The sequence below is a fragment of the Pseudomonas pseudonitroreducens genome (genome assembly GCF_021603645.1).
Classification (GTDB): domain Bacteria; phylum Pseudomonadota; class Gammaproteobacteria; order Pseudomonadales; family Pseudomonadaceae; genus Pseudomonas; species Pseudomonas pseudonitroreducens.
The window spans coordinates 1-340,005 of sequence record NZ_BQHJ01000009.1 but is presented as its reverse complement, the minus strand read 5'-3'; the positions used below and the strand labels follow the sequence as shown (position 1 = coordinate 340,005).

Annotated in this window: 292 protein-coding genes, 2 tRNA genes and 6 pseudogenes; 114 read left to right on the top strand and 186 right to left on the bottom strand. The window is 63.6% G+C overall.

From position 1 onward, the window contains the following. Positions 1-245: 245 nt before the first annotated feature. Positions 246-1,133: pseudogene (locus L6D89_RS22640) on the top strand (tyrosine-type recombinase/integrase); the annotation flags it as partial. A gap of 80 nt (positions 1,134-1,213) precedes the next feature. Further along, entirely contained in the window at positions 1,214-2,026 is an 813-nt protein-coding gene (locus L6D89_RS22635) for a hypothetical protein (protein ID WP_236201250.1), read from the top strand. A gap of 14 nt (positions 2,027-2,040) precedes the next feature. On the opposite strand, the gene L6D89_RS22630 is transcribed toward L6D89_RS22635, so the two are convergent. Both L6D89_RS22630 and L6D89_RS22625 read right to left on the bottom strand, forming a co-directional pair. Beyond that, positions 2,041-3,174 carry a YagK/YfjJ domain-containing protein gene (locus L6D89_RS22630; RefSeq protein WP_236201249.1) on the bottom strand — a complete coding sequence of 378 codons (1,134 nt, stop codon included), beginning with the start codon at positions 3,172-3,174 and terminating at the stop codon, positions 2,041-2,043. Positions 3,175-3,314: 140 nt separating this feature from the next. Then, positions 3,315-3,539: a helix-turn-helix transcriptional regulator gene (locus L6D89_RS22625; protein WP_236201248.1), complete on the bottom strand. Its 225-nt coding sequence runs from the start codon at positions 3,537-3,539 to the stop codon at positions 3,315-3,317. A 351-nt stretch (positions 3,540-3,890) separates the two neighbouring features. Between L6D89_RS22625 and L6D89_RS22620 the strand changes: the two genes are divergently transcribed. The 5 genes from L6D89_RS22620 (at position 3,891) to L6D89_RS22600 (ending at position 7,588) form a co-directional block, all read left to right on the top strand. Beyond that, the gene (locus L6D89_RS22620; protein ID WP_236201247.1) at positions 3,891-4,220 is read left to right on the top strand and encodes a hypothetical protein; all 330 of its coding nucleotides are present in this window, start codon (positions 3,891-3,893) and stop codon (positions 4,218-4,220) included. 94 nt (positions 4,221-4,314) lie between these two features. Then, a complete protein-coding gene (locus L6D89_RS22615; RefSeq protein ID WP_236201246.1) occupies positions 4,315-5,283 on the top strand; it encodes a DUF932 domain-containing protein in 969 nt (322 codons plus the stop codon). Between the two features lie 83 nt (positions 5,284-5,366). After that, the gene (locus L6D89_RS22610; protein WP_236201245.1) at positions 5,367-6,371 is read left to right on the top strand and encodes a YqaJ viral recombinase family nuclease; all 1,005 of its coding nucleotides are present in this window, start codon (positions 5,367-5,369) and stop codon (positions 6,369-6,371) included. A 79-nt stretch (positions 6,372-6,450) separates the two neighbouring features. After that, complete coding sequence (locus L6D89_RS22605) at positions 6,451-7,371, top strand: recombination directionality factor (protein ID WP_236201244.1); 921 nt, start codon at positions 6,451-6,453, stop codon at positions 7,369-7,371. 46 nt (positions 7,372-7,417) lie between these two features. Further along, entirely contained in the window at positions 7,418-7,588 is a 171-nt protein-coding gene (locus L6D89_RS22600) for a hypothetical protein (protein ID WP_236201243.1), read from the top strand. Between the two features lie 10 nt (positions 7,589-7,598). Here the strand turns inward: L6D89_RS22600 and L6D89_RS22595 are convergent, their stop codons facing one another. Beyond that, positions 7,599-7,844, bottom strand: coding sequence for a helix-turn-helix domain-containing protein (locus L6D89_RS22595; protein WP_236201242.1), 246 nt, complete (start codon positions 7,842-7,844; stop codon positions 7,599-7,601). Positions 7,845-7,963: 119 nt separating this feature from the next. On the opposite strand from L6D89_RS22595, the gene L6D89_RS22590 reads away from it, so the two are divergent. After that, on the top strand, positions 7,964-8,554 hold the full coding sequence (locus L6D89_RS22590; RefSeq protein ID WP_236201241.1) for a hypothetical protein: 591 nt from the start codon (positions 7,964-7,966) through the stop codon (positions 8,552-8,554). Positions 8,555-8,651: 97 nt separating this feature from the next. Then, a complete protein-coding gene (locus L6D89_RS22585; protein ID WP_236201240.1) occupies positions 8,652-8,996 on the top strand; it encodes a hypothetical protein in 345 nt (114 codons plus the stop codon). Positions 8,997-9,112: 116 nt separating this feature from the next. Here L6D89_RS22585 and L6D89_RS22580 read toward each other — a convergent pair whose 3' ends face one another. Together L6D89_RS22580 and L6D89_RS22575 are read right to left on the bottom strand one after the other, a co-directional pair. Continuing rightward, positions 9,113-9,535, bottom strand: a complete 423-nt coding sequence (locus L6D89_RS22580) for a hypothetical protein (RefSeq protein ID WP_236201239.1) — start codon at positions 9,533-9,535, stop codon at positions 9,113-9,115. A gap of 13 nt (positions 9,536-9,548) precedes the next feature. Next, positions 9,549-9,855: pseudogene (locus L6D89_RS22575) on the bottom strand (transposase); the annotation flags it as partial. 447 nt (positions 9,856-10,302) lie between these two features. Between L6D89_RS22575 and L6D89_RS22570 the strand changes: the two are divergent. The 4 genes from L6D89_RS22570 (at position 10,303) to L6D89_RS22555 (ending at position 16,646) form a co-directional block, all read left to right on the top strand. Beyond that, on the top strand, positions 10,303-11,307 hold the full coding sequence (locus L6D89_RS22570; RefSeq protein WP_236201238.1) for a helix-turn-helix transcriptional regulator: 1,005 nt from the start codon (positions 10,303-10,305) through the stop codon (positions 11,305-11,307). Positions 11,308-11,414: 107 nt separating this feature from the next. Then, complete coding sequence (locus L6D89_RS22565; protein ID WP_236201237.1) at positions 11,415-11,684, top strand: hypothetical protein; 270 nt, start codon at positions 11,415-11,417, stop codon at positions 11,682-11,684. A gap of 19 nt (positions 11,685-11,703) precedes the next feature. Then, positions 11,704-14,943 carry a DUF726 domain-containing protein gene (locus L6D89_RS22560; protein ID WP_236201236.1) on the top strand — a complete coding sequence of 1,080 codons (3,240 nt, stop codon included), beginning with the start codon at positions 11,704-11,706 and terminating at the stop codon, positions 14,941-14,943. Next, entirely contained in the window at positions 14,943-16,646 is a 1,704-nt protein-coding gene (locus tag L6D89_RS22555) for a LeoA/HP0731 family dynamin-like GTPase (protein WP_236201235.1), read from the top strand. The genes L6D89_RS22560 and L6D89_RS22555 overlap by 1 nt, the downstream gene beginning before the upstream one ends. 50 nt (positions 16,647-16,696) lie before the next feature. On the opposite strand, the gene L6D89_RS22550 is transcribed toward L6D89_RS22555, so the two are convergent. Continuing rightward, positions 16,697-17,344, bottom strand: a complete 648-nt coding sequence (locus tag L6D89_RS22550; RefSeq protein WP_236201234.1) for a HEPN domain-containing protein — start codon at positions 17,342-17,344, stop codon at positions 16,697-16,699. Between the two features lie 172 nt (positions 17,345-17,516). Further along, entirely contained in the window at positions 17,517-18,389 is an 873-nt protein-coding gene (locus L6D89_RS22545; RefSeq protein WP_236201233.1) for a helix-turn-helix transcriptional regulator, read from the bottom strand. Positions 18,390-18,712: 323 nt separating this feature from the next. Here L6D89_RS22545 and L6D89_RS22540 point away from each other — a divergent pair, with 323 nt between their 5' ends. The 7 genes from L6D89_RS22540 (at position 18,713) to L6D89_RS22515 (ending at position 28,258) form a co-directional block, all read left to right on the top strand. Beyond that, positions 18,713-19,774, top strand: a complete 1,062-nt coding sequence (locus L6D89_RS22540; RefSeq protein ID WP_236201232.1) for an ADP-ribosylglycohydrolase family protein — start codon at positions 18,713-18,715, stop codon at positions 19,772-19,774. Between the two features lie 349 nt (positions 19,775-20,123). Continuing rightward, a complete protein-coding gene (locus tag L6D89_RS32635; protein WP_256235602.1) occupies positions 20,124-20,252 on the top strand; it encodes a hypothetical protein in 129 nt (42 codons plus the stop codon). A gap of 342 nt (positions 20,253-20,594) precedes the next feature. Then, a complete protein-coding gene (locus L6D89_RS22535) occupies positions 20,595-21,212 on the top strand; it encodes a hypothetical protein (protein ID WP_236201231.1) in 618 nt (205 codons plus the stop codon). A 109-nt stretch (positions 21,213-21,321) separates the two neighbouring features. Further along, complete coding sequence (locus L6D89_RS22530; RefSeq protein ID WP_139092972.1) at positions 21,322-21,999, top strand: hypothetical protein; 678 nt, start codon at positions 21,322-21,324, stop codon at positions 21,997-21,999. A 110-nt stretch (positions 22,000-22,109) separates the two neighbouring features. Further along, positions 22,110-23,288 (top strand): DUF6361 family protein, encoded by a 1,179-nt coding sequence (locus tag L6D89_RS22525; protein WP_236201230.1) that lies wholly within the window; start codon positions 22,110-22,112, stop codon positions 23,286-23,288. Continuing rightward, positions 23,278-25,137 (top strand): phospholipase D family protein, encoded by a 1,860-nt coding sequence (locus tag L6D89_RS22520; RefSeq protein ID WP_236201229.1) that lies wholly within the window; start codon positions 23,278-23,280, stop codon positions 25,135-25,137. The genes L6D89_RS22525 and L6D89_RS22520 overlap by 11 nt, the downstream gene beginning before the upstream one ends. Continuing rightward, complete coding sequence (locus tag L6D89_RS22515) at positions 25,127-28,258, top strand: helicase-related protein (RefSeq protein ID WP_236201228.1); 3,132 nt, start codon at positions 25,127-25,129, stop codon at positions 28,256-28,258. Before L6D89_RS22520 ends, L6D89_RS22515 begins: the two co-directional genes overlap by 11 nt. 37 nt (positions 28,259-28,295) lie before the next feature. Here L6D89_RS22515 and L6D89_RS22510 read toward each other — a convergent pair whose 3' ends face one another. The 9 genes from L6D89_RS22510 to L6D89_RS22470 form a co-directional block, all read right to left on the bottom strand. Continuing rightward, positions 28,296-31,631, bottom strand: coding sequence for a DEAD/DEAH box helicase (locus L6D89_RS22510; protein ID WP_236201227.1), 3,336 nt, complete (start codon positions 31,629-31,631; stop codon positions 28,296-28,298). A gap of 220 nt (positions 31,632-31,851) precedes the next feature. Then, complete coding sequence (locus L6D89_RS22505) at positions 31,852-32,061, bottom strand: AlpA family transcriptional regulator (RefSeq protein ID WP_236201226.1); 210 nt, start codon at positions 32,059-32,061, stop codon at positions 31,852-31,854. Positions 32,062-32,202: 141 nt separating this feature from the next. After that, positions 32,203-35,382: a UvrD-helicase domain-containing protein gene (locus L6D89_RS22500; protein ID WP_236201225.1), complete on the bottom strand. Its 3,180-nt coding sequence runs from the start codon at positions 35,380-35,382 to the stop codon at positions 32,203-32,205. Next, positions 35,379-37,997, bottom strand: coding sequence for a PD-(D/E)XK nuclease family protein (locus L6D89_RS22495; RefSeq protein WP_236201224.1), 2,619 nt, complete (start codon positions 37,995-37,997; stop codon positions 35,379-35,381). Before L6D89_RS22495 ends, L6D89_RS22500 begins: the two co-directional genes overlap by 4 nt. A 141-nt stretch (positions 37,998-38,138) precedes the next feature. After that, positions 38,139-39,863, bottom strand: coding sequence for a hypothetical protein (locus L6D89_RS22490; protein ID WP_236201223.1), 1,725 nt, complete (start codon positions 39,861-39,863; stop codon positions 38,139-38,141). A 117-nt stretch (positions 39,864-39,980) separates the two neighbouring features. Continuing rightward, a complete protein-coding gene (locus tag L6D89_RS22485; RefSeq protein WP_236201222.1) occupies positions 39,981-40,724 on the bottom strand; it encodes a hypothetical protein in 744 nt (247 codons plus the stop codon). Positions 40,725-40,727: 3 nt separating this feature from the next. After that, the gene (locus L6D89_RS22480) at positions 40,728-40,892 is read right to left on the bottom strand and encodes a hypothetical protein (protein WP_236201221.1); all 165 of its coding nucleotides are present in this window, start codon (positions 40,890-40,892) and stop codon (positions 40,728-40,730) included. Between the two features lie 552 nt (positions 40,893-41,444). Continuing rightward, positions 41,445-46,574: a RecQ family ATP-dependent DNA helicase gene (locus L6D89_RS22475; RefSeq protein ID WP_236201220.1), complete on the bottom strand. Its 5,130-nt coding sequence runs from the start codon at positions 46,572-46,574 to the stop codon at positions 41,445-41,447. A gap of 112 nt (positions 46,575-46,686) precedes the next feature. Then, a complete protein-coding gene (locus L6D89_RS22470) occupies positions 46,687-46,899 on the bottom strand; it encodes a helix-turn-helix transcriptional regulator (protein WP_236201256.1) in 213 nt (70 codons plus the stop codon). 167 nt (positions 46,900-47,066) lie between these two features. On the opposite strand from L6D89_RS22470, the gene L6D89_RS22465 reads away from it, so the two are divergent. Further along, positions 47,067-48,809 carry a DNA methyltransferase gene (locus L6D89_RS22465; protein WP_236201219.1) on the top strand — a complete coding sequence of 581 codons (1,743 nt, stop codon included), beginning with the start codon at positions 47,067-47,069 and terminating at the stop codon, positions 48,807-48,809. A gap of 168 nt (positions 48,810-48,977) precedes the next feature. On the opposite strand, the gene L6D89_RS22460 is transcribed toward L6D89_RS22465, so the two are convergent. Genes L6D89_RS22460 through L6D89_RS22450 form a run of 3 tightly spaced genes read right to left on the bottom strand, consistent with a single transcriptional unit; the run spans position 48,978 to position 56,510 of the window. Beyond that, positions 48,978-51,662: a TnsA endonuclease N-terminal domain-containing protein gene (locus tag L6D89_RS22460; RefSeq protein WP_236201218.1), complete on the bottom strand. Its 2,685-nt coding sequence runs from the start codon at positions 51,660-51,662 to the stop codon at positions 48,978-48,980. Further along, positions 51,652-53,595 carry a DNA methyltransferase gene (locus tag L6D89_RS22455; RefSeq protein WP_236201217.1) on the bottom strand — a complete coding sequence of 648 codons (1,944 nt, stop codon included), beginning with the start codon at positions 53,593-53,595 and terminating at the stop codon, positions 51,652-51,654. Before L6D89_RS22455 ends, L6D89_RS22460 begins: the two co-directional genes overlap by 11 nt. Further along, positions 53,592-56,510, bottom strand: coding sequence for an ATP-dependent helicase (locus L6D89_RS22450; protein ID WP_236201216.1), 2,919 nt, complete (start codon positions 56,508-56,510; stop codon positions 53,592-53,594). Before L6D89_RS22450 ends, L6D89_RS22455 begins: the two co-directional genes overlap by 4 nt. 318 nt (positions 56,511-56,828) lie before the next feature. Between L6D89_RS22450 and L6D89_RS22445 the strand changes: the two genes are divergently transcribed. Next, a complete protein-coding gene (locus L6D89_RS22445; RefSeq protein ID WP_236201215.1) occupies positions 56,829-60,089 on the top strand; it encodes a sacsin N-terminal ATP-binding-like domain-containing protein in 3,261 nt (1,086 codons plus the stop codon). Positions 60,090-60,717: 628 nt separating this feature from the next. Here L6D89_RS22445 and L6D89_RS22440 read toward each other — a convergent pair. The 10 genes from L6D89_RS22440 to L6D89_RS22395 form a co-directional block, all read right to left on the bottom strand. Beyond that, a tRNA-Pro gene (locus L6D89_RS22440) sits at positions 60,718-60,794 on the bottom strand. Between the two features lie 85 nt (positions 60,795-60,879). Next, positions 60,880-61,236 carry a MerR family transcriptional regulator gene (locus L6D89_RS22435; protein ID WP_015476661.1) on the bottom strand — a complete coding sequence of 119 codons (357 nt, stop codon included), beginning with the start codon at positions 61,234-61,236 and terminating at the stop codon, positions 60,880-60,882. After that, positions 61,217-61,519, bottom strand: a complete 303-nt coding sequence (gene ihfA / locus L6D89_RS22430; protein WP_003090661.1) for an integration host factor subunit alpha — start codon at positions 61,517-61,519, stop codon at positions 61,217-61,219. The genes L6D89_RS22435 and ihfA overlap by 20 nt, the downstream gene beginning before the upstream one ends. Before the next feature lie 3 nt (positions 61,520-61,522). Beyond that, positions 61,523-63,901, bottom strand: a complete 2,379-nt coding sequence (gene pheT, locus L6D89_RS22425) for a phenylalanine--tRNA ligase subunit beta (protein ID WP_236201214.1) — start codon at positions 63,899-63,901, stop codon at positions 61,523-61,525. Between the two features lie 34 nt (positions 63,902-63,935). Further along, positions 63,936-64,952, bottom strand: a complete 1,017-nt coding sequence (pheS, locus tag L6D89_RS22420) for a phenylalanine--tRNA ligase subunit alpha (protein ID WP_017516492.1) — start codon at positions 64,950-64,952, stop codon at positions 63,936-63,938. A gap of 97 nt (positions 64,953-65,049) precedes the next feature. Beyond that, a complete protein-coding gene (rplT, locus tag L6D89_RS22415) occupies positions 65,050-65,406 on the bottom strand; it encodes a 50S ribosomal protein L20 (RefSeq protein WP_003099086.1) in 357 nt (118 codons plus the stop codon). 21 nt (positions 65,407-65,427) lie between these two features. Continuing rightward, on the bottom strand, positions 65,428-65,622 hold the full coding sequence (rpmI, locus tag L6D89_RS22410; RefSeq protein WP_017516491.1) for a 50S ribosomal protein L35: 195 nt from the start codon (positions 65,620-65,622) through the stop codon (positions 65,428-65,430). A 60-nt stretch (positions 65,623-65,682) separates the two neighbouring features. Next, positions 65,683-66,234, bottom strand: a complete 552-nt coding sequence (gene infC, locus L6D89_RS22405; protein ID WP_169942760.1) for a translation initiation factor IF-3 — start codon at positions 66,232-66,234, stop codon at positions 65,683-65,685. Continuing rightward, the gene (gene thrS / locus L6D89_RS22400; protein ID WP_236201213.1) at positions 66,234-68,156 is read right to left on the bottom strand and encodes a threonine--tRNA ligase; all 1,923 of its coding nucleotides are present in this window, start codon (positions 68,154-68,156) and stop codon (positions 66,234-66,236) included. The genes infC and thrS overlap by 1 nt, the downstream gene beginning before the upstream one ends. A gap of 241 nt (positions 68,157-68,397) precedes the next feature. After that, positions 68,398-69,231 (bottom strand): alpha/beta fold hydrolase, encoded by an 834-nt coding sequence (locus tag L6D89_RS22395; RefSeq protein ID WP_236201212.1) that lies wholly within the window; start codon positions 69,229-69,231, stop codon positions 68,398-68,400. Between the two features lie 256 nt (positions 69,232-69,487). Here L6D89_RS22395 and L6D89_RS22390 point away from each other — a divergent pair, with 256 nt between their 5' ends. Together L6D89_RS22390 and L6D89_RS22385 are read left to right on the top strand one after the other, a co-directional pair. Continuing rightward, positions 69,488-69,841: a histone-like nucleoid-structuring protein, MvaT/MvaU family gene (locus L6D89_RS22390; RefSeq protein ID WP_236201211.1), complete on the top strand. Its 354-nt coding sequence runs from the start codon at positions 69,488-69,490 to the stop codon at positions 69,839-69,841. Positions 69,842-70,281: 440 nt separating this feature from the next. After that, positions 70,282-70,506, top strand: a complete 225-nt coding sequence (locus L6D89_RS22385) for a hypothetical protein (RefSeq protein ID WP_236174994.1) — start codon at positions 70,282-70,284, stop codon at positions 70,504-70,506. A 67-nt stretch (positions 70,507-70,573) separates the two neighbouring features. On the opposite strand, the gene L6D89_RS22380 is transcribed toward L6D89_RS22385, so the two are convergent. Together L6D89_RS22380 and L6D89_RS22375 are read right to left on the bottom strand one after the other, a co-directional pair. Beyond that, a complete protein-coding gene (locus L6D89_RS22380; protein ID WP_236201210.1) occupies positions 70,574-71,095 on the bottom strand; it encodes a DUF4946 domain-containing protein in 522 nt (173 codons plus the stop codon). A 139-nt stretch (positions 71,096-71,234) separates the two neighbouring features. Further along, positions 71,235-71,311 (bottom strand) — tRNA-Val (locus L6D89_RS22375). Between the two features lie 186 nt (positions 71,312-71,497). Between L6D89_RS22375 and L6D89_RS22370 the strand changes: the two genes are divergently transcribed. Beyond that, entirely contained in the window at positions 71,498-72,781 is a 1,284-nt protein-coding gene (locus L6D89_RS22370) for an NAD(P)/FAD-dependent oxidoreductase (RefSeq protein WP_045217794.1), read from the top strand. Between the two features lie 35 nt (positions 72,782-72,816). Here the strand turns inward: L6D89_RS22370 and L6D89_RS22365 are convergent, their stop codons facing one another. The 5 genes from L6D89_RS22365 to moaA all read right to left on the bottom strand — a co-directional run bounded on the left by L6D89_RS22365 (position 72,817) and on the right by moaA (position 76,639). Continuing rightward, complete coding sequence (locus tag L6D89_RS22365; RefSeq protein ID WP_236201209.1) at positions 72,817-73,791, bottom strand: formate/nitrite transporter family protein; 975 nt, start codon at positions 73,789-73,791, stop codon at positions 72,817-72,819. 81 nt (positions 73,792-73,872) lie between these two features. Then, positions 73,873-74,358, bottom strand: a complete 486-nt coding sequence (locus L6D89_RS22360; protein ID WP_236174991.1) for a hypothetical protein — start codon at positions 74,356-74,358, stop codon at positions 73,873-73,875. Continuing rightward, positions 74,355-74,690, bottom strand: a complete 336-nt coding sequence (locus L6D89_RS22355) for a low molecular weight protein tyrosine phosphatase family protein (protein ID WP_236201208.1) — start codon at positions 74,688-74,690, stop codon at positions 74,355-74,357. Before L6D89_RS22355 ends, L6D89_RS22360 begins: the two co-directional genes overlap by 4 nt. A 59-nt stretch (positions 74,691-74,749) precedes the next feature. Further along, positions 74,750-75,580: a substrate-binding periplasmic protein gene (locus L6D89_RS22350; RefSeq protein ID WP_236201207.1), complete on the bottom strand. Its 831-nt coding sequence runs from the start codon at positions 75,578-75,580 to the stop codon at positions 74,750-74,752. A gap of 63 nt (positions 75,581-75,643) precedes the next feature. After that, positions 75,644-76,639 (bottom strand): GTP 3',8-cyclase MoaA, encoded by a 996-nt coding sequence (gene moaA, locus L6D89_RS22345; RefSeq protein WP_236201206.1) that lies wholly within the window; start codon positions 76,637-76,639, stop codon positions 75,644-75,646. Between the two features lie 192 nt (positions 76,640-76,831). On the opposite strand from moaA, the gene L6D89_RS22340 reads away from it, so the two are divergent. Beyond that, the gene (locus L6D89_RS22340; RefSeq protein WP_236174987.1) at positions 76,832-77,485 is read left to right on the top strand and encodes a TetR/AcrR family transcriptional regulator; all 654 of its coding nucleotides are present in this window, start codon (positions 76,832-76,834) and stop codon (positions 77,483-77,485) included. Positions 77,486-77,681: 196 nt separating this feature from the next. Here the strand turns inward: L6D89_RS22340 and L6D89_RS22335 are convergent, their stop codons facing one another. Then, entirely contained in the window at positions 77,682-78,113 is a 432-nt protein-coding gene (locus tag L6D89_RS22335) for a GlcG/HbpS family heme-binding protein (RefSeq protein ID WP_081518101.1), read from the bottom strand. Positions 78,114-78,470: 357 nt separating this feature from the next. Between L6D89_RS22335 and gcl the strand changes: the two genes are divergently transcribed. The 11 genes and pseudogenes from gcl to L6D89_RS22280 all read left to right on the top strand — a co-directional run bounded on the left by gcl (position 78,471) and on the right by L6D89_RS22280 (position 93,280). Next, complete coding sequence (gene gcl, locus L6D89_RS22330; RefSeq protein ID WP_236201205.1) at positions 78,471-80,246, top strand: glyoxylate carboligase; 1,776 nt, start codon at positions 78,471-78,473, stop codon at positions 80,244-80,246. Between the two features lie 132 nt (positions 80,247-80,378). Further along, complete coding sequence (hyi, locus tag L6D89_RS22325) at positions 80,379-81,161, top strand: hydroxypyruvate isomerase (protein ID WP_236201204.1); 783 nt, start codon at positions 80,379-80,381, stop codon at positions 81,159-81,161. A gap of 163 nt (positions 81,162-81,324) precedes the next feature. Then, the gene (locus L6D89_RS22320) at positions 81,325-82,215 is read left to right on the top strand and encodes a 2-hydroxy-3-oxopropionate reductase (protein WP_045217803.1); all 891 of its coding nucleotides are present in this window, start codon (positions 81,325-81,327) and stop codon (positions 82,213-82,215) included. A 324-nt stretch (positions 82,216-82,539) separates the two neighbouring features. Then, positions 82,540-83,802, top strand: a pseudogene (locus L6D89_RS22315) (glycerate kinase type-2 family protein); the annotation flags it as partial. 260 nt (positions 83,803-84,062) lie between these two features. Next, positions 84,063-85,493, top strand: coding sequence for a pyruvate kinase (gene pyk / locus L6D89_RS22310; RefSeq protein WP_236174983.1), 1,431 nt, complete (start codon positions 84,063-84,065; stop codon positions 85,491-85,493). Positions 85,494-86,087: 594 nt separating this feature from the next. Then, on the top strand, positions 86,088-87,002 hold the full coding sequence (locus L6D89_RS22305; RefSeq protein WP_236201203.1) for an urea transporter: 915 nt from the start codon (positions 86,088-86,090) through the stop codon (positions 87,000-87,002). A gap of 33 nt (positions 87,003-87,035) precedes the next feature. Then, positions 87,036-87,872, top strand: a complete 837-nt coding sequence (dapF, locus tag L6D89_RS22300; RefSeq protein ID WP_236201202.1) for a diaminopimelate epimerase — start codon at positions 87,036-87,038, stop codon at positions 87,870-87,872. Positions 87,873-88,074: 202 nt separating this feature from the next. Continuing rightward, positions 88,075-89,319: a serine/threonine transporter SstT gene (sstT, locus tag L6D89_RS22295; RefSeq protein WP_236201201.1), complete on the top strand. Its 1,245-nt coding sequence runs from the start codon at positions 88,075-88,077 to the stop codon at positions 89,317-89,319. Positions 89,320-89,408: 89 nt separating this feature from the next. Further along, complete coding sequence (locus tag L6D89_RS22290) at positions 89,409-90,269, top strand: ion transporter (protein ID WP_236174979.1); 861 nt, start codon at positions 89,409-89,411, stop codon at positions 90,267-90,269. A 136-nt stretch (positions 90,270-90,405) separates the two neighbouring features. After that, complete coding sequence (locus tag L6D89_RS22285) at positions 90,406-92,061, top strand: mucoidy inhibitor MuiA family protein (RefSeq protein ID WP_236201200.1); 1,656 nt, start codon at positions 90,406-90,408, stop codon at positions 92,059-92,061. Between the two features lie 220 nt (positions 92,062-92,281). Next, the gene (locus L6D89_RS22280) at positions 92,282-93,280 is read left to right on the top strand and encodes a sulfate ABC transporter substrate-binding protein (protein ID WP_236201199.1); all 999 of its coding nucleotides are present in this window, start codon (positions 92,282-92,284) and stop codon (positions 93,278-93,280) included. A gap of 43 nt (positions 93,281-93,323) precedes the next feature. Here the strand turns inward: L6D89_RS22280 and L6D89_RS22275 are convergent, their stop codons facing one another. Both L6D89_RS22275 and eutH read right to left on the bottom strand, forming a co-directional pair. Then, a complete protein-coding gene (locus L6D89_RS22275) occupies positions 93,324-93,680 on the bottom strand; it encodes a DUF1937 family protein (RefSeq protein ID WP_236174976.1) in 357 nt (118 codons plus the stop codon). Between the two features lie 67 nt (positions 93,681-93,747). Continuing rightward, a complete protein-coding gene (gene eutH / locus L6D89_RS22270) occupies positions 93,748-94,983 on the bottom strand; it encodes an ethanolamine utilization protein EutH (protein WP_236174975.1) in 1,236 nt (411 codons plus the stop codon). Positions 94,984-95,353: 370 nt separating this feature from the next. Here eutH and L6D89_RS22265 point away from each other — a divergent pair, with 370 nt between their 5' ends. From L6D89_RS22265 to L6D89_RS22250, 4 genes are all read left to right on the top strand, one after another. Further along, positions 95,354-96,130: a DeoR/GlpR family DNA-binding transcription regulator gene (locus tag L6D89_RS22265; protein ID WP_236174974.1), complete on the top strand. Its 777-nt coding sequence runs from the start codon at positions 95,354-95,356 to the stop codon at positions 96,128-96,130. A gap of 148 nt (positions 96,131-96,278) precedes the next feature. Then, the gene (locus tag L6D89_RS22260; RefSeq protein WP_276574825.1) at positions 96,279-97,688 is read left to right on the top strand and encodes an NAD(P)/FAD-dependent oxidoreductase; all 1,410 of its coding nucleotides are present in this window, start codon (positions 96,279-96,281) and stop codon (positions 97,686-97,688) included. Beyond that, entirely contained in the window at positions 97,675-98,907 is a 1,233-nt protein-coding gene (locus L6D89_RS22255) for an NAD(P)/FAD-dependent oxidoreductase (protein WP_236201198.1), read from the top strand. Before L6D89_RS22260 ends, L6D89_RS22255 begins: the two co-directional genes overlap by 14 nt. A gap of 20 nt (positions 98,908-98,927) precedes the next feature. Beyond that, entirely contained in the window at positions 98,928-100,343 is a 1,416-nt protein-coding gene (locus tag L6D89_RS22250) for a glycerol kinase (protein WP_236201197.1), read from the top strand. A 5-nt stretch (positions 100,344-100,348) separates the two neighbouring features. Here L6D89_RS22250 and L6D89_RS22245 read toward each other — a convergent pair whose 3' ends face one another. Both L6D89_RS22245 and L6D89_RS22240 read right to left on the bottom strand, forming a co-directional pair. Then, positions 100,349-101,449, bottom strand: coding sequence for a DmpA family aminopeptidase (locus tag L6D89_RS22245; protein WP_236201196.1), 1,101 nt, complete (start codon positions 101,447-101,449; stop codon positions 100,349-100,351). Between the two features lie 28 nt (positions 101,450-101,477). Then, the gene (locus tag L6D89_RS22240; protein WP_236174970.1) at positions 101,478-102,842 is read right to left on the bottom strand and encodes an APC family permease; all 1,365 of its coding nucleotides are present in this window, start codon (positions 102,840-102,842) and stop codon (positions 101,478-101,480) included. Positions 102,843-103,050: 208 nt separating this feature from the next. Between L6D89_RS22240 and L6D89_RS22235 the strand changes: the two genes are divergently transcribed. From L6D89_RS22235 to L6D89_RS22225, 3 genes are all read left to right on the top strand, one after another. Beyond that, positions 103,051-103,854, top strand: a complete 804-nt coding sequence (locus L6D89_RS22235; RefSeq protein WP_236174969.1) for a helix-turn-helix transcriptional regulator — start codon at positions 103,051-103,053, stop codon at positions 103,852-103,854. Between the two features lie 167 nt (positions 103,855-104,021). Beyond that, positions 104,022-104,606, top strand: coding sequence for an HD domain-containing protein (locus L6D89_RS22230; RefSeq protein WP_236201195.1), 585 nt, complete (start codon positions 104,022-104,024; stop codon positions 104,604-104,606). A gap of 141 nt (positions 104,607-104,747) precedes the next feature. Continuing rightward, positions 104,748-106,139, top strand: a complete 1,392-nt coding sequence (locus tag L6D89_RS22225) for an adenylate/guanylate cyclase domain-containing protein (protein WP_236174967.1) — start codon at positions 104,748-104,750, stop codon at positions 106,137-106,139. Between the two features lie 325 nt (positions 106,140-106,464). On the opposite strand, the gene L6D89_RS22220 is transcribed toward L6D89_RS22225, so the two are convergent. After that, on the bottom strand, positions 106,465-107,766 hold the full coding sequence (locus tag L6D89_RS22220) for a dicarboxylate/amino acid:cation symporter (protein ID WP_138526068.1): 1,302 nt from the start codon (positions 107,764-107,766) through the stop codon (positions 106,465-106,467). Between the two features lie 361 nt (positions 107,767-108,127). On the opposite strand from L6D89_RS22220, the gene L6D89_RS22215 reads away from it, so the two are divergent. Beyond that, entirely contained in the window at positions 108,128-109,129 is a 1,002-nt protein-coding gene (locus tag L6D89_RS22215) for an AraC family transcriptional regulator (RefSeq protein ID WP_236174966.1), read from the top strand. A gap of 335 nt (positions 109,130-109,464) precedes the next feature. Here the strand turns inward: L6D89_RS22215 and L6D89_RS22210 are convergent, their stop codons facing one another. The 5 genes from L6D89_RS22210 to L6D89_RS22190 form a co-directional block, all read right to left on the bottom strand. Beyond that, positions 109,465-110,808, bottom strand: coding sequence for an ATP-binding protein (locus tag L6D89_RS22210; protein ID WP_236174965.1), 1,344 nt, complete (start codon positions 110,806-110,808; stop codon positions 109,465-109,467). Next, the gene (locus tag L6D89_RS22205) at positions 110,805-111,482 is read right to left on the bottom strand and encodes a response regulator (RefSeq protein WP_236174964.1); all 678 of its coding nucleotides are present in this window, start codon (positions 111,480-111,482) and stop codon (positions 110,805-110,807) included. Before L6D89_RS22205 ends, L6D89_RS22210 begins: the two co-directional genes overlap by 4 nt. Positions 111,483-111,538: 56 nt before the next feature. After that, entirely contained in the window at positions 111,539-112,150 is a 612-nt protein-coding gene (locus tag L6D89_RS22200; protein ID WP_236201194.1) for a hypothetical protein, read from the bottom strand. A 260-nt stretch (positions 112,151-112,410) separates the two neighbouring features. After that, on the bottom strand, positions 112,411-113,619 hold the full coding sequence (locus tag L6D89_RS22195) for a lytic murein transglycosylase (RefSeq protein ID WP_236201193.1): 1,209 nt from the start codon (positions 113,617-113,619) through the stop codon (positions 112,411-112,413). Next, complete coding sequence (locus tag L6D89_RS22190) at positions 113,616-114,287, bottom strand: polysaccharide lyase family 7 protein (protein ID WP_236174961.1); 672 nt, start codon at positions 114,285-114,287, stop codon at positions 113,616-113,618. Before L6D89_RS22190 ends, L6D89_RS22195 begins: the two co-directional genes overlap by 4 nt. 182 nt (positions 114,288-114,469) lie before the next feature. On the opposite strand from L6D89_RS22190, the gene L6D89_RS22185 reads away from it, so the two are divergent. From L6D89_RS22185 to L6D89_RS22175, 3 genes are all read left to right on the top strand, one after another. Then, the gene (locus tag L6D89_RS22185) at positions 114,470-115,270 is read left to right on the top strand and encodes a dienelactone hydrolase family protein (RefSeq protein ID WP_236201192.1); all 801 of its coding nucleotides are present in this window, start codon (positions 114,470-114,472) and stop codon (positions 115,268-115,270) included. 238 nt (positions 115,271-115,508) lie between these two features. Further along, complete coding sequence (locus tag L6D89_RS22180; RefSeq protein WP_236201191.1) at positions 115,509-116,231, top strand: 4'-phosphopantetheinyl transferase family protein; 723 nt, start codon at positions 115,509-115,511, stop codon at positions 116,229-116,231. A gap of 193 nt (positions 116,232-116,424) precedes the next feature. Then, complete coding sequence (locus tag L6D89_RS22175; RefSeq protein WP_236201190.1) at positions 116,425-117,804, top strand: OprD family porin; 1,380 nt, start codon at positions 116,425-116,427, stop codon at positions 117,802-117,804. A 188-nt stretch (positions 117,805-117,992) separates the two neighbouring features. Here the strand turns inward: L6D89_RS22175 and modC are convergent, their stop codons facing one another. Genes modC through modA form a run of 3 tightly spaced genes read right to left on the bottom strand, consistent with a single transcriptional unit; the run spans position 117,993 to position 120,559 of the window. Next, positions 117,993-119,096: a molybdenum ABC transporter ATP-binding protein gene (modC, locus tag L6D89_RS22170; RefSeq protein WP_236201189.1), complete on the bottom strand. Its 1,104-nt coding sequence runs from the start codon at positions 119,094-119,096 to the stop codon at positions 117,993-117,995. A 7-nt stretch (positions 119,097-119,103) separates the two neighbouring features. Then, positions 119,104-119,784, bottom strand: a complete 681-nt coding sequence (modB, locus tag L6D89_RS22165; RefSeq protein WP_236174956.1) for a molybdate ABC transporter permease subunit — start codon at positions 119,782-119,784, stop codon at positions 119,104-119,106. A gap of 19 nt (positions 119,785-119,803) precedes the next feature. Then, on the bottom strand, positions 119,804-120,559 hold the full coding sequence (gene modA, locus L6D89_RS22160; RefSeq protein WP_236201188.1) for a molybdate ABC transporter substrate-binding protein: 756 nt from the start codon (positions 120,557-120,559) through the stop codon (positions 119,804-119,806). 127 nt (positions 120,560-120,686) lie between these two features. Here modA and L6D89_RS22155 point away from each other — a divergent pair, with 127 nt between their 5' ends. After that, positions 120,687-121,115: a TOBE domain-containing protein gene (locus tag L6D89_RS22155; RefSeq protein ID WP_236201187.1), complete on the top strand. Its 429-nt coding sequence runs from the start codon at positions 120,687-120,689 to the stop codon at positions 121,113-121,115. Positions 121,116-121,314: 199 nt separating this feature from the next. Here L6D89_RS22155 and L6D89_RS22150 read toward each other — a convergent pair whose 3' ends face one another. From L6D89_RS22150 to L6D89_RS22140, 3 genes are all read right to left on the bottom strand, one after another. After that, entirely contained in the window at positions 121,315-122,940 is a 1,626-nt protein-coding gene (locus tag L6D89_RS22150) for an ATP-binding protein (RefSeq protein ID WP_236174953.1), read from the bottom strand. Between the two features lie 226 nt (positions 122,941-123,166). Continuing rightward, a complete protein-coding gene (locus L6D89_RS22145; RefSeq protein ID WP_236201186.1) occupies positions 123,167-123,721 on the bottom strand; it encodes a GNAT family N-acetyltransferase in 555 nt (184 codons plus the stop codon). 3 nt (positions 123,722-123,724) lie between these two features. Next, positions 123,725-124,429 (bottom strand): response regulator, encoded by a 705-nt coding sequence (locus L6D89_RS22140; protein WP_054909344.1) that lies wholly within the window; start codon positions 124,427-124,429, stop codon positions 123,725-123,727. 771 nt (positions 124,430-125,200) lie between these two features. Between L6D89_RS22140 and L6D89_RS22135 the strand changes: the two genes are divergently transcribed. The 4 genes from L6D89_RS22135 (at position 125,201) to L6D89_RS22120 (ending at position 131,210) form a co-directional block, all read left to right on the top strand. Continuing rightward, a complete protein-coding gene (locus L6D89_RS22135) occupies positions 125,201-128,089 on the top strand; it encodes a ribonucleoside-diphosphate reductase subunit alpha (protein WP_236201185.1) in 2,889 nt (962 codons plus the stop codon). A 233-nt stretch (positions 128,090-128,322) separates the two neighbouring features. Further along, positions 128,323-129,570, top strand: a complete 1,248-nt coding sequence (locus tag L6D89_RS22130) for a ribonucleotide-diphosphate reductase subunit beta (protein WP_236201184.1) — start codon at positions 128,323-128,325, stop codon at positions 129,568-129,570. 124 nt (positions 129,571-129,694) lie between these two features. After that, positions 129,695-130,264 (top strand): GTP cyclohydrolase II RibA, encoded by a 570-nt coding sequence (gene ribA, locus L6D89_RS22125; RefSeq protein ID WP_236201183.1) that lies wholly within the window; start codon positions 129,695-129,697, stop codon positions 130,262-130,264. Further along, on the top strand, positions 130,248-131,210 hold the full coding sequence (locus L6D89_RS22120; RefSeq protein WP_236201182.1) for a hypothetical protein: 963 nt from the start codon (positions 130,248-130,250) through the stop codon (positions 131,208-131,210). The genes ribA and L6D89_RS22120 overlap by 17 nt, the downstream gene beginning before the upstream one ends. On the opposite strand, the gene L6D89_RS22115 is transcribed toward L6D89_RS22120, so the two are convergent. Then, complete coding sequence (locus L6D89_RS22115) at positions 131,204-132,523, bottom strand: DNA methyltransferase (protein ID WP_236201181.1); 1,320 nt, start codon at positions 132,521-132,523, stop codon at positions 131,204-131,206. The genes L6D89_RS22120 and L6D89_RS22115 overlap by 7 nt on opposite strands. Positions 132,524-132,552: 29 nt before the next feature. Beyond that, a complete protein-coding gene (locus tag L6D89_RS22110) occupies positions 132,553-133,026 on the bottom strand; it encodes an SLATT domain-containing protein (protein WP_236201180.1) in 474 nt (157 codons plus the stop codon). Between the two features lie 475 nt (positions 133,027-133,501). Between L6D89_RS22110 and L6D89_RS22105 the strand changes: the two genes are divergently transcribed. Continuing rightward, the gene (locus tag L6D89_RS22105) at positions 133,502-133,972 is read left to right on the top strand and encodes a BRO-N domain-containing protein (RefSeq protein ID WP_236201179.1); all 471 of its coding nucleotides are present in this window, start codon (positions 133,502-133,504) and stop codon (positions 133,970-133,972) included. Positions 133,973-135,115: 1,143 nt separating this feature from the next. Here the strand turns inward: L6D89_RS22105 and ycaC are convergent. Continuing rightward, on the bottom strand, positions 135,116-135,745 hold the full coding sequence (gene ycaC, locus L6D89_RS22100; RefSeq protein WP_236201178.1) for an isochorismate family cysteine hydrolase YcaC: 630 nt from the start codon (positions 135,743-135,745) through the stop codon (positions 135,116-135,118). A gap of 371 nt (positions 135,746-136,116) precedes the next feature. Here ycaC and L6D89_RS22095 point away from each other — a divergent pair, with 371 nt between their 5' ends. Continuing rightward, the gene (locus L6D89_RS22095; protein ID WP_236174010.1) at positions 136,117-136,338 is read left to right on the top strand and encodes a DUF1654 domain-containing protein; all 222 of its coding nucleotides are present in this window, start codon (positions 136,117-136,119) and stop codon (positions 136,336-136,338) included. Positions 136,339-136,691: 353 nt separating this feature from the next. Continuing rightward, positions 136,692-137,042: a hypothetical protein gene (locus tag L6D89_RS22090; protein WP_236174009.1), complete on the top strand. Its 351-nt coding sequence runs from the start codon at positions 136,692-136,694 to the stop codon at positions 137,040-137,042. 284 nt (positions 137,043-137,326) lie between these two features. Here L6D89_RS22090 and L6D89_RS22085 read toward each other — a convergent pair whose 3' ends face one another. Continuing rightward, on the bottom strand, positions 137,327-137,650 hold the full coding sequence (locus tag L6D89_RS22085; RefSeq protein ID WP_236174008.1) for a hypothetical protein: 324 nt from the start codon (positions 137,648-137,650) through the stop codon (positions 137,327-137,329). Positions 137,651-137,935: 285 nt separating this feature from the next. On the opposite strand from L6D89_RS22085, the gene L6D89_RS22080 reads away from it, so the two are divergent. The 3 genes from L6D89_RS22080 (at position 137,936) to L6D89_RS22070 (ending at position 140,539) form a co-directional block, all read left to right on the top strand. Then, positions 137,936-138,820 carry a LysR family transcriptional regulator gene (locus tag L6D89_RS22080; protein WP_236201177.1) on the top strand — a complete coding sequence of 295 codons (885 nt, stop codon included), beginning with the start codon at positions 137,936-137,938 and terminating at the stop codon, positions 138,818-138,820. Between the two features lie 177 nt (positions 138,821-138,997). Then, positions 138,998-139,834, top strand: a complete 837-nt coding sequence (locus L6D89_RS22075) for a bifunctional allantoicase/(S)-ureidoglycine aminohydrolase (protein WP_024763113.1) — start codon at positions 138,998-139,000, stop codon at positions 139,832-139,834. A gap of 183 nt (positions 139,835-140,017) precedes the next feature. Beyond that, positions 140,018-140,539: a hypothetical protein gene (locus tag L6D89_RS22070; RefSeq protein ID WP_236201176.1), complete on the top strand. Its 522-nt coding sequence runs from the start codon at positions 140,018-140,020 to the stop codon at positions 140,537-140,539. 4 nt (positions 140,540-140,543) lie between these two features. Here L6D89_RS22070 and L6D89_RS22065 read toward each other — a convergent pair whose 3' ends face one another. Then, positions 140,544-141,392: a CAP domain-containing protein gene (locus L6D89_RS22065; protein ID WP_236174005.1), complete on the bottom strand. Its 849-nt coding sequence runs from the start codon at positions 141,390-141,392 to the stop codon at positions 140,544-140,546. A 254-nt stretch (positions 141,393-141,646) separates the two neighbouring features. Between L6D89_RS22065 and L6D89_RS22060 the strand changes: the two genes are divergently transcribed. Further along, positions 141,647-143,089, top strand: coding sequence for a sensor domain-containing diguanylate cyclase (locus L6D89_RS22060; RefSeq protein WP_236201175.1), 1,443 nt, complete (start codon positions 141,647-141,649; stop codon positions 143,087-143,089). A gap of 7 nt (positions 143,090-143,096) precedes the next feature. On the opposite strand, the gene L6D89_RS22055 is transcribed toward L6D89_RS22060, so the two are convergent. Then, positions 143,097-143,390: a putative quinol monooxygenase gene (locus L6D89_RS22055; RefSeq protein WP_236174003.1), complete on the bottom strand. Its 294-nt coding sequence runs from the start codon at positions 143,388-143,390 to the stop codon at positions 143,097-143,099. A 176-nt stretch (positions 143,391-143,566) separates the two neighbouring features. Here L6D89_RS22055 and mdaB point away from each other — a divergent pair, with 176 nt between their 5' ends. Together mdaB and L6D89_RS22045 are read left to right on the top strand one after the other, a co-directional pair. Then, positions 143,567-144,151, top strand: coding sequence for an NADPH:quinone oxidoreductase MdaB (gene mdaB / locus L6D89_RS22050; RefSeq protein WP_054909354.1), 585 nt, complete (start codon positions 143,567-143,569; stop codon positions 144,149-144,151). A gap of 746 nt (positions 144,152-144,897) precedes the next feature. Beyond that, positions 144,898-145,179 (top strand): peptidylprolyl isomerase, encoded by a 282-nt coding sequence (locus L6D89_RS22045; RefSeq protein WP_024763107.1) that lies wholly within the window; start codon positions 144,898-144,900, stop codon positions 145,177-145,179. A gap of 58 nt (positions 145,180-145,237) precedes the next feature. Here L6D89_RS22045 and L6D89_RS22040 read toward each other — a convergent pair whose 3' ends face one another. Together L6D89_RS22040 and L6D89_RS22035 are read right to left on the bottom strand one after the other, a co-directional pair. Further along, complete coding sequence (locus L6D89_RS22040) at positions 145,238-145,864, bottom strand: LysE family translocator (RefSeq protein WP_236201174.1); 627 nt, start codon at positions 145,862-145,864, stop codon at positions 145,238-145,240. A 204-nt stretch (positions 145,865-146,068) separates the two neighbouring features. Continuing rightward, a complete protein-coding gene (locus L6D89_RS22035; RefSeq protein ID WP_236201173.1) occupies positions 146,069-146,728 on the bottom strand; it encodes a response regulator in 660 nt (219 codons plus the stop codon). Positions 146,729-146,755: 27 nt separating this feature from the next. Between L6D89_RS22035 and L6D89_RS22030 the strand changes: the two genes are divergently transcribed. The 4 genes and pseudogenes from L6D89_RS22030 to L6D89_RS22020 all read left to right on the top strand — a co-directional run bounded on the left by L6D89_RS22030 (position 146,756) and on the right by L6D89_RS22020 (position 151,196). Then, the gene (locus L6D89_RS22030; protein ID WP_236201172.1) at positions 146,756-148,513 is read left to right on the top strand and encodes an ATP-binding protein; all 1,758 of its coding nucleotides are present in this window, start codon (positions 146,756-146,758) and stop codon (positions 148,511-148,513) included. Between the two features lie 79 nt (positions 148,514-148,592). Further along, positions 148,593-149,426 (top strand): annotated as a pseudogene (locus L6D89_RS32840) (PAS domain-containing protein); the annotation flags it as partial. Next, positions 149,406-149,966, top strand: a complete 561-nt coding sequence (locus L6D89_RS32835; RefSeq protein ID WP_373874983.1) for a methyl-accepting chemotaxis protein — start codon at positions 149,406-149,408, stop codon at positions 149,964-149,966. The pseudogene L6D89_RS32840 and the gene L6D89_RS32835, both read left to right, overlap by 21 nt. 114 nt (positions 149,967-150,080) lie before the next feature. Continuing rightward, positions 150,081-151,196 (top strand): PilT/PilU family type 4a pilus ATPase, encoded by a 1,116-nt coding sequence (locus tag L6D89_RS22020; protein WP_236201170.1) that lies wholly within the window; start codon positions 150,081-150,083, stop codon positions 151,194-151,196. Positions 151,197-151,515: 319 nt separating this feature from the next. Here the strand turns inward: L6D89_RS22020 and L6D89_RS22015 are convergent, their stop codons facing one another. Then, positions 151,516-152,790, bottom strand: a complete 1,275-nt coding sequence (locus L6D89_RS22015; RefSeq protein ID WP_373874982.1) for an SGNH/GDSL hydrolase family protein — start codon at positions 152,788-152,790, stop codon at positions 151,516-151,518. A gap of 60 nt (positions 152,791-152,850) precedes the next feature. On the opposite strand from L6D89_RS22015, the gene L6D89_RS22010 reads away from it, so the two are divergent. Both L6D89_RS22010 and L6D89_RS22005 read left to right on the top strand, forming a co-directional pair. After that, positions 152,851-153,759: a LysR family transcriptional regulator gene (locus L6D89_RS22010; RefSeq protein WP_236201168.1), complete on the top strand. Its 909-nt coding sequence runs from the start codon at positions 152,851-152,853 to the stop codon at positions 153,757-153,759. 111 nt (positions 153,760-153,870) lie between these two features. Next, on the top strand, positions 153,871-154,422 hold the full coding sequence (locus tag L6D89_RS22005) for a hypothetical protein (protein ID WP_236201167.1): 552 nt from the start codon (positions 153,871-153,873) through the stop codon (positions 154,420-154,422). On the opposite strand, the gene L6D89_RS22000 is transcribed toward L6D89_RS22005, so the two are convergent. Next, on the bottom strand, positions 154,419-155,324 hold the full coding sequence (locus tag L6D89_RS22000) for a YihY/virulence factor BrkB family protein (protein ID WP_236173994.1): 906 nt from the start codon (positions 155,322-155,324) through the stop codon (positions 154,419-154,421). The two genes, L6D89_RS22005 and L6D89_RS22000, sit on opposite strands and share 4 nt — an antisense overlap. 155 nt (positions 155,325-155,479) lie before the next feature. After that, positions 155,480-155,914 (bottom strand): PGDYG domain-containing protein, encoded by a 435-nt coding sequence (locus L6D89_RS21995; protein ID WP_236173993.1) that lies wholly within the window; start codon positions 155,912-155,914, stop codon positions 155,480-155,482. Positions 155,915-156,136: 222 nt separating this feature from the next. Between L6D89_RS21995 and L6D89_RS21990 the strand changes: the two genes are divergently transcribed. From L6D89_RS21990 to L6D89_RS32630, 3 genes are all read left to right on the top strand, one after another. After that, positions 156,137-156,574 (top strand): hypothetical protein, encoded by a 438-nt coding sequence (locus L6D89_RS21990; protein WP_236201166.1) that lies wholly within the window; start codon positions 156,137-156,139, stop codon positions 156,572-156,574. 21 nt (positions 156,575-156,595) lie between these two features. After that, positions 156,596-156,784: a hypothetical protein gene (locus L6D89_RS21985; RefSeq protein WP_236173991.1), complete on the top strand. Its 189-nt coding sequence runs from the start codon at positions 156,596-156,598 to the stop codon at positions 156,782-156,784. A 73-nt stretch (positions 156,785-156,857) separates the two neighbouring features. Beyond that, entirely contained in the window at positions 156,858-156,986 is a 129-nt protein-coding gene (locus tag L6D89_RS32630; RefSeq protein ID WP_017516671.1) for a hypothetical protein, read from the top strand. Between the two features lie 210 nt (positions 156,987-157,196). Here the strand turns inward: L6D89_RS32630 and def are convergent, their stop codons facing one another. After that, the gene (gene def / locus L6D89_RS21980) at positions 157,197-157,736 is read right to left on the bottom strand and encodes a peptide deformylase (RefSeq protein WP_236201165.1); all 540 of its coding nucleotides are present in this window, start codon (positions 157,734-157,736) and stop codon (positions 157,197-157,199) included. Between the two features lie 236 nt (positions 157,737-157,972). Between def and L6D89_RS21975 the strand changes: the two genes are divergently transcribed. Together L6D89_RS21975 and L6D89_RS21970 are read left to right on the top strand one after the other, a co-directional pair. Next, the gene (locus tag L6D89_RS21975; RefSeq protein WP_236201164.1) at positions 157,973-158,527 is read left to right on the top strand and encodes a magnesium transporter; all 555 of its coding nucleotides are present in this window, start codon (positions 157,973-157,975) and stop codon (positions 158,525-158,527) included. A gap of 247 nt (positions 158,528-158,774) precedes the next feature. Beyond that, positions 158,775-159,188, top strand: coding sequence for a DUF5064 family protein (locus tag L6D89_RS21970; RefSeq protein WP_236173988.1), 414 nt, complete (start codon positions 158,775-158,777; stop codon positions 159,186-159,188). A 4-nt stretch (positions 159,189-159,192) separates the two neighbouring features. Here L6D89_RS21970 and L6D89_RS21965 read toward each other — a convergent pair whose 3' ends face one another. Both L6D89_RS21965 and L6D89_RS21960 read right to left on the bottom strand, forming a co-directional pair. Then, positions 159,193-160,029 carry a CvfB family protein gene (locus L6D89_RS21965; protein ID WP_236173987.1) on the bottom strand — a complete coding sequence of 279 codons (837 nt, stop codon included), beginning with the start codon at positions 160,027-160,029 and terminating at the stop codon, positions 159,193-159,195. 171 nt (positions 160,030-160,200) lie between these two features. After that, entirely contained in the window at positions 160,201-161,976 is a 1,776-nt protein-coding gene (locus tag L6D89_RS21960; protein ID WP_236201254.1) for an ABC transporter transmembrane domain-containing protein, read from the bottom strand. Between the two features lie 154 nt (positions 161,977-162,130). Between L6D89_RS21960 and L6D89_RS21955 the strand changes: the two genes are divergently transcribed. The 3 genes from L6D89_RS21955 (at position 162,131) to L6D89_RS21945 (ending at position 164,276) form a co-directional block, all read left to right on the top strand. Continuing rightward, on the top strand, positions 162,131-162,331 hold the full coding sequence (locus L6D89_RS21955) for a hypothetical protein (RefSeq protein WP_024765957.1): 201 nt from the start codon (positions 162,131-162,133) through the stop codon (positions 162,329-162,331). A gap of 181 nt (positions 162,332-162,512) precedes the next feature. Beyond that, positions 162,513-163,613, top strand: coding sequence for an AI-2E family transporter (locus tag L6D89_RS21950; RefSeq protein ID WP_236173986.1), 1,101 nt, complete (start codon positions 162,513-162,515; stop codon positions 163,611-163,613). 54 nt (positions 163,614-163,667) lie between these two features. After that, a complete protein-coding gene (locus L6D89_RS21945) occupies positions 163,668-164,276 on the top strand; it encodes a DUF4893 domain-containing protein (protein ID WP_236201163.1) in 609 nt (202 codons plus the stop codon). 22 nt (positions 164,277-164,298) lie between these two features. On the opposite strand, the gene L6D89_RS21940 is transcribed toward L6D89_RS21945, so the two are convergent. Further along, positions 164,299-164,922, bottom strand: coding sequence for a hypothetical protein (locus L6D89_RS21940; RefSeq protein WP_236173984.1), 624 nt, complete (start codon positions 164,920-164,922; stop codon positions 164,299-164,301). A 104-nt stretch (positions 164,923-165,026) separates the two neighbouring features. Between L6D89_RS21940 and L6D89_RS21935 the strand changes: the two genes are divergently transcribed. Both L6D89_RS21935 and L6D89_RS21930 read left to right on the top strand, forming a co-directional pair. Then, positions 165,027-165,749: an RNA pseudouridine synthase gene (locus tag L6D89_RS21935; RefSeq protein ID WP_236173982.1), complete on the top strand. Its 723-nt coding sequence runs from the start codon at positions 165,027-165,029 to the stop codon at positions 165,747-165,749. Between the two features lie 248 nt (positions 165,750-165,997). Next, positions 165,998-166,264: a hypothetical protein gene (locus L6D89_RS21930; protein ID WP_236173980.1), complete on the top strand. Its 267-nt coding sequence runs from the start codon at positions 165,998-166,000 to the stop codon at positions 166,262-166,264. Between the two features lie 19 nt (positions 166,265-166,283). Here the strand turns inward: L6D89_RS21930 and L6D89_RS21925 are convergent, their stop codons facing one another. The 3 genes from L6D89_RS21925 to L6D89_RS21915 all read right to left on the bottom strand — a co-directional run bounded on the left by L6D89_RS21925 (position 166,284) and on the right by L6D89_RS21915 (position 169,777). Continuing rightward, positions 166,284-167,108, bottom strand: coding sequence for an enoyl-CoA hydratase/isomerase family protein (locus L6D89_RS21925; RefSeq protein ID WP_236201162.1), 825 nt, complete (start codon positions 167,106-167,108; stop codon positions 166,284-166,286). Between the two features lie 82 nt (positions 167,109-167,190). Next, positions 167,191-169,005, bottom strand: a complete 1,815-nt coding sequence (locus L6D89_RS21920) for a monovalent cation:proton antiporter-2 (CPA2) family protein (protein WP_236201161.1) — start codon at positions 169,003-169,005, stop codon at positions 167,191-167,193. A gap of 58 nt (positions 169,006-169,063) precedes the next feature. Further along, positions 169,064-169,777, bottom strand: a complete 714-nt coding sequence (locus L6D89_RS21915; protein WP_236201160.1) for a lipoate--protein ligase family protein — start codon at positions 169,775-169,777, stop codon at positions 169,064-169,066. 264 nt (positions 169,778-170,041) lie between these two features. Between L6D89_RS21915 and L6D89_RS21910 the strand changes: the two genes are divergently transcribed. After that, positions 170,042-171,244, top strand: a complete 1,203-nt coding sequence (locus L6D89_RS21910; protein ID WP_236201159.1) for a GGDEF domain-containing protein — start codon at positions 170,042-170,044, stop codon at positions 171,242-171,244. A gap of 128 nt (positions 171,245-171,372) precedes the next feature. Here L6D89_RS21910 and L6D89_RS21905 read toward each other — a convergent pair whose 3' ends face one another. From L6D89_RS21905 to ccmA, 10 genes are all read right to left on the bottom strand, one after another. Further along, the gene (locus L6D89_RS21905) at positions 171,373-171,777 is read right to left on the bottom strand and encodes a hypothetical protein (RefSeq protein WP_236201158.1); all 405 of its coding nucleotides are present in this window, start codon (positions 171,775-171,777) and stop codon (positions 171,373-171,375) included. Between the two features lie 23 nt (positions 171,778-171,800). Next, a complete protein-coding gene (gene ccmI / locus L6D89_RS21900; protein WP_236201157.1) occupies positions 171,801-173,012 on the bottom strand; it encodes a c-type cytochrome biogenesis protein CcmI in 1,212 nt (403 codons plus the stop codon). Continuing rightward, the gene (locus L6D89_RS21895) at positions 173,009-173,491 is read right to left on the bottom strand and encodes a cytochrome c-type biogenesis protein (protein WP_236173966.1); all 483 of its coding nucleotides are present in this window, start codon (positions 173,489-173,491) and stop codon (positions 173,009-173,011) included. Before L6D89_RS21895 ends, ccmI begins: the two co-directional genes overlap by 4 nt. Beyond that, positions 173,488-174,030: a thiol:disulfide interchange protein DsbE gene (gene dsbE / locus L6D89_RS21890; RefSeq protein WP_017520316.1), complete on the bottom strand. Its 543-nt coding sequence runs from the start codon at positions 174,028-174,030 to the stop codon at positions 173,488-173,490. Before dsbE ends, L6D89_RS21895 begins: the two co-directional genes overlap by 4 nt. A 2-nt stretch (positions 174,031-174,032) precedes the next feature. After that, on the bottom strand, positions 174,033-176,006 hold the full coding sequence (locus L6D89_RS21885; RefSeq protein WP_236201156.1) for a heme lyase CcmF/NrfE family subunit: 1,974 nt from the start codon (positions 176,004-176,006) through the stop codon (positions 174,033-174,035). A 2-nt stretch (positions 176,007-176,008) separates the two neighbouring features. Beyond that, positions 176,009-176,494 (bottom strand): cytochrome c maturation protein CcmE, encoded by a 486-nt coding sequence (ccmE, locus tag L6D89_RS21880; protein ID WP_045212029.1) that lies wholly within the window; start codon positions 176,492-176,494, stop codon positions 176,009-176,011. Next, positions 176,491-176,667, bottom strand: a complete 177-nt coding sequence (ccmD, locus tag L6D89_RS21875) for a heme exporter protein CcmD (protein ID WP_081519307.1) — start codon at positions 176,665-176,667, stop codon at positions 176,491-176,493. The genes ccmE and ccmD overlap by 4 nt, the downstream gene beginning before the upstream one ends. Next, positions 176,664-177,410, bottom strand: a complete 747-nt coding sequence (locus tag L6D89_RS21870) for a heme ABC transporter permease (RefSeq protein WP_236173963.1) — start codon at positions 177,408-177,410, stop codon at positions 176,664-176,666. Before L6D89_RS21870 ends, ccmD begins: the two co-directional genes overlap by 4 nt. A gap of 65 nt (positions 177,411-177,475) precedes the next feature. Further along, positions 177,476-178,147, bottom strand: coding sequence for a heme exporter protein CcmB (gene ccmB / locus L6D89_RS21865; RefSeq protein WP_017520311.1), 672 nt, complete (start codon positions 178,145-178,147; stop codon positions 177,476-177,478). Continuing rightward, positions 178,144-178,800 carry a cytochrome c biogenesis heme-transporting ATPase CcmA gene (ccmA, locus tag L6D89_RS21860; RefSeq protein ID WP_236173961.1) on the bottom strand — a complete coding sequence of 219 codons (657 nt, stop codon included), beginning with the start codon at positions 178,798-178,800 and terminating at the stop codon, positions 178,144-178,146. Before ccmA ends, ccmB begins: the two co-directional genes overlap by 4 nt. Before the next feature lie 273 nt (positions 178,801-179,073). Between ccmA and fliK the strand changes: the two genes are divergently transcribed. Next, positions 179,074-180,675: a flagellar hook-length control protein FliK gene (fliK, locus tag L6D89_RS21855; RefSeq protein WP_236201155.1), complete on the top strand. Its 1,602-nt coding sequence runs from the start codon at positions 179,074-179,076 to the stop codon at positions 180,673-180,675. Continuing rightward, positions 180,672-181,013, top strand: coding sequence for an EscU/YscU/HrcU family type III secretion system export apparatus switch protein (locus L6D89_RS21850; protein WP_236173959.1), 342 nt, complete (start codon positions 180,672-180,674; stop codon positions 181,011-181,013). The genes fliK and L6D89_RS21850 overlap by 4 nt, the downstream gene beginning before the upstream one ends. Positions 181,014-181,019: 6 nt before the next feature. Here L6D89_RS21850 and L6D89_RS21845 read toward each other — a convergent pair whose 3' ends face one another. The 29 genes and pseudogenes from L6D89_RS21845 to L6D89_RS21705 all read right to left on the bottom strand — a co-directional run bounded on the left by L6D89_RS21845 (position 181,020) and on the right by L6D89_RS21705 (position 208,833). After that, on the bottom strand, positions 181,020-181,517 hold the full coding sequence (locus L6D89_RS21845) for a hypothetical protein (RefSeq protein WP_236173958.1): 498 nt from the start codon (positions 181,515-181,517) through the stop codon (positions 181,020-181,022). 162 nt (positions 181,518-181,679) lie between these two features. Beyond that, the gene (locus tag L6D89_RS21840; RefSeq protein ID WP_236173957.1) at positions 181,680-182,087 is read right to left on the bottom strand and encodes a DUF2802 domain-containing protein; all 408 of its coding nucleotides are present in this window, start codon (positions 182,085-182,087) and stop codon (positions 181,680-181,682) included. Position 182,088: 1 nt separating this feature from the next. Beyond that, positions 182,089-182,568 (bottom strand): chemotaxis protein CheW, encoded by a 480-nt coding sequence (locus L6D89_RS21835; protein ID WP_015476565.1) that lies wholly within the window; start codon positions 182,566-182,568, stop codon positions 182,089-182,091. A 74-nt stretch (positions 182,569-182,642) separates the two neighbouring features. Beyond that, positions 182,643-183,578 carry a CheW domain-containing protein gene (locus L6D89_RS21830; protein ID WP_236201154.1) on the bottom strand — a complete coding sequence of 312 codons (936 nt, stop codon included), beginning with the start codon at positions 183,576-183,578 and terminating at the stop codon, positions 182,643-182,645. Positions 183,579-183,690: 112 nt separating this feature from the next. After that, positions 183,691-184,479 carry a ParA family protein gene (locus L6D89_RS21825; RefSeq protein ID WP_081519303.1) on the bottom strand — a complete coding sequence of 263 codons (789 nt, stop codon included), beginning with the start codon at positions 184,477-184,479 and terminating at the stop codon, positions 183,691-183,693. A 52-nt stretch (positions 184,480-184,531) separates the two neighbouring features. Further along, on the bottom strand, positions 184,532-185,416 hold the full coding sequence (gene motD, locus L6D89_RS21820) for a flagellar motor protein MotD (protein ID WP_236173955.1): 885 nt from the start codon (positions 185,414-185,416) through the stop codon (positions 184,532-184,534). 15 nt (positions 185,417-185,431) lie between these two features. Next, positions 185,432-186,172, bottom strand: a complete 741-nt coding sequence (locus L6D89_RS21815) for a flagellar motor protein (RefSeq protein WP_236173954.1) — start codon at positions 186,170-186,172, stop codon at positions 185,432-185,434. After that, entirely contained in the window at positions 186,172-187,290 is a 1,119-nt protein-coding gene (locus L6D89_RS21810) for a protein-glutamate methylesterase/protein-glutamine glutaminase (RefSeq protein WP_236201153.1), read from the bottom strand. The genes L6D89_RS21815 and L6D89_RS21810 overlap by 1 nt, the downstream gene beginning before the upstream one ends. Positions 187,291-187,352: 62 nt before the next feature. Next, a complete protein-coding gene (locus L6D89_RS21805) occupies positions 187,353-189,575 on the bottom strand; it encodes a chemotaxis protein CheA (RefSeq protein WP_236201152.1) in 2,223 nt (740 codons plus the stop codon). Between the two features lie 32 nt (positions 189,576-189,607). Then, the gene (locus L6D89_RS21800; protein ID WP_236201151.1) at positions 189,608-190,390 is read right to left on the bottom strand and encodes a protein phosphatase CheZ; all 783 of its coding nucleotides are present in this window, start codon (positions 190,388-190,390) and stop codon (positions 189,608-189,610) included. Between the two features lie 19 nt (positions 190,391-190,409). Beyond that, complete coding sequence (locus L6D89_RS21795; protein ID WP_085988857.1) at positions 190,410-190,784, bottom strand: chemotaxis response regulator CheY; 375 nt, start codon at positions 190,782-190,784, stop codon at positions 190,410-190,412. Positions 190,785-190,982: 198 nt separating this feature from the next. Further along, on the bottom strand, positions 190,983-191,732 hold the full coding sequence (gene fliA / locus L6D89_RS21790) for an RNA polymerase sigma factor FliA (RefSeq protein ID WP_236173948.1): 750 nt from the start codon (positions 191,730-191,732) through the stop codon (positions 190,983-190,985). Continuing rightward, the gene (gene fleN / locus L6D89_RS21785) at positions 191,729-192,556 is read right to left on the bottom strand and encodes a flagellar synthesis regulator FleN (RefSeq protein ID WP_236201150.1); all 828 of its coding nucleotides are present in this window, start codon (positions 192,554-192,556) and stop codon (positions 191,729-191,731) included. Before fleN ends, fliA begins: the two co-directional genes overlap by 4 nt. 164 nt (positions 192,557-192,720) lie before the next feature. Beyond that, entirely contained in the window at positions 192,721-194,031 is a 1,311-nt protein-coding gene (gene flhF / locus L6D89_RS21780) for a flagellar biosynthesis GTPase FlhF (RefSeq protein ID WP_236201149.1), read from the bottom strand. A gap of 15 nt (positions 194,032-194,046) precedes the next feature. Next, positions 194,047-196,170: a flagellar biosynthesis protein FlhA gene (gene flhA / locus L6D89_RS21775; RefSeq protein ID WP_236201148.1), complete on the bottom strand. Its 2,124-nt coding sequence runs from the start codon at positions 196,168-196,170 to the stop codon at positions 194,047-194,049. Between the two features lie 140 nt (positions 196,171-196,310). Next, on the bottom strand, positions 196,311-197,597 hold the full coding sequence (locus L6D89_RS21770) for a TPM domain-containing protein (RefSeq protein ID WP_236201147.1): 1,287 nt from the start codon (positions 197,595-197,597) through the stop codon (positions 196,311-196,313). A 57-nt stretch (positions 197,598-197,654) separates the two neighbouring features. Further along, positions 197,655-198,916: pseudogene (locus tag L6D89_RS21765) on the bottom strand (TPM domain-containing protein). Positions 198,917-199,021: 105 nt separating this feature from the next. Then, on the bottom strand, positions 199,022-200,158 hold the full coding sequence (gene flhB, locus L6D89_RS21760; RefSeq protein ID WP_236173936.1) for a flagellar biosynthesis protein FlhB: 1,137 nt from the start codon (positions 200,156-200,158) through the stop codon (positions 199,022-199,024). Beyond that, complete coding sequence (gene fliR, locus L6D89_RS21755) at positions 200,158-200,934, bottom strand: flagellar biosynthetic protein FliR (protein WP_236173934.1); 777 nt, start codon at positions 200,932-200,934, stop codon at positions 200,158-200,160. Before fliR ends, flhB begins: the two co-directional genes overlap by 1 nt. After that, complete coding sequence (gene fliQ / locus L6D89_RS21750) at positions 200,934-201,203, bottom strand: flagellar biosynthesis protein FliQ (protein ID WP_236173932.1); 270 nt, start codon at positions 201,201-201,203, stop codon at positions 200,934-200,936. The genes fliR and fliQ overlap by 1 nt, the downstream gene beginning before the upstream one ends. Before the next feature lie 121 nt (positions 201,204-201,324). Beyond that, the gene (gene fliP / locus L6D89_RS21745) at positions 201,325-202,035 is read right to left on the bottom strand and encodes a flagellar type III secretion system pore protein FliP (RefSeq protein WP_236174017.1); all 711 of its coding nucleotides are present in this window, start codon (positions 202,033-202,035) and stop codon (positions 201,325-201,327) included. Positions 202,036-202,112: 77 nt separating this feature from the next. After that, entirely contained in the window at positions 202,113-202,589 is a 477-nt protein-coding gene (fliO, locus tag L6D89_RS21740) for a flagellar biosynthetic protein FliO (protein ID WP_236173930.1), read from the bottom strand. 1 nt (position 202,590) lies between these two features. Beyond that, positions 202,591-203,061 carry a flagellar motor switch protein FliN gene (gene fliN / locus L6D89_RS21735; protein WP_236173928.1) on the bottom strand — a complete coding sequence of 157 codons (471 nt, stop codon included), beginning with the start codon at positions 203,059-203,061 and terminating at the stop codon, positions 202,591-202,593. Between the two features lie 22 nt (positions 203,062-203,083). Then, complete coding sequence (gene fliM, locus L6D89_RS21730; RefSeq protein ID WP_236173927.1) at positions 203,084-204,055, bottom strand: flagellar motor switch protein FliM; 972 nt, start codon at positions 204,053-204,055, stop codon at positions 203,084-203,086. A gap of 9 nt (positions 204,056-204,064) precedes the next feature. Further along, complete coding sequence (gene fliL / locus L6D89_RS21725; protein ID WP_236201146.1) at positions 204,065-204,586, bottom strand: flagellar basal body-associated protein FliL; 522 nt, start codon at positions 204,584-204,586, stop codon at positions 204,065-204,067. A gap of 444 nt (positions 204,587-205,030) precedes the next feature. Next, positions 205,031-206,338, bottom strand: a complete 1,308-nt coding sequence (locus tag L6D89_RS21720; RefSeq protein ID WP_236201145.1) for a flagellar hook-length control protein FliK — start codon at positions 206,336-206,338, stop codon at positions 205,031-205,033. A gap of 66 nt (positions 206,339-206,404) precedes the next feature. Further along, a complete protein-coding gene (locus L6D89_RS21715) occupies positions 206,405-206,746 on the bottom strand; it encodes an Hpt domain-containing protein (protein WP_236173921.1) in 342 nt (113 codons plus the stop codon). A gap of 55 nt (positions 206,747-206,801) precedes the next feature. Then, entirely contained in the window at positions 206,802-208,499 is a 1,698-nt protein-coding gene (locus tag L6D89_RS21710) for a SpoIIE family protein phosphatase (RefSeq protein WP_236201144.1), read from the bottom strand. A 28-nt stretch (positions 208,500-208,527) separates the two neighbouring features. Beyond that, positions 208,528-208,833, bottom strand: coding sequence for an STAS domain-containing protein (locus L6D89_RS21705; RefSeq protein ID WP_236173919.1), 306 nt, complete (start codon positions 208,831-208,833; stop codon positions 208,528-208,530). A gap of 249 nt (positions 208,834-209,082) precedes the next feature. On the opposite strand from L6D89_RS21705, the gene L6D89_RS21700 reads away from it, so the two are divergent. The 3 genes from L6D89_RS21700 to L6D89_RS21690 all read left to right on the top strand — a co-directional run bounded on the left by L6D89_RS21700 (position 209,083) and on the right by L6D89_RS21690 (position 211,581). Further along, positions 209,083-209,799, top strand: a complete 717-nt coding sequence (locus tag L6D89_RS21700) for a TorF family putative porin (protein ID WP_236201143.1) — start codon at positions 209,083-209,085, stop codon at positions 209,797-209,799. A gap of 302 nt (positions 209,800-210,101) precedes the next feature. Further along, on the top strand, positions 210,102-210,902 hold the full coding sequence (locus tag L6D89_RS21695) for an AraC family transcriptional regulator (protein ID WP_236201142.1): 801 nt from the start codon (positions 210,102-210,104) through the stop codon (positions 210,900-210,902). 61 nt (positions 210,903-210,963) lie between these two features. Beyond that, the gene (locus L6D89_RS21690; protein WP_236173916.1) at positions 210,964-211,581 is read left to right on the top strand and encodes a LysE family translocator; all 618 of its coding nucleotides are present in this window, start codon (positions 210,964-210,966) and stop codon (positions 211,579-211,581) included. A gap of 9 nt (positions 211,582-211,590) precedes the next feature. Here L6D89_RS21690 and L6D89_RS21685 read toward each other — a convergent pair whose 3' ends face one another. The 36 genes from L6D89_RS21685 to L6D89_RS21510 all read right to left on the bottom strand — a co-directional run bounded on the left by L6D89_RS21685 (position 211,591) and on the right by L6D89_RS21510 (position 252,080). Continuing rightward, complete coding sequence (locus tag L6D89_RS21685) at positions 211,591-212,244, bottom strand: DUF1345 domain-containing protein (RefSeq protein WP_236201141.1); 654 nt, start codon at positions 212,242-212,244, stop codon at positions 211,591-211,593. Then, positions 212,232-213,068, bottom strand: a complete 837-nt coding sequence (locus tag L6D89_RS21680; RefSeq protein ID WP_236201140.1) for an aminoglycoside phosphotransferase family protein — start codon at positions 213,066-213,068, stop codon at positions 212,232-212,234. The genes L6D89_RS21685 and L6D89_RS21680 overlap by 13 nt, the downstream gene beginning before the upstream one ends. Before the next feature lie 52 nt (positions 213,069-213,120). Beyond that, positions 213,121-213,564: a flagellar export protein FliJ gene (gene fliJ / locus L6D89_RS21675; RefSeq protein ID WP_236173913.1), complete on the bottom strand. Its 444-nt coding sequence runs from the start codon at positions 213,562-213,564 to the stop codon at positions 213,121-213,123. A 136-nt stretch (positions 213,565-213,700) separates the two neighbouring features. After that, the gene (gene fliI, locus L6D89_RS21670) at positions 213,701-215,056 is read right to left on the bottom strand and encodes a flagellar protein export ATPase FliI (protein WP_236173911.1); all 1,356 of its coding nucleotides are present in this window, start codon (positions 215,054-215,056) and stop codon (positions 213,701-213,703) included. Next, a complete protein-coding gene (gene fliH / locus L6D89_RS21665) occupies positions 215,046-215,834 on the bottom strand; it encodes a flagellar assembly protein FliH (RefSeq protein WP_236201139.1) in 789 nt (262 codons plus the stop codon). The genes fliI and fliH overlap by 11 nt, the downstream gene beginning before the upstream one ends. A 1-nt stretch (position 215,835) precedes the next feature. Next, positions 215,836-216,852 (bottom strand): flagellar motor switch protein FliG, encoded by a 1,017-nt coding sequence (gene fliG / locus L6D89_RS21660; RefSeq protein ID WP_017520274.1) that lies wholly within the window; start codon positions 216,850-216,852, stop codon positions 215,836-215,838. Further along, complete coding sequence (fliF, locus tag L6D89_RS21655; RefSeq protein WP_236201138.1) at positions 216,845-218,638, bottom strand: flagellar basal-body MS-ring/collar protein FliF; 1,794 nt, start codon at positions 218,636-218,638, stop codon at positions 216,845-216,847. Before fliF ends, fliG begins: the two co-directional genes overlap by 8 nt. Before the next feature lie 19 nt (positions 218,639-218,657). Beyond that, entirely contained in the window at positions 218,658-218,987 is a 330-nt protein-coding gene (fliE, locus tag L6D89_RS21650; RefSeq protein ID WP_236173905.1) for a flagellar hook-basal body complex protein FliE, read from the bottom strand. Positions 218,988-219,321: 334 nt separating this feature from the next. Further along, positions 219,322-220,737 carry a sigma-54-dependent response regulator transcription factor FleR gene (gene fleR / locus L6D89_RS21645; RefSeq protein WP_236201137.1) on the bottom strand — a complete coding sequence of 472 codons (1,416 nt, stop codon included), beginning with the start codon at positions 220,735-220,737 and terminating at the stop codon, positions 219,322-219,324. 5 nt (positions 220,738-220,742) lie between these two features. Further along, complete coding sequence (locus L6D89_RS21640; RefSeq protein WP_236201136.1) at positions 220,743-221,972, bottom strand: sensor histidine kinase; 1,230 nt, start codon at positions 221,970-221,972, stop codon at positions 220,743-220,745. A 121-nt stretch (positions 221,973-222,093) separates the two neighbouring features. Next, positions 222,094-223,569 carry a sigma-54 dependent transcriptional regulator gene (locus L6D89_RS21635; protein ID WP_236173901.1) on the bottom strand — a complete coding sequence of 492 codons (1,476 nt, stop codon included), beginning with the start codon at positions 223,567-223,569 and terminating at the stop codon, positions 222,094-222,096. A 269-nt stretch (positions 223,570-223,838) separates the two neighbouring features. Next, the gene (locus tag L6D89_RS21630; RefSeq protein WP_236173899.1) at positions 223,839-224,135 is read right to left on the bottom strand and encodes a flagellar protein FliT; all 297 of its coding nucleotides are present in this window, start codon (positions 224,133-224,135) and stop codon (positions 223,839-223,841) included. 14 nt (positions 224,136-224,149) lie between these two features. Beyond that, positions 224,150-224,530 carry a flagellar export chaperone FliS gene (gene fliS, locus L6D89_RS21625; RefSeq protein WP_236173897.1) on the bottom strand — a complete coding sequence of 127 codons (381 nt, stop codon included), beginning with the start codon at positions 224,528-224,530 and terminating at the stop codon, positions 224,150-224,152. 128 nt (positions 224,531-224,658) lie between these two features. Beyond that, on the bottom strand, positions 224,659-226,104 hold the full coding sequence (gene fliD / locus L6D89_RS21620) for a flagellar filament capping protein FliD (RefSeq protein ID WP_236173895.1): 1,446 nt from the start codon (positions 226,102-226,104) through the stop codon (positions 224,659-224,661). An 83-nt stretch (positions 226,105-226,187) separates the two neighbouring features. Then, positions 226,188-226,541, bottom strand: a complete 354-nt coding sequence (locus L6D89_RS32695; protein ID WP_309295844.1) for a flagellar protein FlaG — start codon at positions 226,539-226,541, stop codon at positions 226,188-226,190. 78 nt (positions 226,542-226,619) lie between these two features. Further along, a complete protein-coding gene (locus L6D89_RS21610) occupies positions 226,620-228,080 on the bottom strand; it encodes a flagellin (protein WP_236173891.1) in 1,461 nt (486 codons plus the stop codon). 399 nt (positions 228,081-228,479) lie between these two features. Continuing rightward, complete coding sequence (locus tag L6D89_RS21605; protein ID WP_236201135.1) at positions 228,480-232,802, bottom strand: glycosyltransferase; 4,323 nt, start codon at positions 232,800-232,802, stop codon at positions 228,480-228,482. An 87-nt stretch (positions 232,803-232,889) separates the two neighbouring features. Further along, a complete protein-coding gene (locus tag L6D89_RS21600) occupies positions 232,890-233,993 on the bottom strand; it encodes a DegT/DnrJ/EryC1/StrS family aminotransferase (protein WP_236201134.1) in 1,104 nt (367 codons plus the stop codon). Then, positions 233,990-234,406 (bottom strand): sugar 3,4-ketoisomerase, encoded by a 417-nt coding sequence (locus L6D89_RS21595; protein WP_236173886.1) that lies wholly within the window; start codon positions 234,404-234,406, stop codon positions 233,990-233,992. Before L6D89_RS21595 ends, L6D89_RS21600 begins: the two co-directional genes overlap by 4 nt. A 16-nt stretch (positions 234,407-234,422) precedes the next feature. After that, positions 234,423-235,178 carry a class I SAM-dependent methyltransferase gene (locus L6D89_RS21590; RefSeq protein ID WP_236173884.1) on the bottom strand — a complete coding sequence of 252 codons (756 nt, stop codon included), beginning with the start codon at positions 235,176-235,178 and terminating at the stop codon, positions 234,423-234,425. A 2-nt stretch (positions 235,179-235,180) separates the two neighbouring features. Further along, a complete protein-coding gene (locus L6D89_RS21585) occupies positions 235,181-236,569 on the bottom strand; it encodes a hypothetical protein (RefSeq protein WP_236201133.1) in 1,389 nt (462 codons plus the stop codon). After that, on the bottom strand, positions 236,562-237,302 hold the full coding sequence (locus L6D89_RS21580) for a class I SAM-dependent methyltransferase (RefSeq protein ID WP_236201132.1): 741 nt from the start codon (positions 237,300-237,302) through the stop codon (positions 236,562-236,564). The genes L6D89_RS21585 and L6D89_RS21580 overlap by 8 nt, the downstream gene beginning before the upstream one ends. Next, positions 237,295-238,212 carry a GNAT family N-acetyltransferase gene (locus L6D89_RS21575; RefSeq protein WP_236201131.1) on the bottom strand — a complete coding sequence of 306 codons (918 nt, stop codon included), beginning with the start codon at positions 238,210-238,212 and terminating at the stop codon, positions 237,295-237,297. Before L6D89_RS21575 ends, L6D89_RS21580 begins: the two co-directional genes overlap by 8 nt. A gap of 158 nt (positions 238,213-238,370) precedes the next feature. Beyond that, positions 238,371-239,642: a flagellar hook-associated protein FlgL gene (gene flgL, locus L6D89_RS21570; protein ID WP_236201130.1), complete on the bottom strand. Its 1,272-nt coding sequence runs from the start codon at positions 239,640-239,642 to the stop codon at positions 238,371-238,373. Between the two features lie 21 nt (positions 239,643-239,663). Then, complete coding sequence (flgK, locus tag L6D89_RS21565) at positions 239,664-241,691, bottom strand: flagellar hook-associated protein FlgK (RefSeq protein ID WP_236201129.1); 2,028 nt, start codon at positions 241,689-241,691, stop codon at positions 239,664-239,666. A 12-nt stretch (positions 241,692-241,703) separates the two neighbouring features. After that, complete coding sequence (flgJ, locus tag L6D89_RS21560; RefSeq protein ID WP_236201128.1) at positions 241,704-242,945, bottom strand: flagellar assembly peptidoglycan hydrolase FlgJ; 1,242 nt, start codon at positions 242,943-242,945, stop codon at positions 241,704-241,706. Positions 242,946-242,955: 10 nt separating this feature from the next. Further along, positions 242,956-244,044, bottom strand: a complete 1,089-nt coding sequence (locus L6D89_RS21555) for a flagellar basal body P-ring protein FlgI (protein ID WP_236173871.1) — start codon at positions 244,042-244,044, stop codon at positions 242,956-242,958. A 68-nt stretch (positions 244,045-244,112) separates the two neighbouring features. Further along, positions 244,113-244,805, bottom strand: a complete 693-nt coding sequence (flgH, locus tag L6D89_RS21550) for a flagellar basal body L-ring protein FlgH (protein WP_236173869.1) — start codon at positions 244,803-244,805, stop codon at positions 244,113-244,115. A 63-nt stretch (positions 244,806-244,868) separates the two neighbouring features. Then, positions 244,869-245,654, bottom strand: a complete 786-nt coding sequence (gene flgG / locus L6D89_RS21545; protein WP_236173867.1) for a flagellar basal-body rod protein FlgG — start codon at positions 245,652-245,654, stop codon at positions 244,869-244,871. Between the two features lie 56 nt (positions 245,655-245,710). Next, the gene (gene flgF, locus L6D89_RS21540; RefSeq protein ID WP_017520255.1) at positions 245,711-246,460 is read right to left on the bottom strand and encodes a flagellar basal-body rod protein FlgF; all 750 of its coding nucleotides are present in this window, start codon (positions 246,458-246,460) and stop codon (positions 245,711-245,713) included. A 252-nt stretch (positions 246,461-246,712) separates the two neighbouring features. Then, positions 246,713-248,218, bottom strand: a complete 1,506-nt coding sequence (locus L6D89_RS21535; protein WP_236201127.1) for a flagellar hook protein FlgE — start codon at positions 248,216-248,218, stop codon at positions 246,713-246,715. Between the two features lie 27 nt (positions 248,219-248,245). Beyond that, a complete protein-coding gene (gene flgD / locus L6D89_RS21530) occupies positions 248,246-248,944 on the bottom strand; it encodes a flagellar hook assembly protein FlgD (protein ID WP_236173863.1) in 699 nt (232 codons plus the stop codon). Positions 248,945-248,963: 19 nt separating this feature from the next. Continuing rightward, positions 248,964-249,410 (bottom strand): flagellar basal body rod protein FlgC, encoded by a 447-nt coding sequence (flgC, locus tag L6D89_RS21525; protein WP_017520252.1) that lies wholly within the window; start codon positions 249,408-249,410, stop codon positions 248,964-248,966. Positions 249,411-249,415: 5 nt separating this feature from the next. Beyond that, complete coding sequence (gene flgB, locus L6D89_RS21520) at positions 249,416-249,823, bottom strand: flagellar basal body rod protein FlgB (RefSeq protein WP_236173861.1); 408 nt, start codon at positions 249,821-249,823, stop codon at positions 249,416-249,418. A gap of 374 nt (positions 249,824-250,197) precedes the next feature. Continuing rightward, entirely contained in the window at positions 250,198-251,019 is an 822-nt protein-coding gene (gene cheR / locus L6D89_RS21515) for a protein-glutamate O-methyltransferase CheR (protein ID WP_024764333.1), read from the bottom strand. A 122-nt stretch (positions 251,020-251,141) separates the two neighbouring features. Further along, on the bottom strand, positions 251,142-252,080 hold the full coding sequence (locus L6D89_RS21510; RefSeq protein WP_236173859.1) for a chemotaxis protein CheV: 939 nt from the start codon (positions 252,078-252,080) through the stop codon (positions 251,142-251,144). Between the two features lie 136 nt (positions 252,081-252,216). On the opposite strand from L6D89_RS21510, the gene flgA reads away from it, so the two are divergent. The 4 genes from flgA to L6D89_RS21490 all read left to right on the top strand — a co-directional run bounded on the left by flgA (position 252,217) and on the right by L6D89_RS21490 (position 254,732). Next, positions 252,217-252,906: a flagellar basal body P-ring formation chaperone FlgA gene (flgA, locus tag L6D89_RS21505; protein ID WP_236174015.1), complete on the top strand. Its 690-nt coding sequence runs from the start codon at positions 252,217-252,219 to the stop codon at positions 252,904-252,906. Between the two features lie 142 nt (positions 252,907-253,048). Next, positions 253,049-253,360: a flagellar biosynthesis anti-sigma factor FlgM gene (gene flgM, locus L6D89_RS21500; RefSeq protein ID WP_236173857.1), complete on the top strand. Its 312-nt coding sequence runs from the start codon at positions 253,049-253,051 to the stop codon at positions 253,358-253,360. A 44-nt stretch (positions 253,361-253,404) separates the two neighbouring features. Then, the gene (locus L6D89_RS21495) at positions 253,405-253,866 is read left to right on the top strand and encodes a flagella synthesis protein FlgN (RefSeq protein WP_236173855.1); all 462 of its coding nucleotides are present in this window, start codon (positions 253,405-253,407) and stop codon (positions 253,864-253,866) included. 116 nt (positions 253,867-253,982) lie between these two features. Beyond that, positions 253,983-254,732 (top strand): flagellar brake protein, encoded by a 750-nt coding sequence (locus L6D89_RS21490; RefSeq protein ID WP_236201126.1) that lies wholly within the window; start codon positions 253,983-253,985, stop codon positions 254,730-254,732. Positions 254,733-254,775: 43 nt separating this feature from the next. On the opposite strand, the gene L6D89_RS21485 is transcribed toward L6D89_RS21490, so the two are convergent. From L6D89_RS21485 to L6D89_RS21460, 6 genes are all read right to left on the bottom strand, one after another. Then, on the bottom strand, positions 254,776-256,116 hold the full coding sequence (locus L6D89_RS21485) for an MFS transporter (protein WP_236201125.1): 1,341 nt from the start codon (positions 256,114-256,116) through the stop codon (positions 254,776-254,778). Between the two features lie 258 nt (positions 256,117-256,374). After that, positions 256,375-257,613, bottom strand: a complete 1,239-nt coding sequence (locus L6D89_RS21480; RefSeq protein ID WP_236201253.1) for a glutamine synthetase family protein — start codon at positions 257,611-257,613, stop codon at positions 256,375-256,377. A gap of 406 nt (positions 257,614-258,019) precedes the next feature. Then, positions 258,020-259,624 (bottom strand): inorganic phosphate transporter, encoded by a 1,605-nt coding sequence (locus L6D89_RS21475; RefSeq protein WP_236201124.1) that lies wholly within the window; start codon positions 259,622-259,624, stop codon positions 258,020-258,022. A gap of 374 nt (positions 259,625-259,998) precedes the next feature. Beyond that, positions 259,999-260,916: a polyphosphate kinase 2 gene (gene ppk2 / locus L6D89_RS21470; protein WP_236201123.1), complete on the bottom strand. Its 918-nt coding sequence runs from the start codon at positions 260,914-260,916 to the stop codon at positions 259,999-260,001. Between the two features lie 189 nt (positions 260,917-261,105). After that, positions 261,106-263,385: a bifunctional acylase PvdQ gene (pvdQ, locus tag L6D89_RS21465; protein WP_236201122.1), complete on the bottom strand. Its 2,280-nt coding sequence runs from the start codon at positions 263,383-263,385 to the stop codon at positions 261,106-261,108. Between the two features lie 345 nt (positions 263,386-263,730). Then, on the bottom strand, positions 263,731-264,762 hold the full coding sequence (locus L6D89_RS21460; protein WP_236201121.1) for an AraC family transcriptional regulator: 1,032 nt from the start codon (positions 264,760-264,762) through the stop codon (positions 263,731-263,733). Positions 264,763-264,885: 123 nt separating this feature from the next. On the opposite strand from L6D89_RS21460, the gene L6D89_RS21455 reads away from it, so the two are divergent. Both L6D89_RS21455 and L6D89_RS21450 read left to right on the top strand, forming a co-directional pair. Continuing rightward, the gene (locus L6D89_RS21455) at positions 264,886-265,779 is read left to right on the top strand and encodes a TauD/TfdA dioxygenase family protein (protein ID WP_236201120.1); all 894 of its coding nucleotides are present in this window, start codon (positions 264,886-264,888) and stop codon (positions 265,777-265,779) included. An 11-nt stretch (positions 265,780-265,790) separates the two neighbouring features. Then, positions 265,791-266,573, top strand: a complete 783-nt coding sequence (locus L6D89_RS21450; RefSeq protein WP_236201119.1) for a 2-keto-4-pentenoate hydratase — start codon at positions 265,791-265,793, stop codon at positions 266,571-266,573. Positions 266,574-267,153: 580 nt separating this feature from the next. Here L6D89_RS21450 and L6D89_RS21445 read toward each other — a convergent pair. Then, positions 267,154-268,056 (bottom strand): LysR family transcriptional regulator, encoded by a 903-nt coding sequence (locus L6D89_RS21445; protein WP_236201118.1) that lies wholly within the window; start codon positions 268,054-268,056, stop codon positions 267,154-267,156. 106 nt (positions 268,057-268,162) lie between these two features. On the opposite strand from L6D89_RS21445, the gene L6D89_RS21440 reads away from it, so the two are divergent. Together L6D89_RS21440 and L6D89_RS21435 are read left to right on the top strand one after the other, a co-directional pair. Further along, positions 268,163-269,233, top strand: a complete 1,071-nt coding sequence (locus tag L6D89_RS21440; protein WP_236173836.1) for an AbrB family transcriptional regulator — start codon at positions 268,163-268,165, stop codon at positions 269,231-269,233. Positions 269,234-269,577: 344 nt separating this feature from the next. Next, the gene (locus L6D89_RS21435) at positions 269,578-270,822 is read left to right on the top strand and encodes a flavin monoamine oxidase family protein (protein WP_236201117.1); all 1,245 of its coding nucleotides are present in this window, start codon (positions 269,578-269,580) and stop codon (positions 270,820-270,822) included. A gap of 125 nt (positions 270,823-270,947) precedes the next feature. On the opposite strand, the gene L6D89_RS21430 is transcribed toward L6D89_RS21435, so the two are convergent. Then, on the bottom strand, positions 270,948-271,502 hold the full coding sequence (locus L6D89_RS21430) for a TetR/AcrR family transcriptional regulator (protein WP_236173832.1): 555 nt from the start codon (positions 271,500-271,502) through the stop codon (positions 270,948-270,950). An 88-nt stretch (positions 271,503-271,590) separates the two neighbouring features. On the opposite strand from L6D89_RS21430, the gene L6D89_RS21425 reads away from it, so the two are divergent. Continuing rightward, positions 271,591-272,787: an MFS transporter gene (locus tag L6D89_RS21425; protein ID WP_054910916.1), complete on the top strand. Its 1,197-nt coding sequence runs from the start codon at positions 271,591-271,593 to the stop codon at positions 272,785-272,787. A gap of 1 nt (position 272,788) precedes the next feature. On the opposite strand, the gene L6D89_RS21420 is transcribed toward L6D89_RS21425, so the two are convergent. Beyond that, the gene (locus tag L6D89_RS21420) at positions 272,789-273,583 is read right to left on the bottom strand and encodes a LysR family transcriptional regulator (RefSeq protein ID WP_236201116.1); all 795 of its coding nucleotides are present in this window, start codon (positions 273,581-273,583) and stop codon (positions 272,789-272,791) included. 112 nt (positions 273,584-273,695) lie between these two features. On the opposite strand from L6D89_RS21420, the gene L6D89_RS21415 reads away from it, so the two are divergent. Further along, positions 273,696-274,421, top strand: a complete 726-nt coding sequence (locus L6D89_RS21415; RefSeq protein ID WP_236201115.1) for an SDR family oxidoreductase — start codon at positions 273,696-273,698, stop codon at positions 274,419-274,421. Positions 274,422-274,587: 166 nt separating this feature from the next. Here the strand turns inward: L6D89_RS21415 and L6D89_RS21410 are convergent, their stop codons facing one another. Continuing rightward, positions 274,588-275,820, bottom strand: a complete 1,233-nt coding sequence (locus L6D89_RS21410) for an NADH:flavin oxidoreductase/NADH oxidase family protein (RefSeq protein WP_236201114.1) — start codon at positions 275,818-275,820, stop codon at positions 274,588-274,590. 92 nt (positions 275,821-275,912) lie between these two features. Between L6D89_RS21410 and L6D89_RS21405 the strand changes: the two genes are divergently transcribed. Next, positions 275,913-276,332, top strand: a complete 420-nt coding sequence (locus L6D89_RS21405; protein ID WP_236201113.1) for a MerR family transcriptional regulator — start codon at positions 275,913-275,915, stop codon at positions 276,330-276,332. A 209-nt stretch (positions 276,333-276,541) separates the two neighbouring features. On the opposite strand, the gene glcC is transcribed toward L6D89_RS21405, so the two are convergent. Further along, positions 276,542-277,312, bottom strand: coding sequence for a transcriptional regulator GlcC (gene glcC / locus L6D89_RS21400; RefSeq protein WP_236201112.1), 771 nt, complete (start codon positions 277,310-277,312; stop codon positions 276,542-276,544). 228 nt (positions 277,313-277,540) lie between these two features. Between glcC and glcD the strand changes: the two genes are divergently transcribed. From glcD to L6D89_RS21375, 5 genes are all read left to right on the top strand, one after another. Next, positions 277,541-279,040 (top strand): glycolate oxidase subunit GlcD, encoded by a 1,500-nt coding sequence (gene glcD / locus L6D89_RS21395; protein ID WP_236201111.1) that lies wholly within the window; start codon positions 277,541-277,543, stop codon positions 279,038-279,040. Then, positions 279,040-280,080, top strand: coding sequence for a glycolate oxidase subunit GlcE (gene glcE / locus L6D89_RS21390; RefSeq protein ID WP_236201110.1), 1,041 nt, complete (start codon positions 279,040-279,042; stop codon positions 280,078-280,080). Before glcD ends, glcE begins: the two co-directional genes overlap by 1 nt. Further along, entirely contained in the window at positions 280,080-281,354 is a 1,275-nt protein-coding gene (gene glcF / locus L6D89_RS21385; protein WP_236201109.1) for a glycolate oxidase subunit GlcF, read from the top strand. Before glcE ends, glcF begins: the two co-directional genes overlap by 1 nt. Continuing rightward, positions 281,333-281,731 (top strand): heme-binding protein, encoded by a 399-nt coding sequence (locus L6D89_RS21380; RefSeq protein WP_236201108.1) that lies wholly within the window; start codon positions 281,333-281,335, stop codon positions 281,729-281,731. Before glcF ends, L6D89_RS21380 begins: the two co-directional genes overlap by 22 nt. Before the next feature lie 253 nt (positions 281,732-281,984). Further along, positions 281,985-283,679 carry a lactate permease LctP family transporter gene (locus L6D89_RS21375; RefSeq protein ID WP_236201107.1) on the top strand — a complete coding sequence of 565 codons (1,695 nt, stop codon included), beginning with the start codon at positions 281,985-281,987 and terminating at the stop codon, positions 283,677-283,679. A 459-nt stretch (positions 283,680-284,138) separates the two neighbouring features. On the opposite strand, the gene arfB is transcribed toward L6D89_RS21375, so the two are convergent. Then, the gene (gene arfB, locus L6D89_RS21370) at positions 284,139-284,552 is read right to left on the bottom strand and encodes an alternative ribosome rescue aminoacyl-tRNA hydrolase ArfB (protein WP_205336749.1); all 414 of its coding nucleotides are present in this window, start codon (positions 284,550-284,552) and stop codon (positions 284,139-284,141) included. Positions 284,553-284,921: 369 nt separating this feature from the next. On the opposite strand from arfB, the gene L6D89_RS21365 reads away from it, so the two are divergent. After that, entirely contained in the window at positions 284,922-285,716 is a 795-nt protein-coding gene (locus L6D89_RS21365) for a nucleoside-binding protein (RefSeq protein WP_236174013.1), read from the top strand. Between the two features lie 194 nt (positions 285,717-285,910). Here the strand turns inward: L6D89_RS21365 and L6D89_RS21360 are convergent, their stop codons facing one another. The 4 genes from L6D89_RS21360 to hppD all read right to left on the bottom strand — a co-directional run bounded on the left by L6D89_RS21360 (position 285,911) and on the right by hppD (position 289,694). Then, positions 285,911-286,288: an MliC family protein gene (locus tag L6D89_RS21360; RefSeq protein ID WP_024764361.1), complete on the bottom strand. Its 378-nt coding sequence runs from the start codon at positions 286,286-286,288 to the stop codon at positions 285,911-285,913. Between the two features lie 101 nt (positions 286,289-286,389). Then, positions 286,390-287,805 (bottom strand): amino acid permease, encoded by a 1,416-nt coding sequence (locus tag L6D89_RS21355; RefSeq protein WP_236201106.1) that lies wholly within the window; start codon positions 287,803-287,805, stop codon positions 286,390-286,392. A gap of 112 nt (positions 287,806-287,917) precedes the next feature. Next, the gene (maiA, locus tag L6D89_RS21350; protein ID WP_236173795.1) at positions 287,918-288,559 is read right to left on the bottom strand and encodes a maleylacetoacetate isomerase; all 642 of its coding nucleotides are present in this window, start codon (positions 288,557-288,559) and stop codon (positions 287,918-287,920) included. 52 nt (positions 288,560-288,611) lie between these two features. Next, on the bottom strand, positions 288,612-289,694 hold the full coding sequence (gene hppD, locus L6D89_RS21345) for a 4-hydroxyphenylpyruvate dioxygenase (RefSeq protein WP_236173793.1): 1,083 nt from the start codon (positions 289,692-289,694) through the stop codon (positions 288,612-288,614). A gap of 302 nt (positions 289,695-289,996) precedes the next feature. On the opposite strand from hppD, the gene L6D89_RS21340 reads away from it, so the two are divergent. The 3 genes from L6D89_RS21340 to L6D89_RS21330 all read left to right on the top strand — a co-directional run bounded on the left by L6D89_RS21340 (position 289,997) and on the right by L6D89_RS21330 (position 292,554). Then, positions 289,997-290,764: an AraC family transcriptional regulator gene (locus tag L6D89_RS21340; RefSeq protein WP_236201105.1), complete on the top strand. Its 768-nt coding sequence runs from the start codon at positions 289,997-289,999 to the stop codon at positions 290,762-290,764. 636 nt (positions 290,765-291,400) lie between these two features. After that, entirely contained in the window at positions 291,401-291,562 is a 162-nt protein-coding gene (locus L6D89_RS21335) for a DUF1427 family protein (RefSeq protein ID WP_082085844.1), read from the top strand. 35 nt (positions 291,563-291,597) lie between these two features. Next, complete coding sequence (locus tag L6D89_RS21330) at positions 291,598-292,554, top strand: quinone oxidoreductase family protein (RefSeq protein WP_236201104.1); 957 nt, start codon at positions 291,598-291,600, stop codon at positions 292,552-292,554. Between the two features lie 219 nt (positions 292,555-292,773). Here L6D89_RS21330 and L6D89_RS21325 read toward each other — a convergent pair whose 3' ends face one another. Both L6D89_RS21325 and L6D89_RS21320 read right to left on the bottom strand, forming a co-directional pair. Next, positions 292,774-293,565, bottom strand: coding sequence for an iron-containing redox enzyme family protein (locus L6D89_RS21325; RefSeq protein WP_236175004.1), 792 nt, complete (start codon positions 293,563-293,565; stop codon positions 292,774-292,776). A gap of 76 nt (positions 293,566-293,641) precedes the next feature. Next, positions 293,642-296,086, bottom strand: a complete 2,445-nt coding sequence (locus tag L6D89_RS21320; RefSeq protein WP_236201103.1) for an EAL domain-containing protein — start codon at positions 296,084-296,086, stop codon at positions 293,642-293,644. A gap of 364 nt (positions 296,087-296,450) precedes the next feature. Here L6D89_RS21320 and L6D89_RS21315 point away from each other — a divergent pair, with 364 nt between their 5' ends. Both L6D89_RS21315 and L6D89_RS21310 read left to right on the top strand, forming a co-directional pair. Continuing rightward, positions 296,451-297,554, top strand: a complete 1,104-nt coding sequence (locus L6D89_RS21315) for a helix-turn-helix transcriptional regulator (RefSeq protein WP_236201102.1) — start codon at positions 296,451-296,453, stop codon at positions 297,552-297,554. A gap of 125 nt (positions 297,555-297,679) precedes the next feature. Beyond that, positions 297,680-298,564: a class I SAM-dependent methyltransferase gene (locus L6D89_RS21310; RefSeq protein WP_236201101.1), complete on the top strand. Its 885-nt coding sequence runs from the start codon at positions 297,680-297,682 to the stop codon at positions 298,562-298,564. Here L6D89_RS21310 and L6D89_RS21305 read toward each other — a convergent pair whose 3' ends face one another. The 5 genes and pseudogenes from L6D89_RS21305 to L6D89_RS21285 form a co-directional block, all read right to left on the bottom strand. Next, entirely contained in the window at positions 298,565-300,358 is a 1,794-nt protein-coding gene (locus tag L6D89_RS21305; protein WP_236201100.1) for an ABC transporter ATP-binding protein, read from the bottom strand. It abuts the gene before it with no gap. Beyond that, positions 300,351-300,986, bottom strand: a complete 636-nt coding sequence (locus L6D89_RS21300; RefSeq protein WP_236175009.1) for a DsbA family protein — start codon at positions 300,984-300,986, stop codon at positions 300,351-300,353. Before L6D89_RS21300 ends, L6D89_RS21305 begins: the two co-directional genes overlap by 8 nt. A 3-nt stretch (positions 300,987-300,989) precedes the next feature. Beyond that, complete coding sequence (gene trhO, locus L6D89_RS21295) at positions 300,990-301,925, bottom strand: oxygen-dependent tRNA uridine(34) hydroxylase TrhO (RefSeq protein ID WP_236201099.1); 936 nt, start codon at positions 301,923-301,925, stop codon at positions 300,990-300,992. Positions 301,926-302,105: 180 nt separating this feature from the next. Continuing rightward, positions 302,106-302,414: a BolA family protein gene (locus tag L6D89_RS21290; RefSeq protein ID WP_236175011.1), complete on the bottom strand. Its 309-nt coding sequence runs from the start codon at positions 302,412-302,414 to the stop codon at positions 302,106-302,108. Between the two features lie 52 nt (positions 302,415-302,466). Continuing rightward, positions 302,467-303,025 (bottom strand): annotated as a pseudogene (locus tag L6D89_RS21285) (DUF2059 domain-containing protein). Between the two features lie 121 nt (positions 303,026-303,146). Between L6D89_RS21285 and L6D89_RS21280 the strand changes: the two are divergent. The 4 genes from L6D89_RS21280 to aqpZ all read left to right on the top strand — a co-directional run bounded on the left by L6D89_RS21280 (position 303,147) and on the right by aqpZ (position 307,151). Continuing rightward, on the top strand, positions 303,147-304,160 hold the full coding sequence (locus L6D89_RS21280) for a DUF2804 domain-containing protein (protein WP_236201098.1): 1,014 nt from the start codon (positions 303,147-303,149) through the stop codon (positions 304,158-304,160). A 134-nt stretch (positions 304,161-304,294) separates the two neighbouring features. Further along, a complete protein-coding gene (locus L6D89_RS21275) occupies positions 304,295-305,689 on the top strand; it encodes a class II fumarate hydratase (RefSeq protein ID WP_236201097.1) in 1,395 nt (464 codons plus the stop codon). Beyond that, the gene (locus tag L6D89_RS21270; protein ID WP_236175014.1) at positions 305,682-306,305 is read left to right on the top strand and encodes an NAD(P)H-dependent oxidoreductase; all 624 of its coding nucleotides are present in this window, start codon (positions 305,682-305,684) and stop codon (positions 306,303-306,305) included. Before L6D89_RS21275 ends, L6D89_RS21270 begins: the two co-directional genes overlap by 8 nt. A 165-nt stretch (positions 306,306-306,470) precedes the next feature. After that, complete coding sequence (aqpZ, locus tag L6D89_RS21265) at positions 306,471-307,151, top strand: aquaporin Z (RefSeq protein ID WP_236201096.1); 681 nt, start codon at positions 306,471-306,473, stop codon at positions 307,149-307,151. Between the two features lie 770 nt (positions 307,152-307,921). Here the strand turns inward: aqpZ and L6D89_RS21260 are convergent. The 15 genes from L6D89_RS21260 to L6D89_RS21190 all read right to left on the bottom strand — a co-directional run bounded on the left by L6D89_RS21260 (position 307,922) and on the right by L6D89_RS21190 (position 322,972). Next, positions 307,922-310,480 (bottom strand): TonB-dependent receptor, encoded by a 2,559-nt coding sequence (locus L6D89_RS21260; RefSeq protein WP_236201095.1) that lies wholly within the window; start codon positions 310,478-310,480, stop codon positions 307,922-307,924. Between the two features lie 257 nt (positions 310,481-310,737). Next, positions 310,738-311,688, bottom strand: a complete 951-nt coding sequence (locus tag L6D89_RS21255) for a FecR family protein (RefSeq protein ID WP_236201094.1) — start codon at positions 311,686-311,688, stop codon at positions 310,738-310,740. Further along, positions 311,685-312,206 carry a sigma-70 family RNA polymerase sigma factor gene (locus tag L6D89_RS21250; protein ID WP_236201093.1) on the bottom strand — a complete coding sequence of 174 codons (522 nt, stop codon included), beginning with the start codon at positions 312,204-312,206 and terminating at the stop codon, positions 311,685-311,687. Before L6D89_RS21250 ends, L6D89_RS21255 begins: the two co-directional genes overlap by 4 nt. Positions 312,207-312,393: 187 nt before the next feature. Beyond that, the gene (locus tag L6D89_RS21245; protein WP_236201092.1) at positions 312,394-313,353 is read right to left on the bottom strand and encodes a DMT family transporter; all 960 of its coding nucleotides are present in this window, start codon (positions 313,351-313,353) and stop codon (positions 312,394-312,396) included. 93 nt (positions 313,354-313,446) lie between these two features. After that, positions 313,447-313,866, bottom strand: coding sequence for an MAPEG family protein (locus L6D89_RS21240; RefSeq protein ID WP_236175020.1), 420 nt, complete (start codon positions 313,864-313,866; stop codon positions 313,447-313,449). Positions 313,867-314,115: 249 nt separating this feature from the next. Further along, entirely contained in the window at positions 314,116-314,331 is a 216-nt protein-coding gene (locus tag L6D89_RS21235) for a TOBE domain-containing protein (protein WP_017517652.1), read from the bottom strand. Between the two features lie 44 nt (positions 314,332-314,375). Next, positions 314,376-315,188: an aliphatic sulfonates ABC transporter ATP-binding protein gene (ssuB, locus tag L6D89_RS21230; RefSeq protein ID WP_236201091.1), complete on the bottom strand. Its 813-nt coding sequence runs from the start codon at positions 315,186-315,188 to the stop codon at positions 314,376-314,378. Beyond that, positions 315,185-315,973 (bottom strand): aliphatic sulfonate ABC transporter permease SsuC, encoded by a 789-nt coding sequence (gene ssuC, locus L6D89_RS21225; protein WP_236201090.1) that lies wholly within the window; start codon positions 315,971-315,973, stop codon positions 315,185-315,187. The genes ssuB and ssuC overlap by 4 nt, the downstream gene beginning before the upstream one ends. A 104-nt stretch (positions 315,974-316,077) precedes the next feature. Further along, positions 316,078-317,241: an FMNH2-dependent alkanesulfonate monooxygenase gene (gene ssuD, locus L6D89_RS21220; RefSeq protein WP_236201089.1), complete on the bottom strand. Its 1,164-nt coding sequence runs from the start codon at positions 317,239-317,241 to the stop codon at positions 316,078-316,080. A gap of 168 nt (positions 317,242-317,409) precedes the next feature. Beyond that, positions 317,410-318,375, bottom strand: coding sequence for a sulfonate ABC transporter substrate-binding protein (locus tag L6D89_RS21215; protein WP_236201088.1), 966 nt, complete (start codon positions 318,373-318,375; stop codon positions 317,410-317,412). Positions 318,376-318,510: 135 nt separating this feature from the next. Further along, positions 318,511-319,104, bottom strand: coding sequence for an NADPH-dependent FMN reductase (gene ssuE / locus L6D89_RS21210; RefSeq protein ID WP_236201087.1), 594 nt, complete (start codon positions 319,102-319,104; stop codon positions 318,511-318,513). Positions 319,105-319,436: 332 nt separating this feature from the next. Beyond that, on the bottom strand, positions 319,437-320,189 hold the full coding sequence (locus L6D89_RS21205) for an ABC transporter ATP-binding protein (protein ID WP_236201086.1): 753 nt from the start codon (positions 320,187-320,189) through the stop codon (positions 319,437-319,439). Further along, positions 320,189-321,013: an ABC transporter permease gene (locus L6D89_RS21200; RefSeq protein ID WP_236201252.1), complete on the bottom strand. Its 825-nt coding sequence runs from the start codon at positions 321,011-321,013 to the stop codon at positions 320,189-320,191. The genes L6D89_RS21205 and L6D89_RS21200 overlap by 1 nt, the downstream gene beginning before the upstream one ends. Before the next feature lie 18 nt (positions 321,014-321,031). Next, positions 321,032-322,048: an aliphatic sulfonate ABC transporter substrate-binding protein gene (locus L6D89_RS21195; RefSeq protein ID WP_236201085.1), complete on the bottom strand. Its 1,017-nt coding sequence runs from the start codon at positions 322,046-322,048 to the stop codon at positions 321,032-321,034. A 285-nt stretch (positions 322,049-322,333) separates the two neighbouring features. Then, positions 322,334-322,972 carry a peroxiredoxin gene (locus L6D89_RS21190; RefSeq protein WP_024764389.1) on the bottom strand — a complete coding sequence of 213 codons (639 nt, stop codon included), beginning with the start codon at positions 322,970-322,972 and terminating at the stop codon, positions 322,334-322,336. A 293-nt stretch (positions 322,973-323,265) separates the two neighbouring features. Here L6D89_RS21190 and L6D89_RS21185 point away from each other — a divergent pair, with 293 nt between their 5' ends. Then, positions 323,266-323,475: a DUF6316 family protein gene (locus tag L6D89_RS21185; RefSeq protein WP_236175028.1), complete on the top strand. Its 210-nt coding sequence runs from the start codon at positions 323,266-323,268 to the stop codon at positions 323,473-323,475. A gap of 192 nt (positions 323,476-323,667) precedes the next feature. On the opposite strand, the gene L6D89_RS21180 is transcribed toward L6D89_RS21185, so the two are convergent. Continuing rightward, a complete protein-coding gene (locus tag L6D89_RS21180; protein WP_236201084.1) occupies positions 323,668-324,852 on the bottom strand; it encodes a thiolase family protein in 1,185 nt (394 codons plus the stop codon). 190 nt (positions 324,853-325,042) lie between these two features. Next, the gene (locus L6D89_RS21175; protein ID WP_236201083.1) at positions 325,043-334,363 is read right to left on the bottom strand and encodes a retention module-containing protein; all 9,321 of its coding nucleotides are present in this window, start codon (positions 334,361-334,363) and stop codon (positions 325,043-325,045) included. 482 nt (positions 334,364-334,845) lie between these two features. On the opposite strand from L6D89_RS21175, the gene L6D89_RS21170 reads away from it, so the two are divergent. The 3 genes from L6D89_RS21170 to L6D89_RS21160 all read left to right on the top strand — a co-directional run bounded on the left by L6D89_RS21170 (position 334,846) and on the right by L6D89_RS21160 (position 339,903). Further along, positions 334,846-336,204: a TolC family outer membrane protein gene (locus tag L6D89_RS21170; protein ID WP_236175031.1), complete on the top strand. Its 1,359-nt coding sequence runs from the start codon at positions 334,846-334,848 to the stop codon at positions 336,202-336,204. 178 nt (positions 336,205-336,382) lie between these two features. Beyond that, positions 336,383-338,545: a type I secretion system permease/ATPase gene (locus L6D89_RS21165; RefSeq protein WP_236175064.1), complete on the top strand. Its 2,163-nt coding sequence runs from the start codon at positions 336,383-336,385 to the stop codon at positions 338,543-338,545. Positions 338,546-338,550: 5 nt separating this feature from the next. Further along, the gene (locus L6D89_RS21160; RefSeq protein ID WP_236201082.1) at positions 338,551-339,903 is read left to right on the top strand and encodes an HlyD family type I secretion periplasmic adaptor subunit; all 1,353 of its coding nucleotides are present in this window, start codon (positions 338,551-338,553) and stop codon (positions 339,901-339,903) included. Positions 339,904-340,005: the final 102 nt, after the last annotated feature.

Genomic DNA, 340,005 nt, shown 5'->3' with positions numbered 1-340,005 from the left:
CGAACAACCGAACGACTCCAGCCGACAACAGATGTGCACGCTCATGAAGTTCATTCAAAGTTTTTTGGGGCCTCGCGGCCCCAGGGACACGACATTCGAGGCGGGCAGCTAGTTGGCCGCATGGGGGTGGGTCGGACTGAAAAGCCCTGATTTAGGCTGCGAAGGACGAAAAATTGTTAGCGTAACAATATCGTTAAATATCAATATGTTATGCACTACTAACTGTTAGCGTCATTCAGATACAACGACGGATGTTTGAAAAGGATGTTTTACCTTTTCTAGGCAAGATGGCTGTAGCCGACGTGAAGAAAGGCCACATTACCGAAGTGACCGACGCCCTCCTTGCCCGTGGCGTCAATCGGATGGCAAAGCTGATCTTTAGTCTGATGCGCCAGATGTTCCGCTTCGCAGTGGATCGAGACCTGATTGAGCATGATCCCACCGCCAGCATCCGAAAAGCCAAGATTGGAGGCAAGGATGTCGAGCGCGACCGCGTACTGAGCGATGACGAAATTCGCGAACTGGCCAAGCTCACTCCTGAAGCTGGCTTACTCCCATCCACCGAAGCAGCAATCTGGATCGCTCTCTCAACCTGCTGCCGTATTGGTGAGCTACTCAATGCCCGCTGGGAACACCTGGACCTTGCCAAAGGCAGTTGGATTATTCCAGCCGAGAACAGCAAGAACGGTAAAGCCCACAGCATCACACTTTCTTCATTCACCATCCAACAGTTTGAGAGAATCAAAGCGTTAAATGGTCGCTCTGACTGGTGCTATCCCAATACCGATGGCAGTCAACCAGTCTGCTCCAAGACAGTGACCAAACAACTCGGGGATAGGCAACGCCACCCAAGCCAGGGGGTGATGAGCAATCGAAGTGCCAAATCACAGGCTCTACTCTTGGCGGGTGGTAAGTGGACACCTCACGACTTGAGGCGTACCGGAGCCACAATAATGACCGCACTAGGAGTATTACCAGAAGTGGCAGAACGCTGCCTTAATCACACCGAAGAAAACAAAGTAAAACGCACCTATCAACGTCACAGTTATGCGAATGAAATGGCTAACGCCTGGAACAGGCTCGGCCAACACTTACAACTACTAAAATTAGAGAGCAGAGACCCTAGCAAATAAAAATTTTTCAATTGAAGAAACTGGAACGTCAACTCTAGATGCGCCTTAAAAAACCTACCGAACAATCAAAGACTACGCACATGCAATCTATTATAAACGACCTGAATGGAAAATATTTCACGGCACACAACGACAAAATCAATCTTAAACTCTCTGCTCCCCCATTGGAAAAAACTGAACTAGAGAAAATTCTAGATCACGAAAAATCTCAAGGACTGATTAAGAAAACAGGAGAACCATGGACATTAGATTCGGCAAAACACCTCAACAGCCTTACCAAAAATGATGCTATCGACACTGTAATCCAATTAGCATTAAAACGATTTTTTATAATATCTAAGAACCTCACAACAAGAGAGAAACTAAAGATACTTTTAATATTCCTACAAAACCTATCAGACGCCGAGCAAAAAACAGCAAATAAACTAAAAAAGCACTTAGGGCTGAGTGACAACAATGCCACAAGATTCATCTACATCATAAATGCCGGGGCTGCCATCTGCTGGTCAATCAAGTATCTCCTAAGCCCTCCGCCCTCGAATTATTTTTTTAACCGCATGCTTCATATAGCTGTATGCAAACTCTACGAAGGAGATCAGAGACCATATCGTGAAAACAAAAAAACTCGAGCCGAGGCATCGGCTCTCGGAGGAGTAGCTCGCCACGAAACTTACTATAAGCCCATAAAAGAAAGGCTCACTGAGAGACTCAAAGAGCTACCATTAGCAGAAAAAAAATCTGCGTCAGAAGCCTTAGAGATTGTATTGCCAACACTCCAGATGAGCCACGAAGAAGAAAGGAGAATAATGCATGCAGGATCAAAAAGACTATTAATAAAATGGACAAAAGAGATACAAGCAGAAAAACAGCCTCCACTTGAAACTGCCGAATAGCATTGGAGTCAATTTTAACCTTCATCTATCAATTCTGGAGATCCTCTTGGCCTACCAGACTTCTTTTTTCCACCTTTCGGAAGCACTCCCTTTCCAAAATTCCGCCTATCATCCGGAAAAAATACGGAAATAAATAGATCTGGCTTTGTCAAATAAACAGCGGCATGCTTGAACCCCTTAACCGCAGAGACATCGTCGTGAGATATCATGCCAATACAGCAATGTTTGTAGGCCCTCTTGTTCCTATTGCAATTAAAGCTCACCCCCTCGCCATCTGTTACAACCTGATCCCAATAATCACATACTCTTTTAGCTATAACCACATCCTTCCTGACGCAGGAACCATTGAAAAATAGCATGACATGAAAATGATAGCCCTTCTCAACCCCATATTCAATCTTCCATATATACCCAACCATAGCAAGCTCATCCAACCGCTGCAGTCTTTTAAATAGCTTCTCTCGATGCAGCTTCAAAATATCTGAAATATTACGAAGCTTTGTGAGCCTATCTTCTCGCTCGCTTTCAAGTGCCTCAATAAAGCTTTTTCTATACCCTAGATCAACCCTAACGACCAAAAGCCTAGAATACACACAAAACAACCCCTTAACATATTCATTAAAACTCTTAAAATTCTTATTTGATGCTCGTCTGTGGTTGGAAAACTGAGACTTAAAGCTTCTACTTAAAATAGTCTCGCGGACCATCTTTGAAAAGCCCCTCAAATTCTCCAAGCAATCATTTAAATCAGAATAATCAACCTGATACGGATTTCGAAGGCGAAATTTCTTCGAGCACTCCCAAAATGCGACAACATATGGGCACAACCGAAACATTTCAAAGAAACGCTCAACCTCACAAAAATCTATTAAACTCGCAGAAACAACCTGATTCGCACCTTTACTCAAAAAGCGCCTTTGACGCCGATCAAAGGCCCCATCATGAAATATCTCACCCTTATGTGTCTCCAGAACACTTACCGCAGCCATCACCCTCTTTGTGGTTTGATACAACAATCTGTCAGGCCAGAAAACACTGGCCTCACACTCTGAGTCATCGAATACCATATCAAACATTTTTTCTTTATAGGCATTATCCACATCCACCTCTTCAATCTCCCAGCGCCATACATCATCACACAAATCCATATACCCTCCTATAACAAACTTAAAAACCCAATAACATATAAACCAAAAATAATCCGCTTTCAAACCAAGGAATCTTCCAGGCAGAAAGCAAAATATCAGCCAGAATTTAGAATATTCATAAATAAAAGTTAGTTACCTCTTCAAACCACAGAAGCAACATCCTGAGCATTTCCCATCATCAACTCAATCCACTCATTCAAACTTGACTCCAACCAGCCGACAGAAGACTTCCCAATTCTAATTGGCCTAGGAAATTTCTCATCATAGCGAGGAGATGATGGATTCATGCGATCATAAATTGTCGAACGAGATAAACCTATGACGGCCGAAACCTGTTTTATCCGAAGAATTTTATATTCACCCATACCTGAACCTTTATGCCTATTCGCTTGCAATACCAACTCTAAGAGAATCGTGCATGATCGAAAAGCAATTCTGCTTCGGGGGACTTTTACAGGTCCCCTCGCGTGTGCGTGTGCGTGTGCGTGTGCGTGCGGGATGGCGAGCAGGAGGAGTTAGTTCTCTGGGTGTCTAGTTAGTTCTCTCGGCAGACTTCCACTTTATGAAATAAGGAAATCCAGCAGCGAGAGTCTATAAGGAATAAAAATCAGAACGAAATGTAATAAAAATCCCAGTTGACCGGAAACAAAACAGACTCAAAAAAACTTCAGCCCTACATCATTGCCATGACATTCCGGCCCTAAAGGTATTCATCCATGTCATTGCAGTGCCCTCGCTGTAGCTCGACCCAGATTGACTCTCTCCGCCCTGCCACGAAGATCGGCGCCATTTTTGGTGCTATCGGTGGCGTCGCCCGGGGTACCTCCTCCGTGCTCTCGAGCAGCCAAACCGGCACTACGGTTAGCGCTGCTGCCGGCCCTGTTGGAATGACTCTCGGCTTGCTCTCCGGCGCCATCCTCGGCGGATTGACTGGAGGCGTCGGCGGTTGCGCTCTTGGCGCTCAACTCGGCGAACAGCTGGATCGCCATGTGCTCGCCAACAACCGCTGCCTGAATTGCGGCTATCGCTTCAACCTGCCGACCTGACCGGCCTCCCCCTTCCCTTCTCCCATCCATCTTTTCGCCGGTGCTGCGCTTCGCGCAGCGCTCTATGCCGGCTATTGCTCAAAGGAAACTCACCATGGCTCATCTCGTAGAACGTATAGCGTATGTCGGCGAAGCCCCGTGGCACGGTCTGGGTAGCCGGCTGTCTCCGCAACAACCCCTGGATATCTGGCAACGCGAAGCTGGGATGGATTGGCAGATCCAAGAAAGCCCGGTCCACTTCAAAGCGGACGCGGTCGGCCACCTCGGCAGCATCCACTCCTTCCCCGAGCAGAAAGTGCTCTATCGATCCGACACCAAAGCCCCACTCTCGGTGGTCTCACAGCGCTACCAGGTAGTGCAGCCGAGAGAGGTTCTGGAGTTCTATCGCGACCTCACGGAAGTCTCCGGCTACGAGCTGGAAACCGCCGGTGTGCTCAAAGGTGGTCGCAAGTTCTGGGCCTTGGCGCGTACGGGGCAGAATGCCTCGCTGAAAAGCAATGACCTGGTCAATGGCTACCTACTGCTGGCCACGTCCTGCGACGGGACCCTGGCCACGACTGCCACGCCCACTACGGTGCGTGTGGTGTGCAACAACACTCTGACCATCTCCATCGATGGTGCTACCCGGGCGATCAAGGTTCCCCACAACACCCGCTTCGACGCACAAGTAGTGAAAAAGCAGCTCGGTGTCGCCGTCTCGCAATGGGATGAGTTCATGTACCGCATGCGCCATCTGGCTGAGCGCAAGGTGCAATGGCACGAGGCGATAGGCTATTTCATGCAGGTGCTCTGCGATGCCCAACCCAACAACCCGCTGCCGGACGCGTTGCCGAACGAACGTGCGTTGCGTCGAGTGCAAAGTCTGTACGAAGGCCACGGTCGGGGTTCGCAGCTAGAGGCCGCCAATGGTACTGCCTGGGGGTTGCTCAATGCCGTCACCGAGTATGTTGACCACGATCGCCGCGCGCGCAGCAACGAGTACCGCGTCGATTCGGCATGGTTCGGCCAAGGCGCAGTGATCAAGCAACGCGCCCTGGACGCAGCCTTAAAGCTGGTGGCCTGACCTTCTCTGCCTTCCCCACCCACGCTCTGAAACGCCCGACTGGCTTTGCTGGTCGGGCTTTTTTATGCCCGGAGAAAAGCTTCATGCCCCATGCCCACTCCACTCCCAACAGAACACGACAGCGCCCTGCCCTGCGCCTGGTCGGTACTAAGGACCTGTCCCGTGACGACTGGCTGGCCGTACGCAAGTACGGGATCGGCAGCTCTGACGCCGCGGCGGCAGTCGGCCTCAACCCCTACAAGTCGCAGTTGGAGCTGTGGCTGGAAAAAACCGGCCGCGATGCCGGGCTGCCCAAGAGCGATCCCAACGACGAGGAAAGTCCGACCTACTGGGGCAACATCCTAGAGCCCATCGTCGCCAACCACTACGCCCGGCGTACCGGCAACCGAGTGCGGCGGATCAATGCCGTGCTACAGCATCCGGATCCGAAGCAGGACTGGATGCTGGCCAACATCGACCGCGAGGTGATCGGCGCCAGCGACGTGCAGATCCTCGAATGCAAGACCGCTGGCATCAACGGAGCCCGTCTCTGGAAGGAAGGTGTGCCGGTGTACGTGCAGTTGCAGGTGATGCACCAGCTAGCCGTCACCGGTAAGCAGGCGGCTGACGTAGCCGTGCTGCTCGGTGGCCAGCACCTGGAGATCCATCGCATCGAGCGCGACGAGGAGCTCATTGCTCGGTTGATCGAGCTGGAGCGCGACTTCTGGTCCTACGTGCAACGTGTTACGCCACCGCCGGCGGATGGCTCCGAGTCGGCGGATCAGGCCCTGCGCTGCCTGTACCCGGAGGACCAAGGGCACACCCTGGACTTCACCCAGGATTCGGTGTTGTCGGCCGCCTTCGATGAGCTGCAGACGGTACGCGCCAGCCTGGAGCTGCAGAGCAAGCGCGAGGCCGAGCTGAAGCAGCAATTGCAACAAGCCATGGGCGATAGCAGTCGCGCGCTATTCGCCAATGGCACGGTGTCCTGGCGCAAGGCCAAGGACAGTGTGGCGCTCGATGTTCCTCTGTTGCTCAAGGAAAAACCCTACCTGCTGGCGCGCTACCCCACCACCAAGGTCGGCAGCCGGCGCTTCCTGATCACCTGATTTCGATTCCCCCACTGACCACCCCGGCGTTTCCCCTGCGCTGGGGTGGTCTTTTTTATTCATCCACTGGAGAAACACCATGCTCAAAGGCTTGGCCATTACCCCGCCGGTGCTCGGGCGGATTTCCATAGGCAAGGTCGTCGAGAAGAACGGCAAGCGTCTGCCGGAGAAGGACGATCAATTCACCCTCACCTCGCAGGTCCAGCTCCGCGATGGCTGGCTGGCGCATCCCCTGGACGAGGAGCTGCGCAAGGCCCAGGGCGGCAAGATTCGCAGCATTCCGATCCGCCTGCTATTCAACGCGCCGGAGCTGAATTTCCGCGCCGAGTACTGCCTGTTCGATCGGCAGTCTGGGCGGCCGCTGTGTGTCGGCAATGGCGAGACCTGCAAACGTCGTGGCCAGGATGGCATCGCGTCGCTGCCCTGCCCTTCGCCGGATGGCTGTCCGTTGGCCAAGGGCGGTGCGTGCAAACCCTACGGCCGCCTCAACGTCGCCATCGGCGATGAGGATCCACTGGGCAGCTTCGTGTTCCGCACCACCGGCTTCAACAGCATTCGTACCCTGGCGGCCCGCCTGCAGTACCTGCAGGCGATCTCGGGCAACCGCCTGGCGTGTCTGCCACTGGAGCTGCGTCTGCGCGGCAAGTCCACCCGACAGAGCCACGGCTCGCCAATCTTCTACGTCGACATCACGGTGCGCAGTGACCTGTCGATGGAGGAAGCGCTGCTGCAGGCCCGGGAGCTCGATGAAGCACGTCAGGCCTCAGGCTTCGACCAGGTGGCACTGGATGCCACCGCACGGCTGGGCTTCGCCAATGGTGCCTTCGAAGACAGCGACGAGGAGACCGGTGCCATCGCCGAAGAGTTCTTCCCGGAGCCGGCCCCCGAGTCGCCACCTTCAACGGCTCCTGCTGCAGAACCACAAGCTGCATCAAAACCCACCTTGTCGACGCTGCTGAAAGCCCGCGCCGAAGCTCGGGCCCAATACGCCGCGGAGTGATATCCGCGGCATCTCCCACCACTCAACCTACGAGGAGGATCGCGCCATGAACCTGGTGCGTTTCTTTGGTTCGCTATTCGTCTTTCTCGGCGTTCTGGCCAGCTGTGCGGTGGCCAGCGCAGTGCTATTTCTGATGCTGCGCTTCTGGCCTGTGCTTTTGGTATTCGTGCTGGCCTGCTGTCTTTTCGGCCACTTACTCAACCGGCAGGCTCCGTGACCCTGGCACGCTAAAGCCCGGCGTCAATAAGCAGATCTGACGGTTTGCAGCGAATCGCCGCTGCGATTCGACAGATGTTCAGAAAGGTGACATTCCGCTCGCCCCGCTCGATCTTCCCCATATGAGAACGATCGATCGAAGCCGCGTCCGCCAGCGCCTCCTGGGAGAGTTCTAGGGCGAGACGGCGAGCACGCACGGCAGCTCCCAGCTTCAGGAGGTCGTGGTCTTTGTCTAGGGTCGCGGAGATTCTTGCCATGGCAAAAATCGTCGCGTTATGATGCCAAAACGACCACGGTATTTACGACCCATTTCATTAAAGCAGGCGTCATCAAAAGCGCCGTCTAGTCATGAGCCACAGCAAAAGGAAACTGCAAAATGCCCATGAAAATTCTCTTGGCCTCGATACTGGGTTGGGCAGTCAGCCTGTACGCTCTCGGCGCAGCTGCATGGCAAGCACCGGAAGTACAAGAATGCCCGCAGAGCCAGCAAAACAAGTTCTGGCTCGACTGCTCGACACCAGACATCCCCGCGAGACTTCCTTACAAGATGGACAATGGCCAAATCCAGATCCTTGAAACTCGTGAAGTGGTCTTCTGCAAACAAGGTGTCTGCGAATATCAAGGGCAAAACCCCAGCGGCCTTTATTACTCTACCGGTGAATATGCCGGTCAGATAAAGCAACAAGACAAGACGCCGATAGTTTTAGTGCGCGGATACTATCTAGGAAACGCCAAAGACAATCGCATTGTTGCCTATTTGAAAGGAACCGGCCCCGAGAATGGCGGTGAGATGGCAGCCGCCTTGAAGGTTGCGGACTCGCCTGATGAACAAGACGACCCAGAGGTTTCTGCCTGTGTAGACAAATGGGCTGCTGTCTTCCGGAAACAGAACGGCCAGGAAGCTCCCATCATTTACGACGCACTTGAAGAGTGGGCCCACCGTTGCAAGGAAGGGAAAGAACCATAAACAAAACTCGATGACAGGGGTGTAGTGCTCCTGTCATCGCTTTCTTTTTTTGTCACCTTTCGAACCCAGCCCCTCAAAATCATCAAGGCGGTACTCTATGGACATTAACGTCTACAACATAAATGAAATCTCGAACGAAAAAATTATTGAAAAAATCAAAAAGAAAGAAAGCTTCACTCTGGCAAATATTGAGTCAATAAAACTCCACTCAACCGTCGAAACCCTAGAGCGACTGATTGAATCCCAGGGACTCAAGTGCCGCATATATACATTCGGTCGCATTGCCGCTGCAGGCGCATCGGTTGCCGGTGGGGTAACAGGTCTCCTGGGAGCCCTATCAGGCATCGCAATAGCCGCCCACAACATCGCCACATGGAACCCCGACTACGAAATTGCCAAGAACCTCTTCGCGTCGAGCATCCATGTTACCTATAAGAAATAGCGCCAAATCTGAGGATCTCAGCTCACTGCTGTCGATAATGGTTCGTTCTTAACAAACGAACCATGGTCCGCTTCCGGTCGAGGATTGAACCGGCGAACGCAGCACTCTGAACTAACCTAATCAACGTTACGGAACTGCCGTGTCATCTGCTGCAGGTCCTCACCTAACTGCACAAGATCCAGCGTAGCTCCATCCACTCTGCGAGTGGTTTTCACAGTCGACTCGGCCATTTCACGAACGCGCTCGGTAGCGTCACACGCGGCTTGCGAGGCGATCGCGCCATCCTCAGCCACGCTGCACCGCAGGCTTTCGAGGGTTTCCGTAACGCAGCCGCTGTGGGTATGCCAGGCCTCGAAGTTATCCGGATTGGGCAGCAGGTCGTAGGCCAACCTCAGAGTGCGCAGGGCGAGCAGCATCCGAATCAGCTCGGCGACGCTATTGGCCTGGGTCACCGTATCCGCCCGCGAGACGTTAGCCGGGGTGTCGATGTCTTCGGCGACTTCGAAGACGGTGGGCGTAGTAGCAAGACCGCGCCACATCGAAAGCTGATCAGACCACTTCCACCGACTCCTACTCACTCGACTGGTCTATAAGCGCGTACGACTGAGTTCGTCCGACATCAAGGGAGCGGTAACCTTTTTTAGGATCGCTTTCTCCCGTTCCAGCCGGTTGATCCGAGCCTCCAGCTCCTGGATCTTCTACTCTTCGGGATAACGCCATGGCGCTCGTCTTGGAGTTGTTTCACCCAACGGAGCAAGGCCAAATCCACGACGCCCAACGAACGGCAAGCCTCGATATGGCTGTAGCCCTGATCCAAGACCAGGGTTGCCGCCTCTCGCTTGAACTCGGTGGAAAACATACGTCATTGCTTGCTCATCAGGCACCTCTTTGACAGCGAAGATTTTCGCCTTAATCGGTGTCCGGGATCACTAGACCACTACATATTGGCCTGCGGCATACCCGACTGTCAGAGGATGCCCATCCGCAAACAACGCCTCCTCTATGCCTCAAGCGCAGGTGCTAAGCACCTTTGACGAGATACCTTACGGCCTTGATACCGTGGCGCCGAACCGAGCCGAGGCGGACTGCCCTAGCCTCGTCCACATTACCAGCGACAGAGTTTGACGCCTCCACCAGGTACGATCTCTTCCATCCGCCCCGACTCGGCGCCTAACGGCTGCGCCGCTCGGTCGAGAAGAGTCGCGTATATCAGGGCCATATCAAAATGCCATCTATTTGGAGTAAATTCGCCATATAAGTGACGCTAACAAACCTCACTCCAGTTAAAGATGACAAGGAAGTAGTTATGTCCGAAGCCAAGGACACCCTCCTCAGGCAACAGACCCTATTGCGACTGATCCCCGAATTCCCGCGCTACATTTCTTCCCAGACGCTGCTCGAAAAGCTGCACGACCGTGGCTACAGGGTGGAGCTCCGCACTGTACAGCGCGATCTGAACCGGCTTTCCGCCCCCTTCTCGCTGACCAGCAACAAGAAGGGTGGGCGCAATGAATGGAGCTACACGAAAGGCACACCGCTAGAGCTGCGCGACATGGACCCCTCTACCGCGCTGGCCCTCTACTTAGCCGAGAGCCACCTACGCAGCTTGCTGCCACAGAGCGTGCTGGACCTGCTAATGCCGCAGTTCAACAAGGCGCGTAACTACCTCGGCAACCTCGGCCAGAACGATCTGGCCCACTGGGCCCGACGCGTTCGCACACACCCCAACGGCAAGGCCCTGCAGCCAGCCCAGGTCGACGCCGAGGTCTGGCGGGCAGTCTCCGGCGCACTGCTGGCGGCCCGCCAGTTGAAAGTCGACTACCTCAGCCGCAGCAAGGGCGAGGTCAAGACGCTGCTGATCCACCCCGCCGGCCTAGTCTCTCGGCAGTCCATTGGCTACCTGATCGGCACCGTCGATGGCTACGACGACCTGCGCCAGTTCGCCCTGCATCGCATCCGCCATGCCGAGTGCCTCGACACCGAGGCCCGCGAACACCCCGACTTCGAGATCGACTGTTACATCCGCCAGCACCTCAATGCCGCCGTCCCCATCGAACAGGTGGACCTGATCGCCGACGTGTCACCGTCGATCGCTTGGCTACTTAGCGAAACCCCACTGAGTCCGCAACAAAGCCTAGAAGCCCTAGACGGCAGCGACTGGAAACGCCTGCGCGCTAAGGTGCCGGACGATCAGGAGACGCTTTGGTGGATATTCGGGCTTGGGGAAAACGTGCGGGTGCATGAGCCAGAATCATGGGTTCAGACGGTTCGGCAAAAAGCTGCCAGGCTGGAAGCGCTGTACGCGCAGTGAACGAGGCGAACGGTGAATGAATCAGTCGTGCATCACAACAACTCGACTCGACAGCCCCAGAACGAACCCTCTTGCAAAAACACAATCAAGGTACCGACAGATAAATCATGGCCATTGTGGTTGGCATCGTCATATTTCTCATCGCGCTAGGCGCCCTTGTAAGCCTCATCGAACTAGGAGCCGCATCACGGTTACTGCGTCCTTACATTGGCCTCTTGCTGATCGCGGCACTAATCGCCGGTCTGGGCGTAGTCGTGGGTGTTTTGTTCAGCGACCTACAGGGCTTCTTGCTAATCGTAGCCAAGATAATTGCCGTTTTCGCCTGTGCGGGCTTGTGCCTGCAGCTGATCCCCATGGTCGCCAAGCGCTGGCTGTAGCCTCGGATAAGGAGATTCCATGCACCAACCATTCAGTTTCCAGGCTTCGCCGGCGACCAGCCATAACGCGACAGAAGCCAATATCTTCATTCACGGCTACAGCGCCGGGCATAGCGACGAGGATAAAAAGCTCCTGCTCGACAAAATTCCCGGCCAACTCAGGAACTACACCAACATCTTCGCGTTCTGGCCCTCGAATCACTACCTTCATTTCGACAAGTCTTCGCTTTTGGCACTTGGCGCAGCGGGTCTGACTTTGGTGACAGGAGGTACTGGGGCCCCCCTCGCTTATTGGGGCCTGGCGAGCTCTTTCGCCAAGGACCGGAGGAGCAACTTTACTGACGCCCGCTCACGGGCGGAAAGAATGGGTGCAGTGCTACTTGAACAATTGAGCGAGTACCTGCGCCGCGACCACCCACAGGTTGAAACTATCAACCTGATCGGCCACTCGCTCGGAGGTCGGGTGGTCATCAGCAGCCTGAGAACCTTCACAAAGCGGCAGCAGCTAGCGATTAACGATGTGCTGCTGATGGCCGCCGCAGTCGAAGTAACAGCCGTCGAAGCGCAGCAAATGCGCGGGCTGCTCCAGGGCCGCCTGATCAATGCCTATTCCAAGGCAGACAAGACCCTGCTGTTGAACTGGGGGGAAACCTCCCTAGGGCGTAACGAGGTCGAGCATTTCGAGAGCATTGAGATGAACGACTTTGGCCACACCGATTACTGGGAGCGACTACCCGAGGTGTTGGCCGAAACAGGCTTCAAAGCGTCCAAGCCCAGCTCGCCAGAGCCTGCTCAAGCCCCCACTGACGTATTCACGCCAGCACCACCGCCCGAAAGAACCGTCGAAGAACAAGACATGACACTTGAACTGAACAGCCCAGGCGATATTTACCAGAGAATCAGTGACGAACTGGCACGCATCATAGGCAAACTGCGCCACCCCGCCGCCGACGAAGCCCTGGACAAGGCGCAAAAGGAAGCACACACGCTACTCGCTGAGCACCAGGCAGCGCTAAGCAAACAGCTTGCCGATTTAGAACGGAATGCTGAGTGGAACACGTTCACCATTGCCTTCTACGGAGAAACCGGCGCGGGCAAGTCGACCCTCATCGAGACCTTGCGCATTCTGCTCCAGGAGCCCGACAAGCTGGCCAGCCAGCAAGCGTTCCGCGAACTCCGCGACAAGCATGGTCTGAGTGAAGAGAATCTGCAGCGGCTGCAACAGGCCATCTCACAAACTGAAACTCGACTCGGCGAACTGGCGCAGCAGTTGAGTGCCACGCTGCAACGATACGAACAACCACTCAGGGAGGCCCATACCGCCCTCGACCAGGCCAATGCCCGATCTGGCGAGTTGACGCACTCACTGGGTAGAACGCTCCAGCAGCACGAGCAACTGCACCATGACGCCCTTGAGGCCGTCTCCCGCCTGCAAACCCTCCTCGCCGAGCGCATACGCACCGCTTCTCTCTGGCAGAAACTGTTGAATCTGTTCAGAAAAATGCCGGAAGAGATCGAACTGAATCAGGCCACTGCCAAGCTGTCAGCGGCCACGGCGACACGCGACAGTACCTCCGCGACCCTGGACGCCGAACAACAGCGGGCCGAGCAGGAGCAGCTTGTCCTGGAGCGGCAATTGGGCGAAATCGTGATGGCACGGGACAGCGCCAATGCAGCGCTTGTCGCGCAACAGGCAGAGGTGACGCAACATCAGCAGCTCCTGGCGAAACAGCGTCTGGAAAATGAAAGTCAGCTGGCGCAACTGCTGGCTGAACTGGAGAGGCAAGCTGACGGTGGAATCATCGGCGACGGCAGAGCCGACTTCACCCGTCAAACACAGCGTTATGACCTCGAGCTGAACGGCTACCCCTTCGCCCTGTTGGACGTGCCCGGTATCGAAGGTAAGGAAGGCCTGGTACTCAGCGAGATTGAACGTGCCGTCCAGACCGCACACGCGGTGTTCTATGTCACCAATCAGCCCGCGCCGCCGCAAACCGGCGATGAACAGCGTCAAGGCACGCTCGAGAAGATCAAGCAACATCTGGGAGCGCAAACCGAGGTGTGGACAATCTTCAACAAGAAGATCAACAACCCCAAGCACTCGCTGGCTGGCCGACCGCTAACCTCGGATGACGAGAACACCAGCCTCGCCGGGCTGAACGAAAAAATGCGCGAGCAGCTTGGCAACCACTACCGCGACGTTTTCCCGCTCTCCGCACGGCCTGCATTCCTGGTATCGACCGATCACTTCGTCCCGGATTCGAAGAACGCCAAGGATCGTAGCAAGAGCCTCGCGGACTTCAGCTCCGACGAATTGCTGGAAAAGTCCGGAATACGTGATTTTCTAAAGCAGCTGGGCGAGCAGTTGATCCACGATGGAAAAGCCAAGATCACTCGGGCCAACTTCAACAAAGCAAAGGAGACGCTCAACCAGGCCAACACCACCCTCGTGGGTGTTCAACGAAACTTTTCCGAGCTATCGGAAAAGCTCCACCAGGACGGAGACAGTGCCAAGAGCCAGTTGAACAGTAGCTTCAAAGCCCTGAAACAGCGTCTGGAGTCCTGCGGAGAAACGCTGATCGACGATTTCGCCAGCAAAGTACGTAAGCAGATGTATACGCTTATCGAGAGCGATATCAGCAACGACGAGTTCAAGGATGCCCTCCAGAGCAAAATTGACAGCCAGCAAAAACAACTGAGCAAACAGCTCCCAGAAACCATGGGTAAAGAAATCGAGCGCTTTCAGAAGGATGTCGAAGACATTCTGAATCGCTTCGAAAAACAGGCCCATGAGCTGAACGCTATTTACGCCAAGCTCAACAGCACCCAGTTGAACGGAAAATTCAACTTCAAACTTGATCTTGATAATGGCATCAAGGTGGGAAGCCTCCTCGTGACGATAGGCGGCGCCATTGCCGCAGTTCTTGGAACGGGCGGCTGGATCCTAGCGATAGGCTTGGCAGGGTTGGTTTTTTCTTTTGCGAAAGCCGTGTGGAGCTTCTTCGACTCGGATTACCAGAAGTCTCAACAGAAAAAATCTGTCGATGAAAACTTGCGCAGCATCTCCGAGCAGTTGCGCAAATCGCTACGCGATGCTCTGAAAGGTACCTTGCCCGAGATGCAGCAGAAATTCAGCCAGCTCGAACAAGCCATCGAAGCCCCCTCCAAACAGACTGTCGCACTGGTAAAGACGTTGAGCCAGTCGACCAGTCAGTTGAATGCCCTCTCCCGCCAAATTGAAATCGCAGGAAATCTGTAATGGAAAACACGCTCGACACCTTCAAGGCCCAGCAGACGCGCGCACTGGATCTGCTCGGAAAGCTGCAACGTTTCCTCGGACAGGGAGTGGAGGCTGGCGTTTCCATTGACCCTGTCCTGAGCGGCAAGCTGCAAAATGCCATCGACAGCGTAGCTGGCGAAAAACTCAAGGTCGCCCTGATTGGCGGCTTCTCCGAAGGCAAGACCTCGATCGCGGCGGCGTGGATGGAGAGGCTGGACAAATCCAGCATGAAGATCAGCCACCAGGAATCCTCCAACGAGGTGAAAGTCTACGAAGTCGGCGAAGACTTCGTGCTAATCGACACCCCCGGGTTGTTCGGTTTCAAGGAACAGGAAAATGCCGAAACTCACACCATCGAGAAATACAAGGACATCACCAAGAAGTACGTGAGCGAAGCTCATCTGGTGCTTTATGTGATGAACTCGACCAACCCCATCAAGGAAAGCCACAAGGAAGACCTCAACTGGTTGTTCCGCACCCTGGACCTGTTGCCGCGTACCGTTTTTGTCCTCAGTCGCTTCGACGAAGTTGCCGACGTGGAGGACGAGCAGGACTACCAGGCCAACCTGCAGGTGAAGCAAAACAACGTGACAGGTCGCCTTCGCGAACTGGTCGGGCTGAACGATCAGGAAGCGGCGGAGCTGTCCATCGTCGCCGTGGCGGCCAACCCCTTCGATCTGGGGGTAGATCACTGGCTGGCCAATCTCGAACAGTTCAAGGCGCTGTCGCACATCGCCACGCTGCAATCGGCCACCACTGGAAAAATCCGGCAAAACGGTGGCAGCGCCGCGCTGGCCAACGAAATGCGTGCTAGCGTGATCCGTGACGTGCTCAACCACCAGTTGCCGGTCGCCATCGAAAACGACCAGAAGGTTTCCCAGGAAGTCGGAAAGCTCGACGAGCTCAATGCTCGTCTGACCAAACAGCTGGCAGCGACCGGTCAGCAAATCGAAGACGCACGCATCAACCTGCGCGAGTTCGCCACACGCTACTTCTCCGATCTGATTCTTCAGGCCAAGGGTTGCAGCCTGGAAACCTTCGGAGACTTCTTCGAACGAGAGGTCGGTGCTGAAGGCATTATCCTGGCCACGCGCCTCCAGAATGAATTCAGCCGCCAGACCCAGTCGATCACGCTCGAGGTCGAAAAGATGCAGGTCGGCTTCGACAACGAGGTCAACCACTTCAACACCACTGTCTCGGCGCTGGGCAAGCAGGGCATCAACCACCTGCTCAAAGGCAACCTGATCAACAACACCACGGTACTGGCCGCACGCGATGGCATCACTACGATTGCCAAGACGGTAGGCATGGATATTGGCAAGTATCTGAAGTTCAAACCCTGGGGCGCAGTGAAGTTCGCCAAAGGCGCCAACGGGGCACTGGCCGCTCTCGGCGTGGCCCTCGAAGCCTGGGATAGCTGGGAACAGTACAAGCGCGAAGAGGCATTCAAAAAGGCTATTGCAGAAATGGTCGACAACTTCGAACAGCAGCGTCAGGACTTCCTCAACCTCGTGAACTCCGAGCGCTTCAAGGAAGAGTTCTTCCCCGACTACCTGCTGCTCAATAGCCGCCGACAAGAACTGCAAAGCAGTCTGAATGAAGGCCGCGGACGTCAGCAGCGCTTCCAGGCATGGCGAGCCGAAGCAGAAAGCATCGACGCAGAATTCAGGACACTGGACTGAATCCGTTCAGGCGCCCGCTGCATGACGCAACGGGCGCCTGACGTGCAGGGCTAATTCACCACCGGATAACAGGCATCCCCCCATAGGGTGTCCGGGCTATCCATCATCGACTCAACAATCAGAGGCACCAGTTTGCCCAGCAGGTTCGTGCAGTCGCGCATCTGCTCGCGGTTGACCGAACCGCCCCAGGTCGCACCGCCGTGGATAAGTTGGTTGCGCAGCGTATAGAGGCGATTGAACAGCACGCCAAGCAAGGCCGGAGTATTGCCGCTGGCCAGGGCCAATTGAGCGGTTCTTTTGCCGCTAGCGAAGCGGGCTCTCCAGGTGCTTTCGTCGATCTTGCCGCACTGGTGATCCCAGAAGCTCTGGAAAACATATTGGTTATCCAGCAGCACACGGATGCTGCTGGAAAACTCCTGCCAGATAAGCGCATCGATGCACTTGCCTTCGTCGAGCGAGCAAAGTTTTTCCAGAAACGCCTTGAATGTCTCCTGCTCCGAAAGACGCTGACGTTCGTCGATCTCGCAGGCGTAGGCAGCGTTGAAAGCGATCCACAGGAAGATGAAGCGACCATCGAGGTCGTCCGCCTGCTCGGCGCGGTCGAGCCAACTCAAGGCACGATGCACACGCAGGCGCAAGTTCGGATGTTGGCCATCGCGCTCCCGGCGATGGCGTTCCTTCAAGGTCTGATACTGCATAGAACGGCTCCCTGCTGTGATAGCACAACGATAGCAGCGCTGTTGAGGCGCTGGAACCATGGTGATGCGTTGTAACATCGCCTAGCAGAGACGTGGGTACTGTAGATTGACGGCGCAGATCAACTCGCTGGGTTCGGCTAAACGATTCGCTCCGTAGCACTGAATTGCCCCGTCACTGATAGATCCACTGCCGAAGCTCTTCCAGGTTCGCCACCACGATCTGCTGCGCAGCAGCCTTAGCCTGGATCTTGTTCGGATCAATCTGATAACGCTGCAGCACGTACTGCACCAGAGCACCGCGGCTGGGGATCAGCAGTTGCTCCTGCTGCATGCCATAGTCCTGTGCGACGATAGCTTTCTGATCCGACTTCAGGCGTGGGTCGGCCTCAATGATCACAGTCACTTCGGAGGACCAACCTACGTCCTCTTCTCGTCCATTTTCAGAGACATCCAGTACGTCCGGTTCACCGCGGAAACGGCTAAGGACGAAGTCACGATAGTCTCGATTCTTCTCGCAGAAGGCACGGACATGCCAGCGCATGCCGGTGTAGATGAGGGTGTGCGGGGCAATGAGGCGTGTCTCTGGCACCGGATTGGCCAGAGAGACATATTCGCACTCCAGACGCAGCCCTTCACGGCAAGCTCTTACCAAAGGGCGCAACACCTCCGGACGTACAGAGCGATCAGGCACCTTCAGCACTTCGGTATGCGCATAAGCCAGGGCCAGGCCCTCGATGTGTGGCGCTCGCTCTTTGTTCTGGCTCAACAGGTGAAGGTAGGCGCTAGCGCTATTGTCGATGAACTTTGGCGAGAACTTTAGACTTGGGACATAGCCCTTCAGGTGCTTGTCATATGTCAAGTTTTTAGGCGCATGCTCGGCGATGTAGGTGTTGATGTCCTTCGACGCCTGCTGCCGACTGATACCGAAGCTCTGCATCAGATGTCCCGTAGTCAGTCGGCCTTCCCACCAGGCAACAGTTTCGATCAGGCGATAGCGCAGCGCCAGATCCCAGCGGACAGATTCGATCGACTGCTTGCGTTTCATTAAGCCTCCTTGTGTTTGAAAACTTTACCTGTACAGGTAAACACCATGGATATGTCGCTCAAAGCTACATAATCTGACGTCGTCATTCAACTGATTCAACAGGGATGCCCTGGCGGTACTGCTGATGTGGGGTTCGTGGAAACTCCCACGGCCAAGGCAGCCACGTCAGGAACTTAACGCACAGTTCAAAGCAGTGCTCGCTGTACATAACGCAATAGTGATGCGTGATCGGAGTTAAGCGCAGCCGTGCGCGCCTACGACTAGCAGTTGCAGCGCCAGCTTGAACTTTGTCAGCGCGGCTAAAGAAATCTTAGGAGCTGAACATGAATCGTCTGGACAGGATCAAGGGCTGCCTGCTCGGTGGAGCAGTCGGAGATGCCTTGGGGGCTCCAGTGGAGTTTCTCGATTGGGCGACTATTGAGCGAAAGTTTGGCTCGTCAGGCATCCGGAATTTCGCTCAGGCCTATGGCGTCACAGGGGCGATTACCGACGACACACAGATGATGCTGTTCACAGCGGAGGGACTTTTGCGCGCCAAAGTTAGGCAGGCATCGCGCGGTCTTTGCCATCCGCCGTCAGTGATCCATCACGCCCTGTTGCGCTGGTATCTCACGCAGGGCGGAGAGCCTGCAACCGAGGTGGCGAAAGACGGATGGCTGATTCAGCAGCAAGCGCTCTGGTCTCGTCGCGCCCCCGGTATGACATGTTTATCGGCACTGCGTGAATGCAAGTCTTTTGGCGAGCTAGCGCGTAACGACAGCAAGGGCTGCGGTGGAGTCATGAGGGTAGCGCCCCATGCATTTTTCCCTGAACCCTTCGAACTGGCGGCTGAGTCTGCTCGCCTCACTCACGGGCATCCAACCGGATATCTTGCGGCCGGGCTGTTTGCAGACATCCTCTCCCGCCTCCTACCGAACTCCTGTTCGCTGGAGGAGGCCGTCCTGGGTAGCCTCCAACAATACGGAGACCGAGAGGGCATGAGCGAGACACGCGAGTTAATCGAACTCGTATTGGCATTTCATGAGAAGCGCGTTCGGCCCACCCCCAAAGTGATTGCACTATTGGGAGGTGGATGGACAGCCGAGGAAGCACTGGCTATCGGGCTATGGTGTGCATTGATGGCCGACAGCTTCGAGCAAGGCATCACCTGGGCCGTCAATCACAGTGGCGACAGCGTTAGTACCGGAATGATTGCCGGAAATCTGCTCGGTATCCAGCTCAGCTGCGCCAGCATTCCCACGCGTTGGCTAGCATCGCTGGAGTTGCGCGAAGTGATCGAACAGGTAGCCGTCGATATTGATAGGGTGCCGCGTGTCTACGCTGGCGAGTGCGGTGAGGATCGCACTCATGACGAGCAGATCTGCCAGCGATATCCAGGATGGTGATTAGTGCACCCTGCTAGACAGCATGACTCATAAAGAAACTAGCGCCAGCGACACACGCTGTCGCGTAGCGCGCCTAAATTACTGAACAACCAGGCCTGAAGGTCCCCCTATGCCGATACCACCGCCACCGCTCACTTTTATCTGTCCGCATTGTTCGTGGCAGAAAACGACCGTGCCGAAGAGCGATGCACTCTTAATCGGTCACGACTGCTATACCTCCTGCCCGAAATGCGGATCGGCAGTAGTAGTTCGGCGCATGGCAACACTTATCGAAGCGATGAAGGCCCGCCTCGAACACTTGCTTCGGCTTGATCGACACTGAGCACTTCTGAACCTGGAGCACAGGCACATGAAAAATCTTTTTGCGGTTATCGGCGTCATTGTTGTCGCCAAGAAGGGCTACGAGCTGTATCGCGAGTACAGCGAGATGAAGCGCGAGCGGGAAGCGCGGACAACGAATCAGGACGTTGATGGCTAGGAAGTCAAACAAGCCAGCTAATGGACCAAACTGGCCAGTTGCCACATACCGGCAGCTTCCGCCACTCTATGGGTATCTCTGGCTAGTCAAGGACGACGGCATTGCCCGCTACATCTACGTGCAAACACGTGCAATCTGCTGATGCCAGCACTCGATGAGCAACATTCAATGTAGGCGATTGATGCCCGGCTGCTTCCTCCGCCCTCCCCGGCATCCACCGGGGCGGCGCATGAAGTCAGCACGTCGAATCCAACTGACAGTCGAGCGAGGGAACACGAACCCAGGCGCCAACTGACACTTGCAACAACATCACCATTGGCACGCAATCACAAGGAACGGACTATGAGCATGGATCGCGCGAACGAAATTCTCCGCAACTACAACCAATGCTACGAGCAGTTCGACACGCTTCGTGAGTCGTTGTCACGCCTCTTTGCCGGCACGCCGCTGGCGGAAGAAATGAGAACTATCTCGGCCTGTATAGAGCAGGCTTATGAATGCAATGTCGATGCAGGTTGGTTACCGGAAGAAGAAAACGTCTTCAACGAACTGGAACTGCTAGTTGCGAACATCAAGCACGATGGCCGTGGCCGTCACTACAAGGGACTGAGCGATGTGCCTGAACACCTCAGGCAAGGGTTCGATCAGGATGAGCAGGACTTTCGCGATTACCTTGAGCAGCTAAGGGAAAACTGTCGAGAAGCCTACGACCTAATCTCTGAGCAGCAGGAAATCCTAGCCGAGGCACTGGAGCAGGACCTGCTTGAAGAGACTTGGAACCAAATCGACGAAGAATTCATGACCGAAAACGCAAAGTCGATAGTCAACCAAGTATTTGAACATCTCCTTGCAGATTGGCGGCAATACGCAGCACTCGCGTCCGAGTTGGTGAAAATGGCCAATGAACTGGACAATCCCGACCCCGACCGCAGCCTGACAAAAGCTCTGCTATTCGACTGAGCCACTAACAGCGTCAAGGATTGCACCATCTAGTCCGTCGGTGCCCCTGCACTAAAAATTATAGGCCTTAACCTATCTCCGCTATGCGTTCTGAAGAAGTAGCCTTTCCATGAACATAATGAATGTCATGCCGCAATTGTCCCTGTCCGAATCCGGTCCAGTAAACGAACGCGGAGAAGCTGTCCATTTTCGTCAAGGCGACCTTGATGGTGCCTGTGGTCCTTACAGCCTACTAATGGCGCTAGTCACCAACGGTATCATCCGCCGCGAGGAGGCCTCCTATATGGGGCTGCGCGACGGACGCACTAGGCTAGGAAAGTTTCACAATCGCCTCACCGAATTCGGTGGACTGATCAGCAACGGCACCAATGAGTTCGAGTTGGACTGGCTTGGTGAGTGTTTTAGTCGCCAGATCGAAATCAAAGTCCTGGAAGGTAATACTCGCGCCATGGTGGAGCAACTGGTAGACGCGATTCGTCAGGGTCACTCGAGCATCGTCGGTGTCGACTGGCCTGGCGGTGAAGGACATTGGCTGTTAGTAGTTGGTTACCAAGGCAAGCTTGTCGACCAAGGCAGCGATGGATCAAAGATTGAATGTACCCACCTGCTCTGCTTGGACCCTTTATGCGAGGCGCCCAAGGTTTCCCTCTGGAACGCCGTGCTCGAAGTTCAGACCGCAGATGGCTTGGTACCCAACGCTGGCCGTTTCCCGTCGAACCACTGGAGTGGTTCCACTCCCAGCAAATGCAAGATCACCAACGCCCTAGCGATTGTGAAACGTAGATAGGGGGTCAGGAACGAAAGGCTTCCCAATTTCCGCGTGGTGTGTTGGTGCAGCCTTCGGGGTAATTTTTTGCCGTGCGTAAGAAATTTGCGCGTTGGCCATCGGGAGTGGTGATGTCGTCTTTGGCATGGATTGATTTTGATGAAGCGGAGCGTCAACGCGCGCAACGCATCATGGCTCTATTCCAGGAGCGCGAGAGCCGTGACGAACTGGGCTTGGGCGCGATCCGCGACTCCATCGCCGACCACCTGTTCCCGGGCACCAGCACAATCCAGACCCGGCTTCGCTACATGCTGTTCATTCCTTGGATCCTGAGCCGGCTTGAAAGACGCGACGGCTCGGCCAGCCAACTCAGTGCAGAAGGCCGAAACATGGAGATCCGCCTCTCCCAAGCGCTGAAAGCCGGCGGCGAGACGAGTGGTATCATTGGTCGAGACGCCGGGGCGCGACTTCATCGACTTCCAAGTTCCGTCTATTGGGCAGGCCTAGGTGCCTGGGGCATCCGCCAGTTCCCCGGATCTCGCGCGACTTACTACGGGGCTCTGCCAACGGTCCGTCGCCGCCAACAGCGTTCTGACGTCGAGGCAGAAGGCCTCGAAGATATCCAGAGCGGTAACTGGCATCCAAGCCTGCCACCCGCCCCTGCCGATCTTCTCGAGACCGCCTCTTTTAGGCTCACTGGCGACGAAGCCCAGTTCATTCGCGACCGCTTAGTCGCCTCCGCGCGAACCTCACTCCTGACCTGGCTCGCCGGCCAGTCGCACAACGGTCAATGCGCCTACATCTGGCAGCACCCCGCGCTCGGAGACTTCCCGGCTGAGGCGCGACGTCTAGTTCAGCATGCGGAGATCTTTTCCGGTGTCATCCACGGTGCGGCGCTGCTCTACAACCTTCAGCTTGCGGAGCTGCGGGCCCGAGAAGACTGGATCGAACTCTATCGCGGCCGACTGGCCCAATGGGCAACTGAGTTGGACGACCAACGCCTCGCAGCCTGGTCGCTAGAAGACTTTTGGCGGGAGGTCTCGCACCACACCCACACCATCCGTCCAGCGCTTACTCGCTTCGTCCAGGACTGGGTAGCGTTAGCTAGAACGGGGGCTGCCAGCCTGCCGGATTCCGAGGCGGCCAGGGCACTGGTCCGCGAGAGGGAGCGGAAACTGAAGACTTCGCAGTCGCGCTTCGCCAATCACACCGCTCTGGACCGCTGGGGCGGGGCCTCTGGAGCATACCAGTTGTCGTTCCGATGGGGGCAGGCCCAGTCTCATTTGGAGGACCTGCTAAATGCCAAATAGAGCTAGCCTGGATCCCGAAGTACGCGTCCTTTACGGCGAAAGCCTATCGGCGCCGTCCGGCTATGTGTTTGACGCAGCGGTCGCCACTACCTACTCCCTCGACTTCGAGACGGCCCTGGCCGCGCCGGTGAGCCTAGCGCTATTCGCCGCCGAGAATCGCGATGAGATTCTCAGCCAGCCCTTGGCTCTCCTTGAGGGCGCTGAACGTATCACTGATCGGCTCGCCGTCTATTACGACGCAGGCCATATCCAAGCTCAGACCCAGCCGCAGTCCCGGCTCTGCAGTCTGTTGGAGAAGATGATCATTGCCGTAGCAGCTCCGCAGGGCGGCGCCTTCCACCCGAAAATCTGGGTTCTGCGCTTCAAACCACAGTCGGGTAGTGGGGCTGCAAAAATGCGGCTCTTGGTGCTGTCGCGGAATCTGACTCAAGACCGCTCTTGGGACATTTCCCTTTGTCTGGATGGCGACGTTACCCGTCGAGTGGTGCCGGACAATAAGCCAATCGTCGACCTTCTCAAGCGCCTGCCACGGATCACCGTGCAGCCAGTATCCGAGGACGTCAGGGCACTGACCCTCGATGTCGCCGGCGATCTCAATCGAGCTGCATGGGTGCTGCCCGAGCATTTTGATACCCTGAGCCTGGCAGTCAACGGCATAGGGTCAGAGGCTTGGTCACCGTCAGCTTGCACTCGAATGGGCGTCATTTCTCCGTTCTGTGACGACACGACCCTTATTCAACTGGCAAGGCTAAGCCGCGAGAAGCCAGTACTGGTGGGACGGAGCGACGAACTGGCCGCTTGCTCGGCCGACACCCTAGCTCTTTACGAGCGAGTCAGTGTGCTCGATGACATGGCCGCCAGCGAGGACGGTGAAGAGGCAGCACCGGAAAGCCTGCAAGGCCTCCATGCCAAGGCATTTATACAGGAGGTCGGCTGGGACACCGTCCTGACAGTTGGCTCCGGCAACGCCACCCAAGCGGCGCTTGCCAACCGCAAGTCGGCCAACAACGTCGAGGTGTTTGCGACCATCACAGGCAAGTCCTCCAAAGTAGGCAGCGTTGAGAACATCCTGGGCGCTCAGGGCTTCGGGCGGCTGCTGTGCCCCTTCGTTGCCAGCGATGTCTCGGCGAACGCCGCTGCGGATAAGGCGGCAGAGCGGCGCCTGGAGGATGTACGTCGCTTAATCTGCAAGGCTGGCTTGGCGCTGTGCTGCGAACGCGCCCCTGCTGAAGGTGAGGACGCCGCTGGGTGGCGGGTCTGGCTGATCTGCGTACAACCGCTAGCTGTCACCAGCCTTGCCAGCGCCTTTGTTTGGCCGATCACCCGCGGCGAGGGGCATCATCGTGATGTCCTGGCTGCTCTGGCCGCAGGGGAGGACGTCGATCTGGGAGTCATGCCTCTGGCGGACGTCACCCGGTTCATCGCCTTTCAACTGGCTGACTCCGACAGTGACGCCCGCCTGCTGTTCAGTATTGGCTTACCAATGGACGGCCTTCCGGCTGAGCGTCATTCCGCGATCTTCCGCGCGATCATCACCAACCGTGACGCTTTCTTCCGCTATCTGCGGCTACTGCTTTCTGAGCTTGGTGACCCGTTCGCCGCGGCCGTGGCCGCGCAGCCCGGCGGCAGTGAAGGCGCATGGGGCCGCGGGCGGGCGGACGAAGTGCCCCTACTCGAAGACCTGGTACGTGCGCTCTGCGCCGGTGATGGCCGCCTATCCGCAGTCGAGCGCTTGATCAGGCGCCTGACCGCCGAAGACTCCACTACCGATCCGGTCCCGACAGAGTTTCGCGTACTTTGGGAGGCCTTCCGGTTGGCGATGCCCGAGGAGGCAAGCCATGTCCACTGATCCGTTCAAGGCTGGATCGGCACTTCAGTCATTGAAAGCCTTCCAGCGCCGCACGGTCGACTACGTCTTTGAGCGCTTCTACAACTCCGAAAATCCCGCCTTCCAATTCCTCGTCGCCGACGAGGTGGGCCTTGGCAAGACGCTGGTCGCGCGCGGCGTTATCGCCCGTGCCATTGAGTATCTGTGGGACAAAACCGACCGGATCGACATCCTCTACATCTGCTCGAACCAGGCTATCGCCGCTCAGAACCTCAACCGGCTGAACGTCCTTGGACGCCAAGCGCTGGCTCTACCGACCCGTATGACGCTGGTGCCGCTGCAGATGCGGGGCGAAAGTTCGCTCAACGCCAACAAGGTCAACTTCATCAGCCTGACTCCAGGCACGACGTTCGACCTTCGATCGTCGACTGGCGTCGCTGAGGAGCGCGCCCTGTTGTTCCATTTGCTTCGGCCCGAGGTCAGTTCGCCACGCGGACTGCAGAACCTGTTGCAGTGCGATGTCAGCGCCGAGCGTTGGGAATCTTGGATCAAGCACTACGTTTCGCTCAACGGGGTCGATACAGCCCTGATCAACCGCTTCCGAAAGGATGTCAGCCAGGACGCAGCTCTGGCCGGCGAATTAGAGAAAACCATCGAGCTATTCCGACGGCGGCGGGCTCGATACCCCTCCGCCATGACCCGCACTCGAAACGCGGTGATCGCCCGTCTGCGGGGCAAACTCAGCCACGCCTGCGTGGATGCGCTGCAGCCTGACCTCATCATCATGGACGAGTTTCAGCGCTTCCCGGATCTACTGCACGGTGAAAGCGACGCCGCCTACTTAGCGCGAGAGCTATTCAACTACCGAGATCATAAAGGCAATGCCGCGCGCACCCTGCTGCTCTCGGCCACGCCGTACCGAATGCTCACGCTTCAAGGAGACCAAACCGAAGACGGCGAGCATTATGACGACTTCCTGGAGACCTTGACCTTCCTCTTTGGACAGGCCCGAGGTCGGGAAATGGTGAGCGCATTGGACCAAGAAATGCGCGCCTTCCGGACCGCCCTTCATGGGCTGCCCGCCGCCAGGGGCAAGGCCATGGCTCAGAAGGCTAAGGTGGAAACCACTCTCAAGCAGGTCATGTGCCGTACCGAACGGGTCTCCAGCACCATCGACCGCGACTCCATGGTCTGTGAGCCGCAAATGGATCTTACCGTCCACGTTGACGACCTGCGCCAAGCGATGGCGGTCTCCGGCGTAGCTCGAGCCCTCGAAGCACCTGACGTCATCGAGTATTGGAAGTCGGCGCCCTACCTGCTCAACTTCATGCGCGATTACGCGCTGAAGCGGGCCATGAAGGGAAAGGAGGGAACCAAGCCTTCCGCTGCCCTAGTCAACGCCTTGGCGACAGCCAAGAATGCTTGCCTCGACCATGATCAGCTCAACGCTTACGCGCCGATAGAACCAGCCAACGGGCGGATGCGCGCGGTGATGGAAGACGTCTTCAAGGACGGCCTCGAGCAGAGCCTCTGGATCCCGCCAGCGCTCCCCTACTACGGTTATAGGACTCCAGACACCCGACCAACCAAAGCGCTGATTTTTTCGTCTTGGACAATGGTGCCGGACGCCATTGCCGCGATACTTTCCTACGAAGCCGAGCGGCGTATGGGCGCTGGCCAAACCAGCCGTGGATATTTTGACCTAAAGCGGCCACGCCCCCTTCAGTTCCGGTTGGCGAACGGCCGCCTGGCAGGTCTGCGTGCCCTGCTCTTGATCTATCCGTCTCCGGTTTTGGCCGAACTCGGCGACCCCCTAGCAGTGGTCGCTGGGTGTTGCGAGCGCCAGTCCTATACCGACATGCGATCACACGTTGCCGAACGGCTGAGGGGGAGACTGACCGATCTGGCCGCACGCGAATCGGCTGAATCAGAAGGTAGTTTTGCTGAATGGGCACTGCCGGCAGCCATTGACGCCATGGCGAAGAATGGCGCCCTGCGTTGGGTCGAGGCGTCGGACGGGATGGGTAATTTGGCCGGCGAGGACGCCTTTAAGGATCACGTCGCAGCCATGAGGGTTGCAGCAGTCGGCGATCTTGGCCCAATGAGTACCGACGCTCTGGACCTACTGGTTGATGTGGCCTTGGGAAGCCCTGCGATTTGCGCGCTTCGCGCGCTGCGACGCGTAGCGCCCGATTTGGCATGGGACGATCCGAGCCTCCTGAGCGCGGCGGCCAACGTCGCCTGGAGCTTCCGGACTCTGTTCAATCAGCATGAAGCAGTCGCCTTGTTGCGGCACGGAGAAGAAGATCGCTATTGGCACCGAGTCCTCACCTTCTCGGCGGAGCAGAACCTCCAGGCGGTTCTCGATGAGTATGCACACTACCTCGTAGATGCTCAGGGCCTAAGCGCAATATCACCTGGAGAACGAGTAATCGGACTCGGCAAAGCCATGGCCGACGCGCTCTCGATCCGTCCCTCGCAGATTGATGTCGACAACCCCGCGATCATCGAGGGGCGCCTGAAAGTAGACAAATTCCAAATGCGTGGCCGTTTCGCCATGCGCCTGGCGGACTACCGGGACGAAGAAGGGGCCGTCGCACGGCTGGGCGGCGTGCGCGACGCATTCAATTCGCCGTTCCGCCCCTTTGTGCTAGCCACGACCTCCGTCGGTCAAGAGGGACTCGATTTCCACCCCTACTGCTACCGTGTGTACCACTGGAACCTACCCGGCAATCCGGTCGACTTGGAGCAGCGGGAAGGTAGAGTCCATCGCTTTAAGGGGCACGCCGTCCGTCTGAACGTGGCTCACAATCATGGTCCCGAGCTTTGGTCCGACGGTGCTGTTTCGTTTGACCCCTGGGCGCAGATGTTCGCTGCAGCAAGGGCATCCACTGACTCCGACACTGACCTCGCTCCTTATTGGCTATGCGAGGGGCCGGTGAAGGTGGAGCGACGCGTACCGATCCTTCCCTTCAGCCGAGAAACCCAGCGCCTCGAGTGGCTAAAGCGCAGCCTAACTGTCTACCGGCTAGCGTTCGGCCAACCCCGCCAAGATGATCTGCTGGACTACCTCGGCGGACTTCTAGAAGGTGATATGACGATGGATGAACTGGAGGCACTGCAGATCAGTCTTCAGCCCTAACCCGCAAGCGCAACATTCCCTGATAGGACATGGCCGATCATGCACTGCCAATGATCCGCAGTTTCATCGCACGGGTTTCCAACAAATACGTTTCAACCCCAGCCAGCAGATGCAACCCCTCTTCATTAACTGCAGCGCGCGATAACCCTGGCTGTACGATGCGAACATCGAACTCATAGCGATAGTCCTGCCAGCTCGCCTTCAGCTTCTTGAGCGATGCAGCGGTTCCCAGCTCGAAGCGAGAGCTCTGTCCCTTTTCGAGGCGACGTTTCTCTCGCTTCAGCATGTGAGTGAACATGCGATTAGGACGATCACGCCATCGAGCAGATTTCTGTGCTTGCCCACAGACCTCGTAGAGATCTGCAAGGCGGGCTCCTGGTGTATCAGTGCTCGAAAACTTGCAATGGTAGAGGGTGACCTGCACCAAGCTGTCAGTGACACGCAGCGTAACCACGTCAGCGATTTCCCCTTTCCCATCATCATCGAAAACCAGGTCATATACGTTGCCATCGGAAAGCAAGTAGTCGATGACTCTACGCTGGACAGAATCGGAGCGCTTCTCGACACCTTGAGATTCAGCCCGTATGTTGGTTGAGGACCAATCCCAGTCAACAATCTTGTCGGTTGGGTACGGCTCAACAGATACGCCTTCAGGTAGCGCGTAAAGGTGGCTGTAGATCAGAAGCGATCCGTCGCCGAAATCGATCTGTGGCGCATCCTCTCCGAACGACTCAGATAACGTCTTCACAACACTGCCAATCTTGATCGTGGCCTCCGCCCCCGCCCGCTGTGGATAGCGAGCGCCCCCATCGTTGAACTCAATTTCAAACTCGGCAACATGAGCATCGCTGGTTACGGCAAATCGCAGTGGGCCCGTCCTCTGATGACTGAGAAGCTCGATATCACATTCGGAGAACGGGACAACCTGGTCATCAAAGCTGATTTCTATACGTTCCTCGATCTGCGTCATAAGCGACTCCGGCCAGTGAATAGCGACGGGAGGAACGGCAGGCCTCTCGCTGATCAGACGAGGTCGCATCGCACTCTTGAACACTTCATCAGTGGTGATTCCGGAATCGTTCACCAACCGACCGATTCCTTGACACCAATCAACCCAATCGGTCAGGTCTCGGACCGGAGTAATCGACCAGAACTTACCTTTCACCGAGCAACCACGAATGGCCGGCACACCATCCAGGAACCCCGTGGCGAAGACATTGTTCTTGATTCTGGACTGCTTAGCGGTGTCGAGGCCGTCAGCGACATCAACGCCCATGTACATGGAGTAGCGCACTCCGCGGCCCTGATGGTGAGTGAGTCCCAGATTGCGCAGAATCAGCCGCTTAAAGCCATGAAGACTCCGAAACACCTCTTCACCCTCGATTCGGCGCGCGGTGTCGCCAGAGATAGCCTTGGCAAGCTTGTCATGAGGACCTTTCAAGGAGCTGCTAATGAACAGGAGTCCAGCGTCCTCATCCCAATGCATCATGTGCAGATCCCAGATGACATTGGTCGCTTGCTGAGCTGTAGTCCATCCCGCCTGCTCTTCATTACGAGTAACGAATATGGCTACTCGACGCTGCTGATTGAGCTTCATGCCTCGGTACACGCCAGGTGAACAGAGATCCTCTACTCGCAGCGGATCCCAAGCTTCGCAGGTCGTCCTGTAGACAACAGCATTCATCTTGGGCTCCAACGTCTGCAGGGGAATGTCGCGAAGATCCCCCGTGAAACCACGAAACATTTCGGCACGCCGCACCTGCCGTTCGATCCGCGCAGAACTCAGCGCCTCAACCAACGTATTCCAGTCGGCATCCTCCGCATAGAGCTTCGCCAACGAGCGGTCGACGTCATCCACGCCCGTGTTGGCGATTACGGTTGCATCACCAAGCCTCGGGTCCTGTCGCGTGAACCGACCCACGAACTGAATAGTGACAGCAATGCTTTTATGCGGGTCATGCAAGCCGGCTATCTTGAGCTCCGGCAAGTCGAAACCCTCACCCAGCATGTCAACACACACAATGATCCGGCTGTCGAAACGACGCAGCGCTGCAAGGTTTGCACGTCGTTCCCGCGCAGACTGGTTGCTGTGAACAAGGACAGGATTGTGTTGTGGGAACCGTCGGCTGTATAGCTGATGAAGTTCCTTAGCGCGCTCAATTGTGGAGCACCGCGCCATAGCCAGATGGTTTAGACCAAGGCTGAGATCGCCTTGCAGAATCTCACCGAGCTTTTCGGCAATCGCTTCATCGGCCTCGGATTGATCCAGACCAAATACCGCCTCGAAGCGGATCGGCTTGAAGTAGCCTTCTATCTGCGCTTTCTTGAGCGGGTAGGTATAGATGAACTCGCCATCGACTCGTCGCCCATCCTCTCGAAACGGAGTGGCAGTGAACTGGAAAATTGGTAATGGCAGTTCACGATCGACGAAGAGGCTGCGGAATCGCGCCCAGGTCGGAGCGCCAATGTGATGAGCCTCGTCGATGAAGAGAGCAGATGCGTGATCAGCCATACGCTCCTGGATCTCAGCGTCAGCACGACCAGCAATCTGCATGGTAGTCACCACCACATTGGCGCTACCGAAGATCAGATCCACTTCATTCACCGCAGTGGGAATGTGGGAAAGGCGCATTACTACTGGGTACTCAGCTTTTGAGCTGAGACACTCCTGCCGTCTGAGCACACCAAAGGTTTCAAACTTTCCGGCGACCTGCTCACGTAACGCGTCGTTGGGCACCACAACCAACAATCGCTCGAAACACTGGTGAGCATTCAGCGCGAGCATAGTTTCCGTCTTGCCGGTACCTGTTGGCATGACAATAGTGGCAGGCGAACCTGATCGAGTGAGGTGGGCGAGAGAAGCATGCAACGCTCCAATTTGGGGGCGGCGTAACCCTGACGTAGCAGGCCTTCCATCCTTAGCTGGACGGCTTTCACGGAGCAGGAAGGCGTCGTCCCACGAAGCCATAATTGCTTCGAGTCTTGCGTTTCGAGCTGCTGCATCGAGCCTACTCAGGTCGATCATGTCGTTGGCGACCCAACGACCTTCGCCTCGCTCAAGCGCCAAAGAGATTTCTGCAGGATCTGAAGCCCCAGGTACCAACAGAACCAAATCCACATTGAGTTGAGCGGAGGTCTTTGTGTTGATAATTCTCAGAATTTCGCCAGATGGTAAGGTCGCTTCATAGCCCGCGATTTGGCGAAGTGAAAATGGCCGCAGCCTGCAGAGTTCTCGTGCCTCTGGACGTGCAAGCTGTCGAACTGGGTTATTGAGCACCTTGCAATTGATTGCAAAGCGCTCGGGTAGCAACAGCGATACCTCCTCATGAAAGAGATCTTCCTGAGTGGAAATGAGGGGGCCATGCACAGTCATGAATAGTCTCCGTAATCAACCTAAATGGCACAGCTCCGCTGTCACTACAACGTAGGCAGCAACACCCCCAAAAACCCTTGTAACAGCTCTCGCACTTCTGCAAAGACAGATACAGCTCCCTTGGCCAGGCTGAAATCACCTTCCGATGTTGCTGTGAAGAAAAGTTCCTGCGAGAGAGTATTAACTGCTTCCGCACCACAAAGATTCGGAGTCACTGACGTCAACTGGGGTAGGTAATCGAAGTCTCACGAAGATCTCGCAGCACAATCTTGGATTGAATCCACGCTTGGATTTCACTTTCAACCCAGCCAACGCTACGACCTACCAACGGCACAGACTGCGGGAATTCATTGGCCCCCATGAGCTTGTAAATTGTGGACCGAGCAAGACCTGTCGCACTGATGACCTCCCTCAGCCGTATGATTCTCATAAAGGTTCCCTAGCAAAACTTAGGACACTCAACGTGCAAAAAAGCGTTGGCAAAGTCATGGCCTGCCACTGCTCCAAATAACGTCCAACCGTCGTATTCGGCTGCTGGGAAGGACACTCCTGCTCAGCAGCAAGTTTGTGGCTAGGCCTTCGCGACCACTCTCGTAAGCCGAGCAGCAACAGGGAAGTACAGCCACTGCTCCAAAACCATCTTGCCGGTACAGGCCTGGACAGCTTCGGCGTATGCAGAGAGCTGCGGACCGTAATCTTGCACCAGGACTTCATCTCGAGCTTGACTGCCGGGATTCGACTTATGGTCCACCAGGATCCACCCGCTGGGCGTATCGACCAGCAGGTCAATGCGGCCACGCAATCGAGTCCCATCCAGCCGGCTTGCCTCGATTGGGACCTCTACTCGGACTCGGCCGTTTGGCCATCGAGAGCGCACCCACTCGTAGAAGGCCCGGACCTGCTCAACCACTGCCGACCTGTTGACAGCATGCGCCACCCCCCACGTCTGGAGGATGTGCTCAACCGCTGTCTCGGCCACCCGGCCCGTAACACCTGCTTGTGCAATACACAGGTGCAACGCACTCCCCAGGAGGCTCATCTCGACACTCGCGCTAATTGCGATACGGGCTCCCACAGACTCCGACTGGACAGCAGCGTACGCGCCTCCAGCGGCGCTGCTCGGGCGAAACCAGAGAGGCTTGGGCTCAAGCACGGCGTCAGCAACAAACCAACTGCACGTCGCTGCTGCCTGAGTCGGCGGATCAATCGCACAGGCCGCAGCCGCCCAAGCTCGAGACTCCCTCACGATCTTTCGGCCATCCGCAAGCGTAAGAGTCCCACTGTCACCAAACAGCAGCGCACCAGCACCAACCTCGTTGACCCAGCCCAGATTGGGGCCAGACCTGCGACGGCAGGACACCAACACATTGGCGTCACGCGCTCGCGTCATGCTGACGTAGAGAAGGCGCTTGTTCTCCGCCAGGGCATCAGCAGCCATTGCCTGCCCCATGGTACCAGCCTCAGCATTGACGGCTGCCTGGGGCTGCCGGCGATTGCCCCATGTTTTTGGCCAGAAGTGCACAAAACGATTATCTAGCGGACGTTCAGGATCGAATTTACCCTCGGTTCTGGAGCGAACTTCCCACAAAGCGCTGCGAGCTTCAGTTCCGAGTGAGGTCAACACGACTACAGGCCACTCCAGCCCTTTGGCACCATGGTGCGTCATGACACTGACTGCATTGTCGACCGTCGTCGCACGGTTGTCGTCTTCCGAAGCGGCCATTGCGTCAAACCATTGCAAAAGGCCACTCACCGTAGCCGGGCGCTTGGCTGAAACACACTCGTCCTCGTAGGTCGAAGCAAGATCCAGGAGGGCTTCAAGGTTGGCAATTCGTGACCTTGCCTCCTGCGGTGAACCGGACCACTGGCTGGCGACCCGAGCGGCATGAGATTCCGCCACGACAAGCCTTAACGCCTCTCTTGGGGTGAGCACCTCAACGCACGGCCTCAACGCTTCCAGACGCGAGAGCAATGGATGCGCCGAGTCCCCAATTGCCTTCCACTGTTGCGGACGGGCGTCATCTTCGGCAAGAAACTCGAGACGATCGGCCAGCCACGCCTGAATGGGCATGCCGTCAACCAGGGTGAGCACGAGAGCAGAAGCGACAGTGTCGCCAGCATTCAGTAATCGGCGCAGACACGCCAACGTAAGGATGGCCTCAGGCGTACCCAGCAACCCGGCTCGTGGACTTGCAGAGGGGATACCCCAACGAATCAGTGAGGTCACTGCTAATTCAACCTGGTCATTGGTACGGCACAGGACAGCGATGTCTCCCGGCTCTACGTCGCGAACTTGCCGGGCCGCCTTGTCCTCCACCTTGAGCCCCGAATCAATGAGCTCTCGAACAGCCGGCCCCATTCCCAGGTAATCCGTCTCATTTTTGCTGCTCTCGAACTCCCAATTGAACAGCACAGGCTGGTCAGGAATTTCGCCACGGTGTGCCTGAAGTACTATGGCATCCGCCGAGAGCTCGGGCAGGAAGGCCTGCTCGAAGACTGCGTTCGACAGCGACACCAGCCCCGGAACCGAACGTCGCGATATCGTCAGCGGTTCACCAATCGAGCCCCCCCATCCCTTGATAGCATCCAGCACGCCGGCAATGAGCCGGGCATCGGTTCCACGAAAGCCGTAGATAGCCTGCTTGGGATCGCCCACCCACACTGAGCGCTTTGCCAGCTTTGCGAACTCAACAAACAGTGCCAACTGCATCGGGCTCGTGTCCTGGAACTCGTCAACCATGACCAGATCGAGTTCACTGGCCAGGGCATCACGTACATCCGGATTCTCACGCACGGCCCTCAGCAGTAGAGCCTCCTGGTCACCAAAGTCGACCGCGCCAAGCATGCGTTTAGCTTCCGCGTAGGTTTCAAGGGCGTCGGCGGCCAGATTAAAAACCAGATCCAGATATCGGCGCACGTCCGAATGGAAGACCGGATGGGACTCATGCATCTGAGCTGCCTCGACAACAGGCACAAGAAGATCTCTGACCTTGGCCCCAGCGTCGATATTGCCGGCCGCTATCCAGTCAGGCCAGGCCCAGCGCCCATCACGAAAAATCCGTTCAAGGCGCTCCAGTTCCAGCAGTCCCTTTTGCAGATTCTGCGCAACTGCGCCGCCACTCGCCTGCGTTTGCTGGATGAATGCCGATACGTCCATCACAGCCTTGGTCAGAGACGACGACAGAATCTCGGTTGCGGTAGCCGGCGCCGAAGGCGCAGGCCAATTCGACAGCATCAAGTCTGAATTCTTTTCTCCCATCGGTCGCAGCCGCTCCGGGGAAATGTCGTTGTCGCGAGCCGCCTTGACCATGCTCTCAATAAACCGCGACCACTTGTCATGCTCAATACCTAACCGGGCCGTGAGTCGTACAAGCTCCGCCTGCCCTTCGCGATCGAGCGTCTCGGACAAGGACGTCGCCAGTAGGCGCTTTACCTGCCCGTCACTCAGAACCGTCTGGTCCGGCGACAGTCCCAGCTCGAAGCAGAAACGCTGGAGCAAACGACCACATACGCTATTGACGGTGCCAATCTTGGCTTGGCCAACGGCTGTGGCTAGATCGATACGCCCTTTTCCCAGCAGCCATGAACGGGCCCGCTCACGCAACTCCTTGGCCGCCTTGATCGTAAATGTGGTCGCAAGGATGGCATCTGGACGAGCCGCTCCAGACTCCAGCGCATCGGACAACGTAGCGGTGAGCTTATAGGTCTTTCCGCTACCGGCCCCTGCGCTGATGAACTCGACGCTATTCATTGCTCCCATCCTCCGAGCAGGACCAAGTAGTCTTTTTCCCACTGCCGCGGTCCTTTCACAGGCAGCGTTCCGTCGGGCCCCTGGTAGTCATCTCCGGCTTCGAGCGGAACAACATCGATTTGCCCATCTGCCAACTGCCGGGAACGCCATTTCCAGCTCTCCCTAGCCTGCTGAAGCAAGACACCGGTCGCTCCCACGGGCGGAGTCCGCACCTGAGCCTTAGGCATGACGTCAGGCACTGTGACGAACATGGCCCCGGACTCCAGAATGAAGTAACCCAGCGCTGCCGGCGCCAACCCCGCTTGCTGTTCCAGAAGTGTCGAGTAGAACGCCAATTGCAAGTGCTGGCCTTCGCGCAAGTAATCCGCGTAACGCTTTTCCCCGCCCCACTTCATATCCAGGATCACGCTCCGACCATTCGGTAGCTCCACCAGCAGGTCGGCTTTACCGATGAGCTGGACATCTCCAAGGCGCCCTTCAAGCTCTACCTCGGTGCGAACAGCCGTCGCCCCCGCCGCCTGCAGATGGTCGAGCAATGAGAAAATGGCGTTCTCGCACACAGCCCTGAAACGATGCTGGCTGACTCCTGCCCCCTGCATCAACAGCTGGGCCCCCTCGGTTTTGAGAAGCTCATCCACACTGTCGCGGAACCACTCGACAGCCTGTTTCTGGGTCCACGCTAAAGAGCCGGCCTGCAGGAAAAGCCTTTCAAAGACTCGATGGGCCAACGTGCCTAGCAGCCTATTATCCTCCTCCGCAGTAAATACAGTCGTTGCCCGCAAGCGTGCAATGCGCTTGAGTGCGTAGAGCGCCGGATCGTCATACAACTCTGAAAGCGAGGAGTACGACTGTCCTTCGGTGGGCAGCGACAAAGGCCGGCCAAGCTCAATGTGCCTGGGAGCCCTAGGAAGCTCCATACGCGTCAAGCCTGTCGAGAGCTCTCCCACGAAGTCACTGCCGAGCTGCAGATCCAGGTCGATGCTGTGACTCAAGAAGTCGGGGACCAAGCTGCAGAGAAGTTGCTGAAAGGGATGCTCCTCGGAACCGGCAGGCGGCATCACCAAAGTGAAGCGCTTCCTGGCCGCCAAAAGTGGCAACAACCATTGCCTGGCCAACGCATCGAGCTCTTGCTGCGGATCGCGAAGTACCACTCCCAGCTGTTTCAGTGCGGTAAGCTCGATCTGCGACCAGGGAAGTGACGGTGGCAGAACGGGAGTGGACGGCATCCACCAGATGACCTCATCCGCCGCTTCGATACAGGCCCCCGCTTCCACCTCTGCGCGCAAGCCGCCAACCTGAGCGAAAGAACTCGGATTCGTACATCCGGCCGGTGTTGCATAGACGATGAGCTGCTCTACCTGACGCGACGAGAGAATGGCGACGCCCTGATCCTGAAGCCCGGCCATCCCCGCTCGCAACGCCATGCACTGATCAATGGCTGGAAGCAGCGCGGCGCGAGCGACATCGTCGCCGCTCAAGCGCATCCGGAGTGCAGCGACAAGCCGGTCAACACGGGCAAGGAGCGCACCAAGCGGTGCTCCGGCATCCCGGGACCAGCGTTCGCCTTCAAGCCAGAACTCAATGTCCTCAAGAAGTGCCATTCCTTGGTCATCTTCAGGAATTTCGCGTTTAAACGTCGCCCACGCCTCACCGCCAATACCTGGCTGTTCGTCCACCACCCGGGCAAGCGCAGCCCTGGCCTTTCGGCTGAACGGGCCAACAGGATGCGAGAGAAACTCAATGAGCCGCCCCACGTCTATTGGCGCCCAGCACATTTCCAGCGCCAGACCGACTGCCTGAAGCGGGGGACGCAACGTACTCAGGTGCGGGAACCCGCTACCTGCAGCTCCAGTCGCCATCATCGTGGCGTCCAGGGAGTCGCCTCCATCCTCACAAAGCAGCAGCCTGTCTATTGCCGCAGACCGACAAGACGCGCTGAGCCACTGTTCGGCCACCTCCCGCGTGGATGCTCTAACAAGCAGCACGCTGCCATCGGTAACCGGGGCAGCAAGCGCCTGGACTTGCCCATCGCGCAGCGTGCCGAGAGCACGTTCCTGCAGCTGGCGAAGCTGATCCTTCCCTTGAGGCTCCGGCTGCCAAAGGACAACGTTTGGCAATAGAGCAAGCACCTGGCGCCAGCCTAAGGGAAAGCTTTCCAGAGGATCCACCAACAACACGGATTCAATTGGCGTTGTTTCACTAGCCATCGCCATCGCCACATCCACTAGGCGCTCGGCCTCTCCCGGCTCGATGCTTACTGCAGCCGATTGCTCAACCAGTGACATTTCGCGCAGTCTCTGCGGCGCATCCAACGGCACCGAACCATCCCATCCCGCCAAGCGCCACTCATCACGCCAGCTCAGTAGCGTTGCAGCGGTACCGATACTGTCAGCCTGCAAAGAGCGGCTATAGAAACGAGCCCCGTTGTCGTTCCGCTGTAGGTGTCCCAGGTAACTCGTGACTCGACGAGCCCACGGCACATCCGGCCGCTGGAGCCCCAGGTAGGTCTCAAGAATGCCGAGAAACCCCAGTCGCCCTAATACGGGGGCATCCATTGCATCCGCCGGCGATGGACCCAGACGCCGATCAAGGCAAACTCCAAGCGTGACTTGCATGTCAGCTCCTAAGTTACGGCGGCACAACTGCACGCCTCGACATGAACACCAGGCGCCCGAGCTCAAAGGCTTACCAGGTCGGGTAACTGGTTGATGGATACTGAATTTCAGAGTGCAATTTTCGTCAGCTTGCGGGCCGAGTTATGGGGCACTATCCGGGCTGTCGTCATCCGAACCTTCAGCACCGACCCGGGCCCCCAATCTGGCCAGGTCCTTTTCAAAGATGGCGATCAAATCATCCATCTCTTCAAACTCACCACTAGCGGCCTCGAGGATCATCGCCGCAAATTCAGGACTGTATTCCGGCTCTCCGTTCACGCCGACAGCGCGCCCAGAGTCGCCATCTTTCACGTCGGTGCAGATCAATACTTCCTGGAGCCGTTCATCCAGATCCGCGAGTGCCTGGCCAAAAAATGCCTCGAACAACTCGGTGGGTCGTTCACCATCAAGCAAGTCAAAATGCTGTCCCACGACCCGACCGATGCGAAGAAGCAGCTTCGCCGAACCTTCCCCGCCGGCAAACCCTGCCCCAACCAGCAACTCAACGGGGGATACCTGATGCTCGTCGGCCAGTTGAGTGGATCGACCGCAAAGGAATGCACTTACCAGATACACCTGCTCACGTTCGTCCCCTGCAACGAACCCGGGCCCACCGGCACTGAGCACCTTCAAGCCGACCTCTCCTCCTCGCGCAATCAGTTCAAGGTCGTTGAGGCCGTAACTCACCAGATCGAACTCGGCAGCCCTGAAAGGAGCGCAATATGACGCGGCAGTATTCAACGTTCGCGCTTTCACGCTGATCTGCCACTTGCGGAAGGCGGCCAGATCAATGGTCTGACCTTCAGACCTACTGCATTCAAGGTATTCCTGCAGAACCTGAGGGAAAGGGACGCTGGTAGGCACCCAGGTGCTACTGCTATTCGTGCCTGCGTGCTCTGCAATCCGGTGTTTCAAGGACGTGGAACCGGTCACTCCCGCAATAGACACGACGTGAGGAAGCACGAGGCAACGTAGGTCGTAGCCAATCATGAACAAAGCTGCCTCGAACATCCGGCAGCGTTCTCCCAGAGTGCCAGGAAACAGCTCAGGTGCCCCCTGCAGCGTGTTGCGGATAATCCACCCGAGCTCAACTTGGCTCTGCGCCCAACGCACTGCTGGCACGCGCCAGGTGAAGAACTGAGGAGCACTCGAATAGCCAAGCTCGCCCGGATCCCGGATCTGAGACCCGCGCGCTGCCCCTGACGGAAAACTCAACACGGCACGGCAGGTCGCCTTCTGGCGATAGAGGGCATAAAGCATGGCGATTGCCGCTCCAACGCGGCTGTCGTAGATTGGCGACCCCGTTGTATCGATCAGCGAATGAATCTTGGTCAGGCCTGCATCGAAGCGCCAGATACTCTGCTTATTCAGTTGGGAAAGCACCTGGTTACCGTCCAGGACAAACAACGACCTGCAGCTATCGAGGTACTGCACCAGTTGTCCCTGTTGCCGCAGCTGGTTCAGAAACGGAACAGCACCTCGGACGCCGCCCCATCGCAATACAGCGAGACACGCCTTGTAGGTGGTGGCTTCACAACCGTTAGCCATCGAAGTCAACAATCGGTCACGCAGTAAATCGAGGGAGAGGATCGTACTGTCCCAGTCATGGGAGATTACCGACCGTCCCGTCTGGTAATCACTCCAGCTACTTTCCCAGCGATAGAGGGCATGAACCCCCTCGACTCCTACTACCTGCTGGTTTATCCCGTCCTTTACGAAACGACTTGGGCTGAAACGCAGGTGTACATTCAGATGAGCGAGATTCAGACACAGCCAATCGACGAATCCACGAACATCCGGCTGCGCAAGAAATTTAATTCGGTCCATCTATTCGCCTCTGTTATTCCATAATTCGAAGCCAATGACTCACCACTATGACAATGACACCAAAGTGGGGCGGCGGGTCGCTAGCCCTGCTGTCATGCAACAGTGCTGTCGCTACGCCTAGAGAAGACTCTTGCCTTTCGCCTCATACGTCTCCAGCAGTAGGGTAGCGGAACACTTACCATGTGCGCTTGGTAGGACGCTGACAGTAATCAAGCATTGAGCAGGAAGCAGGCCTTCCAGCCAGCTACAAATCTCGACGTAGTTACCCAGCGTGCAATGCTGGTCACCCCCAAGTAGAAGAGTCGCGGAAGTCGCATGCCAGGCTTGCTCTGCGAAATTCAACAATGCTGGTAGAAGCGATTGCCAGTCAGCCGCGTGCGAATGGCAGCCGAAGCGGCGCCCCGGCTGCCGATGATGGCGGAGGTAATGCTCCCAGCACATTCCGAAGATTGCATGACCACCCAAGTTGGCGAAAAGCTTCTCTAGAAAGTTGGCCAGGGCATCGTCGTTGGCCCATTGCATGGAGCTCGTTCTGACCTCCCCTGTATGGCCGATGTAATGCAAACTTAGGAGCGTATTTTTCAGCCGGAGATTCTGGAAAGCTGCAGTAGGCATTGCACCAGCATCAATCACATGGACCTCGTGATAGTCCTCGCGCAGCGCAGTGTCCCAGGATTGTACGTGTGCGCGGAGCGGAACACGTTCTCTTTGCTCCACCACGGCAATCAGCACCGAGCCCAAGCGCTGCGTCCACCATTGGACTCGACGCTCATCTTGGACCAACAAAACGAAGGCCAGCTCGCCTGGGTAGTGGTAATGGCCAGGCTCCCACCCCGAATTGTGGAGAACATCAATGCTCATCGCTCAGCGCGCCTGAGCTGGTGCGCTTGCACACTTGTAGCCAGGATACTGGGCCTCGGCTGTGACCCTGGCCATTTCTGAACTGACAGCCTGCACAGTAACGGTGAAGTTGGCCTTCTGACCGGCGCCCGAATTGATGCGTTGCAGAAATGCAGAATAAGTCTTCATGACCAATCTCCTCTGAACTGCGGACAGTCTCCTTCTAACTCAGGACAACCTTTGTCGCGATGCTGCCTTCGTAGGTCCTTGCCATTTGCACGTCCATTGTCACGACAGCGTCCGTTATAGCTGAAGGTGCCCCGAAATCCGACATGTCCCCTAATTGGGCAGCTAGAGCTTCAGACTCTGACTAAGGAGCACCACGCATCTCAGTAACAGGCAATTTTTGGATTTCGCGAACCGACCCTTGGTCATCAAGGCGCAATGCCATCCGGCTGCCATAACGCAACCTATGTCGGCCATCCATGGCCTCGCGGAGTCCTTTCCTGCCGGCTTCCTGCCAGGCTTTTAGAAAGGATATGTCGTGAAATTTGGCAGGAAAATACTGGGCACTCACACAGGTCAATTATTGGAACAGGTCCGACGCCGCAAATTTAATTGGATGGCTTTCAACGGGCACCGGCCGTCGATCGATGCGTCAACTATTCGCACTGATGCAACTGGACCGACTCCTGACTCTCGACTGCACAGCCCTGACGCCATAGGCACTATTCCCTAGCGCTACAACGCAGGCTGCGGTATGCCGCAAAGTCTTGGGACAATAATTTCCCAGCGTTCGCACTTCTGCAGTGACCGATATTGCTCCTCGCTGTCGTCCAAGAATCGAACCACCACACCAGCAACCTCGCATCGCTCGATCTCAAGGTTCAACTTAAAGGACAGAGAAGTCCTCCCGACAACTCGTCCCTGAGCATCCCGTACCAGGTAGCGCGCACCCTGCTTTTCAAGCTTAAGCTCCGCCCCTGGCTCCAAGCACCTCAGTGCTTCATGGATGGGATCTGTTACAGGGCTACGTCCGGCAAAACCAATGTCGATGTCCTTCAAACTGAGCTGCAGATAACGCCGCTCCAAAGCTGAGTCGTAATCGCCGGTGAAGGTCCGCTGCACGATGTCTGCCGACAAACTCACACTGAAAGGATTTGCTGCACTGAACTCACACAGCGTCAGCGTCTGCTCTGCACGCGTCATCCCCACGTAATACAATCGGCGCTCATCGTTGAGCCCCTCGGACTGCACACTCCAACCACCATCAAGCAGAACGACATGCCTGAATTCGAGGCCTTTCGCTGAATGCACAGTGCCTAGATACAGGCCATTCTTAGCCTGCTGCCGCATCTCCCGAGCGTAGTCATAGAGCCAGTCCACGATTGCAGCACTGTTGAGCAGGCACTCACCCAGCTCGACCTGTAATTGGGTGAACGCTTCCTGGAAAAAGCTACGCCAGCTCTCACTCATCCCCGCAGACATATGCTGCCACGCCATAGCAGCAGAAAGCGTCTCGTTGATCTCGCGAAGCTGATCAACAACAGCCACGAAATCACGTTGCCGAGTGATGGGCAGCGCACTATCTTTATCCGAGGCCAGGAAGTACGGAATTCCCCCAAGCTCGCAAAGCGCCTGGACGGGCCATAGGTAATGATGGGTACGGGCAAGTATGGAGCACCCGTTCCAGTCGCCAGCCTCCAGCGCCAGCAATCGCTTGAGTTCAGCTATAGCAGCCTGTGCTTGAAGATTACCGATAGCTCTATCGCTGGATTCAATGGCCAGTCGCGCCACTCGCCCCGATCGGTCTGAATCAAGTGTCTGCCACTGGCCACCGAGAGGATCTGACTGGCGCTCCCGGTTGATTCGGATGGGATAGGAAGCCTTCAAGCGCCCTGGGTTGTTGTCGACCAGCTGATTTGCTGCGGCAATGATGCGTTGAGTCGATCGATAGTTCTCGACAAGGTAGCTGGTAGCGGCGGAGTAATCCTCGCGGAAGCGCTCGATGTAGCGATTGTTGGTGTCGCGCCAGGCGTAGATGTTCTGATCATCGTCCCCCACCGCTAAAATGCACAAACGCCCTTCCTCACCAGACTGCCTACCGGCAAGCGCACTTACCAAACGGTATTGCAAGGCATCAATGTCTTGGTATTCATCAACCAGGATGTAGCGGTAGCCACGCAACAACTGCTCACGTAGGTCGTCCTCACCATCGGCAGTTCCTGTCCCCTCCAGAAGCTCAACAGCATCCTCCAGAACCTGCTTCAGAGCTCCCTCGTCGACAACTTCCCTACGCTCAAAGCGAGTGCCTGTCAGGCGCATGGCCATGCTGTGGTAGGTCATGACGCTGACGCCATAGGCATCAGCTCCAACCAGGCTCAAAAGACGCTTACGGATTTCATTGGCCGCATGTCGATTGAAGGTCAATGCCACAATGGCATTGGCGGGAACTCGTCGAACACGCAGCAGGTAAGCGATACGGTGAACGATCACGCGTGTTTTTCCAGATCCTGGCCCTGCCAACACCAATCGATTAACGTCGTCGTCATCGACCACGATGAGTCGTTGCTGAGTACTCAGGTCCTCAACAATAGATCTCCAGGACGCCTCACTGGTGGCGTGCTTAAGCACTTCCTCACGACCAGCGAAGTAGCGCTGTAGAAAGGCATCTTTGGAGTCTGTGAAGTAATGCAGCACCAGCTCGAGCGCGTTCGCCATCTCCGTCAGTGCAACCTCGGCATACTCGCGCATTACGTGAACCTGAATACGCTTCTCGCTGTAATGCTCATCGAGCCGTAGGTAATCGTCCTTGAGATAGCTCCCCTTCTTGTCTGCATTTACCTCAATGGTCATTGCCCGGCGCATCACAGTCATCCCGTGATTGAGCGTCAATACCTCCTGCTTGTGCAGGTACAACAGCACATGCTCAATTGCTCTGTGACGTTGGTTCGGGGGGATGACCTGGGAGAGCTCCAGATCCGAATCGATCACACCGACCAACTCACCGAAGGTGGACTGCACCATCAGATCCTTGCCCTTGGAGGCCGGCGCCAGCTTTCCAATCAAGAACTGAAGCAGCTTGCTGGCAATGATTCGGCGCTTTTCACCAAAACGCTCAATCTGCGACCAGCTGTACTTACCTTGGATCTTCAACTTGATGTAATCGTGATTGACCTGTTTGAGCTCAAAACTGCTACGCGGCTGACTGTTGCTTTCACGATCTTGAGAGAGGCTGCGCAACAGGCGAAGCACTTGCAACGGGATGACATCCTCGTGCTCTAGTCTGGCTTTGAGCCCCGCCGTCAGTGCCGCGAGATTGAGATCCTGCCAACTACCATCCTCGGCATCTGGCGCCAGCTCGCTGAGTACCTCGAATAGCGTTCCCTCTAATGCCAGGGTCTGCTCCAGGCGTTGAATGGAGGCGTCCACCACCCCGTGACGAAGCAATACGGTCAGTTGGGTGTCGTTGACGAGTAGGCCCAGCTCTTCCATCTGCTTGAGGGTGCTAACAACTTCCTCAGAAGTCAGGCTGGTGAGCGACATCAGGTTGTCCGTATTCACCCGCTCATCGGCGTCGGCTTGGTAAAGGTATTTCAGAATCGCGCCAAACTCTTCACGGCGCCGCTCCGACAGATTGGCCTTAAGCAAACGCTGCTCGGCGTCCGCTTCGCTCAGACTCAGGCGCGCCGGAAAAATCTGTGTACTGTTTTCCTCTCGCTTAAGGTATTGCCCCCGCTCTAGCCAGGCAACCGCGGTGACCACTTTGGTTTCAGCATCATTGTCATCAGCGTCGAACGAGGTCTCGACGGTCTCATCCATGAGAATCTCGCCGGCAGTGATGACCAGCTCGCCGCCCTTACGCCTGGCATACTCGAAACGCAGCTTGCGGAGAATTTGTTGGATGTCACGGAGGCTGAGCTTGGAGCGCTCGCACAACCCAAATTGGGTCTCAATATCCCGCGAGTCATAAAGCAGCACACAGCGTGCTGCATCCTGGTCACGCCCTGCCCTGCCTGCCTCTTGAAGGTAGTTCTCCAGCGAACCAGGAATGTCTGCGTGAACTACTAGGCGGATATCGGACTTGTCGACGCCCATGCCAAAGGCATTGGTGGCAACGATGATGCGGAGCCGCCCAGCCTTGAAGTCGTCCTGGATATCCTTCTTGTCATTGGGTTCAATCCCGGCGTGGAAATGGCGGCACGGCCATCCCTGCCCGACTAGAAACTCTGAAAGCTCTTCAGCGCCCTTGCGACTTGCAACGAAAACGACCGCACCACCGTCCTGGCCGCCGAGGTGATCCTCAAGCAACTGATGGGTTCTGGGCCATTTCTCGCCACGGCTGCAGGGCAGCACTTCAAAGCTAAGATTCGTCCGCTCATGAGTCCCCAGGAACTGATCAAACTCAATCCCGAGGCCTTCCTTGAAATGCGCACGGATATCAGCCAACACATCCGGCTTAGCCGTTGCAGTGAAGCAGCCAATGGGGGCCAGGAGTTGATTGCCTGTGTGCTCGCGAATGAAGCGCGAGGCGTACATGTAATCCGGACGGAAATCGTTGCCCCACTTCGACAAGCAGTGGGCCTCATCGAAAATCCAAGCGCCGATCTGGCGCTGGCGTATCGCACGCCGGAAAGCCTTGTTGCGGAACTGCTCAGGAGATACCAGCAGAATGCCGACATCGCCCATCTGGACCTTCTCCAGCACATCCGCACGCTCAGGCATGGTCAGCAGGCCATTGAGCGTCGCAGCACACTGCACATTTCGCTCAAGAAGCCCGTCAACCTGATCCTTCATCAGCGACTGCAGAGGCGAAATGATGATGGTTAGGCTGCCGTTGCGATGAAAACGATTCAGCGCCGGTAGTTGGTAACACAGCGATTTACCACCACCGGTTGCCAGGATAGCGAGCACATGTCTGCCCTGCATACCTGCGAGAACCACATCGTGCTGCAGGCTTTTGTCGGGTCGTTCGTAGCGGAAATCAGCAAAGCCGAAGTAGCGCTTCAGCTCATGGCGCGGATCGTGGGTCGTGCAGCAGTAGCGGCAATCTGAACGGCCGCAGGGAACATCCCGGAGCTCAGTAATCAATCGTCCAACAGCAGGAAACTGATGCCGCACCCAAGGCGCAAGGACAGAGTTGCCCCCCGACACCCTCAACCACGCAAGGGCATAGGCCAAGGGCAGATTTAAATCCTTCTGCTCAAGATCGTCCCGCAGTAAAGCTTCCAATCGAGTTCTACAAACCTTGAGATTACGATCCAACGAAGGATCGGTTTCTGCCAGCAAGACTGGGATGAGCGCTTGCACATCCGAAATAGCCACAGAGGCCTGACCTGTGAGTGATGCAAAGAAGGATCCCAGGTCACTCTTGATGCTGGGCGCGAGCAACGCCTGATAGCACAGAAGCTCAGCACGATTGGTTTGGCTCAGCTGGGTAAAAGCAGCACGCTGGTCCTTGAACAAAACCAGCGTGGAACGACAGTCAGCGAGGGGGGAGTTAAGGCTGTCACGGATGAGCTTGTAGTCTTTGACTAGTCGGTGATAGGGGTTTTGCGGGAAGGCCAGCGGGGAAAGCCGTAGCGTGTCGATCACTGGGAGCGCATGCAGAGCCAGCGCTGAGGCCTGCTGCTTCAAGATTGGCAGATCATGTTCGATGACATTGTGGCCCAGAACAAAGCTGGCACCGTCAGCCAAAGCATCGACATCACTCAGCACCTCCGCAAGATTCTTGGAGACCTTGCGATCAAGCTCAACGCTCAGATCAGGGCGTATAGCCCCAACCTTGAAGATACGGTCTGGTTGCCCGTCCTTGCCGGGGGCAACTTCCAGGTCGATAACCAAGCTCTTGGGCTGGTGAACTGATGACATCCAGGGCGCGATCCTTGCTGCTGCAAATTGCCAATCTGTACTCTAAAGGCAAAACGCCACCAACAAAAGCCTAGCGCTCGGGATAGGTTTGGATGATTACGCATTGGGAATGCTATTCATTGCTTGGTGAGAGTGTCGATGAGTCGCGATCTCGCTGCGCAATCCTGGCTTGAATCCACTTTTGGACCTCGCGTTCGACCCAGCCGAGACTAAGCCCAAGTAGCGGAACAGGTCTTGGGAACTCGCCAGCGCCAATGAGCTTATCAATTGTTGACCGTGCCAGGCCTATTATCTCAATAAAATATCTGAACCGAATAATTGTCATCATAAATACCTTATAAAAACTAAGCACCATCATCATGCAGTAGAAACAACCAACCTACCCGGCGATACTCAAACCAGTTAAAATTGAGTAAATGACCATTACCAACGAGCAAAGACGCAATGAATTTGGTAGAGTATAAGTGCAAGCTATAGAAAATGGAGAGCTGCATGAAGGGCCCAAAAACGAATAGCCTATTTTACGGTGACAATCTTGAAGTTCTCAGAGAAGAAATTCAAGACGAAAGCGTTGACCTGATCTATCTGGACCCCCCATTCAACAGCAATGCAAACTACAACGTGCTATTCAAGAGCCCAAAAGGCGATTCTCCAACAGCTCAAGTAGAAGCATTTGAAGATACATGGCACTGGGGGCAAGAAGCAGAGAGGGAGTTTTCAGAAATACTCAATCAGCCAAACATAGAAGTATCTAAAGTTATCGACGCGCTGAGCAAATTCCTTGGGAAAAATGACATGATGGCCTATTTGGTCATGATGGCAAATCGACTACTAGAGCTTCATCGAGTTTTGAAGCCAGAGGGTAGTCTATATTTACATTGCGACCCAACCGCGAGTCATTACCTAAAAATTGTTTTGGACGCTGTTTTTTCGCCTGATTGCTTTCAAAGTGAAATCATTTGGCGCAGAACTGGCTCACACAACAAAGCATCGCGCTGGGCACCTATTCACGACACGATTTTTTTCTTCACAAAGAACCCTCGAAACTACACATGGAACTACCCGAAACGCCCGTACATGAAAAAACACGTGACGGACAATTTTGTGCCAAACGGTTCTGGTGGCTGGAGAACAAATTACTACGGAAATGTTCTGACAGGCGCCGGAACACGTAATGGAAAATCTGGAAAGGTGTGGAAAGGATTTGACCCAACTGCCAAAGGTAGGCACTGGGCAATTCCAGGAGCGCTCTGGGAAGACTCTGGCATTGATCCGACAGGGCTAGACCAAATACAAAAACTTAATGCCCTCTTTGAAGCAGGCTATATAAAGATTGAAGAAGGTTCGGCATGGCCGATCTACGAAAGGGGAATTAGGCCAACGGATGGGCCGGCAGCCCCTGACATTTGGGCATTTCAGCCCTACACAGAAGGAACTGTATTTGGCACCGAAGAAGGCATTGATGCGGATGTATCTTGGCTAAAACCGAAGGATCAGGAAAGATTAGGGTACCCCACTCAAAAGCCGATCAGTTTATTGGAGCGAATCATTGCCGCATCAAGCAAACCAGGAGATGTTGTTCTTGACCCATTCTGCGGATGTGGAACGGCAGTGCATGCTGCAGAGAAGCTGGAAAGAAAGTGGATTGGAATAGACATAACGCATCTATCAATCAGTCTCATAGAGAAGAGATTACGGGACGCATTTCCGCAAGCTGTCTTTGATGTACATGGAACACCGAAAGACATTGAGTCTGCACGCGACCTAGCCCTGCGAGATAAATACCAGTTCCAATGGTGGGCATGCTCTCTGGTTAATGCTCAACCTTACCAAGGAAAAAAGAAAGGCGCAGACGGCGGTATTGACGGTTTAATATACTTCCAAGATGACAAAATAGCCGCAAAAAAAATAATCGTTAGCATTAAGGGTGGAAATAACATAAGAGTCAACATGATCCGCGAACTCGCACATGTAGTTGAACGAGAGAATGCGGCCATCGGCTTATTTGTTACACTCTCTGAAGCAACTAAGCAGATGTTATCAGAAGCAACAAAGGCTGGATTCTATGAAAGCAAAGCAACAAAAAAGAATTTCCCAAAAATTCAAATTCTGACAATAGATTCACTACTAAAAGGCTTACAGCGCCCCTTGTACCCAGACTTGGGTGGCGGCGGCGTAACCTTTAAGAAAGCCAGAAGAGAACAAAAGAAGCAGATTCAGAAGGATCTCTTTTAGTATTTTTTTGAATTAATGCGCGTCACAATGCACCCCAGGCCGTCAACCCTTATGGGTGACGGCCTGAGCTTTAGTGTTGGCAAGCGCATTTATGATCTGGAGAATAACCCCGGATCAGAGTCCCTTCTAGGGCGGCGTCTGTCTTTCAGCTCTTTCTCCGTCGATTGCCTACAGCAACATCCGGAAATGCCGCTTATCCGCATCTGAGGACTTAAGAATGCGGTACTCCATACCACTAGCCACCGCAATCTGCTGCGCAAAGTCCTTCTTCGCCTGCACGATGGCATCCTCAATTTGATTGTCAGCCTTCACTTCGACGATGACATACTTCAGGCTGCCATCCGGCTCTTCGCGCTGGAAGATGAAATCGGGGTAGTAACTACGCACGGTACGCGAGTCAGGGTCGATGTACTGGATGAAGAAATCGGACTGGCCGTGCGTCAGCATTCCGGTGAAGTAGATTTTCCTCACACGCTCCTCTCGCAGCAGATCCCAGAACAACCAGTTCTCCGAGCCGGAGTCGAAGCAGTAGGTGTCGAGGTGGAAGCTCTTGGTGCGCTCCTCGTCCCTGATCTGCATGTCGTGCATCCGCACGATCTTGTCCTTGGCCGCCGACACCTCGTAGTAGCCGTTGGTAGGCATCTTGATCAGATCGACCTCGTACTCGTCCTTCTTCTCGTACTCATCAAGATCAAACAGCAGGCGGAACAAGCGCGGGATGATCTCGTCGTAGAGCAGCTCGTTGAACTCGTTGGTGATGGCCACCAGTTCGGAGGCCCCTTCCTTCGTCGCTGCGAGCAGCTCCTCAATCTCCAAGGGGCTTCGGTTGAGATAGCGCGACACCTCGGCCACCAGTGTCATGGGCGAGAAAGTGCGCTTCTCACGGCGGGCAGTGAGGTCGAAAGTGCGGCTACCAGAGGCACGCGCAGCATCGGCGGCGGTCAGGCCGTCTTGCTGCGTTTCAATGAGCCGGTATTTTTCGACCAGCACGTTCCATTTTTCTCGGCTGGATCGTTCGGGTATTAACTCCTGCCCTTGAGCCGGTTGCTTTTCGCGCATCTGATAGAGCTTTCGCACGCGCACCAGCTTGATCTTGACTGGGGGCTCGACCACGCGCACCTCCACACGCTCCTTGTCCTTGCCGGTCCTTTGGAGCTCGTCAGCGCTGATGTGGAAGTTCTGCTGCAGCTCGTCGTTGAGCGTGTTGAGGTTGTCGCCCGAGAGGAAGACGTGGCCGGTATGCTGGGCCTCGCCGATTGCGCGCAAGCAGCGCATGGTGGCCTGCAGCACAAACACCTTGGACTTGGGCTCACGGAACAGCCCGACACCGAACAGCGAGCGGCAGTTCCAGCCTTCACGGCCTTTGTTTACCAGAAGGATGAACTGTTTTTCCGAGCCTTCAGTGTCTAGTCGATTGAACTCGCGGATGTCGTCGTTGGTGGTGATTTTGCTGTCACCCACGTTGACCAAGATGCGTGACGTCGGGATCCCATACTTGAGCAGCACGCGCTCGACGGCTGGCTTCAGCTCTCCCATCAGTTCCTCCACGGTGGCAGCGAAGAATGCCAGCTTGGGGAGCAAGCCTTCCGGACGCAGCTCGCCAGACTCTTTCAGGAAGTTTTCGATGGCAATGTCGACAAATTCGTCGGTGCGAGTATTGGCGTAACCGTGCAACGTCACCTTCTTGAGGAAACCTTTGTCGATGGCTTCCTTCAAGCCGTATGCGTAGACGACCTCAGGCAGCACTTCGCGCCCCACGTAGGGTGTACCGGTGTAGTTGTAGCAGGCCACCACCCGCGTACCCGCCGCGTTCAGACTGGCTGCCAGGATGTCGATGGTGGTACGCAGGCTGGTGTCCGTTTCCTTCGCGCCGACGCCCATGTCCTTGGCCAGAGTCTTGCCGAAGGCGTGGTGGGCCTCGTCAACGTAGATGCCAAGTTGCTCCAGACGGCGCAGCTTTTCGAAGCGCTGGTTGGTAGTCAGCTCGCCTTCTTCTTCCGGCTGGTCGAAGTTGTAGAGGTCGGCGGCATCGGCATAGACACCGGTGGCAGATAGTGTTTCGCCGGTGGCACCAAACAGCTTATCGACAGAGGTTTTTTCCTTGTGTTTACGCTTGAGGATGATCTTCTGCGTGTTGGAAACGATGATGTTGAAGCGCGAGCGATCCAGCGCGTCCAGAGAGGTGCCCGCTTCTTCGAGGAAGTGAAAGCGTAGGTGCGTGGTCAGGAAGTTGACGTACTCCGGCGGCACTACACGGGTCAGGTCAAACGCCTCGATCTCCTTTAGAGACTGCAGCACGGTTTTGTCCGGTGCGAACACCAGCGCGTTGTGGCAGTAGCGCGTGTCTTTCTCGAATTTGTTGCCCAGCAGGAACTCGTAGAAGATGCAGGTCGCCATCAGGATAGTTTTACCGGTGCCCATCGTCAGAGCGAAGATGTAGTTCGGGTAGGCGCGGGAGTTTTTGCGCATTGCCGCGAACACGGCCTTGTACTGATCCTGCGTGACAGCATCGAACAAGCCCACTTGGCCCGCGCTGCCGGAGACCACACCACCCTCGGCACGCTCTGCGAAGCGGCCTTGCTTCTCGAACCACTGCTGGAAGATTTCCTCAACCTTGGCGTTGCCGAGGAACTCCTTGAGGAAGACGTAGGTTTCCAACGCCTCGAACTGAGGCTGACGGAGGAAGGCCTTGGGGTTTTTATCCGGGTTGTTGAAGTCGAGAAACTTGCGCGTCAGCTCCTTGTAGTGTGTGCGGATCGCGCCTCGGTTGGCCTGATAGAACTGCCAGAGAAACTGGAAGAAGGCGAAGTCGAGCGACGCGCTCACCGCCTTGGCTGCGCGTTTAGTCGCCATTGCTGGCACTCCCTTCCCACGACTCCGAGAGCAGGTCAGTGATCTTCACACGAATGGTGCCCGCGTCGGCCGGCACCTTGTACACGCCACTGACCATCTCGGTTTTGCCCGGAATGTCCACCACCGTCGGTTGCAGCACCGCACCGTCGTAGTTCCAGTCGATCAGCACCGACTCGACCAGCTCCTTCCAGTCCTCAACCGACTCTTTCTGCAGCGAGAGCTTTTGCAGCAGGTTCATCGGGTAGAACCGCTCGATGATCAGCTCACCGTTCTTGATGCCGACCTTGGCTTGCGAATCGCGCTTGAACTCCAGATTGGCCTTGTCGCGCAGAATGTCCACCACTTCGACGTCGATCTTGAACGGCATTGCGGCCAGTTCCAATTGCGCGGCTAAATCTGGCTCGTGGCCCATACAGACGAGGGTGATCTTCTCGACCGGACGGTTCGGGCTTTCGTTCTGTTTGCGTTCCCAGGCCTTGTAGTCGAAGCCCGCGATCAGCTCGTTCAGGTCGGCGCGTGTGGCGATGCGGTTGACGGGCATGATCTTGACCATGCGCCCATCCTTCTCTCCCTCAAACACAGTAGAGAACTCAAGCTTCTGTACTTCCAGCGCCTCGAGCAGCAGCTCTTTGGCCTGAACCGGGTTACGGAAGATATCGTAGTGGTTGACGTTGTGAAGCTCGAACCCGGTGTAATGCTTATCTGTCTGGTCGAGAGAATTTTGGCGCAACTCATCAGCCACTTTAATCAAGCGCTTTGTCGTCGTTTGGATAGCGCCCAAATTGATATCTGCACCAATGAAGCGGCGACCTAGCTTCATCGCCACAGACTGTGTGGTGCCGGAGCCCATAAAACAGTCAAAAACGATTGCCCCCGGTGCCGTCGCTGCTTGAATAACTCGCTCAAGTAAGCGCTCAGGTTTCTGAGTCGGATACTCAACATTTTCTTTCGATTGCGACTTGATGTGACCTGTATCCGTCCAAATATCGTTTACTGGTATCCCTTTACTCTCATCGAGGTATTTCCTTACATAAGGAACGCCGGTAGAAGAGAACTCGATCAGTCCCTTTGATAACAGGTCATTGAACGAGTCCTCTGTGATAGCCCAATGCCTGCCCGTCGGCGGGAATCGTCCATTAATTGCATAATGAGCTTTCGTTCCTTGCCTCTCTCCTGGTGCAGATAGCACCACCAGCCCATATTTACGACCTGTCTCATCTGTTTTCTTGAACCACCCTTCGATGTAATCGTCATCGTAGGGGGCGTATTGTGGGTACCAAGTAAAGTCTGATTTTTTACCGTAAAACAGAATGACGTCATGAACGGGGCCGAATCCACGCGTTGAAGCATGCACGCCAGAACGCTTCCAGATAATTTCATTGATAAACGACTCGCGCCCGAAGATTTCGTCGAGACATATCTTCAGGTAGTGGCTTCTGCGAGGATCGCAGTGTAAGAAGATGCTTCCTTGCGGTGACAGCAACTCTCGAAGCACTGTGAGGCGTTCGTACATGAACTGGAGATACTCGTCGTTTGACCAAATATCGCCGTATTGCTTCTCTTCGAAGGCAAGCTGATCGGCGGTTGTAGTCTTACCTTTGACCACAACCTTCCTACGGTAATCAGCGCCTGAATCGAATGGCGGATCAATGTAGATCAGATCGATCTTGCCCCTGAACTCCTTAAGAAGGTGGCTCATCACCTGCAGGTTGTCGCCCCAAAAAATCTTGTTGCGCCAGCCGTCCACCTCTTCACCGTGGACCTCCTTCAACTGCGCCGGGTAATACTGCGTCGAGGTGAATGGACGCTTGCCGCGCCAGTTGAGCATCGGGTAGCCCTTGATCGGCTCGAACTCGTACTTTTCGACGTTGGAGGTGCCGCCATCAGGCTTGGCCAGTTGCAGACTTTCCTGTGCGGGCGTGGTTGTGCTCATTTGTCGTTTTTCCTGAATTTCCAATTCTTGTTGTCGCAGTAGGCGCGCATGTCGCAGCTCTGGCACAGCTTGGCCGGGCGTGCGGTGATGGCGTAGTCCTGCCGTTCGATGCGTGCGACGATGTCGTCGAAGCGCGCGATGGTCTTGCCGATGGCGCGGTCGTCCTTAGTGAAGGAGACATAAGGGTTACCGCCGTCTTCGCCGGTGTAGTAGAGGTGCATCCGGCTGACCTTCTGGCCGGAGCGCTCCTCGACCAGATGGGCGTACACCTCCAGCTGGCTCTGGTACTGGCGCAGGCGATCCCGATCCTTCTCCATGTCGGGCTTCTTCTCCGACTTAAAGTCAATGATCTCGACAGTATCGTGCTCACCCCGGATTAGGTCGACACTGCCCTTCAAGATGTACTGATCCTTGATGAGCGAGATCTCGACCTCGGCCTCCTTGATGCGATCCCAGTTGCCGTTTTCGCGCTCGTAATAGCGCAAGACGTGCATCAGCGCTGCATGTTGCGAGCTGGGCGCAAGGTAAACTCGTTCCTTCTTCGAGAGCATCGCGTAGTTGGTTGAGAACCAGCCTTTGATGGCGTCGAAGGAAACGGAGCCTTCCTCGCCGCGCAGCACGGTCTTGTGAATGTCCTCGATGGTTTGGTGCACCAGCGTCCCGAAGAGCATCGGGCTCTCGCGGATGGGCGTGAATTCCAGTTCCTTGAAGAAGCGGTACTGCTCGGCGCAGTTCTCGAACACGGTGATGTGCGAGGTGAACGAGTATTCGCGCTTGAGGTTGATCTGCTTCATTGCCTCGTAGGTCAGCGCCGCGAGATCAACGTCACGCCAACTGGGCAGCTCGTAGAACAGCCGCTCGAAGTATTTGGACGGCGATTTACCGCGTCCTTGTTTCTCCTGCGCAGCCAGCACAAGCAGGTTTTGGGCACGCGAGAAGGCGGTATAGAACAGCCGCCAGAAGTCGAAGTTCTTGATGTGGTCGAGCGGCTCGAAGCGTTCCTTGGAAAGGTAGCCGCCGTCTTCCAGCAATACGTCGAGCGCGCTGTACTGTTTACGTGGCACCGCCTCCAGCGAACCACACACCACCACCGGAAACTCCAGCCCCTTGGATTGATGGATGGTGAGGAAGGAGACGCATCCCTTCGGCGCGTACTCGGCTTCGTCCTCGTATTCGCCGATGCCACCATCCTGCAGGAAGCGCAGGAACTGATTGAACAGGTCTCGCAGGTTCTTTTCCAGCCACTCGGGGTTGAGCACGCTGACAAAGTGCAGGTACTCGAACTTAGTGAGCAGCTTGGAGAAGGTGCCAAGGTTACGCGCCGCACGCCCTTTGTCCACGCCTTGGAGCGCCTCTTCCGTGAGGAAGCGCGAGAACAGCGGAAACTGCAGCAACTGGTAGAACAGGCCCGAGAAGGCGTAGTCCGTGTTCTGCGTGAGCACGGCGTGGCGCTTGGCCAGCGGGCGAGCCCAGTCCAACATCGCCTTGTTTTCAGGCTTGCGCAGCTCCTCGATGAAGGGCTTGAAGCACTGGTGGTCGTAATAGTCCCAGATGGGGAGCGTGACGCCTTCGGCCCACGCCCGCACCTTGGGGAACTGCGGGAACAGGAAGATCAGCGCCCCGATCAACAGGCGGACTTCCTCGCGTTCAAAAAACATATTTGAGCGGGGCGAGAACACGGGTACACCCTGGGCTTCGAGGAAGCGCGCCAGTGCCACCGCCTTGTCGTTTTTGACCGAGCGGAACAGGAAGGCAACCTGATTCCAGTCCACAAGCTGGCCGGAGCCCTTGAGACCGCTCAGGAAGGCCAGCACCTCGGCGTGCCAGCTGCTGGTGTCACCGCTGTCATCCTTGGCGGCAAGCCGCACCGCTGTGGGCAGCTCGGGGAAGTCGTCCTCACGCGGGACAATCTGCTTGGCGAAACGGAACACCCGAGTGCCGTCGTCCCAAACCCGCTCCTTCATCCACTCGTTGTAAAAACGGATGATGTCAGGGTGCGAGCGGTAGTTGACGGTCAGTTTTACCTGCTTGCACTGGCCGTCGTTGAACAGCGCCGGGAACTCCAGAATGTTGCGGATAGTAGCCCCGCGAAAACGGTACAAGCCTTGGTCGTCGTCGCCCACCACGCACAGATTGCGACGCTCGCCCGCCAGCAACAGAAGGATGCGCTCCTGAATGGTATTGGTGTCCTGGTACTCATCCACCATCAGGTGAGTGAGCTTGTCTCGCAGTTGATCCAGTACCTCGGGGCGTTTCTCCAGCAACTGCAGGGCCTCGTACTGGATGCCGGAAAAGTCCAGTGAGTTGTGCTCGTTGAGCAGCTCCTGGTACTTGGCAAAACAGGTGGCCAGGGCGCGGATTTCCACTTCCGGTGCCGCCGCCAGCGTGGCTGCATCGAGCGCCTCCTCACTGATCTTGTTGAGCCACTTGAGTAGGTTCTCCGACTGCGCCCAACGCCCCGTCTGATCATGGCCCATGACAAGCTGAGCGTTTGGCAGCTCGCGGAATTCTTTGATGTGCTGGTAGAGGAAGTACTGCTGATCGAACTGGTCGAACAGTGTGAAGCTTCGCTTGAGTCGGGTGAACTCGCGGTAGTCTTCCAAGAGCCTTAGGCAGATAGAGTGGAAAGTGCCGAGGTACATCTCATTGAGGTTGAACTGGATACCGATCTCAGCCAAACGGTTGGAAATGCGGGTAGTCAGCTCGCGCGCAGCCTTATCGGTGAAGGTGACGACCAACAGCGACTCCGGTGCGACCCCCTTGTGAGTGATGAGATAGACGATGCGCTCAACCACGGTGAAGGTCTTGCCAGAGCCTGGCCCTGCGATGATTAGCACCGGGCCGTCGGTGGCCAGAATGGCTTCAAGCTGTTGTGGATTGGCTTTGGATTGAAGAGTGGTTGTGCTGGATGTCATGCAGCCCCTTAGCAACGTCCATTGTCGGTATGAAACTGCAGCTGACTATGCGCCAACAGGATTAATTGGCCGATAAACGCAATGCAGCAAGCAAACTCAAGAGCTTGGAGTCTGCCCTTGACAGCTAAGCCATAAACTACGCTTTGCAGCCTTTTAAAAACAAAAGCCTCATCATCAGGCATGCCCCCACGCGACTCACTACTTATCAAGCCTACGACTCATTTTATCGTAGCTCTGACTAACAGCTCGAGCTGTCATTTTACTACCCGACTGTGCAGACTTGGCATCAAAATTTTGCCTGACCGAGAGGGATTAACGGTGGCTTCGAATTACGAAGAAATTTGCAAGGAAAACCGGGAGAGCTACGGCACTAAGGGCGCTCAAAAGTCAGGGAGGCTGGCAGCCGGACTCTACGACAACCGTACGCATTTCATATTCGAACTGCTGCAAAATGCCGAGGATGCCCTTGGTAGACGCGGTAATTGGCATGGCTCGCGTAAAGTCACTTTCTCCCTGAGCGCAGACCGACTTACCCTCTCCCACTTCGGTAAGCCGTTCGATGAGGCCGACGTCCGAAGCGTCTGCGACATCGCCGAGAGCACCAAGAACGAGTCGTCTATTGGTCGCTTTGGGCTCGGTTTCAAGTCGGTCTACACCGTCACTGATCTTCCGGAGATTCACTCTGGCGATGAGGACTTCGCCATTGAAAACTACGTCTTTCCCAAGCGAATTGCGCGTTCGGCTCGCGCGACGGAGGAAACGCAGATCATTCTGCCGCTGAAGCCGGAGGACACGAGCGCAGCCCAGGACATCACGACTGGGTTCCGCCACCTGGGCCCGGACGCGCTGCTGTTCCTGCGCCACATCGACGAAATCAACTGGAGTGTCGAGGGCGGCGCGTCCGGGTTCTATCTGCGCAACAGCCCCGAAATACTCGCACCCAATGTCCAGCGCATCAAGGTAATAGGCAACGAGGATGATCGACCTGACGTCGATCAGAACTGGCTCGTGTTCCACCGCGACGTATTTTCTGCCAAGCAGCAAAAGGTCGGGCGAGTGGAAATCGCGTTCTCGTTGGTCGTGTTAAAAGACTCTCCCGGCCGCTGGGCAGTACAGCCACTAGCCAAGTCACTACTGGTGGTATTTTTTCCGACCGTGGTTGAGAGCCACCTTGGTTTTCTCATGCAGGGGCCGTACCGCACCACGCCCAGCCGCGACAATATCCCTCCTGGCGAGCAGTGGAATCAGCATCTGGTCAGGGAAACATCTAGCCTGCTGGTGGAAGCAATGCGCTGGTTGCGCGATGAGGCGATGCTAGATGTATCGGCGCTGCGCTGCCTGCCACTCGACCGAGAAAAGTTCTCGCAAGATTCGTGGTTCACACCGATGTTCGATGCCGTCTTACAAGCCTTTGAGGAAGAGGAGCTGCTTCCGGCCTCCAACGGCAGGCATGTAACCGCCCATCAGGCCAAGCTGGCGCGCACGCAGGAGTTGCGCGAACTGTTGAGCCCGGACCAGGTTGCAGCGCTGTTCGGCTCAGACGTCGCCTCCTGGCTATCTGGCGATATCACACAGGACAAGGCCCCTGAGATTCGACAGTACCTGATGCGCGAACTCAACATCGACGAAATCACGCCGACAAAATTGGTGCCGAGCCTGACCAAGCCATTCCTTGAGGCGCAATCCGATGAGTGGGTGTTGCTGCTGTATGAATTTCTGAGCGGCCAGGAGAAGGCTCTGCGTCGCCACCTCGACACGGTTCCGCTCATCCGCCTTGATGATGGCACCCATGTTGTCGCCCGTGAGAACGGGAAAGCCAAGGCCTTCCTACCCAGCGCCATTACCACCAGCTTCCCGACGATACGCCGAACAGTGTGTGCGACACCCGAAGCGCGTTTGTTCCTAAGCTCGCTGGGCATCGCCGAACCCGATCCAGTAGATGACGTGATCTGGAACCTCCTGCCGAAGTACCAGCGGGGCGAAGTGGACGTGGATGACGACACCTACGCAGGTGACATCGAGCGCATCCGTACTGCCTTTGGCACCGACTCCGCAGCGCAAAAGGAAAAGCTCAGAGCAGCATTGCGAGAAACATCGTTTGTGATGGTGGTCGACACCGGAGACGGCAAAGCCTACGTCGCCAAGCCAGGAGACATCTACATCGCCACCGACCGCCTGCAGCAGCTTTTCGCCGGTGTACGCGACATCCTAATCGTCGACAACGAGTACGACTGCCTGCGCGGCGAAGACATTCGCGACCTCTTAGTGTCATGTGGCGCAAGTCGTTACCTCCTACCGCAAGCAACGCCGTCGGGGCTGGGGCATAACGAAAAAACGCAGATTCGCAGAGAAGCAGGCCTTGAACGTGCAAGCTGGGAAATGCCGCCAGAAGACTTCACACTTCGCGGGCTTACGCAGCTGTTGGAGTTTTTGTCGACACTGGCGCCCGAGGAGACTGCAGTGAGAGTGAAGGTACTGTGGGACGCGCTGGCTGACCTTGAGGCACGCGGCACGGCTTCCTTCTACGGCTCCTACAAATGGAGCTACTCCCACGAGACAAAATCTACCCGATTTGATGCCGCCTTCATCCGGACGCTCAATCAGGCCGCATGGGTACCAAACTCCAAAGGCGAGCTCGTCCCCCCCAGCCTCGTTGTGTTCGAGGAACTTGGCTGGAAGCCCAATTCATTCCTTCAGACCAAAATTGCCTTCAAACCACCGATTATCGATCAACTGGCGAAGGAGGCAGGTATCGACCCGGCGATTCTTGATCTACTGCGCAGAGACCCTGCTATTGTCGCCGAGCTGGCATCCCGATTGAGCACCAGCCCGACACAAGAGCCTGAACCTTCGACAGCCCCAGAGCCGGAAGCCGAAGCCCCTTCAGAAAGCGACGTATACGACGACGCGCAAGACTTGTACGGAGAAGACATGCCGGATATCCCACCCGGCACGCCTGACCTCGATGGGGGCGACGACGTGGGCAATGGAGTGGGACGCGGGGGGCAAGTTGGGTCTGGCAGCGGAAAACCTCGCGGCAATGGCCAAGGCAACAGTGGTGGCGCACAGGGTGGCTCAGGTAGCCACGGTGCATCTGGTGGCAAAGGAAATGGAAAGCGGACGCCCGGCCAGACCGGATCGCGCCCCTTCATTTCCTACGTCGGCGCACACCCGGAAGAGGATGGCCCAGATCCAGATGGCCTCGATCAAGCGGCACGAATGCAAATCGAAGGGCACGCCATTGACCTGATCATCGGCCTTGAGCCAACGCTGTGCCGCACGCCAGACGGTAATCCCGGCTTCGACCTCTACGAGGCCGACAGCACTGGCCGGTCGATTCGGTGGGTTGAGGTGAAATCGATGACGGGCAGCCTGGAAGATCGCCCTGTTGGACTATCACACACGCAATTCGACTACGCGCGCGAAAAGGGCGATGCGTACTGGCTGTATGTGGTCGAGCACGCAACCGACCCGGCACAAGCTCGAGTACTCAGGATTCAGAACCCCATCGCACAGACCCGGACATTCACGTTCGACAGCGGCTGGAGCCAGATCGCCCAAACAGAGCCACCTCACTGAAGCGCGCTGGATACCCTGAACAGCCCCATCCGGCGGCTCACTCGGTCGCGCTTACCGAATTCCGCAGGGAATGTTTGCGGCCGTACGATGCACGGCACGCCCTTCTTCTGTCCTCAGGTGATGGGCGCTACCTAGACACTCTTCATGCCCACTTCTTGTCGACTTTGACACACCGACGCAATGCGGCCACAAAGACGCGCGGTGACGTCCTCCAGTTTTTCCTGGCCACTCCAGATCTGTTCGAACAGGCTAAGGAACATACCCGTGTGGGCTGGCTCATTGAGCAGGTAACGATGCTAGAAAGTGCATTACCCTCCTGGCAGCCCAAATCGACTACACTGAACCCCTGCACCGGCGTGTAGACCGCATCAGAGCCTTGTGCACGTACACCAATTGATGTTGTCGATCAGCTCCGCTCCCCCATCTTCATTGATCAGCACCACCATTCGCAGCTCAGGGCGCGGCTAACACTCCGCCTTCACGGCCGACCTTAATCCCCATGATTCTCAAGCCAATCTCAATTGGCAACCAATTGGCAACCAGCCCCCCCTTTACTAAGAGGAAGCCAAAACCTACAAGCATAAAAAAATCCAGTCACCGCTAAGTGACTGGATTTTCTTGAGTTTTTTGGTCGGGACGGAGTGATTCGAACACTCGACCCCTTGCACCCCATGCAAGTGCGCTACCAGGCTGCGCTACGCCCCGACGTTGCTTTTGAGTTCCCTCAGAAGCGGATCGCACTATACCCCAAGCATTTGCTTTGGAGAAGTGCTTTTTTCATTTTTTTCAGTTACTTGCGCAGCACATGCAGCACATCTTCCAATTCGGCGATCATCTGCCGGATCAGTTGCTTGTACTGGGTGGCGTCCTCGCGAGCTTCGTCACCGGTGAGGCGCTGACGGGCACCACCGATGGTGAAGCCCTGGTCGTAGAGCAGCGCGCGAATCTGGCGAATCATGAGCACGTCCTGGCGCTGGTAATAGCGCCGGTTGCCCCTTCGCTTGACCGGGTTGAGTTGCGGGAATTCTTGTTCCCAGTACCGCAGCACGTGCGGCTTCACCGCGCAAAGATCGCTCACTTCACCGATGGTGAAATAGCGCTTGCCCGGGATGGGGGGCAACTCGTCGTTATGACTTGGTTCCAGCATAAGCTTCAACCCTGGCCTTCAGTTTCTGCCCTGGACGAAAGGTGACGACGCGCCGGGCTGTGATCGGGATTTCCTCTCCCGTCTTCGGGTTGCGTCCGGGACGCTGGCGCTTGTCGCGCAGGTCGAAGTTGCCGAAACCCGACAACTTCACCTGTTCGTTATGCTCCAGCGCCTGGCGGATCTCTTCAAAGAAGAGCTCCACCAGTTCCTTGGCTTCCCGCTTATTCAGGCCCAGCTCTTCGTACAGACGTTCAGCAATTTCAGCTTTCGTCAGAGCCCCCATACGCTACTTCCTTAACGTGGCGTTGAACCTTTGTTCCAGCGAGGCGACGATATTCTGCGTAGTCGCGTTCACCTCGTCATCGTTAAGAGTGCGTGATGGATGCTGCCAGGTCAAGCCAACGGCCAAGCTTTTTCTAAGCGGATCAATACCTTTACCGTGGTAGACGTCAAACAGCCTGAGGTCCGTCAGCCATTCGCCCGCCGTTTCACGGATATTTGCCAGCACGAACTCGGCCGGGGTATCCAGATCGACGATCAGCGCCAGGTCACGGCGCACTTCAGGGAAGCGGGACAGCTCACTGAATTTCGGCAGGCGACCCTTGGCCACTTCGGCCAGTACCAGCTCGAAAACGTAGACCGGACGATCCAGGTCCAGCGCCTTGGCCAGCTCCGGGTGCAGGGCGCCCAGATAGCCGACCAGCACGCCATCGCGCTCGATCTTGGCGGTCTGGCCTGGGTGCAGCGCCGGGTGCTCCGCCGGGGAGAAGGTGAAAGCTTCGATGGCACCAGCATTGCCCAGCAGTGCTTCGACATCGGCCTTCACGTCGAAGAAGTCGACATTCTCGCGACCGTTGGCCCAACCTTCCGGCTGACGTGCACCGCAGACGACGCCGGCGAGCATGTTTTCTTGCACCAGACCTTCCAGCTGACCGACGAAACGCAAGCCACTTTCGAACAGGCGCACGCGGGTCTGCTGGCGATTGAGGTTGTGCTGAAGTGACTTCACCAGACCCGGCCAGAGCGAGGCGCGCATGGCGGCCATGTCGGCGGAGATCGGGTTGGCCAGCATCAGCGGCTCGACGCCGGGATGGAACAGCTGGAACAGCTTGGGATCGATGAAGCTGTAGGTGATGGCTTCCTGGTAATCGCGAGCGACCAGCAGGCGGCGCAGCGCCGGCAGTTCGGCCTGGGACTCGGACTTGGTATTCGGCGCCAGGCGGGCCTGCGGGTAGCGAACCGGCAGGCGGTTGTAGCCGTACAGGCGACCCAGCTCTTCGATCAGATCGACTTCGATCGAGACGTCGAAGCGATGGCTCGGCACGCCAACAGTCCAGGTATCGGCACCGGCTTTCTGGACGTCGAATTCCAGGGCGGTGAGCAGACGCTCGATCTCGGTGTTTTCCAGGGTCATGCCCAGCATCTGGGTAACGCGCTCGGCACGCAGGGTGACCGGAGCGACCTTGGGCAGGTCGGCCTCGCTAACGGCTTCCACCATCGGACCAGCTTCGCCACCAACAATCTGCAGCAGCAGCTCAGTGGCGCGCTCCATGGCGCGACGAGCCAGCTGCGAGTCCACGCCACGCTCGAAGCGGTGCGAGGCATCGGTGTGCAGGCCATAAGAACGAGCCTTGCCAGCGACGGCGATGCTGTCGAAGAAGGCGCTTTCCAGGAACAGATCACGGGTCTTGGCGCTGACGCCGCTGTGTTCGCCGCCCATCACGCCAGCAATGGCCAGGGCACGCTCATGATCGGCAATCACCAGGGTGTCGGCACGCAGGGTGACTTCCTGGCCGTCGAGCAGGACGAGCTTCTCGCCCTCCTCCGCCATGCGCACGCGAACGCCACCCTTGATCTCGTCGAGATCGAAGGCGTGCATTGGTTGCCCCAGCTCGATCATCACGTAGTTGGTGATGTCGACGGCAGCGTCGATGCTGCGGATGTCGGAACGGCGCAGGCGCTCGACCATCCACAGAGGGGTCGGCTTGCTCAGGTCGACGTTGCGGACGACGCGACCGAGGTAGCGCGGGCAGGCCTTGGGAGCCAGCAGCTCAACGCTGCGCACTTCATCGATCTGCGGAGCAACAGCACTGATCACTACCGGCTTGACCTCGGCGCTGTACAGCGCGCCGACTTCGCGAGCGAGGCCGGTCAGAGACAGGCAATCACCACGGTTCGGGGTCAGGCCGATCTCGATGGAAGCGTCGTCCAGTTCGAGGTAGTCGCGGATATTGGCACCCACAGGGGCATCCGCGGCGAGCTCCATCAGACCGGCGTTCTCTTCGCTGATTTCCAGCTCTTTGGCCGAGCAGAGCATGCCGTTGGATTCAACACCGCGCAGCTTGGCCTTCTTGATCTTGAAGTCGCCCGGCAGCTCGGCGCCGATCATAGCGAAGGGAATCTTCAGGCCTGGGCGCACATTGGGCGCGCCACAGACGACCTGGAAGGTCTCCGAACCGTTGCTGACCTGGCAGACGCGCAGCTTGTCGGCATCCGGGTGCTGTTCGGTCGACAGCACTTCGCCCACCACCACACCGCTGAACTGACCGGCGACCGGGATCACGGCGTCGACCTCGAGGCCGGCCATGGACAGACGAGCTACCAGCTCATCACGGGATACCTGCGGGTTTACCCAGCTCCGCAGCCACTGTTCACTGAATTTCATCCTGTTCTCCTAAATGCGTTGACGGTCTTGCGGGCTAGCGGAACTGGCCGAGGAACCGCAGATCGTTGTCGAAGAACAGGCGCAAGTCGTTCACGCCATAGCGCAGCATGGCCAGACGCTCGATACCCATGCCGAAGGCGAAGCCCTGGTACTTCTCGGGATCGATGCCGGACATGCGCAGCACGTCGGGGTGGACCATGCCGCAACCCATGACTTCCAGCCAGCCAGTCTGCTTGCAGACACGGCAGCCTTTGCCGCTGCAAAGCACGCACTGGATGTCGACTTCCGCCGAAGGCTCGGTGAAGGGGAAGAAGGACGGACGGAAGCGGACGGAGAATTCTTTCTCGAAGAAGGCGCGGAGGAACTCTTCGATGGTGCCCTTGAGGTCGGCGAAGCTGACGTCTTCATCGACCAACAGACCTTCGACCTGATGGAACATCGGCGAGTGGGTCAGGTCGGAGTCGCAGCGGTAAACGCGGCCCGGGCAGACAATGCGAATCGGCGGCTTCTGGCTTTCCATGGTGCGGACCTGTACCGGCGAGGTATGGGTGCGCAGCAGCATGTTCGCATTGAAGTAGAAGGTGTCGTGCATGGCACGAGCCGGGTGGTGGCCCGGAATGTTGAGCGCTTCGAAGTTGTGGTAGTCGTCTTCGACTTCCGGACCCTCGGCCACTTCATAGCCGATGCGGGTGAAGCACTGCTCGATGCGCTCCTTGGTGCGGGTGACCGGGTGCAGACCGCCGGAGGACTGGCCACGGCCCGGCAGGGTCACGTCGATGCGCTCGGCTGCCAGCTTGGCGGCGAGGGCAGCGCCCTCCAGCTCGGCCTTGCGGGCGTTCAGCACATCCTGAACCTTTTCCTTGGCGACGTTGATCAGCGCACCGACCTTTGGGCGCTCTTCGGCCGGCAAATCGCCCAGGGTCTTCATGACCTGGGTCAGCTCGCCTTTCTTGCCGAGGTAGTGAACCCGGATCTGCTCCAGGGCGTTGACGTCTTCGGTGTTTCGCACGGCGTCCAGGGCCTGCGAAACCAGCGCGTCCAGGTTTTCCATGTACCAACTCCAGATACAAAATAGGGGAAGAGCGGTAAGGCTCTTCCCCTATCGGTGACGTTACGTCCGGACCGAGATCCGGTAACTGTCGTGGGGCTTAAGCCAGGCTGGCCTTCGCTTTCTCGACAATCGCGGTAAACGCCGCTTTTTCGTTCACAGCCAGATCGGCCAGTACCTTACGGTCGATCTCGATGGCCGCCTTTTTCAGGCCAGCGATCAGACGGCTGTAGGACAGACCGTTCTGACGAGCACCAGCGTTGATACGGGCGATCCACAGGGCGCGGAACTGACGCTTGCGCTGACGACGGTCGCGGTAGGCGTATTGGCCAGCCTTGATTACCGCCTGCTTGGCAACACGGAACACGCGCGAGCGCGCGCCGTAGTAGCCTTTTGCGAGCTTCAGAATCTTTTTGTGACGACGACGGGCAATTACGCCACGCTTAACACGAGCCATTTATTTATCCTCTACCAGAAATCAACGCAGACGCAGGGAGCGCGCTACACGGCGAACGTCGGAAGCAGCGAGCATCGAAGTGCCGCGCAGCTGACGCTTACGCTTGGTGGTCATTTTGGTCAGGATGTGGCTCTTGAAAGCGTGCTTGTGCTTGATGCCACCAGCAGTCACTTTGAAGCGCTTTTTGGCGCCACTCTTGGTTTTCATCTTTGGCATGTTTAGTACTCCGCATTCGTTAACAACTGATAACCATCAGGCCTGCCAGTGCCCGGGAGGTTATTTACGCTTCTTGGGAGCGATGACCATCATCAGCTGGCGTCCTTCCAGCTTGGGATGCTGTTCCACGGTGCCGATTTCCGCGAGGTCGTTTTCGACCCGCTTCAACAGCTCCATGCCCAGCTCCTGGTGGGCCATCTCACGACCACGGAATCGAAGCGATACCTTGGCCTTGTCCCCTTCATTAAGGAAACGTACCAGGTTGCGTAGTTTTACCTGGTAATCCCCTTCTTCCGTCCCTGGACGAAACTTGATTTCTTTGATCTGTTGCTGGTGCTGGTTTTTCTTCGCAGCAGCGGCTTGCTTCTTCTTCTCGAAGAGGTGCTTGCCGTAGTCCATGATGCGGCAGACAGGGGGCACCGCATCAGCAGAAATTTCCACCAGGTCCAGCTTGGCCTCGTCGGCTAGACGGAGGGCCTCATCGAGGGAGACCACGCCAATCTGTTGACCGTCGGCACCAATCAGACGCACCTCACGGGCGGTGATGTTTTCGTTGATCGGTGGTTTCGGGAGAGCCCGCTTATCCTGTCTCATTTCACGCTTAATAATGATTACTCCGAGTCTTGGCGACCACGCCGGGAAACCGCCTGAGCGAGAAGCTCCGCGAACTGGGCGACCGGCATCGAGCCGAGGTCTGCCCCTTCGCGCGTACGTACGGCGACGGCCTGCGATTCAACTTCCCTATCACCGATAACCAGCAGATAGGGAACCTTGAGCAAAGTATGCTCGCGGATTTTAAAGCCAATTTTCTCGTTTCTCAAGTCAGACTTGGCACGGAATCCGCTTTGTTCGAGCTGACGCACCACTTCTTCGGCCCATTCGCCCTGCTTGTCAGTGATATTCATCACCACCGCCTGGGTCGGTGCGAGCCATGCCGGGAACAGACCGGCGTAGTGCTCGATGAGCATGCCGATGAAGCGCTCGAAGGAGCCGAGGATCGCGCGGTGCAGCATAACCGGGCGGGTACGGCTGTTATCTTCGGCGATATAGCTGGCATCCAGACGCTCCGGCAGGTTCGGATCGTACTGCAGGGTGCCGCATTGCCAGTTACGGCCGAGGCAGTCCTTCAGGGTGAACTCGATCTTCGGACCGTAGAAGGCACCCTCGCCCGGCTGATATTCCCACTCCAGGCCGGATTCGTTCAGAGCGTCGGCCAGAGCACTTTCGGCGCGATCCCACAGCTCTTCGGAACCGACGCGCTTGGCCGGACGGGTGGACAGCTTCATGGAGACATCGCTGAAGCCGAAGTCCGAATAGACCTGCAGGGTCAGCCTGATGAAGTCGGCCGCTTCCTTCTTTACCTGCTCTTCGGTGCAGAAGATGTGCGCATCGTCCTGGGTGAAGCCACGTACACGCATGATGCCGTGCAGCGCACCGGACGGTTCGTTGCGGTGGCACGCGCCAAACTCGGCGAGGCGCAGCGGCAGGTCGCGGTAGGACTTCAGGCCCTGGTTGAAGATCTGCACATGGCACGGGCAGTTCATCGGCTTGACCGCAAAGTCGCGGCTTTCCGACGAAGTGGTGAACATGTTCTCGGCGTAGTTGGTCCAATGGCCGGAACGCTCCCAGAGGATGCGATCGACGACCTGCGGAGTGCGGACTTCCACGTATCCGTGGTCACGCTGCACCTTGCGCATGTACTGCTCGAGCACCTGATAGACAGTCCAGCCGTTCGGGTGCCAGAAGACCATGCCCGGCGCTTCTTCCTGGAGGTGGAAGAGATCGAGCTGCTTGCCGATGCGGCGGTGATCGCGCTTCTCGGCCTCCTCGATACGCTGGACGTAGGCAGCCAGCTGCTTCTTGTCCGCCCAGGCGGTGCCATAGACGCGCTGCAACTGCTCGTTCTTCGAGTCGCCACGCCAGTAGGCGCCGGAAATCTTGGTCAGCTTGAACGCTTTCAGGAAACGAGTATTCGGCACGTGCGGGCCGCGACACATGTCCACGTACTCCTCATGGAAGTACAGGCCCATGGCCTTCTCGTCCGGCATATCGTCGATGAGGCGCAGCTTGTATTCCTCACCACGGGCCTTGAAGGTCTCGATGACTTCAGCACGCGGCGTCATCTTCTTGATGACGTCGTAATCCTTCTCGATCAGCTCGGCCATGCGCTTTTCGATGGCTGCCATGTCTTCCGGCGTGAAGGGACGCTCGAAGGCGATGTCGTAATAGAAGCCCTCATCGATCACCGGGCCGATGACCATCTTGGCGGTCGGATACAGCTGCTTGACCGCATGGCCCACCAGGTGGGCGCAGGAGTGGCGGATGATTTCCAGCCCGTCCTCGTCCTTCGGGGTAATGATTTGCAGGGTCGCGTCGCTGTCGATGATGTCGCAGGCATCGACCAGACGGCCGTTGACCTTGCCGGCCAGGGTGGCTTTCGCCAGGCCTGCGCCAATGGATTGCGCCACCTCGGTCACGCTGACCGGATGATCGAAAGAACGCTGACTACCGTCGGGAAGAGTAATGATGGGCATGGCGCCTCCTCTCCTAGTGGTGACCCCTACGAAAGGCCACATGGGTTGGGATGTGCCAGTAAGCGTCGCCCGCCGGGCAGGCCTGCCTCACAGTGGCAGGCGCCTTGTCGGCACCCTGCGCTTTCGCGCGCGGACGGAGATCACTGGAAGAAATCGAAAACCTGCCCGCAAACGATAGCGGGCAAGGCGGAGGATGTTACTGCAACTCAGAGGAACTGACGAGCGGCAACCCTGACTTCGCTCAGTATTGCTCGACAAATTCGAGAACGGCTCGATTGAAGGACGCCGGGCGGATCACATTCATGCCATGGGAGGCACCGGAAATCATCACTGACCGAGCATCAGCAAGGGTCGACTGCAACGCCTGGATGATTCGCGGAAACGGCTCCGGACTTTTAGCCCCACCGATCAGCAATACCGGCAACTGCAATTGCGCGATCTGCTCGCGATTAATTGGCACGGGATGATCAGCGACCTGCCCGACCAATGTCATGGCATTGGCTGTTGCCATTTCACGAAACTGACGCGAGGACTTCGACCAGACTCCCGCGCCACTAACGGTATCGACAAACAGCCGAAGCCCCTCCTCCGTCGCCCCCGCGCGAATCATCTGCAGAGCCTGAAGACGAAATTGATTGCGCTCGACGGGAGAATTTGGCGCCTCGATGTTTACCCCAGCAAAAACATCATCGGCAAAGTCGCCACCCGGATCAGCAAGCGTCAACGAAAGTAATTTACGAGGAGCCATCAACGCCAGCCGCAGACAGATATTCCCTCCGCGCGAATGCCCCAGCAGATGTACCGGACCAGGTATTTGATCGATCAATGCCAGCAGGTCGTCAACATGCTGCTTCGTCGTAAAGCCGACCCCCTCGCCATCCCACTGCTCCGGGAAACAGTGGCGCAAACTGGGCACTATTACGCGATACCGGGCCGACAAGACCTCGACCTGCCCCCGCCAGTAGCGGTAATCACAAAGCGACCCGTGCACCAACAGCAGCGGCGCACCCCGCCCGGCAACCTGGCACGTCAGTTCATAATCATTGACCCGATACTGCACTATCTCGTTATTCATCCGGCACTCGCACGCAACGCACCACAATAAAGCACACAATTTTTGCAGGGATTACTGCTCCACAGAAAATCCCGCCACAGCCTTTATCGCGCGCATTATCCATCATCGATCAATTAATCTGCCAACCTGGCGAGCCCAGCCAATATTTAAAGTGTGTTTCACCAATCGCAATAATTCATATATTCAGTTGACGCGAACAACCACCAGAACACAGAATCACGCCGTACTAATCAACCCTACATACGGGAGCAACCAGATGTCCAAACTTGCGGAATTCCGCGAAGCCGAGCGCAAACTCCAGGAGCAACTCGCGCTGCTCGAAAAACTCAAGAGCGATGGCGGCCTGAAGAAAGAACTGGAGTTCAAGGATCAACTGCAAGCCTTGATGGACCAGTACGGCATGAACCTGCGCAATGTCATCGACATTCTCGACCCGCAGACTTCCGCCGAACCTGCCAGCGCGCAGCCGCCGCGCCGCACTCGCCAACTGAAGGTTTACAAGAACCCGCACAATGGTGAAACCATCGAGACCAAGGGTGGCAACCACAAGACCCTGAAGGCCTGGAAACAACAGTACGGTGGCGACACCGTGGAGTCCTGGCTGCAATAGGACTGAGCTTCCGCGGAGCGCTCCCGCTCCGCGGAATCCCCACTCGCCCACCTCGCACTGACCGACGGCTGTATAAAAACTAGCCATCGCCAGCAGAAATCCTTATAATCGCCAGAGCGAACACCAAACCCAAGGTCGCCCCTCCCAGCACTCCCTACCCGATCCAGGGCAGAAGCTGGGCTCTACAGGGCCACGGCCAGCGCATCCTCCGCATCGATTCCAGAGCGCGCCAACCGCGCCAGGAACATTTGCCCGAGCGACCAGCGCCCCACGTCAGAACACCTGCCCGACCCAACGCCGCAGCCTGACGCGACCAGACCCCGAAGTTTCCAATCGCTGCCATATTCCGGTCACACGCCTTCTGCATTCTCAGATCGCACCCGGAGCTTTTGACGAATTCAACGGTCATAGGACCGTTACCTATTTGGAAAGACAAGACAATGAAAACCTCCCTGCAAATCCAGGAGGCGATTCGCACCCTTTCGGCGGCCTTCGCCCCTCTGAACTGCGTCATCCAGGCCAAGCGCAAGCACGGCTTCAGCTTCACTCTGGTGAACGAGCATGGCATTGCCAAGCACACCGAACGCCTCTACCCCCAGCAATACCTGGGCGAAGCCCCGCTGAACGCGGTTATCCAGCGAGTGCAAGCCACCATCGCTGCCTGAGCCTGAAAACGAAAAAGCCCCGCATGAGCGGGGCTTTTGCTTTTCTGCCTTCTATATAAGGAAGCAATCAGCGCAGGCTGATCCCCGCCTTCACCGATTCAATCTCTCCCGCCAGGTCCGCATAACGCTCTGACAGCGCCGCGTAGGTCAGTGAGTAAGCCGCCCCCTCACCCAGCGCAACCTGAACAGTCTGCTTCAGAACCTCAGTGCCGTTCTGGCTGATGCCACAGCGCACCTCCAGACCGTCGAACCCGCCGAGCCTGGCATCCAGCGGCTTGCTACATGCAGCCTGAAACCCCTGGCGCATGAAATCCTTCTGCAGCGCCTTGCGCATCTCGACGATGACATTCTCGACACTGACAGTGACGCCGGAACCAAGGCGACTGCGCGTCACCTCCATTACCAACTCCTGAGAACCATCCTCAGCCACGCGCACGCCGCGCTGGCGAACCACCGGCGCATCGGCCGCCACATCCGCAGGCGAGCGCGAAACCTCCCAGCCCTGCGGCCAGATCACCTGCATTTCAGCCAACGCAGGCAACGGCACCAACAGAGCTCCGAGCACCCACCAGAATCGCAGACCGCCCATCACCACCTCCGAGACATCCCAAGTGGACACCATAGCAGGCACACCAGCCGTTACCGCGGGTCGACAGCTTTCCTGCGGGCAAACAAAAAGGGCGATCCTTTCGGATCGCCCTTTTTGAAATCGCCGCAGCGATTTTGTTTGGTAGGCACAATTGGACTCGAACCAACGACCCCCACCATGTCAAGGTGGTGCTCTAACCAACTGAGCTATGTGCCTGTCGTGTGGGGCGCATTCTACGCGATCGTTTTCACCGGTCAAGCACTTTTTTCAGCTAAGCCACTGAAAAAGTGAATTTTTTTATGTTCGACCGTCCGTAAATTATTTTGCACGGGCACTAGCCGGCCAGATTCGACTCAGGTAGCATCCGCACATCTCGTAAAAAATAACAAACACAGGTGCATTATGCCGCACACTTCCTACCCCTCTTCCTATTACGCAGCTTCGGCCAACCCGGTCCCGGCCCGTCCTGAACTGCAGGGCGAGGTGGAAACCGATGTCTGCGTGATCGGCGCTGGCTACACCGGCCTGTCGACCGCCCTGTTCCTGCTGGAAAACGGTTTCAAGGTCACCGTACTGGAAGCCGCCAAGGTCGGCTTCGGTGCGTCGGGCCGTAACGGCGGCCAGATCGTCAACAGCTATAGCCGCGACATCGACGTCATCGAGCGCACCGTCGGCGCCAAGCAGGCCAAGCTGCTGGGCGACATGGCCTTCGAAGGCGGCCGCATCATTCGCGAGCGCATCGCCAAGTACAACATCCAGTGCGACCTGAAGGACGGCGGCGTGTTCGCAGCCCTCAGCGCCAAGCAGATGGGCCACCTGGAGTCGCAGAAAAAGCTGTGGGAACGCTTCGGCCACACCCAGCTGGAACTGATGGACGCCAAGCGCATCCGCGAAGTCGTCGGCACCGACAGCTATGTCGGCGGCATGCTCGACATGAGCGGCGGCCACATTCACCCGCTGAACCTCGCCCTGGGCGAAGCCGCGGCCGTGGAATCCCTGGGCGGCGTGATCCACGAGCAGTCCCCTGCCGTGAAGATCGACCGTGGCGCCAACCCGGTGGTACACACCCCGAAGGGCCGCGTGAAAGCCAAGTTCATCGTGGTAGCCGGTAACGCCTACCTCGGCGGCCTGGTGCCGGAGCTGGCTTCCAAGTCCATGCCGTGCGGCACCCAGGTGATCACCACCGAGCCGCTGAGCGCCGACCTGGCCAAGTCGCTGCTGCCGACCGACTACTGCGTCGAGGACTGCAACTACCTGCTCGACTACTACCGCCTGACCGGCGACAACCGCCTGATCTTCGGCGGCGGCGTGGTCTACGGCGCGCGCGATCCGTCGAACATCGAGGCGATCATTCGTCCGAAAATGCTCAAGGTCTTCCCGCAGCTGAAAGACGTGAAGATCGACTTCGCCTGGACCGGCAACTTCCTGCTGACGCTTTCGCGCCTGCCGCAGGTTGGCCGTATCGGCGACAACATCTATTACTCCCAGGGCTGTTCGGGTCACGGCGTGACCTACACCCACCTGGCGGGCAAGCTGCTGGCCGAAGTGCTGCGCGGCCAGGCCGAGCGCTTCGACGCCTTCGCCACCCTGCCGCATTACCCGTTCCCGGGCGGCCGCATGTTCCAGGTGCCGTTCTCCGCGATCGGTGCCTGGTACTACACCATGCGCGACAAGCTGGGCATCTGACGCCTCGCTTCACGCCGCACGAAAAAAACGGCGCCTCAGGGCGCCGTTTTTCTTTTCGGAGACTTCTCCGGCGGCGACGTATCGCTGCGTACCTGGGCGTGGCTCATCAGGGCGAATATCAGACTACCGCCGACGATGTTGCCCACCAGCGTCGGCAAGGCGAAATCGATGACGAACGCCGCCAGCCCCACTTCCCCGGCGAACATCAGGTAGCCCACCTCGCAGGTGCCGACCACGATGTGGCTGAAGCTGCCCAAGGCCATCAGGTAGGTGACCAGGAAGATGATCCACACCTTGGCGTTCTCCGCCGCCGGTACCAGCCAGACCATGGTGGCGATCATCCAGCCGGAGACGATGCCCTTGGAAAACATCTGCCAATGGTCGTTCTCCATGACCTCGCGGCCGATCTCAAGGAATGCCTGATCCGCCTTGGTATCGAAGATCGGCAGGTGCAGCATGCCGTAGGCGAACAACAGCGCGCCGACGATATTGCCCAGCAGTACCACCGACCACAGGCGCAGCAACTGGCCGAACTTCTCCAGGGTCGGCTCGCTCATCACCGGCAGTACCGCCGTCAGGGTGTTCTCGGTGAACAGTTGCTGGCGTGCGAGGATGATTGCCAGGAAGCCGACCGGGTAGCCGAGACTGGTAGTGATCACCGCCATGTCGTGGTCCGGCAGACGCGCGCGGAACAGCCCCATGGCCATCAACGACAGGCCAATGGTCAGCCCGGCGGCCAGCGCCGACCACCAGAGCGCCGCCAGTGTGCGCTCCAGTTCGTGATTGCCTTGCAGGCGAATGACTTCGTGCAGTACCAGCGCGCGGGGCGGCTGGCTCTTCTCGACTTTGCGACGCTCTTCGGCAGAAAGATCGTCCGCGGTATCGCCGCTCGCCTTCGACTCCCGGGCCTGGGTGCGCGGTGCGGTCTTGCGCTTTGCGGCAGAGTCGCTGCCTTTGCTACGCGGCCGCGACTGGGCTGCGCCGCGAGCGGGCGGTTTTTCGGTGGCCATGCGGAGCACCTCGCTGGGACAGTGCAGATTTAGGCTGCGACCGCTGCGCTTCGGTTCCGGAAATCTTGGCGTGCGCCGAACTCAGGAACTCGGCTCGATCCGCAACTGGCGCCAGTCGGTGTGCAGATGGCCGAGATAGACGCAGCCGAGACCACGGGGAAAGAGTATGTGCTCAGGACCGATTCCCGGCCCTTCAAGACGCAGCAGTCGCCCCCAAGGGTGATGACTGACGCGCCCGCGCACGTCTTCGACCATCCCACCGCGCCACCAATGGATGGCGGCCTCGGCATCCTCGACGCCTTCGGGCTCCACGATGCGCACAGGCTCATCACGCCAGCCGATCACCCGCTGCGGATCGAACCCCGCCTGCTGCGCAAGCGGCAGCGGCACAATCCACAACCCGCCGCCGCGCTCTTCCAGCGACACGGCCAGCTCACACCATTGCGGCTGCTCCAGCGCCCAGAGCAGGTCGCCATCGATTTCCAGCGAAGGCTCGGGCTGGGCCTGGATACGGAACCCCGGGCAGACCAGCACTGCATCCCGGAGTGCAATACGGACTGCGCTCACGCCTGCCCCTGCCGCAGAAGAGGCCCGACCTTGAGTTCGAGAACCCGCACCAGCTCGGGCTGCAGGTAGTCGTAGTCATCGGGGATATCCAGGCACACCAGGCGCTTGCCGCGCATCGCCACGGGGAATCGGCGCAGCAACGCCTGCCGACGCCGGCGCTCCATGACGAACACCAGATCGGCCCATTCCAGCTGCTCGACACCCAGCAGTACCTCCGCGTTCAGGGCCAGACCGGCGGAGTCGGTCTCGACCTCCGGCCAGTTGGCGAAGACAACTTCGGCAGTGGGACTGCGCAAGCGGTTGCGGCTACAGATGAACAAAGCGCGGCGCACTTCATCCTCCCTACGGCTGGCGCGCAAACGACAGCGGCGATTCTAGGGAAGATGGCAACTTACGGCGACTTCTGTTTCGCTTTCTGCCGCTCGAGGAAATCCACCTTCCACTGCTCGACGCCCAGGTGCTCGGAGTCCAGGCTCGCCTCGACGCCATACTTGGCCTTGAGCGCGGCGACCTCCTTGGCATGGTCGACGAGGAAGCGGTCGAAGCGCTGGATCAGTTCGCCCTGCTTCACGCTGGAAAGGTGGAACGTGCTGCGGGTATGCGGTAGCGAAGGATCGAACACCAGCGCGCCGGGCTTGGCGCGAATGTTGTCCAGGTAGTAAGTGGCGACCACCACATTGAAGTAGGCGCCGTCGGCCTGTTTCTTCAGCGCGGCATGCACCATCTGCCGCAGGTCGGCGCTGGGCGCCAGGCTGATCTGCCCGGCCTGGATCGGCGCCTCGTAGCCCCGCGGCGTCCAGCCTTCCACCAGCGCCAGCCGCTTCAGCGCGCCGATGCCCTGCCCCAGTCGCTCCGGCGCCACCAGCACGCCATCGACGTACTGCGTCACCGGCTGGCTATAGCGCAGGGTCTTGCCGGCCTTCTGTTCAGGTGCCCAGTCGGGATTGTCGGGATACTTGAGATCGACCGCGCCGGAGAGCAGCGCCGGCAACAGCGCATCCACTGGCAGCGGGCGGTATTCCAGGCTGATGCCGCTGCTGCTGGCGAACAGATCCAGCACATCACGGGCGAAGCCGTGGTAATTGCCCTGGGCATCGGTGCTGTAGTGCGGGGCGAAGGGAAGGTTCTCGACGCCGACCACGTAGGTCTGCGCCACGACAGGAGCGGAAATGACGGGGGACAGGATGCTGGCGAGCGCCCAGCAGAAGGCCTTGAGCTTCAAACGACTCTCCTTGTGACGTGTTGTTGTTCTATCGGGCAGGTCAGGCAACCCGCCGTGGCGGACTCAGCCGCCGGTCATGCTCATGAAGCGCAGCACCTGTACTTGCTGATCCGCTTCGAAGTGGTGACGTTCGGGCTTGAGCTGCAGCGCCTGCATCAGCGCTTCGCGCAGACGCACGCTGTCGCCAGGGTGTTCGCGCAGCAGCTGGCGCAGGTCCAGCGCGCCTTCATGGCCGAGGCAGAGCACCAGCTTGCCTTCGGCAGTCACCCGTACCCGATTGCAGTCGCCACAGAAGTTGTGGCTGTGCGGGGAGATGAAGCCGATGCGACTGGCGTAGCCGTCGATACGGTAGTAGCGCGAAGGCCCGCCGCTGCGCTCGGGCGTGGGCAGCAACTGCCAGCGCTCGGCAAGTTGCGCACGGACTTCATCGCTGCTGCACAGCGTCTGCTTGCGCTCGTGGCTGCTGACGCTGCCCAGCGGCATCTCCTCGATGAAGCTGATATCGATACCCTTGGCCAGGGCAAACTCCACCAGGTCGCCGACTTCGTCGTCGTTGCGACCCTTCTGCACCACAGCGTTGAGCTTGATGCGCTCGAAGCCGGCTTCCCGCGCAGCGTCGATGCCATCGAGCACCTGCTCCAGCTTGTCGGAACGGGTGAAGGCGGCGAAGCGCTCGCGGCGCAGGGAATCCAGACTGATGTTCAGACGGCGCACGCCGGCAGCACGCAGTTCCGCCGCGCGCTCACGCAGCTGCGAGCCATTGGTGGTGATGGAGAGGTCGTCCAGTTCAGGCCGAGCGCCCAGGCGCGCCAGCAGGCCGGCCAGGCCCTTGCGCACCAGCGGCTCGCCGCCGGTGATGCGGATGCGCTTCACGCCCAGGCCGATGAACGCATCGGCCACCGCCTCCAGTTCTTCCAGGCTCAACACCTGGTCGCGCGGCAGGAACTGCATGTCTTCGCTCATGCAATAGGTGCAGCGGAAGTCGCAGCGGTCGGTGACCGACAGGCGCAGGTAGGTGATGCGTCGACCGAAGGGGTCGACCAACTGGGAATCGGACATTGGGGTTCCGGATGGCAGGTGCCGAACGAAAGTGCGCTAGAAATACCTCAGAACTACGCTGCTGTACACAGAAAACCGACCCACGAGTCAGGAAAATGCGTACAAGCGCCTGAGTTGAGGGCTTCCGGAGCCCGGTGCTACCATGCCCGGCTTAGTTGGGTGACCACGCAATACAAGAAAGAAGACCAGCCAATGACCAGCATTCGCGAGCGTAACCGCCGCCTGATCCTGCGCGCAGCCAGCGAGGAATTCGCCGAGAAGGGTTTCGCGGCGACCAAGACCAGCGACATCGCCGCTCGCGCCGGGCTGCCCAAGCCCAACGTCTACTACTACTTCCAGTCCAAGGAAAACCTCTACCGCAGCGTGCTGGAAAGCGTGGTGGAGCCTTTACTGCAGGCCTCTGCGCCGTTCCGCGAGGACGATGAACCGAGCGAGGCGCTGCGTGCCTATATCCGCTCCAAGGTGAAGATTTCCCAGGAGCTGCCGCATGCCTCCAAGGTGTTCGCCAGTGAACTGATGCACGGTGCGCCGCACCTGCCCAAAGAGTATCTGGACGAGCTGAACGCCCAGGCCCAGCGCAACATTGCCTGCCTGCAGAGCTGGATCGACCGCGGCCTGCTGGCGCCGGTGGACCCGCACCACCTGCTGTTCACCATCTGGGCAGCAACCCAGACCTACGCCGATTTCGACTGGCAGATCTCCATGGTCACCGGTAAGACCAGCCTGAGCGACGCGGATTTCGAAGCGGCCACCGAGACCATCACTCGCCTGGTGCTGCGCGGCACCGCGCCGGACAACGGCAGCGAGCCCAAGCCGCAGGGGCGTTTGCGGCCGTTGTCGATCTAACGGTTTTCAACCGCTGCCGCATGGGTATCGCTTCGCTCCACCCATCCTACCGGTGCCGCGGAAACGCGTAGGAGCGAGCTTGCTCGCGAACCCGCTTTACACCTGATACATCCGGCGCATTTGGCGGTTCGCGAGCAAGCTCGCTCCTACAAATTCGGCCAGGCGCGCGACGAACGCGCGCCCTTCCCTTCTTCGATCAGCCCGCGTCAGCGACCAGGCCCAGCGCCTGCACACCGCGGATCGCGCACTGCTCATCGATATCCGAGACATCGCCGCTGATGCCGATGGCGCCGATCACTTCATTGGCCGAATTGCGGATCAGCACGCCACCCGGCGCCGGCACCACATTGCCCTGCGCCAGCGTATTCACCGCGGCAATGAACGATGGGCGCTGCTGGGCGTCCGCCGCCAGCACCCGCGACGACTTGCCCAGCGCCACCGCGCCCCACGCCTTGCCGATGGCGATCTGCGGGCGAAGCATGCTCGCGCCGTCCTCACGCTGCAGGCTCAACAGGTGTCCGCCAGCGTCCAGCACGGCGATGGTCAGCGGTGCGGTGGACAGCTCGCGACTGGCCACCAGGGCGTGACGGGTGATGTCCAGTGCGGTTTCCAGACTCAGGGTGCTCATGAGGTTTTCCTCTTCAAGTTGATAAGGCAGGTCAAGGTCGATAAGCCGGGGCCGCGCCATGCACACAGATGAATGCTGCGCACACGCGTATCAGAAATCTGTACGCAATCTAGTAGCCGAAGGTCTCACCCAAAGCAACTTAAAAGGACAATATGCATCTATTTTTGTATACATTTTTTCAAACGATAGTTTGACCCTGCGTTCAGGTTTTCTCCGAAACCAGCGCAGTAGGCGGCTTTCAGCGAAAAATGACCGCTCAGTCCCTCGTATACAACCCGTCTTGACCTTCGTCGAATTGCCTGCCTAGAATCGCCTCAACTTTTGTACACAATCAGTATAAGAACCGAGGAACAAAATATGGCCAGAATGAGAGCAATCGAGGCTGCCGTACTCGTCATGCGTCGCGAAGGTGTCGATACCGCCTTCGGCGTACCGGGCGCCGCCATCAACCCCATGTACGCGGCCATGAAGAAACTCGGTGGCATCGATCACGTCCTGGCCCGCCACGTGGAAGGCGCCTCGCATATGGCCGAGGGCTACACCCGCACCAACGCCGGCAACATCGGCGTGTGCATCGGCACCTCCGGCCCGGCCGGCACCGACATGGTCACCGGCCTGTACTCGGCTTCCGCCGACTCCATCCCGATCCTCTGCATCACCGGCCAGGCTCCCCGTGCGCGCATGCACAAGGAAGACTTCCAGGCCGTGGACATCACCAGCATCGTCAAGCCAGTCACCAAGTGGGCGACCACCGTGCTGGAGCCGGGCCAGGTGCCCTACGCCTTCCAGAAGGCCTTCTTCGAAATGCGCAGCGGCCGCCCCGGCCCGGTGTTGATCGACCTGCCGTTCGACGTGCAGATGGCCGAGATCGAATTCGACATCGACGCCTACGAGCCGCTGGCGGTCAACAAGCCCAAGGCCACCCGCGCCCAGGCCGAAAAAGCCCTGGCCCTGCTCAATGACGCCGAGCGCCCGCTGCTCTGCGCCGGCGGCGGCATCATCAACGCCGACGCTTCCGACAAGCTGGTGGAATTCGCCGAGCTGACCGGCGTGCCGGTGGTCCCGACCCTGATGGGCTGGGGCACCATCCCCGACGATCACCCGCTGATGGCCGGCATGTGCGGCCTGCAAACCTCGCACCGCTACGGCAACGCCACCGTGCTGGAATCGGACATGGTGTTCGGCATCGGCAACCGCTGGGCCAACCGTCACACCGGTTCGGTCGACGTCTACACCGCTGGCCGCAAGTTCGTCCACGTGGACATCGAACCGACCCAGATCGGCCGCGTCTTCACCCCGGACCTGGGTATCGTCTCCGACGCCGGCTCCGCCCTGGACGTGTTCCTGGAAGTGGCCCGCGAGTGGAAAGCCGCCGGCAAGCTGAAGGACCGCAGCGCCTGGGTCGAGTCCTGCCGCGAGCGCAAGCGCACGATGCAGCGCAAGACCCACTTCGACAACGTGCCGGTCAAGCCGCAGCGCGTCTACGAGGAGATGAATGAGTTTTTCGGCAAGGACACCTGCTACGTCAGCACCATCGGTCTGTCGCAGATCGCCGGCGCGCAATTCCTGCACGTGTACAAGCCGCGCCACTGGATCAACTGCGGCCAGGCCGGCCCGCTGGGCTGGACCATTCCGGCAGCGCTGGGCGTGGTCAAGGCCGACCCGAGTCGCCAGGTCGTCGCGCTGTCGGGCGACTACGACTTCCAGTTCATGATCGAAGAGCTGGCCGCCGGCGCGCAGTTCAACCTGCCGTATATCCACGTGCTGGTGAACAACTCCTACCTGGGCCTGATTCGCCAGGCACAGCGCGGCTTCGAAATCGACTACTGCGTGCAGTTGGCCTTCGACAACGTCAACGCGCCAGAACTCAACGGCTACGGCGTGGACCACGTCGCGGTGGTGGAAGGTCTGGGTTGCAAGGCAATCCGCGTGTTCGATCCGAACCAGATCGGCGCGGCCTTCGCCCAGGCTCGCGAGCTGATGCAGCAGCACCGTGTACCGGTGGTGGTCGAGGTCATCCTGGAGCGCGTTACCAACATCTCCATGGGTACCGAGATCAACGCGGTCAACGAGTTCGAAGAGCTGGCTCTGAAAGGCGTCGACGCACCGACTGCCATCTCGCTGCTGGACTGATAGAACCGAACGACTCCTCCCTGCGGGGAGGAGCTGGGGGTGGACATTTCCTGGCGGAGAGTCCCCCACCCCCTGCTCTCTTTCAAAAAGAAGCCGAGCACCACGCACCACCCGTTCAACAGGAGTGACCCCATGCCCCGTTTCTGCGCCAACCTGTCCATGCTGTTCACCGAGGTGGACTTCCTCGACCGCTTCGACGCCGCCGCACGCGCCGGTTTCAGCGGTGTCGAGTACCTTTTTCCGTATGACGTCGAGGCCGAGGTGATCAAGGCCCGCCTGGACGCCAACAAGCTCGAGCAAGTGCTGTTCAATCTGCCTGCCGGCGATTGGGCCAAGGGCGAGCGCGGCATCGCCTGCCACCCGGACCGCGTCGAGGAATTCCGCGCCGGTGTCGACAAGGCCATCGCCTACGCCAAGGTCCTGGGCAACACCCAGGTCAACTGCCTGGCCGGCATCCGTCCGCAGGGCTACGACTGCGCGACCATCGAGAACACCTTCCTGAACAACCTCGAGTACGCGGCCGGCAAGCTCGAAGCCGCGGGCATCAAGCTGGTCATGGAAATGATCAACACCATCGACATTCCCGGCTTCTACCTGCAGACCACCCGGCAGGCCCAGGACATCCGCGAGAAGGTCGGCAGCGCCAACCTGTTCCTGCAGTACGACATCTACCACATGCAGATCATGGAAGGTGACCTGGCGCGGACCATCGAGAAGAACCTCGCCTCGATCAACCACGTGCAGTTGGCCGACAACCCCGGCCGCCACGAGCCGGGCACCGGCGAGATCAACTACCGCTTCCTGTTCGACCACCTGGACCGCGTTGGTTACCGCGGCTGGGTCGGCTGCGAATACAAGCCCAAGACCACCACCGAAGCCGGCCTTGGCTGGCTGAAGAGCCACAACGTCGTGTGACCCGACTCACTTCGTAGGATGGCGTGGAGCGCAGCGATACCCATCGACCCCGGCACCACTTGGTGATGGGTATCGCAAGCTCCACCCATCCTACGGCCTGCACATCGACTCCCTGGGTACGCGGGGAGCCGAAACCCAACAAGAACAACCAGGAGAATTCCTCATGGCCAAAATCGGATTCATCGGCACCGGCATCATGGGCCTGCCCATGGCGCTGAACCTGCAGAAAGCAGGTCACCAGATCTTCGTTTCCACCCATCACGATGCCGCTCCGGCCGAGCTGGCCAGCGGCGGCGCCGTCGCCCTGGCCAACCCGAAGGAAGTCGCCCAGGAAGCCGAGTTCATCATCGTGATGGTCCCGGACACCCCGCAGGTCGAAGACGTACTGTTCCGCAAGGACGGCATCGCCGAGGGCGTGGGTCCGAACAAGGTGGTGATCGACATGAGCTCGATCTCCCCCACCGCCACCAAGACCTTCGCCGAGAAGATCAAGGCCACCGGTGCGCAATATCTGGACGCCCCGGTCTCCGGCGGTGAAGTCGGCGCCAAGGCCGCTTCGCTGAGCATCATGGTCGGCGGCTGCCCGAACACCTTCGAACGCGCCCTGCCGCTGTTCCAGGCCATGGGCAAGAACATCACCCGCGTCGGCGGCAATGGCGATGGCCAGACCGCCAAGGTGGCCAACCAGATCATCGTCGCCCTGAACATCCAGGCCGTCGCCGAAGCCCTGCTGTTCGCCGCCAAGAACGGCGCCGACCCGGCCAAGGTGCGTGAAGCGCTGATGGGCGGCTTCGCCTCCTCGCGCATCCTCGAAGTGCACGGCGACCGCATGGTCAAAGGCACCTTCGATCCGGGCTTCCGCATCAGCCTGCACCAGAAGGACCTCAACCTGGCCCTGGCCGGCGCGCGCGAACTGGGCCTGAACCTGCCCAACACCGCCAACGCCCAGCAGGTGTTCAGCACCTGCGCGGCCATCGGCGGCAGCAACTGGGACCACTCCGGCCTGATCAAGGGCCTGGAGCACATGGCCAACTTCTCCATCCGCAAGGACTGAAGAAGCACGCCCGCAGGATGGCGTGGGGCGCAGCGATACCCATCGATCCCGGCACCACTGGGTGATGGGTATCGCAAGCTCCAGCCATCCTACGAAAGCAAGGCGTAGGGCGGATAACGCCAACGGCGTTATGCGCCAGCCAGAGCAAGGTGACGGGCGAGGTTATGGGAGTGGCGTCGCCCGCCATGCTGCAAAGCGACTCGAACACCCGGCCGGTGGGAATCACGGCCTTGCCGGCCGGGGCGTTCGAATCCATCGCTGAGTCTCCTTCCTCAAGGCGACTGAGCCATGGATACACCACAACAAGAATCACGGGAGCCTGTCATGAGCCTGGACCCACGCGCCTTCCTGCGCGAGCTGTTCGACACCGCCATTGCCGCCGCGCACCCGGCCCAGGTACTGGCGCAGCACCTGCCCACCGATAAAGGTGGCCGCACCATCGTCATCGGCGCCGGCAAGGCCGCCGGGGCCATGGCCGAAGTCGCCGAGCAACACTGGAACGGCCAGGTCGAAGGCCTGGTCGTCGCGCCCTACGGCTACGGTGCGCAGTGCCGCAGCATCGAAGTGGTGGAGGCCTCGCACCCGGTACCGGACGACGCCGGCGAACGCGTTGCCCGTCGCGTGCTGGAGCTGATCAGCGGCCTCTCCGAGAACGACCGGGTGATCTTCCTGCTCTCCGGCGGCGGCTCTGCCCTGCTCGCCCTGCCGGCCGAAGGCATCAGCCTCGACGACAAGCGCAGCGTGAACAAGGCACTGCTGAAATCCGGCGCCGCCATCAGCGAAATGAACTGCGTGCGCAAGCACCTCTCCGCCATCAAGGGCGGTCGCCTGGCGCGTGCCTGCTGGCCGGCCAGTGTGTACACCTACGCGATTTCCGATGTGCCCGGCGACGAAGCCACGGTAATTGCCTCCGGCCCCACCGTGGGCGACCCGACCACCTCGGCCGACGCCCTGGCGATCCTCAAGCGCTACGCCATCGAAGTCCCGGCGAACGTGCGCGCCTGGCTGGAAGACCCGCGCTCGGAAACGGTAAAGCCCGGTGACGAATGCCTGTCGCGCAGCCACTTCAAGCTGATCGCCACGCCCCAGCATGCCATCGACGCGGTAGCCGCCAAGGCCGAAGCCGCTGGCATTCCGACACTGATCCTCGGCGACCTGGAAGGCGAATCCCGCGAGGTGGCCAAGGTCCACGCCGGCATCGCCCGACAGGTTCGCAAGCATGGCCAGCCGCTGAAGGCGCCGTGCCTGATCCTCTCCGGTGGCGAGACCACCGTCACCGTGCGCGGCAACGGCCGTGGCGGACGCAACGCCGAGTTTCTCCTCAGCCTCACCGCCGACCTGAAAGGTGAACCGAACATCTGGGCCCTGGCGGGGGACACCGACGGCATCGACGGCATGGAAAGCAACGCCGGTGCCCTGATGAGCCCGTGCAGTTACAGCCGCGCCCTCAAGGCCGGCCTGAACCCGCTGCACGAACTGGACAACAACAACGGCTACGGCTTCTTCGCCGAACTGGGCGACCTGGTGATCACCAAGCCGACCCGCACCAACGTCAACGACTTCCGCGCCATCCTGGTCCTCGAGAATGCAGGCTCGAATCAGGTGATTTCGTCGGCCGCGACGGAGGCCAGCTTGTCGCAGGGCGAGGCGCGAGGAGAGAGATTTGGTGATTCCAGATGACCAACGAGCAACGCCGCACTGCGACAAGCTGGCCCCGTCCCTTCGGGTTGCGTGTCAGCGTTCGCCATGCGTCGGCGAAGGGAACGCCATTAGCTGCATTCCGCGTCTAGCCTGGCGAACGCTTACCCAGCAACGCGGCCACGAAATAACCTGATTCGAGCCTGATTATGACTCCGGATAAAAAAGTAAAGATTCTGGCGACCCTGGGCCCGGCGATCAAAAGCCGCGACGACATCCGCGCCCTGGTGGAAGCCGGCGCCAACCTGTTCCGCCTGAACTTCAGCCACGGCGAGTACAGCGACCACGCCCAGCGTTTCGCCTGGGTGCGCGAAGTGGAAGCCGAACTGAACTACCCCATCGGCATTCTCATGGACCTGCAAGGGCCGAAGCTGCGCGTGGGCCGTTTCGCCGAGGGCGCGGTGCAACTGGAGAAGGGCCAGACCTTCACCCTCGACCTCAACGACGCACCGGGCGATGCCCAGCGTGTCATGCTGCCCCACCCGGAAATCATCCAGGCGCTGGAACCGGGCATGAGCCTGCTGCTGGACGACGGCAAGATTCGCCTGCAGGTGCTCAATGCCCACAGCGATGCCATCGAGACCCGCGTGATGAACAGCGGCGAACTGTCCGACCGCAAGGGCGTCAACGTCCCCGAGGCCGTGCTCAAGCTCAGCCCGCTGACCGCCAAGGACCGCCGTGACCTGGAATTCGGCCTGGAGCTGGGTGTGGACTGGGTCGCCCTGTCCTTCGTGCAGCGCCCCGAAGACATCGAAGAAGCTCGCGCGCTGATCGGCGACAAGGCCTTCCTCATGGCCAAGATCGAGAAACCTTCGGCGGTGCAGTCCATCGAAGCCATCGCCCGCCTCTCCGACGCGATCATGGTCGCCCGTGGCGATCTGGGCGTGGAGATGCCGGCCGAGAGCGTGCCAGGCATCCAGAAGCGCATCATCCAGGTCTGCCGCCAGCTCGGCCGCCCGGTGGTGGTCGCAACGCAGATGCTCGAATCGATGCGCTTCTCCCCGGCGCCGACCCGCGCCGAAGTGACCGACGTGGCCAACGCCGTCAGCGAAGGCGCCGACTGCGTGATGCTCAGCGCCGAAAGCGCCTCGGGCCAGTACCCGCGTGAAGCGGTGGAGATGATGGCGAAGATCATCCGCCAGGTCGAAGCCGAGCCGGACTACCAGGCGACCCTGGAGATCAACCGCCCGGAACCGGACGCCACCGTCTCCGACGCCATCAGCTGCGCGATCCGCCGGATCAGCCGCATCCTGCCGGTGGCGGTGCTGGTGAACTACACCGAGTCCGGCGCCTCGACCCTGCGCGCCTCCCGCGAGCGGCCCAAGGCACCGATCCTCAGCCTCACCCCGCAACTGAAATCCGCCCGCCGCCTGACCGTGGCCTGGGGCGTCCACTCGGTGGTCAATGCGCAGCTCGCCCATGTCGACGAGATCTGCTCCACCGCCCTGGACATCGCCCTGGCCCAGCGCATGGCGCGCCGTGGCGACACCGTGGTGATCACCGCCGGCGTGCCCTTCGGCCAGCCGGGCAGCACCAATATGCTGCGCATCGAGACGGTGGCGCCGGCATTGGGGGCTTAAGGTTTAGAGCGGCAAGAGCGCCCTCACCCCAGCCCTCTCCCGGAGGGAGAGGGAGCCGTCCGGAGCGACGTCGGGACAAGGCGCTCATTGTAGATACCGTGCTGCAAAGGAGTTATCCGGGTAGCACTGATCTGGCAGCCACGCCGACCTGCTCCCTCTCCCTCTGGAGCGGGGCGCGCAGCCAGGGCTGGGGTGAGGGACAGCGATCTGACAGGAGAAACACCGAGTTCAGGAGCCACGCGCGACAGCGTGCCTCCGCACCGAGTCACTCCCGGACGGACGGGGCCGGGAATACGGGGCCGCGTCCCCGTCCGTCCGGGTTTGACCTTGCTACTGAGTGCTTCAGCAGCAGAAACATGAGCACCGAATGCTTGTCGGTCCATGGCCCCCACGCAGCAACTCCCAATGCTGGCCATGGAACTTTGAGGCTGTTGGCGGCGATCCCGCCGGCAGCCTCTTTTCTTTTTCCAACCCCGTGGCGCGGCCCCGTATGGCGGCGTCACACAATGCTCACGCACTGCTCGTCGATGGGGCCACGACGCCCCACACCCAGCGAAGCGCTGCGGAGCCCCATTCAACCTGCCCTGTATCCCCATGCACCTGAACCCCCTCTCCTGGAAACATCAGCTCCGCACCCGGCTGATCGGCTTCGGCCAGATCTACCTGCAGGCCGACGCCCGTTTCGGCCTGATCCTGCTGCTGACCATTGCCTGGGCCGCACCGCAGCTGCTACCCGGCGCCTTGCTCGGTGCCCTGCTCGGCCCGCTCACTGCGCGCTTCGTGCGCGAGCCGCACGCCGACATCGACGCCGGCCTGCACGACTACAACCCGATCCTCATCGGCCTGCTGCTGCCCTTCGTGTTCCAGTGGTCGCTGGGGTTGGTGATGCTGACCATCGCCGCCATCCTCACCAGCGTGGCGGTGCAGGCCGTGCTGCTGCGCCAGTCACGCCAGCGCTTCGGCCTACCGGCCTATACCTCGGCCTTCGTGCTGCTGGGCTGGGTGTCGGTGACGCTGGGCCAGGCCCTTGGCTTCGCGCCGGCGGCCGCGACCGCCTGCCTGTCTTGCGGCACGGTGAACCCGTTGCTGGACTCGACGACGCTGGGCTTCGGCGAGGTGATCTTCCTCGGCGAACCACTCGCCGGCCTGACCATCGCCCTCGGCCTGCTGCTGGCGGATCGTCGCGCCGCGTTCTGGGCGCTGGTCGGCGCCGCGGGCGCCTTGGCCATCGCGCCGCTGTTCGGCCTGCCTGCCGCCTCCGCTGAGGCCGGGCTGCTCGGGCTGAACGGCGCACTGGCCGGGATCGCCCTGGCGCTGCGCTTCCGCAGCCCCCTGGCGCCATTGTGCGGCATCCTCCTGGCGGTGCTGCTGCAGCCATGCTTTGCGCGGGTCGGCCTGCCCGCCTTCACCGCGCCCTTCATCCTCGCCTGCTGGCTGGTGATCCTCGGCCAGCGCGTGCTGGATGCGCTGCTGAGCCAGGGAACGGAAAGCACCGGGCCGCGTGTATAGTCGGGGCCTCCCCACTGGCGACGGACCGCGACCATGCACTTCGTGAAATACCAGGCTTTGGGCAATGACTATCTGGTGTACGCCGGCAAGGCACCCTTTGCCCTGACGTCGGCGCAGATCGGCCGGGTCTGCGACCGCCACTTCGGCATCGGTTCCGACGGCATCCTGCTGGCGAATCACAGTGACAGCGCCTTCGGCCTGCGCATCCTCAACCCGGACGGCTCCGAAGCGGAGAAGAGTGGCAACGGCCTGCGCATCTTCTCCCGCTATTTATGGGACTGCGGACTGGTTGCCGGACAGCCGTTCGACATCGTCACCGCCGGTGGCACCGTTACCAGCCAGGTGTTCGACGAGGGCTGCAGCGTGGAGGTTTCCATGGGCCACGCCGAGTTCGCCTGTGCACGGATTCCGGTACTGATCGATGCCCCCGAGGCATTGGACTATCCACTGGAAGTCGACGGCGTGTCGCTGAAGATCAACGCCGTTTCCATGGGCAATCCGCACTGCGTGGTCTTCGTCGAACAGACCAGCCCCGAGCTGGCCCGCCGTCTTGGTCCGCTGCTGGAAAACCACCCGCTGTTCCCCCGCCGCAGCAACGTGCAGTTCGTCCAATGGCTCGCTCGCGATGCGCTGCGCGTGGAAATCTGGGAGCGCGGCGCCGGCTACACGCTGTCGTCGGGTACCAGCAGCTGCGCCGCCGCCTCGGTGGCACGCCGGCTCGGCCTGTGTGACGAGAAGATCGAACTGCACCTGGCTGGCGGGCTGCTGCAGATCCGCGTCGACGATCACTTCCAGGTGACCATGCGCGGCGCCGTGCAGCGGGTTGCCGGTATCGACCTGGACCCTGAATCCTTCGCCGACCTCGGCTGACAGCCACTTTTCCCCAAGTGACCGGCATGGATCAATGCCAGCTCGCGCCTGGCCGTCCAGACTCGCCCAGACACCTGAAGAAGCCCAACCTGACCGATCAATCGACGGATTGCCGCGCATTCGCCGCCCTCAGACGGCATAATCCGCGCCCTCTCGCACCCGGCCCGCCGGGGCGATCCCACTTCCAGCAGCGAACGATGTCATGACGCTTCCAACTCCCACCCTCCTGCAGCGGCTCAAGGGCACCAGCCTGGTCCTGCGGATCTTCATCGGCATGCTCTGCGGCATCGCCCTCGCGGTGCTCTGGCCGCAAGGCGCGATCGCGGCCAGCCTGCTCGGCAAACTGTTCATCTCCGCCCTGAAGGCCGTGGCGCCGGTACTGGTCCTGGTGCTGGTGATGGCCTCCATCGCCAACCACAAGCAGGGCCAGCGCACCCACATCCGGCCGATCCTGCTGCTGTACCTGATCGGTACCTTCTCGGCAGCGGTGGTCGCGGTGATCGCCAGCTTCACGTTCCCCTCCACCCTGGTGCTGAGCGCGCCGACCAGCGAACTGGCGCCGCCCGGTGGCATCGGTGAAGTCATGCGTGCCCTGCTGTTCAGCGTCACCACCAACCCGGTGAAGGCGCTGCTGGAAGCCGACTTCATCGCCATCCTCGCCTGGGCCATCGGCCTGGGCATCGCGTTGCGCCACGCTCGCCAGAGCACCCGCGACCTGCTCGATGACATGGCAGGCGGCGTGACCCTGATCGTCCGCGTGGTAATCGCCTTCGCCCCACTGGGCATCTTCGGCCTGGTGGCCGGCACCATCGCCGAATCCGGCTTCGACGCGTTGCTCGGCTACCTGCACCTGCTGGCCGTGCTGCTGGGCTGCATGCTGTTCGTGGCGCTGGTGGTCAACCCGCTGATCGTCTTCAGCAAGATCCGCCGCAACCCCTATCCGCTGGTGCTGCTGTGCCTGCGCGAAAGCGGCATCACCGCCTTCTTCACCCGCAGCTCGGCAGCCAACATCCCGGTCAACCTGCAACTGTGCGAACGCCTGGGCCTGCACGAGGACACCTACTCGGTGTCGATCCCGCTGGGCGCGACCATCAACATGGCTGGCGCCGCCATCACCATCAGCGTGCTGACGCTGGCGGCGGTACACACCTTAGGGATAGCCGTGGACCTGCCCACAGCCATCCTGCTCAGCGTGGTCGCTTCGGTCTGCGCCTGCGGCGCGTCCGGCGTGGCCGGCGGCTCGCTGCTGCTGATCCCGCTGGCCTGCGGCCTGTTCGGTATCTCCAGCGAGGTGGCGATGCAGGTGGTGGCGGTCGGCTTCATCATCGGCATCCTCCAGGACTCGGCCGAGACCGCACTGAACTCATCCACCGACGTGCTGTTCACCGCTGCGGCCTGCATCGCCGAGGGCGACGTGGACGAACCCTCGGCAGGCGAACGCGCCTGACCGGGCCTTCCCAGACGCGGACCGGGGTGGCTGCGGCCACCCCGGCGCATCTCGGCTAAGGTGTCTGAATCGCCTCTGCGGATTCCCCCATGGCCGACTCTCCCAACTGGCGCCAGCGTCTCTACGTCATCATCTTCCAGTCCGACACCATCGCCGGACGACGCTTCGACAGTGCGCTGCTGGTGTTCATCCTCGCCAGCCTGCTGGTGGCCTTCCTCGACAGCGTCGGACGCATCCACCAGCAATTCGGCAGCCTGCTCAGCGGTGTCGAATGGTTCATCAGCGGGTTGTTCCTGATCGAATACCTGCTGCGCCTGTACTGCTCGCCCAAACCACTGCGCTATGCCTTGAGCTTCTACGGGCTGATCGATCTGCTGGCGGTGCTGCCTGGCGTCATCGCGCTGTTCTACCCCGATGCCCAGTACCTGCTGGTGGTGCGCGTGGTACGGCTGCTGCGCATCTTCCGCATCCTCAAGCTGCGCCAGTACCTGCGCCAGGCCGATTTCCTGCTCACGGCGCTACGCGGCAGCCGGCAGAAGATCACCGTGTTCTTCCTCTCGGTAATGAGCCTGGTGACGGTGTTCGGCTCGCTGATGTACGTAGTCGAGGGCCCCGAGCACGGCTTCACCAGTATTCCGCGCAGCATCTACTGGGCCATCGTCACCCTGACCACCGTGGGCTTCGGCGACATCACCCCGAAAACGCCGCTGGGCCAGGCCATCGCCAGCCTGGTGATGCTCACCGGCTATTCGATCATCGCCGTGCCCACAGGCATCTTCAGCGCCGAGTTGCACAACGCCATGCGCCCGGAGCGCCCGCCGGGGCAACTGGACAAGCCCTGCCCGGCCTGCGCCAAAGGCAGCCACGAGGCCGCCGCAGCGTTCTGCTCGCGCTGCGGCAATCCCCTGTTTCCACGGGCAGACGACAGCGCCCGGGCCGAGGCCGAATGACCGTTCGTCGCCGGTAACGGCATGACTGCCAGCAAGGCCAACCCGTTGTTCGTGTTCCCCTCGTCACAAGCAGCATGGACGGACGCCATCGTGGTGCTCCGCCGTGCCGGCCGCCCTTCAGGCCCGAGGTGAGCACATGCCCTTCCGATTCCACCCACTGATTCTGGCCATGGCCGGCGCGCTGGCCAGCACCCCGCTGCTGGCCACCCCGCAGGTGGCCGACAGCCGTATCAGCGCAGTGACCGTCTACACCGACCGCGCCATCGTCACCCGCACCGCCACCCTGCAACTGCCCGCTGGCCAGCACGAGATCGCCCTCGAACAGTTGCCCCTGCGCATCGACGACAACAGCCTGCAGGCTTCGCTCAGCGCCAGCGCCGCCGCGACCTTGCTCGACGTCAGCAGCGCCCCGCAGGTATCGCCGCCCTCGGAGGACAATCGCCTGCAACAGCTGGAAGCGCAGCTGCGCGATATCGAACGGCAGGAGCGCGAGATCAGCGACCGCGGCAGCGTGCTGGAAAACCAGAAGCAGTTCCTCGCCGACATCCAGGCCAGCAGTACCAAGCCAGGCAAGAACCAGGCGCTGCCGAGCATCGACGAACTGAAGAACCTGCTGCAGATGAGCGAGGGCAACCTGGGCCGTATCCTCGACGAGCAGCGCAAGCTCGACCAGCAGAGCGAGGAACTGCAGCAGCGCAAGCAGGAGCTGGAAAACCAGCGCAGCCACCTGGCCGGCGACGGCACCCACTACAAGCGCGCCATCCTCCGCGTGGCGCTGGAGAAGCCTGCGCAGGTCCGTCTGCAGCTCAGCTACACGCTCTACGATGCCTCCTGGCGCCCGGCCTATGACGCCCGCCTGCGCGACGGCGAGGACAAGATCGAGATGACCTACCAGGGCATCGTCCGGCAGAGCAGCGGCGAGGACTGGACCGACGTCGACCTCACCCTGTCCACCGCGCGCCCCAACCTGGGCAGCAGCGTGCCGGCGCTTTCGCCGTGGTTCGTCGACACCTTCGACCCGCGCACGGTACTGGCCGCCAGGCCCGCTCCGGCACCCGCCGCGCCGATGATGGCGATGGAAGCGAAGAAGGCCCAGCGCTTCGTCGCGGACGAGCAGGCCGTGGCCGGCTCACTGGCGGAAATGCCGGTTGCCGTCGCCGAAGTCAGCGCTGCCACCACCAGCGCCTCCTTCCATATCCCGACCCGCGCCACGCTGAACAGCGACGGCAGCTCGCAGAAGGTATCCATCGCCCAGTTCAAGCTGCCGGCGACCTTCCGCTACCTCGCCACGCCTTCGTTGCGCGAAGCCGCCTACCTGCAGGCCGACACCCGCAACGCCAGCGACTATCCGCTGCTGCCCGGCAAACTCAACACCTACCTGGGCAACACCTTCGTCGCCAGCGACCAACTGCGCGCGGTGATGCCGGGCGAGACCTTCGAGCTGGCCCTGGGCGGCGACGAGGCAATGTCGATCAAGCGCAAGCTGGTCAACCGCTACACCGACTACACCGGCCTCACTGGCGGCCGCAAGCGCGTCACCTACGAGTTCCGCATCGACGCGCAGAACAACCACAAGAGCGAGCAGCGCCTGCAGTTCAAGGACCAGTTGCCAGTCTCGCGCAACGAACAGATCAAGGTGGCGCTGCTGGAGCCCGAAGGCCAGGCGATCGCCCGCGAGGACGACGGCAAGCTGCTGTGGGACTGGCAACTGAAGCCGGGCGAGAAACGCAGCACGACCCTCAAGTTCAGCGTCGAGTATCCCAAGGAGCTGGAAGTCAGCGGGCTGGACTGAGCCCTGCACTGCAGCCATTGCCCGGCCGGCCTGCTAGGCTGCCGGGCAACCGCTCTCGGCATGGGGGCAGCAAGCACGGCGCCAGCGGCCCGGGGAAAGCGCCCCGCAGGGAGCTTGCCAACCCCTGTCCCCGCATAAGCAAATAGCCTTTAAGTATTTAAGTGGCATATAACCTGTCGGCATAATCGACACCCAACAACACTGCCAAAAGGAACTGCTCGTGAAACGTCTGTTCAGCGCCTCGCTGCTGGCCGCCGGCCTCGCCCTGGCCTCCACCGCCCAGGCCGCCCAGCCCCTGCTCAACGTCTCCTACGACGTGATGCGCGACTTCTACAAGGACTACAACGCCGCCTTCCAGAAGCACTGGCAGGTCGAGAAAGGCGAGAAGATCACCATCCAGATGTCCCACGGCGGTTCCAGCAAGCAGGCGCGCGCCGTGATCGACGGCTTGCCGGCCGACGTCATCACCATGAACCAGGCCACCGATATCGACGCCCTCGCCGACAATGGCGGGCTGGTGCCGAAGGACTGGGCCACTCGCCTGCCCAACGACAGCGCGCCGTTCACCTCCGCCACCGTGTTCATCGTGCGCAAGGGCAACCCCAAGGGCCTGAAGGACTGGAACGACCTGGTGAAGCCGGGCATACAGGTCGTGGTGCCGAACCCGAAGACCTCGGGCAACGGCCGCTACACCTACCTCTCCGCCTGGGGCTACGCGCAGAAGCACGGCGCGGATGAAGCCAAGGCCAAGGAATTCGTCGCCCAGCTGTTCAAGAACGTCCCGGTGCTGGATACCGGCGGCCGTGCGGCAACCACTACCTTCATGCAGAACCAGATCGGCGACGTGCTGGTGACCTTCGAGAACGAAGCCGAGATGATCGCCCGCGAGTTCGGCCGTGGCGGCTTCGAAGTGGTCTACCCGAGCGTCTCCGCCGAAGCCGAGCCGCCGGTGGCCGTGGTCGACAAGGTGGTCGACAAGAAAGGTACCCGCGCCGAGGCCGAGGCCTACCTGAAGTACCTGTGGTCCGACGAAGGCCAGACCATCGCGGCGAACAACTACCTGCGTCCGCGCAATCCGGAAGTGCTGGCCAAGTTCTCCGACCGCTTCCCGAAGGTGGACTTCTTCTCTGTAGTGAAGACCTTCGGTGACTGGCGCACCGTGCAGAAGACCCACTTCGCCGACGGTGGCGTGTTCGACCAGATCTACACCCCGAACTAAGCCGGATACATCGGGAGCGGCCAGCCGCTCCCGATGCGCGCCATCAGCGGAACTCGTTCTGCACCTCGCTCCACAGACTTACCCGCCGACCACGCTCCTCGAAGAATTCGATTTCCCGACGGATGCCCGCGCTCTGCTCCCAGCCTTCCAGATCCAGCACCACCAGCTCCTCGAGCACCTCCATGAAGAAGCTATCGACCGGCGCCCACATCTTGCCGATGGCCGCCCTGTCCAGCTCCGGCAAACAGCCATTGATCGGGTGGGACATGGAAACCTGGCTGTAGACCGCGTGACCGGCCTTGACCATGGCGGCGGCCACCTCGTTGCAGGCGGCGAAGCGCCCCTGGACAACATCAGCGTCCGCGTGGCTGTAGGGGCAGGCTAGAAAGATCTTGCGCATGAATAACCTCGTGCAATGAAAACGGCCCGCGCTGCTCAGCGCAGCGCGGGCCTTGGGGAAAATCGACTCAGACGGCGGGCAGCTTGCCGTCGACCAGCTGTTCCGGCTCCGCTTCCTGCAGGGCGTAGCGCTGGGCGGCCGGAACGGAAATCTTGATCGCGATGAACACCGCAAACAGTCCGCCAAACAGCTTGCCTAGCAGGATCGGCAGAATCAGCGTGGGCTGGAAGTTGGCGGTGAAGGCCAGGTGGTCGCCGATGGTGGCCTGGGCGCAGACCCCAAGCGCCACGCAAAGCACCTTGTCGCGCGCGTTCATGTACTTGAACAGGTGGTAGGTGGCGATGATGTTGGCCAGCACCATGACGAACCCGGTTGCGCCGATGCGCGTCAGGTCCAGCTGCCGCCCGAGCACTTCCATGGGCCGCCGGCAATAACGCTGGAACAGGTAGCAGATGGGGAACGTGCCGGCGAGCATGATGCCGATATAGCCGGCGATCTCGATTGCCCGGATCAATTCCTTCTGGTCAGCGAACATCGGGTCGAAGCCCCAACCGCCGAACACCTTGGTAAACACCCCGGTGAAATGCTCGACGATGGACAGCGCCAGGGCGATCTTGATGAAGGCGTCCATGACCTTGCCGAACACCAGGAAGCCGGTGACCATCATGTTCGCCCGGTACTTCAGGCCGGCTGCCAGCAGGAAGCAGAAGACGAACAGCGGCGCCAGCAGCTTGAGCATGCCGACCAGGTCCAGCGCCAGATAATGCGTGGCGACCGTGGACGTGGATACCAGTTCGCGCACCGGCAGGTTGCCCAGGGTAATCAGCAGCAGCGACGCCAGCACCGCGAAGGGAATGCTAATCAGCCCTGCCATCGCGCCCAGCGCCAGGTACTTGTGGTCCTTGCGCTCGAGCATCGTCAGGCCCACCGGAATGAGGTAGACGATCGTGGCGCCCGAGGTGTAGCCCACCAGCATGGCGGTAATCCACATGTCGCGATTGGCCGTCAGGGCATCGGCCAGCTGATACCCCCCCATGTCTACCGCGATGATCGACAGCGCGGCAATCGAGACGTCCGACCCCAGGGCCTGGAAGAACGGCCCCAATACATGGGAGATCACCTTCGACAGATACGGGATCGCGACCATGATGCCGGCCTGAGCCAGGAATACCGGGCCGATGGAGTGGATACCGTTGACGAACTCGCGCCCCAGCCCGCTTTCCGGCCGCAGGATCGAAGCGAGCGCCCCGATCACCGCGCCGAGCATGATCAGGTAAATCACATAATTTCCGAACTCGGCCATCTGCCGTGCTCCCTTTGTTCAGCCTTGAATGCGGTGTGGTACCGCTGTTGATCGAACACCGATGCGCTTGGGCGTTCCCGCCCTTGCCTCTGCGCATCTCCTGTTCGCACGGGTCGTGCCAATGTATGGTTTTTGTGTTGATTTGAAGTTTTAAACTGCCTAAATTGTCATAAAAACCACAGACGGCCGCTTCCGCGTATTACTCGGAAAAGCCCTAACCACCTGTGGGATTGGTTTTCCATTCGTTCAGAAAGCAGCCCCGGCAAACCTCATCCGGTCCATGCAGCGATTATCCCGGCGCCCTCAAGGTGTGCCTTGGTAACAATCGCCGCCCCGGCAGGTGGCACGGCGACAACCCGGAGACTGGCGCATGCGCCCCAATGAAAGACGGCAACAGATCCTTGAACTGCTCCGCCAGCGCGAGCGCATCTCGGTGGATGAACTGGCGCGGATTCTGGCCACCTCGCAGGAAACCATCCGCCGCGACCTCGGCGAGCTCTCCGCTACCGGACAAGTCAGCAAATTCCACGGTGGCGCCGCCCTGCCTCCCAGCGGCGAACACGAGAACGCCTTCCAGACCCGGCTGAACGAGCACGCCCAGGAAAAGCGCGCCGTGGCCCGCTACGCCGCGGGATTGTTCGCTCCGGGCGACAGCATCTTCATCGACACGGGCACCACCACCCTGCTGTTCGGCCGCGAACTGGCGCGCCTCAACCGCATGACGGTGATCACCAACTCGCTGCTGATCGCCAACGAGGCCAGCGCCTCCGGCAACCGGGTGTTCATGATCGGTGGCGAGTTCCGCCCGGAATCGCAGCAGAACGTCGGCGCACTGGCCCTGGAGCAGATCAGCCGGTTCAACGCCGAACATGCGGTGATTACCATTGGCGCCCTGGACTGTGATGGTGCCATGGACTTCTCCATCGAAGAGGCGGAGGTCGCCCGCGCCATGATCGGTCAGGTACGCAGCCTGACCGTGATCGCCGACTCGTCGAAACTGGGACGCCGCGCACTGTTCAAGGTGTTCCCCCTGAGCCGGATCGACCGCCTGGTGGTGGACCGCGCACCGACCGGGGAGCTCCTTGAGGCCCTGCAGGAAGCCGGCGTGGAAGTCCACGTGCCGCCGGTGCGCAACCCACTCGACTGATGCCCCTGCGAAAGCGTCCGCCGGATCAGCTGTTGACTGAGTCAAAATTAAAAGCCACATTAAAACAACAGATTTCCAACATTAATTTTGACGAAACAGGTAACAAACCTTCAAAAAATGGAGTGTTACCTTAGGAAACAGCAATAAAATGACCGAATCCGCGGTAAAGGCCGACGCTCCCTTTGATATCGCCGTGATCGGCGGTGGTGTGGTGGGATGCGCCATGGCTCGCCGCTTCACGCTGGAAGGCGCGCGGGTCGTGCTGGTGGAGCGCGGTGCCGACATCCTCTCCGGCGCCAGCAAGGGCAACAGCGCGATACTCCATACCGGATTCGACGCCCCGCCTGGCAGCGTCGAACTGGCCTGCATGCAGGAAGGGTACCGGGAGTACCTCGAGATCCACCGGCAGTTGAACCTTCCGCTACTGGAAACCGGCGCCCTGGTGGTGGCCTGGAGCGAGGAGGACCGTGCCCGGCTCGAGTCGATAGTGGCGCAGGCCCACGCCAACGGCGTGGCCGATACCCGGCTGATCGACCGCACGGAGCTGCGCGCCTATGAACCCGCGCTGGCGGCAAGCGCATTGGCCGCGGTGCGCGTCCCCGGCGAGCATCTGATCGACCCCTGGTCTGCGCCACTCGCCTACCTGCGCCAGGCACTCGCCCACGGCGCCCAGGTGCGCCTGGGAACGGAAATTCTCGCAGGCGAATTCGACGGCGAGTACTGGACGCTGCGAGCAGCAACCAGCAGCCTGCGCGCTCGGACAGTCATCAACTGCGCCGGCCTGTTCGGCGACACCCTGGAGCAGCGCCTGCTGGGCGAGGCGTCGTTCAGCATCCACCCGCGCAAGGGCCAGTTCGTGGTGTACGACAAGGCCGCCGCTCAGTTGATCGGACACATCATCCTGCCGGTGCCCAACGAGCGCACCAAAGGCATCGTCTTCACCCGCACCATCTTCGGCAACCTGCTGGTCGGCCCGACGGCCGAGGAGCAGGACGACCGCGTGCATGCCGGGCTGGACACGCAGACGCTGCAGCAGTTGATGGACGCCGCCCAGGAGCGCATCCCCGGGCTCGCCGGCATGCCGGTCACAGCGACCTACGCCGGGCTGCGGCCCGCCAGCGACAAGAAGGAATACCGCATCCGCCAGGTGCACGAACGCAACTGGATCACCGTTGGCGGCATCCGCTCCACCGGGTTGACCGCCGCACTGGGCATTGCCCGGCACATCCACCGGCTGTACGCCGAGGAACAGGCACACGCGCCCCTGGAAAACCTCCAGTGGCCGCAAATGCCCAACCTCGCCGAACACCTGCCGCGCGACTGGCAACGGCCCGGCTACGGGGAAATCGTCTGCCACTGCGAGATGGTCACCGAACGGGAAATCCGTGAAGCACTCGATGCCCCGCTGCCCCCCGGCGACTTCGGCGGACTGCGCCGGCGCACGCGTGCCTGCATGGGACGCTGCCAGGGGTTCTACTGCAACGCCCGGGTGGCCGAACTGAGCGCCGGACACCTCGCCACTCCACTCGCCACCGGGGCCTGCCATGAGCCGCACTGAGACTACCGACGTCGCCATCATCGGCTCGGGCCCCGCCGGCCTGGCCGCCGCCACCGAACTCAAGCGCCTGGGAGTCGCCCGCGTCAGCGTCTTCGAACGCGAAGGAGAAGCCGGCGGGATACCCCGGCATTGCGCCCATCCGCCGTTCGGCCTGCGCGAGCATGGCCGCCTGCAGACCGGCCCGGCCTATGCACGCTTCAACGTGGAAAGCGCGCGGCGCGCCGGCGTGGACATCCATCTGCGCCACAGTGTGGTCAACCTGGGCCTGCAGGGTCAGCTCGAAATAGCGACTCCGGACGGCCCGCTGACAGTCCATGCCAAACGTGTACTGCTGGCCACCGGTGCCCGGGAAACCCCGCGCTCGGCACGCCTGCTGGGCGGCGACCGGCCTGTGGGAGTGATCAATACCGGGGCGCTGCAATCCTACCTTTACCTGCAAGGGCTCAAGCCCTTCGAGCGCCCGCTGATCGTCGGCACCGAACTGGTCAGTCTGTCGGCGGTGATGAGTTGCCGACGCGCCGGCATCCGCCCGGTGGCGATGATCGAAGCACGCCAGCGCCCCACGGTGCGCTGGCCAATGGGCCTGTTCCCCCGCCTGTGCGGCGTGCCGATGCATTTTGGCTGCGAGCTGCTGGATATCCAGGGCACCACGCGTGTGGAGTCGGCACGCATACGCCTGGCCGACGGCAGCATTCGGCAGATCGACTGCGACGGTGTGCTGCTGAGCGGACGCTTCACCCCGGAAGCCAGCCTGGTGCGAATGAGCCACCTGCACCTGGACCCCGCCAGCGGCGGTCCGAGCATCGACCAGTTCGGCCGCTGTTCGGACTCCAGCTACTTCGCGGCTGGCAACCTGCTTCGGCCGATCGAGACCGCAGGCTGGTCGTATCGCGAAGGCAAGCGCATCGCCCAGTTGATCGCCAGCGATCTGCTGCAGTCGCTCCCAGCGCCTTGCGAGCCGATTACCGTGAAGTGTGCCGCGCCCCTGCGACTCTGTGTGCCGCAGCGCCTGCTGTGCAGTGACACGCCCGGCATGGAGCAGTTGCAATTACGCGTGGAACGGGCGGTCAGCGGCCAGTTGCAGGTACGCCTGGATGGCCGCGAAATCTGGCGCCGGCAGCTTTCCTGCCTGCCCGAGCGACGCCTGCTGATACCGCTGCGCGACCTTGCGCTGACACCGGGCGCGCAGCGCCTCGATATCGCCTTCCTCCCCAGCTGACCGCCACCCGAGACAGCCTCATGCACATTGCAGCCCTTGACCAGGGAACCACCAGCACCCGCGTTCTGGTTACCACTCAGGACGGTTCCGCGGATATCCACCTGTCGCTTCGCCATCAGCAACACCATCCACACCCCGGCTGGGTCGAGCATGACCCGCTGGAACTGCTGGCCAACCTGCAACGCTGCCTGGAGGCCGCCGGGCCGGTCGATGCCATCGGCCTGGCCAATCAGGGCGAAAGCTGCATGGCCTGGGATGCCGTCAGCGGGGAGCCGCTGTCGCCCCTGATCGTCTGGCAGGACAACCGCACCACCGGGCACATCGAGCAGCTACGCGCCCAGGGAGGCGAAGCCCTGACCCTCGAGCGCGCCGGGCTGCCGCTGGATGCCTACTTCTCAGCCAGCAAACTGGGCTGGATCCTCGACAATCTGCCCGCCGCTCGCCAGGCGCTAAGCGCCGGACGGCTGCGTCTGGGAACCAGCGATGCCTGGTTCCTCGATCGCCTGGCCGGAGTCTATGCCACGGATGTGACCACGGCGTCGCGCACCAGCCTGATGAACCTCGCCAGCGGCCAGTGGGACCCGGACCTGTGCGCCCTGTTCGGCGTGCCCATCGAAGCCCTGCCGGAGATTCGCGACACCGTCGGGCACTTCGGCGAAATCGGCGTGACCCCGGTCACCGCCTCGGTCGTGGACCAGCAGGCCTCCCTCTACGGCCACGGCTGCCGTCAGCCGGGCGACGCGAAGATCACCTTCGGCACCGGTGCCTTCGCCCTGACGCTCAGCGGCGAGCGCATTATCCGCTCACCGGAGAATGGCCTGCTCGCCACCATTGCCTGGCAGATCGACGGCAAACCCGTGTATGCCATGGACGGCGGCGTCTACGACGCCAGCGCGGCCGTCGAATGGGCCGGCCGACTGGGATTGTTCAGCGACTTCTCGGAACTCGCCGGGTTCGACCAACCGGCCGCCATCAGTCGCGGGCTGGCCTTTGTCCCCGCGCTGTCCGGGCTCGCCTGCCCGCATTGGGACCGCAGCGCCGGCGCACTGTGGCTGGGGATGAACGCCGCCACCACACGCCAGGACATGTGCCAGGCCCTGCTCGAAGGGGTCGCCCTGCGCAGCGCGGAGGTGATCAGCGCCATGGACGGATTCCTCACCGTGACCGACCGCCTGTCAATTGACGGCGGTCTCGCCCGCAGCCCCTATTTCGCCCAGTTCCTGGCCGACATCCTGCAGCGCCACATAGTCACCCAGCGCTTCGACGAACTCACCGCGTTTGGCTGCGCCGCCCTGGCGGCGCGCGGCATGGGCATCGAGCTGAAGCCGCCGCGCAATACCTGCACCGAGTTCCGCCCGCGCGTCGATGGCGCCACGGCAAGCCAATGGCAGGCGCGCTTCAGCGAGGCCATCGGGCGCAGCCGCGGCTGGCGCTGAGCGCCTCAGCCACGCCGCCACCCGGCCTCGCGTAGCGCCGCCAGCAAGCGCTCGCTGGTCAGCGCCGGCACCAGCACGCCGTCATCGCTGCGCATGTCCTTGCCGGCCAGCAGCACGTTGACGATGGCCTCTTCCACCGCCTCGGCGGCGGCGGCGAACAGTGGCGAGATGTGGTCGTTGTTGACCATCTCCAGGGCCGTGGCGAAAGTCAGGTTCTTGCGCCCATAGTCCGCCGGCGGCAGGTCGCGGTTGCCGGTGGCGAAGGCGAGGAAGATGTCGCCGCTGGAGTCGTCGGTGCCGCCGCCGGTGCGGGCGATTCCCAGCGAAGCACGTTGTGCCAGGCGCTGGCACTGGTGCGGCAGCAGAGGCGCATCGGTGGCGAGAATCACCACGATGGAGCCCATGCCCGGCGTGCCCTGCTCCGCGAAGGGCGACGGCAGGTCGCCCAGGTGGCGACCGACCGGATAGCCATCCACCCGCAGTTCACGGCGCTGGCCGTGGTTGGCCTGCACCAGCGCACCGACCGTCCAGCCCCCCTGCTCCGCCGGCAACTTGCGCGAGGCCGTGCCGATGCCACCCTTGAACTCGTGGCAGATCATCCCCGTGCCGCCGCCCACCGGGCCTTCCCGCACCGGGCCGGACTCGGCGGCGGCCAACGCTTCACCCACCTGCTCGGCACCGACGTGCTGGCCCCAGATGTCGTTGAGCAGCCCGTCGTAGGTTTCCATCACCACCGGCATGCACCAGTAGATGGACGGGTCGGCCAGTTCGGCATGCTCGGCGGCGATCAGCGCATCGCGCACCGTGCCCACGCTGTGGGTGTTGGTGATGGCGACGGGGGTGGTCAGCAGCCCCGCCTCGCGAATCCACTCAAGCCCGGTGGCGTCGCCGTTGCCATTGAGCACATGGCAGCCGGCAAAGCAGGGTTGCTGCCGCGCTGCGCCATCGCGCGGCTGGACCACCGTGACCCCGGTGCGCACGGCGCGACCATCGCGCTCGCCGATCAAGGTGCTGTGGCCGACGCGGATACCGGGAACATCGGTGATGGCGTTGAACTCGCCGGGGGTGCCCAGGCCGAGGGTGATGCCGAGTTGACGAGCGCGCATGCTGTCTCCTTGGTTGTCGAGCAGGGTTTCAGAGTTTCTGGAAGGCCGGGCTGAGCTTGCCGTAGGTGCTGTAGAGAATCACCGACACGGCCAGTATCCCGACAATGATCATGACGTCCCGCGAGGAAGCGTCCATCAGCAGGTTGAGCAACAGGTAGCCGGCGCCAACCACCGCCAGCATTGCCGGCAACGGCCACAGCGGCATGCGGTACGGGTGCTCGCGGTCGCGGCGCAGCACGCGGCTGAACAACGCGCAGAGCGCCACCACCAGGTAGACCATCACCAGCAGCAGGACCGTGAAGGAGGTCAGCTCTTCCAGGTTCGAGCTGAAGCTCAGCGCCGCCGAGGGCACGCCGAGGAACAGCGTGGCGATCCATGGCGACTCCCAGCGCGGATGGATGCGGGTGAAGGCACGGTTCATCAGCGGCGTCCACAACTCGTCGCGGCCGCTGCTGAAGATCACCCGGCCGACCTGGATGACGATGGCGACGATGGCGTTGAACACCGAGAGGAAGATCCCGGCACTGACCAGCCGCGACAGCGTTTCGTTGCCGTGGGCGGTGAGCAGGTAACCGACCGGGTCAGGGCTGGCGATCATCTCCTGCAGCGAAGGCGCCCCCAGCAGCAGCGCGGTCAGCGGGACGATCTCGATCGCCACCACCAGCACCAGCGACCAGATCACCGCACGGTGCACATTGCGCCCGCCGCACTTCATGTCCTCGGCCAGCAGCACCGCGCCGCCAAAGCCGTTGTAGGAGAACAGCGCGGTACCGACGGCGCCGATCACCAGCGCCCAGGGCGCGGCGGCCAGAATCCCGCCGTCGATGTGCTGTGGCTGCACCAGCACGCTCACCGGCTGGCTGACGTGGCCGAAGCCGAGCACCACGATCACCAGCAGCGCCGCCACTTCGCAGAGCAGGAACACGCCGGTGATCCAGGCGTTCACGCGGATATTCAGGATGCCTAGCACGTAGCTGGCGGCGACTATCACCAGGGCGACCGTCTGGGTGTCGAAGTTCGTCCCCAGGGCATTGTTGAGGTAGGTCGCCGCGCCCGTCGCCAGTACCGGCGGGATGAACAGCAGCGAGACCAGCACGGTAAGGAAGGTGGCGTAGCCGGCGAGGCCGCCGAATACGCGCTTGGCGTAGACGTACTCGCCGCCGGCGGAGCTGTGGGCCCGGCCCAGTTCGGCATAACACCAGGCGAACATCAGGGCCAGGAATCCGGCGAAGACGAACGCCAGGAAGGCACCACTGCCGGCCTGCTGGATGGCGAAGGGAGCGATGACGAAAACGGAGCTGGCGGGAGTGACCGCCGAGACGGTGATGGCGACTACGTCGAGCACGCCCAGGCTGGGCTTGAGCGCGCTCGCTGGCGCAGGGGAAGCGCTCATATCGTTGTTTCCTCGTGTTGTTATTGGTGGCTGAGGCAGGAACGAAGACCTTGATGCGCCCTCTGAGCGGGGCGCTGCGTGGGGTGCAGTCTGGGCATGGCGAGAGGGGCGGCCAATCACCATTTGGGGTTACGCCCCCTTGACGGCGACGGGCTAAAAGGAGGAAACCGTGGGCCGACTCCTCCGCCCCCTTAGAGAACCCACTCGGATGCACAACCTGTTCCGCGAAGTCGGCATGCACGCCAACCTCGGCCGCGCCATCGAGCAGATCGGCCAGCCGCGCTTCTGGAAGCAACTGATCCTGCTGCTGCACCAGTGGTTACCGTTCGACAACGCCCTGGCGATGTTCTACCCGGCCGGCGGCACCCCGGTGGCGCTGGAGGAATACGACGCCGAACCCAGCGCCGGCCCGGCGGCGATGGCTATCTATCTGGACGGCCTGTACCAGCTCGACCCGTTCTACCAGGCCTGCCGCGAAGGCGTGTCCAGCGGGCTGTACCGGCTGGAGGAAATCGCCCCGGACCAGTTCCGCCAGAGCGAGTACTTCCTCAGCTACTTCCACGACAACGTGCTGGAGGACGAGGTGCAGTTCATCCTGCAGCTGCCCGGCCAGGGCGCGCTGTCGCTGTCATTGGGTATGCGCAGACTGTTCGATGGCGAGCAGACCGGCCTGCTGGCGATGCTCTGCCCCTGGGTGCTGGCATTGATGCAGCAGCACTGGCAGCAACGCAGCCAGCGCCTGCTGCCGGGCGCCAGCGACGGTGTGGCGGTACAAGTACGTGACGCCCTGAGCCACTTCGGCGCCGGCGTGCTGTCCGAGCGCGAACTGGAGATCGCCCGGCTGATCCTCAGGGGTTACTCCTCCAAGGCCATGGCCGAGCGCCTGGCGATCTCCCCGGAAACCATCAAGGTCCACCGCCGCCACCTGTACAACAAGCTCGACATTTCCTCGCAGCCAGAGCTGTTCTCGCTGTTCCTCCAGTCGCTGGGGCACGACCCGCAGAACCCCTGAGCACGCCCTGCATGCCAGCCGCCATCCGCGCGACTGATGCCGCACCATTCGCGCGCGCCGGGACACCCCGCTGGCGCTGCACGGACACTACCGCGTGGCCGTCAGGCTTCTAGACTGGATCGGTGCCATCCAGACACGCCACGACAATCACAAGAGAGCACAGCCTGATGAACGCACGCGCCAACTTCACCCACATGGAAGACGGCAGCGCCGAGGACTGGGCGATCATCGCCAAGGACTTCGGCCAGTACGCCGCCCTTCTGCCGGACCGCATCATGACCCACCTGCGCCTGCTCGACGGCGACTTCGGTGGCTTCCCGGTGGACCGCCTGACCCACTCGCTGCAGACCGCCACCCTGGCCCACCGCGACGGTCGCGACGAGGAGTACGTGGTCTGCGCCCTGCTCCACGACATCGGCGACACGCTCGGCTCGTTCAACCACGCCGACATCGCCGCGGCCATCCTCAAGCCCTTCGTCAGCGAAGAGAACCTGTGGATGATCGAGAAGCACGCGATCTTCCAGGGCTATTACTTCTTCCATCACCTGGGCCTGGACCGGCACCTGCGCGAGCAGTTCAAGGATCACCCACAGTTCGAGCAGACCATCGAATTCTGCGCGCGCTACGACGCCGCCGCCTTCGATCCGGACGGCGAAGTCCTGCCCCTGGAGTTCTTCGAGCCCATGCTGCGCCGGGTCTTCGCCCAGCCTCGCCGCTCGATCTACCAGAAGCCTGACGGCACGATGGCCTGAGGGTCCCGAGACGACCGGTGGTTCGCGATAAAGAGTGGCGAACCGCCGCTGGCCCGGTGGCTGCGCATGGAATAAGATTCTTCCCAAAATCAGACGCGCAATCGGCCACGAGCCTACGCGCACCAGGGAAGTTTCTTGCGCATGAAGCCTAACGTTCTCGAGCGCCCCAGCACTCCGCTCACCTCCGCCCCCCTGCGCGAATACCATTCCCGCGTGCTGGCCTATATCGCCGTCGCCGCCACCATCACCGCCGGCACCTTCGCCAAGTACTTCGGCTTCGACATCCTCTGGATGATCCCGTACGCCCTGCTCTACCCCCACCTTGCACAGCAGATCAGCCGCCGCTTCAAGCGCGACAACCCACAACGCACCCGCCTGGTGCTGCTGTTCATCGACGCCCTGCACGCCGGCATCGCCACCGCGCTGCTGGGCTTCTCCGAAGTGCCCAGCCTGATGCTGGTGCTGATCCTCGCATTCTCCGCGTTGATCATCGGCGGCCTGCGCTCCCTGGGCCTGGCGCTGCTGGTGGCGCTGAGCGCCGCGGTGCTCAGCGCCGCGCTGATCTCGCCGACCTACAAGGGCCAGACGCCGAGCATCGTCGCGCTGGTCAGCGTGCTGTTCTCCACCCTGTACATCTGCATCACCGCCTTCTTCGTACACCAGCAGGGCCTGCGCCTGGCGCAGGCGCGCTCGGACATCACCCTGGAGCAGGAAAAGGCCGCGCGCCTGGCCAGCAACCTGGCCAAGTACCTGTCGCCGCAGGTATGGGAATCGATCTTCAGCGGCAAGCGCACGGTGCGCCTGGAAACCCAGCGCAAGAAGCTCACGGTGTTCTTCTCCGACATCAAGGGCTTCACCGAACTGTCTGAGGAGCTCGAAGCCGAAGCACTTACCGACATGCTCAACAACTACCTCAACGAGATGTCGAAGATCGCCCTGAAATACGGTGGCACCATCGACAAGTTCGTCGGCGACTGCGTGATGGTGTTCTTCGGCGACCCGGCCACCCAGGGCGCGAAAAAGGACGCCGTGGCCGCCGTGTCCATGGCCGTGGCCATGCGCAAGCACATGAAGGTCATGCGCCAGCAGTGGCGCGCCCAGGGCATCACCAAGCCGCTGGAAGTGCGCATGGGCCTGAACACCGGCTACTGCACCGTGGGCAACTTCGGCGCCGACACGCGCATGGACTACACCATCATCGGTCGCGAAGTGAACCTCGCCAGCCGCCTGGAAAGCGCCGCCGAGGCCGGCGAGATCCTCATCAGCCACGAGACCTACTCGCTGGTGAAGGATGTGCTGATGTGCCGCGACAAGGGGCAGATCGCCGTGAAGGGCTTCAGCAAGCCGGTGCAGATCTACCAGGTGGTCGACTTCCGCCGCGACCTGGGCTCCAACCCCAGCTTCGTCGAACACGAGGTGCCGGGCTTCTCCATGTACCTGGACACCAACAACGTGCAGAACTACGACAAGGAGCGGGTCATCCAGGCGCTGCAGCAGGCGGCGGAGAAGCTCAAGGACAAGATCATTCTCTGATTCCTTTCCGCTTCTTCAGCGCACGCTTCTGCGTGCGCCTTTCTCGTTGATACACACCCTCCGGCCAATCGCGGACAGAGTCCGCTCCCACGCGCGCTGCAAAGCCCAGCCTCCCCTGCACGCGGCCAAGGCACCGTTGTAGGAGCGAGCTTGCTCGCGAACCCGCCCACCTCCAAAGCTGCCGGGAAACCGTTCGCGAGCAAGCTCGCTCCTACGAAGAGCCGCGGCTTTTCACCCGCGCATAAAAAAGCCCGCTCAATTGAGCGGGCTGGAAAGGCTCCGGTGCTTCACGTTCACCGGGCCGAATTGCTCTTTGAAAAGCGCGTCAGGACGGCTGCAGCTCCGCGGAGTTGCCCGGGCCAGCGGCCAGTTCTGCGGACAGGGTCTTCTCGTCCAGCTGCTTGCACCACTTGGCGACCACGATGGTGGCCACGCCGTTGCCGACCAGGTTGGTCAGGGCGCGGGCTTCGGACATGAAGCGGTCGATGCCGAGGATCAGCGCCAGGCCGGCAACCGGCAGGTGGCCGACGGCGGACAGGGTTGCCGCCAGCACGATGAAGCCCGAACCGGTGACGCCAGCGGCACCCTTGGAGGCGATCAGCAGCACGACCAGCAGGGTCAGCTGGTGGGTGATGTCCATCGGCGTGTCAGTGGCCTGGGCGATGAACACCGCAGCCATGGTCAGGTAGATCGAGGTGCCGTCGAGGTTGAACGAGTAGCCGGTCGGGATCACCAGGCCGACGACGCTCTTGTCGGCGCCGAGCTTCTCCATCTTGGCGATCATGCGCGGCAGGGCCGATTCGGAGGACGAGGTGCCCAGCACGATCAGCAGTTCTTCACGGATGTACGAGATGAAGCGCAGGATGCTGAAACCATGGGCGCGGGCGATGCCGCCCAGCACGATCAGCACGAACAGCAGGCAGGTGATGTAGAAGCACAGCATCAGTTGGCCCAGCTGCACCAGCGAGCCGAGGCCGTAGGCACCGATGGTGAAGGCCATGGCACCGAAGGCACCGATGGGAGCGACCTTCATGATCACGTTGATGATGTTGAACATCACGTGGGTGATGCGATCGATGAACTCGAACACCGGCTTGCCGTAGTCACCCAGGCGGTGCAGCGCGTAACCGAACAGCACGGAGAAGAACAGCACCTGGAGGATGTCACCGTTGGCGAAGGCGCCGACCACGGTGCTCGGGATGACGTTCATGAAGAAGTCGATGGTGCTCTGCTTCTCGCCCGAAGCGATGAAGCCGGTGAGCGCCGCGTTCTTGTTCATTTCGGCGGTCAGCGTGGCGACGTCGGCGTGCATGCCGGCGCCCGGCTGGACGACGTTGACCACGACCAGGCCGATGATCAGCGCGACGGTGGAAACGATTTCGAAGTACAGCAGCGCCATGCCGCCCGTCTTGCCCACCGCCTTCATGCTCTGCATGCCGGCGATACCGGTAACCACGGTGCAGAAGATGATCGGCGCGATGGCCATCTTGATCAGTTTGACGAAGCCATCGCCCAGCGGCTTCATCAGTTTGGCGGTGTCGGGGTAGAAGTGGCCGAGTGCGATACCGATGGCGATGGCGATCAGCACCTGCACATACAGGCTTTTGTAGAAGGGTTGCTTGGTCATGGCAGCTCTGTCCTCTGGGCCTGCGCTCCAGGGGAGGCGCAAGACCGAACGCGTTATCTCCCTGCAATGGGAGAATTTGTTTTCAGGGCATGCCAGACGGCAGGCCTTGATCGCATATGGCAAGTGCTGTGCCAGACCTTTAAAAAATATCTAATCCCTTTAAATTCAATGAGTTCCGTGAAAAGTCGCGGCACGGAAGACAACGATTCTGGCGGAAACCCGCCTTCTCGCTGGCGGGTTTCCCGCCCTCTGGCGGGTACCCGCCACGGCCTTCGTACCGTAGATTGTAGAACTCCGATCAGGTTCGATCGGGTTTGCCACGCGGTTCCTGGACGCGCGGCCAGAACAACAAGGACCGCTCATGCGAGAACGCACCATTGCCAGCCATTTCGTCCGCGCCGCCGTGCATGGCGCCCAGCGCAAGGGGCTCGACGTCCAGGCGCTGCTGCGCGACGCCGGCATCGTCCCGGCCATCCTCGACGAGCCTCGCGCACGGATCGATCCCGAGCAGTTCAGCCGCCTGATGCAGACCCTCTGGGAAGCGCTGGACGACGAATACATGGGCTTCGGCAGCCTGCCGAGCAAGCGCGGCACCTTCGCCATGATGTGCAACGCGATCATCCACTGCCGCACGCTGGAAAAGGCGCTGGGCCGTGGTTCGCTGTTCTACGGGTTGTTTCCCGAGGCGCCACGGATCGAGCTGGTTCGCGATGGCGACCGCGCCCGGCTGACCCTGGACGAGACTCACCTGCGCGACCCGGACCACTTCCTTACTGAGAGCCTGCTGCTGATCTGGCACCGCCTGGCCAGTTGGCTGATCGGCCAGCGCATCCGCCTGGAGGAAGCCACCTTCAGCTACCCGGCGCCCGAACACCAGGCCGAGTACGACCTGCTGTTCCCCTGCCCTCGCCGCTTTTCCGCCGGCAGCACCAGCCTGCTGCTGCAGGCACGCTACCTCGACATGCCGCTGCTGCAGGACGAGCGCACGCTCAAGCACTTCCTCAAGGACTCCCCGGCCGACCTGCTCGCCCGCCCGGATGGCGGCGACAGCCTGACCAGCCAGATCCGCCGCCTGCTCGGCCGCGACTGCCGCAGTTGGCCGGACCTCGAGCAGGTCGCCGCGCAACTGCACATGAGCCCGCAGACCCTGCGCCGGCACCTGCGCGAGGAAGGGCCGAACTTCCAGGAATTGAAGGACCAGCTGCGCCGCGACCTGGCGATCTACTACCTGGGCCGCGACGAGCACTCGATCCAGGACATCGCCGACCAGCTCGGCTTCTCCGAGCCCTCGGCGTTCCACCGGGCGTTCAAGAAATGGACGGGGCTGACGCCGGGGGCGTATCGGGCGCAGCAGGGGGAATGAGGTACGTGCCGCGCCGCAAACACTTCCGCGTCAGACACCGCGTGATCAGCTCTTGTAGGAGCGGACTCCGTCCGCGATGGCGTCCGGCACGCAGTGAACTCATCGCGGACAGAGTCCGCTCCTACGAGATACCTCTGCGCTTAGGCCATCCCTCACCCTAGCCCTCTCCCAAGGGGAGAGGGGACCGTTCGGTGCAGGATCAAACCTTAGCGTCAGTCGGCTCGGACTGCCCCCTCTCCCTGAGGAGCGGGGCGCGCAGCCAGGGTTGGGGTGAGGGGGAAGACGCAGCGACGGACTATCCAGAGAAGACAGTTGCTCCTACGCAAATTCAGGATTCAACCCGGCAGACGAATGCGGAAGCAGGCGCCGCCCAGCGCTGACTCCTCCAGCGCCAGCTCGCCGTCGTAGCTGTCGATGATGTCCTTCACCACCGCCGTACCGATGCCCTGGCCGGGGTGCTGGGTGTCCAGGCGCTCGCCGCGCTTGAGGATGCGCTCGCGCTGGCTGGCCGGTACCCCGGGGCCATCGTCCTCGATGATCAACTCGAACATCCGGCCACTCTTCCGCGCGCTGACTTTCACCGTGGTCAGGCACAGCCGATAGGCGTTTTCCAGCAGGTTGCCGAGCATCTCCAGCAGCGCGCCCTTTTCCAGCGGCAGGGACAATCCCGGCGGGATGTCGCGCTCCAGCTTCACGCGCTTGTCGCGGTAGACCTTGTCCAGCGCGCCGGCAATGGTATCCAGCAGCGGATCGAGAGCCGCACGGTGGCGAATCAGACCGCTCTTGCGCATCGATGCGCGCTGCAACTGGTAGCCGATCTGCTGGCTCATGCGTTCGATCTGGGTTTGCAGTACCAGCACCTGCTCGCGGTGCTTCGGCTCGCTGGCGAGGGTTTCGCTGACCCCCTGCAACACCGCCAGCGGCGTCTTCAGGCTGTGCGCAAGGTCACCCAGGGAGTTGCGGTAGCGCTCGCGCTGGGCGCGTTCGCTGTCCAGCAGGCGGTTCACCGAATCGGTCAGACGCAGCATCTCGGCAGGATGATCGTCGCTCAGGCGTTCGCGGTCGCCGGTCTCGATCTGGTCCAGTTCCGAACGCAATCCGCGCATGGAGCGGAAGCCCCAGCCCAGGCCGAGCCACAGCAGCCCCAGCAACAGCAACAGCGCGCCACCCAGCCAGAGGTAGAGCTGATCGCGGAAGCCGCTGACCAGTTCGCGGAACTCGCTCTCCGGCTGCATGGTGACAATGCTGTAGGCCGCGCGTTTGCCACCGAGCAGGTCGATCTCGACGTCGTAGACGAAGAACTCCTGGCCGCCGGCATCGCGGATACGGGTGAACTCATCGATCATGCCATCGTACTTGGGCGTGTATTCGACCGTCTCGTCCTGGGCCGAGGTGGAGCGCCACACCAGCTTGCCGGACTGGTCGTAGATGAAGCCCAGCAGCTTCGACTCGGGAAGGTTGAAATCCTCCACCGGCAGGTGCTCGGGCATGCTCAGGACATTGCCATCGATACGCGCCGAGGACACCAGGGTCGCCACGTCCGCCGCCAGGCGCTGCTGGATGGCATTCTCCAGGGCGATGCTGAACGCGCGCTGGAGAGCCGGCAACAGCGCCGCCATGAACAGCACAGCGAGAATCGCCGCCCCGATCATCAGGCGCAGGCGTAGCGAGCGGATCATTTACACAGCTCGTTGAAGATGTAGCCCTGGCCACGCACGGTATCGATCGGCTTGAAGCCCGCGGCGGTCTCGAGCTTGCGGCGCAGGCGGCCGACCAGTACTTCGATGACGTTCGGATCGCGCTCGTCGTCGTCCGGGTAGAGCTGCTCGATCAGGCGCTCCTTGGCTACCACCTGCTGGTGATGGCGCATGAGGTACTCGAGGATGCGGTATTCGAAGGCAGTCAGTTGCAGTGACTCGCCGTTGACCAGCGCCTGCTTGCGGTTGATGTCCAGCACCAGCGGGCCGGCCTCGATGCTCGACTGGGCGAAGCCGCTGGAGCGGCGCAGCAGCGCGTTCAGGCGCGCCTCCAGCTCTTCGAACTGGAAGGGCTTGACCACATAGTCGTCGGCGCCGGCGGCCAGGCCTTCGACCTTGTCCTGCCAGTTGCCGCGAGCGGTGAGGATCAGAATCGGGAAGCTCTTGCCCTGGCTGCGGAATTCGCGGATCAGGTCCAGGCCGCTCATGCCCGGCAAGCCGAGATCGATCATCGCCAAGTCGTGATGGTATTCGCTGGCGCGGTAAAGCGCCTCTTCGGCATTGGCGACGGCATCGACCACGTGGCCTTGCTCGCCGAGCCGGGTATACAGGTGATGGCGCAACAGCGCCTCGTCTTCCACCACCAGCAGTTTCATGCGCGTGCTCCCTGAGTCAGGCAACCGGGCCGCACGGGGCCCGGTTGCGGTACCGGTCAGAACTTGTAGTTGGCGCCCAGGTAGAACTGGGAGCTGCTGTGCAGGTCAAGGGATCCCACCTTGCTGCCACCGTGCGGGCTCATCTCGGTACTCGCGTTGGTACGCAGGTAACGGTAGCCGCCTTCCACAGATGCGTTCTTGCCGAGTTCCTGGAGGATACCGGCTTGCGCGCCGATGGCGTAACCCACATCGCTGTCGCGGCTGTAGCCCTTGGAGTCCTGCTCCAGCTTGACCAGGCCGGCGGTGCCGCCGCCGAACAGCTTGGTGCCCTGGTCGCCCAGCGGCAGGAAGGCATCGTAGCTGCCGAGCAGGTTCTGCTGGCGCAGCTTCAGGCCGTTCTCGGTGTCGGAGACGTTTTCATAGGTCACGTAGTAGCGACCCTGCTCCATCTGCTGGCCGGCGCGTACGCCCCAGGTGCCGCTGTTGTTGATCACGCTGTCGAGTTTCGGGTTGTTCAGGTTGCGGTTCAGCGCGTCGGACTTCTGGATGTTGTTGCTGGTTTCGCCCCAGGTCATGCCGACGAAGGTGTCGGCGGCATTGGCGGCGGTGGCAGCGAGGCTGGCACCGAGGATGGCGCTGGCGAGGGCGAGTTTCTTCATGGCTTTCATGGGGATTCTCCCGTCAAGGATGTCTGTAATGTGTTGACGGGGAGAAGGTTACGAGGGGGGCACTGAACCGAACCTGTCCGGCTGCTGAACCAATGCTGAACGATACGGCTGAAGGAAATTTCATACACGAGATACGTATGCACAGGACACCGCTGCACGCGCCGCTGGTTCGCGAGCAAGCTCGCTCCTACAGCAGTGCCTCACCCCAAACGAAAAGCCCCGGCCATGCCGGGGCTTCGCCAAATCACAGAGCGGCGCTGTCAGCCGCCCTTCAACGCCTTGAGAATCTTCTGCCCTGCCCGCCCATCCGCCGGCGTAAGACCCAGTTTGTTCTGCTCCTGCTGGATCGCCTTGCGCGTCACGTCGCCGATCATCCCGTCCGCCTGGCCGATGTCATGGCCGCGCTGGATCAGCAACTCCTGCAACTCCTTGCGCTGTGCCCGGCTCAGGCCCGGATCGTCGGTCGGCCAAGGCGTGCGCAGCCCCGGCTCGCCGCGCAGGCGGTCGGACAGCAGTGCAATGGCCAGTGCGTAGCTTTCCGCTGCGTTGTAGGAATAGATCGCGTCATAATTGCGCAGCACCAGGAAGGCCGGACCGTTGACGCCCGCCGGGAGCAGGATGGCCGCCTTGGAATCGAGGCTGGGGATCGGCTTACCATCGATACGTTTCACGCCTCGGCTGGTCCAGTCGGACAGCGCCCGGCGCTTGGTGCGTCCGGCTTGGGAGGCATCGAACCCCGCCGGCAGCTTCACTTCGTAGCCCCAGGGCTGGCCTTCACGCCAGCCGGCCTTGCGCAGGTAGTTGGCGGTGGACGCCAGGGCGTCCGCGGTGCTGCCCACCAGATCGCGGTGGCCGTCGCCGTCGAAGTCCTCGGCGATGCGCGCGTAGGTCGAGGGCATGAACTGCGTCTGGCCGAAGGCGCCGGCCCAGGAACCGGTGATGCCGCTGTCACGAATATCGCCCTGCTGCAGCAGCTTGAGGGTAGCGATGAACTCGCCCTGGAAGAACGACTGGCGCCGCCCGTAGCAGGACAGCGTCGACAGCGAAACCAGCAGCGGCCGCTTGCCGGTGATGCGCCCGTAGTCGCTCTCCACGCCCCACACGGCGACCACCGTGGCCGGATCGACCTGATAGCGCGCGGCGACCTTGCGCAGCAGGTCGGCATGTTCGGCCATGCGCGCCTTGCCGTCGGCGACACGTTGCTCGTCCACCAGCCCGGCCAGGTAATCCCAGATCGGCGTAGTGAACTCGGGCTGGGCATCCAGCAGCGGCAGCACAGTCATGTCCGGCTGCAGGCCCTGGGTGAACTGCGCGAAGCTCGCGGCGCTGACGCCCTTGGCCTGGGCGGCGCCCTGCAGGCGGTTCAGGCAGGCGCCGAAATCGTCGCCCGGCGCGGCCTGCGCCAGTGCCGCCGGCAGCAGCAGGGACAAGGCCAGGGAAGCGCGGCGGACGATGGAGGAAGTCTTCATTGGTGTCGAATGCTCAGATCGGTGAAGGTGGCGCGCCCGCCTTCGCTGGCGGGCCCGCGATTGTCCTGCAGGTAGAGGCCTGCCTTGAAGTACAGGCCCTGGTAGGCCCATTGCGTATCCAGTTGCTGACTGACCTGGCCATTCTCGACCTGCACGCTCAGCACGCCGCTGCTGGACACGCCCAGCCGGTAGGTAAAGGTATCGCCCAGGGGGATGCCGTCATAGACGGTATAGGTGCGCGTGGTGATGTCATCCGGCCGATCGCGAACCAGTGCCTGCACCCGCGCCTTGTCCAGGCGTTGCTGGTAGACCAGTTTGACCAGCGGCAAGGCCTCGGCGCTGCCGCTGCCGTTGCTGTGGATCTGTCCGATCACCATGCGCCGACTGGAAGGCACGGCCTCCACGCGCAGGGTGGCGACCATCTGGTTCTCTGCCAACGGATAGCGCCAGGTCACCAGGCGGCCGTCCGGCCTGGTCTCGCGCAGTTCGGTACGGGGAAATTCGCTGCCACTGGTGTGGGCGCCATTCACCGGCACCCAGAACTCCACACCATCGGCGCTGCGGCGGAAATACGCGCTCTCGTAGTCACGGCCGAGCTTGGCCGTGGAAATGGTCGCGGCCGGGCCGCGTTGGGGAATGGTCAGATTCCAGGTGCTCAGGTCCAACATCGGCCTATCGCTTCGCGGGTCAGGACATGGGCGCAAGGGTAGACGAGGCTGTCGGACTTTTCACTTGTCCGGGCTTCCATCTTCCGGCCGGCAACCGCGCCCTTGAGCGGCCGCGCGCACGGCACACGGGCGTTTTCCGCGTCAGCGGCTATCTTCAATGTTCCCCGCTCAGGAGTCTCGCCATGCGCCTGCTCACCGCCCTGCTGCTGTTCGCCTTCGCGGCCAGCGCTTCCGCCGCGATCAAGACCCAGGAAATCCCCTACGAATCCACTGACGGCACGAAAATGATCGGCTACTTCGCCTACGACGACGCCAAATCCGGCATTCGTCCCGGCGTCATCGTCGTCCATGAGTTCTGGGGCCTGAACGACTACGCGAAAAGCCGCGCCCGGCAGCTCGCCGAACTGGGCTACAGCGCGCTGGCCATCGATATGTACGGCAACGGCAAGCACACCGAACACCCCAACGACGCCAAGGCTTTCATGGCCGAGGCGCTGAAGAACGCCGATGCCGCCAAGGCGCGCTTCCAGGCCGGGCTGGAACTGCTGAAGAAGCAGCCGCAGACCGACCCGAGCAAGATCGCCGCGATCGGCTACTGCTTCGGCGGCAAGGTGGTACTGGACATGGCCCGCGCCGGCCTGCCGCTGGCCGGCGTGGCCAGCTTCCACGGCGTGCTGGCGACCCAGACGCCGGCGCAGCCAGGGACGATCAAGGCGAAGATTCTGGTCGAGCATGGCGGCGCCGACACCCTGGTGCCGGCCGAGAGCGTCGCAGCCTTCAAGGCAGAGATGGACAACGCCAAGGCCGACTACAAGCTGGTGGTCCAGCCCGGCGCCAAGCACAGCTTCACCAGCCCGGACGCCGACAAGCACAAGGGCCATGGCCTGGACGTGGGCTACGACAAGACTGCCGACCAGAAGTCCTGGGCGGACCTGCAGGCCTTCTTCAAGGAAATCTTCGACGTCAAGCCTGAGGGCGCGTAAAAACGCCAGGCAATAAAAAACGGGAGCCCATTCGGGCTCCCGCACTCAATCAAGTGTAAAGGTCGGAGCCCACCGTGGCAGCACTCCAACAACAACCTCACCTGCGTCCCCTTGGGAACGCGGGGCGCAGTGTGTCAAAGCTTGTCGGATGAATCCGTACGCCTTTGGTGAAGGTTTGCAAACGAATGTAAGTGCCGCGTGACTGGTGAGCCACGTTCTGGCGCGGCAGAATGTTCCCATGACCGCCCTCCCCGACTTCTGTACTCCACTCGACGCCGACTGGCCGCTGCCCACGCCCCTGGCCGGCTGCCAGTTGCGCAGCACCCGCTTCGACCGCCAGCGCCTGCAGGCCGGGGACTTCGCCCTGAGCCGGGTGGAGGCGCCGGCCAATATCCAGCGTTCCGTGGCCAAGCGTCAGGCCGAATACCTCGCCGGGCGCCTGTGCGCCCGTGAGGCGTTGTTGGCCGCAGGCAGCGAGGCCTGGGTACCCGGTACGGATGAAGAGCGAGCGCCGGTCTGGCCGGCAGGTTTCTGCGGCTCGATCACCCATGGCGACGGCTGGGCAGCGGCGATCGTCGCCCGTGACAGCCACTGGCGGGGGCTCGGGCTGGATGTGGAGAACCGCCTGGAAACCGCACGGGCGCAGCGGCTGGCAGCAGAAATCCTGACGCCGGACGAGTTGGCGCGCCTCGATCCGCAGCAGGCGGCGCTGCAGGTCACCCTGACCTTTTCCCTCAAGGAAAGCCTGTTCAAGGCGCTCTTTCCGCTGGTACGCAAGCGCTTCTACTTCGAGCACGCCGAGCTGCTCAGCTGGTCCGCCGGAGGCCACGCACGCCTGCGGCTGCTCACCGACCTTTCGGCGGAATGGCACCACGGCAAGGAGATCGACGGGCAGTTCAGCCTGTTCGATGAGCGCCTGCTGAGCCTGGTCGCCATTCCCGCAGCTGACAGAAATAACTGAAAGTCTTGACTTAAAAGTCAGAATTTGGCGTCATGCACGCCACCCAGACGCCCTCTACCTCTTTTGATCCTCAGAGCTTTCCTTCAGAGGAATCGTCAGAAGGTCTATCGGTATATAGAATCATATACAGCCAAACGGCAACGTCTGGTTCTTGGGGTCCCCACAAAAAGAAATGACCATCGGAGCAAACGTAATGACCAGAAACACCCTGGCGCTCGCCATTGCGGCCAGCTCGCTCGGCCTCATCGCGCAATCGGCATACGCCGGCGGCTTCATCGAAGACAGCAAGGCCAGCCTGACCCTGCGCAATTTCTACATCAACACCGACAACCGCAACGGCAACGCCGCCAACCAGCCCAGCAAGCAGGAAGAATGGGGCCAGGGCTTCATGCTCAACTACGCCTCCGGCTTCACCCAGGGCACCGTGGGCTTCGGCGTTGACGCCCTGGGCATGCTCGGCGTGCGCCTGGACGGCGGCGGCAGGGCCGGCAAGCTCAACAGCGACAGGCAACCCGGGACCATCTTCCCGCTGGAAAGCGATGGCAGCGCCGTCGATGACTTCAGCAGCCTGGGCCTGACCGCCAAGGCGAAGATCTCCAAGACCGAATTCCGCTACGGCACCCTGCAGCCCAAGCTGCCGGTGGTGGTCTACAACGACGCCCGCCTGCTGCCGATGACCTACGAGGGTGGCCAGGTCACCTCCACCGACATCGACAACCTGACCGTGACCGGTGGCCAACTGACCCACACCAAGGGCCGCAACTCCACCGACTGGCGCAGCATGTCCATCGCCGGCGCCAACGGCAGCACCGCCACCTCCCGCGACAGCAACAAGTTCTACTTCGCCGGCGGCGACTACAAGGCGACCAAGAACCTGACCCTGTCGTACTACTACGGCGAGCTGGACAACTTCTACAAGCAGAACTACCTCGGCCTGGTCCACAACTGGGCCATCGGTCCGGGCACGCTGAAATCGGATATCCGCGTCTTCATCAGTGACTCCGACGGCAAGAACGGCAGCGCCTCCGGCCGTGCCGACGGCTACGTCAGCAGCGGCTACTACGGTGGCAACAGCCTCAAGGGCGAAGTCGACAACAACGTCTACAGCGGCATGTTCACCTACGCCCTGGGTGGCCACAGCATCGGCGCCGGCTACCAGACGATGACCGGCGACAGTGACTTCCCCTATCTGAACCGTGGCGACGGTGAAGGCACCAGTACCTACCTGATCTCCGACGCCCAGCTGCTGAAGTTCAACCATGCCGGCGAGCGCACCTGGATCGGTCGCTACGCCTACGACTTCGCCGACCTCGGCGTACCGGGCCTGACCTTCAGCGTGCTCTACCTGAACGCCGACAACATCGACACCAAGCAAGGCGACAAGGGCGAGTGGGAGCGTGATATCGCCCTGGGCTACGTGGTCCCGGAAGGTACCTTCAAGGGCCTGGGCCTGGCCTGGAAAAACGCCACCATGCGCAGCGGCCTGCCGGCAGCCTCCACCCAGGGCGTGCCCAACCAGCGTGACCAGGACGAAAACCGCCTGATCGTCAGCTACACCATCCCGCTGCTGTAAGGCGCGGAATGAAACAGGAAGGGCGGCCAGTGGCCGCCCTTCCTCTTTCTGACTTTTTCGCAAAAATTCGCGACACACATGGCGCTTGCAGGATGGCGTGGAGCGCAGCGATACCCATCGTTCCAGCACACCGACAGCATGGGTATCGCTGCGCTCCACCCATCCTACGAACGCGGATGCGCGCTGAACTATGCCAGCAACGCCACCGACTTGATCTGCGCCCATACGGCCTGCCCGGCCTGCAGGCCGAGCTGGTCGTGGGAATAACGGGTGATCCGCGCCAGCAGCGGCGTGCCGGCCACATCCAGCTTCACCAGCCGATGCGCCGGGTTGTCCGTCGGCACGATCTCGACGACGGTCGCCGGCAGCACGTTGAGGATGCTGCTGTGGGCCGCCGGCTCCAGGCTCAGGCTGACGTCCCGCGCCTGTACCTTGATACGCAGTGCCCTGCCCTTGTCCATCGGCGCGTGGGCCAGGCGAATGCGCTGCTCGCAATGCGGCAACGCCAGGGTCAGCAGGCCGTAGTCGGCGTTGTGCCCGAGCACCTGGCCGTCGATCACCACGCCGGCATCTTCCAGATGGGAAATCGGCAGGTCGGTGCGCGCCAGGGTTTCCATCACCGGGCCGCTGGCAATCGCCTTGCCTTGGTCCAGCAGCACCAGGTGATCGGCGAGCCGCGCCACTTCGTCAGGCGAGTGGCTGACGTAGAGAATCGGGATATCCAGCTCGTCGTGCAGGCGCTCCAGGTAAGGCAGGATTTCCGCCTTGCGCTTGAGGTCCAGCGCCGCCAGCGGTTCATCCATCAGCAGCAGGCGCGGGCTGGTCAGCAGCGCGCGGGCCATGCCGACGCGCTGGCGCTCGCCACCGGAGAGATGCCCCGGCATGCGCTCGAGCAGATGGCCGATACCGAGCAGCTCGCAGGCCTGTTCCAGCTCGACACGATGCTGGTCGCGCGGCACGCGCTTCATGCCATAGGCGAGATTGCGCTTCACCGACAGGTGCTCGAACAGGTTGGCGTCCTGGAACACGTAACCCAGCGCGCGCTTGTGCGGCGGCAGGAACACGCCGCTGGCGCTGTCCTGCCAGACCTCGCCATTCACCACCAGGCGGCCGAGCGGCGCACGTTCCAGGCCCGCCACGCAACGCAGGCAGGTGGTCTTGCCGGAGCCGGAATGGCCGAACAGCGCGGTCACGCCCTTGCCCGGCAACTGCAGGTCGACATCCAGGCTGAAGCCCGAATAGGCGATCTGGAAACGGGCCTCGATGGCGCGTGCGGAAAGCTCTTGCGGCATGCCCACCTCAGGCCCAGGCCGAACGGCTGCGGCGGCTCGCATAGAGCGCCAGCAGGACGAAGAAGGAGAAGATCACCATGCCGCCGGCCAGCCAGTGCGCCTGGGCGTACTCCATGGCCTCGACGTGATCGAAGATCTGCACCGACACCACGCGGGTCTTGCCCGGAATGTTGCCGCCAATCATCAGCACCACGCCGAACTCGCCCACCGTGTGGGCGAAGCCAAGAATGCTGGCGGTGATGAAACCCGGCCGCGCCAGCGGCAGGACCACCGAAAAGAAAGTATCCAGGGGGCTCGCGCGCAACGTGGCGGCAGCCTCCAGCGGTTTGTCGCCGATCGCCTCGAAGGCGTTCTGCAACGGCTGCACCACGAAGGGCAGCGAATAGAACACCGAGCCCACCACGAGCCCGGCGAAGGTGAACGGCAGCCGTCCCAGGCCCAGGCTCTCGGTGGCGTGACCAATGAAGCCGTTGGGGCCCATGGTGATCAGCAGGTAGAAGCCGATCACCGTGGGCGGCAGCACCAGCGGCAGCGCCACCACCGCCCCCAGCGGACCTTTCAGCCAGGAGCGGGTGCGCGACAGCCACCAGGCGATCGGCGTGCCGATCAGCAGGAGGATCAGGGTGCTCAGGGCAGCCAGCTCAATGGTGAGCCGGATGGCCAGGAAATCCTCCTGCGTGAGGGGCATTGCCTATTCCTTCAGAAAATCAGAGTTCGTAGCCGTAGGACTTGATCACCGCGGCGGCTTTCGGACCCTTCAGGTACTCGACCAGCGCCTTGGCGGCAGCGCTGTCCTTGCCTTTGTTGAGGATCACGGCGTCCTGGCGGATCGGGTCGTGCAGATCAGCCGGGACGATCCAGGCGGAACCGCTGGTCACCTTGCCATCCTTGTAGATCTGCGACAACGCCACGAAGCCCAGCTCCGCGTTGCCGGTGGAAACGAACTGGAAGGCCTGGGTGATGTTCTGGCCTTCGACGATCTTGCCGGCGACCTTGTCCTTCAGGCCGAGCTTGTCGATCACCTGGGTAGCGGCCAGGCCGTAGGGCGCGGCCTTCGGGTTGGCGATGGACAGGTGCTTGTACTCGTTCTTCTTCAGCACGTCGCCCTTGGCATCGACGTAGCCGTCCTTGGCCGACCACAGCGCCAGGGTGCCGATGGCATAAGTGAAGCGCGAACCGGGGACGATTTCCTTCTCGGCTTCGAGTTTCTTCGGTGTGCTGTCATCGGCGGCGAGGAAGACTTCGAACGGCGCGCCGTTCTTGATCTGGGTGTAGAACTGGCCAGTGGCGCCGTAGGCGGCGACCAGTTTGTGGCCGGTGTCCTTCTCGAAGTCCTTGGCGATTGCCTGGATCGGCGCGGTGAAGTTGGCGGCGACGGCGACCTGCACTTCATCGGCCAGGGCCGAGTGCAGGGTGAAGCAGGAAGCGACCAGCAGGGACAGGCTTGCGAAGCGGTGTTTCATCGTGATGCTCCAGTGGGTTGTTGTTTTCAAGCGTTGAACGGTCAGGACTGGTCTATAACCTCAGTTCAGTCCCGTGATGTATCCGGCGCGAAGCCGGCCATGCAAACGAATTCAGGAGAGTCAGTTCATGAAGGTCAGTGCACGCAACGTCTTCAAGGGCAGCGTCAGGCAACTGCGCAACGGTGCGGTCAATGCGGAAGTCGTGGTCGCCCTGCCCGGCGGCAGCGAACTGGTGGCGATCGTCACCGAGGAAAGCGTCAAGAGCCTGGGCCTGGCCCAGGGCAAGGACGTCATCGCGCTGGTCAAGGCGCCCTGGGTAATGCTGATGACCGAGGCCGAGGACATCCGCCTGTCCGCGCGCAACTGCCTGAGCGGCACGGTCAAGTCGGTTACCGATGGAGCGGTGAATGCCGAGGTGGTGCTGGGCCTGCCCGGCGGCGCCGAAGTGGTCGCGGTGGTCACCCGCGATGCGGTCAGCGAGCTCGGCCTGGCGGCTGGCGTGAAGGCGACTGCAGTGATCAAAGCGTCCCATGTGATCCTCGGTGTTCCTGCCTGAAACCCTGCGCGGGCCTGTCGCTGACCGGCCCGCCTGCCCTGCCGCAAGCGCTCGTTATAGCAAAAATTACATAACGATACCGGTGACTCTGCAATACCTCTTAAGAGAGCTGTTTCACTGAAGGAAATTGCACAGCGACGCGGCGGGCGCCATCAACCTGTGATGGCACCGCAGCATTCTGCATTTTTTGACTTCAAGGTCAAATACTGTCGTCGACCTTCGGTGCCTGGCGGCGCGGCCACATCAGCGTGAAGCACGCGCCACCCAGCACTTCGCTCTTCGCGATCTGCGCGCGGCCGCCATGCCAATGGATGATCCGCCGCACGATGGAAAGCCCCAGCCCATGCCCACCGGTGACCCGCGCACGACTGTCGTCCGCGCGGAAGAACGGCTGGAACAGCCGGTGCCACTGCGCTTCCGGTACGCCAGGGCCGTCGTCTTCCACGTCCACCTGACAGCGGTCCACGCTCACCCGGTAACTCACCCGCACCCGCCCTTCGGCGTAGCGCAGCGCATTGGTCATCAGGTTCTGCAGGGCGCGATGCAGATAGCGCGGCTCGGCCTCGATCCAGCTGCCCTGGTCGAACGGCACCAACGCACCCGGCTCGCAGGTGACAGTGATTTCCCGGCGCAGCGGGGCGATCTCCGCCACCACCTGCTCCACCAGCGCGCCCAGCTCGATGCGCTGGTAGCTCAGCGCCGGCGAGCCCTGCTCCAGCCGCGCGTAGGTGAGCATCTCGTCCACCAGTTGGTCGAGGTCCTGGATGTCGCCATCCATGCCCTCCATGTACTTGCGCCGCGCCGTGTCGGTCTCGGCGGACTCGATCATCTCCAGCCCGAAGCGCAGCCGCGCCACCGGCGTGCGCAGCTCGTGGGACACCGCGCGCACCAGCTCGCGCTGCACCGTCAGCAACAGGTGCAACTGCTCGGCCATGTGGTTGAAGGCCCCGGCCAGCCGCCCGACGGAGTCCGCCCCGCGCACTTCCACGCGGGTATCCAGGCTACCGCGGGCGATGCGCGTGGCGGCGGATTCGAGGCCACGCAAGCGTTGCTCCAGGCCACTGATCAATAGATAGAGCGTCAGGCCAATCAGGGTCAGCGCGACGACCACGATGATCGTCAGCAACTGCGGCGGGTACGGATTCATCTGGTAGATCGGCCCCAGCTCCAGCACCCAGGGCGTGTCGAGGATGCCCGAGAGCACGCGGATCGAATCGCCGCCCTTGCCCAGCGCCATCACCGTATCGCCCTCTTCCACCCGGCGGCTCTGGTCGTCGTCGAGGTCGACTTCCTTCAGGCGCAGCAGGTGCACCTCGAAGCCGAAGCGCTTGTCGCGGACGATGCGCGCCAGGTGATAGGGCTGCTCGCTGGCCGGGTAGCGCTTGAGCTCGTCCATCAGCAGGTAGATGGTGGCGCGCGCCAGCTGCTCGCTGACCTGCTCCACCTCGCCGGTGAGGATCAGCCCTTCGGCCGCGCTCACCTGGGTCATCACCTTCACTTCATGGGGCGCGCCGGCCTGCACCAGCACCTGGTCGTTCATCAGCCGCGCGCGGCTGCGCCCTTCCATGCCCAGCGCGTCCAGGCTGGTGAGCTTCAGCGGAATGCCCAGCAGGCGGCTCCACTGGCTCAGCGCGCGCTTGCGATCCACCTCGCTCATCGGCAGCAGCTCGTCCGCCATCAGGCGGAAGGTGCCGCGCGCCAGGTCCTCGCGGTAGCGCTCGCCGCGCACGTCGTTGACCAGGTGCAGGGTCAGCACGGCCAGCGCGGCGACAGCCACCAGGGTCAGCAGCATGCCGCCGTAGATGCGCAGGAAGATGGATTTCATGGGTGGGCTTTCCGGGTGGGTTCGGCGCCATGGAAGAGCGCCCTCACCCTAGCCCTCTCCCAGAGGGAGAGGGGACTGTTCAGAGTGCGCGCGGAGATTGGAGCTGCTACCGAATCATGTCGCCTGCCACCACCATGGCAGGATGGCGCCAAACTCGCAGCCAGCACGGACGGCCCCCTCTCCCCCTGGGAGAGGGCTGGGGTGAGGGCCAGCCCGAGCGCAATACTCACCCGGCCTCCCCAGCATTGAGCAACCCGTAGTAATCCAGGCTGAGGAACGCGCCGTCCTTCACCTCGCACTCGCGGCGCCGCCCCTCCAGCATGAACCCCTGGCGCAGCAGCAAGCGGCCGCTGGCGAGGTTCTCCGACTCCACCTCGGCCTCGATGCGGTGCACGTGCATGTCGCGGAAGGCGTGGCGGCAGATCAGCGGCAGGCATTCGCTCATCACACCCTGCCGCCAGTGCTCGGGCAACAGCCAGTAGCCCAGCTCCAGGCAGCGATGTTCCTGCTGCCAGTTATTGAAGCCGCAACCGCCGACGATATCTTCCGGCGCTTCCGGCCGGCAGATCGCCCACCAGATACCACTGCCTTCCTTATGCAGGCGCGCGAACCACTCCATCTGCTCGCGGGTGGCCTCCAGCGTCGCGTAGGAGACGCCGTAGTAGCGGATCACCTCGGGATGCGACAGCGCGCGGAATACCGCCGGCTGGTCGGCATCGGTGAAGGCGCGCAGGCGGAAGCGCTCGCCCTGCAGCTCGGGGAACGGTGGCACGGCGCTCACGGCTCAGAGCTCCCCGACGAACAGGTAGCCCTTGCTGCGCACCGTCTTGATCAGGCGCGGGTGCATCGGGTCGTCGCCGATCTTCGGGCGGATGCGCGAGATGCGCACGTCGATGGAGCGGTCCTGGCCGTCGTACTCGATGCCGCGCAGGGAGTTGAAGATTTCCTCGCGGGAGAGGATGCGCCCGGCGTTCGCCGCCAGCAGCCAGAGCAGGTCGAACTCGGCGCTGGTCAACTCGATGGTCTGCTCGTCCAGCCAGGCCTCGCGCATGGCATTGTCGATCACCAGCTTGCCGAAGGTCAGGCGCTTGCCGGCAACGGCCGGTACGGCCTCGGCCGGCTCGCTGCGCCGCAGCAGGGCGCGGATGCGCGCCAGCAGCACGCGTGGGCGCACCGGCTTGCACACGTAGTCGTCGGCGCCCATCTCCAGGCCCTGCACCTGATCCATGTCGTCGGTGCGCGCGGTGAGCATCAGGATCGGCCCATCGTAATCCGGACGCAGGCGCTTGCAGATGGACAGCCCATCCTCGCCCGGCAGCATCAGGTCGAGCACCACTAGGTCCGGCCGCTCGGCCAGCACCCGCTCCACCGCCTTGCCGCCATGGGACTCGATGGACACCGCCAGGCCGTTGCTCTCCAGGTAATCCTGGGTCAGCTCGGCCAGTCGCTGGTCGTCCTCGACGATGAGAATGCGCGCTTCTTGTTCCACCTTGCCTCCTGATGCGCCATAAGCGAGCGCGGGCACACCTCACTATAGAGAGCCCGCAAAAGCGGCCGGCATTGTAGCCAGATTGCCAGCCCTGCGGCACGCCAGCGGCGTAAGCAGGCATTGCGCGAAAAGGTCAAGGGCTGCTGCGACAGAAACACTACATCTTGTGGTAGTGTTCCTCCCCGCGCAGCGCCCCTGACGCGTATGAAAAATCTCTCACCAACTACGACGAACGGTGAAAGGCAGACAGCATCAGGGATAGCGCGAGTTACCCCGCTTCACCCACATTTCATGCACATTTTATCCACAGCTTTTCCCCGACGCCCCGCCTTGCAAACACCCCCATAGCGCATTATCTTGTATCCCCGTTGCGGTATACCCCTACATCTTGGGGTTGCCACTACGAACCGGACACAAGAAGAAAGTCGAAATCCCGAGCCTGTTCCACGGCTCCTCCGGTTCCACCACAACGTATTCCAGACGTACTGATGTGCCACGCGGCCCTGCCCGCCAGGAGCGATTCATGTCGATGGAAATGCGGTACGGGTGTTGCAACGTAACGTTCAACACCACTAGGTATTGTGGTCCCGGCCCGTAAAGCCGGCACCCGAGTTGGGCCAGGGAGGCGCTTCGGGTCATTCCCCCTGTTCCAGAAGAATTCCAGCTTGCGGCTGCACCCGCGAGCCACCGCTCTTTTTGCTCTTTGTTTCTGAGAATGGCGCCCCTGGCGTCGGCAACAAACCCATTACGAGAACGTGGAGACAACCACCCATGCAAATCGACACCACTCGCGAGAACCCGCAGGCCAACGCGCCGCAGGCCGCCGAATCCGCACAGGATCTGGCCGCCACTGCGCCCGGCCAGCTGCGTGTGATCAAGCGCAACGGCACCGTAGTTCCCTACACCGATGACAAGATCACCGTAGCCATCACCAAGGCGTTCCTCGCCGTGGAAGGCGGCACTGCCGCCGCCTCGTCGCGCATCCATGAGACCGTGCGCCGCCTGACCGAACAGGTCACCGCGACCTTCAAGCGCCGCATGCCCTCCGGTGGCACCATCCACATCGAAGAAATCCAGGACCAGGTCGAACTGTCCCTGATGCGCGCCGGCGAGCAGAAAGTCGCCCGCGACTACGTGATCTACCGCGAAGCCCGCGCCAACGAGCGCAAGACCGCCGGCAACGCCAGCGACATCGCCCAGCCGCACCCGAGCATCCGCATCACCAAGACCGACGGCAGCACCCAGCCGCTGGACATGGGCCGCCTGCAGACCATCATCCGCGAAGCCTGCGAAGGCCTGGCCGAAGTCGATGGCAGCCTGATCGAGCGCGAAACCCTGAAGAACCTGTACGACGGCGTCGCCGAGAAGGACGTCAACACCGCCCTGGTGATGACCGCCCGTACCCTGGTCGAGCGCGAGCCGAACTACTCCTACGTCACCGCCCGCCTGCTGATGGACACCCTGCGCGCCGAAGCGCTGGGCTTCCTCGGCGTGGCCGAGAGCGCCACCCACCACGAGATGGCCGACCTCTACGCCAAGGCCCTGGCCGCCTACGTCGAGAAGGGCTCCGAGTTCGAGCTGATCGACAGCAAGCTCAAGGGCTACGACCTGGCCAAGCTGGGCGCCGCGATCAACCACGAGCGCGACCAGCAGTTCACCTACCTCGGCCTGCAGACCCTGTACGACCGCTACTTCATCCACAAGGACGGCATCCGTTTCGAACTGCCGCAGGTCTTCTTCATGCGCGTGGCCATGGGCCTGGCCATCGAAGAGAAGGACCGTGAAGCTCGCGCCATCGAGTTCTACAACCTGCTCTCGTCGTTCGACTACATGTCGTCGACCCCGACCCTGTTCAACGCCGGCACCCTGCGTCCGCAGCTGTCGTCCTGCTACCTGACCACCGTTCCGGACGACCTGTCGGGCATCTACAACGCCATCCACGACAACGCCATGCTGTCGAAATTCGCCGGTGGCCTGGGCAACGACTGGACTCCGGTGCGCGCGCTGGGCTCCTACATCAAGGGCACCAACGGCAAGTCCCAGGGCGTCGTCCCCTTCCTGAAGGTGGTGAACGACACCGCCGTCGCCGTGAACCAGGGTGGCAAGCGCAAGGGCGCCGTCTGCGCCTACCTGGAAACCTGGCACCTGGACATCGAGGAATTCCTCGAGCTGCGCAAGAACACCGGTGACGACCGTCGCCGTACCCACGACATGAACACCGCGAACTGGATTCCGGACCTGTTCATGAAGCGCGTCTTCGACGACGGCAAGTGGACCCTGTTCTCCCCGTCCGAAGTACCGGACCTGCACGATCTGACCGGCAAGGCCTTCGAAGAGCGCTACGAGTATTACGAAGCCCTGACCGAGTACAACAAGATCAAGGTGTTCAAGGTCGTCCAGGCCAAAGACCTGTGGCGCAAGATGCTCTCCATGCTCTTCGAGACCGGCCACCCGTGGCTGACCTTCAAGGACCCGTGCAACCTGCGCAGCCCGCAGCAGCACGTGGGCGTCGTGCACAGCTCGAACCTGTGCACCGAGATCACCCTGAACACCAACAAGGACGAGATCGCGGTCTGCAACCTGGGCTCGATCAACCTGGTCAACCACATCGTCGACGGCAAGCTGGACACCGCCAAGCTCGAGAAGACCGTGAAGACCGCCGTGCGCATGCTCGATAACGTTATCGACATCAACTACTACTCGGTCCCGCAGGCTCGCAACTCGAACCTCAAGCACCGCCCGGTGGGCCTGGGCATCATGGGCTTCCAGGACGCGCTGTACCTGCAGCACATCGCCTACGGCTCGGACGCTGCCATCGAGTTCGCCGACAAGTCCATGGAAGCGGTGAGCTACTTCGCCATCCAGGCTTCCTGTGACCTGGCCGACGAGCGTGGCGCCTACGAGACCTTCGACGGCTCCCTGTGGTCCAAGGGCATCCTGCCGCTGGACTCGCAGCAGATCCTCATCGAAGCCCGTGGCCAGAAGTACATCGACGTCGACCTGACCGAATCCCTCGACTGGGCTCCGGTACGTGCCCGCGTACAGAAAGGCATCCGTAACTCGAACATCATGGCCATCGCGCCGACCGCGACCATCGCCAACATCACCGGCGTATCGCAGTCCATCGAGCCGACCTACCAGAACCTGTACGTGAAATCGAACCTCTCCGGCGAGTTCACCGTGATCAACCCCTACCTGGTTCGCGACCTGAAAGCGCGCGGCCTGTGGGACCCGGTCATGGTCAACGACCTGAAGTACTACGACGGCTCCGTGCAGCAGATCGAGCGCATCCCGCAAGACCTGAAAGACCTGTACGCCACCGCCTTCGAAGTCGAGACCAAGTGGATCGTCGACGCCGCCAGCCGCCGCCAGAAGTGGATCGACCAGGCCCAATCGCTGAACCTCTACATCGCCGGTGCCTCGGGCAAGAAACTGGACGTGACCTACCGCATGGCGTGGTTCCGTGGCCTGAAAACCACCTACTACCTCCGTGCCCTGGCCGCCACCAGCACCGAGAAGTCCACCATCAACACCGGCAAGCTGAACGCCGTGTCCGCTGGTGGCAACGATGGCCTGCAGGCCGCAGCCGCCGAGCCGCAACCGGCTCCAGTGCCCCAGGCTTGCTCCATCGACAATCCGGATTGCGAAGCCTGCCAGTAATGGAGTAAGCGGTGCCTCGCTCCGAGGCACCGCCGAAACTGCGGAGTTTCAAAGTCCCCTCTCCCCCTGGGAGAGGGCCAGGGTGAGGGGCTCTTCAGGGCCCCTTCTCCCACAGAACAACAGCCTCCTCCGCCGCGCACCGCGCATGACGGAAGAAGCACAAGCTCTTGGCGTGCACCCCACGCAACCAGACACCAGGCCGCCACAGAGCGGCCCACCAGGAGAGGACCCCCATGCTGAGCTGGGACGAATTCGACAAAGAAGACGCCACCGAAGCCAAGGCCGCCCCGGCCGTCGCCCAGGCCGCCGCGCAGAACGCTGACAAACTCGACGCCGACGCCGCAGGCTCCGTCGAAGAAGCGCGCGCCGTATCCGCCAACGACTCCGACGCCGTCGCCCGCGCCAAGCAGGCCCTCGACGCCCTGGACATCCAGGAAGGCCTGGACGATCTCGAAGGCTCCGCCGCCCGCGTACAAGTCGGCGACAAGCAGATGATCAACGCCCGCGCCGACCTCAACCAGCTCGTACCCTTCAAGTACGACTGGGCCTGGCAGAAGTATCTGGATGGTTGCGCCAACCACTGGATGCCCCAGGAAGTGAACATGAACGCCGACATTGCCCTGTGGAAGAGCAAGGACGGCCTCAGCGAAGACGAGCGCCGCATCGTCATGCGCAACCTCGGCTTCTTCTCCACCGCCGACTCCCTGGTTGCCAACAACCTGGTGCTGGCCGTGTACCGCCTGATCACCAACCCCGAGTGCCGCCAGTACATCCTGCGCCAGGCCTTCGAGGAAGCGATCCACACCCACGCCTACCAGTACTGCATCGAATCCCTCGGCATGGATGAAGGCGAAATCTTCAACATGTACCACGAGATTCCTTCGGTCGCGAAGAAAGCCTCCTGGGGCCTGAAGTACACCCGCTCGATCTCCGATCCGAAGTTCGAAACCGGCACCCCGGAAACCGACCGCCAGTTCCTGCGCAACCTGATCGCCTACTACTGCGTCCTGGAAGGCATCTTCTTCTACTGCGGCTTCACCCAGATCCTCTCCATGGGCCGCCGCAACAAGATGACCGGCACCGCCGAGCAGTTCCAGTACATCCTGCGCGACGAATCCATGCACCTGAACTTCGGCATCGACGTGATCAACCAGATCAAGATCGAAAACCCGCGCCTGTGGGATGCCCAGATGAAGGACGAGGCCACCCAGATGATCCTCCAGGGCACCCAGCTGGAGATCGAATACGCACGCGACACCATGCCGCGCGGCGTACTGGGCATGAACGCGGCGATGATGGAGGACTACCTCAAGTTCATCGCCAACCGCCGCCTGACCCAGATCGGCCTCAAAGAGGAATACCCGGGCACCAGCAACCCGTTCCCGTGGATGAGCGAAATCATGGACCTGAAGAAGGAAAAGAACTTCTTCGAGACCCGCGTGATCGAGTACCAGACCGGCGGCGCGCTGAGCTGGGACTGAATTAGGGGCAAGACCATAAAAGCCCACGGAAGGGCATTAGGAGTGTTCTATAGAAAGTCGTAGTCGATGTATGGCGCAAGGATGCGCCAATCTAACGCGTAAACTCTAACTAGCGCAGCAGAAAATGGAAAATCTCATACATCTCCCCAGCCTCTACGGCGACCTTGAGATATCTTGCATCTCTTCCGAGAATCAAGATGCAGTTATTATCAAAAAGTCATTTGATAAAGACGCATGTTTCATTCGGATCCACTCATCCTGCCTTTTCAGCGAGGCCCTTCATACAAATGACTGCGATTGCGCCCTGCAATTAAACGCAGCACTTCATTACATTTCAAGAAACGGTGGAGTTGTCGTATATTTGTACCAAGAAGGCCGCGGCATAGGAATAAAATCCAAGATTGACGCCATCCTTCTCCAACAGCGCGAAGGAATTGATACCGCCACAGCATTCCGAAAGTTAGGCTATGAGATTGACCCTCGCGACTATACAGCAGCGATTAACGCACTTAAAAGTCTCAACATAAGAAAAGCAGTTGTAGCCACAAACAACCCCCTGAAACTATCTGCAATAAACTCTGCGGGAATCGAGATATCTAAAAGGATAACTCTCCAGGTAGAAAAAAACCCCACACAAGTGGAGTACTTAAAAGAAAAAACCAAAGCACTAGGCCACCATGAAGACTCTGAATGACGTCCTCCGAGCGGGAAATCTATTTACTGTAGATCCACTCGCCTGCATGGCTCATGCTGAAATAATAAAAAAATACAAATCAGAAAAGAAAACTGAGATATGGGGCAATCATCCTCCCGAACTCCTTTTGGCATTCAAGATATTCTTCATATCTATTTGCCATCAAATTAACTGGGACTTCCTTCAAGAGAGCATATTCAAGAACACTCTAGGAAAAAATCTCGACCTCATAGAAACACTTAAAAATATAGACTCAAAGACCTTAAATTCCTGGCTTATCGATTACCCCAAGAAAGACAGAATAAAAGCCAAAGAACGAGCCTTAATACTTAGAGAAACTGCCAGAACCATTATAGAAAAATTCGACTCAAACCCAAAAAAACTATACTCAGCAGCCAAAAACTCTACACTTGGCGGGAAAGCTTTTGAAGAACTAATGAACAGCTTTACCGCATATCAAAAAGACCCACTAAAAAAGAAAACCAACGTATTAACCCACGACCTAACTACTGAAGGGATAATACATTTCGAAGATGAGGAAAATTTAGAACCTGCAGTCGACTACCACATAATGAGGACTTACCTGCGAACCGGTCGTGTAATCCCTGTGGATCAAGCGCTTTTCAAATTTTTTAAAGGAACCCCAAACCCGAGAAACTACATTACAACCAAGCTAAGAGAGACCGTCACTGAAGCTGTAAAGCTAACCTCTCACTACTCGAGAATAAATATCGCCGAAATAAATTACATTGAATGGCAAATAGGACGAAGCGCATGCACTAACAAAGAGCCGATCTGCCACTTCCACCGCAATAGCAATCTCCCCCCCGCGATAGAGGCGCTAAGCCCTCACCCGTGCCCTTACATGGACTCGTGCCTAGCATTTAACACGATGGAGGAATTTATAGAGTTTGAAGAACCAATTTTCATATCATCTCACTACTGAGTCCTCTCAAAGTAAACAACATCCTCAGAAGACATATTGCCGTTAGGCTTTACCTCCACTTTCCCTCTAGAAGCCTGGAGGCTTTTCATGTTCACCTTAACAATATCCCTCTTAACAATATCCGCATTCAAACCCAAACCTCTCATCATCTCGACAACTATATCACTTAGAGGCACATAAACATCCTTATAAGATGAACTTTGGACTACAATAACGCCCTTACCTCCAACTTTCAGCTTTTCCCCCAGCACCTTTACAGCCTCGAACAGCGACATAAAATACTGCAAGTAAGTCCAATAATAGTACCTCTTACTTGCATAACTTTTATGCTCCTCAATTTCCTTCAAAACAGATGCGCACAGTCCTCCCCATCTGGCCTCCACCACTCCTTTAGAAACAATCTTAGACGTCCCTATCATCGACCTCCTTAAGCTTTCAACCTCCACACTCATCAACCCTGAGAGAATAACCAAATTGGGAAGATGATTAACAACATAATCTATGCGAGTCAAATATGGTGGAGAAGTTACAACATAATCCACACTTTCATCCTCAACAGAATCACCAATCTCCTTAACATTTACCTCATATACTCTCGTCTCCCCCCGATCGGAAACTCCTAAAAATTGAAGATCCGAAAGCATTTGCTCCGCAATTTCCGGAGTACTTTCTCGTAAACCGCTAATTAACTCTTGCCCATGCTCGCCCGGTACACTTTTCCGGTACCACGTAGGGTTCGATCCCCTCACCAGCTTTGCAGCTCTAGATGCAGCAATACAAATAGCAACGATTGCAACAATTTCTGAATCAAATTTCCCTGAAGCATCAGAACAAAGTGCTCTCAATACACCGGACCGTCCTCCGCCGACCACACGCCGAACACGAGAAAAAACAGAAGCGGCGTACGCTAAACAGTCTGAATCAAAAATATCAGAAGCTTCCTTTGAGAATTCTCCGACAGACTTAACTCTACTAGTAGAAAGATATTTTTTAACTACTTTACAATCTGCCGAAACCGCAACTTTTGCGCGAGCGAGCAAGCAGGCAAAGGGATCAAGGTCTCCTCCTACAAATGACGCCCCTTTTTTCCTAGCAGCAACAAGCGTAGTTCCAGAACCTAAAAATGGATCGAATACCACTTCACCTTCTTTTACGCCGAGAGCATCAAGCGCATAGGATGCAAAATTCTCAGAAAATGCCGCATAGAAACTCATCCAAGAATGAACACCCGTCCTATCTGACGCCCTGATCTTAGCGCTTGGCAACTCGCTTAAATCATGCTGCCGCTCAATAAAAGAAAGCTGATATCCCATATATCTCACCAAACCATCAAAACAAATTCTTAGTTATCTTCTGACCCACTACCTTTCTTTGAAAGGCTCTCTCCCCTTGGCACCATCGGCAACCATTCATTATGTGCCTCCATGGCTATTTCTGCACATTTTCTCGCGAGATACTTCTCTGCACCCTCTTGAGAATATTCTTCTATTTTAAATCTATATCTCGCCAAATTATCCTCCAGCTTTCTTTGACACCCTCTATATAAAGCCCACAAGTGCTGAGGCTTTCGCAATTGCAGCCAAGCGGTTCCAAAAGCAACGATCGTTGAAATAATCGACGGGATAATTTTTGACAATACAAAATCGTCCCCCCCAAGAGTTACAAACAAAGGCGCGACAAGTGACCCACCCATCGTAATCGCAAACCAAACCATTGCCTCTGTTTCATTATGCCCTGCCTTTTCCTTAAACCCATTAATTAGATTCTCACAAAAAGCCTCTTCACTTTCATAAAAATCCTTGGATTTAACGGCCAAATTTTTTCCCCGCCCCCAAAGTCTCATAGACACCCCAGCAGCAAATATGAGATAAGCAAACTTCTGTCACTTTACCATTAGAATCTCACATCAAAAACAGATATTTCCTTCAATGCTCGACGACGTTAATTTATTCATTGACGTGTCAGCCACCGGCCCATACGCTTCCATCCGCGCCTAAGAAACGCCTGTCACACAGCGGCCTGACCGCTCCCGAAAGTTAAGCGGCTTTTTCGAGCACGCTGGATTCATTCGTCCTCGAAAAACCTCTGCGACGCCGGGAGTGGGCTAATACAAGACCCGAAAGGGGAATACGTCCGGCCCTCTGTGTGGGGTTTCTTAGCTCCCGGCACCCAGCCCTAAGAAAGCTGGCCACATCACACAGAGGTAATGGATATGCCTTTCACCCCCAGCCTTCGCTCCGAAGGCGCTTCGCTGTACCCGCCCTCTTCGCCCTCCACTCCGGAGGTGCGCTATGTCTGAAGAGTTCCTGATCCCCACCGAATTCATCCGCCACAAGCGCCTGCTGCGCGCCGTGCTGCTGGAAGACCAGTGCTGGTTCTGCGCCCACGACCTGGGCCGGCTGATCGGTTCGCCCTATCTGGCCGAGCGCGTGGAGCGCAACCTGGACAACGACCAGTTCCGCCACGCCTGGGTGCGCGATGGCAATGGCGATTACGTCGATGAGCTGCTGATCAGCGAGTCGGGCACCTATGCCGCGTTGATCCACTACTTCCATCCGGAGAATCGCAGCGTGCGACAGTGGTTGTCGCAGCAGGTGATTCCGACGCTGCGCGACCAGCACCGCACCGACCTGGGCGAGCCGCGCCGGGAAATGCTGCGCGGGCCGACGGAGTCGTTGTCGGTGTTGAAGTGGCAAGGCGTGTTGTGGGTGCCGTATCGGCAGTGGCCGGAGTTGAATGCCCGGCTGGAGGGTGGTGCGTAGGATGGTGTGGAGCGGAGCGATACCCATCGCTCTGCTCGCCCCGTCGCTGCGCTGATCTTCCGTAGGAGCGGACTTTGTCCGCGATGCTCTTGCCTGTGGTTAGGTGTTCAGCGCCGCCTCGGCGTGCGCGCGGACTTCTCGTTTCGCCCCCTCGGGCGACCCACTTTGGCAAACGCCCCAAAGTGGGCAAAGGTCTCGCCCCTCCATCCGGCTTTTCGCTTCGCGAAAAGTACCCTCGGTTCTTCGGAGTTTCAGGGGCCCGCGGCGAAGGGCCGTCCCTGGCCCATCGCCGCTCTCGCGACATCCATGTCGCTCAACCCCTGAAACTCCGATCACCTTCGGCCTCCTGAAAGGGGCACTCGGAGTGCGTGGGTGTTTCTCTGGAAGACGCACAAAAGCCAAAGCGAGAGCCGGGACCGGGCCGAAGCCGGCAACTTTGTAGGAGCGAGCTTGCTCGCGAACCGCACTCTGCCGCCGCTCGGCAATGACTTTGTCGGATGGGTCGGGCGGCGATCCGCGAGATTGCGATGGCCATGCTGTCGGTGCGTGGGCATTGATGGGTATCGCTGCGCTCCACGCCATCCTACGTTCGTGCTCCGCCGTGACTTCGAGGTGGATGGAAACCCTGGAGACAAAGGAAAGCCGCTTCTGCGGAGAACGTATCCGCACAGCTTTGGCTTTGGCTTTGGCTCGATAAGTCTTCCAGAGAAACATCCGCACGCGCCGAATGCCCCGTTCAGGAGGCCTCGTTGAATTGGAGTTTCAGGGGTTGAGCGACATGGATGTCGCGAGAGCCACGATGGGCCAGGGATGGCCCGTCGTGGCGTGCCCCTGAAACTTCGGTTCAACGAGGGAATTTTTCGCCTAAGCGAAAAACCGGATGTCCGGGGCAAGCCTTCTTGGTTACTTCTTTGGCGTTTGAAAGAAGTAACTCGCCCGAGGGGGCGAAACAAGAGGCCGACGCGCACGCCGAAGCGACGCAGGAAACCAAGGCGCGAGGCAGACACATCGCGGACAAAGTCCGCTCCTACGAACAGGCACCGTGCCACAGCAGGTTCGCGAGCAAGCTCGCTCCTACAGGAGCAGAGCAAAGAAAAACCGGAGCTTCTTCCGAAGCTCCGGTTTTTTCATTTCAGCGAGTTGTTACTTGCCCGCAGTCAGCGCGTTATAGCTGGTCATCAGATTCCGGTAATCCGGAATGTGATTCGAGCACAGCGCCGCCAGCCCTTCGATATCGTTGCGCCAGTCGCGGTGCAGCTCACAGGCCACGCCGAACCAGGTCATCAGCTGCGCACCGGCCGCTTCCATCCGGCGCCAGGCGGCGTCGCGGGTCATCTCGTTGAAGGTGCCGGAGGCATCCGCCACCACGAACACATCGAAGCCTTCCGCCAGGGCCGACAGCGCCGGGAAGGCCACGCAGACCTCGGTCACCACGCCGGCGATGATCAGCTGCTTCTTGCCGGTGGCCTTCACCGCCTTGACGAAGTCCTCGTTGTCCCAGGCGTTGATCTGTCCGGGGCGAGCGATGTAGGGCGCGTCCGGGAACTGCGCTTTCAGCTCGGGAACCAGCGGGCCGTTGGGGCCGGTTTCGAAGCTGGTGGTGAGGATGGTCGGCAGGTTGAAGAACTTCGCCAGGTCGCCCAGGGCGAGGACGTTGTTCTTGAACTTGTCCGGATCGATGTCGCGAACCAGCGAGAGCAGACCGGCCTGGTGGTCGACCAGCAGTACGGCCGCGTTGTCTTTGTCCAGGCGGTTGTAGGTGGCGTTGCTCATGGTGAAATCCTCGATTTGCTTTCAGTGGATGCCGGCACTGCCGGGAAGGGTTTGGACTCGTTCTGCAGTGCGTCACTGCATGGAACAAAGATTAATTTCGACACCCTTGATCCACTAGACGGTAAAATTCGCCTCTAGCGTTGCATTTTCAGAACGATAGAACGGATGCGCTCGCCAATCTGCGAGTCCCTGGAGCTGCAGCCCCGATCAAATATCGCGAGAGCGCCCCACTCCATGCACCACCCCAGCGCCTTTCGATTTCGCTTCCTTCAGAAATCCGCCTACCGATGGTCACGCAGGTCTTTACAAGAAATACTGTATTTACATACAGTATTTTCCATCCACCCAGTGACCAGATATGGAGGCATCCCATGCACGCCGCACCCTACGATCAGCTGTCCGCCCGCGTGACCGCCCTGCTGGCAGACCCGACCACCCTGAAAAACCTCGGTATCACCCTGCGCCGCGAACCCAGCGACGATTCGGCGGCCTGGAGCCAACTGGTCACCGACCTGCGCCAGGCACCGAACCTCACTCTGCTGCCCCTGCAGGACGGCGCCATCCGCCTGGCGTGGCATAGCTGGCTGGATTGATCGGCAGACCCCGGCAACTGAAATATTTGTGGATTGCCTAGTAGCCGCTTGCCATATCCCCAGGCAGAATCCCGCGCAACCAACCAGGATTTCAGGGACGAAACTCCATGGCACAACCCGTCATGCAGCGGCTTCACGCGGCGCAACATGGCGAAAGCCCTGGCCCCCTGCGGCTTTCCAGCCCTCCCCTGAGTTCTCCCAACGGCGCCCACTGCCGGCGCTGAACCCTCATCGATGAACGAACGACCTCGCCCTTGAGCGGGGCTTTTTCGTTAGTCAGCCGGACCTTGTTGAACCAGACGCGGCACTGGATGAATGCCGCCACCCTCAAACCTGTAGAACGGAGTCTGCCCATGCACCTGCGCACCACCTTGCTCACCCTCGGCCTGGCCCTGACCGGCAGCGCCCACGCCCTCGAACTGAATGAAGCGCAATCCCGCTACCAGGGCGCCGTCACCTGCATCGATCGCCTGTTCTATGACGGCGGCTACGACGAAGGCGATGCCCAGCGCATTGCCCTGATCAACGAGTTCCTCAGCCACAACAAACTCCCTGCGTACGACCAGGCAGCCTATGACCAGGCCCAGCAGAAAGGCACGCAGATCAACACCACGGCCTTCATGGCGGGCTATGAGCTCTGCAATGAAGTGGACTACGTGACGGCGCTGGGCAAGCGTCACGGGCGGGAGCTACCGGAGGAGTAACCGTGCCATTCGCTCCGCCGCAGAAGCCGGCGGAGCGGACCACTCGCCGAATCTTGAAGCTCACGCGTGGCGCAGGTATGGCCCGGGTCCGGCAACCCCTCTCCCCGCCCCGGGCGAGGGACGGTTCGGTGCAGGAAGAATCCTCGGCGTCAGCCAGCACGCCCTCTCCCAGAGGAATGGAGAGGGAAGGCACCGGCACGGAAATCCCGGAAGACAGTGGCTCCCACAAGGGAAAAATCGAAAAGCCGCCAGGATGGACCACAAACTCCCCATCCCGACAGGACCTACGGTGCCCCCATCCGCGCCGTATCGGCGATGGCGTTGCAGGTTTCCGGGTTGAGGCAGTAGGTGATGTAGGTCGCCTGCTTGTTACAACCGCGCACGCCGATGGTGTACTCGGTGCGCTCCATCGCGCGACGGACGCTGGTGACCTTGCTCGACAGCACACTGCTGGTGACCGCCTCGCAGTTCATCTCGAACTTGGCCCGCGACTCGGTCGCCTTGATCGCCGCCTGCTGGTTGGAGGCGAGGAACTCTTCATTACTCATGCAACCGGACAACGCGGCAACCGCAGCCAGCACCGGCAGGGATATCGGTAGACGGTTCATGGTGACGCTCTCCGTGTGGTTCCCCCGGATATGGTCAGCCTCTGGAGTCTAGATCGCGGCAGGAAAATTGGCGGATGGCCGGCAACCCTGCTCCCGCAAACATGCCCTTCGCTCTGCCAGCTTTTTGTAGGAGCGAGGGGGACGCCTAGTTCTTGCTCGCGAACCGCCCCACGCCGAGGCCGCCGGAAACTCCTTTCGCGAGCAAGCTCGCTCCTACAGGTGTGTTGCCCCTGCTGCTAATGGGCGGTTAAATGCACCATCCGCATTCAAAAAACCGATACCGCCATGAGCGACAGTGACAAACCAAATACCCGTCTCTTCGACCTCGACCTGCTGCGTGCCATCGTCACGGTGGCCGATTGCGGCAGTTTCACCACGGCGGCGACGCGGCTGCATTCGACCCAGTCGACGGTGAGCCAGAAGATCCGCCGACTGGAAGAGATGGCCGGGCATCGGCTGCTCGAGCGTGGCAATCGCGATGTACTGCCCACCGATGCCGGCGATACGTTGCTCGGTTATGCGCGGCGGCTGCTGGCGTTGAATGACGAGATGGTCGAGGCGCTGTCCGGGGCGACGGTGGCGCTGACGGTACGCATCGGCGTGCCGGACGACTTCGCCACCGGGCGAACGACCGAGCAGTTGGCGGCCTTCAACCGGGCCTATCCGCAGGTGAAGCTGGAAGTCACCAGCGGGCTGAGCCGCGACCTGTCCGCCAGCTACGACCGCGGCGAGCTTGACCTGGTGCTGCTCAAGCAGCGGCAGAACGCTCGCGAGGCGGTGGCCTGCTGGCCGGAGAAGACGCGTTGGGTGGATAGCGCGAAGAATGCCTGCATCGAGCTGGACCCGCTGCCCATCGTGACCTTCCCGCCGCGCGGGGTGTACCGCGACGAGATGATCTCCGCGCTGGAATCCATCGGCCGGCGCTGGCATATCAGCTTCACCAGCTCCAGTCTCTCCGGCATCCAGTCGGCCATTGCCGATGGCATGGGCATCGGCCTGCTGCCGCAGCGCGCGGTGACGGCGGAGCACGCGGTGCTGCCGAAGAATATCGGGCTACCCTCGGTGGACGTGTTCGAGGTGGCGATGCTGCACCGGCCTGCGGTCGACCCGATGGTGAAGGAGCTGGCGCGGGTGCTGTCGCGGGTATTGGCGCAGGATACGAAGGGCTGACCAGCATTCGAAAAACGAATACAACGGATTCCAACATTTAATTTGTGCATGAACACGCCGCTGGATATGGTGATCCCCAGCGACGGCCAGCGCACCGACAAGCGCGCCGCTCTGCACCAATTGCTCACCACGGCGCCGCACGCGCCGGGCAGCAAGACAACAATGAGGAACCAACCCATGGCCAAATCCACCTATTACGCGCCGCACGGCGGGCACCCGGCACAGACCGAGCTGCTCACCGACCGCGCCATGTTCACCGAAGCCTATGCGGTGATCCCCAAGGGCGTGATGCGTGACATCGTCACCAGCCACCTGCCCTTCTGGGACAACATGCGCATGTGGGTCATCGCCCGCCCGCTGTCAGGCTTCGCCGAGACCTTCTCGCAGTACATCGTCGAGCTGGCGCCCCAGGGCGGCAGCGACAAGCCCGAGCAGGACGTCAACGCCGAGGCGGTGCTGTTCATCGTCGAAGGCGAGCTGAGCCTGACCCTGCAGGGTGAAGTGCACACCATGAAGCCGGGCGGCTATGCATTCATTCCGCCGGGCGCCGACTACAAGGTGCGCAACACCAGCGGCCAGCACACGCGCTTCCACTGGATCCGCAAGCACTACCAGAAAGTCGACGGCGTACCGCTGCCCGAAGCCTTCGTCACCAACGAGCAGGACATCGAGCCGAAGGTGATGCCGGATACCGAAGGCCGCTGGAGCACCACCCGCTTCGTCGACATGGCCGACATGCGCCATGACATGCACGTGAACATCGTCAACTTCGAGCCGGGCGGCGTGATTCCGTTCGCCGAGACCCACGTGATGGAACACGGCCTGTATGTGCTGGAAGGCAAGGCGGTGTATCGCCTGAACCAGGACTGGGTCGAGGTGGAAGCCGGCGACTTCATGTGGCTGCGCGCCTTCTGCCCGCAGGCCTGCTACTCCGGTGGCCCCGGCCGCTTCCGCTACCTGCTGTACAAGGATGTGAACCGCCAGATGCGCCTGACCCTGAACCAGGCTCACTGACAGCCAGGTTCAGCGGGGAAGACGTTGCGTACCCCGCGCATCACACGAGAAACCGGCGCCCAGGCGCCGGTTTTTCTTTGGGCGATTCGCTCGGCGTCGTGACCGGGCTCGCATGGCAGGTGCCGCCCAGTCTGCTAAAACGTCTGGCTGAAGGACGTTTCGCAGTCGCCCAGGAGAAAACACATGGATGTCCGGTTCCTGTCACAGACCGAGTTCGACAAAGTCCATTTCTATCGCGCCATGACCCTGCTGCTTCTGCTGGCCATGACTGCCTTCACGTTGATCAATATCTTCAGCGGCAAGGTCGCCCTGCTTTCCGGCCTTTCTCTGTTCTTGTTGGTCATGGATGCGCGTTTTGCGCTGGAGTGGTTGCGAGTGGCACGGGCTGAACCGGCTTTCATTGACAAGGGCGAGCTGGTGTTGTGCGGCAAGAACCGTCACCGGCAGATTCCGCTGGAAAGAATCCAATCGCTACGCAGCCGCCACAGCCTGTTCATGGTGCGGCGCTACCGCTCCTGGTCGGAGCATCTGGCTTTCGTAGAGTTCACCCTCAAAAACGGTGAGCGTGTCTACACGCTGGCCGAGAGCCACACGTTCGAGCGCCCGGCGGCATCAGGCACGCTGGCGGCGGTCGAAACGGCCATCCTCGAGGCCAAGGTGAAGCGCCAGGCCGCCGAGCCGGGCGCCATCAGCGGCGCTCGATGAGGGCTCAGGGCGAGCCGAACATCGCCGTCCAGTAGATGCCCGCGTCGCTTTTCGGATCCGCCGCGTAGGCCGCGCCCAGTTCGCTGTATTGCGGGTTCATCAGGTTGGCGCAATGGCCCGGGCTGGCCAGCCAGCTGTCCACTACCTTCTGCGCGTTGCCCTGGCCGGCGGCGATGTTCTCGCCGATACGCTGGCCGGCGTAGCCGTTCAGTTCCGCGCGGTCGCCCGGCGTGCTGCCGTCGCGGCCCTTGTGGTCGAAGTAGTTGTTGTTGGCCATGTCGCGGCTGTGGGCTTCGGCGATGCCGCCCAGGGTGGCGTTCCAGCTCAACGCGCCGGCCGCACCGAAGGCTTGCCCGCCGCATTGGCGGCCCTTGCCGCGCGCGGCGTTGACCGCCTGCAGCAGTTGTTGCCCTTCGGCTTCCCAGGTGCCCAGCTTGCCCTGCAACAGCGGGCGGCCGAGCAGCACGCGCCAGTCATCGCCCTCGCGAACGATGCCGACATCGACGAACTGCGGGTCCAGCAGCACCTGGCAGAAACTCTCCTGCAGCGCCTTCATGGCGGCCGTCACATCGCGCGGGCCGGTAAGGCTGAGCATGCGCACGCTGCTCATCGGGTAGCCGGCCTGGTTCAGCGCGGCCTTCCATTCCCCCGCCGAAGCCGGCAGCGCCAGGCGCGAATCCGGCGACAGCGGCGGCAGCACCTGCGAGGCCTGGCCAGCGCAGGACTGCACGTCCCCGCGGTAGGCGTTGATGGCTTCGAGCAGCTGATCCTGATCGCTCGCGCTGGCGGCAGCGGCGGCACACAGGCCGAGCGACAACAGCAGGCTGCGCAGAAGGAACGACTGGCTGGGCATGGACGGCTCCGATGATCGAAAAGGGCTCAATGATGCGTGATTTCTCGACGTTTGGCTGCGGCCGGGGTGAATCGGTTCCATCACCGCGCGGCGGCGCTGAAACCTGCGGTAAAGGTTGCCCGCTGCACGTCGCAGAAAATTCCCCGGCGACCTGACATAAGGCAAGCGTGCCTCCAACTGTCGTTGTATGCCACCCGACATATCGGACAATCGAGAAACCTGGAAACAATCCGAGCCACGGCGGGAGGTGCGCAGTGCTCAAACCGATTCGCGTCTTCTGCCTGACCTTCCTGCTGGCGGTGCTCGCCTCGCTGCTGGCCGGCTGGCACATGCTGCAGATGAAGCAGGATGCCCTGGCCTACGCCCACGCCAGCGGCAAGAACACCCTGTTGCTGGTGGAGCGCGAGTTCCACCGTGACCTGGATGTGCACGCACAGACGCTGCTGACGCTCTCCAACGTCATCACCGGCCCGACGACGCCGGACCTCTCGCAGCAGGTGCTGCAGGAACTGGTTGAAGGCCACGCCGCCGGCTCGATGCACGCCGGCACCTTGGTGGTGACCGATGCCCAGGGCCAACTGCTGGTGGACTTGAACCACGCTGGCGAGTCGAGCCGCGACCTGTCCATGCGCGACTACTTCACGATGGCGCGCGACAACCCCGGCCGGTTGTTCCTCAGCCATCCCTTCATGCCGTCCTATCCGCGCTCCTCGACCAGCACCGCGCTCAGCCGCGCGGTGATCGACAAGGATGGCCAGTTCGTCGGCGTGGTCGCCGCCATCAAGGAACTGCAGCACCTGGAGTCCTTCGTGCGCGGCCTCGACCTGGGCAAGCACGGGGTGGTCTCGATCCGCCTGCTCGACGGCACGGTGCTCGCCCAATGGCCGCCGGAGCTACCGCGTTCGAGCGAAGAAGAGATCGGCACCTTCCGCGAGTTCGTCGACAGCGGCCGCAACGACTACTTCCGCCAGCAGGGCGGCACCTCGGATGCCTACTGGCGCGGCTACCGGCGCATCGGCGACTACCCGGCAGTGGTCTCGGTGGAGCTGTGCCGTGAAGCGATCCTGAACACCTGGACCGCACGTACCTGGATCACCAGCGGGCTGCTGCTGGCGATCAACGCCGCGACGCTGTTCTTCGCCTATCGCCTGACCCGACACCTGCGCCGCCGCGACGCCAAGGAGGACCGCCTGCGCAACGAAGCCGGCACCGACCCGCTGACCGGCCTGCACAACCGCCGCTGGTTCGACGCCAAGGCCCAGGCGGAGTGGCAGCGCCGCCGTGGCGGCGATGGCGCCCTGGCGGTGCTGATGATGGATATCGACCAGTTCAAGGCCTACAACGACCACTACGGTCACCCGCGCGGCGACCTTGCACTGATCAATGTCGCGCATCTGGTCGGCCAGGGCTGCCAGCGCGAAGACGATGGCGCCGCGCGCTACGGCGGCGAGGAGTTCGTGGCGATCCTGCCGGGCTGCGATACCGCTGCCGCCACCCAGGTGGCCGAGTCCATCCGGCGCGCCGTGGAGGAAACCGCGCTGCCCCACGAAAAGAGCAAGCGCGGCATCGTGACCATCAGTGTCGGCGTGGCCAGCACTGCCGACACAGAGGCAGACAGCATCGAGGCGCTGATCGCCGCGGCGGACGCCAACCTCTACAAGGCCAAGGAAGGCGGACGCAACAGGGTGGTGGCCTGAGCGACCCTCAGCGCGGGCCCATCACTTCCACTTCCTGGATGGCGAAATCGCGGCTCAAGTACTCCATGCGCCGCTCGTGAAACTCGCGCATGTGCGGCAATGCGGTGTGAATGGCCAGGTGCTCGCGGCTCTGCCAGACCTCGAAGAAGGTGAACAGGCTGGGGTCCTGGGCATCGCGCAGCATGTGGTACTGCACGCAGCCGTCTTCGGCGCGGCTGGGCGTCAGGTAGGCACGGAACAGGTCCTCGAAATCCTGGGATCGTTCGGGGCGGGTGTGGGCCTGGAGGATGAAGGCGTACATCGGATCAGCGTTCCTGGTGAGTGGATGGATTGCCTAATCCTGACGCAAATCAATCCTTTCCATTTTTGATTCTCACGCACGGATCATTTGTTCGGAAGCGGGTTTTTCTGCCCCGGAGCTGTCGATATTCTGCGTCCATCGACTTTCTCACCCTTCAGAATTCCGGAGCCCACTCCATGAAAAAAATCCTGCTGATCAACGGCGGCAAACAGTTCGCCCACTCTGACGGCCGCTACAACGCCACCCTGCACGAAGCCGCCATCGCCCACCTGGACCACGCCGGTTTCGATGTGAAGGAAACCTTCATCGACGGCGGCTACGACATCCAGGAAGAAGTCCAGAAGATGCTCTGGGCCGATGTCATCGTGTACCAGATGCCCGGCTGGTGGATGGGCGCACCCTGGACGGTGAAACAGTACATCGACGAAGTCTTCACCGCCGGCCACGGCAGCCTCTACGCCAACGACGGCCGCACCCGCTCCGATGCCTCGCAGAAGTACGGCAGCGGTGGCCTGCTGCACGGCAAGCAGTACATGATCTCGGCCACCTGGAACGCACCGCAACAGGCCTTCGACGACCCGACCGACTTCTTCGAGGGCAAGGGTGTGGACGCGGTGTACTTCCCCTTCCACAAGGCCAACCAGTTCCTCGGCATGAGCCCGCTGCCGACCTTCCTCTGCGTGGACGTGATGAAGCGCCCGAACATCGAAGGCGACGTGCAGCGTTACCAGCAGCACCTGAGCGAAGTGTTCGGCGCCTGAGACGGGTATTTGCGCAGGAGCGGACTGCGTCCGCGATGTCTTCCCGGCGGAGCCAACGTTGGGCGGTTCGCGAGCAAGCTCGCTCCAACAGGGAGCGCTGGCGCAGTGTTCGGCGCCTGAGGCGGGTATTGGCGCAGGAGCGGACTGCATCCGCGATGACTTCCCGGCTGCTCCGACGTCGGGCGGTTCGCGAGCAAGCTCGCTCCTACAGGGAGCGCTGGCGAAGTGTTCGGTGCCGGAGGCAAACAGTTACGCAGGGGCAACCGTCTTCTCTGGATAGCCCGTCGCTGCGTCTTCCCCCTCACCCCAACCCTCTCCCAAGGGGAGAGGGGGCAGTCCGAGTCGACTGACGCGAAGGTTTCATCCTGCACCGAACGGTCCCCTCTCCCCTTGGGAGAGGGCTAGGGTGAGGGATGGCCCAAGCGCAGAGGACTCTCGCAGGAGCGGACTGCATCCGCGATGACTTCCCGGCTGCTCCGGTGTCGGGCGGTTCGCGAGCAAGCTCGCTCCTACAGGGAGCGCTAGCGAGGTGCTCGGCACCTGAAGCAGACATTTACGTAGGAGCGGACTCTGTCCGCGATTGGCCTCAGCCGGCACGAATCAGCCGGAGCACACCATTCGATGGGTATCGCTGCGCTCCACGCCATCCTACGAAGGCGGGCAAACCATCCGCCGCCTGGCATTGGGTTCGCCTGCGGAATCCGCTAGGCTTCGCTTTTTCCTACTGCCTGTTCAGGAGTTATCCCATGGCCCGTGCATCTGCCCGTCACATCCTGGTTTCCAGCGAAGACAAGTGCAACGAACTCAAGACCCAGATCGAAAACGGCGCGGACTTCGCCGCCGTCGCCCGCGACAACTCCACCTGCCCGTCCGGCCGCAGCGGCGGCGACCTGGGCAGCTTCCGCCCGGGCCAGATGGTCCGTGAATTCGATCAGGTCGTGTTCAGCGCGCCGCTGAACGTCGTCCAGGGTCCGGTGAAGACCCAGTTCGGCTACCACCTGGTGGAAGTGACCAGCCGCGAGGACTGATCCGCTTCGCCCGCGCCGCGCCCGAGCCAGGGAGCGGCGCTGCCCTTCCCTCCCCGCGTCACACCGGTCCGCCGCGGGCCACCAGCATCACCCCCAGCCCCACCAGAATCGAACCGCATACCCGTGGCATCACCCGCTGCCCACGCCCCTGTCCCAGCGCACCGAGCAGCAGCGAGGCGAACAGCACGGCAAGCACGTCGGCGGTGGAAAACACCAGGTTGACGATCATCCCCAGGATGAAGAACTGCAGGCCCACCGGCAGGCTCGCGGTCGGGTCGACGAACTGCGGCAGGAAGGTGAGGAAGAACAGCGCCGTCTTGGGGTTCAGTATCTCCACCACCATGCTGTCGCGCAGCACCTTCGGGCGAGCCTCCACAGCATCTCCATGGTCGGACCTGCGCCGGCCGAAGATCATCGAACCGCCGAGCCAGATCAGGTAGGCGGCACCCGCCAGCTTCAGCGCGAGATACAGGTTCGGTGCGTGGTGCAGCAGTGCGGCGAGCCCGGCGCTGGCGGCAAAGATGTGCACGTAGCAGCCCAGGTGGATGCCCAGGGCGGCATGCAGGCCGGCGCGACGGCCGTGGGCAAGGGTCTGCGAGGTCATGTAGAGAATGGCCGGGCCGGGCATGCAGGCAAAGGCCAGCGTCGCCACGGCGAACGAGGCCCAATAGGCAGGCAGTGTCATGGGGTGATCCTTCCCTTGATCGGGTATCGGCCGGCGCCTATCGAGGCGACGCACGGTCCGTGCAGAGAAGGTTAGGGAGCGAGGCCTGCCCGGCACATACGGCAGTTGCCGTATTTTTTCCCCCAGCGTGCGGAGCTAGTCTCTAGCGGACCACTCACCGACAGGACCCGCGACATGCGCACGCAGGCAAGACGACAGGCCGACTCAGGCGCTGGGTACGCCCAGGCGCACGGCGTAGGCCGTCAGTTCCGCGGTGCTGTGCAGATCGAGCTTGCGCATGAGGTTCTCGCGGTGCTTGCGCACGGTCAGCGGGCTGATGCTGAAGTGTTCGGCGATCTCGCGCGCGCTGCGGCCCTGGGCGGCCAGGGTGAGAATCTGCCGTTCGCGTCGGGTCAGATCCACTGCCGACAGCAGGTCGGCCTCCCCCGTCGGGCGCGCGTGCGGGCTGTCCAGCAGCAAGCGCAGGCTCCGCGCCAGGTAATGCCGGCCACTGCGCAGGGCGGCGATGGCTTCGAGCAGCTCGCCGGTGTCCTCGCCCTTGCTCAGGTAGCCGTGTACGCCGGCGTCGAGCACCGAGCGCACGGTGGCGGTTTCCGTGTTGGCGGTGAGCACCAGGATCTTCAGCCGGGGGTGGCGCTGGCGCAGCTCCTGGATGAGCTGCAACCGGTTGAGGCCGGGCATGTTCAGGTCGAGCAGAAGCAGATCGGCGTGCCGTTCTGCCAGCAGGGTCGGCAGGCGCAGGCCGTCCGCCGCCTCGCCGACCACCTCGACGCCTTCCAGGGTCGTCAGTAGCAGGCGCAGACCGTCGCGTACGATGCCGTGGTCGTCGGCGATGAACACCCTCAGTTCGCGCATCCCTTCCATCACTCGTCTCCCTGAGGCACTTCGAACATGCACAACAGCCCGCAGCAGCGCGACCTGGTCGATCTCTTGTTCCGCCAGTCGTACGCCGTGCTCTTCGCCAACCTGGTGATTCCCCTGCCGGTGCTGTTCATCTTCCGCAACGCCCTGTCGCCGACGGCGATGGTGTGCTGGCTGGCGGCGCTCTACGCGCTTACGCTAGGCCGGATTGTCCTGGCACGCACGTACTTCCGGCAAGCCCCGGCGCGCGCGCAGGGACGCAACTGGCTATGGAGCGCCACACTGCTGTCCTGGGCCAGCAGCCTGCTGTGGGGCTGGCTGGGCTGGGCCGGCTTCGTGCACGGCGACCCGCAGCTGTTCGCCTTCACCTGCATCGTGCTCACCGGCCTGGTCTGCGGCGCGGTGCCCTCGCTCTCGGCGTATCCACCGGCCTACATCGGCTCGCTGCTGGCGATGCTGCTGCCGGTGTTGCTGCTGTGCCTGGGCGGCGCCGACGAACAGCACACCACCTACAGCTTCTTCATCGTCTGCCTGGCCGGGGTCAACCTGTACTACAGCCGGGTAACCTACCGCAGCCTGTGCGAGACCATCCGCCTGCGCCAGGAGAACTCCGAGCTGGTCCAGGACCTGCGCGCGCAGCGCGATCGCGCCCGCGCCGCCGACCAGGCCAAGTCGCGCTTCCTCGCCGCCGCCAGCCACGACCTGCGCCAGCCGATCCACGCCCTCGGGCTGTTCGTCGGCGCCCTCTCCGCCCTCGCCGAACGCGGGCCGGTGGACGAGCGCCAGGCGCGGGATATCGCCACGCGCCTGCGGGCGATGCTCGGCAACCTGGGCGACCTGCTCAACGGCCTGCTCGACATCTCGCGCCTGGACGCGGGCGTGGTGCCGGTTGCCCGCGAGCCGATCGCGCTGCAGAAGCTGTTCGCCGACCTGCAGGAAGAATTCGCCGGCACTGCCAGCGAACGCCACCTCAGCTGGCGCGTGCGCGGCAGCCGGCTGTGGGTCGACAGCGATCCGCTGCTGCTCCGGCGCGTCCTCGACAACCTGCTCAGCAACGCCTTCCGCTATACACAGAAGGGCGGCGTACTGCTGGGCTGCCGGCGCCGCGGCAATGAGCTGGAGATCCAGGTGATCGACACCGGTGTCGGCATCCACGCCAGCCAGCAGGAAGTGATCTTCGACGAGTTCGTCCAGCTGCATAACCCCGAACGCGACCGCAAGCAGGGGCTCGGCCTGGGCCTGGCCATCGTGCGGCACACCGCAAGGTTGCTCGGTCACGCCCTGACGCTGAGCTCTCGGCCCGGCCGTGGCACCTGTTTCAGCCTGCGCGTACCGCTGGCCGAGGCACCGCTGCAAGCCCCGCCGATGCCGCTGCCAGAAAGCGAACGCGGGCCCGGCCTGGGGATCATGGTGGTGGAAGACGAGCTCGATGTGCTGCAGGGGCTGTGCAGCCTGCTGGAGGTCTGGGGCCATCGCGTCTACCCCGGCGCCAGCGCGCTGCTTGCCTGCCAGCGGCACATCGAGGCCAGCCACAGCGGCCGCGCCCCCGTTGACCTGATCCTCACCGATTACCGCCTGGGCGAAGGCCAGACCGGTGCCGACGCCGTGCGCCGGATTCGCAGCTACCTCTCGCGCAAGGTGCCGGCGCTGATCATTACCGGCGACACCTCCCCGGAGCGTCTCCGCGAGGCCGCCGCCAGCGGCAGCCACCTGCTGCACAAGCCGCTGGATACCGACCAGCTGCGCCACGCCATCGCCGCCAGCCAGGCGTCCGCGGAGACTGCCTGAAAAATGGCGCCAGGCCTTGCGCCATGCGGGTTAAGCCGGCCAATCCGGGGCTAAAGTCGCGGCGTGATCGGCCGATGCAATGGGTGAAACGAATCGGCAGCAGCCTTCGTGCCTCACCACTAGAGAAAGCCCACGAATGTTCAACTCGCGTCTGAAGCAGGAACTGGCCGCCCTGCGTGAAGAACTCGCCTCCGTCGAGGAGATCCGCGCCAGCCTCGATGAGGAGATGCTCGTGCTGTTCCTCGACCCCCGGGGGCGCATCGAGTCGGTGAATGCCAACTTCGAGAAGGAGCTGCTCCACCGCGGCGATCAGCTCAAGGGCCGCCCCTTGCTGGAGCTGATTCCCGACCACGTGCGCGGGCTGGACTTCCACCTCAAGGTGAAGCACGCCCTCGAGCGCGGCGAGCACCTGGCCGGGGTGATCCGCCTGCTGCGCGGCGATGGCGAGGAGGCCTGGCTGCGCTCAATCCTGCAGCCGGTGCACGACAGCAGCGGTACGATCCAGCGCTTCTCGATCTACGCCAGCGACCTCACCCGCACCATCGAGAACTCCCGCGAGCACGAGAACCTGATCGAGGCACTGCAACGCTCCACCGCGGTGATCGAATTCAACCTGCAAGGCGAAGTGCTTGCCGCCAACGACCGCTTCCTCAACGCCATGGGCTACAGCCTGGCGCAGATCCAGGGCAAGCATCACCGGATGTTCTGCGAGCCCGGCGAGTACAACTCGTCGCAGTACGAAGCCTTCTGGGCCAAGCTGCGCCGCGGCGAGTTCGTTACCGGCCGCTTCAAGCGCATCGACAGCCGTGGTCATGAGGTCTGGCTGGAAGCCTCGTACAACCCGATCATCGACGCCCACGATCGCCTCTACAAAGTGGTCAAGTTCGCCACCGTGATCACCGAGCAGGTGCACCGTGAAAACGCTGTCGCCCAAGCGGCGACCATCGCCTTCGATACCTCGCAGTCAACCGACGACAGCGCCACCAAGGGCGCCGCGGTGGTCCAGCAGACGGTCGAAGTGATGCGCGAACTGGCTGACCGCATGCAGGAGGCTGTCCAGGGTATCGAGGCACTGGACCGCCAGTCCCAGGCCATCGGCGCACTGGTGCAGAGCATCCGCAGCATCGCCGACCAGACCAACCTGCTGGCACTCAACGCCGCCATCGAAGCGGCCCGCGCGGGCGACCAGGGGCGCGGCTTTGCGGTGGTCGCCGACGAGGTGCGCCAACTGGCCTCGCGCACCAGCGCCGCCACCCTGGAAATCACCCGCGTGGTGGAGCAGAACCAGCAACTGGCCGGCCAGGCCGTGGCGATGATCGACCGCGGCAAGCAGCAGGCGGAGCTGGGGCTCGAACTGTTCGGGCAAGCCGGCACGGTGATCATCGAAATCCAGGACAGCGCCCAGCGCGTGGTCGACGCCGTGGGCCAGTTCGCCAACCAGTTGTCGACCTGACGCGCTTCCCTGCGGCACATCAACACGATGTGCCGCAGCCTCCCCTAGTCTCCCGTCCGGCATTGCAGCTAGGCTCAATGCAGATGCGCCCCCTCGCCATCCAAGGACGACCCCATGAGCGACACTACCCTCCCCGACGTCATCGAGTATCTGCGCCTGCTGCCCGAGCGTGGCGGCTCGGACATGTTCTTCAGCGTTGGCGCGCCGCCGCACCTCAAGGCCGAAGGCCACAGCCAGCCGACGGACGCTCGCGTGCTGCAGCCTGGCGAGGTGAAGACCCTGGCCTGGCAACTGATGTCACCGGCCCAGGCGCAGGACTTCGAACGCGACCTGGAGATGAACCTGGCGCTGAGCGTGCCGGACGTGGGGCGGTTCCGCGCGAACATCTATTTCCAGCGCGGTGAAGTGGCCATGGTGGTGCGCCTGATCAAGCAGGTGATCCCCGACGTCACCGCCCTCGGCCTGCCGTCGATCCTCGACAAACTGGCCATGCAGGATCGCGGGCTGATCCTGGTCATCGGCGCGGCCGGTGCCGGCAAGTCGACGACCCTGGCGAGCATGCTGGACTTCCGCAACCGCCACCGCTCCGGGCACATCGTCTGCATCGAAGACCCGATCGAATTCCTCCACATGCACAAGAAATCGATCATCGACCAGCGCGAGGTCGGCCTGGACACCCACAGCTACGAGGATGCGCTGCGCAACGTACTGCGCGAGGCGCCGGACGTGATCATGCTCGGCGAGATCCGCGACGCCGCCACCATGCAGCACGCGCTGCACTATGCCGAAACCGGCCACCTGTGCGTCGCCACCCTGCACGGCACCAGTTGCCGCCACGCCATCGAGCGCATCACCCGCTTCTTCCCCGATGAAGCACGCCCGCAGGTGCTCGCCGACCTGTCGCAGAACATCCTCGCCCTGGTCGGCCAGCGCCTGGTGCCCGGCACCCATCAGCGCCGCGCGGTGGCGGTGGAGCTGGTGCTGGGCACGCCGCACATTCGCGGGATCATCCAGCGCGACGAACTGCCCGAGCTCAAGGGCGCGGTGGAACGCGCGCTGGAGAGCGGCATGCAGAGCTTCGACCAGAGCCTCTACAAGCTGCTGGAGGAAGGCCGGGTGAGCGTGGCCGACGCGCTGAAGTTCGCCGATTCGCGTACCGATCTGGCGCTGAAGATCAAGCTGGAGCGCGGCATGGACGACGACAGCGTGGGGCCGGTATTCGGCAGCTGAGCGGGCCTGTTCCGAGCGTGCCGATATCAGGCCTGTCGCGGACAGAGTCCGCTCCTGCGCCGACTCTTGCCAATAAAGCAGAATCAACTGTCTTCTTCGAGGAAGTCCGTAGCGATGCGTTCTCCTCACCCCTGCCCTCTCCCTCAGGGAGAGGGGGCAGTCCGAACCGGCTGACGCGAAGATTTTATCCTGCACCGAACGGTCCCCTCTCCCCCCGGGAGAGGGTCAGGGTGAGGGCCGACGCGCACACAGAGGCATCTTGTTGGAATGGACTGCGTCCGCGATCGCATCCCGGCCATACCTGGCCTCGCGGAAGGCCTCACATGCCCTTCAGCAACGCCTCGATATCCACGCTCTCCGCCATCGCGCGATTGCCCGCATCGCCGGGGTGCAGGTGGTCGCCGCTGTCGTAGGCCGGCAGCAGGCGCAGCGGGTGGGCGGGGTCGCGCAGGTGCGCATCCAGGTCCACCACTGCATCGAATTCCCCGCTCTGGCGAATCCACTGGTTCACCCGCTGGCGCAGCGCTTCCTTGTTGGCCGCGTGGTAGTTCTCTATCGGCGAGCCGCTGAGGGCACGCTCGAACGGCAGGATGGTCGCGCCGACGATGCGCACACCGCGCACATGGGCCTGGGCGATCAGTTGCCGGTAGCCGGCGACCAGGTCCTGGTACTGCACCAGCGGGTTGTTCGGCGCGAAGGTGCTGCCGGGCCAGGAGATGTCGTTGATGCCCAGCAACACGATGGCCGCCCGCACTCCCGGCTTGCCCAGTGCGTCGCGCTGGAAACGCACCAGGGCGCTCTGTCCCATGCCGTCGGAGAGCAGCCGGCCGCCGGAAATGCCGGCATTGATCACTCCCACGCCACGCGATGCCAGCCGCTGCGCCAGCAGGTCCGGCCAGCGCTGGTTGCCGTCCAGGCTGGCGCCACGGCCATCGGTGATCGAGTCTCCCAGCACCGCCACCACCGGCCGTGGCTCGGGGTTTTCCACCAGCACATCGGCGAGGAACAGCCGCGCTTCCATCGTGCCTTCCACCGGCAGAAGCCCAGCGTCGAGTTGCTCGCCCGGCCCACCGTGGACGCGCTGCTTGCCGTCCCAGTGGAAGGTTTCGATGGCCGTCGGCTGCGGCAGATAGATCGACACCGCCAGTTCACCCAGCGCCGGGACGGCGAGGTCCAGCGGATCGCTCAGCAGCTCGGCACCCGGTGCAATGTACGCCGTGGGCTGGCCGGCGAAAGTCAGCCGATAGCTGGGGCCGCCCAGCCGCCCGGCCGGTGCAGCCAGTGCCACGGCCGCCTCGCCAATCGCCACCGGCTGGCTGCCATAGGCGTTGGATAGCGCAATGCGTACACGCTGGCCGCCGAGGCTGACCTTCACGCTCTGCCGCAGTGTCTGGTTTCCAATCTGTGTCGGTACGCCCAGCGGCAGCGGTACCTCCTTGCTCCAGGTGCGTTGCGGGCTGGCGCTCCAGGTGGCCTGCCAATGCCCGTCATCCGCCTGCGCCAGCGGCAGGCCAAGGGCGATCAGGGCAGCGAGCAACAATCTGTTCATGGCATTCCTCGAAATCGGTGAAGGATTGGCCACAGGCTCAACCATTCCAATTCACGGCGGTAGACGGCATATTTGCAGACCCGTCATTCGATAAACGAATAGGACATGGATACTCTCAAGGCGTTGCACTGTTTCGTCCGCGCCGTGGAGCTGGGCAGTCTTTCCGCCGTTGCCCGCGAGTCCGGCAGCAGCCAGCCGACCGTGAGCAAGACCATGGCGGCGCTGGAGCGCCAGGTCGGCGCGCAATTGCTGATCCGCAGCACGACGCGCGTGCAGCCAACCGAGCAGGGCCGCCGCTTCTATGAGTACGCCCGGCGGACGCTGGAAAGCTACGCCGAGGGCGTCAGCCAGGCCCGTGGCGAAAACGAGCAGGTGCGCGGCCGCCTGCGGGTCAGCGCGCCGGTGAGCCTGGGCGTGCTGCGCCTGAATGCGCTGCTGCTGGAGTTCATGCAGTTGCACCCGGAAGTCGAGGTCGAGTTGCTGCTCAACGACCGCTTCGTCGACCTCGCCGAGGAAGGTATCGACCTTGCCTTGCGCCTGGGCGGCGAGCTGCCGGAGCAGCTGATCGCCCGCCCGCTGGCCCGTTCGCCGCGCTATCTGGTCGCGTCCCCCGCATGGCTTTCGCGTCTGCCGGTGCTGGGCAGCCCCGAAGACCTGCCGCTGGCCGACTACCTGCGCTTCGCCTGGCTCGATGCCGGAGAGCGCCTGCTGCTGCGCCACGCCGACGGCCGCGAGCTGAACCTTGCCACCCGCAGCCGTTACACGGTGAACAGTTCCCTGGCAATCCGCGAGAGCTACTGCCTGGGTGCCGGCTTCGGCCTGACGCCGGCCTGGCTGGTGGCCGACCTGCTGGCCGACGGCAGCCTGCAGCGGCTCCTGCCGCAATGGCAGGGGCCTACCCAGGAGGCCAGTCTGCTGTATCCTTCGCGCCATTTTCTGCCGGCCCGGACCCGCGCGCTGATCGACTTCCTCATCGAGCGCCTGCCGCGGCTGCCTGGTTTCGAGGCCCTCTGAGGCCCCCCGGGCGGCCCTTGTGCAGTGCAGCGGCTATGCTGTTCGCCCATGAGCAGAACCGACGCGCCCACCGACCGGTCGAACCCTGACATTCGCCCCCGAGGGACTTGCATGGGCAAGCAATCTACACCGTACCTGCTGGCCGCCCTGGCTCTGCCACTGCTGCTGGGCGGCTGCTCCAGCACCGCCAGCAACCCCTGCGACGAGCCATTGAGTGGCGAAGCCTGCCGCCAGGAGCGCCTGCTCTACCAGAACGACATGCTGCAGGCGAAGCTGCTGATCGCCACCGGCGACCTGGCCAACTACGAGCTGGCCGAGGCCCTGCTTGCCCGCGCCCTGGAGCGGGACGAACGCGGCGAAGCGAGCTTCTACATGGCGCTGCTGAAGATCAAGGAAGGCCCGCAGGTGGACGAGGTGCTGCCGCTGCTGGACAAGGCTGCCGACGCCGGCCAGCCATACGCCGTGGCGCTGCTCTACAAGATCTGGTCCGAGCCCTTCCTGGTGGACCAGGCCGACCCGCAGAAGGCGCAGCAGTACCTGGACGACTACGCCAACCTGGACGTCGCCAAGAGCGGCTATCCGTCGTTCGAGAAGGCCAGCGCACTGGTCAACTCGCTGCTCAGCGAGCCGCCTGCCGTCGCCGGCCAGGCAGTCGAGCCCTAGCCCTCATCCGGCGCCGGAGAGGCCGTCGCGAAGGTCCGCTCGCCTTCGTCCTTGCCGTGGGGCAGGTGGTGTTCGATCACCGCGTTCAGCTCCGCTCCCAGCAGCAGCACCGCCGACGAGATGTAGAAGTACAGCAGCAGCACGATGATCGCGCCGACACTGCCATACATGGCGTTGTAGTCGGCGAAGTTCTTCACGTAGTAGCCAAACCCCAGCGATGCAGAAATCCACAGCACCACGGCGAGCACCGAGCCGGGCGTGATGAAGCGGAACTTCTGCTGCACGTTGGGCGTGACGTAGTAGATGATCGCCACCGCCATCATCATCAGCAGCACGATCACCGGCCAGCGCAGGATGCTCCAGAGGATCACCACGAAATCCTCCAGGCCCACCTTGGCGGCGATCCAGCCCATCACCTGGGGGCCTAGGATCATCAGCGCGGCGATCAGCATCAGCATGGCCACCAGGCCGAAGGTGTAGAACAGCGACAGCGGGATGCGCTTCCACGCCGGGCGCGCCTCGCGCACATCGTATGCGGCGTTGAGCGCGGTCATCAGCGAGCGCACCGCCGCCGAGGACGACCACAGGGCGATCACGATACCGATGGACAGCAGGCCGCCCTGGCGTTGCTGCAACTGGTCGATCACCGGATTGACCTGGTCCAGCGCCTGGCTCGGCAGCACGTAGTCGGCCTGCTGGCGGAGGAAGTCGAAGAACTCCGGCAGGTGCAGGAAGCCCAGCAGTGCGATGAGGAACAGCAGGAAGGGAAACAGCGAGAACAGCCCCTGGTACGCCAGCGCGGCGGCGTAGGTGGGCATCTCGTCGTCGAGAAATTCCTTGAGCGTCAGCCTGATCAGTTTCCAGGGCCCCAGGCTGAGCCCGCGCATGTCCATGAATCGCATCCCGCACCGTCCTCCCGATCAGCGTCCGACCCGCCGGCGGCTGCAGGATGGACCCGCGCGACACCGGCAAAGTTGCAACAAATGCACGGCGCAGAGCGCCTGCCAGCACAGACCATAGCCGCTGGGAGGGCGTCGAGGCCAGAGCGCGAAGGCGTTCAGTCGGCCAGGCGATAGACCTTGGCGAAGCGTTCCGCCTTCACCACGCCGTAGTCGCCGGGGGCGTACTGCATGACCCAGTCACCCGCAGCGCCGGTGAGACGGTCGCCACCGGCCGAACGCAGCAGGCTGAAGGGCTGCTCCATGCGCCGGGCCAGCACCGGGCTGGGAATATTGCGGTAGGCGCCGGGCTCACCGTGGGCAAGCGCGGCATCGACGGGGCGGTATTTCGGGTCGAAGCGCTCGCGGGAGACGACCCAGCGCTCGCCCGTTGCGCCGCTGACGATCGCGTCGCCGACGGCATAGCGATTCGGGCCTTCGAGGCTCATCAGCTCGCCCGGCGCGACGGCGAAATCGACGGTGACGGTTTCATCCTTCACCACGCGTTGCGCGGCGGGGTCGGTGCGGAGGTCGAGCTGGGTGAGTTCGATCATGGTGGGCGGCGAACCTGCGGAAAAGGTAGAGGAAAGACCGGCGCAAAAGCCTACCCGCAAAACCATCGCCCCGCGAGCGGCCAGCGGCTGGCGGTGCTCTACACTCACAGACCATGAGCGTGCCGCCACGGCACACCAGAGCGAACCCGGCCATGTCCTGGCTGTCGCAGCTACTGAGCCCGCACCTTTGCACCACTCCCATCAGCCGTACAGGAATCTCCCATGCCGCTTGCCCGTCTCGCCCTGCCCTTGCTGTTGCTCACCAGCCTTGTAGCCCATGCCGAAGACTCCGCCGACGAGGCAAAATTCCTCAAGGAATCGGCGGACTATTTCGACCAGGTGACCAAGTCCAACCTGCCGCGCCAGGTGGACAAGGTGACCACCCTCAACAGCGTGCAGCTCGACCCGGCGAAGAAGATGCTGTATTACCGCTACGCCATCTCCAACCTGCGCCTGGACGCCATGGACCTGGGCGCCCGCGCCAAGTTCGAGAATGGCCTGAAGAAGCAGCTTTCGGACACCACCTGCGAGCAGCCCGACCTGCTGCAGCGCTTCCGCGAGCATCACCTGAGCGTCACCCACGAGTACGCCGGCAGCGACGCCAAGCCGCTGGCCAGCATCACCATCGACCCGCAGACCCTGGACTGCGCCAAGACCTGACGGTGCACCGAAGAACCACCCATGAGCCGTGCCGATTACCATCAGGAAAACGCCCAGCGCGCCGAGGCCGAAGCCCGGCGCCTGCTGGCCGAACGCGACCGGCTCGGCGCCCGCTGGCTGCCCTGGGTGGCCGGCGAGCTGTACCGGCTGAGCCCGCCGCACTACGCCAACATGGTGCGCCGCGAACTGGAACGCCTGACCGCCGGCTGAACGGCCGCCTGCAGCGGGACTATGCTGAAGCTGTCAGCTCTCGGCCCGAGGGCGTCCCCTGGAGGACAGGCTCGTGAAAGGTCTCGACGCAAAGAAACAAGCGAAGAAGAAGCCGCTGAAAACCGCGCATGAAAAACGCATGGCCAAGCGGCAGAAGAAAACCGGCAAGTCGCTGCTGGGCACTCCACAACAACCGTCCTGAGGACGCGTCCCTCGTCCCGCGGATGGCCTCGGTGAGAGGCTGTCCGCTCTGCCCCCCTCGATCCATTCGGACTGTTCCCATGCGTAGGATCGTGCAGAGCCACCGCCCGGCTCAGGGGCGAATTGGCTCGCGAATGAGTTAGGCGGCGGGCATGCAGGTGGGCGGGTTCGCGAGCAAGCTCGCTCCTACAAAAAGCGGTAGCGCTGGGGGTCAGTCATCCGCCGTTGGATCGAGCCCCGGGAACAGCACTTCGGTAAAACCGAACTTGCTGAAATCGCTGATGCGCGATGGATACAGCCGGCCGATCAGGTGGTCGCACTCATGCTGCACCACGCGGGCGTGGAAACCCTCCACCGTGCGGTCGATGGGCTGGCCGTGAGGGTCGACGCCCTGGTAGCGGATGGTCCGGTAGCGGTCTACCGCGCCACGCAGGCCGGGGACCGAGAGGCAACCTTCCCAGCCCTCCTCCCGCTCATCGCCGATGGGCGTGATCAGCGGATTGAGCAGGATGGTCGGCGGCACTGCCGGCGCGTCCGGGTAACGCTCGCTGCGTTCGAAACCGAAGATCACCAGTTGCAGGTCAACGCCGATCTGCGGCGCGGCCAGGCCAACGCCACCAACGTGGTGCATGGTCTCGAACATGTCGTCGATCAGTTGCTGCAACTCGGCGCTGCCGATCATCGAGTCGGGCACCGGCGGGGCGATGCGCAGCAGGCGCTCGTCACCCATCTTGAGAATCTCGCGGATCATCTCGGCCTCGTTCGCCGTTGAGTGAAAGCGGCATGCTTCCAATGAGAGCTGCATCCTCGGCCCCCACGGCCGGTCTGGCAAGCCCGCGACCGCCGGGCAGGGCCCCGGAGCGCACGGCGCCGCGGTGTTAGACTGATCTGCGACGACAACCATCGAACGGCGGATATTTGCCGATTTTCACGGCAGATGGCGGTCAAACCCTGGGGGATCTTCATTCCGGGGGCTGGAGGTTCGTCATGAACAGGCATTACTACATCAGCGACAACCTGGACGACCTGGAGCAGGTCGAGCAGGAGCTCTCCGAAAGCGGTATCGGCATCGAACAGATGCACGTGCTCAGCGACAGCGATGCGGAGCTGGAAGAGCACCGGCTCCACGAAGTGCCCTCGATGATGAAGAAAGACGTGGTGCACTGGGGCAAGATCGGCCTGATGATCGGTGCGGCGCTGGCCGTGCTGGTACTGCTGGTCGGCTACCTGAGCGGCTGGACGCAGACAGCCGCCGGCTGGATTCCCCTGGTCTTCCTGGCCGCCGTGCTGCTGGGCTTCAGCCTGTGGGAAAGCAGCTTCTTCGGCCTGCAGCGCCCCAGCGGCGAGGTGCGCCGCTTCCAGGACAACCTGCAGGAAGGCCGCCACGTGTTCTTCGTCGACGTGAAACCCGAGCAGGAACCGGTACTGGACATGGTGGTGCGCCATCACCCGCGCCTGGAAATTGCCGGCTTCGGCAGCGCCATGCCGGCCTGGTGGCTCTCCGTCGAGCAGGCCTGGAATCGCTTCCGCCATATGATGTAAGCCGCGGTCAGCCTTGCGGCGGGATAGCCGCGCTCTTGCTCCGCAAGCCGATGGCCTGCGGCGGCCGGGCTTTGACTCATGTCAGCCGAGTACTGGCCCGGCAATTGGAAACTGGGCTCCCCAGCGCATCCTCCGGCGCCGCAACGGCGAGCCGGATGACGTCACCGCCTGTCGCAGCTGGCCACTCAACCGGCAGGCGGCTAGGGTCACTGAATCCATGACAGACGCTTGTCGCTAAGGAAACACCATGTCCGTCCCCGCCCAGGTCACCGTGCACTCGAGCGCCGGCCTCGACCGCCAGCAGTACCGCATCCGCCTGCGCTACAGCGTGGAGAACGCCGCCAGCCGCGATGCCCTGGTGAGGTTCGAACTGGATGGTGAAATCGACGGCCAGCCCTTCAGTGACGGCTTCGAGCTACCCGGCGACCTCGCCTTCAACTTCGCCGGCAGCGCCACACGCATCCTCCGCCGCCACGGTCTGCGGGTCTGCAGCGGGCCGGTGCTGCGCTTTCGCAAGGAGCATGACCGGGTGTTCGACGACCTGCGTCGTCTGCTGAGGGCCGAGCCGGGTACGCCGGTCGACCTGCAGCGCATGGGCTCGCTGGCCCCGGCCGAGCCGCGTTGCGCGGTGGCCGAGTCCATCGTCCGCGGGCGCGGCTGAGCCGTCAGGTCAGTTCGATACGGTCGTCATGGATGACGATCAGGCCCTGCTTGAACAGACCGCCGATGGCCTTCTTGAAGTTGCCCTTGCTGACGCCGAACTGCTGCGCAATCAGTTCCGGCGGGCTCTTGTCGCTGAGCGCCAGGGTGCCGCCGGCCTCGCGCAGGGCGTTGAGGATCTGCTCGCTCAATGCGTCGGACAGGCCGGCGCCGGCCGGTTGCAGGCTCAGGCTGATCTTGCCGTCGGCGCGCATTTCCTTGATGTAGCCGGTCTCGCGCAGGCCATTACGCATGAACTTGAAGACTTCGTTCTTGTGGATCAGGCCCCAGTGCTTGCCGTCGATGATGGCCTTGTAGCCCAGGTCGGTGCGCTCGACGACGAGCAGGTCCACCTGCTGGCCGACCTTGTAGTTGGCCGGGACGTTGTCCAGGTAGCGATCCAGCCGCGCGGTGGCGGTGATGCGGCGGCTGCGCTCGTCGAGGTAGACGTAGACCACGCAGTAATCACCGACCTGCAGCGGGCGCTTTTCTTCCGAGTGCGGCAGGAGCAGGTCCTTGGGCAGGCCCCAGTCGAGGAACAGCCCGATGCGGTTGACTTCCACCACCTTGAGGCTGGCGAAACCGCCGACCTGCACCTTGGGCTTCTGGGTGGTGGCAATCAGGCGATCTTCGCTGTCCAGGTAAATGAACACGTTCAGCCAGTCGCCCACCTCGGTGGGTTCGTTCTTCGGCACATAGCGTTTGGGCAGCAGGATTTCGCCATGGCTCTCGCCATCCAGGTAAAGACCGAAATCGGTGTGCTTGGCCACCTGCAACGAATTGAACCGACCTATGACTGCCATGACGCTTACCTCGTGAACGGGGCGAGCATTCTACGCGCATTGGCGCAAGGATGCGCCTCAGGCCGCCGAACGCCGGCTTTTTTGTAGGACCGAGGGGGGCGCCCAGCCCTCGCTCGCGAGCCCTGCTTTGCAGCAGCTCCGGAGTTAAGCAGTTCGCGAGCAAGCTCGCTCCTACAGGTTCTGCTCCGCCTGGCCGAACTGGAGTTCGGCCAGGCGTGCATATAACGGGCTGCTGACCACCAGTTCGGCGTGCCGCCCCAGCGCCACCAGGCGGCCGTGCTCGATCACCGCGATGCGGTCGGCATTGAGCACAGTGGCCAGGCGGTGGGCGATCACCAGCGTGGTGCGGTCGCGCATCAGCCCCGGCAGCGCCTGCTGGATCAGGTGTTCGCTCTCGGCATCCAGCGCGCTGGTGGCCTCGTCGAGCAACAGGATAGGCGCGTCCACCAGCAGCGCACGGGCGATCGCCAGGCGCTGGCGCTGCCCGCCGGACAATCCCAGGCCGCTCTCGCCCAGGTGCGTGCGGTAGCCCTGCGGCAGGCGCAGGATGAACTCATGGGCATGGGCGGCGCGGGCGGCAGCCTCCACTTCGGCATTGCTGGCGCCGGGGCGGCCGTAGCGGATGTTCTCCTCCACCGTGCCGAAGAACAGTGCCGGGTTCTGCGACACCAGGGCGAAGCTGCGGCGCAGGTCCACCGGATCGAGCTGGGCGATCGGCTGGCCGTCGATCAGGATGCGTCCCTGCTGCGGGTCGTAGAAGCGCAACAGCAGGTCGAACAGGGTCGACTTGCCGGCACCGGATGGGCCGACCAGGGCCAGGGTCTCGCCCGGCTCCACGCGCAGGTCGATGCCATCGACGGCCCATTGCTCGGGGCGCGACGGATAGGCGAAGCGCACACCCTGCAACTCGATGCTGCCGACGATCCGTGCGGGCAGGTGCAGCAGGTCGCTGGCGGGCGCATGGATTTCACTGCGCGCCCGCAGCAGCTCGGCGATGCGTTCCGCCGCGCCAGCCGCACGCTGCAGCTCCCCAATCACCTCGCTGAGTGTGCCGAACGCCATGCCGACGATCAGGCTGTAGAACACGAAAGCGGCCAGGTCGCCGGGGCTGATGCGCCCGGCGATCACGTCCATGCCGCCGACCCAGAGCATCACGCCGACGGCGCCGAGCACCAGCAGGATCACCACGCTGACCAACCAGGAACGCTGGGTGATGCGCTTGCGGGCAGTGTCGAAGGCGTCTTCCACGGTGCGGCCGAAGCGCGCGCGGTCCTGCGCCTGGTGGTTGTAGGCCTGCACCGTCTTGATCTGGCCGAGGGACTCGCCGACGTAACTGCCGACGTCCGCCACGCGATCCTGGCTGAGCCGCGACAGACTGCGCACGCGACGGCCGAACAGCAGGATCGGTGCGATCACCAGCGGCAACGAGGCGACCACGATGCTGGTCAGCTTGACGTTGGTGAAGAACATCAGGATCACCCCGCCCAGCAGCATCAGCACGTTGCGCAGCGCCATGGACAGCGAGGAGCCGATCACCGACTGCAGCAGCGTGGTGTCGGCGGTGAGGCGCGACTGGATTTCCGAAGCGCGGTTGTTTTCGTAGAAGCCGGGGTGCAGCTCGATCAGGTGGTCGAACACGCGCTGGCGGATATCGGCGACGAAGCGCTCGCCAATCCACGACACCAGGTAGAAGCGCACGAAGGTACCCACCGCCAGGCACAGCACCAGGGCGAAGAAGATGCCGATGGCACGGGTGAGCAGCTGTTCGGACTGGGTGATGAAGCCCTGGTCCACCAGCAGGCGGATACCCTGCCCCAGTGACAGGGTGATGGCGGCGGTGAACAGCAGCGCCAGCAAGGCGCCGAGTGCGCGCCAGCGGTAAGGCGCCAGGAACGAGCGAGCCAGGCGCAAGGCATTGCGCTGGCGGGACGACAGCAGGGACATGATGGGCTCTGAGCGGCCGGAGTGCGCAGAGGGTAGCACCGCCACTACGCACCAGGCGAAGGACTATTCAGGCCGCCGAATGGGACCGTTCGTTCCATGACCGCCCCGAAAGCTGCTCGTTTGATGTACAATGGGCGGCCAATTTGCGCAGACAGGTATGGCAGATATGACTACCAAGCCCTCCACCCGCCAGAAAGCAGCCCCCAAGGCTCCCGCCGCTACCGCGACCAGCGAAGCTCTGGAAGCCCAGATTGCCGCCTTCCTGAACTCCGGCGGTGAGATCCAGCAGATCGCCAAGGGCGTGACCGGTCAGAACTACGGCGCACCGAGCCGCCACATCAGCCTCGGCAAGAAGTAATACCTCGCAGGCAAGCCTGCCGGTCCTCGGCAGGCTGCCCGCTCGCCCCGCCTCTACCCGCGCTTTTCACGATCGCCGCGCAATCCCGAACTTCCTTTATTGCCTGAACACCTTGCACTCGGGCAGAGTCCGCCAATAGTTAAGGACTGGGCCACGTCGCGCCCGCTGCAAGGAGCACCCCATGCTGCCCTCTCCGGAAAAGCTGCTGTCGCGCAACCTGCTCGATGTGCTGATCCGCGCCGGCCTGATCCTGTTGCTGGCCCTGTTCTGCTTCCGCATCTTCCATCCCTTCCTCGACCTCATGCTCTGGTCGGTGATCCTCGCCATCACCCTCTACCCGCTGCATCAGTTGCTCAGCGGCTGGCTGGGCGGACGGCCCAACAGCGCAGCGACGCTGATCGTGATCCTCGGCCTGGTGATCCTGCTGGTGCCGGTGGTGGTGATCGGCATGTCGATGGCCGACTCGGTGCGCGACCTGGTGCACGCCATCCAGAACCGTACCCTGCAGATCCCGCTGCCTCCGGACTCGGTACAGCAATGGCCGGTGATCGGGCAGTACGTCTACCCCTTCTGGACACGCGTCGCCACCGACTTCATGGGAGTCGTCCACCAGATGGCCCCGCACCTGCAGGGCGTCGCCAAGACCCTGGCAGGCCAGGCGGCAGGCGCTGGCATGGGCCTGATGCAGTTCCTGGCGGCGTTCGTCGTCGCCGGCATCATCATGGCCTACGGTGAACTGGGCAGCCGGACTTCCTGCGACATCGCCATCCGCATCTCCGGCCCGGAGCGCGGACCGGGGCTGGCCGAGCTGTGTACCGGCACCATCCGCGCGGTAGCGCAGGGCGTGGTGGGCGTGGCCTTCATTCAGACCATGATCCTCGGCCTGGGCTTCGTCGTCATGGGCATCCCCGGCGCCGGCCTGCTGGCCCTGGGCGTGCTGCTGCTGGGCATCACCCAGTTGCCGGTGGTGCTGATCACCATTCCGGCGATCATCTATGTGTTCATGACCAACGACTCGCTGCTGGTCGCCATCCTGTTCACCATCTGGACCATGGCCGGCGGCCTCTCCGACAACGTGCTCAAGCCGCTGATGTTCGGCCGCGGCGGCAAGGTGCCGATGCCGGTGATCCTGATCGGCGCCCTGGGCGGCATGCTCAGCAATGGCATCATCGGCCTGTTCGTCGGCCCGGTAGTACTGGCGCTGGGCTACGAGCTGTTCATGTCCTGGGTCCACGAGCGCGAGGCGCCTGTCGCTCCGCCCATCGAGCCGCCAGCCCCCTGACCCCCTCGCCCGCGGCTTGCACCGCGGGATTTCCCCTGCAATGGAATGCACAAGATGTCGAAACGCTGCTCCCTCACCGCCGCCCTGCTCGCCGCCGGCCTGCTGCTCTCCCCGCTGGCCTTCGCCGAAGAACCCGCCATCGTCTGGCCGGCGGTGGTCAACGCTGCTGACCAGCAGCGCCTGACGACCCTCGATGGCGAGGTCAAGCGCCTGCTCGACCAGCTCCAGCAGAGCGAAGACGAAACCACCCGCAACGAAGCACTGAATCTCTACCGTATCGTGCTGGAAGATCCCGAGCCGCTGGCCGACGCGGCCCTGACCGGCAACTGGAAATGCCGCTCGGTGCAGATCGAAACGGAAGCGCTGTACGGCTACCCGAACTTCAAGTGCTCGGTGCGGCAGACGCCCAAGAGCCTGTACCTGGAGAAGACCAGCGGTTCGCAGCGCATCAGCGGCTACCTGCAACGCCTGGACGACAAGCAGTTGGTATTCGTTGGCGGCGCTTCGGTGAACGACGACCCGCAGGTGGGCTACAGCGGCCTCGAACAGGCCGCCGCGCGCGAGACCGATGTGGTCGGCGTGGTGCGCAACTCGCATGACGGCTTCGTGCTGCTGGTGCCCGAGCAACTGGGCGGCTACAACCTGTTCCGCTTCACTCGCTGAGCCCAGCCACACCAGCAAAGGCCTAGAGCAGCGCCACCATCTCCTTGAGCGTCACCGCCCAGGTGCCCTTCGCGTTGAGGTAGCGATAACCGAAGCGCGAACCATTGGCCTGGGTGGTGAGCACCGCGTTCCACGCCAGCCCGCGCTGCAGGTCATGGGCCGGATCGAGCAGGAAGAAAGCGTCGTCGCTCATCCCCACCGCCAGGCACCAGTGGCGGATGTCGCTGTCCTTGCGACCGTGGAAGCCCAGCACCACCGGGATATTCTCCTCCAGGTGCCGCCGGGTCAGTTCGACCATCCGCGTACCATTGCCGCGCTCGACGCGATACTCCTTGTCGCTGATAACCTTGAGCAGTTCCAGCAGGTCGGCGCCGGTGGTACCGACGCGTACCAGCGTCTCATGCTCGTTCAGCGCCTCCATCAGCCGCCCGTAGCGGGTCCGCGAATCCACCGGCGCCAGCCCCTTGGCCTGGCGCCGCGCCAACTGGTTGCGGGCGAGCATGGCCATCACCAGGCAGTAGGGGCCGCAGGCTCCGTCCATGTCGCCCTGGCGCAGGTGCACCTTCTCTCCGCGCTTGTTGATCAGGCCGCCGCTGCCGTGCTCGTCCAGGTCCCAGCCCAGGCCGTCGATCAGGGTGATCCGCATCGCGCTTCCTCTTTGCTTGGTCTGAGGTTGTGACCGGATACGGCACGGATCATTCCGCCGGCTTGCGGTTACAATGGACGCTTTCCCCTGCCTGGTTACCTGAAATGTCCGAAGCCATCCGCCTCTCCAAACGTCTCGCCGAGCTGCTGCCCTGTTCGCGCCGCGAAGCCGAGCTGTATATCGAGGGTGGCTGGGTCACGGTGGACGGCCAGCGCGTGGAGGAACCGCAGTTCAAGGTCGACAGCCAGCGCATCGAACTGCTGCCCGGCGCCTCGCCCGAGCCGATCCCGCCGGTGACCATCCTGGTGCACAAGCCGGTCGGCCTGGGCAGCGGCAACGGTGCCAACTCCGCCCAGCAACTGCTGACGCCGGACAAGCGCTGGGCCGAGGACAACCTGCAGCAGCGCCTGCTGCGCAAGCACTTCGGCCATCAGTTCAACACCACGGTGCTGGAGACCGACGCCAGCGGCCTGCTGGTCTACACCCAGAGCCGCGGCGTGCAGCGCCGGCTGGTGGACGAGGCGGACAACATCGAGCACGAATATGTGGTCGAGGTCAGCGGGCAGATCGCCGACAACGGTCTCAAGCGCCTGTGCCGTGGCCTGGTGATCGACGGCCGCGAGCTGCCGCCACTGAAGGTCAGCTGGCAGAGCGAGAACCGCCTGCGCTTCGCCGGCAAGCAGTTCCGCCCCGGGCAGATCGCCGCCATGTGCCGGGCTGTCGGCCTGCACGCCCTGTCGATCCGCCGCCTGCGCCTGGGCGGCGTGGCCATGGGCAAGCTGCCTGCTGGCCAGTGGCGCTTCCTGCAGCCGGGCGAGAAGTTCTGAGCGTCTACAAGACCAAGGTCGCAGGCGCCCGCGAATAACCTGGGCACCTCTCTAACTCGCGGCATCCAGCCGCTATCGATAGCGTCGATAGTCACCAGTCGACGCATTCAGTTCTCTTGATAGTCCGTGCGCGGCATCTTTGCCCCATCAACTCGCTGGCAGGAGATTCGCCGGCCCCGCAGTCGGGCCGCAGGGGCGAACGAGCTACTCGCGAGACGCCCCCAACGGATCGTCAAGAGGACACCATCATGCAAGTCATTCTCGATTTCCTGCTGCTCGTTGGCTCCCTGGTGGAGTTGCTGCTTTACGTCGCGCTGGCCAGCGTCGTGCTCGCCACCACGCTGCTGGCCGGTGGCATCGCCGTGCTGACCCTGCGCTCGCCAGGCTCGGCCGTGGTCATTCCCGACCGTCGCCCTTCGGCCAGCCGCCAGCCGCGCCCGGCGGTCAAACACCAGTTGGCCCGGCCGGTGCTGGTCGCCGTGGCGAACGAGCCGATCCTGGCGAAGACCGCGTGAAGCCGTCCTCGCCAGCGGTTCAGCCCGGGTAGCGTCCGAGCGCGGCCCCCAGGTCGCGTTCGAGTTCCCCGTCCCGCTGGCCGCCGTTGTCCATCATCCAGCGCACCCGCTCCAGCGTCCCGGGCGCGGACATGTCACCAACGAAGCGCTGCGACTCCTCCACCAGTGCCGCCTGGTCTGCCGCCGTCACCTGATCCACTACCGCCTTCACATGGGCGATGCCCGCCGCCGGGAAGGCCGCGATCCGGCGCGCCAGGGCCTCGCAGAAGCCTTCCAGTTCCGCGTCCGCCAGTGCCCGGTTGATCCAGCCATAGCGCTCCGCGGTGTCCGCAGCGAAGTCCTCGCCCCCCAGGCAGACCTCCAGCGCCCTGCCCCGTCCCAGCATCTGCGCCAGCCTTACCGTGCCACCGGCTCCGGGCAACAAGCCGACTGCCACTTCCGGCTGACCGAGCAGCGCACGCTCGCGGGAGGCGAAGCGCATGTCCAGCGCCAGCAGAAACTCGCTGCCGGCCCCGCGGGCGCGGCCGCGCAGCTCGCCAATGGTCACCTGCGGCAGCCGGCTGAAACGACTGAACAGCGCGCTGAGCGGGCTGGCCATGCCCACGGGCAGCTTCATTGGCGGCGCGTCCAGCTGGCTGCCGAGGTCGTAATGGGCGAGGAAGAAGTCCGGATTGGCGCTGCGGAACAGCACCACGCGGGTATCGCTGTCGCGCTCCAGCTCATCGGCCAGGTGCAGCAGGTCGATGACCATGGCGCGGTCGATCAGGTTGATCGGCGGGTGCCGGAAGCTCACCACGGCTACGCCGTCGCGGTCTTGCCGAGTGAAAGTGCGGTAGTCGCTCATTGTCGGGCCTCCATTGCGAAGGCCTGAGAATGCGCCGGGGCGGCGGGCCCGCCCCAGCACTATCGATACGCGGAATGGCCCGTCAGTGGTGGCCGATGCCCTGGTCTTCCAGGTGGTCCGCCTCGAACAGGGTTTCCAGCTCCTTGCGCGCCTCGCGGACGGTCTGGATCACCGCGGTCTCGTCGTCGTAGACGCGGTACTGGGCCATCAGCACCGCTTCGTCGTGACGCTTGAAGCGGCGAATGCGCGCAGCCACCTGTTCCTCGTTCAAGCCCAGGCCGGTAAGCAACAGGCGGCTCATTTCCAGGCTGGAATGGAAGGTCTCGCGCACCGGCGTCGCGTCGGCATCCAGCAGGTGGTAGACGTGCTGGCGGTTGCGCGCCCGACCGATGACCTTGATGTGCGGGTAGAGCTTGCGCACCAGCCTGGCCGTCTCGATGTTGGTCTGCGGGTCGTCGGTGGCGACGACGAAGAACTCGGCCTTTTCCACCTGGGCAGCGCGGAGGATTTCCGGGCGTAGCGGGTCTCCGTAGAAGATCGGGATGTTGCCGTAGCTGCGAGTCAGCTCGATGGTGTCCACCGAGGTATCCAGCGCGACGAAGGGCACGCCCTGCGCGCGCATGATACGTGCGACCACCTGGCCCATCCGGCCCATGCCGGCGATCACCACGCGCGGCGCATCGTCGGGCAACTGGCGGTACTCCGGCGGCGGCTCGCGCAGCACGGCCGGCTTGGGCTTGATGTTGCGTGCCAGGGCCAGCACCATCAGCGGCGTCATGGCCATCGACAGGGTGATGCCCAGCACCAGCAGCGAATGCATGTCGGCGTCCATCAGTCCTTGCGCCGCCGCCAGCTTGAACACCACGAAGGCGAATTCACCGCCAGCGCCGAGCAGCACGCCCAGGCGGATCGCCGAGACCTTGTCCAGGCCGCCCGCCAGGCGCCCGACAAGGAACAGCAGCGGCAGCTTGATCGCCACCAGCAGCAGGGTCAGGCCGATGACCCGGAACGGCTCGTTCTTCAGCAGGCCGAGATCGGCGCTCATGCCCACGCTGATGAAGAACAGCCCGAGCAGCAGGCCCTTGAAGGGCTCGATCTGCGCTTCCAGCTCGTGGCGGTACTCGGAGTCAGCCAATAGCAGGCCGGCGAGGAAGGCGCCCAGCCCCATGGAGACGCCGGCCTCCTCCATCAACCACGCCGTACCGACCACGACCAGCAACGCGGTGGCGGTGGACAGGTCCGCCTGGCCGGTACGCGCGACAGAGCGGAACACCGGGCGCAGCAGGAAGCGCCCGCCGATCACCACCACGGCGATGCTGCCCACCACCTCGATCACATGGGCGACGTCGCCACCGGGAGCCAGGCTGTCGGCACGCGCGCCCAGCAGCGGGATCATGGCGATCAGCGGGATCGCGGCGATGTCCTGGAACAGCAGGATGGCGAACGCCAGGCGCCCGTAGGGACTATTGAGTTCCTTGCGCTCGGCGAGGATCTGCAGGCCGAAAGCGGTGGACGACAACGCCAGGCCGCCGCCGATCACCACGGCAGTATTGAGCGGCAACTCGAACACCAGCACCGCCAGGCTCGCCAGGGCCAGCGCGGTGAGCAGCACCTGCGCCAGGCCTACGCCGAACACCTGCTTGCGCATCACCCACAGGCGCTTGGGCGACAGTTCCAGGCCGATGATGAACAGCAGCAGCACCACGCCCAGTTCGGAAAGACTGGCGACGCTTTCCGGGTTGTCGATCAGGCCCAGCAGGTACGGCCCGATGATCACCCCGGCCAGCAGGTAGCCCAGTACTGCACCGAGTTGCAGGCGCTTTGCCAGCGGCACCATGAACACTGCGGCGATCAGGAACACCACCGTGTATTGCAGGTAATTCGTCCCATGTTCCATGTATCAAGACTCCTTGGAAGAGTTGGGGCGAAGCGAAGATCCACCCACGTCGTTCATCTCACACATCCAGCACCACACCCTCGGCCAGCAGGTGCCGCTGGAACTGCCCGGCCAGGGCCTCGACCTGTTCCCAGGGCCGCTCGCAGCGCTCGTCCAGCGCCACGTGGCTGCTGGCGCGCACGCGCGCTTCGAGCCCGCAGTGCGCGTAGAAGGCATTCACCGCCGCGACCATCGGCTCGCGCTGGTTCTCCATCAGGATGGCGCCGTGGGCCAGTACCACATAGCGCCCGTCGCTGGGCCGGCGGCGCCAGCGCTGGGCCGTGCCCACCAGCTTGCGGCCGCCCAGGTTGACGTTGTAGCGGCCATCGCAGAAGGCACCCTCCACTTCCCCCAGGCCCGGATCGAGACCGAGGGCGGCCAGCCAGTCGCACAAGGGCTGGCACAGGCGCAGGTACGCGGTTTCGATACGCGTCTGCTCGTTGTCGCTCGGCGGGATCGCGTAGACCAGCGCGACATTGAGCACTCCCGCGGACTGCGGCACCGGCTCGCCGCCGGTGTCGCGCAGGGCGATCGGCCAGCCGAGCCCGGCACAGGCGGCTTCGGCGGCGGCAAAACCTTCCAGGCGGCTCAGTCGGCGGGGCATCACCAGGGATTGTTCTTGCGGGCGCCAGAACAACAGGCCGCTGTCGCGCTCACCGGCGAAGGTAGCGTCGAGCAGCGCACGCTCGGCATCCAGACCTTGCTGCGCCGACAGTCGTTGCACTCTTTTCATGACAGCGTCCTTGGGGTTGGTGATGCGGCTGCATCGGTTGCGCAGCAGCTTGCCTGGCGCGATCCGGGGTGCGGACTATGCCCGCAGAGGGATTATCCGACAATGTTCCAGGCCAATTTGTTGCCGATCCCGGAAATTCTCGATAGTGGACTGTGACTGCCTGTCTGTCGCATCGGGTCACCTCCGGCGCGATCAATCCCGCAGTCCGGCGGCTGCGCGTCTATCCTGTTGCTGGCCAGCACTAGCGCAGGAGGCCCGAGCCCCGTGTCCAGGACGTTGCTTCAGCGGCTGCACCATGCCATTGCCGTCAACGACGCACTGGCCCTGCCGATCGCCCGGGAAAACCTCCGCCGCCTGTACTTCTCGGCTCCGCTGGCGGTGCTGTTCGATCTTATCCACATCATCGTGTTCAGGCTCAACCTGCAAGGGGCGAGCCCGGAGCACGACGGCTGGAGGATGGACATCATCCGCATCCATGCAACGGTCGCCGTGCTGTTCTCCCTGCTCGGCCTGCTGGCCTGGTTCGCCGCGCCGCCACGCCGCAGCGCCGCGCTGTGGTACATGCAACTGCTGACCCTTCTGGGCAGCACCCTGCTGCTGGGGTTCGGCGTCGCCATCACCAGTGCCGACCAGCAGGTGACCAGCAGCATCACCCCGTTCCTCATGGCGTCGGTGGCCACCGCGCTGATTCTGCTGCTGCGGCCACGGCTGGCCGTCACCCTCTACATCCTCGCTTTCGCCGCCTTCGAGCTGGCGATGGCCCTGACCCAGGCCGACCCGCAACTGCGCCTGTCCAACCAGATGGGCGGGCTGACCATCTGCGGCATCGGCGTGGTGCTGTCGTTCATCCTCTGGCACAGCCATGTACGCAACCTGCGCCAGCGCGAGTTCCTCCGTCAGCAGCGGCTGGAACTGGAGGAAAAGAACCGCCAGCTGGAATACCTCGCCGGCCACGATCCGCTGACGGGACTGTTCAACCGCCGCCAGTTCGACCAGTTGGTCAGCATGGAGCTGTCGCGCGTCGCCCGCCAGCCGGCGCCGATCAGCCTGCTCATGGTGGACCTGGATCATTTCAAGTTCATCAACGACCGTTACGGCCACCCGCTGGGGGATGAGGTCATCCGGCACACCGCCAGCCTGCTGAGGAACTACACGCGCACCGGTGACAGCGTGGCGCGCCTGGGCGGCGAGGAGTTCCTGCTGCTGTTGCCCGACACCTCGCAGCCCCAGGCGCGGGTGATCGCCGAGAAGGTACGCCGCCTGCTGGAAGAAACCCCGCTGCCGATGAAGGACGGTCTGCTCTACCTCACCGCCAGCTTCGGCATCGCCAGCCTGGCGGCGGGAGTACCGGGCACCTACGAGGGGCTCTACGCGGCGGCCGACAAGGCCCTGTACAAGGCCAAGGCCAGCGGGCGCAATCGGGTGGAGGTGATCGAACTGGGGACTGAGATGGGGACGTTCGACTAGCGCGTGAACTCGCGGCTACCAGGAGGCGTAGGAGCGGACTTTGTCCGCGATTGGCTGAGCCGAGCTTCCCGTTCGCCCGGAGCGGCGGCGAGACGATCGCGGACAAAGTCCGCTCCTACGAAATCTTCTTACTGCGCGTACTTGCGCGTCAGTCCCGGCGGCACGCCGCTGCTGTCAGTCTCGGTCCAGGGGCCTTGCGGGCCGACACCCCAGTACCAGCCGTTGTCCCAGTGATAGTAGGTGCGCTGGCGGTAGTAGAGGTCCTTCTGGCCCTGGATCACGTAGACGCCGAGGCTGGCGTCCCAGCGCCCCTTGCCACCGGGCGGCGGGGCGAACTGGGTCGGGCGCTTGGCGGCCGGTGCAGTGCTCGGCTGCGGGGTGATGGGCGAGCTGGAGGTCTTGGCCGGCGGGATCGGCTTGCTCGGCTGCGAGGGCGGCGACGTCTGCACGGGCGGCTGCTCCGGCTGCTGCGGTTGCACCACGCAACCACCCAATACCAGCATGGCGCCCAGCGCCAGCAATCTGCCCTTCATCGCTCAACCCTCTCTTGTTCGTCTTACTTCTGGTCCGGGCTGTCGATGGTCACGCTCTGCTCGCCCGCGTTGGCAGTAGACAACGCTTCGCTGCGTCCGATCCATTCTCCGGTGATGGCATTGCCGGCACGGGAAATCCGCGCGACGAGCTGCACCTGCGGGTGCTGCGAAAGCTTGAGCTGCGGCATCATCGCATCGGCGTCGCTCAGCGAGACCTCGCTGGGCAGGTCGGAGACCTTCAGGCGCTTCACCGCCAGCGGCATCGGCGGGCCGCTCACGGCACGGGCGAAGACGAACACGCTGTCGTCCGGCTTGACCTGGCCCTTCACGGCGGCGGTCAGGTCGACCTTCACCTTCAGGGTTACGCCAGCGGTGGCAACGGCAGCCGGCGCCTCGGGCGGGGTCTGGCCCTTCTCGAGCATGCGCTGGCGCGCGCGCTCGATACCGCCGGCAATGGCATCGCGGGACGGATCGTCCTGCGGCAGCACGGTGACCAGACGGCCCCAGTAATCGATGGCGTCGGCGTACTTTTCGTCCTCGAACGCGGCAATACCGAGCAGGCCGAGGGTGGTGACCTCCTGCGGGTCCTTCTTCAGGGCTTCATCGGCCAGGCCGCGGACTTCCGGGGTGAGTGCCTTGTCACCAGCGAAATACAACGCCTGGGCCCACTGCCCGAGCACTTCCGGCTGGCGGCCGGAAAGACGCGCGGCCTGCTCGAAGGCCTTGGCGGCGTCGGCGGCGCGGTTCTGGGTCATGTAGGCGCGGCCGAGGAAGTACCAGCCCTCGGCGGAGTCCGGCTGGGCCTTCAACGAACGCTCGAGGCGCGAGGTCATCTCTTCCATGGACTTGGGCGCCGTGGCGAATTCGCGGGCCAGTTCCACCTTGTCACTGGCACCCCAGTGCAGGTACAGCCCCAGGGCCAGGAACGGCAGGACCAGCGCGGCCACCAGCGGCGCGGCGCGGCCAAGGCGGGAGCGACGGTCTTCGCCGGCACCTTCGGTGTCGGAGAGCAGTTCGCGGGCCGCTTCGGCGCGGCCAGCTTCGAACTGCGCCGCGTCCAGGGTGCCGGCATCACGCTGGGCACCCAGCTCGGCCAGGCGCTCCTGGTACAGGGCAACGTTGAGGGCGGTGCGGTCTTCCTCGGCCTGGGCCTTGCGGCCACGCAGCAGAGGAACGAGGAGGAATGCCAGGGCGACCAGCAACAGCAGGCCGGCAGCGAGCCAGAAATCGATCATTTGTCTTGGTTATCCAGCAATTGGTCGAGACGCGCCTGCTCCTCGGCGGACAGCGTGGTGGAAGTGGCCGCAGCCGGGCGACGGCGGCGCACGACGATGGCGCCGATGACGATCACGCCCAGGCCCAGCAATGCAGCGGGGCCGAACCAGAGCAGCCAGGTGCGCTCGCTGACTTCGGGCTTGTAGCGCACGAACTCGCCGTAGCGGTCGACCATGTAGTCGACGATCTGCTGGTTGCTCTTGCCGGCCTCCATCTGGGTGTAGATCTGCTTGCGCAGGTCGGCGGCGATCGGCGCGTTGGAGTCGGCGATGTCCTGGTTCTGGCACTTGGGACAGCGCAGCTCGGTGGTCAGGTCGCGGAAACGCTCGCGCTCGGCATCATTGGCGAATTCGTAGGTATCGATGGCGGCGTGGGCGATGCCGGTCAGGCACAGCCCCAATCCAAAAGAGAATGCGGCGGCGGCAAGCAGGCGCTTCATTTGCCCTCCGCTTCGTCGACCAGACCCTGGTAGATCGGTGCCAGCTGTTCACGCCAGACCTTCTCGTCGACGGCGCCAACCAGCTTGTGGCGGATGATGCCGTCCTTGTCGATGATGTAGGTCTCCGGCGCGCCGTAGACGCCCAGGTCCAGGCCCAGGGTGCCCTGCGCATCGGCGATGTTCAGCAGGTAGGGGTTGTGCAATTCCTTGAGCCACTTCTGCGCGGCGGCGCCGTCATCCTTGTAGTTGATGCCGTAGATCACCACGCCCTTGGCGGCGAGATCGGTGAGCACCGGGTGCTCGAAGCGGCAGGTCGGGCACCAGGTGCCCCAGACGTTGACCAGTGCCGGCTTGCCCTTGATATCGGCCTCGGTGTAGGTCTTGCCCGGCTCGGTGACGCTGGGCAGGGAGAACGCCGGGAACGGCTTGCCGATCAGCGCCGAGGGCAGCTCGCTGGGGTCCAGCCACAGGCCACGGAAGAGGAACACCGCGACGACCAGGAAGATCGCCAGGGGCAACAGCAGGATCGCACGCTTCACACTCAGGCTCCCTGTCCGGCGAGGCCCAGAGCCTCGCGTACACGCGTTTTCACTTTCAGCCGGTAACGCCGGTCCAGCGCCGCCAGCACGCCGCCCAGGGCCATCAGCAGGCCGCCGAGCCAGATGAAGCGCACGAACGGCTTGATGTGCACGCGCACGGCCCAGGCGCCGTTGTCCAGCGGCTCACCCAGGGCGACATAGAGGTCGCGGGTCAGGCTGCCGTGGATGCCGGCCTCGGTCATCATCGAGTTCTGCACGCTGTACAGGCGCTTCTCCGGGTGCAGCACGGCCACTTCCGAACCCTTGCGGGTGACGCGGATGGTGCCCTTGTCGGAGGTGAAGTTCGGGCCCTCGAAGTGATGCGTGCCCTCGAAGCGGAACTGGTAGCCGGCCAGCTCGACCGACTCGCCCGGCGCCATGCGCAGGTCGCGCTGGGCGCTGAACTGGCTGGTGAGCACCACGCCGATGGCGCAGATGGCAATCCCGAAGTGCGCCAGTTGCATGCCCCAGTAGCTGCGGTTGAGGCCCGCGGCACCAGCGATCACGCCCTTGTGGCGAACCTTGTCGAAGAAGTCGCGTACGCCGGCCAGCACCACCCAGGCGGCGAGCATGAACACCGTCAGTACTTCCCAGTGCAGTTCGCCATACAGGAAGCTGCCGAGGCCGCCCAGCACCACGGTGCCGATCAGCACCGGAGTGAGCATGTTGCGCAGCCAGCGGGTCGGCGTGTCCTTCCAGCGCACCAGCACGCCGAACGCCAGGGCTAGCATGAGGATGGCAATCAGCGGCACGAACAGCGCGTTGAAGTACGGCGGGCCGACCGACAGCTTGGCGCCGCTGATGGCGTCGAGCACCAGCGGGTAGAGGGTACCCAGCAGGATCATCGATGCGGTGACCACCAGGATCAGGTTGTTCAGCAGCAGCAGGGTCTCGCGGGACCACAGGGCGAAGCCGACCTGGCTCTTGACCACCGGCGCGCGCAGGGCGAACAGGGTCAGTGAGCCACCGACCACCAGCAGCAGGAAGGCCAGGATGAATACGCCGCGCTCGGGGTCCGAGGCGAACGCGTGCACCGAGGTCAGTACGCCGGAGCGGACCAGGAAGGTGCCCAGCAGGCTCAGCGAGAAGGCCGCGATGGCCAGCAGCACGGTCCAGCTCTTGAATACGCCACGCTTCTCGGTCACCGCCAGCGAGTGGATCAGCGCGGTGCCGACCAGCCAGGGCATGAAGGAGGCGTTTTCCACCGGGTCCCAGAACCACCAGCCACCCCAGCCCAGCTCGTAGTAGGCCCACCAGGAGCCGAGCACGATGCCGATGCCGAGGAAGGTCCAGGCCACCAGCGTCCAGGGCCGCGACCAGCGTGCCCAGGCGGCGTCGAGGCGGCCGCCGAGCAGTGCGGCAATGGCGAAGGCGAAGGCCACCGAGAAGCCCACGTAGCCCATGTAGAGCATCGGCGGGTGGAAGATCAGGCCCGGGTCCTGCAGCAGCGGGTTGAGGTCGTTGCCGTCGGCCGGCACCTGCGGCAGCAGGCGGCTGAAGGGGTTGGAGGTGATGATCAGGAACAGCAGGAAACCGGTGCTGATCATGCCCATCACGGCCAGCACACGGGCCAGCATCACTTCCGGCAGTTGGCGGGAGAAGACCGACACGGCGAAGGTCCAGCCGCCGAGGATCAGCGCCCAGAGCAGCAGCGAACCTTCGTGGGCACCCCATACGGCGCTGAACTTGTAGAACCACGGCAGCGCGCTGTTGGAGTTGCTGGCGACGTAGGCCACCGAGAAATCATCGTGGAGGAAGGCCCAGGTCAGGCAGCCGAAGGAGAACAGCAGGAAGGCGAACTGCCCCCAGGCTGCCGGGCGCGCCAGGCTCATCCACTGGCGATCGCCGCGCCAGGCGCCGACCAGCGGGAAGAACGACATCACCAGCGCCATGCACAGCGCAAGGATCAGCGAGAGGTGGCCGAGTTCGGGGACCATCGTCAGTTGCTCCCTTGTTGCGGCGCGGCGTTGCCGCTCTGGCTGGCTTCGTAGTGCTCCAGCTTGCCACTGTCCTTGAGCGCCTTGGTGACTTCCGGCGGCATGTATTTCTCGTCGTGCTTGGCCAGCACTTCATCGGCCGTCAGCACGCCGGCCTCGTTGATCTTGCCGAGGGCGACGATGCCCTGCCCTTCGCGGAACAGGTCCGGGAGGATGCCGCGGTACTTCACCGTGACTTCCTTGGCGAAGTCAGTGACCACGAACTCCACGTCCAGCGAATCCGCCGAACGCTTGAGCGAGCCCTTCTCCACCATGCCGCCGGCGCGGATGCGCGTGTCGTGCGGCGCCTCGCCGTTGGCGATCTGGGTTGGGGTGTAGAACAGGTTGATGTTTTCCTGCAGCGCCGACAGCGCCAGGCTGACGGCGACGCCCACGCCGGCGACGATGGCGAGGACGATGTACAGACGCTTCTTGCGGACCGGATTCACTTGCTGGCCTCCCGGCGCAGACGACGCGCCTCTTCTTGCAGGTAACGCCGGCGCGCCACGATCGGCGAGACGACGTTGATCGCCAAAACCACCAGGCAGATGGCGTAGGCGGACCACACGTAAGGGCCATGGTGACCCATGGCGAGGAAATCGGAGAAGGACTCGAAACTCATAGCGCGCGCTCCACCACAGCCTTGACCCAGCTCGCGCGGGCCTCGCGCTTGAGCACTTCCAGGCGCATGCGCATCATCAACACCACGGCGAAGAAGCAGTAGAAACCGGCGACCATCATCAGCAGCGGAATCCACATCTCCGGCGGCATCGGCGGCTTCTCGGTGAGGGTGAAGGTGGCCGGCTGGTGCAGGGTGTTCCACCAGTCCACCGAGTACTTGATGATCGGGATGTTCACCACGCCGACGATAGCCAGCACCGCACAGGCCTTGGCCGCGCTGTCACGGTTGGTGATGGCCTGGCCGAGAGCGATGATGCCGAAATAGAGGAACAGCAGGATCAGCATCGAGGTCAGGCGCGCGTCCCAGACCCACCAGGCGCCCCAGGTCGGCTTGCCCCAGATGGCCCCGGTGACCAGTGCAACGAAAGTCATCCAGGCGCCGATGGGCGCGGCGCACTGCACGGCGACGTCGGCGATCTTCATCTTCCAGATCAGCCCCACCGCACCGGCCACCGCCAGCATCACGTAGCAGGACTGGGCGAGGAACGCCGCCGGCACATGGATATAGATGATCCGGAAGCTATTGCCCTGCTGGTAGTCCGGCGGCGCGAAGGCAAGGCCCCAGACGGTGCCGGCAACCATCAGCAGGATCGCGGCGGCCGCGAACCAGGGCATCCAGCGTCCGCTGATCTCGTAGAACCACTTGGGCGAGCCAAGCTTGTGAAACCAAGTCCAGTTCATCATCAGGCTCTGTAATTCAAAGCTCTAGTCTGCCGCCGGTGCCGCTTCCCAGCCCGGCGATCGTTCGTTCACTCGCCGACGCTGATCTTCAGCCCGGCGGCGATGGCAAAGGGCGTCAGCGTCAATGCTAACGCCGTCAGGCTGGCCAGCCACAACAGGTGCCCGGCGGTGGGCAGCCCCTGCAGCGACGCCTGTAGCGCTCCGCTGCCCAGGATCAGCACCGGAATGTAAAGCGGCAGGATCAGCAGGGCCAGCAGCAGGCCGCCGCGCTTGAGGCCCACGGTGAGTGCCGCGCCCACGGCGCCCAGCAGGCTCAGGATGGGTGTCCCCAGCAGCAGTGACAGCAGCAGGTCCGGCAGGCAGCGTGCCGGCAGGCCCAGCATCAGGGCGAACAACGGTGACAGCAGCACCAGGGCCAGCCCTGAAACCAGCCAGTGTGCCAGCACTTTGGCCAGGACCAGTAGTGGCAGGGGGTGCGGCGAAAGGACCCACTGTTCCAGGGAACCATCTTCGAAATCGCTGCGGAACAGGCCGTCCAGCGACAGCAGCACCGCCAGCAATGCCGCGACCCAGACCAGCCCCGGCGAGAGGTTCTTGAGCATTTCCGACTCGGGGCCGACCGCCAGCGGGAACAGCGCGATGACAATGGCAAAGAACACCAAAGGATTAGCCAGCTCCGCCGGACGGCGGAACAGCAGGCGCGCTTCGCGGGCGAGCAGCAGGGTGAAGACGTTGCTCATCGCGCTGCCACCTCCCGTGCGTGCTGCCCCAGATCGAGGGCGCGATAGCCTTTCGGCATGCGCTCCAGCGTGTGGTGGGTGGTCAGCACGACCAGGCCGCCGCGCTCGCAATGGCCAGCCAGGTGCTCTTCCAGCTGCGCCACGCCCTGCTTGTCGAGGGCGGTGAAGGGTTCATCGAGGATCCACAGCGGCGGCGCGTCGAGGTACAGGCGCGCCAGGGCTACACGGCGCTGCTGGCCGGCGGACAGGGTATGGCAGGGAACATCTTCGAAGCCGCGCAGGCCAACGGCTTCCAAGGCTTGCCAGATGGCATCGCGGTTGGCCGGCTGGTGCAGGGCGCAGAGCCAGGCGAGGTTTTCCTCGGCGCTGAGCAGGCCCTTGATGCCGGCCGCGTGGCCGATCCACAGCAGCAGCCGGGCCAGTTCGTGGCGTTGTTCGGTGAGCGGCTTGCCGTTGAGCAGCACCTCACCGGCAGTCGGCTGCATCAACCCGCTGAGCAGGCGCAGCAGGCTGGTCTTGCCGCTGCCGTTGGGGCCGACGATCTGTAGCATCTCGCCAGCGCCCAGTCGCAAATCGAGACGCTCGAACAGCATGCGCCAGTCCCGCTCGCAGGCGAGCGCCACGGTTTCGAGGAGGGGATGGTTCAAGGGCATCGGCAACCGTCGGGCAGAAAACAGTCAGTGGTGCAAATAAGCGGCCATACCGCCCCGGCCGCCAAGCACGGCCTCGGGCGGCGCATTATACACAGCCGTTCCTACGCCAGACGTCAGGTTTTTCGACAGGGTGTAACGTCAAATCAGCGCACCTTGAGCTGTGTCTATCCGCATCGACTGCCGTGCGCTCAGGCCGCTGGACGGTCTAAAGTGCCGGCAAGCGCCGCCGATACACTGGGCGCAATCCCGTTTTGCCTTCCGGACAGGTCCTCGATGCCGAGCGAAATTGGCGCTTCCCGCCCGCTACCGCCCATGCCCACGCCACGCAGCGCACAAAGCTCGGCGGAGCTGACGCTCAAGCTCGCGCAGAGCCTGGGCGACCTGCTGCCACCAGGGGAAAAGGCCAACGCCGAAGTCCTCGCGGTGCGCGAGACGCCGGTCAATTTCCAGCTGCTGCTGCGTCTGACCATGGCCAGCGGCCAGCAGGCCCTGGTGGTCGCGGACTGCCCGCAGGTCCTGCCCAAGGGCACCACTCTGGAACTGGCATCGCTCACCCAGACCAATCTCGCCGCGACCCTGATCAACCAGCCGAGCCTCACCCAGCTGGGCCTCGGCGGTCGCCAGCCGCCGCTGGGCAGCCTGGACCTGAACCTCCTGCCAGTGGGCACCCTGCTGCAGGGCAAGGTCGACTCCAGCCAGTTGCTTCCCCAGATCAAGGCCGAGCAGGCCATCTACAAGGTGCTGGTGACGCTGCTCAATACGCCGCTGGCCGGCCGCCAGCTGAGCATCGAATCGCCCAACCCGCTGCCACTCAACAGCCTGCTCAGCGCGCGCGTGCAGGACCATAACGCCCTGCAGTTCCTGCCACTGGAGAGTCGCCTCGATCAGCTCGAACTGACCCGCCAGCTCTCCGCGCAGCAAGGCCGCCAGGGCTCGCTGGACGGCCTGTTCAGCGCGTTGCAGGGTGCCGGGCGCGGCCAGTCGATGGCGCCGGAACTGCAGCAGGCTGTGGACAAGTTGCTCTCCGCCCTCCCCGACCTGCGCCAACTGAGCGATGCCAAGGGGGTTGCCCAGGCGCTACAACACAGCGGGGCCTTCCTCGAAGCACAACTGTTGCGCGGCGCCGAGCCCCTGCCACAGGACCTCAAGGCCAATCTACTGCGGCTGATCGCCCAACTGCTGCCGGCCGCACCGAATGGAACCGCCGCCGGCGTGCTCGGCGACCTGCCAGGCAACGCCCTCGCAGGTGCCAGCAACCTGGCGCAATCGCTGCCGGCCTTTGTCCGCAACGCCCTTGGCGTGCTCGGCCAGACCGGTGGACGCACAGCGCCGCCGAGCAGTTTCCCGCTGCCCACCCGGCTGGCCCAGCAACTCGAAGAAGAAGGCGACCTGGAGTCCCTGCTCAAGCTGGCTGCGGCCGCCGTCTCGCGCTTGCAGACCCATCAACTGAGCAGCCTCGCCCAGAGCGACGTACTGCCCGACGGCACGCTGCTCAACACCTGGCAGATGGAAATCCCCATGCGCCACCAGCACCAACTGGTGCCCTTGCAGGTGCGCATCCAGCAGGAAGAAAAACCGGCCAGCGAGCGTGACCCGCAACAGCAGGACACCCTGTGGCGGGTCGAACTGGCGTTCGATCTCGAACCGCTGGGCCCGATGCAGGTCCAGGCCACCCTCGCCCATGGCAGCATCGCCAGCCAGATGTGGGCGGAACACGCCAGCACAGCCAGCCTGGTCGACCGCGAACTGGGCACCCTGCGCCAGCGCCTGAATGACGCCGGCCTGACCGTCGGCGAATTGTCCTGCAGCCAGGGCAAGCCGCCCCAGGGGCCGCGCACCTCAGTGGAGCAGCGCTGGGTGGATGAGACCGCATGAAGAAGATGAAGCAGCCGCCGCGCCAGGTCATCGCCCTGAACTACGACGGCCAGAACGCCCCGACGCTGACCGCCAAGGGCGACGACGAACTGGCCGAGACCATCCTCGCCATTGCCCGTCACCACGAGGTGCCGATCTACGAGAACGCCGAACTGGTGCGCCTGCTGGCACGGCTGGAGCTGGGCGAGGCGATCCCGGAGGCGCTCTATCGCACCATCGCGGAAATCATCGCCTTCGCCTGGTACCTCAAGGGCAAGAGCCCACTGAACAACCGCCCTGACGCAGCGGATGGCGATGCGCCGCTGCTGCTGGAAGGGCCGGCATCCCGGCCCGGCTGAGGCGGATCAGCGGCAGCACTCACTGCCCAACCGGTACGGCGGGTGGTCCCCGACGGGTGCGTACTCGTGGAACTCGCGCACCGACTTGCGGATCGGCTGCGCGTCCTCGCTGTGGTAGAGCACCATGCTGCTGGTCACCTCGCGCAGCTGTGCCAGCGATATCGGCTTGTCCAGCACATCCAGCACCGGCACGCGATTGGCCCAGGCCCACTGCATCAGGCCGCGCCTTTCCTCGGCGCTGTAGTTCCCCACCAGCAGGAACTGGCGGAAGGTGTTGCTCTGGCTCAGCGCCTTCAGGCTCAGCAGCTCATTGGGGCCCGGGCGGAAATCGTCATGGATGAACAGGCTGTAGCGCTGCCGGTTGGCAAGCGCCTTGCGCACCTCATCCAGGTTCAGGCACAGACTCAGGTGGTAGAACTCCAGGCGATTGAGCAGCACGCTGTAGTTCAGCAGCCGGCCTGGGTGCGAGCACAGCACCATGGCCCGTCGGGAAATGGTCGCCATATCGATGGCCTCGGGAAAATGTAGACGGGGCCAATTTAGCGACGATTTGCCGCCATTCTTATCAGACGAGTCCTAATTGCCGGTAGTGGCATTCCTACAGCACAGAAATCCCGACAGGCGGCAAGAGCGGCAAAAACCGCGAGACCAGGCTCTGGCGCGGGCTCAGTCCCGCGCCTTGCCCTGGTGCAGGCGGGCGACCAGTTCGGCTTCGGCCTGGGACAGGCCGCAGCTCTGGGTCAGGTCTTCCGGGCTGGCGCCCATGCCGACCAGGCGGGCGGCCTGGCTGAAGGAGAGGCTGGTGGGGTCGCGCTGCTCGATGCGCACCAGGCGCTCGGGCAGCGGCGCGACCTGTTTGTTCAGCTCGCGCAGTTCTTCGCCCATGCGGATATTGATCTGCTGGTACGACTCGATGCGCTTGCCCTGCTCCTTCAGACGCTGTTCGAGCACGGCCAGCTGCTTGGCCACCTGCACCGACTCGGCCTCCTGGGCGCGCTGCCGGCCGGACAGCCAGATGCACGCCACGGCGAGGCCCACGCAGGCGATACCGAGCACAACCAGAGCGATCAGCACCTCAGATGCTCTCCAGCTCCGACCACTCTTCCTCGGTCATCATCTTGTCCAGTTCGACCAGGATCAGCAGCTCGCCGTTCTTGTTGCAGACGCCCTGGATGAACTTGGCCGACTCTTCGTTACCGACGTTCGGCGCGGTCTCGATCTCGGACTGGCGCAGGTAGACGACCTCGGCGACGCTGTCGACCAGGATGCCCACCACCTGCTTGTCGGCTTCGATGATGACGATGCGGGTGTTGTCCGAGACCGGCGCCGGGTCCAGGCCGAAGCGCTGGCGGGTGTCGATCACGGTGACCACGTTGCCGCGCAGGTTGATGATGCCCAACACGTAGCTCGGGGCACCGGGGACCGGCGCGATCTCGGTGTAGCGCAGCACTTCCTGGACCTGCATCACGTTGATGCCATAGGTCTCGTTGTCCAGGCGGAAGGTGACCCACTGCAGAATCGGATCTTCGGCACCTTGCGCTGACGTTTTCTTCATATCCCCTCGCCTCTTCTGGTTCCACGCCGCCTGCGGCGTGGAGGTTGTCTTTCAAATCAGGTTGGCACCCAGCCTCAGGGCTGCAGGCGCTTGGCGGCGCCGCTGGCGATCAGTTCGGCCAGGGCCGAGACGTCGAGCAGCGCGCACATCTGGTCGATCACCGTGCCGGCCAGCCACGGGCGTTGCTGGCGCTGGCTGCGCCACTTCACTTCGGACGGGTCCAGGCGCACCGAGCGGCTGACCTGGTGCACCGCCAGCCCCCACTCGTAGCCCTGCACGGAAATCACGTACTGCAGCCCCTCGCGGTAGTCGTCGCGGTAGCGCTCGGGCATCACCCAGCGCGCGGTGTCGAGTACCTTCAGGTTGCCGTTCTGCCCCGGCAGGATGCCGAGGAACCAGTCCGGCTGGCCGAACAGCGGGGTCAGGTCGTGCCCCGCCAGTGGATAGATCGAGCCCAGGCACACCAGCGGCACCGCCAGGGTCAGCCCGGCGACGTCGAACAGCAGGCACTCGAAGGGCTCGGCGGCCCAGACCGGGCGACCATCGTCGAGCAGCTTCAGCGGCGCGGCGGGCATCTCCGCGCTGCCGGGCTGGTGCAGGTCGATGACCTGGCCCATCTGTACCGCAGGTTCGTCGGCAACGGGGGCTTCAATGGCCGGCGCCAGCGCTTCGGGCTGGCGCAGCTCGGCCACCGCTGCCGGCGCACGGGCGGCCACGCTCAGGCGCGCATCGCGGACCTGCTCTTCGAGCACGGCCGCTTCGAATTCGTCGAGGCTGACGCTGGCTTCCGGCGCCTGCACCACCGCCGCCTGAGGTTCGGCAGTGAGTGGCGCGACGGGCTCGCTGAGCACCAGCGCGACCGGAGCTATCGGCGCCGGAGCAACAGGCGCGGCAATGGGCTGCGCCACCGATTCCGGGGCGAAGTCTTCAAAAGTGGCCTCCTGCAGCAGCGCGTCCAGGTAGGACTGCAGCGCGAGCTGGGGGCGAGTGGCGGTAGCGGAACGACTCATGATTGATGACCGCGCAAGGTGACTGTCCAGCCTATCGGCAGCGGGCGCACAGGACTTGAACGCATCCGTCGGATTCTTTTGCTCGGGCCTGCGTTCTTCAGCAGCGACATGCTCAGGCTACCTGGCTGGCCGGCACATGGGCCAGCAGATGCTTGAGCAGCGCACGGTAGGCGATCACCCCGCGGCTGTTGCCGTCGTTGCGCGACGGCACCATACCCAGGCGGCTGGCGTCGCGCAGCTTGGTGTCGACCGGGATGAACGCCTGCCAGAGGGTGTCCGGGTAGGTATCGCGCAACACCCGCAGGGTGCCCAGGGAAGCCTGGGTACGGCGGTCGAACAGGGTCGGCACGATGGTGAACGGCAGGGCCTGCTTGCGCGAGCGATTGACCATCTTCAGCGTGTTGACCATGCGCTCCAGGCCCTTGAGGGCAAGGAATTCGGTCTGCACCGGGATCACCAGGTGCTGGCTGGCCGCCATCGCGTTGACCATCAGCACACCCAGCAACGGCGGGCTGTCGATGATCGCGTAGTCGAATTCGTTCCACAGCTGCGCCAGGCTCTTGGCGATCACCAGGCCCAGGCCATTCTGCCCGGGCGACTGGCGCTCCAGGGTAGCCAGCGCGGTACTCGAGGGCAGCAGGCGGATGTTTTCGTGGCTGGTGGGCAGCAGCAGTGATTCGGGCAGCCCCTCGGGGACGTTGCCCTGGTGCAGGAACAGGTCGAATACGCTGTGCTCCAGGGTGTCCGGGTCATGCCCGAAGTAGCTGGTCATCGAGCCGTGGGGGTCCAGGTCGACGATCAGCACGCGCTTGCCGGCGTCCGCCAGCAGGCCCGCCAAGGCGATGGAGGATGTGGTCTTGCCGACGCCACCTTTCTGGTTGGCTACCGCCCAGACTTTCATAGTGCGCGCTCCCCGGTGGCACAGCATCGGCTCAGGATCGTAGTCATGGTTCTCATTGCCCTGTGGCCGATGACGAAGAATTGACGGCGCCACTGCCGGGCGCCTCACTGGCAATCACTGGTGCAGGTTGCGTGCCAGCATGTCGCAATGCCGGGTCCGGCTGTGCCTTGCCACTGCCCGCCCCGCTGATGCTGCGGCGCACCTCCAGGTTGCGGGAGATCACCAGCACCACCCGGCGGTTACGTGCGCGGCCATCCGCCGTGGCATTGTCCGCCACTGGCTGGAATTCGCCATAGCCCACCGCTGCCAGCCGACCAGCGTCGAGGCCGTCCTGGGCGAGCATGCGCACGATGCTGGCGGCGCGGGCGGCCGACAGTTCCCAGTTGGTCGGGTACTGCGAATTGTGGATCGGCACGTTGTCGGTGAAACCCTCGACGTGCACCGGGTTGCGGTAAGGCGCCAGAATCCTGGCGACTTTCTCGATGATCTCGAAGGCAGCGTCGTTGGGGATTGCATCGCCGCTGGGGAACAGCAGGCTGGAATTGAGGGTGATCTCGATCCAGAACTCGTTGCCGCGCACCGACAGCTGATCGGTGGCGATCAGGTCGCCGAAGGCCTGGCGCACGCTGTCGGTGATCTGCTGCAGGGTATCGGGGTTGCCCTGGGCCTGGCCGTCGTCCTGCGGTTCGTTCAGCGACTGGTCCGGCTGCTGGGTGCGCGGGCGCTCCTCGCCGACCGGTATCGGGCGGATCGAGCGGTCCGGCTGGTTGAACACACCGGTCAGGGTTTCCGAGAGAATCTTGTACTTGCCCTCGTTGATCGAGGAGATCGAGTACATCACCACGAAGAAAGCGAACAGCAGGGTGATGAAGTCCGCGTAGGACACCAGCCAGCGTTCGTGATTCTCGTGTTCCTCATGGCGTCTGCGGCGAGGCATGCGCATCCCTCCCCCTCAGCCGACGAAGCCTTGCAGCTTCAGCTCGATGGAGCGTGGATTTTCGCCCTCGGCGATGGACAGCAGCCCTTCCATGAGCATCTCGCGATAGCACGACTGGCGCAGCACGATGCTCTTGAGCTTATTACCGATCGGCAACAGCAGCAGGTTGGCCAGGCCGACGCCATAGATGGTAGCGACGAAGGCCACAGCAATGCCGTTGCCCAGTTGGCTGGGGTCGGCGAGGTTACCCATCACGTGGATCAGGCCCATCACCGCGCCAATGATGCCGATGGTCGGCGAGTAGCCGCCCATGGCCTCGAATACCTTGGCGGCGGCCAGGTCGCGGCTTTCCTGGTTGAACAGGTCGACTTCGAGGATGCTGCGGATGGCTTCGGGCTCGGTGCCGTCCACCAGCAGTTGCAGGCCCTTGCGCGCATAGGGGTCGCGCTCGGCATCGGCAACGGTTTCCAGGCCCAGCAGGCCCTCCTTGCGCGCCGTCATGCTCCAGCCGACCACATGGTTGATGCCGCCGACCAGATCCACCCTGGGTGGCAGGACCATCCAGCGCAGCATGGTCAGCGCGCGCTTGAGCACCGCCACCGGGGTCTGCAGCAGGGCTGCGGCCAGCGTACCGCCGACCACGATCAGCGCCGCCGGGCCGTTGGCCAGGGCACCGACGTGCCCGCCCTCGAGGAAGTTGCCACCGATGATGGCAACCAGCGCGAGGATCAGGCCAACCAGGCTGAGGACATCCATCAGCCGCAGGCCTCGGTCAGGTGGCGGCCGATGTCGTCGAGGCTGTACACCGCATCGGCCAGGCCGGCCTTGGCGATGGCCATGGGCATGCCGTAGATCACGCAGCTGGCTTCGTCCTGCGCCCACACCTGGGCACCGCCCTGCTTGAGCATGCGCGCGCCTTCGCGGCCGTCGGCGCCCATGCCGGTGAGAACCACCGCCAGCACCTTGTCGCCATAGGCCTTGGACGCGGAGCCGAAGGTTACGTCGACGCAGGGCTTGTAGTTCAGTCGCTCATCGCCGGGGAGAATGCGGATCGCGCCACGGGCGTCGACCATCATCTGCTTGCCGCCGGGAGCCAGCAGCGCCACGCCGGGGCGCAGCAGGTCGCCATCCTCGGCTTCCTTGACGGTGATCTTGCAGAGCTTGTCCAGGCGCTCGGCGAAGGCCTTGGTGAAGGCCGCCGGCATGTGCTGGATCAGCACCAGCGGCGCGGGGAAATTGGCAGGCAGCTGGGTCAGCACCCGCTGCAGCGCCACCGGCCCACCGGTCGAAGTGCCGATGGCCACCAGCCGGTAGGGCTTACGCTTTGGGGCGGCGGAACTCGCCGGAGCCGGAGCGGCCGGCGCGTGGCTACCACCCGACGAAGCGGAAGCGATCGGGCGCGCCGTGCCGGCGGCAGGAGTCGAAGCCGGCGCGGCCGGGCTCGAGGAGTACGACGAGTACGCGGCGAAGCGACGGTTGCTCTTGGCGATGGTGTGGACCTTCTCGCACAGCAACTGGCGGACCTTGTCCGGGTTGCGCGAGATGTCCTCGAAATTCTTCGGCAGGTAATCGACGGCGCCGGCATCCAGCGCGTCCAGGGTCACCCGCGCGCCCTCGTGGGTCAGCGAGGAGAACATCAGGACCGGCGTCGGGCAGCGCTGCATGATGGTCCGCACGGCGGTGATGCCGTCCATCAGCGGCATCTCGTAGTCCATGGTGATCACGTCGGGCTTGAGTGCCAGCGCCTGATCGATCGCCTCGCGGCCGTTGGTCGCCGTACCGACCACCTGGATCTGCGGATCAGCCGAAAGAATCTCCGACACGCGGCGGCGGAAGAACCCCGAATCGTCCACCACCAGGACTTTGACAGCCATAGACACTCCTGAAAAAAACTTCTTCCATCACGGGCGCGGACCTCGCGGCCCGCGCACGGCGGTCAGATACGACGGGCGTAGCGCTTGAGCATGCTCGGCACGTCGAGGATCAGCGCGATGCGCCCGTCCCCGGTAATCGTCGCCCCGGCCATGCCCGGCGTGCCCTGCAGCATCTTGCCCAGCGGCTTGATCACCACCTCTTCCTGGCCCACCAACTGGTCGACCACGAAGCCGATGCGCTGGGTGCCGACGGAGAGGATCACCACGTGGCCCTCGCCCGGCTCGTCATACTGCGCGCCCGGCACCAGCCAGCGCTTGAGGTAGAACAGCGGCAGGGCCTTGTCGCGGACGATCACCACTTCCTGGCCGTCGACCACGTTGGTGTTCGACAGGTCGAGGTGGAAGATCTCGTTGACGTTGACCAGCGGGAAGGCGAAGGCCTGGTTGCCCAGCATCACCATCAGGGTCGGCATGATCGCCAGGGTCAGCGGGACCTTGATGACGATCTTCGAGCCCTGGCCCTTGGCCGAGAAGATGTTGATGATGCCGTTGAGCTGGGAAATCTTGGTCTTCACCACGTCCATGCCGACACCGCGGCCGGAGACGTCGGAGATCTCGGTCTTGGTCGAGAAGCCCGGGGCGAAGATCAGGTTGTAGCAGTCGGACTCGGACAGGCGATCCGCCGCGTCCTTGTCCAGCAGGCCCTTTTCCACGGCCTTGGCGCGCAGTACGTCGGGGTCCATGCCTTTGCCGTCATCGGAGATCGACAGCAGGATATGGTCGCCCTCCTGCTCGGCGGATAGCACCACCTTGCCCGAGCGGGACTTGCCAGCGGCCTCACGCTCGTCCGGGCTTTCGATGCCATGGTCGACCGCATTGCGCACCAGGTGCACCAGCGGATCGGCCAGGGCCTCGACGAGGTTCTTGTCGAGGTCGGTTTCTTCACCGATCAACTCGAGGTTGATCTCTTTCTTCAGGTTGCGCGCCAGGTCGCGGACCTGCCGCGGGAAGCGCCCGAAGACCTTCTTGATCGGCTGCATGCGGGTCTTCATGACCGACGACTGCAGGTCGGCGGTGACCACGTCGAGGTTGGAAACGGCCTTGGCCATCGCCTCGTCGCCGCTGTTCAGGCCCAGGCGCACCAGGCGGTTACGCACCAGCACCAGCTCGCCGACCATGTTCATGATCTCGTCCAGGCGGGCGGTGTCCACGCGCACGGTGGTTTCCGCTTCGTTGGCCGGCTTCTCCACGGCGGCGGCAGCAGCAGGCTTGGCCGGCGCCGGCTTGGCGGCAGCGGCTGGCGCCGGAGCGGCAGCGGGCTTGGGCGCAGGCGCGGCGGCGGCAGGCTTGGCGGCCGCGACCGGCTCTTCCTTGGCGCCGGTGAACTGGCCCTTGCCATGCAACTCGTCGAGCAGCTTCTCGAATTCGTCGTCGGTGATGTTGTCGTCGCCGCTGGCAGCCGGAGCTTCTTCGGCTTTCGGCTCGGCGGCAGCCTCGACGGCAGCGGCGGCTTCTTCCTTCGCGCCGGTGAACTGGCCCTTGCCGTGCAACTGGTCAAGCAACGCTTCGAACTCGTCGTCACTGATCTCGTCGCTGGCGGGCGGTGTCTCGGCGGCGGGAGCCGGAGCTGCCTTGGCGGGCTCCTTGGCGCCGGCGCTGAACTGGCCCTTGCCGTGCAGCTGGTCAAGCAGCGCTTCGAATTCGTCGTCGGTGATGTCGTCGCCACCGCCACCAACCGGCGCGGCGGGCGTATCGGCAGCGGGTTCGAGGGCATCCATCAGTTGCTCGAACTCGGCGTCGGTGATGTCGCCATACGCCGCAGGAGCCGCCGGGGCCTCTGGCGCAACGGGTTCGGCAACGACCGGGGCGGGAGCCGGAGCTTCGGCGGGAGCGGCGTTCGGGTCAGCCAGACGCGACAGCGCGGCCAACAGCTCGGGAGTGGCCGGGGTCGGCTCCTGCGCGTCACGCACCTGCTGGAACATGACGTTGACGGTATCCAGCGCCTGCAGCATCACATCCATCAGCTCGGCATCCACGCGGCGTTCGCCCTTGCGCAGCATGTCGAAGACGTTCTCGGCGATGTGGCAGCACTCCACCAGCGCGTTCAGCTGGAGGAAGCCCGCCCCACCCTTGACGGTGTGGAAGCCACGGAAGATGGCATTGAGCAGGTCCATGTCTTCCGGGCGGCTTTCCAGCTCGACCAGTTGTTCGGACAGTAGCTCGAGGATCTCGCCGGCCTCCACCAGGAAGTCCTGGAGGATTTCGTCATCGGCGTCGAAGCTCATTCGGGTGCTCCCTCTACAGCGTCAGCGGACGCTTAAAAACCAAGGCTGGACAACAGATCGTCGACATCGTCCTGACCGGACACGACGTCCTTTCTTGTATCGGCAGCAATCTGCGGACCTTCACCCTTGGACGATCTTTCTTTTTCCACCGCGTCGCGCATGCCGTCGTGGTCATGCTCGATGCCGGCGTAGCGATCGACCTGCCCCGCCATCCAGACCAGCTTCACCAGGTTCGACTCGACTTCGGTCACCAGCTTGGTGACGCGCTTGATCACCTGCCCGGTGAGGTCCTGGAAGTCCTGCGCCAGCAGGATGTCGTTCAGGTGCGCGGAAAGCTTGCGGCTGTCCTGGGCGCTGATGTAGAGGAACTGCTCGACGCGCTTGGCCAGGTCACGGAAGGCCTCGGGGCCCAGCTCGCGGCGCATGAAGCGCGACCAGTCCTCCTGCAGCTCCTTGGCCTGGGTCTCGATGTGCATCACCACCGGCGTGCACTCTTCCACCAGGTCCATGGTGCGATTGGCCGCTTTCTCGGTCATCGTCACCACGTAGGACAGGCGATCAGTCGCGTCAGCGATCTGCGAAACTTCCTGGGCGCGGGGGGAACTGGGGTCGATCTGGAAGTTGACGATGGCGTTGTGCAGCTCACGGGTGAGCTTGCCCACTTCCTGGTAAAGACCACGATCGCGCGCCTGGTTTAGCTCGGAGATCAGTTGCACGGCAGTCTGGACTTCGCCGCGTTCGAGGCAGTCGACCAATTCGCGCGCGTGTTTTTTCAGGGTCGACTCGAAGTCACCCGCGGATTCGTTGAAATCCATGACGCCCTCTTGGCCAGCCTCAGCTGCCGACCCGCTCGAAAATCTTCTCGATCTTTTCTTTCAGCACCTGGGCGGTGAAAGGCTTGACCACATAGCCGTTGACCCCGGCCTGGGCAGCTTCGATGATCTGGTCGCGCTTGGCTTCGGCGGTGACCATCAGCACCGGCAGGTGCTTCAGGCGCTCGTCGGCGCGGACCGCACGCAGCAGGTCGATGCCGGTCATGCCGGGCATGTTCCAGTCGGTCACGAGGAAGTCGAAGTTGCCGCTGTGCAGCATCGGCAGCGCAGTGGTGCCGTCATCGGCTTCTGCGGTGTTGGTGAACCCCAGGTCCCGCAGGAGGTTCTTGATGATGCGCCTCATCGTGGAAAAGTCGTCCACGATGAGAATTTTCATGTTCTTGTCCAAACCTGCCTCCATCGATACCAAACGCGCCCTGGCGGGCGAGCCGTCAATTCATTGAACGCCGAGCGCTCTTTGCTGTGGGCGCGTCAAGGGAACGTCACCCAAAAAATTCGTAAGCCTCTAACTTGCCGAAGGAAAATACCTTCAGCCTTTTCGCTAGGAACAAGCAGGCGCGAAACTACCCGATGCTCAGCGAGCGCGCCACTCCGCCAGTCGCGAACGCAGGCGCGCGGCGCACTGGCTGTGCAGCTGGCTGACGCGCGATTCGCTGACGCCCAGCACCTCGCCGATCTCCTTGAGGTTGAGTTCCTCGTCGTAGTACAGGGCCAGCACCAGCCGCTCGCGCTCGGGCAGCTTGGTGATGGCGTCGGCCAGGGCCGCCTGGAAGCGTTCATCTTCCAGCCCGTGGGACGGCTCGTTGTCGTGGTGCGAAGCGTCTTCGGCAAGGCCGCTACCCTGTTCACCGTCCTGCAACATGTCATCGAAGCTGTACAGACGGCTGCCCTGGGTGTCGCTGAGGATGCCGTAATAATCTTCGAGGCTCATATTGAGTTCGGCAGCAACCTCCTGATCTTTAGCGTCGCGTCCGGTGCGCGCCTCGACGGCACGGATGGCGTCACTGACCATGCGGGTGTTGCGGTGCACCGAACGCGGGGCCCAGTCGCCCTTGCGCACTTCGTCGAGCATGGCGCCGCGGATGCGGATGCCGGCGTAGGTTTCGAAGCTCGCGCCCTTGCCCGAATCGTATTTCTTCGCTGCCTCCAGCAGGCCGATCATGCCGGCCTGCATCAGGTCCTCCACCTGCACGCTGGCCGGCAGGCGGCCCAGCAGGTGGTAGGCGATGCGCTTGACCAACGGGGCGTGTCGCTGGATCAGCAGTTCCTGGGAGTTGTGCGCCTGTGCCTTGCTGTACATACGCGCTCCGGAGGCCGCGATCATACGGCCGAACCCGTGGGATGTTGCACCAGGCGCTCGACGAAGAACTCCAGGTGCCCTCGTGGGTTGGCCGGCAGCGGCCAGCTGTCGACCTTCTGCGCCACCGCACGGAAGGCCAGGGACGCCTTGCTGCGCGGGAACGCCTCATACACCGAACGCTGCTTCTGCACCGCCTTGCGCACCGACTCGTCGTAGGGGATGGCGCCGACATACTGCAGCGCCACGTCGAGGAAGCGGTCGGTGACCTTGGTCAGCTTGGCGAACAGGTTGCGCCCCTCCTGGGGGCTGTGCGCCATGTTTGCCAGTACGCGGAAACGGGTCATGCCGTAGTCGCGATTGAGCAGCTTGATCAAAGCGTAGGCATCGGTGATGGACGTGGGTTCATCACAAACGACCAGCAGCACTTCCTGGGCAGCGCGGACGAAGCTCACCACCGAGTCGCCGATACCGGCGGCGGTGTCCACGACCAGCACGTTGATGTTGTCGCTGATGTCGCTGAACGCCTGGATCAGCCCGGCATGCTGCATCGGCGTGAGGTGCACCATGCTCTGGGTGCCCGAGGCCGCCGGGACGATGCGGATGCCGCCGGGCCCCTGGAGGATCACGTCGCGCAGGTCGCATTCGCCTTCGATCACATCGGCCAGCGTGCGCTTGGGCGACAGACCCAGCAGCACGTCGACGTTGGCCAGGCCCAGGTCGGCGTCCAGCAGCATGACGCGGCGGCCCAGATCGGCCAGCGCCAGCGACAGATTCACCGACACATTGGTCTTGCCCACGCCACCCTTGCCACCGGTGACTGCGATTACCTGAACCGGATGCATACCCATATCAATACCTTGTCTCGTCGTTCGACCGTTGCGCATCAAACGCTTCGGCTAATCCGGCTGCGGTGCTCCACCGCCTCCGGTGCTCGCGGATCGTCTAGCAGAGCATCCGCATCGCTTGGGCGGCTCAACCGGCCGCCCCACGCCCCACCCGGGGCTCACAATATTCAGCTGGCGCGACGCACCGGCTGCTGGTAAAGGCCGGCGAACATGTCGGCCATGGCGTCTTCACTGGGCTCTTCCGGCGACTGCAGGCTCACCGCACGGCTGACCAGTTGGTGCGCGCGTGCCACTTGCAGGTCATCCGGAATCTTCGGTCCATCAGCCAGATAGGCTACCGGGAGATGCTGGCTGATAGCCAGAGCCAGAGCTTCACCGAGGCTTCCCGCTTCGTCCAGCTTGGTCAGGATGCACCCGGCCAGCCCACAGGAACGATAGTTCTGCCAGGCGGCCTTGAGCACCTGGGCCTGGCTGGTCGCGGCCAGCACCAGGTAATTCTTCACGTTCAGGCTCAGCGACGACAGCGCTTCGAGCTGCATGCGCAGCGCCGGATCGGTGGCCGGCAGGCCTGCGGTGTCGATCAGCACCAGACGCTTGCGCGCCAGCGGGGCCATGGCCTGGATCAGCGACTGGCCCGGATCGACCAGGGTCACCGGCACGTTGAGGATACGGCCCAGGGTCTTGATCTGCTCCTGCGCGCCGATGCGGAAGCTGTCCATCGACACCAGGGCGATGCTCTGCGCGCCGTACTTCAGCACGTAGCGGGCGGCGAGCTTGGCCAGGGTGGTGGTCTTGCCCATGCCGGCCGGGCCGACCAGGGCAATCACGCCGCCCTGCTCCAGCAGGTCGGTTTCCGGGGTATTGATCGAGCGCGCCAGGTGCGCCAGCAGCATGCGCCAGGCCTGCTTCGGATCGGCGATGGAGGCCACGCGCTCCAGCAGGCTGCGCGACAGGTCGGCCGGCAGGCCCATGCGCTGCAGGCGGCGCCACAGGTTGGCCTGTTTCGGACGCTGGTTCTGCAATTGGTTCCAGGCGATCGAGCCAAGCTGCACTTCGATCAGCTCGCGCAGGCCGTTGAGTTCGAAGCGCATGGCTTCCAGGGCCTGCTGGCCGACACTGGCCGCCGCCGGGGCGACGGGCGCGGCCATGGCTTCGGCCAGGGTCTCGGCAGCGCTGCGCCGTGGCTTCTCGGTGCCGTACATTTGACGGTCCTTGCGCACACCGTCGCTCGCGCGGGTCGGTGCCGACAGATCGGCCTTGGCCTGGGCGATCTTCGCCTGGGTCTTGCGCAGCTCGGCTTCCAGCGCCGGGTTCGGCTTGCTGGCCGCCACCGGGGCCTGGTAATCCAGCGCCGCGGTCAGCTCCACGCCGCCGGCGACACGGCGATTGCCGATGATCGCGGCGTCCGGGCCCAGCTCGTCACGCACCAGTTTCATGGCCTGACGCATATCAGCGGCGAAGAAGCGTTTTACCTGCATGGCCTGCGACCTCAATCAATTCTGCCCAACGGTGGCAACAATCGTGACTTGTTTGTTGTCCGGGATTTCCTGGTACGCCAGCACGTGCATGGTGGGGACCGCCATCCGCGCGAATCGGGACATCATCGCGCGGACCGGGCCGGCCACCAGCAGGATCGCCGGCTTGCCAAGCATCTCCTGGCGCTGCGCCGCTTCGATCATCGAGCGTTGCAGCTTTTCGGCCATTCCGGGTTCCAGCAACATACCGTCTTCGGAGCCCTGTCCGGCCTTCTGAAGACTATTGAGCAATATCTGTTCCAACCTCGGTTCCAGAGTGATCACAGGCAGCTCCGGCTCTAGTCCCACAATGGTTTGCACGATTGCGCGGGATAGCGCGACGCGTACCGCCGCCACCATTGCGGCGGGATCTTGACTCTTCACCGCGACGTTGGCGATGGCCTCGGCGATGGTACGGATGTCGCGTACCGGCACCTGCTCCTGCAGCAGCGCCTGCAGCACCTTGAGCAGGGTCGACAGGGAAATCATCCCCGGCACCAGCTCCTCGGCCAGCTTGGGCGAGGTCTTGGCCAGCAGCTGCATCAGTTGCTGAACCTCCTCGTGGCCGAGCAGTTCATGGGCATGCTTGTGCAATACCTGGTTCAGGTGAGTGGCGACCACGGTACTGGCGTCGACCACGGTGTAGCCCAGGGACTGCGCCTGATCACGCTGCGAGGCCTCGATCCAGACGGCTTCCAGACCGAACGCCGGGTCCTTGCCGGCGATGCCGTTGAGGGTGCCGAACACCTGGCCGGGGTTGATGGCGAGGTCGCGGTCCGGGTAGATCTCGGCTTCCGCCACGCTGACGCCCATGAGCGTCAGGCGATAGGCGTTGGGTAACAGGTCTAGGTTGTCGCGGATGTGCACCGACGGCATGAGGAAGCCCAGATCCTGGGACAGCTTCTTGCGTACGCCCTTGATCCGCGCCAGCAACTGGCCGCCCTGGTTGCGGTCCACCAGCGGAATCAGGCGGTAGCCGACTTCCAGGCCGACCATGTCGACCGGCGTCACGTCGTCCCAGCCCAGCTCCTTGGTCTGCTCGGCGCGCTGCGCCGGCAGCAGCTCCTGCTGGCTCTGCGCTTCCTGCTCGGCCTTCTGGCTGGCCTGGCGCTGGCGGTGCCAGATCAGGTAGGCGCCAGCGGCGGCCAGGCCACCCAGGCCGATGAAGGAGACGTGCGGCATGCCGGGGACCAGGCCCATGGCGATCAGGATGGCCGCGGAAATCGCCAGCGCCTTGGGCGAGGCGAACATCTGGCGGTTGACCTGGGCGCCCATGTCCTCGGAGCTGGAGACGCGGGTCACCATGATCGCAGCGGCAGTGGACAGCAGCAGCGAGGGCAGCTGCGCCACCAGGCCGTCACCGATGGTCAGCAGGGCGTAGACCTTGCCGGCGTCGGCGAAGCTCATCGAGTGCTGGATCATGCCGATGGCCACGCCACCGATGAGGTTGATGAAGAGGATCAGCAGACCGGCGACGGCGTCACCGCGGACGAACTTGCTGGCACCGTCCATGGAGCCGTAGAAGTCGGCTTCCTGGGCCACTTCGGCGCGGCGCTTCTTCGCCTCGCCCTGCTCGATCAGGCCGGCATTGAGGTCGGCGTCGATGGCCATCTGCTTGCCGGGCATGGCGTCGAGGGTGAACCGCGCGCTCACCTCGGAGATACGCCCGGCGCCCTTGGTGACCACCACGAAGTTGATGATCATGAGGATCGCGAAGACCACGATACCGACCACGTAGTTGCCGCCGATCACCACCTCGCCGAAGGCCTGGATCACCTTGCCCGCGGCCGCATGGCCGTCGTGGCCGTGGAGCAGCACGACGCGGGTGGACGCGACGTTCAGCGCCAGGCGCAACAGGGTGGCGACCAGCAGGATGGTCGGGAACACGGCGAAGTCCAGCGGGCGCAGGGCGTACACGCTGACCAGCAGGACAACGATGGACAGGGCGATGTTGAAGGTGAACAGGACATCCAGCAGGAACGGCGGGATCGGCAGGGTCATCATCGCCAGCATGGCCAGCAACAGCAGCGGCACGCCGAGGTTGCCTCGGCTGAGCCCTACCAGGTTGCTGCGAACAGTGCCGATCAGTTGCGTACGATCCACCCGAAATCCCCTGCAAGTGGGTGACCGAGCCGGCCACCGGATCAAACTTTTGACGCCCAACGGGCATCCGCACAGGGTTTTGCAGGAAGCGTTCCAACTTTTTCGAAAGACCTGAAATGCCTGAAACAGAGCGGGCTCTCTCACCAGCTCCCCGAGGCGCCGCCCCCGCCGCCGGAGCCGCCGCCACCGGAGTAACTACTGCCGCTGCTGGACGAGGAGCTGCCACCGCTGGAACCACCGCCTCCCCCGCCGCCCCACGCACCGGGAAGGAAGGCGAACAACAGCGGGATGAGCAACATGGGAACCAGCACCAACGACTCGGGGAACGCCCAGGGCTGCTGAAGGACACCCGACACCTCGATCATGATTCCGGCGATGCTCAGGGCCAACACCAGCCGGATGCCGAACTCCACGCGGCTGCGCTGCCAGGCCTTCCAGGCGAGTACGAACGGCAGGCACAGCAGCACCACGCAAGGGATGCCGCCTATGGGCACGGCCAGGGCGTAGAACACTACGTATCCGCCATCGAAGAGCGTCGCATAAACCACCAGCGCAAGGAGATAGGCGACGATGACACCGATAATCCCGGCGGCCAGGCGCGAGCCCGCCGCCAGCCCACCGATGCCCGCGCCGAAGAGCATGCTGATGGGAATGGCCATGAGCAGCATCGGCAGGCTCTTCAGCCCTGCGCTGGCGGCCATCAGCACTGCCGCCACCGCCAGCGTCGGCAGCACAAGTTTCACGCCCAGCCAGCGACGGCGAAGCACGACGCCGGCCATACCGCCGCCGACCAGCCCGATCAGCAGCAGCCAGCCTTCCCAGGTCAGGCCGCTGCTGCGGCGCTCGTCCGGGAGGGTCTCGCCGTCGATCAGCCGCTCCAGCACATCCACCGCATTCTCGAGGCCGCCGGAGAAGTCACCGTTACGGAAGGCCGGAACCATCTCTTCCCGGATGATGCGCCCGGCGATCACATCGGGAATCGCCCCTTCCAGGCCATAGCCGACTTCGATGCGCATGCTCCGGTCGTCCTTGGCGACCAACACCAGCACGCCGTCGTCCACGCCCTGGCGCCCCAGGCGCCATTGTTCGAAGACGCGGGTGGCGTACTGCTCGATGCTGTCCTCGCCGGTGGTGGGCACCATCAGGATGGCGAGCTGCGAGCCCTTGCGCTGCTGCAATGCCAGCAGCCGCTGCTGCATGGTCGCGATCCAGTCGCTGCCGAGGGTACCGGTGAGATCGGTGACCGGGCTCTTCAGCTCCGGCACCTCGAGGGATCGTGCAGGCTCGCCCTCGGCATCCGCGTCATAGGGCACAGCTACCAGCCCGTCCTGGGCAGGGCGGACTGCATCAGTCGGAACCTCTGCCCGCACACCAACCGAGCCGAGCAAGAGGAAGACGTACAGAGCGCAATGAATCCAGAGGGTCATGCCTTCTTTCCCTGAAGGTGTGGGCTTGGCAGCCAGGCGAGTCGAGGGATTATGCCGTCACCAGCTCCCTGACGCACCGCCGCCGCCACTGGAGCCGCCGCCCCCGGAGAACCCGCCACCGCCCGAACTGCCGCCGGACGAACCACCGCCCGAGCCAGAGCCCCCTGCCGAACCGCCCTGCCCCGCGGCGAACACCAGCAAGCCCGGCAGGCACATGAAGGGCAGCACCAGCAGCCAGTTCAAGGGAGCCTTCGGCGCCCCGGCGAAGAAGTCGACCAGCAGGTACAGGCCGAAGAGGATCAGCAGTCGCACGTAGAAGCCCTTGCGTCCAGGCTGAGCCTTGTTCGCCTTGCGCCCTTTCCGACCTTTGCGGGGCTTGCGTTCGCCACGCCACGCATCGCGCATCATCGAGATCAGCAACCACCACAGGCCGATGATGGCCAGCACCGCGACCGGCGCGGCCAGCGCATACAACCAGAGGATGGCGCCGAAGCGTGGCGTCAGGAGGCCGAGCAGAACGCAGTAGGCGATCAGCCCGAGCACGCTGTAGAACACCGCTCGAACCGTCCACAGCGCGCCGAAGGTGGCGCCGCCGATCAGTAGACAGAGCGGCGCGATGGCTATGGTCGCCAGGCGGTCCGTGCCGCTGGCCAGTAGCGCTACCAGCGCGACGCCCACTGCGCCCAGCGCCAGCGCGCCACGCCAACCGAGGCGCCGCGCCGCGAGCAGCACACCGCCCACACCGCCGGCCACGAACGAGGCCAGCAGCAACCACGCCTCCAGCGGAACATGCAGCGGCTGCGGCGCCGGTTCCGGCAACGCTTCACCGTCGACCAGGGCGATCAGCGCATCCACCGCCGACTCGATACCGCCGGCATAGTCGCCCGCGCGGAACGCCGGCGCCATGCGCTCACGGATGATGCGCCCGGCGACGACATCGGGAATCACCCCTTCGAGGCCGTAGCCAACCTCGATGCGCAGGCCACCACCAGCAGTACGCCGTCGTCCACGCCCTTGCGGCCGAGCTTCCAGAGGTTGAAGAGCTTCTCGGAGAACGCCTCGATACCCATCGGCCCCACAGTGGGCAGCATCACCACGGCGATCTGCGCGCCGCGCCGGTCTTCCAGGGCCTTGAGCTTGCCGGTCAGGCGTTCCCTGGCGGAGGAGTCGAGGGTGCCGGTGACGTCCACCACGCGCTCACCCAGCGGCAGCAGCACTCCGCCATCAGAGGCCGGAGCCGCCCAGACGTGCAGGGAGCAGAGCAGGCAGAGCAGAAAGCCGAACGCCGAGCGCCAGCCGACGGAGAATCCATGAAGCATCGAAGTTTCCCATCGCGATCCGTGCAACCGAGCCGGCAGGCCCGGCCATCAACCGCCCATGCTACTGCCACCGGGGCAGCGGGACATAGCGGGCGCGCGCCTGCATCACTCGTCGCGGCGCAAATCCGGCGGGATCGGCAGATCCGGCATCGGTCCCGGGCGCTTGCCCTTGCCGGCGCGGTATTGCTTGAGCTGGTAGACGTAGGCCAGTACCTGGGCCACGGCGAGGTATAGGCCGGCAGGAATCTCGTGGTCCAGTTCGGTGGAGTAGTAGACCGCCCGCGCCAGCGCCGGCGATTCGAGCACCGTGACCTTGTGCTCCTGGGCGATCTCGCGAATCTTCAGGGCCATGAAGTCGTTGCCCTTGGCCAGCAGCTTGGGCGCGCCGGTGGCGGCCGGGTCGTACTGCAGGGCCACGGCGAAGTGGGTCGGGTTGGTGATAACCACATCGGCCTGCGGCACCGCCTGCATCATTCGCCGGTTGGCCATCTCCCTCTGCATCTGGCGTACCTTGGCCTTGACCTCCGGCTTGCCCTCGGAGTCCTTGTACTCGTCCTTGACCTCCTGCTTGGTCATCATCAGCTTCTGGCGGTTGTCCCAGAGCTGGTACGGCACGTCGAAGGCAGCAATCAGCATCAGGCTGCAGGCCAGCCAGAAGGCGCTCCAGCCCACCACCCTGGCGCAGTGGATCAGCGCCTGCTCCATGGGTTCATGGGACATTGCCAGCAGGTCGTCCTGGTCGGACCTGAGCACCAGGATCGCCACCGCCAGCACGACCGCGAACTTCACCAGCGCCTTGGACAGCTCCACCACCGAACGCACGGAGAACATGCGCTTGAGCCCTTCCAGCGGATTCATCCGGCTGAACTTGGGCGCCAGCGCTTCGGCCGAGAACAGCCAGCCGCCCAACGATACCGGCCCGATCAGCGCTGCCGCGAGCAGCACGGCGAGGATTGGCCAGACACCATCCCCGGCGATTTTCGCGGCGGCCACCAGCAGGTTGAGCATGCTCTCGCTGTTCATCACCGTGGCGCGGTCCAGCTCGAAGCTGCCGCGCATCAGACGCATCAGCGCATCGGCCAGGCTGGCGCCGTACATCAGCAGCGCGCCGGCGCCGGCCACGAGCACGGCAAGGGTGTTCAGCTCCTTGGATCGCGGCAGCTGCCCTTTCTCGCGCGCCTCTCGGCGCCGTTTCTCTGTGGGTTCCTCTGACTTGTCTTCGCTGCTGTCGTTCTCGGCCATCAGCGGGCCCTCACGAGTTCGCGAAGCAGTTGCAGCCCCTCGCTGGCGAGCGACTGGTACTGCGACAGGATGTCGGCGCTGCCGATCCAGACGATGATGAAGCCCATCACCAGGGTCAGCGGGAAGCCGATGGAGAAGATGTTCAGCTGCGGCGCGGCGCGGGTCATGGCGCCGAAGGCAAGGTTGACCACCAGCAGCGCGGTGACCGCCGGCAGCGCCAGGATCAGCCCGGCGCCGATCACCCAGCCGAGCTTGCCGGCAACGGTGATCAGGTGGTTGCCCGACAGCCCCTCCCCCACCGGCAGGGTGACGAAGCTCTCGGCGAGCACCTCGAACACCACCAGGTGGCCATTCATGGAGAGGAACAGCAAGGTCACCAGCATGGTGAAGAACTGCCCCAGCACCGGCACCGAAATGCCGTTGGTGGGGTCGATCATCGAGGCGAAGCCCAGGCCCATCTGCATCGAGATGATCTGCCCGGCGATGACGTAGGCGTGGAACATCAACTGCAGGGTGAAGCCGAGCATGGCGCCAATGAGGATCTGCTCGCCGACCAGGAACATGGCCTTCATGCTCAGCGCATCGACCTGCGGCATCGGCGGCAGGCCGGGCACCAGCACCACGGCGATCGCCAGGGACAGGTAGAGGCGCACGCGGGTGGGCACCAGCTGGGTGCCGAAGATCGGCATGACCATCAACAGGCTGGCGACACGGAACAGCGGGAACAGGAAGGACCCGATCCAGCTGCCGATCTGCGCATTGCTGAGCTCGAGCATCAGCCGATCAGCGTGGGAATGCTGGTGATCAGGTTCTGGGTGTACTCCATCAGCTGCCGCAGCAGCCAGGGGCCCAGGACGATGAGCGTGACCAGCACCACCAGCAGGCGCGGCAGAAAGCTCAGAGTCTGTTCGTTGATCTGCGTGGCGGCCTGGAACATCGCCACCACCAGCCCCACCAGCAGGCTCGGCACGACCAGGATGCCAACGATCATCGCGGTCAGCCAGAGCGCTTCACGAAACAGGTCCAGCGCGACTTCGGGGGTCATGGTGACTCCGTTCTTTCAGGCTTGGGCAGGAGCGAGGGGGGCGCCCAGTCCTTGCTCGCGAACCGCAGCCGCTCAAGAGCTTCGCGAGCACGCTCGCTCCTACAGGGAAAATGAACCATCGCTAGACCGTCCCGAAACTGCCGGCGAGCGTGCCGATGATCAGCGCCCAGCCGTCCACCAGGACGAACAGCATGATCTTGAAGGGCAATGAAATGATCAGCGGCGAAAGCATCATCATGCCCATCGCCATCAGCACGCTGGACACCACCAGGTCGATGATCAGGAACGGAATGAAGATCATGAAACCGATCTGGAACGCGGTCTTCAACTCCGAGGTGACGAACGCCGGGACCAGGATGGTCAGGGGCGTGGCGTCGGCGCTCGGGATGTCGGTGCGCTTGGACAGGCGCACGAACAGCTCCAGGTCCGACTGCCGGGTCTGCGCCAGCATGAAGGCCTTCATCGGCCCTTCGGCGCGACTGATCGCTTCCTGGGCGGGAATCTGTTCATTCAGGTAAGGCTGCAGTGCCGTGCTGTTGATCTTGTCGAACACCGGCGCCATCACGAACATCGTCAGGAACAGCGCCAGCCCCACCAGAATCTGGTTCGACGGCGTGCTCTGCAGGCCCAGCGCCTGGCGCAGGATGGAGAAGACGATGATGATCCGGGTGAAACTGGTCATCAGCATGACGAACGCCGGGATGAAGCTCAGCGCGGTCATGATCAGCAGGATCTGCAGGCTGACCGAATACTCCTGCTGCCCCTGCGGGTTGGTGGTCACCGTGATCGCCGTCAGTTGCGTCGGATCGGCGGCGAAGGCCTGCGGCGCCATCAGCGCCAGCAGGGCCAGTAGCAGCGGCGCGCAACGCTTGAGCGCGCCGAGCAGAACGGAAGTCGTCGGCGAACGGGTCACTGCGGGCGGCCCTTGTCCTTGTTCAGCAATTCCAGCAGGCGCTGGGCGAATTCCGGCTGTGCCGGCTCCGACTCGGCGGCATGTACCGGCTGGCGCATGACGTGCAGCGGGGTGATGCGGCCGGGGGTCAGGCCCAGCAGCACCTGCTCTTCGCCCACCTGCACCAGTACCAGGCGGTCACGCGGGCCGAGGGCCTGGCTGGAAATCAGGCGGATCGCCTGGTTGCTTCGCGGGCTCACCTGCTGCACGCGGCGCACCAGCCAGGCGAGCAGGAAGATCAGGCCGACCACCAGCACCAGGCCCAGCAGCAGCTGCATCAGCTGTGCGCCGGCGCTGCCGGTGATGATGCTCGGCGTGGAGCTGGCGTGGACGATGGCCGGGTTCGACGCCGGCGCCTTGGCCTCCTCGCCCAGGGCGAAGAAGGACAGCCCCAGCAGCGGCAGGGCACAGAGATGTGCGAGCAGGCGGGCCATGTCAGCGCAGCTTCTTGATGCGTTCGCTGGGGCTGATCACGTCGGTGAGGCGGATGCCGAACTTCTCGTTCACCACCACCACTTCACCGTGGGCGATCAGGGTGCCGTTGACCAGCACGTCGAGCGGCTCGCCGGCCAGGCGATCGAGCTCGATCACCGACCCCTGGTTGAGCTGCAGCAGGTTGCGGATGCTGATGTCGGTGTGGCCGACCTCCATGGAAATGGTCACCGGAATATCCAGGATCACGTCCAGGTTCGGCCCTTCCAGGCCAGCGATGGTCGGCGCCTTGGGCGCCATACCAAACTCTTCCATCGGCGCGCGCGGCGCTGCCGGGGCCACCGGCGTGGCGCCACCCTGGGCCATCAGCGCGTCGATGTCGTCCTGGCTGGCATCTCCCGATTCGGAGAGCGCCGCGGCCCACTCGTCGGCCAGCGCCTGTTCTTCGGGGGTCACGTTTTCTTCATCTGACATGGTGGGTCCTCTTGGGATTCGCTCAGCGCGGACGCACGAGCGGATCGAGAATCTGCAAGGCCAGGTTGCCCTTGTGCGAACCCAGCTTGACCTTGAAGGAAGGCACGCCGTTGGCGCGCATGATCATGTGCTCCGGCAGCTCCACCGGGATCACGTCGCCCGGCTGCATGTGCAGGATGTCGCGCAGCTTGAGCTGACGACGCACGACGGTGGCGCCCAGCGGCACGTTGACGTCGAGGATGTCCTCGCGCAGGGCGTTGATCCAGCGCTCGTCCTGGTCGTCCACGTCGGACTGGAAGCCGGCATCGAGCATCTCGCGGATCGGCTCGATCATCGCGTACGGCAGGGTGATGTGCAGGTCGCCGCCGCCGCCGTCCAGTTCGATATGGAAGGTGGAGACCACCACCACTTCGCTGGGGCTGACGATGTTGGCCATCGCCGGGTTCACTTCCGAGTTGACGTACTCGAAGGTGATCGGCATCACCGCGTGCCAGGCCTCGGCGAGGTCGACGAAAGCCTGCTCGATGACCATGCGCACCACGCGCAACTCGGTCGGAGTGAACTCGCGGCCTTCGATCTTGGCGTGGCGTCCATCACCGCCGAAGAAGTTGTCCACCAGCTTGAACACCAGCTTGGCGTCGAGGATGAACAGCGCGGTGCCGCGCAGCGGCTTCATCTTCACCAGGTTGAGGCTGGTAGGCACGTACAGCGAGTGCACGTATTCACCGAACTTCATCACCTGCACGCCGCCCACGGCGACATCCGCCGAGCGGCGCAGCAGGTTGAACATGCTGATGCGGGTGTAGCGCGCGAAACGCTCGTTGATCATCTCCAGGGTCGGCATGCGGCCCCGGACGATGCGGTCCTGACTGGTCAGGTCGTAGGACTTGATCGCCCCCGGCTCGACGTCGGACTCGGTTTCCACCAGGCCGTCGTCGACGCCGTGCAACAGCGCGTCGATCTCGTCCTGGGAAAGTAGATCCTGCATGGCCATGGCGGGTACCTACTGCAATACGAAATTGGTGAAAAGCACTTGCTCCACGGTCAACTGACCGGTCGCCTTCTTCGCCAGTTCCTGAAGGCTGCTGGTCGCCTGCTGGCGGAGCATCTCCTTGCCGACCGGCGTCACCAGGGTGTCGAAATTCTGACTGGAGAACAGCATCACCAACTGGTTGCGCACCAGCGGCATCTGTTCGCGCAGGGCATCCATCTGCGCCTGGTCGCGGCCCATCAGCGCAACGGCGACCTGGAGGTAACGCTGGCGGCCGTTCTGGTTGAAGTTGACCACGAAGGACGGCGCGAGAATCTCGTACACCGCCTGCTTCTTCGTCGGCTCGGCGTGTTCCGCGGCCTTGGCCTCGGCTTCTTCAGGCTTGGCGTTCTTGTGCAGGAAGAACCAGGTCCCGCCCACCGACGCGCCCACCGCCAGCAGGAAGGCCAGCGCGATGATGATGATGAGCTTCAGCTTGCCCTTGCCGGGCGCCTGGCCATCAGGGAGAGAAGGCGTCTGTTCTTTCTTGGCCATGCCAATAATCCGTCACTATTGCGGCGTAAAGCGCTGATACAGAGAGTGTCAGCAAGGGCTGTGCCAGTTCCACTGGCGCCGCCGCGGATATTACAGGCTAGACGGAGGATGTCACGGGGGGCGTAAGAATTTTCCTGTGAGCCAGGGAGATCAAGCGTCGGGACGGTTCGCGAGCAAGCTCGCTCCTACGAAAGGCCGACTCGGCGAACCGACCAGGCTGTAGGAGCGAGCTTGCTCGCGAACAACAGGGAAACTCGGTGCTCGGGCAATGCCCTCACCCCTGCCCTCTCCCAGAGAGAGAGGGGGCCTCCCGTGCCTTTGACAGTGCCGGATGGCTGCGGACTGCCGAAACGCTCAGGACAGTCCCCTCTCCCCTTGGCAGAGGGTCAGGGCGAGGGCGCTCCCGGGGAGCCTCACAGCACAACGAAAGCGCCCTCGCCGGAATCACGCGTAGTAATCCACCAGGCCCCTACCCTGCGCCGCCGATTGCGGGCGGATCTCGGACACGCCGCTGATCATCGGCTCGTCGTCAGCGCCGTCGGCGCCGGCCACGCGCCGCGAACCGCCGCGCTCATCACCCTGCTGCTGTTGCTGCCAGCCACGGGCGGACTGGTCGGAGACGTTGACGTCCAACTGCCCCATGCCCTGCTGGCTGAACATCTCGCGCAGGCGATGCTGCTGGCTGTCCAGCGCTTCACGCACGCCGGCGTTGGCGCTGATGAAGTTCACCTGGGTCTGATCGGCGCTCATGTGGATGCGTACTTCCAGGCGGCCAAGGTCGGCCGGGTCCATCTGGATCTCGGCAGACTTGAGGTTCTGCGCGGACATCCACATCACCCGGTCCACCACCTGGTCGGTCCAGCCGTTCTGCTGCACCGACACCGGCTGCCCCGGCACCAGCGGGTTGACCGGGCGATTGGTCATGGCCTGGGGAGTGTTCAGCGCCTGGGTCAACGATTCCAGGCGGGTGGCGAAGGCGTCGTTGCGCGGCGTCTCCGGCTTGGCTTCGACCTGCAACTCCGGCAACTGCTGGGTCAGGTCGCCGCCAGCCTGCAGCGCCCCCTCGGCCAGTTTGCCTTCGGCGCTCTTGGCGGTGGCGTCCGGATTCAGCGCAGCCAGGGCCGCAGAAAGGTCCGGCTTGGCCTTGCCGTCCGCCGGCAGCTCACCGGCCTTGGCTGCCAGGTCGCCGGCAACCTGTGTCTGCTGGGCCTGCTGTGCCTGGTCCTGGGCGCCCTGGCCAAGCAGGGTCACGCCCGGCAAGGCGTTGAGCTTCTCCAGGTCGCCATCGGTGCTGGCCGCCGTCTGCTGGCCGATACCGCTGCTGATCACCAGCGGCGGTGCTTCGGTGGCCGGCAATTGCCCGGTCATGCCGAGCATCAGCAACGGGTCGAGCGTCGCCTCGGGCTTCTCCTCGCCCTCAGCCACCTTGCTGCCGTCCGCCTTGTCCGCGCCATCGGCCGGCAAAGCCTTGCCGTCCCCGGCAACCGCTGGCTTGTCAGCGGCAGCGGCATCCTTCGGATCACTGGCCTTGCTGTCCTTGTCGGCACTGTCCCTGGGCTTGTCGGTCCTCGGTTTGGTGGCCTTGTCCGGGCGCTCGCTGGCAGCCGGCCGCTGCTCCTGGGCATAGACGTCGGCGAAGCTGGAACCCTTGTCGTTACTGGCGTTCGCCGAATTCTGCGCAGGCTTGGAGAGCGCCGCCTTGGGCCTGGGGTCAGGCGTGGGCGTCAATAAAATATCCGGGGCGACAGCCATCGGAGTTCTCCGTCGATGTGAATATCCAACACGGAGATAGCAAGGCGCGGGCCAACTCGAAAACGCTCAGGGGCGACCGGGCAACAGCAGGGTGCGGACGATGGAGAATTCGTGCTCGACCTTGCCGATCAGGCCCTCGGCGCTGCTCAGGTCGTTCAGCCGCGCCGCCTCTTCCAGGCGCTTGCACAGGCTGCTGAGCTGCGCCGCGCCCATGTTCCCGCAGCTGCCCTTGAAGCTGTGCGCGGCGTGGCGCAGAGCCGGCGCATCGGTGCCGGCGAAGGCTTCGCGGATGTTGCGCAGGCGTTCCTCGGAGTCGCTGAGAAAGGTCTCCACCAGGAGCGGGTACTCGTCTTCCATGATCGACAGCAAATTGCTCAGCACGGCGCCATCGAGATGCGGCTCGGACATTGGGCACTCCCTGAAGGACGGCTCGCCACCCTGCAGGGAGACAAGAAGGCCTCGATTATGCCTGAGCCGACCAGAAGAACTCCACGGAGACCGTCTTGCCGTCGGCTGACCACTGACAACGATCGGACAGCTGCCGGACCAGCGTCAGGCCGCGCCCGCAGAGGCTGCCGGCAGCCTGTTGCGAAGCCAGCACGGCGCCCACGTCGAATCCTTCGCCACTGTCCTCCACCCGTACCAGCAGGCGCCCGCCATCGCCGTGGGGAGCCAGGTCGAGGTGGAAGCGCACGAAGCCGTCGCGCAATTCTCCCAGACGCTTGCTGCGCTCCTGGTAATACTCGGCAAAGCCGGCGGCGTCGCACTTCAGCGCGGAGTCCAGGCCCATCACGCCGTGCTCCAGGGCGTTGGAGTACAACTCGGCGAGCACACTGTACAAGGCGCCGCCGCGCGGGCGCAGGTCGTGCACCTCCATCAGCAGTTGCAACAGGAACGGCAGCGGATTGAGGTTGCGCAACGTCGGCGCGCGAAATTCGAAACTGGCGGACCAGTCCAACGGGCTGCTCAGGCCATTGTCGGAGAACGCCAGCGGCGGGCGCTGCAGGGAGTCCTCGGGGACCAGGGCGATCTCCAGCATGCTGACGTCGTCCTGGGCCTCGTCGCGAAAACGCGCAACCGCCGCCTGGATGCCGTCGAACAGACGCGCCGGCGGCAGATCCTCGCTGAGCACCTGGCGCAGGCGTTCTTCACCGAAGGCCTCGCCGGCGGCGTTGCGTGCCTCCAGCACACCATCGGAGAAGAGGAACACGCGGTCCCCCTCCTCCATCGCATAGACCTCGAAATGGTCGCTGAAGGCCGCGGGGTCGAGGATCCCCAGCGGCAAATGCCGCGACACCAGCGGTTGCAGTCCGCCGCCGGCGTGGCGATGCAGGAAGCCGTTGGGCAGGCCGCCGTTCCACACCTCGACCAGGCCGCGCTGGAAACTCAGGTTGAGCACCGCCGCGCAACAGAACACGCCCACCGGGAGAATGCGCTTGAGCTTGGCATTCATCTCGCGAAGGATGTCTGCGATGGGATACCCCTTGGCGGTCATTCCGTAGAACACCTCGGCCAGCGGCATGGCGCCGATGGCCGCCGGCAAGCCGTGGCCGGTGAAGTCGCCGAGCAGCACGTGCATGCCACCCGAGGGCTTGAAGGCCGCCAGCAGCAGGTCACCATTGAACAGCGCGAAGGGCGACTGCAGGTAACGGATGTTCGCCGCATTCAGGCAACCCGAGTGCGCCACCTTGTCGAAGACCGCCTTGGCCACCCGCTGCTCGTTGAGCAGGTGCTCGTTGTGCCGGGCGATCAGGTCGCGCTGCTCGAGCACCATCCGCTGCAGGTGATGCAGGCGCCCCATGGCGCGGATCTTGGCTTCGAGGATGATGCGGTTGTAGGGCTTGGAGAGGAAGTCGTCGCCGCCCGCCTCCAGGCTCTGCACCAGCGCCTCGGGCTCGCTCAGCGAGGTGAGGAAGATGATCGGCACCAGCTCCTCGCCGGCCTGCCGGCGAATCCGCCGCGCCGCCTCGAAGCCATCCATCACCGGCATCAGCGCATCCATCAGCACCAGCTGCGGGCGCTCCTGGGCGAACAGCGCCAGGGCCTCCAGCCCATTGGCGGCGGTGATCACCCGATGCCCCTGGCGGCTGACGATGGTCGACAGCAGCAGGCGATCGGCAGCGTTGTCGTCGGCGATCAGGACGGTGAGGAGTTCGGACATGGCCGTTCCCACTGCGGGCCGGGCCGCGTCAGCTGATCTTGAACAGCTGCTCGAAGTTGGAGATGGCCAGCACCTTGCGCACATCCGGGTTGCAGTGCGCCAGGCTGATCTGCGCGCTTTCGCCGCCGGCATGGTCGCGCAGCAACAGGAGCATGCCCAGCGCCGAGCTGTCGAGGTAGGTGGCGCCCTTCAGGTCGACCACGTAGCGCTTGGGCGTGGTCTCGACGCGCTCGTAGGCGTTGCGAAACTCCTGGTGTGCGCCGAAATCGAAACGCCCCTGGACCACGATGGTGAGCTCCTGCCCGTCAGCGGAGGGAACGGATGTGATGGCCATGGGATTCTCCTTATCGATCGATGGTCGCGCACGAGCTTGAAGATGTAGCAGCTAGCGATGACAGCGGCAACCTCGGCGAGCAACGGGAAACCGCCTCGCCAGACTGGTCGAACGGTCACCTGGAAGGTCGATAAATGGACCACCGGTCGCCACAGGCCCGGCGAATGCCTTTACCCTTTTACGCGTGCGACGCAGGGCGAAGGCTCGTCAGAGGCCTCGGCAGGGTCGCACCCGCAAGCAGGGGGGAGCATGTACAAGTCCATTCTCATCGCGGCCAGCGTGTTGTGCGCGGTGCCGTCGGCAAGTGCCCAGGTGATGCAGCGCGAGCTGGGCGACTTCGAACTCAGGTTCGCCAACTCGCCAACGCGCAGCATGGCCCAGGGGCTGGTCCAGCCGGGCCAGGCGAACAGCGCCCAGGGCGGCATCGACATCACCCACGACAGTGGCTGGTACGTCGGCAGCTGGACCTCGAACCTGGAGCAGGAAAAGCCCCTGGAGATCGACAGCTACGCCGGCTTCAAGCACCCGCTGGGCGACGGCAAGCTGGGCTACGAAGTGGGTACCCTGCGCTACAGCCGCCCGGAACAGCCCGACTACGACAGCCAGGCCCTGTACGGCGGCCTCTCGGTGTTCGGCAGCCGCCTCGGCGCGGCCTACAGCGCCCAGGCCGGGCGCAGCACCGCAACGCTGTTCACCGACCTGGGCATGCAGACAGATCTCGGCTTCGACGTCACCTTCAAGTATTCCGCCTACAGCCTCGCTGCGCCGGTGAGCCTGGGCAGCGGCGGCAGCGTCAGTGAGTTCGGCGACTGGTCGGTGAACTTCAGCCGCCCCTGGAATGGCATCGACCTGAACTTCTCGTACAGCGGCAGCAGCCTCACCGGCGGTGACTGCACTGCCTACTCCGGGCACAACGCCTATTGCGACTCGGCCTTCATGCTCAAGGCATCGCGGCCGTTCTTCTGAGGCTGTAGGTTCGCAAATCCCGGAGCCCCTCACCCCAGCCCTGGCTGCGCGCCCCACTCCTGAGGGAGAGGGGGTAGTCCGTGCCAGGGTTGAATCCAGCATTTTTCCTGCACCATTGCTTCTCGCTGAAACCGGCCCGCCCGCCTGCACCGAACGGCCCCCTCTCCCTCGGGAGAGGGCCGGGGTGAGGGGCAAACCGAGCACCGATGGTCGGCGCGGGCGAAAGAGTCAATTTCATTCAAGAGCGCCGCGGCACAAAGAACTACTCTGCCAGTCACCACCCCACGCCTCAGGCTCTGCCCATGCTGCACCGAGTGAACTGCACTGCCATTGCCCTGCCCGGCCTGCGCATCGTCGAGATTCTCACGCAGCGCAGCTTTCCACGGCACGCCCACGACGAATACGGCATTGGCGTAATGCTCGAGGGCGGGCACCGCTCCTGGAGCAACCGCGGCCAGGTCGAGGCGAAACCCTGCGACATCATCACCGTGAGCCCCAACGAGCTGCACGACGGCCTCCCGCTGCACGATGCGCCACGCCGCTGGTGGATGCTGTATGTCGAGCCGGCGCTGATCGCCCGGCTGGCCGGCGCCGAATTGGCTGGCCGTGAATTCACCCTGCCGAGCCTTGCCGACCCGCGACTGGCCAGGCGCATCACCGACCTGTTGCAGCACCTGCCGGAAGCCGGCGCGGATGAAGCCGGCGCGGGCGTACTGGAGCTGTTCGGCGAACTGCTCGACCAGCCGCGCGAGTCGACGATCAGGGCCCTGCCCTCACTGAGCGTGGCGCGCATGCTCGAACGAATTCACGACGCCCCGCGCAACGCTCCCACGCTGGCGGAACTCGCGGGCATTGCCGGGCTGACTTCCTACGCGGCCCTGCGCCGCTTCCGCCGCGAGCTGGGCACCACACCCCACGCCTATCTGCTGCAATACCGCGTGCGCCAAGCGCACAAGGCCATCAGCGAAGGCCGCACGCTGACCGAGGCGGCCCTGCTCGCCGGCTTCGCCGATCAGTCCCACCTGACCCGCGCCTTCGCCCGCCAGCTCGGGCTGACGCCGGGGCAGTGGCGCACCTCGCTCAGGCCAGCGCCAACACCCTGAGCGCAGCAGCCGCACAACACAGCGGCGCGACCTTCGACCTCACCACGGGAAACCCTCGGGAATGAACGCAGACTTCCTGCTGACGGCGTTCGTCGTCGTTCTGCTGCCCGGCACCGGCGTGCTCTACACCCTGGCCGTCGGACTCGGGCTCGGCGCCCGTGCGGCGACCATCGCCGCGCTCGGCTGTACGCTGGGCATGCTCCCGCAGTTGCTGCTCGCCACCTTCGGCCTGGCGCTGATCCTCCAGGCCAGCGCGGCCAGCCTGCAGATCATCCGGCTGCTGGGCACGGCCTACCTGCTGTTCATCGCCTGGCAGGTATTCCGCGGCAACGGCGCCCTGGCGCTGGACGCCGCCAGCGGCCCGCGCAGCACGACGCAGCTGGTCGGCACCGGCCTCTGGCTCAACCTGCTCAACCCCAAGCTCGGGCTGTTCTTCCTGGCCTTCCTGCCGCAGTTCGTAGCCGCCGGCAGCGAGGACGCCAGGGCACTTTTCCTGGTGCTGGGGCTGGTCTTCGCGCTGATGACTTTCGTCGTGTTCATCGGCTATGGGCTGCTGGCGGCCTGGGTACGCGACTACGTGATCGGGCGTCCGGCGGTGATGCGTGTGATCCGCTGGAGCTTCACCCTGGCCTTCGTCGTGCTGGCGCTGCGCCTGGCGCTCGAGACACTGCAAGCCTGAGCGCGCCGGCTAGCCGACCAGCCCCGCGCCCATGTTGATCGCCAGGCCGAGGACCGCGGTGTTGAACAGGAAGCCGACCACTGAATGGGCCAGCACCACCCGGCGCATTGCCCGCGAGGCGATCTCCACGTCGGAGGTCTGTACCGCCACGCTGAGGGTGAAGGAAAAGTAGAGGAAGTCCCAGTAGTCCGGGTTCTTCTCGCCTTCGGGGAAACGCAGCACCGGCTCCGCCGCAGTGGCCGAGTAGAACTGGCGGGCGTAGTGCATGGTGAAGATGGTGCCGATGAGGAACCAGGAACCCAGCACGGTGCTGGCGGTGAAGGCATAGCGGGCGATCTTCTCGCTGCCGCTGGCGTGCCCGGCGGTGGCCAACTCGACGATGATGGCGCCGAGACTGGCCACGGCGGCCACGATGACCAGCACCAGCACCGCCTCGGCGTTCTCGTCCTCGATTTCCGCCAGTCGGCGCACATCCTTCGGCGCCGCATGCAGGGCGAGCCAGCCGATCAGCAGCACATAGAGCCAGGCCATGCAGTTCCAGCCCAGCAGCACGCGGGTCATCGGCGCGAACCGGTAGCACGCCAGCGCCACCACGACACCGATGACAATGGAAGCGATCAGCCGTGGATGCGCCTGCAGCAGGGCACGGTTCAGGCGCAGCATGACATGCGGTCCAGTTCGGCAGCGGCGAGGTGCGCCACGCTGAGGTCGCTGTCGGCGAGCAGGCCGTCATCGAGGAACCAGGCGGCGGACAGACCGGCAAAGGCCAGTACCCACTCCAGCAGGCGGCGCCGGTCGACGCCGGCGTGCTCGACGATCACGTCCAGTTGGCGGAGCAGGCGCGTGCGCTCTCGGGAGGTAGGCAGGTCCGGGTTGCAGAGCAGGTTGGCGTAGTCGAACAGACGTTCGCCATGGAGCCGCTTGGGGTCGATCGCCAGCCAGCCGCGCGGGCCGAAATCGAGGATGTTGTCGTGGTGTACGTCGCCGTGCAGCAGCGTGCGGTCATGCTCGCTGGCCAGCAGTGCTTCGGCGGTTTCCAGGCAGCGCGGGAACAGCCCGCCGTAGCGTGTGGCAGCGGGAGCGAGGTCACGGAACCATTGGCGCAGGCCGAGCAGCTCCGGCAGCGGCCTGTCGCGCGGCAGGTGCAGGCGCTGTACCACGTCGCAGGCGATTCGGCTGGCCTCGTCGTCCGCGCCGTGCAGTGCCATCTGCATCAGCGAGCGCGAACCTTCGGCGCGTTCCAGCAGGATCGCATCGCCGGCGTGGGCGAACACCTGCGCAGCACCTTCGCCGCCCCACCAGCGCATGACCTGCGCGCCGCCCTGCTCGTCGATGTCGAGAGCCACCTTGATCATCGCCGCACGCCCCTGCCAGCGGACCGGCAGCAGATGGCTGGCATGGGTAATGATGGGCTCGCCCTCCGGGACCAGGTTCCAGAGGCTCAGCAGGTGCTGGAAATCGGCAGGACGCGCGGGCGGCAGTGGCATGAATGGGTTCCGGTCAGGGTTCAGACTGGAGCCTAGCACGGCCACCCGCCGGTCAATCGGGCGCGGGCTTCAGGCGCTGGGCGAATTCGTCCAGTAGCTTCTGCTCGTACTTGTCGGCGGCCACGCGGGCTTCCTCGCGGTAGCGTTCCACCAGCTTGCGCAGGCCTTCCAGGCGGGCGTATTTCTCCTGCCAGGCAGCACGGGCCTTGTCGACGGTGCCCTGGTGCCAGTCCACCGCACGGTTCTGCTGCTCCACCGCGCCTTCGAGCTGGGAAAGGAAGCGCTGGTAGTTGATCAGCCACTGGCCGCTGACGCCCTGCTGGCCGTTGCGGATCCACTGCTGCTGGTAGTCGAAGCGATAGCGCTCGAGTTCGGCCAGCTTGCGCTGCGCCTGCTGCAACTGGTTATGCACCAGGCCGAGCTGGCGCGCCGCCTCGCGCTCGGCCTTGAGCGCCATGTCGACCACCGGGGCCAGGCGTTCGGCGCGGCGGTTCACAAGCGCTTCTCCCGCTGCGTTTTCCGTAGGATGGGTGGAGCGCAGCGATACCCATGCTGCGATTCGCCGCAAGCTGAAAGACGATGGGTATCGCAAGCTCCACCCATCCTACGAGCAGCTTCGCGGAGGCCGGGCATCAGCCGGCCTTGCCGCTGACCACCGCGTCCAGCAGGAGGCGGCTGTCGTCGAGGTTCTGGCTTTCGTCCAGACCCTGGCGCAGGAACTGGCGCATGATCGGGAAGCGCTGAATGGCCAGGTCGGTCTCGGCATCACCACCGGCCACATAGGCGCCGACGCTGATCAGATCGCGGCTCTGCTGGTAGCGCGACCACAACTGCTTGAAGCGCTGGGCGTCGCGCAGGTGCTCGGGCGTGGTGACCTGGGGCATCACCCGACTGATCGAGGCCTCGATGTCGATGGCCGGGTAATGGCCTTCCTCGGCCAACCGCCGCGACAGCACGAAGTGGCCGTCGAGCACACCCCGCGCGGCGTCGGCGATCGGGTCCTGCTGGTCGTCGCCTTCGCTGAGCACGGTGTAGAAAGCGGTGATCGAGCCGCCGCCCTTTTCGCCATTGCCGGCGCGCTCGACCAGGCGCGGCAACTTGGCAAACACCGACGGCGGATAGCCCTTGGTCGCCGGCGGCTCGCCGATGGCCAGGGCGATCTCGCGCTGGGCCTGGGCGTAACGGGTCAGGGAGTCCATCAGCAGGAGGACATTCTTGCCCTTGTCGCGGAAGTACTCGGCGATCCGCGTGCAGTACTGCGCGGCGCGCAGGCGCATCAGCGGCGCGTCGTCCGCAGGTGAGGCGACGACCACCGAACGCTTGAGGCCTTCCTCGCCGAGGATGTGCTCGATGAACTCCTTCACCTCACGGCCCCGTTCACCGATCAGCCCGACCACGATGATGTCGGCCTTGGTGAAGCGGGTCATCATGCCCAGCAGCACGGATTTACCCACGCCGGTACCGGCGAACAGGCCCAGGCGCTGGCCGCGGCCAACGGTGAGCAAGGAGTTGATCGAACGGATGCCGACGTCCATCGGTTCATGGATCGGGTCGCGCGCCAGCGGGTTGATGATCGGGCCGTCCATCGGCACCCAGTCCTCGGCGCGCATGCCGCCCTTGCCGTCCAGCGCGCGGCCGACGCCATCGAGCACGCGGCCGAGCATGGACATGCCCATCGGCAGGCGGCCGGAATCCGGCAGCGGCACCACGCGGGCGCCGGGGGCGATGCCGACGAGGCTGCCCACCGGCATCAGGTAGATCTTGCTGCCGGCGAAGCCCATGACTTCGGCTTCCACCTGCACCGGGTGATAGCCGCCATCGTTGATCACCTGGCAGCGGCTGCCGACGGCGGCCTGCAGCCCTTCAGCCTCCAGCGTCAGGCCGACCATGCGCAGCAGGCGGCCCTCCACCACCGGCTGGGTCGGCAGGCTCACGGCATCGCTGTAGCCCTGCAGGCGCCGGGCGAAGCTGACACGCTCAAGGCGCATCGGTGCTGTCCTGGCCGGCGTCGAGGTTCACCTGCAGGTCAGGCTCCAGTGCGTGGGTCGCCTGGTCGCGCTGCTGTTCGAAAAGCTGCTTCACGGCCTGGGCCAGGCGCGTCTCGACGCTGGCGTCGATGCGCGAGTGTTCGGTCTCGATGCGGCAGCCGCCAGGCAGCAGGCCGTCGTCCTCGATGATCTTCCAGCTTTCCTCGTGGCGATCGCGCAGGCCCTTCACCAGTTCGAAGTCCTGCGGGTTGACCTGGATGCGGATATTGCTGGCGCCCATGGGCAGCAGCTTGAGCGCCTCGCGCAGCACCAGGCGGATCTGGCTGGAGTCGGTGGCCAGCTCGCGCTGCACCACCTGGCGCACCACGTGGGTCACTAGGTTGAGCATGCCCTGCTCGAGCATCTGGTCCTGCTCGGCGATGGGCTCGAGCAGGTGCGACATCAGCGTCTCGAGGTTCTGCAGGCGCGGCTGCAGCGCCGCGTCGGCTTCCTGACGCGCCTTCAGCTGGCCGGCGTGGAAGCCGTCCTTCTCGCCGGTGGAGAAGCCCTCGTTGTAGGCCTCCTGACGGATCGCCTCGAGCTCGTCGAGCGTCAGCGGCTTGACCTCTTCCTCCGGCACTTCCTCGATCTGCGGCTGTTCGTCGAGCTCCGGCTCGGGTTCCGGCTCGGGCTCGGGGGCCGGCCGCGCCGGGTCGAAGCTGGGCAGCGACCAGCGGTCGAAGCCCGCGGTATCCCGCGCGCGAATCAGCTCGCTGAGCTTGTCCTCATCCTTGACCAACTTAGATCATCTCCTCGCCGCCCTTGCCGCCCAGCACGATTTCGCCGGATTCGGCCATGCGCCGGGCAATGGTGAGGATTTCCTTCTGCGCGCCTTCCACTTCGCTGACGCGCACCGGCCCCTTGGCCTCGAGGTCGTCGCGCAGCAGTTCGGCGGCACGCTTGGACATGTTGCGGAAGATCTTCTCGCGGATCGCCTCGTCCGAGCCCTTGAGGGCCAGCACCAGCACGTCGGAGGACACCTCGCGCAGCAGCGCCTGGATGCCACGGTCGTCGACATCGGCAAGGTTGTCGAAGACGAACATCAGGTCTTCGATCTGGCCCGACAGGTCTTCGTCGACTTCGCGGATGGCGTCCATCAGCGCGCCTTCGACCGAGCTGTCGAGGTAGTTCATGATGTCCGCCGCGCGCTTCACGCCGCCCATGGTGGTGCGGGTGGAGTTGGCGTTGCCGGCGAACTGCTTCTCCAGGATCAGGTTCAGTTCCTTGAGCGCGGAGGGCTGCACGGTATTCAGCGAGGACACGCGCAGGATGATGTCCAGGCGCACCTTGTGATCGAAGTGGCTGAGCACTTCGCCGGCCTGGTCCGGGTCGAGGTAGGCGACCACGATGGCCTGGATCTGCGGGTGCTCGTAGCGGATCACGTCGGCCACGGCGCGCGGCTCCATCCACTTCAGGCTGTCCAGGCCGCTGGTATTGCCGCCCAGCAGGATGCGGTCGATGAGGTTGTTCGCCTTGTCCTCGCCCAGGGCCTGGGTGAGCATCTTGCGGATGTAGCTGTCGGCGCCGACGCCCAGGCTGGTCTGGTCACCCACGATCTCGACGAACTCGCCCATCACCTGCTCGACCTGTTCGCGGTGCACGTTGCGCATCTGCGCCATGGCCACGCCGACCTTCTGCACTTCCTTCGGGCCCATGTGGCGCAGCACCTGCGCGGCATCGGTCTCACCCAGGGAGAGCAGGAGGATGGCGGCCTTGTCGACCTTGTTCAGTTTGGCGCTCATGCGGGCTTCACTCATCGGAATTGATCCAGTCCTTCACTACCTGGGCAACGCGCCCAGGGTCCTGGGCGACCAGTGTCTTGATCGCATTCAATTGTGCATCGTACCCCTCGGACGGGCTGGGCAGCAGGATGCTGGCCGGGCCGCCGAGGCTCACGCGGTCCTCGGAGAGTTCGCCCTCCAGACCACCCAACTCGCCCAGGCCACCTTCGCCTGCGGCGCCACCGCCCACCAGGGCCTTGCTCTTGTTGCCCGACAGGTTGTTCAGCACCGGGCGCAGCACGCCCAGCACCAGCACCAGGATGAAGACGATGCCCAGCACCTGCTTGACCACATCCCAGAACCAGGGCTGCGAGTAGAACGGCGGCGCGGCAATTTCATCACCCAGCTCCGGGGCGAACGGTGCGTTGATCACGCTGACGCTGTCGCCGCGGCTGGCGTCATAGCCTACCGCGTCCTGCACCAGGCGGGTAAAGCGCCCCAGCTCGTCGGCGGTCCAGGGCTGGTGGCTGACTTCGCCGGTCTTCGGATCGGCGATCATGCGGTCATCCAGCACCACCGCGACGGAAAGCCGGCGCAGGCGACCCTGCTGCTGCTTGGTGTAACTCACCGAGCGGTCCAGTTCGTAGTTGCGGGTGTTCTGCTGGCGCTTGTCGGTCGGGTACGGCGCCAGTTCCGGCTTGCCGGTCTTCGGATCGATGATCGGCTGGCCGTTGGCGTCCTTGAGCGGCTGGCCGGGCGCGACGAAATCCGCAGCGGCGTTCTGGCCAGTGGTCTGCGGTGCAGTGGCCGGGCCCGGCGGCTGGTTCGACAGCGCCCCCGGCACGCCCTGCGGGCCGTTGCTGTTCTGCCGTTCTTCGTTGTTGCTCTGCTCGCTGCGCAGGGCCGGCTGGTCCGGGTTGAACGACTCGGAGGTGGATTCCACCGCACTGAAGTCAACGTCGGCGGAGACCTCGGCCTTGTAGCGGCCATTGCCCAGCACCGGCGCCAGGATGCTGTGTACGCGCTGGGTGAAGTTGGTTTCCATGCGCCGGGTGAAGTCGAACTGCTTGCCGGCCATGGTCAGCTCGGAGAGCTCCTGCTGGTCGGAGAGCAGGTTGCCCTTCTGGTCGACCACGGTGACCTGGGACTTGTCCAGTTCCGGCACGCTGGTGGCGACCAGGTTGACGATGGCCAGCACCTGGCTCGGCTCCAGGGTGCGCCCCGGATACAGCTCGACCAGCACCGAGGCGCTGGGCTTGCGGTCGTCACGGACGAACACCGAGCTTTTCGGAATCGCCAGGTGCACGCGCGCACCCTTGACGTTGTTCAGGCTGGAAACGGTGCGCGCCAGCTCGCCTTCCAGGCCGCGACGGTAATTGGTCGCTTCCATGAACTGGCTGGTGCCCAGCGCCTGCTCCTTGTCGAGAATCTCGAAGCCGACGTTGCTGTCGGTCGGCGCGAGGCCCGCGCCAGCGACTTTCATGCGCGCCCGGCCCAGGTCGTCGGCCTTCACCAGCAGCGCGCCGGAGTTGGGCTCGATCTTGTAGCCGATGTCGGCGGCGGATAGCGCTTCGACCACCTTGTTGGCGTCGACACCATTGAGGCTGCCATACAGCGGCTTGTAGTCCGGCTGCTGCGACCACAGCACCATGCCGAAACCGATGGCGATGCTCGCGGCAAGGCCAACCAGCAGGCCGACCTGGCGCAGTACCGGCATGTCCGCGAGGTTCTCGAGGAAAGCCAGGCCCAGCAACGGCTTTTTCGGCGCGTCGGCACCGACCTTGGCCGGAACCTGACTGTCAACAACGGAGGCTTGGGACATTACCTACGATCCTCGCCGCTCAAACCGGCATCTGCATGATGTCCTGGTACGCCTGCACGAGCTTGTTGCGTACCTGGGTCATTGCCTGGAAAGAAACACCAGCCTTCTGCGAGGCGATCATCACATCGGTGAGATCGACACCGCTTTGCCCCATCTCGAAAGCGGAGGCCATGTCGGAAGCGACCTGCTGGGTAGCGTTCACCTTGTCCACCGCCTGGCCGAGCATCTGCGAGAAGCTCGGCGCCCCCGGCTCGACCGGCGCGGCCTGCGTCTTCGCCTTGGCCATGGCCTCCATTTGCATGGAACGCATTTCCAGCAACAGACGATTGAACTCGACACCCTGACTCATCACTTACCCCTCCGACTGGCCGCGGTTTTTTGACACTACGCGGCGCTTTGCAAAGGTGATTGCAACTTGGGTGCCAGGTTTTCGGGGTGCAGGAAAAATGCGGATAGAGGCTCTGGAATGGGCATCCTGTGAAAGAAAGCGTCAGTTCCTTTCTGGCCAGCCCCAACGGCCGAGGAACGCATTCCTGTAAGAGCGAGCTTGCTCGCGAATGGCCCGCTGCGAGACCGGTTCGCGAGCAAGCTCGCTCCTACAAGATCGCTTGCGTTCAACTGACGGCACCGCCAAGAAAAGGCCCGCACAAGTGCGGGCCAAGAGGGGGTTGTCAGTCAGTGGCTCAACTGGCGTAGAGGTAAGCCTCCACATCCATGCCCGCATCGCGCATCTGCGCGAGCTTGTAGCGCAGAGTGCGCGGGCTGATGCCCAGGCGCTCGGCGGCCTCCTTGCGCCGGCCGCGCTCGCTGCGCAGGGTGTCGATGATCATCTGGAACTCGCGGCGCTTGAGGTCTTCGCCCAGTTGCCCGGCCTCGGCGGAGACCGGCGACGGAATTTCGACGCTGCCCGGAGCCGGTGCCGCCAGTGCGGACGGAACGGCCGCCAGCAGCGGGCGCGGGGCCAGGCCGATGGGCGCGGTCAGGCACAGGTCGGCGGCCTGCACCTGGCCGCCCTGCTGGAGGATCAGCGAGCGCTGGATGGCGTTGTCCAGTTCACGCACGTTGCCTGGCCAGGGGTGCGCCAGCAAAGCGGCGCGGGCGTCGTCGGCCAGGATTACCGGCGCGTGGTTCATCTTGCGCACGTACTTGGCCAGCAGGCGCTCGGCCAGCGGCAGGATGTCGGCGGGACGCTCGCGCAGCGGGCGCCATGCCAGCGGGAAGACCGACAGGCGATAGTAGAGGTCTTCGCGGAAGCGGCCGGCGGCCACCTCGCCGAGCAGGTCGCGGTTGGTGGTGGCGAGCACGCGGATGTCCAGGCTGATCGGCTTGCGTGCGCCGACGCGTTCCACTTCGCGCTCCTGCAGTACGCGCAGCAGCTTGGCCTGCAGGGCCAGCGGCATCTCGGAGATCTCATCGAGCAGGATGGTGCCGCCATCGGCCAGTTCGAACTTGCCCGGCTGCGCGGCGATGGCGCCGGTGAAAGCACCCTTCTCGTGGCCGAACAGGGTGGCCTCGAGCATGTTGTCCGGAATCGCCGCGCAGTTGATCGCGACGAATGGCTTGCCGACGCGTGGCGACTGCTGGTGAATGTATTGCGCCAGGACTTCCTTGCCGGTACCGGACTCGCCGGAAATGAGCACGGTGGAATCGCTGCGCGCCACCCGGCCAGCCAGCTCCAGCAACTGCCGGCTGGCCGGCTCCAGCGCCACCGGGCCTTCACCGGTGCTGGCCGGCACGGCGCCCAGCGCATGGCGGGCCACCAGTTCCAGCAGCGCACGCGGCTCGAACGGTTTGACCAGGTAATCGGCAGCGCCCTGGCGCATCGCATCCACGGCACGATCGACCGCGCCGTAGGCGGTCATCAGCAGCACCGGCAGGTGCGGGTAGCGCTTGCGGATCAGGCCGAGCAACTGGTGCCCGTCCATGCCCGGCATGTTCACGTCACTGATCACCAGGCTGAAGGCGTCTTTCTCCAGTGCCGGCAGCGCGGCCTCGGCACAATCGACGGCGATGAAATCATGCCCGCCGAGCGACAGGGTGTCACAGAGGGCTTCACGAAGGGCGCGGTCGTCTTCGACCAGCAGGACTTTGGCGGCCATGGAAATCACTCCTCGTGGACGACGGGTTGAGCCAGGATCAACGGCAGGATCAGGGTGGCGCAGGTACCGACTCCAGGGCGCGAGCGCAGGCTCAGCTCGCCCTGGTGGGCCTTGGCGACGGCTTTCACCACGGCCAGGCCGAGACCGGTGCCGGTGGTCTTGGTGGTGAAGAACGGTTCGCCCAGGCGCGCCAGGGTTTCGCCGCTCATGCCCGGGCCGTTGTCGCTGATGGACAGGCGCAGGCTGTTGTCACGCTGGTACAGGTGCACTTTCAGGCGCACGTCGCGGCCGGCAGCCTGGATGGCGTTCTCCACCAGGTTGAGCACGGTGCCGACCAGGGTGTCGCGATTGCACAGCAGTTCGCCCACACGGGCGTCGCACTGCCAGCGCACGTTCAGGCCGGCGACATGGGATTCGGCGGCGGCGCGCAGGCTGGCGAAGAGTTGATTGGGCAGCAGGCGATCGGGCAGCGGCAGTTCGCCCCGGGCGAACACCAGCATGTCGCGCACCTGGCTTTCCAGTTCATGCAGGCGCTCCTTGATGCGGCCGGCGAAACGCTGCTGCTGCTCGACCGGCAGCTCGCCTTCGCTCAGGTGGCCGGCATAAAGCATGGCGGCGGACAGCGGGGTGCGAATCTGGTGGGCCAGCGAGGCGACCATCCGGCCCAGCGCGGAGAGGCGTTCGTGGCGGGCCAGTTGATCCTGCAGGCGACGGGTTTCCGTCAGGTCGTTGAGCAGCACCAGTTGGCCGGGCTCGCCGTTCAACGGGCGGATGGCGATGGACACGCGACGGCCATCGCGCAGGGAAACTTCGTGACCATCGTCGGCGCGCGGGGCAAAGCTGCGGGAGATCACCTCGCGCCAGAGCATGCCCACCAGTGGCTTGCCGAGCAGCGCCACCGCCACCGGATTGGCGTCGCGCACGACACCCTGGCCATCGATCACGATGACGCCGCCGGGCAGCACGTCGAGCAGGCTTTGCAGCCGGTTGGCCAGGCGCTCCTTCTCGGCCAGCTCCTGCATGCGCTGCGCGCTGACCAGGGCAAGTTCACCCTTCAGCTCGGTGACGCGGGCTTCCAGCAGGCTGTAGGACTGGTTGAGCTGGCTGGACATCTGGTTGAACAGCGCGAAGGTCTGCTCCAGATGGGCACGGCTCTGCTGCTCCACTGGCACCTGCAGTGGATCTGCAGTGACCTGGGAAGCAAGTTCAGTCTGGCGATTGGGGGCGGGCATCATGCGGGTTTCCTCATCCGTCCGACGGCGTGAATCTGTCGGTCGGATGAGTCTTAGCAAACCCCGTGCCTAAAATTTACTCGTTATATTTCAATGACTTGAAAATACGAGCACGACGGAAGCGTCAATCCTCCGCCATTTCCTCTTCGCGACGGCTCATGCCGTACTTGCGCATCTTCTCCACCAGGGTGGTTCGGCGGATGCGCAGGCGTTCGGCGGCGCGCGCGACCACGCCGCTGGCGTCGTCGAGCGCCTGCTGGATCAGGCCCTGTTCCAGGTTGGCCAGGTAATCCTTCAGGTCGATGCCTTCGGCCGGCAGCATGGCCGGCGAGTCGAGACCCGGCAGCCCGGCGGTGATCGCCGCGCGCTCTTCCAGTTCCTCGCGCAGGCTGGTCGCCAGTTGCTCGTCCTCGTCGTCGACGTGTCGGAACTTCTTCGGCAGCTCGCCCACGCCGATCACGCCATAGGGATGCATGATCGCCAGGCGCTCGACGAGGTTCGCCAGCTCGCGCACGTTGCCCGGCCAGTCGTGGCGGCAGAGCGACATGATGGCGGCGGAGTTGAAGCGGATCGAACCGCGCTTCTCGTGCTCCATGCGCGAGATCAGTTCGTTCATCAGCAGCGGGATGTCCTCCACACGCTCACGCAGCGGGGCCATCTCGATGGGGAAGACGTTGAGGCGGTAGTACAGGTCCTCGCGGAAACTGCCGTCCTCGATCATCTTCTCGAGGTTCTTGTGGGTCGCGGCGATGATGCGCACGTCGACGTTCTGCGTCTTGTTGCTGCCCACGCGCTCGAAGGTGCGCTCCTGCAGCACGCGCAGCAGCTTGACCTGCATCGGCAGCGGCATGTCGCCGATCTCGTCGAGGAACAGGGTGCCGCCATTGGCCAGTTCGAAGCGCCCTGCCCGGCTGGTGATGGCGCCGGTGAAGGCGCCTTTCTCATGGCCGAACAGTTCGCTTTCCAGCAGCTCCGCGGGGATCGCGCCGCAGTTGACCGGTACGAAGGGCGCGTCGCGGCGCTTGGAGTGGTAGTGCAGGTTGCGCGCCACCACTTCCTTGCCGGTGCCGGACTCGCCGAGGATCAGCACGCTGGCGTCGGTGTCGGCGACCTGCTGCATCATCTGCCGCACCTGCTGGATGGCACGGCTGGTGCCGACCAGGCTGCGGAACAGGTTCGGCTCGCGCTGGCGGCCACGCTCGCGGGCCTGGTCGTACATCTCGCGATAGACCTGGGCGCGGTGCAGGGAGTCGAGCAACTTGTTGTAGCTGGGCGGCATCTCGAGGCTGGCCAGCACGCGGCGGCGCAGCTCTTCGGGCCACTCGTTGGGCACCGGCTCGCCCATCAGCAGGACGGGCAGGTATTCGTCCCAGGCCGCGAGCTGCTTGAGCAGCTCCAGCGCCCCGCCCTTGCTCTCCACAGCGCCGACCAGCACGCAGAGTACGTCACGGCTGCCATTGGGCAGCGGCTCGACGACCTGACGCCAGTCACGGCTGTTGCACGACAGCTGGTCTTCACCCAGGAAGCTGATGATCACCGAGAGGTCCCGGCAACGGTCCTGGTTGTCATCGATCACGAGGATTTTGGTTTCGCGCCACATCTTAGCTTGTCATCCCGGGCTTGAAGGCCGTCCTACGGCGGCTGACACGACCTGGCCACAGCACAATTTCCTCGTGCTAGCCAGCATTTGGCCACTAGTTAAGTCAAAATTGTGGCTCGAGTCAAATTTATGGCGTGTTTTTTTTGGTGCAGCCCGACGAAGGGTGTTGATCCCTGTCATGGCAATTGAAGTGCAGCGTAGTTCGAAGCGGAGGCGGCGGCCACCGGCACCTGGCCGATCACCGCCGAAAGAGAGCCGATCCGGAAGGATCAGCCAAACATCTGATAAACCTTGGCACCCTTGCTGGAGCGATGCACGGCGGTCAGCTCCGCGCCGATGGCGGTGCGCTGGGCGGTGCACACCTGGACCAGTTCGGCATACAGCGCCAGCAACTGTTCCATGGTTTCGCGCAGGGCCTGCTCGTCGCGCTCGGCGTCCTGCATGGCCACGTCGACCTGCTCGCGGCACTGCCGGTCGAGGTCGCCAATGGCTTCCCAGTCCTTGTTGTGCATGGCGGCGCTCAGGGCGGCGCGAGTCTCGTTGAGTTGAAGCATGGCCTGGCTCATGACTAATCCTTCCTTCAGGCGGCGATAGCGTCCCAGCCCGATTTTACCTCACGCAGCAGACCCGAGACTTCGTCGAGGATCGCCGCGTCGCCGTTGCGGTTGGCCTCCAGCAGACGCTCGGTCATGTAACCGTAGAGGCGGTCCAGATTCAGCGCCAGTTCGCCACCCGCTTCCGCGTTCAGTGCTTCGCGCAGGCCGCCGACGATGCCGATGGCCTTGCTGATCAGCTCGCCGCGTTCGGCCATCTGGCCGCGCTCGATGGCGCCACGGGCCTGGGCCAGACGCTCCAGTCCGCCCTGCATGAGCAACTGGATCAGGCCGTGCGGCGAGGCTTCGGCGACGCGCGCTTCCAGGCTGACTTGCTGGTATTGCTTCATGGCTTTCATGGCGTACATGGCAGGCTCCTGCTGCAAATTCTCTTACTGACCAAGGTATCGGCCGGTATTGCAGGAGCTTTATCGTCGGAGGCAATTTTTTTTCGAGGCGGGCGCGGCGCTGCTGTTGCCGCGCCCGCTCAGGGGAATCAGCTCTTGTTGGCGAAGGGCATGCTGTTGAGCTGGGAAAGCAGTTGGTCGCCGGTCTTGCTCAGTTGCGCCACCAGGTTGTCCATGGCGGAGAACTGCTTGTTCAGGCGGTCCTGCAGCGCGGCGATGCGGGTGTCCAGGTCCTTCTGCTGCTTGTCGACGCTGCTGATGGTCTTCTGCAGCATGTCGGTCCGCTGGTCGAGGATACCGGCCGAATCGGTGTAGGGCTTCAGGCGGGTGGTCAGGCGCGAGGCCAGGCCATTGTCGCCGGTGAAGTAGGCGGCCACGCCTTCGAAGTCGGTGCTGACGGCCTTGGTCAGTTTGTCGTCGTTGATCTTCAGGGTGCCGTCCTTGGGATCGGTGGTGATCCCCAGGCTGGCCAGCGTGTTGTAGGTGCCGCCGCCTTCGCCCGGAGTGGTGATCTCGCTGCGCACGGCACTGAGCAGCGAACGCACGGACGAGTCACCCACCAGCGCGCCGGTGACCGGTGTTTTATCGTCACCGACCGAAGTCACCTTGGTCTGCGTGTTGGTGAAGGAGATCAGGGTGTTGTAGGCGTCGACGAACTTCTGCACGTTCGCCTTCACCCCGGCCTCGTCGCGGGCGACGGTCAGGGTCACGGGCGTATCCGCGGCGGTCACCTTGGTGAGGTTGATGCTCACGCCCTCGATGGCCGAGGTGACGGTGTTGGTGTCGCTCACCACCGACAGGCCGTCGACGGTCAGCTTGGCGCTTTGCGCCTTGGTCACATAGCCGCCCAGCCCGGCCGCCTTCTCGGCGTCAGTCAGCGAGGCCAGGCTCTTGGCGGTGCTCGGGTCGAAGGCCAGCTTGCTCAGGCTGGTGTCGCCGTCGCTGCCTTCGCCGGAAATCGCCACCTTGATGTCCTTGCCGTCACCGGACTTGGTGCTGTTGAGCACCAGGCGCGAACCGGAGGAGTCGGTGACGATGGTGGCCGTCACGCCGGAGGTGGAGGATTGCTTGTTGATCGCGTCGCGCACCCCGCCCAGGGTGTTGTTGCTGCTGTCGATCTGCAGGTCGAGGACTTCGGTATCACCCAGCGAGATGCTCATCCTGCCGCTGTTGAACTTGGCGTCGGCGCTGTTGGCGATCGACTGCAGGGCCACCTTGCTGCTGGCGGCCAGCTGCGAGACCTGGATCTGATAACTGCCGGCGGCGGCACTCTGGCTCGCGGTGGCCTTGAACACGCTGTCATCGGAGGACTTGGCGGTACGCGCGAGGAACGACGAAGGGCTGTTGAGGGTGCTCAGCGCGGTCTGGAAGGCGCTGATGGCACTCTTGAGCGAACCGAGGGAGGTGAGCTTGGTGGTGGCGTTTTTCTCCAGCGTGTCCAGCTGGGTCTGCTTGGGCGCCTTTTCCAGTGCGACGATCGACGAGATCAGGCTCGAATAATCGTTGCCCGTCGCGATTCCGGTTACACCTGCCATGTTCCACCTCCGTCAAAATTCTGCGTGCAATGATCCTTGCCGGATAACCAGAGCAAGCACCATGCCAAGAGTCCTTGGCCCAGTCAGGCCTGCGCTTCGAACATCAGGCTGCGCATATCGTCGAGCTGGGCGGCAAGCTTCAGCACTTCCTCGGAAGGAATTTGCCGCACCACCTTGCCGGATTCGCCGTCGATGACCTTCACCACCACTTCGCCGGTGGAGTCGTCGATGCTGAAATTCAGGTTGCGCGTCACCGACTGAGCATAGGACTGCATGCTCTTCACGGCCGAATCGATCTGGCCACGCTTGTCGGCAGCGCTGACCGCATCCGCAGGCTGCACTTCGCCGGCGGCGCGGGGGGTTGCCGTCGGGTTCGGCGTGGCGGTGCCGCGCGCGCTACCCAGCAGGCTGGTCGAAGCGATGTTCACGATATCCATCTTCATCCCCTCGGAAAAGGCAAAAAGGAGGAAGGGTTTCCCCCTCCTCCTGTGGCTGCCTCAGAACTCGCTCCGGTATTAACGGAGCAGGCTGAGTACCGACTGCGGCAGCTGGTTGGCCTGGGCCAGGATCGCGGTACCAGCCTGTTGCAGCACCTGGTTCTTCGACAGCGACGCGGTTTCGGCGGCGAAGTCGGTGTCCTTGATGCGGCTACGGGCGGAGGTGGCGTTTTCCGCGATGTTGGTCAGGTTGTCGATGGTGTTGGTGAAGCGGTTCTGCACGGCACCGAGGTCGGCACGCTGGGAGTCGATCGCGGCCAGGGCGTTGTCGATCACCGAGACGGCACGCTGGGCGCCATCGGCGGTGGAGATATCCACATCGGCGACGGTGGACAGGGTGGCCTTGCTGGCGCCGAACACACCGCTGGAGGTGCCGGTCAGGGCGTAGGAGGTGGAGGAGTTCAGCTGTACGTAGCCGATCGCCTTGCCGCCTGCCGCTGCCACGTTGGTGGAGGTGCCGAAGGTGCCGTCGGAGCCCTGGGAAGCCACGTCGATGGTACCGGTGGCGCCAGCGGAGTCAGCACCGAAGACGATGTTCTCGCCGGTAGCCGAAGTGATGGTCACCTTGTCGGTCTTGGCGTCGTAGTTGGCGCTGACGTTCAGTTTGCCGGCGTTGGAGTTGATCTGGTCGGCCAGGTCCTTGGTGCTGGTGACACCGACGATGGAAACCTGCTGGCTACCAACCGACAGGCTGAAGCTGGCGGCGCCGGAGGTGATGTTCACGTCAGCCTGAACCACGTTACGGGCAGTGGCGGACAGACCGGAGATGGCGCCGTCGAAGTTGCTGGCGATGTCCTTGGCGCTGTCGCCCGAGGCGACCGCAACGGTCTTGGTTTCGCCGTTGCCGACCACGGTGATGTTGGTGGCAGTGAAGCCTGCACCGCTACCGACGACGCTGGAAGTGGTGGTGGTACCAGCAGCCGAAGCACCGGTGCTGTTGGTCGAAGCGCCGCCACCGACCTGGTACGAACCCAGGGAAGTGGAAGAGGCGTTCTTCAGGGTCACGTCGATGGTTTCGTAGGCGTTGGAACCGACCTGGAAGCTGGTGGTGCCAAAGGAACCGTCGAGCAGCTTGCGACCACCGAAGGTGGTGGTGTCGGCGATACGGCTCAGTTCAGCCTGCTGGGCAGCCACTTCTTTCTGCAGGGCGGCACGGTCGGCGTCGCTGTTGGAGCCGGTGGCGGACTGGATGGACAGGTCGCGGATACGCTGCAGGATGTTGGTGGACTGCTGCAGGGCACCTTCAGCGGTCTGCGCCAGGGAGATACCGTCGTTGGCGTTGCGGGTAGCCTGGTTCAGGCCACTGATCTGGCTGGTCAGACGGTTGGAGATCTGCAGGCCGGCGGCGTCGTCTTTGGCGCTGTTGATGCGGTAGCCGGTGGACAGACGCTGCAGCGAGGTGTTCAGCGCGTTGGACGAACCGTTCAGGTTGCGCTGGGTGTTCAGAGAGGCAATGTTGGTATTGACGGTAAGGGCCATGATGGTCTCCTTCAGTGGTCCTGTTAGTTCCTGAGCTTGCGATATCTCGGCCTGCTTGCTCAGGTACCCCAAGAATTCGCATACGTCCTACTTATCGGCGCCCCTGCGAAGAGCTTTAGAAAAAAACAGGAAGTTTTTTTTCCTGTTGGTTTTCAGCTTGTTAGCTGACCTTCGCAGAGAGTTCCAGGCGCCTTCGAGGAAGATTTTCCTGCCGCTTGCGCCAGCATTTCGCGGGTCCGCGGCGGGCAGTGCCAGCACGGACTCCCAGCAAATCGGCGGGCGCGGCCATTCCTTTAGGAGAACTTCGCGACACGTCGCCAGTGGCCCGGCGTGCCGGCCAGGCAAAAAGAAAGGGCCCCCGGTCTCCCGGCGGCCCTTCTGGTCAGGCGCGTGGCCGGATCAGTCCGGCAGCCAGGCGCGCCCCCAGTTCAGCAGGTTTTCGCCTTCCAGCATCCAGTCGCGGCGCACCCTGGCTTGCAGCTCGTCGCCGATCCGCGCCGTGGCGTCGAGGTCGGACAGGTGCATGCGGATCGCGTCGACCCAGTCGCGGTAGCGGTTCTTCACCCGCGTCACCGGCAGATCGCCGCGATAGCAGAGCACATCGCTGCACACCACCGGGAACCCGAGCACGCCGTACTCGAGCAGGCGCAGGTTGCTCTTGCAATCGTTGAAGCGGTTCTGCTCCAGCGGCGCCAGCGCCAGGTCCAGGTCCAGCGAGGCCAGGCGCTCGGGGTAGTCCGCAATGGCGACGCCCGGGTAGTACTCGCTGACATAGGGCCGCAGCTTGTCCGGACAGAGGCCGAAGAACACCCAGTCGACCTCGTCGGCCAGGTCGCGGACCACATCGGCGATGAGCTCCAGATCACCGGTATGCCCTACCCCGCCGGCCCAGCCGACACGCGGCTTGCGGCCAATGCGGCGGCGGCTGGTGCGGCCTTCCCACCAGTCGACCGGCAAGCGGTTGGGCAGCACGCGGATGTCGCTGTGCAGATCGGCCAGGGATTCGGCCAGCGCGTCGGTGGAGACCACGAAGCGGTCGCACATCGATACCGCGCGCCGCAGCGAGCGCAGGATGTCCCTGGGCATCTCGTCGCGGTGCAGGCTCTTGAGCGGCAGGTTGGGCAGGTAGTCATCGAGTTCATAGACGCGGAAGCTGCGGTTGAACGCCTTCATCTGCTCGATGGCATCGAGCTGCGCGTCAGTCACCTGGCGCTGCAGTACCACGCTGTCGGCGTCGAAACGCTGCAGTTCCACCGGGTCCAGCAGGTTGCTGCTCAGCGCACCTTCCAGCAGACCTTGCCGCTGCATCGCCAGGAACGGTTGCCGCACGCGGTAGTGACCGCAGCCAGTGGCGTCGGCCGGATAGGCCACCACGCGCGGCATCAGCGGCTGCACGAAGGGCTGCCAGGCGACGCCTCGAGCGACGTCCAGTTCGAAGCCGGCACGCTGCAGGCTCAGGTTCGGGTTGTAGGCCGGGTCCTGCGCCAGCAGGGGCAGCCACTTGCGGTACATGGCCTGCTGCTCGCCGCGGAAGCGACGCAGCTTGGCTTCGCGCTGATCCGCGGCCAGTTCGCGCTGGCTCACGCTGCCCTCGTGCAGCAACGCGGCGTAGGGCGTCCACAGGGTCAGGTAGCCCGCCTCGCGCACCTTCAGGCAAAGGTCGACGTCGTTGTAGGAGACCTTGAAGTCCACCTCGTCCATGCCCCCGACAGCCTCGTAGACCTCGCGACGGATCAGCAGGCAGGCCGCGGTGACCGCGCTGTAGTCCTGGTCCACCAGCAGCCGCTGCATATAGCCGGCAGCGTGTTGCGGATCGCCAATGAACGGATGGTCGGCCGGGCCGTTCAGGCCGAGGATCACCCCGCCATGCTGGATGCGCCCGTCCGGGTAATGCAGCTTGGCGCCGACAATCCCGACCTCGGGGCGACGACCGTGGTTGAGCAACTCGTCGAGCCAGTCGGCGTCGACCACTGCCGTATCGTTGTTCAGCAGCACCAGGTACTCGCCCTTGGCTTCGCGTGCCGCGGCATTGTTGATCGCCGAGAAGTTGAACGGTCCCGGATAGCGCAGCACACGCACCTGGGCGCTGCCCATCGACTCGATGCCGGCGAGCCACTGGCGGGCTTCTTCGGTCTGGCTGTCGTTGTCGATGATGAGGATCTCGAAGTGCTCGTAGCGGGTCTTCTCGAGGATGCTCTCGACGCAGCGGCGCAGGATGGCCAGCTGGTCCTTGGTCGGGATCAGGATCGAGACCAGCGGTTGCTGCGGATAGTCGTAGCGAATCCGGTTGACCCCCGGCGTCACGCCGGCCTGCAGTGTGTGCGGTACGCCCAGCCGTGCCAGGTGGGCGGCGATCAGCGCCGCGCCATGCTGGCGAACCTCGTCGCTGACCAGCCACTCGGCGAACGGCACGGCGGCGTGGCAGAGCACTTCGGCGACGTGGCCAACGCTGTCCAGGCCGAAGGTTTCCGCGGCGCGCAGTTGCAGGTCCTGTACACAGAGCCCGGCGAACTCGGCGCGCAGGCCGCCCAGCTCGTCCAGGCATTCGCGCGCTACGCAGAGATTGCGCCCGGTGTAGGGGTAGCTGCGCAGCAGGTCGAGGTTGAAGTCCGGCTTGAAGATCGGCGTATGGCTCTGGTCACCCTCCAGCCGGTCCTCGTCGACGTAGTAGCAGCGCGCCGGCAGGCCCGAGAGGATGCGATCGGCCAGCAACAGCAACGCGTGCTCGGCCAGGCGGTCACCCGCCGGCAGCAGGTAGAACCACTCTGCGTCACTGCCGGCCAGGTGCCGGGCGACACGTTCCCAGAACTGCTGGGGGGTTTCCCCCGCCTCACCAGGCAGCCAGGTGGAGGGCACCGCCAACTGCTGTGCGGCGACACTGGCAAGGCTGCTCTGCGCGGCAGCCTCTGCCCCTCCCAGCACCACGACTTCGAAGCGCGGGCCGGGGTGATCGCCCAGGCGCCGCTGGAAAGCGCTCAACTGCTGCGCGCTCAGGCGGTGGCAATAGCGGAACTCCACCGGCGTGACGGGGCCGGCGCCAGCACCGGCGCGCTCGCGATCCAGCTCGGCGAGAAATTCCGCACGCGCCTGCTGCACGCTGCCATCGGTCTCGATGGCATGCCGTTCATAGAGGCGACGGAACAAGGCGGGGAAGTTCTTGCGCTCGCGCGCGCTCATGCGCTGCTCGGGGTTTTCCTGACGAACATGAACCTGCACGGTTTCTTCGGCGACATGGCTGAAGCGGCGGCCGACGGACAGGCGCAGGAGCATGTCCCAATCCTCCAGCGCGCTGAGCCCTTCATCGAAACCACCGACCTCGTCGATCCAGCTGCGCGGGTGGGTCCAGGCATTCACCGGGATGAAGTTCTGCACCTGCAGACGGGCCAGGTCGAACTCGCCATGGACCGGCGAAGACTGCCGGGACAGCTCCTGGCGGCGTCCGCCCTCCAGGCTTTCGAGCACGTAGCGGGTGTCGGTATAGACCAGGCACTCGGCATCGGCATGGGCCGCGGCGTGCCGCTGGAAGTGCTGCGGCAGCAGCGTGTCATCGTCGTCCAGGTAGGCCAGGTAACGCCCGCGGGCCTGGCGGATCGCGGCATTGCGGGCGGCGGAAAGGCCACTGTTGCGCCCCAGCCGCAGGTAGCTGATGGGAAATTCGTAGCCCTGCAGCAACTGCTCCACCGGCTCGCCGCAATCATTGACCAGTACCACCTCGAAGTCCTGGAAGGTCTGTGCTGCCAGGCTTGCCAGGGCATCGCGAAGGAGCTCGGGACGGTTGAAAGTGGTCAGGATCACCGAGAACAACGGCTCCGCCCTGGCAGCGGCGGCCGGCGTGTCGAAGAGCTGGCGCCGAATTGCCGCGCTGCGCTCGCGCACCTGTTCGCGAACCTCGCTCGAGGCACCGTTCAGGCGCTGCTGGAAGAGATTCCAGATGGGCTCGGCAGCCGCCCGCAGGCGCGGCAGCAGGTCCGGCTGCGCGAGGCAGTATTCCAGCAGGAAGGCATGCTCGAGCGTCGGCCCATCACCGCTGTAGAACGTCTGGGAAATCTGCCCGGAGTGCACCCGGTAGCCCACGGTCGGGCGCCGCACGAAGACGAAATCCGGCGCCACCCGGGCAATGCGAATCCAGAACTCCCAGTCGCCGGCGATCATGCCCTCGTGCAGCAGGCGACCGTTCTCCAGGCGAATCCGCTCGTACACCGAACGGCGCAGCATGACCGCGGAGGGGGTGATGTAGTTGTCGTGGCGAAGCAGGTCGACCACCTCGTCGCGGCCGCCCACATAGGACCGCGTGGCATGCGCGGGGTGCTCGGCATAGCGCACCAGGTTGCCGTGCTCGTCGATCCAGTTGCACTGGCTGTAGGCAAGCGCGGCTTGTGGATGGTCTTCCAGCGCCTGGAACAGCGACTGCAGGTGACCCGGATAGAGGAAATCGTCGGAGCCCAGCACCACGACGTAACGGCCGCGGCCCGACTCGAAACAGCGGGTCGCGTTGCCGACCACGCCGAGGTTCTGCGGGTTGACCTCGAAGTGATAATGCTCGCGCCCTTCGTAGCTGCGCAGGATGTCCAGGCTGTCATCTTTCGAGCAGTCGTCGAAGACCAGTACCTCGAAGCTCACGCCACGCTGGGCAAAGATCGAGTCGAGCGTCTGCCGCAGGTAAGCCGCGTTGTTGTAGGACATCACGGCAACGGTGATATCGGGGACCGACTGTGGGTTCATTGACTTCCTCTCACGCCCGCCGCATCGATGCGGCGGGACCAGAATGACTCACGCCCGGCCACTGCCAGGGCGAAGGTAACGTGCCGTTCAGGCCGACTCGAAGCGACGGATCTGCAGGCCGACACGGTCGATATCGTCCAGCGTCAGGTGCGGCCCGATGGGCAGGCTCAGCACCTCGCTGTGCATCTGTTCGCTGATCGGCAGGCTCAGTTGCCGCTCGGCATACGCCTGCTGCCGATGGGGTGCGATCGGGTAGTGGATCAGCGCGCCAATTCCGCCGTCAGCCAGCCACTGCAGCAAGGCGTCGCGGCGGCCATGGCGGATCACGAACAGATGCCAGACCGGCTCACACTCGGGCAGTACTTCCGGCAGCCGTACGCCCGCCACACCGGCGAGCAGCTCGCGATAGCGCGCGGCCTGGGCACGGCGCTGCTGGTTCCAGCCATCCAGGTGCGGCAGCTTGATGTTGAGCAATGCCGCCTGCATCTCGTCCAGGCGGTGGTTGAAGCCGATGCGCTGATGCACGTAGCGCCGCGGCGAGCCGTAGTTGCGCAGCAGGCGGATCGCCTCGTCCAGCGCGCTGTCATCGGTGACCACCGCTCCCGCATCGCCCAGCGCGCCGAGATTCTTGCCCGGGTAGAAGCTGAAGGCCGCCGCATCGCCCAGCGTGCCGGCACGCCGCCCGGCATGACGCGCGCCATGGGCCTGGGCGGCATCCTCGATCAGTTTCAGGCCATGCCGCCGGGCAATCGCCGACAGCGCCGGCATGTCGGCGGTCTGCCCGTAGAGGTGCACGGCGATGATGGCCCGGGTGCGCGGCGTAATCGCCTGTTCGACGCGGGCAGGATCGATGTTGCAGGTGGCCGGATCAGGTTCCACCGGCACCGGCGTCGCGCCGCAATGCGACACCGCCAGCCAGGTGGCGATGAAGGTGTTGGCCGGCACCAGCACCTCGTCCCCCGGGCCGATGCCGAAGGCCTGGAGAATCAGCTGCAGGGCATCCAGGCCATTGCTCACGCCAATGCAATGGCGTGCGCCGCAATAGTCGGCGAAGCCGCGTTCGAAAGCCTCGACCTGCGGCCCCAACATGTACTGACCGGAGGCCAGGAAGCTGGCGAATGCCGCCTGCATCTCAGCGGCCAGCGGCTCATGCACGGCCACCAGATCGAGGAAGGGAACCTTGTCGCTCACTTGGCGCCACCCCGGACAGTGTCGATGAACTCCTGGTAGTCATAGATGTAGTCCTTCGGGCTGTAGTGCGCCGAGGCCAGCACCATGCACACCGAGCCGGAGGAGAAGTTGTCGATCTCGCGCCAGATCATCTTCGGCAGGTAGAGCCCGTAGTACGAGCGGTTCATGTGGACCTTGCGGCGGTTGTAGCCGTCATCGAGGGTGATGTCGAAGCTGCCGGACATCGCGATGATCATCTGCTCCAGCTCGAAATGCGCATGGCCACCCCGGCTGGCGCCACCTGGCACGTCGTAGAGGTAGTAGACGCGCTGGATGTCGAACGGCGTGTGCTTGCCACCCTCGATGAAGCTGAGATTGCCACGGATGTCGTGAACGATGGGCAAGTCCTGCAGCTGGCATTTTTCCAGGGACATAGGGGCTCTCCGTCGCTCAGCGGCGATCGATCATTCGGGCACGCACGCCCAGGTTGGCCATCAGGGCGGCGGGCAGCTGCTCGCTCAGTCGGTTCAGGCCATCGATGAGTTGCGGGCTGTAGTCGAGCATCATCGAGTTGGGCAGGGTCTTGAGGAAGAAGCCCTTCTCTTCGAGCACTTCGAAACCCGCTCGCTGCAGATGTTCACGCAGCGTCGGCAGGTCGTAGACCCGCTGGTGGCCGACGAGATGGTCGCGCGGGCTCAGCGAATCGAGCTGTGGCTGCAGCCCCATGAGGACCGCGAGGCGACGGTGCAGCGACTCGCGGTTGGGTACGACGACGATCAGCTCGCCGTCCGCACCCAGCCAGCCGCGCATGTGTTCGAGCAGCGCCACCGGGTCGTCGACATGCTCCAGCACATGCAGCGCCAGCACCTTCTGGTAGGGCTGTGGCGCTTCGTAGTGCTCGAACAGGCTGTGGATCGCCTCGACACCGGGGTAGTCCGCACGCACTCGCTGCACCAGGCTGGCCGCGCCCTCGAGCACGGCGTAGTGAGCGGCCTGGCCACTCAATCGCGACAGGGTGATGCCGTCGCCGTAGCCCAGTTCGAGCACGCGGTCGTCGTCGCTCAGCAGGCTTGCCAGCCAGTCGCAGCAGTATTCCTGGCAGGCGCTCTCGATGAACTTGTCAGGCACCGCGTCGTTGAGGTGGTAATCCCTGGCGATGCGCTCGAGCTCTTCAGGGGTGACAGTGGCGGAATTCTGGCTCGGCATGGCTAGCTCCATTGCTCGGCAAGCTTGAGGCCCTGGATGATCTGGTCGTTCAGCGAGGCAACCCCCAGGCCCAGCAGGCTGCCGGTAAGCGCGAAGCGGGCATCGCCGGCAATCGCTCGCTGCAGGCTGGCGCAAACCTCCTGCGCGGCGGCGTTGGGCAAGGCCAGCGCATTGCGCGCCTGCAGGTGGCGCAGCACGACGAAATCATCGGGATGACGGATAACCCCCAGCTCGGCCAGTTCGCCGAGCAGTTGGGGAAGCGGGTGCCCCGCATCGGCCGCCGGATAGCGACGGCTGAAGTAGTCGGGGTTGCACTCCAGGCTCACTCGGTGCCATTGCGGGTCGAGCCCGGCGACGGCATCGTGGTCGGTGACGCGGAACAGCGCGAACTGTGCGTCGGCCACCAGCAGGCAGGTGGTTTTCTGCGGCAGGTGCTCGCGGGCCACCCGGCCCAGCACCAGGCTCACCGATGCGGCCGGCGGTGGCTCGGCGGCCGGCTGCCCGAGCAGCTCGGCGGCGCGTTGCGGCGCCACGCCCAGGGCCACGCGGTCGGCGGCCATGCTCTGGCCGGCAAGCCGGGCAACCAGGCCCTCCGGCGTGCGCTCAAGGCCTTCCAGCGGCGCGGCATCGATGCTCACCCCGCTCGCCTGCAGGGCCTCCAGCAGGCCCTCGACCAGAGCGCCCGAGTAGCCCTCGCGGGCAGCGCGGAAGCGGTATTCGGGCAGCCCGTGGTCCTCGCCGGCAAAGGCCTTGCTCAAGGTCTGCGGGTAGTACAGCGGCAGCCAGCCCAGGCGGTGATAGCGCGCAAGGATCTGCGCCGAGGGAACGCCGAGGATCTTCTCGCACAGCGGCTCGAACACCTGCCGGTGCAGGGTCGCCCCGTGGTTGACCAGGGAGGCTTCGGCATAGCTGGCACGATCGTAGGCAGGATGGGTGATCTTGCCGGCAGCATGCAGCGGGTGGTGGCTATCGACCTGCGCGAGTTCATCCAGCACCTTGCCGGCTTCGGGCCAGTCGGCGAAGCGCTCCAGCCGATTGGCCATGATGAAGTCCGGATGCCGGGCGCCACCGCTGTGAACCTGCGGCGTCGGCACGTCCAGCGTGGCGACGAAGCGCTCGAGATAGTCCCCGGCCAGTGCCGTGAAGCGCGCGCAATCGTTGCGCCGCGCGGGGTCGTAGCCCTGCACGTCGGCGCTCTGCGGCACGCGCGAGTCGTGCTCGAACAGCACCATGCCGATATCGAAGCCCTGCCCGTCCAGGCGCATGCCGGCGAAATGCCCCCCGGCCGGCTTGCCGTCCAGCAGCAGGCGCACCGGGCGCCCGCGCTCCGCCAGTTGCAGCGCCGCCACCAGCAGCGCCAGGTTATTGCCGATCAGCAGGGTCTCAGACATGGGCCAGCCTCGCATTGACAAAGATTTCCGAACCACAGCCCGGCAACCTCCGCGCCAGTCCGTAGAGTCCTTCCAGATGCGCCGGGGTGAGGAAACCGCTGTCGCACAAGGTCTGCATCTGCGCGTGGGTGAAGGGCTTGATGAAATAGCTGCCGCTGTCCTGCACTTCGAACCCGGCACTGGACACCAGGGCACCCAGGCTGGCCAGGTCGAAGGTGGAGTGCTGCTGCATCCGTTGCTGGGTCGCGGAGCGCTCGAAGGGGTCCTCGATCAGGCCCATTTCCACCGCCAGCAAGCGATGCAGGGAGTAGGCGTTGGGCACGTTGACATGCACCAGGGTGTCGGCATGGCAGTGCCGGCGCACGGCTTGCAGCAACGCCTGCGGGTCAGCCACTTCATGCAGAAGACTGCTGAGCACGATGAAGTCGAAGCCGCCTTCACGCAAAGGCTCCGGCACCTCCTCGAGAAAGCCCTGGACGACCTCGACGCCCTGGCGTGCGCCCGCCAGCTCACGGGCGTGCGCGGCGAACTCGGCGGACGGCTCGACCACCGTCACCTCCAGCGCGGCTGGCAGGTCCTGGAACAGCGGGCGCAGGCCGCAGCCGATTTCCAGCAGGGTCGAGGGTGCCTGCAGGGATACCTGCTCCAGCACGAGGCGGCGGCGGAACGCCAGTTGCGTCGCCTCGAACGGCAGGGCGTGGTACTCACGGCTGTAGGATTCGATATCACGCATCGAAGGTTTTCTCCAGACGGAACTTGAGCGACTCCTCGAAGCCCAGGCCGCGCTTGAAAGCGATGAGGCCGGGGTTGAGTTGCAGATCCAGCGTCGAAGTGCCGGCGTCCAGCAGCGCAACGCCGCGACGCTGGCAATCCTCGTAGATGCTCTGCGCCAGCAGGGCTACCGGGCTGTACTGGGCAAAGCCGGGGCGATCGCCCCAGTAGAAGACGTAGAGGACCTGCGGCGTGAGCTGCAGGCAGATCGCCGCGGCGACCAGCTCCTGCTGCCGATGGCAGCCGTAGAGCGCCACGGCATCAGGGAACAGCGCCTGCATCTGCTCCAGCTGCGCGAGTTGCATGGTGACGGGAAACCCACGCGCCGCGCGGTTCTCGGCAATCACCGCATAGGCTGCCGGAAGTTCCCCGGCGGGCAGCGCAGCTGCGCTGAAACCTTCGCGCTGGCATTTGTTCAGGCGTTTGCGATTGGCGTGATTGAGGCGTTCGGGGAACGGCCGTTGGTCCACCGGCAGGCCGTAATTGAGGTCCACCAGCGACTCGCGAAAGCCCAGCGAGCGCAGCAGGAAATACTCCACCGCGCCATCGGCCATGGCGTGCTGGGCCGGCGGCAGAAGCACTTCGAGCGTCCGCGCGCCCTGCCCGGCGAGGCAGGCGGTAACCTCTGCGAGGAACTCGGCCAGGACCTCCGGGCGTATTCCGTGGCTGCAGCTCAAGCCGCCAAAGGTGCCACGCGCAGGGCTGCGCCAGACCTGCTCGCGTACCCGGGTAAAATGCAGCGTGGCGCAGGCCCGGCCGTCGACCACCCATTGGAAGTAGTGGCCGTCGCCTTCGGCGTGCAGGCGGAAGAACTCTGCACGGTTGAAGAGATGCAGGCCTTCCTGGGGGAGAAACCGATCGATGACGAGCAAGCTGTGATCTCCAGGCGGCAGGCTGGGCAATGCGTCGCCCGGCATGACCGCTGCTGAACCCTGGAGCCCGTCGCCGTGCGGCTGAAGCCAGCCGGTTTTTTGACGAGAGCCCCGATGTCCAGGCTATGGAGCAAGAACCAAGCCAAGCCGCCGGTGGATCAGTTGAGGTAGTTGAACAGGCTCAGCCCGCTGATCTTCACGTAGCTCTGCTGCGCCGCCTGGAGGATGGTCGACTGCATCGACAGGCGCGACAGCGCCTCGGGGAAGTCCAGATCCTGCAGGTCGGAGATGACGCCGGTGTTCACCAGTTTCACGTCATCGATGAAGGTCTCGGTGGAGTCGATCACATTCAGCCGCGCGCCGATCTTGCCCTGGCCCGAAAGCACCTGGGTATTCACCGAGTCGAGGTTGGAAAGGGCGATGGCCGTCGCGTCGCGGATCCGGTAGTTGCCTTCCTGGTCGTCAGTGGCGCTGGACAGCGCCTTGCGCAGGTCGGCCACGACATTCAGCAGGCCCTTCTTCTCGGTGGACGGGTCGCGGTTGATGGTGAAGGTATCCCCCGCCGCCGGCTTGCCGTCGATCTGCACCTTGACCCCACCGTATTCGATGAAATCGTTGGTCTGGGTGTTGTCGTCGATGGCGCCGGTCTTCAGCGCGGTGTAGCTGCCCGGCAGCGCCGGGTCGTTGAGGTCGTAGACCTCGTAATTCTTGTCGTCGATGAAGCGGATGCCGATGCCGTCGGTGGCGGCCGGCGGAGTGCTCGAGGGGAAGGTGCCGTCGTAGGCCTGCTTATCGGTGACCAGGCCCAGCGAGACCCGTCCGGTGCCGGTGTTGGTGGCGGCCGCGCCGGTGGTCACGCGATTGGCGTTGGTGGCGCTGTCGAACAGCAGCTTGCCGCTGTCGCTGATGCCCAGGAAGGTGCTGCTGGCGATCTGCAACTGACGCTGGCTCTCGTCGCCCTGGTAGGTGTACGTGCCGTCCGGGTTGCGCACGAAGGGCTGGGTGTCGCCCTGGCTGCCGGAGAACAGGTACTTGCCGCTGGCGTCCTTGCTGTTGAGCAGGTTCATCAGCTCGTCTTCGCGCTGCGAGAGTTCGGTGGCCAGGGAGTTCTTGTCGGTGGAGTCCAGCGCGCCACTGCCCGCCTCGACGGCGATCTCGCGGATACGCTGGATGACGTTGCCGACGGAGCTGAGGATCGACTCCTCGGAGGTCAGGCTGTTCTTGGCCGAGGTGATGTTGCTCTTGTACTGGTCATTCAGCGACTGCTCCTGGCTCAGCTGCAGCAGGCGCACCGAGGCCACCGGGTCGTCCGCCGGGGTGAGGATGCGCTTGCCGGTGCTGATCTGCTCCTGGGTGCGGGTGACGCTGGAGTAGTTCTTCTGCAACCCGCCGACGGAGTTGTTGTACGCCTGGATAGTGGAGATGCGCATGGTCGATTCCTTCGTCAGCTATCAGCGGAACGCGCCGATCAGGGTGTCGAACAACGAACGGGCCACCTGGATGACCTGGGCCGAAGCGCTGTAGTACTGCTGGAACTGGATGAGGTTGGCGGCCTCTTCGTCCAGGTTCACACCCGACAGCGAGTCGCGGTTGTCCTGCGCCTGCTTGAGCACGGTGGCGCTGGCGTCGGCGTTGTTGCGCACCTGTGCGGTCAGGGTGCCGATGCGCTCCACCAGACCGCCGTAGGCGTCGTTGTAGGTCGCCCCGCTGCTGCCGGTGCCGCCGACGGTGGCCTTGCTCTGCAGGCCGGACAGCGCCAGGGCGTTGCTGTTGTCGGAGATGCCCTTGGTGTTCATGCCCAGGGTGAAGCTGTCGCCAGCCTGCGGCACGCCACTGAGGGTGAATTCGTAGCTATAGCTGTTGCCGGTGCCCGGGTCGGTGTAGTCCAGGCGCACGGTGTTGGTCTGCCCGGAGGTGAGGCCGGTGGTCGAGGGCGACACGTAGCTCAGGGTCGCTCCCGCCGGCAGGGTGCCGGTCAGGCTGTTGCTGGTCGCGTCGAAGCTCAGCTTCAGGCCGTTGGCGCCGAACAGGTTCTGCAGGTCGCCGGTGCTGATCGGCGAGGGGCCGCCGGTGAGCTTGGGCTGGCCGATGGCGCCGGTGCCGCGGTTGTTGGTGGTCGATTCGCTGCGTGCGGTACCGGCGAAGGCCAGCTGATCGGCCTTGGTCAGCACCGTGCTGATGTCGGCGGCGCCACGGCGGGTCGGCTGCAGGGTAAAGCCATCGCCAGCCGGCGGCAGCGTCGGCATGGTCACGCTGAAGCCCTGGTCGGTCCCGCTGCCGTCGGCGAAGCTCAGGGTGTAGGGGCCGGTACCGGTGACCGTGACGTTGACCTGCGCGTTGTCGGAGAGACGCCGCGCCGTGAAGTTGTTGCCGTCATATTCCAGGCGGTAGTCGCTGGCGCCCAGCTTGCTGGTGTCGGTGATCTGCAACTGGGCATCCACCGTGCCGCTGTTGGTCGACTGCGCCAGCACGCGCAGGCGCGCGATGCTCGGGTCGTTGATGTTGCCGAACAGGTTGCTGCCGGCATTGCCGGAAAGGTCCAGGCCCTGGCCGAGCTGTTTGTTGACGGTGTCGGCGAAGGTCAGGGCGATCTGCCCCAGCTTGTTGTACGAGGCGTCCAGCGCGGTGTCGCGATAGGCGATCAATCCGCCCATCTGGCCACCGGAAATCTGCGAGGTGATGGTCTGGGTGGCGCTGCCGCTGACCAGTTGCACTTCATAGCGGTTCGGGTCGTTGGTCCCCGGCACAACCTGCAGCGACGAGGTGGTGGTGCCCACCACCAGCGGCTGGCCGGTGCCGATGAACAGGTTGACCGAGCTGTCGTCCTGGGGCACGGCCTGCACACCGATCAGCTCGGAGAGCTTGCGGATGGTCTCCTCACGGGCGTCCATCAGGTCGTTGGGTTGCCCGCCGGCCGCCTTGGCCTTGGCGATGGCGTCGTTGTAGCTGGCAACGCTGGAGGCCAGCGAGTTGACCTGGCTGGCCAGCGAACCGAGCTGCTGGTTGATCAGGCTGTTCTGTTTGTCCAGCTGGTCGTAGAGGGTGTTGAAGGACTTCGACACGCCCTGCGCCTCGGCCAGCAGTGCCTCGCGACCTTCGGTGGCCGAGGGGTTGGCAGCGGCGGTCTGCAGCGCGGCGAAGAACTTCTGCAGCGCCGGACTGATACCGGTGGTGGTGTCGGAGAGCAGCGAGTCGAGCTGTTCGATCTGGCCCTGGAAGGCGCTCAGCTCATTGGACTGGCTGGTGGCGCTGCGCACCTGCGAGAACAGGAAGTCGCTGGCCAGCCGGCGCACGTCCACGACCTGGCTGCCCGAACCGATGTAGCCGGCGCCGCTGTATTGCGGGATGCCGGTCTGCTGCACCGATTGCTGGCGGGAGTAGCCGGGCGTGTTGACGTTGGTGATGTTGTGGCCGGTCACCGTCAACGACGTCTGGCTGGAACGCAGGCCAGACAGGCCAATGGAAAGTAGATCGCTCATCGCTCTTTGTCCTTATCCCAGGGGCGGGGTGTCCGCCGCGGCGACCGCCTGGTAGACCTGCATCTGCTTGGCGATCTGCGACACCTTGCGGGCGTAGTTCGGATCGGTGGCATAGCCGGCCTGCTGCAGTTCCTTCATGAACTGTTCGGGGCGCCGGGTGGAATCCAGAGCGTCCGAGTAGCGGTCGTTGTTCTGCAGGAAGCTCACGTAATCGTTGAAGCTCTGCTCGAAGGAGTCGTAGGAGCGGAACGCCGCGACTTCCTTCACTTTCTTGCCGTTCTCGTATTCGCTGGTCAGCGCCCGTGCGGAGTCGCCTCCCCAGCTGGAGCCGGCCTTGATACCGAACAGGTTGTGGCTGCTGGAGCCGTCCTGGTCGCGAATGATCGATTTGCCCCAGCCGGTTTCCAGGGCGGCCTGGGCCACCAGGTAGCGGGCGTCGACGCCGATGCGCGCGGCGGCCTTCTGGGCCATGGGCAGCATGGTGGCGACGAACTCGTCGGCCGAGGCGAAGGCCGACTTGCCCGGGGCCAGGGGCGGCTGGGCGTACTGGCGGCCGCTGACGTCCTCGGCTGCTGCGGATGCAGTGGCGGCGGCCGCCGCGGCGTCCACTTCCTGCACGGCGCTGGCGAAGGACCTGGAGGTCTGCCAGTCGTTGCCGGCCAGGGGCTTGCCCTGCTCTTCCGACTTCGCTGCGCCCGGCACGATGCCGGCCATCACGCGGTCGGCAAGCTTGCCCGGCAGTGCCAGGCGACGGGCATTGAGCAGCCTGGAGTCGTCGCGGCCCTGCTCGGGTTGCGGCAAGGCCTTGCCGCTGGCATTCACTCCGGTGGTGGACGGCCAGCTGGCGGTGCTGTTGAGCTTCGAATCAGCGCCGGCGACCTGGGCGAAAGGGTTTGCCGCGCCCGTGTGCCGGCCGCCGTTCATCTTCGACAGCTGTCGCGTGAGCACGTCCGACAGGCCGATGCCGCGGCCCTTGGTGGACAGGCTGACGGACAGCTGCTGGTCGTACATTTCCTGGTACTGCTTGGTGGTCGAGGTGTTCATGAAGTTGCCTTCGGCGAGCACGTCGTTGGCCGAGCGCATCGACTTGAGCATTTCATTCATGAACAGCGATTCGAATTCCTGGGCCACCTTGCGGATGTTGCCCTCGCTGTCGCGACCGGCGCCGTTCTTCAGCTGCGCCAGGCGATTGAGGTCGGTGTAGGCCCCGGAATTGGTCCCGGACGAGCCAGCGGAAAGCAGTTTGGCATCCACGTCGGCGTCCTCAGATCACGATCAGGTCGGCTTGCAGCGCGCCGGCCTGTTTCAGGGCTTCGAGAATCGCCATCAGGTCGCTGGGCGCGGCGCCCACCTGGTTAACGGCGCGGACGATCTCATCCAGCGTGGTGCCGGGGCCGAACTTGAACATCGGCTTGGCTTCCTGCTCGGCGTTCACCCGCGAACGCGGAACGACGGCGGTCTGGCCGTTGGAGAACGGGCCGGGCTGGCTGACGATCGGGTCTTCGGTGATGGTCACGGTCAGGCTGCCGTGGGTCACGGCGGCCGGCGACACGCGCACGTTCTGGCCGATCACGATGGTGCCGGTGCGCGAGTTGATGATGACCTTGGCCACGGCTTCGCCGGCCTGCACATCGAGGTTTTCCAGCACCGACATGTAGTCCACGCGCTGGTTCGGATCCAGCGGCGCGCTGACGCGCACCGAGCCGCCGTCGACGGCCTGGGCGACACCCGGGCCGAGCAGCTCGTTGATGCGGTCGACGATGTGCTTGGCGGTGGTGAAGTCCGGGCGGTTGAGGTTCAGGGTCAGGCTGTTGCCCTGGTCGAAGCCGCTCGGCACCGCGCGCTCGACAGTGGCGCCGCCGGGCACGCGGCCGGCAGACGGTACGTTGACGGTGATCTTGGAGCCGTCGCGGCCCTCGGCGTCGAAGCCGCCGACCACCAGGTTGCCCTGGGCCACGGCGTAGGTCTGGCCGTCGATGCCCTTGAGCTGGGTCATCAGCAGGCTGCCGCCGCGCAGGCTCTTGGCGTTGCCGATGGACGACACGGTGATATCGATGACCTGGCCCGGCTTGGAGAACGGCGGCAGGTCGGCATGGATGGACACCGCCGCGACGTTCTTCAGCTGCACGTTGCCGACGTTGGCCGGCACCTTGATGCCGAACTGCGCCAGCATGTTGTTGAAGGTCTGCAGGGTGAACGGCGTCTGCGTGGTCTGATCGCCCGTGCCGTTGAGGCCGACGACCAGGCCGTAGCCGATCAACTGGTTGTTGCGCACCCCCTGGATGGTGGCGATGTCTTTCAACCGCTCGGCGTGCGCCACCGGCACCATGACCAATACACAGAACACCAGCATGACGCAGGAGCGGACTTTGTCCGCGATCGCTACCCACGTTTTTCCAGAGGCCATCATCGTCATCACCCTCAGAACGGGAACAGCGGGCTGAGGAAGAAGCGATCGAACCAGCCCGGCTGGCTCGCATCGGCGAACGCACCGGTGCCCGAGTAGGTGATGCGGGCATCGGCCACCCGGTTGGAGGCGACGGTGTTGTCGGTGGCGATATCGTCGGCGCGGATCATCCCGGCAATGCGCACCAGCTCGTTGCCGGTGTTCAGGGTCATCCACTTCTCGCCGCGCACGGCAAGAATGCCGTTGGGCATGACGTCGGCCACGGTGACGGTGATCGAACCGGTCAGGCTGTTGCTCTGCCCGGCCTGGCTGTCGCCCTTGGCATCGCGCGAGCCGCCGTATTCGGCGCTCAGGCTGAGGTCGCCGCCACCGATGGGATTGTTGGTGGTCAGGCTGCTGCCGAGCATGCCGGTCAGGCCCATCTTGGTCTTGCTGTCCTTGGAGATGTCGGCGCTGGCCTTCTTGCTGGCCTGGGTCTTCTCGTTGAGGGTGATGGTGATGATGTCACCCACGCGGAAGGCCTTGCGGTCGCCATAGAGGTTGTTGTCGAACCCCGTCTGGTAGATCGAACCGTTGTTCTGCGCGGCCGGCATCGGGGTGCGCGGCAGCACCGGAGCGTAATAGGGATCGTCCGGCTTGGGCGGCGGGCTCACGCACCCTGCCAACGCGGCGATGGCCAGCAGCGGAAGGAGGTGGGAACGGTTCATCTACAGCTACCTCTCGGGGAGAGCGACTACGGTTTCACCGGGGCCCGGAAGCCCCGTCATTCATCACAGGTTCTGGGTCACGAACGACAGCATCTGGTCGGCTGTGGAGATGACCTTGGAGTTCATCTCGTAGGCGCGCTGGGTGGTGATCATGTTCACCAGTTCCTCGACCACGTTGACGTTGGAGTTTTCCAGGGTGTTCTGCTGCACCGTGCCCAGGCCGTTCAGGCCCGGGGTACCGACCTGTGGCGCGCCACTGGAACCGGTCTCGAGGAACAGGTTGTTGCCGATCGCCTGGAGGCCTGCCGGGTTGATGAAGTCGGCGGTCTGCAGGTTGCCGATGATCTGCGGCTGCGGGTTGGCGTTGGTGGTCACCGAGACGGTGCCGTCCTGGCCGACGGTGAAGGTCTGGGTCTCGTTCGGCACGACGATGGCCGGCTCCAGCGCATAGCCGTTGGCAGTGACGATCTGGCCATCGGAGTTCAGGTGGAAGCTGCCGTCACGGGTGTAGCCGACGGTGCCGTCGGGCATCAGCACCTGGAAGAAGCCGCGGCCGTTGACCGCCATGTCCAGCGGCTGGTCGGTGGTCTGCAGGCTGCCTTCGGTGAAGTTCTTCTGCGTGCCGACGATGCGCACACCGGTACCCAGTTGCAGGCCCGAAGGCAGCTGGCTGTCCTGGGTGGAGTTGGCACCGGGCTGACGCTTGATCTGGTACAGCAGGTCCTGGAACTCGGCGCGATCGCGTTTGAAGCCGGTGGTCGAGACGTTGGCCAGGTTGTTGGAAATGGTGGTCAGGTTCATGTCCTGGGCGGACAGACCCGTCTTGCTGACCCAAAGTGCCGGAAGCATGTCGATCTCCTCGGACGCCGGATTCGTGGCGCCTCGAACGGTTAATCAGGTTCTTATCAGCTGAATTGCAAAACACGCGCCATGGCTGCCGAATCATCCTCGGCAGTGCGCATCATCTTTACGTGGAGCTCGAACTGGCGGGACAGCGAGAGGATCGAGGTCATCTCTTCCACCGCGTTGACGTTGCTCGCCTCGAGGAAGCCCGACTCGATCTTGGCGTTGGCATCGGCCTGCACCGCCGGCTGGCCGGGCTGCTGCTTGATGCGCACAAGGCCGTCGGCGCCCTTCTCCAGTTGCTTCGGATCGGGGGTGACCAGCTTGATGCGGTCCACCTCGGCCACCACGCTGGGGTTATCGCCCAGGCCGCGGATGCTGATGGTGCCGTCCTCGCCGATGTCGATCTTTTCCTGCGGCGGCACGGCAATCGGCCCGCCATTGCCGATCACCGGCAAACCATCGCCGGTGCGGAGCTGGCCGAGCGCGTCGATTTCCAGGCTGCCGGTGCGCACATAGGCTTCGCCACCATCGGGCGCCTGCACGGCAATCCACGAGTCGCCCTTGGCGGCCACGTCCAGGTCGCGGCCGGTTTCCTGCAGGCTGCCGGCGGAGAAGTCGGTGGCCGGACGCTCGCTCATGGCATAGACGCGCGACGGAAAACTGTCGCCGAACACCTGCATCGAGCGCGCCTGCTCGAAGTCACGGCGAAAGCCGTTGGTGGAGATGTTCGCCAGGTTGTTGGCGTGGGCGCGCATGGCCAGGGTGTTCTGGCTGGCACCGCTCATGGAGACGTAAAGCATCTTGTCCATCGAATCCTCCAGACCCGCGTACGGGTTGTCTTGAAAGCGATAGAGCAAGTGCCGTGCCAGGCCGGATAAATAAAGGCAAATTATTGATATATAAGGGCTTATAAAAAGAAAGGGCCCCTTGAGGGGCCCTTGGAAGCCATTGGCGGCGACGGTCTGCCGCCACCGGCAAGGGGAGATTTGCCGCCCGCGCCGTGATACCGGCGCGGTGCTCGCCGCCCTCCTCCCATGCCGGGAGCGCGAGGGCGTCGGCGATCAGCGCAGGTTGATGATGGTCTGCGTGACGGCGTCTTCGGTCTGGATGGTCTTGGCGTTGGCCTGGTAGTTGCGCTGGGCGACGATCAGGTCCACCAGTTCGTTGGAGAGGTCGACGTTGGACGCTTCCAGCGAGCCGGACTGCAGGGCGCCGAGGGTGCCCGAGCGCGGCGTGCCGACTACCGGCTCGCCGGACTCCGAGGACTGCACCCAGGAGGTCTTGCCGATCGGGGTCAGGCCCTGGACGTTGGCGAAGTTCGCCAGCACCACCTGGCCCTGCACCTTGGACTGGCCGTTGGTGTAGCGGGCGAAGATGTTGCCTTCGTCATCGATTTCCAGGCCCGACAGCTGGCCGGTGGTGTAGCCATCCTGGTTGACGCTGTTGACCGCGAAGGCAGTGGCGTACTGGGTCGACTTGCGGATGTCCAGGGTGATGCCGCCGGCATTCGCGGTGGCGCCGTTGGCGCTCCAGGTGGCCGGGGTCTTGCCGTCGGAGATCGCCGGGACCCAGTCACCCATCACCAGGGTGCCGTCGGTGGGATTGATGGTGAAGGCGTCGCCGGTGCCGTTGTTCACCGGAGTCTGGGTCAGCAGTTGGCCCGCCGGGCTGAAGGTCAGGTTCACCTGGTAGGGGCTGGTGCCCATGCCGCTGACCGCAGCCAGTACGCTGGCCGGAGTGGCGCCGGTAGCCGCGGCGGCAGCGTTGGCAGCATCGATGGCGGCCTGCGATGCGCCGGAGCCGGCAACGGCGGCAGCAACGCTGGCCGGAGTCGCACCGGTAGCCGCGGCAGCCGTGGTGGCCGAGGTGATGGCGGTGGTGTCGTCGGTCGGGCTGGCCGGGTTGCGGCCATCCACCAGCACGCTCATGGTCCAGGTGTTCGCCCCGGTCTTGGTGAAGTACTGGGTCATGACATGGGCGTTGCCCTGGCTGTCATAGATATTCACCGAGGTCGAGGAGTTGTAGGTGGTCGGGTCGCTGGAGTTGAACGGAGTGACCGTCGGCGCAGTGTTGGTGGAGTTCAGGTTGAAGGTCTGGCTGACCTGGGTGGTCGCCTTGGGCGCCTGGTTCGAGGTTTCGATGCGCAGGTCGCCGACCACGCCGCTCTGCAGTTGGCCCTGGGCGTTCACCGGGTAGCCCTGCAGGCGGTAGCCGTTGTTGTCGACCACGTAGCCGTTCTTGTCGGTACCGAAGTAGCCGGCACGGGTGTAGCTCACCGCACCGTTGTTGCTGGTGACGAAGAAGCCGTTGCCGTTGATGGCCATGTCCAGGGCGTTCTGCGTCGAATCGATGGTGCCCTGGTTGAACAGTTGCGACACATTGGACAGCAGCACGCCGCTGCCCACCGGGTTGCTGCCGCTGCCCAGCACGGAGGCCGCATAGACGTCGGAGAACTCCGCGCGGGACTGCTTGAAGCCCACGGTGCTGGCGTTGGCGATGTTGTTGCCGGTGGTGTTGAGGTCACTGGAAGCGGCCTTGATACCGCTGAGCCCGATATTGAAAGACATGCTTAGCTCCTGGTCGGTATCGCCGACTTACTGGCCAATGATCTGGACTTTGGACAAGCCGATGCTGCCCAGTCCGGCGAGGTTGAGAGTCAGCTCGCCGCCGTTCTGCCCGAGGGTCACGCTGTCGACGTTGGCCGGCAGGAAGGTGGTCAGGCCGTAGGTCTTGCCCTCGTAGTTGGTCTGCGCTTCGAACCGGTAGCGGCCGGGCGGCATGAGATTGCCGCTGGAGTCCTTGCCGTCCCACATGAAGTTGACGTTGCCGGCGGTCTGCTGGCCCATGTCGACGCGGTTCACCAGGGTGCCCTTGTCGTCATAGACGTTGACCCAGCTGTTGGCGGTGGAAACCGGCAGGGTATAGGTGCCCTTGAAGGTCTCGGCGGTATCCACCATCGATTTGTCGGTCGGCACGATCACCTTGCGGCCCACCAGCGACGAGGCCTGCAGGGCCTGGGACGACTGGTAGTTGGAGAGCACGCTGTCCATGCTGGTGTTCAGCGACTGGATGCCTTCCACGGTGCTGAACTGCGCCAGCTGGGCGATGAACTCGCCGTTTTCCTGGGGCGACATCGGGTCCTGGTTGTTCATCTGCGCCACCAGTAGCTTGAGGAACTCGTCCTTGCCCAGACTGCTCTTGCCAGTCGTGCCGCTACTGCTGCTGTCCTTGTTGATCGCATACTGGTCCAGAACCGAGCTGGAGCCGTTGATGCCACTGTTGTCGATGCTCATCGTGCTCTTTCCTCAGCGCTTACTGACCCAGGGTCAGGACCTTCTGCATCATCTGCTTGGCGGTGTTCATCATTTCCGCGTTGGTCTGGAACGAGCGGCTGGCGGAGATCATGTCGGCCATCTCCTCCACCACGTTGACGTTCGGGTAATAGACGTAGCCATCCTTGTCGGCGGCCGGGTGGTTGGGCTCGTAACGCGGCACCAGCGAACTCTTGTCTTCCACCACACCCAGCACCTGCACACCGGAACCGGCCTGGTCGGTCTCGCCGAACAGCGAGCCCTGGTCGCCGCCGCCCTGTGCCTGCTGGAACATGGTGGCGAATACCGGATGGCGGGCACGGTAGGTCTGGTCGACGCTGGACGACACCGTCTCGGCGTTGGCGATGTTCGAGGCGGTGGTGTTCAGACGGGTGGTCTGGGCACTCATGCCGGTACCGGCGATGTTGAAGACACTGGCGAGCGACATGGCGATTACTCCCCGCGCAGGGCGTTCATCAGCCCTTTGAACTTGCTGTTGAGGAAGGTGAACGAGGCCTGGAACTGCACGGAGTTCTCCGCATAGTTGGACTGTTCGATCTGTTCATCGACGGTGTTCTGGTCGATCGACGGCTGGGTCGGATTGCGGTACTTGAGCGACTCGTCACCCATGCCGAAACCGTCGGCGGCAATGTGATGCGCGTTGGTCAGGGTGGCGCTGAAGGTGCCGTTCTTCATCTTGTCCGACTGGGCCGCCAGCACCGAGGCGAAATCCAGGTCGCGCGCCTTGTAGTTGGGCGTGTCGGCGTTGGCCAGGTTGTTGGCCAGGACTTCAGCGCGCTGGGAGCGGAAGCTCAGTGCTTGCTGGTGGATGCCGAGGGCTTTGTCGAAGCTGATGCTCATGGTCACGAACCTGTTTGCCGGTGTGGGCTTGCGAACACTTCAGCAAGGTGCGTGCCAGATACGCATACCCTTTATTTTCAAAGGCTTGAGGGAACATCGAGAGCGGCAAAGGGCGGCAAACAGCGGCAAGCGGCAACCAACTTCCTTGCCGCTCAGGGCAAGGCGGCAAGCTTTGCCGCCCTTCCTTGCCGGTCAATTTGTAGGAGCGAGCTTGCTCGCGAACCTCGCCACGCTGCGCAGTCTGTTCGCGAGCAAGCTCGCTCCTACAGAAACAGCACACGAAGTCGATGACATGCGGCGATCAGCGGACGGAGACCGCGATCGGGTGATTGCAATTGCAGGAACCCCGCCCGAACAGGCGGGGCATCAGCCAATCACTTGGCCTTGTAGATGATCCCCGGGCTGCACTGGACCATCTGGTAGTGGTCCGGCAGCGCGTTGAGCGCCTCGGATGCGCCGAGGAACAGATAGCCGCCGGGCTTGAGCGTGGCATGGATGCGCAGGAGGATGTCGCGCTTCACCTCGGCCGAGAAATAGATCAGCACGTTGCGGCAGAACACCATGTCGAACTTGCCCAGCGTGGCGTAGCTATCCAGCAGGTTCAGCGCGCGGAACTCCACGCGGCTCTTGATCGCCGGCTTCACCGTCCAGCGCCCCGGCGTCTTCTGGTCAAAGTAGCGCGCCAGGCGCTCCTGTGACAGGCCGCGGCCGATCGCCAGGCTGTCGTACTCGCCAGCCTTGCAGGCGCTGAGCATCGAGCCGGACAGGTCGGTGGCAACGATCTGCACACCCGCCTTGAGCTGGCCGAGGTTGGTGCGTTCGAACTCGTCGATGGCCATCGACAGCGAATAAGGCTCCTGCCCCGACGAACAGGCCGCCGACCAGATGCGCAGGCGCTGGCCGGGCGCGGCCTTGATCATCTCCGGCAGTACGCGGTTCTTCAGCACCTCGAAGGGGTAGGTATCGCGAAACCACAGGGTCTCGTTGGTGGTCATGGCGTCGACCACCTGCTCGCGCAACTGGCTGCGCATCTGGATCTTCTGTACCAGCTCGCCCAGGGACTTGATGCCCTGCTGCTCCATCAACTTGTTCAAGCGGCTGGAGACCAGGTACTGCTTGTTGGCGCCCAGGAGGATGCCGCAGGTCTTCTCCAGGAAATCCCGGAACAGCTCGAATTCAGAATTGGTGGATGTCACAGATAAGCCTCTTTGCTCGTGGACGGCTGCCGGCAAACACGACGACAACTGCCTGACCGGTGCTCAAAAAACCATAGACGATGCGGGCGGCACCGGCGCCACCCGCATCTCGTCACGCCGGATCAGGCGGTCGCACCGTCCACTGCCTTGATGCGGTCCGACACGCGGGCCGCCAGGTCATCAGGACGGAACTTGGCAAGGAAGTCGTCAGCGCCGACCTTTCTCACCATCGCCTGGTTGAACACCCCGGACAACGAAGTATGCAGGAGAATGTGCAGATCCTGCATGCGCGGGTCGTGACGGATTTCCGCCGTGAGCGTGTAGCCGTCCATTTCCGGCATCTCGATATCCGAGATCACCATCAACAGATCGCTGCCCGGATGCCCACCGGCTTCCACCATCTGGCGCAGATAATCCAGCGCCTGGCGGCCGTCGTTGAGCGCCAGCACTTCCACGCCGACGGTCTCCAGGCAACGCACCAGCTGCTTGCGCGCCACCGAGGAGTCGTCCACCACCAGCACGCGCTTGCTCACCGCACGGGCCTGGGTCTCGGCATCCAGCACGCCGTCGGAGATGTCCTCCGAGGTCGGCGCCACTTCGGCGAGGATTTTCTCCACGTCGATGATTTCCACCAGCTGGTTGTCCACCCGCGTCACCGCCGTCAGGTAGTGATCGCGGCCGGTCCCCTTGGGTGGCGGATGGATCGACTCCCAGTTCATGTTGACGATGCGCTCCACCGAGTGCACCAGGAAACCCTGCACCTTGGTGTTGTACTCGGTGATGATCACGAAGCTGTTGGCGACGTCCCGCAGGGCATGCCGCCCCGTGGCCAGCGCCAGATCGAGGATCGGAATGGTGCCGCCGCGGATGTTCGCCACCCCGCGCACCACCTGGCTGGACTTGGGCATCACGGTCAGGCGCGGGCACTGCAGCACCTCTTTCACCTTGAACACGTTGATCCCGTACAGCTGGCTGCCGTTCAAGCGGAACAGCAGCAGTTCGAGACGATTCTGGCCAACCAGCTGCGTACGCTGGTTGACCGAATCCATGACTCCGGCCATTGAGCCTCCTGTGCACGCAACGCCGCCCGACTCACGAAGGCGGCATGACCATTGCTTGGATCGTTGCATGAAACAGGCAACGACATTTTTCCGACAGCTGAGACCCGCGCGCGCCCTGGTGGCTGCGCTGCTCGGCATGACGGGTGCGCTGACCCTCTCCCCGGCTGGGGCGGAAGGCTTCACTGCGCCTGAAATCCTTATCGGCTCCACCCAGGGCTTTCTTGAGTTCAAGGTGGAAGATTATCTGCAGACTTCCGGCATAGACGCACGCTACGAGATCGAAGTCGCACGCATCGACCCCCGCCTGCGCCTGGCGCAGTGCGACAAAGACCTGACGCAGGCGCTGGAAAGCCCGGCACAGCCCGTTGGTCGGGTCACCGTGCGAGTGCGCTGCGACGGCAGCTCACCCTGGACGGTGTTCGTGCCGGCCACGGTCAAGCTGTACCGTCAGATTGTCGTCACCACCCAGCCGCTCAAGCGCGACCATGTGATCGAGGCCGCCGACATCAGCGTCGTCGAGCGCGACGTCGGGCCGCTGACCCAGGGCTACCTGACCGACCCCGAACGGGCGCTGGGACAGAAGCTCAAGCGTGCGACAGTCAACGACCAGGTACTGGCGCCGATCTTCCTCGAGCAGGCGGCGGCCGTGCGCAAGGGCGAGCAGGTGGTGATCCGTGCCCGCACCAGCGCGATCAATGTACTGATGCCCGGCGAGGCGTTGTCCGATGGCGTTCCCGGCGAGCAGATCCGCGTGCGCAACCTGCGCTCGCAGCGTATCGTCAAGGCTCGGGTGATCGAGCCGGGGACCGTCGAAGTCACCCTGTAGCCCTGCGGTTTGCAGCCATTTCTGGCATGATGAAGGCAGGGCTGCGTAATTTGTGTTCGGGCGCACGAAATTTCGACCTAAAGTTTTCCAGCGGACGGCCGAAAAGCTTGGCAAGCGTCCAATACCTCCAGAGGTTTCCAACATGGTTATCGACTTCAACCGGCTGAACCCGGCCACTACGCCAGCCACCACTGGCCGTAGCGGTGCCGCCCAGAGCGGTCGCAGCGAAGCCGCCGCCGAGTCCTCCGTCAACGCCCCGGCCAAGAGCGGCGAAACGGTGCAGCTCAGCGATACCGCGCAGCAGCTGCAGAAAGTGAGCGATCAACTGAAGGACCAGCCCGTGGTCGACAATGAGAAAGTGGCTCGCATCAAGGCGGCCATCGCTGACGGCAGCTATCAGGTCGACAGCCAGCGGGTGGCCGGCAAGCTGCTCGATTTCGAATCCCAGCGCTGAGTCCGACTCACGCTGGACCACCCTCGTAGAACGCCGAGCCCAAGATGTCTGACGCCCTGCTTTCCCTGATCAATGGCGACATCGAAGCAGCCAGTGCGCTGCTGCAGCTGATCGACGACGAGTTCCAGGCGCTGCAGGTGCGCGACCTGGCCCAGCTGCAGAAGCTGCTCGATCGCAAGCTGCCGCTGCTCCAGCAGCTCGAGCGCAATGGTCGCGAACGCAGCCTGGCGCTCCAGCAGGCCGGCGTGAGCATCGACCGCGAGGGTCTCGCCCAGCTCGCCCAGGCCCAAGGCAACGGCGAACTGCTGGCGCGCGGCGACCAACTGGCCGCCCTCCTCGACCAGTGCCAGGAAGCCAACCAGCGCAACGGCAAGATCATCCGCGCCGGCCAGGCCAGCACCGGGCGTCTGCTCGATATCCTGCGTGGGCAGGATACTCCCAACCTCTACGACCGCCGTGGCGGCTCGACCCAGAGCAGCCGCCAGCGCCCGCTCAGCCAGGCCTGACTGCCACCGTTTGCAGACAGGCAGCGCTGGTCTGAGCGCACGCCCTAGGGCAAAATGCCATCACCTGCCCTGCCCCGTGCAAGACTCATAACAAACACAATGGAGACCCGCGGACCGTGTCCAATCTGTTCGCCGAGGAAAATGGCCCTCAACCACCGAAGGTGTTGAAAGCTCCGGTGGAGATCCACGCCAGCCTGAAAATGCTGATGGACAGTCACGATCCCCTGGTAGTCACCTTCGAAGGTCGCAGCCGGCGCTTCCAGAGCTTCGTCGTCGAGGTCAACCGGGAACGCAACATCGTCGCCCTCGACGAACTGATCCCCAACGATGGCGAACGCTTCCTGCAGAACGGCGAGCAATTCCGTATCGAAGCCTTCCATGAAGGCGTGCGCATTGCCTGGGAAAACACCCAGAACGCCTTCTTCTCCGAAATCGACGGCGCGCGCTGCTACTGGCTGCCAGTGCCGGCCGAGATGCTCTATCACCAGCGCCGCAACGCCTTCCGCGCCCCCGTGGGCCAGGGCCAACCGGTAGCCGTGGAAATCGGCGGCAGCAAACTGAAGTCGCCGCTCAAGGGCAACCTCATCGATATCTCCGCCACCGGCTGCAAGATCCGCCTGGAAGGCAACGCCGCCGAGCGCCTGCAGCCCGGGCAGATCTACGAGGAATTCACCGCGCGCCTGCCCTTCGGCGCCCTGACCATGGAAGTCGAACTGCGCCACGTGCATTTCGAGGACAAGGTCGGCTACAGCTTCGCCGGCGTGCGCTTCCACCAGATGAGCGGCCTGGCGCAGCGCAACATCGAGCGTTTCGTCTACCAGTTGCAGCGCGAAGCCCGGCGCTTCGAGAAGGACGAGCTGTTCTAGCCCATCCGGGGCGGCAACCCCTTGCCGCCCTCGCCTTGCGGCCTCACGCGGGCCGGCTTTCTTCCTCTGCTTCGGTTGCCACCTCGGGCACCGGCGCACTGCTGTCGTTGCCCTTCATCTGCTCTTCCACGGCGGCTTCGTCGACCCGTGGGTCGAGGGCGGCGGACAGCGGCGAGGAAGCCAGGCTGTCCGGCGTGGCGACGTGCTTGACCGGTGCCTCGTCGACCCGGTGCACACCACTGACCTTCTCCGGGCGCACGCGCCAGATCAGGATCAGCGAGCAGGCGCAGACGAACGCGTAGAGCATGTTGGCGCCGAAGGCCTTCATCAGCGCACCGGCCGCCAGCGGGCCGATACAGGCACCGACACCGAAGGTCACCAGCAGCATCGCCGTGAGCGAGACGCGCCGCTCACCCTCGACGTGGTCGTTGGAGAAGGCCACCGCCAGGGGATAAAGGGTGAACTGCACCAGGCACACCAGGAAGCCCATCGGCAGCAGCAGCGCCAGGCTCAGCGGCGGCACCGGCAGCAGCGGCAACAGAGCCAGCGGCAGAGCCACCACCAGCAGCAGGATCGCCGCGTTGCGGATCAGCACGGCGCGGTCGATGCGGTCCGAGAGCCAGCCCAGCGGCCACTGCACCACCAGCCCGGCAAAGATGCAGCCGCCCATGAACAGGCCGATCTCCTCGGTGCTCAGGCCTTGCCCCACCGCATAGAGCGGCGCCAGGCCATAGAACGAACCAACCACCAGCCCGGACACCAGCACCGTGGTCAGCGACTGAGGCACCCGCTGGATGAAGAAGCGCGGCTCCAGCGGCGCCGGGCGCAGCGGCGCGGGGTGGACCTTGTGGGTGATCGCCACCGGAATCAGCGACAGCGCGAAGCACAGCGCGATCAGCATCGGCAGCTCAGGCCCCAGCCCCGGGTGCACCACCAGCACCAACTGGCCAAGCACCAGCCCCAGGTACGAGGCGACCATGTAGCCGGCAAACACCAGCCCGCGCTGGCGCGCCTCGGCCTGTTCGTTGAGCCAGCTCTCGATGACCATGTACTGGCACATCATCCCCAGGCCGATGGCGACCCGCAGCACCAGCCAGAAGCCGATCCACGGCAGCAGGCCGATGCCCAGCACGGCGGCGGTGACCAGCCCGCCACAGGCGACGTAGGCGCGGATATGGCCGACGCGGGCGATCAGCCGGTGGCCGATCTTGCCGCCCAGCACCAGGCCGAGGTAGTAGGCGGCCATCATGGCGCCGATCCACAGCCCATCGACCTTTTCCGCGCCCAGGCGCAAGGCGAGGTAGGTACTGAGCAGACCGGAACCGGTCAGGAGCATGACGGCGGCGAAGTACAGAGCGCGGAAGGCAGTGACGATCCGAAGCATTGGACCTCCTGGTCCAGGACAACCCCGGCACAATGTCCGGGCAGCGGAAAGCGGGACTTGCCGTGACACATTAGAGGCTGCCAATGGGCGCGTCGAGAGCCCTGCCGGGCCCGGAATAGCGAGCGTCGCGCGCAGTGAAGCAGGTCAGTTCGAAGGATACCGGCGGGATGAACGAGGATGGCTTGAAGATCGCCTGGAGATGTCTGCCGATCACAGCTGCACCGGTTTTCGGTGCAGCTGTGTCAGCGCGCCCGCGAATCAGGCCTGGGCGGCCAGGACGCGGCGCTCCCACGGGGTGATTTCGTCGAAGAAGCTGGTCAGCTCCATGGACTTGGTCGCGCAGTAGCCATCGATGAACTCGTTGCCGAACACCTCGCGGGCCAGTTCGCTGCGTGTCAGGCGCTGCATCGCGTCGTACATGGTGCAGGGCAGCAGCAGCTCATCGGGCACCTCGAACTCGCCCTGGATCGGCGCAGTCGGCTCCAGCGCGTGCTCGATGCCATGCAGGCCGGCAGCCAGGCTCGCGGCGATGGCCAGGTAGGGGTTGGCATCGGCGCCGGCCAGGCGGTTTTCCACCCGCCGGGCCACCGGAGCACTGGCCGGAATGCGCAGGCCGGCGGCACGGTTGTCATGCGACCAGCAGGCGTTGTTCGGCGAGGCGTAGGGATGGCACAGGCGCTGGAAGGAGTTCACGTTCGGTGCGAACAGCAGGGTGAAGTCCGCCAGGCAGGCCTGCTGGCCGCCGATGAAATGGCGGAACGCCGGCGTGGCCTCGCCCTGGGCATCGGTGAAGATGTTGCGGCCTTCGCCATCGACCACGCTCTGGTGGATGTGCATCGAACTGCCCGGCGTGTGCGCCAGCGGCTTGGCCATGCACACCACGATCAGGCCGTGCTTGAGCGCGACTTCCTTGAGCAGGTGCTTGAACAGGAAGGTCTGGTCGGCCAGCAGCACCGGGTCGCCATGCAGGAAGTTGATCTCGAACTGGGTGGTGCCCATCTCGTGCATGAAGGTGTCGCGCTCCAGCCCCACCGCTGCCATGCAGCGGTAGACGTCCTGGAAGAACGGCCGCAGGCCGTTGTTGGAGGACACGCTGAAGGCCGAGTGGCCGATCTCGCGGCGCCCGTCGAGGCCGAGCGGCGCCTGGAAGGCTTCGTTGGCATCGGGGTTGGGGGCGAACACGAAGAACTCCAGCTCGGTCGCCACCACCGGGCTCCAGCCGTGTTCGGCGTAGCGCGCCACCACCTGCTTGAGCAGGCCGCGGGTGGACAGGCCGGAAGGCTTGCCGTCGAGTTCCACCGCGTCGCAGATGGCGAAGGCGCGGGGCTCGTCGCTCCAGGGCAGGCGATGGATCTGGGTGGGCTCGGCGATCAGCGCGAGGTCGCCGTCGTCGCTACCGTAATACTTGGCGGGCGGGTAGCCGCCCATGATGCATTGCAGCAGGACGCCGCGCGCCAGCTGCAACCGGCGCCCGGTGAGGAAGCCCTCGCCGGTCATCACCTTGCCACGCGGCACCCCGTTGAGGTCGGGGGTGACGCACTCGATCTCTTCCACTCCAGCCAGATGTTCGGCGAGCGGGATTCCTAGATCGTTACTCATGACTTCTTATCCTTGTTCTTCTTGTCCGTGTCACAGGACGCCGCGCGAGGTGCGCGAGCCCGTACAAAATACGCACCACGCGTTCGATATTTCAAGCGGGCATGAAACGAAGCAATCGCACCGAGTTACCGGAAGAACACGACGTAGGATGGTGTGGAGCGCAGCGATACCCATCAATCCCGCGCACCGACAGCATGGGTATCGCTGCGCTCCACCCATCCTACGCAAGCGCTTCCGCCCCCACCGCACATGCCAAATGAAAACGCCGCTCCGGGGAGCGGCGTTTTCATTGAGTCACCCGCCCTCAGAACAGGTGGGTGAACAGCCAGTACAGCGACGCGGAGAGCACGATGGCCGCCGGCAGGGTCAGCACCCAGGCCATCAGCAGGTTGCGGATGGTGCGCATCTGCAAGCCGGAGCCGTTGGCGGCCATGGTCCCGGCGACGCCGGAGGACAACACGTGGGTCGTCGACACCGGCAACCCGTACATATCCGCCGCGCCAATGGTCAGCATCGCCACCAGCTCCGCCGAGGCGCCCTGGGCGTAGGTCAGGTGGGTCTTGCCGATCTTCTCGCCGACGGTGACCACGATGCGCTTCCAGCCGACCATGGTGCCCAGGCCGAGGGCGATGGCCACGGCGACCTTCACCCACAGCGGGATGAAGCGGGTCGACTCGTCGATCTTGCCCTTGAACGCCGCCAGCTTGCTGGTGGTGTCGGCGTCGAAGTTGCCGACCTTGTCCTTGTCCATCAGGCGGATCGCTTCGCTGGTCAGGTACATGTCGTTGCGCACGTTGCCCATGGCTTCGGCCGGCACACGAGCGAGGCTGCCGTAGCCCTTCACTTCCGCGCCGATGGCGCCGGTCAGCGCCGCCAGCGACGGGATCAGTTCCGGCTTGGCTTCCTTGGTGCGCACGTATTCCGAGAGTACCGCGCGCGGGTCGGCCGGGGCCGGCTGCGGCGCCGCGCGGACCAGCGCCTGCTGGGTCACTTCGGCGATGGCGACGAACTGCACGGTCTGGTCTGCCGGCATGGTGCGGTTCAGCGCGTAGGCCATCGGCAGGGTGCCGACCAGAATCAGCATGATCAGGCCCATGCCCTTCTGCCCGTCGTTGGAGCCGTGGGCGAACGACACGCCGGTGCAGGTGAGGATCAGCAGGCCGCGAATCCACCACGGCGGCGGCGTCTTGCCCTTGGGCGCCTTGTACAGCGCGCGGTTCTTCACCAGCAGGCGCAGCGCCAGCAGCAGGAGCGCGGCGCAGATGAAGCCGATCAGTGGCGAGAGCAGCAGCGAGTAGCCGACCTTGGTCGCCTGCGCCCAGTCGACGCCGCTGGTGCCGTCGCGGCCGTGCATCAGCGCATTGGCGATGCCCACGCCGATGATCGAGCCGATCAGGGTGTGCGAGGACGACGCCGGCAAACCCAGCCACCAGGTGCCGAGGTTCCACAGGATGGCGGCAATCAGCAGGGCGAAGACCATGGCGAAGCCGGCGGAGGAACCGACCTGCAGGATCAGCTCCACCGGCAACAGGGCGATGATGCCGAAGGCCACCGCGCCGCTGGAAAGCAGCACGCCGAGGAAGTTGAAGCAGCCCGACCAGACCACCGCGAAGTGCGGCGGCAGCGAGTGGGTATAGATGACGGTGGCCACCGCGTTGGCGGTGTCGTGGAAGCCGTTGACGAACTCGAAGCCCAGGGCGATGAACAGGGCGACCCCGAGCAACAGGAACGGCGTCCAGGTGGTGACCGTGGAGGTGACGTCGTCGACGTCGCGCACCAGGCTCCAGGCCGAAAACAGCAGGCCGACGGCGAGCACGGCGAAGAAGATGAAGGCGGTAATGCGGCCGGGCTTGCGTTCCAGATGGGGCCGTTCTTCGGCGACGGGAACGGCCAGGGTATCGGTGGTCATGCTGGGAGTCCGCGTGGGGGGATGACCCGGTCATGATCGGCGGGGAATGTTACAAGTTATGTCTCTGCCGGAGCTGCCCGCAGGCGGGCTGTAGGTAGGAGCGGACTCCGTCCGCGATGTGCCGCCGGCCGGCTCGAAGCCGCCGAAAAACGATCACGGACAGAGTCCGCTGCTACCCGACGGTCCTGTACTCGGATCAGCCCTCACCCTAACCCTCTCCCAGAGGGAGAGGGGACCGTTCGGTGCAGGATGAAACCTTGGTGTCCGCCGGCACGGGCGGCTCCCTCTCCCTCTGGGAGAGGGCTGGGGTGAGGGAAGGAACTGGCACGGACTTACCTGAAGAAAACAGTTGCTCCTACGCGGTATGCAACGCCTCAGTAAACCTCCGGCACCACGATTTCCCGCGGGGTCGGCGTGCGCGAGTAATCCTCGTTGCGCTGCCGCGCGGGCAGGATCACCGACGGATGCTCCACGTCCTCATAGGGGATCAGGTTCAGCAGGTGGCTGATGCAGTTCAGCCGCGCGCGCTTCTTGTCGTCGGCCTGCACCACCCACCAGGGCGCCTCGGGAATGTGGGTACGGTCCAGCATGATTTCCTTGGCCTTGGTGTAGGCCTCCCAGCGCCGGCGCGACTCCAGGTCCATGGGGCTGAGCTTCCACTGCTTGAGCGGGTCGTGGATGCGGCTGAGGAAGCGCAGGTGCTGCTCGTCGTCGGAGATGGAAAACCAGTACTTGATCAGCTGGATGCCCGAGCGCGCCAGCATGCGCTCGAACTCCGGCACGCTGCGGAAGAACTCCTCGTACTGCTCGTCGTTGCAGAACCCCATCACCCGCTCGACCCCGGCGCGGTTGTACCAGCTGCGGTCGAACAGGACGATCTCCCCCGCCGCTGGCAGGTGCGAGACGTAGCGCTGGAAGTACCACTGGGTCTGCTCGCGGTCGTTCGGCGCGGGCAGCGCGGCGACGCGGCACACACGCGGATTGAGACGCTGGGTGATGCGCTTGATCACCCCACCCTTGCCCGCCGCGTCGCGGCCCTCGAAGAGAATCACCACCTTGTGGCCGGTCTTCACCACCCAGCTCTGCAGTTTCACCAGCTCGCCCTGCAGGCGGAACAGCTCGCTGAAGTAGCGACGGCGGGCGAGTTTCTCCTCGTCGACATCGGCGTGCTCGTCGAACAGTTCGTCGAGGTTGCGCACGTCCTCCAGCAGCTCCAGCTCCAGCTCTTCGTCGCTGTGGTCGAGCAGTTCGCGGTGGATGCGGCGGATCACGGATTCATTGGTCAGGGGCATGGCATCGGCCTACGCGTCGGGGCTTTGCCGCCAGACTAGGCCCCGACGGTGTCAGGCTGGTGACAGCCGCCGGCTGACCTACCTATAGGAGCGAGCTTGCTCGCGAACCGCACGATTCCGAGCCGCCGGAAAGTACCGTTCGCGAGCAAGCTCGCTCCTACGAAAAGCCCCCTCTGCGGAAGCTCCGCCCTAGCGCTCGCGCAGTTCCATCACCTTCAGCTCCGGATCGGCCTTGATCTGCTCGTCGGTAAACGGCAGCTCCGGCCATTGCTGCCTGGCGAACAGCTCGGTCTGGTCCCGATGGTGCGGCGAGCCAGGTTCGCTGGACTGCGAGAACGCCAGCAGCCCGCGAGCTTTCGGTCCGTCGGCGGTGAAATCGACCAGCTGGATATAGCTGCTGCCACTGAGCACACGGTAGTGGTCGCCCTGCCACTGCGAGGTGATGGCGTTGTACACGCCCTCATTGCCGGTGCCACCGGGAATGCCCAGGGGATTGGCCTGGTCGCCGGTCAGTTGCAGCTCGCCCCAGGTCTCATTCGCCTGGATCTTGCGGGCGTCGATCTCCTGCCCGGCTGCCACCAGGGCCTGCTGCGCCTGCTCGCGCACCTCCGGCTTGTCCAGCGCAATGCCCGAGGGCGTGGCCAGCGGCAGCTTGGGATCGAAGGGCAGGCGCCAGCCGCCGTCAATCTTCAGGAAACGCGCGACGAAGGCCTGGAAGTAGGCGAAGCCGGGATTGCTGTCGAGATTGACGTGACGGTCCCACGAGCCCAGTGCGGCGCAGGCCGACTCGGCGCCCGCCGGCGCTGGCTTGCACAGTTGCAGCAGGTCGTCGAGGAGCAGGTCGGCCACGTAGACGCGGTTGTCGGTGACCATCTTCTGCAGGTCGTCCGGGCCGATCTTGCCGTCGCCCTTCAGGCGCTCCAGGGCGAAACGTGCACGGGCACTGACCGGAATCGAATCGCGGCTCACCAGCGGCGAGAAGCCGGTCAGCGGCTGCGCCGGGTTGCTCAGCCAGGCGCTGTCGTTGGAGTTCTGCACGTAGTCCTCGCGGGCAAGCGACGGCATCTGTTCCGGCGGCGTCAGCCCGGCGTGACGAGTGCCCGCAACGCTCGACCAGTTGCAGGCGCGGCGTCCGCCCTGCAACACCGGCAGGCCCTGCTTCTGGAACTCGGGGATCGCGCAATCGGCCAATTGCTGCTGGCTCAGGTACGGCACCACCGACTGATTGAGGTAGAGCACCTTGCCTCCTGCGTCAGTGGCCAGGGTGTTGACCCAGGGAATGCCCTGCACCCGCTCGACGCTGTCGCGCAGCTCATCCAGGCTGCGCGCGTGATCGATGGCATACCACTGCTGCAGCACGCGGTCGTTGCCCAGATTGGCATCGCGCACGGCGAAGGCTTCGCTGGCGTTCCAGGGGAATTTGCCGGGTACGCTGAGCAGCGGGCCATATTCGGACTCGTACAGCGTGTGGCTGCGCGTGCCCACGCGGCCGTCGGCCTCACGTACCCGCACGCGCAGAGTGACTTCCTTCAGCGGCCGCGACTGGCCGTCGATGCGATAGCTGTGCGGGTCCTGCGGATCGAGGTCGAGGCGGTACAGGGTGAAGTGGCTCGAAGTGTCCACCGTGTGACTCCACGCCAGGTCCTTGCTGAAGCCGATGTTCACCAGCGGCATGCCTGGCAAGGAGGCGCCCATTACGTCGAGCTGGCCGGGAATGGTCAGGTGCATCTGGTAGAAACGCAGCGCGCCGAACCAGGGGAAATGCGGGTTGGCCAGCAGCAGGCCGTTGCCGCCCGCCGAGCGTTCGCTACCCACGGCGACGGCGTTGCTGCCATGGCTCTGGTGGAAGTTCTCGCGGCGCTGCATCGCGGCAAGGACTTCGCCATCGCTGACGACCGACGTCGTCGCCTGCCCCGGCGGCTTGGCCGCCATCATCGCCTCGGCGAACTGTCCGGCGCCGGCCTGCACCAGCAGCCGGCGGGTCAGGCGCAGCAGGTCGTCGGCCTCCAGCGGGCGCAGCCAGGCCTTGCCCGCGCACTGCGTGCCGGCCGCCTGGGTATCCCACAGCCAGCGGTTGTAGCCGGCCGCATAGCCATCGAGCAGATCGCGGATCGGTTGCGGCTGGGCGCTACGCATACGACGCAGGGATTCGTTGTCGTTGAGCCAGGTGTAGAAGAAGTCCGAAGGCAGGTTGCCGATGCCGGCGGAGGACTTGCCATCCACGCCGAAGTAGCGCGAGCGCTCGCCCCGCGCGGTGAGGACTTCCTCGGCCAGCAGGCAGGCGTTGTCGCGGGCATAGGCGTAGCCGATGCCATAGCCCAGGCCCAGTTCGTCCCTGGCCTGGATATGCGGGATGCCGAAGCGGGTCCAGCGGATCTGCGCCTCGAGTTCGGCGCCATGGGCCAGCGCGGGCAGGCCGCTAGCCAGCAGACTGCCGGCCACGGCGGCCAGTCGGAAGGTCTTGCTCATTGATTCCCTCAATGCTCGGGTGACGGCCGGATGCCCGGCCAGAGGCACGCGGCCGCGCTGCTCGCGCGGTGCCGGTGCAAGGGTTGGATGGCGGCTCACGCCGGCCAATGCAGTGCGCTGGAGGTCATCGCGCCGCGCCTTCCAAGGCACGCGCGCAGGCAGGTTGCTGAGGACATGGGTTCTCCTTTTTCTTGTCGGGCGCCTCGCGAAAAAAGCGACGCGCCTCTTCAGGGGAACGGATGGGCCGCGCGCGAAATTAACCCACGACCGATGGCAATCGGCCACGCCAGAAGGCTCTATCTCGCGGCTTCCGCCCGTTCCAGAGGCGTCGCGGGCGGTTCGACTTCAGGGCGCCGGGAGGGTTCCGGACTGACGCTTCCAACGACCCGGCGACTGCCCTGTCCAGCGCTGGAAAGCGCGGGAGAAACTCGCCGCCTCGGCGTAGCCCAGGCACTGCGCGATACCATGCAGATCCATCCGTGATTCGCGCAGAAGACGTTCGGCCAGACGCTGTTTGATGCCGTCGTTCAGCCCCTGCAGGCTCTGCCCCTCCTGCGCCAGGCGCCGTTGCAGCGTGCGCTCGGAAAGCCCCAGTCGCTCGGCCACCGCGGCAGCGCCGAGCAGGCTGGCGGAATCACGCAACAGCAATTGCTGGACCTGCCGCGCGGTGGGTGTGGCAGCCAGGGTCAGCGCCAACTCTCCGCAAAGGCGCTCGCAGAGTTGCTCGCCGCTGTCGCGGGCGCTGATCTGCGCTTGCGGCAGCGGTGCCTGCAGGTCCTCCAGGGCAAACAGCATGGCGTTGCGTGGCGCCTCGAACAGCGGCTCGATGCCGAAGATGTCGCGGAACACGCTGGCATCGGCTGGCGCCGGGCAGCGCAGTTCAATGGCCAGCGGTTGCAACGGCCGCTGCAGCAATTCGCCGGACAGTTGCCAGCAACCGGCGATGCCGCGCTCCACCACGAAGGCACGGGCATCCTCGGGCAGCACGCGATCGTCGTACACCAGCCACACCCCGCGCGCCTCCGCCTCGCTGCTCACGGGGCAAAGGGTCAGGGCCAGGCTCTGGTAGCGGCCGAAGGTTTCGAAGGCTTCCTGCAGGGTGCGGCTGGCGAGCATGGTGAAACCCAGCAACCCCAGCGACGTCAGGTGATAGCGCCGCCCGGTGGCCAACCCCAGGCCCGGCCGGTCCCTGTGCTGCAACAGGTTACGGATCACCGCCAGTTCCTGCCACGCCTGGATGCGCCCGGCGCGGGCCTGCAGGTCGGCCGGAGTGATGGCGCTGCCGACCAGGCAATCATCGGCGTCGATGCCTTCGTCGCGGGCGCTGTCGAGCAGGTAGTGCACTCCGGTGATTTCGCGGGTCTGGCGCCAGTCCATCACGAACTCCTCGTTGGCCGCTGCATGGCGGGAAAAGTCAATTTTTGGCGGATTTGATCATGGAAGAAAGTGACGGCGCTGACCATGCTTGAGGTGCCAATAACACTCACAAGAGGCTTCCCCATGTTCGAGTTCTTCTACGCGTTGCCCAGCCAGAACCGCGCCGCCGAGTACAAGCACTTCCGCATCGTCCCGGCCACCGGCGCCATCGGCGCGGACGTCAGCGAGCTTGACCTGACCACCCTGGGCGACGACGGCTACGCCGAGCTGCGCCAGGCGTTGCTGGCGCACAAGGTGCTGTTCATCCGCGGACAGGACCTGAGCGTGGAAAACCTCGAAGCCGTGACCCTGCGCTTCGGCGAATTCGGCCGCGAACCCTACGTGGTCGGCATGGACGATCATCCGCACGTGGTGCGGGTGGTGAAGGAAGCCAACGAGAAGACCCCGGTGGTGTTCGGCGGCGCCTGGCACAGCGACTGGTCGTTCCAGGAGCGCCCGCCGGCCTTCACCCTGCTCTACGGCCACGACATCCCGCCGTTCGGCGGCGACACCCTCTACGCCAACCTGGCGCTGGCCTATGAATGGCTGTCGCCGAAACTGCGTGCGCAACTGGAAACCCTCGACGCCATCCACAGCCCCGAACGCGCCTATGGCGCGGAGGCCAAGCACAACGACCTGATGGAAAACATGGCGGTGCGCTACGGCAGCCACGATGGCGAAGTACGCTCCCATCCGCTGGTGACCCGGCACCCGGAAACCGGCAAGAAGGTCCTCTACATCAACCCGGCCTACACCAGCGGCATCAAGGGCATGCGCCCGGCCGAGTCGCAGCCGCTGCTGGACTACCTGTTCAGCATCGCCACCCAGCCGGCCTTCACCTGCCGCATGCGCTGGAGCGCCGGCACCCTGGCGATCTGGGACAACCGCAGCACCTGGCACTACCCGGTATCGGACTACCACGGCATGCGCCGGGAGATGTACCGCACCACCGTGGTGGGCGAAGTGCCGAGCCGCTGAGGAGCCCGACGATGACCACTGACAATCTCCGCGCCGCCGCCCACGCCCTGGCCGAAGCGCGCGCCAACCGAACGCCCATCGCCGCGCCAGCGGCACACTTTGGCCTCACCGGGCTGGACGACGCCTATCGCGTGCAGGCGCTCGGCATCGACCTCGCGCTGGCCGGCGGCGAACGCCTGGCGGGCGCCAAGGCCGGGCTGATCTCGCCGGCGATGCAGGCGGCGCTGAAGGTCGGCGAACCGGTCCATGGCCGCTTGCTCGCCGGCCTGCGCTGCCGATCCGGCGCGCTTATCGCCCGCGAGCGCCTGCTGCAACCACGTATCGAGGCGGAACTCGCCCTGCTCATCGGCCGTGACCTGCCTGCTGGAGAGCTCGATCTGGCGACTTTCCGCGCCTGCATCGAAGGTGCGGCCCCGGCCATCGAGATCAACGACTGCGCCGTGGCCAACTGGCAGATCGGCCTGCTCGACTCGGTGGCCGACAACCTCTGCGCAGGCCTCTACCTGACCGGCGACCAGCCGGTGGCGCTGGAAAGACTGGAAGACGCCGCGCTGGCAGTACAACTGCAGCGCAACGGTGCGCCGGCCTTCCCGCCGACCCAGACGAGCCTTGCGGCGATGCTCGACATCGGCCTCTGGCTGGCGCGGCGCATGGCACGCCTGGACGCGCCGCTGAAGGCGGGAGACGTCCTGCTGTGCGGGGCCCTGGCGCCGATGTCGCCGGTTGCGCCGGGGGATGTATTCGAGCTGGAAATCGAGGGGCTGGGACGCGTCGGCTGCAGCTTCGAACAATGACCGAGTGGACGGGCGCGGTCTCTTGCAACTGCGCTCCGCGCTTCCGTCCAGCGGCCTAAGGCACACCACCTGGAACCGGTTATCCGCCGATAACTCGCGGCGGATAACGCCAGGGCGTCATTCGCCCTACGGGTTCCGCACCCGCGCGCCGCTACAACTCCGCCACGAACCGCCCCGCACGCTCCCCCAGCAACGTAGGGCGGATAACCTGGAACAGGTTATCCGCCGATAGCTCGCGGCGGATAACGCCAGGGCGTTATTCGCCCTACGGGTTCCGCGCCCGCGTGCCACGAACCGCCCCGCACGCTCCCCCAGCAACGTAGGGCGCATAACCTGGAACAGGTTATCCGCCGATAACTCACGGCGGATAACGCCAGGGCGTTATTCGCCCTACGGGTTTTGCACCTGCGCGCCGCTACAAGTCCGCTGCGAACCGCCCCGCATGCTCGCGCAGCATCCCCCGCAGCAACTGCGCGGCAGCAACGTAGGGCGCATAACCTGGAACAGGTTATCCGCCGTTGACTCGCGGCGGATAACGCCAGGGCGTTATTCGCCCTACGGGTTCCGTGCCCGCGCGCCGCTACAACGCCGCCACGAACCGCCCCGCATGCTCGCGCAGCATCCCCCGCAGCAACTGCGCGGCAGGCGACAGGTAAGCACCCTCGCGCACCGCCAAGCCGATGGTGCGCGTCAGCGTGGTCTCGGCCAGCTGCACCTCGCGCAACTGGTCCATGCCGTGGCCGCCGGCCAGCGCCTCGCGGGCGATGAAGCTGAGCAGGCGGGTGCGGGCGATCAGGTTGGGCAGCATGGGAATCGCGTTGGTCTCGATCTGCACCTGCGGCATTGGCAACTGGTGGGCCTGGAAGGTGGCATCCATCCAACGCCGCGAAGACACCCCGGTGGCCGGCAGTACCCAGCGGTAACGGCACAGGTCGGCCATGACCACCGGGCCGTCGAAAATCGGATGGTCACGGCTGGCGACCACCACCACCTGGTCCTGCAGCAGCGGCTCGCTGCTCAGCTGCGGGTCGTCGACGATGCGCGAGCAGATCGCCATGTCCAGCCGCCCGCTGCGCAGTGCTTCGCGCAGCACATCATCCTGGCCCAGCACCAGGCTCATGGTGATTGCCGGCGCGCGCTCCAGCAGGTCCTCGGTCAGTCGCGGCAACAGGTACTCGGCCATCGTCGCCGCGCAGCCCAGGCGGATATTGCCCACCACTCCACTGGCGAAATCGCGCACCTCGCGTCGGGTTTCCTCGATGTCCTGACGCAATTGCCGGGCACGCTGGAGCATCAGTTCGCCGGCCGGCGTCAGGCGAATCCGTCGGCCATCGCGCTGGAACAGGCGCGCGCCAAGGGACTCCTCCAGGCGCTGGATGCTCTTGGTCAGCGCCGGCTGGCTGCGCCCCAGGCGCTCGGCGGCACGCCCCAGGTGGCCGAGTTCGGCGATGGTTTCGAAGTAGGCGAGATCACGCAGGTCCATGGCGGCCAACCGATAAATTTCAGGAATGGATTCATGACTATTAGAAAATAGACTTGATCGATTCGGCTATCGATAATTCCTCCGTCTTCCCCGTCCGGAGCCGTCCGTGTCCAGTCGCCCCGCCCTCTTCGTCGCCCGCATCCCCGTCAGCCTGCAATGGCTGACCCTGGCGCTCGGGGCCGCAGGCGCCGGGCAGTTGCTGACCTGGCTCGGCATCCCTGCCGCGCTGTTCCTCGGGCCCATGCTGGTGGCCATCATCTTCGGTGTCAGCGGCGCGGAAATCCGCTTGCCGCGTAGCGCCTTTCGCCTCAGCCAGGGCTGCATCGGCCTGCTGGTCGCCCACGCCATGAGCTGGTCGGTGCTACAGGCGATGGTCGCCTCCTGGCCACTGATGCTCAGCGCGACGGTGCTCACCGTGCTGCTGTCCGCTGCCGTCAGCTACGCCATGGTGCGCTTCGGCGGCATCCCCGGCAGCACGGCCGCCTGGGGCACCGCGCCGGGCGGCGCGGCGGCCATGGTTTCGATGGCCGAGGCCAACGGCGCCGACCCGCGCGTGGTCGCCACCATGCAGTACGTGCGAGTGGTCTGCGTGGTCATGGCCGGTGCACTGGTCGGGCGCTTCCTCGGCATCGAGGGCGGCGGCTCGGTGGCGCACAGCACGCCGATCATCGACACCGCCACCCTGCCCGACCTGATCAACTGCCTGTTGCTGATCTTCGTCTGCGCCACTGCCGGCGCGAAGCTGCCGGCCGGTCCGCTGCTGGTGCCGCTGGTGGCGGGTGCGGTACTTCAGCTCACCGGCGTGCTGCACATCACCCTGCCGCACTGGTTGCTGGCCAGCGCCTACGGCGTGATCGGCTGCTACATCGGCCTGCGCTTCGACCGCGAAAGCCTTGCCTACGTCGGCCGCCACCTGCCGGCCATGCTGGTCAGCGCGCTGGCGCTGATCGCCAGCTGCGCGCTGTTCGCCTGGGCGCTGGCGGCCATCACCGGGATGGACTTCCTCTCCCTCTACCTCGCCACCAGCCCCGGTGGCCTGGATGCCATGGCGATCATCGCGGTGGACACCCATTCCGACGTCGGCCTGGTCCTGGCGATGCAGACGCTGCGGCTGTTCGTCGTGCTGTTCACCGGGGTTTCCGTCGCCCGCACGGTGATCCGCCTGAGCCGCGCCTGAGCCTGGGGCTGGGCCTGCAGGAGCAACTGCCTTCTTCGGTCAATCTGTGCCACTGCATTCCCCTCACTCCAGCCCTCTCCCGGTGGGAGAGGAAGCCGTCCGTGCCGGCTGACGCCGAAATTTCATCCTGCACCGAACGATCCCCTATCCCCCAGCGAGAGGTTCGGGTGAGGGGGCTCTTGATGTTGTAGGAGCGAGCTTGCTCGCGAACGGAGTCAGCTGGCAGCTCCAGGGTTGAGCGGTTCGCGAGCAAGCTCGCTCCTACAAAATGCGCCCAACCTTGACCTTGTGCCGGCGAACCCTCCCCCGCTAAGGTCGTCGCTCTTTTACCGAGCGAGCCCGCCATGGATAGCCTTCGCCACCGCCCCATCCGCTTCCACGTCAGCCACTGGAGCAACGACCCATTCAGTCGCGGCGCCTACAGCACCCTGCTGCCCGGCGGCACGCCGGAGCATCGGCGCCGGCTGGGTGAGGTCCTGGGTGGCAAGCTGGTGTTGGCCGGCGAAGCCTGCAATCCCGTCGCACCCGCCATGACCCACGGCGCCTGGGACGATGGTCTGCGCGCCGCCGAAGCGGCCATCGAAAGCGGCGCTCGCCGGGTACTGGTGATCGGCGCGGGCTTTGCCGGGCTTGCCGCCGCGCGCCGCCTGCGGGAGGCCGCTGTCGAGTGCGTGGTGCTGGAAGCCCGTGATCGCCTCGGCGGCCGCGTGCACAGTATTTCGCTCGGCTCGGTAAAGGCAGACGAAGGCGCCGCCTGGTTGCAGCAGTTCGACGACAACGCTCTCGCCGCGTACGCACAGCAACTGGGCCTGCCATTGCAGGCAACCGACTTCAGCCAACCCCTGGCCGCTGCAGCCGACGGCCCGGTGCCGGACATCGATGCCGCCTGGGAAGCCCTGCGCGCCGGGATCGACCGCCAGCTGCCACTGGCGGAAGGCGTCGCGCGCTATCTGCAGGATCGCGACGAAGCAACCCGGCGCGCCACCCGCTTCGCCCTGGACGCCAACCTGGTCCTTGAGGCCTGCCTGCCGCTGGAATCGCTGTCGGTGGATGCGCTCGACGAAGAAGGCGTCGGCGCCGGCGATCGCTTCCTGCCGCAAGGCTATTCACAGCTTGTCGCGCACCTCGCCCAAGGGCTGGATGTCCGCCTGAACCAACCAGTGACAGCCATCGACTGGTCCGGCGCAAAGGTGCGGGTGGGTGATGAAAGCTGCGATTTCTGCATCTGCACCGCGCCCATCGGCGTGCTGCGCGATATCAGCTTCAATCCGCCTTTGCCACCAGCGCAGCAGGATGCGCTGGCGCACCTGGGCATGGGCCAGCTGGAAAAGGTCGTGCTGCAATTCGAGGAACGCTGGTGGCCGCTGTCGCCGTCGGGCTATCTGCGCTGGTACGACACGCCAGCCAGCTTCGGTGAATGGCTCGATCTCACCGACGCAGTGGGCACGCCGACGATCGCCGGGCTGATTGCGGCCGACGCGCTGGAGCGCGTGTTCGCGGGGCGCAGCAATGAAGAAATTGCCCTCACGGCCTGCAGAACTCTGCAGGCGTGGGCGAATGCCATTCGAAACGCCGGCGCTCCGAGTTGAAACGTAGGATGGGTGGAGCCTAGGCGATACCCATGCTGCCCGTGCCAGGATCGATGGGTATCGCTGCGCTCCACGCCATCCTACGAATTCGCCAATGGCAGGCAGGAAGCCTGTCCACGAATCCGCTACACCCCGTCCAGCGTCAGATCGACCAACCGCTCGACATACTCCACTTCCAGCTCCTCGCCGGAAAACAGGATGCGGTACACCAGCGGCGCCATCAGCCGGTCGACGATGCGGTCGACATCCGGCAGTTTCTCGCCACGTCCCTTGGCCCGCAGCAGGATGATGTCGAACTGGCCGCAGGCAATCGCCATGCAGCGCCCGGAGCAGCCGCCGCCAGCGGCGAGCAGGTCGAGCACCACCGCGCGACCGGGCACCGAGGCGGTTTCCTCCATGTACTGTTCGCCCCATGCCAGCAGGTCACCGCGCAGGCTGCCGGTATCGGCCGGCTCGGCATCCGGGCGAATGCGTTGCAGGGCAACGTCGCCGAGCAGTTCGTTGAGATCGCCCCAGCGCCGGTAGATGGTCGAAGGCGTGACGCCGGCTCGTGAGGCGATCAGCGGCACCGTCAGTTCGGCGCGCTCGCGCTCCTCCAGCAACTCGGCCACAGCCTTGTGCACCGAGGCTTGCACACGCGCGCTGCGACCACCCGGTCGAACCCCCTGATTGATTGCCATAAGCACCTTAACGCAAAGAATTTGCTTTTATCCGAAAACGGGTCCAGCATCTCGCAAAAGCAAAATCTTAGCCTTTGCGAGCTGAATCATGGCACAGACCTTACCCAAAAGCGCGCCCGGCTTTTTCCCGGCCCTGCTGCTGACCGCGATCCTCATGGCCTTCCTCGCCGCCGCTGCCGCGCCCACGCCGCTTTATGCGCTGTACCGCGAGTCCTGGCAGTTCTCCCCTGCCCTGCTGACGCTGGCGTTCAGCATCTACGCCGGCGGGCTGATGCTGGCGCTGCTGGTATTCGGTTCGCTGTCGGACTACCTCGGCCGCCGCCCACTGATCCGTGCGGCGCTGATCATCGAGTTGCTGGCGATGAGCGTGTTCCTCTACGCCAACTCGGTGGAACTGCTGATCGCCGCGCGCCTGCTGCAAGGCTTCGCTACCGGCATCGCGACCGCTGTACTGGGCGCCGCCATGCTCGACATCGACCGTGAGCGCGGCCCGTTGATCAACAGCGTCGCGCCCATGCTCGGCATGGCGCTGGGCGCACTGGGCAGCAGTGCACTGGTGCAGTTCGGCGGCGACCCGCTGCACCGCGTCTATGTCTGGCTGCTGGCGGTATTCGCGCTGGCCTTGGTGCTGTTGCGCTGGCTGCCGGAAAGCGTCAGCAGGCAGCCCGGCGCGCTGGCCTCGCTGAAGCCGCGCATTCGCATTCCCCCGCAGGCGCGCCGGGCGTTCTGGAGCGTGGCGCCGCTGAACGCCAGCCTCTGGGCGCTGGGCGGTTTCTACCTGTCGCTGGGCCCGACCCTGGCGCGCCAGGTGACCGGTCTGCAGGTTCCGATGATCGGCGGTGGGCTGGTCTCGCTGCTGTGTTTCTGCGGCGCCGTGGCGATCTTCGCGCTGCGCAACCGGCCGGCAGCGGTCATCCTGCGCCGCGGCGGGCTGGCCCTGATCATCGGCCTGCTGATTACCCTGCTCGGCGTGGACTCCTCCAACCTCTGGCTGTTCTTCCTCGGTACCGCGGTGGCGGGCCTTGGCTTTGGCGGCGCCTTCCTCGGCGCATTGCGCTCGGTGGTGCCGCTGGCCCACGCCCACGAGCGCGGTGCACTGATGGCGAGCTTCTACGTGCTCAGCTACCTGGCTTTCAGCGTGCCGGCGATCCTCGCCGGGCTGGCGATCCAGCGTTATGGCCTGGTCGCCACCACCAACGGCTACGCCAGCCTGCAGATTCTCGCGGCGTCGCTGGTCCTGCTGCTGTCCTTGCGCGCACCCGCCGCGCAGAAGGCGCCGGCCTGAATCAGGCCGCCTCACGGGCGCGCAGGAAGTCGTAGAGCGCGCGCACCGCCGGCTGCTCCAGCGCCTGGGCGGCGTGGCAAAGGCCGATGCGGCGCACGGGTAGCGGCAGGTTCAAGGTTCCGCTGCGCACGGCCGGAGCGCCGCCCAGCAACGAGGCCGGAAGGATAGCCGCGCCCAGGCCGGCACTGACCAGCCGCAGTGCAAGATTCAGGGTGCTGGCCTGCGCGACCACCGGTGCGCTGCCGTAGGCAGTCATCAAACGCTGGTGCGATGGGTGCGACGGACAGGTGATCCACGCGGCGACTGGCATACTCTCGGCGCCGGGCGGCAGCACCAATACGTACGGATCGTCCCACACCGGAACGAACAGTTCGTCCTCGCAACAGAACTCCTCCGCTGCCAGCCGCGCCTCGCCCACACAGCCTTCTTCCAGGTGCAGTTGCAGGTTGGGGATCGCTTGCCGGGCCAGGCCGACGAAGCGCTCGATCTGCTCGGCGCTGATGTCCCCTTCCACGCCCAGGTGCAGCGGCTGCCGCTCCGACGACTGGCGGAACAGCTTGCGCAAACCCTCCGCCTCGGCCAGCAGGGCACGGGCTCGCGGGTACAGGGTGCGCGCCGCTTCGCTGACATCCACACCGCGCGGTTGGCGCACGAACAGCTCGGTGCCCAGGCTCTCCTCCAGCTGGCGCACGGTGGCGGACAGCGTGGGTTGGCTGACGAACAGGCGCTGCGCGGCGGCGGTGATGTTGCGCTCTTCGAAGACCGCGACGAAGGCGGCAAGCTGTCGAATATCCATAGGAAATCCCGATACCAGGCACAGGAATAAGCCATTTTTCAGGCAGCAATGCGCTAAATATACTTCACTGCATCGTCCAGGCATCCAGATTTTCGATTGCAGGAGAACCACCATGAGCAAGCCCCTGATCATCGTCACCGGCGCCAGTTCCGGCATCGGCGAAGCCACCGCCCGCCTCTTTTCCCAGCAAGGTCACCCGCTGCTGCTGCTCGCCCGGCGCATCGAGCGCCTGGAAGCCCTCAAGCTGCCGAACGCACTGTGCCGTGCCGTCGATGTGACTGACCGCGAAGCCCTGCTGGCCGCCGTCGAGGAAGCCGAGAAGCGTTTCGGCCCGGCTGACGCGCTGGTGAACAACGCTGGCGTGATGCTGCTGGGCAACATGGTCGAGCAGGACCCGGCCGAGTGGGAGCGCATGCTCGACGTCAACGTGAAAGGCCTGCTCAACGGCGTGCACGCCGTACTCAAGGGCATGGTCGAGCGCAACCAGGGCACCGTTATCAATGTCAGCTCGGTGGCCGGGCGCAAGACCTTCCCCAACCACGTCGCCTATGTCGGCACCAAGTTCGCCGTGCACGCGATCTCCGAGAACCTGCGCGAGGAAGTCGCGGCGCACAACGTCCGCGTGGTGACCATCGCTCCCGGCGCGGTGGAAACCGAGTTGCTCAGCCACACCACCGACGATGCGATCAAGAGCGGCTATCAGGACTGGAAACGCGAGATGGGCGGCAAGGTGCTCAGTGCCGAGGACGTGGCCAACGCCATCGGCTACGCCTACAACCAGCCGCAGGGCGTGTGCATCCGCGAGATCGTCCTGGCGGCGACACGGCAGCAGGCTTGATCGGCCTGGCCCGAGGGTTCTCGCAAGAGCGCATGCGCGCCCCCCCCGGAAGAACACCACCGTAGGATGGGTGGAGCCTAGGCGATACCCATGCTGCCAATGCGGCAGGAGTCGATGGGTATCGCTTCGCTCCACGCCATCCTACGAAGGCGTCAGCCAGTGAAGATCATCCCGCCTGCCTAGCCGCCCAGCGGCGGTACTGCTTGGCCCGGCGCAGCGTGCGCCACTGCTCCATCACCAGCGTGCGCCACGGCGAAGCCTGCGGGTTGGGCGCACGGTGGGCGCCGATGCGGTGCAGCTGCAACTTGACCAGCGCCATGTAGGCCAGCGCCGCCAGCGGCTTGGAGCGCCAGCGGATCGGCGGCAGTTGCGGCTGGGTCTGGCTGCCACGCTGCCAGTGCAGTACCAGTTGCGGCTCCAGGGCCAGGGCGGTGCCGATGCCGACCATGTCCAGCCCGCTGTCCAGCACCTGTTCCGCCACCGGCAGGCGCCGAATACCGCCGGTGACCATCAGCGGCATGCGCGCCGCCTCGCGCATCTCACGGGCGAATTCGAGGAAGTACGCCTCGCGCGCCAGGGTCCGGCCGTCACGGGCGTCACCCTGCATGGCCGGCGCCTCGTAGCTGCCGCCGGACAGCTCGACCAGGTCGACCTTCTCGTCGTTCAGCCACTCGATCACCTGGCGCGCGTCGCTGGCGTCGAAGCCGCCGCGCTGGAAGTCCGCGGAATTGATCTTCACCCCTACGCAGAACTCCGGCGACACTTCGGCGCGCACCGCACGCACGACCTCCAGCAACAGCCGCGCACGGTTTTCCAGCGAACCGCCCCAGCGATCCTGGCGCTTGTTCGCCAGCGGCGAGAGGAATTGGCTGAGCAGGTAGCCGTGGGCGGCGTGGATCTGCACGCCGGTGAAGCCGGCCTGCTCGGACAACTGCGCGGCGCGGACGAAACGACGGATCACCTCGGCGATATCGGCCTCGGTCATCTCGCGGGCGACGGCGAACAGCTTGGAGAACTTGCCCATCTCCAGCGGCACCACCGACGGCGCGATGGCGCCCTGGCCGAGGTTGGTCTGCACCTGGCGACCAGGATGGTTCAGTTGCAACCAGAACTGCGCACCACGGGAACGGCCGATGCGCGCCCATTCGCGGAAGCGCTCCATCTGCCGATCGTTTTCCAGCACCACGCCGCCGGGACCGGTCATGGCGCGGCCGTCGATCATTACGTTGCCGCTGAGGATCAGGCCGACGCCGCCGTCCGCCCAGGCCTGGTAAAGGCGCAGCAAGGCAGCCGAAGGCGCCTGGTCGGCGTCGGCCATGTTCTCTTCCATGGCGGCCTTGGCGATACGGTTGGGGACTTCGCCGCCGTTGGGCAGGCGCAGGGGCTGGAAGGGCGACATGGCTAGGCTCCGAGGTTGTCCTGATGGGTTGTGACGGCAGCGAGGTTAAGTTTAAAGTTCACTTCAAGGTCAAGCCCCTTTCGGAGCCCAGCATGAAAATCGGTGAACTGGCCAGCCTCAGCGGCCTCGCCCCCTCGCGCATCCGCTTCTACGAAGCCAGCGGGCTGATCGCCCCGGCCCGCCGCCTGGCCAACGGTTACCGCGAGTACCCGGCAGAAACCCTCGACCTGCTGGAAATCATCCGCAGCGCCCAGCAGACCGGTTTCACCCTGGAGGAAATCCGCAACCTGCTGCCGCACTCCAACCCCATAGAGAACGGCCACGGCGAACTGGTCGCCGGCCTGCGCCGCAAGGTCGCGGAGATCGAGGCGATGGAGCGGCAACTGCAGCAGAACCGTTTGCGCCTGCTGGAAGTGATCGACGGCATCGAGAACAAGCCCGAAGGCATGGGTTGCGCAGCGAATGCCGAACGCATGCTGGCGGAGATGCGCGAGCGCAAGGCACGGCGCTGACGCAGAACCTGTAGGAGCGAGCTTGCTCGCGAACCGCTTCGCGCCGGAGCTGCCTGGAACACCGCTCGCGAGCAAGCTCGCTCCTACAAAAAGACTCCGCGCCAGTATGTAGGGCGCATAACCTGGAACAGGTTATCCGCCGCCAGTCCCGAAACGGCGGATAACGCTGGCGCGTTATTCGCCCTACGGTTGCGTCTCACGCTCCCCAGTTATTTCCAACCCTCCAGCCGCAAGGTCGCCCGCACCAGCCGCTGTTCTTCCTGCTCGATCTCCCGCAGGTTGTCGCGCACGCCGTGGATATGCTCGCGGGCAGCGCGCTGGGCCTGTTCCGGCTGGCGCTCGACGATGGCGCGATACAGCCGCGCATGCTGGCGATCGATCTGGCGCTTCTGCGGCGGGCGGTTGTAGAGGTTGTTCACCGAGGCGAACACGGTGCTGAGCATCAGCTCGTTGAGCGACTGCAGCGTATGCACCAGCACCGGGTTGTGCGAGGCCTCGCTGATCGCCTGGTGGAAGGCGTGGTCGCGCCGGGCGTGTTCGCGCGGGTCCAGCAGTTGCGGCTCGTCGAAAGCCGCATGCATCTCCTCGAAGCGCCGGCCGATCAGCAACAGGTCGACCTCCGTGGCGCGCAGGGCGGCCAGCCGGGCAGACTCGCCCTCTAGCAACGCACGCACCTCCAGCAGGTCGTAGAGCGTGCGCGGCTGCGAGCGGAACAGGTGCAGCAGAGGCGAGACATCCTCGGCGCCGGTCAGGTCGGCAACGAACGATCCCCGCCCCTGCTCGGTATCGACGATGCCGCGCCCGCGCAACGCTCGCAGCCCCTCGCGCAACGCCGAGCGCGAACAGCCGAGCTTCTCCACCAGGCGCCGTTCCGACGGCAACGCCTGGCCGACCTTGAGCACGCCATCGACGATCAGGCGCTCGATCTTTTCCGCCACCTGGTCGGCGACGCGCTGCTTGCCCTGCTGGATGCTGGTCATCGAATGGCTCCACAACTGGTAGGACCAGCAGGTAACCACCTGCCTCGTGCCCAACAACCCTAGCCGCCACGGCCGGGCCTTTCCAGCGCAGCGGCACGCAACAACTGGTCCGACCAGTGCGAAAGCCGATAGACGCCCGCGAAGCGGCGGCCGCATGTTCACGGCGCTGTGGCTCATGAAGCCCGCCTGACGGGCTCGTCCAATAACAAGATCAGAGCACCGTGGCCCATGAATATCCTCTACGACGAGCGCGTCGACGGCGCGCTGCCTGCCGTCGACAAGTCCGCCCTGCTCGCCGAGCTGCGCGCGACACTGCCCGACCTCGAACTGCTGCACAACGCCGAAGACTTGAAGCCCTACGAGTGCGACGGCCTCTCCGCCTACCGCACGGTGCCGATGCTGGTGGCGCTGCCCGAGCGCATCGAGCAGGTGCAGGCGCTGCTCAAGCTCTGCCACGCGCGCCAGGTACCGGTGGTGGCGCGTGGCGCAGGCACGGGCCTGTCTGGCGGTGCGTTGCCGCTGGAGAAAGGCATCCTGCTGGTGATGGCGCGCTTCAACCGCATCCTCGAAGTCAACACCGCCGGCCGCTTCGCCCGCGTGCAACCCGGCGTGCGCAACCTGGCGATCTCCCAGGCCGCCGCGCCGCACGGGCTTTACTACGCACCCGATCCGTCGTCGCAGATCGCCTGTTCTATCGGCGGCAACGTCGCCGAGAACGCCGGCGGTGTGCATTGCCTCAAGTACGGCCTGACCGTGCACAACCTGCTGAAGGTGGACATCCTCACCGTCGAGGGCGAGCACCTGACGTTGGGCAGCGACGCCCTCGACAGCCCCGGCTTCGACCTGCTGGCGCTGTTCACCGGCTCCGAAGGCATGCTCGGCATCGTCACCGAGGTCACCGTCAAGCTGCTGCCCCGGCCGCAGGTGGCGCGGGTGCTGCTGGCCAGTTTCGATGCGGTGGAAAAGGCCGGCCGCGCGGTGGCCGAGATCATCGCCGCCGGCATCATTCCCGGCGGGCTGGAGATGATGGACAACCTGTCGATCCGCGCCGCCGAGGACTTCATCCACGCCGGCTACCCGGTGGACGCGGCGGCCATCCTGCTGTGCGAACTGGACGGCGTGGAAGCCGATGTGCAGGACGACTGCCAGCGCGTCGACGGCGTGCTGCGCGCGGCCGGCGCCACCGATGTGCGGCTGGCCTGTGACGAGGCCGAGCGGGCGCGCTTCTGGGCCGGGCGCAAGAACGCCTTCCCGGCGGTGGGGCGCATCTCCCCGGACTACTACTGCATGGACGGCACCATTCCGCGCCGCGAGTTGCCGCGCGTGCTGCATGGCATCGCCGAGCTGTCGGAGGAATTCGGCCTGCGCGTGGCCAACGTATTCCATGCCGGCGACGGCAACATGCACCCGCTGATCCTCTTCGACGCCAACCTGCCCGGCGAGCTGGAGCGCGCCGAGGCCATCGGCGGCAAGATCCTCGAACTCTGCGTGGCGGTGGGCGGCAGCATCACCGGCGAACACGGCGTGGGGCGCGAGAAGATCAACCAGATGTGTGCGCAGTTCAACAGCGACGAGCTGACCCTGTTCCATGCGGTGAAGGCGGCCTTCGACCCGGACCGCCTGCTCAACCCCGGCAAGAACATCCCGACCCTGCACCGCTGCGCCGAATTCGGCGCCATGCACGTGCACCACGGCCAGTTGCCCTTTCCCGACCTGGAGCGTTTCTGATGGCCGATGCCAGCGCCGACCTGCTCGAACAGGTGAACCAAGCGCTCCACGCTCGAACGCCGCTGCGTCTTCGCGGCGGTGACAGCAAGGCCTTCCTCGGCCGCCCGGTGAACGGCGTGGAACTGGATACCCGCGCCCATCGCGGCATCGTCAGCTACGACCCGACCGAACTGGTGCTCAGCGCCCGCGCCGGCACTCCGCAGGCGGAGATCGAAGCGGCGCTGGAGGACGCCGGGCAGATGCTGCCGTGCGAGCCACCGAGCTTCGGCGGTGCGACCTTCGGCGGCATGGTCGCGGCGGGCCTGTCCGGCCCACGCCGGCCCTGGTCCGGCTCGGTGCGCGACTACGTGCTCGGCACGCGAGTGATCACCGGCCACGGCAAGCTGCTGCGCTTCGGCGGCGAGGTGATGAAGAACGTCGCCGGTTATGACCTCTCCCGCTTGCTCGCCGGCAGTTTCGGCTGCCTGGGGCTGATCACCGAAGTGTCGATGAAGGTGCTGCCCAAACCCCGGATGTGCGCCAGCCTGCGTCTGGAAATGGACGTTCACCAGGCGCTGGGAGAACTGGCGGAATGGGGCGCGCAACCGATCCCGATCACCGCCGCCAGCCATGACGGCCGTGCGTTGCATCTGCGTCTGGAAGGCGGCGAAGGCTCCGTGTGCTCCGCCCGCCTGCGCCTGGGTGGCGAGGAGATCGACAGCAGCTACTGGCAGGACTTGCGCGAGCAGCGCCTCGGTTTCTTCACCGGCCCCGGCACGCTCTGGCGGCTGTCACTGCCCAACGCGACCCCGGCGCTAGCCCTGCCGGGTGAACAGCTGATCGACTGGGGCGGCGCACAGCGCTGGCTGAAGTCCGATGCAGACGCCGAGCTGATCCGTCACAGCGTCGCCGAACTCGGCGGCCATGCCATGCGCTACACGCCGGGCGACGACGGCTTCCATCCGCTGCCCGCCGCCCTGCTGCGCTATCACCGCAGCCTCAAGCAGCAACTCGACCCGCACGGCATCTTCAACCCCGGCCGGATGTACAGGGAGCTCTGATGCAAACCAACCTGAGCGAACAGGCCAGGCACCTGCCGCGCGCCGAGGAAGCCGAGCGCATCCTGCGCTCCTGCGTGCACTGCGGCTTCTGCACCGCCACCTGCCCGACCTACCAATTGCTCGGCGACGAACTGGACGGCCCGCGCGGGCGCATCTACCTGATCAAGCAGGTGCTCGAAGGCGCCGAGCCCAGCGCCAGCACCCGCGAACACCTGGATCGCTGCCTGAGCTGCCGCAACTGTGAGACCACCTGCCCTTCCGGCGTGGACTACCACAACCTGCTGGACATCGGCCGCGCGCTGGTCGAGCAGCAGGTGCCGCGAACCTTCGGCGAGCGCGCGCTGCGGCGCGGCCTGCGCGCCGTGGTCCCGAATGCCGCGCTGTTCGGCGCGCTGGCCAAGGCTGGGCGGACCTTCTACCCACTGCTGCCGGAGAGCCTGCAAAGCAAACTGCCGCGCCATCCGCAGCCGCCCGTGGAACGTCCGAAACCACACCATGCCCGGCGCATGCTGATGCTCGAGGGCTGCGTGCAACCGGCACTTTCGCCCAATACCAATGCCGCCGCCGCGCGGGTGCTGGATCGCCTGGGTATCAGCGTGATCCCGGCGGCGGACGCCGGTTGCTGCGGCGCCGTGGACTATCACCTGAACGCCCAGGACGACGGGCTGGACCGCGCCCGACGTAACATCGACGCCTGGTGGCCGTCCATCGAAGCCGGCGCCGAAGCCATCGTGCAGACCGCCAGCGGTTGCGGCGCCTTCGTCCGCGACTACGGCCACCTGCTGGAACGCGACACCGCCTACGCCGCCAAGGCAAAGCGGATCAGCGAGCTGTCCCGCGACCTCTCGGAAGTGCTGCGCGACGAGCCGCTCGAAGAACTGCACCTGCAGGGCGATCGCCGCCTGGCCTTCCACTGTCCCTGCACACTGCAGCACGCGCTGAAGCTTGGCGGCGCGGTGGAGGGTGTGCTCACGCGCCTGGGCTTCAGCCTTACCGGCGTGCCGGACAGCCACCTGTGCTGCGGCTCCGCCGGCACCTATTCGCTGACCCAGCCGGTGCTGTCCAGACGCCTGCGCGACCAGCGGATGCAGGCACTGGAAAGCGGCAACCCCGAGGTCATCGTCACCGCCAACATCGGCTGCCAGACACACCTGGGCGGCGCGGGACGCACACCGGTTCGGCACTGGATCGAACTGGTGGAGGAAGCGCTGGCCGACGCGCCGCAACTCCATTCTCAAGGCGAGGTGCAAGCATGCTCAACAAAGCCGTTCTGACCCAGCAGGAGGTCGGCCGCATCCTCGCCGCCGCCCGCGATGAGGCGCAACGCAATCACTGGGCGGTGTCCATCGTGGTAGTGGATGACGGCGGCCACCCGCTGGCCCTGGAACGCCTCGACGGCTGCGCCCCGGCCAGTGCCTACATCGCCACCGAAAAGGCCCGCAGCGCGGCGCTGGGGCGGCGCGAAACCAAGGGCTACGAGGACATGGTCAACAACGGCCGCGTGGCCTTCGTCAGTGCGCCGCTGATCACTTCGCTCGAAGGCGGCGTGCCAGTTGTCCTGGACGGCCAGGTGATCGGCGCGGTGGGCGTTTCCGGGGTGAAGGCCGGCGAGGATGCGCAAGTCGCCAGCGCAGGCGTGGCGGCGCTGTGAAGTCGTCCACGCGACTCCGGCGGCAGGTGCCCAGCGGCCGGGTTGTGGTCGCCGTCGGCTTCGAGCGAGCCGTCGGCGACGCCCGCGAAAGCTTGCCCGCATCGTTGTTCAAAAGCCCCGTTACGCGCCGCGTGCCGGGGCTTTTTCCATGGGCGCCGGCGCATCGCCTGCCGCCGTCCAACGCACCACCCAGGAGAGTTATCCAGCGCTGACGCTTTGCCGTGTGCATCCACAACAACAAGGGACAATCCCCATGCAAACCTGGCAACAGCTCTACACCCCGCTTGGCAGCCTCGGGCTGTCGGCACTGGCGGCCCTCGTGCCGATCATTTTCTTCTTCCTCGCCCTGGCGGTGTTCCGCCTGAAGGGGCACGTCGCTGGCGCGATCACCCTGGTGCTGTCATTGCTGGTCGCGGTGTTCGTCTACCACATGCCGGTGGACAAGGCGCTGGCCTCGGCGGTCTACGGCTTCTTCTACGGGCTCTGGCCGATCGCCTGGATCATCGTCGCGGCGGTGTTCCTCTACAAGCTGACGGTGAAGAGCGGGCAGTTCGAGATCATCCGCAGCTCGGTGCTGTCGATCACTACCGACCGGCGTTTGCAGGTGGTACTGATCGGCTTCTCCTTCGGCGCGTTCCTCGAAGGCGCGGCGGGCTTCGGTGCGCCGGTGGCGATCACCGCGGCGCTGCTGGTCGGCCTGGGCTTCAACCCGTTGTACGCCGCCGGCCTGTGTCTGATCGCCAATACCGCGCCGGTGGCCTTCGGCGCATTGGGCATCCCGATCATCGTCGCCGGGCAGGTGTCGGGCGTGGATGCTTTCAAGATCGGCGCCATGGCCGGGCGGCAGTTGCCGATACTGTCGGTGATCGTGCCGTTCTGGCTGGTCGCGATGATGGACGGCTGGCGCGGTATCCGCGAAACCTGGCCGGCGCTGCTGGTGGCCGGCGGTACCTTCGCCATCAGCCAGTTCCTCACCTCCAACTTCATCGGCCCGGAACTGCCGGACATCACTTCGGCGCTGCTGAGCATGGTCTGCCTGACGCTGTTCCTGCGGGTGTGGCAGCCGGTGAATCTGCGCGAGACGGAGTTCTCCAGCATCAATGCCGACGGCAGTGCGACGCTCGGCAACTTCGGAGGCGGGAGCGGCCGCGCCCAGCGTGAATCCGACTACAACCTCGGGCAGATCATCAAGGCCTGGTCGCCCTTCCTGATCCTCACCGTGCTGGTGACGATCTGGACCATGAAGCCGTTCAAGGCGCTGTTCCTGCCCGGCGGCGCGCTGGAGAGCTGGGTGGCGGTGATCGCCGTGCCCTACCTCGACCAGTTGGTCCTGAAAGCCGCCCCCATCGTCGCCAACCCGACGCCGATGCCGGCGATCTACAAGTTCGACCTGGTCTCGGCCAGCGGCACGGCGATCTTCCTCGCGGCGCTGATCTCCATGGCCATCCTGCGCATCGGCGTGAAAAGCGGCGCGGCCACCTTCCGCGACACCCTGCTGGAGCTCAAATGGCCGGTACTGACCATTGGCATGGTGCTGGCCTTCGCCTTCGTCACCAACTACTCGGGGATGTCCACGACCCTGGCGCTGGTACTGGCGGGAACCGGCGCGGCCTTCCCGTTCTTCTCGCCGTTCCTCGGCTGGCTGGGGGTGTTCCTCACCGGCTCGGACACGTCATCCAATGCCCTGTTCGGCTCGCTGCAGGCGACCACCGCGCACCAGCTCGGCGTGAGCGACACGCTGCTGGTAGCGGCCAATACCACGGGCGGAGTCACCGGCAAGATGATCTCGCCGCAGTCCATCGCCGTGGCCTGCGCGGCCACCGGGATGGTCGGCCGGGAGTCGGACCTGTTCCGCTTCACGGTCAAGCACAGCCTGATCTTCGCGGCGTTCATCGGCTTGATCACCCTGGCGCAGGCGTATGTGTTCACGGGGATGCTGGTGCACTGACGGTGCGATCCAGAAGGAGCAGGCAGCACACGTGGGGCGCATAACGCGCCAACGTTATCCGCCGTGCGGGGCGGCGGATAACCTGTTCCAGGTTATCCGCCCTACAGTACTGCGCCTGCCGCCGGGGACTCCTGCAGGAGCGAGCTTGCTCGCGAAGCGATTCCGCTGCGGGGCCTGGTTCGCGAGCAAGCTCGCTCCTACGAAGGCCAAGAGCCCCTAACCCTAACCCTGGCTACGCGCCCCGCTCCTCAAGCGGGAGAGGGGGCTGTTCGGTGCGGGATGAAACCATACTGTCAGCCGGCACAACCGGCCCCCTCTCCCGCAAGCGCGAGAGGGGACTGTTCGGCGCAGGATGAAACCATGCTGTCAGCCGGCACAACCGGCCCCCTCTGCCCCTGGGAGAGGGCTGGGGTGAGGGGAAGGCCTGAGCGTCGATATTCCCAACGGCCCGGACCGCGCTCAGTAATCCACCTTCCCCCGCCCCGCCTTGATCGTCCCACGCTTGCTCTTGCCCTCCAGCCGGCGGGTTTTCGAGCCCAGCGTCGGCTTGGTCGGGCGGCGCTTCTTCTCCACTTTCGTGGCGCTGCGGATCAGCTCCGCCAGGCGGTTGAGCGCGTCCTCGCGATTCTGTTCCTGGGTGCGGAACTGCTGCGCCTTGATCACCACCACGCCGTCGCTGGTGATGCGCTGGTCGCTGAGCGCGAGCAGGCGTTCCTTGTAGAACTCCGGCAGGGATGAGGCGCGCACGTCGAAACGCAGGTGCACCGCGCTGGACACCTTGTTGACGTTCTGCCCGCCGGCGCCCTGGGCGCGGATGGCAGTCAGCTCGATCTCCGCGTCGGGGATCTGCACGGTATTGGAAATCTGCAGCATGGGAAGCATTCAAAGAGGAAATGAACGTCAGGATAGCGCGCAGCGTCGCTGCTGTCCCGAAGCCATCTAGCCCGCCGCAGAGCACCCATTCCTGACTTTTGCGTCAATTTTTGTATACGTATTTGTGTACAAGTTTTTCTTGCAGTGTCCTCAATTAACCATTAGAACCCAGCCTGTCACCGACCGCAGTTCCTCCTGCGGGACGCCGGCCCCCAAGCCACGAAAACAAGAAAAACACAGAGGTGCAGCATGGTTTCATCCGCGATGACGGCCCCTGGCGCCGCCCGCCCCCAACCGCGTTCCAGCCGCCGCCTGAGCAACGGCCGCCGGTTCGCCCTCGGTACCGCGCTGGTCCTTGCCCCGCTGGGCATGGCGCAGGCCGAGGAAGATCGCTTCTTCGAGTGGACCAGCAACACGCTGGGCTTCCGCTACGGCAAGGGCTTCACCAACCCGAACAACCCGCACGACATCAGCAAGCGCATCTTCAGCTTCAGCCACGCCGATGGTTACCGCTACGGCAGCAACTTCTTCCACCTCGACGTGCTGCAATCCGACAGCGATGACCCGCGCAAGGGCACCGACCACGGCAGCAGCGAGGTCTACGGCGTGTTCCGCAGCCAGCTGTATGCATCCCGAGTGTTCGACCTGCCGCAGGGCAAGGGCCTGGTGAAGGACCACGCCTTCACCTTCGGCTTCGACGCCAGCCGCAACAACAACCTCGGCTCGGCGAAGAAGCGCGCACTGGTGTTCGGCCCCACCATCAAGTTCAACGGTCCCGGCGTGCTGGACCTCTCGCTGTTCTACTACCGCGAGAAGAACCACTCCGGCATCCCCAACGTGAAACACCCGGACCACACCTTCGACACCACCTACATGCTCAACCTGACCTGGCTGCGGCCATTCCAGCTGGGCGACCACGGCGCGAAGTTCCAGGGTTTCCTCAACTACACCGGGGAGAAGGGCGAGGACTACAACGACAACGACACCGCGCCGGAAACGCTGGTGCGCACCTCGCTGATGTTCGCCACCCTGCCCGGCACCAAGCGCCAGCCGAACCTGTGGCTGGGCGTGGGCTACGAGTACTGGCACAACAAGTTCGGCGTGGACGGCGGGCGTGGCACCCGTACCTCGACGCCGACAGTGAACCTGGAGTTCACTTTCTGACGCGCGTTCTCCTGCCCCGCACGCAGATGGGCCCCTTGTAGGAGCGGACTCTGTCCGCGATGTTCAACCGCCGCTCGGAGCGGCCGGAAACCGATCGCGGACAAAGTCCGCTCCTACGGGGCAGCATTCCCCGGACGGCCCATGAAAAAGCCCGGCCAATGCCGGGCTTTTTCGTCAGCGCAGTACAGGAAGCCTCAACGCTCCTTGCAGGCCACGCCGTCGGCGGGCTCGCCGCCTTTCCAGTCCTTGTACAGGGTCGCGTCTTCGCCCTTGGTCCACCAGACGTACTGCCCGGCGGCGTAACGTGCGCCGGAGGCGGAGATGACGTTGGCGAAGACCAGGCTGGAGGCGTCCGTCACCGGCACCACGGCCAGGCTGTTGTCGCCCTTGTTCAGGTACTGCACGCTGATCTTGCGGCCGTCCTCGCACTTGTACGAGACGCTGCGCGAGTCCAGCTTGGCATCGCCGGGCAGGACCAGTGCGTCGACCTGCGGCGCTTTCTTCTCTTCGCCACCACAGGCGACGAGGATGACCGGCACGGCTGCTGCGAGCAGCCAAAGTGCTTTTTTCATGAGTATCCCTCTGACGAAAAATGGCCCGGTCACTCTAGGAAGGATCGGGCCGCGCGGTCAATCGCGCGCGGCTCGACCCAACGTAGGATCAGGCCGCCAAGTCAGTCAGCCAGCGCCGCGCTGGCGCTGCTGCGCACAGCCGGCTGGCGTTTGAGGCGATAGCAGCCGTACATCACCAGCAACCATACCGGGATCGCGTAGACCGAGACCTGGATGCCCGGCGTGAGCAGCATCACGCCGAGAATGAACACCACGAAGCCCAGGCACAGCCAGTTGGCCGCCGGATACGCCACGGCACGGAAGGCGCTGCGCTTGCCCTCGGCATCCAGGTGCGCGCGGAACTTCAGGTGCGCCAGGCTGATCATCGCCCAGTTGATCACCAGCGCGGCGACCACCAGGGACATCAGCAGCTCCAGCGCGCGGGCCGGCACCAGATAGTTCACCAGCACGGCGAGGAAGGTCACCGCCGCCGAGACCATCAGCGAGCGCACCGGCACGCCGCGGCTGTCCACCTTGGCCAGCGCGCGCGGGGCATCGCCCTGCTCCGCCAGGCCGACCAGCATGCGGCCGTTGCAGTAGGTGCCGCTGTTGTAGACCGACAGCGCGGCGGTGAGCACCACGAAGTTGAGGACGTGCGCCGCGGTGCCGCTGCCGATCATCGAGAAGATCTGCACGAAGGGGCTGCCGCTGTAGGAGTCGCCGGAGGCGTTGAGGGTCTGCAGCAGGCTGTCCCACGGGGTCAGCGAAAGCAGCACGGTGAGCGCGCCGATGTAGAAGATCAGGATGCGGTAGATCACCTGGTTGATCGCCCTGGGGATCACCTTTTTCGGCTGGTCGGCCTCGGCGGCGGTGAAGCCGAGCATCTCCAGCCCGCCGAAGGAGAACATGATGATCGCCATGGCCATCACCAGCCCGCTGATGCCGTTGGGGAAGAAGCCGCCATGGGCCCACAGGTTGCTTACCGTGGCCTGCTCGCCGCCGGTGCCGCTGGCCAGCAGGTAGCAGCCCAGGGCGATCATGCCGACGATGGCGGCGACCTTGATGATGGCGAACCAGAACTCCGCCTCGCCGAAGGCCTTCACGTTGAACAGGTTGATCGCATTGACCATCACGAAAAACAGCGCGGCGGTGGCCCAGGTCGGCACGTCCGGCCACCAGTAGTGGATGTACTTGCCCACCGCGGTGAGCTCCGACATGCCCACCAGGATGTACAGCACCCAGCAGTTCCAGCCCGAGAGGAAGCCGGCGAAACCGCCCCAGTACTTGTGCGCAAAATGGCTGAAGGAGCCGGCCACGGGCTCCTCGACGATCATCTCGCCGAGCTGGCGCATGATCAGGAAGGCAATGCAGCCGGCGATGGCGTAACCGAGGATCATCGACGGCCCGGCGGACTTGAGCACCCCGGCCGAGCCGAGGAACAGCCCGGTACCGATGGCGCCGCCGAGGGCGATCAGCTGGATATGGCGATTCTTCAGGCCGCGCTGGAGCTGGCCTGCGTGTTGAGTTTCACGCGTCATGCGTCACCTATTGTTGTTATCTGTGACGGGATTCGGCCGCCCGGCTTGTGGCCAGGCGGTGCGGGCAAGGCAAGGCTAAAGAGCGGTGGAGCGGGCAGGCTGGTTTACAGGGTTACTGGGCGTCGGGCTGCACCTCCGGGGCGGCCTGCTGGAAGGCTTCGAGAAGCTCGCAGCGCGCGGCGATGGCGAGCAGGCGCGGGCAGCCGGAGAGGTCGCAGTCGAAGCGCCGGGCGTTGTACAGCTGGGGAATCAGGCAGGCCTCGAAGTAGCCGGGGCGCTCGCCGAGGGACAGCGGGCCGGCCCAGCCGGAAACACCCTCCTCTAGCGCATGCAGGCCGGTTTCGACCCAGTGGCGAATCCATGCCGTCTTCGCCTCGTCCGCCACCGCCAGCGGGCCGCTGAGGTACTGCAGCACACGCAGGTTGTTCAGCGGGTGAATGTCGCAGGCGATATGCAGGGACAGCGCACGAACTTGCGCACGCTGCAGCGCATCGCGCGGCAGCAGGCCGGGTTGCGGATGGGTTTCGTCGAGGTATTCGAGGATGGCCAGGGACTGGGCAATGCGGGCATCGCCGTCCACCAGCAGCGGCACCAGTTCCTGGGGATTGAGCGCCTGGTAGTCGGCGGCATGCTGCTGGCCGCCGTCCTTCACCAGGTGCACCGGCACCTGGCGGTAGGCCAGGCCCTTGAGACCGAGTGCGATGCGCACGCGATAGGCGGCGCTGGAGCGCCAGTAGGAATACAGGGTGAGCATGGCGGTTCTCCGCGGGTGGCCACGCTAGGCGCGCGGCCACCCTGCTAGCGAGTCACTGATCGGAGATCACGCCACGGCGAATCTGGTCTTCCTCGATGGATTCGAACAGGGCCTTGAAGTTGCCCTCGCCGAAGCCCTGGTTGCCCTTGCGCTGGATGATCTCGAAGAAGATCGGGCCGATCACCGTGTTGGTGAAGATCTGCAGCAGGATGCCGTCATCGCCCGGCGCGCCGTCGATCAGGATGCTCAGCTCGCGCAGGTCCTGCAGCGATTCGCCATGGCCGGCGACGCGGGTATCGACCTTCTCGTAGTAGGTGTCCGGAGTGGTCATGAAGTCCACGCCGTTGGCGCGCAGCTGGCGCACGGTTTCGTAGATGTTCTCGGTGGTCAGGGCGATGTGCTGGATGCCTTCGCCGTGGTACTCGCGGATGAATTCCTCGATCTGCGACTTGTCGTCCGCCGACTCGTTGATCGGGATGCGGATCTTGCCGCAGGGCGCGGTCATGGCGCGGGACAGCAGGCCGGTGAGCTTGCCTTCGATATCGAAGTAGCGGATCTCGCGGAAGTTGGCGATGCGCTCGTAGAAGCCGGACCAGACGTCCATCTGGCCGCGCTTGACGTTGTGGGTCAGGTGGTCGATGCACAGCAGGCCGACGGCGTTGTCGGTGGCGCTGCGGCCTTCGATGAACTCGAAGTCGACGTCGTAGATGCTCTTGTCGCCATAACGGTCGACGAGATACAGCAGCGAACCGCCGATGCCTTCGACGCAGGGGATGTTCAGCTCGCCGAAGTTGGCGTGGCTGCCCACCAGCCGGGCGCCCTGGGATTCGACGTAGGCGGCCGCCTGGGCGGCATTCTTCACCCGGAAGGCCATGGCGCAGGCGCTCGGCCCATGCTTCCTGGCGAACTCGTGGACGTGGCCGGTGGGGCTGCCGTTGAGCACGATGTTGATGTCGTTCTGCTGGAACAGGAAGACTTCCTTGGAACGGTGCTTGGCGGTTTCGGTAAAGCCCATGCCGGTGAACAACTGGCGCAGTTGCTCGATGCCCTGGGCGTCGGGGGCGGTGAATTCGACGAACTCGAAGCCGTCGGTGCCGATGGGGTTGTGCTGCTCGATCTTGGTCACGGCGTTCATCCGGCCTCCTCGTTGTCGTTATCGGCTGGTTCGGCGCGGGGCCGTCCAGGCGTTTGGAATACCCTCATGACAACCGGCGGCGAGCTTCGGAACAAGCCGGCAGCGGGACGCTCTCGGGGCGACCACGCCGGCGGCCCGGCAAGAAACCCTTACACCCCGCAAAGCTCCGTGCGGCATGCCGCCGCAGCGTAAAGAATTCGTGACAAGGTGGTGCGCCAGCCTGCCAGTCCAAGTGCCGCGCTCTCGTCAGCGAGCCGCGCGGCGACTACCATGCGGCCCATCGCTACTGCCCGAGTCACCCCATGGCCCGCGCCGCTCCCCCTGATTTCGACGCCACTCCGGCCTCCCTCCGCGCCCTGGCCCGCAGCTACCCGCGCAGGCTGCACATCGAGCCGCACTCCCATGACTGGGGGCAGGTGCTCTACGCCATGTCCGGGGTGATGTGGCTGGAAACGCCCGCCGAAGCCCTGCTGGTGCCGCCCAACCGCGCCGTCTGGCTGCCGCCGCAGGTGCCCCATGGGATTCGCGTGGTCAGCGAGTTGCAGATGCGCAACATCTACCTGCGGCCGGGTACGGCAGACTCCCTCGGTGAGCAGGTGCAGGCATTCGAGGTCGGCGGGCTGCTGCGCGAGCTGATCGTCACCCTGGTACAGCACGAGCGCGAGCCGGACACCGACTACTACCAGGCACTGTCGCAATTGGCCGTGCTGGAACTGCAACGCGCCCGCAGCCTGCTGCTGCGCGTGCCGCTGCCGGACGACTCCGACCGCCGCCTGCTGAACCTGTGCCAGGCGGTGATGGCCGAGCCTTCGCAGGACATCTCCTTCGAACAGCACGCCGCCGACGCCGGCGCCAGCGTGCGCACCCTCGCCCGCCTGTTCCAGCGCAGCCTGGGCATGGGCTTCGCCCAGTGGCGCCGGCAGGTGCAGCTGGCCACGGCGGTGGCGCAGCTCAACGAGGGCCTCGCGGTGAGCCAGATTGCCCATGCTCTGGGCTATCAGCCGGGGAGCTTCAGCGAGATGTTCCGCCGTGAGCTGGGCGTGGCGCCTTCGGAATACTGCGCCCGGTAGGCCTGGCCTTTCGCAGGAGCGAGCTTGCTCGCGAACGGCATTGCACCGTGCCGTGCGGGTTCGCGAGCAAGCTCGCTCCTACAGGAAAAGCGTGCTCCACGCTCTGGCTCTGGCTCTGGCTCTGGCTCTGGCTCTGGCTCTGGCTCTGGCTCTGGCTCCAGCGTCTAGAAGACTTCCAGAGAAACACCCAAGCGCTCCGGAATGCCCCGTTCAGGAGGCCTCGTTGAATTGGAGTTTCAGGGGTTGAGCGGCATGGATGCCGCGAGAGCCACGATGGGCCAGGGATGGCCCTTCGTGGTGTGCCCCTGAAACTTCGATTCGACGAGGGTATTTTTCGCCCAAGCGAAAAACCGGATGTCCGGGGCTAGACCTTTGCCTTCTTTGGGGCGTTTGCCAAAGAAGGTCGCCCGAGGGGGCGAAACAAGGAGTCCGCGCGCACACCGAAGCGGTGCGGGAAGTCCCGGCGCGAGGCAGGCACATCGCGGACGAAGTCCGCTCCTACGCGGATGCACGCCCATCCAATACTCCCCACCGACATCTGTCCGATATTCCGAAGTCCCTGACCGGCGACGCCCTCCAGCAGTCCCTAGACTGCCCCCATCCCACCCAGCCGCCGGAGCGATCCACGGAGGACACATGAGCTACCTGATCTCCCTGGCCATCGGCATCGCCGTCGGCCTCGCCTACCACTTCCTCGACTTCCGCTCGCCGGCGCCGCCGCTGGTGGCGCTGGTCGGCCTGCTGGGCATGCAGATCGGCGAGAACGCCCTGCCGCTGCTGACCCGCTGGCTGCACTGATTCCTCACTCCCACTGCTTGCCAAGGACCCGTGCCATGAAAGCCCTGCAATTCGACCGCACCGGCGACCTCGCCGCCCTGAGCTTCACCGAGATCGCCGACCCGGTGCCCGCCGCCGACGAAGTGCTGGTGGAAGTCCACGCCGCCGGCCTCAACCCCAGCGACGTGAAGAACGTCCTCGGCCGCTTCCCCTACACCACCTTGCCCCGCGTGCCCGGCCGCGATTTCGCCGGTACCGTGGTGCAGGGCCCGGCCGAGCTGCTGGGCAAGTCCGTCTGGGGCACCGGTCGCGGCCTCGGCTTCAGCCGCAATGGCAGCCACGCCCAGTTGATGAGCGTCCCGGCCGGCGGCGTGGCGCTGATGCCCGAACGCCTGAGCTTTGCCCAGGCCGCCAGTTGCGGCGTGCCCTTCACCACCGCCTGGGACGCCCTGGAGCGCAGCCAGGTCGGCAACGCTACGCGCCTGCTGGTGATCGGCTCCGGCGCTGTCGGCGCGGCGGCCATTTCCCTGGCCAAGGCCCGTGGTGCGCAGGTGCTGGGCGCCGTACGGCGTGCCGAATCACAGGTGGAACTGCAGGCCCAGGGCGTCCCTAGCATCCTGCTGGGCTCGGCGGAAACGCTGGCGGCGCAGGTGGAAGAACATTTCCCCGGCGGCGCCGAGGTGATCTTCGATACCACCGGTTTCTGGCTGCCAGCCGCCGTTTCCGCCCTGGCCACCTTCGGCCGTATCGCCATCATCGCCGCACCGGTGGACGGCCACGTGCAATTGCCGGCCCTGGCGCTGTATCGCCGTGGCGGTTCAGTGGTGGGGGTGAACTCGCTGCTGTACGACACGCTCGCCTGCGCCGCGATGCTGCGCCAGTTCGGCCAGTGGTTCGACGACGGCAGGCTGCCGTTGCCCACCGGCCTGCGCGAAGTGCCGCTGAGCGAGGGTGTACAGCGTTACCACGAGATCAACGAAGGCAGCAGCGAGAAGATCATTCTCGTGCCGTGAGGATTCGATTGGCGGTCCGCTGAAAGCCCCTCACCCTGGCCCTCTCCCGCAGGGAGAGGGGACTGATCGGCGCGGAAGATCGTCTGCGGTGCTCACCGGAACGTCAGTGCAGAAGATTCAGGACACCGAAGCTTCCACCGGCAGCTACGAACGGCCCCCTCTCCCTGCGGGAGAGGGTTGGGGTGAGGGCATTCCCCTGCGCCGGAGCACAACCAGCCCCTACCCCGCCGCCTTCATCGAAGAACCCCGCCGCAGCCCACTCTGGGCCTGCTCCAGTGCCAGGCACTGGTCGAGGAACATGCGCATGTAGCCGTAGCTCTTGCAGATCGCCTCGCGCAGGGCCAGGCAGCGCGGCATGGCGAGCTGCGGGCCGCAGAGGGTGCAGATGATCTCCAGGGCTTCCCAGGGATGATCGTCGTCGTAGCGCGCGTGCATCTTCAGCCAGCGCATGGCGTCCTTGCGGGCGCCGGCCGGCAGGGTGCGTTCGTAGGTATCGCTGGAGCAGACCAGCGCCGACCAGTCTCCGGTCGCGCCTTCGATGGCGTAGTTGGTGGCCGCCATGGCCAGCGCCAGCTCTTCGGTGGCACAGCTGTGCCAGCACCAGTGACCAAGGGCGTGGAGTTCGGCGGGCACCAGTTGCGCCTTGAGTTCGGCCAGGGTCACACCATAGGCCTCGGCCCAGCGTACCCAGTAGTCGGCGTGGTTGAGCTCGACGCGGATGTTGCGCATCAGCCAGCGCCGCGCCATGTCCTCGCCAGGGCTGCGGCCGAAACGGGTCTTGAGCAGGTTGTGGGACATGTACAGGGGGAACTGCTCCACCACCTGCCAGCCGCCGATTAGGAAGGCGCGCATGGTCTGGCGGCTCAGCTGGCCGTCGCGCATTCGCGCGTAGAGTGGGTGGCCCACCACCGCCAGGCGGCTGGTCTCGCATTCCTGCACCAGGCGTTGCGCCCAGTGCGGGTAACTGGAAAGTTCCTTGAGCGGCCCACTGCGAACAAAGGTGTCGTTCATCCAAGGCTCCGTTGCTGGTCGATCCATGCAAGCACCGGTAAATCAGGCCTCAGGTTAGTCCTCTCCTGGCTGCGCGTCACCGTCCGGAGGTTGTGTCGGATGCCACGGCTGCGACGTGCGTCTCACGCAGGAAGTTCCGATTGAAGGGCTGCGGCCGTGCCAGGCCATACCCCTGGGCATAGTCGATGCCGATTTCGCGCAGGACTTCGAGGATTTCCTGGGTCTCAACGAACTCCGCCACCGTGCGTTTGCCCATCACGTGGCCAATCTGGTTGATGACCTGGACCATGGCTCGGTCGATGGGGTCCTCGAGCATGTCCTTGATGAAGCTGCCGTCGATCTTCAGGTAGTCCACCGGCAGGTGCTTGAGGTAGACGAAGGAAGACATGCCGGCGCAGAAGTCATCCAGCGAGAAGCGGTAGCCCAGGGCCTTGAGCTCCTGGATGAAGCGCGTGGCGTTGACCAGGTTGGCGATGGCACTGGTCTCGGTGATCTCGAAGCACACGCTCGACGGCTCGATGCCATAACGTGGCTGCACTTCACGAAGGAAGTCGAGGAAGGTGTCGTCACCGATGGTCGCGCCGGAGAGGTTGATGGCGCAGGTATGGATCGGTTCGTAACCGCCGTCCGCAATGCGTTCGGCGAGGATCCTGAAGGCATTCTCGACCACCCAGCGGTCGATGTCCGGCATCAGCCCGTAGCGCTCCGCCGCGGGAATGAAGTTGATCGGAGCCACCAGCCGGCCGCACTCGTCGTTCAGGCGCAGCAGCAGCTCGACGTGGGCGCCCTCCATCACGCGCTCGTCGACCGGGAAGATCGGCTGGGCAAAGAGGCAGAAGCGCTCCTCCTCCAGGCCCAGGCGAATTCGCTGCACCCAGGCCATCTCGCCGACGCGGTTGGACAATTCGGTATCGTCGGGGCGGAACACCTGGGCACGGTTGCGGCCCTTTTCCTTGGCCATGTAGCAGGCCATGTCGGCGCAGCGCAGCGCCTCCTCGACCGACACCAGCATGGCCGAGATGTGCACCACGCCGATGCTCACGGTGACGTTGAAGCCGCGCCCTTCCCACATGAAGTGCAACGCCTGCACGGTCAGGCGGATGCGCTCGGCGATCTGTACCGCCATGTCCGGCGGGCAGTGTTCCAGGAGGATGCCGAACTCATCACCGCCCAGGCGCGCCAGGGTGTCGCCATCGCGCAGGCACTGCTGCAGCACCGAGCAGACCTGGCGCAGCAGTTCGTCGCCGGCGGCATGGCCGCAGGTGTCGTTGACCAGCTTGAACTGGTCCAGGTCCAGATACATCAGCGAGTGCTGGTCGTGCGAATCCGCCGAGCTTTCCAGGGCCTGCTTCAGGCGGAATTCGAATTCGCGGCGGTTGGTCAGGCCGGTCAGCGCGTCGTGGGTCGCCTGCCAGGACAGGCTGGCCATGTACTGGCGCTCGCGGGTCATGTCGTGCAGCACCAGCACCACGCCGACTACCCGGCCATCGGCGTGAATCGGCGTGGCCACCAGGGTTACCGCCACGCTGGTACCGTCCAGGCGCTGGATCAGCTTGCTGGTCTCGCTGCCGCCGTCCACTTCGCCACGCAGGATCTGTCCCACCAGGGGCAGGCCCTCGACCTGGGAGCTCTCGTCCAGCACGCGCAGCAGCGAGCGCAGCGGCAGGCCGACGGCCATGGAGTTGTCCCAGCCGATCAGGCGCTCCGCCGCCGGGTTGAAGTAGGCGATGCATTCGTGGTCGTCGAGGGTGACCACGCCGTCGCCGATGGCCGCCAGGGTGGTCTGCGCGCGCTCGGTGTCCAGCGCACTTTCGAAGGCTCGCTGCTGGTGCAGCAGCTTGCGTGTGCGCCACACCGCCAGGAGGATCAATGCCAGGCCGGTCAGGCCGTTGGCCACCAGCAGCACCCACATGATCATCCGCGAGCCCTGCCCCAGCGCGGCGGAGAAGGCCATGGCGGCGGGCGTGACGCCGTCGTTGATGGCCTGGATGCGGCTGTTCCAGTAGCTCAGGTCGCCGGGGCGGACGTCGTCGGCGCGGATCTTTGCGCTCATCTCGTCGGCCAGTTGTTCCAGCTGATCGAGATAGGCGTCGCCGATGATCCACATCTTCACCGCCTGGTCGAAGTAGCTGTATTCGTGGAAATAGCGGTACAGCCAGATCAGCGCGCCGACATCGTCGGGATGGATGCCGCCCTGCAGGGCACCGCTGCGAGCGAGGTCGAGGTCGGGTTGGCTGAGGTCGAGAGCCGCGCGGAAGGTGCGATCGCCCTGGGGAATGGCAATGGCGGTGCGGTAGCGCTGGTAATCCTCCGTGTCGCGGCTCTGGCCGTAGAGTTGCAGGTAATGGATGGCGTCCTTCTGGCCCTTGGACCAGAGGCTCTCGCCGCCCACATAGGCGCGCACCCCGGAGAGGATAAAGAAGCTGCCGCTGCCGATCAGCGTCTGCAGCAGGACCACGACCATGAACGGCCAGACCAGCTTGAGCAGACGCGTCGTACGCCGGGTCGGCAAAAGTCCCATTGCATCCATAACCAGTTTCGACTTCCTTCTTCTGATCCCTGCCAGGCCACAGGGGAGGAGCTGGCGCTCCGCCTCGGGGACTTTTCTGTCAGGCGGCCCGTTCCTTAACTTCTAGCCGATCACTGGAAATCCTCAAACCGAAGGGCATGACGCTTGGTCGGCTGGATGCCTGCCGTCCAGCGGAAATACCGTGGCTGCCGAGCGCAAAACACCTTCCGTCGCCTGCCCGCCGCGGCGACCAGGTAGCCGATTAGTGGCCTTGCGACAGCGAAGGCCATGTGCCATACCTGAGCCGATCGTGCAATCTGCAAAGTGCAATCTGCAAGGCGCAACGTGCAACCGGCAAGCAACGGATGGAGCGGCCATGCCTCGGCGGGATATGGACAGACGCTACGACCGCCTGGTGGGCCTGACCTACGAGTGCGTGCTCGACGAGGCCAACTGGCTGCCGCTGCTCACCGAGCTGATCTGCGCCAGCGGCCGCCAGCAAGGCGCCCTGCTGTTCTGGGACCAGACCGAGAGCGGCGCGCTGGCCAGCGAGATCAACCTCTGCGATCCCGGCGCCATCGAAACCTACAACCGCGAGTTCTGCACCATCGATCCCTCCAAGGGCTTCATGCTCCACCGCCCGGTCGGCCACTGGTACCACGACCGCGAGGAGTACGGCCCGCAGCGCATGGCCCGCGATCCCTACTACCAGGAATTCCAGCGCCCCAACGGCATGCACAACGTGTCCTGCCTGAAGCTCAACGAACAGGCCAACTCCGGCGTCTACCTGTCGGTGCTGACCAGCCTCGGCGCTCGCTATCCCGACGCGCAGGAACAAACCCTGCTGACCCGCCTGAGCGAGCACCTGACCCGCGCCGCGCGGATGTTCGGTCGCATCGACGAGATGCGCCAGCAACTGGCCCACCGCGACCTGCTGCTGGACCAGCACCCCACGCCACTCTGGCTACTGGAAGGCAACGCCCGGGTCCTTTACGCCAACCAGGCGGCGCAGCAGCGCCTCGGGCAGCGCGCCGGGCTGTTCCAGGAAGTCTTCGGGCGCCTGCACTGCCGCCAGCACGACGCGAAACTCCAGGCCCTGGTGCGCCACGCTGCGCCGCGCTCCGGCAAGGGCAAGGCCGGCTGGCTGCCGCTGGGCGATGGCAGCGGGCAGGAACTGCTGGTCACCCCGGTGCCCGCCGAAGCGAACTTCAACCAGCCCTTCCAGCGCCCCCTGGTGCTGCTGGCGCTACTCGACGCACATCGCCAGAGCCGCCTGCTCGGCGAACTGTTCGGCCTCACCCCGGCCGAACAGCGCCTGGGCGCCCTGCTGGTCCGTGGCCTGGCGCCGGAGCAGTGCGCGGAACAGCTCGGCACCTCGATCAATACGGTCCGCAGCCAATTGCGCGCGCTGTTCCGCAAGACCCACACCAGCCGTCAGGCCGAACTGGTCAGCCTGCTGGTGCGGCTCGGGCAGCGCTGAAATTTCGCCGCCGTCATTCATTCAGATGATGGCCCGGGGCCAAGCGGCCCCTAAGGTGTTGGACGGGGCACCGGCGCGGCCGGTGACGCATTCTTTTCACTGCGCGATTTCCCAGGTGGACGGCAATGGACAATGGCACTCAGCATCCGGACTCGCTAACCGAAGCCATCGAGCAACTCGAACAACAACTGCGCCACCTCAGGGATGGCGAGACCGATCTGCTGACCCTCGCCACGGGCAGCGCGCCGCCCGCGGAGAGCCTGCGCGTGGTGCCCTTTCCCCGGCGTCGCGAACGGCCGATGGGCGAAGGCGCCGGCAACGCCGTGCTGATGGATTACCTGTACGGCATCGACAGCACCCTGCGCTCGCTGCTGCCCGACGGCCCCACCGATGAATTGTTCCGCTACGCCAGCTCTGCCCCCGCGTCCCGCGCGCTGCGCTCGCGCCGCCAGTTGCTGGCGCGGGAGATCGACCGCTGCTGCGACCAGCTCAGCGGCCAGGCGCGCATTCTCTGCGTGGGCTGCGGACACCTGCGCGAAGTCGAGCTGGCGCGCTCGCTGCGCCATGGCCGGTTCCTCCAGTTCACCGCGCTGGATGCGCAGTCACTGTCCCTGCAGACGGTGGAGGCCAGTTACGCCGCGCTCGGCATCCAGACGCAGCAGTGCACCCTGGACGAGCTGTTCTACGGGCGCCAGGACCTGAGCCATTTCGACCTGATCTACTCGCCGGGCCTGTACGAGGTGCTGGATGACCATGACGCCCGCGACCTGACCCGCAACCTGTTCGCTCGCCTGCTGCCCGGCGGCCGCCTGCTGATGGGCAACTTCCTTCCCGGCGTGCCGGATATTGCCTACCTCGAGGGGCTGCTGGACTGGCGCCCGCACTACCGCACCGATGCTTCGCTGCTCGACCTGTTGCTGGGCATTCCCTACAACGACATCGGCGGCGCGCGGGTCTTCCACGACCTGGGCAATTGCGTGGCCTTCCTGGAAGTCACCCGCTACGGCTGATCAACCCTGCTGCAGGTGACCGTACAGGCGCGCGTAAAGCCCGCCTTCGGCGATCAGTTGCTGGTGATCGCCGTCCTCGGCGATGCGCCCGCCGTCGAACACCAGCACGCGGTCGGCCTGTTTCACCGCAGACAGGCGGTGGGCGATGATCAGCGTGGTGCGGCCTTCGAGGAAGCGCTCCAGCGCCTGGTGCAGGGCATATTCGGTGGCGGCATCGAGGGCGGAAGTCGCCTCGTCGAGGATCACCACCTTCGGTTCGGCGAGCACCATGCGGGCGATTGCCAGGCGTTGCCGCTGACCACCGGAGAGGCGCACGCCGGAACGCCCGACCACGCTGTCCAGCCCCTGTGGCAAGGCACGGATGGTGTCCGCCAGCTGCGCCACCTCCAGGGCACGCCAGCACGCTTCGTCGCCGCGCTCGCGACCCATGGTCAGGTTGGCGCGCACCGTATCGTTGAACAGCGCCGGATGCTGCAGGACCACGGCGACATGCTCGCGCACGCAGTCCAGGCCGATCTCTTCCAGTGCCGCGCCGCCATAGCGGATGGTTCCGGACTGTGGCTGGTAGAGGCCCAGCAGCAGCTGCACCAGGGTGCTCTTGCCGCCGCCGCTGGCGCCAACGATGGCGACTTTCTCGCCGGGGGCGATGTCCAGGTCGAGTCCGTCCAGCACAAGCTCATCGCGGTAGGCAAAACTCAGGTCGCGCACCTGGATGCCGACGCTGCTCTGCCCGGCGAACGGGTCGCGGCGATGTTGGTAATGCGGCTCATCGGAGCGTGCCAGCAACTCATTGATCCGCGCCAGCGCACCGCCAGCGGCGTAATACGCGTATTGCAGGCTGAGCAGTTGCTCCACCGGGCCGATCATGAACCAGAGGTAGCTGAACACCGCGAGCATCTGGCCGATGGACAGGTCGGAGAACAGCACGGTGACCATCGCCGCGGCGCGGAACAGGTCGATGCCGAACTGGAACAGCAGGCCACTGGCTCGCCCGGCGGCATCGCTCTTCCACTGCGAAGCGACGGCATAGTCACGCACCTCGCGGGCGCGCAGGCCCAGGCGGCCGAGGAAGAAGCCCTGGCGATTGCTGGCGCGCACTTCCTGGATGGCTTCGAGGGTTTCCGTCAGCGCCTGGGTGAAGCGCGAGGTGCTGTCGTTCTCCAGCTTCTTCAGGTGCTTCACGCGCTTGCCCAGCTGCACCGTGGCGAAGATCACCAGTGGGTTGAACAGCAGGATCAGCAGCGCCAGCTTCCAGTGCATCCAGATCAGGATGCCGGCGGTTCCGCAAAGGGTCAGCAGCGCCACCAGGAAGCGGCTCAGGGTGTCGCCGACGAACTTGTCGAGGGTATCGAGATCGGTCACCAGGTGTGCGCTGACCGAGCCGCCGCCCAGGGTTTCGTACTCGCCCAGGGCAATGCGTTTCAGGCGTTCGATCAGGCGCAGGCGGATGCGGTAGACCACGTCCTTGGACAGCCGCGCGAACAGCCTGGCCTGCAGCACGTTGAACACCAGCGCGCAACTGCGCAGCACCAGGGTCACCAGCAGCATCAGGCCGATGTAGCCGGCGGGCTTGTGCCAGCCGGCGGGCAGCCAGTGGTTCATCACCTGCAGGGCAGCGTCGCCCTTGCCCAGCAGCACTTCGTCCACCAGCAGCGGCAGCAGCAGCGGGATCGGCACGCTGCAGGCGGTGGCCAGCACGGCGACCAGGTTGGCGAGGAGCAGGGCCTTGCGATGACGGAAAGCGAGCCGGCGAATCTCCGCCCAGCTCAGGCGGTCAGCGGACAGCTCAGGCATGCCGCCCACGCTCCAGCCAGCGCTGCAGCAGCGGCGCGAGTTCGCCCAGCGGCTGGTAGCCATTGGTCAGAAGGGCCAACTGGCCGTCACGCTCGGCGAGCAGCGTGGGGAAGCCGGCGATGCCCAGGTCACGCGCCCAGGAGAAGTCGGCCAGGGTCGCCAGATGGTTGTCCTGGCTGTCGAAGGCTTCGGCGAACTCGATGCGCGGCAGGCCAACGCGTTCGGCCAGCTCGCTGAGCACGCTGGCCTGGGTGACGTCGCGGCCTTCGGCGTAGAAGGCACGCTGGATTTCGCCGACCAGTGCCCAGGCGCAGTCCTCGTCCAGGCGCCGCGCTGTAACCACGGCACGGCAGGCCGGCTCGGTGTCGTAGACGAAACCTTCGGGCAAGGCGTCCTCGAAGCGGAACGGCTGGCCGGTGGCGTCATGCACCGCGTGCCAGTGTTCGAGAATGTAGCGCTTGGTGGTCGGCTCCAGCGCCGCCCCCTGCCCCGTGCGCAACCCGCCCATCACCAGCGCCAGCGGCACGCCGGCGGTGCGCGCCTGCTCCACCAGTTGCCTGGCCACCGGGGCAAACCCCCAGCACCAGGAGCACATCGGGTCCATCACGTAGAGCAGGCGGCTGGTCATGGATCAGTTCTCCGCGCGGGGATCACGGCCAATGGGGTGCGGCTGATTGCGCTGGCGCGCCAGCTCGATCTGCTTCTGCCGCTCACGGGCACTGGCGCGGGTTTTCTCCGACAGGCTGTCCCAGCAGTGCGGGCAACTGATGCCGGGGGCGTAATGCTCGGAGGCGCGATCCTCGACCGAGATCGGGTTGCGGCAGGCATGGCACTGATCGTAGTCGCCTTCGGACAGGTCATGGCGCACGGTCACGCGGTTGTCGAACACGAAGCAGTCACCGCGCCACAGGGTCTCGGCCTCGGGCACTTCCTCCAGGTACTTGAGGATGCCGCCCTTGAGGTGGAAGACCTCCTCGAAGCCTTCGCTGAGCATGTAGCTCGAGGCCTTCTCGCAACGGATGCCGCCGGTGCAGAACATGGCGACCTTCTTGTGTTTCGCCGGGTCGTAATGCTCGCGGATGTACTCGGGGAATTCACGGAACGACTTGGTCTTGGGATCGATGGCGCCCTCGAAGGTGCCGATGGCCACTTCGTAGTCGTTGCGGGTGTCGATCAGCAGCACTTCCGGATCGGCAATCAGTGCGTTCCAGTCCCTGGGCTCGACGTAGGTGCCGACCTTGGCGTTCGGGTCCACGCCCGGCACGCCAAGGGTGACGATTTCCTTCTTCAGCTTGACCTTGGTGCGGTAGAAGGGCTGCTCGTCGCAGTACGACTCCTTGTGGTCGACATCGGCCAGGCGCGGGTCGTTGCGCAGCCAGGCGAGCAGGCCGTCGATACCGGCGCGGGTGCCGGAGACGGTGCCGTTGATGCCCTCCTCGGCGAGCAGCAGGGTGCCCTTCACGCCGTTGTCCAGCAGGGCCTGCAGCAGGGGTTCGCGCAGGGCGACGTAGTCGGGCAGGGAGACGAACTTGTACAACGCCGCGACGACGATTCTTTCGGTGCTCATGCATCACTCCAGTGGTCGCCCGCGTAAAGGGCGGACCGGGTTCTTTGGATCGACAGCCTGAAACGACAGCTGCATCAGAAGCTAAAAATGACAGCGCCGGCAGAAGCCGGCGCTGGGTGTCGCATTCTACACGGAGCGGGGCGAACCCCGCATCCGTCAGCCGATCAGTGCAGCAGGCATTCAGTGCAGGTCATGCTTGCTGCCGCCACGGCAGGTCGGCGAGTCCGGCGCCTGCCCCTGCTGTGCCCACTCCTCGGGGGTGTAGGTGTGCATGGCAAGGGCGTGGAACTGGCTCATCAGCTCGCCGAGCGTGGCGTAGACCTTCTGGTGCCGCTTCACCGCATTCAGCCCGGCGAACACCGGGCTGACGATCACGGCCTTGTAGTGCGTTTCCTGTCCGCGGCTGTGCATATGGCTCTCGTCGAGCACCTCGAGGTGTTGCGGTTCGAGGGCGCCCAGGGCGGATTGGATTCGGTCACGCATGCTCATGTCGGGTCTCGCTGGCAGTCAGAACGGTTCAGGCTGGCGGAAGTCAGGGCGATCAGGGCTTCTTGGCCGGGGCGGCCGGGGCTTTCACGCCCAGTTCCTTGTCCATGTCGGCCATCAGCTTGTTCACCGGCTCCACGGCGGTCTGCAGCTTGGCCTGGGTCAGCTGGGCGGATTCGGCGGTCAGGCGCGGCATCTTCTCCAGAACCTTGCGGCCCAGGGGCGATGCATAGAAGTCGTTCAATTGCTTGAGCTCGGACTCGCTGAAGTTGCTGGTGTAGAGCTTGACCAGTTCGGGCTTGAGCTTGTCCCAACCCACGGCACGATCCAGCTCGGCATTGGCCTTGGCCTGGTAGCGATCGAGCACGGCCTTCTTGCTGTCCGGCGCCTTGGCCTGGGCGAAGCGCTGGGCAAGCATCTGCTGGACTTGCGCGTAGACCGGCACGGTCAGCTTGTCGGCGTGAACCTGCTTGAGGAATTTCTCCGCCTCGGCGTTGGCGTCAGCCAGTGCCACGGAACTGAAGCCAACCAGAAGTGCTGCGGTGCAGAGGGAACGAAGAACGGTCATGGGGCAGTCCTGTGAGTCTGAAGGGTGTCCGTGTGGGACCCGCCATTCTGCGCCTAAGTTCGGAATGCGCTCAAGTGAGTGCCAATTGACCGGGAAGTGACCGACTTCTCTTGTAGGACAGTTCATGAAACGGCATGCTGCGGCGCGTTGCCACACGGACGTGACCGATGAACACCCTCTTCCACCCACCGACGCCTGTCGCCGCGCCGCCCCTGTGCGATGCACGCGGTCGCCTGAACAGCGCGGCCGTGGGCTGGTCATCGCGGCCGCAGACGCTCTGCCAGCTCTCCGGCAACACCGGCCGGCGCAAGCGCTGGAACCACTGGTGCATCAACGCACCGGGCTGGATGCTGTCGATCACCATTGCCGACCTCGACTACCTGGGCTACGGCGCCGTCTACTTCCTCGACCTGGAAACCGGACAGTCGGTACACCGCACCCAGTTCAGCCCCTTCGGCCGGGGTTGCCACCTGCCGGACATGCCGAACCAGAGCCATCGCTTCGAGCACGGCCAGCTGTGCCTGGGCTTCGACGAGCAGCCCGGCCAGCTGCGCATCACCGCCTGCGCGCCCAACCTGGGCGGCCAGCCACTGAACCTCTCCCTCGAGGTGCAGCGCCCGGCACACCTTGAGTCGGTCAACCTGGTGGTGCCCATGACCGGCAAATGCTTCCACGCCTGCAGCCGGCAGATGGGCCTGCCGATCAGCGGCAGCCTGACGCTTGGCCACAGGATCTACCGCTGCGCCGAGGGCCGGAGCTTTGCCGCGCTGGATTTCGGCCGGGGCGTCTGGCCATTCAATACCCAATGGACCCGCGCCGCCTTCGCCGCGCCCGGCGGCATCGCCGGCAATTTCGGCGCCGGCTGGACGGAAAACAGCCACCTGAGCGAGAACGCCTTGTGGTTCGGCGGCGAGCTGCAGCCGCTGGGCGGCCCTGTGGATATCCGCCAGGTGCCGCATGACCCGCTGTCGCCCTGGCAACTGCACGACGGCGACGAGCGCGTCGACCTCACCTTTACCCCGCGCAAGCTGCACCGCGCCTGCCCGCGCCTGGGGCCGCTGTTCGCCGAGACCTGCCAGTGGTTCGGGCGCTTCGACGGCTCGCTGCGCGAGGCGGGCGGCGAGCTGGTGCCGGTCAGCGGCGCGCTCGGCTGGGTCGGCTCGACCCAGGCGCGCTGGTAATAGCCAGTCGCCAACTGCCCGGCGGCGCCATGTCCTGCCATTGAAACCGCTCTATCACGGCCATTGAGCCAGAGTGGAACCCGGAAGCCTCATGGCGGCCTAAACTGGCCGAGACCCTATTCCGGAGAAGCACCATGAGCCGCACCGAAACCGACAGCCTCGGCCCCATCGAAGTCCCCGACGACGCCTACTGGGGCGCGCAGACCCAGCGCTCGCTGGAGAACTTCGCCATCGGCGGGCAGCGCATGCCGCTGGCCGTGGTGCATGCCCTGGCGCTGATCAAGAAGGCCGCCGCTCGCGTGAACGCGCAACTGGGCGAGCTGCCGGAAAACATCACCAGCCTGATCGAGGAAGCCGCCGACGAAGTGCTCGCCGGCGAGCACGACGAGCAGTTCCCCCTCGTCGTCTGGCAGACCGGCAGCGGCACCCAGAGCAACATGAACGTCAACGAGGTCATTGCCGGGCGCGCCAACGAGATCGCCGGCAACGGCCGCGGCGGCAAGAAACCGGTGCACCCCAACGACCACGTGAACCGCGCGCAGAGCTCCAACGACAGCTTCCCCACGGCCATGCACATCGCCGCCGCCCAGGCGATGCAGAACGACCTGCTGCCGGCCATCGCCGAACTCAGCGGCGGCCTCGCCCAGCAGGCCGCACGCCACGCCCACCTGGTGAAGACCGGGCGCACCCACCTGATGGATGCCACGCCGGTCACCTTCGGCCAGGAGTTGTCGGCCTTCGTCGCCCAGCTGGACTATGCCGAGCGCGCCATCCGCGCGGCGCTGCCGGCGGTCTACGAGCTGGCCCAGGGCGGCACGGCGGTCGGCACCGGGCTGAATGCGCCGAAGGAATTCGCCGAGGCCATTGCCGCCGAACTGGCCGACCTCTCCGGCCTGCCCTTCGTTTCCGCGCCGAACAAGTTTGCCGCCCTCGCCGGCCATGAGCCGCTGGTGACCCTGGCCGGCGCCATGAAGACGCTCGCCGTGGCCCTGATGAAGATCGCCAACGACCTGCGCCTGCTCGGCTCCGGCCCCCGTGCGGGTTTCGCCGAAGTGAAGCTGCCGGCCAACGAACCCGGCTCCTCGATCATGCCCGGCAAGGTCAACCCGACCCAGTGCGAGGCGCTGTCGATGCTCGCCTGTCAGGTCTTCGGCAACGACGCGGCGATCACCTTCGCCGCCAGCCAGGGCCACTTGCAACTCAACGTCTACAAGCCGGTGATCATCCACAATCTGCTGGAATCCGCGCGCCTGCTGGCCGACGGCTGCCGCAACTTCAATACCCATTGCATCGCCGGCATGCAGCCCGACGCCGCGAAGATGCGCGAGCACCTCGACCGCGGCCTGATGCTGGTGACTGCGCTGAACCCGCACATCGGCTACGACAAGGCCGCCGAGATCGCCAAGAAAGCCTACGGCGAAGGCAAGACCCTGCGCGAAGCCGCGCTGGAGCTGGGCTACCTGAGCGACGCCGAGTTCGACCAGTGGGTACGCCCGGAGACCATGCTGGAGGCCGGGCAGAATGGTTGAGCCAACCCGCTCCGGCGCCACCCCGATCGAGGGCGACGGCAAGCGCGTACTGCTGGTGCTCGGCTCGCCCAAGCCGGGCGGCTTCTGCCACGCGGTCGCCGAGGCCTACGCCCACGGCGCCCGCGCCAAGGGCCATGTGGTGCACGTACTGAAGCTCGGCGAGATGAACTTCGACCCGGTGCTGCGCGGCGGTTACGAGCAAAGCCCGAACCTCGAGCCGGACGTGCTCGAAGCCCAGCGGCAGATCCACTGGGCGCAGCATATCGCCTTCGTCTACCCGATCTGGTGGGGCGGCCTGCCGGCCCTGCTGCAGGGCTTCTTCGACCGCGTGCTGCAGCCGGGCTTCGCCTTCCGCTACCGCTCGCTGGAGTCCCGCGAGTTCGAACCGCTGCTGGGCGGGCGCAGCGCCGACCTGCTGGTCAGCCACGACCAGACGCACTGGCACTACCGCCTGCGCCAGGGCGCTCCGGCCCACCGGCAGATGACCCGCTGCATCCTCGCGCCCTGCGGCATCGCCCTGCAGCACCTGGAAGAGTTCAGCCCGCTGCGCGGCTCCGGCGAGGAACAGCGGCAGGGCTGGCTGCGCCGGGCGGAACAGCTGGGCACGCAGGTCTGAACGGAGGGCGGATAGCGCCTCGCGCGCTATCCGTTGCGCCTTCGACATCCGCCTTCAGAAGGCATTCCCCACACCTTGGGAATTCCCCTACACCGCCCCAGCCTCTGACTTCCCTAGCATGCGCAAGCCCGAATTCCGGGCTCCTTCTTTGCCTCTGGAGGCAGCATGCTTCGCAAACTCTCCGCCGAAATGATCGGCACGTTCTGGCTGGTGTTCGGTGGTTGCGGCAGCGCCATCTTCGCGGCCCACGCCATTGGTGTACTGGGTGTAGCACTGGCTTTCGGCCTGACGGTCGTGACCATGGCCTACGCCATCGGCCCGATCTCCGGTTGCCACCTCAACCCCGCCGTCAGCCTCGGCCTGTGGGCCGGTGGCCGCTTCCGTACCGCTGAACTGGTCCCCTACATCATCGCCCAGGTCATCGGCGGCGTGCTTGCCGGTGCTGTGCTGTTCTACATCGCATCCGGCAAGCCGGGCTTCGACGCGCTGGCGGGCTTTGCCGCCAACGGCTTCGGCGAAGGCTCGCCGACCGGCTACAGCATGATTTCCGCGCTGCTGACCGAAGTGCTGCTGACCGCGTTCTTCCTCTTCGTGATCATGGGCGCCACCGACAGCAAGCTGGCCCCGGCCGGCTTCGCGCCGATCGCCATCGGCCTGACGCTGACGCTGATCCACCTGATCAGCATCCCGATCGACAACACCTCGGTGAACCCGGCGCGCAGCCTGGGCGTGGCGATCTTCGCCGACCCGCTGTTCATGAAGCAGCTGTGGCTGTTCTGGGTCGGCCCGCTGGTGGGTGGCGTGATCGGTGCGCTGGCGTACCGCGTGGTGCGTCCGGCCGCCTGAGGCTGATAGCCGCGATAGCAAACGGGCGCCTTCGGGCGCCCGTTTTCGTTGGCACTTGGCGCAGGCCTTCTGGTAGGGCGCATAACGCCAACGGCGTTATCCGCCGTAAGCACCATCGGCGCATAAAGCGTTCCGCTTTATGCGCCCTACGGGCACGCCGGATCGTAGGAGCGAGCTTGCTCGCGAACCCGACCGGCTCCACTGCTGCCGGGAAATCCGTTCGCGAGCAAGCTCGCTCCTACAGTCGACCGCCGGTGGACGGTGCCGAAGGGCGCACAACGCCTCGGAGCGTCATGTGCTGCCAGCCACGTAACGGGGGAGGAAGACGGATAAAGCGCTCCGCTTTATCCCCCCCTATAACCATGCGGGGCCACGGCCTGTCTGTAGGAGCGAGCTTGCTCGCGAACCCACCCGGCTCCGCTGTTGCCGGGCAATCCGTTCGCGAGCAAGCTCGCTCCTACAGTCGACCGCCGGTGGACGGTGCCGAAGGGTGCACAACGCCTCGGAGCGTCATGCGCTGCCAGCCACGTAACGCGGGAGGAAGCCGGATGAAGCGCTCCGCTTTATCCCCCCCTATAACCATGCGGGGCCACGGCCTGTCTGTAGGAGCGAGCTTGCTCGCGAACCTGCCCTGCTCCGCTGCTGCCGGGCAATCCGTTCGCGAGCAAGCTCGCTCCTGCAATCGATCACGTGCCAAAGCGCAGGCACTGTCGGCAGGTAAAGCGTTCCGCTCTACCGGGCCGAAAGAGCGATCACATACCGAGCAGGGCTCAGAAGTACTGGGTCAGGCTGAACTTGGCGTTGCGGCCCTGGCTGTAGACGCTGTCGCCGGCCAGGGCCGGGTGGTAGTCGCGGTTGAACAGGTTGTCCACGGTGAAGTTCAGCTCGGTGTTTTCGAAGCCCAGGCGACGCGGCTTCCAGCTGGCGAAGACGCGCTGGGTGTCGTAGCTGTCGTTGACCGTCTGGTCCCAGAAGATATCGCCAACGCTGGTGCCCATGCCGCCGGAATACTTGTCGCTGGGCAGGCGGTCGGTCCTGCGGACGAACTCGCCCTGCCAGCCGACTTGCGCGTCCCAGGCTGGAATCTTGGTGCCCAGGGTGGCGACCCACTTGGCCGGCGGCACGTCGCGCGCCCATACGTTCGGGCCCCAGGGGTTGCTGTAGGCGCCGTCGTGCTTGCCGGTCACCCACGAATAGGACAGCCCGCCGAACAGCCAGGGGCTGTCGTAGAAGCTCTCGATCTCGAAGCCCTTGTAGGTCACGCCCGGCAGGTTGCGGTAGTTGGACAGCGGCAGGTAGTCGCCGCAGCTGCCGGAGATAGTGCCGTTGTCGATCGCCTGCTGCTCGCAGCCGACGCTGCGGGTGCGGAATATCTCGTCCTTGATCTTGTTCTGGAACAGCGTGGTGCGCACCTGCAGGTTGTCGCCGTTGATGAACAGGTCCGGCAGGTTGACCAGCGAGCCGAAGCGCAGCGCATGAATGCGCTCGGGGTCGAGGTCGCGGCTGGTGGCGCTGACCGTGCTGCTGTTCTGCACCTCGTACATCTCGTCGATCACCGGCGCGCGCCAGGTGCGACTGTAGTCGGCAAAGAAGCCCAGGCGCTCGGTGGCCGTCCAGAACAGCGAGAGGCGCGGCGACCAACCGCTGTAAGTCTGCGAGCTGTAGTCGTGGCCTTGCGCGGCGTTGTTGTAGATCGGCGCGTCGTTGTCCTTGCCCTGGTTGCGCACATGGTCGAAGCGCAGCGACGGGGTGATGGTCACGCTGCCCAGGGTCAGCGCGTCCTGGATGTAGGCGCTGTTGGTGTTCTGCTTGCCGCTGGGCATGAAGGTCGGCTGGAAGTGCCCGTAGTTGTAGCGCGCGGTGTTGTAGGTGGAGCCGGGGATGTACATGTCGGTGGTGCGGGTGTGGCGGTGGAACTCGGTACCCACGGTGAACGCATGTTGCACCGGGCCGGTGGCGAACAGGCTGGTGTTGCGCAGCTCCAGCACCTTGTCCTTGTAGTCGGTATCCATCTTGCGGCCACCGGTGGAGACTTGGAAGAAGGCGTCCGGATTACGCTCGTCGGTCTGGTCGATGTGCGACTCGGAGTACTGCACCATCAGGTCGATCAGCGGGTTATCCACAGGGTGGTATTCGTACTTGCCCGACCAGGTGGTGTCCGTGGTGTCGCGGTGCGCCAGCAGGCGCTTGAGCGCCGCCTCGTAGCCGTAGCGGTCGATGCTCGACTGGGTCGGCGGCGTCGGGTAGGAGGCCGAGGAGAACGGCGTCCAGCGGGTGCTGTGGGAGCGGCTGTAGGCCAGGCTGATATCGTTGTCGAGGTTGGGGTGCAGGTTCAGCTTGAACAACCCGGCGTCCAGGTCCTGGGCGCTATTGGGCAGGCGGCTGGGGTTGATCGGGTAGTTGTTGTTCGGATCGGGAATGTGCCCGGCGAGCTTGATATCCCGACCGTCGCGGGCGGTCAGATAGGCCAGCGCGTCGACCTTGCGGTCCTCGGTGCGGCCATAGACGGCGCCGCTGTAGATCTTCTGCTGGTCGTTGGAGTGATAGCCGTACTTGAGCATGGCGCCGACATCCTGGTCGTCGCGCAGCAGGTCCGGGGCGTCCTTGGTTTCCATGTGCACGGTGCCGCCGAAACCGCCGTTGCCGTTGTAGACCGAGTGCGGGCCCTTCTCCACTTCGATGCGCTTGATCAGCTCCGGCTCGATGAACACGGTGCCCTGCTGGTAGCGCTCGAAGCCGCTCTTGGGCGCGCCGTCGAGGGTGAAAGGCACGTCCTCGGCATCGCCCAGGCCCCAGATGTTGACGGTCTGCCCACCCGGCTTGGGCGAGCCGCCCATGGTCACGCCGGGCAGGGTCTGCAACAGGGTGGGAATGTTGTCGGCCTGGATGCGTTCGATGTCCTTGCGGGTCAGGGTCGAACGGCCAACGTTGCTGGAGTCCACCGACAGGCCGCTGCCGACGATGGTCTGCGAGTCCAGCTCGATGGCGTTGTCGCTGAACTTGTCGACCTTGCCCGAACGCCGCACGACGAAGCCGTCGCCCGCCTCCACCAGTTCCAGCGACGAGCCCTTGAGCAGGTGCTCCAGCGCTTCACGCACGCTGTAGCGGCCGCTCACCGCTGGCGCCTTGAGGCCGTCCAGCTGGGCAGCATCGTAGAGCACCTGCACGCCGGCCTGTTGCGACAGGCTGCCGATGGAGTCGCTCAGCGCCTGCGCCGGCAGGTTGACCTGCCAATCGGCGGCACGGCTGTACTCGGCCATCATCAGGCTGCCGAGCAGCACGGCGCAGCCCAGCGGGCGTGCGAAGGGAATGTTGAAACGAGACTGCATGCAAGGCCCTCCCCAGGGTCGAAAAGCGCTGCGCGTTTCGCAGCGAATGACGGGGAAGACCCTCATTCGAGAAAAACCCACACCTGCAAATAAAAATATTTCTCAAGAAAGATTTGCGGCACGTGTGATCCGGTTGGGTAGGAGCGGACTCCGTCCGCGATGTGCAACCGGCCAGCTCAGAGCCGCCGGTAATCGATCGCGGACAAAGTCCGCTCCTACGAAATGGGCCAGCTCGGAGGAATACCGGCAGGTTGGGATCAGCGGGGGAAAATGACCGCGCTGCCATCGGCCTTGCGCTGCACGCGCACGTCGAGCAGCACCGGCAGGGCCGCGAGGAAGTCGTCGGGGCGGGCCAGGCGTACGTTGCCGGAGATGGGCTTCTGCGCCAGGCGCTCGTCGCCCAGGCGGATGGGCGCGGCGCGGTATTGCGACAGCTCGTCCACCAGCGCACCCAGGGGCTGATTGCGGAAGGCGAGCATGCCGTCGCGCCAGGCGGCGATGGAGGCGACAGGCACGCGATCGATCTGCGCCTCCCCTGCTCCAGCGGCAAGCTGGGCGCGATCACCCGCGGCCAGGGTCTGCTCGCCCCGCGCATCGAGTTTCGCCTGCAAGGCCACCTTGCCGTGGCGGACAGCCACGGTCAGCCCATCGCGCTCACAGTGCACGTCGAACCCCGTGCCGAGCACCCGTACCCGGCTATCGCCGAGGGTCACGCGGAAGGGCCGGGCGGCGTTATGGGTAACCTCGAAATAGGCCTCGCCGCGCAGCAATTGCACATCGCGGAACGCATCCGAAAACTCGATGCGCACCGCCGAATCACCGGCCAGGAACACTCGCGAGCCATCAGTCAGTGTCACCTCGCGCTGCTCGCCCGCGGCGGTGGATTGCACCTGTTGCGGGTCGGCCAGGCGGCCGCCGCTGAAGTCGTTGGCCAGCAGCAATGCCGCGCAGAACACGCTGGCAGCGGCGAGACCCCGCCAAGGCAGACTGGAGCGACGGCGCGGCGCGATGACGGGCCGCTGAATCTGGTCGAGATCGCTCCACAACTGCTCGATCTCACGGTAGGCGGATTCATGGGCAGGGTCTTCCGCCAGCCAGTCGGCGAAGGCCTGGCGCTCGCGGGCATCCCAGGCGCCCGCGCGCTGGCGGCTGAACCACTTGGCGGCGAGTTCATCAATCACCTGCTGGCGTTCCTCTTGCGGCGTCATGCTTCGCCCTCTCCCTGAACCTGCCGCTTGCAGTGCAACAGCGCACAGGCGACGTGCTTTTCCACCATGCTCAGTGAAATCCCCATGCGCCGCGCTACCTCGGGCTGCGACAGGCCGTCGAACTTGTGCAGGATGAAAGCCTCGCGGCGCCGTGGCGGCAGGCTGTCCAGCGCCTGGGAAAGCTGCCGAAGGTAACGTTGTCGCTCGAACTGCACCACGGGTTCGCCCCCTTCGGCGGCCGGTTGCTGGTCACTGTCGACGGCCTCTTCCGGTTCGCTGGAAAAGCGCCGGGAGCGCTGCCAGTGGTCGCGCAGCAGGTTGCGTGCGACCTGGAAGAGGAATGCGCGCGGCTGCTCCACTTCATGCCGCGAAGACGACTTGAGCCACTGGGCGAAGGCGTCCTGGGCGAGGTCGGCGGCATCTGCCGAGCTGCCCAGCTGCTTGCGCAGGAAGCGCAGGAGCTCGCCGTGGAAGGAGCGATAGGCCTGGGACACCGAACGGGAGAAACGCTCATCCATCGACCCACGCCTCCCGGCGTCGCCGCCCTGCCCCGCTGTTGCCCGCTACCACGTCGCCCCCGAACCGAGGCGCTGGGCCTCGACAACCATCGAATTGCACAAATGATAATACATATCATTTGCGAAAATGAAGCCGAACGCGAGCGCTGGATAGCAGAAGGCCGCCTCGCGGCGGCCTTCGGGGCATTCAGAGGTTGGCGATGCGCGCCCTTCGCGCCCGGTAACTGCGCAACAACGAGGGTGCCAGTGCGGTGAGCGCCGAGCCGCTGACCACCAGCAGCGCGCCGAGATAGGCCAGACCGTTTAGGTCTTCGGGCAGGACGAACTCGGGCCACAGCGAGGCGGCCAGCGCCACCGAGGCGAAGGTGACCAACGGGGTGATCGCCAGGGTCGCGCTGACCCGCGAAGCTTCCCAGTGCGCCAGCGCCTCGGCGAAGGCGCCGTAGGCCACCAGGGTGTTCAGGCAGCAGGCCAGCAGCAGCCAGCCTTGCAGCGGCGAGAGCTCCAGCGCCTCCAGCGGATGCGCCCAGGGCGTGAGCAACGCGCCGCAGCCCAGGTAGATGACCATCATCACCTGCACCGAGGTCCACTGGGTCAGCAGTTGCTTCTGCGCCAGGCCGTAGAAGGTCCAGATGAAGGCGGCGAACACCACGATCAGCACGCCGGTGGTGTACTCGCCCAGCGAGCTGAACAGTTCCGCCAGGCGCTGATTGAAGAACAGCACGAAACCGAAGATCAGCACGGCGAGCCCCAGTGCCTGGCCAATGCTGAAGCTCTCCTTGAAGACGAACAGGCTGCCCAGCAACAGCAGGATTGGCGCGATCTGGATCACCAGTTGCGTGGTGCCCGGCGTGAGCATGCGCAGGCCGATCAGGTAGCACACGTAGTTGCCGGTCAGGCCGAGAATGGCCAGCAACACCAATCCCTTGCCGCGCGCGCCAAGTGGCGAGAAGCGCGGTAGCTGGCGGGTGAAGGCCAGGTAGATGAGCAGCAGACCACCGGACACCACCAGGCGAAACCAGGTGACGGTGATCGGGTCCATCACCTTCAGGACTTCCTTGAGCTTGATCGGCAGGATGCCCCAGAGAACGGCGGTGACCAGGGCCAGGAACAGGCCGAATTGCCAGCGGCCGGATGAAACGTGCATGAGAGCCTCGACGCGTGTGCGGTCCGCCATGCTATGTCATGGCGGTAACGCCCCATAGGAACAGTTGCGCTGTGCAACTGTTCCGGTCGCCGCTCAGACCAGGGTGGAAAGGCGCAGCAACCACCAGATCAGGATGATCAGCTGGACGAAGAACGCGGCGAAACGCACCCACACCGCCAGCGCCGAGGTGCTGAGCAGGTGCACGACGGACTGGACGATACGCGCCACCAGCAGGGTCGGCGCCAGCGGATCGGTGATCAGCACCTGGTCGGTGACCATGGCATAGAGCAGCACGGCGCAGAACAGCGGCACGTTCTCCACGCAGTTGGCGTGGGCACGCACCAGGCGCTGGCCGAAAGTACCGGGGGTGTTGCTGCCGTCGGCGGCGAAGACGTTGACCTTCATACGGCCGGACATCACCAGCAGGCCGCGCTGGTTGACCAGCAGCAGGACCAGCAGCACGGTCCAGGCGACCAGGCCGAGCAACGCGAAGGCAGAGGGACTCAGGGACATGCGGGACTCCTTTCTCTTGTTGGTTTGAGCGGAGTCTAGGGGAAGTAGAGCAATTGCTCTAGCCCGCACAAAGGTGGGCTTGGGGGTAGGAGCGGACTCCGTCCGCGATCGATTCCCGGCCGCTCCGAGCGGGCCGGTGGCACATCGCGGACGGAGTCCGCTCCTACGCCCATTGGAAACACCACAAGCGGCCCGAAAAGAAAACGGGCAGCCCGTTTCCGGACTGCCCGTTGTGTTCCAGCGGCGCATTCAGAGCTTGGCGATGGACACCTCGGTGGATTTCACGAAGGCGATCACTTCGCTGCCGATGGCCAGTTCCAGCTCTTTCACGGAACGGGTGGTGATCACCGAGGTGACGATGCCGGCGGCGGTCTGCACGTCGATTTCCGACAGCACATCGCCTTCGACGATTTCCTTGATGGTGCCTTTGAACTGGTTGCGGACGTTGATGGCTTTGATGGTCATGGCGTTTCTCCTTGGGGAATGGCGTTACACGTGTGAACGTTGGATCAGAGTGCCCAGCGCAGTTGCGTGGGCAGTGGCGATACGGGTTCCGGCTCGGGCGGCTGCGCCGGCAGCGACAGCACGCGTTCGAGCACTTCGGCTTCGAGCGCGGCCAGGCGTGCCGAACCACGGGCGCGCGGCCGGTGCAGCTCGACATTCAGGTCCAGGCCGATCTCACCGTCTTCGATGAGGATCACCCGGTCGGCGATGGCCACGGCCTCGCTGACATCGTGGGTGACCAGCAGCACGGTGAAGCCATGCTGCTGCCAGAGGCCTTCGATCAGTTGCTGCATCTCGATACGGGTCAGCGCGTCCAGGGCGCCCAGCGGCTCGTCGAGCAGCAGCAGGCGTGGCTGGTGGATCAGCGCACGGGCCAGGGCCACGCGCTGCTTCTGGCCGCCGGACAAGCCCGCCGGCCACTCGTTGGCGCGGTCGGACAGGCCCACGGCTTCCAGCGCCTCCAGCGCCTTGCCGCGCCAGTCGCCCTTGAGGCCGAGGCCGACGTTGTCGATCACCCGTTTCCACGGCAGCAGGCGCGAATCCTGGAACATCAGGCGGGTCTCTTCGCGAGCGCTTTCCAGCGGCGCGGAGCCCGCCAGCAACTGGCCGTCGCTGGCGGCATCGAGGCCGGCCAGCAGACGCAGCAGGGTGCTCTTGCCGCAACCGCTGCGACCGACGATGGCGACGAACTGGCCGGCGGGAATGCGCAGGTCGATACCCTTGAGCACTTCACGCTCGCCGAAGCGCTTGCGCACGTTCTCCAGGGCCAGCGGGATGCCTTTCTTCAGTTGTTGCGGCAAGTTGTTTACGGCGTTCATGCCGCACCTCCTTTCACCTGATACGCCGGGTGCCAGCGCAGCCACACGCGTTCCAGGCCGCGGGCAGCGAGGTCGGCCAGCTTGCCGAGCACGGCATAGAGCAGGATGGCCAGGACCACTACGTCGGTCTGCAGGAACTCGCGGGCGTTCATCGCCAGGTAGCCGATGCCGGAATTGGCGGAAATGGTCTCGGCGACGATCAGGGTCAGCCACATGAAGCCCAGGGCGAAGCGCACGCCCACCAGGATCGAGGGCAGCGCGCCGGGCAGGATCACCTGGCGGAACAGCGCAAAGCCGGACAGCCCGTAGCTGCGCGACATTTCCAGCAGGCCCGGATCGATGCTGCGGATGCCGTGGTAGGTGTTGAGGTAAATCGGGAACAGCGTGCCGAGGGCGACCAGGAAGATCTTCGCCGACTCGTCGATGCCGAACCACAGGATCACCAGCGGGATCAGCGCCAGGTGCGGCACGTTGCGAATCATCTGCACCGAGCTGTCGAGGAAGCGCTCGCCCCACGTCGACAGGCCGGTGATCAGCCCCAGCAGCAGGCCGATGCTGCCACCGATGACGAAGCCGACGGCGGCGCGCCAGGTGCTGATCGCCAGGTGTTGCCACAGCTCGCCGCTGACCACCAGGTGGTAGCCGGCCTCGGCCACGGCGCTGGGCGCGGGGAGGATGCGGCTGGACAGCCAGCCGAACTCCACCGCCAGTTGCCAGATCACCACCAGGCCCACCGGCAGGGCCCAGGGCGCGAGGCGCTGGGCAAGATTGTTGGAAACGCTCATCTCTTCTCTCCGGATTCGTCGTAGGGCGCATGAAGCGGAACGCTTCATCCGCCGTCTCGCGTCGGTGGCGGATAACGCTTTGCGTTATTCGCCCTACGGTCTTGTCAGCTCGCCGATGCAGCCTTGGGCAGCTTTTTAGGAGGCAGAGAATCATTAGCGACCATCTCGCCGAACGGGCTGACGTAGCCGCGCGCCTGCGGTTGCTGGGGCTGGGCCAGGTCCAGGTGCGGGAAGAGCAGTTCGGCGACCCGGTAGGACTCTTCCAGGTGCGGGTAGCCGGAGAAGATGAAGGTGTCGATCCCCAGGTCGGCGTATTCCTTCACGCGTGCCGCCACCGTGGGGCCGTCGCCGACCAGCGCGGTACCGGCGCCGCCGCGAACCAGGCCGACACCGGCCCAGAGGTTGGGGCTGACTTCCAGCTTGTCCTTGCTGCCGCCGTGCAGGGCGGCCATGCGCTGCTGGCCGACGGAATCGAAGCGCGCCAGGGACGCCTGGGCGCGGTCGATGGTGTCCTGGTCCAGGTGGGAGATCAGGCGGTCGGCAGCCTGCCAGGCTTCCTCGTTGGTCTCGCGGACGATCACATGCAGGCGGATGCCGAAGCGCACGCTGCGGCCCTGCTTGGCAGCCTTTTCGCGGACCTGGGCGATTTTCTCGGCGACGGCGGCCGGCGGCTCGCCCCAGGTCAGGTACAGCTCGACCTGCTCGGCGGCAAGGTCCTGCGCGGCGTCGGAGGAACCACCGAAGTACAGCGGCGGACGCGGTTGCTGGATCGGCGGATAGAGCAGCTTGGCGCCCTTCACTTGCAGGTGCTTGCCGTCGTAGTCGACGGTTTCGCCTTCCAGTACGCGGCGCCAGATGCGGGTGAACTCGACCGAGGCTTCGTAGCGCTCGGCATGGCTCAGGTGCAGGCCGTCACCGGCCAGCTCGTCCGGGTCGCCACCGGTCACCAGGTTGAACAGCGCGCGCCCACCGGAGAGCCGGTCGAGGGTTGCGGCCTGGCGGGCGGCCACGGTCGGGGAAATGATGCCCGGGCGCAGGGCGACCAGGAACTTCAGGCGCTGGGTCACCGGGATCAGCGAGGCGGCGACCAGCCAGGAATCCTCGCAGGAGCGGCCGGTGGGGATCAGCACGCCGCCGAAACCGAGGCGGTCGGCGGCCTGGGCGACCTGTTGCAGATAACCGTGGTCCACGGCGCGGGCGCCTTCGGCGGTGCCCAGGTAGTGGCCGTCGCCGTGGGTCGGCAGGAACCAGAAGATGTTGAGACTCATCGCAGTAACTCCAGATAAGCGCGCCGGCGTGGCGTAGCCGCGCGATGAAGGGGTGGGTGTACGTGTTGCTGCTGTTCTTCGTAGGAGCGAGCTTGCTCGCGAACAGATTTCCCGGCAGCGCTGGCGCTGGGCGGGTTCGCGAGCAAGCTCGCTCCTACACAAAGCGGGTTAGTTGCTGGCGGCTACCTTGGCCGGCGCCGTCCACACCACGTCCTTGATGCTCAGCTTCTTCGGGATCAGCTTCAGGTCGGTGAAGGTGTCGGCGATCTTCTGCTGCGCGGCGGTGACTTCCGGGGTGATCGGCTGGGCGCCGTAGCCCTGGCGTTTCACCGCGGTGAAGGTGATGTCCGCCGGCAGGCCGAGCAGCGGCGCAACCTGGTCGGTCACCTGCTGCGGGTTCTGCTGCGACCACTCGCCCACCGAACGCACTTCGTCGATCAGGGTGGTGATCACCTGCGGGTGGTTGTTCGCGTAGGGGCGGGTCGCCAGGTAGAACTGGTGGTTATCCACAAGACCGCTGCCATCCACCAGGGTGCGGGCGGCGAGCTGTTTCTCGGCGGCAGCCTGGTACGGGTCCCAGATCACCCAGGCATCGACGCTGCCACGCTCGAAGGCGGCGCGGGCGTCGGCCGGCGGCAGGTAGACGGGCTGGATATCGGTGTATTTCAGGCCGGCCTTTTCCAGGGCACGCACCAGCAGGTAGTGCACGTTGGAGCCTTTGTTCAGGGCGACTTTCTTGCCCTTCAGCTCGGCGACGGATTTGATCGGCGAATCCTTGGGCAGCAGGATCGCTTCGCTGGTCGGTGCCGGCGGCTCGTGGGCCACATAGACCAGATCGGCGCCAGCAGCCTGGGCGAACACCGGCGGGGTCTCGCCGGTGACGCCGAAGTCGATGCTGCCGACGTTCAGCCCTTCGAGCAGCTGCGGGCCACCGGGGAATTCGGTCCATTGCACCTTGACGCCCTGCTCGGCCAGGCGCTTCTCCAGCGTGCCACGGGCCTTGAGCAACACCAGGGTGCCGTATTTCTGATAACCGATACGCAGGGTGCCGGGTTGTTCGTCCGCCTGGACGTTGTAGGACAGGGCCGCGATCAGCAGGGCCGCCAGTCCACTACGCAAAGTAAGGGTCCGCATGGGAGTGATCCTTCATCGAGTGTGATTGCCGGACCTGCGGTCCCGTTGACGGGACGGTGAGGGCCTTTTCTTGTTGGTGACGCAGTTGCCGCCTGCCGGTTCGGGGCTTGGCGTGTTCCTGCGTGGAGTTGCCTGTCAGATGCTCCAGCGGGCGTTGATCAGCCGTTCGTTGAGCAGGTTCGGGTCGATGGGTTTCGGCCGGCGCGCGAGGGCGCCGTGGAACTGTTCCAGGGATTCCAGCAGCCGGTGTTCGAGGGTCGACTCCAGGCGTGCCGGGGAATTGCCCTCGGGGTATTGCACCTGGCTCTCTTCGGCGAACACGCCATGCAGGGTTTCCTGGGCCTTCAGCGCAGCGAGGACCGGCTTGAGCGCGTAGTCCACCGCCAGCATGTGGGCGTTGCTGCCGCCGGTGGCCAGGGGCAGCACCACCTTGTGCGCCAATGCCCGCTCCGGCAGCAGGTCGAGAATCACTTTCAGCGCACCGGCAATGGACGCCTTGTACACCGGCGTGGAGATCACCAGGCCGTCGGCGCGCAGGACCTGCTCGATCAGCTCCATCACCCGCGGGCTGTCGAAGCGCGCATGCAGCAGGTCTTCAGCGGGAAAGTCGTGCACGGAGTAGGAGCGCACCTCGGCGCCGTGGGCGTGCAGCCAGTTCCGTGCGACATCCAGGAGGACACCGGAACGGGAACGCTGGCTGGGGCTGCCGGCAAGGGTGACTACATACATCTGCACGCTTCCTTATAACGACCAGGACGATACAAATGCCGTCCTGCTAACCAATGTGCATAGACCTTAACAGGCAACCTCATATTCCAATAAATGTTATTTTTTCATTTGATTATGCGATTTTGTTTTAAAAGCATGAACAACTGTCTTCTCCGGGATAATTCTGCGCTTGCATTTTCCCCTCACCCCAACCCTCTCCCTTAGGGAGAGGGGGCAGGCCGTGCCGGCTGATGCTGTGGTTTCATCCTGCACCGAACGGTCCCCTCTCCCTCTGGGAGAGGGCTAGGGTGAGGGCCGATCCGAGCACAGCGGCATTCCGTAGGGGCGGAACGTCAGATGACGTGCGACTGGTGCAGTTCGGTCAGCGCTTCGCCGCGCAGGAAGGCCAGTTCCACCGCGCGACGGTCGCGCGGGCGCGGCAGCGGCACGGGGAATTCGCGGCGCAGGCGGCTGGGCGTGCCGCCCAGCAGCAGGACGCGGTCGCTGAGGTAGAAGGCTTCGTCGAGGTCGTGGGTGACCAGCAGGATGCTGATGTCGTACTCCAGCGCCAGTTGCTGGATCAGGTCCTGCAGGCGGATGCGGGTGAAGGCGTCCACCGCGCTGAAGGGCTCGTCCAGCAGCAGTACCTGCGGCCGGCCATAGAGGCCACGAGCGATGGCCGCACGCTGGGCCATGCCGCCGGAGAGCTGCTTGGGCAGCAGGTCGCCCTTGCCTTCCAGGCCCACGTCGCGCAGCAGGTGCTCGATGCGGGTATCGTCGGCCAACCAGCCGTCGGCGAAGCCGATGTTCTGCGCCACGCTGAGCCAGGGCAGCAGGCGCGGCTCCTGGAACACCACGCCGACGCCACCGCCGCCACGGCCGGTATCGCCATGCGGGCCGAAGCCCAGCAGCGGATTGCGCTCCAGCGAGCCGGCGAATTCGTCATCCAGCCCGGCGGCGATGCGCAGCAGGGTACTTTTTCCACAGCCACTGGGGCCGAGCAGGCTGACCACTTCGCCCGGCGCCAGGCTCAGGCTGACGTCGTCCAGCACCCGCACGCCGGAGAAGCTCTTGCGGATATCACACAGTGCCAGCAAGGCGCTCATCAGCTCTCTCCATTGCCGAGGAAGGTGTCGCGCCAGGCCAGCGCGCGCTGCTCCAGCGCCTTGAGCAGGCTGTCGCTGAGCTTGCCGAGCACCGCCAGCACCAGGATCGCGGCGATGACGATGTCCGGCCGCGAGGTTTCCCGGCCATCGCTGAGCAGGTAGCCCAGGCCACGGGTGGCGGCGATCAGCTCGGCGGCGACGAGGAACATCCAGCTCAGGCTCAGCGCGCCGCGCAAGCCGGTGAACAGGCTCGGCAACGCCGCCGGCAGCAGAATCCGCCGCACCAGGGCGAACGGCGACAGGTGATACAGCCGGCCCAGCTCGACCCACTTGCGGTCGACGTTACGCACGCCGGCTACCAGCGAGAGATACACGGGGAAGAAGGCGCCGAGGGCGATCAGGACGATCTTCGGTGTCTCGTCGATGCCCAGCCAGAGCAGCAGGAGCGGCACCCAGGCGAGGCTGGGGATGGCCCGCAATGCCTGGAAAGTCGGTTCGAGATAAGCCTCGGCACGCTGGCTGAGGCCGACCCAGGTGCCGATCAGGATGGCCAACGCCGCGCCGATGGAGAAGCCGGCAGCCACCCGCGCAAGGCTGGCCGCCACGTGTTTCCACAGCTCGCCCTGGGCCAGTTGCCAGAGCGTCAGCGCAACGCTGCTGGGTGCCGGCATCTGGTGCTCGGGCAGCCAGCCGACGCGTACCACCAGTTCCAGCACCGCGCACAGCAGCAGCGGCAGCAGCCAGGCGCGCCAGCTCAGCCGCGGCCAGCGCAGCGTTGGCTGCTGCCGCTGCTGGCGGGCGAGGCGCAGGCTCTGGGTCGGCAGGCTCTGGGGTGGCATGGCTTACTGCTCCGCCTTGGCGACGGCGCCAGCCTTGCCGATGACCTCGCCAGCCAGTTGCGGAGCGATCAGCTGATCCACCACGGCGGTGACGTCGGTACCCGGACGAACCAGTTGCTCATCGACCAGGATCGGTGCGGCGGCTTTCAGCGCGGCAACCTGCTCGGCCCCCGGCAGCGGTTTGCTGAAGTCGGTGCGCGAGAGTTGCAGCTTCGCCACTTCAAGCGGCAGCTTGGCCTCCTCGGCGAGCAGCTTCGCGGTCTCCTCCGGGTGGGCAATGGCCCACTGGCGCGCCTCCTCGTAGGCGGCGATGACCTGCTTGATCAGCGCCGGCTGCTCCTGCTCGAATTTCTCGGTGACGCTGAGCACGCCGTAGCTGTTGAAGTCGACGTTGCGGTACAGCAGGCGTGAACCGGCCTGCAGTTCGCTGGCGGCCATGTGCGGGTCCAGCCCCGCCCAGGCATCCACCCTGCCCTGCTCCAGCGCGGCACGGCCGTCCGGGTGCTGCAGGTGGACGATCTCCACATCGTTCTTGTCCAGCCCGGCCTGCTGCAGGCTGCGCAGGAGGAACAGGTAGGGATCGGTGCCCTTGGTGGCGGCGATCTTCTTGCCCTTGAGGTCGGCCACGGACTTGAGCGGCGAATCCTTGGGCACCACCAGCGCGGTCCACTCCGGACGGCTGGCGATGTAGACGGTCTTCAGCGGCGCACCATTGGCGCGGCTGAGCACGGCGGCCAGGCCTGCGGTGGAAGCGAAGTCGGTACTGCCGGCGTTGAGGTATTCCAGCGAACGGTTGCTGCCCTGGCTGAATATCCAGCGCACTTCGGTGCCCTGCGGCTTGAGGGATTTCTCCAGCCAGCCGAAGTGCTTGAGCACCAGGCTGGTGGGCGCGTAGTAGGCGTAGTCCAGGCGCACCTCCCTGGGTGCGTCGGCGGCTTGGATGGGGCTGTTGTAGGCGCCGATCGGCAGGCTCGCGAGAAGAGCGACGGCCAGGCTGCGGCGCCAGGTGGAATGACCCATGGTCGTTCTCCTTGGCGTGGGCTGGTGTCTTCTTCCCGTTTGGCGGGCAAGTCAGGACGGGGACTGAAGCGAATAAAAAAGCGCGGCGTGGTCCGCGCGTGAAAGATAAAAAATGGGCCGGCGAACCGGCCCGATTTCCCGCTCGAGGTTGAAACTTCTGCCTCCGAAGCGCGCGAGCTAGAGCCAGGCAAGGCGCCAGCGGCAGTGAGAGCGGAGTGTGCTACAGCACATGAGCATCTCGCTGCCGCTGGCAACGCAGGCTGGCCGACGCGCAGCCGCTTCGAATCACTTGTTCGGTTGCGGCGTCAGGCGCAGGTAGGGTTTGATCGCGCGGTAGCCCTTGGGGAAACGCTGCTTGATCTCTTCCTCGTCCTTGAGCGAGGGCACGATCACCACGTCATCGCCGTCCTGCCAGTTGCCGGGCGTGGCGACCTTGTGGTTGTCGGTGAGCTGCAGCGAGTCGATGACACGCAGGATTTCGTTGAAGTTGCGCCCGGTGCTCGCCGGGTAGGTGATGGTCAGGCGCACCTTCTTGTTCGGGTCGATGACGAACAGCGAACGCACGGTGAGGGTGTCGTTGGCGTTCGGGTGGATCAGGTCGTACAGCTCGGAGACCTTGCGGTCGGCGTCGGCGATGATCGGGAAGTTGACCACGGTGTTCTGGGTCTCGTTGATGTCGTCGATCCACTTCACGTGGGAGTCCACCGGGTCGACGGACAGCGCGATCACTTTGACGCCCTTGGCGGCGAACTGATCCTTGAGCTTGGCGGTCAGGCCCAGCTCGGTGGTGCACACCGGGGTGAAGTCGGCCGGGTGGGAGAACAGAATGCCCCAGCTGTTGCCGAGCCACTCATGGAAACGGATGCGGCCTTCGCTGGATTCCTGTTCGAAGTCGGGGGCGATGTCGCCAAGTCGCAAGCTCATGGGTCTCTCCTTGTTCGTGTTGGTAGCCACTATGCACAAGGTCTTTACGCATTAAAAAGAATATATTTTGATTTTCTTATAACCAAAATATCAACACTTCTGCCGACCCTGCTCCGCCGCCCAAGGCGCCGGACACTGAGCATAGTCAAAGGCCGGTGAAGCTCGGCTGGGCATGTGTTTCAGCGCTGAGACGAAAGCCCACCGTTCGTCGCCATCCGCCCGTAACCCAGGCGCGGCGGGGCTTTGCGTCATACACTCGAATCAATTAATCCTTTTGTACGGGAGGTCAGCGTATGTTGGGGCAACGAGTCGACGACGGTCAGGCGGCCACCCATTACCGCAGTGATCGGATCAGTTCGGTCAATGGTCAGTACTTCTTCTCCACCCGCGAGGGCACGCTCGAAGGCCCCTACTTCACCCGCTTCGACGCCGAGCGCGAAGTGGCGCAGTACATCACCCGCATGCGGCAGGCAGCGGGGCTGATGGCGCGGGTTGCGCGTTGACTCCGAACTGACGCAAAGAACGCAGAACCCCGGCCTGGTGCCGGGGTTTTGTTTTGCCAGCTTCTCTTCCACAGGCGAGCGCAAATGAAAAAGCCCCCGGCGTTTCCGCCAGGGGCTTTGCAAGGTACCGCACCGCTTGCGTGGAGCGGTCGGCGCCTTTCGGGCAAGGGCGGGCGCCCTCGCCCGCCGTGCTCAGCGTACCGCTTCGAACAGGCCGGTGGCGCCCATGCCGCCGCCCACGCACATGGTGACGACGCCGTAGCGCAGGTTGCGCCGCTGCAGTTCGCGCACCAGGTGGCCGACCTGGCGCGAGCCGGTCATACCGAAGGGGTGGCCGATGGAGATGGAGCCACCGTTGACGTTGTACTTCTCGTTGTCGATACCCAGGCGATCGCGGGCATACAGGCACTGCGAGGCGAAGGCTTCGTTGAGCTCCCAGAGGTCGATGTCGGCGACCTGCAGGCCCTTGGCCTTGAGCAGCTTGGGCACCGAGAACACCGGGCCGATGCCCATTTCGTCCGGCTCGCAGCCGGCGACGGTGAAGCCGCGGAAGAAGGCCTTGGGCTTGAGGCCCAGTTCCAGCGCCTTGTCCAGGCTCATGACCAGGGTCATGGAAGCGCCATCGGACAGCTGGGAGGCGTTGCCGGCGGTGACCGAGCCGTCCTCGGCGAACACCGGCTTGAGGGAGTTCAGGCCCTCGAGGGTGGTTTCCGGGCGGTTGCAGTCGTCGCGGTCGACCACGGCATCGAGCACCTTCTTCTCGCCGGTGGCCTTGTCTTCCACCAGGTACTTCACGCTCATCGGCACGATTTCATCGTCGAACAGACCTTCGGCCTGGGCGCGCGCGGTGCGCTGCTGGCTCTGCAGCGAGTACAGGTCCTGCGCTTCGCGGGTGACGTTGTAGCGGCGGGCGACGATCTCGGCGGTCTGCCCCATCGGGTAGTAGATGCCGGGGAAATCCGACTCCAGGCGCGGGTTGACGAAGTTGTCGCGGTTCATCTTGCCCGCGGTCATGCTGATCGACTCGACGCCGCCGGCCACCAGGATGTCGCTGCAGCCCGAGGCCACCTGGTTGGCGGCAATGGCGATGGCCTGCAGGCCCGAGGAGCAGTAGCGGTTGAGGGTCATGCCGGCGACGTGGATACCCAGGCGCGACAGCACCGCCGCGTTGCGGCCGATGTTGTGGCCCTGGGCGCCTTCGTTGGAACCGGCGCCGACCACGCAGTCATCCACCAGCAGCGGATCGAGGTTATTGCGCGCCAGCAGCGCGTCGATGCAATGGGCGACCATGTCGTCCGGACGGGTCATGTTGAATTTGCCCCGGAAGGACTTGGCCAGGCCGGTACGGACGCTGTCGACGATCACCACTTCGCGCATGGGAAACCTCGTTGCTTGTTGTTCGTTGGGGAGGAGGGTCTGGCCCCGAGCATAGGCGCCAGTGAGGACGCAGGGCGACGATCATTCACCAGCCGTATAGCCGAGCCCTGTTCCTCCCCATTGGCCGATACGCCGGGCCCAAACGAAACCGCCGCCCGGAGGCGGCGGTTTCGACTGGCGTCACACGGGGTCAGACGGTGTCGGTCTTGATCGCGTGGTCCCCCAGCAGGCCGGTGAGCACGGTCTGCGTATCTCCCGCCGAGAGCACGCCGCTGCCGGCATGGCCCGCGTACTTGGAGGCGAGGTCGACGTTGGCCAGGTCGACGGTCTGGGTGACGGCGCCACCGCTGGTGGGGCTGACGCCGATGGTGGTGGTGCCGGCGCTGACCGAGAAGGTCAGGTAGTGCGCCAGCGACGAGGCGGTGGCGGTTTCCCCTTGCAGCAGGTCGGCGAAGTTCAGCACGTCGTGCTCGGCGATGTTGAAGTCCTTGATCACATCGTGACCGGTATCGCCGGACTTCCAGATGAACTCATCCGCACCGGTGCCGCCGTACATGATGTCGTCGCCGGGCCCGCCGATCAGCTTGTCGTTGCCACCCTGGCCGAACATCAGGTCATTGCCCGGGCCGCCCTCGAGGATGTCGTCACCGCCGCGGGTGTCACCGGCGACGTTGAACTGATCCGCGTGCTGGACGATGTAGTTGCTGATCGTCGCCGCCGTCGGCGCCGTGCCATTGGTCGCGGTCAGGTAGTCCACCAGCGCCTGGAAGCCCTGGCCGTTGTGCGTGCCGGCGGCATGCCCGGCCCAGGCCAGTTGGTCGGTGTTGATGACATCGCCGAAGATGATGTCGTTACCCGCACCGCCGACCAGGTGGTCGTTGCCCACCGTCGCCGGTGTGCTGGTGCTGAAGCCTTCCTGCAGCGCCGCCTGCAACTGCTCGGCGGTGTTGATGATCTGCGGCTGGCCGACCGAGTTGGTGAGGGTAGTGCCATCGACGCTGGTGCCGACAGTACCGGTGGTGTTGGTGTTGTCGAAGTAGCGCAGGTAGTCGCTGTTGATGCCGCTGCCGATACCGATGGCGTTGACGCTCACCGAGTTGTCGCCGACCAGGGCGCCGTCATGGTGCAGCATGTCGTGCCCGGAAGTGAGCGCGACGTTCATGTCGTTGTAGTTGGTGCTGCTGCCACTGCCGGCGTTGCCGTTGTAGACAGTGGGGTTGCCGTCGGTGAGGAAGAACGCCAGGTTGACGTAGCCGTGGGCGGCATCGGCATGGTTGGTATTGACCTGACTGTTGAACCACGCCGAGGCCTTCTGCATGGCATCGTCGTAGTTGGTCGCACCGTTTGCGCTGAGGGCATTGATCGCTGCGATCAGCAAGGTCACGTTGGCTGTGGTCAGGCCGTTGAAGCTGGTGCTCTTGGCGGTGTCGGCGAACGACACCAGGTTGACGTTGATGACCCCGTCATGCCCCTTGATGGTGTTCACCAGGTTGATCAGCGCGTTCTTCGCCAGGGCCATGCGCGACATACCGCTGCCGGAGGCGTCGGACATGCTGGTGGAGGTGTCGACGATCAGCGAGATGTTGTAGTTCTTGCCCGGCTGGGTATAGACCGAGACTCCGCCGGCATCACCGATCAGTACGTCGTTACCGCCACTGCCATTGATCTGCCCGGCCTTGTCCGCATCCAGCGGGCTGGGAACGGTGTGCAGGACCGAAGAGCCATCGACATCACCGGCGTTGCTGCCGACCACCAGAATGGGCTGGCCGTACTGCAGGCAGATATTGAGGTTGGCCGACGCCGTGTCGCCGTCGCCATCGACAATGGTGTACTTGAACACCTCGCTGATCTGCCCGCTTTCCGGGAAGGCCACGCCCGCCTTAGAGGCGTAGGTGTAGTCACCGGCATGGTGCCCCGCCACATCCTTGAGGTACACGGTCAGCGTGCCGCTGCTGGTCTGGATGGTCAGCAGGCCGGTACTGCTGCTGTAGCTGCCGGTCGCGCTGGTCGCGCTGGGGTTGACGTTGGTGAAGTTGCCCGAGGCATCCACGGCAAACTTCTCGCCGCCGAACTCGACCTGGCTGATGCGCACGGTTCCGTCGGCGCTCACCGGCACATCGTTGGCCAGCAGGTTGCCGCTGACCGAGTCGATGGTCACCAGGTTCTGCAGGGTAGCGGTGAGGTCGCTGGGCTGGGTGACGATGATCGGCGTGCCCTTGCCATCGATGCCCACCAGGTCGGCGTTGGTGATCGAAGTGCCCAGGCCCACGGCGTAGGCATCGACGTGGTTGGTGGCGTCGTTGTTGTCACCGTCCGGGTTGGCCAGGAATGCCTTCCACTGGGTGATGGCGCTGCTGGTGTTGCCTTCGTTGGGCTGACCATCGGAGATGAAGTACACCCGGTTGATCGCCGCCGGGTCATGGCCGCTGGCGGTGATATCGGAGGTGACGTTGGTCTTGGCCAGGTTCAGCGCGACCTGGTAGTTGGTGTTGTCCTCGGTCTGCAGGCCGTTGATCTTGTTCACCAGGGAGGTGTACTGAGCGTCGGAGCTGCCGCTGAAGTTGAAGTCGCCGAGGTCCTTGGCAGTGCTGGCGAAGGTCAGCAGCGACACGTGGATGGCGATGCCCATGGCCGCATACTGCTGCACCAGGTTGACCAGCGCCGCCTTGGCGTTGGCCAGTTTGTCGCCCTGCATGCTGCCGGAAACGTCCACCACCAGGGTCAGGTTCACCGCCGGCGGCGCCTGCTGCACCAGGCAGCGCGGCGAATCGTCCACCGCCGTCGGGCCGTCGTCGAGGAAGTTCAGCTTGCTGCCCAGGTCGACGCTGACGGACTTCGAATCACCGTCGCCATCGGTCACCGTGGCGGTCAGGCCGATCTTGCCGTTGGCCAGGCTCAGCGAATCGTTCGGGTCATTGGCATTGGGATGCTTGAGGGCCAGCTGCTGGTCGAGCTTGACCACGCCACTGCTGTCGAGCGTCACCTTGAAGGCCGTCGCCCCGCTGGTGCTGCCCACCCGGCCTTCGACCTGCGTATCGCTGACCTTGACCAGCACGATGTTCTGCCCGTCAGTGGTCTGCAGGCCGCTCTGGGTACCGCTGGTAGCCGTCAGGCTATAGGTAGTGCTGCCGCCATCGGCGCCGGGGTTGGCGTTGAACGCGGTGCTGAAGTTGGCGCTGGCATCGGTGCTCAGGTTGCTTTCATCGACCGTCAGCGTCGGCACGGCGCTGTTGTCCACGCTGATGCTCGGACCATCGTCGAGGAAGGTCAGCTTGCTGCCCAGCTCCAGGCTCGCCGACTGGGAGTCGCCATCGCCGTCGGTGATGGTCGCGACCAGGGCGATCTTGCCGGTAGCGATACTCAGTGCATCGTTCGGGTCGGTAGAGATCAGATGCTTGAAGGCCATCTGCTGGTCGAGGGTCACGCTGCCGTTGTTCACCGTCACGGTGAAGGCAATGGCGCCACCGCTCCCACCGACACGACCGACCACGCCACCGTTTTCGTTGAACAGGAAGATCTTGTCGCCGTTGGTCACGCGCAGGCCGCTGTCGCTTCCGTCGGCCGCCGCCACCACCTTGTACACCAGCGATCCCGCACCGTCGGCGCCGTAGCTGCTGGTGAACAGGCTGGTGACATTGGCGCTGGCATCGCTGCCCAGGTTCGACTCGTCCACGGTCAGCGCCGGGGCACCTTGCGAACTGGCGGTGATGCTCGGGCCATCGTCATGGAAGATCAACTGGCTGCCCAGTTCGACACTGGCGCTGTGCGAGTCGCCGTCGCCATCGGTGATGGTGGCGGTGAGGCTGATCTTGCCGCCGGCGATGCTCAGCACGTCGTCCGGGTTGGCTCCGTCCGGATGCTTGAGCGCCATCTGCTGGTCGAGGGTGACGTTGCCGTTGTTCACCGTCACGGTGAAGGCGATGGCGCCGCCGGCCCCACCGACGCGGCCGACCACGCCACCGTTTTCATTGAACAGGTAGACCTTGTCGCCATTGGTGACGCTCAGGCCGCTGTCGCCGCCTTGGCTGCTGGCAACCACCTTGTACACCAGCGAGCCTGCGCCGTCCGCGCCGTAGCTGCTGGTGAAGAGGCTGCTGACGCTGGCACTGGCATTGGCGTTCAGGTTGCTCTCGTCCACCACCAGCGCCGGACCATTGGCCTGGTTGGCGACGATGCTCGGCCCGTCGTCGTGGAAGATCAGCTTGCTGCCCAGGTCGATGCTGGCGCTCTGATGGTCGCCGTCGCCATCGGTGATGGTGGCCGTCAGGGTGATCTTGCCGGTCACCAGGCTCAGCGTTTCATCGTCGTTGTGGCTGTCCGGGTGGATGAAGGCGACACGCTGCTCCAGGGTCAGCGCACCGCCATCGGGGCGTACCACGAAGGCGATGGTGTTGCTGCCCTCGACCTTGCCGACCACCCCGTTGCCGTCGTTGAACAGCAGGATGTGCGCGCCGTCGGCGCTTGCACGCAGGCCGCTGTCGGTTCCGTCCTGGGCCACGCTGACCTTGTAGGTAACGCTTCCCGCACCATCGGCGCCGAAGCTGGTGGTGAACAGTTGCGACACCAGCGACGCCTCGACACGCGCGGCGCTGCCAAGGGTGGACTCATCCACCACCAGGCTGATATCGGCATCGGTACACGGCTGGATGCTGGGGCCATCGTCGAGGAAGGTCAGCTTGCCACCCAGGTCGACGCTGGCCGAGGCATGGTCGCCATCGCCATCGGTAATGGTCGCGGTGAGGCTGATCTTGCCGGCGCCGATGCTCAGCGGATCGTTGGAGTCGGTGGTGATCAGATGCACCAGCGCGCGCTGCTGGTCGAGAGTGATGACGCCGTTCTGCTGGGTGACGCTGAACGCCACCAGGCTGGTGCCCTCCACGCGCCCTTCGACGCCATTGGCAGTGTTGTAGAGGAAGATCTTGCTGCCGGTGGCGGTGTCCTTCAGGCCACTGTCGATACCCTCGGTGGTAGTCAGCTTGTAGGTGATGCCACCAGCCCCGTCATTGCCGAAGTGGCTGCTGAACAGCGCCGCCACGTCACTGGCCGAGGCACTGGCGGCAACGCCCAGCTGGGTCTCGTCCACCGTCAGCCTGATGTCGGCGGTGGTGCAGGGTTCGATGCTCGGACCATCGTCGTAGAACACCATCTTGCTGCCCAGGTCGACGTAGGCCGAGGCATGGTCACCGTCCCCATCGGTGATGGTCGCGGTGAGGGTGATCTTGCCGTTCTCCAGGCGCAGCGGTTCATCCGAGTTGTTCGGATTGCCGTGCACCAGCGCCAGGCGCTGGTCGAGCATCAGCGCACCGTTGTCCTCGCTGACGACGAAGGCGATGGCGTTGCTGTGCTCGACGCGGCCGACCACCGTGCCGTTCTCGTTGTAGAGGAAGATGCGGTCACCGCTGGCGGTCTCGCGCAGGCCGCTGTCGCTGCCATCCACGGTGCTCACCTTGTAGGTGATGCTGCCCGCGCCATCGGCACCGAAGTGCGACTCGAACAGCAGCGAAACCAGGCTCGACTCGACGCGCGCATCGCTGCCGAGGTTGGACTCGTCCACTTCCAGGCTGATGTCGTAGATGCTCGAAGGGGCGATGCTCGGGCCGTCATCGAGGAAGGTCAGCTTGCTGCCCAGGTCGATGCTGGCGCTCTGGTGATCGCCGTCGCCATCGGTAATGGTCGCCGTCAGGGTGACCTGGCCATCCAGGTGCAGGGCGTCGTCGGGATTGGTGGTATCCGGATGCGCCATCGCGCGCAGTTGTTCCAGGGTGACCTTGCCATCAGCATCGATGCCCACGCGGAAGGCGACCGTACTGGTTCCCTCCAGGCGCCCCTCGACACCGTTGGCCGTGTTGTAGAGGAAGATCCTGCTGCCGGTGGCGGTATCCTTCAGGCCACTGTCGGTGTTGTCGGCGGCGCTCAGTTTGTAAACGATGCTGCCGGCACCGTCGGCGCCGTAGTGGGCGTTGAACAGATCGGCCACGCTCAGGCTGCTGGTATCCGCCTGGCCCAGGTGGGTTTCGTCCACCGTCAGCTTGATGTCGGCATCCTTGCACGGCTCGATGCTCGGGCCATCGTCGAGGAAGGTCAGCTTGCTGCCCAGGTCGATGTGCGCCGAGGAGCTGTCGCCATCCTTGTCGGTGATGGTGGCAGTCAGGGTGAGCGTATTCGGGTCGAGGCTGACCCCGTCATTGGCGTCACCGGGGTTCGGGTGAACCACCGCGCGCAGCTGGTCGAGGGTGACCTTGCCATCCGGATCGAGGGTTACCCGGAAGGCCACGTCGGCGCTGGTGCCGACTCGCCCTTCCACACCATTGAGGGTGTTGAAGAGGAATATCTTCTCGCCGGTGGCGGTGTCCTTCAGGCCGCTGTCGGTACCGTCGGTGGCGCCCACCTTGTAGGTGATGGAGCCCGCGCCGTCAGCGCCGAAGTGCGTGGTGAACAGGTCGGCCACGCTGGTGCTGCTGGTGTCGGTGACGCCCAGGTGGGTTTCGTCCACCGTCAGCTTGATGTCGGCATCCTTGCACGGCTCGATGCTCGGGCCGTCGTCGAGGAAGGTCAGCTTGCTGCCCAGGTCGATGTGCGCCGAGGAGCTGTCGCCATCCTTGTCGGTGATGGTGGCGGTCAGGGTGAGCGCATTCGGGTCGAGGCTGACCCCGTCATTGGCGTCACTGGGGTTCGGGTGAACCACCGCGCGCAGCTGGTCGAGGGTGACCTTGCCGTCCGGATCGAGGGTGACCCGGAAGGCCACATCGGCGCTGGTGCCGACTCGCCCTTCCACGCCATTGATGGTGTTGAAGAGGAAGATCTTCGCGCCGGTGGCGGTGTCCGTCAGGCCGCTGTCGGTGCCATCGGTGGTGCCCACCTTGTAGGTGATGGAGCCCGCGCCGTCAGCGCCGAAGTGCGTGGTGAACAGGTCGGCCACGCTGGTGCTGCTGGTGTCGGTGACGCCCAGGTGGGTTTCGTCCACCGTCAGGTGCAGGCCCTCGGTGTTGCCCACGGAAATGCTCGGACCGTCATCGAGGAAGGTGAGCCTGCTGCCCAGGTCGAGGCTGCTGCTCTGGTGGTCGCCATCGGCGTCGGTCACGGTGGCGGTCAGGCTGATCTTGCCGGTACCCAGGCTCAGCGGATCGTTCGAGTCGGTGGCGTCCGGATGGACCAGCGCGCGCAGTTGATCGAGGGTGATCTTGCCGTCGGTGCCCAGGGTCACGCGGAAGGCGACTGCACCGTCGGCGCCGCCCACCCGGCCTTCGACACCATTGGCGGTGTTGAACAGGAAGATCTTGTCGCCGGTAGCGGTGTCCTTCACCCCGCTGTCGGTGTTGTCGGTCGCGGACACCTTGTAGGTGACCGAGCCGGCACCGTCAGCGCCAAACTGGACGTTGAACAGATCGCCTGCGCCGACCGTGCTGGTGGCAGCCTGGCCGAGGTTGGTCTCGTCCACCGTCAGGTGCAGGCCCTCGGTGTTGCCCACGGAAATGCTCGGGCCATCATCGAGGAAGGTGAGCCTGCTGCCCAGGTCAAGGCTGGCGCTCTGGTGATCGCCGTCGGCGTCGGTCACGGTGGCGGTCAGGCTGATCTTGCCCTCGCCCAGACTCAGCGGATCGTTCGAGTCGGTGGCGTCCGGGTGCACCAGGGCGCGCACCTGGTCGAGGGTGATCTTGCCATCGGCACCCAGGGTCACGCGGAAGGCGACTGCGCCGTCGGCACCGCCCACCCGGCCTTCGACACCATTGGCGGTGTTGAACAGGAAGATCTTGTCGCCAGTGGCGCTGTCCTTCACGCCGCTGTCGGTGTTGTCAGTGGCACTGACCTTGTAGGTAATCGAGCCGGCACCGTCTGCGCCGAACTGCGCATTGAACAGGTCGCCCGCGGCGACGCTGCTGGTGGCCGCCTGGCCGAGGCTGGTTTCGTCCACCGTCAGGTGCAGGCCCTCGGTGTTGCCCACCGCAATGCTCGGGCCATCGTCGGTAAAGCTCACGCGGCCGCCGAGGTCGATGGAGCTGCTGGAGGAAACGCTGTCGCCGTCGCGGTCGGTGACCGTCAGGTTGCCCTGCAGTTGCACCAGGCCGGAATCGAGCACTGCGGTCTGGCTGGCATAGCCGCTTTCACTGCCCGGCAGGGCATGATCGATGGCGCTGTACTGGGTCAGGGTGACCACACCGGTGCTGCCGTTCACCGACAGGCTGAAGATGGTGTTCTCGCCGCTGATGCCGGCGGCGCTGGCCGAGGTGGAGGCGACGATGGCGCCGCCCACGCTGTACAGGTAAATAGTCGCGCCGCCGCTGGTCAGGCCCGAGTTGGCGCCGTTACCGCCGACCAGGTTCAGGCTGTAGCTCATCTCGGTAGTGCCGGCGCCGTCACCGCCATAGTTGGCGGTCACCTTGAACGCCGCGCTGTAGTCGGCGCTGGAGGTGTCGAACGCCGCCCCGATGGTGTTGGCGTCATGGGTCTGCAGCAGCACGTCCACGCCATTGTCGGCGGACAGGCTGGCCTGCGGCGCGTCGTCGACGATACCCACGGTCAGGGTACCGTTGGCCGAGGTGCCGTTGCCATCGGTGATGGTGTAGGGAACATCGAAAGTCAGCGTGTCCTCGGAACCCTTCACCGGGTGATCCACCGGCTGCAGCAGGGTGACCTCGAAGGCGCCGGTGTTGATATTGGTGAGGGTGATGGTGAATACCGGCGTGCCATTGGCGCTGCCGGTGAGCACATGGCCGTCAGGGCTGACGCTGTAGGTGATGGCGACACCACCCGAGGTCAGGCTGGGTAGCCCCGCAGTGCCCCAGGCGAAGCTGCCGACACCATCGCTTCCGAAGTTGTAGCCCAGGCTGCCGGAGTAGCTCGCGCCCTCACCGGCACCATCGGGAATCCCGCCGGGCAAGCCGGCCTCGAATACGCTGGCACCGCCAGGGCCGCTGGGGCCGGCGCTCGGCTGGCCATCCGGCGGCACCACCTCCGGCGGCGTAACGGCCTCGGCGCGAGGCTGCGGGACACCGTCGAACTCACGCAGGGGCAACGGGCCCGAGCCGATCGGGCCGGTGGGGAAGCCGATATTCGGGTCAATGTGCCCGCCCACCTCGGTCAGCAGCACGAAGGAGTGCCCGCCGCCTGGCTTGTTGTTGGCCGCGCCTGCGGCACTGGGCCCTGCGGCAGTGGCTTCGGCTTGCTGGGTCGGGTCGGCGCCCGCGGCGATGGCCGCCTGCAGCGCCTTGACGTCGGTGACGTCCTGCTTGGTCGGCGTCGCCGGCTGTTGCTGGGCAACCGCCTGGTCGCCCTGCTCCGCCTGGTGCGCGGCGGAAAGCATCTGCGAGGTCAGCGGCAGCGAGCTGTCACGCCCCAGCGTGATCTCGCCGCCTCCTGCGACCTTCAGCGCGACTGCGCCATTGGCGCCGGTGACCAGCTGCTCACCGACAAAAACCTTGTCTCCCTGTTCCAAAGGACGACGCGATCCATCGGCGGCTACCGCAAACACTTCGCCGATTACCTTGCTGACGACACCCATCAAAGTAGCCATGAGTCCTTCCTCCGCTGCACATCCCGCGGTCGGTTCCACCGACGCGCGATTGACCGAAACAGGCCATGGCACCGCTTGTATCGGGATGCTGCGAAGAAAGTTGCGAAGAGGGCAAAAAGGACTGCTAGCGTTTTTGCATCAAAAAGCCAGCGACAATTTTTTGTCATGCTGGCCACGCGTTTTCTTGTCCTTCTGCGGTGGTCCCCGCCCTAACTGCTACAAACCGTACCTGGCTTCTTCTGCAAGCGCCTTATCCGGCCCATACCCAGGAAACACGAGGGCTTGCACGTTCAAACAATGTGCTGCTTTTCACAGGGCTCATAAGATTTTTTCCGAATAACCCTTGTGAAAAATTCTTCTGAGGTTTTCGAAAAGTTGTTCTTAGCTCTGATGTTACAGGCGTGAAACGCTTGATAAGAGAAAAAAGCCAATAAATTGGCGATCCAAGAGCATCGAAGTACAAGAACACCAGGAGCAAAGCCATGCGCAGTCGTAACGCGGCACTATGGAGCGGTGTATTTTTGGCGGTGTCGGGGACTCATGGGCAAGCCATGACGCTGACCGAAGCTATACAAAGCACGCTGCAATACCACCCGGAAATCAGCCAGAGCGTAAACAGCCGCCTCACCGCGGATGAAGAACTGAAATTCGCCAGGGGCGGCTACCTGCCGACCGTCGATCTTGTCGCGGGCTACGGCCGCGAGAACACCGACAGCCCCACCACCCGCGCAGCGGGCAACCACAACGATGAAACCCTGACCCGGGGTGATGCCGAGATTCGTCTGCGGCAGATGCTGTTCGACGGCTTCGGCACGCCCAACGAGGTCAAGCGCAACGAGTCCAACGTCAATTCCAAGGCCTTCCGAATCCTCGGCACCTCGGAAACCGCGGCCCTGCGCACCGTCGAGGTCTACCTCGAAGTGCTCAAGCGCCGCGAGATGGTGGCCCTGGCGAAGAACAACCTGCAGGCCCACGAACGCATTGGCGACCAGATCCGTCTGCGCAGCGAGCGCGGCGTCGGCAGTACCGCCGACAACGACCAGGCCATCGCCCGTCTGGCCCTGGCGCAGAACAACCTCTACACCGAGGAAGTGAACCTGGCCGACGCCGAGGCGAATTTCTACAGCGCCACCGGACGCATGCCCGACCAGCTGGAAGCGCCCTCCACGGTCAAGGCGGAAGTTCCGCCGGACCTGCTGGTAGCCCGGCAGAACATGCTCAGCGACAACCCGCTGCTGAAATCGGCACAAGCCGATGTCAACGCCGCCGAAGCCCAGTACGAGGCCGCCAAGGCGCCCTTCTACCCGCGTTTCGACGCTGAGCTGGCCAAGGCGGCCAACAACAACGTCGATGGCGACGAAGGCCACTACAACAGCTGGGAAGCCCAGGTGGTGATGCGCTACAACCTGTTCAACGGGATGCGCGACAAGGCCCACCTGAACGCCACCTCGCACCAGATCAATGAGGCTCAGGACGTCCGCAACAACGCGCTGCGGCTGCTCAACGAGAACCTCTCGCTGGCCTGGGACGCGATGGAAAACTCCAAGAAACAGACCCAGCCGGCACGTGAATACGCCGACTACACCCGCAAGGTGCGCGAGGCGTACCAGCAACAGTTCACCCTCGGCCAGCGCACCCTGCTCGACCTGCTGGACAGCGAGAACGAACTGTTCACCGCCAACCGTCGCTACACCGAAGTGCGCTACACCGAGGAGTACTCGATGTACCGCGTGCTCGGCAGCATGGGCGCGCTGCTGAAGTCCCAGCACGTGGTGGCGCCGCACGAAGCCGTAGCGCTGTCGGATGTGAAAAACGAGGCACGCCTGCCTGACCTGAAATAAGAAAGTCGCTCGCGTCCGTCCCTGTGCCCTGCGCCGCCCGGCGCCGGGCTGACGACCGTGAAGCGATACGACGGGGCATGGATAACCCGACGACCGGAGTGGCCGGGCGAACACCTGCAAGTGTTCGCCCGGCACGGTTGACGCGGGTGGGCCCGGCCCGGGAGGAAGTAGCGTGACCATGATCATCCAGGAGCGCGGCACACCCGCGCCGGGCGATCCGCGCCTGAGCCATGACGACCCCCTGCTCGACGGACTGCTGATCCTCTGCCGGCTGCATGGCTGCGCGGTGAGTCGCAACAGCCTGGCCGCCGGCTTGCCGCTGCCCAACCAGCGCCTCTCCGCCAACCTGCTGCCACGCGCCGCCGCACGTGCCGGGCTGCAGGGGCGACTGCTGCGCCGCGAGCTGAAGAGCATCTCCAACCTGAACCTGCCGGTCCTGCTGCTGCTCAACGACGGCCGCAGCGCCGTGCTGCGCCAATGGCGCGACGACGGCCAGGCGCTGATCCTGCCCTGTGAAACCGAAGGCGGCGAACAGGCCGTCAGCGCCGACGAACTGGCTGCGCAGTACAGCGGCCAGGCACTCTTCGCTCGCCCGCGCCACGAACTGGAAGCGGCGCGCAAGCCGCTGGTGCCGCGCGTCGAGGCCTGGTTCCGCGACACCCTGCGGCTGTCGCGCTGGCTCTACACCGATGCCCTGGTTGCCAGCCTGCTGATCAACCTGCTGGGCATGCTGGTGCCGCTGTTCGTCATGCAGACCTACGACCGCGTAGTGCCCAACCAGGCGCTGTCGACCCTCTGGGTGCTCGCGGCCGGCCTGCTGATCGGCACCATGTTCGAGCTGCTGCTGCGCGTGCTGCGCTCCAACCTGCTGGACATGGCCGGCAAGAAGACCGACGTGGTCCTTTCCGCCACCCTGTTCGAACGCATCACCGGCATGTCGCTGAAGGCCAAGCCCGAGACCGTCGGCGGCTTCGCCCAGAGCATCCATGACTTCCAGGGCCTGCGCGAATTCCTCACTGCGCTGACCCTGACCAGCCTGATCGACCTGCCTTTCTCGCTGCTGATGATCCTGGTCATCGGCCTGCTCGGCGGCTGGCTGGTGGCCGTGCCGCTGCTGGCCTTCCCCATCACCATCGTGTTCGCCCTGATCATCCAGAGCCGCCTGCGCGACACCGTACAGAAGAGCCTGACCCTGGGCGCCGAACGCCAGGCCCTGCTGATCGAGACCCTCGGCGGCCTGGAAACCCTCAAGGCCTGCGGCGCCGAGAGCGAGCGCCAGTACCGCTGGGAAGCCACCCACGGCGCCCTGGCGCGGTTGGACAACCACGCGCGCTTCCTCTCCGCGCTGGCCACCAACGGCACCCTGTTCCTGCAGCAGTTCGCCGGCCTGGCGATGATCTGTGCCGGGGTCTACAGCATCCTCGACGGCAACCTCAGTGTCGGCGCGCTGGTCGCCAGCTACATGCTCAACAGCCGCGTGCTCGCGCCGCTGGGGCAGATCGCCGGGCTGATCACCCGCTACCAGCAGGCGCGCCTGACCATGAAGAGCACCGATGCGCTGATGGAGCTGCCGCAGGAGCGCCAGGCCCGCCAGCGCCCGCTGGAGCGCACCCAGCTGCACGGTGCGCTGGAGGTCCGCCAACTGAGCTTCAGCTACCCGGAGCAGACCATTCCGGCGCTGAACCACGTCAGCCTGCGCCTGGCCCCCGGCGAGAAAATCGGCATCATCGGCAAGAGCGGCTCGGGCAAGAGCACCTTCGGCCGGCTGCTGATGGGCTTCTATCACCCGGACGAAGGGCAGATCCTCCTCGACGGCCTGGACCTGCGCCAACTCGACGTCTCCGACCTGCGCCAGCAGATCGGCTACGTGGCCCATGACCTGCCGCTGCTGGCCGGCAGCCTGCGCGACAACCTGACCCTCGGCGCACGCTACGTCAGCGATGCGCGGATGCTCGAAGTGGCCGAGCTGACCGGCGTCAGCGAACTGGCCCGGCAACACCCGGCCGGCTTCGACCGCCCGGTGGGCGAGCGCGGCCAGTTGCTCTCCGGCGGCCAGCGCCAAGCGGTGCTGATGGCCCGCGCGCTGCTGCTCGACCCACCGATCCTGCTGCTCGACGAACCCACCAGCGCCATGGACAACAGCAGCGAGGAAATCCTCCGCAAGCGCCTGCACGAAGCCTGCCGCGACAAGACCCTGCTGCTGGTCACCCACCGTACCTCGATGCTCAGCCTGGTCGACCGCCTGCTGGTGCTCGACAGCGGCCGGATCGTCGCCGACGGCCCGAAAGACGCGGTCATCGAAGCATTGCGCAAGGGCCACGTCGGCCCGGCAGCGGGGTAATGGCCATGCACTTTTCGCAATCGATCCGCGGCTACCTGGGCGGCAACGGCGCCCGCGACACCGAATTCATGCCCGAGGTCCAGGGCACCCTGCTGGAAGACTCGCCCAATGCCACGCGCATCACCCTCTGGGCCGCGCTCGGGTTGCTGGTGGCGGCCATCACCTGGGCCTACTTCGCCGACATCGAGGAAGTGACCAAGGGCGAAGGCAAGGCCATCCCCTCCTCCAAGGTGCAGACCATCCAGAACCTGGAGGGTGGCATCGTCTCGGAAATCTTCGTCCGCGAGGGCCAGGTGGTGAACAAGGGCCAGCCACTGCTGCGCCTGGACGACACGCGTTTCTCCTCCAACAAGGGCGAGACCGAGGCCGACCGCAACTCCCTGGAAGCCCGCGTGGAACGCCTGAAAGCGGAAGCCGACGGGCGCACGCCGGACTTCACCGACGACCTGAAGAAAGCCGCACCGCAGGTAGTGGAAGACCAGATGGCGCTGTACCAGACCCGCATGCAGCGGCAGAGCAGCGAGCTGAACATTCTCCAGGAACAACTGCGGCAGAAGACCCAGGAACTGCAGGAGTTCCGCGCCAAGACCCAGCAGTACCGTTCGAGCCTCGGGCTGGTGCAGCAGGAAATCAACATGTCCGAGCCGCTGGTGAAGGCCGGCGCGGTGTCCCCGGTGGAATTGCTGCGCCTGCGCCGCAGCGCGGTGGAGATCAGCGGTGACCTCAACGCCACCAACCTGGCCATTCCCCGCGCCGAGGCGGCGGTGAACGAGATCCAGCGCAAGGTGGAGGAATCGAAGCTGGGCTTTCGCAGCGACGCGCTGAAAGAACTCAACGACGTGCGCACCGACCTCAACAAGCTCACCGCCACCAGCCGCGCGATCGACGACAAGGTCAACCGCACCCTGGTGGTCGCGCCCATGCGCGGCATCGTCAAGCAGCTCAAGGTCAACACCATCGGCGGCGTGGTGCAGCCGGGCAACGACATGGTGGAAATCGTCCCGCTGGAGGACAACCTGCTGGTGGAGGCGCGAGTGCGCCCGCAGGATATCGCCTTCCTCCACCCCGGCCAGCCGGCCACGGTGAAGTTCACCGCCTATGACTACACCATCTACGGCGGGCTCAAGGCCAAGCTGGAAGTGATCAGCGCCGACACCATCACCGACGACAAGGGCAACAGCTTCTACATGATCCAGGTGCGCACCGACAAGAATCACCTGGGCACCGACGCCAAGCCCCTGCTGATCATCCCCGGCATGGTGGCGACGGTGGACATCATCACCGGCGAGAAGAGCGTGCTGGATTACATCCTGAAGCCGGTGCTGAAGGCGCGGTGGGAGGCACTGCGGGAGCGGTAAGCCCAGCATTTGCGAGCACGCTCGCTCCTACAGGTGCCAGGTGCCTCATGCAGGAGCGAGCTTGCTCGCAGATGCTGGGCTTCTGTCTCTTGTACACCTCTC

Coding starts and splice junctions, on each gene's coding strand:
- L6D89_RS22635 (WP_236201250.1), top strand. CDS start 1,214: ATGCAATCTATTATAAACGACCTGAATGGAAAATATTTCACGGCACAC.
- L6D89_RS22630 (WP_236201249.1), bottom strand. CDS start 3,174: ATGGATTTGTGTGATGATGTATGGCGCTGGGAGATTGAAGAGGTGGAT.
- L6D89_RS22625 (WP_236201248.1), bottom strand. CDS start 3,539: ATGGGTGAATATAAAATTCTTCGGATAAAACAGGTTTCGGCCGTCATA.
- L6D89_RS22620 (WP_236201247.1), top strand. CDS start 3,891: ATGTCATTGCAGTGCCCTCGCTGTAGCTCGACCCAGATTGACTCTCTC.
- L6D89_RS22615 (WP_236201246.1), top strand. CDS start 4,315: ATGGCTCATCTCGTAGAACGTATAGCGTATGTCGGCGAAGCCCCGTGG.
- L6D89_RS22610 (WP_236201245.1), top strand. CDS start 5,367: ATGCCCCATGCCCACTCCACTCCCAACAGAACACGACAGCGCCCTGCC.
- L6D89_RS22605 (WP_236201244.1), top strand. CDS start 6,451: ATGCTCAAAGGCTTGGCCATTACCCCGCCGGTGCTCGGGCGGATTTCC.
- L6D89_RS22600 (WP_236201243.1), top strand. CDS start 7,418: ATGAACCTGGTGCGTTTCTTTGGTTCGCTATTCGTCTTTCTCGGCGTT.
- L6D89_RS22595 (WP_236201242.1), bottom strand. CDS start 7,844: ATGGCAAGAATCTCCGCGACCCTAGACAAAGACCACGACCTCCTGAAG.
- L6D89_RS22590 (WP_236201241.1), top strand. CDS start 7,964: ATGCCCATGAAAATTCTCTTGGCCTCGATACTGGGTTGGGCAGTCAGC.
- L6D89_RS22585 (WP_236201240.1), top strand. CDS start 8,652: ATGGACATTAACGTCTACAACATAAATGAAATCTCGAACGAAAAAATT.
- L6D89_RS22580 (WP_236201239.1), bottom strand. CDS start 9,535: ATGTGGCGCGGTCTTGCTACTACGCCCACCGTCTTCGAAGTCGCCGAA.
- L6D89_RS22570 (WP_236201238.1), top strand. CDS start 10,303: ATGTCCGAAGCCAAGGACACCCTCCTCAGGCAACAGACCCTATTGCGA.
- L6D89_RS22565 (WP_236201237.1), top strand. CDS start 11,415: ATGGCCATTGTGGTTGGCATCGTCATATTTCTCATCGCGCTAGGCGCC.
- L6D89_RS22560 (WP_236201236.1), top strand. CDS start 11,704: ATGCACCAACCATTCAGTTTCCAGGCTTCGCCGGCGACCAGCCATAAC.
- L6D89_RS22555 (WP_236201235.1), top strand. CDS start 14,943: ATGGAAAACACGCTCGACACCTTCAAGGCCCAGCAGACGCGCGCACTG.
- L6D89_RS22550 (WP_236201234.1), bottom strand. CDS start 17,344: ATGCAGTATCAGACCTTGAAGGAACGCCATCGCCGGGAGCGCGATGGC.
- L6D89_RS22545 (WP_236201233.1), bottom strand. CDS start 18,389: ATGAAACGCAAGCAGTCGATCGAATCTGTCCGCTGGGATCTGGCGCTG.
- L6D89_RS22540 (WP_236201232.1), top strand. CDS start 18,713: ATGAATCGTCTGGACAGGATCAAGGGCTGCCTGCTCGGTGGAGCAGTC.
- L6D89_RS32635 (WP_256235602.1), top strand. CDS start 20,124: ATGAAAAATCTTTTTGCGGTTATCGGCGTCATTGTTGTCGCCAAGAAG.
- L6D89_RS22535 (WP_236201231.1), top strand. CDS start 20,595: ATGAGCATGGATCGCGCGAACGAAATTCTCCGCAACTACAACCAATGC.
- L6D89_RS22530 (WP_139092972.1), top strand. CDS start 21,322: ATGAACATAATGAATGTCATGCCGCAATTGTCCCTGTCCGAATCCGGT.
- L6D89_RS22525 (WP_236201230.1), top strand. CDS start 22,110: ATGTCGTCTTTGGCATGGATTGATTTTGATGAAGCGGAGCGTCAACGC.
- L6D89_RS22520 (WP_236201229.1), top strand. CDS start 23,278: ATGCCAAATAGAGCTAGCCTGGATCCCGAAGTACGCGTCCTTTACGGC.
- L6D89_RS22515 (WP_236201228.1), top strand. CDS start 25,127: ATGTCCACTGATCCGTTCAAGGCTGGATCGGCACTTCAGTCATTGAAA.
- L6D89_RS22510 (WP_236201227.1), bottom strand. CDS start 31,631: ATGACTGTGCATGGCCCCCTCATTTCCACTCAGGAAGATCTCTTTCAT.
- L6D89_RS22505 (WP_236201226.1), bottom strand. CDS start 32,061: ATGAGAATCATACGGCTGAGGGAGGTCATCAGTGCGACAGGTCTTGCT.
- L6D89_RS22500 (WP_236201225.1), bottom strand. CDS start 35,382: ATGAATAGCGTCGAGTTCATCAGCGCAGGGGCCGGTAGCGGAAAGACC.
- L6D89_RS22495 (WP_236201224.1), bottom strand. CDS start 37,997: ATGCAAGTCACGCTTGGAGTTTGCCTTGATCGGCGTCTGGGTCCATCG.
- L6D89_RS22490 (WP_236201223.1), bottom strand. CDS start 39,863: ATGGACCGAATTAAATTTCTTGCGCAGCCGGATGTTCGTGGATTCGTC.
- L6D89_RS22485 (WP_236201222.1), bottom strand. CDS start 40,724: ATGAGCATTGATGTTCTCCACAATTCGGGGTGGGAGCCTGGCCATTAC.
- L6D89_RS22480 (WP_236201221.1), bottom strand. CDS start 40,892: ATGAAGACTTATTCTGCATTTCTGCAACGCATCAATTCGGGCGCCGGT.
- L6D89_RS22475 (WP_236201220.1), bottom strand. CDS start 46,574: ATGTCATCAGTTCACCAGCCCAAGAGCTTGGTTATCGACCTGGAAGTT.
- L6D89_RS22470 (WP_236201256.1), bottom strand. CDS start 46,899: ATGACAATTATTCGGTTCAGATATTTTATTGAGATAATAGGCCTGGCA.
- L6D89_RS22465 (WP_236201219.1), top strand. CDS start 47,067: ATGAAGGGCCCAAAAACGAATAGCCTATTTTACGGTGACAATCTTGAA.
- L6D89_RS22460 (WP_236201218.1), bottom strand. CDS start 51,662: ATGGCGACTAAACGCGCAGCCAAGGCGGTGAGCGCGTCGCTCGACTTC.
- L6D89_RS22455 (WP_236201217.1), bottom strand. CDS start 53,595: ATGAGCACAACCACGCCCGCACAGGAAAGTCTGCAACTGGCCAAGCCT.
- L6D89_RS22450 (WP_236201216.1), bottom strand. CDS start 56,510: ATGACATCCAGCACAACCACTCTTCAATCCAAAGCCAATCCACAACAG.
- L6D89_RS22435 (WP_015476661.1), bottom strand. CDS start 61,236: ATGCTGGAACCAAGTCATAACGACGAGTTGCCCCCCATCCCGGGCAAG.
- ihfA (WP_003090661.1), bottom strand. CDS start 61,519: ATGGGGGCTCTGACGAAAGCTGAAATTGCTGAACGTCTGTACGAAGAG.
- pheT (WP_236201214.1), bottom strand. CDS start 63,901: ATGAAATTCAGTGAACAGTGGCTGCGGAGCTGGGTAAACCCGCAGGTA.
- pheS (WP_017516492.1), bottom strand. CDS start 64,952: ATGGAAAACCTGGACGCGCTGGTTTCGCAGGCCCTGGACGCCGTGCGA.
- rplT (WP_003099086.1), bottom strand. CDS start 65,406: ATGGCTCGTGTTAAGCGTGGCGTAATTGCCCGTCGTCGTCACAAAAAG.
- rpmI (WP_017516491.1), bottom strand. CDS start 65,622: ATGCCAAAGATGAAAACCAAGAGTGGCGCCAAAAAGCGCTTCAAAGTG.
- thrS (WP_236201213.1), bottom strand. CDS start 68,156: ATGCCCATCATTACTCTTCCCGACGGTAGTCAGCGTTCTTTCGATCAT.
- L6D89_RS22395 (WP_236201212.1), bottom strand. CDS start 69,231: ATGAATAACGAGATAGTGCAGTATCGGGTCAATGATTATGAACTGACG.
- L6D89_RS22390 (WP_236201211.1), top strand. CDS start 69,488: ATGTCCAAACTTGCGGAATTCCGCGAAGCCGAGCGCAAACTCCAGGAG.
- L6D89_RS22385 (WP_236174994.1), top strand. CDS start 70,282: ATGAAAACCTCCCTGCAAATCCAGGAGGCGATTCGCACCCTTTCGGCG.
- L6D89_RS22380 (WP_236201210.1), bottom strand. CDS start 71,095: ATGGGCGGTCTGCGATTCTGGTGGGTGCTCGGAGCTCTGTTGGTGCCG.
- L6D89_RS22370 (WP_045217794.1), top strand. CDS start 71,498: ATGCCGCACACTTCCTACCCCTCTTCCTATTACGCAGCTTCGGCCAAC.
- L6D89_RS22365 (WP_236201209.1), bottom strand. CDS start 73,791: ATGGCCACCGAAAAACCGCCCGCTCGCGGCGCAGCCCAGTCGCGGCCG.
- moaA (WP_236201206.1), bottom strand. CDS start 76,639: ATGTCCGATTCCCAGTTGGTCGACCCCTTCGGTCGACGCATCACCTAC.
- L6D89_RS22340 (WP_236174987.1), top strand. CDS start 76,832: ATGACCAGCATTCGCGAGCGTAACCGCCGCCTGATCCTGCGCGCAGCC.
- L6D89_RS22335 (WP_081518101.1), bottom strand. CDS start 78,113: ATGAGCACCCTGAGTCTGGAAACCGCACTGGACATCACCCGTCACGCC.
- gcl (WP_236201205.1), top strand. CDS start 78,471: ATGGCCAGAATGAGAGCAATCGAGGCTGCCGTACTCGTCATGCGTCGC.
- hyi (WP_236201204.1), top strand. CDS start 80,379: ATGCCCCGTTTCTGCGCCAACCTGTCCATGCTGTTCACCGAGGTGGAC.
- L6D89_RS22320 (WP_045217803.1), top strand. CDS start 81,325: ATGGCCAAAATCGGATTCATCGGCACCGGCATCATGGGCCTGCCCATG.
- pyk (WP_236174983.1), top strand. CDS start 84,063: ATGACTCCGGATAAAAAAGTAAAGATTCTGGCGACCCTGGGCCCGGCG.
- L6D89_RS22305 (WP_236201203.1), top strand. CDS start 86,088: ATGCACCTGAACCCCCTCTCCTGGAAACATCAGCTCCGCACCCGGCTG.
- dapF (WP_236201202.1), top strand. CDS start 87,036: ATGCACTTCGTGAAATACCAGGCTTTGGGCAATGACTATCTGGTGTAC.
- sstT (WP_236201201.1), top strand. CDS start 88,075: ATGACGCTTCCAACTCCCACCCTCCTGCAGCGGCTCAAGGGCACCAGC.
- L6D89_RS22290 (WP_236174979.1), top strand. CDS start 89,409: ATGGCCGACTCTCCCAACTGGCGCCAGCGTCTCTACGTCATCATCTTC.
- L6D89_RS22285 (WP_236201200.1), top strand. CDS start 90,406: ATGCCCTTCCGATTCCACCCACTGATTCTGGCCATGGCCGGCGCGCTG.
- L6D89_RS22275 (WP_236174976.1), bottom strand. CDS start 93,680: ATGCGCAAGATCTTTCTAGCCTGCCCCTACAGCCACGCGGACGCTGAT.
- eutH (WP_236174975.1), bottom strand. CDS start 94,983: ATGGCCGAGTTCGGAAATTATGTGATTTACCTGATCATGCTCGGCGCG.
- L6D89_RS22265 (WP_236174974.1), top strand. CDS start 95,354: ATGCGCCCCAATGAAAGACGGCAACAGATCCTTGAACTGCTCCGCCAG.
- L6D89_RS22260 (WP_276574825.1), top strand. CDS start 96,279: ATGACCGAATCCGCGGTAAAGGCCGACGCTCCCTTTGATATCGCCGTG.
- L6D89_RS22255 (WP_236201198.1), top strand. CDS start 97,675: ATGAGCCGCACTGAGACTACCGACGTCGCCATCATCGGCTCGGGCCCC.
- L6D89_RS22250 (WP_236201197.1), top strand. CDS start 98,928: ATGCACATTGCAGCCCTTGACCAGGGAACCACCAGCACCCGCGTTCTG.
- L6D89_RS22245 (WP_236201196.1), bottom strand. CDS start 101,449: ATGCGCGCTCGTCAACTCGGCATCACCCTCGGCCTGGGCACCCCCGGC.
- L6D89_RS22240 (WP_236174970.1), bottom strand. CDS start 102,842: ATGAGCGCTTCCCCTGCGCCAGCGAGCGCGCTCAAGCCCAGCCTGGGC.
- L6D89_RS22235 (WP_236174969.1), top strand. CDS start 103,051: ATGCACAACCTGTTCCGCGAAGTCGGCATGCACGCCAACCTCGGCCGC.
- L6D89_RS22230 (WP_236201195.1), top strand. CDS start 104,022: ATGAACGCACGCGCCAACTTCACCCACATGGAAGACGGCAGCGCCGAG.
- L6D89_RS22225 (WP_236174967.1), top strand. CDS start 104,748: ATGAAGCCTAACGTTCTCGAGCGCCCCAGCACTCCGCTCACCTCCGCC.
- L6D89_RS22220 (WP_138526068.1), bottom strand. CDS start 107,766: ATGACCAAGCAACCCTTCTACAAAAGCCTGTATGTGCAGGTGCTGATC.
- L6D89_RS22215 (WP_236174966.1), top strand. CDS start 108,128: ATGCGAGAACGCACCATTGCCAGCCATTTCGTCCGCGCCGCCGTGCAT.
- L6D89_RS22210 (WP_236174965.1), bottom strand. CDS start 110,808: ATGATCCGCTCGCTACGCCTGCGCCTGATGATCGGGGCGGCGATTCTC.
- L6D89_RS22205 (WP_236174964.1), bottom strand. CDS start 111,482: ATGAAACTGCTGGTGGTGGAAGACGAGGCGCTGTTGCGCCATCACCTG.
- L6D89_RS22200 (WP_236201194.1), bottom strand. CDS start 112,150: ATGAAAGCCATGAAGAAACTCGCCCTCGCCAGCGCCATCCTCGGTGCC.
- L6D89_RS22195 (WP_236201193.1), bottom strand. CDS start 113,619: ATGAAGACTTCCTCCATCGTCCGCCGCGCTTCCCTGGCCTTGTCCCTG.
- L6D89_RS22190 (WP_236174961.1), bottom strand. CDS start 114,287: ATGTTGGACCTGAGCACCTGGAATCTGACCATTCCCCAACGCGGCCCG.
- L6D89_RS22185 (WP_236201192.1), top strand. CDS start 114,470: ATGCGCCTGCTCACCGCCCTGCTGCTGTTCGCCTTCGCGGCCAGCGCT.
- L6D89_RS22180 (WP_236201191.1), top strand. CDS start 115,509: ATGACCGCCCTCCCCGACTTCTGTACTCCACTCGACGCCGACTGGCCG.
- L6D89_RS22175 (WP_236201190.1), top strand. CDS start 116,425: ATGACCAGAAACACCCTGGCGCTCGCCATTGCGGCCAGCTCGCTCGGC.
- modC (WP_236201189.1), bottom strand. CDS start 119,096: ATGCCGCAAGAGCTTTCCGCACGCGCCATCGAGGCCCGTTTCCAGATC.
- modB (WP_236174956.1), bottom strand. CDS start 119,784: ATGCCCCTCACGCAGGAGGATTTCCTGGCCATCCGGCTCACCATTGAG.
- modA (WP_236201188.1), bottom strand. CDS start 120,559: ATGAAACACCGCTTCGCAAGCCTGTCCCTGCTGGTCGCTTCCTGCTTC.
- L6D89_RS22155 (WP_236201187.1), top strand. CDS start 120,687: ATGAAGGTCAGTGCACGCAACGTCTTCAAGGGCAGCGTCAGGCAACTG.
- L6D89_RS22150 (WP_236174953.1), bottom strand. CDS start 122,940: ATGAAATCCATCTTCCTGCGCATCTACGGCGGCATGCTGCTGACCCTG.
- L6D89_RS22135 (WP_236201185.1), top strand. CDS start 125,201: ATGCAAATCGACACCACTCGCGAGAACCCGCAGGCCAACGCGCCGCAG.
- L6D89_RS22130 (WP_236201184.1), top strand. CDS start 128,323: ATGCTGAGCTGGGACGAATTCGACAAAGAAGACGCCACCGAAGCCAAG.
- ribA (WP_236201183.1), top strand. CDS start 129,695: ATGGAAAATCTCATACATCTCCCCAGCCTCTACGGCGACCTTGAGATA.
- L6D89_RS22120 (WP_236201182.1), top strand. CDS start 130,248: ATGAAGACTCTGAATGACGTCCTCCGAGCGGGAAATCTATTTACTGTA.
- L6D89_RS22115 (WP_236201181.1), bottom strand. CDS start 132,523: ATGGGATATCAGCTTTCTTTTATTGAGCGGCAGCATGATTTAAGCGAG.
- L6D89_RS22105 (WP_236201179.1), top strand. CDS start 133,502: ATGTCTGAAGAGTTCCTGATCCCCACCGAATTCATCCGCCACAAGCGC.
- ycaC (WP_236201178.1), bottom strand. CDS start 135,745: ATGAGCAACGCCACCTACAACCGCCTGGACAAAGACAACGCGGCCGTA.
- L6D89_RS22095 (WP_236174010.1), top strand. CDS start 136,117: ATGCACGCCGCACCCTACGATCAGCTGTCCGCCCGCGTGACCGCCCTG.
- L6D89_RS22090 (WP_236174009.1), top strand. CDS start 136,692: ATGCACCTGCGCACCACCTTGCTCACCCTCGGCCTGGCCCTGACCGGC.
- L6D89_RS22085 (WP_236174008.1), bottom strand. CDS start 137,650: ATGAACCGTCTACCGATATCCCTGCCGGTGCTGGCTGCGGTTGCCGCG.
- L6D89_RS22080 (WP_236201177.1), top strand. CDS start 137,936: ATGAGCGACAGTGACAAACCAAATACCCGTCTCTTCGACCTCGACCTG.
- L6D89_RS22075 (WP_024763113.1), top strand. CDS start 138,998: ATGGCCAAATCCACCTATTACGCGCCGCACGGCGGGCACCCGGCACAG.
- L6D89_RS22070 (WP_236201176.1), top strand. CDS start 140,018: ATGGATGTCCGGTTCCTGTCACAGACCGAGTTCGACAAAGTCCATTTC.
- L6D89_RS22065 (WP_236174005.1), bottom strand. CDS start 141,392: ATGCCCAGCCAGTCGTTCCTTCTGCGCAGCCTGCTGTTGTCGCTCGGC.
- L6D89_RS22055 (WP_236174003.1), bottom strand. CDS start 143,390: ATGTACGCCTTCATCCTCCAGGCCCACACCCGCCCCGAACGATCCCAG.
- mdaB (WP_054909354.1), top strand. CDS start 143,567: ATGAAAAAAATCCTGCTGATCAACGGCGGCAAACAGTTCGCCCACTCT.
- L6D89_RS22045 (WP_024763107.1), top strand. CDS start 144,898: ATGGCCCGTGCATCTGCCCGTCACATCCTGGTTTCCAGCGAAGACAAG.
- L6D89_RS22040 (WP_236201174.1), bottom strand. CDS start 145,864: ATGACACTGCCTGCCTATTGGGCCTCGTTCGCCGTGGCGACGCTGGCC.
- L6D89_RS22035 (WP_236201173.1), bottom strand. CDS start 146,728: ATGGAAGGGATGCGCGAACTGAGGGTGTTCATCGCCGACGACCACGGC.
- L6D89_RS22030 (WP_236201172.1), top strand. CDS start 146,756: ATGCACAACAGCCCGCAGCAGCGCGACCTGGTCGATCTCTTGTTCCGC.
- L6D89_RS22020 (WP_236201170.1), top strand. CDS start 150,081: ATGAGCGACACTACCCTCCCCGACGTCATCGAGTATCTGCGCCTGCTG.
- L6D89_RS22015 (WP_373874982.1), bottom strand. CDS start 152,790: ATGGTTGAGCCTGTGGCCAATCCTTCACCGATTTCGAGGAATGCCATG.
- L6D89_RS22010 (WP_236201168.1), top strand. CDS start 152,851: ATGGATACTCTCAAGGCGTTGCACTGTTTCGTCCGCGCCGTGGAGCTG.
- L6D89_RS22005 (WP_236201167.1), top strand. CDS start 153,871: ATGGGCAAGCAATCTACACCGTACCTGCTGGCCGCCCTGGCTCTGCCA.
- L6D89_RS22000 (WP_236173994.1), bottom strand. CDS start 155,324: ATGCGATTCATGGACATGCGCGGGCTCAGCCTGGGGCCCTGGAAACTG.
- L6D89_RS21995 (WP_236173993.1), bottom strand. CDS start 155,914: ATGATCGAACTCACCCAGCTCGACCTCCGCACCGACCCCGCCGCGCAA.
- L6D89_RS21990 (WP_236201166.1), top strand. CDS start 156,137: ATGCCGCTTGCCCGTCTCGCCCTGCCCTTGCTGTTGCTCACCAGCCTT.
- L6D89_RS21985 (WP_236173991.1), top strand. CDS start 156,596: ATGAGCCGTGCCGATTACCATCAGGAAAACGCCCAGCGCGCCGAGGCC.
- def (WP_236201165.1), bottom strand. CDS start 157,736: ATGATCCGCGAGATTCTCAAGATGGGTGACGAGCGCCTGCTGCGCATC.
- L6D89_RS21975 (WP_236201164.1), top strand. CDS start 157,973: ATGAACAGGCATTACTACATCAGCGACAACCTGGACGACCTGGAGCAG.
- L6D89_RS21970 (WP_236173988.1), top strand. CDS start 158,775: ATGTCCGTCCCCGCCCAGGTCACCGTGCACTCGAGCGCCGGCCTCGAC.
- L6D89_RS21965 (WP_236173987.1), bottom strand. CDS start 160,029: ATGGCAGTCATAGGTCGGTTCAATTCGTTGCAGGTGGCCAAGCACACC.
- L6D89_RS21955 (WP_024765957.1), top strand. CDS start 162,131: ATGGCAGATATGACTACCAAGCCCTCCACCCGCCAGAAAGCAGCCCCC.
- L6D89_RS21950 (WP_236173986.1), top strand. CDS start 162,513: ATGCTGCCCTCTCCGGAAAAGCTGCTGTCGCGCAACCTGCTCGATGTG.
- L6D89_RS21945 (WP_236201163.1), top strand. CDS start 163,668: ATGTCGAAACGCTGCTCCCTCACCGCCGCCCTGCTCGCCGCCGGCCTG.
- L6D89_RS21940 (WP_236173984.1), bottom strand. CDS start 164,922: ATGCGGATCACCCTGATCGACGGCCTGGGCTGGGACCTGGACGAGCAC.
- L6D89_RS21935 (WP_236173982.1), top strand. CDS start 165,027: ATGTCCGAAGCCATCCGCCTCTCCAAACGTCTCGCCGAGCTGCTGCCC.
- L6D89_RS21930 (WP_236173980.1), top strand. CDS start 165,998: ATGCAAGTCATTCTCGATTTCCTGCTGCTCGTTGGCTCCCTGGTGGAG.
- L6D89_RS21925 (WP_236201162.1), bottom strand. CDS start 167,108: ATGAGCGACTACCGCACTTTCACTCGGCAAGACCGCGACGGCGTAGCC.
- L6D89_RS21920 (WP_236201161.1), bottom strand. CDS start 169,005: ATGGAACATGGGACGAATTACCTGCAATACACGGTGGTGTTCCTGATC.
- L6D89_RS21915 (WP_236201160.1), bottom strand. CDS start 169,777: ATGAAAAGAGTGCAACGACTGTCGGCGCAGCAAGGTCTGGATGCCGAG.
- L6D89_RS21905 (WP_236201158.1), bottom strand. CDS start 171,777: ATGAAGGGCAGATTGCTGGCGCTGGGCGCCATGCTGGTATTGGGTGGT.
- ccmI (WP_236201157.1), bottom strand. CDS start 173,012: ATGATCGATTTCTGGCTCGCTGCCGGCCTGCTGTTGCTGGTCGCCCTG.
- L6D89_RS21895 (WP_236173966.1), bottom strand. CDS start 173,491: ATGAAGCGCCTGCTTGCCGCCGCCGCATTCTCTTTTGGATTGGGGCTG.
- L6D89_RS21885 (WP_236201156.1), bottom strand. CDS start 176,006: ATGGTCCCCGAACTCGGCCACCTCTCGCTGATCCTTGCGCTGTGCATG.
- ccmD (WP_081519307.1), bottom strand. CDS start 176,667: ATGAGTTTCGAGTCCTTCTCCGATTTCCTCGCCATGGGTCACCATGGC.
- L6D89_RS21870 (WP_236173963.1), bottom strand. CDS start 177,410: ATGATGAACTGGACTTGGTTTCACAAGCTTGGCTCGCCCAAGTGGTTC.
- ccmB (WP_017520311.1), bottom strand. CDS start 178,147: ATGAGCAACGTCTTCACCCTGCTGCTCGCCCGCGAAGCGCGCCTGCTG.
- ccmA (WP_236173961.1), bottom strand. CDS start 178,800: ATGCCCTTGAACCATCCCCTCCTCGAAACCGTGGCGCTCGCCTGCGAG.
- fliK (WP_236201155.1), top strand. CDS start 179,074: ATGCCGAGCGAAATTGGCGCTTCCCGCCCGCTACCGCCCATGCCCACG.
- L6D89_RS21850 (WP_236173959.1), top strand. CDS start 180,672: ATGAAGAAGATGAAGCAGCCGCCGCGCCAGGTCATCGCCCTGAACTAC.
- L6D89_RS21845 (WP_236173958.1), bottom strand. CDS start 181,517: ATGGCGACCATTTCCCGACGGGCCATGGTGCTGTGCTCGCACCCAGGC.
- L6D89_RS21835 (WP_015476565.1), bottom strand. CDS start 182,568: ATGAAGAAAACGTCAGCGCAAGGTGCCGAAGATCCGATTCTGCAGTGG.
- L6D89_RS21830 (WP_236201154.1), bottom strand. CDS start 183,578: ATGAGTCGTTCCGCTACCGCCACTCGCCCCCAGCTCGCGCTGCAGTCC.
- L6D89_RS21825 (WP_081519303.1), bottom strand. CDS start 184,479: ATGAAAGTCTGGGCGGTAGCCAACCAGAAAGGTGGCGTCGGCAAGACC.
- motD (WP_236173955.1), bottom strand. CDS start 185,416: ATGCCTCGCCGCAGACGCCATGAGGAACACGAGAATCACGAACGCTGG.
- L6D89_RS21815 (WP_236173954.1), bottom strand. CDS start 186,172: ATGGATGTCCTCAGCCTGGTTGGCCTGATCCTCGCGCTGGTTGCCATC.
- L6D89_RS21810 (WP_236201153.1), bottom strand. CDS start 187,290: ATGGCTGTCAAAGTCCTGGTGGTGGACGATTCGGGGTTCTTCCGCCGC.
- L6D89_RS21805 (WP_236201152.1), bottom strand. CDS start 189,575: ATGAGCTTCGACGCCGATGACGAAATCCTCCAGGACTTCCTGGTGGAG.
- L6D89_RS21800 (WP_236201151.1), bottom strand. CDS start 190,390: ATGGATTTCAACGAATCCGCGGGTGACTTCGAGTCGACCCTGAAAAAA.
- L6D89_RS21795 (WP_085988857.1), bottom strand. CDS start 190,784: ATGAAAATTCTCATCGTGGACGACTTTTCCACGATGAGGCGCATCATC.
- fliA (WP_236173948.1), bottom strand. CDS start 191,732: ATGATCGCGGCCTCCGGAGCGCGTATGTACAGCAAGGCACAGGCGCAC.
- fleN (WP_236201150.1), bottom strand. CDS start 192,556: ATGGGTATGCATCCGGTTCAGGTAATCGCAGTCACCGGTGGCAAGGGT.
- flhF (WP_236201149.1), bottom strand. CDS start 194,031: ATGCAGGTAAAACGCTTCTTCGCCGCTGATATGCGTCAGGCCATGAAA.
- L6D89_RS21770 (WP_236201147.1), bottom strand. CDS start 197,597: ATGACCCTCTGGATTCATTGCGCTCTGTACGTCTTCCTCTTGCTCGGC.
- flhB (WP_236173936.1), bottom strand. CDS start 200,158: ATGGCCGAGAACGACAGCAGCGAAGACAAGTCAGAGGAACCCACAGAG.
- fliR (WP_236173934.1), bottom strand. CDS start 200,934: ATGCTCGAGCTCAGCAATGCGCAGATCGGCAGCTGGATCGGGTCCTTC.
- fliQ (WP_236173932.1), bottom strand. CDS start 201,203: ATGACCCCCGAAGTCGCGCTGGACCTGTTTCGTGAAGCGCTCTGGCTG.
- fliP (WP_236174017.1), bottom strand. CDS start 202,035: ATGGCGCCGCAGGCCTTCGCCGCCGATCCGACGCAACTGACGGCGATC.
- fliO (WP_236173930.1), bottom strand. CDS start 202,589: ATGGCCCGCCTGCTCGCACATCTCTGTGCCCTGCCGCTGCTGGGGCTG.
- fliN (WP_236173928.1), bottom strand. CDS start 203,061: ATGTCAGATGAAGAAAACGTGACCCCCGAAGAACAGGCGCTGGCCGAC.
- fliM (WP_236173927.1), bottom strand. CDS start 204,055: ATGGCCATGCAGGATCTACTTTCCCAGGACGAGATCGACGCGCTGTTG.
- fliL (WP_236201146.1), bottom strand. CDS start 204,586: ATGGCCAAGAAAGAACAGACGCCTTCTCTCCCTGATGGCCAGGCGCCC.
- L6D89_RS21720 (WP_236201145.1), bottom strand. CDS start 206,338: ATGGCTGTCGCCCCGGATATTTTATTGACGCCCACGCCTGACCCCAGG.
- L6D89_RS21715 (WP_236173921.1), bottom strand. CDS start 206,746: ATGTCCGAGCCGCATCTCGATGGCGCCGTGCTGAGCAATTTGCTGTCG.
- L6D89_RS21710 (WP_236201144.1), bottom strand. CDS start 208,499: ATGTCCGAACTCCTCACCGTCCTGATCGCCGACGACAACGCTGCCGAT.
- L6D89_RS21705 (WP_236173919.1), bottom strand. CDS start 208,833: ATGGCCATCACATCCGTTCCCTCCGCTGACGGGCAGGAGCTCACCATC.
- L6D89_RS21700 (WP_236201143.1), top strand. CDS start 209,083: ATGTACAAGTCCATTCTCATCGCGGCCAGCGTGTTGTGCGCGGTGCCG.
- L6D89_RS21695 (WP_236201142.1), top strand. CDS start 210,102: ATGCTGCACCGAGTGAACTGCACTGCCATTGCCCTGCCCGGCCTGCGC.
- L6D89_RS21690 (WP_236173916.1), top strand. CDS start 210,964: ATGAACGCAGACTTCCTGCTGACGGCGTTCGTCGTCGTTCTGCTGCCC.
- L6D89_RS21685 (WP_236201141.1), bottom strand. CDS start 212,244: ATGCTGCGCCTGAACCGTGCCCTGCTGCAGGCGCATCCACGGCTGATC.
- L6D89_RS21680 (WP_236201140.1), bottom strand. CDS start 213,068: ATGCCACTGCCGCCCGCGCGTCCTGCCGATTTCCAGCACCTGCTGAGC.
- fliI (WP_236173911.1), bottom strand. CDS start 215,056: ATGCGCCTTGAGCGTGTCAGCTTCGCCCGGCGCCTGCAGGGCTACAGC.
- fliG (WP_017520274.1), bottom strand. CDS start 216,852: ATGAGTGAAGCCCGCATGAGCGCCAAACTGAACAAGGTCGACAAGGCC.
- fliF (WP_236201138.1), bottom strand. CDS start 218,638: ATGTCCCAAGCCTCCGTTGTTGACAGTCAGGTTCCGGCCAAGGTCGGT.
- fliE (WP_236173905.1), bottom strand. CDS start 218,987: ATGAGTCAGGGTGTCGAGTTCAATCGTCTGTTGCTGGAAATGCGTTCC.
- fleR (WP_236201137.1), bottom strand. CDS start 220,737: ATGGCCGCCAAAGTCCTGCTGGTCGAAGACGACCGCGCCCTTCGTGAA.
- L6D89_RS21640 (WP_236201136.1), bottom strand. CDS start 221,972: ATGATGCCCGCCCCCAATCGCCAGACTGAACTTGCTTCCCAGGTCACT.
- L6D89_RS21635 (WP_236173901.1), bottom strand. CDS start 223,569: ATGTGGCGCGAAACCAAAATCCTCGTGATCGATGACAACCAGGACCGT.
- L6D89_RS21630 (WP_236173899.1), bottom strand. CDS start 224,135: ATGAGCCAGGCCATGCTTCAACTCAACGAGACTCGCGCCGCCCTGAGC.
- fliS (WP_236173897.1), bottom strand. CDS start 224,530: ATGTACGCCATGAAAGCCATGAAGCAATACCAGCAAGTCAGCCTGGAA.
- fliD (WP_236173895.1), bottom strand. CDS start 226,104: ATGGCAGGTGTAACCGGAATCGCGACGGGCAACGATTATTCGAGCCTG.
- L6D89_RS32695 (WP_309295844.1), bottom strand. CDS start 226,541: ATGGATATCGTGAACATCGCTTCGACCAGCCTGCTGGGTAGCGCGCGC.
- L6D89_RS21610 (WP_236173891.1), bottom strand. CDS start 228,080: ATGGCCCTTACCGTCAATACCAACATTGCCTCTCTGAACACCCAGCGC.
- L6D89_RS21605 (WP_236201135.1), bottom strand. CDS start 232,802: ATGAACCCACAGTCGGTCCCCGATATCACCGTTGCCGTGATGTCCTAC.
- L6D89_RS21595 (WP_236173886.1), bottom strand. CDS start 234,406: ATGTCCCTGGAAAAATGCCAGCTGCAGGACTTGCCCATCGTTCACGAC.
- L6D89_RS21590 (WP_236173884.1), bottom strand. CDS start 235,178: ATGCCGAGCCAGAATTCCGCCACTGTCACCCCTGAAGAGCTCGAGCGC.
- L6D89_RS21585 (WP_236201133.1), bottom strand. CDS start 236,569: ATGTCTGAGACCCTGCTGATCGGCAATAACCTGGCGCTGCTGGTGGCG.
- L6D89_RS21580 (WP_236201132.1), bottom strand. CDS start 237,302: ATGCGTGATATCGAATCCTACAGCCGTGAGTACCACGCCCTGCCGTTC.
- flgL (WP_236201130.1), bottom strand. CDS start 239,642: ATGCGCATCTCCACTATCCAGGCGTACAACAACTCCGTCGGCGGGTTG.
- flgK (WP_236201129.1), bottom strand. CDS start 241,691: ATGAGCGATCTACTTTCCATTGGCCTGTCTGGCCTGCGTTCCAGCCAG.
- L6D89_RS21555 (WP_236173871.1), bottom strand. CDS start 244,044: ATGCTGGTGTTCTGTGTATTGGTCATGGTGCCGGTGGCGCACGCCGAG.
- flgH (WP_236173869.1), bottom strand. CDS start 244,805: ATGAACCGTTCCCACCTCCTTCCGCTGCTGGCCATCGCCGCGTTGGCA.
- flgG (WP_236173867.1), bottom strand. CDS start 245,654: ATGCTTCCGGCACTTTGGGTCAGCAAGACGGGTCTGTCCGCCCAGGAC.
- flgF (WP_017520255.1), bottom strand. CDS start 246,460: ATGGACAAGATGCTTTACGTCTCCATGAGCGGTGCCAGCCAGAACACC.
- L6D89_RS21535 (WP_236201127.1), bottom strand. CDS start 248,218: ATGTCTTTCAATATCGGGCTCAGCGGTATCAAGGCCGCTTCCAGTGAC.
- flgD (WP_236173863.1), bottom strand. CDS start 248,944: ATGAGCATCGACAACAGTGGCATCAACGGCTCCAGCTCGGTTCTGGAC.
- flgC (WP_017520252.1), bottom strand. CDS start 249,410: ATGTCGCTCGCCAGTGTCTTCAACATCGCCGGTACCGGCATGAGTGCC.
- flgB (WP_236173861.1), bottom strand. CDS start 249,823: ATGAGCATCAGCTTCGACAAAGCCCTCGGCATCCACCAGCAAGCACTG.
- L6D89_RS21510 (WP_236173859.1), bottom strand. CDS start 252,080: ATGGCCGGAGTCATGGATTCGGTCAACCAGCGTACGCAGCTGGTTGGC.
- flgA (WP_236174015.1), top strand. CDS start 252,217: ATGACGGGTGCGCTGACCCTCTCCCCGGCTGGGGCGGAAGGCTTCACT.
- flgM (WP_236173857.1), top strand. CDS start 253,049: ATGGTTATCGACTTCAACCGGCTGAACCCGGCCACTACGCCAGCCACC.
- L6D89_RS21495 (WP_236173855.1), top strand. CDS start 253,405: ATGTCTGACGCCCTGCTTTCCCTGATCAATGGCGACATCGAAGCAGCC.
- L6D89_RS21485 (WP_236201125.1), bottom strand. CDS start 256,116: ATGCTTCGGATCGTCACTGCCTTCCGCGCTCTGTACTTCGCCGCCGTC.
- L6D89_RS21480 (WP_236201253.1), bottom strand. CDS start 257,613: ATGACCGGCGAGGGCTTCCTCACCGGGCGCCGGTTGCAGCTGGCGCGC.
- L6D89_RS21475 (WP_236201124.1), bottom strand. CDS start 259,624: ATGACCACCGATACCCTGGCCGTTCCCGTCGCCGAAGAACGGCCCCAT.
- ppk2 (WP_236201123.1), bottom strand. CDS start 260,916: ATGCCCCTGACCAATGAATCCGTGATCCGCCGCATCCACCGCGAACTG.
- pvdQ (WP_236201122.1), bottom strand. CDS start 263,385: ATGAGCAAGACCTTCCGACTGGCCGCCGTGGCCGGCAGTCTGCTGGCT.
- L6D89_RS21460 (WP_236201121.1), bottom strand. CDS start 264,762: ATGGACTGGCGCCAGACCCGCGAAATCACCGGAGTGCACTACCTGCTC.
- L6D89_RS21455 (WP_236201120.1), top strand. CDS start 264,886: ATGTTCGAGTTCTTCTACGCGTTGCCCAGCCAGAACCGCGCCGCCGAG.
- L6D89_RS21450 (WP_236201119.1), top strand. CDS start 265,791: ATGACCACTGACAATCTCCGCGCCGCCGCCCACGCCCTGGCCGAAGCG.
- L6D89_RS21445 (WP_236201118.1), bottom strand. CDS start 268,056: ATGGACCTGCGTGATCTCGCCTACTTCGAAACCATCGCCGAACTCGGC.
- L6D89_RS21435 (WP_236201117.1), top strand. CDS start 269,578: ATGGATAGCCTTCGCCACCGCCCCATCCGCTTCCACGTCAGCCACTGG.
- L6D89_RS21430 (WP_236173832.1), bottom strand. CDS start 271,502: ATGGCAATCAATCAGGGGGTTCGACCGGGTGGTCGCAGCGCGCGTGTG.
- L6D89_RS21425 (WP_054910916.1), top strand. CDS start 271,591: ATGGCACAGACCTTACCCAAAAGCGCGCCCGGCTTTTTCCCGGCCCTG.
- L6D89_RS21420 (WP_236201116.1), bottom strand. CDS start 273,583: ATGGATATTCGACAGCTTGCCGCCTTCGTCGCGGTCTTCGAAGAGCGC.
- L6D89_RS21415 (WP_236201115.1), top strand. CDS start 273,696: ATGAGCAAGCCCCTGATCATCGTCACCGGCGCCAGTTCCGGCATCGGC.
- L6D89_RS21410 (WP_236201114.1), bottom strand. CDS start 275,820: ATGTCGCCCTTCCAGCCCCTGCGCCTGCCCAACGGCGGCGAAGTCCCC.
- L6D89_RS21405 (WP_236201113.1), top strand. CDS start 275,913: ATGAAAATCGGTGAACTGGCCAGCCTCAGCGGCCTCGCCCCCTCGCGC.
- glcC (WP_236201112.1), bottom strand. CDS start 277,312: ATGACCAGCATCCAGCAGGGCAAGCAGCGCGTCGCCGACCAGGTGGCG.
- glcD (WP_236201111.1), top strand. CDS start 277,541: ATGAATATCCTCTACGACGAGCGCGTCGACGGCGCGCTGCCTGCCGTC.
- glcE (WP_236201110.1), top strand. CDS start 279,040: ATGGCCGATGCCAGCGCCGACCTGCTCGAACAGGTGAACCAAGCGCTC.
- glcF (WP_236201109.1), top strand. CDS start 280,080: ATGCAAACCAACCTGAGCGAACAGGCCAGGCACCTGCCGCGCGCCGAG.
- L6D89_RS21380 (WP_236201108.1), top strand. CDS start 281,333: ATGCTCAACAAAGCCGTTCTGACCCAGCAGGAGGTCGGCCGCATCCTC.
- L6D89_RS21375 (WP_236201107.1), top strand. CDS start 281,985: ATGCAAACCTGGCAACAGCTCTACACCCCGCTTGGCAGCCTCGGGCTG.
- arfB (WP_205336749.1), bottom strand. CDS start 284,552: ATGCTGCAGATTTCCAATACCGTGCAGATCCCCGACGCGGAGATCGAG.
- L6D89_RS21365 (WP_236174013.1), top strand. CDS start 284,922: ATGGCGCAGGCCGAGGAAGATCGCTTCTTCGAGTGGACCAGCAACACG.
- L6D89_RS21360 (WP_024764361.1), bottom strand. CDS start 286,288: ATGAAAAAAGCACTTTGGCTGCTCGCAGCAGCCGTGCCGGTCATCCTC.
- L6D89_RS21355 (WP_236201106.1), bottom strand. CDS start 287,805: ATGACGCGTGAAACTCAACACGCAGGCCAGCTCCAGCGCGGCCTGAAG.
- maiA (WP_236173795.1), bottom strand. CDS start 288,559: ATGCTCACCCTGTATTCCTACTGGCGCTCCAGCGCCGCCTATCGCGTG.
- hppD (WP_236173793.1), bottom strand. CDS start 289,694: ATGAACGCCGTGACCAAGATCGAGCAGCACAACCCCATCGGCACCGAC.
- L6D89_RS21340 (WP_236201105.1), top strand. CDS start 289,997: ATGGCCCGCGCCGCTCCCCCTGATTTCGACGCCACTCCGGCCTCCCTC.
- L6D89_RS21335 (WP_082085844.1), top strand. CDS start 291,401: ATGAGCTACCTGATCTCCCTGGCCATCGGCATCGCCGTCGGCCTCGCC.
- L6D89_RS21330 (WP_236201104.1), top strand. CDS start 291,598: ATGAAAGCCCTGCAATTCGACCGCACCGGCGACCTCGCCGCCCTGAGC.
- L6D89_RS21325 (WP_236175004.1), bottom strand. CDS start 293,565: ATGAACGACACCTTTGTTCGCAGTGGGCCGCTCAAGGAACTTTCCAGT.
- L6D89_RS21320 (WP_236201103.1), bottom strand. CDS start 296,086: ATGGGACTTTTGCCGACCCGGCGTACGACGCGTCTGCTCAAGCTGGTC.
- L6D89_RS21315 (WP_236201102.1), top strand. CDS start 296,451: ATGCCTCGGCGGGATATGGACAGACGCTACGACCGCCTGGTGGGCCTG.
- L6D89_RS21310 (WP_236201101.1), top strand. CDS start 297,680: ATGGACAATGGCACTCAGCATCCGGACTCGCTAACCGAAGCCATCGAG.
- L6D89_RS21305 (WP_236201100.1), bottom strand. CDS start 300,358: ATGCCTGAGCTGTCCGCTGACCGCCTGAGCTGGGCGGAGATTCGCCGG.
- L6D89_RS21300 (WP_236175009.1), bottom strand. CDS start 300,986: ATGACCAGCCGCCTGCTCTACGTGATGGACCCGATGTGCTCCTGGTGC.
- trhO (WP_236201099.1), bottom strand. CDS start 301,925: ATGAGCACCGAAAGAATCGTCGTCGCGGCGTTGTACAAGTTCGTCTCC.
- L6D89_RS21290 (WP_236175011.1), bottom strand. CDS start 302,414: ATGAGCATGCGTGACCGAATCCAATCCGCCCTGGGCGCCCTCGAACCG.
- L6D89_RS21280 (WP_236201098.1), top strand. CDS start 303,147: ATGAACACCCTCTTCCACCCACCGACGCCTGTCGCCGCGCCGCCCCTG.
- L6D89_RS21275 (WP_236201097.1), top strand. CDS start 304,295: ATGAGCCGCACCGAAACCGACAGCCTCGGCCCCATCGAAGTCCCCGAC.
- L6D89_RS21270 (WP_236175014.1), top strand. CDS start 305,682: ATGGTTGAGCCAACCCGCTCCGGCGCCACCCCGATCGAGGGCGACGGC.
- aqpZ (WP_236201096.1), top strand. CDS start 306,471: ATGCTTCGCAAACTCTCCGCCGAAATGATCGGCACGTTCTGGCTGGTG.
- L6D89_RS21260 (WP_236201095.1), bottom strand. CDS start 310,480: ATGCAGTCTCGTTTCAACATTCCCTTCGCACGCCCGCTGGGCTGCGCC.
- L6D89_RS21255 (WP_236201094.1), bottom strand. CDS start 311,688: ATGACGCCGCAAGAGGAACGCCAGCAGGTGATTGATGAACTCGCCGCC.
- L6D89_RS21250 (WP_236201093.1), bottom strand. CDS start 312,206: ATGGATGAGCGTTTCTCCCGTTCGGTGTCCCAGGCCTATCGCTCCTTC.
- L6D89_RS21245 (WP_236201092.1), bottom strand. CDS start 313,353: ATGCACGTTTCATCCGGCCGCTGGCAATTCGGCCTGTTCCTGGCCCTG.
- L6D89_RS21240 (WP_236175020.1), bottom strand. CDS start 313,866: ATGTCCCTGAGTCCCTCTGCCTTCGCGTTGCTCGGCCTGGTCGCCTGG.
- L6D89_RS21235 (WP_017517652.1), bottom strand. CDS start 314,331: ATGACCATCAAAGCCATCAACGTCCGCAACCAGTTCAAAGGCACCATC.
- ssuB (WP_236201091.1), bottom strand. CDS start 315,188: ATGAACGCCGTAAACAACTTGCCGCAACAACTGAAGAAAGGCATCCCG.
- ssuC (WP_236201090.1), bottom strand. CDS start 315,973: ATGAGCGTTTCCAACAATCTTGCCCAGCGCCTCGCGCCCTGGGCCCTG.
- ssuD (WP_236201089.1), bottom strand. CDS start 317,241: ATGAGTCTCAACATCTTCTGGTTCCTGCCGACCCACGGCGACGGCCAC.
- L6D89_RS21215 (WP_236201088.1), bottom strand. CDS start 318,375: ATGCGGACCCTTACTTTGCGTAGTGGACTGGCGGCCCTGCTGATCGCG.
- ssuE (WP_236201087.1), bottom strand. CDS start 319,104: ATGTATGTAGTCACCCTTGCCGGCAGCCCCAGCCAGCGTTCCCGTTCC.
- L6D89_RS21205 (WP_236201086.1), bottom strand. CDS start 320,189: ATGAGCGCCTTGCTGGCACTGTGTGATATCCGCAAGAGCTTCTCCGGC.
- L6D89_RS21195 (WP_236201085.1), bottom strand. CDS start 322,048: ATGGGTCATTCCACCTGGCGCCGCAGCCTGGCCGTCGCTCTTCTCGCG.
- L6D89_RS21190 (WP_024764389.1), bottom strand. CDS start 322,972: ATGAGCTTGCGACTTGGCGACATCGCCCCCGACTTCGAACAGGAATCC.
- L6D89_RS21185 (WP_236175028.1), top strand. CDS start 323,266: ATGTTGGGGCAACGAGTCGACGACGGTCAGGCGGCCACCCATTACCGC.
- L6D89_RS21180 (WP_236201084.1), bottom strand. CDS start 324,852: ATGCGCGAAGTGGTGATCGTCGACAGCGTCCGTACCGGCCTGGCCAAG.
- L6D89_RS21175 (WP_236201083.1), bottom strand. CDS start 334,363: ATGGCTACTTTGATGGGTGTCGTCAGCAAGGTAATCGGCGAAGTGTTT.
- L6D89_RS21170 (WP_236175031.1), top strand. CDS start 334,846: ATGCGCAGTCGTAACGCGGCACTATGGAGCGGTGTATTTTTGGCGGTG.
- L6D89_RS21165 (WP_236175064.1), top strand. CDS start 336,383: ATGATCATCCAGGAGCGCGGCACACCCGCGCCGGGCGATCCGCGCCTG.
- L6D89_RS21160 (WP_236201082.1), top strand. CDS start 338,551: ATGCACTTTTCGCAATCGATCCGCGGCTACCTGGGCGGCAACGGCGCC.